This is a genomic window from Sorangium sp. So ce119 (genome assembly GCF_051524405.1).
Taxonomy (GTDB): domain Bacteria; phylum Myxococcota_A; class Polyangia; order Polyangiales; family Polyangiaceae; genus Sorangium; species Sorangium cellulosum_G.
The window spans coordinates 6,792,889-7,254,261 of the sequence record NZ_CP150310.1 but is presented as its reverse complement, the minus strand read 5'-3'; the positions used below and the strand labels follow the sequence as shown (position 1 = coordinate 7,254,261).

General features: G+C 72.2%; 330 protein-coding genes, 9 tRNA genes and 4 pseudogenes (2 of these 343 cut by a window edge). 181 read left to right on the top strand and 162 right to left on the bottom strand.

Translation table 11 applies throughout. The annotated features are described in order from the left end of the window. On the bottom strand, positions 1 to 239 hold the 5' portion of the coding sequence (locus WME76_RS27285; RefSeq protein ID WP_061608946.1) for a PaaI family thioesterase. Its footprint begins 229 nt before the window's first position; only the first 239 of its 468 coding nucleotides appear in the window; it begins with the start codon at positions 237 to 239; the stop codon falls past the left edge of the window. Further along, a complete protein-coding gene (locus WME76_RS27280; protein WP_437955205.1) occupies positions 236 to 3,166 on the bottom strand; it encodes a 2-oxoglutarate dehydrogenase E1 component in 2,931 nt (976 codons plus the stop codon). Before WME76_RS27280 ends, WME76_RS27285 begins: the two co-directional genes overlap by 4 nt. A gap of 142 nt (positions 3,167 to 3,308) precedes the next feature. On the opposite strand from WME76_RS27280, the gene WME76_RS27275 reads away from it, so the two are divergent. Then, complete coding sequence (locus tag WME76_RS27275) at positions 3,309 to 4,946, top strand: glucose-6-phosphate isomerase (RefSeq protein ID WP_437955204.1); 1,638 nt, start codon at positions 3,309 to 3,311, stop codon at positions 4,944 to 4,946. Positions 4,947 to 5,013: 67 nt separating this feature from the next. Here the strand turns inward: WME76_RS27275 and WME76_RS27270 are convergent, their stop codons facing one another. The 9 genes from WME76_RS27270 to WME76_RS27230 form a co-directional block, all read right to left on the bottom strand. Continuing rightward, positions 5,014 to 5,718: a hypothetical protein gene (locus tag WME76_RS27270; protein WP_437955203.1), complete on the bottom strand. Its 705-nt coding sequence runs from the start codon at positions 5,716 to 5,718 to the stop codon at positions 5,014 to 5,016. 46 nt (positions 5,719 to 5,764) lie between these two features. Beyond that, the gene (locus WME76_RS27265) at positions 5,765 to 6,607 is read right to left on the bottom strand and encodes a hypothetical protein (protein WP_437955202.1); all 843 of its coding nucleotides are present in this window, start codon (positions 6,605 to 6,607) and stop codon (positions 5,765 to 5,767) included. 118 nt (positions 6,608 to 6,725) lie between these two features. Beyond that, positions 6,726 to 8,150, bottom strand: coding sequence for a S41 family peptidase (locus WME76_RS27260; protein ID WP_437955201.1), 1,425 nt, complete (start codon positions 8,148 to 8,150; stop codon positions 6,726 to 6,728). A 212-nt stretch (positions 8,151 to 8,362) separates the two neighbouring features. Beyond that, complete coding sequence (locus WME76_RS27255; RefSeq protein ID WP_437955200.1) at positions 8,363 to 9,955, bottom strand: hypothetical protein; 1,593 nt, start codon at positions 9,953 to 9,955, stop codon at positions 8,363 to 8,365. A gap of 320 nt (positions 9,956 to 10,275) precedes the next feature. Next, positions 10,276 to 11,925, bottom strand: a complete 1,650-nt coding sequence (locus WME76_RS27250; protein WP_437955199.1) for a hypothetical protein — start codon at positions 11,923 to 11,925, stop codon at positions 10,276 to 10,278. Between the two features lie 56 nt (positions 11,926 to 11,981). Then, on the bottom strand, positions 11,982 to 12,689 hold the full coding sequence (locus WME76_RS27245) for a hypothetical protein (protein WP_437955198.1): 708 nt from the start codon (positions 12,687 to 12,689) through the stop codon (positions 11,982 to 11,984). Positions 12,690 to 12,841: 152 nt separating this feature from the next. After that, a complete protein-coding gene (locus tag WME76_RS27240) occupies positions 12,842 to 14,461 on the bottom strand; it encodes a hypothetical protein (protein WP_437955197.1) in 1,620 nt (539 codons plus the stop codon). A 242-nt stretch (positions 14,462 to 14,703) separates the two neighbouring features. Then, on the bottom strand, positions 14,704 to 15,690 hold the full coding sequence (locus WME76_RS27235) for a tetratricopeptide repeat protein (RefSeq protein WP_437955196.1): 987 nt from the start codon (positions 15,688 to 15,690) through the stop codon (positions 14,704 to 14,706). A 10-nt stretch (positions 15,691 to 15,700) separates the two neighbouring features. Beyond that, positions 15,701 to 17,338, bottom strand: a complete 1,638-nt coding sequence (locus tag WME76_RS27230; protein ID WP_437955195.1) for a protein kinase domain-containing protein — start codon at positions 17,336 to 17,338, stop codon at positions 15,701 to 15,703. Between the two features lie 369 nt (positions 17,339 to 17,707). Here WME76_RS27230 and WME76_RS27225 point away from each other — a divergent pair, with 369 nt between their 5' ends. Further along, on the top strand, positions 17,708 to 18,376 hold the full coding sequence (locus WME76_RS27225; protein WP_437955194.1) for an FmdE family protein: 669 nt from the start codon (positions 17,708 to 17,710) through the stop codon (positions 18,374 to 18,376). 45 nt (positions 18,377 to 18,421) lie between these two features. On the opposite strand, the gene WME76_RS27220 is transcribed toward WME76_RS27225, so the two are convergent. Next, positions 18,422 to 19,411 (bottom strand): ATPase, encoded by a 990-nt coding sequence (locus tag WME76_RS27220; protein WP_437955193.1) that lies wholly within the window; start codon positions 19,409 to 19,411, stop codon positions 18,422 to 18,424. Between the two features lie 1,589 nt (positions 19,412 to 21,000). Between WME76_RS27220 and WME76_RS27215 the strand changes: the two genes are divergently transcribed. Next, positions 21,001 to 22,389 (top strand): IS1380 family transposase, encoded by a 1,389-nt coding sequence (locus tag WME76_RS27215; protein ID WP_437955192.1) that lies wholly within the window; start codon positions 21,001 to 21,003, stop codon positions 22,387 to 22,389. A gap of 633 nt (positions 22,390 to 23,022) precedes the next feature. Here the strand turns inward: WME76_RS27215 and WME76_RS27210 are convergent. Further along, a pseudogene (locus WME76_RS27210) lies at positions 23,023 to 23,388 on the bottom strand (IS1380 family transposase); the annotation flags it as partial. 348 nt (positions 23,389 to 23,736) lie between these two features. Between WME76_RS27210 and WME76_RS27205 the strand changes: the two are divergent. The 3 genes from WME76_RS27205 to WME76_RS27195 all read left to right on the top strand — a co-directional run bounded on the left by WME76_RS27205 (position 23,737) and on the right by WME76_RS27195 (position 26,575). Beyond that, positions 23,737 to 24,795, top strand: a complete 1,059-nt coding sequence (locus tag WME76_RS27205) for a hypothetical protein (protein WP_437955191.1) — start codon at positions 23,737 to 23,739, stop codon at positions 24,793 to 24,795. Between the two features lie 160 nt (positions 24,796 to 24,955). Further along, positions 24,956 to 25,567, top strand: coding sequence for a Crp/Fnr family transcriptional regulator (locus tag WME76_RS27200; RefSeq protein ID WP_437955190.1), 612 nt, complete (start codon positions 24,956 to 24,958; stop codon positions 25,565 to 25,567). Positions 25,568 to 25,654: 87 nt separating this feature from the next. Further along, positions 25,655 to 26,575 (top strand): type 1 glutamine amidotransferase domain-containing protein, encoded by a 921-nt coding sequence (locus tag WME76_RS27195; RefSeq protein ID WP_437955189.1) that lies wholly within the window; start codon positions 25,655 to 25,657, stop codon positions 26,573 to 26,575. An 88-nt stretch (positions 26,576 to 26,663) separates the two neighbouring features. Here WME76_RS27195 and WME76_RS27190 read toward each other — a convergent pair whose 3' ends face one another. Continuing rightward, the gene (locus tag WME76_RS27190; RefSeq protein WP_437955188.1) at positions 26,664 to 29,459 is read right to left on the bottom strand and encodes an SUMF1/EgtB/PvdO family nonheme iron enzyme; all 2,796 of its coding nucleotides are present in this window, start codon (positions 29,457 to 29,459) and stop codon (positions 26,664 to 26,666) included. A gap of 805 nt (positions 29,460 to 30,264) precedes the next feature. Between WME76_RS27190 and WME76_RS27185 the strand changes: the two genes are divergently transcribed. Then, entirely contained in the window at positions 30,265 to 31,884 is a 1,620-nt protein-coding gene (locus WME76_RS27185) for an ABC-F family ATP-binding cassette domain-containing protein (protein WP_437955187.1), read from the top strand. A gap of 49 nt (positions 31,885 to 31,933) precedes the next feature. Here the strand turns inward: WME76_RS27185 and WME76_RS27180 are convergent, their stop codons facing one another. Together WME76_RS27180 and WME76_RS27175 are read right to left on the bottom strand one after the other, a co-directional pair. Beyond that, positions 31,934 to 32,608: an HAD family hydrolase gene (locus WME76_RS27180; protein ID WP_437955186.1), complete on the bottom strand. Its 675-nt coding sequence runs from the start codon at positions 32,606 to 32,608 to the stop codon at positions 31,934 to 31,936. A 76-nt stretch (positions 32,609 to 32,684) separates the two neighbouring features. Continuing rightward, entirely contained in the window at positions 32,685 to 33,623 is a 939-nt protein-coding gene (locus tag WME76_RS27175) for an aldo/keto reductase (protein WP_437955185.1), read from the bottom strand. Between the two features lie 580 nt (positions 33,624 to 34,203). Here WME76_RS27175 and WME76_RS27170 point away from each other — a divergent pair. From WME76_RS27170 to WME76_RS27155, 4 genes are all read left to right on the top strand, one after another. Beyond that, entirely contained in the window at positions 34,204 to 35,457 is a 1,254-nt protein-coding gene (locus tag WME76_RS27170) for a PAS domain S-box protein (RefSeq protein ID WP_437955184.1), read from the top strand. Between the two features lie 181 nt (positions 35,458 to 35,638). Then, positions 35,639 to 36,448, top strand: coding sequence for a class I SAM-dependent methyltransferase (locus WME76_RS27165; protein WP_437955183.1), 810 nt, complete (start codon positions 35,639 to 35,641; stop codon positions 36,446 to 36,448). Between the two features lie 611 nt (positions 36,449 to 37,059). Continuing rightward, a complete protein-coding gene (locus WME76_RS27160) occupies positions 37,060 to 39,492 on the top strand; it encodes a hypothetical protein (protein WP_437955182.1) in 2,433 nt (810 codons plus the stop codon). Between the two features lie 90 nt (positions 39,493 to 39,582). Further along, on the top strand, positions 39,583 to 41,481 hold the full coding sequence (locus tag WME76_RS27155) for a GMC family oxidoreductase (RefSeq protein WP_437955181.1): 1,899 nt from the start codon (positions 39,583 to 39,585) through the stop codon (positions 41,479 to 41,481). 15 nt (positions 41,482 to 41,496) lie between these two features. Here the strand turns inward: WME76_RS27155 and WME76_RS27150 are convergent, their stop codons facing one another. The 5 genes from WME76_RS27150 to WME76_RS27130 form a co-directional block, all read right to left on the bottom strand. Further along, the gene (locus WME76_RS27150; RefSeq protein WP_437955180.1) at positions 41,497 to 42,294 is read right to left on the bottom strand and encodes a hypothetical protein; all 798 of its coding nucleotides are present in this window, start codon (positions 42,292 to 42,294) and stop codon (positions 41,497 to 41,499) included. A gap of 481 nt (positions 42,295 to 42,775) precedes the next feature. After that, positions 42,776 to 45,160 (bottom strand): hypothetical protein, encoded by a 2,385-nt coding sequence (locus WME76_RS27145; protein WP_437955179.1) that lies wholly within the window; start codon positions 45,158 to 45,160, stop codon positions 42,776 to 42,778. A gap of 498 nt (positions 45,161 to 45,658) precedes the next feature. Further along, on the bottom strand, positions 45,659 to 45,835 hold the full coding sequence (locus WME76_RS27140; protein ID WP_437955178.1) for a hypothetical protein: 177 nt from the start codon (positions 45,833 to 45,835) through the stop codon (positions 45,659 to 45,661). A 40-nt stretch (positions 45,836 to 45,875) separates the two neighbouring features. After that, positions 45,876 to 46,223 carry a hypothetical protein gene (locus tag WME76_RS27135; RefSeq protein ID WP_437955177.1) on the bottom strand — a complete coding sequence of 116 codons (348 nt, stop codon included), beginning with the start codon at positions 46,221 to 46,223 and terminating at the stop codon, positions 45,876 to 45,878. Next, entirely contained in the window at positions 46,220 to 46,834 is a 615-nt protein-coding gene (locus WME76_RS27130; protein WP_437955176.1) for a hypothetical protein, read from the bottom strand. Before WME76_RS27130 ends, WME76_RS27135 begins: the two co-directional genes overlap by 4 nt. A gap of 51 nt (positions 46,835 to 46,885) precedes the next feature. Here WME76_RS27130 and WME76_RS27125 point away from each other — a divergent pair, with 51 nt between their 5' ends. From WME76_RS27125 to WME76_RS27045, 17 genes are all read left to right on the top strand, one after another. Then, positions 46,886 to 48,532 (top strand): Ppx/GppA phosphatase family protein, encoded by a 1,647-nt coding sequence (locus WME76_RS27125; protein ID WP_437955175.1) that lies wholly within the window; start codon positions 46,886 to 46,888, stop codon positions 48,530 to 48,532. A 185-nt stretch (positions 48,533 to 48,717) separates the two neighbouring features. Then, a complete protein-coding gene (locus tag WME76_RS27120) occupies positions 48,718 to 50,208 on the top strand; it encodes a hypothetical protein (protein WP_437955174.1) in 1,491 nt (496 codons plus the stop codon). Positions 50,209 to 50,356: 148 nt separating this feature from the next. Further along, positions 50,357 to 50,770, top strand: a complete 414-nt coding sequence (locus WME76_RS27115) for a hypothetical protein (RefSeq protein ID WP_061617455.1) — start codon at positions 50,357 to 50,359, stop codon at positions 50,768 to 50,770. An 84-nt stretch (positions 50,771 to 50,854) separates the two neighbouring features. Beyond that, a complete protein-coding gene (locus WME76_RS27110) occupies positions 50,855 to 51,931 on the top strand; it encodes a protoporphyrinogen/coproporphyrinogen oxidase (protein ID WP_437955173.1) in 1,077 nt (358 codons plus the stop codon). A gap of 41 nt (positions 51,932 to 51,972) precedes the next feature. Further along, positions 51,973 to 53,256 (top strand): tetratricopeptide repeat protein, encoded by a 1,284-nt coding sequence (locus WME76_RS27105; protein ID WP_437955172.1) that lies wholly within the window; start codon positions 51,973 to 51,975, stop codon positions 53,254 to 53,256. A gap of 916 nt (positions 53,257 to 54,172) precedes the next feature. Next, a tRNA-Asn gene (locus WME76_RS27100) sits at positions 54,173 to 54,247 on the top strand. 9 nt (positions 54,248 to 54,256) lie between these two features. Beyond that, positions 54,257 to 54,328: transfer RNA gene (locus WME76_RS27095), tRNA-His, on the top strand. Between the two features lie 104 nt (positions 54,329 to 54,432). Further along, complete coding sequence (locus WME76_RS27090; protein WP_437955171.1) at positions 54,433 to 56,115, top strand: TROVE domain-containing protein; 1,683 nt, start codon at positions 54,433 to 54,435, stop codon at positions 56,113 to 56,115. A 98-nt stretch (positions 56,116 to 56,213) separates the two neighbouring features. Then, positions 56,214 to 56,334, top strand: a tRNA-OTHER gene (locus WME76_RS27085). 8 nt (positions 56,335 to 56,342) lie between these two features. After that, positions 56,343 to 56,414 (top strand) — tRNA-Asp (locus WME76_RS27080). A 256-nt stretch (positions 56,415 to 56,670) separates the two neighbouring features. After that, positions 56,671 to 56,742 (top strand) — tRNA-Ala (locus WME76_RS27075). A gap of 153 nt (positions 56,743 to 56,895) precedes the next feature. Further along, positions 56,896 to 56,969 (top strand) — tRNA-Glu (locus tag WME76_RS27070). Positions 56,970 to 57,073: 104 nt separating this feature from the next. After that, positions 57,074 to 57,147: transfer RNA gene (locus WME76_RS27065), tRNA-Pro, on the top strand. A 37-nt stretch (positions 57,148 to 57,184) separates the two neighbouring features. Next, positions 57,185 to 57,266 (top strand) — tRNA-Leu (locus WME76_RS27060). Between the two features lie 4 nt (positions 57,267 to 57,270). Next, positions 57,271 to 57,343 (top strand) — tRNA-Leu (locus WME76_RS27055). Between the two features lie 106 nt (positions 57,344 to 57,449). Further along, positions 57,450 to 57,968, top strand: coding sequence for an HNH endonuclease (locus tag WME76_RS27050; RefSeq protein WP_437955170.1), 519 nt, complete (start codon positions 57,450 to 57,452; stop codon positions 57,966 to 57,968). Positions 57,969 to 58,081: 113 nt separating this feature from the next. Then, positions 58,082 to 60,289, top strand: coding sequence for a protein kinase domain-containing protein (locus tag WME76_RS27045; protein WP_437955169.1), 2,208 nt, complete (start codon positions 58,082 to 58,084; stop codon positions 60,287 to 60,289). A gap of 60 nt (positions 60,290 to 60,349) precedes the next feature. On the opposite strand, the gene WME76_RS27040 is transcribed toward WME76_RS27045, so the two are convergent. From WME76_RS27040 to WME76_RS27030, 3 genes are all read right to left on the bottom strand, one after another. Continuing rightward, positions 60,350 to 60,925 (bottom strand): HPF/RaiA family ribosome-associated protein, encoded by a 576-nt coding sequence (locus tag WME76_RS27040; RefSeq protein WP_437955168.1) that lies wholly within the window; start codon positions 60,923 to 60,925, stop codon positions 60,350 to 60,352. 849 nt (positions 60,926 to 61,774) lie between these two features. After that, a complete protein-coding gene (locus tag WME76_RS27035; RefSeq protein WP_437955167.1) occupies positions 61,775 to 62,824 on the bottom strand; it encodes a hypothetical protein in 1,050 nt (349 codons plus the stop codon). A 69-nt stretch (positions 62,825 to 62,893) separates the two neighbouring features. After that, positions 62,894 to 64,933 carry a DUF4215 domain-containing protein gene (locus WME76_RS27030; RefSeq protein ID WP_437955166.1) on the bottom strand — a complete coding sequence of 680 codons (2,040 nt, stop codon included), beginning with the start codon at positions 64,931 to 64,933 and terminating at the stop codon, positions 62,894 to 62,896. Positions 64,934 to 65,213: 280 nt separating this feature from the next. Here WME76_RS27030 and WME76_RS27025 point away from each other — a divergent pair, with 280 nt between their 5' ends. After that, positions 65,214 to 66,182: an ornithine cyclodeaminase family protein gene (locus WME76_RS27025; RefSeq protein ID WP_437955165.1), complete on the top strand. Its 969-nt coding sequence runs from the start codon at positions 65,214 to 65,216 to the stop codon at positions 66,180 to 66,182. A gap of 10 nt (positions 66,183 to 66,192) precedes the next feature. Here WME76_RS27025 and WME76_RS27020 read toward each other — a convergent pair whose 3' ends face one another. The 4 genes from WME76_RS27020 to WME76_RS27005 form a co-directional block, all read right to left on the bottom strand. Then, positions 66,193 to 67,314: a formylglycine-generating enzyme family protein gene (locus WME76_RS27020; protein WP_437955164.1), complete on the bottom strand. Its 1,122-nt coding sequence runs from the start codon at positions 67,312 to 67,314 to the stop codon at positions 66,193 to 66,195. 196 nt (positions 67,315 to 67,510) lie between these two features. After that, a complete protein-coding gene (locus WME76_RS27015) occupies positions 67,511 to 69,127 on the bottom strand; it encodes a protein kinase domain-containing protein (RefSeq protein WP_437955163.1) in 1,617 nt (538 codons plus the stop codon). Between the two features lie 302 nt (positions 69,128 to 69,429). Further along, positions 69,430 to 70,515 carry a hypothetical protein gene (locus WME76_RS27010; protein WP_437955162.1) on the bottom strand — a complete coding sequence of 362 codons (1,086 nt, stop codon included), beginning with the start codon at positions 70,513 to 70,515 and terminating at the stop codon, positions 69,430 to 69,432. Positions 70,516 to 70,518: 3 nt separating this feature from the next. Continuing rightward, positions 70,519 to 71,412 carry a formylglycine-generating enzyme family protein gene (locus WME76_RS27005; RefSeq protein ID WP_437955161.1) on the bottom strand — a complete coding sequence of 298 codons (894 nt, stop codon included), beginning with the start codon at positions 71,410 to 71,412 and terminating at the stop codon, positions 70,519 to 70,521. Here WME76_RS27005 and WME76_RS27000 point away from each other — a divergent pair. The 3 genes from WME76_RS27000 to WME76_RS26990 all read left to right on the top strand — a co-directional run bounded on the left by WME76_RS27000 (position 71,399) and on the right by WME76_RS26990 (position 74,418). Further along, on the top strand, positions 71,399 to 71,887 hold the full coding sequence (locus WME76_RS27000; protein WP_437955160.1) for a hypothetical protein: 489 nt from the start codon (positions 71,399 to 71,401) through the stop codon (positions 71,885 to 71,887). The two genes, WME76_RS27005 and WME76_RS27000, sit on opposite strands and share 14 nt — an antisense overlap. A gap of 377 nt (positions 71,888 to 72,264) precedes the next feature. Then, the gene (locus WME76_RS26995; protein ID WP_437955159.1) at positions 72,265 to 72,915 is read left to right on the top strand and encodes a DUF4351 domain-containing protein; all 651 of its coding nucleotides are present in this window, start codon (positions 72,265 to 72,267) and stop codon (positions 72,913 to 72,915) included. Between the two features lie 585 nt (positions 72,916 to 73,500). Then, positions 73,501 to 74,418 (top strand): hypothetical protein, encoded by a 918-nt coding sequence (locus WME76_RS26990; protein ID WP_437955158.1) that lies wholly within the window; start codon positions 73,501 to 73,503, stop codon positions 74,416 to 74,418. Between the two features lie 140 nt (positions 74,419 to 74,558). Here the strand turns inward: WME76_RS26990 and urtE are convergent, their stop codons facing one another. The 5 genes from urtE to urtA form a co-directional block, all read right to left on the bottom strand. Continuing rightward, positions 74,559 to 75,260: an urea ABC transporter ATP-binding subunit UrtE gene (gene urtE, locus WME76_RS26985; protein ID WP_437955157.1), complete on the bottom strand. Its 702-nt coding sequence runs from the start codon at positions 75,258 to 75,260 to the stop codon at positions 74,559 to 74,561. Positions 75,261 to 75,265: 5 nt separating this feature from the next. Beyond that, positions 75,266 to 76,087 carry an urea ABC transporter ATP-binding protein UrtD gene (gene urtD / locus WME76_RS26980; protein ID WP_437955156.1) on the bottom strand — a complete coding sequence of 274 codons (822 nt, stop codon included), beginning with the start codon at positions 76,085 to 76,087 and terminating at the stop codon, positions 75,266 to 75,268. Positions 76,088 to 76,151: 64 nt separating this feature from the next. Continuing rightward, complete coding sequence (gene urtC, locus WME76_RS26975; RefSeq protein WP_437955155.1) at positions 76,152 to 77,309, bottom strand: urea ABC transporter permease subunit UrtC; 1,158 nt, start codon at positions 77,307 to 77,309, stop codon at positions 76,152 to 76,154. A 14-nt stretch (positions 77,310 to 77,323) separates the two neighbouring features. Beyond that, complete coding sequence (urtB, locus tag WME76_RS26970; RefSeq protein WP_437955154.1) at positions 77,324 to 78,220, bottom strand: urea ABC transporter permease subunit UrtB; 897 nt, start codon at positions 78,218 to 78,220, stop codon at positions 77,324 to 77,326. 36 nt (positions 78,221 to 78,256) lie between these two features. Beyond that, positions 78,257 to 79,555, bottom strand: a complete 1,299-nt coding sequence (gene urtA / locus WME76_RS26965; protein ID WP_437955153.1) for an urea ABC transporter substrate-binding protein — start codon at positions 79,553 to 79,555, stop codon at positions 78,257 to 78,259. Between the two features lie 800 nt (positions 79,556 to 80,355). Here urtA and WME76_RS26960 point away from each other — a divergent pair. Further along, positions 80,356 to 81,039 carry a hypothetical protein gene (locus WME76_RS26960; RefSeq protein ID WP_437955152.1) on the top strand — a complete coding sequence of 228 codons (684 nt, stop codon included), beginning with the start codon at positions 80,356 to 80,358 and terminating at the stop codon, positions 81,037 to 81,039. A gap of 696 nt (positions 81,040 to 81,735) precedes the next feature. Next, positions 81,736 to 82,260, top strand: a complete 525-nt coding sequence (locus WME76_RS26955; protein ID WP_437955151.1) for a hypothetical protein — start codon at positions 81,736 to 81,738, stop codon at positions 82,258 to 82,260. 144 nt (positions 82,261 to 82,404) lie between these two features. Here WME76_RS26955 and WME76_RS26950 read toward each other — a convergent pair whose 3' ends face one another. From WME76_RS26950 to WME76_RS26940, 3 genes are read right to left on the bottom strand one after another with little or no spacing between them, the layout of a single operon-like run. Next, on the bottom strand, positions 82,405 to 84,216 hold the full coding sequence (locus tag WME76_RS26950; protein WP_437955150.1) for a hypothetical protein: 1,812 nt from the start codon (positions 84,214 to 84,216) through the stop codon (positions 82,405 to 82,407). Between the two features lies 1 nt (position 84,217). Next, complete coding sequence (locus WME76_RS26945) at positions 84,218 to 85,444, bottom strand: tetratricopeptide repeat protein (protein WP_437955149.1); 1,227 nt, start codon at positions 85,442 to 85,444, stop codon at positions 84,218 to 84,220. 5 nt (positions 85,445 to 85,449) lie between these two features. Next, positions 85,450 to 87,132, bottom strand: a complete 1,683-nt coding sequence (locus tag WME76_RS26940; protein ID WP_437955148.1) for a protein kinase domain-containing protein — start codon at positions 87,130 to 87,132, stop codon at positions 85,450 to 85,452. Positions 87,133 to 87,508: 376 nt separating this feature from the next. On the opposite strand from WME76_RS26940, the gene WME76_RS26935 reads away from it, so the two are divergent. The 4 genes from WME76_RS26935 to WME76_RS26920 all read left to right on the top strand — a co-directional run bounded on the left by WME76_RS26935 (position 87,509) and on the right by WME76_RS26920 (position 91,836). After that, positions 87,509 to 88,444 carry an ATP-binding cassette domain-containing protein gene (locus tag WME76_RS26935; RefSeq protein ID WP_437955147.1) on the top strand — a complete coding sequence of 312 codons (936 nt, stop codon included), beginning with the start codon at positions 87,509 to 87,511 and terminating at the stop codon, positions 88,442 to 88,444. Beyond that, complete coding sequence (locus WME76_RS26930) at positions 88,444 to 89,493, top strand: ABC transporter permease (protein ID WP_437955146.1); 1,050 nt, start codon at positions 88,444 to 88,446, stop codon at positions 89,491 to 89,493. The genes WME76_RS26935 and WME76_RS26930 overlap by 1 nt, the downstream gene beginning before the upstream one ends. A 335-nt stretch (positions 89,494 to 89,828) precedes the next feature. Next, positions 89,829 to 91,187, top strand: coding sequence for an LLM class flavin-dependent oxidoreductase (locus tag WME76_RS26925; protein WP_437955145.1), 1,359 nt, complete (start codon positions 89,829 to 89,831; stop codon positions 91,185 to 91,187). 127 nt (positions 91,188 to 91,314) lie between these two features. Further along, on the top strand, positions 91,315 to 91,836 hold the full coding sequence (locus tag WME76_RS26920; protein WP_437955144.1) for a hypothetical protein: 522 nt from the start codon (positions 91,315 to 91,317) through the stop codon (positions 91,834 to 91,836). A 129-nt stretch (positions 91,837 to 91,965) separates the two neighbouring features. Here the strand turns inward: WME76_RS26920 and WME76_RS26915 are convergent, their stop codons facing one another. From WME76_RS26915 to WME76_RS26900, 4 genes are all read right to left on the bottom strand, one after another. Beyond that, the gene (locus tag WME76_RS26915; protein ID WP_437955143.1) at positions 91,966 to 92,334 is read right to left on the bottom strand and encodes a VOC family protein; all 369 of its coding nucleotides are present in this window, start codon (positions 92,332 to 92,334) and stop codon (positions 91,966 to 91,968) included. 66 nt (positions 92,335 to 92,400) lie between these two features. Then, positions 92,401 to 93,708, bottom strand: coding sequence for a diaminopimelate decarboxylase (lysA, locus tag WME76_RS26910; RefSeq protein WP_437955142.1), 1,308 nt, complete (start codon positions 93,706 to 93,708; stop codon positions 92,401 to 92,403). 234 nt (positions 93,709 to 93,942) lie between these two features. Next, the gene (locus WME76_RS26905) at positions 93,943 to 95,496 is read right to left on the bottom strand and encodes a phospholipase D-like domain-containing protein (protein ID WP_437955141.1); all 1,554 of its coding nucleotides are present in this window, start codon (positions 95,494 to 95,496) and stop codon (positions 93,943 to 93,945) included. Positions 95,497 to 95,549: 53 nt separating this feature from the next. Continuing rightward, positions 95,550 to 95,792, bottom strand: coding sequence for a hypothetical protein (locus tag WME76_RS26900; RefSeq protein ID WP_437285047.1), 243 nt, complete (start codon positions 95,790 to 95,792; stop codon positions 95,550 to 95,552). Between the two features lie 501 nt (positions 95,793 to 96,293). Here WME76_RS26900 and WME76_RS26895 point away from each other — a divergent pair. Genes WME76_RS26895 through WME76_RS26885 form a run of 3 tightly spaced genes read left to right on the top strand, consistent with a single transcriptional unit; the run spans position 96,294 to position 100,449 of the window. Beyond that, entirely contained in the window at positions 96,294 to 97,223 is a 930-nt protein-coding gene (locus tag WME76_RS26895) for a hypothetical protein (RefSeq protein WP_437955140.1), read from the top strand. Positions 97,224 to 97,281: 58 nt separating this feature from the next. Then, positions 97,282 to 99,426 (top strand): protein kinase domain-containing protein, encoded by a 2,145-nt coding sequence (locus WME76_RS26890; protein WP_437955139.1) that lies wholly within the window; start codon positions 97,282 to 97,284, stop codon positions 99,424 to 99,426. A 24-nt stretch (positions 99,427 to 99,450) separates the two neighbouring features. Then, entirely contained in the window at positions 99,451 to 100,449 is a 999-nt protein-coding gene (locus tag WME76_RS26885; RefSeq protein WP_437955138.1) for a tetratricopeptide repeat protein, read from the top strand. Positions 100,450 to 100,513: 64 nt separating this feature from the next. On the opposite strand, the gene WME76_RS26880 is transcribed toward WME76_RS26885, so the two are convergent. Further along, positions 100,514 to 101,056, bottom strand: a complete 543-nt coding sequence (locus WME76_RS26880) for a hypothetical protein (RefSeq protein ID WP_437955137.1) — start codon at positions 101,054 to 101,056, stop codon at positions 100,514 to 100,516. On the opposite strand from WME76_RS26880, the gene WME76_RS26875 reads away from it, so the two are divergent. Next, positions 101,055 to 101,483 carry a hypothetical protein gene (locus WME76_RS26875; RefSeq protein ID WP_437955136.1) on the top strand — a complete coding sequence of 143 codons (429 nt, stop codon included), beginning with the start codon at positions 101,055 to 101,057 and terminating at the stop codon, positions 101,481 to 101,483. The genes WME76_RS26880 and WME76_RS26875 overlap by 2 nt on opposite strands. A gap of 239 nt (positions 101,484 to 101,722) precedes the next feature. Here WME76_RS26875 and WME76_RS26870 read toward each other — a convergent pair whose 3' ends face one another. Both WME76_RS26870 and WME76_RS26865 read right to left on the bottom strand, forming a co-directional pair. Further along, positions 101,723 to 102,139 (bottom strand): hypothetical protein, encoded by a 417-nt coding sequence (locus WME76_RS26870; protein WP_437955135.1) that lies wholly within the window; start codon positions 102,137 to 102,139, stop codon positions 101,723 to 101,725. A 57-nt stretch (positions 102,140 to 102,196) separates the two neighbouring features. Then, entirely contained in the window at positions 102,197 to 104,017 is a 1,821-nt protein-coding gene (locus WME76_RS26865) for an alpha/beta hydrolase (RefSeq protein WP_437955134.1), read from the bottom strand. A 357-nt stretch (positions 104,018 to 104,374) separates the two neighbouring features. Between WME76_RS26865 and WME76_RS26860 the strand changes: the two genes are divergently transcribed. Then, entirely contained in the window at positions 104,375 to 105,277 is a 903-nt protein-coding gene (locus WME76_RS26860) for a class I SAM-dependent methyltransferase (protein ID WP_437955133.1), read from the top strand. Between the two features lie 56 nt (positions 105,278 to 105,333). Here WME76_RS26860 and WME76_RS26855 read toward each other — a convergent pair whose 3' ends face one another. Further along, a complete protein-coding gene (locus tag WME76_RS26855; protein WP_437955132.1) occupies positions 105,334 to 106,704 on the bottom strand; it encodes a sigma-54 interaction domain-containing protein in 1,371 nt (456 codons plus the stop codon). Between the two features lie 203 nt (positions 106,705 to 106,907). Between WME76_RS26855 and WME76_RS26850 the strand changes: the two genes are divergently transcribed. The 5 genes from WME76_RS26850 (at position 106,908) to WME76_RS26830 (ending at position 109,686) form a co-directional block, all read left to right on the top strand. Next, on the top strand, positions 106,908 to 107,207 hold the full coding sequence (locus WME76_RS26850; RefSeq protein ID WP_437955131.1) for a 4Fe-4S dicluster domain-containing protein: 300 nt from the start codon (positions 106,908 to 106,910) through the stop codon (positions 107,205 to 107,207). A 55-nt stretch (positions 107,208 to 107,262) separates the two neighbouring features. Next, positions 107,263 to 107,610 carry an alpha/beta hydrolase family protein gene (locus WME76_RS26845; RefSeq protein ID WP_437955130.1) on the top strand — a complete coding sequence of 116 codons (348 nt, stop codon included), beginning with the start codon at positions 107,263 to 107,265 and terminating at the stop codon, positions 107,608 to 107,610. A 102-nt stretch (positions 107,611 to 107,712) separates the two neighbouring features. Next, a complete protein-coding gene (locus WME76_RS26840; protein WP_437955129.1) occupies positions 107,713 to 108,399 on the top strand; it encodes a hypothetical protein in 687 nt (228 codons plus the stop codon). Then, positions 108,396 to 108,938: a hypothetical protein gene (locus WME76_RS26835; RefSeq protein WP_437955128.1), complete on the top strand. Its 543-nt coding sequence runs from the start codon at positions 108,396 to 108,398 to the stop codon at positions 108,936 to 108,938. Before WME76_RS26840 ends, WME76_RS26835 begins: the two co-directional genes overlap by 4 nt. 70 nt (positions 108,939 to 109,008) lie before the next feature. Further along, positions 109,009 to 109,686, top strand: coding sequence for a hypothetical protein (locus tag WME76_RS26830; RefSeq protein ID WP_437955127.1), 678 nt, complete (start codon positions 109,009 to 109,011; stop codon positions 109,684 to 109,686). Positions 109,687 to 109,694: 8 nt separating this feature from the next. On the opposite strand, the gene WME76_RS26825 is transcribed toward WME76_RS26830, so the two are convergent. Both WME76_RS26825 and WME76_RS26820 read right to left on the bottom strand, forming a co-directional pair. Further along, entirely contained in the window at positions 109,695 to 111,038 is a 1,344-nt protein-coding gene (locus WME76_RS26825; protein ID WP_437955126.1) for a restriction endonuclease subunit S, read from the bottom strand. After that, positions 111,035 to 112,498 carry a type I restriction-modification system subunit M gene (locus tag WME76_RS26820; protein ID WP_437955125.1) on the bottom strand — a complete coding sequence of 488 codons (1,464 nt, stop codon included), beginning with the start codon at positions 112,496 to 112,498 and terminating at the stop codon, positions 111,035 to 111,037. The genes WME76_RS26825 and WME76_RS26820 overlap by 4 nt, the downstream gene beginning before the upstream one ends. Before the next feature lie 163 nt (positions 112,499 to 112,661). Here WME76_RS26820 and WME76_RS26815 point away from each other — a divergent pair, with 163 nt between their 5' ends. Genes WME76_RS26815 through WME76_RS26805 form a run of 3 tightly spaced genes read left to right on the top strand, consistent with a single transcriptional unit; the run spans position 112,662 to position 114,578 of the window. Then, positions 112,662 to 113,297, top strand: a complete 636-nt coding sequence (locus tag WME76_RS26815) for a hypothetical protein (protein ID WP_437285031.1) — start codon at positions 112,662 to 112,664, stop codon at positions 113,295 to 113,297. Beyond that, a complete protein-coding gene (locus WME76_RS26810) occupies positions 113,294 to 114,133 on the top strand; it encodes a DUF4159 domain-containing protein (RefSeq protein WP_437955124.1) in 840 nt (279 codons plus the stop codon). The genes WME76_RS26815 and WME76_RS26810 overlap by 4 nt, the downstream gene beginning before the upstream one ends. A gap of 7 nt (positions 114,134 to 114,140) precedes the next feature. Continuing rightward, a complete protein-coding gene (locus WME76_RS26805) occupies positions 114,141 to 114,578 on the top strand; it encodes a hypothetical protein (protein WP_437955123.1) in 438 nt (145 codons plus the stop codon). A gap of 35 nt (positions 114,579 to 114,613) precedes the next feature. Here the strand turns inward: WME76_RS26805 and WME76_RS26800 are convergent, their stop codons facing one another. Next, positions 114,614 to 116,023: a PAS domain-containing protein gene (locus WME76_RS26800; RefSeq protein WP_437955122.1), complete on the bottom strand. Its 1,410-nt coding sequence runs from the start codon at positions 116,021 to 116,023 to the stop codon at positions 114,614 to 114,616. A gap of 286 nt (positions 116,024 to 116,309) precedes the next feature. Between WME76_RS26800 and WME76_RS26795 the strand changes: the two genes are divergently transcribed. Then, the gene (locus WME76_RS26795; RefSeq protein ID WP_437955121.1) at positions 116,310 to 118,694 is read left to right on the top strand and encodes a glutamine amidotransferase; all 2,385 of its coding nucleotides are present in this window, start codon (positions 116,310 to 116,312) and stop codon (positions 118,692 to 118,694) included. Between the two features lie 75 nt (positions 118,695 to 118,769). Here the strand turns inward: WME76_RS26795 and WME76_RS26790 are convergent, their stop codons facing one another. The 7 genes from WME76_RS26790 to WME76_RS26760 all read right to left on the bottom strand — a co-directional run bounded on the left by WME76_RS26790 (position 118,770) and on the right by WME76_RS26760 (position 126,623). After that, on the bottom strand, positions 118,770 to 119,897 hold the full coding sequence (locus tag WME76_RS26790; RefSeq protein ID WP_437955120.1) for an SMP-30/gluconolactonase/LRE family protein: 1,128 nt from the start codon (positions 119,895 to 119,897) through the stop codon (positions 118,770 to 118,772). Positions 119,898 to 120,443: 546 nt separating this feature from the next. After that, complete coding sequence (gene sigJ / locus WME76_RS26785; RefSeq protein WP_437955119.1) at positions 120,444 to 121,391, bottom strand: RNA polymerase sigma factor SigJ; 948 nt, start codon at positions 121,389 to 121,391, stop codon at positions 120,444 to 120,446. Beyond that, positions 121,388 to 122,740, bottom strand: a complete 1,353-nt coding sequence (locus WME76_RS26780) for an FAD-dependent oxidoreductase (protein ID WP_437955118.1) — start codon at positions 122,738 to 122,740, stop codon at positions 121,388 to 121,390. Before WME76_RS26780 ends, sigJ begins: the two co-directional genes overlap by 4 nt. Positions 122,741 to 122,836: 96 nt before the next feature. Continuing rightward, entirely contained in the window at positions 122,837 to 124,426 is a 1,590-nt protein-coding gene (locus tag WME76_RS26775) for a hypothetical protein (RefSeq protein WP_437955117.1), read from the bottom strand. 129 nt (positions 124,427 to 124,555) lie between these two features. Beyond that, complete coding sequence (locus WME76_RS26770; RefSeq protein ID WP_437955116.1) at positions 124,556 to 125,632, bottom strand: ABC transporter substrate-binding protein; 1,077 nt, start codon at positions 125,630 to 125,632, stop codon at positions 124,556 to 124,558. Next, entirely contained in the window at positions 125,632 to 126,414 is a 783-nt protein-coding gene (locus WME76_RS26765; RefSeq protein ID WP_061616837.1) for an ABC transporter permease, read from the bottom strand. Before WME76_RS26765 ends, WME76_RS26770 begins: the two co-directional genes overlap by 1 nt. A gap of 77 nt (positions 126,415 to 126,491) precedes the next feature. After that, on the bottom strand, positions 126,492 to 126,623 hold the full coding sequence (locus tag WME76_RS26760; RefSeq protein ID WP_437955115.1) for a hypothetical protein: 132 nt from the start codon (positions 126,621 to 126,623) through the stop codon (positions 126,492 to 126,494). A gap of 381 nt (positions 126,624 to 127,004) precedes the next feature. Here WME76_RS26760 and WME76_RS26755 point away from each other — a divergent pair, with 381 nt between their 5' ends. The 6 genes from WME76_RS26755 to WME76_RS26730 all read left to right on the top strand — a co-directional run bounded on the left by WME76_RS26755 (position 127,005) and on the right by WME76_RS26730 (position 132,621). Then, on the top strand, positions 127,005 to 127,850 hold the full coding sequence (locus WME76_RS26755) for a hypothetical protein (protein WP_437955114.1): 846 nt from the start codon (positions 127,005 to 127,007) through the stop codon (positions 127,848 to 127,850). Positions 127,851 to 127,908: 58 nt separating this feature from the next. Beyond that, the gene (locus tag WME76_RS26750) at positions 127,909 to 128,556 is read left to right on the top strand and encodes an HAD family hydrolase (RefSeq protein ID WP_437955113.1); all 648 of its coding nucleotides are present in this window, start codon (positions 127,909 to 127,911) and stop codon (positions 128,554 to 128,556) included. Between the two features lie 140 nt (positions 128,557 to 128,696). Continuing rightward, positions 128,697 to 129,677 carry a hypothetical protein gene (locus tag WME76_RS26745; RefSeq protein ID WP_437955112.1) on the top strand — a complete coding sequence of 327 codons (981 nt, stop codon included), beginning with the start codon at positions 128,697 to 128,699 and terminating at the stop codon, positions 129,675 to 129,677. Positions 129,678 to 129,975: 298 nt separating this feature from the next. Then, a complete protein-coding gene (locus WME76_RS26740) occupies positions 129,976 to 130,473 on the top strand; it encodes an RNA polymerase sigma factor (RefSeq protein WP_437955111.1) in 498 nt (165 codons plus the stop codon). Beyond that, positions 130,470 to 131,237, top strand: a complete 768-nt coding sequence (locus WME76_RS26735; RefSeq protein WP_437955110.1) for a hypothetical protein — start codon at positions 130,470 to 130,472, stop codon at positions 131,235 to 131,237. The genes WME76_RS26740 and WME76_RS26735 overlap by 4 nt, the downstream gene beginning before the upstream one ends. A 10-nt stretch (positions 131,238 to 131,247) precedes the next feature. Further along, complete coding sequence (locus WME76_RS26730) at positions 131,248 to 132,621, top strand: glycosyl hydrolase family 8 (protein ID WP_437955109.1); 1,374 nt, start codon at positions 131,248 to 131,250, stop codon at positions 132,619 to 132,621. Between the two features lie 23 nt (positions 132,622 to 132,644). Here WME76_RS26730 and WME76_RS26725 read toward each other — a convergent pair whose 3' ends face one another. Beyond that, positions 132,645 to 133,418, bottom strand: coding sequence for a class I SAM-dependent methyltransferase (locus WME76_RS26725; RefSeq protein ID WP_437955108.1), 774 nt, complete (start codon positions 133,416 to 133,418; stop codon positions 132,645 to 132,647). A gap of 242 nt (positions 133,419 to 133,660) precedes the next feature. Here WME76_RS26725 and WME76_RS26720 point away from each other — a divergent pair, with 242 nt between their 5' ends. Then, positions 133,661 to 134,893 carry a purple acid phosphatase family protein gene (locus tag WME76_RS26720; protein ID WP_437955107.1) on the top strand — a complete coding sequence of 411 codons (1,233 nt, stop codon included), beginning with the start codon at positions 133,661 to 133,663 and terminating at the stop codon, positions 134,891 to 134,893. A 24-nt stretch (positions 134,894 to 134,917) separates the two neighbouring features. Here WME76_RS26720 and plsY read toward each other — a convergent pair whose 3' ends face one another. Next, positions 134,918 to 135,568 carry a glycerol-3-phosphate 1-O-acyltransferase PlsY gene (gene plsY, locus WME76_RS26715; protein ID WP_437955106.1) on the bottom strand — a complete coding sequence of 217 codons (651 nt, stop codon included), beginning with the start codon at positions 135,566 to 135,568 and terminating at the stop codon, positions 134,918 to 134,920. Positions 135,569 to 135,682: 114 nt separating this feature from the next. Between plsY and WME76_RS26710 the strand changes: the two genes are divergently transcribed. From WME76_RS26710 to WME76_RS26690, 5 genes are all read left to right on the top strand, one after another. Further along, positions 135,683 to 136,960 (top strand): patatin-like phospholipase family protein, encoded by a 1,278-nt coding sequence (locus tag WME76_RS26710; RefSeq protein WP_437955105.1) that lies wholly within the window; start codon positions 135,683 to 135,685, stop codon positions 136,958 to 136,960. 81 nt (positions 136,961 to 137,041) lie between these two features. Next, positions 137,042 to 139,195 carry a bifunctional serine/threonine-protein kinase/formylglycine-generating enzyme family protein gene (locus tag WME76_RS26705; RefSeq protein WP_437955104.1) on the top strand — a complete coding sequence of 718 codons (2,154 nt, stop codon included), beginning with the start codon at positions 137,042 to 137,044 and terminating at the stop codon, positions 139,193 to 139,195. Between the two features lie 78 nt (positions 139,196 to 139,273). Continuing rightward, positions 139,274 to 139,990 carry an STAS domain-containing protein gene (locus WME76_RS26700; protein ID WP_437955103.1) on the top strand — a complete coding sequence of 239 codons (717 nt, stop codon included), beginning with the start codon at positions 139,274 to 139,276 and terminating at the stop codon, positions 139,988 to 139,990. Between the two features lie 138 nt (positions 139,991 to 140,128). Then, positions 140,129 to 141,307: an oxygenase MpaB family protein gene (locus tag WME76_RS26695; protein WP_437955102.1), complete on the top strand. Its 1,179-nt coding sequence runs from the start codon at positions 140,129 to 140,131 to the stop codon at positions 141,305 to 141,307. A 121-nt stretch (positions 141,308 to 141,428) separates the two neighbouring features. Next, positions 141,429 to 142,331, top strand: a complete 903-nt coding sequence (locus WME76_RS26690) for a hypothetical protein (protein ID WP_437955101.1) — start codon at positions 141,429 to 141,431, stop codon at positions 142,329 to 142,331. A 41-nt stretch (positions 142,332 to 142,372) separates the two neighbouring features. Here WME76_RS26690 and WME76_RS26685 read toward each other — a convergent pair. After that, positions 142,373 to 142,963: pseudogene (locus tag WME76_RS26685) on the bottom strand (aldo/keto reductase); the annotation flags it as partial. A gap of 35 nt (positions 142,964 to 142,998) precedes the next feature. Here WME76_RS26685 and WME76_RS26680 point away from each other — a divergent pair. Together WME76_RS26680 and WME76_RS26675 are read left to right on the top strand one after the other, a co-directional pair. Next, positions 142,999 to 143,574, top strand: coding sequence for a LysR substrate-binding domain-containing protein (locus WME76_RS26680; protein ID WP_437955100.1), 576 nt, complete (start codon positions 142,999 to 143,001; stop codon positions 143,572 to 143,574). Between the two features lie 75 nt (positions 143,575 to 143,649). After that, entirely contained in the window at positions 143,650 to 144,474 is an 825-nt protein-coding gene (locus WME76_RS26675; RefSeq protein WP_437955099.1) for a hypothetical protein, read from the top strand. Positions 144,475 to 144,520: 46 nt separating this feature from the next. On the opposite strand, the gene WME76_RS26670 is transcribed toward WME76_RS26675, so the two are convergent. Together WME76_RS26670 and WME76_RS26665 are read right to left on the bottom strand one after the other, a co-directional pair. Beyond that, entirely contained in the window at positions 144,521 to 145,147 is a 627-nt protein-coding gene (locus WME76_RS26670) for an SRPBCC family protein (RefSeq protein ID WP_437955098.1), read from the bottom strand. A 251-nt stretch (positions 145,148 to 145,398) separates the two neighbouring features. Beyond that, on the bottom strand, positions 145,399 to 146,145 hold the full coding sequence (locus WME76_RS26665; protein ID WP_437955097.1) for an alpha/beta fold hydrolase: 747 nt from the start codon (positions 146,143 to 146,145) through the stop codon (positions 145,399 to 145,401). Positions 146,146 to 146,243: 98 nt separating this feature from the next. On the opposite strand from WME76_RS26665, the gene pgm reads away from it, so the two are divergent. Further along, on the top strand, positions 146,244 to 147,890 hold the full coding sequence (gene pgm, locus WME76_RS26660) for a phosphoglucomutase (alpha-D-glucose-1,6-bisphosphate-dependent) (protein WP_437955096.1): 1,647 nt from the start codon (positions 146,244 to 146,246) through the stop codon (positions 147,888 to 147,890). A 58-nt stretch (positions 147,891 to 147,948) separates the two neighbouring features. Here pgm and WME76_RS26655 read toward each other — a convergent pair whose 3' ends face one another. After that, positions 147,949 to 150,282 (bottom strand): DNA polymerase II, encoded by a 2,334-nt coding sequence (locus tag WME76_RS26655; RefSeq protein WP_437955095.1) that lies wholly within the window; start codon positions 150,280 to 150,282, stop codon positions 147,949 to 147,951. 458 nt (positions 150,283 to 150,740) lie between these two features. Between WME76_RS26655 and WME76_RS26650 the strand changes: the two genes are divergently transcribed. After that, positions 150,741 to 151,424 (top strand): DUF4142 domain-containing protein, encoded by a 684-nt coding sequence (locus tag WME76_RS26650; protein ID WP_437955094.1) that lies wholly within the window; start codon positions 150,741 to 150,743, stop codon positions 151,422 to 151,424. Positions 151,425 to 151,492: 68 nt separating this feature from the next. Here WME76_RS26650 and WME76_RS26645 read toward each other — a convergent pair whose 3' ends face one another. Beyond that, positions 151,493 to 152,662, bottom strand: a complete 1,170-nt coding sequence (locus tag WME76_RS26645) for a zinc-dependent alcohol dehydrogenase (protein ID WP_437955093.1) — start codon at positions 152,660 to 152,662, stop codon at positions 151,493 to 151,495. A 2-nt stretch (positions 152,663 to 152,664) separates the two neighbouring features. Continuing rightward, positions 152,665 to 153,444, bottom strand: a complete 780-nt coding sequence (locus WME76_RS26640; protein ID WP_437955092.1) for a hypothetical protein — start codon at positions 153,442 to 153,444, stop codon at positions 152,665 to 152,667. A 324-nt stretch (positions 153,445 to 153,768) separates the two neighbouring features. Between WME76_RS26640 and WME76_RS26635 the strand changes: the two genes are divergently transcribed. The 3 genes from WME76_RS26635 to WME76_RS26625 all read left to right on the top strand — a co-directional run bounded on the left by WME76_RS26635 (position 153,769) and on the right by WME76_RS26625 (position 157,433). Further along, positions 153,769 to 154,620, top strand: a complete 852-nt coding sequence (locus tag WME76_RS26635; RefSeq protein WP_437955091.1) for a CIA30 family protein — start codon at positions 153,769 to 153,771, stop codon at positions 154,618 to 154,620. Between the two features lie 192 nt (positions 154,621 to 154,812). Beyond that, entirely contained in the window at positions 154,813 to 156,336 is a 1,524-nt protein-coding gene (locus tag WME76_RS26630) for a sugar ABC transporter ATP-binding protein (RefSeq protein ID WP_437955090.1), read from the top strand. After that, a complete protein-coding gene (locus WME76_RS26625) occupies positions 156,333 to 157,433 on the top strand; it encodes a sugar ABC transporter permease (RefSeq protein ID WP_437955089.1) in 1,101 nt (366 codons plus the stop codon). The genes WME76_RS26630 and WME76_RS26625 overlap by 4 nt, the downstream gene beginning before the upstream one ends. A 117-nt stretch (positions 157,434 to 157,550) precedes the next feature. Here WME76_RS26625 and WME76_RS26620 read toward each other — a convergent pair whose 3' ends face one another. Beyond that, positions 157,551 to 158,432, bottom strand: coding sequence for a hypothetical protein (locus tag WME76_RS26620; RefSeq protein ID WP_437955088.1), 882 nt, complete (start codon positions 158,430 to 158,432; stop codon positions 157,551 to 157,553). A gap of 109 nt (positions 158,433 to 158,541) precedes the next feature. Between WME76_RS26620 and WME76_RS26615 the strand changes: the two genes are divergently transcribed. Next, entirely contained in the window at positions 158,542 to 160,713 is a 2,172-nt protein-coding gene (locus WME76_RS26615) for a catalase (protein WP_437955087.1), read from the top strand. Between the two features lie 91 nt (positions 160,714 to 160,804). Here WME76_RS26615 and WME76_RS26610 read toward each other — a convergent pair whose 3' ends face one another. From WME76_RS26610 to WME76_RS26595, 4 genes are all read right to left on the bottom strand, one after another. Next, positions 160,805 to 162,733, bottom strand: coding sequence for an ABC-F family ATP-binding cassette domain-containing protein (locus WME76_RS26610; protein ID WP_437955086.1), 1,929 nt, complete (start codon positions 162,731 to 162,733; stop codon positions 160,805 to 160,807). Positions 162,734 to 162,920: 187 nt separating this feature from the next. Beyond that, positions 162,921 to 166,163, bottom strand: coding sequence for a CARDB domain-containing protein (locus tag WME76_RS26605; RefSeq protein ID WP_437955085.1), 3,243 nt, complete (start codon positions 166,161 to 166,163; stop codon positions 162,921 to 162,923). A 299-nt stretch (positions 166,164 to 166,462) separates the two neighbouring features. Next, a complete protein-coding gene (locus tag WME76_RS26600; protein ID WP_437955084.1) occupies positions 166,463 to 167,302 on the bottom strand; it encodes an ABC transporter ATP-binding protein in 840 nt (279 codons plus the stop codon). Positions 167,303 to 167,396: 94 nt separating this feature from the next. Continuing rightward, on the bottom strand, positions 167,397 to 169,175 hold the full coding sequence (locus tag WME76_RS26595; protein ID WP_437955083.1) for an SUMF1/EgtB/PvdO family nonheme iron enzyme: 1,779 nt from the start codon (positions 169,173 to 169,175) through the stop codon (positions 167,397 to 167,399). Positions 169,176 to 169,378: 203 nt separating this feature from the next. Here WME76_RS26595 and WME76_RS26590 point away from each other — a divergent pair, with 203 nt between their 5' ends. From WME76_RS26590 to WME76_RS26570, 5 genes are all read left to right on the top strand, one after another. Beyond that, entirely contained in the window at positions 169,379 to 170,314 is a 936-nt protein-coding gene (locus WME76_RS26590) for a GNAT family N-acetyltransferase (protein ID WP_437955082.1), read from the top strand. A 20-nt stretch (positions 170,315 to 170,334) separates the two neighbouring features. After that, positions 170,335 to 171,120: an aldo/keto reductase gene (locus WME76_RS26585; RefSeq protein ID WP_437955081.1), complete on the top strand. Its 786-nt coding sequence runs from the start codon at positions 170,335 to 170,337 to the stop codon at positions 171,118 to 171,120. Continuing rightward, positions 171,084 to 172,106, top strand: a complete 1,023-nt coding sequence (locus tag WME76_RS26580; RefSeq protein WP_437955080.1) for an NAD(P)-dependent oxidoreductase — start codon at positions 171,084 to 171,086, stop codon at positions 172,104 to 172,106. The genes WME76_RS26585 and WME76_RS26580 overlap by 37 nt, the downstream gene beginning before the upstream one ends. Before the next feature lie 83 nt (positions 172,107 to 172,189). Beyond that, the gene (locus WME76_RS26575; protein ID WP_437955079.1) at positions 172,190 to 173,458 is read left to right on the top strand and encodes an ATP-binding protein; all 1,269 of its coding nucleotides are present in this window, start codon (positions 172,190 to 172,192) and stop codon (positions 173,456 to 173,458) included. A gap of 11 nt (positions 173,459 to 173,469) precedes the next feature. Then, on the top strand, positions 173,470 to 175,833 hold the full coding sequence (locus WME76_RS26570; protein WP_437955078.1) for an AAA family ATPase: 2,364 nt from the start codon (positions 173,470 to 173,472) through the stop codon (positions 175,831 to 175,833). A gap of 394 nt (positions 175,834 to 176,227) precedes the next feature. Here the strand turns inward: WME76_RS26570 and WME76_RS26565 are convergent, their stop codons facing one another. Together WME76_RS26565 and WME76_RS26560 are read right to left on the bottom strand one after the other, a co-directional pair. Continuing rightward, a complete protein-coding gene (locus tag WME76_RS26565) occupies positions 176,228 to 176,995 on the bottom strand; it encodes a hypothetical protein (RefSeq protein WP_437955077.1) in 768 nt (255 codons plus the stop codon). Positions 176,996 to 177,200: 205 nt separating this feature from the next. After that, complete coding sequence (locus WME76_RS26560) at positions 177,201 to 178,526, bottom strand: RNA polymerase sigma factor (RefSeq protein WP_437955076.1); 1,326 nt, start codon at positions 178,524 to 178,526, stop codon at positions 177,201 to 177,203. A gap of 234 nt (positions 178,527 to 178,760) precedes the next feature. Here WME76_RS26560 and WME76_RS26555 point away from each other — a divergent pair, with 234 nt between their 5' ends. From WME76_RS26555 to WME76_RS26545, 3 genes are read left to right on the top strand one after another with little or no spacing between them, the layout of a single operon-like run. After that, positions 178,761 to 179,807, top strand: coding sequence for a hypothetical protein (locus WME76_RS26555; protein ID WP_437955075.1), 1,047 nt, complete (start codon positions 178,761 to 178,763; stop codon positions 179,805 to 179,807). 33 nt (positions 179,808 to 179,840) lie between these two features. Continuing rightward, positions 179,841 to 180,953 (top strand): hypothetical protein, encoded by a 1,113-nt coding sequence (locus WME76_RS26550; RefSeq protein ID WP_437955074.1) that lies wholly within the window; start codon positions 179,841 to 179,843, stop codon positions 180,951 to 180,953. 7 nt (positions 180,954 to 180,960) lie between these two features. Next, positions 180,961 to 181,530, top strand: a complete 570-nt coding sequence (locus WME76_RS26545) for an RNase H family protein (protein ID WP_437955073.1) — start codon at positions 180,961 to 180,963, stop codon at positions 181,528 to 181,530. Here WME76_RS26545 and WME76_RS26540 read toward each other — a convergent pair. The 5 genes from WME76_RS26540 to WME76_RS26520 all read right to left on the bottom strand — a co-directional run bounded on the left by WME76_RS26540 (position 181,527) and on the right by WME76_RS26520 (position 188,434). Further along, positions 181,527 to 181,820 (bottom strand): hypothetical protein, encoded by a 294-nt coding sequence (locus WME76_RS26540; RefSeq protein WP_437955072.1) that lies wholly within the window; start codon positions 181,818 to 181,820, stop codon positions 181,527 to 181,529. The genes WME76_RS26545 and WME76_RS26540 overlap by 4 nt on opposite strands. A 345-nt stretch (positions 181,821 to 182,165) precedes the next feature. Then, on the bottom strand, positions 182,166 to 184,139 hold the full coding sequence (locus WME76_RS26535) for a hypothetical protein (RefSeq protein ID WP_437955071.1): 1,974 nt from the start codon (positions 184,137 to 184,139) through the stop codon (positions 182,166 to 182,168). A 185-nt stretch (positions 184,140 to 184,324) separates the two neighbouring features. Next, a complete protein-coding gene (locus WME76_RS26530) occupies positions 184,325 to 187,144 on the bottom strand; it encodes a cation-translocating P-type ATPase (protein ID WP_437955070.1) in 2,820 nt (939 codons plus the stop codon). 13 nt (positions 187,145 to 187,157) lie between these two features. After that, positions 187,158 to 187,991: a PspA/IM30 family protein gene (locus WME76_RS26525; RefSeq protein ID WP_437955069.1), complete on the bottom strand. Its 834-nt coding sequence runs from the start codon at positions 187,989 to 187,991 to the stop codon at positions 187,158 to 187,160. Positions 187,992 to 188,044: 53 nt separating this feature from the next. Then, positions 188,045 to 188,434: a hypothetical protein gene (locus WME76_RS26520; protein WP_061607083.1), complete on the bottom strand. Its 390-nt coding sequence runs from the start codon at positions 188,432 to 188,434 to the stop codon at positions 188,045 to 188,047. A gap of 281 nt (positions 188,435 to 188,715) precedes the next feature. On the opposite strand from WME76_RS26520, the gene WME76_RS26515 reads away from it, so the two are divergent. Then, positions 188,716 to 190,209 carry a protein kinase domain-containing protein gene (locus tag WME76_RS26515; RefSeq protein ID WP_437955068.1) on the top strand — a complete coding sequence of 498 codons (1,494 nt, stop codon included), beginning with the start codon at positions 188,716 to 188,718 and terminating at the stop codon, positions 190,207 to 190,209. Position 190,210: 1 nt separating this feature from the next. Then, positions 190,211 to 191,608, top strand: a complete 1,398-nt coding sequence (locus tag WME76_RS26510) for a sigma 54-interacting transcriptional regulator (protein WP_437955067.1) — start codon at positions 190,211 to 190,213, stop codon at positions 191,606 to 191,608. Positions 191,609 to 191,825: 217 nt separating this feature from the next. Here the strand turns inward: WME76_RS26510 and WME76_RS26505 are convergent, their stop codons facing one another. Next, positions 191,826 to 193,640: a monovalent cation:proton antiporter-2 (CPA2) family protein gene (locus WME76_RS26505; protein ID WP_437955066.1), complete on the bottom strand. Its 1,815-nt coding sequence runs from the start codon at positions 193,638 to 193,640 to the stop codon at positions 191,826 to 191,828. Then, complete coding sequence (locus tag WME76_RS26500; protein WP_437955065.1) at positions 193,637 to 193,774, bottom strand: hypothetical protein; 138 nt, start codon at positions 193,772 to 193,774, stop codon at positions 193,637 to 193,639. The genes WME76_RS26505 and WME76_RS26500 overlap by 4 nt, the downstream gene beginning before the upstream one ends. Between WME76_RS26500 and WME76_RS26495 the strand changes: the two genes are divergently transcribed. From WME76_RS26495 to WME76_RS26485, 3 genes are all read left to right on the top strand, one after another. Beyond that, the gene (locus WME76_RS26495) at positions 193,773 to 195,179 is read left to right on the top strand and encodes a B12-binding domain-containing radical SAM protein (RefSeq protein WP_437955064.1); all 1,407 of its coding nucleotides are present in this window, start codon (positions 193,773 to 193,775) and stop codon (positions 195,177 to 195,179) included. The two genes, WME76_RS26500 and WME76_RS26495, sit on opposite strands and share 2 nt — an antisense overlap. A gap of 359 nt (positions 195,180 to 195,538) precedes the next feature. After that, entirely contained in the window at positions 195,539 to 197,089 is a 1,551-nt protein-coding gene (locus WME76_RS26490) for a hypothetical protein (protein WP_437955063.1), read from the top strand. Positions 197,090 to 197,473: 384 nt separating this feature from the next. After that, on the top strand, positions 197,474 to 199,057 hold the full coding sequence (locus WME76_RS26485) for a hypothetical protein (RefSeq protein WP_437955062.1): 1,584 nt from the start codon (positions 197,474 to 197,476) through the stop codon (positions 199,055 to 199,057). A 43-nt stretch (positions 199,058 to 199,100) separates the two neighbouring features. Here WME76_RS26485 and WME76_RS26480 read toward each other — a convergent pair whose 3' ends face one another. Then, on the bottom strand, positions 199,101 to 199,634 hold the full coding sequence (locus WME76_RS26480; RefSeq protein ID WP_437955061.1) for a hypothetical protein: 534 nt from the start codon (positions 199,632 to 199,634) through the stop codon (positions 199,101 to 199,103). Between the two features lie 490 nt (positions 199,635 to 200,124). Here WME76_RS26480 and WME76_RS26475 point away from each other — a divergent pair, with 490 nt between their 5' ends. Further along, complete coding sequence (locus tag WME76_RS26475; protein WP_437955060.1) at positions 200,125 to 204,987, top strand: hypothetical protein; 4,863 nt, start codon at positions 200,125 to 200,127, stop codon at positions 204,985 to 204,987. 575 nt (positions 204,988 to 205,562) lie between these two features. Continuing rightward, positions 205,563 to 206,636 carry a protein kinase domain-containing protein gene (locus tag WME76_RS26470; RefSeq protein WP_437955059.1) on the top strand — a complete coding sequence of 358 codons (1,074 nt, stop codon included), beginning with the start codon at positions 205,563 to 205,565 and terminating at the stop codon, positions 206,634 to 206,636. Positions 206,637 to 206,989: 353 nt separating this feature from the next. On the opposite strand, the gene WME76_RS26465 is transcribed toward WME76_RS26470, so the two are convergent. From WME76_RS26465 to WME76_RS26455, 3 genes are all read right to left on the bottom strand, one after another. Next, the gene (locus WME76_RS26465) at positions 206,990 to 208,183 is read right to left on the bottom strand and encodes a glycosyltransferase (RefSeq protein WP_437955058.1); all 1,194 of its coding nucleotides are present in this window, start codon (positions 208,181 to 208,183) and stop codon (positions 206,990 to 206,992) included. Positions 208,184 to 209,144: 961 nt separating this feature from the next. Then, the gene (locus WME76_RS26460; RefSeq protein ID WP_437955057.1) at positions 209,145 to 212,207 is read right to left on the bottom strand and encodes a collagen-like triple helix repeat-containing protein; all 3,063 of its coding nucleotides are present in this window, start codon (positions 212,205 to 212,207) and stop codon (positions 209,145 to 209,147) included. A 1,090-nt stretch (positions 212,208 to 213,297) separates the two neighbouring features. Next, positions 213,298 to 214,623 carry a ferritin-like domain-containing protein gene (locus tag WME76_RS26455; protein WP_437955056.1) on the bottom strand — a complete coding sequence of 442 codons (1,326 nt, stop codon included), beginning with the start codon at positions 214,621 to 214,623 and terminating at the stop codon, positions 213,298 to 213,300. Between the two features lie 218 nt (positions 214,624 to 214,841). Here WME76_RS26455 and WME76_RS26450 point away from each other — a divergent pair, with 218 nt between their 5' ends. After that, a complete protein-coding gene (locus WME76_RS26450; protein ID WP_437955055.1) occupies positions 214,842 to 215,399 on the top strand; it encodes a GNAT family N-acetyltransferase in 558 nt (185 codons plus the stop codon). Here WME76_RS26450 and WME76_RS26445 read toward each other — a convergent pair. The 5 genes from WME76_RS26445 to WME76_RS26425 form a co-directional block, all read right to left on the bottom strand. Continuing rightward, complete coding sequence (locus WME76_RS26445) at positions 215,381 to 217,057, bottom strand: trypsin-like serine peptidase (RefSeq protein ID WP_437955054.1); 1,677 nt, start codon at positions 217,055 to 217,057, stop codon at positions 215,381 to 215,383. The genes WME76_RS26450 and WME76_RS26445 overlap by 19 nt on opposite strands. Before the next feature lie 145 nt (positions 217,058 to 217,202). Beyond that, positions 217,203 to 218,492 (bottom strand): PQQ-dependent sugar dehydrogenase, encoded by a 1,290-nt coding sequence (locus WME76_RS26440; protein WP_437955053.1) that lies wholly within the window; start codon positions 218,490 to 218,492, stop codon positions 217,203 to 217,205. Positions 218,493 to 218,733: 241 nt separating this feature from the next. Next, complete coding sequence (locus tag WME76_RS26435; protein ID WP_437955052.1) at positions 218,734 to 224,694, bottom strand: AAA family ATPase; 5,961 nt, start codon at positions 224,692 to 224,694, stop codon at positions 218,734 to 218,736. Positions 224,695 to 225,214: 520 nt separating this feature from the next. After that, complete coding sequence (locus WME76_RS26430; protein ID WP_437955051.1) at positions 225,215 to 226,330, bottom strand: GIY-YIG nuclease family protein; 1,116 nt, start codon at positions 226,328 to 226,330, stop codon at positions 225,215 to 225,217. Positions 226,331 to 226,567: 237 nt separating this feature from the next. Continuing rightward, positions 226,568 to 227,023, bottom strand: a complete 456-nt coding sequence (locus tag WME76_RS26425; protein ID WP_437955050.1) for a DoxX family protein — start codon at positions 227,021 to 227,023, stop codon at positions 226,568 to 226,570. A 215-nt stretch (positions 227,024 to 227,238) separates the two neighbouring features. Here WME76_RS26425 and WME76_RS26420 point away from each other — a divergent pair, with 215 nt between their 5' ends. Next, positions 227,239 to 228,177 (top strand): LysR family transcriptional regulator, encoded by a 939-nt coding sequence (locus WME76_RS26420; protein ID WP_437955049.1) that lies wholly within the window; start codon positions 227,239 to 227,241, stop codon positions 228,175 to 228,177. A 302-nt stretch (positions 228,178 to 228,479) separates the two neighbouring features. Here the strand turns inward: WME76_RS26420 and WME76_RS26415 are convergent, their stop codons facing one another. From WME76_RS26415 to WME76_RS26395, 5 genes are all read right to left on the bottom strand, one after another. Next, a complete protein-coding gene (locus tag WME76_RS26415; RefSeq protein ID WP_437955048.1) occupies positions 228,480 to 229,160 on the bottom strand; it encodes a hypothetical protein in 681 nt (226 codons plus the stop codon). Beyond that, entirely contained in the window at positions 229,157 to 229,465 is a 309-nt protein-coding gene (locus tag WME76_RS26410; RefSeq protein ID WP_437955047.1) for a hypothetical protein, read from the bottom strand. The genes WME76_RS26415 and WME76_RS26410 overlap by 4 nt, the downstream gene beginning before the upstream one ends. A gap of 163 nt (positions 229,466 to 229,628) precedes the next feature. Then, positions 229,629 to 230,132, bottom strand: a complete 504-nt coding sequence (locus WME76_RS26405) for an SRPBCC family protein (protein ID WP_433927464.1) — start codon at positions 230,130 to 230,132, stop codon at positions 229,629 to 229,631. Then, positions 230,107 to 230,469, bottom strand: a complete 363-nt coding sequence (locus tag WME76_RS26400) for an ArsR/SmtB family transcription factor (RefSeq protein ID WP_437284945.1) — start codon at positions 230,467 to 230,469, stop codon at positions 230,107 to 230,109. The genes WME76_RS26405 and WME76_RS26400 overlap by 26 nt, the downstream gene beginning before the upstream one ends. Before the next feature lie 214 nt (positions 230,470 to 230,683). Beyond that, positions 230,684 to 231,769, bottom strand: a complete 1,086-nt coding sequence (locus tag WME76_RS26395) for a hypothetical protein (RefSeq protein WP_437955046.1) — start codon at positions 231,767 to 231,769, stop codon at positions 230,684 to 230,686. A 398-nt stretch (positions 231,770 to 232,167) separates the two neighbouring features. On the opposite strand from WME76_RS26395, the gene WME76_RS26390 reads away from it, so the two are divergent. Then, complete coding sequence (locus tag WME76_RS26390; protein ID WP_437955045.1) at positions 232,168 to 233,205, top strand: hypothetical protein; 1,038 nt, start codon at positions 232,168 to 232,170, stop codon at positions 233,203 to 233,205. Here WME76_RS26390 and WME76_RS26385 read toward each other — a convergent pair. The 9 genes from WME76_RS26385 to WME76_RS26345 form a co-directional block, all read right to left on the bottom strand. Continuing rightward, positions 233,202 to 233,576, bottom strand: a complete 375-nt coding sequence (locus WME76_RS26385) for a DUF4406 domain-containing protein (protein WP_433927459.1) — start codon at positions 233,574 to 233,576, stop codon at positions 233,202 to 233,204. The two genes, WME76_RS26390 and WME76_RS26385, sit on opposite strands and share 4 nt — an antisense overlap. Before the next feature lie 187 nt (positions 233,577 to 233,763). Then, complete coding sequence (locus tag WME76_RS26380) at positions 233,764 to 234,798, bottom strand: aspartate-semialdehyde dehydrogenase (RefSeq protein ID WP_437955044.1); 1,035 nt, start codon at positions 234,796 to 234,798, stop codon at positions 233,764 to 233,766. Positions 234,799 to 234,965: 167 nt separating this feature from the next. Then, positions 234,966 to 236,228, bottom strand: a complete 1,263-nt coding sequence (locus WME76_RS26375) for a glucose-1-phosphate adenylyltransferase (RefSeq protein ID WP_437955043.1) — start codon at positions 236,226 to 236,228, stop codon at positions 234,966 to 234,968. A 340-nt stretch (positions 236,229 to 236,568) separates the two neighbouring features. Next, complete coding sequence (locus WME76_RS26370) at positions 236,569 to 237,219, bottom strand: hypothetical protein (RefSeq protein ID WP_437955042.1); 651 nt, start codon at positions 237,217 to 237,219, stop codon at positions 236,569 to 236,571. Between the two features lie 273 nt (positions 237,220 to 237,492). Next, entirely contained in the window at positions 237,493 to 239,151 is a 1,659-nt protein-coding gene (locus WME76_RS26365; RefSeq protein WP_437955041.1) for a serine hydrolase domain-containing protein, read from the bottom strand. Between the two features lie 158 nt (positions 239,152 to 239,309). Next, positions 239,310 to 240,137, bottom strand: a complete 828-nt coding sequence (locus WME76_RS26360; protein WP_437955040.1) for a TIGR02452 family protein — start codon at positions 240,135 to 240,137, stop codon at positions 239,310 to 239,312. 216 nt (positions 240,138 to 240,353) lie between these two features. Then, entirely contained in the window at positions 240,354 to 241,703 is a 1,350-nt protein-coding gene (locus tag WME76_RS26355; RefSeq protein WP_437955039.1) for a hypothetical protein, read from the bottom strand. A gap of 5 nt (positions 241,704 to 241,708) precedes the next feature. Continuing rightward, positions 241,709 to 242,764, bottom strand: coding sequence for a hypothetical protein (locus WME76_RS26350; protein ID WP_437955038.1), 1,056 nt, complete (start codon positions 242,762 to 242,764; stop codon positions 241,709 to 241,711). Between the two features lie 55 nt (positions 242,765 to 242,819). Further along, positions 242,820 to 244,355, bottom strand: coding sequence for a serine/threonine-protein kinase (locus WME76_RS26345; protein ID WP_437955037.1), 1,536 nt, complete (start codon positions 244,353 to 244,355; stop codon positions 242,820 to 242,822). 167 nt (positions 244,356 to 244,522) lie between these two features. Here WME76_RS26345 and WME76_RS26340 point away from each other — a divergent pair, with 167 nt between their 5' ends. The 4 genes from WME76_RS26340 to WME76_RS26325 all read left to right on the top strand — a co-directional run bounded on the left by WME76_RS26340 (position 244,523) and on the right by WME76_RS26325 (position 247,505). Continuing rightward, a complete protein-coding gene (locus WME76_RS26340; RefSeq protein ID WP_437955036.1) occupies positions 244,523 to 245,335 on the top strand; it encodes a helix-turn-helix domain-containing protein in 813 nt (270 codons plus the stop codon). Positions 245,336 to 245,428: 93 nt separating this feature from the next. Further along, positions 245,429 to 246,346 carry an aromatic amino acid exporter YddG gene (yddG, locus tag WME76_RS26335; protein WP_437955035.1) on the top strand — a complete coding sequence of 306 codons (918 nt, stop codon included), beginning with the start codon at positions 245,429 to 245,431 and terminating at the stop codon, positions 246,344 to 246,346. Between the two features lie 54 nt (positions 246,347 to 246,400). After that, on the top strand, positions 246,401 to 246,865 hold the full coding sequence (locus tag WME76_RS26330; RefSeq protein ID WP_437955034.1) for a MarR family winged helix-turn-helix transcriptional regulator: 465 nt from the start codon (positions 246,401 to 246,403) through the stop codon (positions 246,863 to 246,865). 79 nt (positions 246,866 to 246,944) lie between these two features. Continuing rightward, entirely contained in the window at positions 246,945 to 247,505 is a 561-nt protein-coding gene (locus WME76_RS26325; protein WP_437955033.1) for a carboxymuconolactone decarboxylase family protein, read from the top strand. Between the two features lie 65 nt (positions 247,506 to 247,570). Here the strand turns inward: WME76_RS26325 and WME76_RS26320 are convergent, their stop codons facing one another. Further along, on the bottom strand, positions 247,571 to 248,971 hold the full coding sequence (locus WME76_RS26320) for a serine/threonine-protein kinase (RefSeq protein ID WP_437955032.1): 1,401 nt from the start codon (positions 248,969 to 248,971) through the stop codon (positions 247,571 to 247,573). 287 nt (positions 248,972 to 249,258) lie between these two features. On the opposite strand from WME76_RS26320, the gene WME76_RS26315 reads away from it, so the two are divergent. The 9 genes from WME76_RS26315 (at position 249,259) to WME76_RS26275 (ending at position 261,923) form a co-directional block, all read left to right on the top strand. After that, positions 249,259 to 250,023 (top strand): hypothetical protein, encoded by a 765-nt coding sequence (locus WME76_RS26315; protein WP_437955031.1) that lies wholly within the window; start codon positions 249,259 to 249,261, stop codon positions 250,021 to 250,023. 8 nt (positions 250,024 to 250,031) lie between these two features. Then, on the top strand, positions 250,032 to 254,057 hold the full coding sequence (locus tag WME76_RS26310; protein WP_437955030.1) for a serine/threonine-protein kinase: 4,026 nt from the start codon (positions 250,032 to 250,034) through the stop codon (positions 254,055 to 254,057). 297 nt (positions 254,058 to 254,354) lie between these two features. Then, positions 254,355 to 255,392 (top strand): deoxyhypusine synthase family protein, encoded by a 1,038-nt coding sequence (locus tag WME76_RS26305; protein WP_437955029.1) that lies wholly within the window; start codon positions 254,355 to 254,357, stop codon positions 255,390 to 255,392. 43 nt (positions 255,393 to 255,435) lie between these two features. Then, the gene (locus WME76_RS26300) at positions 255,436 to 256,479 is read left to right on the top strand and encodes an NAD-dependent epimerase/dehydratase family protein (protein ID WP_437955028.1); all 1,044 of its coding nucleotides are present in this window, start codon (positions 255,436 to 255,438) and stop codon (positions 256,477 to 256,479) included. Positions 256,480 to 256,514: 35 nt separating this feature from the next. Then, positions 256,515 to 258,401: an FAD-binding oxidoreductase gene (locus WME76_RS26295; RefSeq protein ID WP_437955027.1), complete on the top strand. Its 1,887-nt coding sequence runs from the start codon at positions 256,515 to 256,517 to the stop codon at positions 258,399 to 258,401. Positions 258,402 to 258,474: 73 nt separating this feature from the next. Continuing rightward, positions 258,475 to 259,086: a cytochrome c-type biogenesis protein CcmH gene (locus WME76_RS26290; protein WP_437955026.1), complete on the top strand. Its 612-nt coding sequence runs from the start codon at positions 258,475 to 258,477 to the stop codon at positions 259,084 to 259,086. 317 nt (positions 259,087 to 259,403) lie between these two features. Continuing rightward, a complete protein-coding gene (locus tag WME76_RS26285; RefSeq protein ID WP_437955025.1) occupies positions 259,404 to 260,252 on the top strand; it encodes an MbnP family copper-binding protein in 849 nt (282 codons plus the stop codon). Positions 260,253 to 260,295: 43 nt separating this feature from the next. Beyond that, the gene (locus tag WME76_RS26280; RefSeq protein ID WP_437955024.1) at positions 260,296 to 260,787 is read left to right on the top strand and encodes a carboxypeptidase-like regulatory domain-containing protein; all 492 of its coding nucleotides are present in this window, start codon (positions 260,296 to 260,298) and stop codon (positions 260,785 to 260,787) included. Continuing rightward, positions 260,784 to 261,923 (top strand): MbnH family di-heme enzyme, encoded by a 1,140-nt coding sequence (locus WME76_RS26275; RefSeq protein WP_437955023.1) that lies wholly within the window; start codon positions 260,784 to 260,786, stop codon positions 261,921 to 261,923. Before WME76_RS26280 ends, WME76_RS26275 begins: the two co-directional genes overlap by 4 nt. Positions 261,924 to 261,947: 24 nt before the next feature. Here WME76_RS26275 and WME76_RS26270 read toward each other — a convergent pair whose 3' ends face one another. Next, positions 261,948 to 264,218, bottom strand: coding sequence for a thrombospondin type 3 repeat-containing protein (locus WME76_RS26270; RefSeq protein WP_437955022.1), 2,271 nt, complete (start codon positions 264,216 to 264,218; stop codon positions 261,948 to 261,950). A gap of 245 nt (positions 264,219 to 264,463) precedes the next feature. Further along, positions 264,464 to 266,554 carry a hypothetical protein gene (locus WME76_RS26265; RefSeq protein ID WP_437955021.1) on the bottom strand — a complete coding sequence of 697 codons (2,091 nt, stop codon included), beginning with the start codon at positions 266,552 to 266,554 and terminating at the stop codon, positions 264,464 to 264,466. A 435-nt stretch (positions 266,555 to 266,989) separates the two neighbouring features. Here WME76_RS26265 and WME76_RS26260 point away from each other — a divergent pair, with 435 nt between their 5' ends. The 5 genes from WME76_RS26260 (at position 266,990) to WME76_RS26240 (ending at position 272,683) form a co-directional block, all read left to right on the top strand. Next, complete coding sequence (locus WME76_RS26260) at positions 266,990 to 267,694, top strand: alpha/beta fold hydrolase (protein ID WP_437955020.1); 705 nt, start codon at positions 266,990 to 266,992, stop codon at positions 267,692 to 267,694. A gap of 153 nt (positions 267,695 to 267,847) precedes the next feature. Continuing rightward, on the top strand, positions 267,848 to 269,359 hold the full coding sequence (locus WME76_RS26255; RefSeq protein WP_437955019.1) for an NfeD family protein: 1,512 nt from the start codon (positions 267,848 to 267,850) through the stop codon (positions 269,357 to 269,359). Then, complete coding sequence (locus WME76_RS26250) at positions 269,356 to 269,829, top strand: NfeD family protein (RefSeq protein WP_437955018.1); 474 nt, start codon at positions 269,356 to 269,358, stop codon at positions 269,827 to 269,829. The genes WME76_RS26255 and WME76_RS26250 overlap by 4 nt, the downstream gene beginning before the upstream one ends. A 49-nt stretch (positions 269,830 to 269,878) precedes the next feature. Further along, positions 269,879 to 270,871 (top strand): flotillin-like protein FloA, encoded by a 993-nt coding sequence (gene floA, locus WME76_RS26245; protein ID WP_061618210.1) that lies wholly within the window; start codon positions 269,879 to 269,881, stop codon positions 270,869 to 270,871. Between the two features lie 186 nt (positions 270,872 to 271,057). Beyond that, positions 271,058 to 272,683, top strand: a complete 1,626-nt coding sequence (locus WME76_RS26240; RefSeq protein WP_437955017.1) for a hypothetical protein — start codon at positions 271,058 to 271,060, stop codon at positions 272,681 to 272,683. 198 nt (positions 272,684 to 272,881) lie between these two features. Here the strand turns inward: WME76_RS26240 and WME76_RS26235 are convergent, their stop codons facing one another. Both WME76_RS26235 and WME76_RS26230 read right to left on the bottom strand, forming a co-directional pair. Then, complete coding sequence (locus WME76_RS26235; protein WP_437955016.1) at positions 272,882 to 273,967, bottom strand: fatty acid desaturase; 1,086 nt, start codon at positions 273,965 to 273,967, stop codon at positions 272,882 to 272,884. Between the two features lie 481 nt (positions 273,968 to 274,448). Next, entirely contained in the window at positions 274,449 to 275,420 is a 972-nt protein-coding gene (locus WME76_RS26230; protein ID WP_437955015.1) for an FAD-dependent oxidoreductase, read from the bottom strand. 260 nt (positions 275,421 to 275,680) lie between these two features. Here WME76_RS26230 and bluB point away from each other — a divergent pair, with 260 nt between their 5' ends. Next, the gene (gene bluB, locus WME76_RS26225) at positions 275,681 to 276,349 is read left to right on the top strand and encodes a 5,6-dimethylbenzimidazole synthase (protein WP_437955014.1); all 669 of its coding nucleotides are present in this window, start codon (positions 275,681 to 275,683) and stop codon (positions 276,347 to 276,349) included. 43 nt (positions 276,350 to 276,392) lie between these two features. On the opposite strand, the gene WME76_RS26220 is transcribed toward bluB, so the two are convergent. The 8 genes from WME76_RS26220 to WME76_RS26185 all read right to left on the bottom strand — a co-directional run bounded on the left by WME76_RS26220 (position 276,393) and on the right by WME76_RS26185 (position 290,852). Next, positions 276,393 to 277,706 (bottom strand): formylglycine-generating enzyme family protein, encoded by a 1,314-nt coding sequence (locus WME76_RS26220; RefSeq protein WP_437955013.1) that lies wholly within the window; start codon positions 277,704 to 277,706, stop codon positions 276,393 to 276,395. A gap of 193 nt (positions 277,707 to 277,899) precedes the next feature. Then, positions 277,900 to 279,777: a dihydroxy-acid dehydratase gene (gene ilvD, locus WME76_RS26215; protein WP_437955012.1), complete on the bottom strand. Its 1,878-nt coding sequence runs from the start codon at positions 279,775 to 279,777 to the stop codon at positions 277,900 to 277,902. A 55-nt stretch (positions 279,778 to 279,832) separates the two neighbouring features. After that, positions 279,833 to 281,527 carry a cytochrome c/ABC transporter substrate-binding protein gene (locus WME76_RS26210; RefSeq protein WP_437955011.1) on the bottom strand — a complete coding sequence of 565 codons (1,695 nt, stop codon included), beginning with the start codon at positions 281,525 to 281,527 and terminating at the stop codon, positions 279,833 to 279,835. A gap of 7 nt (positions 281,528 to 281,534) precedes the next feature. Beyond that, the gene (locus WME76_RS26205; RefSeq protein ID WP_437955010.1) at positions 281,535 to 282,146 is read right to left on the bottom strand and encodes an SCO family protein; all 612 of its coding nucleotides are present in this window, start codon (positions 282,144 to 282,146) and stop codon (positions 281,535 to 281,537) included. After that, a complete protein-coding gene (locus WME76_RS26200; RefSeq protein ID WP_437955009.1) occupies positions 282,143 to 284,119 on the bottom strand; it encodes a YncE family protein in 1,977 nt (658 codons plus the stop codon). The genes WME76_RS26205 and WME76_RS26200 overlap by 4 nt, the downstream gene beginning before the upstream one ends. Positions 284,120 to 284,568: 449 nt before the next feature. Continuing rightward, positions 284,569 to 289,299 carry a copper oxidase gene (locus WME76_RS26195; RefSeq protein WP_437955008.1) on the bottom strand — a complete coding sequence of 1,577 codons (4,731 nt, stop codon included), beginning with the start codon at positions 289,297 to 289,299 and terminating at the stop codon, positions 284,569 to 284,571. A 475-nt stretch (positions 289,300 to 289,774) separates the two neighbouring features. Next, a complete protein-coding gene (locus WME76_RS26190; protein ID WP_437955007.1) occupies positions 289,775 to 290,011 on the bottom strand; it encodes a hypothetical protein in 237 nt (78 codons plus the stop codon). A 46-nt stretch (positions 290,012 to 290,057) separates the two neighbouring features. Next, positions 290,058 to 290,852 carry a class I SAM-dependent methyltransferase gene (locus WME76_RS26185; RefSeq protein WP_437955006.1) on the bottom strand — a complete coding sequence of 265 codons (795 nt, stop codon included), beginning with the start codon at positions 290,850 to 290,852 and terminating at the stop codon, positions 290,058 to 290,060. Between the two features lie 1,081 nt (positions 290,853 to 291,933). Here WME76_RS26185 and WME76_RS26180 point away from each other — a divergent pair. From WME76_RS26180 to WME76_RS26165, 4 genes are all read left to right on the top strand, one after another. Further along, positions 291,934 to 292,224, top strand: coding sequence for a hypothetical protein (locus WME76_RS26180; RefSeq protein WP_437955005.1), 291 nt, complete (start codon positions 291,934 to 291,936; stop codon positions 292,222 to 292,224). A 277-nt stretch (positions 292,225 to 292,501) separates the two neighbouring features. After that, entirely contained in the window at positions 292,502 to 294,409 is a 1,908-nt protein-coding gene (locus WME76_RS26175; RefSeq protein ID WP_437955004.1) for a PilT/PilU family type 4a pilus ATPase, read from the top strand. 2 nt (positions 294,410 to 294,411) lie between these two features. Beyond that, positions 294,412 to 295,485, top strand: a complete 1,074-nt coding sequence (locus tag WME76_RS26170) for a type IV pilus twitching motility protein PilT (protein ID WP_437955003.1) — start codon at positions 294,412 to 294,414, stop codon at positions 295,483 to 295,485. Positions 295,486 to 295,558: 73 nt separating this feature from the next. After that, complete coding sequence (locus tag WME76_RS26165; protein ID WP_437955002.1) at positions 295,559 to 296,377, top strand: arylamine N-acetyltransferase family protein; 819 nt, start codon at positions 295,559 to 295,561, stop codon at positions 296,375 to 296,377. 13 nt (positions 296,378 to 296,390) lie between these two features. Here WME76_RS26165 and WME76_RS26160 read toward each other — a convergent pair whose 3' ends face one another. The 4 genes from WME76_RS26160 to cysS form a co-directional block, all read right to left on the bottom strand. Beyond that, entirely contained in the window at positions 296,391 to 298,025 is a 1,635-nt protein-coding gene (locus WME76_RS26160; RefSeq protein ID WP_437955001.1) for a DUF1592 domain-containing protein, read from the bottom strand. After that, the gene (locus WME76_RS26155; protein WP_437955000.1) at positions 298,022 to 299,413 is read right to left on the bottom strand and encodes a DUF1552 domain-containing protein; all 1,392 of its coding nucleotides are present in this window, start codon (positions 299,411 to 299,413) and stop codon (positions 298,022 to 298,024) included. Before WME76_RS26155 ends, WME76_RS26160 begins: the two co-directional genes overlap by 4 nt. Positions 299,414 to 299,779: 366 nt before the next feature. Then, complete coding sequence (locus WME76_RS26150) at positions 299,780 to 302,239, bottom strand: LamG domain-containing protein (protein WP_437954999.1); 2,460 nt, start codon at positions 302,237 to 302,239, stop codon at positions 299,780 to 299,782. 823 nt (positions 302,240 to 303,062) lie between these two features. After that, complete coding sequence (gene cysS / locus WME76_RS26145) at positions 303,063 to 304,598, bottom strand: cysteine--tRNA ligase (protein ID WP_437954998.1); 1,536 nt, start codon at positions 304,596 to 304,598, stop codon at positions 303,063 to 303,065. Positions 304,599 to 304,958: 360 nt separating this feature from the next. On the opposite strand from cysS, the gene WME76_RS26140 reads away from it, so the two are divergent. After that, a complete protein-coding gene (locus WME76_RS26140) occupies positions 304,959 to 306,014 on the top strand; it encodes a class I SAM-dependent methyltransferase (RefSeq protein WP_437954997.1) in 1,056 nt (351 codons plus the stop codon). 141 nt (positions 306,015 to 306,155) lie between these two features. On the opposite strand, the gene WME76_RS26135 is transcribed toward WME76_RS26140, so the two are convergent. Beyond that, entirely contained in the window at positions 306,156 to 307,721 is a 1,566-nt protein-coding gene (locus WME76_RS26135; RefSeq protein ID WP_437954996.1) for a serine/threonine-protein kinase, read from the bottom strand. Between the two features lie 118 nt (positions 307,722 to 307,839). Here WME76_RS26135 and WME76_RS26130 point away from each other — a divergent pair, with 118 nt between their 5' ends. Together WME76_RS26130 and WME76_RS26125 are read left to right on the top strand one after the other, a co-directional pair. Continuing rightward, positions 307,840 to 311,796, top strand: a complete 3,957-nt coding sequence (locus WME76_RS26130) for a protein kinase domain-containing protein (protein WP_437954995.1) — start codon at positions 307,840 to 307,842, stop codon at positions 311,794 to 311,796. Between the two features lie 187 nt (positions 311,797 to 311,983). Next, on the top strand, positions 311,984 to 312,889 hold the full coding sequence (locus WME76_RS26125) for a hypothetical protein (protein WP_437954994.1): 906 nt from the start codon (positions 311,984 to 311,986) through the stop codon (positions 312,887 to 312,889). A 53-nt stretch (positions 312,890 to 312,942) separates the two neighbouring features. On the opposite strand, the gene WME76_RS26120 is transcribed toward WME76_RS26125, so the two are convergent. From WME76_RS26120 to WME76_RS26100, 5 genes are all read right to left on the bottom strand, one after another. Beyond that, positions 312,943 to 314,973 (bottom strand): protein kinase domain-containing protein, encoded by a 2,031-nt coding sequence (locus tag WME76_RS26120; protein ID WP_437954993.1) that lies wholly within the window; start codon positions 314,971 to 314,973, stop codon positions 312,943 to 312,945. Between the two features lie 99 nt (positions 314,974 to 315,072). Then, positions 315,073 to 315,708, bottom strand: coding sequence for a hypothetical protein (locus WME76_RS26115; protein WP_437954992.1), 636 nt, complete (start codon positions 315,706 to 315,708; stop codon positions 315,073 to 315,075). Between the two features lie 26 nt (positions 315,709 to 315,734). Next, positions 315,735 to 316,256, bottom strand: a complete 522-nt coding sequence (locus WME76_RS26110; RefSeq protein WP_437954991.1) for a hypothetical protein — start codon at positions 316,254 to 316,256, stop codon at positions 315,735 to 315,737. A gap of 69 nt (positions 316,257 to 316,325) precedes the next feature. Beyond that, positions 316,326 to 317,342, bottom strand: a complete 1,017-nt coding sequence (locus tag WME76_RS26105) for a fibrinogen-like YCDxxxxGGGW domain-containing protein (RefSeq protein ID WP_437954990.1) — start codon at positions 317,340 to 317,342, stop codon at positions 316,326 to 316,328. Between the two features lie 165 nt (positions 317,343 to 317,507). Beyond that, positions 317,508 to 318,686: a PAS domain S-box protein gene (locus WME76_RS26100; RefSeq protein WP_437284890.1), complete on the bottom strand. Its 1,179-nt coding sequence runs from the start codon at positions 318,684 to 318,686 to the stop codon at positions 317,508 to 317,510. A 340-nt stretch (positions 318,687 to 319,026) separates the two neighbouring features. Here WME76_RS26100 and WME76_RS26095 point away from each other — a divergent pair, with 340 nt between their 5' ends. The 5 genes from WME76_RS26095 (at position 319,027) to WME76_RS26075 (ending at position 326,083) form a co-directional block, all read left to right on the top strand. After that, positions 319,027 to 319,926: a 1,4-dihydroxy-2-naphthoyl-CoA synthase gene (locus WME76_RS26095; RefSeq protein WP_437954989.1), complete on the top strand. Its 900-nt coding sequence runs from the start codon at positions 319,027 to 319,029 to the stop codon at positions 319,924 to 319,926. Between the two features lie 452 nt (positions 319,927 to 320,378). Then, positions 320,379 to 322,274, top strand: a complete 1,896-nt coding sequence (locus WME76_RS26090; protein ID WP_437954988.1) for a glycoside hydrolase family 9 protein — start codon at positions 320,379 to 320,381, stop codon at positions 322,272 to 322,274. Between the two features lie 222 nt (positions 322,275 to 322,496). Further along, positions 322,497 to 324,572, top strand: coding sequence for a DEAD/DEAH box helicase (locus tag WME76_RS26085; protein ID WP_437954987.1), 2,076 nt, complete (start codon positions 322,497 to 322,499; stop codon positions 324,570 to 324,572). A gap of 246 nt (positions 324,573 to 324,818) precedes the next feature. Next, entirely contained in the window at positions 324,819 to 325,115 is a 297-nt protein-coding gene (locus WME76_RS26080; RefSeq protein WP_437954986.1) for a DUF4398 domain-containing protein, read from the top strand. A 17-nt stretch (positions 325,116 to 325,132) separates the two neighbouring features. Beyond that, the gene (locus tag WME76_RS26075; RefSeq protein ID WP_437954985.1) at positions 325,133 to 326,083 is read left to right on the top strand and encodes an OmpA family protein; all 951 of its coding nucleotides are present in this window, start codon (positions 325,133 to 325,135) and stop codon (positions 326,081 to 326,083) included. 64 nt (positions 326,084 to 326,147) lie between these two features. Here WME76_RS26075 and WME76_RS26070 read toward each other — a convergent pair whose 3' ends face one another. Next, positions 326,148 to 326,930 carry a hypothetical protein gene (locus WME76_RS26070; RefSeq protein ID WP_437954984.1) on the bottom strand — a complete coding sequence of 261 codons (783 nt, stop codon included), beginning with the start codon at positions 326,928 to 326,930 and terminating at the stop codon, positions 326,148 to 326,150. A 170-nt stretch (positions 326,931 to 327,100) separates the two neighbouring features. Here WME76_RS26070 and WME76_RS26065 point away from each other — a divergent pair, with 170 nt between their 5' ends. Next, complete coding sequence (locus tag WME76_RS26065; RefSeq protein WP_437954983.1) at positions 327,101 to 328,315, top strand: NAD(P)H-dependent flavin oxidoreductase; 1,215 nt, start codon at positions 327,101 to 327,103, stop codon at positions 328,313 to 328,315. A gap of 55 nt (positions 328,316 to 328,370) precedes the next feature. On the opposite strand, the gene WME76_RS26060 is transcribed toward WME76_RS26065, so the two are convergent. Beyond that, on the bottom strand, positions 328,371 to 329,159 hold the full coding sequence (locus WME76_RS26060; protein ID WP_437954982.1) for a hypothetical protein: 789 nt from the start codon (positions 329,157 to 329,159) through the stop codon (positions 328,371 to 328,373). A gap of 186 nt (positions 329,160 to 329,345) precedes the next feature. On the opposite strand from WME76_RS26060, the gene WME76_RS26055 reads away from it, so the two are divergent. Continuing rightward, the gene (locus WME76_RS26055; RefSeq protein WP_437954981.1) at positions 329,346 to 330,188 is read left to right on the top strand and encodes a CPBP family glutamic-type intramembrane protease; all 843 of its coding nucleotides are present in this window, start codon (positions 329,346 to 329,348) and stop codon (positions 330,186 to 330,188) included. 76 nt (positions 330,189 to 330,264) lie between these two features. On the opposite strand, the gene WME76_RS26050 is transcribed toward WME76_RS26055, so the two are convergent. Together WME76_RS26050 and WME76_RS26045 are read right to left on the bottom strand one after the other, a co-directional pair. Beyond that, a complete protein-coding gene (locus WME76_RS26050) occupies positions 330,265 to 331,815 on the bottom strand; it encodes a hypothetical protein (protein ID WP_437954980.1) in 1,551 nt (516 codons plus the stop codon). A 302-nt stretch (positions 331,816 to 332,117) separates the two neighbouring features. Further along, positions 332,118 to 332,879 carry an SDR family oxidoreductase gene (locus WME76_RS26045; protein WP_437954979.1) on the bottom strand — a complete coding sequence of 254 codons (762 nt, stop codon included), beginning with the start codon at positions 332,877 to 332,879 and terminating at the stop codon, positions 332,118 to 332,120. 290 nt (positions 332,880 to 333,169) lie between these two features. Between WME76_RS26045 and WME76_RS26040 the strand changes: the two genes are divergently transcribed. Beyond that, positions 333,170 to 333,367 (top strand): hypothetical protein, encoded by a 198-nt coding sequence (locus WME76_RS26040; RefSeq protein ID WP_437954978.1) that lies wholly within the window; start codon positions 333,170 to 333,172, stop codon positions 333,365 to 333,367. A 58-nt stretch (positions 333,368 to 333,425) separates the two neighbouring features. Here WME76_RS26040 and WME76_RS26035 read toward each other — a convergent pair whose 3' ends face one another. After that, positions 333,426 to 334,703, bottom strand: coding sequence for an SLC13 family permease (locus tag WME76_RS26035; protein ID WP_437954977.1), 1,278 nt, complete (start codon positions 334,701 to 334,703; stop codon positions 333,426 to 333,428). A 164-nt stretch (positions 334,704 to 334,867) separates the two neighbouring features. On the opposite strand from WME76_RS26035, the gene WME76_RS26030 reads away from it, so the two are divergent. The 3 genes from WME76_RS26030 to WME76_RS26020 all read left to right on the top strand — a co-directional run bounded on the left by WME76_RS26030 (position 334,868) and on the right by WME76_RS26020 (position 338,554). Further along, positions 334,868 to 335,359 (top strand): hypothetical protein, encoded by a 492-nt coding sequence (locus tag WME76_RS26030; protein WP_437954976.1) that lies wholly within the window; start codon positions 334,868 to 334,870, stop codon positions 335,357 to 335,359. Between the two features lie 95 nt (positions 335,360 to 335,454). Then, the gene (gene holA, locus WME76_RS26025) at positions 335,455 to 336,513 is read left to right on the top strand and encodes a DNA polymerase III subunit delta (protein WP_437954975.1); all 1,059 of its coding nucleotides are present in this window, start codon (positions 335,455 to 335,457) and stop codon (positions 336,511 to 336,513) included. Positions 336,514 to 337,777: 1,264 nt separating this feature from the next. Then, on the top strand, positions 337,778 to 338,554 hold the full coding sequence (locus WME76_RS26020) for a GNAT family N-acetyltransferase (protein WP_437954974.1): 777 nt from the start codon (positions 337,778 to 337,780) through the stop codon (positions 338,552 to 338,554). Positions 338,555 to 339,323: 769 nt separating this feature from the next. Here WME76_RS26020 and WME76_RS26015 read toward each other — a convergent pair. The 4 genes and pseudogenes from WME76_RS26015 to WME76_RS26000 form a co-directional block, all read right to left on the bottom strand. Next, positions 339,324 to 340,211 (bottom strand): annotated as a pseudogene (locus tag WME76_RS26015) (PA4780 family RIO1-like protein kinase); the annotation flags it as partial. Between the two features lie 240 nt (positions 340,212 to 340,451). Further along, entirely contained in the window at positions 340,452 to 340,967 is a 516-nt protein-coding gene (locus WME76_RS26010) for a putative immunity protein (protein ID WP_437954973.1), read from the bottom strand. Between the two features lie 141 nt (positions 340,968 to 341,108). Next, entirely contained in the window at positions 341,109 to 341,894 is a 786-nt protein-coding gene (locus WME76_RS26005; RefSeq protein WP_437954972.1) for a DoxX family protein, read from the bottom strand. A gap of 216 nt (positions 341,895 to 342,110) precedes the next feature. Next, complete coding sequence (locus tag WME76_RS26000) at positions 342,111 to 342,689, bottom strand: superoxide dismutase (RefSeq protein WP_437954971.1); 579 nt, start codon at positions 342,687 to 342,689, stop codon at positions 342,111 to 342,113. 444 nt (positions 342,690 to 343,133) lie between these two features. Between WME76_RS26000 and WME76_RS25995 the strand changes: the two genes are divergently transcribed. After that, a complete protein-coding gene (locus tag WME76_RS25995) occupies positions 343,134 to 343,838 on the top strand; it encodes an NADPH-dependent F420 reductase (RefSeq protein WP_437954970.1) in 705 nt (234 codons plus the stop codon). Positions 343,839 to 343,871: 33 nt separating this feature from the next. On the opposite strand, the gene WME76_RS25990 is transcribed toward WME76_RS25995, so the two are convergent. Then, positions 343,872 to 344,522: a glutathione S-transferase family protein gene (locus WME76_RS25990; RefSeq protein WP_437954969.1), complete on the bottom strand. Its 651-nt coding sequence runs from the start codon at positions 344,520 to 344,522 to the stop codon at positions 343,872 to 343,874. A 190-nt stretch (positions 344,523 to 344,712) separates the two neighbouring features. Further along, a complete protein-coding gene (locus WME76_RS25985) occupies positions 344,713 to 345,396 on the bottom strand; it encodes an HAD family hydrolase (RefSeq protein WP_437954968.1) in 684 nt (227 codons plus the stop codon). 527 nt (positions 345,397 to 345,923) lie between these two features. On the opposite strand from WME76_RS25985, the gene WME76_RS25980 reads away from it, so the two are divergent. From WME76_RS25980 to WME76_RS25970, 3 genes are all read left to right on the top strand, one after another. After that, positions 345,924 to 347,087, top strand: coding sequence for a hypothetical protein (locus WME76_RS25980; protein ID WP_437954967.1), 1,164 nt, complete (start codon positions 345,924 to 345,926; stop codon positions 347,085 to 347,087). Between the two features lie 1,235 nt (positions 347,088 to 348,322). Further along, entirely contained in the window at positions 348,323 to 349,207 is an 885-nt protein-coding gene (locus WME76_RS25975; protein ID WP_437954966.1) for a hypothetical protein, read from the top strand. Between the two features lie 56 nt (positions 349,208 to 349,263). Further along, positions 349,264 to 350,061, top strand: a complete 798-nt coding sequence (locus WME76_RS25970) for a hypothetical protein (RefSeq protein WP_437954965.1) — start codon at positions 349,264 to 349,266, stop codon at positions 350,059 to 350,061. A 63-nt stretch (positions 350,062 to 350,124) separates the two neighbouring features. Here the strand turns inward: WME76_RS25970 and WME76_RS25965 are convergent, their stop codons facing one another. Further along, positions 350,125 to 350,937 (bottom strand): hypothetical protein, encoded by an 813-nt coding sequence (locus WME76_RS25965; RefSeq protein ID WP_437954964.1) that lies wholly within the window; start codon positions 350,935 to 350,937, stop codon positions 350,125 to 350,127. A gap of 65 nt (positions 350,938 to 351,002) precedes the next feature. On the opposite strand from WME76_RS25965, the gene WME76_RS25960 reads away from it, so the two are divergent. The 8 genes from WME76_RS25960 (at position 351,003) to WME76_RS25925 (ending at position 362,971) form a co-directional block, all read left to right on the top strand. Continuing rightward, positions 351,003 to 352,004, top strand: coding sequence for a hypothetical protein (locus WME76_RS25960; RefSeq protein ID WP_437954963.1), 1,002 nt, complete (start codon positions 351,003 to 351,005; stop codon positions 352,002 to 352,004). A 160-nt stretch (positions 352,005 to 352,164) separates the two neighbouring features. Continuing rightward, complete coding sequence (locus WME76_RS25955; protein ID WP_437954962.1) at positions 352,165 to 353,469, top strand: efflux RND transporter periplasmic adaptor subunit; 1,305 nt, start codon at positions 352,165 to 352,167, stop codon at positions 353,467 to 353,469. Beyond that, positions 353,466 to 356,720, top strand: a complete 3,255-nt coding sequence (locus WME76_RS25950) for an efflux RND transporter permease subunit (protein WP_437954961.1) — start codon at positions 353,466 to 353,468, stop codon at positions 356,718 to 356,720. The genes WME76_RS25955 and WME76_RS25950 overlap by 4 nt, the downstream gene beginning before the upstream one ends. A gap of 778 nt (positions 356,721 to 357,498) precedes the next feature. Further along, positions 357,499 to 358,584, top strand: a complete 1,086-nt coding sequence (locus WME76_RS25945; protein WP_437954960.1) for an alpha/beta hydrolase family esterase — start codon at positions 357,499 to 357,501, stop codon at positions 358,582 to 358,584. A 152-nt stretch (positions 358,585 to 358,736) separates the two neighbouring features. Further along, on the top strand, positions 358,737 to 360,539 hold the full coding sequence (locus WME76_RS25940; protein WP_437954959.1) for an acyl-CoA dehydrogenase: 1,803 nt from the start codon (positions 358,737 to 358,739) through the stop codon (positions 360,537 to 360,539). A gap of 61 nt (positions 360,540 to 360,600) precedes the next feature. Next, positions 360,601 to 361,116: a sirohydrochlorin chelatase gene (locus WME76_RS25935; protein ID WP_437954958.1), complete on the top strand. Its 516-nt coding sequence runs from the start codon at positions 360,601 to 360,603 to the stop codon at positions 361,114 to 361,116. Between the two features lie 200 nt (positions 361,117 to 361,316). Further along, complete coding sequence (gene ribA, locus WME76_RS25930) at positions 361,317 to 362,003, top strand: GTP cyclohydrolase II (RefSeq protein ID WP_437954957.1); 687 nt, start codon at positions 361,317 to 361,319, stop codon at positions 362,001 to 362,003. Between the two features lie 2 nt (positions 362,004 to 362,005). Beyond that, positions 362,006 to 362,971 carry a universal stress protein gene (locus WME76_RS25925; RefSeq protein ID WP_437954956.1) on the top strand — a complete coding sequence of 322 codons (966 nt, stop codon included), beginning with the start codon at positions 362,006 to 362,008 and terminating at the stop codon, positions 362,969 to 362,971. A 102-nt stretch (positions 362,972 to 363,073) separates the two neighbouring features. Here the strand turns inward: WME76_RS25925 and WME76_RS25920 are convergent, their stop codons facing one another. The 7 genes from WME76_RS25920 to glmU form a co-directional block, all read right to left on the bottom strand. Beyond that, positions 363,074 to 363,427, bottom strand: a complete 354-nt coding sequence (locus WME76_RS25920) for a Na+/H+ antiporter subunit G (protein ID WP_437954955.1) — start codon at positions 363,425 to 363,427, stop codon at positions 363,074 to 363,076. Next, a complete protein-coding gene (locus tag WME76_RS25915) occupies positions 363,424 to 363,702 on the bottom strand; it encodes a K+/H+ antiporter subunit F (RefSeq protein ID WP_433927343.1) in 279 nt (92 codons plus the stop codon). The genes WME76_RS25920 and WME76_RS25915 overlap by 4 nt, the downstream gene beginning before the upstream one ends. After that, a complete protein-coding gene (locus WME76_RS25910) occupies positions 363,699 to 364,196 on the bottom strand; it encodes a Na+/H+ antiporter subunit E (protein ID WP_437954954.1) in 498 nt (165 codons plus the stop codon). Before WME76_RS25910 ends, WME76_RS25915 begins: the two co-directional genes overlap by 4 nt. Beyond that, entirely contained in the window at positions 364,193 to 365,800 is a 1,608-nt protein-coding gene (locus WME76_RS25905) for a monovalent cation/H+ antiporter subunit D (RefSeq protein ID WP_437962163.1), read from the bottom strand. The genes WME76_RS25910 and WME76_RS25905 overlap by 4 nt, the downstream gene beginning before the upstream one ends. Before the next feature lie 47 nt (positions 365,801 to 365,847). Beyond that, positions 365,848 to 366,192 (bottom strand): Na+/H+ antiporter subunit C, encoded by a 345-nt coding sequence (locus tag WME76_RS25900; protein WP_433927340.1) that lies wholly within the window; start codon positions 366,190 to 366,192, stop codon positions 365,848 to 365,850. Beyond that, positions 366,193 to 369,108, bottom strand: coding sequence for a monovalent cation/H+ antiporter subunit A (locus tag WME76_RS25895; RefSeq protein WP_437954953.1), 2,916 nt, complete (start codon positions 369,106 to 369,108; stop codon positions 366,193 to 366,195). Between the two features lie 305 nt (positions 369,109 to 369,413). Further along, a complete protein-coding gene (glmU, locus tag WME76_RS25890) occupies positions 369,414 to 370,775 on the bottom strand; it encodes a bifunctional UDP-N-acetylglucosamine diphosphorylase/glucosamine-1-phosphate N-acetyltransferase GlmU (protein ID WP_437954952.1) in 1,362 nt (453 codons plus the stop codon). Between the two features lie 228 nt (positions 370,776 to 371,003). On the opposite strand from glmU, the gene WME76_RS25885 reads away from it, so the two are divergent. Continuing rightward, complete coding sequence (locus tag WME76_RS25885) at positions 371,004 to 374,777, top strand: hypothetical protein (RefSeq protein WP_437954951.1); 3,774 nt, start codon at positions 371,004 to 371,006, stop codon at positions 374,775 to 374,777. Continuing rightward, positions 374,774 to 376,282, top strand: coding sequence for an OmpP1/FadL family transporter (locus WME76_RS25880; RefSeq protein WP_437954950.1), 1,509 nt, complete (start codon positions 374,774 to 374,776; stop codon positions 376,280 to 376,282). The genes WME76_RS25885 and WME76_RS25880 overlap by 4 nt, the downstream gene beginning before the upstream one ends. Here WME76_RS25880 and WME76_RS25875 read toward each other — a convergent pair. After that, entirely contained in the window at positions 376,248 to 376,748 is a 501-nt protein-coding gene (locus WME76_RS25875) for a host attachment protein (RefSeq protein WP_437954949.1), read from the bottom strand. The two genes, WME76_RS25880 and WME76_RS25875, sit on opposite strands and share 35 nt — an antisense overlap. Positions 376,749 to 376,989: 241 nt before the next feature. Here WME76_RS25875 and WME76_RS25870 point away from each other — a divergent pair, with 241 nt between their 5' ends. Then, the gene (locus WME76_RS25870) at positions 376,990 to 377,151 is read left to right on the top strand and encodes a hypothetical protein (RefSeq protein ID WP_437954948.1); all 162 of its coding nucleotides are present in this window, start codon (positions 376,990 to 376,992) and stop codon (positions 377,149 to 377,151) included. A gap of 14 nt (positions 377,152 to 377,165) precedes the next feature. Here the strand turns inward: WME76_RS25870 and pip are convergent, their stop codons facing one another. Together pip and WME76_RS25860 are read right to left on the bottom strand one after the other, a co-directional pair. Further along, on the bottom strand, positions 377,166 to 378,128 hold the full coding sequence (pip, locus tag WME76_RS25865) for a prolyl aminopeptidase (RefSeq protein ID WP_437954947.1): 963 nt from the start codon (positions 378,126 to 378,128) through the stop codon (positions 377,166 to 377,168). Positions 378,129 to 378,251: 123 nt separating this feature from the next. Next, a complete protein-coding gene (locus WME76_RS25860) occupies positions 378,252 to 380,108 on the bottom strand; it encodes an AMP-dependent synthetase/ligase (protein ID WP_437954946.1) in 1,857 nt (618 codons plus the stop codon). Between the two features lie 276 nt (positions 380,109 to 380,384). On the opposite strand from WME76_RS25860, the gene miaB reads away from it, so the two are divergent. From miaB to WME76_RS25840, 4 genes are all read left to right on the top strand, one after another. Then, entirely contained in the window at positions 380,385 to 381,878 is a 1,494-nt protein-coding gene (gene miaB / locus WME76_RS25855) for a tRNA (N6-isopentenyl adenosine(37)-C2)-methylthiotransferase MiaB (protein WP_437954945.1), read from the top strand. 1 nt (position 381,879) lies between these two features. Beyond that, positions 381,880 to 382,452 (top strand): gamma carbonic anhydrase family protein, encoded by a 573-nt coding sequence (locus WME76_RS25850; protein WP_437954944.1) that lies wholly within the window; start codon positions 381,880 to 381,882, stop codon positions 382,450 to 382,452. Beyond that, positions 382,449 to 382,649: a sulfur carrier protein ThiS gene (gene thiS, locus WME76_RS25845; RefSeq protein WP_433927330.1), complete on the top strand. Its 201-nt coding sequence runs from the start codon at positions 382,449 to 382,451 to the stop codon at positions 382,647 to 382,649. Before WME76_RS25850 ends, thiS begins: the two co-directional genes overlap by 4 nt. A 211-nt stretch (positions 382,650 to 382,860) precedes the next feature. After that, entirely contained in the window at positions 382,861 to 384,315 is a 1,455-nt protein-coding gene (locus tag WME76_RS25840) for a VanW family protein (RefSeq protein ID WP_437954943.1), read from the top strand. 84 nt (positions 384,316 to 384,399) lie between these two features. On the opposite strand, the gene WME76_RS25835 is transcribed toward WME76_RS25840, so the two are convergent. Beyond that, positions 384,400 to 385,617, bottom strand: a complete 1,218-nt coding sequence (locus tag WME76_RS25835) for a cytochrome P450 (RefSeq protein ID WP_437954942.1) — start codon at positions 385,615 to 385,617, stop codon at positions 384,400 to 384,402. Between the two features lie 288 nt (positions 385,618 to 385,905). Between WME76_RS25835 and WME76_RS25830 the strand changes: the two genes are divergently transcribed. The 3 genes from WME76_RS25830 to WME76_RS25820 are packed head-to-tail and all read left to right on the top strand — an operon-like array spanning position 385,906 to position 389,143. After that, positions 385,906 to 387,276: an ABC transporter substrate-binding protein gene (locus tag WME76_RS25830; RefSeq protein ID WP_437954941.1), complete on the top strand. Its 1,371-nt coding sequence runs from the start codon at positions 385,906 to 385,908 to the stop codon at positions 387,274 to 387,276. Further along, positions 387,273 to 388,271: a carbohydrate ABC transporter permease gene (locus WME76_RS25825; RefSeq protein WP_437954940.1), complete on the top strand. Its 999-nt coding sequence runs from the start codon at positions 387,273 to 387,275 to the stop codon at positions 388,269 to 388,271. Before WME76_RS25830 ends, WME76_RS25825 begins: the two co-directional genes overlap by 4 nt. Continuing rightward, positions 388,268 to 389,143: a carbohydrate ABC transporter permease gene (locus WME76_RS25820; RefSeq protein ID WP_437954939.1), complete on the top strand. Its 876-nt coding sequence runs from the start codon at positions 388,268 to 388,270 to the stop codon at positions 389,141 to 389,143. Before WME76_RS25825 ends, WME76_RS25820 begins: the two co-directional genes overlap by 4 nt. Before the next feature lie 488 nt (positions 389,144 to 389,631). On the opposite strand, the gene WME76_RS25815 is transcribed toward WME76_RS25820, so the two are convergent. Continuing rightward, positions 389,632 to 390,594 carry an MBL fold metallo-hydrolase gene (locus WME76_RS25815; protein WP_437954938.1) on the bottom strand — a complete coding sequence of 321 codons (963 nt, stop codon included), beginning with the start codon at positions 390,592 to 390,594 and terminating at the stop codon, positions 389,632 to 389,634. Between the two features lie 203 nt (positions 390,595 to 390,797). Further along, the gene (locus tag WME76_RS25810; protein WP_437954937.1) at positions 390,798 to 391,769 is read right to left on the bottom strand and encodes an aldo/keto reductase; all 972 of its coding nucleotides are present in this window, start codon (positions 391,767 to 391,769) and stop codon (positions 390,798 to 390,800) included. 219 nt (positions 391,770 to 391,988) lie between these two features. Between WME76_RS25810 and WME76_RS25805 the strand changes: the two genes are divergently transcribed. Further along, entirely contained in the window at positions 391,989 to 392,543 is a 555-nt protein-coding gene (locus WME76_RS25805; protein ID WP_437954936.1) for a hypothetical protein, read from the top strand. Between the two features lie 22 nt (positions 392,544 to 392,565). Here the strand turns inward: WME76_RS25805 and WME76_RS25800 are convergent, their stop codons facing one another. Then, positions 392,566 to 393,528 carry a LysR family transcriptional regulator gene (locus WME76_RS25800; RefSeq protein ID WP_437954935.1) on the bottom strand — a complete coding sequence of 321 codons (963 nt, stop codon included), beginning with the start codon at positions 393,526 to 393,528 and terminating at the stop codon, positions 392,566 to 392,568. 278 nt (positions 393,529 to 393,806) lie between these two features. On the opposite strand from WME76_RS25800, the gene WME76_RS25795 reads away from it, so the two are divergent. From WME76_RS25795 to WME76_RS25775, 5 genes are all read left to right on the top strand, one after another. Then, positions 393,807 to 394,355, top strand: coding sequence for an ester cyclase (locus WME76_RS25795; RefSeq protein WP_437954934.1), 549 nt, complete (start codon positions 393,807 to 393,809; stop codon positions 394,353 to 394,355). 212 nt (positions 394,356 to 394,567) lie between these two features. Next, positions 394,568 to 394,834, top strand: a complete 267-nt coding sequence (locus WME76_RS25790) for a hypothetical protein (protein WP_437954933.1) — start codon at positions 394,568 to 394,570, stop codon at positions 394,832 to 394,834. Between the two features lie 78 nt (positions 394,835 to 394,912). Further along, a complete protein-coding gene (locus WME76_RS25785; RefSeq protein WP_437954932.1) occupies positions 394,913 to 396,046 on the top strand; it encodes an acyl-CoA dehydrogenase family protein in 1,134 nt (377 codons plus the stop codon). A gap of 185 nt (positions 396,047 to 396,231) precedes the next feature. Beyond that, positions 396,232 to 397,146 (top strand): hypothetical protein, encoded by a 915-nt coding sequence (locus WME76_RS25780; RefSeq protein ID WP_437954931.1) that lies wholly within the window; start codon positions 396,232 to 396,234, stop codon positions 397,144 to 397,146. A gap of 476 nt (positions 397,147 to 397,622) precedes the next feature. Further along, positions 397,623 to 398,576: a hypothetical protein gene (locus tag WME76_RS25775; RefSeq protein WP_437954930.1), complete on the top strand. Its 954-nt coding sequence runs from the start codon at positions 397,623 to 397,625 to the stop codon at positions 398,574 to 398,576. 98 nt (positions 398,577 to 398,674) lie between these two features. Here the strand turns inward: WME76_RS25775 and WME76_RS25770 are convergent, their stop codons facing one another. Next, positions 398,675 to 399,874, bottom strand: coding sequence for a vWA domain-containing protein (locus tag WME76_RS25770; RefSeq protein WP_437954929.1), 1,200 nt, complete (start codon positions 399,872 to 399,874; stop codon positions 398,675 to 398,677). A gap of 366 nt (positions 399,875 to 400,240) precedes the next feature. Here WME76_RS25770 and WME76_RS25765 point away from each other — a divergent pair, with 366 nt between their 5' ends. Genes WME76_RS25765 through WME76_RS25755 form a run of 3 tightly spaced genes read left to right on the top strand, consistent with a single transcriptional unit; the run spans position 400,241 to position 403,103 of the window. Then, complete coding sequence (locus WME76_RS25765) at positions 400,241 to 401,173, top strand: ABC transporter ATP-binding protein (RefSeq protein WP_437954928.1); 933 nt, start codon at positions 400,241 to 400,243, stop codon at positions 401,171 to 401,173. Then, positions 401,170 to 402,006, top strand: a complete 837-nt coding sequence (locus WME76_RS25760; RefSeq protein ID WP_437954927.1) for a hypothetical protein — start codon at positions 401,170 to 401,172, stop codon at positions 402,004 to 402,006. The genes WME76_RS25765 and WME76_RS25760 overlap by 4 nt, the downstream gene beginning before the upstream one ends. A 5-nt stretch (positions 402,007 to 402,011) precedes the next feature. Then, the gene (locus WME76_RS25755; protein ID WP_437954926.1) at positions 402,012 to 403,103 is read left to right on the top strand and encodes a hypothetical protein; all 1,092 of its coding nucleotides are present in this window, start codon (positions 402,012 to 402,014) and stop codon (positions 403,101 to 403,103) included. Positions 403,104 to 403,212: 109 nt separating this feature from the next. Here the strand turns inward: WME76_RS25755 and WME76_RS25750 are convergent, their stop codons facing one another. From WME76_RS25750 to WME76_RS25725, 6 genes are all read right to left on the bottom strand, one after another. After that, positions 403,213 to 404,976: a hypothetical protein gene (locus tag WME76_RS25750; RefSeq protein ID WP_437954925.1), complete on the bottom strand. Its 1,764-nt coding sequence runs from the start codon at positions 404,974 to 404,976 to the stop codon at positions 403,213 to 403,215. A gap of 16 nt (positions 404,977 to 404,992) precedes the next feature. Next, on the bottom strand, positions 404,993 to 408,700 hold the full coding sequence (locus WME76_RS25745; RefSeq protein ID WP_437954924.1) for an RHS repeat-associated core domain-containing protein: 3,708 nt from the start codon (positions 408,698 to 408,700) through the stop codon (positions 404,993 to 404,995). 123 nt (positions 408,701 to 408,823) lie between these two features. Further along, positions 408,824 to 409,243, bottom strand: coding sequence for a DUF6531 domain-containing protein (locus WME76_RS25740; RefSeq protein WP_437954923.1), 420 nt, complete (start codon positions 409,241 to 409,243; stop codon positions 408,824 to 408,826). Between the two features lie 308 nt (positions 409,244 to 409,551). Next, the gene (locus WME76_RS25735; RefSeq protein WP_437954922.1) at positions 409,552 to 410,592 is read right to left on the bottom strand and encodes a Kelch repeat-containing protein; all 1,041 of its coding nucleotides are present in this window, start codon (positions 410,590 to 410,592) and stop codon (positions 409,552 to 409,554) included. Between the two features lie 218 nt (positions 410,593 to 410,810). Beyond that, entirely contained in the window at positions 410,811 to 413,339 is a 2,529-nt protein-coding gene (locus tag WME76_RS25730; protein WP_437954921.1) for a TonB-dependent receptor domain-containing protein, read from the bottom strand. Between the two features lie 273 nt (positions 413,340 to 413,612). Continuing rightward, entirely contained in the window at positions 413,613 to 414,326 is a 714-nt protein-coding gene (locus WME76_RS25725) for an N-acetyltransferase family protein (RefSeq protein WP_437954920.1), read from the bottom strand. A gap of 165 nt (positions 414,327 to 414,491) precedes the next feature. Between WME76_RS25725 and WME76_RS25720 the strand changes: the two genes are divergently transcribed. Continuing rightward, positions 414,492 to 419,882: a thrombospondin type 3 repeat-containing protein gene (locus WME76_RS25720; RefSeq protein WP_437954919.1), complete on the top strand. Its 5,391-nt coding sequence runs from the start codon at positions 414,492 to 414,494 to the stop codon at positions 419,880 to 419,882. A 191-nt stretch (positions 419,883 to 420,073) separates the two neighbouring features. On the opposite strand, the gene WME76_RS25715 is transcribed toward WME76_RS25720, so the two are convergent. Continuing rightward, a complete protein-coding gene (locus WME76_RS25715; RefSeq protein ID WP_437954918.1) occupies positions 420,074 to 421,039 on the bottom strand; it encodes a hypothetical protein in 966 nt (321 codons plus the stop codon). 178 nt (positions 421,040 to 421,217) lie between these two features. Between WME76_RS25715 and WME76_RS25710 the strand changes: the two are divergent. The 3 genes and pseudogenes from WME76_RS25710 to WME76_RS25700 form a co-directional block, all read left to right on the top strand. Next, a pseudogene (locus tag WME76_RS25710) lies at positions 421,218 to 421,826 on the top strand (integrase core domain-containing protein); the annotation flags it as partial. Positions 421,827 to 422,627: 801 nt separating this feature from the next. After that, positions 422,628 to 423,509 (top strand): hypothetical protein, encoded by an 882-nt coding sequence (locus WME76_RS25705; RefSeq protein ID WP_437954917.1) that lies wholly within the window; start codon positions 422,628 to 422,630, stop codon positions 423,507 to 423,509. Between the two features lie 227 nt (positions 423,510 to 423,736). After that, entirely contained in the window at positions 423,737 to 427,639 is a 3,903-nt protein-coding gene (locus tag WME76_RS25700) for an RHS repeat-associated core domain-containing protein (protein ID WP_437954916.1), read from the top strand. Positions 427,640 to 427,743: 104 nt separating this feature from the next. On the opposite strand, the gene WME76_RS25695 is transcribed toward WME76_RS25700, so the two are convergent. After that, positions 427,744 to 428,577 (bottom strand): formylglycine-generating enzyme family protein, encoded by an 834-nt coding sequence (locus WME76_RS25695; protein WP_437954915.1) that lies wholly within the window; start codon positions 428,575 to 428,577, stop codon positions 427,744 to 427,746. A gap of 122 nt (positions 428,578 to 428,699) precedes the next feature. On the opposite strand from WME76_RS25695, the gene WME76_RS25690 reads away from it, so the two are divergent. The 5 genes from WME76_RS25690 (at position 428,700) to WME76_RS25670 (ending at position 437,610) form a co-directional block, all read left to right on the top strand. Next, positions 428,700 to 430,502: a hypothetical protein gene (locus tag WME76_RS25690; RefSeq protein ID WP_437954914.1), complete on the top strand. Its 1,803-nt coding sequence runs from the start codon at positions 428,700 to 428,702 to the stop codon at positions 430,500 to 430,502. A gap of 191 nt (positions 430,503 to 430,693) precedes the next feature. Next, the gene (locus WME76_RS25685; RefSeq protein WP_437954913.1) at positions 430,694 to 432,520 is read left to right on the top strand and encodes a type I restriction-modification system subunit M; all 1,827 of its coding nucleotides are present in this window, start codon (positions 430,694 to 430,696) and stop codon (positions 432,518 to 432,520) included. After that, complete coding sequence (locus WME76_RS25680; protein WP_437954912.1) at positions 432,486 to 433,838, top strand: restriction endonuclease subunit S; 1,353 nt, start codon at positions 432,486 to 432,488, stop codon at positions 433,836 to 433,838. Before WME76_RS25685 ends, WME76_RS25680 begins: the two co-directional genes overlap by 35 nt. After that, on the top strand, positions 433,835 to 436,879 hold the full coding sequence (locus WME76_RS25675; protein ID WP_437954911.1) for a type I restriction endonuclease subunit R: 3,045 nt from the start codon (positions 433,835 to 433,837) through the stop codon (positions 436,877 to 436,879). Before WME76_RS25680 ends, WME76_RS25675 begins: the two co-directional genes overlap by 4 nt. Next, entirely contained in the window at positions 436,879 to 437,610 is a 732-nt protein-coding gene (locus WME76_RS25670; RefSeq protein ID WP_437962162.1) for a M48 family metallopeptidase, read from the top strand. Before WME76_RS25675 ends, WME76_RS25670 begins: the two co-directional genes overlap by 1 nt. 31 nt (positions 437,611 to 437,641) lie before the next feature. Here WME76_RS25670 and WME76_RS25665 read toward each other — a convergent pair whose 3' ends face one another. Beyond that, entirely contained in the window at positions 437,642 to 438,343 is a 702-nt protein-coding gene (locus tag WME76_RS25665) for a hypothetical protein (protein ID WP_437954910.1), read from the bottom strand. Positions 438,344 to 438,464: 121 nt separating this feature from the next. Here WME76_RS25665 and WME76_RS25660 point away from each other — a divergent pair, with 121 nt between their 5' ends. From WME76_RS25660 to WME76_RS25640, 5 genes are all read left to right on the top strand, one after another. Continuing rightward, positions 438,465 to 440,579, top strand: coding sequence for a hypothetical protein (locus WME76_RS25660; protein ID WP_437954909.1), 2,115 nt, complete (start codon positions 438,465 to 438,467; stop codon positions 440,577 to 440,579). A gap of 14 nt (positions 440,580 to 440,593) precedes the next feature. Further along, on the top strand, positions 440,594 to 441,163 hold the full coding sequence (locus tag WME76_RS25655) for a hypothetical protein (protein WP_437954908.1): 570 nt from the start codon (positions 440,594 to 440,596) through the stop codon (positions 441,161 to 441,163). A 102-nt stretch (positions 441,164 to 441,265) separates the two neighbouring features. Beyond that, the gene (locus WME76_RS25650) at positions 441,266 to 441,637 is read left to right on the top strand and encodes a hypothetical protein (protein WP_437954907.1); all 372 of its coding nucleotides are present in this window, start codon (positions 441,266 to 441,268) and stop codon (positions 441,635 to 441,637) included. Between the two features lie 118 nt (positions 441,638 to 441,755). Next, positions 441,756 to 442,508, top strand: coding sequence for an SDR family oxidoreductase (locus WME76_RS25645; protein WP_437954906.1), 753 nt, complete (start codon positions 441,756 to 441,758; stop codon positions 442,506 to 442,508). A gap of 164 nt (positions 442,509 to 442,672) precedes the next feature. Further along, entirely contained in the window at positions 442,673 to 443,125 is a 453-nt protein-coding gene (locus tag WME76_RS25640) for a hypothetical protein (RefSeq protein WP_437954905.1), read from the top strand. Here WME76_RS25640 and WME76_RS25635 read toward each other — a convergent pair. Beyond that, on the bottom strand, positions 443,061 to 443,459 hold the full coding sequence (locus tag WME76_RS25635) for a hypothetical protein (RefSeq protein WP_437954904.1): 399 nt from the start codon (positions 443,457 to 443,459) through the stop codon (positions 443,061 to 443,063). The two genes, WME76_RS25640 and WME76_RS25635, sit on opposite strands and share 65 nt — an antisense overlap. 37 nt (positions 443,460 to 443,496) lie before the next feature. On the opposite strand from WME76_RS25635, the gene WME76_RS25630 reads away from it, so the two are divergent. Continuing rightward, positions 443,497 to 444,147 carry a glycoside hydrolase family 11 protein gene (locus tag WME76_RS25630; protein ID WP_437954903.1) on the top strand — a complete coding sequence of 217 codons (651 nt, stop codon included), beginning with the start codon at positions 443,497 to 443,499 and terminating at the stop codon, positions 444,145 to 444,147. Between the two features lie 170 nt (positions 444,148 to 444,317). Here WME76_RS25630 and WME76_RS25625 read toward each other — a convergent pair whose 3' ends face one another. Then, entirely contained in the window at positions 444,318 to 446,222 is a 1,905-nt protein-coding gene (locus WME76_RS25625; RefSeq protein ID WP_437954902.1) for a DUF4215 domain-containing protein, read from the bottom strand. Between the two features lie 547 nt (positions 446,223 to 446,769). Here WME76_RS25625 and WME76_RS25620 point away from each other — a divergent pair. The 4 genes from WME76_RS25620 (at position 446,770) to WME76_RS25605 (ending at position 451,839) form a co-directional block, all read left to right on the top strand. Further along, on the top strand, positions 446,770 to 447,039 hold the full coding sequence (locus WME76_RS25620) for a hypothetical protein (RefSeq protein WP_061619856.1): 270 nt from the start codon (positions 446,770 to 446,772) through the stop codon (positions 447,037 to 447,039). Between the two features lie 557 nt (positions 447,040 to 447,596). Beyond that, entirely contained in the window at positions 447,597 to 448,889 is a 1,293-nt protein-coding gene (locus tag WME76_RS25615; RefSeq protein ID WP_437954901.1) for a protein kinase domain-containing protein, read from the top strand. A gap of 204 nt (positions 448,890 to 449,093) precedes the next feature. Further along, complete coding sequence (locus WME76_RS25610) at positions 449,094 to 449,888, top strand: alpha/beta fold hydrolase (RefSeq protein ID WP_437954900.1); 795 nt, start codon at positions 449,094 to 449,096, stop codon at positions 449,886 to 449,888. Between the two features lie 13 nt (positions 449,889 to 449,901). Next, positions 449,902 to 451,839, top strand: a complete 1,938-nt coding sequence (locus tag WME76_RS25605; RefSeq protein WP_437954899.1) for a PAS domain-containing sensor histidine kinase — start codon at positions 449,902 to 449,904, stop codon at positions 451,837 to 451,839. Here WME76_RS25605 and WME76_RS25600 read toward each other — a convergent pair. Further along, positions 451,787 to 453,004, bottom strand: coding sequence for an NAD-dependent epimerase/dehydratase family protein (locus WME76_RS25600; RefSeq protein WP_437954898.1), 1,218 nt, complete (start codon positions 453,002 to 453,004; stop codon positions 451,787 to 451,789). The two genes, WME76_RS25605 and WME76_RS25600, sit on opposite strands and share 53 nt — an antisense overlap. Positions 453,005 to 453,303: 299 nt before the next feature. Between WME76_RS25600 and WME76_RS25595 the strand changes: the two genes are divergently transcribed. From WME76_RS25595 to WME76_RS25585, 3 genes are all read left to right on the top strand, one after another. After that, entirely contained in the window at positions 453,304 to 453,852 is a 549-nt protein-coding gene (locus tag WME76_RS25595; protein ID WP_437954897.1) for a TetR/AcrR family transcriptional regulator, read from the top strand. Between the two features lie 104 nt (positions 453,853 to 453,956). Next, on the top strand, positions 453,957 to 454,511 hold the full coding sequence (locus tag WME76_RS25590; protein WP_437954896.1) for a TetR/AcrR family transcriptional regulator: 555 nt from the start codon (positions 453,957 to 453,959) through the stop codon (positions 454,509 to 454,511). Beyond that, entirely contained in the window at positions 454,508 to 455,389 is an 882-nt protein-coding gene (locus tag WME76_RS25585) for an SDR family NAD(P)-dependent oxidoreductase (RefSeq protein ID WP_437954895.1), read from the top strand. The genes WME76_RS25590 and WME76_RS25585 overlap by 4 nt, the downstream gene beginning before the upstream one ends. A 305-nt stretch (positions 455,390 to 455,694) precedes the next feature. Here the strand turns inward: WME76_RS25585 and WME76_RS25580 are convergent, their stop codons facing one another. Continuing rightward, entirely contained in the window at positions 455,695 to 455,916 is a 222-nt protein-coding gene (locus WME76_RS25580; RefSeq protein WP_437954894.1) for a hypothetical protein, read from the bottom strand. Between the two features lie 581 nt (positions 455,917 to 456,497). On the opposite strand from WME76_RS25580, the gene WME76_RS25575 reads away from it, so the two are divergent. Further along, positions 456,498 to 461,373, top strand: partial view of an amino acid adenylation domain-containing protein gene (locus WME76_RS25575; RefSeq protein ID WP_437954893.1) — the 5' portion only. Its footprint extends 356 nt past the window's final position; 4,876 of the gene's 5,232 nt are visible here — the first part of the coding sequence; the start codon lies at positions 456,498 to 456,500; the stop codon falls past the right edge of the window.

Here is a 461,373-nt window from a genome sequence, read left to right as displayed (position 1 = left end):
CGCATGAGGTGGTAGGCCGCGGTCCAGTTCGAGTGGCAGTCGAGGAGCGCCCCGAGGATGCCGCCGTTGACCATCCCGGGGAACGCCTCGTGGTGCGGCTCCGGCGTGAAGTCGCAGACCACCGCGTCGCCCTCGACGCGGCTCTTCAGCCGGAGCCCCCGGTCGTTCGCCGGCCCGCACCCGAAGCAGCGGCTCTGCGGCGCATACCTGTCCTGCAGGCTCGCCGCACCCTCGCTCACCGCTTGCCCCCCACGAACGCCTCGTCCATCAGCATCTTCTGCTCGAGGAGGTGGCTCGCCCGCGAGCCGGTCGCCGGGCTCGCGCTCGGCGCGCGGCTCACGCACGAGAGCGGCAGCCGGTCGCCGATACGGCTCTGGAGCACCGCGAGGATGTAGTACCAGGCCCCGTAGTTGCGCGGCTCCTCCTGCACCCACACGAGCGGCGTGCCGTCCTTGTAGGGCGCGAGCGCGTTCACGATCTCCTCGTTCAGCGGGAAGAGCTGCTCCAGCCGGAGGATCGCCACGTCCTTGAGCCCGCGCGCCTCCCGCGCGAGCGCGAGGTCGTAGTAGACCTTGCCCGAGCAGAGCAGGATCCGCTTCACGTCGCCCGGGTCGACCCCGCTCGTGTCGGGCAGCACGCGGTGGAACTTGCCCTCGGAGAGGTCCTGGAGCGTCGACACGGGCCGGTGCGGGCCCTTGGACGTCGCGGGGACGCGCAGGAGGCTCTTCGGCGTCGCGATGATGAGCGGCTTGCGCCACGGCCGGTGCACCTGCCGCCGCAGCACGTGGAAGAGCTGCGCCGGCGTCGTCAGGTTGCAGACCTGGATGTTGTCCTCGGCGCTGTTCTGCAGGCAGCGCTCGACGCGGCAGCTCGAGTGCTCCGGCCCCTGGCCCTCGTAGCCGTGCGGCAGGTAGAGCACGATGCCGCTCAGGCGGTGCCACTTGTCCTCGCTCGACGTGAGGAACTGATCGACGATGACCTGCGCGCCGTTCAGGAAGTCGCCGAACTGCGCCTCCCAGATGACGAGCCCGTCCGGGTAGTCGAGGCTGTAGCCGAAGTCGAAGCCGAGCACCCCCGCCTCGCTGAGCGGGCTGTTGAACGCCTCGAACCGCGCCGGCCCCTCGGCCACGCGCGACAGCGGCGCGTAGCGCGTGCCCGTCTCGACGTCGCGCAGCACCGCGTGCCGGTGGCTGAACGTGCCGCGCTGCACGTCCTGCCCGGAGATCCGCACCGGCGTCTTCTCCGCGAGCAGCGACGCGTAGGCGAGCATCTCGCCCGTGCCCCAGTCGAACGCCTCGCCCGCGACGAGCCGCTCGTGCCGCTGCTTCAGCGTCGGCAGCACCTTGGGGTGCGCCTTGAAGCCCTCGGGCAGCTCGAGGAGCTTCTGGGACAGCGCGATGAGCGTCTCGGCCGGCACGCTCGTCGGCACCTCGGGCGTCGCGCGGTCGGCGCCGCCGCGGTAGTGCGACCACACGCCGCCCATCGAGTAGAGCACCGGCGCGAAGCCCTTCTGCTTCACCTCGTCGAGCGCGGCGGCGAGCGCCTCGCGGCGCCGCACCACGATCTCCTCGGCCTTCTCCTCGGTGACCTGGCCGAGCTCCATGAGGCGCCGGACGTACACCTGCCGGACCGTGGGCTTCTTGTCGATCGCGGCGTACATCCGCGGCTGCGTGTAGCGCGGCTCGTCGCCCTCGTTGTGGCCGTACCGCCGGTAGCAGTACATGTCGATGACCACGTCCGAGCCGAAGCGCGTGCGGTAGTCGATCGCGAGCTGCGCGACGTGCGCGACCGCCTCCGGGTCCTCGCCGTTCACGTGGAACACGGGGACCTTGAGCATCCGCGTGATGTCGGACGCGTACCGGGTCGAGCGGCCCTCCATCGGGTCGGTCGTGAACCCGACCTGGTTGTTCACGATGACGTGGACCGTGCCGCTGGTCGTGTAGCCGGGCAGGTTCATCATGTTGAGCGTCTCGGCGACGACGCCCTGCCCGATGAACGCCGCGTCGCCGTGGATGAGCAGCGGCATCACGCGGCGGCGCGCGTCGGCCGTGCCGTCGGCGAGCCGGCGGTCCTGCTTGGCGCGGACGCGCCCCTGCACGACGGGGTTCACGAACTCGAGGTGGCTCGGGTTGAACGTGAGCGTGAGGTGGACGTTGCGCCCGTTCTCGAGCGTCCGGTCGGTCGAGTAGCCGAGGTGGTACTTGACGTCGCCGCTGCCGAGGTGGCGCTCCGCGTCCTTGTCCTCGAAGGCCGCGAAGATCTCGCGCAGGCTCTTGTCCATGATGTTCGCGAGGACGTTGAGCCGGCCGCGGTGCGCCATGCCGACGACGATCTCGTCGACCTCGTGCGACCCCGCGCGCTCGATGATGAGGTCGAGCAGCGGGATGAGGCTCTCGGCCCCCTCGAGCGAGAAGCGCTTCGTCCCGGCCTCGTAGGACTTGTGGATGAACTGCTCGAAGATCTCGGCGTCGGAGAGCTTCGTCAGGATGCGCAGCTGCTTCTGACGGTCGAGCGTCAGGCGGTTGCGCGTCGACTCCATCTGCTGCTGGAGCCACTGGCGCGCCTCGGGCTCCTCGATGAACGTGAACTCGACGCCGATCGAGCGGCAGTACGTCTCCTCGAGCCGGCGGATGATCTCGCGCAGCGTGAGGACGGGCGGCACGCCGGCGAGGTCGGTCGTGGGGAACGCGAGGTCGAGGTCCTCGACGCGCAGCCCGAAGTTCGTGAGGTCGAGCTCCGGCGGCGTCGCGGGCGGCAGGCCGAGCGGGTCGACGTGCGCGAAGAGGTGGCCGCGCACGCGGTAGGCGTTCACGAGCGCGTAGACGCGCGCCTTGAGCGCGGCCTCCGCGAGCACCTTGAGATCGCGCGACGGCTCGATCGACGTCGGGTGCTCGCTCAGCGTCTGCGCGAACGCGGCCTCCAGCGTCTTCGCGGCCTCGCCGTTCGTCTTCTTCCCGCTCCCGTTCCCCGGCGCGGCCGAGGGCCGCAGCACATGAGGCTGCACGTTCGGCAGCGGGGCCGGAGCGGGCAGCCGGCCGGGCGCGGCGCCGCCGTTCTTGCCCTCGAAGAACGCGCGCCAGCCGGGGTCGACCGACTCCGGATTCTCGAGGTACTGGGCGTAGAGCTCCTCGACGAGCCCTGCATTGATTCCGAAATCAAGCTGCATCGTGTTCGGGCTGCAAATAACGCGTGTCGGCTCTGCACGCTAGAGTCGTTTTCGATGGCTCAGGTGCATGGGGCGGAACATCGCGCGGGCAAGGGGTCCGAGCGCCTGGAGAAACGGTAGGGAGAAGCGGTAGAAGGGGGCCATGGATCAAGACCGCGCAACCGGGGGTCGAGGACCGGCGCCCGCCGTCCTCCCCTTCGACCGTTTCCGGGATCATCTCTTCCACGACCCGAGCCTCGGTTTCTGGCTGGATGTGAGCCGGATCCGCTTCGAGAACGGCTTCTTCGCCGCGATGGAGCCGCGCATGCAGGCGGCGCTCGCCGAGATGGCGGCGCTGGAGGGCGGCAGCATCGCGAACCCCGACGAGGACCGCCGGGTCGGCCATTACTGGCTTCGCGCGCCGGAGCTCGCGCCCGAGGCCGCGCTCCGCGCCGCGATCGAGGCGACGAACGCGCGCATCCTGAGCTTCGCCGCGGACGTGCACGCGGCGCGGGTGCGGCCGGAGCGGGCGGCCCGCTTCCGCAAGGTGCTGGTCGTCGGGATCGGCGGCTCGGCGCTCGGGCCTCAGTTCGTCGCCTCGGCGCTCGGGACGCCGGCCGATCGGATGCAGCCATATTTCTTCGACAACACGGACCCTGACGGGATCGATCGCACGCTGGACGCGATTGGCGACGACCTCGGCGCGACGCTCGCGGTGATCATCTCGAAGTCGGGCGGGACGAAGGAGACGCGCAACGGGATGCTCGAGCTCGAGGCGGCGTACCGGCGGCTCGGCCTCTCGCTCGGCGCGCACGCGGTCGCGGTGACGGGGGAGGGGAGCGAGCTCGATCGGTACGCGAAGAAGCACGGCTTCCTGGCGCGCTTTCCGATGTGGGACTGGGTCGGCGGGCGCACGAGCGAGCTCTCGGCGGTCGGCCTGCTGCCGGCGGCGCTCCAGGGGCTGCCGATCGTGGAGATGCTCCAGGGGGCGCGCGAGATGGACGAGGTCACGCGCTCGAAGGAGGCGCTCCGGAACCCGGCGGCGCTGCTCGCGCTCGCCTGGTACTCGGCGACGGGCGGCGCGGGCCGCAAGGACATGGTGCTGCTGCCGTACAAGGACCGGCTCGAGCTCTTCTCGCGCTACCTCCAGCAGCTCGTGATGGAGTCGCTCGGCAAGCGGCTGGATCGGCAGGGCAAGGAGGTCTTCCAGGGGATCGCCGTCTACGGCAACAAGGGCTCGACCGATCAGCACGCGTACGTGCAGCAGCTGCGCGACGGGCTCGACAACTTCTTCGTCACGTTCATCGAGGTGCTCCGCGACCGCGCGCCGTCGCGCGGCGCGATCGAGGTCGACCCCGGCGTGACGACGGGCGATTACCTCTCCGGCTTCCTCCAGGGGACGCGCAAGGCGCTCACCGAGAGCGGGCGCGAGTCGATCTCGATCACGATCGAGACCGTGGACGCGCGCGCCGTCGGCATGCTGATCGCGCTCTACGAGCGCGCGGTCGGCCTGTACGCGTCGCTCGTGGGCATCAACGCGTACCACCAGCCCGGCGTCGAGGCCGGCAAGAAGGCCGCGCAGGAGGTGCTCGATCTGCAGGCCAAGGTGCTCGCGGCGCTCGGCGCGGGCGCGGGGCGCGCGCTGCGGCTCGAGGAGATCGCGAAGGCGGCGGGCACGGACGACGTCGAGACGGTCTTCTGGATCGTGCGCCACCTGGCGGCCAACCCGGAGCGCGGCGTCGTCCGGGAGGTGCCGCAGGGGGGCTCGCCGTTCGACGCGACGTATCGATCTGCGCGGTGATTACGCGCTGATTGCGCGGTGAGGGGCCGCGCGGTGAGACGCCGCGCGGCCCGCGAGCCGCTGCGCGTCAGAAGCGGACGCGGAGGCTCCCGCCCGTCGGGCCGACGAGGAGCTCGGGGGCGTGGAGCGACACCTTCCGCGGGATGTCGCTGCGCACCCAGATCTTCTGGTTCGAGGCGAGGCCCGCGACGAGCAGCACGAAGCCCGTGACCTGCGTGATCCCGTCGAGGAGGATGAGGGAGCCGGCCACCTGGCCGTCGTCGTCGTCGAAGTCGACGTCCTCGCCGGTGGCGAGCGTGATGAACGGGCCGCCCACGGGCAAGAACAGCGGCACGTAGCTGCCGCTCCCGCGCTCGCCCTCGCTGAGGATGGTCCCGGCCGTCAGCGCCGCGAGCGCCCACCCGCTGCCGAGGACGATGGCCCCCGCGACCACCAGCCGGCGGTTCACCTGCGTCTCGAGGCGGTATCCGTCCGGCGGCACGCCGTCTTCCTTGAAGGGCAGCGTCCGCGGCATGCCGTAGACGACGGGCGGCGCATACGGGGCGTAGCCCGGCGGCGGCGCGTAGCCCGGCGGCGGCGCGTAGCCCGGCACGGGCGCGTAGCCCGGCGGCGGCACGAAGCCCGGAGGCGGCACGAAGCCCGGAGGCGGCGCGTGGCCCGGAGGCGGCGCGCTCTGCGCGGACGATGGGGCGCTCTGCGCGGCGGCCGGCGCGGCGAGCGCGAGCACGCCGAGCAGCGTGGCCATCGAGAGGACGGTGCGGATCGCGGTCACGTGCGTCTCCCTTCGAGGTGAGGGCTCCCGGCGTGGGCTCGCCGGCTCAGAATCGCCATCGGAGCTCCGCGGACGACGCGCCGATCGAGAGGGTGGGCCAGCGCGACGCGGCGTCGTCTTCGGTGCGGCTCGGGGGCACCTTGAACTGACGCTGCAGGTAGACCTCCTCGTGGGCGAGGCCGGCGACGTAGAGGAGAAGCCCGCCGATCTGGGTCACGGAGCCCATCGTGAGCCAGAAGACGCCCGCGCCCTCGACGTCGTCGAGGGTCGTCGTCGCGATCATCGGTCCAACGAACGGGATGAAGAGCGGCCCGAACTCGTCGAAGTCCTCTTCCGCGAGCGTCGCGATGCCCGCCACCGTGAACGTGAGCGCGTACGAGACGCCGAACGTCACGAGCCCCGCCCCGGCGAGCGTGCGGTCCGCCCTGGTCGCGAGCGCATAGCCGCGCGGGATCGGATCCCCCTCCTGGTACTCGATGGTCCGCGGGTTGGCCCACGGCGGGAGCGAGGGCGGGATCAGGTAATAGCCCTGCGGAACCGGCATCGGCGCGCTGCCCGGCGGCGCCGGTGACTCGCCCGGAGGCGCGACGGATGACGCCGGAGGCGACGGGGACGGCTCCGGAAGCGCCGGGGTTTCGCCTGAAGGCGCCGCAGGCGCAGCGGAAGGCGCCGCAGGCGCGCTCGGCGCGCCAGGAGGCGCAGCAGGCGCAGCAGGCGCAGCCGGGTTGTTCGGCGCGGGCCTGGGCCGCGCGGCCGGCGCCTGCGCTGCCGGCGCTGGCGCTGCCGGCGCCTGCGCGGCCGCGGGCGCGGCGATCCCGAGCAGCGCGGCGAGCGCCGCGACGGCCGGCGCGCCGCGGGTGGGCGGCGCGGTGAAGCGGCGACGCGGCACGATACTCCCTTCCGTTTGCCTGAGCGGCATGCTGGCTCCCGTCGCGCTCGCGGCGACTCCAAGGAACTGCAGGTAGCTTCGGTGCAGCGAGGCCAGAATACGCAGACTGCTCGCGAACTCAACGCCGCGCGCACGATGCCCGCGCGCCGCGCCGAGGTGCGCCCTCGGGCCACCCGCGCAGCGCGAGCGCGGCGGCGTCGCCCACCGGATCGGCGCCGTCGAGCCGGACGTCGGGCTCGAAGCCGCGCAGCTCGACGAAGTCGCCGAGCGGGTCGCGGAACGCGCGGGTGCCGAACGAGAGCGTGACGCCCGAGCGCGGGAGCCGGAAGAGCGCGACCTCGCCGACGCTCATGCCGCCGCGGGTGTTCTGCCCGGCCACGAGGACACCGGGGATCTGGCGGACCAGCGCGAGCAGCATCTCGCACGCGGACGCACAGCCGCGGTCGACAAGGAAGACGCCGCGCGCCGGCGTCGCGCCGCGCGGCCCGGCCGCGCGCCCGCGGACGAGGGCGCCGCGCGTGGTGAGGTCGGCGCGCGGCGCGGCGGAGGGGCGCGCCCGCAGCGCCCCGGCGAGGCGCTCCAGCGCGGCGAGGTGCTCGAGGAAGCGCGGCCGCGCCTCGTCGGGGACGTCGCCGCGGGCGAGGCGCCGCCGGACGCTGTTCGCGCGCCCCTCCGCGGCCGCGACGGAGAGGACCTCGCGCTCGTCGAGCGCGCAGAGGGGCGCGTCGGTCAGCGCGCGCGCGAAGCGCTCGGCGAAGCGGTAGTCGCCCCCGGCGTTGCCGCGCAGGTCCACGACGAAGGCGGGCGCGCGCCGGAGCTCGGCCGCGAGCGCGGGGAGCGCCGCGAGCGCCGCGGCGGCGGCGCTGTCGAAGGTGCGCACGGCGAGCACCGGGACGCCGGCGGGGCTGCGCGTGAGCTCGACGGGCAGGCCGAGGCGGCGCGGCGGCGCGACCCGGCGCGGGAGGTCCGGGAGAGGCGCGCTCCCGGCGGCGGCCGCGCGCGCCAGGGGCGGCGAGCCCGCGACGAGGAGCGGCGCGGGGCCGGGCGGCGGCGGCCGCGGGCCGGCGGTCGACCGGAGCGGCGCGCGGCCGCCGTGGCCGAACGCGAGGTGGCCGTCGGGCGCCTCGAACAGGTCGCGCAGGAGTCGCGCGAGCTCGTCGGGGCGCCACGCCGCGCGGCCCCGGAGCGCGGCGCGGGCTCGCGCGAGCGCGCGCGGCGGGGGCAACGGCGAGCGCCCGTCGAGCCCCGCGTAGGCGTGCTCGAAGGCGTAGCGCGCGTCGTCGAGATCGCCGAGCGCCTCGGCGGCGGAGACGACGCGCGGCGCGCGATCGAGGTCGCCGTCCGGGATGCGCAGGCTCCGCAGCGGCGCGGGCGCGCTCGAGGGGGCGCGCGACGGCGCCGGGGCGCAGGCGAGCGAGGCGCAGGCGAGCGAGGCGCAGGCGAGCGCCGCGACGAGCGCCGCTGCCGGCGAGGCCGCGACGAGCGCCGCGGCCGCGCCGGCAGCGGCGCGGCGCCGCCGGCCGGGCGAGCGTCGGACGGGCATGGCGCGGGAGGGTGCGACGGCGCGTCTCGCCGGCGCAAGCGGCGCCGTCCGGGCTCGTGAAGGAGGCCACCGCCTCGCAGCGAGATCCAGGGGCTCCGGCGCGGCAGGGAGGCGCCGTCGAGAGGCGCCGCCGAGAGGCGCCGCGCTGACGCGAGCGGCAGCGTCCGCGTCCGCGTCCGGCGCCATGCCCGCGGGCATGGCGCGGTTCGCTGTCAGGGTGCTTCCGAGAGCCGCGCGATGAACCCGCTCGTCCCGGCGCCGAGCAGGCCGCCCAGCCCGCCGAGATCGAGCGGGCCCGTCAGGCTCCCCGCGACATAGAGGGGGCCGCCGGCGAGCTTGCCGGCCGCGATGATCCGGAGATCCGCGGTGTCCCCGTCGAGCCGGGACGCGGAGACGAGGTTGCCGTTCGCGTCGAGCGTGATCAGGAACCCTGCCCGTCTCCCCGCCGGGGCCGTGAGCTTCCCGGCGCTCCCCACGTCGAGCTCGCCCGAGAACACCCCCGCGACGTGGATCGAGCCAGCCCCGTCCACCGCCACGCCGGTCGCCGTCTGGGCCGCGGTCGTGTCGCCGAAGCCGCGGCTCCACACCGCCCCGTGCTCCGAGACGCGCGCGACGAAGACGTTGTCCGTGTTGCCCGCGTCGGGCATCCCCGGGCAGGTGTCCGCGAGATCGAGGGACCCGGCATACCTGCCGGCGATCACGACGTCGCCGTCCGGGAGCTGCGCGGCGCCGAGCGGCTCGACGCGCTGCTCTCCGTCGATGCCCAGCGTGGTGACCTGCTGCGGGGCGTCGGTGCTCGAGGTGTGGCGCACGAGGAAGATCCCGCGGCCGTCCGAGGTGCGCGACGGATCCGCGCCGAACGAGACGGCGCCTTTCGCCGCGTCGTAGTCGCCCACCACCACCACGGACCCCGTCCCCGCCGGGGCGCCGGCGAGCGCAGCGACCTTCACGGCCGCGGGCGCCCCGAGGCTGCGATGCCACCTGCACGCGCCGGTCGCCGGATCGAGCGCGGCGATCAGCGCGGCGTCCTGCGGGACCCCGGGCCTCATCGCGCACGGGCCGTAGCTCTTGCCCTTGCCCAGCGACTCGACGGCGAAGAGGACCGCATCGGGCGTCGCCGCGACGCCGCGCGCGGTGGTGCCGCCGTCGGACTCGAGGCTCCACGCCCAGGCGCACTGGCCCGCAGCGTCCAGCGCTGCCACGAAGCTGGGCGCGCCGCCGTTCTGCGCGCCGCCGCCGTTCGAGCCGACGGCGCACGCACCGGAGAGCCCGGCGCCCCCGAGCGACTCTCCCGCCACGACCGTCACGCCCGGGGCGACGGCCAGGTGCGTGCCCCGGAGGCCCGACGCCGATAGCCCGTACCCGCTCTGGCGCGCCCCGCTCGAGCTCCACCGCGCGACGGTGAGCGAGCCGGGCGCGTTGACGACGGTCGTCACCTCGTCGTCCAGCGCCGCGACACCGCCCACGTCCTCGCCGAGCGTGTCGCCCCAGAGGCCCGACGCCTCGACGAGCGCCGCCCCGCTCGCCTCGCCGCAGGTCGGCGCGCCGGCTCCGCCGCCGCCGCCGTCGTCACGGCCTCCCGCGCCCGAGCCGACCGTGGACGAGCCGACCGCGGACGAGCCGCCCCCGGATGCGCTTCCGGTCGACGAGCCGCCTGCGGACGAGGACGACGACGCTCCGGTGCTGGCCTCTGTCGGATTCGTCTCACCCACCTCGAGGCCGATGAGGTCGTTACAACCTCCCGAGGCGGCGGCGAACACCCCGGCACAGAACACGGCCTGGACCTTCATGAGAGAGCGCTTCATCACGGCGACTCTCTATTGCACGGAGCGGTCGGCCCTGCCATCAGGCCAGCGCGCGCTCAATGGCAGGTCTTCGCGAACACGCAGGTTGCACCCGCCTCGATCCCGATCGTGTAGTGCGTCTCCTGAACCGATTCCTTTGCTTCAGGCGACGTCTGCCGGAAACACGTTGGTCACAGCCCGATCGACAAGAACGCTCTTGATGTCGATTGCGGGATCTCCTTACGGCTCCTCGCCGCTCCCGCCGAAATGGAAGTCTCCTCCTGGAACCCGTGGCGCGCTCCGGAGGGACGGAGGCGCTGGCTCCCGGGGATGAGCGCGGATCAGCGCACGCCGGAGAGCCGCGCGATGAAGCCGTGCTGCTCTGGATCGCTGTCGCTGCCGAGCGGCTTGGGGAGCCCGAGATCGAGCGTCCCCGTCACGCCGCCTGCCACGTAGAGCGGCGCGCCGGGAGCCCTGCCTGTCGCGACGACCCGCAGGCCGACGGCGCCGTCGCCCTCGAGCTGGGTCGCGGAGACGAGGTTGCCTCGGGAATCCAGCCGCATCAGGAACCCCGCCCCCTTGCGGTCGGTCGCGAGCCTGCCGGCGCTCCCGAGCGGGATCTCGCCCCGGAACTGCCCCGTGACGTAGATCGAGCCGGCCCCGTCCACCGCCACGCCGGCCGCGCTCTGGTCTTCCGTCGCGTCGCCGAACCCGCGGCTCCACACGACGCCGGCGTCGGAGACGCGCGCGATGAAGAAATTCTCCGTCTCGCCCGCGTCGGGGATGTCCGAGCAGCCGTCGCCGAAATCGAGGTTCCCCCTGTACATGCCGGCGATCACGACGTCGCCGCCCGGGAGCAGCGCGGCCCCGTGCGCCGGCACGTGCTGATCTCCCGCGGCGCTCAGCGTCGTCACCTCCTGCATCGCGCCGTCGCTCAGGACGTGGCGCACGACGAAGACGTCGCGGCCCTGCGCCGGGAACTCGGTGTCTCCGCCGAACGTGACGCTCCCGCTGCGCGTGTCGTAGTCGCCCACCACGGCCACCAGCCTGGACACGGCCTTCGCGTCGGTGGCCAGCGCCTTGACGGCCACGGCATCTCGCCTGCCGAGGCTGTGCGCCCACTTGCACGCGCCGTTCGTCGGGTAGACCGCCGCGACAAGCGCCGAGTCCTCGGGGAGGTCGTCGCGGGCGCACGCGCCCAGGCTCTCGCCGCCCTCCACCACGTCGACGGCGAAGACGACCGCCTCGGGGGTGGCCGCGAGGTCGCGCGCGGTGGTGCCTTGCTCGGCGTCGATGCTCCACGCCCACGCGCACTGGCCGTCCCGATCGAGCGCGGCCACGAAGCTGATCGTGGCGTCGGGCCCAGACCACGTGGGGCCGACGCGACACCCGGCGAAGAGCCCATCGGGAAAGGCGACGGCCCCCTCGGACTCCCCGGCCACGTAGGTGAAGTCGTCGCCGACAGCGAGGTGCGAGCCCCACACGTCGAGCGCTGACAGCCCGTACCCACCGTCGCGCGTCCCGCTGGCGCTCCACTTCGCGACCGAGAAGCGATAGCGCCCGTCGTCGGTGACCTCGGTGGTGACGGCCGTCACGGCGTCGTCCAGCGCCGCGAGATCGCCCACGTCGAAGGCGACGGTCTCGCCCCACATGCCCGACGGCTCGAGGATGGTCCCGCCAGCGTCGCTGCACAGGGGGCCGCCGCCGCCGCCCCCGCCCTCGCCGCCCCCGCCCTCGCCGCCCCCGCCCTCGCCGCCGCTGCTCGCGCCGCCGCTCCCCGCGCCTCCGGCGTTCGAGCCTCCCGCGCCCGAGCCCCCGGCGCCGCCGTCTCCCGAGGAGGAGGACGCGCCCGACGCCGCGCCCGCGCCGGCCTGCGATGGAGCCAGCTCGCCGACCTCGAGCCCGATGATCGCGTTGCAGCCCCCCGCGACGGAGGCGATCAGCGCGGCGCAGGACACGGCCGATCGAGGCGTACCGAGCTCGCGTTTCATCAGAAGGGACGCTCCGTGCTGCGGGATCCTCGAGGCTGCCGAGGAGCCGCGTGGGCTCAATGGCACTTCCTGATGTAATCAGGAAAGATGGGGGTGAACTGGCACGTGCCGCTGCAGTTGCCGAACGAGGCTCGGCCTCCGCACGGGACGTCGACCTGGAACACGTTCGTCTTCGCGGTGCAAAGAGGGAGCACGTTGGAGCACTGGACCGCCTCGAACTCCCGCTCTTCCCTGCCGCTGCAATCGTAGTCGAAGTTGCCCCCGAGGGAGATCGGCGTCTCGTAGAACGTGCTGGGCTGGCCGGGGTGGACCTTGTCGTTCTCGTCGTTGCAATCGGTGCCCCCCTCGCACGCCGTCGACCGATAGCCGTCGCGGTCGACGTCGCAGTCGACGGTGCCGCCGCCGCCGGAGCCGGAGGCCGTCGCGCTGGAGCTCGCCGCGCCGCCGTCCCCGCCGGCGCCTGTGCTGGAGCTCGCCGCGCCGCCCTCCCCGCCGGAGCCGGAGGCCGTCGCGCCACCATCCCCGCCGGCGCCCGCGCTGGAGCTCGCCGCGCCGCCGTCCCCGCCCGCGCCGACCGCGTCCGGGGACGCGCCGCCGGTGCTCGCCGACGACACGGTGGAGCCCGCGGCGCCCCCGCCGGCGCTCGCGGAGCTCGCGTCTCCTCCGGTGAACGTCACGTCGGGGAATCCACACCCCGCGCCGGCGCTCAGCGCGGCCGCCGCGGCGGGGAGCGCCAGGCAGAAGAACCGATGAAGCGATCGCATCCTCGGATGGAATGCCACCGTTCCCACCGACGTCAACCGGCGGTTCGAGCCGAGCGCTCGCGGTCCGGTCGCAGGCTCTGCGGTGTCGTGGGGAAATGTCAGGGGCTCCTGCCAGGCGCACCGTGGAAGCGCGCCGGCGCCGAGCGCCCCGATCACGGGATGCCGGCGAGGCGAGCGATGAACCCTTCTCCGGTGTCCGCGGCGGGGCGTCCGCTCGGCACGAGCTCGAAGGTCTTCGTCATCTCACCCGCGATGTAGAGGGGGTCGCGCGGGGTCTTGCCCGGCGCGATCGCCCACGTCGCCACCGTCTCCGCCCCGATGAGCTCGGAGCCCGAGAGCACGTTGCCGCTCTGGTTGAGGACGAGCAGAAAGCTCGAGATCTGACCCGGCGGGGCGGCGATCTTCGTGCCGTTCCCCAGGTCCATCTCGCCTTCGAGCTGCCCCGTCGCGTAGATCGATCCGTCCGCGTCCACCGCCACGCTGGAGACGAGCTGATCCTCGGCGACATCGCCGAAGCCGCGGCTCCAGACGAGTCCGCGCCTGGAGACACGCAGGATGAAGGTGTTCCCCGCTCGCGCGGCTGCGGGCGGCATCGCCGGGCAATCGTCGTTGAAATCGAAGGACGTCCCCGTGTACGTCCCGGCGATCACGAGGTCGCCGTCCGGGAGCAGCGCGGCCCCGTGTCGCGACGCCGCCTGGACTCCAGGCGCGTTGATCGTGAGGAGGTCCTCCAGATGGCCGTCGATGAGGCGGACGCGCGCGATGAACAGGTCGCTCCCCTGGGAGAAAGGGAGCGCCCGATCCTGCACGATGACGGGGTCGTCCGGCGCCTCGTAGTCGCCGACCACCAGCAGCTCCGTGCCCGTGCTATCGACGACGATCTCTGCGATGCGCACCGCGCCCGGCGGCCCGAGCGAGCGGCGCCACTGGCATGCTCCGGCCGTGTCGAACGCGACGAGCTCCGCAGAGTTCTTCGCCTCGTCGGCCCCGAAGATGCAGGTGCCGTTGGTCGCGACGGATTGCCCCGTCATGGAGACCGCGAAGACGACCCGGTCGGACGTCGCCGCCAGGCCGAGCGGGCTGGTGGTGGACTCGGCATCGACGCTCCACGCCCACTGGCACGTGCCTTTCGCGTCGAGCGCGGCCAGGAAGCTCGGCCTGGGGGTGGCGTCTGCCCTCGCGGTGATCTGGCAATCGTTGGCCAGCAGGGGCACGTTGACGCCCGGCTGGGCCCATCCGGTGACGTAGGTGAGGCCCGCCGCCGTGGCCAGGTGCTCGCCTGCGATGACTCCCGCGAGCTCTGGCGTGTTCATCGTGAAGTCGCTGTCGAGCGACCCGTCATCATTCCACCTCGCGACGGAGAAGCTGCTTCCCTTGTTGATGAGGGCCGTCACGCCGTCATCGTGCGTCTCGAGGTCGATGATCTGCTCGCCGGCCAGATGGCCCCACAGCCCCGAGGCGGCGCGGGCGGCCCCCGCGCGGGCGCCGCTGCAGATCACCTCCTGGCCGCCGCCGCCCTGGCCGCCGCCGCCGCTGCTATCGCCGCCGCCCTGGCCGCCGCCGCCGCTGCTATCGCCGCCGCCCTGGCCGCCGCCGCCGCCGCTGTCGTCGCCTCCGCTGCCCGTGGACCCGCTCGACGCGGTCGCGCTGGACGTCGACGAGTCCAGCACGCCGATCTCGAGCCCGATGATCGTCGTGCAGCCTCCCGCGGAGCAGGCGGCGAGCAGCCCGGCGCCCCAGAGGGCTCGAACGCTCCCGAGATCGCGCTTCATCACTTCGGTTCCCCGCCGCGCGGCGCCTTCGCGGTCGCCGCCGAAAGACCACCGCCGCCGGACCTGCGGTGTGCATGCAGGTCGTCGATCCGGAGGTCGAAGAGGTCCAAATGCATCCGGCGATGAGAGCTTCCGCTCTTCGCGGCGTCAACGGCCCACAGGGGCGCGCCGCGCGGCGCGGTGAGCCGTCTGTGAGGCGCCGTGGTAGCGTGTCGTGAGCGCCGCGCCCCGCGCGGCCGCCGTCAAAAGACCACCCTGGCCACGGCGCCTCCCGGCACCACGCCGAGCGTCGCCCGCGGGGCCGAGGACGCCGGCCCCGAGGAGGGCGCCGTGAAGATGAGCACCGCGCCCGCGCCGAGCGCCGCCGCCCCGACGAGGAACGCGACGGTCGAGATCGTCCCCGCGGTCGCGCCCTGCTCCTGCAGCCGGATCCCCTCCGCCGCGCACACGTTCTTCTCGTCGCAGTAGGGATCCGCGTCGTCCATCTTCCCGATCGCGCGCAGGCCGAACACGGCGCCGACGCCGATCCCGACCGCGCCGACGCCGGCGCTGATCCATCCGGCCGTCCGCCAGGTGGAGCCCGCCGCCCCCTGGGGGCTCTCCTTCGGGGGAAGCGCCGGCCCCGCGCTCCCGCCGGCCGCGGGCTCCTCCGGCGCGACGAGGAGCTCGGTCTGCGCCCCCTCGGCGAGCTGCACCGTGAACGTCTTCTGCTTCCGGCCCGGCGCCGACGCGGTCACCTGGACCTCGCCCGGGTCGACGGGCAGCGGCGCGCCCAGCGAGCCCGCGCCGACGGGGATGCCCCCGCGCTGCACGGCGGTGTCCGCCGGCGCGCCGGGCGCGAGCCGGATGGTGAGCCTCGGCACGCGGTTCTCCAGCGCCGTCGCGCGCGCCTGCGCGATCGGCCGGCGGTCGTCGCTCGCCGGCAGATCGCGCGCGAGCTGCCGGAAGATCGACCACGCGGTCGCGACCCGGCCGCGCTTCTCCTCGCAGTCGGCGAGGTTGAGCAGCGCCCCGGGCGCCGGATCGAGCTCGTAGCTCTCGCGGAACTTCGGGCACGCGGCGTCGTAGTCCTTGGCCTGGAGCGCCGCCCGGCCGGCGTCGAAGAGCGCCTCCGCGGCCGCGGGATCGCGCGCCTGCGCGGAGGCGTCGGGGCAGGCGAGGAGCACGGCTCCTCCCAGGGCGAGCACCTCGGCCGGGAATCGTCGTCTACGCGGGCTCAATCTACGCATCCGTGGGACCTCAACGTCTCCGGTTGAACGGGTCCTCCGCGGGCGCCGGCGGGGTCGCCGGCGTCGGCGCAGGGGGCGTCTTCGCCGCCGGTGCGCTCGCGGGCGGCCGCGACTTCGGCCCCGCCGGCCTGGAGGTGGGCGCGGCGCTCGCGGGCGGCGCGGGCGGAGGCGCGCTCTCGGAGGCGCTCGCGGGCGGCGCGGTCTCGGGCGCGGGCGAGGACGGCTCGATCGAGGGGGCCGCCTCGCCGGACGCCGGCTGCGCGCCGGCCCCGGGCGAGGCCCCGTTGCCCGGCGGCTCCGGCGCCGCGCCGGCGCCCGTCGAGAGGGGGCGCGCCTCGGCCTCCACCGGGGCGGCGTGCGACGGGTGCGACGGGTCGCCGGGGTCGCCGGCGGCGCCCGGGCGCTGCCACCAGACGAGCGCGATCAGGGCGCCCGCGGCCAGCGCGCCGGTTCCGGCGAGGAGCGCGCCCGTGGCCGGCGAGCGCGGCGCCATGCGCTCCGCGCCGACCGAGCGCTCCACGACCGGCGAGACCGTGCCGGCGCTGGCGGCGCCGCCGCCGGCCGGGGTGCTGCCGGGCGCGACGCCGAGGGACGCGCCGCTCGCCGTGCTCGCCGTGGTGAACTCCGTGCCGCTCGGCCCGCTCCCCGGGCCCCGTACCTGGACCGATACGCGCCCGGGCTCCGACTGCGCGGACGCGCGCGGGGGATCCGAGTACGCGGACCCGCGCGCGGGGGCCGCGGACGAGCCCGGGCTCGCGTCGAGCCCCGCGCTGCCGCGCGCCTGGCGCAGCGCGCGCTGCATCGCGTGGGCGTTCGGCCAGCGCCGGTCGGGCTCGAACGCGAGGGCCACGTCGATGACGCCGGCGACGGGCGGCGGCAGGGCGGGCAGGACGCTCGCCACGGGCGGCGCCGGCTGGGTCATGGCCGCGAGCAGGAGCAGCGGGAGCGTCTCGGCCTCGTGCACGTAGCGCCCGGAGAGGAGCTGGAACATCGTGCTGCCGACCGCCCAGAGGTCGGTGCGCGCGTCGACCTTGTCCCACTGCCCCTTCGCCTGCTCGGGCGGCATGAACTGCGGCGTGCCCATCATGGTGCCGGCGCGCGTGGACGCGTTGCTCGGGCTGGAGAGCTCGCGCAGCCGCGCGATGCCGAAGTCGAGCACCTTGAGCTGCCCCTGGCGCGTGAGGAACAGGTTGTCGGGCTTGAGGTCGCGGTGGACGATCCCGCGCTCGTGGGCCACGGCGAGCACGTCGAGCAGGTCGTCGACGATGCCGATCACCTCGCCGGCGCCGAGCACGCCGCCGGGCGCGCGCGCGCGGCGCGCCTCGACCGTCTCGCCCTCGAGCAGCTCCATCACGAGGAACACCGATCCGTCGTCGGTGACGTCGTCGTCGAGCACGCGGACGATGCCCGGGTGGTCCACGCGGTTCGCGACGTAGCCCTCGCGGAGGAACCGCGAGCGCGCGTCCTCGTCCCCGGACAGCTCGCGGCGGAGGATCTTCACCGCGCCGCGCATGCCGTTGCGGTGCGTGCCCGCGTAGACAACGGCCATCCCGCCGAAGCCCAGCAGGCGCTCCAGCCGCCATTTTCCGCGCAGGACCTGGCCTACCAGCGCCTCCGGCCGGAAGCCCTCAGGGTCGACTCGGGTCATCGGCGAAAACCACCCCCTGGACTGGCTGCGCGGATCATCGCCTCGCCGGCGAGGCCCGCGCCGCCGGCGGGTCGGGCGCGGCTCGAGGGACAGTCGTGGCTGACGCGAGCGCGAGGCATGACGGGCGCATGTTACCCCGGTCCGGCGCGGCGGGGCGCGAAACCTTCCGAGGCACGCGCGCGGCAGCGCGGGGTGGGGTGGAGAGGGCGGCGCGGGGAGCGGCGTGTGCGGGGGGAGCGGCGCGCGCGGCGTGGACTGGACGCCGCCCGTCGATCTTGACGTCGCGCGCGAACGGGGACACGTCGCCTGCCTCCCGGGGAAGCGAGTCGGGGCATGAGTCGGGAGATCGCGTCGGGGGATCGAGGCAGCATGCGTGAAGCGCGTAAGACGATGAGCCACGCGGCGTGGATCCTCCTCGCCGCCATGTCCTCGACCGGGTGCGGCGGCGCGGTCGCCGGCGGTACCGCGGGCCATGCGACGGCGCCGGCGGAGCATGCGGCGGCGCCGGCAGGTCATGCGACGGCGCCGGGAGAGCATGCGACGGCGCCCGCGGGCCATCACCACGGACACGGGCACGCGCACGGCCGGCCTGCGGAGGCGCCCGACGACGCGCTCCGCGCCGTGGCCGCGATCCATGGCGGGGCCGGGCCGTGGGCCGTCGCTGGCTACCGCATGGGGCGGTATGCTCTGGCGAAGCTCGGGCTACCGGAGAAGAGCTTCGACCTCGAGGTCGTCCACCACAGCCCGCGGAACGTGCAGTTCTCCTGCATCGCGGACGGCGCCGCCGCGGCGACGGGCGCGAGCCTCGGGAAGCTCAACCTCAGCCTTGTCGAGGCGACCGAGGCCGGCGTGGAGACCACCTACCGGCGCAGGTCGACCGGACAGGCCGTGACGCTGCGCCCGGCGCCCGCCTTCCGCGCGCGCTTCCGCGACGTGCCGAGAGAGGGGCTCGCGGCCGCCGGCAAAGAGGTCCTGTCCTTGCCGGATGCCGAGGTGTTCGAGGAGGTGCCGCCGCCTCCCGCCGGCGCGCCCCGCTGACGAGCCGAGCGCCCCTCTGGACGCGCCCGCCGCGGTCCGGGGCGACTATTGCTCGTCCTCGCCCTCGCCCGCCTCGCCGTCTTCCGTTGCGCCCTCCTCCGCGCCGTCGTCCGCTGTGTCCTCCTCGGACGCGTCGCCTTCCTCCGCGGCGGCCTCGCCTTCCTCCTCCTCTCCGGTGGTCTCCTCTCCGGTGGACGCGGCGCCGCGGGAGACGGGGAAGGGCGCATAGTCCTTCATCCTGTCGGTTCCGGCGTACCAGTACTCCGCGGCGGCGCGCAGCCTCCGCTCGGCGTGGACGACGAGCGTGTACGCGGCGTCGCGGAGCTTGCGCGCGCGCTGCGCCTCGGGAGAGAGCGTCTTGTCGGCGAGCATGCGCGCGAGCAGCGGCGAGAGCTCGCGGAGGCGGGCCGCCGCGTCGGCCTCGCCGCGAGGCGCCTTGTGGAGGGCCTCCGCGTGCTCGGAGCAGAGCAAGAGCAGGTCGGAGACGTCCTGGACCAGATCCGCATCGCCGCTGCCCGCGCGGATCGCCATGAGCCGCTTTTGCCCCTCGGGGCTCTTCTTGAAGCGGAGATCGAAGAAGCGAAGGAGCGTTTGCCGGTGCAGGGCGGCCTCGGCGGCCGGCTTCGCGAACGTCGCGGCTGCCTGCTCCTGACGCTGCTGCGCGGCTTGCCAGCGCGATTGCGCGGCGCGCAGGAGCTCGATCTTGTCGCGTACCCCGTGGATCTCCTCGCGCGTGAGCGAGGGCTCGTCCTCGGGGAACGGGGTGCGGACGAGATCGGCCGCGTCGCGCTCGGCGGCGAGCTGGATGCGGCTCGCCCAGACGACGCGCCGCGCGAGCTTGCCTGGAAAAACCACGGTGTTGTCGCCGAGCGACTCGGCCTCTCGGAGGAGCTCGGCCTCGCGGGCGGCGCTCAGCGTGTAGACAGCTGCTCTCGTCGAGGAGCGAGGCGCCCCCTGTGTCTCGCGCGAAGCGGGCTTCCTGGCGGCCTTGTTGGTCCTGGGTGACGTGGTGGTGGATGCCTTTGACGTTGCCATGATAAAGATACGCCTCCTTGTCGGGGCCAGCGCCCTCGGAATGAGGGCCGGAAGATCGGCGAGGGTATCGGCGAACAAGGCACTGGCCAGAGGAGAGCACGAGTCGGGCGCGTCGCGAGAGGCGCTGGGGCCGAGACTGGGAGAGGATTGGGAGGGGCGGTGTGCCGCGGTATCGAGAGGAGCGGCGTGTCGGCGCCGCGAGCACGCGGGGCACGGAGCCGGCGAGGGGCTGGCGAAGGGGGCGCGGGCGGAGGAGGGAGAAGGGGGTGCGCAGCGGACACAAGGGGCGCGTGAGACGACGCCGGGGCTGCGCAGGAGACCGCCGGGGCTGCGTAGGAGCCGGTGGATTGTAACAAAGGACACTAACGGGGGCGCGGAGGAGGGCGCCGAGGCCGCGCAGGACGGCGGCGAGTGTTACGTAGGACACCAACGGGGGTGCGTAGGAGGGCGCCGAGGCCGCGCAGGAGGGGCGGCGGGCTGCGCAGGAGGGTCGACGGCGCTGCACAGGAGGGCGGAGGGGGCCGCGTAGGAGGGCCAACGGGCTGCGCAGGAGGGCGGAGGGGGCCGCGCAGGAGGGCCGACGGGCTGCGCAGGAGGCCGCTGGGGCTGCCCGAAACGTACGAGCGGAGGCGGTGGCGTAATCGACCTCGCAATACAACGGAGCCAGCGCGGCGGGGAGCGGCCAGTAATATCGAGGCTGCTCGTCCGGTTCCAGGCGCGCCTGGCGCGACGCGGGCGAGGGGATCGAACTCGCGGCGGAACGCAGCCGGTCTAGCGGGCAGGCCGAGGACGCTTATTCAATCCGGCGTTTTCGCGCCGGTCGGAGCACCGCTCTGCGGCCGCCCGAACGCTAGTTCTTCGGGCGGTAAATGTCGCGGGTAAACGTTCGACCGGCTTGGGGGCCTCACAGTGCGAAGTCGCCGTAACTATCGCGCACAGGGTGATAAATTACTTGGCCTTGGGCATCTTGAAACATTGCGGCTGCCGCACCGTCAGTGGATGCGATTAGCGCGATTCGCTGGGGCCCCTCGGCCACGAAACAGGCAGCGCTTCGATGGCGGGTACCTTTCAGCTTCAAGTCAAATGCCGCGAGCCGCCCGTCTGCATTAACCCGCATGACCGGCGGAGTGCGCTCCGCTGCTGGGAGTTTTGCTCGGAATCCCACAATGGCAAGCGCTGGCGTAGCGAGCACAGCGCCATCGACAGTGCTCATTCTCCCGATGATGCTGAGGGCGCGATCGCACGCGGCGGCCGCGTCCTGCGCGTCGATGATCTCGTCTTCGCTTGGATTTTCTCGACTCCCCGCTACCATCGATGCCTTCCAGTGCCGGGCCACGACGTGCCACGTTGCCCAGCCATGAACACGCTCAGGCGTGGCATGTGTGGGGTCAAGGGTGCCCGGATAAATGATGTTGAATGTGAGATCATGGCCTTCTTCGCGAAATAGGGAGGCGAAGAAGAGAACCTCAACTAGTCTCTCTAATCGTGGATTTCGCGCCTACCATGCCGATCCGGGGCGTGAGAAATCCGGCGAGGTAAACGGAACGCCTTGAAAGAAAGGCTCGGCGTGGCGACCCGCCCGGGTTGCTATGACCAAACGAAGACGCACGCCGAGCACCTCCAAGGTGCGCCGACGCGAGCTCGGGTTCAAGAGCAAAGGCGATGGGCGGCACCAGGAGCGAATCCGGCGGCCAGACCCTTCCAGGATTCACGTCGAGCCCTCGGAGAAGAACCTGACGGGCATCGCAGGACTTGCTCCCTTCGGCGCCTTCCTCCGGGAGCTCGGCGTCGACGCGGCCCTGAGCCGCAGGTTTTTCCGGCTGAAGACGGGCCGTTCGGTCATCTACCCAATGGCCGCACAGATGCGCCTGCTGATGGACTGCGCGCTCGCCGGCGAGGAGCGCGTCTTCGGCATCGAAGCGCTCGCCGTCGATCCGCTCTTCGTACGTCTCGCAGGCGGGGTCGTTCCGAGCATCGACACCGTCTATCGGGACCTGTGCCGCTTCGATGAGCAGGCGCTCGAAGCGCTGCACAGCATGGTCGTCGACCACGGGCTCGCCCTCGTTGCTCGCCGAAAGCACCGGTTCGTGCACATTGACGTCGATACGACCGTGGAGCCGCTCTTCGGGATGCAGGAGGGGGCGCTTCCGGGCCCGAACCCGCGCTACCACGGCCGGCCGAGCTATCACCCGATCCTGGCGCGCATCGCCGAGGCCGACGCTATCGTGGGAGCCAAACTGCGACCCGGCGATACGAGCTTCGGCGAAGCCGATGTACCGTTCGTCGAGGAGTGCATCGACCGGGCGCGCGCCGCAGCGCCAAGCGCGGTCATCTACGTGCGGATCGATGGCGCGGGCGATTGCAGCGCGCTGATGCACGCCGTCGCCGCGAGGGGATGCTTTTTCCTGACCAAGGCGCGGATGAGCCCCGATCTGGTGGGCATGGTCGCACACGCCACCGGATGGCGTACCATCGACCGGGATGCCGATGGTCGTCCTCGACGGCAGGTGGCCGAGGTGCCTTTCCGGCGCGGCGATTGGCCGGATGGGGTCCGCGTCATCGCCGTACGCACACGCGACCGGGAGAACGGCAAGCAGATCTACCTTTGGGAAGGCCTCGACTACACGGTGCAGGTCTTCTTGACCAACGAGCCGGTCGAAGCGCCGGAAGATGTAGCGGCGCGATATGACCTGCGCGCGGGCATCGAGCCGCTCATCGGCGATCTCAAGCACGGGTGGGGATGCGGTCGCGTGCCGAGCCACTGCTTCAACGCCAATCATGCCGCGCTGCTGTTGAAGCTGCTGACCGCCAACCTGATGCGCCGCTATGTGCTGGACCACGTTCCGCAGCTCGCGAGCTGGCGAACGCCGTGGCTTCGCCGCGCGCTGATCCTCGTCCCGGGAAGGTTGGCCCGGTCGAGCCGGGGCACGAAGCTGCACGTGCCGGAGCGCTCGCAGCTCGCCCGCTGGCATAATTGAGCCCGAAACCAGCCGAAACCATAGCGGGGGTAAGGGGGGCGTGTGTTTTCGTGACGCTCTGGAAGCGCATCGTTGTAATCGGCGTCGCATTCGTCAGCGGAACGCCGCTGGCGCGTCGCCGTCGGCCCACTCGTGCCCCATGGGCGCGAAATCTACGCTAATTGGGGAAGCGTAACCCGCTTCAGCTTGGTGGCGAGTGTCTTGGCGACGTCTACGGGATATGTGGCATTCATCGAAGTAGGACCTTGGCTCGCCGCTCGCCTGCCGCCAAATCGCAGGAAGCCCCCGTTCGCCGGAGGCGACCTTCGCTGCGCGGCGGTCTTGCGGTGGGACGGAGCGGAGGCCCTTCGCGGCGGAGCGGGGGATGCGGTCGGGACGCCTGCTTCGAGCGTACCAGACGACGCGGGCGGGCGGCGTGGACGCGCGTGTCCCATGCAGCGCGCCTCGCCCGTCTCGCGGTCATGGACCGCCGCGAGAGCCGTCACGGTCGCGGCGCTTTTCTAGGCCGCAAGCGATAATTTTCGTCGCTACAACGCAATGGATGTCACGGGGCGCGCGGCACATCTGCACGCTCGATCGCGTCGTCGCGGTGGTATGAACAGCAGCGCCACGCTGGATGGGCCAGCGCGGCGCTGCGAGACGTACGAAGAGCGGATCGACGGCGAGCGCTTCGATGCCGAAGACGCGCTCCTCGCCGGCGAGCGCGCAGTCCATCAGCAGGCGCATCTGTGCGGCCATTGGGTAGATGACCGAACGGCCCGTCTTCAGCCGGAAAAACCTGCGGCTCAGGGCCGCGTCGACGCCGAGCTCCCGGAGGAAGGCGCCGAAGGGAGCAAGTCCTGCGATGCCCGTCAGGTTCTTCTCCGAGGGCTCGACGTGAATCCTGGAAGGGTCTGGCCGCCGGATTCGCTCCTGGTGCCGCCTATCGCCTTTGCTCTTGAACCCGAGCTCGCGTCGGCGCACCTTGGAGGTGCTCGGCGTGCGTCTTCGTTTGGTCATAGCAACCCGGGCGGGTCGCCACGCCGAGCCTTTCTTTCAAGGCGTTCCGTTTACCTCGCCGGATTTCTCACGCCCCGGATCGGCATGGTAGGCGCGAAATCCACGTTCAGGCGGCGGGCACTTCGAGCTACACGCATCGCTACAGCTCAAGAAGGTCGCTCCGTCTCCCGCTGTATCGCCGGATCCAGGGCAAGGGTCTTGGTTCAGGACCTCTGATTGCACGGGCCCGCTCCTTCGCGTCAACCTGTCCACACCGCGCTGCGTGTGCCGCGCTGGATGTGTCCCGCGCTCGGCGCTGCGGACCTGCCGCCCGCTTGCGCTTGCCCGGTCGATCGGGTAAGCGGGGACATGCGCTTCGGGCTCGGTGGCGGCGATGCTTCCAGGCTGCGAGAGGGCGCTGCCCGGTGGTATCGCCCCGCTTCGCTCGCGATCGCGCTGCACATCCTGATTCCGCTTCTCGCACATACCGCTCGACCCCTTCGTGCGGCGCGGACAGACCCGCCGGGTCCCTTGCCTGGGGACGAGCTGCCGGTCGACCTCCTCATCGCCGAGCCGGCGCCCCGCGCCGCCGCCGCCAAGGCGCCGGCCGCCCTTCCCGGGGCGCCGTCGCTCTCTCTGTCGAGGTCGGATCGCCGGACAGAGAGCGAAGGCTCGCGGCCGGTCGAGCCGAGGACGCCATCACCGGACGACGCGGCCGCGCCTCCCGCGCAGGCCGATGCCCGCAGCCCCGCCGGGCTCGACGAGTACGGCGTGCCGCCCGATGCGCCGAGGCCCGCGGAGGCGCCCGGCCTCGGCGGCGCGCCCGTGTGGTCCATCCCCGGCGTGATCGGCCCGTCGGCCGCTGCGGCCGCCCCGAGCGCGCTCGGGCCGAGGAACCAATCAACCCCGGCGCGCTCGCCCGAGGCGGCGCCGCTGCCGTTTGCCGCCGCCCTCGCCAGCGACGTCCTCGACGTCGTACGCCAGACGAACACGCCGGTCGACGGCTCGGTGACGTTCGAAGTGCGACTCGATGCCAGGGGTGGCCTCCTCGGCGTCCAGCTCAAGGGCAGCTCGGACGATCTCGCCTGGCGTCGGGCGGCTCGCGCCCTCAAGCAGCGCCTGGCGGGGGGATCGTTCCCGCTGCCCGCTTCCCTGTCCCAGGGGGCGACCGTCTGCATCGATGTGACCTCGACCTTCGCTCACCCCTCGGGGGGCAAGGCGGTCGCGGAGCTCGAGGGGGCCGCGCCGATCGTGGCATACACCGAAAGGAAGCCGCAGGACGGGACGAGCAACGCCGGAGACCTCTTCAGCAGCGCTTCCGGGGTGGGGCTCGGCGCCACGTTGATCTTCGAGAGCGATGCCGCGAATCTCGCCACGAAGAAGACGCGGCGGCTCACATCGCGCGTTCGCGTGATTCCCGGCGTGTGATGGACCGTGGTCGCCGCGGGCCGCGCCGCGGCGCCACTGTCCCCACGCGGCAGCGCGCGCGGCTCGCGCCTGTGACGCGTCGCGAGGACCCGCTGGCCGGCCGCCGTATCCGCCGCTCGGGAAGACGAGCGCCGGCGACTCCGTGCTAGGCTCCCCGCTCATGGCGCAGCTCTCGCGCGCGGACCAGATAGCGGCGCTCGCGCGCATGATCGCGGCGCTCGACCCCCGGCCGGCGCCGCGCTTCGACGACTTCGCGGCCCTGTTCCACGGGAAGAGCCTGCGGAAGGGCGAGGTGTTCGTGCGGGCGGGCGAAGCGAGCGATCTGGTGGCGCTCGTCAACTCTGGCATCGCCAGGATGTTCTACACGCGGGGCGACGGGAAGGAGTTCAACAAGGGGTTCGTCTCCGCGCCCGACTTCATGTCGGTGCTGGAGGCGCTGATCACCAGGGAACCCGCCCGGCTGACGATCCAGGCGCTGACCCCGATGCAGCTCCTCGTCGCGCCCTACTCGAGGCTGAGCGAGTTCTGCGAGCGCGACATCCACTGGGAGCGGGTGAGCCGGCGGATCGTCGAACGGGTGTACGTGAAGAAGGTACGCCGCGAGGCGTCGCTGCTGATGGACACGGCCGCCGATCGCTACCGTGCCTTCGTCGCGGAGCACGGGGCCGTGGCGAGCCGCGTGCCCGACTACCACATCGCCGCATACCTCGGCATCACGCCCGAAGCCCTCAGTCGCCTGAAGCGCGCCGCGACCAGGGCCGTTGCTTCTTGATCTAGGTCAAGGCGCGGCCGCTCCCGGCTGGTCATGACGTCGGGCATGACGACGGAACGAACGACGCGAGACGGCGAGCGGCGATCCATGGAACCCACGCGCGGCCCGAAGCGCCGCGGCGAGCCGCGAGGCCTGGCCCGAAAGGCAGCGCTGCTGGCGGGGCTCGCGGCCCTCCTTGGCGGCTCGGCGCTGGTCGCGTGCGCCGCGGCGCCGCCGAGGCTCCACCCCGTGTTTCCCGAGCGCCCGGGGGCCGAGAAGCCCAGAGGGAAGATCCTGTTCGTCCTCAGCGCTGCGCGAGAGCAGACGCTCGGCGACAGCTCGAAGCGCGCGACCGGCACCTTCCTCGGAGAGTTCTACGAGCCGTACCTGGCGCTCACCGGCGCGGGGCACGAGGTCGTCTTCGCGACCGACGGAGGAGCCGTCCCGGCGATCGACCCGGAGAGCCTCGACGAGAAGTACTGGGAAGACGGAGCGCAGCGCGCGCAAGCGCAGCGGTTCGTCGAGCGCGCCTCGCAGGTTCGCGCGCCGCTCAGCTTGGGGCAGGCGCGCGCCGTGGCCGACGCGTTCGACGGCATCGTCGTTCCAGGCGGACAGGGCGTGATGGTCGACTTGCTCGACAACGCGGACCTGCACGCGCTGCTCGCTCATTTTGCCGCCAGACACCAGCCCGTGGGGTTGATCTGCCACGCGCCGGCGGTGCTCACCCGCATGCGGCAGCCGAATCCGCTCAGCCGTCGGACGGTGACGTCGGTCTCGTCGTTCGAAGAGCTCTATATCGAGACCTTCGTGATGGGGGCCGAGGCCCAGGTCCGGGACATCGGCGAGCAGCTCGAGGACCATGGCTACGAGCACGAGGCCGCCTTCCCGGGGAGCGCCCATGCGCTGCGCGATTGCAACCTCGTGACCAGCCAGAACCCCTTCTCCACGGGCCGGTTCAGCGCATTGTACCTCGAGGCCCTGGCCGACTATCGGCGCGGCGCCCGTTGCGCGAGCCGCGAGCGGCCGTGAGCTCGTCCCGTCATGCGCCGAGGATGCTCTCCTCGAACGAGACAACCCGGGCCTGCGGCGAGCAGAACGTCATGGTCGGCGCTCTACATCACGGCGCTCTCGCGCACCGGACGCCGATGCCGGGGGCGCGGTCCACCGCCGGGAAACCCGAGCGGCTGGAGGAGCGCAGGTTCGACGGATCGATGCTGGTGCTGCTCCCACCCCGCTCGACCCGTGTGACAATCGGCGAGCTCGGGCCGTTGGCACAATCCTCACAGGCGCCAGGGGGATAGGGGCTTTCAAACCAGTCGAGGTTCCACTCCCACACGCTCCCGCCCAGATCGGCCTGGCCCCATCGTCCGTCGCCTTTCGGCGATCTGGACCCAACGTTCAGGATGTCTCCGGGGGTCCAGTGCGAGCAGCCCCCCACCGAGCCGTCTCCGGCGCAGTCATACACTGCATAGGTGGGATCTGGCTCCTGGGCGCCCCACGGATAGGCTCTCTGCTCGCTGCCCCCGGCCGCCGCGTAGTTCCACTCCGCTTCGGTTGGCAGCCGCCCCCCGTCCCACGCGCAGAACGCGAACGCCTCGAACCACGTGATGCAGCCCATCGGCAGCTGCTCGTTCGCCCCGGGCGCGTCAGTCCAGATCTGAAACGGTGGGTCCATGCCCGCGAGGCACTTCAGCGCTTCCGTCAGCGCGGCCTGATCCGCCGTCAGGCTCGCGTTCCACGCCGGGTCCCAGCCGCTGCCGGCGATCTTCGGGTGAGCTCCGGCCCCCGCCGCCGGTGGGTTCGCCTGCGTCCCCTGGCCCGCCTCGACGAACGCCCGGAACCGCCCGAGTGTGACCTCGAACCGATCGAGGCGGAAGTCGTTCACGGTCGCCGGGTACGCAGGATCATTGCTGCGATCGAACGTCCCGCCGGGCACCACGGCGCTCGCGCAGCAGCTCTCGTCCTGATCGGGCCCGCAGTCCGACGTCAGCCCGCCGCAGCTCGGCCCGTCGCCGCCTCCTCCTCCGACGATGCACGCGGTGCGGTCTCCAGGGTCGCACGTGGCGTCATGCTGGCACGGATAGGATTTCCACGTGGTGCACGTCGGGCTGTCGTCGCGGTACTCGCACTGCTGGTAACCCTTCGGATCGTCGGGATCGCACCGGGTCGCGTCGAAGGGACAGGCGGCACAGCCCGGCTGGTCGTAGCAGACGGTCAACTCCGGCACGGCTCCGCCGGCGCAGCGGACCGCGCCGGTTGGATCGCTGGGAGGCGGCTCGCACGTGCTGTCTCCGCCAGGCCAGGCGTCTTGCCCGAAGGTGATCTTCGGCTGGTCATCGAAGCCGCCCTGGCAATAATGCTCCTCGAGGAATCCGTCGCGCAGCGCGGCCACCTGATCGGGAGCGTAGAAGTGCGCGGGATCGTACGCGAAGTTGTCCTTGTCCCGCACCTCGAAGTGCAGGTGCGCTCCGCTCGCGGAGCCGGAGAGCCCAAGGAACTGCCCGACCGAGACCGTGTCGCCCACCTGCAGCTCCGGGTCGGTGGAATAGACGTGCTGGTAGAGGATCAGGTAGTCGCCGCTTCGAATCGCGAGCTTGTACCGGTGGTTGGTGTACGTCCTCACCTTGTTCACGTACACGTCGCTGGCCAGGCCGCAGCCGTCGTCGAACTTGCTGCTGGGATAGAGGCGCTCGAGCTCGTCTGGGTCGCTCGGACAGCAGACGTCGTCGTCCCAGCACGTCGTGTTCTGACCCCACGTGCACTCGCTCGGCCCCGCGCAGACCACGGTGCCTGGCGATGTGGCGTAGAGCGGGGTCTTGAACGGAAGAGTGTAGTCGACCCCCGAGTGCATCCGGCCGGTGTTGTCATAGTAGTGGGTACCTTCCGGGCGTGGGAGTTGATCCGCCTTCGATGTGCACGTCATGCCGTACCCCTGGCCGATCTCGAACCCGAGGCACTCGTTCAGCGCTCCGTCGCCGTCGAGGTCTTTCTTCACCACCATCATGTCGAAGGGAAAGCGGCAGAGGAGCGCCCCGGAGCAGTCGGGCCCCGCCGGGCGGGCGCACACGTCGCCGGGCTGCTCCTCTCGCAGAGCGCAGATCTGGCGCTCACCGCTCTCGCACGCGAACAGACCGCAGCCCTGCGACTCGGCGCAGGCGTCGCCGAGAGCGCTGCAGTTGGAGCGGTCGTTGATGAAGAAGCTCGGCGTGATGAACGCGGCGTCCTCGCGCCTGAGGCGCTCCTGGTTCTCCCGCTTCGCCGGGGTCGGGAACCCCGTGGTGTCGGACACCTTGACGTGCCGGGGCGAGCTCTCCTCCCACGGCGCCGCGGCCGCCTGCGCCAGCTTCACCGCCGACCAGTCGAGGGCGCGGCCGGAGGCGTCGAGCTCGCTCTTCACGACGTCGCAGAGCGAGCGCGAGAGGAGGACGTAAAAGAGGCTGTTGCCCGTCAGGACCCCGAGCTCGTCGCCGCGCTTCATGACCGCTCCGGGAGACACGCCCGCGCCGGGCGTGGTGCCCTGGTAGGCGCTGCAGAGGGTGACCGATTCGCCCTCGGGCATGTCGCACGCTCGCGCGTCCTGGGTCTCACGGCAGCTCCGCACCGGGTGCTCCAGGACGATCGTCGGGACGCCGCGCGCGTCGTTCTGCGCGGCGACGACCGTGCCGTCGGCGACCGCGTAGATCGGGGTTCCCGGGCGCGAGATCGGCTGTCCCGACGGGTCGAGCTTCGAGATGTGCTCGCCGAGGTGGCCGTCTTTGCCCATCCAGCCGACCACGAGCCAGCCGGCGTTGTCGGTCGCCGAGGAGGTCACGGGGAAGCCGAACCCGTCGCTCTGCGGCTCCCTGAGCGGCCCGTCGAGCACGGGGATCGGCCCCGCGGCGGACCTCGGCGTGACAGGGTACTGAAAGATCATCGGGCGCTCCCAGGCAAAGGGCGCCTCCGGCTCGCTCGAGCAGCCCGGCGCCGCCGACGACGCCGCGGCGAGCGCGATCAGCGCGATGGCGCGCGCGCGGGGCGGCCGCGGCGTTCGACCTGACCTCGCGAGCCTCCGTCCTCCTGGCTTCCTGCATCCCGAGTTGGTCGGGTGTCCGAGCATCGCTTCCTCCAGTGGACGTCTCCCAGTGGACGTCTCCCAGCGGACGTCCCCAGTGCGTCCGCTGAACGGCTGACCCGGAGCACGCGGTGTGCCGGCAGCTTCCATGCGGAGAGAAGGGCGGAAGCGGCGCGACCTGGGCCGGCGGCGGCTGCCCAACCTGGGTCGGGTCGCGGTTCGCGCCGCGCCGGTCGCGCAACGCTTGCTGAGGTCAGCAGTTCTTGCTCTCGCCCCCGCGTCCGCTCGCGCAACCCCTGCTGAGCCGCGCGTCGCCGCGGTCACGCGCTCCTCTCCGTCCGGTTCCGTCACGCCGCGCCCGGCGGCCTGCCCTCGCTGCCGGAGCTGCTGCTCGGTCTGTTCGTCGAGCGCTCCCGGACGACGTTCGGGCCGGGGGACGTCGCAGCGGCGCCTCGCCGCGCTGGGCGTCAGCCACCGGGAGCTCTGCGGGAGCTGCGGCTGGAGCGGGCGCGGGGCCGCCCGCAGCCGCCGCGGGCGGGGGGCCGCCCCCGCGGCGCTCGTCCTGGCCAGCGCCCCACGTCCGGCATCGCCTGCGGGCCGCGGGCGCGCGCCCGCAGGAATTCACCGGAACCGCAGGCGCACACGTGCTACGCCCCGCGCCGCTGAGATGATCACGCTCGAAAAGCTCACCAAGCGGTACGGTCCAAAAATTCTCTTCGAGAACGTCTCGATGCGCTTCGACCCCGGCAAGCGCTACGTGCTCGTCGGCGCGAACGGCGCGGGGAAGTCGACGCTCCTCAAGGTCATCTCCGGCGAGGAGGAGTCGGATCAGGGCTCCGTCGAGATCCCGAGGCAGCTCCGGGTCGGGGTCCTCAAGCAGGACCATTTCGCCTACGAGTCCTGCCGCATCCTCGACACGGTCCTGATGGGCAACAAGGCCCTCTGGGACGCGATGCAAGAGCGCGACCGGCTGTACGAGGTCGAGATGACCGACGAGGTCGGCATGCGGCTGGCCGAGCTCGAGGGCACGATCGGCGAGGAGGACGGCTACACCGCCGAGTCGCGCGCGGCCGAGATCCTCGAGGGGCTCGGGATCGCGACCGCCCGGCACACGAGCACGGTGAGCACGCTCGCGGGCGGGTACAAGCTCCGCGTCCTCATCGCCCAGACGCTCTTCGCGGGCGCCGACGTCCTGCTCCTCGACGAGCCGACCAACCACCTCGACCTCGACTCGATCCGCTGGCTCGAGGCGTACCTCACCGACACCTTCCGCGGCACGCTCCTCGTCGTGAGCCACGACCGGCACTTCATGAACGCGATCGCGACCCACGTCGCCGACGTCGACTACCAGACGGTCACGCTCTACACGGGCGACTACGACGACTTCATCGAGCAGAAGACGACGGGCAAGCGCCAGTCGGACGCCGACGCCGCGCAGAAGAAGAAGAAGATCGCCGAGCTCAAGGACTTCGTGGCCCGCTTTGGCGCGAGCGCGAGCCGGTCGAGCCAGGCCCAGTCGCGCGTGAAGGAGATCGAGAAGCTCGAGGCCGGCATCCAGGTGCGGCGCTCGAGCGTCGTCCGGCCGTACATCAAGTTCGAGATCGAGAAGCCCTCCGGCCGCGACGTGCTGCGCGCCGAGGGCCTCGCCAAGAGCTTCGGCGACCTGCGCGTGATCCAGAAGCTCGACTTCAACCTGAACCGCGGCGACAAGCTCGCGGTGATCGGGCCGAGCGGCATCGGCAAGTCGACGCTGCTCAAGCTCCTCGTCGGCGAGCTCACGCCCGACGCCGGCAAGGTCACGTGGGGCCACGACACCAACGTGGGCTACTTCGCGCAGGACCACCACGAGGCGATCGAGCCGGGGTACACGGCCTATGACTGGCTGTACCGCTTCGACCCGAGCGCGCCGAAGGAGCACGTCCGCTCGGTGCTCGGCAAGCTGCTCTTCAGCGGCGAGGCCGGGCTCAAGAAGACGGAGAACCTCTCCGGCGGCGAGGCGGCGCGCCTGTTCCTCGCGAAGCTCATCCTGGTGAAGAACAACGTCGTGGTGCTCGACGAGCCGACGAACCACCTCGACGTGGAGAGCATCGACGCGCTCCTCCAGGCGCTCATCGACTACAAGGGGACGGTCATCGTCACGAGCCACGACCGGCACTTCGTGGGCAAGCTCGGCACCCGCGTGCTCGAGCTGTCGCCCCGGGGGCCGCAGCTCTTCAACGGCACATACGACGAGTACCTCGAGGGGCCGGGGAACCCGGACAACTACCAGGGCGCCAAGGCGTCGTAGCGCCGCGCAGGCGGCGGGGGCCGTCCGTCGCGCGCGCGGCGGGCGGCCGTCAGACGAGCGCGAGGAGCTCGCCGAGGCCGTCTATCGCCGTGTGGGCGACCTCCGGGGGCGGGAAGTGCGGCGTGCGGAGCCAGACGGCGTGGAGCCCGGCGTCGCGGGCGCTTAGCACGTCCTTCTCCGGGTGATCGCCGACGTAGCAGGCCTGCGCCGCGCGCACGCCGAGCCGCTCGACGGCCCGGCGGAAGATCGCCGGATCCGGCTTCCGGAGCTGCTCGCGCTCGGAGATCAGCACCGCGTCGAGGGCGCCGAGGAGGTCGAGGGCGCGCAGCTTCCCCTCCTGCACGCGCACCCTGCCGTTCGTGACGACCCCGAGCCGAAGGCCGCGGGCGCGCAGCGCGGCGAGGGTCGCGCGCGCGCCGGGCAGCGCATGCGCCGTCCGGGCGTAGGCGTCCCAGAAGTGCGCGTGGAGGCGCGCGGCGAGGGGCTCGGGCAGCCCGAGCTCCCGGACCACGCGCGGGTAGATCTCGGACTTGTCGCCGTAGCCGTGCGCGTCGAGCTCCAGCACGCGGCCGACGAACCGCTCCTGCGTCACGCCGGCGAGCTCCCGCGAGAAGACCGCATACTGGCCCGCGACGACGTCGCGCACCGCGGTCTCCCGGTCGAACAGGGTGCCGTCGAGATCGAACAGGACGGCCTGGATGTCCCGGAGCGGCGGCGAGGTCATGGTCGATCTCCCGAGCGACGGCCGCGGAGCGTCGCGGATCGTCGCCGGCGCAGCGGCGCGCCGCCCGGGCAGCGCCTCATCGGGCCGGCGGCGGGGCGAGGCGGTCGATCTCCTGGAGCTCGTCCGCGGTCAGCCTCCAGCCCACGGCCGCGGCGTTCGCGCGCACCTGCTCGGGCGACGTCGCGCCCGCGATGACGGAGGCCACCGCCGGCCGCGCGGCGAGCCACGAGAAGGCGAGCTCCAGCAGGGTGCGGCCGCGGGACGACGCGAACGCGGCGAGCGCGGCGGCGGCGCTGCGGTTCTGGTCGGTGAGGAAGCGCGCGGTCAGCGGCGCCTCGGGCGCCGAGAGCCGGGCGCCGGCGGGGGCGGGCTGGTCGGGGAGGTACTTCCCGGAGAGCAGCCCGCTCGCGAGCGGGAAATACGGCAGGAAGGCGAGGCCGAGGCGCTCGCTCGTGGCCAGCACCTCCCGCTCGGGCTCGCGCTGGAGCAGGCTGTACTCGTTCTGGACGCTCACGAAGCGCGCCGCCCCTGCGCGGGTGGCCTCCTCGGCGCCGCGGAGCTGGGAGGCCGAGAAGTTGGAGCTGCCGATCTCCCGCACCTTGCCGGCGCGAACCAGCGCGTCGAGCGCCTCCAGCGTGTCGCCGATCGGCGTCTCGGGGTCGGGGCGGTGGAGCTGGTAGAGGTCGATCCAGTCGGTGCCGAGCCGCCGCAGGCTGTCCTCCACGGCGCGCTGGATGTACGCCGGCTTCGCGCCGCCCTTGCGCTGGTCGTCGAGCGGGACACCGAACTTGGTCGCGATGATCACCTGGCTGCGCCGGCCGCCGAGCGCCCTTCCGAGCAGCTCCTCGCTGCGCGTGCCGCCGTAGACGTCGGCCGTGTCGAAGAGGTTGATGCCCGCGTCGAGCGCCGCGTCGACCACCGCCGCAGTCCGCTGCTCGTCGATGCGACCACCGAAGTTGTTGCAGCCGATGCCGACGACCGACACCTCGAGCGAACCGATCCGTCTCTTCTCCATGGGGTCATCCTTCCATCCGAGAGATCATGAGAGCTCCGGCGGGCCGCCGGGGCCGCGCCGACGCGGAGCGGTGAGGCGACGAGCGGCGCCGGCGCGATGTGGGGCAGCGTGCAACGCAGCACGCGCGCGCGGGATCGCCGCGCGGTGGCGCAGGACGCGTGCACGGCCTGTGCCGGCACAGGCCGGCGGCGCGCCTGCCCGACGCCGGCATGGGCGCAGCGCCAGGAGGGGCCGCGCTGGCCGTGGCGCAACACCAGGGCAGCAGCGCTGCTCGTCCGGGAGCAGCGATGCGCGCGAGCCGCTGAGCGGCTCGCCTGTCCGGCACATCGGTCGAGTCACCGCCGCGATCCGCGCCGTCGCCGCGGTGACGCGAGTTCGCCCCCGGGCTCGGTTGACTGGCGTCGCGCCCACGACGCCGGCGCGCTTGGCGGGCGCGACAGCCGCGGACGCGAGGCGGCCCGCGCACTCGCCATGACCTCGTGGTCTGATGTGGTGTGCTTCGCGTCCATCGCGCGCGCTGCGGGCGCCTGGCCGAGGGGGTCGACGGCCCGAGGCGGAGGTGATAGCGATGCTCTTCATCATGTCTGAAGCCTCTCGGCGCGACGACCTCGACCGCTTCTTCGAGCTCTCTGTCGACCTGGTGGGGATCGCCGGATTCGACGGATACTTCAAGCGCATCGGCCGGGCGTGGGAGCAGACGCTCGGCTACTCGCGCGAAGAGCTCCTGGCCAGGCCGTTCCTCGACTTCGTTCATCCCGAAGATCGCGAGCGCACCGTGAACGAGTCGGCGAAGCTGTTGTCCGGCAATGGCACCGCGACGTTCGTGAACCGATATCTATGCCGGGACGGCTCGTACCTGTGGATCGAGTGGAACTCGGCAATCTACCCTGACGCTGAGCTCGTCTATTTCGTCGCGCGCAACATCACCGAGCGCAGGCGCGCCCAGGAGGCGCTTGTCGCGGCCGAGTCGCGGTTCCGGGCGGCGATCGACGGGAGCCTCGACGGGTTCTGCGTGCTGCGCCGCACGGTCGACGAGTCGGGGGAGACCGTTGATTTCGTGTTCACCGAGGCCAACCTGCTGGTGAGTCAGGTGACGTCGAGGCCGCGCGAGGAGATCATCGGCCGGCGGCTCGTCGAGGTCTTTCCCAGGGTTCGCGAGCTCGGGCTCTTCGACAAATACGAGCGCGTCTTCCGGACGCGCGAGCGGCTCCTCGAGGAGGCGGAGAGCGCGTTGCCCGGGGGCAAGAGCCAGTGGCTGCAATACCAGATCGTCCCGCTCGACGACGGCGTCGCGGTGACGGTCAAGGACATCACGGAGGCCAGGCGGCTGGAAGCGGAGCTCCGGGAGGCGCTCCAGCGCCGGGAGAGCGACGCCGAGGAGCTCCAGCGGAAGAACCGGCAGCTCGCGGAGGAGAACGCCGAGCGCGAGCGCGCCGAGGCGCTGCTGCGGCAGCAGCAGGAGACGATGCTCGCGATGTCCACGCCGATCATCCAGGCGTGGGAGGGCGTGCTCGTGCTGCCGGTCATCGGCACCGTGGAGACCGCGCGGGCGTCGCAGATCATGGAGCGGCTGCTCCCCGAGATCGTCCGGACACAGGCGCGCTTCGCCATCCTCGATCTGACCGGCGTCAGCGCGGTGGACGCCGCGACCGTGTCGCACCTCCTCGCGGTGGTGCGCGCGGCGAGCCTCCTCGGCAGCCAGTGCCTCGTCTCCGGGATCTCGCCGGCGATCGCGCGGACCATGACCGAGATCGGCAGCGCGGAGGGGGCGTTCCTGACCTTCGGGCTGCTCCAGAACGCGCTCCGTCACGCGCTCTCCCGCTGCAGCGCCTGACCCCGCCCACCAGGAGCCAGGCCAGGGGTCCGGGGCGCCCACCGTGGGCGCGGAGCAGCAGCGGGACAGCAGCGCTGCTGGCTGGGCAGCAGCGGCCGCGGGCTGCGCGCGGCCGCCGCGCTCCGCGGCGCGACCGGTCCCGGCGTTCTGGCGCGGCACGGCCCCTGCTCGGACGGCCCGCATGACGACCATCAGCCTCGCGCTCGACACCCCGGAGCTCGCCCAGGCCTATGAGCACGGCAGCGACCGGCAGTTCAACCACGGCAAGCTCCTCATCGAAGCGCTGGGCGTCCGGCGCGGCCAGCGCGTGCTCGACGTGGGCGCCGGCACCGGACGGCTCGCGGCGCACGTGGCGGAGATCGTCGGCCCCGAGGGCAGCGTGGTGGCCATCGATCCTCTGCCCTTGCGCGTCGACATCGCCCGGAAGAAGGCCCGCGACAACCTCACCACCGCGGTCGGACACGCCGAGGACCTGTCCGCCTTCTCCGCGCGGAGCTTCGACGTCGTTTACCTGAACAGCGTCCTTCACTGGCTGGATGCGCTCCAGAAGCAGCGCGCCCTGGGCGAGGCGGCGCGCGTGCTGAAGCCGGGCGGCAAGCTCGGGTTCAACACCCAGGCGCGCGAGCGGCCGCACCAGATCGAGCCGGTCCAGCGCAAGATCCTGGCCGAGCTCGGCAAGGAGGCGCCGGGCGCCGCGCCCTACAACCACAAGGTGACGGTCGACGAGGTCCAGACGCTGCTCCGGCGCGCCGGGTTCATCGTGGACACGGTCGAGATCCGCACGTTCGTCGACCACGCCGCCGATGTGGACGAGATCCTGAAGCAGAGCCGGTCCGGGTCGTTCGGCAACCACCTCTCGCACCTGAGCCCCGACGAGCGGCGCGAGGTGCGCGATCGGCTGGCGAAGGAGCTCGAGGCGTGGCATACGCCGCAGGGGATCCGGCTCGAGCGGAACCTCATCTTCGCGATCGCCCACACGGCGAGCAACTAGCGCTCGACGAGCGCTCCTCGCGCCGCTGCCCCGCGGGCCCCGCTCTGCCGGCGCGAAGCGCCGCGCTGGCCAGGATCGCCGGGATCGACGCGCTTGGTTGGATCTTCGCCATCGAAGCGACGCTGAGCATCCGGGCGACCCGGAAGACGAGCTCGTCTCTCGACGCTGGTTCCCGACCTCGAAAAGGCGGATATCGATCGACCGCGGGCAGCGTCGCGCGCTGGCGCGCGTCAAGTCAGGCCGGCTCGCCGTTCTGCGCGCGGCGCTCTTCCCCGCCCGCCAGCGCCTCGACCCGCGCCCATGGCGTTTGTTGCGCCAACGTGCCAGATACGATGAGGGGTGACGCACTGCGAGCGCCGCGACGCGACGCTGGTATGCGTCGCTGACGGTCGCGACGCCGAGGGCTCAGCGAGCTTGTCGTCACGAGCGCTCGCGCGGATCAGCCTCCGGGGGCCAGGGCCTCGATCCGCGCGGACGCCGCGAGATCCCCGGTTGTCCTGGAGTTCGTGCTCGGTTCCAGCTCTGGCGCGAGGGTCTGCCGATCTCGTCGGTGAATCCGGGTGGTGTTCCGTTGTTGAGGGGGAAGGACGATGGCTACAAAGACGAATCTCATGATCTTGCGCGGCGTCCTGCTGCCGAGTTGCCTCCTGGCCTTCGCGGCCTGCAAGAAGCCCGCGCCGCGGCCGGGGGAAGTCCTCGATGAAGCGCGCCGCGCAGGCCGGGACGCCGCCACGTTCCCCGCCGCGGACGAGGACTATTTCCATGACATGGATGGCGGCGTCTCCCTGACCCCGGACGAGGTCAAGGGGCGCAACACCTGGATCGTGTGGTCGGCGGGCAACGACCGCTTCTGGGACACGATCTCGACGCGCAGCAAGGGCAACCTCGACTTCCTGAAGACCGTCTCGTCCCATCCGAAGCTCAAGTTCACCCGCGACAACCGCTGGAGCTGGCTCGGCCTCGTCAACGAGCCCTGCTTCGAGAAGGCCACGGGCCCCGACCCGGAACGCTTCGGATTATGGCTGGACAGGCGGCGCGCGGACTGCCCGCCGGATCCGTTCGAGAACGAGGCGAAGTACCCGGGGGTGGCCATCGGCGCCCGCGGCAAGACCGTCCCGCTCGGCTCCTATTACGGGTACGCGACCGGCGTCGTCGGCCTGCGGCTCTTTCCCAACCCCGACTTCGATGAGGAGGCGAAGAAGAAGTGGGATCCGGTGCGATACTACGAGGATCCGAGCTATTACTACTCCAGGGATCTGGTGAGGCCCTACCGCCTCGGCATGTCCTGCGCGTTCTGCCACGTCGGCCCGAGCCCGACCAATCCGCCCGCCGATCCCGAGAATCCGAGGTGGGAGAACCTCAGCTCCACCGTCGGCGCCCAGTATTTCTGGTGGGACCGGGTCTTCACGTGGGACGCCGATGAGACGAGCTTCCCCTACCAGGTGTTCCACGCGTCGCGACCGGGGTCGCTGGACACCTCGCTCGTCTCCACGGACTACATCACCAACCCGCGCACGATGAACGCCGTTTACGAGTTCGGCCCGCGGCTCCAGCAGGCCAGGCGCTGGGGCAAGGAGCGGCTGCACGGCGGAGAGCTGAGCAACAAGCAGTTCAACGACTTCGTGAAGAAGGGACCGCTGACGCAGTTCTTCAAGGCGCCCGACACCGTCTGGACGCCGCGCGTGCTCAAGGACGGCTCCGACGCCGTCGGCGCGCTCGGCTCGCTCAACCGCGTGTACCTGAACATCGGCGAGTTCAGCGAGGAGTGGCTCCTGCACTTCAACCCGCTCATCGGCGGCAAGCCCATCTCCCCCATCCAGATCTCGGTCGCGCAGAAGAACTCGGCGTACTGGCAGGCGACCGAGCGGCAGACGCTCGATACGGCCCTGTTCTTCCTCCAGAGCACCGCGCCGCACAAGCTCAGGGACGCGCCGGGGGGCGCGAGGTACATGACCGCCGGCGCGGCGCAGCTCACGCGCGGCAAGGAGGTCTTCGCCGAGCGCTGCGCGCGGTGCCACTCGAGCAAGCTCCCCGCCCGAGCGGCGGGGCTGGATCCGAGCGGCTGCGCCGGCCCGAAGTACCTCACCTGCTTCAACGACTACTGGGCGTGGACGAAGACCGACGAGTTCAAGAAGGAGATGCGGGAGATCGTCCTCAAGGACGACTTCCTCGAGGGCAACTACCTGTCCAGCGATCTGCGCATCCCCGTCACGCTGCTCGAGACCAACGCCTGCAGCCCGCTCGCGACGAACGCGCTCAAGGGAAACATCTGGGAGGATTTCTCGTCCACCTCGTACAAGGAGCTGCCGGCCGTCGGCACGATCACGGTGCACAACCCGGTCACCGGTGAGCCGCGCCAGCTCGAGATGCCGGGCGGCGGCCGGGGCTACACGCGCGTGCCCTCGCTCATCAGCCTGTGGTCGACGGCGCCCTTCCTCCTGAACAACACCGTGGGCAAGTTCAAGTCGAGCCCCTCGGTCGAGGCCCGGATGGAGTCGTTCCAGGACGCGATCGAGAAGATGCTCTGGCCCGAGAAGCGCGAGAAGGACCGCGTCCTCGGCGACAAGGTGCCGGGCGTCATCGACCGCACGACGGCGAGGAGCTATCTCCGGGTGCCCGCGGGCTACCTGCCCGAGCGGCTGCGGCCGCTCCTCGGCCCGCTCGAGCGCGTCGCGCCCTGGCTGGTGGGCGAGGGAGGGATCGAGATCGGCCCCATCCCCGAGGGCACGCCGGTGAACCTGCTGGCCAACCTGGCCTTGACGTCGCAGAGCGCCGACCCTGCGGAGCGCCTCGCCCACGGCGAGAAGCTCCTCGCCGTGCTGCTCAAGATCAAGCGCGATCTGAAGGCCTTGCCTGAAGACGCGAGCGACGAGGAGGCGCGCCGGGTGTTCATGGACCTCACCGAGCCCCTGCTCGAGCTCAGCCAGTGCCCCGACTTCGTCGTCAACCGCGGCCATTACTTCGGCAGCTCGTACTTCACCCAGGAGCGTGAGCTGACCGACGAGGACAAACGGGCGCTGATCGAGTTCCTGAAGACGCTCTAGCGATCCCGGCAGAGAGGCGGCCACACGGCTGCGCGGCGGCCCGGCTCACTGCGGCCGGGCCTCCGCGCGCGGCGAGAGGAGGAGGGGGACATGATCGGTCAGCGAGGTGCTCGGATCGACTGCGAGTATGTGGTCGTCGGCTCGGGGGCCGGCGGCGGGACGGTCGCGGCGCGCCTGGCCGAGGCGGGACACACGGTGGTCCTGCTCGAGGCCGGGGGCGACCCGCGCGAGCTCTCGGGCGGCGACGCCTTCGAGCCCGACAAGAACCGCCTGCCCGACGACTATGACGTGCCCGTGTTCCACCCCATGGCGTCGGAGAACGAGGCGCTCCGGTGGGACTTCTTCGTGCGCCATTACGAGGACGAGAAGCAGCAGCGGCGCGACGACAAGTACCGCGAGAGCTGGCGAGGCAAGCCGACGCGCGGCGTGCTCTACCCGCGGGCAGGGACGCTGGGCGGCTGCACCGCGCACCACGCGATGATCCTGGTCTATCCGCACAACGCCGACTGGGATCACATCGCCGAGCTCACCGGCGACCCCTCGTGGCGGGCGGACAACATGCGCGGCTACTTCGAGCGCCTGGAGAACTGCCATCATCGGCCGCTGCACCGGCTGCTCAGCTACCTCGGGATCAACAGGACGCGGCACGGGTTCCGGGGCTGGCTGCACACCGAGAAGGCGATCCCGAGGGCGGGGCTGCGGGACAGGGATCTGGTGCGGTTCATCCTCGACTCGGCGTACCGGGCGTCGCACGAGATCACCTCGCCCATGGAGCGCGTGCACAGCGTGCTCCAGAGCAAGGCCGATCCCAACGACTGGCGGTCGGTGGCGGAGAGCGCGGCGGGGGTGCGCTACATCCCGCTCGCGACCCGCAACCATCAGCGGATGGGCCCCCGCGAGCGCGTCCTCGACGTCGCGCGGCGCTACCCCGATCGCCTCAAGGTCGAGCTCAACGCGCTGGTCACGCGCGTGCTGTTCGACGAGCAGAACCGGGCGGTCGGCGTCGAGTACCAGAAGGGCGCCCGGCTCTACCGCGCCGGCAGCAGCCCCGCGGCCGAGGACGGCGAGCGACGCACGGCGCGCGCGTCGCGCGAGGTGATCCTGTCGGGCGGCGCCTTCAACACGCCGCAGCTGCTCATGCTCTCCGGCGTCGGCCCGCGCGACGCCCTGGAGCGCCACGGCATCGAGGTGCGCGTCGACCTGCCGGGCGTGGGCAAGAACCTGCAGGATCGGTACGAGGTGGGCGTGGTCCACCGCATGAACTTCGACCACTGGGACGTGCTCGAGGGCGCCCGCTTCAGCACCGACGACCGGCACTACCAGCAGTGGGCGACCACGCGGACCGGCACCTACACGACCAACGCCGCGGTGCTGGCGATCATCAACCGATCCGCCCCCGAGAGGCCGCTCCCGGACCTCTTCTACTTCGCCCTCCTGGGGAAGTTCTACGGCTATTTCCCGGGCTACTCGGCGGAGTTCCCGGAGCACCTCAACTACCTGACGTGGGCGATCCTCAAGGGGCACACGCAGAACCGGGCCGGCGAGGTGACGCTGCGCTCGGCGGATCCGCGCGACACCCCGGAGGTCAACTTCCGCTATTTCGAGGAGGGCGACGACAGGGCCGGAGAGGACCTGGACTCGATGGTCGCGGGCATCCGGTTCGTCCGTCGCATGACGGCGCGCCTCAAGCAGGAGAAGCTCATCGCCCAGGAGGAGCTCCCGGGTGAGCATCTCCAGACGGACGAGGAGCTCAGGACCTTCGTCCGCGACAACGCCTGGGGCCACCACGCGTCGTGCAGCTGTCCGATCGGGCCTCCGGAGCAAGGCGGCGTCCTGACCAGCGATTTCCGGGTCCACGGGACCCAGGGGCTGCGCGTGGTCGACGCGTCGGTCTTCCCGCGGATCCCCGGGTTCTTCATCGTCAGCGCGATCTTCATGATCGCCGAGAAGGCCGCCGACGTCATCCTCGCGGACGCCGCCCGCGGCTGACGCGGCGCCGCCCCTTCACCTGGGCGCCTTCATCACCGTGCCATCGTGGTTGATCCAGTAGACACTCCAAGCGTCCACCGCGATCGTTTGAGGACCGGACTGCTCCTCGGCGATGACGGTCGGCTCTCCGCCGGAGAGAGGGCTCGTCATGACGCAGCTCCCCCACGCGGTCCAGTACACATTCTCGCTGTCCAGAGCGATGTCCTCGGCCTGACCGGCCAGGTGCAGCAAGACGGGAGGGCCGCCGTCCTTGGACCCTTTGTTGACCCCCTGCTTGTTCAACCAGATGACATCGGTATCGCTCGTCAAGATCCGGTAGGCACCGGTATCGGCCTCCCCGGCGTCGAAGAGCTCGACAGGGCTGCCGCCCGCCTTGGAGACCTTGTAGACCAGGTCCCTCCTTCCCTTGTTGATCCAGTAGACGCTGGCAGTGTCCGTCGCGACGACGTCCACGCTATTCTTGGCCTGCGCGACATCGCTCAGCGCACCCCCCGTCTTCGGCGCCTTGACGATCTTCGCGAAGCCGTCGACCTCCTCCGCCCCCCATTCCCCCATGTAGACGGACTGGTCGTCCACGGCGACGTTCTGCGCCCCGGTGGAGAGCGAAGCGACGACGACCGCCGGTCCGCCGCTCTTCGGGACCTTCAACACGGCGTCGTACAAGGCGATCCAGTAGACGTGGTCGGCATCCAGGGCGATGCCTTTGCCGGGATAAAGGCCGCTCGCCAGCGATACCGGGCTGCCGCCCTCGAGCGGCAGCTTCAGGACCTCGTCACCGGCCGTCCAGTAGATGTGGGTCGAGTCGACGGCCATGGAGGTCGGGTCGGCTGGACCGGAGGCCAGCACGACAGGGACGCGCGGCGCGGGAGCGCCTCCCGCACCGTCGCTCCCATCGAGGCTGCCCCCGGCGCCGCCGCTGCCGGACGCCGTGGTCCCGGCGCCGGCTGTGTCCAGGATGATCTCGGAGCCGCACGCGGAGAGGAACGCAGCCGAGCCAAGGAGCAAGAAGGAGCGGAGCATGTACGCATTGAGGCACGGCGAGGCTCAGGCCGCCAGCAAGGCGGTGCGCCGCTGCGCGACCCCGGGCGGGATCATCTCGATCTCGTGTGGGAGGCCCTGGAGGATGCCGCCGGCTCGTGAACCACAGAGGCGCAGAGGGCACGGAGGAGGGAACAAGAATACCGCGAATCCTCTGTGCCCTCTGTGCCCTCTGTGCCTCTGTGGTTCAATCTCTCCGTGGCTCGAGTGCTTTCCCTCGCGAGACCGACGACGGGCTCCGGGGACGCGCGCCGCGCTACTGCTTGGCCGTGTCGCCGGAGCAGATGACGAACTGCGTCGCGCCGTCCAGCGCTTCCCCCTCGCCGGTGAACCGGATCTGCCGGCGCTCCGTGGACGGGCACTTGGCGACGACCTCCTCCCGGCCCAGGCCGAGCCGCGGGTCGACATAGCACCACCCGTCCACCCGCTCCCCGCCCACCTCGACCGGCGCCGGCGGCACCGTGTCCTGGCACGCCTTGAGCTCGTCGGGATCGCTGAGCTGCTCGACCTCGCACACGCAGTTCCAGCCGTTCGCCTGCGCGACCGGATCGTCCAGCACCATCTTCTTCGCGATGCGGTGCTCCGAGGGCACCTCCCGCCGCGCCGCGCGCTCATCGCAGCCGCACTGGCCCTCGGGCGTGCTGCGGGCCTCCAGGACCAGGCAGCTCACCTGTCCGTTCGTGTCGGGCTGGAGGGCGCGGGGCAGGCACTGCCCGCCGAGCCTCGTCTTCAGCCGATCGACGATCGCGCCGATCGCCGGCCGGTAGCCGAAGTCGGAGTCGCCCGGCCCTGAATTCTCGATCTGCGCCGGGCACACCGAGCCGACGATGCCCTGCTCCCCGAGATCCCGGACGAGCGCGAGCTGCCGCAGGCCCGGATACGCCTTCGCCATGATCTGGCGCTCGCTGTCGGTGCCGTCGGGGTTGTCCTCGCACAGCGGGCTATTCCGGCCGGCCCGGTCCCTGCTGCAGTCGCCGCCAGTCGTGGGCGCCCGGAGCGGGAAGGTGCAGGCGAACTGGAGGTCGCCGAAATTGGCCTTCGGGATCCACTCGTGGCCGTTGATCTCGTTGGCGTCATCCGGCGAGTCGGGGCTGGCGATGCGCGTCCCGGTGATCGGGTTCTGGCCATTGCGAGGCACCGGCGACTCGATCATGTGGGGATCCGCCGGAGGACGGAACTCCTTGAGGTCTCCCAGGATGATGTCCCAGGTGCTCGAGAGTCCGGCGTTCGGCGCGCGCAGCTCCTCGGCGCTCTTGAAGCCCCCGACGGGGTTGCCGTCCTTGTCCTTGCCGTGCTTGAGGTCGGGCTGGCCGGCCTCGTTCTGGCGAGCGATGTCCTGCCAGGGGACGCCCACGAGCCCCGCGAAGAACACGAGCTCCGGCGTCCGGACCGTGGTGAGCTCGTCGTTCGGGTCGAGATCCGAGAAGATCGGGTTGCTCACGACGTTGCCCTCGTGATCCCCGATCGTCCGCTGCGTGAGCGCCTCGGTGTACCGCTCGATCGGGTAGAGCAGGTCGGCCCCGAAGCGCCGCTTCTGGTCGAAGCAGCGCAGGTTGATCGGGTCCTCCTCCTCCTTGAGCACCGCGACGGCGTTCTCCGTGCTGCAGGTCTCGTCGACCGGGCACTCGCCCCTCTCTGCTGAGCAGGACTTGCAGCACGGGTCGTCCGGGCCCTTGTCCGAGCACTCCTTCCGCGGCCGGAACATCCGCCAGTCATGCGTCTCCCCCTTCGAGTCCGTGTAGGACCTCTGCGCCACCAGGTAGGACGTCCCGCCCTCGCGGATGGAACAGTCATTCTCGTCCGAGAGCATGATGATCGCGAGGAGCGAGTCCGGCCGCAGGAACGCCCTGCGCTGGTCCAGCAGCGTCGTGTCCAGGCCTTCCCGCACCGCCTTGCCGTCCACCACCTTGATCGTGTCATAAGGCGCGGGGTCCGCGAGGAAGCGATACCAGCTCTCGAGCTGCGACTCGTAGCCGCACCCGACGTCGGCCACGCCTCGGACCATGTTCGTCAGCGTGGGCACGAGCCCGCGGCCCGCGCCGTCGTCGAGGATCGACTCGCCCGCAGGGCTCAGCTTCTGCTCCGGATCCCAGGCGAGGAACCCCTTGCCCTGGTAGGTCGGCGGGTCGTTGTCTGCCTGGTCGTCGTCGTCCCTGTCGCTCCGGGCGATGAGGCGCCCCCTGTCGTTGTTCGAGAAGTGTGTCGTCACCGGGCACGAGCCCGCGCCGTGGTCGCCGATGCTCGTGCTGATGATGCCGATGTGGATGTCGAGGACAGGCTCGAACTCGCGCTCCATGCCGCTCGGACAGGGCTCGTTCGGCGAGCCCGGCGTGGACGTCCTCAGGGGATTGAGCGGGTCGATGCAGCGGGGGTTGACCAGGCGCTCGACGAGGTCCGGCACGGCCAGCGCGAGGATATCCTGCTTGTCCTTCATCGACGCCGAGTTGTCGATCGTGAGCAGGAGATCGATCTTGTCGACGCGCTTGGCGAGCCGCTCGACGACGGTGCCCGTCGTGCGCGTATCCTGACGTGCGATGGGACGGCTGAGGCATCCCGAGACGAGCGATGTCCCGACGACGACGAGGGAGCACATGATCGACGCGGCTGCGCGAGCAGCGCGGGAGGTAGGACGAACGGCCATGGATCCTTCCTTGCGCGAGAGATGGAGTGGGCCCGTTCGCGCGTCGGCTTCGACGCGCGCGCTGCGCCGGCGCGCCTGTCTCGCGCGGGGTGGATGACAGGCCGCCTGGCTATCGCGTATCAGACGCCCAGAGGGGGTGTTCTCTTGGCTACGTGGCGCGATCGGCGCGACGCCATCACAGAAAACGCACGAGCGACGGAGAGCGCGGCGCGGCGGTCGCGTCGCGCAGGGGCGGCTCGGTCACCGCCTCGCGCGAGGACAGCGCGTCAGCCGCCTCGCGCGGAGACGGCGCGGCCGCCCTCTCGAGCGGAGACGGCGCGGCTGCCCTCTCGAGCGGAGACGGCGCGGCTGCCTCGACCGGAGGCGGCTCGCGCCGGCTTGCTACGTCATCGTAAAATTAAAGTAAGAACGAAAATGAAGCGGGGTGAAGCTGGAGGAGGGGCGGGCCGGCTGCGGGGGCGCCATGGGTGGCGAAGTGGCGCGCCGCGCGCCCGACGCTCAGCTCTCGGCGGGGGCGGCCGCCTCGGCGCCGGCGACGAGCGGCGCGTACTGCGTGAGGAACTTGTTCCAGCGCTTGGTCTTGCGGCCGGGCTTGCGGGAGCTCTGGGCGCTCCGCTCCTGCTTCTGGGTGACTTTGAGGGTGAGGTGCTGGTGCTGACGCGTGGGGCGATCCATGGCGGCGGAGACTGCTCGAAGCCGCCGCGCTCCGCAAGCCTCAACGCGACGGCGCCGGCGCCCGCTCGTCGCGCTCCGGCCCCAGCCGGCCGAAGCTGTGGATGCCGTAGACGAGCACGAGCAGCGCGAGCACCGTCAGCGCCATGCCCGCGTCCGACGGCCCGACGCCCACCAGCGCGAGCCCCGCCACGAGGAGCAGCCCCCCGCCGCCGAGCGCGCGGCGCGCGCGGGTCTCGGCCTCGCTCCGGGCTCCACGGCGGGCGCGAGGCGCTCGCTGCCGCTCGCCCTCGCCCGCGTCACCCCGCGCACGGCCCTCGCGCGCGTCACCACGCGCGCTGCCCTCGCGCGCGTCACCCGCCTTGCCCTCGCCCGGATCGCGCGCGCTCACTGGAACTTCTGCGTCCGCGCGTACGTGATGAAGTCCTGCACGTCGCGCGTGAGCTGGCGCTCGGCGCTGATCGTCGTGCGCTCGTGCGACTCGCCGACGAGGTCGTCGTAGCGGTAGTTGTTCTGGTAGAGGAGCACGAGGCGGATGGCCCCGTCCGCCCCGCCGCGGACGATGCGGAGCCGCTCGTCCTGGCCGTTCGGGGGCGGGATCGCGGCGCCGAGCGCCTGGGCGTCCTCCTCGGTCACGTAGACGACGCCGTACGCGCGGTTCTGCACGCCGACGTCGATGCGCACCTTCCGCCCGCTGACGAGATCGACCACGCGCCCGGGCACCGGCTGCGCGCCCTCCTGCGCCATCGCCCGGCGGATCACCTCGATCGCCCTGCGCTCGTCGAGGGCGCGCGTCGGGTTCGGCGCGCGCGCCTCGCCGCCGCTGCAGCCGGCGAGCGCGAGCGCCGCGGCCGCGACCCCGAGCGCGCGGCGCGCCGCCTCACGGGCGCGGGCGACCGGGCGCCGCGCGTCCTGGGCGCGCCCGGGCGCGTCCTCTGAAGGCCGATGCTGAAGGGGACCGCGAAGGCGGGGCCCCGACCCGCGAAGAAGCTTCCTCCACATGAGCGGGCATGAGAGTAGCCAACCGCCCGGAGCTTCGCTACTTCTGCCGACATGGCGCGGCTCGCTGCGATCGACATCGGATCCAACGCGATACGGCTTCGCATCGTCGACGTCGACCCGCCGGCGCTCGGGGCGTTCGGCGCCGGCCGGGACCCGGCGCTCGCCGCGGGCTCGACGGGCGCGCCCGACGCGCCCCGCTTCCACCCGTTCCGCGACGTCCACGCCGACCGCGCGTCCGTGCGTCTCGGGCATGACGTGTTCACCAAGGGCCGGCTCGAGGCGGGGGTCATCGGCGCCGCCTGCGAGGCGCTCCGGCGCTTCCGTACGGCGATGGACGCGGCCAAGGTCGACCGCTACCGCGCCGTGGCGACGAGCGCCGCGCGCGAGGCCCAGAACGGCGACCTCTTCGTCGAGCGGGCCGCCCGCGAGGCCGGCGTCCACATCGAGGTCATCGAGGGCGTCGAGGAGGCGCGCCTGGTCCAGATCGCCGTCCGCGAGCGCGTCCCGCTCGGCGGGCGGACGGCGCTGCTCGTCGACATCGGCGGCGGCTCGACCGAGCTCACGCTGCTGCGCGGCCGCGAGGCGGTCTTCTCGCGCTCGCTCCCCGTGGGCACGGTGCGGATGGTCGAGACCTTCCTCGAGGATCGCCGCCCGATGGACGCGGGGCACCGGCGGCTCATCGAGGAGTACGTCGACCGCGTCATGGTCGAGGCGATGCGCGAGATCGTGGAGCTGCTCGGCGAGGGCTCGGGGGTCGACCTGCTCGTCGGCACGGGCGGCAACATCGAGACGCTCGCGGACCTCTGCCCGGTGCCGAGCCCGTCCGCGGACGGGCGGGGGATCGACGTCGCCGCGATGTCCCGCTTGCTCGACGAGCTGGCGCCGAGGACGCCCGAGGAGCGCGCGCAGATCTACGGCCTGCGCCCGGATCGCGCCGACACGATCGTCCCCGCCGCGACGGTCCTCGGCCGCATCGCGCGGGCGTTCGCGCAGCCGCTCATCGTCGCGCCCGGGGTCGGGCTGAAGGAGGGCGTGCTCGTCGACCTCGCCCACGCCCACTTCCTCGGGCCGGATTTCCGGGGCGAGACCGCCGCGGTCAGCGACGCCTGCACGCGGCTCGGCCGCCGCTACCACTTCGACGAGCAGCACGGCGCGCTCGTGGCGCGCCTCGCCGAGCGGCTCTTCGACGATCTCGCGCCGCGCCACCGGCTCGACCAGCGCGACCGGATCCTCCTGCGCGCCGCGGCCCTGCTCCACGACGTCGGCGACTTCGTCCGCTACGAGGGGCACCACAAGCACAGCTACTACATCATCATCCACAGCGATCTGATGGGCCTCACCCCGGAGGAGCGCGCGATCGTCGCGAACATCGCGCGTTACCACCGGAAGTCGCCGCCCAGCATGGACCACGACAACTTCCGCGCGCTCTCGCGCGACGCGCGCGCCAAGGTGAAGGCGATGGCGGCGATCCTCCGCGTCGCCGACGCGCTCGATCGCGAGCACCGGGCGAAGGTCACGGAGGTGAGCGGCCGCATCGACGGCGACACGCTGGTGCTCGAGGTGCAGGGCGTCGAGGACCGGGCGCTCGAGGAGTGGACGGTCGTCGCGAAGGCGGGGATGTTGCGCGACGCCTTCGGCCTGGAGGTGCGGATGGTCGACGCCACGCCGCGCTCGCTCCCGCCCCCAGCCGCGGCGTGAGCGGCGGCTGACGGTCGAAAAAAAACGCGCCGCGGCCTTTGCGCCGAGCCCTGCGCGCCACCATGAATCTCAGCACGGGGGCAGCTGCGCCTCCGTGGACGAGCGCGGCGGGGCCGTGCCACCGAGCGCGGCCGTGCCGCGAGCGAGGCCGGCAGCGCCGCCGCGGAACGGGGGGCGATCGACCGGTGACGCTGAAATCTCCCAAGCTGATGGAGGCGCGCCGCGCCGCCCGCGTCCTGGAGTCCGCCCTGCGCGGGCACACCGGCGATCTGACGCTCGCCGACGCGTCCGCGAGGAGCGGCCTGCCGCTGCGCGACGCCGAGAGCGGGCTGCACCTGCTCGTCAGCGAGTACCGCGGGCACCTCAAGGCGACGTCCGAGGGCGAGCTGCTCTTCCGCTTCCCGCACGGCTTCACGAAGCCGTGGGAGACCCGCACGCGGCTCGAGCGCGCGCTCGGCGCCGTCGCCCGCGGCGCCGCCGGCGTGGCCCGCTTCGTCGTGCGCGCGTGGATCGCGATCGTGCTGATCACCTACGTCGTGATCTTCGTGGGGATCCTGATCGCCCAGATGTTCGCCCGCTCGAACAGCGACTCGCGCGACCACGGCGGCTTCTCCGGATCGTTCGCGGGCTATTTCCTGTTCCGCATGATCATCGACGCTATCTTCTGGACTTTCCATCCCTTTTCGCCGTTCGTGTGGACGGCCGACCCGCCGTGGTCGTCGTCGCACGACCGCCGCGGGGCGTTCGGGCAGGCGTACGGGAGGCGCAGAGACGAGACGCCCTTCTACGAGAAGGTGAACCGGTTCTTCTTCGGCCCGACGCCCGCGCCGCGCGATCCGCTGGAGGACGAGAAGCTCATCCTGGCCGAGATCCGGGCGCAGCGGGGCCGGATCGGGCTCGCCGACGTGATGCGCGTGACGGGGCTGCCGCGCGATGAGGCGGACCCGCTCATGGCGCGGCTGATGCTCGACTACGACGGCACGGTCGACGTGTCGGAGGAGGGGGGCATCGTGTACCGGTTCGAGGCGATCCGGCGGACGGCGGACGAGGTGCCGTCGCGGGCGCCGGCGCCGGTCTGGGCGAAGCGCGAGGAGCTGCCGCCGCTCACCGGCAACGGCGCCGGGGTGAACGCGCTCATCGTGGCGCTCAACGGGTTCAACCTGATGATGAGCCTCTACGCGCTCGGCGCGCACCTCACGCTGGACAACCTCGGCCTCCTGGCCCGCGGGGTCCCGATGGCGGAGCTGCCCCCCACGGGGACGGCGGTCGCGCTCGGGGTGGTGCCGCTCGTCTTCTCGCTCGCGCTCTTCGCGCTGCCGCTCGGCCGCGCGCTCCTTCGCCCGCTGAAGCGGCGGCGGCTCGCGCGCCGGAACGCCCGGCGGGCCGTGCTGCGGGCGATCCTCTCCCGCGTCGGGGCGAGCCAGGGCCGGGAGCCGATCACCGAGGAGGTGCTCCAGCGGGCCTGGCAGGACGCGGCGGGCGAGGCGCCGCGCTCGGAGGAGATCACCCGCGAGGTGGTCGCGCTCGGCGGCGACGTCGACCTGGAGACCGGCGAGGGGATCCGGTACCGCTTCCCCGATCTCGAGACCGAAGCGAAGGCCCTCGAGGCCGAGCGGGAGGCGGCCTCCGAGGAAGAGACGCGCGCCGGGAAGGTGATCTTCTCGTCGGACGCGTGAGCACGTCTGGGGCGGCTTTGTGGTTCTTGATGCGCTCGCCGACAAAAAACGTCGTCGACGTGTGCGCGCGTACGGGGCCACCCCGCAAGGATTCGTCGTTGATTGACGCGCTCTGGCTCAGACGTCTACGGTAGGGTTAATTTCGCTCATGTACTCCGTTGACAACAAAGCCGGTCGCCTCATCGAGGTGAGGCTCGCATCGCCGCTCCCGGCTGGCGAGGTCGACGCGTGCATCGCCCGGATTCAGGGCATCGTGACCCAGAACCGGCACGGGGCTGTTGTGTGCATCGAGCTGCTCCAGGTCGACGTGCTCGCGCCCGAGAGCGCGGAGAAGTTCCTCGAGATGATGCGCGTCCAGAACGCGACGGTGCACCGGACGGCCTACCTGCTGCCGGTGACGAACGCGATCCTCGGGCTCCAGGTCGAGCGGCTGATCCGGGACGCGCACAACTCGAGCCGGAAGGCGTTTCGCGACACCACCTCGCTCGAGGCGTGGCTCGTCCCGGTGATGACGATGGTCGAGGCGCAGCAGCTCAGGAAGTTCTTGTCGCAGCTCGGCTGAGGCGGCGCTCACGGCCGCTTCGCCGCGCCGCGCGCGGCCGGCCCGATTCCTTACTTGCTCGTGACCTCATGGTATAGAGGCGCGATGGGACGAATTGCCATCGTCGGGGGCGGTCTGGCGGGGTGCATCGTCGCGTTCCGGCGGGCGGCGGCGGGCGACCGGGTGACGCTCGTCGAGGCGTCGCCGCGGCTCGGCGGGCAGCTCTGGACCGAGCGGGTCGACGGCTTCGTGGTGGAGCACGGCGCCGAGGGGTTCATCGCCCGGAGCGAGGCCGTCCCCGCGCTCGCGGGCGCGCTCGGCATCGACGGCGATCTCGTCGGACAGGAGACGCTGCGGTCGTTCGGCTTCGACGGCGCGCTGCGCGAGCTCGCGCCGGGCGAGGCGGCGGCGTTCCTCGGCTTCCAGGTGCCGCGCGACGAGCTCGGCAAGGGGATCCGGACCTTCCGCCTCGGGATGGCGCAGCTCACGGACACGCTCGCGCGCGCGCTCGCGCATGTCGACGATGGGCGCGTGGACGTGCGCCTCTCCGCCGCGGCCGCGTCGCTCGCGCGGGTGGGCGGCGGCCTCAGGCTCTCGCTCGCCGGCGGGGGCGAGATCGACGCCGACGCGGCGGTCATCGCCACGAGCGCCGCCGGCGCGGCCGCGCTGCTCGGCGAGCCGGCGCGGCCGCTGCGCGACGCCGAGACGCTCTCCAGCGTGACGGTCTCGCTCGCGTACCCGCGCGCCGCGATCGAGCACCCGCTCGACGGCACCGGGTTCATCGTCGCCGCCGCTCACCAGGCGCACGGCTTCCGCGCGTGCACGTTCACGACGTCGAAGTTCGCGGGCCGCGCCCCGGCCGGCCACGTCGCGCTGCGCCTCTTCTTCCGCCCCGAGCCGGCGGATCTCGCGGCGCTGGACGACGCCGCCTGGACGGCGCGCGCCGAGGCGTCGCTCGCGCGCGTGCTGCCCGTGCGCGGGCCCGCGGAGCGCGCGTGGGTCTCGCGCTGGCCGAGCGCGCTGCCGGTCTCCACCCCCGCCCACGCGGCGCGCGTCCGCGAGGTCGAGCAGGCGCTCGCCGGCAGCGGCGTGCTCCTCGCCGGCTCGGCGTTCCACGGCTCGGGCATCGACGCCGCCGTGCGCTCCGCCGAGGCGACCGCGGCGCGCATCGGCGCCCTGTAGCGCCCTGTCGCGCGCTGTGGTCATGTGACGTGGGACAGGCGATGAAGCTGCTGCACGCTCGATATCGAGTTGCTCCAGGCGACGAAGCCGCCGCCGTGACCGTGAAGGACGCCGGCAGATCGCGCGCTCCAGAGAGGCGCCTCGTCCTCTGTCTCGTCGCGGCGTGCGCCGTCGCGGGGTGTCGCCGCGGCGAGGCGCCGAGGCCGACCGCCGAGGGCGCGCCGCCCGCCGCGGCGAGCTCGGCCCCCGCCGTCGCGTCCGTGAGCAGCGCCGCGGCGCCGGCGTCATCGGCGCCGCCGCCCTCCTTGCCGGCGCCGGGCGCGCGCCCGCTCACCGAGAAGGAGAAGCAGGGCATCGCCGCGTACAGGGCCGCGCTGGCGAGAGGCAGGCTCGCGACCCGGGAGCGGAGGTATCAGGCGGCCATCCAGGCGTTCAACGACGCCCTCGCCCTGGATCCGACCGACGCGCGGGCGCTCGCGGAGCTGGGCTTCGCGCACCTGAGCGACGGCAACAGCCATGCGGCGGAGGGCAATTTCACCGCGGCGCTGGCGGGGGCGGGCGACCCCGAGCTCCGCTCCCAGATCTGGTTCAACCTCGGGCTCCTGCGCGACAAGGCGGGCGACCCCGAGGCGGCCCGGGTCGCCTACGCGAACGCGCACGTGCTCAGGCCGTCGCCCGCGACGCGCGGCAAGCTCGCCGGCAGGTCGATGTGCGCCGTCGAGGTACGAAATGCCGGCGTCGAGGGCGCCGTCGTCGTGCCGAGCTGGATCGAGCTCCTCGCGCTTGTCGGCCCCGGCGAGGAGGAGCCCGGCCCGGCGCGCGAGGTGACGACCGAGGCCGCGGCGCGAGCGCGCCTGTGCGGACTCGAGGGGAAGGGCGCCAGCCACGGCCCTTGCGCCGGCGACCCGCCGTGGATCTTCCCGCGCGAGTACGGGACGTACACCTACTTCCACAACCATGTGGTCTTCCCCCGCAAGCCAGCGGGGTTCGTTGTCGCGGACGGCGGTCATTCGGGGGGCTGGCCCGCCCGCTGCCAGGGTATCCGCGGCGTGAGCGGCTCGACCGAGGGGGCGCTGCTCGTGGTCGACGCCTTCTTCAGCGGCGCCGGCGCGGTCTTCGACGGCGAGCCCAACGACGAGCAGCGCTGCCGCGATGGGGTGAGCCACCATGAGCGGACGTTCTACGACCCGCGTACAGGCCGCGCGATCGTGGCGCTGCGCTGGCCGGAGGGGAGCGCCGTCGACGTGAAGGTGGAGGGCGGTCACGTGGTGGTCTCTGGCGCCGAGTGCAACGAGCGGTTCCGGCTCGACGCCCACGCCCGATAGGGCATAGGGCACGAGGTGTGCTTCGCGCAGACCACCTCTCGACGCCGTGTCCCATGACTCCTGGTCACGGAGCCCGCCCCCGCCCGCGGCATATTGAAGGCAAACCTCCGGAAAGCCGCGGGATTCCTCGATTGCGCTGACCCGTGCCGGGGCCGGACGAGCTCCGGTATCGAAGGCATCGAGAAAAAGAATCGACTCGAGGAACTTTTCTGTTGCACGCCCCGTCGAAGGGGGGTACTCATTGCGCACTCAAGGATTCGTTATGTTCAGCCGCCCCGACAAAACGCAGCTCATCGCCATCCAGCCCAAGGCGGGTACGCCCGGCGCGGTCGTGGGATGGGAGCATCTGCAGGGTGGCGATTCCTTGGCGCACAACCCCGGCCATTCCTGCGGCCTCCGCCTGTCGCGGAAGCTCGGAAACCCGGAAGATAGCGCCTAGAGGCAGCTCAGCACGCGTCGATCGACGACGTTCGCGAAGGCCGCCTCGGGAAACCCAGGCGGCCTTCGGCGTTCTGGGGGTTCGTGAAGCCGGTTGCCCGTTGCGGGCCGTAGACCGCTGGGGGGCTGTTCGCCCTCGTGGGCTGCGGGCCGTTGCTGGGCTGCGGGTTGCTGATGGGCTGTACGCGCCTTCGGGCTGCGGCGCGCCGTGCGCTGTGGGCTGAAGGCTCGTCGGGAGAGGGGTTGTGTTGCTTGCGCACGCGCGATGTCGTCGCGCGCTGCGGCGCGGGAGGGGTGCGCCCGAAGAAAGGAGGCGCGGTAGAGCATGCGCTGGAAGTATTCGAATCGAAAGTGAATGGCCGCGGCGTGCATTCTCGGCGCCGACCCCGCGCCTGCGCCGCTGCGCCGGCGGAGGGGTCGCTCGATCTGTGACAACCTGGGTTTGCGATACAGATGAAGGCGCGCTGCGCCTTCATGTTCCGGCGTAGCTCAATGGTAGAGCCCCCGCCTGTTAAGCGGGTGGTTGGAGGTTCGATTCCTCCCGCCGGAGCCAGGGCTTGCGTGGGTGTTACTCTTCTGGTGAAGAGGGCAGGTTGTGACCCTGCGAAGACGGGTTCGATCCCCGTACGCCCACCCGGGACGGGTCGATGGCGCTCGGTTATCTTTGGCAGATCAGCCCGAGCGCGCTGCGCTTATCCGTCCTTTTTTTGCCCGGTTCATCGGGCCGGAGGTGGTGTCATGGCCAATTATCTGAAGCACTTCGCCGCGCTGCTCACGCCGCAGCGGCAGAGGGCCCGCGCCGATCAGGTGAAGAACAGCGCCGGTGGCTACGCCTTCGCCCTCGACGAGTGGGCGAGGCTCGACCGCTGGCTCATCCTCGGCGCCGAGGGGGGGACTTACTACGCGAGCGAGCGGAAGCTCACGGTGGAGAACGCCCGCGCCGTCGAGGCCTGCCTCGCCTCGGACGGGCCTCGCGCGGTGCAGCGCATCGTCGATGTCAGCCGCTCGGGGCGAGCGCCGAAGAACGCGCCTGCGATCTTCGCCCTCGCGATCGCCGCGGCTGACGCGAAGGTCGAGACCCGGAAGGCCGCCCTCGGGGCCTTGCCCGAGGTGTGCCGCACGGGGACGGATCTCTTCCACTTCGCCCGCGACGTGCAGGGGTTCCGGAGGTGGGGCCGCGCGCTCCGGTCCGCTGTCGCTGCCTGGTACAACGAGAAGCCCGCCGACAGGCTCGCCTATCAGGCGATCAAGTACCGGCAGCGCGACGGCTTCAGCCACCGCGATCTCCTGCGGCTCGCGCATCCGGTCGCGCCGAGCCCGCAGCACGACGCCCTGTACCGCTGGATCGTCGGCGGCGTGGAGGCGCTCGGCAAGGCGTCGGCGCGCGGCAAGGCGCTGCGTCCGGAGGAGCTGCCGGACGCGGTGCGCGCGTTCGAGTCGCTCCGCGCGGCGACGAACCGGAAGCAGGTGACGGCGCTGATCCGGCAGCATCGCTTCACGCACGAGGTGCTCCAGACCGAGTGGAAGAACGACCCCGCGGTCTGGGAGGCGTTGCTCGAGCACATGCCCCAGACGGCGCTCATCCGGAACCTGGGCAAGATGACCGCGGTCGGCCTGCTCTCGCCGATGAGCGATGCGTCCCGCAGGGCGGCGCGGCAGCTCACCGACGCCGCGCGCCTCGCCGCGGCGCGGGTCCACCCGGTCGCCTTGCTCTCGGCCCTCAAGGTCTACGAGCAGGGCCGCGGCGAGCGCGCCCGCCGGCGCGAAGGCGCGCTCTCGTGGACCCCGGTCCGCGAGATCGTCGACGCGCTCGACGAGGCGTTCTACCTCGCGTTCCGGGCCGTCGAGCCGACCGGGAAGAAGCACCTCCTGGCGCTCGACGTCTCCGGATCGATGACAAGCGGCCAGATCGCTGGCGTCCCTGGCCTGACCCCGCGCGTGGCGAGCGCGGCCATGGCCATGGCGACGGCGAGGCTCGAGCGCGAGGTCGCCGTGGTCGCCTTCACGACGGCCGCGTCGGGCGGGTACGGCGGCAGGTGGGGCGGGGGAGCTCCCGGCCTCACGCCGCTGTCGGTCTCGCCGAAGCAGCGGCTCGACGACGTGCTGCGCGTGGTCAACGGCCTGCCCTTCGGCGGCACCGACTGCGCTCTGCCGATGATCTGGGCGAAGCGGAACCGGGTGGAGGTCGACACGTTCGTCGTCTACACGGACAACGAGACCTGGGCGGGGGATGTGCACCCGTTTCAGGCGCTCAGGGACTACCGGCAGGCGATGGGTCGACCGGCCAGGCTGGTCGTCGTCGGCATGACGTCGACCGGCTTCTCGATCGCCGACCCCACGGACCCCGGCATGCTCGATGTCGTGGGCTTCGACGGGGCGGCCCCCCAGGTGATGGCGGATTTCACCCGGGGTGCTGCGTGACAGACAGCGTGACGGACGGGCTCCGCCGGCCCGTCCGTCACGCGCGGGGCGCCGTGAGGGGCCCCTCTCGCGGGACATCGCCATGATGTCCCCACCTTGCCGCTGTAGCTCAGCCGGGAGAGCACCTACACGCCGTTCTCCGCCCCTTTGCCCGTTCCGGGCCGCAGGAGGACGGTTATCCTAATTGGGATGTCGCGGGTTCGATCCCCGCCAGCGGCGCCGTCGTTGCCCTCGTATGCATCTGGTGAGGCAGCCTGATTGTCGATCAGGTGAGGGGAGTTCGATCCTCCTCGGGGGCGCCCAGGCTTGTTCTTGTTCCGTGAGGAGAGAAATTTGAACCACAGAGGCACAGAGGGCACAGAGGCGAGAGAAGAAGAAAGAGTGATTTTTATCTATCTCTCTCTCTTCCCTCTGTGCCCTCTGTGCCTCTGTGGTTCATTCTCTCTTTTTCATCTCATTTCATGAAATAAAGCAAATGAAGCCAATGCGATCGGTGGAAGGCCGTCCAAGGGACGAGGAGACCGCGATGAAGATCTGACGCGAGCATCATGGGTCGGGGCGATGGTTCAACCGGGAGAATACTGCCCTCGCCGGGCAGGGATCGAGGTTCGACCCCTCGTCGCTCCGCCGAACGGGCCGAAGTCCGTGGGTTACCGCTCTCGATGGACTCCCACGGCGCAACTTGCCCGTTCGTTCGTCTCGTTGCCGAGGCGGGCCGCCGTCCGGCGAGCCGCACATCGTGCGGTCGCGCGGCGCCCGGCGGCCCGCCTCTTTTTTCACGTCCCCATCTCGCTAGCGGCCCAGGCGGCCGGATTTTCGCTCCGGAGACGCGGGTTCGAATCCCGCTGGGGACACCGGGCCGCTCCGCTCGCCTGCGTGCACCTTCGGGTGCCCGCGCCCGAGCGGGCGAGCCTGCCATCATTCACCGGCAGAACGCCGGCAGAGCATCGAGAGAATCCTGGGTGTGGCTCAACCTGGTAGAGCACCGGCTTCGGGAGCCGGGGACTGGGGGTTCGAATCCCCCCACCCAGACCGCGGTGAGGCGACGCCTCGACCGCGGCGCGCGGACGTCACCGTGACGGAACGGCATACGTGGCAGGCTGAGATCCTGCGCCCTTCGGGGTATGTGGGTTCGAGTCCCACCGGTGACACCCTGCCCGGGTGGCGAAACGGCAAACGCTGCTGGCTTAGAACCAGCTGACTGGGGGTTCGAGTCCCTCCCCGGGCACCGATCGAATGTGCGCGTCGAACGCACCCGTCGCGCCCTTCGAACGTACGAATTGCACGCAACCTGGAGCCACATCATGAAGAGAAAGAGACGATCGAGGTGAGCCATGACCGCGCAGACGCTGCTCCTGACGCCATGGATGGTGCCCCATAAGGTCATCCCCTGGCAGACCGCTGTCACGATGAGCTTCCTGGGCAAGGTGGAGATCCTCGAGGAATACGATGACGTCATCCGGTCGCCGTCGCTCTCCATCAAGGCGCCCGCGGTGGCGCGGCTGAAGCGGCCGACGCTGCAGATGAAGCGCGGCGTGCGGTTCACGAGGACCAACGTCCTGCTGCGCGACGGATTCCGCTGCCAGTACTGCGGCGTGAAGAAGGAGGCCCGCGAGCTCAACTACGATCACGTCATCCCGCGCGTGCAGGGCGGCAAGACCGTCTGGGACAACATCGTTGCCTCCTGCTACGCGTGCAACTCGACCAAGCGAGGACGGACGCCGGAGCAGGCGGGCATGAAGCTGCTCCGCGCCCCGGTGAAGCCGAAGTGGCTGCCGCCGGCGCCCGTCTTCGGCCTGAGCGAGCGGCGTATCCCGGAGGCGTGGGCAGGCTACTGCGCGAGCCCGGGATGAGCTGAGCGCCGCACGCCGGCGCGCCGCGGACCCACCACCGCGCGGGTGGGGGCGGCGCGCCGGCGCGCGTCGGGGCTTCCGCCGGCAAACCGGCGGGTGCAGGATGGCCGGGCATGGAGATGCGCCCGGCCAGCGACCGCGTCGAGGACGAGCCCGCGCCGGTCCCCACGGTCCTGCGCGGATGGCTGATCGAGGGCGAGCTCGGGCGGGGCGGCATGGGGCGGGTGTTCCGGGCGCGGCACCCGAAGACGCGCGCGCGGGCGGCGATCAAGGTGCTGCTCGGCGACTACGCCCGCCGGCCGGACGTCGTGGCCCGCTTCCGGCAGGAGGCGATCGCCGTCAACATCATCAACCACCCGGGCATCGTCCGTGTCTTCGACTCCGGCGAGCTCGAGGACGGCTCGCCGTACATCGTGATGGAGTACCTCGATGGGCGCGGCCTGCGCGACTGGGTGCAGGCGGTGCCGCCCGCGGACCGGCCCCGCCAGGTCGTGCGGCTCGGCTACCAGATCGCGTCGGCCATGGCCGCGGCCCACGCGTCCAGGGTCGTCCACCGCGATCTCAAGCCGGAGAACATCATGGTGGTCGACGACGAGCTCGCGCCCGGGGGCAGCCGCGTCAAGATCCTCGATTTCGGCATCGCCAAGGTCCTCTGGGGCGGTCTCCCCGAGGTCGTGGAGCTCGACGGGACCGGCCCCGTCGCGTCGGTGTCCGCGCCGGCGATCCGCACCGAGCTCTCCGCGCAGCCGGCGCCCACGCTGGTGGCCACGACAGGCGCCGGGAGCGCCGCCGCAGACCTCGACGCGCGCGAGGAGGCCGCGCTCCGGAGCCTCCCGCTCGTGAGCCTCGGCAGGCCCGCGATCCTCCCCTCGCCGGTGGAGATCCCGCCCGAGGCGGCGTCCGCGGCGCCGGTGGAGAGCCGGCCCGAGGCGGCGTCCGCCGCGCCGGCGGAGCTCCCGCCGGAGGCGGCGTCGTTCGGGGGGGCGCGCGCGTCCATCGAGCCCTGCGCGCCGCGCAGCGGGGGCGCGGGGCAGCCCACGATGCCGTTCACGCAGGAGGGCGTGTGGGGCCTCGGGACGAGGAGCTACATGGCGCCCGAGCAGGAGCGCCACTCCGGCAGCGTCGACGTCAAGGCGGACGTCTACTCGCTCGGCGTCATCCTCTACGAGCTGCTCGAGGGCCAGACGCCCGACGCGGCGACCGGGGCGTGGCCGCCGCCGATGAGCGCCGCGACGCCGCCGGACCTCGTGGCCCTCGTCCACACGGTGCTGTCGTTCGATCCCGAGGCGCGGCCGCGGATGGCGGCGGTCGCGGCCGCGCTGCACCGCCTCGGCCGGGCGAAGCGGGAGTTCGACGAGGCGCTCTCGAGGTGGGTCGCCGGCGGGAAGGCGCCGAGGCTCCTGCCGCGCGGCAAGGCGCTGCACGAGCTGTCCGCGTGGGCGCGCGACATCGACGACCTCTCCGGCCCGGAGCGCGGCTTCCTGGACGCGGCCACCGCGGCGGAGGCGCGCCGCGAGCGCCTCACGCGGGCGCTGCTCGCCCTCGGCGTGGTCGTGCTGATGGGCATGGTCGCGACGACCACCGTGTTCTGGATGCACGCGACGCGGGCGCGGAAGACGGCCGAGGCCGCGGAGCGCGCCGCGCGGGAGCACAGCCGGCTCGAGGCGGCCGCGAACGCGTCCGCACAGGAGGCGCTCGCGAAGATGACCGAGGCGCAGCGCGCCACCGAGGAGGCGCTCGCCCTCGCGATGGAGGCGAGCGACGCCGCGCGGAGCGCCAACTCGGCGAGGGACGCCATGACCGAGGCGAAGCTCCTGGCCGAGCACGCCGAGCTCCGCGCGCGGCGCGCGGCCCAGGCCGCGTCCGCCGCGAAGGCGGAGGCCGACGCGCGCCACGAGCAGTCGAAGAGCGCCCTGGAGCGCGAGATCGCCGGCCTCGAGATCGACCGCGAGCGCCTCCTCGGGCGGCTCGAGCGGACCGAGGCCGACGGCGAGCGGGCGAGGGCGGCGCTCCGGTCGAGGGAGCACGAGCTCAGGGCCGTGCTCTCGGAGCTGAGGCGCGAATCGGCGCGCGTGGGCTCGCTCGAGCGCAGGCTCGAGGAGGCCGCCGAGCGGATCGACGCGCTGAGGGAGGCGCGGGAGGAGTGCGTCGCGAGGCAGCGCAGGGCGCCGCCGCCGCAGCAGCCCGATGGCCCGGCGGACGAGGGCGGCGTCGCTCCTCGGGGAGAGGAGGAGAGCGCGACGCCGCCGGCCGCGCCCCGGCCGGAATCGATGCCGATGCCGTCGCCGCTCCCGACGTTGCCGCGCGGCACGACGATATGAGCGCGGCGCCGCGCTCGTTCCCGTGCGCGGCGCCGCGCCTCGTTCACGAGGCTAGCTGGACTAGCTGAGGGTCGGTATCTCCTCGCGGCTGCGGTTGCCGCCGCGCGCGTCCACGATCCGCACCGTGCTCGCCTGAGGGCCCTTGTCGCCGTCCTCCTCGGTGTAGGCGACGCCCATGCCGATCTTCAGCTCGGAGAACGGGGACGAGAGGATGCTGCGCTCGTGGAAATAGATCTCCCGGCCGTCGATCGTCGTGATGAAGCCGTAGTCGTCGAACAGCTTCGTGATCACGCCGGACGTGTCCTGCGCCGGGTGCGCCTTCACCTCGCTCCGCTGCTCGCTCGCGAGCTTCTTGAGCTGCCGACCCGCGCGCTGGAACACGTCGCGCACCGCCGTCGGCAGCAGGTTCCTGGCGGCCCGCTCCTCGCTCACGATCTCCTGCTTGCCGGCCACGTGGAGGTCGACGCGCACGCGGTACTCTCCCCCCGTGCCCTGGCTCGCGTGGTCGCGCTCCACCACCACCGCGCAGCTGTTGATGTGGTCGTTGAAGCGCTGGATCTTGGTCGCTTGCTCCCGGATCAGCTCCTCGAGTGAAGGGCTTTTGTCGATATGTCGGAACGTGAGCTCCAGTTGCATTATCGCTCCTTTCATCCCGCGTCGATGGGACGCGTCACGGCAAGTCGCTGTGGGTCGCTGCGCCGCACCAGCCGATTCCAGGCCACGCGCTGTACGTCGGACCTGGGCACCAGGGAATGTACCGACCTCGCGACCCGCTGCGCGGTGGCCCGGGGCGGGCGCCGCTCCGGGGCTGCCAGGTCGACGTGGACGGCATCGTGCAGCAGCCGGGCCCCCTCACTTCTGCTTCGCCTGCTGCGCAGGGCCCGCGTGATGGTTCTTTGCGACCATGAAACCCTCGTGTGTGCTCAAACCACACGGGTGCAAGTTCGCTGCCACGGTCGCTCCGCCGTGAGGCAGCGCGCTCGCGGCGGGCTCCGCCGTTGACCGACGCCGGGCGCGGTCCTGGCGGCGCAAGCTCTGCGCGACAGGAGCAGGTTCTTGCGTCCCTCGTGAATCTCCAGGCCGGCGCCGGGGATGCGGCGAGCGCGACGGAGCGCGTGCTCCCCTGGGGCAGTTTGCGACACACGGGGCGTCTCGCGCCATTCCGTCGAATTTCATCGCGTTCCACGCGCCCGTCCGGTCCAGGGACGCGGGGCAGCGCTCGGCGGACGAGCTCCGCCACGCGGGGCAGCGAGGACCGGCCCCACCGCGGCGCGCCGCCCCAGGACGCCGGCGACGCGACGGTCCGCCTGCCGTGCCGGGATGCCGTGCCGATCGGGAGCAGTGCGCACGGCGCGTCGTCGGCCCGGCGCCGAGGGGCGAGCACGAGGACGAGCGCTCGCAGCGGCGCCTGGCCCCGGGCGGAGCGGCTGGCGCGTGGGGCATAGCGCCCCGCTCGCCCGGCGTCGGCCGCACCCGGGCGCCGCTTCAGCGGATATCGAAGACGTAATCCGTGTCGTATGTGCGGACGAAGAGCTTGCCTTCCTTTTCGACGAGGTATTCAGGCCCGCTCTTGATCGGGAGCTTCGAGACCACCTTGCCGGTGGCGCGCTCGAGGACATAGAGGAAGTCCGGCTCCGCGGTGAAGCCGTATCCGCAGAGGAGGTGATCTCCGTGGAGCACGAAGTTCTCCGCGTTGCAGACGAGCGGCGCGCTCTGCCAGAGGAGCTGTCCCGAGGCGAGATCGATCGCCGAGAGGAAGGCGTTCTTGCCCTTCGACGAGGCCGCGTACGTCCTGTGGCCCGACGAGACGTAGAGCACACCGTCTCTGGCCACGGCCCAGCCGACGTGGCCCCGCACGAACGAGGCCTCCCCGGGCGCGATCTCGGGGGGCGTGAGGTAGCTCTCGAAGTCGAGGAAGGCGACGACCTTGCGCGCGGCGTCGACGATCGCGACGAGGCGCGCGTCGTTGAAGCTCGGGCCGTAGAGCAGCGCGAGGTGGTCTCCGTGATCGATCGCCTTGACGAGCGCATGGTCGCGGTAGCGGGCGGGAACGAAGGAGGGGAGGGCGCCGGCGTCGCTCTGGGGGGCGCTCGGCACCTGCAGGGTCGGCAGAGAGAGGCCGTTCCTGGTGAACCATGCCGCCGCGTCCGTGATTGCGTTCTTCTGCTCGGCGACCTTCACGAGGCGCGGCGCGGCGGAGCCTCCGGCCGGCGCGGGCCGCACGAGCGTCTGGCCGAACGGCGGCGGCGCGAGCTTCACGGGCGACCGGCCGTCGAGCGCGATCTCGGCGGCGCCGTCGCCCGCGGCCGCCGCAGGAGGCTGCGCGGCGCCGTCGCCGCCTGGCGACGGCGCGGGCTGCGGCGCCGGCCCGGCGGCGTCGTGAGCCGCGGGCGCGGCGCCGGCCGCGCTGGAGGGGGCCGGCGCGGCCTCCGGGGGGCGCGCGGGCGCCGGCCGACAGGCGCATGCGGCGAGCGCCGCGGCGGCGAGCAGGAGCTTGCGGGGAGATGACCGGGCTGAACGGAGGGGGGCGAGCACGCGCGCAGCGTAGCTCATCCGCCCCGACGCGAGGGCGCTCCGGGCGCGCCCGGGGCGCGGCGCCGGGGCTCAGGGGGCGGGCGTGAACGCGAGGTGGAGCGTGTACGCCCCGGCCTCCGCCGCGCTGTACGTGTCGACGAAGATGAACAGGGGCGCGCCGCCGTCGACGTCGAGCGCGATCGTCTCGGGGAAGGTGCCGCCGGCCTGGCGGTCCTCGCACCGGATCTGGGAGTCCGCGTCCGCGCAGCTCGTCCGCACGTAAAGCCCGAGGTCGGTCGCGGAGGACAGCGCCAGCGTCAGCGTGCCGTCGCTCGGCGGCGTGTACGTGTGGATCTTCTCCGGCATCCCGCGCGTGAAGCAGGTGCCGTCGAACAGCGTCGTGCCGGTCGACGTGTCGCCCTGGTTGTCGCCGAGGACGGCCGGGAGCGTGTCGGCGCAGGCATCGTCGAGCTCCAGGGTGCACTCGGCCGAGCAGCCGTCGCCGCTGGTTGTGTTGCGGTCGTCGCACTCCTCGGGCTGGCTGATGATCCCGTCGCCGCAGGTGGCCGGAGAGAACACGAAGTCGAGCGTGTACGGCCCTGCGTCGTCCGGGGAGTAGGCGTCGACGAAGATCGGCACCGCCTCGTCCCTGCGCACGACGAGCTCGAGCTCCTCCTCCTCGAGACGGGTGTCCGTGGCGGCGTACTCGTCATTGCAGTCGATCTCGGCGAGGCTGTTCGTGCACACCGTGCGGGCATAGAGCCCGTGATCGCTCTCCGACTGGAGCACGACGAGGAGCGTGCCGGACTGGCCCGCGGGCGGCCTGAACAGGTGGAGCTGCTCCGGCCCGCCGCCCGTGCAGCTCGCCTGGAACACGCTCGTGCCGGTCGACGTGTCGCCCTCGATCGTCGTCGTCGTCGTCACGGCCGCGGCGTCCGCGCAGGCTGCGTCGGCGATCGGGCCGCAGGTCGCGCTGCAGTCGTGGTCCGCGCAGTCGGTGAGGCCGTCGCCCTCGTCGTCCACGCCGTCGGCGCACGCCGCCTCGCCCGACTTGCAGGTGCTGTCGAACGGGTCGCACATGCCGAGCTCCGTGCACTGCGCGTGGTCGGTGCACGCCGGGGTGCACGCGGTGATTCCGTCGACAATCTCGCTGCATGTATAGCCATCACGGCACGCGTCCGGTCCGCTGCACCTGAGGACGCACAGGCCCACGCCCTCGCCGAAATCGACGCAGACGCCGCCCTCGGAGCATGCGCCCACGGCGGGATCGCACGGGCTCGCGCAGGAGCCGGACGGCCATCCCCATTCGGTCTCCGTGATGCAGTACTCGCCGGCGCAGGCTTCGTGGTCGGCGCACGCGGCGCCGTAGATGGTGGAGGGACCTCCGCCGGTGCCGCCGGTGGGCTCGGCGCCACCCGTGCCGCCGGTGGGCTCAGCGCCGCCAGAGCCGGTGGCGCCGCCGGTGCCGGTGGGCTCGGCGCCACCAGAGCCGGTGAAGCCGCCGGTGCCGGTGGGCTCGGCGCCGCCAGAGCCGGTGACGCCGCCGGTGCCGGTGGGCTCGGCGCCGCCAGAGCCGGTGGGCTCAGCGCCGCCAGTGCCCGTGGCGCCGCCGGTGCCGCCGGTGGGCTCGGCGCCACCCGAGCCGGTGGCGCCGGTGGGCTCAGCGCCGCCAGTGCCCGTGGCGCCGCCGGTGCCGCCGGTGGGCTCGGCGCCACCCGAGCCGGTGGCGCCGGTGGGCTCGGCGCCGCCAGTGCCCGTGGCGCCGCCGGTGCCGGTGGGCTCAGCACCGCCAGAGCCGGTGGCGCCGGTGGGCTCGGCGCCGCCAGTGCCCGTGGCGCCGCCGGTGCCGGTGGGCTCGGCGCCGCCAGAGCCGGTGGCGCCGCCGGTGCCGCCGGTGGGCTCGGCGCCGCCCGAGCCGGTGGCGCTACCGGTGCCGGTGGGCTCGGCGCCGCCAGTTCCGGTGGGCCCGGCACCACCGCTGCTGCCAGTGCTGGTCGCGTCCGAGCCGCCGGTGCCGCTGCCTGTCACGCCGATGCCACCGGCACCACCGGACCCGCCACTGCCACCTTCACCGTCATCGTCGCCACACCCGGCGGTCGTCGAGAGCGCGAGCACAAAGAGACCTGCCACGAGTCGTATGTTCATCCACCCGCTCCACCAGAAACAGATTGTCGGGACGCGAGGTGAACCGCACCCCACGCCGCAGCGCCATGCCATCTTCGGCGCAACAGCATCGCCTGCCAACCCCTCTGTCGTGTCCTCCGCAATCTCATCCGCGCTCCCGGACGCGGCGTGTGCGCCGAGCTGCGCCGTGACCCGCATGGAGAGACGGCGCGCCGAGCGTGCCAGCGCACCCATCCGCGGCCGGAGCGCGTGCGTTCGACGGCGGGCTGGCGTACGGTCGCGCGCGATGACGCCCGAGAAAACACTGCTCCTCTCCCAGTCCGATGTGGCCTCCCTCCTCTCCATGGAGGCGGCCATCACCGCCGTGGAGGCGGCGTTCGCGGCGCACGGCCGAGGCGAGGCCGCGATGCCGCCGAAGGTGTACCTGGGGCTCCCGGCACACGACGGCGATCTGCGTGCGATGCCGGCCTACGTCGACGGAGCGGCCGGGGTGAAGTGGGTCAATTCCCACCCGAAGAACCCCGCGCGCTTCGGCCTGCCGTGCGTCAGGGGGCTTTATCTCCTCAGCGACCCGGCCACGGCGACGCCCCTCGCCGTGATGGACGCGACCCGCCTCACGGCGGTGCGGACCGGCGCGGCGGCGGCGATCGCGTCGAAGCACCTCGCGCGGCCGAACCCCCGGACCCTCGGCTTCATCGGTTGCGGCGTGCAGGCGCGCTTCCTCCTCGACGCCCACCGCGCCGTGTACGGCGAACGGCTGGAGGTGCTCACCGCGGACGTGTCGCGCGAGGCGAGCGAGCGATTCGCGGCCGAGGCGGGCGGGCGCGCCGTGTCGGCGGAAGAGGCCTCGGGCTGCGACATCCTCTGCACCTCGACGCCGGCGCGCGCGCCGGTCGTGCAGCGCGCGTGGGTCCGGCCGGGGGCGCACATCAACGCGATGGGCGCCGACGCGCCCGGCAAGCAGGAGCTCGATCCGGAGATCCTCCGGGACGCGCGCGTGATCATCGACGACTGGGCGCAGGCGACCGAGAGCGGCGAGGTCAACGTGCCGCTGCACGCGGGCGCCCTGCACCGCGAGCACATCCAGGGCACGATCGGCGAGATCGTCGCGGGCAAGCTCGCCGGGCGCGGCGACGCGGCCATCACGGTGTTCGACTCGACCGGGCTCGCGATCCAGGACGTCGCGCTCGCCCGTGTCGTCTACGCCGCCGCGCGCAGCAAGGGCGCGGGCACGTCGTTCGACTTCTTCGCCTGAGCGCGGCCCGCTACGGCGTCCGCGCGCACCGGATGCCGATGCTGTAGTAGACGGTCGAGGGCGCGACGTTGACGCGCTCGGACGACAGCAGGAAGTTCGGTTTGCCGAACGAGCTCCCGCCGCGGACCACCCGCTCCGCGGTGTCGGTCGAGTTCGCGCAATCGACGCACGGAGCCGGGTAGTCGCCGAACCCGTCCAGCACCCACTCCCGCATGCTCCCGCCGAGATCGGCCTGCGTCCATCGCCCGTCGCCCCTCGGCGAGCGGGACCCGACAGGCACGATGTCCGAGAAGTTGCTCTGGAACGTGCAGCCCGGCGCCGCGCTCTCGCTGCAATCGTACGACGCGTAGCTCGCGTCGATCTCCGTCGACTCCGGCGGGCTCGACCACGGATACTGCCGCTGCTCGCTCCCTCCGGCTGCCGCGTAGTTCCACTCGGCTTCCGTCGGCAGCCGGCCCGCGTCCCACGCGCAGAACGCGGCGGCGACGTACCAGCTCACGCAGTTCATCGGCAGGTGATCGTGCGCGCCGGGAGCATCGGTCCACGTGGCCATGTCCGGGTTGTCCGGAGCGCACGTCACCGCGGCCCTCAGCGCCGCCGCGTCCGCGGGCAGCTCGCTGCTCCAGGCGGGATTCCACCCGCTGCCCTGGATGCCCGGGTGCGCTCCGGCGTCGGCGACTGGCTGGCTCCCGGGATACGCCTCCACGAACTTCCGGAACCTCCCCACGGTCACCTCGAAGCGATCCAGCAAGAAGCCGCTCACCGTGGCCGGAAACTCCGGATTGTTGCTGCGATCGAAGCTCCCCGCGGGGATCATCGCGGTCGCGCAGCAGCTCTCGGCGCTCCCTGGCCCGCACGTGGAGGGCAGCCCGTCGCAGCTCGGCGGCGCCGTGCACGTCCGCCCGCGGCACACGGGCGCTTCTGCAGGGCACGCCTCCGGTGCGCCCCACTGCCCGTGATCGCTGCACCGCTGCACCCGGTTGTCCGTGCACCGCGCGTCGCTGGGCGCGCACTCTCCGCTGCCGCCATGGCCGCCGCCGCCTGGGTCCGCGCTGTCGTCGCCGCCGGGGCCGGTGTCTCCGCCGCCGGATCCGGTGTGCCGGCCGCCGGGGCCCGCGTCGCCGCTCTCCACCGGGTGATAGTCCGCATCGAGCCCTAAAAGCGCCGTACAACCGCTGGCCATGAAGGCCGACGCCGCCCACCACCGTGCAGCGCGCTTGCTTCTCATCGCTTCTCCTTAGCTCTCTCGGCGTCGATCGCGGGCACCCTCAGCAGGCGAGTCGACGAGATGGGGACGCGCCGCGACGACCGCGCGGCGGCCGCCGGGCTCAGTAACGACCGAAGAGGGAGCTCTGGGGTGTCTTCTTGGGCGGGGTTGACGTCCTGGCGCTCGCGACCGGCTTCGGCGCCGGGGTCGCCGTCTTGCTCGAGCGCGCCGCGGGAGGCGCGCTCGCCGTGGGCGCAGCCGCGACGCGCGCGCTGGGCGCCGGCGTCACCGTCGGCGCCGCGACGGCGACCGGCGTCGGCAGCGCCGCCGCGCCCGGTTCGAGCGCCGCCGCGCCCGGCTCCAGCGCGGTGCCGGGCTCGCGCGCCGCCGCGCTCGGCGCGAGGGCCGGCGCAGCCCCTGCGGGCGCGGCCGTGGCTTGCTCCGGCGTGGTCGTGCTCGCGGCGGCGACCTCCGGGACCGCCGGCACCTCGCCGCCCCCCGAGCGCATCGAGAGCCAGACCCCCGCGGCCACGAGCGCGCCCATGCCCAGCGCGGCCACCCCGGCGATGAGCGGCGCCCGGCGCGGCCTCGGCGGCAGCGAGCCCATCGCGGCCCCGGTCGACGTCGCCGCCAGCCGCAGGGCCGGCGAGCCGGCGCCGAGCTCGGGCGACGGGGTCATCCCCAGCGCCGACTCGGTCCGCTGGAGGGTCGGCGGCAGATCGGGGTGCGACGGCGCGCTCTGTCGCGCCCCGGGCGAGGGCGGCGAGCTCGGGTTCAGCCCGGGCGGCAGCGCGCTCGCGTACAGCCCGGGCGACGACGGCGAGCTCGCGAACGCCGCGCGCCGCCCGCCCACCGGGATGCCGAACACCTCGCCCAGGGCCTGCACCGCCTCGGTCGCCCTGCGGAACCGCGCCGCGGGATCGACCGCCGTGGCCCGGGCGAACCACGCGTCGAAGCCCGGCGGCAACGCCACGCCCATCGCGCGCGCGCGCTGCACCGGCGGCTCCTGCGGGCCGCGGATGGCCAGCATCGCGAAGGCGATCACGTCGCCCGCCTCGTTCGCCTCGGGGTCCCAGTACGGCAGCCCCACCAGCAGCGTGAACGCCATCATGCCCAGGGCGTGGATATCCGCTGAGCCGGTAAGCTTCTTTCCAACCTGGAACTGCTCGGGCGCCATGTAGAGCGGCGTGCCGAGGCTGCGCGTGGCCCCGGCCGCGGTGGCGCCCTCCGCGACGAGCTTCGCCACGCCGAAGTCGAGGATCTTCACGAGGAACGAGCCGTCCTCGCGCTGCGACAGGAAGAGGTTCGCGGGCTTGAGGTCCCGGTGCACGATGTTCGCCGCGTGCGTCCGGTCGAGGGCCAGCGCAGCCTGGTGGAGGTACGTCACCGCCTCGTCGGGCGGCAGGCGGCCGACGCGCTGGAGGCGCTGGCCGAGCTCCTCGCCGCGGAGCAGCTCCATGACAAGGAAGGGCATCCCGGTCGCCTCGTCGACGCCCGCGTCGAAGACATCGACGATGTGCTCGCTCTCGATGTGCGCCGCGATGCGCGCCTCGCGCTTGAAGCGCTCGCGCATCTCCTCGCTCTGGAAGAGGTGCGCGTGCATGACCTTGAGCGCGCGGCGGCGCTCGGTCTCGAGGTGCACCACCTCGTGGACGGCCCCCATGGCGCCAGAGGCGATGAGGCGCACGACGCGATAGCGGCGCGCGAAGACGGTCCCTTCCGCCAGTGTAGTCGACACGATCGAGGAGGGTCGCGTGGCGCGCGGGCGGCGTCAAGGATACGCGGCGGCGCGCCGCGAGGATCGCCCGTGCGCAGCGGACCCCGATGTTGTTGCCGCGCGTCGACGGGTCGTTGTTGCCACGGACATACGTGGACAGGTTCGCCGCCGCGTGGTCCGAGCGAGCTCCCGTCCGGTGGCCTCCCGTCCGGTGGCCTCCCGCCCGGGGGGGCCACCGCGCGGAGATCGCGGCGCTTCAAGCTCCCGGGAGCGCGGCCGGCTGCGGGAGTCCATCGCGCGGTTCCGGAGGGCGCCGCCGCCTCTCAGAAGCTCCCTCGCGCGCCGACGACCGCGCCCGTCGGCCCGACCTGCAGCACCCCCGCGCTGACCCACCTCGGGGCCGCGCCGGTCGCCGGGCCCGGCGGCTTCGGCTCGGTCCAGTACAGCACCGCGGCCGCGCCCAGCCCGGCCAGCCCGACCCCGAATCCGATGGTGCTGATCAGGGCCATCGTGTTCCCGCTGCTCGCGGCGTCGACCCCTGTCGCGTCACAGGCCTTCTCGTCGCTCGCGCCGATCGCGCTGCCGCAGTGCTCGTCGACGGCCGCCTTCTTCCCGAGCACGAGCGCGCCCATGATCCCGCCGAGCACGATCCCCGCCGCGCCGACCCCGCCCGCCACGTAAGCGGCAGTCCGCCGGCCCCCCGGGGTCGTCGACGCGTCCGGGGCAGCCGGCGACTCCGGTGTCGTCGGCTGCGTCGCGGACTTGAGCGCTGGCGGCGTGGAGGTCGGCGGCGGCTGCGCGGGGGCGTTGGGCGCCGGTGCTTCCTTGATCTCGAGCGTCAGCGTCTTCGTCTCGCCCTCGGCGAGCGTGATGGTCTGTTCCCAGACGGGCCCTCCGGGCGCCTGGGTCGACAGCCGGTGCTCCCCCGGATCCACCGGCAGCGCGACGCCCAGCGCGGCCGCGCCCAGCGTGTTGCCGTTGCGCTTCACGACCGTGCCGGCCGGGGCGCTCGCCGGCAGCGACAGCGCGAGCCGCGGCACGCGCGGCGAGAGCCGATCGCGCTCCGTCTTCGCCGCCCTGGGTCGCTCCCCTTGACGGGCCCTCAGCGCCGGCGTCATCCGGTCGACCCAGGCCAGGTAGTTCCCGAGCTGCGTCACCGCGGTGGCGACGCGCCCCCACCGCGCCTCGCACATGGCCAGCGTGAACAGGGTGCCAGGCTGCGGATCGAGCTGCTCGCTCTCGGCGAGCGCCTTGCAGCCCGTCTCGTAGCGGCCTGCCTCCATGTCGGCGAGCCCTCGGTTGAAGAGCTCCTCCGCGGCCGCGACGTCCTGCGCCCGGGCGGGCGCGGAGAGCGAGAGCGAGCCGAGGACGACGAGGAGCGGCGTGGACCGGCGGAGCCAGGGCGTCATGTTCTAGGGTGTCCTCACGCAGCGGAATCCGATGTAACGGGTGAAGTCATTCTCGGGGTGATAGGCGCGCTCGAACTGTGTCGCCCGATCCTGGTTCCAGCCCCCGCCCCGGATCACCCGATTGAGGGTCGCCCCCGGCTCGTCCAGCTCGGCGCAGTTGACGCATGGATTGACGTAATGGTCCCTGCTGATGAACGCGTCGAGCGTCCATTCGCCCATGCTCCCCGCCAGGTCCGCGTGCCCCCACCGTCCATTACCTTTCGGCGATCTCGATCCGACAGGCGGCATGTCCGCGAACTCGCACGTGCCGGTCCCCGCCCCGAGGCAAGCATACGCCGCGTAGGTGCTGTCGATCGTCATCGAGCCCGGGGGGACCGACCACGGATGGGCTCGCTGCTCGCTCCCGCCGGCTGCCGCGTAGTTCCACTCCGCCTCGGTCGGCAGCCGGCCCCCGTCCCACGCGCAGAACGCGAACGCGAGGTGCCAGAGGGTGCAGTTCATCGGCAGGCGCTCGTTGGCGCCGGGCGCGTCGGTCCACGTGCTGAACTCGGATTCACACCGGACCGCCGTGCTCAGCCTGGCTCGGTCCGCGGGCAGGATCGCGTCCCAGTCCGGGTTCCAACCGGTTCCCGGGATCAGCGGGTGCGCGCCCGCTCCCGCCATCGGCGCGCTCTCGGGGTAGGCGTCCGCGAACATCCGGAACCTCGCCACGGTCACCTCGAATCGATCCATCTCGAAGGTGTTCACCGTGGCCGGAAGCTCGGGGTTGTTCTCCCGGTTGAAGGTCCCCCCGGGCACTTGCAGCGCTGCGCAGCAGTTCTCGTTGCCGCTCGGCCCGCACGTCGCGGCGAGCCCGCCGCAGCGTGGCCGGCACGCGCCGTCGATGCACACGGGCATCGTTCCCGTGCACGGCGGGGAGCTCTGCCACTCGCCGCTGGCGCAGCGTTGCGGTGTGTTCCCGCTGCACCTCCGCTCATCCATCGTGCACGTCCCGCCGCCGCCGGAGCTGGTCGTCGTGGTGGTGGCGGAGGTCGTGGTGGTGGCGGAGGTCGTGGTGGTGGCGGAGGTCGTGGTGGTGGCGGAGGTCGTGGTGGTGGCGGTCGTGGAGCTGGTCGCTATCGGGCCGCCCCCGCTCGCGTCTCCGCCGCTGGTGCTGGTGCTGGTGGGGCCGCCGCCGCTCGCATCGCCGCCGGTAGTGCCGGAGCTCGTCGTCGCGGTGCCGCCGCTGCCGCCGTCCCCGCCGGTGCCGGTCGTGGCCGGGCTGCCGCCGGTGCCCGCGCCGCCTTCCCCGCCGGTCCCGGTCGCCGTTGCGTCGCCGCCGGTCCCGGTCGCGTCGCCGCCGGTCCCGGTCGCGGTGCCACTGTTCAGGTAGTAGTCGTCGTCCAGCCCGACGAGCGTGCCACACCCGCCGGCCATGAAGACCGATGCTGCCCACCACCACCCCGCGCGCCTGCTGAGCATGTCGACTACTCCTACCGCTGCCGGACGGGCGCTGTCCACAGCGGCGCGACCGCGGGCGTCCTCCACCCTGACCGGCCGCACGTCGGCCCAGCATGGACCTATCCACCCGCGCTTGCGCCGGGACTGGAACGCGCGATGCGGCCGCGCCATCGCGCTTGGCACGCCATGAACAACGCAGCAGCGCCGGAACAGCCCCGGAGCTGGATGGCTGACGGATTGCCGGTGATGGTATCGCGAGGCTGCTCGTGATTCCACCGCCCCCTCGTGTCGAGCGAACCGAGGGCTGAGATGATACCCACCGATCAACCCCGGAAGCACCGCAGGTCAAAGCGCTATAGCTGGCCCGACTACGCCATGGGCGCGCGCGCCGCGCACCGCTGCCAGGTGGGCCTGCTCGCCGTCGCGCCCGACCCCCACGTCGCCGCCTGGTGCGCAGCGCCGATAGAGACCGGCATCCCCGGCTTCGTCCTGTGCCCGCCGGTGCTGGGACGCGAGGCGGTTCCGATCGTGACGGAGCCCGCGGAGGCGGCCCGCCGGCCCGAGCTGGCCGTGCTCTCCGCCCTGGCGCACGGCAGCAGCGAGCAGGGGGCGACGATCGCCGCCGCGGTGCTGCCCGCCATCCAGGAGCTCGAGGAGGACAGGGCCAGGTTCTACGGCGATCTCGTGCTAAATTCCCTGAACGAGGCGGCCCGCCGGGCGCTTGAGGTGATCATGAAGGGTTACGAGTACCAGAGCGATTTCGCCAAGAAGTACGTCGCGCTGGGCCGCCAGGAAGGAGAGCGTGCCATTCTGCTGCGGCTTTTGCGCGCTCGCTTCGGCGAGCTGCCAGACGCCGCCGTGGCCCGGGTCGAAGGGGCCGAGACCGCCGCGCTCGAGCGGTGGGCCGAGCGGGTGCTCAGCGCGAAGACCCTCGCCGAAGTGCTGGACGAACCGAGCTGAGGAAGCCGCCGGGCCGGCCGGCACGCCGGCTCGGCCCAGGGGAGCCCGCGGCGCGCGCCGCAGCCGCTCTTCGCGTCCGCTCGTTCGCGTCGAGCGAACCGAGCGCTGAGATGGTACCCGCCGAGCAACCCCGGAAGCGCCGCTGTCGAGCGAGCCGCCTGGCAGCAGGACACGCAGACTCACGCCGTTACGCGCGAGCTGCCACAATGGTGTCTCTATTTCTGCCGTGCAGAGTCGATTGTTGGAATGCACGCCTCCCGGAGCGCTGAGTTCACCTCCGCCGTGGGAAAGCTCGACGGAGGCGCGAAGCAGACCGCCCGCCGGGCGGTGGAGGCGATCGCCGCCGGTGACGTGGTCATCGCGGGGCAACCTGGCGCCCATCCCGCCTTGGTGCGCCGTCCCGCGGTTCCGCGGCGCTCCGCGGCCGCCCCGACCGCGCGGCGCAGTATCGCCCCGGGGCTCCGGGACACGGTCATGCGCTCTCACGCACTTCCGCGCAGGCACGCGAATTCATCTCTCTTTATCCGCCATGCAGAACACTTGTTCGAAGTGCATCTCCACAGGTGCGCTGATATCAACGCTGCCGTGGGCAAGCTGGACGGGTTCGCGAAGCTGACCTTCGCCGAGGTGACCCCGAGCGTCACCGCCGGCTCCGCCGTATGGCACCGGCCGCCCGAGGTCCGGCTCGAGCGCGTCCAGGCTGATGGCTACCTCCGCGTGCTGCGGCCCGACGGGCTTGCTCCCCTCGCGGCGCCCTGGCCGGTGGCGCGCTTCCATGACGAGGTGGTCGTCGAGATCAAGATGGCCGGCGACCACGTCGACATCGTGGAGCTCCAGCGCGCGCTGTTGCGCCGTCAGGCGCGCCAGGTCGAGCGCGTCGAGGAGCGCGAGCCGCCCTGGATGGGCGAGGAGCCGCTCTGGGTCGTCGCTCCCCACCTGCCGTCGTGGCTACACACCGTCCGCGCGCTGAAGCGGTTCGCCCCTGGCTGCTACCGCGTCGGTTCCTCGCCGTTTCAGTTCCTCTGGATCGCGGCCAACGAGCTGCCGCTGCGCGACGAGCTCGTGCCGTTCCTGACTGCTCGCTCGGGAAAGGCCCTCGACGACTTCGCCCGGTGGGTCGCACCGCGGCGGGATGTGGAATGGGTGATCTCCATGCTAGAATACCTGCCGATGTCACTGAAGACCCGTGAGGACTTGCTGCGACGGTTCGCCCGCGTCGACGACCCGGAGATCGAGGCGCGCAGGCAGTGGATCCTCCAGGCCCTGCTCGCCGACAGCCCGGAGGTCCGGGAGCAACTCATCGAGCAGGGGATCGAGAGGGGGATCGAGACGGGCCAGCTCACCGAGGCGCGCGCGCTGCTGCGCAGGGTGCTGGCTCGCCGCGGCTTCGCACCGACCGCGGCGATGGAGACCCGGATCGACGCCTGCTCCGAGCTGGGCACCCTGCACCGATGGCTGGACCAGGCCATGACCGCGGCCAGCGTAGAAGACGTGCTGGCATAGTGCCCATGCGCGGCCGGCGCGGCTTGCCGGTCGCGTGCCTGTGGACGTGCCGCTGCCAGCGTCGAGAGGACGTCCCAGGCGAGCCCGGCGGGCCCCGCGCAGCGCCACGCCGCGAACACCCTCGCCCTTGGCCGGCCCCCTCAGACCGCCAGGAACTCCCTTGCGATCTCGTCGTCGAACTCCTCGACCTTCCCCCGCCGCACGATCCCCCCGTTATCCATGATGAAGTACTCGCTCGCCGTCGCGAGCGCGAAATCCAGGAACTGCTCCACGAGCAGGATCGCCATGTCCCCCTGCTTCCCGAGCCCTCTGATCACCTCCCCGATCTCCTGCATGATCGACGGCTGGATCCCCTCCGTCGGCTCATCCAGCAAGAGGAGCTTCGGCTTCCGCAGCAGCACGCGCGCGAGCGAGAGCTGCTGTTGCTGACCGCCGCTCAGCGTCCCCGCCGCCCGCGCCTGGAACTTCTTGAGGATGGGGAACATCTCCATCATCTCCTCCAGCGCCGCCGGGCTCGGCGTGGGATCGCTCTTCGCCTCGAAGCCCATCAGCAGGTTCTCTCGCACCGTCAGGTAGGGGAAGATCCCTCGCCCCTGCGGCACATAGCCGATCCCCGCGCGCGCCCTGTCGCTCGGCGACCTCGTCGTGAGGTCCGTCCCGTCGAGCGCCACCTTCCCGCGCCGCGGCTTCAGCACGCCCATGATCGCCTTGAGCAGCGTCGTCTTGCCGACCCCGTTGCGGCCCAGCAGGCACGACACCCGGCCGGGCGCGACGTCCAGGCTGACCTGCGACAGGATGCAGCTCTCCTCGTAATAAACCGCGAGATCCTCGACAACCAGCATGCTCTTTACCGCTCCTCCGCCGCCGCCGTGGCCGCCGCGCCTCTGCCCGCGCGCGCCGCGTCGTGCGCCCGACCGAGGTACACCTCGATCACCTTCGCGTTGCCCTGGACCTCCTCGACCGGCCCCTCGCACAGCCTCCTGCCGGCGTGCAGCACCGTCACCGTGCTGGCGTAGCGCCGCACGAACTCCATGTCGTGCTCCACCACCAGCACCGACCGGTGCCTCGCGATCTCCTGCACGAGCTCCCCCGTGCGGTCCCGCTCGCGCCGCGTCATCCCCGCCACCGGCTCGTCGAGCAGCAGCAGCTTCGGCTGCTGCACGAGCAGCATGCCGATCTCCAGCCACTGCCGCTCCCCGTGCGCCAGCACCGCGGCCCGCACGTCCGCGCGCCGCCGGAGCCCGATCCGGTCGAGCGTCTCGGAGATCTCCTTCTCCTGCGCCGCCGAGAGCCCGCGGAGCAGCCCCGGCGCGCTCTCCCGGAAGCCCAGCGCCGCCTCGAGGTTCTCGAGCACCGTGAGGCTGCCGAACACCGCCGGCGTCTGGAACTTCCGCCCGATGCCGAGCCGGACCAGGGCGTGCTCCGGCTGGCGCTGCACCTCGACGGCCTCTCGCCCCGACTCCCCACCTCCGAAGAACACCACCCGTCCGCTCGACGGCCGCGTCCTGCCGGTGAGGATGTCGAGCAGCGTCGTCTTGCCCGCGCCGTTCGGCCCGATCAGGAACCTGAGCTCCCCGCGCTGGATCGAGAAATCGAGCCCGTCCAGCACCTTGAAGCCGTCGAAGCTCACCGTCACCTCTTGGACCTCGACGATGTTGCCGCGGCTCATGACATCGCTCCTCGCTTGATCCCCGCTCATCTCGGCGCTTCTCCCCGTGTTCCCCATGTCCCGCTCAGCGCCCGGTCGTCGCCGGCGCCTCGGCGCGCGCCGCCTCGACCTCGTCCGCGCTCTCCGCCCCGGCCGCCGCGGCGTCGCCCCGCGCGCCCGCCTCGCCGCGCGCGTCGCGGCGCCCGAGCCTCGCCGCATGACGCCGCACGAAGCCGGCCACGCCCGTCGGGAGCAGCATGACCGACGCCGCGAACAGCGCGCCGAAGGCGAGCTGCCACACCTCGGGGTACGACTCGCTCAGCGCGCTCTTGCCCAGGCTCACCACGATCGCCCCGAGGATCGCGCCGATCAGCGTGCCGCGCCCGCCGACCGCCACCCAGGTCACCATCTCGACCGACGGCATCACCCCCATCGACGACGGCGAGATGAGCCCGACCTGGCAGACGAACAGCGCCCCCGCGACGCCGGCCATGCCCGCCGACAGCGCGAACACCAGCGTCTTCAAGGTGACCGGGTTGTAGCCGAGGAAGCGCACCCGGTTCTCGTCGTCGCGCATCGCCACGAGCAGCCGCCCGAAGCGCGATTGCGTGAGCCGCCGGCAGAGGAGGTAGAGCGCCCCCAGGCAGAACAGCGTCACGAAGTAGAGCACCGTCTGCGTCGCGGCCGCGCCCCGCGCGAACCCGAAGATCGTCTTCAGGTTCGTGATCCCGTTCGTGCCGCCGGTGATCGCCTGCTGGCCGATGAAGAGGATCGACGCGATCAGCGTGAGCCCCTGGGTGATCAGCGAGAAATACACCCCCTGGACGCGGCTCCGGAACACGAGGTATCCGACCGCCGCCGCGATCGCCATCGGCACGATCACCACGGCGCAGAGCGCCACGACCGGCGACCGGAACGGCTCCCAGAAGAGCGGCAACGCCGTGAGGCCGCTCCAGCTCATGAAGTCGGGCAGCTTCGCGCCGGACGTCTCCAGCTTGAGGTACATCGCCATCGCGTAGCCGCCGAGCCCGAAGAAGAGCCCCTGCCCGAGGCTCAGCATGCCGCCGTAGCCCCAGATGAGGTCGAGCCCGAGCGCGACGATGGCGAACGTGAGGAACTTGCCGAGCAGGTTCAGGCGGAAATCCGAGAGCACGAGCGGCGCGGCGAGCAGCGGGAGCGCCAGGGCGAGCGGCGCTCCCCAGGTCCAGACGAGGGTGCGAAGGGTGGAGTCTCGAGGGGCCATGTCCGTGTCCTCTTCTATCGGGTGCGCAGGGCGAGCAGGCCTGTCGGCCGCCACTGCAAAAAGGCGATCACCAGCGCGAACACGAGCGCCTTGCCGAGCGACGCGGTCGTCGAGAGCTCGAGCAGCGTGTTCGCCACGCCGATGACGAGCGCCGCCACCACCGTGCCGGGCAGCCGCCCGAGGCCCCCGAGGATGACCACCATGAAGGCGTCGACGATGTAGTTCGTCCCGAGCGACGGCCCGATCGAGCCGAGCTGCGTCAGCGCGCAGCCCGCGACCCCGGCGAGCCCCGCCCCGAGCGCGAACGTCGCCGCGTCGACCCGGCGCGCGCGCACGCCGAGGCACGCGGCCATCTCCCGGTTCTGCATCACGGCCCGCAGCCGCCGGCCGCCGGCCGAGCGGTGCAGGTACGTGTAGACCGCGACGATGCACGCGATCACGAGCGCGATGAGGAAGACGCGCTTGTAGGGGAACTGCACCCCGTCCGAGAGCGCGACGCCGCCGCTCAGCCACGACGGGCTCGAGACCTGCACGTTCGACGCGCCGAACAGGCTGCGCGCCGCCTGCTGCAGCACGAGGCCGACGCCCCACGTGGCGAGCAGCGTGTCGAGCGGCCTGCCGTAGAGGAAGCGCACGATCGAGAGCTCGAGCGCCAGCCCGAGCACGCCGGCCACGAGGAACGAGGCCGGCAGCGCGAGCAGGAACCAGACCCCGGCCTCCGTCCCCCCGACGAGCGGCGCAAGGTGCTGCCCGATGACGTACGTCGTGTAGGCCCCTGCCATGATGAACTCGCCATGGGCCATGTTGATCACGTTCATCAGGCCGAACGAGAACGCGAGGCCCATCGAGATGAGCAGGAGGATCGAGCCCAGGCTGAGGCCGTTGAAGGCGTGGAGGAGGACTTCGTTCATCGGAAGCACCAAGCAGGTTGAGGCCGCGCCGCCGCGCTACTTCGCGGCCAGCTCCTTCGCCCAGGGGAACGCGGTGAGGTACGGGTCCGGCTGGACCGGCTTGCCCGTGCTCCACACCTCGTCGATGAGGCCGTCTTGCCGCACCTTGCCGATGCGCACCGTCTTCCAGGTGTGCTGGGTCTTCCCGTCGAGCCGGACCGGGCCCTCGGGCGCGGCGTACTCGATGCCTCCGGCCTGCACGGCCTCCTTCACCTTGGCGACGTCGGTCGACTTCGCCTTCTCGACGGCCATCTTCCACAGGAAGACCCCGAAATAGCCCGCCTCGATGGGATCGTCCGTGACGCGCGCGGCGCCGTACTTGGCCTTGTACGCCTCGACGAACTTCTTGTTCTCGGGGGTGTCGGTGGTCTGGTAGTAGTTCCACGAGACGAGGTGTCCGGCGATGTTGTCGGCGCCGATGCCGCGCACCTCCTCCTCGGCGACGCTCACCGAGAGGACCGGCAGCTTCTCGGCGGTGTAGCCGGCGTCCTTGAACTGCTTGAAGAACGCCACGTTGCTGTCGCCGTTCAGCGTGTTGAAGATCGCGTCCGGCTTCGCCGCGCCGATCTTGCTGATGATCGTGCTGACCTCGGTCCCGCCGAGCGGCAGGTACTCCTCGCCGGCGAGCTCGCCGCCCTTCGCCGCGAGCTGCGCCTTGATGATCTTGTTGGCCGTACGCGGAAAGACGTAGTCGGAGCCGAGCAGGTAAATGCGCTTCTTGCCCTTCTCGAGCAGGTAGTCGACCGCGGGGACGATCTGCTGGCTCGGCTCGGCGCCGGTGTAGAAGATGTTCGGCGACTGCTCCAGGCCCTCGTACTGGACGGGGTAGAACAGGAGGCCGTTCAGCTCCTCGAACGAGGGGAGCATCGCCTTGCGGCTCGCGCTGGTCCACCCGCCGAACACGACCGCCACGCCGTCCTGCTGGACGAGCTTCCTGGCCTTCTCGTTGAACGTCGGCCAGTCGCTGGCGCCGTCCTCGATGACGGGCGTGAGCTGCTTGCCGAGGACGCCGCCCGCCTTGTTGATCTCCTCGATGGCGAGGAGCGTCGCGTCCTTCACCGCCACCTCGCTGATCGACATGGTGCCGCTCAGCGAGTGGAGCACGCCGACCTTGATGGTGGCGCCATCCGACGCGGCCGCCGCGGGCGCCCCGGGCGAGGCCCCCGGCGCGGGCGCCTCCTCGCCCTCCTTCTCGCACGCGGAGAGCAGGGCCGCGCCGGCGAGGGCCGCCGCCGCGATGCAGAGCGCCCGCCGCCTCGAGGGGCCCGCCGCCGGCCGCTCCTCAACAACGTCCATCCCAGACGTGAACTTGTTCAACGCATCCTCCTTGGGTGCCGGGAGCCCGTTCAATGCCCTGCATCGACGCGGCGCGGCGAATCGACTGCACAAGAGCCGTTGTGAAGCTCGGGAGTCAGCGACTGCGCTGTGAGACTCCCGGCTGAGCGCCGAAGGCCCGCCCTGCCCAGCAGGGATCGGCCCTCGGACAGGGGGCCAACGACACGACGTCGTGGTGAAATGTCTTATGCCGAGCGCCATGTTTCCTCGAGGTTTCGTCGAGGTGAATTGTCGACCGGCCCGGCGACGCCGCGCGATTTCCGGCGGCTGTTTGGATTCTCGATCACAAAGCGAATCTCGCGCTCCTTCCTCGTCACCGCTCGTCACCGCTCGTCACCGCTCGTCATCGCCTCCGGTTCCGTCGCGAGCGGGGCGCGCGTGGGCGGGGCCGGGAGGGGGCCGCGCACCCGCGCCCGGACAGGCCCAGCGGATCAACGGTGTCGCTCGCCGCGCGCCGGTGTGTCGCTGTGGGGAGCTCTGGCCGCCGCGCGCACGAGCGCTGAGCCCTCCGGCGCTGTCGTGATGAGGTGTGCCCTCCAGTGCAGTGAAAAACTTGTATCAAGAGCGGTAGAGGCCGAGTACACTGATGGACGCTGTCTGTGCCCTGTGCTCGGTCGACACGGAGGGCAGGCGGGGTGGAGCGTATGAGAAGCACGAGTCAACTGCCCGGTGAGACGGATCGACGATCTGCGGGCCCTGGCGGCGGCGGCGCCGCGGCGCCGAGCAGCGCGGCGTCCGGGCCGCGGGACGAGAATTCGGTGGTGATCTCCCTGAGCGCGCTGCTCGCCGTGGAGGAGGCGGCCGCCGACAAGGCCGCCGTCGCGCGGGCCCATCACGGGGCGAAGGGCTCCGGGATGGTGGATATCCACGGCATGGATGCCGGCGAGGAACAGCAGCGCAGCAGCTACCTGGATCTCTTTCCGTTCGGCGCCCCCGCCGAGTTGCCGGCGTTCAGGCCACCGGAGCTCACGCCCGTGCCGTCCGAGGTCCCGATCGACCTGCGCCCCCCGCGGCCGCGGCGGGCGGCGATCGTGCGTCTGGGCGCCATGGGCCTCGTCGGCGCCGCCGTCGTCGCCAGCGCGGTGTGGCTCGGCGCCCCGCGCGAGACGCTCCGCGCCGCCGCGCAGCCCGGCGTGCGGCACGCAGCGGGCGCGGCGCTGGCGCAGCTGCCCAGGGTGGAGGAGAAGCCCGCGGCCGCGGCGGCGCCCCCGGCCAGGCAGGCCGACAAGGCGCGCGATCGCGCCGCGCGCGGGGCCAAGGCGCGGCCCGCCGCCCCGTCCGGCGGAGACAAGGCGGCCGCGAAGCGCACCGCCGAGACCCGCGCCCCGGCGGCCACGGCCGCGGCCGCCGCGCCGCCGCCGAGCCAGGGCGGCGCGCGCGCGGCGGGCGACCCCTGCAAGGGCGATCTCGACTGCGCCATGCGGCGCGCCCTCGGCGGCTCGTAGCCGCGCCAGCGCCTCTCGTCGGCTCGTCGCCTCGCCAGCGCCTCTCGTCGGCTCGTCGCCTCGCCGACCCATGCTCTCCACGCCCGCCCGAGCTCGCACAAGCGACGCGCGACACCGCACCAGCGAGCTCTGCTGCCCCGCTCCTGAGCATTCCCTCAAATTCATCGGAGAAATTCACAGGGAGGCGGGGAGGCGGGGGAGGAAAATCTTCAAATACTCCCCGCCTCCCCGCCTCCCCGCCTCCCCGCCTCCCTGTTGAATTTCTCCTCTGAAAAGGGCTGCAAAATAAGGGGATTCCTTAGGCCCCGCTCCTGTCGTGCCCTCTCGTCTGTCGAGCGCGCCTGAGCTCGCCAGTCCTCTGGAGAGCAGGTTATCCACGCAGTGGCGCTCGATCCCCCGCGATACGACCGTGCTAGCGTGTGCTTCTGCTGGAAAATGCCGTTGATGGCTGAATCGTGCGCACGCGCGCCTACTTCACGCACAGCTTGCGTGAACGTGCGCACCTCGCGTGTTCCGAGCGGCGCATGGGCGCAGCGGTGAGCACGCGGCAGATACCATCACGAAAATTTATGGTGTAGGAACAGAACCCGGCGCCCACGGCGGCGCTGAAGTGCAGAGGAAGGGCTGCCGGGCGGCGTCGCTCGACGTGTCCTTCATCACGAGCATCGCAACTCTTCTTGGTTGGAGGATGAACTCATGAAGACCCTTGGTTTTGCGGCGATCCTGGTCAGCGTGTGCGCGATGGCGGCATGTACGGTCAACGGCGGCAGCGGCTCGGGCGGCGCCGGCGGCGACGACGGCGAGGGCGGCTCGGATGCCTCCACGACCACCTCTTCCACCACCACGGGAGGTGGCGAGGGCGGTGAGGGGGGCGGGGATGTGACCAACGAGTGCACCCCTCTCGAGTTCGAGGAGTGCGTGACGTGCTGTCAGGACGCGAACTCCGCTGAGGTGGAGGCCCTCACCAAGCTGACCTTCTGGCATTGCGGTTGCGAGGCGACCATCCGGTGCGCCCAGTACTGCGACACCACGGATGAAGCGACCGACGTCTGCGGGGAAGACGGGGTGGTGAACATGGAGGTGGACAACCTCGACTGCGAGACGTGCGTCATCGAGGAGTCGGCCCCGGTGGACTCCGAGTGCTACGACGCCGCCTACACGGCCTGCGGCGAGGCCGACGACTGCCAGGCGCTCACCGCGTGCTCCGACACCTGCGAGTGATCTCCCGCGCTCCGGCATGACCGGGCAGGACAGGCGGCCTCTCCCAGGTCGCCTGTCGTGCTTTGTGGGCCTGACGCGACGTGGGCTCCGGGCCCGGCCGCGCTCTCCCGCGAGTCGCCGGCGCCGCGCGGCGCTCCGGGCGCGCTACGGCGCCATCCGGACCATCAGGATGTCGGCAGCCGCCGACGTCGCGGGGGCGCCGTCGAGATCGACGCTCCCCTCCACCGTCCCCGCGAGCAGGACGTGGCCGCGGTCCGCGAAGGCCGCGACGCCGGCCGCGGACCGGCTCCCGCCGCTCGCCCCCGCGCCGGGGCCGAGCCGCTTGCTCCACACGTGGCGCCCCTCGGCGTCGAGCCGCGCCACCACGATGTCGCTGCCGCTGCTGCCGTCGCCGCCGCCGTCGAGCGGGCCGCCGCCGAGATCGGTCGGCCCGCCGACGTCGCCGGCGAAGACGAGCCCGCCGTCCGCCGCGAGCGCGACGCGCGGCGGCCGCTCCGCCCGGTAGGACCGGCTGAAGCGGTGCTCCCGCGCGACCCCGAGCTCGACAACGAACGCCGACGCGCCCTCCGAGAACAGCGTGCTGCTGCCCAGATCGAGCAGCCCCTCGAACGTCCCGCTCAGCGCGATCTCGCCGCCCGGCCCGACCTCGACGTCACCCCCGTGCTGCTGGCGGCCGTCGCCGAACGAGAGCGACGCGATGTGATCGCCGCGCTCGTCGAGCTTGGCCAGGAACACGTCGCTCATCCCGGCCGACGAGAGCCGGGGCGCCTCCTCGCCGAACTGGACCTCGCCCTCGAAGCTCCCCGTCAGGACCACCTCCCCGCGCGCGTCCACGGCCACGCCGGTCGGCTCCTGCGTCCCCGGGCCCCCGAACACCCGGGTCCAGAGCGGCAGGCCCCCCACGCTGAGCCGGGTCACCGCCACGTCGCTCCCGCCCGGCTCCGTCACCGCCAGCGCGACGACGACCTCGCCCGCCGCCGACACCGCGATGTCCTGCGGCCTGCCGAGGGGGAGCACCGCACCCCAGCGCACCGCGCCCGCGGCGTCGAGCTTCACCACGAACCCGCGCGGCGCGGACGTGGTGAGCCCGGCGGCGCCCAGCACCCCGTCGAGCTCGCCGGTGATCACGATCCCGCCCGCCGGGTCCACCGCGAGCCCCTGGAGCGAGCCTTGCCCCTCGTCGATGAGCCGCTTCGTCCACACGACGGCGCCGTCCGCCGCGATCTGCGCGACGAAGACGTCCCGCTCGGCGCCGGTCGCGATCGGGCCGGCGCCGAGGTCGAGCGAGCCCTCGAACTCGCCGCCCAGGATCGCGACGCCGCCGCTGCCCGCGGCGAGCGCGCGCGCCCGCTCCTGGCCGGCGCCGCCGAGGAGCCCGCCCGGCGCGCCGGGGAGCAGCGCGCCGCAGTCCCCTCCGCCGCTGCAGTCCTCGTCGGCCGGCGTCGTGCAGTCCTCGGCGCGCGGCGTGACCTCGCCGGCGCACGCGCCCCACAGGCCGTCGGCCCCGCACGCGCGCTGGCCGGCGCTGCACGCGCCGACCCCCGCGGTCCCCGGCGGCCCGCCGTAGGGGCACGCCTCGACCGCCCCGGGGGCGCAGGTGCAGGCGTCGCCGGCCGCGGAGCCGCCCGGGCCGTCGCCGCTCCCGTCCGGCTCGTCGACCGCGCCGTCGCAGTCGTCGTCGGCCGCGTTGCCGCAGCGCTCGGGCGCGGGCGTGACCTCGCCCTCGCAGGGACCGTAGCCGTCGCCGGCGGCATTGCAGCGCCGGAGGCCGGTCAGGCAGGCGCCGACGCCCTCGGTCGCCGGCGGCCCGCTGTAGCAGACGACAGCCGAGAGCGGCTCGCAGGGCTCCTCGACGAGGTTGCCGTCCTCCAGCCCGAGCAGCGTGTTGCACCCGGCGCAGCCGAGCGCCACGAGCGAGAGCTGCTTGCCGATCCCGAGCGGTCCGCGCGCGCCCATGTCAGTACCTCCCGCCCACGACGAGCGAAAACGCGCCGGGGCCGACCGAGGCGGCGGCCGTGGTCGGGGCCGCGCTGCGGCGCGCGGGCGCGCTCGCCGGCGCGGGCGCGGGCCGGGACGGCGCGGTCCAGAGCAGCACGCCGGCCGCGAGCAGCGCGGCCGCGCCGGCCGAGAACGCGATCGTCGACGCGGTGCCGGCCTCCTGCGCGTCCGCCCGCAGCGCGACCCCGGCCGCGTCGCAGCGGTTCCGCGCGTCGCAGTGGCCCTTGTTCGAGGCGTCCCGGCGGGCGATCGCCTGCGCGCCGAACACGGCGCCGACGCCGAGCCCGACGAGGCCCGCGCCGCCGGTCGTGAGCGCGAGCACCCGCTGGGCGCGCCCGACGCCGTCGCCGCCGTCGCCGCCGCGCTGGCCGGCGATCGAGATGACAGGGAGCGCCTGCTTCCGGGGGCCCGGCGGCGCCGCGGCGAGCGCGCGCGCGGGCGGTTCCGGCTCCAGGGCGGGCACGTCGACGACCACGCGCGCGCCGCCCGGCGGCACGGCGCGCGCGAGCGACCAGCGCCGCCTGCCGGGCGCGCGGGCCTCGATCGTGTGCGTCCCCGGGTCGACCGGGAGCGCCTGCCCCCACTGCGCGGGCAGGACGAGCACGCCGTCCCGCCGGATCTCCAGCCCCGGCGCGGCGCCCGCCGCGGGCACCGCGATCTCCATCCGCGAGAGCCGCGGCTCGAGCGCCCCCGCGAGCGCCGCCGCGCGCGCCGCGCGGGGATCGCCCGCGCTCTTCGCGATGGCCGCAGCCTCGCTGAAGACGTTCCAGGCGCTCGCGGTCCTGTCCGCGCGCGCGAGGCACTCGCCGAGCCGCAGGAGGAGGTTGATCGCCGTCGGATCGAGCGTCCGCCCCTGCTCGAGCACGGCGCACGCCTCGGCCGTGCGCCCCGTGTCGAGGAGCTGCGTCGCGACCTGGTACAGCGCGAGCACCTGCTCCTTGTGCCCGGCGCCGGGCGAGCTCGCGCCGGTCTGGCCGGCGCTGCCCTGGCCCGCGCCGCCCTGGATGGCGCCGGTCTGGCCCGCGCCGGGCAAGCTCGCGTCGCTCTGGCCCGCGCCGGGCAGCTTCACGCCGGGCTCGCCGGCGGCGCCGCTCGCCGGCGCGACGGACAGCGACAGCGCCGCGAGCGCGCAGGCGACCCCGCGCGGGAGCGAGCAGCGGACCGTCGTTCGAGCTCGTCGGCGCATGGCGATCACCAGGGGCTGTCCGACGCGCCCGCCGGCGCGCCCTCCGCGCTGCGGCCGGGCGCCTCGACGGGCGCCGGGGCGCCGCCGCCGGCCCGCGGCGCCGCGGCCGCCGGTGCCGCCCCGGCAGCCGCGGGGGCGACGGGCGCCGGCGAAGGCGCTTCCTGCGGAGCCGCGTCCTGGCGCGCCGCGGAGGCCGCCCTGGGCGCGCCGCCCGCGGGCGCGGGGCGCTCCTGTCGATCCGGCCGCCCCGGCCGCCCCTGCGGCTCCCCGGGGCCGCCCGTGGGCCCCGACGCGACCGCCGCGCGCGCGGGCGTGCGCTGCGTCCGCTCGGAGCCCGCCCGCGCGGGCTGCGCGGCCCTCGCCGGCAGGACGAGGCCGACCGCGTCGCACGCGGCCGCGGGCGCCTCCCGGGCGGCGTCCCCGAGGGGCGCGCCGGCCGCGCTCCCGGCGCCGCCGTGCAGCGCGCCGTCGGCCGCGTGCGACGCCAGCGGCCCGGCGGCCATCGGGGTCGCCTGCGGCGCCTCGGCGAGCCCCTGCGGCACGCCGGCGAGCCGCTGCGCGCCGGCGCCGTCGGCCCAGGTGGACCCCGCCGCGCCCGGCCACCCGGACGGCAGCACCGCCGCGGCCAGCGCGGCGCTCGCGGAGAAGGCGCCGGCCGCGGCCGCGATCCACGCCCGCCTCGGCCGGCGGGGCTCGATCCTCTTCGTTTCGGGCGGCTGGACGGCGGTCGTGGGCGGCCCCTCGTCCAGCCACGTGAACGTCGGCTGGCTCCGGTGCACCGCCGTGGGCAGCGTCGCGTCGGGCGGCCCGCACAGCGCGAACGGCGCGAGCGCCACGGCGAGCTCGCGGGCCGACGCCGGGCGGCGTGCCCGGTTCTTCTCGAGGCAGCGCATCACGATCTCCTCGAACCCCTCGGGCAGATCGGCGCGCGCGCTCCGGAGCGGCCGCGGCGCCTGCTCCGACACGACCAGGACGAGCTGCTCCAGCGTCTCCGCGCCGAACGGCAGCGTGCCGCTCACGAGCTGGTAGAGCACGACCCCGAGCGCCCAGAGATCCGCGCGCAGGTCGACGTCCTTGGGCGTGAGCATCTGCTCGGGCGCCATGTAGCGGCGCGAGCCCATGACCGACCGCGCGGTCGTCATCTCGAGCCCGTCGTCCTCGGGCTTCGCGCACGTGAACTTCGCGACGCCGAAGTCGAGCACCTTGACGAGCGGCGTGCCGTCGGTCCGGTACGTCAGGAACAGGTTCGCGGGCTTCAGGTCCCGGTGCACCATCCCGAGCGCGTGCGCCTCGGTGAGGGCGACGCAGGCCTGACGGACGTACTCCGCCGCCTCCTCGACCGGGAGCCGCCCGCGGCGCTCCACGATCGAGCGGAGATCGTTGCCCGACAGGTGCTCCATCACGATGAACGGCACCGGCAGCCCGGTCCCGTGCCGCGGCGCGAGCGAGCCGAGGTCGTAGACCCGCGGCACGTGCTCGGTCTTCAGCCGGAACATCCCGCGCGCCTCGCGCTGGAACCTCCTCAGGAGCGCCGCGTTGTTGCAGTACTCCGCCCGCATGAACTTGATGGCCACGAGCTCGCCCAGCGACAGGTGCCGCGCCGCGACCACGGCCCCCATCCCGCCGATCCCGAGCAGCCGCTCGACCCGGTAGCGGTCCGCGATGACCTCGCCGCAGTGCACCGGCACCACTCCCTCTTCATCGCTCACCACGCGCCCCCCAACTCCGTCGCTCAGAGATTGCAGATCGGCCAGGCCACGATCTCGAACCGGATGTTCCTTGCAGGGCCACGCTCGACGCGCTTGCCGCAGGTGTCTGGCGAGATTCGATTCTCCGGAGAGGCAAGGCGTCGCGTCGACTGTCGAATTTTCCGGCGCACCTGTGGGCGCGTGGAGGTGCCCTTCGTTCGTCGAGGGCGCTCCGCGGCGCGCCTCCGCCCCGCGCGCGCAGGCCGCCTCCGCCCCGCGCGCGAGGCAGCGTCGAGGCCGGGCCGAGGACGCCCGCGCGGCGCCTCGATCGAGGGCGCGGGTTCCTTTTCGCCATGCGCTGCGATACACGCGTGCCGTGTCCGCCTCTCCCGCCCTGGTCTGCCGCGGTCTGGTCAAGCGCTACGGCGACGTCGTGGCCGTGAACGGGCTCGACCTCGAGGTGCGGCGCGGCGAGTGCTTCGGCCTGCTCGGCCCGAACGGCGCGGGCAAGACGACCACGGTGGAGATCCTCGAGGGGCTGACCCGGCCCGACGCCGGCGACGTCGAGGTGCTGGGCGAGCGCTGGGTCGGGGACGGCATCGCGCTGCGCCGGCGGCTCGGCATCCAGCTCCAGGAGACGCGCTTCCCGGACAAGCTCCGCGTGGGCGAGGTGATCGCGCTGTTCCGCAGCTTCTACCCGCGCGGGCTCGACCCGGCGGAGGCGCTGCGCCGCGTGTCCTTGCAGGAGAAGTCGGGCGCGTACGTGCGCGGGCTGTCGGGCGGGCAGAAGCAGCGGCTGTCGCTCGCGTGCGCGCTCGCGGGCGACCCCGAGGTGCTCTTCCTCGACGAGCCGAGCACCGGCCTCGACCCGGCGTCGCGCCGCGAGATCTGGGCCGTCGTCGAGGACCTGAAGGCGCGCGGTCGCACCGTCCTGCTGACCACGCACTACATGGAAGAAGCCGCGCGCCTCTGCGATCGGGTGGCGATCGTCGATCGCGGGCGGCTGCTCTCGCTCGGCACGCCGGCGGCGCTCGTCGCGTCGCTGGGCGCCGAGCACGTCGTGGAGGTCGAGGTGGACGGGGAGATCGCCGAGGAGGAGCTCGGGGCGCTGCCCGGGGTGGAGGCCGTGCGCGCCGCGCAGGGGGCGCTGCGGCTGACGGTGCGCGACGTGGCGCGCGTGCTCCCGCCGCTGCTCGCGCTGTGCGCGGCGGGCGGGGTCGAGGTGCGGCGGCTCACGACCCAGCACGCGAGCCTCGAGGACGTGTTCATGGCGCTCGCCGGGCGGAAGCTCGCGGGCGAGGAGGCGGCGTGATGGCGTGGCTCCGCTCGCTGCGCGGCGCGCCGCTCGCGCTTCTCATCCGGGCGCGGGTGGCGGAGTTCCTGCGCGAGCCCGAGGCGATCTTCTGGATGCTCGTGTTCCCGATCCTGATGTCGTCGGCGCTGGCCGTCGCGTTCAGGAGCCAACCGGCGGAGCCGGTGCTGGTGGGCGTCGAGGCGGGCGTCCACGCCGAGCCGCGGCGCGCGGCGCTCGAGGCCGCGGGGCAGGTCGTGGCGACGGTGGTCCCGCGGGAGCAGGGGCGGCAGGCGCTCCGGGCCGGCAAGGTGTCGCTGGTCGTGCTCGCCACCGATCCGCCCACGTACTGGTACGATCCGACGCGGCCGGAGAGCCGCATGGCGCGGCTCGAGGTGGACCAGGCGCTCCAGCGCGCGGCGGGGCGCGCGGACGCGTTCCAGCCGGCGGCGCTCGAGATGACCGAGCGGGGGTCGCGCTACATCGACTTCCTTGTGCCCGGGCTGCTCGGCATGAACCTGATGATGACCGGGCTCTGGGCGATCGGCTTCGCGATCGTGCAGCAGCGCATCGGCAAGCTCATGAAGCTGTTCGCCGCGGCGCCGGTGCGGCGCTGGCACCTGCTCGTGACCCACCTCGGGGCGCGGCTCGTGTTCCTGGCGATCGAGGTCGTGGCCCTGCTCCTGTTCGCGTGCCTCGTGCTCGGCGTCCCGATCGCCGGCTCGCTCGCCGCGCTCGCGCTGGTCGTCGTGGTCGGCGCGCTGTCGTTCGTCGGCATGGGCCTGCTCATCGCGGCGCGGCCGCGGACCCTGGAGGGCGTCTCGGGCCTGACGAACCTGGCGCAGTTCCCGATGTGGATCTTCTCCGGCATCTTCTTCTCGACCGAGCGCTTCCCCGACGCGATCCAGCCCTTCATCCAGGCGCTGCCCCTCACCGCGCTGAACGACGCGCTCCGCGGCGTGATGCTCGAGGGCGCGACGCTCGCCGCGCTCGCGCCCGAGCTCGCGGTGATGGCCGCCTGGGGCGTTGTCTCCTTCGCGCTGGCCCTGAAGCTCTTCCGCTGGCAGTAGCCCGGCTCCGTCGGCGGCAGCTGGCGGGCGCGACTCGAGCCCTGGGGAGCGCGCGCCCGGCGGGTGCTTCCCTGCCAGCACTGCGCCCGCAGCGCTGTCGGTCCGCTGCTGCCCTCGCAGCACGCCGCCGCGCGGAAAGAGGGGCGCGCCGCCGCGCGGGCAGGGGAGATGCCTCGTTCCTGGCCGCTGCGGCCCGCGGCTCCGCCGCCGGGCACGGGGCTTGCGGTCACGGACGCGCGCGGCGAGCGGCGAGCGGCGATGATCGCCGGTGAGCCACGGCGAGCAGCGGCGAGCAGCGGCGAGCGCCCGCGCGAGGACCGAGACCGAGGACATCCATGAGCGACAAGCAGCGGAAGATCCGTCTGGGCGCCTTCTTGCCCGGCGCAGGACACCACGTGGCGGCCTGGCGGCACCCGGAGGCGCAGGCGGACGGCGGCATCAACTTCGGGCATTACCGGCGCATCACCCAGACGGCGGAGCGGGCCGGGTTCGACGCCGTGTTCCTCGCGGACGGGCTCGCGCTGCAGAACCGCCCGGGGGCGAAAGGCCGTACGGCGTACGGCGCCAGCTTCGAGCCGGTCACGCTGTTCTCCGCGCTCGCGGCCGTCACGGAGCGCATCGGCTTCATCGCCACGGCGTCCACCACGTACGAGGAGCCCTACCTGCTGGCGCGCAAGTTCGCCTCGCTGGACCACCTCAGCCAGGGGCGGGCGGGGTGGAACGTGGTCACCACCGGCGGGGGCGAGGCGGCGGGGAACTTCGGGCTCGACGCCCACCCCGACCATGCGCAGCGGTACGCCCGGGCGCGCGAGTTCGTCGACGTGGTCACCGGCCTCTGGGACAGCTGGGAAGACGACGCCTTCCTCCGCGACAAGGCGTCGGGCGCCTATTACGACCCGGAGAAGCTGCACACGCTCGATCACAAGGGGAAGTTCTTCTCCGTCCGGGGGCCGCTCAACATCCCGCGTCCGCCGCAGGGTCACCCGGTGATCGTGCAGGCGGGATCGTCGGAGGCGGGCCGGGATCTCGCGGCCGAGACGGCGGAGGTGATCTTCACCGCGCAGCAGACGCTGGAGGACGCGCAGGCGTTCTACGCCGACGTCAAGGGCCGGATGGCGAGGTACGGTCGCCACCCCGACCAGCTCAAGATCATGCCGGGGGTGTTCCCCGTTGTCGCGAGGACCGAGTCGGAGGCCAGGGCGAAGTACCAGCAGCTCCAGGACCTCATCTTGCCGGAGGTCGGCCTGTCGCTGCTCTCGGGCCTGTCGGGCGGGGTCGACCTCTCGGGGTATCCGGTGGACGGGCCGCTGCCCGATCTGCCGGAGACCAACAACAACAAGAGCCGTCAGGCGCTGATGTTCGACATCGCCCGCAAGCGCAACTTCACCATCCGGGAGCTCTACCTCTGGGTGGCCGGGGCGCGCGGCCACTGGACGATCGTGGGCTCGGCGGAGCAGATCGCGGACGAGCTCGAGGCCTGGTTCACGCAGGGCGGCGCCGACGGCTTCAACGTGATGCCGCCGTGGCTCCCGGGCGGGCTGGACGACTTCGTGGAGCTGGTGATCCCGGAGCTGCGCCGGCGCGGCCTGTTCCGAACGGAGTACGAGGGCCGCACGCTCCGGGAGAACCTCGGGCTGGCCCGGCCGGCGAACCGCCACGCGCGCAAGGCGAAGCCGCAGGCGTCGGCGGCCTGACGCCGTGAGGTCGTGAAGAGATTTGACCACAGAGGCACAGAGGAACAACAAAAAACTCTGTGCCCTCTGTGCCTCTGTGGTTCGTTTTCTCAGGGCTGCGTCATCGTCGGTGTTCTAGACTGCGCCCATGAAGATTACCTTGCACACCACCACCATGCTCCTCGCCTGCTGTCTCTCGGCGCTCGCGTCGTCCTGCGGCGGTGTTGATACAGGCACCCCCAGCGACGCCGAGGCCGGTCCCGACGGCGCGGCGGGCGGCGATTCCGTTCCGGGCACGGGTGAGACTGCGGCGCTCGACGTGTCCGGGCGCTGGACCAGCGCGGAGTTCGAGGATCCCTTCGAGGCGCAGCTGACCCAGGCAGCGGACGGGGCGCTGAGCGGGACTGTCTGCGGGCCTGAAGTTCCTGCGGGCGATCCGGAAACGAACTGCGGAGCCGTGACGGACGGCAGCGTGTCGGGCGATACGGTGCGGTTCAGCTATCGTCTCCCGTGGCCGGGGCTCGGGGTGGGGCCGGTCGATTACAGCTTCGAAGGGACGGCGTCGCCGGAAGGCTCTACCGAGCGTTTCGAGGGGCAGCTGTCCGCCAGTTACAACGGCGGCGGCCACATCGCCTGGGCCGCTTGCCCCGGCACCGGACGCTGCCCTTGAGCGCGCCACGGGCGCCAGGCCGAGCGCTCCGGGGCTCACCGAGAGCGTCGAACGCCCCCTCGGCGCCCATCTCGATGTCGCTGAAGACGACGAGCAGGCGGCCCCGCAGGCCGCCCGGCCCGCGGCGCCTCAGTCGCCGTCGATGATCTCGAGGCGATTCCCGAACGGATCGTCCGTGTGGAACCGCCTCACCTCGGGCAGCTCGTCGCTCCAGCGCACGTCGTGACCCGCGGCCCTGAGCGCGGCCGCGATGTCGTCGATGCCCTTCACCACGAGGCCGGGGTGGGCCTTGCGCGCCGGCTGGAAGTCGCGCTCCACGCCGAGGTGCACCACCACCGTACCCGCGCGGAACCACGCGCCGCCGCGCGACGCCAGCGGCTCGGGCTTGGGGACCTCCTCCATCCCGAGCACGTCCCGGTAGAACGCCGCCGCCCGCGGCTCCTGCCCGGGCGGCATCGCGAGCTGCACATGATCGATGCGGACGAAGGTGAACGGCATGAATGCCGTATAGGGAAGGACAGCGCAGCTCACAAGTCGGCCGGAGAGGCCGCCGCGCGCGCCGCTTCAGCCTCTGCCGGCCTGGCCCGCCGCATCCGCGGCCGCCGTGCGCAGGCGCTCCTTGATGTCGTCGGACAGGCACATCCGCGAGACCATGTCCTCGAACGTGTCGCGCCGCCGGATCAGCCGGCTCCGGCCGCCGTCGACGAGCACCTCGGCGGGCCGCAGCCTGCCGTTGTAATCGTAGCTCATCACGTGGCCATACGCGCCGGCGTCCATCAGCACGACCACATCCCCCTCGGCGACGTCCGCGGGGAACTCGCGCTCGCTGATCCACATATCGGTGTTCTCACAGACCTGGCCCGTCATCGCCATCGGGGCGGTCCGGCCGCGGCGGCCATTGATCCGCACCTCGTGGTACGCGCCGTACATCACCGGGCGCGCCATCGTGTTCATCGAGATGTCCGTGCCGAGGATCGTCCTGTATCCCTGCTTGATCGAGATCACCCGCCCGAGCACGTAGCCCGCGTCGCCGACGAAGTAGCGCCCCGGCTCCATGACCAGGCGGGGCGCCTTCAGGCCGTGCTCGGCGCACTTCTTCTGGACCACCGCCGCGATCTCGCGGGCGACCGCCTCCACGTCGAGCGGCGGCTGCTCCCGGCGGTAGGGGATGCCGAGCCCGCCGCCGATGTCCAGGAACGCGAGGTCGAAGCCGAGCTTCCGCGCGACCGGCCCGATCAGGTCGAGCAGCTTGCCGGTGACGTGCGCGAAGCTCTCCGGCTTGTTCGCCTGCGAGTGGGGCATCATGTGCACCCCGAGCCGCTCGACCCCGTTCTCGAGCGCGGTGCGGTAGGCCTCCTCCACGTACTTCGGGTGGATCCCGAACTTCGCCGACGGCCCCGCGAACGGCTTCAGATCGGGCGTGGCGATGTCCTCGCCGCTCGGGTTGATCCGGAACGACATACAGCGCGGCCGCCCGAGCGCGAACAGGCGCTTCAGGATCCCGTGATCATCCACGTTGAAGATGACCCCGGCGCGCAGCCCCGCGGCAAGGTCCTCGTCCGAGAGGCTGTTGCCCGTGTAGATGATCTGCTCGCCCGACAGCCCGAGCGCCTGCGCCAGGCGGATCTCGTTCGGGCTCGCGGCGTCCACGCCCGAGCCCTGCTCGACCAGGAGCTTCGCGATCTCCAGGTTGTTGCACGCCTTGATGGCGTAGAAGACGGAGACCTCCGGATAGCTGCTGCGGAGCGCCCGCGTGAGGCGACGGAAGTTATCCCGGATGCGCTCGGCATCGTAGGCATAGAGCGGCGTCCCGTACTGCTCCGCGAGGTCGCGGACCGAAATGCCCCCGATCGTGATCTCTGGCTCTTGCATACTCCTCGTCGCTTCAACGCTCCAGCGTGAGACACAACCTCGAGGAGCCGTCCTCGCTCGCCCTCGGTCGTCCTCGGTTATTCTCAATCATTCCGAGCCGTTCTCGGTCATGCCGAGTGCACCAGCGTACCATGTGCCACCGTCGTCCCGCAACGGCCCGGGCGGCGGGGCGCGGCGCGTCTTCCGCGCGCCGCCACGCGCCACGCGCCACGCGAGGGATCGCCCTCTGCGGCGCTACTTCTCGGCGGTGCGGGTGCTGCTGCTGAAGAGGTGGCGCCAGAGCACGCCGAGGCCGCCCACGAAGAGCGAGCCGTGGCGCTTGTCCATGTCCTCGACCGCGGCGGGGTCGAACGGGAGCGCCTGCGGGTCGATCACCTCGAGCAGGACGCGCTCGTCCGCGGTGGGCGAGGGGTGGAGCCGCAGCCGGCACGAGCTCCCGGGCGTGCGCGGGCCGGTCGGCGGGCTCGCCACCGCGTCGAGGTGCGCGACGAGGTCGTCCGCCCGATCGAAGTCGAAGTCGCCCAGGTGCTCGCCGATGAGCGACGCGCGCGCCCGGCGGATCGAGCGGCCCAGCGCGTCGTCCGGGTCGTCGGTCTCGACCGAGGCGTTGATCTCCGTGTCGATCGAGAGGCTGCGGTTCGTCAGGTTGGCCGAGCCGATCGTGAGGAAGCGGTCGTCGACGATCATCACCTTCGAGTGGATGTACGTGGCGCGCTCGGCCGTCTCGTCCTCGCCGCACGCCGGCAGGGTGTAGTAGACGCCGAGGCGGTGCCCCGTCTCGGCCGCCGCCGCGCGCAGCTTGCCGAGCATCTGCGCCTGGGAGAGGCCGACGGCGATCTGCTCCTTCATGGTCTCGGCCTCCATGTTCAGCACGAGCACCACGTCGAGCAGCGGCCGGCCCTCGGCGCGCATGCGCCGCTCGATCCCGTCGGTGATGGCCTGGGAGCTGAAATACTGTGTCTCGATGTAGATGAAGCGCTCGGCCGCGTCGATCGCGTCGAGGTAGAGGTCGCGGATCTCCGTGCAGTGCTCGGCGCCGGTGGGCGAGCCGTGCGGATCGGTGCGGCTCAGCGTGACGTGCTTCGTCTCGAGCAGGATGCCGCCCTCGGGCCGGTAGTCGGCGAACGTCGGCTCGAGCCCGTCGACGTCCGGCAGCGCCATGGGCGCGCCCCCGGCGCGCCGCCAGCGATCGGTGAAGATCTCGGTCAGCGCCCGCGCGACCTCGCGGCCCCGCAGGTAGGCCTGCACGTCGTGAAACGGCTTGTGCGGCTCACCGCGGCTGACGCGGAAGGGGTTCTTGTTCGCGTGGCTGCGATCGTCCCAGCGGTGGTCGCAGAGGTCGAGTCCGCCGAGGAACGAGAGCTCGCCGTCCGCGACCACGAACTTCTGGTGGTGCGAGGCGCGCTCGACGTGCGTCGAGTCGAACAGGAAGTGCAGGCGGTGGTTCGTCCACTCGAAGACGAGCTGCTGGAGCCACTCGCGCTCGAGCGCGAACACGAGGTGGAAATCCCAGGCGAGGATGTAGATATGGAGATCCGGGTTGATCTCGCAGAGGTGGTCCAGGAACTTGAGCAGCGTGATCGGGCTCGACACCTGCTCCTCCCGCCCGCCCCGGAGCAGGGCGACGTCGCTGTCGAACTGCCAGCCGGCGAGGAGCAGATATCGCCGCGCCATCGACGCGACCCGGTAGAACTCGGGGTAATACTCGTCGGCGTCGATCAGCAGGCCGATGCTGTCCACCGGGGTGTCGCGCCACGTGTGGCGCCGAGGGTCGATGATCTTCGCCATCCCTTTGCGGTCGTGTAGATGCGTGGTTGTGGCGTCCGTGTCGGTCGTTCGCGTCAGGCGGATCCCCGAGACGCCTGCGGCCTCGCGTGCTCCTCGATGAGCCGCTTCAGGCTGACCACGTCCGGCCGGACGTCGCTCGCCTCACCGATCGTGGCGAGCCGCTCCGCCTCGTCGGGCGAGAGATCGGGGCATATCCACTCCAGCAGCGCCGCCCAGTCCGGCGCACCGTCGCAGCTATAGCAGTCATCGGGGATGGGTGTATTGTCGGGGAAATCCCGGAAAACAAGGTACGGCATCGGTTCTACCTCGAGGCCTCCATCGCGGTCACGCCCTCGGCGCGGCGCCTGAGGGCTGCTGGCGTCTCTTTCTGGCGGCTCACGGTTCACTTCTCACGTGCGTTTCATGTGCGTGCCACGGCTGCGCCGGCGCGCGCGGCGCCCACGCCTGCGGCGCGCTGACCGCCTCGGCTATGGAGCCGACGGCGCGAGGGGGCAAGGGCGCCCCGTCACCGCCGCCGCGCTCCGCCGGCTGTCGTGCCGGAGGGCGGCGGCGGAGCGGGCCCGTCGCGCCGCGGCGCGCGGGGGCGCCGCCGGCCGGCGCGGACGCGTCGGGGCCCGTGAATGATCGCTCCGCGCGCGGCATCTCAGGTCGAGATGCCTCCGTGCCACGGCGCGCGTCTCCGGTGGACCCGGAGAAGAAAATTCCACCGGGTGCGCCTGGCGGCTCCGGCCGCGATTTCCGAGCTTGTCCGCCGCGCTGCGCTGGGCTGAACTCTCCGCCAGATGAACCTTCTTGACTTGGGCCTGAGGAGACTTGTTGCTTGCGCCGCGCTGACGCTCGGCGCGAGCCTCGCGGCGGCGAGCTGTCAGCTCGTCTCGGGCATCGACGGCATGAGCGTCGATGACACGGTGGGCGGCGTCCTCGCCGCGTGCGGCCCGGTGGGCACCCCGTGCGGCGGCACGTGCGAGCACGGCGAGGAGACGCCTCCGGGCACCTGCACGGACGACGGCAGGTGCAGCGCCGAGCCGAGGGAGTGCGGGCTCTACGACTGCGACCCGAGCGGCACGGCGTGCGCCACGAGCTGCTTGCCGTCCGGCGACGGCTGCATCGATCGGGCGATCTGTCAGTCGCCCTCCGCGACGTGCACGGCGTGCGGGTCGGCCCCGGAGCAGGCCGGGGACTGCAGCGTCAACTTCCTCGTCAACAGCAGCGGCGTCAGGACCCCTTGCAACTGCAACGGGGAGACGTGCGAGCTGACGTGCGACGACGAGGGCGGGTGCGCCGGGTCCGTGCTGCTCGACACGATGAAGTCCCCCGTGGTGCTGGAGTGCGGCGACCAGTGCAACGGCGCTGTCGTGACCTGCATGGGTCCCTATCCGTGCGAGGTCGTCTGCAACAGCGGCGGTTGCCGGGACCTGACCTTGCGGTGCAGCCAAGACGGCAAATGCACGCTCAAGTGCACAGGCACCGGGTGCGCGGGCAACGTGACGGTTGAATGTGGGACGAATTATTGCACTGTTGCTTGCGCGGTCCCGAACGACTCCATCCACCGGGAGTGCGGGAGCGCCTGCTCGTGCCCGCTGATCGGCTGCGACCGATCCGCGCGCGCGACGCGCGGGCGTCGCGGCGACCCGGGGCGGGGCAGGCCTCGAAGCGGCGCGGTGGAAGGGGCCCGGGATCGGGGTAGCCAGGACCACGCGATCCCGTTATTCTCGCGCTTTGCATGACGACTTGCCCCGCGTGGGGCAGCCAGGACCACGCGACCCCTAGCTTCATTGGCTTCGTATGGCGACCTGCCCCCGGTGTGGTGCGGTGTACAGTGAGGAGGTCACGTCGTGCGCGGCCGATGGAAGTCCGCTGCTGCCGGCGGAGATGTGCCTCCCCGCCGAGCCGCTCCTCGAGACGAACACGATGGTCGGCGAGTACCGCATCGACCGGAAGCTCGGCGCGGGCACGTTCGGAGAGGTGTATGCGGGCGAGCACCCGCTGATCGGCAAGAAGGTCGCGATCAAGGTGCTGAACCGGCGGTTCGCCGCGCAGCCGGAGGCGGTCGCGCGGTTCGTCGCCGAGGCGCGCGCGGTGAACAGGATCCGCCAGCGCAACATCATCGATATCTTCTCCTTCGGCCTGCTCCCGGGGCTCCAGCGGCACTACTTCGTGATGGAGCTGCTCGACGGCATGACGCTCGGCGAGCTGTGCCGGCGGCGGCGGCGGCTGCCCTTCCCGACCCTCGTCCCCATCGTGCGCGGCATCGCCGACGCGCTCGACGCCGTCCACGAGGCGGGGATCACGCACCGCGATCTGAAGCCCGACAACGTCTTCCTCGCGGCGGAGCGCGACGGGACGTGGTTCCCGAAGCTGCTCGACTTCGGCATCGCGAAGCTCGCGGACGGCGAGGGCTCGGAGATGACGAGCACGGGTGTCGTGCTGGGCACGCCGCAGTACATGGCGCCGGAGCAGGCGCGCGGCCAGAGGACGGGGCCGCCCGCGGACATCTACGCGCTGGGCGTGATGATCCACAGGATGCTGACAGGGAAGTCGCTGTTCACCGGGGAGTCCGCGGTGGATGTGATGTGCAAGCACGCGTCCGACCCGCCGCCGCGGATGTCGAGCGTCTGCCCCGATCTGCCGCGCGAGCTCGACCTGCCGGTGCTCGCGATGCTCGAGAAGCGCGCGGGCGACAGGCCCCAGAGCGCGAGCAAGGCGGTGGCCGACCTGCTGGAGGTCGCCCGGCGGATCGGCCTCGCGCGGGGCGGCGCGCGGGAGGTGCCCGGCGCGGCGCCCGCGAGCGCGAGCGCGACGTGGGCCTCGGGGCAGATGCCGGCGGCGACAGGCGACGACGGGCGCGCGAGCGGGGCGCGGCCCCCGGGGAGCGCGGCCTCGGGGAGGGGCGGTGAGGGGCCGGTGAGCGCGACGTGGACCCCGGGGAGCGCGACGTCGCCGACGGGCGGCGAGGGGCGCGTGAGCGCGACGTGGACCCCGGAGAGCGCGACGTCGCCGACGGGCGACGGGGGGCGCGTGAGCGCGACGTGGACCCCGGGGAGGGGGATACCGGCCAGCGAGGACACGACCACGCTGACGACGGGCTCCGCCGTCGTCACGGGGCCCGAGGCGACCGAGGAGAGCTGGGATCCGGACCGCCGCTCGGAGGCCGGCGCGGGCCCCGCGTCGGAGCCGTCGGCCGCGCCTGCGAGCTCCACGCTCCCGAGCTCCACGCTCCCGGACACCGAGCGCGCGCCCGGGCCGACATCCAGCGCTGCCGACGCGTCGACCGTGCCGTGGTCGGGGCCGCCCGCGAGCGCCGTGGACGCGCGGCGCGGAGCGGACCCGGGCGGCCGGCCCCCGTCGTCGTCCGAGGTGGCGGCGATCGAGGCGCCCAGCGCGTCCGTCGCGCGGCCGGCAGCGGTGAGGCGCCGGAACCTCGTCGCCGCGGCCGCCGCGGGGCTCGTCGCCGCGACGTCGGTGTGGGCCATCGAGCGCCCCTCGGGGCTCCCGCTGCTCGGCGGCACGAGCGCCATGGCGCTCGCCTCCGCCCCCGCCGCGCCGCAGGAGGCGCGCGAGCCGCCGGAGCCGCCCGTGACCCCCGCGCCGCCCCCCGCCGCGACGGCGGAGCCGCTGACGGCCGCGCCGGCGGAGACGGCCACGGTGCGGCTCACGACCCGGCCCGCGGACGCCAGCGTCTGGATCGGCGACAGGAGGGTCGGGAGCTCCGGCGCGCCGATCGCGCTGCCCCGCGGGAGCGAGCCTGTCGCGCTGGTCCTGAGGAAGCCGGGCTTCGAGGACGCGAGCGTGCAGCTCATCCCGGACCGGGATCGCGCGATGGACGTGAGCCTGTCGGCGCTGCCGGCGCCGCGGCGGGGCGCCGGCGCCCCGCGCGACGGGGCCCCGAGCCGGGGTCACCTCGACAGGATCCTCGATCAGCGGGATTGAGTCCGACGTGGGTGGGTCAGAGAGATGAAGAGAGGGCTCCTGTTCCTCGGCTCGGGCGCGCTGCTCGGGGCCGTCACGCTCTCCGGCGCGGCGTCCGGCCAGCGCGCGCAGGGCGCGGTCAAGCCCATGGCGGAGGCGCTCTTCTGGCAGGGGCGAGACCTCTTCAAACAGGGACAGTACCCCGAGGCCTGCGCGAAGTTCGAGGAGAGCCATCGCCTCGAGCCGAAGCCCGGGACGCTCCTCAACCTCGCCGTCTGTCACGAGAAGGTGGGGATGCTCGCGACGGCGTGGGCCGAGCTCGGCTCGGTGGAGGAGATCGCGCGGCGCGAGGGCCCGGCGGAGCGCGCGGCGTTCGCGCGCGCCGAGCGCGCCGCGCTGGAGCGGCGGATCGCGCGGATCGAGATCAGGATGGATGCGCCGCCCGCGAGCCTGCGCCTCACGCTCGACGGCGAGCCGCTGAGCGGCGCCGCCCTGAACGCGCCGTTCCCCATCGATCCGGGCCGACACCGCGTCGCCGCGGCGGCGCCGGGGAAGAAGGCGTGGTCCACGGCGGTGGACGTGCCGCCCGAGCGCGCGTCGATCGTCGTCACCATCCCGGCGCTGGAGGACGCGCCGGCGGTCGCAGGCGCGCCGCGGGCCGCGCTCGCGCCGCGCGCGACGGCGGCGCCGCCGGGGGCGCCGGCGGACGGCGCCGGGAGGACGCTGATGGCGATGGGGTTCAGCGTCGGCGCGGCCGGCCTGATGGTCGGCGCGGTCGCGGGCGCCCTCACGCTCGCGAGGTCCGGCGCGCTCGCCGAGGTGTGCGCGGACGATCGCTGCCCCCCGAGCCGGCGCGGCGATCTGAGCACGGCCAGGACGCTGGCCAACGTCTCCAACGTCGGCTTCGCGGCCCTCGCCGTCGGCGCCGGCGTCGGCCTCGCCGGCCTGCTGATGCTGCCCTCACGGGACGCGACGGCGAGCCCGCGCGCGGCGCTGACCCCCGTGATCGGCGCGGGGGCCATCGGCCTGCACGTCAGCTTCTGATGCGGTGATCAGGAGAGAGGGATTGAACCGCCGGGGCGCCGTCGGCGCCCCGGCGCCGGGCGCGTCAGGGGGCGCAGCCGATCCGCTCCGGCGCGACCGCCACGTCGTCGTACCACATCGACCGCGCGGGGCCGTGGAAGCCGAGGTAGCCGAAGCTGAACGTCTTGAAGTCGAGCTTCTTCCAGCCGGTCTTGTCGATGATCTTGGTGCCGTTGGCGTAGACCTGGACGTCGCCCTGGGCGCCGTCGAAATAGGCCTCCATGCAGTGCCACTGGTCCTTCGGGAGGTTCGCGCCGCCGCTGCCGCACCGGAAGTCGCCGCCCTCGGGCAGGACGACATCGTCGTGCAGGTTCAGGACGATCTGGCAGTACTGCTCGGCGACCTCGACGTTGTCGCCCGCGTTCGGATCGCCGTCGCCCGTCATCGCCTGGAAGTAGGCGTTGTGATCGGACTGGCCGATATCCACGCTGCTGCGCACGTAGAGCCGCACCCAGAACTTCGACCCGGGCGCCGGGACAGAGAGCATCCGCCAGTCGTAGCCGCTCATGCCGGGCTTCACGTGCAGCGAGCTCGAGCCGGAGTGGAAGGTCGACGCGTCGATCTCCATGTTCTTCAGCGCATCTGCCGCCTGGTACGACGGGCGGTACGTCGCGCCCTCGGGGAGCCCGGCCCCCTCGAAGTCGGAGCAGAACGTCGCGCTCGGCGGGCACGCGCCCGTCGGCGTCCCGGCGCCGGTGCTCGACGTGGTGCTCGTCGTGCCGGGCGTCCCCGTGGCCGTGCTGGTGGTGGTGCTGGGGTTGACGCTGCCGGTGGTCGTGGTGCTGCCGGGGTTGCCGCTGCTGGTGCTGCCGGAGGAGGGGTTGCCAGCGCCCGAGCTCACGCTCGAGGCGCCGCCGCTGCCGCCGCTGCCGCCGCTGCCGCCGGCGCCTCCCGTATCCGAGCCGCCGTCCGAGCTGCCCACGCAGCCCGCGGCCGCGGCGGCGAGCGCCAGGCAGGAGATACCGACCAGGGTGAAGCGCGCGGTCTCACGATGAAAAGTCATGTTGACACTCGAGGGTAATCGGCCCGTTCACGGGGGCTGCGCGCTGCCGCAGCGCGGTGAAATGGCCAGTAATTTTAAGGATTTGCTGCTCGCGCCGGGGTGTCATGACGAGCGCTCGGCGCGGCCGACTCCTTCTAGCAGAACTCGCCGCGTCCCGGGAGCCGTTCTTCCGGGGCCAGGCGCCCTGCAGGCTGGCCGGCTGTCAGCGCGGCGGGGCCTCGCGTCGGCCGCTCACGCGAGCGCGGCGGCGTGGCCTGCGTGCGTCGCGATGATGGCGTCGATCCAGCGGAGCAGCGCCGCGACGGGCGGCACGGTCCGCGCCTCGCGGTGCCAGAGCTGGAGCGTCGTCGGGCCTGCAGGCGTGGCCGCGGTGATGTGGAGCATGCTCTCGTCGGGGATGCCCATGCGGGTCGAGCGCCGGGAGGGCACCGAGGAGAGGCCATCGAGGACGCTCGCGAGCGCCTGCCGCTCGCCGGGCGAGAGCGCCGCGGAGCGAGGCGCCACGTCGCGCCCGAGCACCTGACCGCCTATCGTCAGCGCGCCCGCCGCGTCGACCGTGAGAGTCCACGCGCCGAATACCCCGTTGGGGCCGTGGGCAGAGCCTCCCTCGAACAGGAGGACGCACGCTTCCGGAGGTGTCTCGCGCACGCCGGCCAGCCTAGCAGGTCCGAGCGGGCCCCTGCCGATCCGCGCGCGGTGAGCCGGTCAGGGGAGCAGCGGCCGGGGCAGGGCGCGGCTGCGCGCGTCGCGCAGGGCCTCGCGAACGCGCGCGATCGTGCGCTCCTGCTCGGGCGAGGGCGCGCGAGGCGCGCGCCGCTCTGCCCCCGGATCGCCCTCCCAGGCGTCCTCGGTGCCGAGGTAGGCGGCGCTCAGCCCCGGAGCGACGCTGAAATCCAGGGGCAGGACCTCTTCCGTGCACGACGTGTCCAGGGGCGCCTCGGGAGCGGCGAGGAACTGGACCAGGAGATCCATGTCGCACGAGCCGCCCATGAGATCGGTCGGGCTCTCGACGCCGTGGGGGGCCCGCGGCAGCATCACCAGGGTCTGGTTCGGGCCGGTGAAGTGGCTCTCGACGGCCTCCGGTACCGCGCTCGGGATGAAGTCGAGCTCCCCGTGAAGCAGCAGCAGGGGCACGCTCGTCGTGGCCCACTGCCCTGCGTACGCGTCGGGCGTGTAGCGCGGCCAGCTCTCGTGGAGCGCGGCGGCGTCGTCCGTCACCCCGATGGCCACGTTGGCCTGCGCGAGGAACTCCTGCATCTCGGACACGGGCGGAGGCGGGTCGGCCCAGAGCTCCGACAGCATGATGTTGTTGCGGAGCACCGGGGAGAAGAACCGCATGCTCGCCGAGAGCGGCTCGGGGAGGGGCGCGAGCACGACCCCCGCGAGGTGGGTGAACGCGGCGACGTCGGTGGGAGAGCACCGACCCAGCCGGTACGTCAGCGCCGGGATGAGCGGCCGCGGCGCCCATTGATAGAGGAACTGCGCGAACAGCGCCTGGAGGATCTGCCGGTCATAGCCGAGCGCGGCCACCTCGGGGCAGGCCCCCTCATCGAACGCATCCAGGGTCTCGGTCATCGTCGCCCACGGGTCGGCGCCGAGCTTGTCCGAGCAGGACGGGTCGGCGCCGCAGAGGCCCATGAACCGCTGGCCGAGGTCGTTGAGCCAACCATCGATGTCCGAGAGTTTCGCGTTGACGGCCAGCGCGGTGAGCGACACGGCCGTCGGCTGGTCGGGGTAGAGCTGGAGATAGCGGTGACCCCAGATCGTCCCGTAGGAGCCGCCTACGACGAGGACCTCGCCGCCCGGGGCGCGCGTCCGCGCGATGGTCTCGCCGACGTCGCGCGCGGCGTTCGTGACGGTGAACCCCTTGATGTCGTCGCCCAGCTCGGCCTCGATCGCCGGTAGACAGGCGGCCATCTCGGCGTCGGTGAGGTAGCTGCCGCCCTCGCTCTCCGGCGTCTCCCCCGCCGCGCAGCCGAGGCGGCTCGAGCGGCCCGTGCCGCGGTGGTCCGGCATGTACATGTCGAGCGTCGGATCGACGCCAGCGAGGAGCTGCACGAGGGGCTCGAAGTCGGCGCCTGAGCCCCCCGGCCCGCCGTTCAGGAGCCAGAGCTGCCTGCGGCTCGGCTGCGTCGCGGCGAGCTTCCGCTTGACGAAGAAGGTGATGGCCTTGCCTTCCGGCTGGTCCCAGTGGAGCGGGACGGGGATCTCGGCGCACTCGGCGTCCTCGCCGGTGCCGTCGGTGAAGAGCGGGCAGGGAGTCCACGCGATGGCGTCGTCGCCGCCGCCATCGCCGCCGTCGCCGCCATGGCCACCGTCGCCGCCATGGCCGCCGTCACCGCCATGGCCGCCGTCACCGCCATGGCCGCCATCGCCGCCGTGGCCGCCATCGCCGCCGTGGCCGCCGTCGCCCCCGCTGCCACCGCTGCCACCGCTGCTGCCCGTCGAGGCGCTCGACGACGCCGTGCCACCGGGAGCCGGATCGTCACCGCATCCCAGCATGCACTGGGCAAGCAAGATGACCATCGCTCCGCGAGCCAGATTCCCTCTCATGCTCGACACTCCTGAAGAATGAACAATGAATGCAGCCCCGCACTTCACGCGAAGGGCAGCCGTTAACTTCTCGACACGTCACTGCGGCGCTATCGGCCCGCGGCCGCGTGGCAAGCAAGAACCGGTGCATCCGGTGTGGCGCCGCGCTTGCGGCCCTCCGCGCCCCGGATCTCCCGCGGCGACAGCGCGCCGACGCGCGGAGTGTGAACAGCGACGACCGACGACGCGTGACTGAATGACGACACCACGGGCGCGCCGTCGACGTGGCATGTACGCTGGGGCTCCGCCGCGGCCGATCCCGGGCGGCACACAGCGAACCAAGGCACCCTCGTGCGAGCCCAACGCCCAAGCCTCACCGCCTCCCTCGTCGCTGCGCTGCGGGCGCTCTACACCGAGATGCCCGAGCCCTACCGCCTGGCGCCCGACCCGCTCGCGGTCCGCCTCGTCCCGTGGCCGCTCTCGCTCCCGGCGCGCGCGCTCGCGCTGGCGGGCGGCTCCCCGGCGGCCGCCAGCGCCGTCCACCGCGGGCTCGGCCTCGCCCTGCTCGGCCTGCCCTACCACGTCGCGCTCCGCACCCGCGCGATCGACGACGCCCTCCGCGAGGCCGTCGCGCGCGGCGCATCCCAGCTCGTCGTGCTCGGGGCCGGCCTCGACAGCCGCGCGATGCGCCTGCCCGAGCTCGCGGGCGTCCAGGTCTTCGAGGTCGATCACCCGAGCTCGCAGCGCTACAAGGCCGAGCGGCTGGCGGCGCTCGCGCGCGGCGGCGGCGGCGCGGCCGCGCCGGAGCTCAAGGCCGGCGGGCTCGCGCGCGTGCCGGTGGACTTCGAGCGAGATCGCCTCGACGAGGCGCTCCTCTCGGCCGGCTTCCGCCCGGCCGAGCCCACGTTCTGGATCTGGGAAGGCGTGGCCGTCTACCTGACGCGGGAGGCGATCGAGGCGACGTTGCGCCTCACCGCGGCGCTCTCCGCGCCAGGGAGCCGCATCGCGCTCACCTACGGCATGTTCCCCGACGACGATCTCCCCGCCTGGTCGGATCGCCTGCTCCGGGGCGCGTTTCGCTCGCTGGGCGAGGCCATCCGCGCGCCGCTCACCCGGGACGCCATGCACGAGCTCCTCGCGCGCGCCGGCTTCCGCGTGCTCTCCGACGAGTCGGCGGTGGACTGGGCCGCGCGCCACTGGCCTCCGCAGCGCGGCGTGCGCGTCATCGAGCGGCTCGCCGTCGCCGCGCGCTGAAGCGGCCGTATCGAGGACCGTCCGGTCGCTCGATGCCCGGGGGCGCCGGCGTCGAGTCAGCCCTTCTCGCCGCCCTCCCTCCGGATCCCGAGCTTCCGCATCTTGCTCTGCAGCGTCGTCGGCTTCAGCCCGAGCGCCGCGGCCGCCCCGTCTTCCCCGTAGATCTTGCCGCCCGAGGCCCGCAGCGCCTCCTCGATGCAGCGCTGCGCCGCCTCCCGGTACGTCAGCGCGCGCCCTGCCGCGCGCGGCGCGGCGGCGAGCGGCGCGGACAGGATGAGCTCGTCGCCGGTCGACATCACCATCGACCGCTCGATCACGTTCTCCAGCTCCCGCACGTTGCCCGGCCAGTCGTGCGCCCGCAGGCGCGCCATCGCCTCCGCGCTCACCCGCGGCGGCGCCCGGCCGAAGCTCGCCGCGACCTTGTCCACGATGACGCGCGTGAGCGCCTCCAGGTCCCCGGGCCGCTCCCGCAGCGGGGGGACGACGATCGGAAACACCTGGAGCCGGTAATACAGGTCCTCGCGGAACGCCCCGCTCGCGACCATGTCCTCGAGCGGCCGGTGCGTCGCGGCGATCACCCGCACAGAGACGCGCACCGTGCCCTCGCCGCCGACGCGCTCGACCTCGCCCTCCTGGAGCACGCGCAGGAGCTTCGCCTGCGCCGCCCTGGGCAGCTCGCCGACCTCGTCGAGCAGCAGCGTCCCGCCGCTCGCGCGCTCGAACAGCCCGAGGTGCCGCGCCGCCGCGCCCGTGAACGCGCCGCGCTCGTGGCCGAAGAGCGCGCTCTCGACGAGCCCCTCGGGCAGGGCGCCGCAGTTGACCGCGAGGAACTGCCGCTCTGCGCGGCGCGACAGCGCGTGGATGCGGCGCGCGATCACCTCCTTGCCGGTCCCGGTCTCGCCGCGCACCAGCACGGTCGTGTCCTGCCGGGCGACGAGCGGCACCATCTCCTGGAAGATCGCCCGCATCGCCGGGCTCGCCGCGACCACCTCCCTCGGCAGCGCGACGCGATCGAGCTCCTCCCGCAGCGCCCGCTTCTCGCCCTGCGCGCGGCGCGCGATCGCCGCGACGCGCCCGAGGACCTGGACCTGCCGGAGCGCCACGGCGAGCAGCCGGCCGATGGCCTCGAGCAGGGCCGGCGAGAGGTCGAGCGCCGCGCCCTCGCCGAGCGCCATCGTGGCGCAGCCGACGGCGCCCTCCGCGTCGCGGAGCGCGAAGACGGCGACCGCGTCGCCGCCCGCGCCGCGCCGGACCTCCGGCGCGCCCGGCGCGCCCGCGCCGCGGTGGAGATCGAGCCGCCGGAGCGGGAGGTGGCGCGCGAGCACGGCGCTGACCGCGGGGACGAGCGTCGCCTCGGTGTGCGCGCGCGCCGAGGCCTCGCCGAGGTCGGCGAGCAGGAGCAGGGCGCGATCGGCGGGGGCGGTCATCGTGCGCGGAGCGAGGCCACCGAGATGGCGTTGCGCGGCACCGTAGGAGCGTTGCCCGGGCCGCACAAGGGCCGCGCGGGCGCCGGAAACGCCGCTCCGGCCGCGGGCATGCGCCGTGCTGAGCCCTCGGTGACGACCGGACGCTGAACGCCGAAGCCCGAAGAGGCGGCGCGGCGACGACCGCGTCGCGGAAAGGAACCCTCATGGCCCATGTCATCGCCGAGCCGTGCGTCGCCACCTGCGACACCGCCTGCGTCTCCGTCTGCCCTGTGGAGTGCATCCACGGGCCGCTCTCGCCCGACGAGATCGCGCGCATCCCGCAGGAAGAGCGGGAGACGCGGCTCGCGCGGCTCCAGCTCTACATCGATCCGGAGTCGTGCATCGGCTGCGGCGCCTGCGAGGACGAGTGCCCGGTGGACGCCATCTTCGACGAGGACGAGCTGCCGCCCGAGTGGCGCCACTACCGGGAGATCAACGCCCGCTTCTTCGCGCAGCCCGGCTGAGCCGCCGGACGACCTCCGCGCGACAGCGCGCCTCTCGGTCAACCTTCCTGTACGCATGCGACAACGCCCTGTGCGCCGCTTCGAGCCGGACGATCTGGAGCCGTTCGACGAGCGCGAGCGCTACAGCGAGCTCTCGCCGGTGACCTGGGCCGGTGAGGCCACGACACCCACCCTGATCCTGTGCGGCGAGGAGGACCATCGCTGTCCCATCGGCCAGTCGGAGGAGCTCTTCGCGGCGCTCGTGCGCTCGGGCAGGGCCCCCGTCGAGTTCATCCGCTTCCCCGGCGGCGACCACCACCTCGCCGAGAACGGCAAGCCGAGCCACCGGGTGTTCTACAACCGCCGTCTCGTCGCGTGGGTGGAGCGCTACTGCGCCAGCGAGCGCGCGCCGGAGAGGGCCTGACCGCGGCCCGGGAGCAGCGGAGTTCGATGCGCGAGGGACGGGGGCAGGGCTGCGGGCCTTGACAGCCCGGAGTCACCCGGATTTCATGATCCTCCCTTCCTCGTGCTCCGCATCCCTGTCAGCTTCCAGGCGCGCGCGATGTTCATCGGGCTCGCCTGTGCGGCCCTCGCGTGCATGACGCCGCCCGGACCGAAGGGCGTCCTTTCCTTCCTCGCCTCTCCGGCGGGGCCGGGCGTCGCCGCGCTGGCGGTCATGGCGGTGGGGATCTCGGTCGAGGAGCTCGGCACGATCCGGCGCATCCGGATCGGCGTGGGCCTTTGCGTCGTGGCCGCCGCGCTCGTCGCGGGCGGCGGGCTGTGGGGGGCTGCGCTCGGCGCGCCGATCGTGTGGCCTGCCTGGCTCCTCTATGGCGCCGGCGCGTCCGGCGTCGCCCTCGCTCTCCGGCGTGACGTCGCCGTCTTCCGCGATCCCCGACACGGCCAGTCCGTCCGCCTCGAGGGGATCTCGGCAGATGCCGTTCGCCTCACCGCCAACGGGGCTCCGGTGTCCATCCCCGCCGCCCTGATTCGCGGCGTGTCGCTCGCGACGGGCCCTGACGGGCGAGGTGTCTTCATCCTCCTCGGCAGCCGGGACAAGGTGATCGGCGACGCGCGCGCGCTGCCCTGGGTCGCCGCCCACCGGGACGGCGACACGCTGCTCTTGACCGAGCACCAGGCGGCCCTCGACGCGGAGCTGCTCGTTGCGCGGCTGCTCGAGGCGGCCTCCGCCGGCGAAGGGGAGTATCGTTGAAGCCGAGCAATGAAGCGGGGGGCGACGCCCTGGAGATACCGCTCCGTCGTCCCTACGGGGTGCTCCTCCTGAGCGCCCTCTTCTTCGCGGCCTGCGCGGCGGTCCTCGCCCACCGGGCCCTGACGAACGACAGGGGCCTGATCCTGAACGGGATCATCCCTCTCGAGCGCGGGGGCGCCGACGTCTTCTACGCGGTGCTGGCGCTCCTGTCAGGGGCCCTGTGCGCGCTCGGGCTCGTCGGCGCAGCGCGCCTCGCCGCCCTGAAGGAGTTCCGGATCCTCCTTGGCCCTCGGTCGATCACCTTCCCGTCGATTCATCCGTTCCGCGCTGCGCGGGAGGTCACGGTGCTGCTCGATCGCGTCGAGGCCGTGGAGATGCAGCCCCCGGCCAGGCCAGTCGCGCTGTCGATCCGCGAGGACGACCGCGCCCACAGCATCCCTCTGCGCTGGCTGGCGGAGGGCTGGTCGGCCCAGGAGGTCTGCGGCACGATCATCGCGCGGGCGCGGGAGGCGCAAGCGAGCCCGCGCGCCGGCGGGTAGCGCGCTGCGAGGCTCGTGATCTCGGCGGCGACGCGGGTGTAGGATGGCGCCCGATCGGGAGGAGGCATCCATGAAGGCCGCGGCCGCGCTGGTGAAGGACATTCGCGAGGAGCTCCGTCGCATCGACGACGAGCTGAGGGCTCACCCCTATCCGGACGCCATCGCGCGGGGCGAGGTCACGCTCGACGGGCTGAAGGCCTTTCCGGGCCACCAGCACCACGTGGCGCTCAGCGATCTGCGCTCGATGGCGATGATGCTCCAGCGCTTCGCGGACACGCCATGGCGCGATTTCTGGAGCGGCGTCCTCCAGGGCGAGCTCGCGGCGCCGGGCGGGATCGCCGCCATCGGCCAGAAGCTCGGCATGACGAGCGACGACCTGGATCGGTACGAGGTCACCCCGGAGGGGTTCGCCTACGCGACCCAGATGGCCTGGGCGGCGGCCAACGCCTCTGCGGCCGAGATCGCGTGCGCCCTGCTCATCAACTTCCCTGCCTGGGGGTTCAACTGCGGCAGGATGGCCAGCGCGCTGCGCGACCGGTACGGCTTCGGCCCGGAGCACACCGCCTTTCTGGACGCGTTCGCGGCGCTGCCGTCGTTCGAGGACACCGCGATCGCGATCGTGCAAGACGGGCTGGACCGCGGCGTGGAGCCCCGGGCGATCCGCCGCACGACGAGGCTCTTCCAGGCCTATGAGAAGATGTTCTGGGACGCGATGATGGCGCTCGGGACGCGCAAGACGAGCGCCTAGCCGCGCGGTCACGCCGGGGTCGCGCTCGGCTCGCGATCGGGCGCCGCCGCCTCACCCCGCACGCGGCGCAACAGCACCTCCGCCGGCTCGTGGTCCCGGCCCTCGCCGCGGGCCAGCTCCGCCTCGGTGGGGACCAGCTCGCCCGAGAACGCTCTGGCCAGGATGGCCTGAGGGAGCTTGTCGGCCCGCGCCCTTGCCATGGCCACGCGCTCCTCGATGGCGTCGGCGAGCGCGAAGAGCGCCTGCGAGCGGCGCACGATCTCCGCCTGCTCCTCTGCCGGGGGCACCGGAGCAGGGATGCCGTTGAGCGCCGCCTGCGTGAGCTTCGGCTGCGCGGAGCCGGTCACGTGGTGCTGCAGATCGAGCGAGTTCAGGAGCATCTCGAGGTATCCGAGGGACACGCCGGCCTTCGGCTGGACGACATGAGCGTGGTTGTTCACCCAGAACCTCCCGCGCGCCGGGAACGCCACCGCGGTGGTCCTGGACAGGAGATTCGCGCCGTCCTCGGCGATGAGCAGGTAGTCTCCGTCGAACAGGTACCCGTCGATATAGTCGATGATCCCCGACGCTCCGTAATACGGATACGGCCCCCGGCGCCGCGCTCGATCGGCGGACTTCACCGGCACCCGGCCGCCATCGTGGTTGTCCACCAGGGCCCCGAACGGGCACACGACCCATGACGCGGGCAGGCGACGCCTCGACCCCTCGTCGCCGTCCGACCCCGACGCCGCGCCCGGCGCGGTCTCCGCCGGCCCGGCCGCTCGTGGCGCGGCGACCGACGCGCGGAGGTCCTCGGTCAGCCTCCCCGAGCACGCCGCCGCCAGCACGGCCTGCCGGAGCCGCTTGAGGACGAGCGACGCCCTGGCCAGCCGCGCCTTCGCCGCGCTCACCTCGGCGAGCAGCGCCTCGACCTTCGCGACGATGCGGCGCTGCTCGGGGAGGGGAGGCAGGCAGAAGGGGCGCTCGAGCGTCTCGCGCACCTTCACGAACGGCTGCGCGGAGCCGCCCTTCACCCAGAAATCCTCGTTGTTGAGGTGGAGGAACAGGTAGTCGAGATCGATGGCCCGCGGGTCCGGCCAGACCACATAGGTGTTCGCGATCGCCGACCACCGCCCGCGCGCCCTGAACGCCTTCCCGCACCGCGTCCCCACCGCGGAGACGACGAGCGCCTCGCCCTCGTGCTCCCAGCCGTCGCACCACACGTCGGGCCCCGAGGCGCTGAACCCCTGGTAACGCCCGGGCCGCCACGCGGCGTGGAGCTTCCCCTTGATGAGCTTCGAGCTCCCGCTCCGGTGCGCGCAGATCGCCGCGAGCGTCGTCTCCGCCCACCCTTCTGGCAGGCGCCCGCTCACGCCTCCGCCGCCTTCGTCCCGCCCTCGAGCAGCGCGAGCACGCGGTTCAGCGCGATGACCGCCTCCTCGAGCTCCTGGATCGCGTCGCTCGCCAGCTCCTCCGGCTCGGGCAGCTCGCCCGCGTCGTCGAGCGACTCCTCCTTGAGCCACTTGAACCCGTCGAGCTTGAACTCCCGCTCCTGGATCTCGCGGAGCTCGAAGCTGCGGAAGCGGCCCTCCCGCGACGCTCCCGCCTCGCGCCGCGCCCGCCCGTGGGGGTCGTCGCCGTAGCACCGCTCGAACTCCGCGAAGTGCGCCGGCGAGAGCGGCCGGCTCTTCTTCGTGATCGAGGGCACGCCCGTCCGCGCGTCGTAGATCCAGACCCGCTCCGTCGCGCGGCCCTTCGTGAAGAAGACGACGTTGGCCTTCACGCCCGGGCTGTACGGCGTGAACGTCCCGCGCGGCAGGCGGAGCACCGTGTGCAGATCGCAGCCCTCCGCGAGGACCTCGAACACCTCGCCCGCCTGGTCCGCGAACAGGCAGTTGTCCGGCAGGACCATCGCCGCCCGGCCGCCGGGCCCGAGGATCGTCAGCGCGTGCTGGATGAAGTTGAGCTGCTTGTTCGCTGTCGCGACAGCGAAGTCCGCGCGGTCGGGCGCCCGGTGCCCGCCCTTGGTGCCGAACGGCGGGTTCGTCAGGACCACGTCGAACCGCTCGCGGGGCGGCGGGGCGTCGATCGCGTCGCCGAGGGCGATCCGCGGCGCGATGCCGTGGAGGACCAGGTTCATGAGGGCGAGCCGGCGCGGCCGCGCGACGAGCTCCTGGCCGAAGAACGCCCCGGCCTTGATCCGGCCCGCCGTCTCCGGATCGAGCGCGCCCCCCGCCTCGGCCTCGAGCCACTCCCAGGCGGCGACGAGGAACCCCCCGGTGCCGCACGCCGGGTCGCACACGGCGAAGCCCGGCTTCCCCCGCGGATCGGGCCGCATGCACCGCACGATCGACTGGATCAGCGCGCGCGGCGTGAAGTACTGCCCCGCGCCCTTCTTGCCCTCGGCGGCGGCCTTCTCCAGGAGGCCCTCGTACGCCGCGGCCTTGATGTCCACGCCGAGGCCCGTCCACTCGATCTCGTCGATGAGGTCGACGAGGCGCCCGAGGTTCGCCGGGCTCTTGAAGCGCGGCTGCGAGCCCGCGTAGATCTCGCCGAGGACGCCGGGGGCCGCCTCGAGGGCCCGGAGGACCTCGGCGTACCGGTCGAGCAGCGCTCGCCCGCTCCTCGCGCGCAGCGCCGGCCAGGAGCAGTCCGTCGTCTCGACCGCGCCGAGGGGCGTCGTGCGCTCGACGCGCGAGAGGTCGAGGCCGCGCTCGGCGGCCATCTTCAGGAAGAGCAGGTACGTGATCTGCTCGATGTAGTCCCCGTGGTCGATGCCGTCGTGACGGAGCGTGTGGCAGAACCCCCAGAGCTTTCCAACAACGTCGGTCATGCGGCGATGGCCTCTTCGGGTCTCTTCGGGTGTGGACGTCGTCGATGCGCGGGAGGAGCCGCCCTTCGGCGGAGCCGCCTTACCACGGCCGGGCCCCTCGCGGGTCGCCGCGCTCCTCCACGGCGCTGGGACGCGCCGCCGCCGATGTATTACGCTCCCGGCCGTGCCGCGCGCCCTCCCCTCGCTGCTCGCGCTCCTCGCGCCGCTCTCCGGCCTCGCCTGCGCGTCGTCCTCGCTCCCCGACCCGAAGGAGGCGGTGCAGGCCTACGCCGACGCGGCCGCGCGCGGCGACGCCGACGCCATCCACGGGATGCTCAGCGAGCGCAGCCGCACCGCGATGTCGCGCGACGAGGTGCGGCGGCGCGTGGCCGAGGCGCGGGCCGAGCTGGCCGAGCAGGCCAGGAGCGTCACGGCGCCCGGGGTGGTCATCAAGACGCGCGCCCGCGTCCGCTACCCCGACGGCGAGATCGCGACGCTCGAGCTCGACGACCGCGAGCGCGCCTTCCGGATCTCGGCCGCCGACGCGCTGCCCGCGGGCGGTCGCACCCCCGAGCAGGCCCTCGAGCAGCTCCGCCGCGTCCTCGCGCGCCGCAGCTACGCCGGCCTGCTGCGCGTGCTCACGCCGGCCACGCGCAGCGCCATCGAGAGCGACCTCCGCTCGCTCGTCGAGGGGCTCGCCCAGCCCGAGGGCCTCGAGGTCAAGATTGCCGGCGACACCGCGACGGTCCAGATACCTGGCGGGCACGAGGTGAAGCTCCGGCGCGAGGCGGGCGTATGGCGGGTCGAGGACTTCGATTGAACCGGCGGATCGGCCTCGAGGGCGCGCTGCGGCCGCGCCGCCTCGGCGCCGCGGCGCTGGTGCTGGTGTCGGCGCTGCTCCTCTCGGCGATCCCGCGCCCCGTGCGCGCCTTCGGCGAGGAGGGGGCGTGGAACCCGCGGCCGCTGCTCACGGGCAACGCGCGCTGGGAGGGCGTGCGCGCCACGGCGCCGGCGCGCTGGTCGTTCGAGCTGGAGCGCCGGACGAGCGCGCCCGCGCGTCGCAACCCGACCACCGTGCGCGCCGACGACCCCGCGCTGCTCGCCGAGCCGTTCGCGCTCTGGGGCGGCGAGGGCGACCTCCCGCCGCTCACCGAGCGCGAGGTCTTCGGCCTGCGCCGCTTCCTCGCGCTCGGCGGCGTCCTGTTCGTCGACGACTTCTCCCCGGGGAGCGGCGCCTTCGGCCGCGCCGCGCGGCGCGAGCTCGCCCGTGTCCTGCCGGAGGGCTCGCCGATCCCCATCGGCACCGAGAACGTCGTCTTCCGCTCGTTTTACCTCCTCCCGCGCGCCGTCGGCCGCGTCGAGGGGCCGCAGAAGCTCTCGGCGATCGTGCGCGGCGGCATGCCGCAGGTGATCTTCTCCGACCACGATCTCTCCGGCGCGCTGGCCCGCTCCGACGGCGGCGGCCCGAGCGTCGAGGTCACGCCCGGGGGCGAGGCGCAGCGCGAGCGCGCGTTCCGCCTCGCCGTGAACATCGCGATGTACGTGCTCTGCTCGAACTACAAGGACGACCAGGTCCACGCGCCGTTCCTGATGCGCCGCCGCGCCATGGACGACGGGCGGCCCCGCTCCTCGCCTGCGCACCCCGGCGCGCCGTGAGCTGACCATGCCGGATCGTCTCACCCCCGCGCCGAAGCCCACCCCCGCGCCGAGGACGGTCTGGCAGGACGACCACTACACGGTCCTCGTCGACGAGCCGCTGGGCATCGTCTGGAACGTGCGCACCAGCAGGCCGTTCGCCTCCGTCGAGGAGCTCGAGGCCGTGAAGGCGACGCTCTGCCGTGTCCTCGATGGACTTGGCCGCTCGCGGTATGCCCTCCTCGTCGATGTCCGCGCCGCTCCCGGCCGGAACGACCCCTCGTTCGAAGCCGCCCTGGAGCGCATCCGGCCGCGCTGGCTGCGCGGGTTCCGCAGGGTCGGCGTGCTCGTGCAGAGCGTCGTCGGCGCGATGCAGATCCAGCGCTACGCCAGGCAGGACGGGATCGAGCGGCTGATCACGACCGACGAGGCCGCGATCCTCCGGTACCTCACGGAAGAGCGCTGATCGGTGAGCCACCGCAGTGGCGACCTGCGCGCGAGCTACCGCCCGGCGTGACGGAGCGCGTGAGCGATGCCGCTCTGCAAGGTGCTCAGCGTCGTGATGCCGGCGAGATCCACGCCGAGCGTGACCAGCGTCTGCGCAACCTCCGGGCGGACGCCGGTGAGCACCACGCGGGTGCCGAGGAGCTGGGCGGCGCGCGCGGTCCGCGTCAGCGCGTTGGCGACGAGCGTGTCGACGGCGCGCACGCCGGTGATGTCCAGGATCGCGGTGTGGGCGCGCTGGCTGCTGATGCCGGCCAGCAGCGTCTCCATGATGAGCTCCGCGCGCGCCCCGTCGATCGCCCCCACCAGCGGCATGGCCACCACCCGGTCTGCGAGCGGGATGAGCGGCGTGGACAGCTCCCGGAGGGCGGCCTGCTGCGCGGCGATGATCGTCTCCTGGAGCGCGGCCCGCTCGGCCTCCGCGCGCCTCAGCGACGTGATCTCGGTCACGATGCCGCCGAGGCCGATCGGCTCGCCCCGCTCGTCGTGGATCGGGAACTTGACCGTGAAAAAATGAAGGGGCGCGTCGCCGGACGGGAGGACCTCCTCGAACTGCATGACCTGACCGCTCGCGATCACCTCCCGCTCCTTCGCCGCGAGCAGCGCCGCGACCTCGGGGGGGATGGCGCTCTCCAGATCGCCTGCGCCGATGAGCTCGATGACGTGCTTCTGCAGGCTCTGCGCATAAGCGCGGTTGGCGAAGACGTAGCGTCCCGCCATGTCCTTGACGAAGATCGAGCTGCGCGCGTTGTCCACGAGCTGAAGGAGCATCTGGTACCGTCCGTGGACGGTCTGCTCTCGCCGCAGCCGGTCGCTCATGTCATCGACGATCGCCGCGATCTCGCGCACGTCACCTGGCTCATCGCGCAGCACGGCGTAGGTCCACCGGCAGGCGAGCGGGCGCCCGTCCTTCGTCCTGGCCTCGCTCGCAGCCGCGGCGAACCGGCCCTCGGAGGGGGCGAACTCGAACGCCTGCGCCGCCGCTGGCGACACGGGATCCGCGGCGACGAGCTCGGCGAGCTTGCGACCGAGCGCCTCGCTCGCGCTCCAGCCGAAGATGCGCTCGGCGGCCTCGTTCCAGCGCGTCACCGTGCCGTCGGGGCGCCAGCGGATCACCGCCGGCAGCGCCGTCGGCAGCCACTCGGGCGCGTCGTGCGCGCCTTCGCCCGGCGCGGCGCCATCCGGCGCGGCGCCGTCCAGCAGGCGCAGCGGCGCGGCGCCGTCCAGCAGGCGCGGAGGCGCGCCGCCGTCCGGCGCGCCTCGCGCCGCCCCGTCATCCTGAGCCGGCGCGCGACGGTCGGACCGGCCTGCCAGCGCCTTCTCCAGCGCCTCGACGCGGGCCCGCAGCGCCGCATTCTCAGCCCTCAGCCGAACCGCTTCCGTCTCACCTAGCTCGTCGCGCACCATGGGCCAGGTAACCGAGGGTACGCGGAGCGCGCGCGGCGTTTCAAGGTTGTTGGCCGCGCCGTCCAGGGTTGTCGGCGGTCGCAGAGACGGCGCTTTGCTGGGACACGCAGCCCCGATGTGCCGGGTGAGCGCCGGGGTGGGACGCCTCGCCTCGATGTACTAGGCTCCGGCCCGTGCCGCGCGCCCTCGACTCGCTGCTCGCGCTGTTGCTCTCCCGCTCCGGCGCCGCCGGCGAGCCTCCCTCTTCTCCCGCGTTCCCTCCTGTTCCCGCGCCCCTGGAGCGGCCGTGACCCGGAGCCTCGCGCCCTCGGGCGATCTCTCCTCGCCGGTCGTCGCCGTCGCGTGCGTCGTCGCGGCGCTGAGCTTCGGGCTGCTCCTGCTCGAGCTCATCCGCGCCCGCGGCCGCGGCGCGACGGCGTTGGGCGGCGCTGCGTCCGCGCGCGCGGCGCTCGGTACGGCGCTCACGGGCGCGCTCGCCGTGCTCGGCCTGCTCGCCGCCATCCTCCGCCCCGTCGCGGTCACCTCGCGCGGCAGCCTCGTGGGCCCGAAGGTCGTGGTGCTGATCGACGGCTCCCGATCCATGGACCTGCCGGGCCTCGCGGGCACCCGCCGCGACAGCGCCGCGCAGGCGCTCGCCGAGCTCGGCAAGCGCGCCGACGTCCGGCTCTCCCGCTACCTCTTCGGCGAGGGCGCGCCGGTCCCAGCCGACGCGCGGACGCCGGACGAGGCCGCCGCCACGACGCCGCCGCCGGGCGCGAGCGCCGCCGCGAGCGCGGGCGCCGCGGCGGCGCCGGCCGGGGGCGCGGACGCAGGCGCGGCGGCGCCCGCCGCGGCCCCGCCGGCGCGGGCGCGAGCGCAGCGCCGCTCGGACCTCAGCGCCGCGCTGGAGGCGCTCGCCCGCGCCGCCGACGAGCGCCCGTCGGCGTTCGTCGTCGTCTCCGACGGCCGCCTCGACCGCCCGGGCCCCGACGACACCGCCGCGGCGACGCGGGCCGCCCTCGAGGGGCTCGACGTCCCGGTGCACACCGTCGCGGTGGCGACAGAGTCCGCGCGCGACGCCGGCGTCCGCGCGGTCCGCACCTCGGGCGCCGCGGTCGCGCACCAGCCGCTCTCGCTCCGGATCGACATCGGGTGCAGCGGCGGCCTCGAGTGCGACGCGGTCCCGGTCGTCGCCCGCGAGCTGCGCGAGCAGGGCGCGCCCACGACGCTCGCGACGGGCACGGCGCACGTCGAGGGCGGCGTCGGCACGGTCGAGCTCGGCGTGACGCTCGACCGCGCGGGCACGCGCATCCTCGAGGTGGCGATCGACGCGCCGGACGGCGACGAGCTCCCCGAGAACGACGTCCGGTACATCACCCTCGACGTCGCGCGCGACCGCATCCGGGTGCTCCACGTCGCGGGCCGGCCGACGTACGACGTGCGCGCGCTGCGGATGTGGCTCAAGGCCGACGCCTCGGTCGACGTCGTCGCGTTCTTCATCCTGCGCACGCCGGGCGACGAGGTGAACGCGGCGTCCGACGAGCTCGCGCTGATCCCCTTCCCGGTGGACGAGCTCTTCAGCGTGCACCTGTCCAGCTTCGACGCGGTGGTCCTGCAGGACTTCGACGCCGCGCCGTACGGCCTGACCAAGCACCTCCCGGCGCTGGCCCAGTACGTCGACAAGGGCGGCGGGCTCATCATGGTGGGCGGCCCGAACGCGTTCGTGCAGGGCAACTACGCGCGCACGCGGCTCGCCCGCGTGCTGCCGGTCGATCTCGACATCGGCCGCGCGCCCAAGGTGGACCTCGGCGCCTTCGTGCCGCGCATCACCGCCGCGGGACGCGCCGCGCCGGTGCTCGCGCCGCTGCTCGCGCTGATCGGCGACGAGATGCCGGAGATGCCGGGCACCAACGTGGTCGGCGATCCGCTCCCCGGGGCGACGGTGCTGATGACGCACCCGACGCGCACGACCGCCTCGGGCGCGCCGATGCCGGTGCTCTCGCTGGGCGAGCACGAGAGCGGCCGGACGATCGCGCTGACGATCGACGGCAGCCACCGCCTGCTCTTCAGCGCCTTCGCCTCGAGCTCCGCGGGCCGCGCGCACGGCGCGTTCTGGGACGCCCTGCTCGGCTGGCTCATGCGCGACCCGCGCTTCGAGCCCGCGTCGATCGAGGCGCGCGGCGGCTGCCTCGCGGGCGAGGAGACGACGCTCGTGCTGCGCCCGCTGGCCGGGCAGGGGGGCGAGGCCCGGGTGACGATCGCGCGCCTCGGCAGCGGCACGGTCGTGCGCACGCTGACGGCCCGCGTCGGCGACGGCGGCGAGCCGGTCGAGCTCGCGGCCGGCCGCTTCGAGCCCGGCGGCTATGCGGCCACGGTGGAGATCGTCCCCGCCGCGGGCGCCGCCGGCGACGTGAAGGGGGCGACGACGCGGCGCGATTTCGCGTGCGAGCGCGGCGGCGACGAGTGGGCCGACCCGCGCCCCGACGTCGCCCGCCTGGAAGAGATCGCCCGCGCGACGGGCGGCGCGTCGGTGCTCCCCGCCGCGGCCGGCTCGTTGCCGCTGCCGGCCGCGACGCAGGTGGCGGCCGAGCGCCACGTCGCGCCGCTCCTGCCCCCTTGGGCCTGGACGCTCGCGGCCGCCGTCGCGCTCGGCGCGCACTGGATCGTGCGCCGGCGCAGCGGCCTCGCGTGAGGCCGGGGCGCCCCCCGTCGCGCCGCGCGCTCACGCGCTCACGCGCTCACGCGCTCGCGGGCTGCCTGCCTCGCTTCAGGGGAGCCACGGCTTCTCGAGCGGATCTGCCCTGTCGCCGACCGGGACCTTCAGCACCGCGAAGTTGTCCGCGTTCCCGCTGAGGAGCGCGTGGTTCACGATGAGCAGCGTGCTCTTCGCGTCGTTGAAGGCGACGTTGGCGGGGGCGTCGAGGGGAATCTCGTCGCAGGGCGAGCTCTCGATGCGCGACGCCTCGCCCCCGTCCTCGTCGAGCACCGAGATCGCGTTGGTGCCGGCGAGCGTGACATAGAGCTTCCCCGACCTCCCGAACGCGAACCCGTCGGGCGCCTGGCCGCCGGCGTACTCGTGGACGAGCTCCAGATCGGCCTCGTCGGGCGCGTCGACGAGGGGGATCCGGTAGATGGCCCCCACGCTCGGATCGGCCAGGGAGAAGGTCACCGAGACGTAGACATGCTCGCGCAGCGGATCGAGCCGGATCCCGTTCACGCCGAACGGCTGGGGTCCTCCTCCGGCGAGCGCCTCGCTCTGGAACCAGATCTCCGGCGCGCCGCCCCCGGGCGCATAGCGGAAGATCGTCGCCTGGAACGAATCGGTCACGTAGGCATAGCCGTCTTCGTCGAAGGCGATGTCGTTCGGGATCGGCGGTAGATCGAAGGGCGTCGGCGAGCACGCCTCTCCGGGCGCGGCCGCCGCGCACGCCGGCAGGTCCGGCAGCGGAGCGCCGTAGCTCTGCTGGACATATCCGTGTCCAGCCCTGGTGAAGCGCAGCAGCCCGAGCTGCGTGCTGAGCGCGTAGACCCGCCCCGGGCCGTCGACAGCGATGCAGCTCAGCGCATGCTCGGCGTCGAGCGCCTCGCCCGCGACCGTGATGGTGCTCTTCAGGTCCTCGCTGTTCGTGCCATAGACGAAGATCTTCGACGGACCCTTGCCCGCGGTGCCGAACGTCGCCGGGCCAGACACATAGACCCGATTGCCATCGACCGCGATCCCCTCAGGGAACCCGGGGTTCGCCGGGGTCCTGGCGAATGTCTGGATGCCGCCCCGCCGGCTCCCCTCTGCCGGAGCCGCGATCAGCGCCGAGGCGGCGGAGAGGAGCACCAGGGCGCCTTGGGCAAGACTCTTTACATTGGAGCGCGATAGTTTTGACAGCACAGAATGCAGCATCGATCCCTCCTGTGTCCGCGAGGCGCGGACCGGGGTTGCTGAAATGAACGCTCTTGGAGGCCAAGGTGCGAGTGGCTCGCCTCATCAAGCTCAAGCTGCGTTGATGAGGGTGGGAGTATATGCCAATGAGTTAATTGGCTGTCGAGCTAAATCTCCCTGGCTCCTTAAATCCTTACGAGGGAGTCGGCGCGCGCGGTTCGTGCTCGAGAATTGCGTTGTCCTATCGCCTGGTTGCGAGCCTGCGTCCTTGTCGGATCGCGTGTCGTTGCGCGGCTGGGGCGCTGTTGGATCGCGCGATGGCGCGCTTGTTGCTCAGTTGTTGACAGTTGACAGTTGACAGTTGACGGTTGACAGTCGCGTGGTGCAGGCGGGTGTCGCCCTGTCATCGATTGTCATTGAAGCGCGCGTGGAGCGGTGCATATCGCGCGGCGCGGCTCGGCGCGCCGCACCGGCGTGAGCTCGCGCGCGCGATGCCATGTCGCCGAGCGGCCCCTGCGACGCGCCGATGCGCGCGGCGGGCCGGCGCGATCAGGCGCGCGTCGGCGGTCAGGAGATCGGGAGGAGCGGGAGCGCCGCCGCGAGCCTGGCCAGCTTGTCGGGATTGCGCATGATCCAGATGGCGTCGACGCCGGCGGGCGAGACGTCCAGGCCGATCGCGGTCGCGAGCCGCGCCCCCTCGTAGACGAGGAGGGCTGGTCCGCCGTTGACCGACGCGACCTGGGTGGTCGCGCCGGCGCCCTTCTGCCAGAGGCCGATGACGTAGCGCGTGACGCGATCGCGGCCGCTCAGCACCCGGCGCGCCGCGCTGGCCTTGCCGCCGGCGTCGGGGGTCACGCTCGCGCCCTCGGCGAGCATCGCGGCGAGCGCGCCGGCGTCGCCGCGCGCCGCGGCCTCGAGGAACGCCTCGAACAGACGCCGTCGCTCGGCCTCGGTCGCGCGGAACCGCGGCTGGCGCGCGGCCACGTGCTCGCGCGCCCGGTGCACGAGCTGCCGGCAGGCCGCGGGCGAGCGGACGAGCGCCGCCGCGATGGCGTCGAACTCCCAGTCGAACACGTCGCGCAAGATCAGCGCGGCCCGCTCGAGCGGCGACAGGCTCTCGAGCACCACGAGGAACGCCATCGAGATCGACTCGACCCTGTCCATGCGCGCCGCCGGGCTCTCCGCGCCGCCGAGCGCGTCCGCGTACTCCGCCGCGGCCCCCTCGCCGTCGACCAGATCGCCGGTCGGCACGGGCTCCGGGAGCCACGGCCCCACGTACGCCTCGCGCCGCGCGCGCGCCGACTTCAGCACGTCGAGGCAGAGGCGCGTCACGATCGTCGCGAGGTACGCCGCCGGCGCCTCGGGCGCCTCCCCGGCGGCGCGCGCGCGCAGGTAGGCCTCCTGGACCACGTCCTCGGCCTCGGCCGCGCTGCCGAGCATCCGGTAGGCGAGGCCGAACAGCGAGCGCCGGTGCGCCGTGAAGCACGCGGCGCTCACCCCCGCCGCCACGCTCATGTCGCCGCACCGGGCGCGAGCCGCTCGCCGCCCGCGGGGTCGAGGGCGCCCTGCCGCGTCGGCGCCTGCCCGGGCGCGCCGCGGCGGTGGGGGCGGAGCTGCTCGAAGCGGAGCACCGCGATCGTGAAGCGGCAGACGAGCTCCTTGGCCCACGCGCCCGCGCGGCCGGTGAGCACGCGCTCGAGCGGCCGGTCCATCGGGTCGACCCGCTGGATGAGCCCGCGCCGCCGGCCGAGGCTGATGCACTGGATGGCAAACGCGAAGCGGAACGGCGTCGGCGGCTCGTCGCCGGCGAGCGCGGCGACGATGCTGTCCGCCGCGTACGCCGCCTGCGGCAGCGCGGTGGCGCACCCCATGCGCAGCGGCGCGCCGTCGCCGTCGAGCGCGGCCGCGGCGTCGCCGGCGCCCCAGATCTCCGGGTGCGCGGGCGCGCGGAGCCGCCCGTCGACGGCGAGCCGCCCTCCGGCGACGGTGGCGAGCCCGGAGCTCCCGGCGAGCGCCGCCGGCCGGAAGCCCGCGGCGAGGACGACGATGTCGGCGGCGAGGCGCTCGGGCAGGGCCTGCCGCTCGGCCGCCCCGGCGCCGGGCGCGGCCGCCGCGCCGTCCTCGCGGGCGACGAGGAGGCCGCTCGCGTCGACCCGGGTCGCGCGCGCGCGCTCGACCGTCGCGACGCCGAGCTCGCGGAGCGCCTGGGCGACGTACGCGCGCCCGCGCTCGGACAGCCCCTCGCCGACGCGCCCGCGCGTCGCGAGCGCGACGCGCAGCGCGGGGAACGCCTCGGCGATCTCCGCCGCTGCCTCGATCGCGGTGAGCCCGCCGCCGACCACGACGACGCTGCCGCCGGGGCGCGCGGCGCGCAGGCGGTCGCGCAGCGCGCGCGCGCTCGCGGCGTCCGCCACCGAGAGCGCGTGCTCGCCGCCGCCGGGGACGACCTCCGGCGCCGCGGCGCTGCCGGGCGCATACAGGAGCGCGTCGTAGTCGAGCCGCCGCGCCGGCGCCGCTGCGTCGTCCGCCGCCGCGGCGCCCTCGACGGCGAGCTCCACCTCGACCGCCCGCGCCGCCGCGTCGATCCTGCGGGTCCGGCCGACCACGAGCTCGATCCCCCGCGCCCCGAGGAGCCGCGCGAGCTCGATCCGGCGCGGCGCCCTGCCGGCGGCGAGCTCGTGCAGCCGGATCCGCTCGACGAAGAGCGGCGACGGGTTCACCAGCGCGACCGAGACCGGCACGCGCCGGCGCGCCGCCTTGCCGGCGATCCGCAGCGCCGCCGCCACGCCCGCGTATCCGCCGCCGATCACCACGACCCGGGCGCGCCCGGGGCCCCCCGGTCCGCCCTGCTTCCTCTCGTCCATGAGTGCCTCCCGCCCCGGCGATCGGGGCTCGGCGACAAGACGAGAGGGCCGCCCTGCTTGTGACATGGCCCTCGCGGGGCGCGGTCGAGGGGACGCCTACGGCCGCGCCGGCCAGGCGACGGGCGTCGGCACGAGCCGCGGCTCGATCGTCCCGTTGCCCAGCTCGCCGTTCTTGTTGTCGCCCCAGCAGAGCATCTCGCCGGTGCGCTTCAGCGCGCAGCCATGGTCGTCGCCGAGCGCCAGCTCCACGACGTCGGTCAGCCCGATCGGCTGCGGGGTGAAGCCGGTGTCCTGCGTCCCGGTGCCGAGCTGCCCCTTCGCGTTGTCGCCCCACAGGAGCGCCTCGCCGCTGGCCAGCACCGCGCCGGAGTGCCGCGCGCCGAGCGCGAGCCAGCGCACGTCCACGAGCTCGGGGATCTGCCGCGGCACCGCCTCGGTGTTCACGACGCCTGTCCCGAGGCGGTACTGCGCCCCCTTGCCCCAGCAGGACGCCACGCCCTGCGCCGGCGCCGCGCAGGTGTGCAGGGCGCCCGCCGCCGTCAGCGAGACGCTGGTGAGGCCCACCACGGCCGTCGGGGTGGTCTTCGGCTGGAAGCCGCCGACCCCGAGCTGGCCGTCCTGGTTGTGGCCCCAGCAGCTCATCGTGCGCTGGCCCATCCGCTCGATCATGCCCGCGCAGGTGTGCGAGAGCCCGGCGCTCACCGAGGCCACGTCGTCCAGGATCACGGCGGGCACGAACAGATCGGCCTCTTCGCCGTACCCGAGCTGGCCGGAGCTGCCCTCGCCCCAGCACCAGAGATCGTGCGACGTGGTCACGGCGCACGTGTGGGTCCCGCCGACGGCGACCTGGGTCGCGCCCGTGAGGTCCCTCGCGCGCACCGGGGAGAGGGCGTTCATCGCCTCGTCGTCGCCGAGCTGCCCGCTGTTGCCTGCGCCCCAGCACGCCACCGCGCCGTCCGTCAGCACCGCGCACGTGTGCGTGCGCGCCGACGAGAGGCTCGCGGCGACCCGGTCGGCGGCGCCGCCGAGGCCGACGACCTGCCGGGGGATCGGCCGATCCTGCTGGAGCGTGCCGTCGCCGAGGTTGCCCCAGGTATTCCTGCCCCAGCACCAGACCGTGCCGTCGCTGAGCACCGCGCACGTGTAGTCCGTGCCCGCCGCGATGTGCTTCGGCACGACGCACGCGCCCTGCACGCACTGGCCGCTGCACGGCTTGTCGCAGCTCCCGCAGTGCGCGGTGCTCGTGAGGAGGTCCACCTCGCAGCCGTTCTCGGGGCCCTTGTCGCAGTTGCCGCGGTTCTCCTCGCACGCCGGCGACTGGCAGACGCCCTCGACGCAGCTCGGCGTGCCGCCGAAGGTCGAGCAGGCGACGTCGCACGAGCCGCAGTGCTCCGCGTCCGTCCTCACGTCGACGCACGCCCCGTCGCACGTCACCTCGTCGCCCGGGCACCCGTCGCCGCCGCCGCCGCCGTCGCCGCCGTCGCCGCCGCCGCTGCCGCCGCTCCCGCCGCTGCCGCCGCCGGTGCTCGAGCTCGTCGACGTCATGCCGGGCGGGCGCGCCCTGAACTCCTCGCCGCACGCGCCGGCGGCGAGGGCGCCGGCGACGGCGGCAGCCACGTACGCCGCCGCGATGGGCAGCGAGACGAACGGGAGCCGGCTGGCCCGAGGTCGATGCGTGAAAGCCATGAAGGCGCTTTTCCTTGCGTTGTGGCGCGGCAGCGCCGTGGGCGCGCGACGGCGCGGGCTGCATTCTAGACGAATTCGCGCGACGGGATCCCTCGCCCGCGCTCGCGCCCCGTCCGCCTGCCGCCTCGATCAGCCCGCGGCGACGAGCAGGTCGTCGATCGGCGGCACCTTCTCGAGCACGCCGAGATCCACGAGCTGCTTGGCGAGCGTCTCCCAGCGCTCGCGGGTCATCGCGCCGAGGCCCTTCTCCTTCACCTCCGGGGTCTCGATGAGCGGCCGCTGCGCCTCCGCCGCGGCGACGAAGGTCTCCGCGTCCATCGACGTGTTGAGCTTGGCCATGACCGCGTTGGCCCGGGCCGGATCATGGAGGTACGCGCGCCAACCCTCCCGCGTGGCGCGGACGAACGCGCGGACCCGCTCCGGGTTCTCCTTCCAGAGCGCCGCGCGCGTGATCACCACCACCACGTACGGGTTGAACCCCTCGGAGGCCACGAGGAACGTGGCGGGATCGCTGCCCTTGCGCCTCGCCGCGATCGGCTCGGCGGTGATGAAGCACTGCTGCGAGAAGTCCTTGTCCGCGACGAAGCGCGCGACGCCGCCGTCGTACGGCACGACCTTCACCTTGTCGAACCCGTACTTCTTCTTGAGGTACGCGGCGTAGGGCAGCCCCGGCTCGATGGCGAGCGTGCCTGCCTTGAGCACGTCGGCGATGCCCTTCGCGCCGCGGCTCTCGTGGGTCATGATGGCCTGCGGCGAGGTCTGGAACACGGCGAACAGGGGGAGCACGTCCGCCCCGCGGGCGCGCGCGGTGAGCACCTCGTCGGCGCCGGAGATGCCGAAATCGACCTGCCCGCCGGCCACCATCTGGACGACCGGCACGCCGGCGCCGCCGCCGAGGATCTCGACGTCGAGCCCCTCCTTCGCGAACGCGCCCGCCTCGCGCGCGGCGTAGAACCCGCCGAACTCGGGCTCCGGGACCCAGTTGAGGGCGAGCTTCACCTTCGCGGCCGGCGCGCCCTCGGCAGGCGCGGCCGGCGCGCTCCCCGGCGCGGCGGCGGCCGGCGCGCTCCCTGGCGCGGAGGCGGCCGATGAGCGCCCGTCGCCCTCGGGCGCCTGCGAGCGCGAGCAGGCCGGGGCGAGGAGGGGGACGGCGACGAGCGAGGCGAGGCGCTGGAGGAACAGCCGGCGACTGTCGGGGGAGTGCATCAGCGATTGATCTCCGAAGGATGCCAGCGCCGCAAGAGCCGCTTGCCGGCGAGGTCGACGGCGCCGAACAGCGCGAGGCCGAGCCCGGAGGCGAGCAGCACGGCGGCGAACAGCAGATCGGTGCGAAGCTGGCGGTACGCCGAGAGGACCAGGATGCCGAGGCCGGCGGCGTCCTCCGAGAAGCCGGCGACGAACTCCCCGACGATGGCGCCGATGACGGCGAGGCCCGCCGCGATCCGGAGCCCGGTCACGATGTGCGGGAGCGCCGACGGCAGCTCGAGCTTGCGGAGCGTGGCGAGGCGGCGGGCGCCGTAGAGCCGGAAGAGGTCGCGCAGCGCGGGCTCGACGGAGCGCAGGCCGGTCAGCGTGTTCGCGATGACCGGGAACACCGAGACGATGAACGCCGAGACAGCGACCGCGCGCAGGCCGGGGCCGCACCAGAGCACGAGCAGCGGGGCGATGGCGACGATCGGGACGGTCTGCAGGAAGACGGTATAGGGATACAGCGCCCGCTCGAGCGGCCGCGACGAGGCGAGCGCGATGGCCGCGAGCACGCCGACCGCGGCGCTGAGGCAGAAGCCGGCGAGCGCGGCCTTCGCCGTCGTGAGCGCGCCGGCGAGCAGGGTGGCGGCGTCGCCCGCGCCCGCGCGCGCCACGTCCGAGGGGGGCGGCAGGAGGTAGGCGGGGATGCTCAGGGCGCGGGCGAGCACCTCCCAGAGCGCCAGCAGGAGAACGAGCGCGGCGAGCGGCGGCGCGACGGTGTGGAGGAGCGTGGGGCGCACGGCTGGGGCCTCTTAGCGCGAGGCCGCCGCGCCAGGAAGACGGGAGACGCGCCGCGCGCGGCGCCGTCAGCGCCGGGCTACTTGCCCTTCTTCGCGGGCGCGGGCGGAGCAGGCGACGCCTTGGCGGTCGCGGCTGCCTTCTTCTGGTTCTTGTCCGCCGTGTCCTGCTTCTTCTGTCGCTCTTTGGCCTTCGGAGATTTGTCACCCATGGGAGCACCGCCTTGGTGGATGCGTTGGTGAAACTCCACCTCGAGCGAGGCTACCACCGCCTCCAGCGGCGAGGTCACGAACTTTGTACTGCGCCGTCGATGGTTTTCCGAGCTCGCTCGGCTGCCCGCGAGCAGGGGAGCGCGGCCTTCAGCGTGGCCGCTGGCTGCCCCGGGCATGCGCGGCCGCGCGACGATCGACGGCTGTCCACGGCGTGGACATCGACCGCCCACCGGCTGGGCGCCGGCGGGGCCCAGGCTCCCGGAAAGCGCTCGAAAACACGGCTCTTCGCGCGGGCACCGGGCTTGCTCGACAGGCCGGACGAAGGGCACCGAGAGCCGCCGCTGTCCGCCGGCGTTCACCGGGCCCAGAGGGAACCCGTCATGAGAGCCACGTACCGGAACGATGAGGACGTCGCCCGTTTGCATATCGAGTCGCTGCTCGCGCGCCACCGCGAGCGGGTCGAGGCGATCCAGGGGCGCCTCGGTCGCATCTATGTCCGCCGCGTCGCCCGGTCCCTGGCCGGCCAGGCCGCCCTGGGCGGCGCCCTCCTCGTCGTCATGGCCGCGGCGGGGAGCGCCGGGCCTGTCCTCGGCATCCTCCGCGAGGGCGTCGCCACGGCGGCGCTGCTCGCCGCGTGGGTGATGGCCGCGCTCGCGTACGCCGCCGGTCGCAAGCTCGCCGTCGGGCGGCTCCGCCGCGCGCTCTCCCGCGAGGTCGAGCGCAGCGGCGACGTGCACGCCGATCGCGCGAGGCTCGAGGCCTCCGCGCCCGAGGCGCGCGTGCGCGGCATGATCGACGCGGAGGAGCGCCGCAGCGTCGCGCTCCCGCTCGCCGGCTTCGCGGTGCTCGCGCCGCTCACGCTGCACCTCGTTGTCTACTGCCTCGTCAGCGGCTGGTCCCTCCCGTGGAGCGCGCTGTTCGAGGGCTTCGACGGCTGGATTTGCCTGAGCCTGGCCATCGTGGGCCACGTGCACGTCGTCGTCGCGTACCTGGCCTTCCGCTACGCGCGGACGCTCCACGAGGCGCCGACGCGCGTCCTCGCCGGGGCCCCGCCTCCGGGCGCCCTGCGCGCGCTCGGCTACGCGACGCTCGTGAGCTGCGTCCCGGGCCTGATCTTCCTCGTGATCCCGCCGATCCTCGTCGCCGTCACGGGCGCCTTCGTCGTCCCCGCGTTCGTCCTCGCCCGCGAGCGCCTCCTCGAGGAGCGGCGGTGGCTCGACGCGTAGCGCCCCCGGCGCCGCGCGCGCTTGCCGGCATGGAAGGGCGACGCTACGAACGCGCGGCGTGTTCAAGGCCATCCTCTGGGACAACGACGGCGTCCTCGTCGACACCGAAGGGCTCTACTTCCAGGCCACCCGCGAGACGATCGCGTCGGTCGGGGTCGAGCTCACCGTCGAGGACTATCGCCAGCTCTTCCTCGTCGAGGCGCGCGGCGCCTGGCACCTCGCCGGCGCTCGCGGCGTCGACGAGGCGGGGCTGCGGTCGCTGGCCGACGCGAGGGATCGCCGGTACCTCGAGCTCATCGCGGGCGGAGACACCTTGCTGCCAGGCGCGCGCGAGGTCGTCGCGGCGCTCGCCGCGCGCTTCCGCATGGCCATCGTCACGAGCAGCAAGCCCGAGCCCTTCCACCGCGCGCACGCGACCACCGGCCTCCTGCAGTGGTTCGAGTTCGCGCTCACGCGCGAGCAGTACGCGCGCGCCAAGCCGGATCCCGAGCCGTACACGGTCGCTCGCGAGCGGCTGGGGCTCGCCGCGCGCGACGTCCTCGTGATCGAGGACTCCGAGCGCGGGCTCCGCTCGGCCAAGGCGGCAGGCCTGACGTGCTGGGTGGTCCCGTCGCCGCTCACCGCGCGGTCGGACTTCACCGGCGCCGACGCGCAGCTCGGATCGCTCCGCGAGGTGCTCGCCCGGCTGGAAGATTCCCGGACATGACCTCGGCGGGCCGTGCGCGATGAGGTAGCTCACAGCGCACCTCCCGCGCAGCGCGCCGGCGAACGATTTTTACACCGCCACGGGCGGGACGATGCACGTGCGTCTGGCGGCGCGCGGACGGTTCGTGGCACCTTCCGCCCGTGGCTTCCGGTGGCGGCATCTCGTTCATCGAGCTCGTCGTCCTCGGTTGGTCCTCGGCCGCCGCGACGCCGGCGCCGATCCCCATTCGTGTCGACTTCGACGCCCCGCCGGATTGCTCGACGGCGGAGCAGCTTTACGAGGGCATCCACGCCCGGTCGGAGCGCGTGCAGCGGGCCGCGGAAGGCGAGGAAGGCTGGGAGGTCCGCGTCCGGCTGCGGCGCGTCGGGTCCCGCATCCGCGGCGAGCTGCGTGTGATCCACGAGCGCGGCGCGACCGACACCCGGACCGTCGAAGGCACCTCGTGCGACACCGTGGTCCAGGCGCTGTCGTTCACCGCGGCGCTCGCGCTCGACAAGGTGGCCGCGGAGACGGAGCCGCCGCCCGCGCCGGCGCCGCCGCCGCCCGTCGTGCGGCCGGCGCCGCCGCCCGCTGTCGTCGCGCCGGAGCCGGAGCGGCCGCCGTTCCGGCTCGAGCTCGGCGCACAGGTCCTCTTGACGCAGGTCGTCTCGCCCGGCGTGAACCTCGGCGGCGCGCTCGTCGCCCGGTTGACCCAGCGCACCGGCGGCGCGCTGAGCCCTTCCTTCGGCCTGTCGCTGATCCACGCCCGCAATGACCTGCTCCCGGGCGCCGACCGAGCATCTGTCCAGTGGACGTCTGCCACGCTCACCGCATGCCCGCTGCGCTGGGAGATCGCCCACGCCGTCAGCGCGGCGCCGTGCATCACGGCGTCCGGCGGCTGGCTCGCGGCGACTGGACAGGGGATCACCAGCCCGGAGTCCGCCGCGCGATCGTGGTGGAGCGCCGGAGGCCTCGCGCGCGCCGCGTTATCGCTCGGCGAGAGCACGGCCCTGGAGGTCGAGGCGGGCCTCGCCGTGCCGCTGTTTCGTCGTCGTTTCACCATCGGGTCTCCGGCGGAGACGATCGCCGAAACCCCTGTGATTTCGCCGCTCGCGAGCGTCGGGATCGTGCACACCTTCTGAGCCGGGCTTCTGGTGATCACTTTGACGCGCGGCGGGAATCATAGCGCATCATGGACGGCACCCCGACGCTGGGCCGCAAGCGCGCTGCCCCTTACGACCCGCGGCACCTGCGCCGGTCTTGCCTTGACTGGTCATTTTTCACGAAGAACTCCTGTTTCCCGATGTCATGCCTTGCCTCGTGGTGAGCGTAAGCATGGGCGTCGGGGTGATGACGGCGGTGGCTTTGCCTGACACGGATCCGGCGGACAAGGCACCATCGGCCGCGCGCGTGAGCCAGCGAGATGCGCGTCTGCGGCGGATGGTCGACGCTCATGTCGATTTCATCGGCCGGGTGCTCCGCAACGCGGGCACCCCCGCCGCCGAGATCGATGATGCGGTGCAGCGCACCTTCATTGCCGCCGCCCAGCGGCTGGATGACGTGCGACCGGGCGCGGAGAAGAGTTTTCTGCTCCAGACGGCGCTCAACGTGGCCGCCCACGCCCGACGGAGCGCGGCGCGCCGGCGAGAGGTCCCGGCGGCCGAGCCGCCGGAGGTGGTGGACGCAGCGACACCGGAGCAGCTCACGAGCCAGAAGCGAGCCCGACAGATGCTAGACCAGGTCCTCGACCAGATGGAGCCGGATCTGCGGACGGTGTTCGTGCTGTACGAGTTCGAGGAGATGAGCATGGTGGAGATCGCCGGTGTGATCGGGATCCCACAGGGCACCGTGGCCTCGCGGCTTCGGAGGGCCAGGGCAGATTTTCGCGAGCGCGTACGCGCGCTCGAGCTCGTCACGACGAGCGAGGTGAGACGATGACCGAACCACGTCGCCTGCTGGAAGAGAGCGACAGCCCGCTCGAGCGCGCGCTGCTCAGCGCCGGCACTTCCTATCCCACGTCCTCGGAGACGCGCGCCAAGACGCTGGCCGCCCTGGGGCTCGCCGGCGCGGCTGCGCTGTCGAGCGCCGCTGCGCCCGCGGCGCTCTCCGCGGCGGGGACCGCTGCGGCGTCGTCGCCCGTCGTCGCGAAGCTCGGCTGGACCAAGATCCTGATCGCGCTCTCGACGGTGGGCGCGCTGGCCGGGATCCCCGCCGGGTACCTCGCCTGGCGCGGGACTCAGGCGCCGCCGCCCGCCGCTGTCGACCGCTTCGCCGGATCGCTCCCGGGCCCGATCGCGAGGGCGATGCCGCAAGCGGCGCCGGCGCCCGTGGAGGTCGCCGCGGAGCAGACCGCCGCCCCGACGCCGGCGCGCAGCCCCCGCGCCGCAGCCGCCACGAAGCCCGGCGCGAAGGCGACCGCGGCGAGCGCGGAGAGCGCCGCCCTCCAGGCCGAGCTCAATGCCCTCGACGCGGCGCGCTCGACGCTCTCCAGCGGGAACGCACAGGGCGCACTCTCGCTGCTGGACGCTTACACGCGGGAGCATCCGCGGGGCCGGCTGAGCCTCGAGGCCGAGGTCTTGCGGATTGACGCACTCGCGAAGAGCGGCCGGACCGCCGCCGCAGCGCAGCGCGCCGAGGCGTTTCTACGCCGGCACCCGAACAGCGTGCTTGCCTCCCGGGTCCGGCGCTATGTAAACGATTAAGCTTCGGGTCATGCGCTGCCCCGTTCCCCTCCGCCGGCTCCTCGGAGCGTCCCGCATCGGCTGTGCGTGTGCGGCGCTCTGCGCGCTGCCGGCGTGCGTGACGACGGTGGACTGGCTCGGCGGCGCCGGCACCACCGGCGGTGCGGACAACACCGGCGGTGCGGGCAGCACCGGCGGCACGGGCAGCACCGGGGGCGCGGGCGGCACCGGCGGCGGCGAAGGTGGCCTGAGCAGCGACGATCTCCGCCCGCTGACCGGCCCGGAGGCGTACCCCAACGTGCTCCGCGACGTGCTCGGCAAGACGGACGAGGAGATCGCGGAGAAGCTCGAGGACAGGTTCAACCAGCTCTTCTACGGCGATCCGTACACGGAGGCGATCTACTACCCGGTGCTCGGCACCACCGATCAGGCCTTCATCTACGATGTCCTGCACATGGATGTGCGCACCGAGGGCATCGGCTTCGCGATGATCATCACGGTCGAGCTCGACAAGCGCTACGAGTTCGACCGGCTCTGGCAGTACGCCAGGACGGAGCTCCGGTACACGACTGGGCCCAACGAGGGCTATCTCCGGTCGTGGTGCGACATCCCCAGCGGCAAGGCGCCCTGCGTCGACCCGTTTGGCCAGCAGCAGATCGCGATGGCGCTGCTCTTCGCTCATGGCCGGTGGGGGAGCGACACGGGGAGCATCGATTACGGTGCGGACGCGCTCGCCCTGTTCGATGTGATGCGGAACAAGGAGGAGCAGAACGGGGGCGTCGTCTCCGGCGTGACGAACATGTTCGACGCGGAGACGAAGCTCGTCTTCGACATTCCGCACGTCGCGGCGGCGAACACCACCCGTCCCTCCATCGAGATGCCCGCGTATTACGAGCTCTGGGCGCAGGCCACGGGGGACCCGTTCTGGTCCGAGGCCGCGGCGAGCGCGCGCGCGTACTGGAAGCAGGTCGCCCACCCGCGCACCGGGCTCATGCCGGTGCGCGCCGACTTCGACGGCACCCCGTTGCCCGGGTCGGACGACTTCGGGTCGCAGGCCTACCGCACGCCGCTGAACATGGCGCTCGACCACGTCTGGTTCGGGGTCGACCCGTGGCAGGTGGAGGAGGCGGACCGGCTGCTGGCGTTCTTCTCGGAGCAGGGCATCGACGACTATGGCGGGGCGTACACGCTCGAGGGCGAGGCCTCCACCGTCCCGATGAGCCGTGAGGCGGCGCTCATCTTCATGAACGGCGTCACGGGCCTCGTCGCGGAGAACGAAGATCGCGCCGCGTACATCGAGGCGGCGTGGTCGATGCCGCCGTCGACCGGGACGCCGCGCTACTACCCGGGGCTGCTCCACCTGCTGTCGCTGCTGACGCTCAGCGGTCAGTTCCGCGTGTACTGAGCCGCTCGCGTCCGCGGCGGCGCTCATTCGAAGCGCAGGTGGAGGATCGACGACGCGCGCTCGCCGCGGAGCAGGCGAGACACCCTGTTCACGCCGCGCAGCGCGCGCTCCAGCGCCGGCGTCACCTCGCCGTCGCCGATCGGCCGCAGCCGCGGATAGCGCGCCACGGCGCCGTCCGCCGCCGGGATCTCCAGGCACGCGCGCAGCCGCGGCGGCGTCCGCAGCGGCGGGTGCGCCTCGTGAACGAGGATGAGCTCGGTGCCCCTCGCGAGGCGCGCGGAGGCGCGCGTGAAGAAGGCGTCGACGAGCCCGGGTGGCTGCCGCTCCAGCGCGCCCTCGGCGATGAGGAGCGTTGGCACGTCGCCCGCGCCGCGGAGGCAATCCATCCAGCCCGTGCAGGCGATCGAGCAGCTCCTCGCGATCGCGTGGCGGTCCGACGTCTGCCACAGGCGGTGCGCGCACTTAAACTCGGCCACGTGCGGTGGATCGATGTCCACCCAGCGGAGCCTCCCGTTGTCGACGCGCGAGAAGCGTGTGCAGAGCCCGGCGTCGAGCGCGATGGCGAGGCCGTCCGGGTTCCGCTCGAAGTAGTGCCGGACGAGCCCGTCGACGACCATGGTGCGCACCGCCGTGGTCCGGAGCGCGCGGTCGTCGAAGCCCTCCGGATCGACGTCGAGCGTGGCCAGCATCGCCTCGGCCCACGGGTCGGCGAAGCCGAGATCGGGGAACCGCACGCGCGCCGCGGCGCGCCCGACGAGCGAGAGCACCGCGTCCCTGGGGACGGTCCTGGAGCTCATACGCCCTCCGAGCGGCGCGGGGCGCGAGGCCGCGCGGCGGCGAGCGCGGCGCCGCAGGACGGGCTCGGGGCAGGGGGTATGGTTCGGCTCACGTGGGCTCCGTTGTTGATATTGAAAGTGATGTTCAACTTCGATACGTGGGGCTCCACGAGGTGTCAAGAGAAACCGGCATCGGCGGCGGCGAGCAGGTCGGGCAGGGGAGGGCCGCCGGGAGGCGCCATCGGGGATAGAATGCGCGTCCGATGAAGCCTCTTCGTGCGGTAGGTCCGCCCCCCGTCGCGCCTGGGTCTGTCGTGGCCCTCCTCCTCGCGCTGGCGGCGGCGACCGGCGGCGCGAGCTGCGGCACAGCGGACAGCAAGGCGAGCCATGGAGGCGGCGCGCCGGCCGGAGCGGGCGGCGGCGAGAGCCAGGGCAGCGGGAGCGCCGCCGAGGGCAGGACGGGCGGTGGCAGCGCGGCGGCCGGCGGCGTGGGCGCAGGCAGCGTGAGCGGCGCCGCGGACGCGGGCATCGAGGTCGGCGGCCCGGGCGCGGGCAGCGTGGTCGGCGCCGCGGACGCGGGCATCGAGATCAGCGGCCCGAGCGCGGGCAGCGTGAGCGGCGCCGCGGACACGGAGCTCCGCGTGGTCAGGATCATCGCCATCGGCGACACCGGCGAGGGCAACCTCGCGCAGCACCAGGTCGCCGACCGGATGAGCGAGAAGTGCATCGAGGTCGGAGGCTGTCACGCCGTGATCATGAACGGCGACAACTTCTATTCTCACGGCGTGACCGACACCAGCGATGCCCAGTGGGGACCGAAGTTCGAGCAGCCCTACGACCGACCGGGCCTGAACGGACTGCCGTTCTACGCGGTGCTCGGCAACCACGACCACGGCCCGAGCAGCAGCGGCGTGCGGCAGGCGCAGATCGACTACTCGCAGCTGCCCGTGGGCGTCGGGCAGGGCAAGCGGATGAGCGACAAGTGGCACATGCCCGCTTCGTACTACGATGTTCGCATTCGCCACGTCCATCTCTTCGGGATCGATACGGTCGACTTCACCTCCAACGATCAAGCGGACGACATGAGCGCGCGGGTCGCCGCCTCGGACGCCACGTGGAAGATCGTCTTCGGCCATCACCCACGCTACACGTCGGGAGATCACTTCCACGACAACGACACGTTCGGGAACTCCGGGATGTACACCATGCAGCGGGCGATCTACTGCGGGGCCGACATGTACATGGCTGGCCATGATCACAACCTCGAGCTCATCGACAAGGGGCGCGACGTGGACTGCCCGAACACCTATTTCGCCATCAGCGGCGCCGGCTCGAAGACCCGACCGGCGTTCTCCGTCCCGGCCGACCCGCGGCAGCTCTTCTACACGGACGCGATCGAGGGCTTTGCCTACCTGCGGTTCGAGGGCGACTCGCTGCTCTACGAGTTCATCGACAAGAACGGCGCGCTGCTCTACGCGAAGGGGATCACCAAGTAGCCGGGCGCCGCGCGCGGGCCGGGATCAGCGCCGCTCGCGGTCGCCCGGCGCGCCGGCGCTCGCGCCGTCGTCGGGGCGCCTGCCGAAGGAGATCGTGCTCTCGGTCCCGGCGAGCATCCGCCGGATGTTCGGGGTGTGCTTCAGCCAGATGAACGCCCCGAGGAGGAGCGAGAGGCAGAGCACGGGGGCGCGCCGCTCGCCGAGGAGCCAGAGGAAGAGCGGCAGCGCGAGCGCGCCGGCGAGCGAGCCGGCGGAGACCATGCGGGTCACCCGCACGACGACCGCGAAGACGGCCAGCGCGGCGAGCGTGGACCGCGGCGCCAGCACGAGCAGCACGCCGCAGGACGTCGCGACGCCCTTGCCGCCCCGCAGGCCGAGGAACACCGTGTAGTCGTGCCCCAGCACGGCGGTGAGGCCGCCGGCCGCCGCGACCCACCCGCCCGGCGCGGCGGTGAGCCACGACGCGAGGGGCCCGGCCACGAGCGCGCCCTTCGCCATGTCCGCGGCGAGGACGGCCAGGCCGGGCTTCCAGCCGAAGGCGCGCAGGACATTGGTGGCGCCGATGTTCCCCGAGCCCACCGCGCGGATGTCGATCCCTTTGACGAACCGCGCAAAGAGGTAGCCTGTCGGGATCGCTCCGAGGAGGTAGGCGAGGACCAGGTAGATTGCCGTCATCGGGCGCCTCCGTGCCCGCGCGCTCCGGGGATGTAGCATGGCGCCGCGGCCGCGCGACGCGGCGAGCGCGCTTCAGGGCCGCTCTGGCGATCGCGACCATGGTACTCTGCGAGCATGGCCAACCTTCCGCCCGCTTCGACCCGGAACGGCCGCGCCCCCAAGATCGCGCTCGTGCTCGCCGGCGGCGCTGCCCGCGGCGCCTACGAGGTCGGCGTCGTGCAGCACATCCTCGAGGAGGTCGCTCGCGACATCGGCCGCGACGTGCCGCTCGACATCCTGTGCGGCACCTCGGTCGGCGCCATCAACGTCTGCGGCCTCGCGGCGTTCGCGGACGAGTCGCGCAGCCGCGCCCGGCGGCTCGCCGCGGTGTGGACGCGCCTGCGGATCGACGATCTCGTGCGGCTCGACGTGCGCGGCGTGCTCGCGGTCGGCCACGATCTGCTCCGCGGCGGGGCCGCGAGCGCGCCCGCGAGCGGCGCCCGCACCGCGCTGCTCGACACCTCGGGCCTCGAGCGGCAGATCGCGGAGGCCGTGCCGTTCGAGCGGATCGACGAGCACCTCGATCGGGGCCTCCTGTCGGCGGTGACTGTGTCGACGACCCTGGTGAAGTGCGGCCGCACGGTCGTCTTCGTCCATCGCCGCGAGCCCGGGCTGCCGCCCTGGAGCCACGATCCGACGATCGCCCCGCGCGCCACGGCGCTCCGCGCCCAGCACGCGCTCGCCTCGTCCGCGGTCCCGATCCTGTTCCGCCCGGTGAGCATCGACGGCGAGCTCTACTGCGACGGCGGTCTGCGCCAGAACGTCCCGCTGTCGCCGGCGCGGCGCCTCGGGGCCGACGGCGTGATCGTCGTGAATCCGCGGTACATCGAGCCCGCCTCGTCCACGGCCGATCGCGAGGCGCCGGGCTCCCCGGGGCCCCTGTTCCTGCTCGGAAAGACGCTGAACGCGCTGATGCTCGACCGGATCGACAACGACCTGGCGCGCCTCGAGAGCATCAACGGGATCCTCGAGGCGGGGCGGCGCCGCTATGGCGAGGGCTTCGTCGACGAGCTGAACGACGAGCTCGGGCTCCCGCCGGGGCGCGCGCTCCGGCCGCTCCGGTCGCTGCTCATCCGCGCTTCCAAGGACATCGGCAGCCTGGCGGCGGAGTTCGTGAGGTCGCCGGCGTTCCGCGCGCGGACCACGAGCGTGCTCGGCCGGGTGATGCGCCGCCTCGCCGAGGGGGACGAGCGGCGCGAGGCGGACTTCCTGTCGTATCTGCTGTTCGACGGGGAGTTCGCCGGGAGGCTCATCGAGATCGGCCGCGCGGACGCGCGCGCGCGTCACGAGGAGCTGTGCGCGTTCTTCGAGAAGGCGCTGAGCCCGGGCGGGTTCGACGCGCGGGAGCGGTGAGCTCGGGGAGCAGCTCGGCGCGCGCGCCGACCTCCGCGCGATCTCCGGGCGAGGCCGGCGGTGTAGACTCGCGCCGCGAGCATGGCACCTTCGGATCCCTTCGGCTGGGTGGGCGCGACGATCGGCGGCAAGTACCGGCTCGACGCCGTGATCGGGGAGGGGGGATTCGGCGTCGTCTACCGCGGTCATCACCTCGGCCTCGACGAGCCCGTCGCGGTCAAGTGCTTGAAGTTGCTCAGTAATCTCGCCCCGGCCGAGCGCGAGTCGTTCCAGCGGATGCTCCTCAACGAGGGCAGGCTCCTCCACCGCCTCTCGCGGGCGAACGCCGGCATCGTGCAGGCGCTCGACGCGGGCGCCGCCGTCTCGCCGTCGGGCGAGTGGACGCCGTACCTCGTGCTCGAGTGGCTCGACGGCGCGCCGCTCGACCGCGACATCGCCGAGCGGCGCGCCCGCGGCGAGGCGGCGCGGCCGCTCGCCGAGGCGGTCGCCCTGCTCGCGCCCGCGGCGCACGCGCTCGAGGCCGCGCACGCGCAGGGCGTCGCCCACCGCGACGTCAAGCCGGCCAACCTGTTCCTCGCGGAGATCGGCGGCCGGCCGACGATGAAGGTCCTCGACTTCGGCATCGCCAAGGTGCTCAGCGAGCTCTCGAGCATGACGCAGGCGATGGCCCAGACGGGGAGCACGCTCCGGGCCTTCACGGTGCATTACGGCGCGCCGGAGCAGTTCCACCACCGCTTCGGCGCGACAGGGCCGTGGACCGACGTCTTCGCGCTCGCCCTCGTGCTCATCGAGGTCGCGTCGGGCAACCGCGCCCTGCTCGGGAGCGACCTCACGCAGCTTTACATCGCCGCGACCGATCCGGCGTTCCGCCCGAGCCTGCGCGCCGCGGGCACGACCGCGCCCGAGGCCGTCGAGGCGGTGGTGCGCCGCGCGCTCGCGGTCGACCCGCGCGAGCGCTACCGCACGGCGGGCGAGCTCTGGGCAGCGCTCGAGGCCGCGATGGCGACGGCCGCGTCTGCAGAAGCCGGAGCGCTCGCAGCGGGCGATCCGCCGGGCGGCGCGGCGCCTGATGGAGGAGCACCGGGCGTCGCGGGCACGGCGCACGCGGCCACGGGCGCCGCGCACGCGGCCGGCGGCGCGGCGCACGCGGCCGCGGACGCCGCCGCGCTGGGCCTGGCGGGCACGGCGCGCGCGCCGGCTGCGATGTCGACAGCCGCCGGCGCGCTGCCCGGGCCCGCGCCGTCCCTCACCACGATGCGCGGCCTCACCGCGAGCGCCGCGCCCCCGGCCGCGTCGCATCCGGCGCCGCCCCCGGCCGCGCCCGCGGCCGCCCCAGGCGCTCCGCGGCGGCGCCTGCTGCTTGCGCTCGGCTCGGCGGCCGCGCTGGCCGCCGTCGCGATCGCCGTCGCGCTCGTCCGGCCCCGCGCCCGGGAAGCCGCGCCGCCGCCGCGCGCGCGCGACGGCCTGACCGCGCCGCCGGTCAAGCCATCGCCCTCGCCCGACATGATCCGGGTGCCGGCCGGCCGGTTCACGATGGGCAGCGCCAAGGGGGGCAAATCCGAGCGGCCGCCGCACGAGGTGACGCTCACCCGCGCGTTCGACCTCGATCGCACCGAGGTGACGGTCGCCGCGTACCAGCGCTGCGTCGAGGCGGGCCGGTGCACGCCGAGCGGCCTGCACGGCCCCCGCGCGACAGACGCCGACGTCGCGCAGCGCGGCGCGCTCTGCTCCGCGGCCGACCCCGCGAAGGCGCAGCACCCGGTCTCGTGCGTCGATCAGGCGCAAGCGGCGGCGTACTGCGCGTTCGTCGGCAAGCGGCTCCCGACGGAGGCCGAGTGGGAGTACGCCGCGCGCGGCGCCGACGGCCGCGAGTTCCCGTGGGGCAACGACCCGCCGGGGTGCGCGCAGGCCGTCGTGTCGCGGTCCCCCGCGCAGGCCTGCGGCGGGCGCGGCACGCAGGCCGTCGGCTCGGCGAAGGCGGGGGCGAGCCCCTCGGGCGCGCTCGACATGGCGGGCAACGTCTGGGAGTGGGTGGCCGACGGCTGGGACCCTGGCGTTTACGCGAAGGGCGCCCGGACCGACCCGCTCGTCCCGGCGACCGGCAGCAAGGGCGTGCTCCGCGGCGGCTCGTGGGACTTCTCGGCGAGCTCCGCCCGATCGACGTACCGGCTGGCGTTCGATCGCGAGGCAGGCGACGTCTCGACCGGCTTCCGCTGCGCTCGCTCGGCCGACTGAGCGCGACCCGCCCTGCGCCGAGAGGTCACCTTCCTGCCGCGCCGGAGATAGGCTATCTGTGAGATTGCACAGGAGCCCATGCAAGAACCCGAGAAGATGATCTCCTTCGAGGAGCGCCGAATGCAGCGCGTCATCAACGCGGTTGCGCTCGCGTCCGCGGGAGAGATCGAGGTCGCCTTGAAGCTCCTCGATGGTGTCGAGCAGGACTCCTTCGGGGTGGTCGAGGAGGCGCTGCGCGTCTTCCTCTCCGAGCTCTCCGAGGCCACGCAGCAGAACACCCAGGCGCTCGCCGCGCTCGCCGCCTCCAAGCGCGAGCTCGAGAGCCAGCTCGAGACGATCCAGCGCCAGGAGCGCGCGATCCGGGAGCTCTCGGTGCCGATCATCGACATCTGGCACGGCATCCTCACGCTCCCGCTCGTCGGGCTGTTCGACTCGGTGCGGGCCGTCGAGGTCACCGAGCGGCTCCTCGCGCGCGTCGCGGACGACAGCGACGTCGAGTGGGTGATCCTCGACCTCACCGGCGTGACCGTCGTCGACACGATGACCGCCCAGCACCTCATCAAGCTGGCCCAGGCCGTGCAACTCCTCGGCGCGCGCTGCATCCTCACCGGGCTGGGCGGTCACGTCGCGGGCACGCTCGTGACGATCGGCGTCTCGCTCGACGAGCTGAGCCCGATGCGCAGCCTCCGGGAGGGGCTCAGGTTCTGCCTGGCGCAGCGCAAGACATACGACCTCACCGAGGTCATCCGCCGGAGCGCCGAGCGGATGGATGCGTCGCGCGAGACGGACTCCTGACCGTCGAGACGTCGACCGGAGAGCGCGCGGTGAGCGACACCACCGCTCACGCGCTCGCGCCGGCGCTCGCCGGGCGCCCCGCGCGCGGCGCGTCTTTGCCGAACGCCGGCCGTGTGCCAAGGGATTCGAACCCGCCGCATGAAGCACCCGCCGATCCCTGCTCGTTTCCAGGACACCGCAGAAGCCCGCCGCCGCTTTGGTGATCAGCTCGATCGCCTGGCCCCCTTCCTGCACCGCGTCGATCCGGTCGCCGACGCCGTCGTGGACGCGTTCGCGTCGATGCCGTCGGGGCAGGGCTTCCGGCAGCTCGAGGCCGCCCTCGCGCGCGGCATCGACGCGGTGCCCGACGCCCCGGCCGAGCTGCGCGCGCTCTTCGCGGCGGTCGATCACGTGCCGCTCTGGGTCGACTGGGAGGCCGTGAACCGCGGCGGGACGGCGTTCCTGCGCACGGGCATGCTCGGCGGCATCCTGCTCGCGATGCAGGCGCTCATCCTCGGGTACGCCTCGCCGGGCGGGAACAAGCCGCTCGTCTTCTCGGGGAGGCTCCGCGAGCAGGCGCCGCGCCGCCTCGGTGAGACGAGCCGGTTCGTCCACGCCGTGAGCCTGGCGGGCGGGATGCGCCGCTCCGGCGAGGGCTTCGCGATCACCGTGAAGGTGCGCGTCATGCACGCCCAGGTGCGGCGCCTCATCCGCGCGAGCGGCCGGTGGAAGACGGAGCTCTGGGGCGAGCCGATCAACCAGCACGACATGGTCGCGACCGCGCTGCTCTTCTCGGTCGCCGTGCTCGACGGCTTCGACAAGCTCGGCTACCACATCCCGCCCGCGCAGAAAGAGGACCTCATCCACCTCTGGCGCTACGTCGCCCACGTCATCGGCGTCGAGCCGGAGCTCATCCCCGGGTCCTACGCCGAGGCGAGGCGCCTCGCCGAGATGATCTTCCTCACGCAGGGCGCCCCGGACAACGACTCGCGCCTGCTCGTGAGCGCGCTGCTCTCCCACGGCATCAACAGCGGGTGGACCGACCGCCAGCGCCGTCGCGCCGAGCAGCTCGTCGCCGTCTTCTGCAGCGTCTCCCGCAGCGTGCTGGGCGAGGATCTCGCCGATCAGCTCGGGGTGCCGCGGCAGAGCTCCCTCCTCACCGTCCCGCTCCTCCGCGCGATCGCCGCCGCCTCGAGCCGCGCGCACGCGCTGCCGTCGCTGCAGGACTTCGCGCTCGACCTCGGCGATCGCTACTGGCAGCGCTCCGTCGCCATCGCCCTGGGCGGCCGCCCGGCCGACTTCGCGCCTCCGGAGGGGTTCGTCGGCAGGAGGACGTGAGGGACGGCCGCCGCGCGGCCAGCCGAGCGCGATGCGGAGCTCCCCGAGGCAGCGTCCCGGGCTCGCGCCACGGGAGGTCGGGGTTGAAGCGCGCTCCGGTTCTGCGGTACGGACCTCCGTCATGGAGATCATTTCCTACGGTGGTTGGAAGCGCGCTGCGCGGCTCGTCTGCGGCGACACGGAGCTCGTCGTCACCCTCGACATCGGCCCGCGGATCATCCGGTATGGCGTCGTCGGCGGTCCGAATGAGCTCTCCGAGATCCCCGAGGACCTGGGCGCGACCGGCGGGACCAAGTACAGGTTCTATGGCGGCCACCGGCTCTGGATCGGCCCCGAGGACGAGCAGCGGACGCTGCAGCCCGACAACGATCCGGTGGACTACCGGGAGGAGAACGGCGCGCACGTGTTCCGGTCCCCGGCGGACAGGTACGGAATGCAGAAGGAGATCCGCATCACGGCGGACCCCGCGGCGGGCAGGTTCGTCCTCGATCATGCGATCGAGAACCACGGCGCCTATGCGGTCGAGTTCACGCCGTGGGCGCTCACCGTGATGGCGGGCGGCGGCGAGTGCCTGTTCCCGCACGCCCCGTTCTTCCCGCACCCCGACCGCCTCCTGCCCGCGCGGCCCCTCGTGCTCTGGCCGTACACCGACATGGCCGATCCCCGGTGGACCTGGGGGAAGCGCGTGCTCCGCCTTCGGCAGGTGGCCGGCAAGGGCCCGCAGAAGGTGGGTATGCTCCTGAGCCAGGGCTACGCGGCGTACGCGAACCACGGGAACGTGTTCCTGAAGCGGTTCCCGTTCGTCGAGGGCGCCACCTACCCGGACATGGGGGTCAATTTCGAGACCTTCACGGACCAGAACATGCTCGAGGTGGAGTCGCTCGGCCCGCTGCAGCGCGTGGCGCCGGGCGCCCGCGCGCAGCACCGGGAGGCGTGGTATCTCCTGAAGGGCGCGCAGCCGCCCGCCGACGACGGCGCGTGCGCGGATTGGCTCGAGGCGGCCGCGAAGCAGAGGCCGCTGTGAGCCGCAGATCCTGAGTCCACCGCCAGCGCGATCAGCTCAGCTCACCGCCGCGCGGCGAGCTTCACGTCGCCGAACATCACGCCCCGGGTCATCGGCCGCGCCAGGAAATCGTGCGGGAAGCCGAGCTCGACGGCGCTGGCCTGGTCGAGCCGGGCGCGCTGGCCGTCCGTCAGCCGCACGTCGAGCGCGCCGAGGTTGTCCTCGAGCTGCTGCAGCGTCCGCGCGCCCATGATCGGCGCGGTCACGGCCGGGTGGAGCAGCGCCCAGGCGAGCGCGATCTGCGCCGGCGTCTTGCCGCTCTCGGCCGCGACCGCCTTCACCACCTCGGCGATGCCGAGGCCCCGCTCCGTCAGCGAGCCGTTGGCGGCGGCGACGTTCTTGCGCGTGCCGGAGGCGGCTGCCGTGCCGCCGCCGGCGTCCAGATCGGCCCTCGTGTACTTCCCGGTGAGCACGCCGCTGCCGAGCGGCGACCACGGGATGACCCCGAGGCCCATCTCCTGCGCCATCGGGATGAGCTCCCGCTCGACGGTGCGCTCGATGAGGCTGTATTCGATCTGCAGCGCGACGACCGGCGACCACCCGCGCAGGTCCGCGATCGCCTGCATGCGGGAGACCTGCCAGGCCGGCGTGTCTCTTCGGCCGGTTCCTCGAGGCGCACCCGGACATCGTGCTCGACGTGGTGGTCGAGGACGCGATCGCCGACATCGTCGCGCGCCGCTTCGACGCCGGCGTCCGGCTGGGCGAGCGCCTCGAGAAGGACATGGTGGCCGTGAGGCTGAGCGGTGATCTCACGATGATGGCGGTGGCGTCCCCGGGCTATCTCGCGCGCCACGGCGTCCCCGCGACCCCGCGCGACCTGCACCGGCACCGCTGCATCAACACGCGGTGGCCGACGGACGGCAGCCTGTATCGATGGGAGTTCGAGAAGGGGAAGCAGTCTCTCGAGGTCGCGGTCGACGGCCCGCTCATCGTCAACGACGTGGACCTCGCGCTGCGCGCCGCGGCGGACGGCGTGGGCATCGCCTATGTGTTCGACGAGCAGGCGAGGCCGCTGGTCCAGGCCGGGAAGCTGACCCAGGTCCTCGCGTCCTGGTCGCCGTCGTTCCCGGGCTTCTATCTGTATTACCCGAGCCGCCGGCAGACGCCGCCGGCGCTGCGCGCGTTCGTCGACTTCGTTCGCCGCGCGGGCCCGCCGGAGGCGAGGGCGCGGCGCGCCCGCCCCGCCGTCAGCGCGAAGGGGTAGATAGACCCGAGGGAACCGGCACCAGGCCTCCGCGAGGCCGTGGACCGCGCCGGCGCGGCGGTGGTAGGAGGAGATATGGCGAAGAGGCGCGCAGCATGGATGTGGGCGGCGTGGACGCTCGCAGCCGGCGGGTGCACGACGCTCGCGGGGCTGGACGACCCCTACCACCCGGTGGAAGAAGCGGGCGGCGGGTCGGGCGGTATGTCCTCGGTCACGGCCAGCGCGGCCAGCGGCGGGGCGGGCGGGGGCGAGCCGGCCGGCTCCACGGACGTCGATCTGATCGACGACATGGAAGACGGCGACGGCGCCATCGAGAAGGCGGGCGGCAGGGCCGGCTACTGGTACAGCTACAACGATGGGACAGGCACGCAGACTCCCCCGGTCTCCACGGAGGAGCTGCACGTCGGGTTCCTCCCGGAGGCGCTCACGCCGCCGCGCGGCCAGAGCACGATGGCGATGCACACGGTCGGGTCCGGCTTCACGGACTGGGGCGCCGGGGTCCGCTTCCCGCTGAACCGCCCCGACATGGTCGCGCTCGCCTATGACGCGTCGGCGTACACAGGTATCGTGTTCTGGGCCAGGCTCGGCGACGCGGGCGCGGCGACGACCATGAAGGTCAACATCTCGGACACCGTCTCGGAGCCCGCGGGCGGGATCTGCGATGAGTCGGCGGGCGTGGGCGACCCCGATCGGTGCTACGATCACTGGTCCTACGACGCGAGCCTCGGCGCGGAGTGGTCCCAGGTCGTGATCCCCTTCGAGGAGCTCGCGCGAGAGGGCTGGGGCGCCGACCCCACCGCAGAGGCCATCGACCTCGCAGCGCTCTACGCGATCGAGTTCCGGTTCGCGCAGGGCGAGGATTTCGACGTCTACATCGACGATATCAGGTTCACCAGGTGACCGCCTGAGAGGCGCGGGGGCAGGCGCGGCTCGACGCCAGCCCCGGTCAGGGTGAGAATCGGGCGATCAGGTTGCCGAACTCCTGCGCAACCACCTCGCTCAGCGGATCGAAGGAGACCCCTTCCGTCATGCGGAAATCGCGCACCCACACGAGCTCCGTGCGATTGCCGCAAGCCTGGAGCGTCAGGGTCGATTCGAGCTCCTCGATCCCGAGGGACGGCTCGATCAGTCGGTATTCGAACCGGTGCTCGTGATGGTCGCGGGCCACGACGAGCAGCCGGATCAGGCCGCCGTCGAGGACGAAGTTCAGCTCGTCGCCCACCGACTTGCCGTTGCCAACCACCCAGTGCAGGTCCGTGGCGTTCGGCAGCGCGATCTCGAAGAAGCTCTCGAGAGAACCCAGCTTGGCCCAGACTTTCCCGACCGGAGCATCGAGCAGGACCTGTTGCTCGGAGCGATAGCGGTCCGGCCCGGTGACGGTGATGACGGACTGGGTGGGGAGGTCGCACGCGCAACCGAGCGCGAACGACTGTTCAGCCGTCTCCTCCGCAGTCGCCTCCAGGGCGCAACCCGTGACAAGCAAGCTCCCGCCCACGATGCCCGCCAGGCAGGCGGTATTCTTCAGTCGTGAAATCACTGTGATACTCCCTTCGATTTCGCGCCCCTGCGCCACCGTGCCTCCAGGGGGCACGCGTGCGCTCGTACCGGGCGCGGTCCCTGGCTACACCGCGAGCCGCTCATGGCGGCGCGTGTAGACCGAGGTTTCCATGATGTCCAAGAATGCGTGCGAACGATAACATATGGAAAGTATTGCGCAATAACTGAACGTCTGGCCGGCTGTGCTTCTCCGGCTCCGGGCGCATTCACGACAGTCGATCTCGGCGCGGCGCTCGATCGGTGCTTGTCGCGGCGCCGTGACGCGCTCTACGGATCGCCGGGACGGCCCGGCGCAGCGCTCCCGGGTCGAGCGGCCGCGCGCCTCAGGAAGCCCTCGATCGCCCGCGCCGACGCCTCCGGCGCGAGCTGCAGCACGAGGTGCGGCGCGTCCACGGTGACGCACTCGAGGTCGGGCCGCATCCGGCAGAGCTCGCGGAGCACGCGCGGCGGCACGAGCGCGTCGCCCGCGGCGCCCAGGTAGAGCAGCGGCACCGCGCAGCGCTGGAGCAGCGGGCGCGCATCCACGGACAGCACCTCGCGCACGCGCGCCGCCATCACCGCAGGATCGACCGTCTCCACGTTCGCGGCCACCCGCTCGAGCCAGTCGGCGGACGCGCGCGCGCCGACGAGGTAGCGCCGCGCGACGAGCTCCGGCGCGCGCCGGCGGAAGAGCCACGGGCCGACGAGGTGCCGCGCGAGCGACGGGACGAGCCACACCGGGTTCGTGACGAAGGTCGCCACGAGCACCACGCCGACGAGCCCTCCGGGGCGCCGGCAGGCCAGCCTGAGCGCGAGCGGCCCCGAGAACGACTCGCCGAGCAGCGCATACGGCCCGTCCGCGGGGAGGCGCTCCGCGACCATCGCCTCGAGGGCGTCGTAGTCGAGCGCCCGGTCCGCGGGGTAGGAGACCACCTCCGGCGCGATCTCGCCGGACAGCGCCGAGAGGAAGGGCTCGAAGAGCGCGCCGGTGCCGTCGAGGCCGGGGAGGAGCAGCAGCCGGAGCGGCGCGTTCACGGCCGCGAGCATCCCCGAGCGCCACCCGCGCGGCAATCCGGCCGCAGCGCCTCGCGCAGGGCTTTGCTCGTCCCGCGCGCTCGGCTATGCGGAGGCCCATGCCGCTCCACCCCCTCGCGGGCCGTAAAGCCCCGCCCGACGTGCTGATCGATCCGGACAAGCTGCGCGCGCAGTACTACAGCGAGAGCCCCGACCCGGGCGACCCGCAGCAGCGCGTCGCGTTCGGCACCTCCGGCCACCGCGGCTCGGCCGCGCGGCGCAGCTTCAACGAGGCGCACGTGCTCGCGGTCGCCCAGGCCATCTGCGAGTACCGCGCGAAGCAGGGCACGACCGGCTCGCTCTACCTCGGCATGGACACGCACGCGCTCTCCGAGCCGGCGCAGCGCTCCGTCATCGAGGTCTTCGCCGCCAACGGCGTCGACGTGATCTTCGCCGAGCGCGACGGCGTCACGCCGACGCCGGTCATCTCGCACGCGATCCTCACCCAGAACCGCGGGCGCACCTCGGGGCTCGCGGACGGCGTGGTGATCACGCCGTCGCACAACCCGCCCGACGACGGCGGCATCAAGTACAACCCGCCGAACGGCGGGCCCGCGGACACCACCGTCACCGGCTGGATCGAGGATCGCGCCAACGAGCTGCTCCGCGGCGGCAACGCGGGCGTGAAGCGCGTCCCCTACGAGGCCGCGCTGCGCGCGCCGACGACGCACCCGTACGATTACATCGGCTCCTACGTCGCCGATCTCGGCAACGTCGTGGATCTCGAGGCCGTGCGCGGCGCGAAGCTGCGCATCGGCGTCGACCCGCTCGGCGGCTCGAACATCGCGTACTGGGGCCCGATCGCCGACAAGTTCGGGCTGGATCTGACGGTGGTGAACCAGGCCGTCGACCCCACCTTCAGCTTCATGCCCCTCGATCACGACGGCAAGATCCGCATGGACTGCTCGTCGCCCTACGCGATGGCGAACCTCATCGCGCTCAAGGACGACTACGACCTCGCGTTCGGCAACGACGCCGACTCGGATCGCCACGGCATCGTCACGCGCAGCGCCGGGCTCATGAACCCGAACCATTACCTCGCGGTGGCAATTTTTTATCTGTACCAGAACCGCCCGCACTGGCGGTCTGACGCGGCGGTGGGCAAGACGCTCGTCTCGAGCAGCATGATCGACCGGGTGGCGAAGCACCTCGGCCGGCCGCTGCGCGAGGTGCCGGTCGGCTTCAAGTGGTTCGTCGACGGGCTGCTCGACGGCTCGCTGGGCTTCGGCGGCGAGGAGAGCGCGGGGGCCTCGTTCCTGCGGCGCAACGGGCAGGTGTGGTCGACGGACAAGGACGGCATCATCCTCGACCTGCTCGCCGCCGAGATCCTCGCCCGCACGGGCCGCGACCCCGCCGAGCACTACCGCGACCTGACCGAGCGCTTCGGCGCGCCGCTCTACACGCGCATCGACGCGCCGGCCACGCCGAGCGAGAAGAGCGTGCTCAAGAAGCTCTCCCCCGAGGCGGTGCGCGCCACGACCCTCGCGGGCGAGCCGATCACCGCGAAGCTCACCCGCGCGCCCGGCAACGGCGGCGAGATCGGCGGGCTCAAGGTCGTCGCCGAGAACGGCTGGTTCGCCGCGCGGCCCTCGGGCACCGAGGACGTCTACAAGATCTACGCGGAGAGCTTCAAGGACCAGGCGCACCTCGATCGCGTGCTCGACGAGGCGCGCGCGATCGTCGCCGACGCGCTGTCGGCGAGGTGAGCTCTGGCGCGTCCGCGCGGCGCCGCGCGTGCGTGGCGCCGTGGGACGCGGCGCCAGCTCAGAACAGCGAGAGCTGCCGCTTCGCGCCGGTCATCGCGTCGAAATCGGGCCCGCCCAGCCACCGCAGCACCGAGTCAGCGATCGGCCTGAGCTGCTGCGACACGTAATGGTCGTAGTCCGGCGGCGCCGTCGTCTGGCCGACCGGCTCGGGCCCCGCGCGCGTGATCACGTACGCCACGATCCGCCCCACGTCGCCGGTCAGCTTGCGGGCCGCCTTGACGTGCGGCGGCGTCGTCTTCGTGTAGGCGCCGAGCGGCTTCCGGAGCGCCTTCTTGTAGACGAGCTCCGCGTCGAAGCGGCCCGCGCGCAGGTCGGCCACGAACGTCCGCACGAAGGCCTCGACCGGGCGATCGTGGAACACCAGGTCGAGCAGCTCCCGCTGGAAGCGCCGCGCGACGGCGCTCGCGTCGCGCCGGACCGCCTCGAGGCCGACGATCTCGAGCTTGTCGCCCTCCCCGGCGACCAGGCCCGCATACCGCTTCTTGCTGCCCTGCGCGGCGCCGCGCAGCTCGGGCAGGAGGAAGCGCGCATAGACCTTCTCGAACTCGAGCTCCAGCCGGCTCTCGCACCCGAAGGTCCTCCCGATCTCGGCGGCGACGGAGGCCGCGACGGCGTCGCGGAGCTCCTCGGCGCGGGCGAGCGCGCGCGCGGCGTCCGGCTCGCCGATATCGACGAAGAGCGAGTCGGTGTCGCCGTAAAGGACCCGGTGCCCGGCCTTCCGCACCGCCTCGGCCGTCAGCCGGATGACGTGCTGGCCGGCGCTCGTGATCGCGTTCGCGACGGCCGGGGAGAACAGGCGCGACGCCTGGGAGCCGAGCACGCCGAAGAGCGAGTTCATGAGGATCTTGATGGCCATCGCGCCCCGCTCGTCGCCCGCCCGCCGGGCGTCGGTCCGCTCGTCCCAGAGGCGCGCGACGAGCTCGGGGAGGATGCCCGGCTCGCCACGCCGGAACGCCGCGCCGCCCGGCGTCACGATGAGCGCCTCGGGCGGCGCGCCGTCTCCGGCGACGAACGTCAGCGGGTCGATGTTGAAGGTGCGAATCAGGCTCGGATAGAGGCTCTTGTAATCGTACACCACGATGTTGCGGTAGAGCCCGGGCACCGGATCGAGCACCAGGCCGCCGGCGATCTCGACCTCTCCGTCGGGCGCCTCGCTCGACACCGACGGCGCGACCTTGCCGCGGGCGCGGAGCGCCGGCAGGTACAGCGAGTCGATCGCGGCGATCTGCGCGCCCACGCGGTCGACCTGCATGCCGGTGAGCAGGCTCCTCCGCACCGAGAGCTCGACGAGGCCGGTCTTCGCCAGCAGATCCCGCACGAGGCGGGCGTCCTCGAGGTTGTACGCCGCGAGCGTCGCCGGGTCGTCGCGGTACGACGCCTCGATCTGCGCGCCCCGGTCGTCGGACCCGAACAGCTTGCCGCGCCCGAGGATCGTCTGCGCCGCGGTCTCGAGGCGGTAATCGTCGAGCCGCATGAAGGCGCTGCGGAGGAGCGCGAGCCCGTCGAGGACCACGCGCCCCGGGAGGATGGCGCGCGCCTCGCGCGTGAAGCCCGGGTCGCGCAGGATCGCGATCTCGTCGGCGCCCCGCCCGAGCGCGCACGACAGCCCGGCGCGGCGGCAATAGCGCTGGATCGCGGGCAGATCGAAGTCCGGGATGTTCCAGCCGGTGAGGACGTCGGGATCGACCTCCGCGACATAGGCGAGGAACCGCTCGAGGACCGCGCGCTCGTCGGGGAACCGCTCGACGTAATCCGGCAGGCCGCCGGGCACGGGCGCGTCCCGGACGAGGAGGCAGCGCTCGCCGCCTGCGCCCGCGAGGCCGATGCAAAAGAGCTGCTCGCCGTCGAGGCTCGTCTCGATATCGAGCGACAGCACGCGCAGCTCCGGGACGAAGGTCGCGGGGGCGAGATCCGGGTTGCGGTACACGCGCCCCACGCCCGGGTGCAGCTCGAACGGCCCGGAGACCGCGAATGCCCCGCGGATGCCGCGATCGATGAGGAAGCGGTAGGCGAAGCGCACGTCCGCCTCGAGGCAGTCGGCGCCGGCCTCGCCGAGCCGGTCGCGCAGCGCCGCGGCGTCCCGGGGCAGCGTGGCGTCGACGCGCAGGACCGGCTCTCCGTCGAGGGTCTCGAGCGCCGCGCGGGAGACCCGGTGGCCCGCGATCCGCCGCGCGATGTCCTCGTCGCGCGCGCGCACGAAGAAGTAGGGCCTGAACCTGTCCTCGATGACGAGCGCCGGCGCGCCGTCCTCCATGACCGCGTAGAGATGGATTTCCGGGCATCCGGAGACGACCCGGGTTGTGGGCGTGAGGATGAAGCCGCGGTCAGGCATGGTCGAGCGCGTGAGCGCCTCCGGACGAGCTCATCGCCAGAGGGCGGGGCGGACGGCTCCGCGCCGAGCTCCACTTGACCACCGGGGCCGGCCTCCCGCAAGCCCTCTGTCCCCCGCGGCGACGGGGATTTCCGGGGATCGCGCGCGCTCCGGGCGCCACGGCTCCGCCGGAGAGAGCGTCTTTCGCGGAGGCGATCTCGACTCCGCGGGTCGCTGCGCCGGGCGGCGGGGCGTCGGCCCTTGACGCGAGGCCCTGAGACGCCGCGCCGTCGGTCTGCCCGGGTGCGCGGCGACTGCCCTTCCTGCGCCTCGTCGCGCGCCGAGATGAGCAGCGCGGTCCCGCCGATTCCGTCGAGAGCGGGTCCGCCGATTGCTTAACAGCTCCGACGTAGTGACCCGCGGGCATCCATGGATTTCTCCGTGAATCGCCCCGCGGAAACCAGGGAAGGGAAACACCCATGATGCGCCATCATTTCAAGCATCGCGTCGCGGTGCTCGCCGCGCTCGCCGCGAGCGTCGTTGGCAGCTCTGCGCACGCGTCTGGCCGGGGCGGCTACGCTCAGCAGAGCGCGCAGCTCTCTCCGCAGCAGCAGGTGAGCCAGCAGCAGGTGAGCCAGCAGCAGGTGGGCCAGCAGCCGGCGCGCCCGCAGAGCCCGCAGATCCAGGTATCGGACGGCGCGCTCGCGGCGGTGATCTCGGCCTCCAACCAGCTCGAGATCACCCAGGCGATGATCGGGCGCAGGCAGGCGCGGTCGCGCGAGGTCAGGGACTTCGCGCGGGAGATGCTGGAGTCTCACAGCCAGTCGGAGCGCCGTCTGGGCGCCCTCCTCGTGCGTCTCCGGATCAAGATGGAGCCGACGCGGGTGAGCTCGATGCTCGTCGGTCATTCCTCGCTCGTCGCCGCCTATCTCCGCCGGCGGCCTGCCAGGGAGTTCGACCAGGCGTTCATCGCCACGCAGGTGATGACGCACCGTTACACCCTGCGGATGCTGGACGAGCAGCTCCTCCCGAAGGCCAGGAATGAATCCCTGAAGCAGGAGCTCCAGCGCATCCGCGGCGAGGTGGTCACCCACCTGGAGCGCGCGCAGCAGATCCATGCCTCGCTGGCCAAGCAACAGACAGCCTCCGAGCAAGGTCGTTAGCTCGCCGATCCACCCCCCACCCACCGTAGGCCCCGGCGAGGGAGCGCCCTCGCCGGGGGCCGGGCACTTCAGGGCGCGAACACCGCCCGCATGCACCCCTGCGCGCGCTCCTCGAACAGCCGGTATCCTCGCGGCCCGTCGTCCAGGCACATCCGGTGCGTCACGAGGTACGACGGATCGATGTCCCCCCGCTGCATGAGATCGAGCATCCTCGGGATGTACCGCGGCCCGTGCTGCTGGCCGGTCCTCACGATGAGCCCCTTGTTCATGAGCGCGCCGAGCGGGATCTTGTCGGCGAGCCCGGAATAGACGCCGATGATCGACACCGTACCTCCCTTGCGGCACGCCATGATCGCCTCGCGCACCACGAGCGGCCGGTCGTTCTGCAGCCGGAGGGCCTGCTTCACCCGGTCGACCGCGTGCTGCAGGCCCGCGCCGTCGGCCTCCATGCCCACCGCGTCGATGCAGGCGTCGGGCCCGCGCCCGCCCGTCATCTCGCTGAGCGCCTCCAGCACGTCGACCTCGTCGCAATTCAGGATGTCGGCCCCGCCGTGCGCCTTCGCCATCGCCAGGCGATCCGGGATCCGGTCGATCGCGATGACGCGCTCGGCGCCGAGGAGATAGGCGCTCTTGATCGCCATCTGGCCCACGCCGCCGCACCCCCACACGGCCACGACCTGGCCCGGGCGGATGTCGCAGAGCTCGGCCCCCATGTAGCCCGTCGTGAGCGCGTCGGACGCGAACAGCGCGCTCTCGTCGCGCACCCCGTCGGGCACCTTGAACGCGCCGTGATCCACGAACGGCACGCGCACGTACTCCGCGTGGCTCCCCGCGAACCCGCCGAACGCGTGCGAGTAGCCGAAGATCGCCGCCGTCGTGTCCCCGAAGACCCGATCCTCCACCGCGTGGTGCGGATTCGAGTTGTCGCAGAGCGACCACAGCTCGCTCTGGCAATACACGCATTGCCCACACCCGATGATCGACGAGACAACGACCCGGTCTCCCCGCCGGACCTTCTTCACGTCGGCGCCCGTCTCCACGACCTCGCCGAGGAACTCGTGCCCGAGGATATCGCCCGCCTTCATGGTCGGGACGTACCCGTGGAGCAGGTGCAGGTCCGAGCCGCAGACCGACGAGAGCGAGACGCGGACGATCGCGTCCTGCGGGCTGAGGATCCTCGGCTCGGGCACCGACTCCGCGACGACGTCATTCACCCCGTTCCAGCAGATCGCTCGCATGGTCACGTCCTTTCACGGCCTGTCCGGCCGGACGGTTGCCCCACCGTCGTCGGGATCTCGCCGACCTCGATCCATTGCCTCAGCCGCCGCATGTCGCCCCGCAGCCGCCGCCTGGGCAGCTCCGCCATCAGCGCGGCGGCCACGCGCGCGATGGCCCCTCTCGGCCGCGCGCCGGGCAACACGGCCTTGATCTCCGTGCCCCGCTCGCCCGGCGCGCCGGCGAGCGACACGAGCCCTGTCCTCCCCCGCGCGCGCCCGCCCGGGCCCGCCGCCCAGATCGCGGCGTCTCCCTCGCCCGCGCCCATCTCCACGCTCCCGACACCCTGCGTGAAGCGCCGGACGCCCTCGGCGTCGTGCAGCGCGCGCAGCACCGCCGCGCGCGGCCTGCTCACCGTGAGGCTGCTCGCGACCCGCGGCTCCGGGACCCCGAGCGCCCGCAGCACCGGCGCCGCGATCTCGGCCCCGAGCGCCGGCCGCTCCTCGGACAGCCCGGTGACCCGCCCGTAGGCGCGGTATGCCGCCGTCTCCACGCGGCTCCAGAGCCGCCGCGCGACTCCCCTCCTCGCCGGCAGCGGCGCGCACGCCGCGCGCTGCGCTGCCGCGGAGCCGTGCCCTCTCGGCGAAGCTGTCTCCCGCTGCGCCGGGGGCGCGCCCTCGCTCCCGCCCCGGGCCCGGTCCGCGGCCTGCTCCCCCCGCTGCGCGGCCTGCTCCCCCCGCTGCGTGGCCTGCTCCCCCCGCTGCGCGGCCGCGCGCGCGCGCTGGATAGCCTTCGCTCTTCCCATCTTTCCTCCTTCGAGCCTCGTCCCGAGTGCCCGCGAAGGCATGTTGCAATCAGACGGCCACTCGCGATGATCCAGCCGCTCACGTCCAACGACGCTCCGCGCGCTCCATCGTCGCTGCGGGCGACCACAACCAGGACTTCGCCGCGAAAGCGCGCTTCACGGCGCACGAGGAGCAAGGTGGATTGCAGTGAGGAGAGAAGAAGGTTGCGATGGCTGAACTTCCAGGCGATACTCGGCGCGCCAGGACGCTCTTCAACCTTAATCACATGATGTCCGGCATAAGGCGACTCCTGATTAGCCTACGTGTACATACGGAGATAACGTATGAAGAATAGAATTTTCCTGCGTAGCTTGAACCTGGTGCTCGGTGGTCTGGCGATTGCGGCCTTCGTGGCGTGCGGCGACGACGGCGACGGGGGAGCCGGGGGCGCGGGCGGCGGCACCGGCAGCGGCACCACCACGGGCTCCGGGGGCGCGACGTCGGCCTCCTCGGGGGGGACGGACGCTGCGTCGACCTCCTCGTCGGCGGCCTCGACGACCTCCGCGACGACGGGTGCGGGCGCCGGCCCGCAGTCGCTCGAGATGATCGACGACATGGAGGACAACGACAACGCCATCAACGCCGCCGGCGGCCGGGTCGGGTACTGGTACACCTTCAATGACGGGACGGAGGGCGCCACGCAGCAGCCGCCGCCCGATCCGGAGGGCACCGGCGAGACGCCGTTCACGATGACGGAGCTGGCGCCGGCGCGCGGGCAGAGCGCCTACGCGGCGCGCTCGTGGGGGTCCGGCTTCACGGCGTGGGGCGCCGGGTTCGGCTTCGATCTGAACAGCCCCGAGGGGGCCAAGGCGGCATATGACGCCTCGGCGTACACCGGCATCACGCTCTGGGCCAAGGGCACCACGAGCGCGACCGTCATGATCTCGGACCCGGGCACGGATCCGGAGGGCGGCGTCTGCACGGACGAGTGCGATAAGTGGCAAAAGTCGCTCCCCCTCACCGAGGAGTGGCAGCAGTTCACCATTCCCTTCGCGGACCTGAAGCAGGGCGGCTGGGGCACTCCGGCGGGCACGACCGCGATCGACGCGTCGAAGCTCTACTCGATCCAGTTCCAGGTCGGCATCGACGACGCCGAGTTCGACGTCTACATCGACGATCTCGCCTTCTACAACTGAGCGCCCTCGCGCTCGCCTCCCGGGGGCCCTCGTCCTGAGGGCCCTCATCCACTCTGCGCCTGCGGCGTCTCCCAGCGAGCCCGAGCCACGGCCCGGGCCGCGCGGCTCCTGTCTGCCCCCACGAAATAATTGCTTGCATCTCGGGCGCGCCCCGGGCAAACGTGGCCGCGCGTCGCACCCGCTCCCACGCCAATGTCTCTCCTCGAGCTCGCATCGATAACGAAGCAGTTCCCGGGCGTGAAGGCCCTCGACGGTGTGTCGTTCGACCTCCGGGAGGGCGAGATTCACGCCCTCTGCGGCGAGAACGGCGCGGGCAAGAGCACCCTCATCAAGACCCTGTGCGGCTACTACCCGGCCGGCACGTACGGCGGCGAGATCCGCCTCAACGGCCGTGTCGTCGAGTTCAGCAGCATGCGCAGCGCCGAGGAGCACCGGATCGCGCTGATCGCGCAGGAGCTCGCGCTCGTCCCCGAGCTCACGATCGCCGAGAACCTGATGCTCGGGCGCGAGCCGGTCCGCGGGGGGCTCATCGACTGGGACGCGGTGCGGAGCGAGGCGCGCAAGGCGCTCGAGCGCGTCGGGCTCGACGTCGACCCCGAGCGCCCGATCAAGGACCTCGGCATCGGCCAGCAGCAGATGGTCGAGATCGCGAAGGCGCTGCTCAAGGACGCGAAGATCCTCGTCCTCGACGAGCCCACGGCGGCGCTCACCGACTCCGGCGTGAGGACGCTGCTCCGCCTGCTCGACGACCTGCGCGCCCGCGGCGTCTCCTGCATCTACATCAGCCACCGTCTCGAGGAGGTCTTCGAGATCGCCGACCGCATCACGGTGCTCCGGGACGGGAAGTCGATCACGACGCAGTCGAGGGCCGAGCTCACGCCCGACAAGGTCATCTCGTACATGGTCGGCCGGGAGGTGACGAACCTCTATCCCTGCCCGCCGCCGCCGGACGGCCCGGTCGCGCTCGCGGTCGAGCGCTGGTCGGTCGAGGACGCGGGGCACCCCGGCCGGTTCGTCCTTCGCGACGTGAGCTTCCAGGTGCGCGCCGGCGAGGTGCTGGGCATCGGCGGCCTCATGGGCGCCGGGCGCACCGCGCTGGTCTCGACGCTCTTCGGCGCGGCCACGAGCCGCGTCACCGGCTCGCTGTCGGTGCGCGGCGGGCCCGCCACGACGCCGTTCACGTCGCCCGCGCAGGCGATCGCCGCGGGCATCGCGCTCGTCAGCGAGGATCGCAAGCGGTACGGCCTCGTCCTCGAGGGGACGCTGCTCGACAACATCACGCTCGCGACCCTGCGGCGGTTCGTGAAGGGGCTCTTCCTCGATCACGCCGAGCGGGAGGTCACGGCGGTCGAGCAGATGAGGGCGCTCAGGACGAAGGCGCCAGGGCCGCTCGCGCTCGCGAACCAGCTCTCGGGCGGCAACCAGCAGAAGATCGTGATCGGCAAGTGGCTGATGACGGGGCCGCGCGTGCTCCTCCTGGACGAGCCGACGCGGGGGATCGACGTCGGCGCGAAGGCGGAGATCTACCAGCTCATCCACAAGCTCGCGGTGGACGGGCTGGCGGTCGTGCTCGTCTCCTCCGATCTGCCGGAGCTGCTCGGCATGAGCCATCGCGTGCTGGTCCTCACCCAGGGAAGGATGACTGCCTGCCTTGATCGGCAGGACGCCACGGCCGAGCGCGTGATGGCCGCAGCAACGAGGAAGGTGACGGAATGAGCGAGGCCAAGCTTCGCGTGCGTATCCCCTGGCGTGCCCTCTCGATGGTGGGCTCCCTCATCGCGATCTGGGTCGCCTTCTCGATCACGACGGACGGGACGTTCGTGACGCCGCGCAACCTGACGCTGCTCGCGCGGCAGATGTCGGTGACCTCGATCCTGGCCGTCGGCATGGTGATGGTCATCGTCGCGGGCCAGATCGATCTCTCGGTCGGCGCGCTGGCCGGCCTGCTCGGCGCCACGTCGGCGATCATCTACGTGAACCTCGGCTGGCCGCTCCCGGCCGCGTTCCTCCTGCCGCTCGCGCTCGGCGCGCTGCTCGGCTTCGTGCAGGGCGCGCTCGTGGCGCGGCTGCGCATTCCACCGTTCATCGTCACGCTCGGCGGGATGCTGATCTTCCAGGGGGCGATACTCGGCACCACGGGCGGCGTATCCGTCTCGCCGGCGCGTCCTTACCTGTTCGTCGGCCAGGCGTACGTGCCGCACACGCTCGGCTGGGCGGGCGCCGGGCTCCTCTGCGTGGTGCTGCTCTACAAGGCCGTGCGCGCGACCGGCCCGGCGCGCCTCCCCTGGATAGGGCTCGCCGCGTTCACGATCGCCTTCGCCGCGCTGATGAACGCGTACCAGGGCGTCCCGTTCCCCGTGCTCCTCGTGCTCGTGCTCGCGGCCGCGTTCACGGTGCTGGCGAAGCACACCGCGTTCGGCCGGCACCTCTACGCGATCGGCGGCAACCGCGAGGCGGCCTTCTACTCCGGCATCAACATCAACCGTCACCTCATCGCCGTGTTCACGCTGATGGGCGTGATGGCGGCCATCGCGGGCATCGTCCTCACCGCCCGCGTCGGCTCCGCGACCTCGGACGCCGGCCGCATGATGGAGCTCGACGCCATCGCCGCCGCCGTCATCGGCGGCACGTCGCTCCTCGGCGGCCAGGGCACGATCTGGGGCGCCCTGCTCGGCGCGCTGGTGATGGCCTCGCTCGACAACGGCATGAGCCTGATGAACACCGAGAGCTTCTGGCAGCCGATCATCAAGGGCATCATCCTCATCCTCGCCGTCGGCATCGACATGGCGAGCCGCAAGGGACGAGGCCACTGAGGCGTCGTCCGCTGGACAGAGTCCACGGCGGCGCTCCGACGAGGAGCTGAGCCGCCGGGCCCCCGAGGACGCCAGGGAAGATCGGCTCTCCTGGCGTCCTCGGCGTTTTGTATACGCCTAGAACTTCGTGCCCGCGTTGATGCGGAGCGTGGTCATGCCGTGCTCGCCCAACCCGGAGCCCATGGGCTCATCGATCGGGATGAGGAGCCCGGCCCGCGTGAAGAGCTCGAAGATCGACATATCCCAGTTCACGAAGGGCTCCAGCGCGACCTGCGCCATGTCCGGCTCGGTGAGGAGGAACGCCTCCTGGACCCGCAGCCCGGCGCCGAACCCCTGGTATCCGAGCTGCAGCTCGTTGCCCTGCTCCACGACCAGCTCGGTCGAGTCGCCGCCGAGCGAGAGCGCGAGCGAGGCCGTGAGATCGGTGCGGAACTCGACGATCTCCTCGAGGTTCATCTCGGCGCCGCCGCGTACGCGCAGCGGCAGGTGCTTCAGGAATGTCCGGTGCGTATCGAAGAACGCTCGTGTCATCAGGGCCACGTCCGCGACCTCGATCTCCCGCGCGTTGGGCCACCAGGTGAGCGGCAGAGACACCGACGCCCCGGCGTACACGACGAGCTCGGGGAGCAGCTTCCTGGCGAGGTGGCCGCCGGCCGTCAGATTGCCCACCAGGAACACCGGTTTGGTGTCCGTGGTGGCCTGGCCGTGTCTCAGCATGGGCGCCTGTCCGAGCACGAGCGGGAGCCAGGCCTCGACGTAAGTTCCCTCCGCGAGCGCGACCTGGCCGCCGAAGCTCACGACGCTGACCAGGGCCCGCGGGACTTGCCCGTACCCCTCGAGGTATCCTTTCCGACTGAGCACGTCGATCTCGCCGGAGATCCGGTTCGTCATCGATCTCGCCCAGACGCCCCTGTCCGCCCATGCCGACTCGGAGTGGGCGCGTGGGCTGACGGAGAGCGTGAGGGCGAGGGCCGCGACGGCGGCCGCTGCGGTGCGCATGCGCCGAGCTTATCCAGTTTTTCGGCCAGAGTCCCGCGACGCGCGCCACCTCCACGCATCCAATCGCCACCTGCGCACCGGAGATCGGGCAGGAGGATGGGGAGGACGCATGGCCGAACAAGGCAAGAAGGGCGGGAGCCCGGGTATCAGCGCGCACAGCAAGATCGATAGCCTGGAACCTCACCGCGAGGACCTGACCGGCACGGTCCTCTCGACCGACCAGGGCATCCGGATCGACAGCACCGACGACTCGCTCAAGGCAGGGGCCAGGGGGCCGACGCTCCTCGAGGATTTTCATCTACGCGAGAAAATTACGCACTTCGATCATGAGCGCATCCCGGAGCGCGTCGTCCACGCGCGCGGGTCGGGGGCGCACGGGTACTTCCAGGTCTACGAGTCGATGGCCGAGTACACGAGGGCGGCGTTCCTGCAGGATCCGAACGCCAGGACACCTGTCTTCGTACGGTTCTCGACCGTGGTCGGCTCGCGCGGGTCGGCGGACACGGTCCGCGACGTGCGCGGCTTCGCGACGAAGTTCTACACGCCCGAGGGGAATTTCGATCTCGTCGGCAACAACATACCGGTCTTCTTCATTCAGGACGGCATCAAGTTCCCCGATGTCATCCACGCGATCAAGCCGGAGCCGGACCGGGAGATCCCACAGGCCTCGTCGGCGCACGACACGTTCTGGGACTTCATCTCGCTGATGCCGGAGTCGACCCACATGATGATGTGGGTGCTCTCGGATCGCGCGATCCCGCGGAGCTTCCGCATGATGGAGGGCTTCGGCGTCCACACCTTCCGCTTCGTCAACGCGCAGGGCAAGTCGCGCTTCGTCAAGCTGCACTGGAAGCCGCTGCTCGGCGTGCACTCCCATGTCTGGGACGAGGCGCAGGAGCTCGCCGGCAGGGACCCGGACTATCACCGCCGCGATCTCTGGGACGCGATCGAGCGGGGGGATCACCCCGAGTACGAGCTCGGCGTGCAGATCATCGAGGAAGAGGACGAGTTCGCGTTCGACTTCGATCTGCTCGACGCGACGAAGATCGTGCCGGAGGAGCTCGTGCCGGTGCGCCGCATCGGCAAGCTGACGCTGAACCGCAACCCGGACAACTTCTTCGCCGAGACCGAGCAGGTCGCGTTCCACACGGCCAACGTCGTGCCCGGGATCGACTTCACCGACGATCCGCTGCTCCACGTCCGGAACTTCTCGTACCTCGACACCCAGCTCCTGCGGCTCGGCGGCCCGAACTTCCCGCAGATACCGATCAACCGCCCGCTGGCTCCTGTGCACAACCAGAACCGGGACGGCTTCATGCAGCAGCGGATCAAGCAGGGGCGGGCGCACTACGTGCCGAACTCGCTCGCCGGCGGCTGTCCGATGACGGCGTCGTGGGAGTCGGGCGCCTTCGTGCACCACGCCGAGCGGGTCCTCGGGCTCAAGGCGCGCCTGCGGAGCGATACCTTCAAGGATCACATCACCCAGGCGAGGCTCTTCTGGAACAGCCTCTCGGCGCCGGAGAAGAAGCACCTGATCCGCGCCGCGCGGTTCGAGCTCGGCAACGTCGCGACGCGGGACATCCGCGAGCGCATGGTCGCGCGGCTCGGCGAGGTCGACGTCGACCTCGGCAGGCTGGTCGCCGAGGGGATCGGCGTCGCCGCGCCCGCGGGCCAGCCCCAGGTGCCCTCGAAGGGCGCGGTGACGGGCAAGCGCTCCGTGGACGCCTCGCCGGCGCTCAGCATGGAGAACACGGTGAAGGACACGGTGAAGAGCCGGCTCGTCGCCGTGCTCGCGGCCGACGGGTTCAGCGGCGCCGAGCTCGCCGCGGTGAAGGCGGCGCTCGAGGCGGCGGGGGCGCACGCGCAGGTGGTGTCGACGCGCCTCGGGCCGATCCACGGCGACGACGGCAGCGCGGTGGAGGCGGAGCGGTCGCTGCTCACGGCGAAGTCGGTCATGTTCGACGCGGTCTACGTCCCCGGCGGGCGCGCCAGCGTCGAGGCGCTCGCGGCGACGGGCGAGGCGGTCCATTTCGTCAACGAGGCCTTCAAGCATTGCAAGGCGATCGGCGCGACGGGCGACGGCGTGGCGCTCCTCTCGTCGTCGCTCATCCAGGGCGTGGCGCTGGCCGGGGCGCAGGGCGCGGGCCCGCTCCTGTCCGACAAGGGCGTCGTCACGCTGCGCGACCCCGCGGGGCTCGTGCCGTTCAGCCACGAGCTGCTCCGGGCGATCGCGCAGCACCGCCACTGGGATCGCGAGGACATCGCGCAGATCCCCGCCTGACGGCGAGCTCGGCGGGGCCCCACCCGCGCGACGAACGCCCTCTCCGGGGGCTCGCGAGGCAGATCCCTGGCAGGATTTCTGACCCGCGGTACTAAGGCGCCCCGAGCTCCGCGATCTCCTGCTCGAGCTGCTCCCACTCCGCCATGAGCGCGTCGATCCGCGGCCCGAGCGCCTCCTCCTCGGCGTTCAGCGCCGCGACCTCCGCCTTGCCCGTGCGCTCGAAGAACCCGTCGCTGCAGTACAGGTCGTGGATCGCCTTCTTCCGCGCCTCCGCCGCCTCGATGGCCGCGAGCACCTTGTCGCGCCGCGCCGGCAGCTCCTTCTGCCGGTTGCGCCGCCGCTTCTGCTCCTCCCAGGAGCCGCCCGCCTCCGGCGCCGCCGCCGCCCTCTGGTGCTCGCGCTTCGCCCTGAGCACCACCGTGTCGGCGTCGAGGTGATCGTCGCCGCAGCCGGCCAGGTACTCCTCGTACGTGCCGGGGAAATCGCGCGGGCCCGTGGGCGTGACCTCGAGGATGCGCGTCGCCAGCTCGGACACGAAGAAGCGATCGTGCGAGACGAAGATCACCGTCCCCTCGAACGCCTTGAGCCCCTCGACGAGCCCGTGGATCGCCTCGAGATCGAGGTGGTTCGTCGGCTCGTCGAGCACGAGCACGTTGGGCCGCTCCACGATGATCCGGCAGAAGATGAGCCGCGCCGCCTCGCCGCCGGAGAGCGAGCCGACGCTCTTCTCCACCTCGTCGCCCGAGAACAGCGCCTTGCCGAGCTGGCCGCGGACGTAGCTCGGCGACTCGTCGGGGCACGCCGCCCACAGGAAGGAGAGCGGCGTCATCGACCCGTCGACGAGCAGCTCGCGGTGGTCCTGCGCGAAGTAGCCCACGCGGGCCTCGTGACCCCACGACGCGCCGCCGGCGTCGGCCTGCAGCCGGCCCACGAGGATCTTGAGCAGGGTCGACTTGCCGAGCCCGTTCGGGCCGATGACCGCGACCCGCTCGCCCCGCCGCACCGACAGCGACACGTCGCGCAGCACCTGCTTCGCGCCGTACGCCTTCGAGATCCCCCGCGCCTCGAGCACGTCGCGCCCGCTCGGCCGCTGGACGGCGAACCGGAACGCCGGCGTGCGCCGCGACGTGTCGGCGAGCTCCTCGACCTCGATCTTCTCGATCTGCTTGAGCCGGCTCTGCGCCTGGCGCGCCTTGGTCGCCTTGGCGCCGAACCGCTCCACGAACGCCCGCTTGTCGGCGATGATCTTCTCCGCGCGCGCGATCTCGGCCTGCTTGCGCTCGCGGATCGCCTGCTTCTCGACGACGAAGGCGGCGTAGTTGCCCGTGTAGAGCGTGATGGTCTCGTAGTCGACGTCGAGGATGTGCGTCGCGACGTTGTCGAGGAAGCGCTGGTCGTGGGAGATGACGACCGCGCAGCCCTTGTAGCCGGCGAGGAACTTCTCGAGCCAGCGGATCGAGAGGATGTCGAGGTGGTTCGTGGGCTCGTCGAGCAGCAGCACGTCCGAGCCGCCGAGGAGGACCTGCGCGAGGAGCACGCGCAGCTTGAAGCCGCCCGACAGCGTGGAGAGCGGCCGCCGGTGCGCCTCCACCGGGATGCCGAGCCCCTCGAGGACGGCGCTCGCGCGCGCCTCCAGCGTGTAGCCGTCGTGGGCGCGGATGCGGTCCTCGAGGTCGGCGACCCGGCCGGGATCGCCGCCGCCGCCGTCCTCGGCGAGGCGGCGCGACTCGACGAGCGCCTCCCACACGACGCGATCGCCCATCATCGCGAGATCCAGGATGACCTGGTCGTCGCTGAGGAACCGGTCCTGCCGGAGCACGCCCACGCGGGCGTCCTTCGGGATGCTGACGTTCCCCTCGGTCGCCGGCTCGTCGCCGGCGACGATCTTGAGGAAGGTGGTCTTCCCCGAGCCGTTGGCGCCCACGAGGCCGTAGCGGGAGCCCGGGTTCAGCTTGAGCGAGACGCCCTCGAAGAGGGTCCGATCACCGAAGGATTTGGCGAGGTTGGATGTTCCGAGCATGGCGCTGTGGGGGCTCTTGTCGCGCGGCGCGGCGGCGTCTGCGGACGGCGCAGCGGCGCGGCGGCGGGAGGCGGCGCGGCGCCACACGGGAGCGGCGCGGCGGCGCGGCGGACAGACATAGCACCGGCGCCCCCGATGAGCGCCGGCGTTCGTGCGCGGCGGCGGCGTCAGGGCCGCCGTCGGCGCGTCACTGGATGGGCTGGCACTGGACCTTGTCCGAGGCGGCGTCCCTGTTGTTGCCGTCGTTGCACTCGTCGATCGCGCCGTCCGGGTCGACGACGCCGTAGATCAGGATCGAGAGGTTCCACGGGAACTCGTCGATGGTGGGGGTGAGGTCCACGCTCTCTCCCGGCGCGATCGGCCCCGGGACGACCTCCTCGTGGAGCGCCGTCCCGCCCTGGCCGGGGTCGCCGGCGTAGTAGCGGACGCGCACGTCGCTGGCCGGCGCGGAGCCCGCGTTGAGGATCGTCGTCGGGACGTCGACCTGCTGCATCTGGCACTTCGCGTCGGTCACCCGGCCGATCTCGATCTGGAGATCGGGCAGCGCGCTGCCGGCGTCGAGCGGCAGCGTGAGCTCGTTGTTGCCCTCCTTGCACTCGCGCTCGATGCCGCTCTCGTCGACGACCGCGCGCACGCGGGCGGGGAGCGTCCCCTGCGGGTTGTTCGTGGCGCTGTAGCTCACCGTGAGGAGCAGCGAGCTGTGCGGCTCGATGCTCGTCTGCAGGACCGCCTGGAGCGGGGCGAGCTCCGCGTCGTAGAGCGGCTCGTCGGCGGCCGGCGAGTCCCACTCGCCGTAGAAGCCGATGACGACGCCGGGGCCCACGCGGAGGTCGCCGAGGTTGTCGACGCGCACCGTGATGTCGACGTTCTCGGTGAGCTCGCCGCAGGCGGCGTCGGGCGACGAGACCTGGATGCCGCTCAGCGAGAGGTCCGGCGCGATCCCGTACGACCGCGGGTTCGAGCGGTAGGTGTTGTAGGCGCGGCCGCCGTACGTCTTCCAGCTCTCGGGCTCGCGCGCGGGGATGCCGCCGCTCTCGAGCACGTTCGTCACGTGGTAGCTGTGCTGGTTCCAGATGCGGCGGGCGGAGACCCAGAGGTCGTTCTGCGCGCCCCAGACCTCGAGGCCGTTGTTGTGGTCGACGCCCGCCGAGCAGTTGATGGACTCGTTCGAGGTGGCGAACACGATCTCCGCGTTGCCGTCGTTGTCGACGTCGGCGACGATCGGGTACTCGGACCGCGTGCGGCTCGGGGAGTTCTCCTTGAACAGGACGCCGGCGGTCACGCCGTCATAGATGCGGAAGTAGCACTCGTCGTTGTAGATGACCTCGGCGGCCCCGTCGCCGTTGAAGTCGAACACGCTCGATCCGGTGGCGCGGCTGGAGTCGTCCTCGGTCTCGCGCTGCCAGCCGTTGTGGTAGCAGACGCAGGTGTGCGCCTGCTGGTTGCACGTCGCGGCGCCCGGGGCGCCGCAGTCCTCGTCGGTCTCGCACGGCAGCCCGTTCGGCGTGCGCGGGGGGTTGGGCAGCCCCGTGCCGGCGTCGTTGAGCGGGTTGGGCCACGCGGGGCACGCCGCCGTGGGCTCCTGGAGGTCGAGCATCACGTAGCGGAGGCCGAACGCCGTGCCGATCTCGGGGAAGCCGTCGCCGTCGAAGTCGTCCACGTTCGGCGCCCCGCCGTCGCGCGTGGCGCCCGTGCCCATCACCGTGTGGCGCAGGATCGTGCCGTCCTGCCCGTCGAGCACGTAGAAGTACCCGTCGTTGAACAGGATCACCTCCGGCTCCTCGTCGAGCGGGTTGTTCGGGCCGGGCGGGGCGGTCTTGTTGCCCCCGAGGACGTCGGCCACCGCGCAGAACCCGTCGCGTCGGGCGTCCGGGATCGGCGTCGGGCCGGTCACGTTGACGGCCTGCCCGTCCCACGCCACGAGGAGCTCCCCGTTGCAGAACGCCGTCGCCTCCGGGTCGTCGTAGGGGGGCGCGCACTCGGCCCTCCTCGTCACGCCGACGGGCGGGCGGGGGAGGGCGTACGCGGTGCTTCCCGCGACGATCTCCAGCCGGTGGTCGTCCCTGAGGTTCGCGATGCACGTGATGGGGCCGAGCCGGTTGGCCGCGTTCAGGGGATTCCCCTGGATTCCCTGCGTCAGCTTGCCCTTGAACTGGTCGACGATCGAGAGCACGCGGGTCTCCGCGTCGACGTGGAGCGTGAACACGTTCGCCCCGACAACGATCTCCGGCAGCCCCTCGCCGTCGATGTTGGCGATCGACGGCGCCGGCTCGTTGTAACCGGTCCAGAGGTTGTTCGCGAGGAGCCGGGTCTCGCCCGTGTTGCTGAAGATCTGGAGCCCGGAGGTCTCGGTGATCGCGACGATCTCCGGCGCGCCGTCGTTGTCGAGATCGCCGACGGCCAGCGAGGCGGTCGGCAGGAGCGTCGCGTCGCCGCAGCGGTAGGCCACGTCGAGGGGGTCGCCCTCTTTCCAGAGCTGCGCGCCGAGCACCGCGAAGTAGTTGCGCCCCTTGTTGGGGCCGCCGCCGTGGATGGCGCGGAGGACGCCGCTGTTGGCGTACGTCGAGCCGCAGAAGGTCGTGAAGATGATCTCGGGGAAGTCGAGCTCGTTGATGCGCCCGTCGCCGTTGTCGTCGTCGAGGTTGGCGACGAGCGGCGTCATGACGTTCTGCGCCGAGGTCGGGAACGGGCTGTCGACGGCGCTCGAGTTGGCGCGGTTCTGCCCTCCCCACTGGATCTCCATCTGCGGCAGGACGTTCGCGAACGGCTCCGGTTCCAGCAGGCACGTGGGCGCGTCGCCGGTGCCGGTGCAGGAGCCGACCTCGCACGAGGCGTAGGTGGGGCAGTCCCAGTCGTCCTCGCAGGGGCAGTTGGCGCTGCCCATGCCGTCGTCGGTGCACGTGCTCTCGTAGTAGGCCTCTCCGCCGCACGTGAAGAGCTCGCGCGTGTCGCTGCCGTTCGACAGGCACTGGAGGAGGAGGTCGCCGTCGCAGGTGCGCTCGCCGGCGGTGCAAGCGTCGGCGACGCAGATGGTGCCGTTGCAGTACCTGTCGGTGGGACACTGGAGATCGCTGCGGCAGCCGATATCGACGCAGATGGCGCCCCCTTCTGCGGTCGTCTGGCATTCCTCGGTGGGGCCGCACGAGAGGTCGTCGCAGGTGTTGTCGACGCAGGTGGCCTGTCCGTCCTGCAGCTCACAGCGCTGGTCCGGCCGGCAGTCGACGTCCTCACAGCCGTTCTCGCCGCCCGCGCCGCCCGAGCCGACCGTCGTGCCGACGAACACCCCGGTGCTCTCGCTGGTGCTGCCGCCGTCCCCGCCTCCGCCGCCCTCGCCTGGGGGCGTCACGATCTCCGGGTTGCTGCAGGCCGCTGCAGCGAGCAGCAACGAAGGAAGCGCGAGGGGAAGCAACCGCCGGGGGCGCATGGGCATGAGGCGATTGTACGGGCGCGCTGTCGCCATGGAAGCGCGTTCGCGCGCGGCTTCGTGCGCGGAGTGGGAGCTCTGCGCACGATGGGCGTCGCGCGCGGCGGAGGTCAGCGGCGGGGGTGGGGGCTGCGCGTGCCGCGCGGGACGGCCGTGGAGAGCAGGGGACGGGCTCAGCGGGCGCGCGGCGACGACGGCGCGTAGCACGTCCTCGGGAGTCCAGCGCAGGTGAGGCGTCCCGCGGCCACGGCGGTCCAGGGGCGAGGAGGTCTACCGGGAGGCCCCCTGCGCCTCCCGCTCGCGCCTCACGCGCCGCCGCTCTCCAGCGCCTCCTGCAGCGCGCGCACCTCGCGCGCGAACGCCGGCTCGGTGCGCAGCGCGGCGGTCCGCTCGGCCGGCAGCGCCAGCGTGCGGTCGGCGACGACGCGCGCCGGCCGCGGGGACAGCACGACGGCGCGCTCGGCGAGGTAGGCGGCCTCGGTGATCGAGTGGGTCACGAAGAGCACGGTCATGCCGAGCTCGGTCCACAGGGCGCGGAGCTGATCGTCGAGCCGGCTCCGGGTGAGCTCGTCGAGCGCGGCGAACGGCTCGTCGAGCAGGAGCAGCCGCGGGCGCGTGATCATCGCGCGGGCCAGCGACACGCGCATGCGCATGCCGCCGGAGAGCTCGGCCGGATAGCGCGCGCCCGCGTCGTCGAGGCCGACCTGGAGGAGCGCGGCCCGCGCCGCGGCGTGGCGCTCCTCGAGCGGCGCTCCGGCGAGCTCGAGCGGCAAGGCGGCGTTCTCGAGGACGCTCCGCCACGGCAGGAGGTGCGCGTCCTGGAACACGTACGCGATCGGCGCGCGCGCGCGCGCGCGCCCGCCGATCGCGCCGCCCGGCCCCTCCTCGGCCTCGACGACCGCGGCGCCTGCGTCGGCGCGGTCCAGCCCGGCGACGAGGCGCAGCAACGTCGATTTGCCGCACCCCGACGGCCCGAGCAGCGCGACGAACGCGCCCGGCGCGATGTCGAGGTCGATGCCGTCGAGCGCGACCACGCCGGCGGCGCCGCCGCCCTGCGCGCGGCCCGCGTCGTCGAGCACGGGGAAGACGCGCCGGATGCCGGTCAGCCGCACGCGGACGCCGCCGCTCGCCGTGGCCTTCTTCATCTGCGCCGGCCGTTCTATCCGCGCCGCCCCGGGTTGGCCAGGCGTTCGTGAGCCGCCGGCGTCGCCGCGCCCGCGCCCGCGCCGCCGGCGCCGGTCAGCTCGACGACGCGGTGCGCACGCAGCGGAAGCCGCCGTCGGCGAAGCGGTAGTGCGCCTCGAAGCTCGTGCGCGCCCAGGTGCGGAGCGACTGCGCGCCGTACATCCATGAGCCGCCGCGCATCACGAGCAGCGGCCGGTCCGGAGGCCGGGTGTTGCGCGGGTTGTGGGTCGGACCGTCCGCGTAGAAGTGCGGATCGTCGTAGTCCTCGCACCACTCCCAGACGTTCCCGGCGAGGTCCAGGATGCCGTAGGGCGAGGCGCCCCCCGGCAGCGAGCCGACAGGCACCGTCCCGCCCTCGCGGTTGTCGTGGTTCGCGCGCGTCGGCCCCGGCTCGGGGCGCCCCCAGGGGTATTTGCGGCCGTCGGTGCCGCGCGCGGCCTTCTCCCACTCGGCCTCGGTCGGCAGGCGCTTGCCGGCCCAGTTGGCGTAGGCCCGCGCGTCGTCCCACGACACGTACACCACCGGGTGATCCTCGAGGCCCGCGGGGATCTCGCCCCGCCTGAAATGGGAGAGGAACCGGCTCGCGTCGGCGTCGTCGGGGCGATACCCGGTCACGTCGACGAACGCCTTGAACTGCCGGTTCGTGACCGGCGTGCGATCCATGTAGAAGGCGTCGACATGCACCCTCCTGCGCTGCTGCCCGCTCAGGAACGGCCCGCCGGGGACGAGGATCATCTGCTCGCCGGTCTTCTCGCGGACCGTCGGCGCGAGCTCGCGCGCGTCGGACGTGGGGCGCGCCGGGGAGGGCGAGAACGCCGCGAGCGCCTCGTCGAGCCGCCCCCGGAACTCCGCGCACGACGCCGGCCTCCCCGCCGGATCCTTCGCGAGCGCGTCCAGGATGAGCCGGTCGAGGGCCGGCGGGATGTCGGGGCGGAGCGACGAGGGGGGCGCCGGCGGATCGGCGACGTGGGCCATCATCACGGCGAAGTGGTTGGGGCTGTCGAACGGCACCTGCCCCGTCGACAGCTTGTAGAGCGTCACGCCGAGAGAGTAGATGTCCGATCGCGGGTCCGCGGCGTGAGGGCTCTTCACCTGCTCTGGCGACATGTAACAGCAGGTCCCGAGGAACGCGCCGCTCAGGGTGTAGGTCGTCCCCTCGAGGATCTTGGCGATGCCGAAGTCGACGATCTTCGGCATCAGCCCGTCTTTGCCGGCCGTGACGAGGATGTTGTCGGGCTTGAGGTCGCGGTGGATGATGCCCATCCGGTGCCCCTCATCCATGGCGTCGAGGACCCCGCCGAACAGCGCGCGGATCTCCTGGAACGGGATGCGCCCGCGCCACCGCTCGAGGTGCCGCACCAGCGTCGACCCCTCGACGTACTCCATGACGATCGCGAGCAGGTGATCGCGCTCGACGAAGTCGTAGACGGAGACGACATGCTCGTGGCTCCAGGAGCGGAGCACCCGCGCTTCCCGCGCGAACCGCCGCCGGATCTCGGGGTTGCCGCAGAGGTTCGAGTGCAGGCATTTGACGGCCACGACGCGCTCGCGCGCGCGATCGTGGGCGCGGTAGACGACGCCCATGCCGCCCTCGCCCAGCGTCGACTCGATGCGGTAGACGCTGATCTCCGTCCCGGGCAAGAGCCGCACGGGCGGCAGCGGCAGAGAGGGCGGCGGCAGCCCCCCGGCGCCGAGCTGCGTCGCGGGGAACGCCGTCGGCGCGTAGCCGGGGCCAGCGTCGGTGACGAGCCGGCCGCACGAGGGGCAGAATCGGGCGTTCTCCGGGAGCGGAGCGCTGCAGCCGGCGCACCGGAGAGAGGTGTCCTGGCCCATCGGTCGCCGGCGAGTCTCGCACAGGTCGGGGCGGCCGTGGGCGGCGAATGTGCGGCGCGCCCGTCGGCCCGCGAGCGCGCTGGCGTCGCGATCCTGCGCGGCGGGCGCGGCGCTCCTGCGCAGGCGCCGCGCGTCGCTTGATGTGCTCGCCCGTGGTACGGTCGCGCCCACGGCCGGTGGGGGACGACGACGCAGAGCGGCGCATGCGCGCGATCCACGCCGTGCTCGTCGCGGAGGGCGCGATCGAGCCGCTGGCGATGGACGACGCGGAGGCGCGCCTGTGGACCGATTGCGAGCTCGCGTCGCTCGTCGAGGGCCGCTTCTCCGAGCGCGTCGATCCGGCGGCGCGCGGCGCCGAGCTCCGCGCGGCGTGGGAGGCGAGGGCGACGCGCGACGGCGTGCAGCTCGGCGCGCCTCACGCGGGCGCGCGCTATGTGGTCCCGTACTGGCTCGCGCAGGAGGGCTGCCGGGTCGGGACGATCGCGCTGTCGACGGGCGGCCTCGGGGGAGCGCTGCTGGAGGTGTCGAGCCTCTACGTGCTGCCCGCCCACCGGGGGCGCGGCGTCGCGGGCGCCGCGCTCCGCCGCGCGGACGGCGTCGCGCGCGCCCACGGCGCGCCGGGCCTCTGCGTGCGGACCCCGTGGACGTGGCAGCGCGCGGTGCGGTTCTATCTCGGCCTGCGCATGTGGGTCGCCGGCTGGGCGCACGCGCTCGAGTTCACGTGGCGCCGCGGGCTGCCCGCGCACGACATCGAGATCGGCGACGGAGAGGCCACGTTCGGCGTCGTCGTCGACGGCCGGAGGGAGCACCTCATCCGCGCCTCGCGCGAGGGCGACCGGCTCGGATGGGTGGAGTCGCCCCGGATGGAGGCCTATCGCGTCGAGCGCTCCGACGTGGCGAGCCTCGGCCCCGGGACGTTCGCTGTCGCCCTGGCCACGCGCGGCTTCCCGCTCCTCCGCTCGCCCACGCGCTCGGAGGACCGCTGGCGAGCGCGCCACGGCCCCTCGTGCGCCGGCGAGCCCGAGGGCCTCGCGCGCGCGATCGAGCTCTTCGAGGCGGTCGAGCGCAGCTTCGGCTTCGACGTGCGCACCCCGCGCATCCCGGGCGTGCTCTACCGCGCGTACGATGACATCGACTGAGGTGGTGTAGGATCCGGCGCATGAACGACTGGCTCCACCGCGCGCCGACCGCGCTCCGCGGCAAACGCATCTTCCGGCTCGGCCTCGCGGCGAACTACGGCATCGACGAGGACGGCGTGCGCGCGGCGATGGATCGCGGCGTCAACCTCTTCCTCTGGACGATGCGGGCCGGCGGGCTCGGCAACCCGCTGCGCGAGGCGCTGAAGCAGCGCCGCGATGGCGTGTCGGTGGTCGGCTTCGCGCAGGCCGGCTGGTTCGGCTGGGGCGTGCGCAGGGGGGCGGAGAAGCTCCTGCGGGAGCTCGGGACCGATCACCTCGACGTGTACCTGCTCGGCTGGCTCGGCGTCGGGTCTGCGTGGACGAGCGCGACCGAGCGCGAGCTGGTCCACCTGCGCGAGAGCGGCAAGGTGCGCGCGCTCGGCGTGAGCATCCACGATCGCGCGCGGGCAGGCCGCCTCGCGGCGTCCTCGCCGCTCGACCTGCTCATGATCCGCTACAACGCCGCGCACCCCGGGGCGGAGCGGGACATCTTCCCGCACGTGCAGGGCGGCAAGCCGAGCGTCCTCGCCTACACGGCGACGGCGTGGCGGCGCCTCTTGAAGAAGCCGAAGGGCTGGGACGGACCGGCGATGACGGCGGGCGACTGCTATCGATTCCAGCTCTCGAATCCGCACGTGGATCTCGCGCTCACGGGGCCGAAGAGCCGCGCCGAGGTGGAGGCGAACCTCGACGCGCTCGCGAAGGGGCCGCTCACCGCGGACGAGGAGGCGTGGATGCGCGATTTCGGGCGGGCGGTGCACGGATGAGCGGGGCGCCGGTGGGCCGGGTGGTCGTCGCCTGCACCATCAGCTTTCCCGTGGAGGTGGAGCGCCTCCTCGCCGCGGGCGTCGCGCCGCACGAGTTCGTGAGGTCCGGCGCGCGCTCCGCGGAGAACCTCGCCGTGGTCGGGCGGGATCCGGCGGTGCAGGGCGCCGACGTTGTCTTCGGCCAGCCGCACCCGGACGACGTGTGCGCGGCCCGGCGCCTGCGCTGGGTGCACCTCAGCACGGCGGGCTACACCCGTTACGACGTGGAGGCCGTGCGCGCCGCGCTCGCCGCCCGCGGCGCGTTCCTCACGACGAGCAGCGCCGTCTACGCCGACCCCTGCGCGGAGCACGCCCTGGCGTTCCTGCTGGCCGCGTCGCGGCGGCTGCCCGAGTGCCTCGAGAACCAGCTCGGCGCGCGCGGCTGGCCCGACGCGCCGGTGCGGTCGCGGAGCGCGCTGCTCCGCGGCCGGCGGGTGCTCCTCCTCGGCTTCGGCGCCATCGGCCGCCGCCTCGCCGAGCTGCTCGCCCCGTTCGAGGTGGAGCTCTGCGTGCTGCGCGCCCGCCCGCGCGGGGACGAGCCTGGCCGCGTCGTCGGCCCGGAGGCGCTCGGCGACGCGTTCGCGTGGGCGGACCACGTGGTCTCGAGCCTGCCTGCGGCGGAGGGCACGCGCGGCCTGGTCTCGCGCGCGCTGCTCGCGCGGATGCGCCCGGACGCGTGGTTCTTCAACGTCGGCCGGGGCGTCACCGTCGACCAGGGCGCGCTGCTCGAGGCGCTCGAGGCGCGCCGGCTCGGGGGCGCGTACCTCGACGTGACGGACCCCGAGCCGCTGCCGCCGGAACACCCGCTCTGGCGCGCGCCCTCTTGTTACATCACGCCGCACTCGGCCGGCGGGCGGCGCGAGGAGCCGGTGGCGCAGGTCGAGCATTTCGTGGCGAACCTGCGGCGGTTCGAGCGGGGAGAGGCGCTCGTGGACCGGGTGATCTGAGGCGAGAACGCGCGCCGGACTGCGTGCGGCTCGCTGGCCAGCGAAACTGTTGCGAGCCGTGGGCAGCGGGGTAGGTTGAGCCCATGCAGGACAAGGCGAAGCTCGTCCGGGAGGTGGGCAACTGGGTGAGTGGCGACCGCTTCTGGAACCGGGAGCAGGAGCTGTGGGATCTGAAGGAGCTCCTGGACGAAGGGGCGAACGTCCTCATCGCTGCGCCCCGGCGGGTGGGCAAGACCAGCGTGATGCGGAAGCTCCACGAGGAGCTCGAGCGCGGGAGCTACCGGTGCTTATTCCTCGACCTGCAGAGGTCCCAGAGCGGCGAGGACGCGATCGTCGAGCTCGGCGTCGCCACGCGACCTCACCAGACGCTCTGGGACAGGGCTAAGGAGCTCCTGAGGGACAAGGCCGAGCGGATCGATTCGCTCGGCCTCGAGGAGTTCAAGCTCACGTTTCGCGAGCATTTGAAACAGGACTGGCAGGCCAAGGGCGAGCGCCTCTTCGACGCGCTCGCCGGCGCCGACAAACATGTCGTCGTCTTCATGGACGAGCTACCGATCCTCGTGAACCGTCTGCTCAAGGGGGACGAATACACGATCACGCCCGAGCGCAGGAAGCTCACGGACGAGTTCCTGTCGTTCCTGCGCGCGCAGACCATCAAGCATCAATCGAAGGTCCGGCTGGTCGTCGCTGGCTCGATCGGGCTGGAGCCGGTGCTGCGCCAGGCCGGCCTGAGCGCCACGATCAACACGTTCACCCCGTTCGAGCTGCGCCCGTGGGATCACGACACGGCCACGGGGTGCCTGGAGGCGCTGGCGAACAACTACAGCGTGGTGCTGCTCGAAGGCGCGGCCCGGCGGATGGTGGAGAAGCTCGGCTCGTGCATTCCCCATCACGTTCAGATGTTCTTCAACCACGTCTACAACGACACGAAGCGCCGGGCCCAGCAGGAGGTGTCGCTCGAGGACGTGGAGCGCGTCTACAAGCACAGCATGCTCAGCACGCGCGGGCACGCGGAGCTGAGCCACATGGAGGAGCGGCTGAAGCTGGTGCTCGGCGACAGGGATCTGCCGCTCACCCTCGACCTGCTCACAGAGGCGGCGGTGGTCGGGGTGCTGACGCCGGGGGCGTCGATGACGCTGGCGAGGGACAGTGCGGCGATCGCGGAGCCGGGGCCATCGGTAGAAAAGCCCCAGGACGTGCTGCGGCGGGTGATGGAAGTTCTGAAGCACGACGGGTACCTCGTCGACAACGACGCCGGCGCGTTCGTCTTCGCGTCGCTCCTGCTACGCGACTGGTGGAAGGGGAGGTTCGCGTCCCAGTTCACCCCGGCCGCAACGCGAGGCGCTCCATGAACGCGCCGCTAATGAAGCACAACCCGGCGTTCCTCACGCCGGAGCAGCTTCGATCGTCGTTCGTCGTGCGGCGGCGCGATCTCGACATCGTGCTCCAGTACATCCGCGACAGCACGGGGCCAGCGAACCAGCACGTGCTCGTGCTCGGGTCGCGCGGCATGGGCAAGACGACGCTGGTGCGCATGGTCGCCGACACGGTGGCGCGGGATCCAGAGCTCGGCGCGCGCTGGTACCCGCTGGTGTTCGGCGAGGAGAGCTACACGGTCACGTCGATCGGCGAGTTCTGGCTCGAAGCGATCATGCATCTCGCCGATCAGACGGGGGACGCCCGCTGGCAGGCGCTCCACGACGAACTCCGGGCCGAGCGGGACGACGACCGGCTGTGCGCGCGGGCGCTCGCGCGGCTGGTCGGGTTCGCCGAGGAGCAAGGCAAGCGCATACTGCTGATCGTCGAGAACCTGCACATGCTGCTTGACGAGCAGATGTCGAAGCAGGATGCCTGGTCGCTTCGGCACACCTTGCAGAACGAGCCGCGCATTTTGCTGCTGGCCACGGCGACGTCCCGGTTCGGCGCCATCGTCGACCAGGAACAGGCGCTCTACGAGATGTTCGCGACCTACGCGCTGGAGCCGCTCGATCTGGCCGAGTGCCGTGCGCTCTGGGAGGCGGTGGGCGGCGTCGAGGCCGACGAGCGGCGGGTGCGGCCGATGCAGATCCTGACAGGGGGCAACCCGCGGCTCCTCGGGATCCTGGCGTCGTTCGCAGCGAAGACGTCGCTGCGTCACCTCATGGAGAACCTGACGCAGCTCGTCGACGACAACACGGATTACTTCAAGAGCCACCTCGAGAGCCTGCCGGCGACGGAGCGCAAGGTCTACGTGATGCTCGCGGACCTCTGGGCCCCGGCAACGGCGCGGGAAGTAGCGGAGGCGGCGCGGATGGAGGTCAACCAGGCGAGCGCGCTGCTGCACCGGCTGGTAGGCCGGGGGGCCGTGGTCGAGGAGGGGCAGGGGCGTAGGGTCAGGTACCGGCTGAGCGAGCGGCTGTACAACATCTATCACTTGCTCCGGCGGCGCGGGGCGGGCGCCGCGCGCGTGCGGGCAGTCGTGGATTTCATGGTTCACCTCTATGAGGGGGATGACCTCGTGGGGCTGCTCGGGCGAATCGCGGAGGAGGCGAAGGGGCTCGGGCCGGAGGAGCGGAGGGATCACTTCGATGTCATGGAGGGGATCACGCGTCGTGTACGCGATCCCCAGCTGCGGCTCGAGCTCATCCGATCGCTGGTCTTCCGGGTCGGTGTCTTGAGCTGGCCGGATGTCAGCGCATCCCTCAAAGCGACGCTCGAGCAGATGATGATCACAGAGAGCGCGCGCATCATGAAGGAGACGAATCTTCTTGAATCAGCGCAGCTGCTTGCGAAGTCCGAGCGCTATGCGGAAGCTGGGGCGGAGCTCGAACGCCTGGCTGAGGCCCAGGCCAGTAGAAGAGCGGAGTGGTCTCGTTCTGCTGTGACAGCGACGTATGCATACATGAAAGCCGCGCGGCCACACGACGCGGAGCGTTGTGCGAGAAGATGGCTCTCCGTCAGGCCCAAGGATCCAGAGCTTGCCGGGCGGCTTGCGGTGGCCCTAGAGCAGTTGAACCCGCAAGACCTAGAGCGGCTCCAAGGCGAGTACGAGCACGCTGCGGCCGCTGGAGAGCGCTGGGCGTGGGTGGCAGTCGCTGCTGTGCGGCTGTTGCAGAAGAACCCGAACGGGGTTGTACAGGCGTTCAACGAGGCGAGGCGCCGGCGTGTCATGAACCCGTTTCTGTCGGCGATGGCCTGGCTCAGCACAATAACAGCTCAGTCTGAGGTCGACAGCGTAACGTGGCAGCGCGAGCATCAGAGGGAGCTGAAGCCGGCTTCCCCCTGGGCTGGACGAATACTCGCGTCATCGGACGAGCCGCCAGTTCAGATCGAGGGCGCCCTGTTGCTCGGCGCCATGGCCGGACTCTGGGACGAGGCATTCCCATTGGTTGAGCAAATCCTCTCCTCGGAGGAGGACACACATAAAGTCGCAGATAGTCTGAGGGTTTTTCTCATGGAGGCCGCCGCCGCAGGGCAGGTCGACCGAGTGCTGGCCCTCCTCGAAGCATCCCCGGTCAAGCTCACGTTCGAACCGCTCCTCGTCGCCTTCCGGCAGATCGCTGGGCAATCCGTTCACGCCCCTCCCGAAGTGCGGGAGATCATCTCCGACCTCATCCGGCTCATCGACCAGCGGCGTAAGGAGAGAGAAAAGGAAAGCTCCGAAACGGCGCCCACCTCGCCCAAACATCGTAATGCCAGAACGAAGCTGCAGCGTGCCGGCAAAGCTCGCGCTACGACGGAGAGCTGAGCTGGAAGCAGCCTGTCCGGCGCCTCCAGCGCGCAGGTCATCATCTATTGAGGTGGAGCCGTCCGCCAGGATACGGTCGGTGCGTTCGTGCTCTCCTCGACCCTGGTGACCTCATTGGACGCGCCGCCGGCGCGGTGGTGAACCCTCCTCCGCGTTGAAAACGTCTTCTCCGTCCCGCGTCGCCCGTCTCAAGGCTTGCAACGCCCTACTCGGCCGCCCAGCCGGCAGTTCCAAGCCTTGCAACGGCTCCCGCGGCCGTCCAGCCGGCCGCTTCAAGCCTTGATCCGCCCCGCTGGCCCCCCGAGTCGGCCGTCTCAAGCCTTGAAACGGCCGACTCGGTCCCCGACTCGCCCGCTGCAACGCTTGCATCAAGCCTTGCAGCGGGCCCGCCGCCTCACGCGTCCGGCGCGGCCTCCGGCTGGCCCGCCGGCGCGGCCGTCGGCGGGGCGGCCGGCACCGCTGTCGGCGTCGCCGGCGCGGGCGGCTGGCCAGGCGGCAGCGCGTCGCTCACGCCGCTCGCGCGGTGCACCTCGGCGAGGTCGTCGAAGATGAGCGGCAGGAGCTCGGGCTTCCCGAGGTGGGCGAGCAGCCCGCGCACGAGGCTCTTGTTGGCGTTGTAGACGGCCAGCCACGCCTCGCGCGCCGTCGATACCTCGGGGCCGAGCTCGATCCGCTCGACGCGCGAGGCGCGCTGCTGCCGCTCGACGATCCCGAGCTTCTCGTGTGCCTCCCTGAGCTCGGCCAGCCACAGGTCGGCACCCCGGACCTTCTCGCGTTGCCTCTCGAGCTCGTCGGCGATGTGTCCGACAGCGGCGGTGAGCTTCGTGATCCGCCGGCGCGCGAGGACGCTCGGCGCCTCGCCGCGGAAGAACACCTTGGGATCGACCGGCCTCCCTTTGAGGGAGTCGAGGTACGAGGCGAACCGCACGATGACGTCCCGGGCCTCCTCGAGCACCGCGTTGCTGTCGAGCTCCGGGGCCGGCTTGGGCTGGCGATCGAGCACGCCCGCGATCGCCTGATCGGCCATGAGCTGCTTGCCGATCGCGAACTCGATCATGCCGTCGAGGGCGGAGAGCTTGCCCATCAGGACAGTGGCCATCTGCTCGCGCGCGAACTTCCCGTAAATCTTCGTCTCGAAAGGATCGATGTAGGGGTCTGCCACAGGCGCCTCCTTGGGTTGAGCAAAACGGGCCGATGTTGCCAGGGCCCAGGCGGCCGTAGCAATGCCTGGCAACATCGTCAGGGCCGGATGGCACGAATCGGGCGCCCTGCAGGCCTGAGCAGCCCATTCGCTCCTCCATCGCTGCTGAGCGCTTCCTGCCTCCTTGTTCCTCCTTGTTGCGCCATCGCGCTCCGCGCTGCGCCGCTCACCGCGATCGTGGCGGAATGCGGGCTACCGGCCCGGGTCGGTGTCCACCGAGGTCGGCGTCCGCTCGCATCCGTCGCAGGAGATCCTCGCGGTCTCCTGCGTAGGCGCCTTGCGGGAAGGCGCGCTGGTGCCGCTCGAGCAGGCGCCGCGCATCGACGGTTCGACCGGCGGCGAGCGTCGCGATGGCCTGCCGCATCAGCCGCTGCTCGGGCGTCGATCGGGCGCCGTCGCCCCGAGGCCGCGCGGACGGAGGCCGCGCGATCGCCTGGTCATGGATCGCGGTCTGGAGGGCACGCGTCATGGCGCCGGCGCCCAGCGGCTTCGAGGGCGCCTCCGGGCTCGGGGGGACGGCACTGCCGTGCTGGGCCGGCCACGCGGGCGCCGGCGTCGCGGCGTGTGGAAGACGCAGCGCGACCGCGTGGGCGCTCGGCAACGGGAGCTCGCCGCCCCCGGCCGGGGCGAGCAGGAAGAGCGCGCCCGCCACCGCGCCCGCCACCGCGCCGGCCGCGGTGCGGGCCGCCCATCGTCCAGCGGCCAGCGCGGCCAGCGTCGCCGCTGGCGCCACCGGCCACGTGCGCCGCGAGCTCGCCGTGCGGCGGGCCTCCCCGCGAGGCGGCGAGCGCCGGAGAGCGCGGTGAGCCCGGTCGAGCAGCCGCCGCACCCGATCGGGATGCCGCAGCGGACCTCGACGGACGGGCCCCGAGGAAGCGCGCGCCTGGCCCGCGCCGAACGCGACGGCGAGCGGCGCGAGCAGCGCACCGCGGCCGCGGTTCCGCGCCCGCCAGCGCCGCGCGGCGTCGCCGAGGCTCAGCCGCGCGAGCCGGAGGTGGTTCCACACGGTGTTGCGCGGGAGCGCGCGCTCCTCGGCGATGTCCTGGACCGCCGCCTCCTCCAGATCGTGCGCCACCAGGATCTCGCGGCGCGCCGGAGGGACCGAGAGGAGCAGCTCCGCGAGGATCTCGCTCCGCTGCGCCTCGATGAGCCGTGTCTCGGAGTCCGGCGCATCGCTGGAGAGCTCGTCCAGCGCCTCCTCGGGCCACAGCGCCTCGTGCCGGCGATGGGCGCGCTTGCGCTCGTGGGAGATCAGGTTGAACGCGATCCGCAGGAGCCACGTGCGCACCGTGGCGCGGCGGGGATCGAACCGGGGCAGCGACCGCGCGGCGCCGTGGAAGATCTCCTGGACAAGGTCGTCCCGATCCGCGCCATGAAAGCCCTGCCGCTCCACGTACCGGCGAACGGCCTCCTGGTGCTCGGCCATGATCGCCTCCAGGGTGAACGGTGTTCCCTCGGCGGCGTCGTCGATCGTGCGCGATGGTTTCCCCATACAAGTCCAGTTACCTGGCACGCCAGTTCGACATTTGAAAAAGGTCGCGCCGGTTCGAGCCGAACCAGGCTCGTTGTGATCGCGTGCGCGCGCCCTCTGGATCAGGCCGTGTCGGAAACGGCGTAGCATTCCGGAACGCCGTCAAAATTGCCTGGCGAATGCGTCAATTTCGTCGCTCCCTCGGGGCCAAGGCGGCTTGACCGCATCGGACCTGCCACGTAGGGTGCCGTGGAGATGGGCTCCACGGGCCGGTTGCTCCTCGCGGTGGCCGCCGCATCGGTCGTGTGGAGTCTCGCGGTGGTGTCTGCCGGCGAAGAGTCCCCTGCTGGATCGTCCGGAGCGGCCGTGGCGCGCTCCGCCAAGGCGGACGAGGCGTTCGCGCGGGGCGAGAGGGCGCGGCGCGCCGGGCGGTGGGCGGAAGCCGAGGCGTCGTATCGCGCGGCGTGGCAGGCGGATCCACGGCCGGAGCTCGCGGGGGAGCTCGGGCTGTGCGAGCTCGCGCTCGGGCGGTTCCGGGATGCGGCGGAGCACCTGAGGGAGTCGCTGCTGTACCTGGAGACGCTCGAACCGGCGGCGCGACGGCGCTTCTCCGAGGGGTTGACGCGGGCGGAGCGCGAGGTCTCGTCCGCGACCGTCGCGGTGAGCCGGCCCGAGGCCGAGGTGTTCATCGACGGCCGGTGGATCGGCCGCGGGCAGGCCATGTACTTCGTTTACCTCGATCCGGGCCGGCACGAGGCGCGCGCCAGGCTCGACGGGTATGTCGACGAAGTCTATCCGTTCGAGGCGCAGCGGGGCCGGGAGTCGATGATCGGCCTTCACCTGGAGCCCAGGCCCGCGCCGCCGGCTGCGGCGCCGGTCGCGCCGGTGCGGGCCGCTGCTGCGCCCGCACCGGCGCGTGGCCCGGAGGCGGGCACGGTGTTCCGCGTCGGCGGGCTCGCGCTGGCGGCAGTGGGGGTCGCGCTGGGCGCGGGCCTCATGATCGAGGCGTCGGCGCGCGGCGATGAGGCGTCGGCGCTGACGGCGGAGATCCGCAGTCGCGGCGGTCCGGCGGCATGCCTGTACCACGAGCATGCAGCGGCGTGCGGGGGGCTGGGCGACAAGCACCGCGAGCGCGATACGCTGGAGGCCGCTGCCTGGGCGAGCTTGGCGAGCGCCGGCGTCGTCGGTGCGGTCGCGCTCTCGTCGTTCTGGTGGGCCCCGGCGCCGGGCACGCGTGCCGTGCGCGCGGTGCCGCTCGCGACCGCGCAGGGCGGGGGCGTCCTCGTCATCGGCGCCTGGTAGGCTGCGAGGGAGACCGGTGAGGAGGGGGGGATCATGAGAGGCGTGCAGGGATTGCTGTCGGGGCTCTTGCTCCTCGGCGCGGGCGGCCTGGCGGCGGCGGGCGGATGCGGCGGCGGCGGGGAGCACGGCTGCGCGGAGGATCTCGTCTGCGAGATCGTCAACGACGACGGCACGAGCAACGGGCACTGCTGGGGCCGGTGCGTGCCCGAGCCGCCCGAGGGATTGCCCGCGCCGGAGCTCGTCTGGACGGGGGCCGAGCCGCTGGCGCCGTCGTGCGACGATCTCGTCTGGACTGTCCCCGGGACGGCGGGCGAGGTGGTGCAGCTCGCCTCCGAGCCCGCCGCGTTCCGGGGGCGGACGCTGCCCAGCGAGGTCCACGCGTGTCCTGTGTGCGCGTGCACCTCGCCGTCCTGCGCGCTGCCGTCCGACGTGACAGCGAGCTCGCTGTACATGTGCAGCGAGGGGTCCGAGGAGACCCGGACGCCCTTCGCGCCCCCGGCAGGATGGGACGGCGCGTGCGTGTCGCCGGGCTGGGTGGGGCCGGAGCAGCTCGGCTCGCTCGCGATCGGTCCGACCCGCGAGCAGCCGTGCGCGCCGGTGGTCGAGGAGGCGCCGGTGCCCCGCGATGCGCCTGCGGTCGAGGTCGCTGTCGCGTGCCGAGGGAGGCTGGTCCACGACCTGTGCGCGCAACCCCGCCAGCTCTGCATGCTCTACCAGCAGCAGGACCACCTGCCCGACGGGTGGCGGCACTGCCGCCGCTTGCCGGGCGACGATGTCCCGTGCGAGGCGCCCGCGGCGCCGGGGAGCCCCTGGCCGACGTACTCGGAGAAGCTGGGGGTGTTCTACGCCGAGGTGAACGACACGCGCGACTGCACGCCGTGTACCTGCAAGGCGGTCGAGGAGGGCCGGTGCGAGGCGTTCGTGTCGGCGTACGAGGACCGCGCGTGCAGCGACACGCTCGTCGGAATCAGCGTCCCTGAGGCAGGAAGCTGCGTGGACCCAGCGCCGGGTTTCACGCTCGGGAGCCTGAGCGCGACGTGGCTCGTCAACGAGCCCGGGCGCTGCACGCCGGAGGGCGGCGTGAACGTGGGCGAGCTCAAGGGCGAGAAGGCGGAGACGATCTGCTGCTTGCCAGGCGAACGATGAGCGGGAGATGCCGGGACGACTGCTCACCTCACCCGCATCACCCGCATCGAGGTTCTGGGTCACGTGCTACACCGATGCCTCGTTCGGTCCTTCCGGCGCAGGCTGGGCTGTGTGGGCCCGCTGCGTGGAAGGGCGCGTCGTCCGTCGTGGGGCCTGCCCGGGATACGTGAAGAGCTCGCTGGAGGCCGAGCTGGCGGCCATCTTCGCCGGCCTCTTCGTCGCATGCCGGACCTGGGGAGCGCGGATCCGCGGCGTCGTCGTGCGCACGGACTGCCAGGCGGCGATTCACCTCCTGACGACCGACGCCGTGAGGCCACGCACGCAGAATCGGTGGCCAGGCGCGATGCGCCTCCGGGCGAAGATCCTGGCCCTCGTCAAGGAGCGCGGCATCGGCCTCGATCTACGGTGGGTCATGGGCCATCAGGCGAGCAACTGCGTCCAGGCCTACCTGAACCGCGCCTGCGACAAGCTCGCCGCGGTGGCGCGCAGCGGCGCCTGTGAACCCCCTGGCGCCCGGCGCCGGCGGCGGCAGCGGCGTCGTGGCGCTCCGGTCGGCGGGGCGCGGGGCCTGACCTAGAGCGAGCGGCCGATCCGGGCGCGGATCTGCGCCCGGATATCCTCTGGAAGTGAGCGCAGGTAATCGCCGGGCAGCAGCCGCAATGCGTCGTCGGGCATGAGGAGAGTCCGCTGCTCGGGGGTGAGCCCCGCGAGCCGCTGCTCGGGGGTGAGCCCCGCGAGCCGCTGCTCGGGCGGCAGCGCCGCGAGCAGCTCCTCCACCGGCAGCGCTGGCAGCAACGCCTCGATCGGCACCTTCGTCAGCACCGTCCGTAACACCTCGTCGAAGCCTTCCAGCTCGCGCATCGCCATCGCGATCTCCTCTGCAGCGACCTGCTCGGCCAGCCACCGGCGGTCCGGGTGGAGCCCATGGCGCCCCTGTACTCCATGGCTCCGGCGCAGGACAAGAGAACACGAGCTCGCGAGGAGCCTTCCAAGGTCCCTGTCTGATCGCATTACGAAGATAGGTGATCTTTCGTCATGCTTTCTTCAGGAGCAGGCGAGTCGTATCGATACCCCTCGGCCACCCGCGCGACCAGCGCGTCCAGCACGCGCTCTGCTACCCCGCGGGGATCACCGTGAGATCCCCGCGCCCGAGGACGCCCTCGTGAACGCGGCCCTCCCGGCGCTGACGCGCACGGGCCGCCCCCTGCTCGCCTACTTCGCGAAGGTCGACCCGTTCCAGACGTACCGCACCGGCTGCGCTCCCCCCCACGGCAGGAGCAGCGGCTCGAAGCCGCCGACAGGCCCCTTGTCCTGGTTGAAGGGATACGTCTGCTCCGTCCATTCGGTGGCCCGCCCGGGGGCGAGCTCGATCCCCACCTTGTCGCCCACGCGCACGAACCTGAGCTCGCCGGCGATCTTCTTGTCGCCGATGCTGCGCGCGACCTCGGCCGCGAAGACGCGCTGGATGCTCTCGCCCTCGATCCGGAGGATGAGCACCACGTCGCGGTCCACCGTCCCGCCGCCCGCCTCCTTGGGCGCGGCAGCGCGGACCGTTCCGTGGACGATGATCTCCGCCTTGCCGTCGCCCGTGAGATCGCGCGCGCTCACCGAGCGGATGTCGGCCGGGGACGCGAACTGCGCGAGCGTCATGAACGCGTACCCCGCGCCGCCCCGGAACCCCTTGCCGAACACCACGATGTCGCGGTCGTGCAGGAGCACTCGCTCGGGCTCGCGGCCCGCGGCCACGTCGGCGCCCAGATCGAACCGCGGCTTGCTCGACGACGCGCTGCGGTCGCGCCGGTAGAGCGCGTACACCTTGTCGAGCATCTCGGCCGGCGAGAGCGCGGGCTTCGCCGCGGCCCGCGGCTCCTCGGCCCTCGCCGGTCGCGGGCCGTCCGCGCGCGCCCCCGCGACCGCCGCCTGCCGCTCCTCGCTGGCCTTCGTGAACGCGCTCCCGGTCAGCTTGTAGAGCTGCGACTTGATCGACCCCCACGGCAGGAGCAGCGGGTCGTACGTCGTCTCCACCCCCTCCGCGTAGTTGCTCGCGTCGTACCGCGTCGCCTTGCCCGGCTGCACGCGGATCGCCATCCGGGCGCCGTCGGGGACGAAGTCGACCTCGTTGACGATCGAGCCCTTGTCGGTCGAGATCGCGACCTCGTGCTGGAAGATCGGCCGCGGCGTGTCGCCGGCGCCGAACTGCAGCACATGCAGCACCTCGCGGTATTTGGCGCCGGTGCCGGAGCGCTTCCTCAGGATGAGCTCGGCCTGGCCGTCGCCCGTGAGGTCGCGCGCCGTGAGCGACGGGAGCATCCCCCCGCCGGCGTCGACCCCGAGGTCCTCGAAGTAGTACTGCGCGCCCTTCCGGAACCCGGGGCCGAGGACGACGAGGAAGCGATCGTGGACGAGCACCCGCTCGCGCATCGCGTCCCCGGCGACGTCGACGACGAGGTCGTACTTCGGGGGGCCGTGGAGGCCCTTGCTCTTGAGGAGGCCGTCGGCGAGCGCGAGCTCCGGCTCGGTCGAGAGCGGCGAGAGCGACCCGTACGCCTCCGATGTGGCGCTGCCGACGACCGCATCGACCCCCCCGCCGCCGTCCGCGTCGTGGACGAAGAGCCCGGCCCGCAGCCCGACCCGGGTCGTCGCCGCCTCGGGGAACGCCGACCACGGGATGCTCGCCTCCAGCGTGTACCCGCCGCCCCGGGGCGCCTCGACCACCCTGGCCCCGGCCGCCGCCTTGCCGCCCGGGAGCTTCACGACCCCGGCGGTCTTGCCCGGCTGGCCCGGGTAGAGCGAGACCTCCTGGACCTTCCCGCCCGGGAAGCCGAGGACGAGCTTCACGTGGTCCGCGCCGCCGCGCAGCGCGTCGTCGGTCACGTCGGCCGCCACGTAGACCCGCGCGTCGTCGTAGGCGATGGCCGCCTGCGCCGCGAGGTCGGCCTTGCTCGGCTTGCCCTTCACCCGGATGCCGAGCGAGGTGAGCGCCACCGGCCACTCCTTCGGGACCCCGTCGAGCTTGAGCCACTTCGACTCGACCAGCGGCGCCGCGAGCGGCGTCCCGGCGGCGAGGGCGGGGGAGGGCGCGGCGGCCGTCGTCAGCGCGGCCAGCGCGACCGGCACGAGCGCGGCGAAGCGGGGACCGAGGGCAGGAGCCCCCGGCGCACGGAGGGTGGGTGTTCGGCGTCTCATGAGCTCGGGTTTGGACGCCTCTCCGCGCCCGCTTGTTCTTACCACGAGCACTTTGTTTCCGGATCGTCCGGCGTGAGCGCGCCCGGGGCCGCCGCGGCGGGCCCGGACGGCGCCCCACGGCGGCCGGAGCGGCTACCCCGGCGCGGCGGAGGAGGGGGCCGGCGACGCCGGCCCACCTCGGCGGGTCAGCGGGGCTGGGCGGAGGTGGTGAGGCGGGCAGGGCCGCCGTCGGAGCGGATCCGGCGGTACACGAACTTCGCGATCTCGACGGCCGGCACGATCAGCGCCGACAGGACGAGCAGGAGCATCCACTCGTTCGACGACATCTCGTAGGTGCGGAAGACCGGGCGCAGCGCGGGCACGAGCAGCGCGATCAGGTGGATCGCCGCGCTCGCCGCGACCGCCAGGAGGAGCGGCAGGCTCACGAGCGGCTTCGACCCGAAGAGCGAGACCACCGGGCTCCGGCAGCTCCAGGCGTGGAAGAGCGGCGACAGCGCGAGCAGCGAGAAGGCGACGGCGCGCGTGCGGAGCAGCGCGTCCTCGGTCTGCTCGGACGTCGCGTAGAGCGCCACGGCCGCGAGCCCCATGAACGCGCCGACGTACAGGATGCCCAGGTAGTCGCGCTTCACGAGCAGGCCCTCGTCGCGCGGGCGCGGCGCCTCCTCCATGAGCTTCGGATCCGGCGGATCGATGCCGAGCGCGAGCGCCGGCAGGCCGTTCGTCACGAGGTTGATCCAGAGGATCATGAGCGGCGTCAGCGGGGGCCACTTGCCGAAGAACGAGACGACGAACACCGCCACGAGCAGGCCCATGTTCGACGAGAGCAGGAAGAAGATGAACTTCTGGATGTTGCGGTAGATGGCGCGCCCCTCGCGCACCGCCTCGACGATGGTCGCGAAGTTGTCGTCCGCCAGCACGAGGTCCGCCGCCTGCCGCGCCACGTCGGTGCCGCCGCGCCCCATCGCCACGCCGATGTGCGCCTCGCGGAGCGCGGGCGCGTCGTTCACGCCGTCGCCCGTCATCGCCACGATGTGGCCGTGCGCCTTGAACGCCCGCACCAGCCGGAGCTTCTGCTCCGCCGTCGTCCGGGCAAAGACGCGCAGGTGCATGATCCGCCGCGCGAGCTCCTCGTCGCTCATCGCCGCGAGCTCCGCGCCGCTGAGCGCCTCGTCGCCCTCGTCCCAGAGCCCGATCTCCTTCGCGATCGCCGTCGCCGTGAGCCGGTGGTCGCCGGTGATCATGACCGCGCGGATGCCGGCGCGGCGGCACTCGGCCACCGCCTCCTTCACCCCCTGCCGCGGCGGGTCCATCATCCCGACCAGGCCGAGGAACGTGAGCTCGCGCTCGACGTCGGCCTCGTCGCGGCTGACCCGCACGCGGCGGCAGATCGCGAGCACGCGCAGCGCGGACGCGCTCATGCGATCGGCCTCGGCGACGATGGCCTGCCGGTCCTCCTCGGTCAGCGCCCGCACGCCGCTGTCGGCGGCGAACTTCACGCAGAGCGGCAGGAGCACGTCGACGCTCCCCTTCACGTGCGCGATCTCGCGGCCGCGCTCGTCCCGCGTGATCACCGTCATCCGCTTGCGATCGCTGTCGAACGGCAGCTCGTGCACGAACGCGTGCGACGGCGCCACCGACTCGCGCGACTGGCCGCCCTTCGCGGCGAGCGTCAGCAGCGCCGCCTCGGTCGGATCGCCGACGATGCTCCAGCGGCCCGTCGCCTGGTCCTCGTTGAGCGACGCGTTGTTGCAGAGCGCGACCGTCGCGAGCAGGTAGCTGAGCGGCGCCGACCCGTCGGCGACCTCCGCGCCGCCCTCGTCGCGCAGCGCGCCGGCCGGGTCGTACCCCTCGCCGGTCACGGTGAAGTGGCGGCCGCCCGCGTAGACGTTCCGGACGGTCATCTCGTTCTGGGTGAGCGTGCCCGTCTTGTCCGACGCGATGATCGTCGCGGCGCCCAGCGTCTCGACCGCGGGCAGCTTGCGCACGATCGCCCCGCGCTTCGCCATGCGCTGCATCCCGAGCGCGAGCGTGATCGTCGTGATCGCCGGCAGCCCCTCGGGGATGGCGGCCACCGCGAGGCTCACGCCCTCGAGCAGCAGCTCGTGCCACGGCCGCCCGCCCCGGATGAACCCCCAGCCGAGCAGCACCGCGGACAGCGCCAGGCACACCCGCAGGATGATCGAGCCGAAGCGGTCGAGGCGCTCCTCGAGCGGCGTCTTCTGCTCACCGACCGAGCGGATCATCTCGCCGATGCGGCCGAGCTCGGTGTGCACGCCGGTCGCGGTCACCACCGCGCGCCCCTTGCCGCGCACGATGCTCGTGCCGGTGAAGACCATCGTGACCCGGTCCCCGAGCGGCGCGTCCTGCGCGACCGGGGAGAGGGCGTCCTTGCCCGCGGCCGCGCTCTCGCCGGTCAGCGCCGCCTCCTCGGTGGCGAAGCTGATCGTCTGCACGAGCCGCGCGTCGGCCGGGATCGCGTCGCCCGCCTCGAGCTCGAGGATGTCGCCGGGCGCGACGTCCTCGGCCGCGATGACCACGGTCTTGCCGCCGCGGCGCACGCGCGCGTTCGGCGCGCTGAGCTTCTGGAGGGCCTCCAGGGCCGCCTCGGCGCGCCGCTCCTGGTAGTACCCGAGGAACGCGTTCAGGATCACGATCAGCAGGATCGCGATCGCGTCGCCGAACCGGTGGAGGAAGCTCTCCGATTTGTCGGCGGTGAAGCCCACGACCACGGCGATCGTCGCCGCGGCGAGGAGCGTGAGCACGAGCGGGTTCGCGAACTGCTCGAGGATCCGGAGGAGCGCGCTCTTCTTCTTCGACTCGGGCAGGCGGTTCTTCCCGTGCTCCGCGAGGCGCTTCTGCGCCTCGGCGTCGGTGAGCCCGTCGGACGAGCTCACCCCGACGCGCTCGAGGAACGCGCCGAGCTCTTCGGCGTGCACGGGGATGGGGGCGGAGGGGGGAGCGGCGGTCGACTCGGTCCGGCGGAGCGCCGTGGCGGCTTGGCTCATGGGCGGGCGTGCTCTAGCGCTTCATCCTGGCTTGTTCACGTTGTTCTTCGGCCTCGAGCTCCGCGATGGCCGCCGCGAGCTCGTCCTGCTCGGCCTGGGGCATGCCGGTCGGCGCGCCGCCCGTCCCGGCGACGCGCACCTGCTGCGGCGCCGGCGCGGGCGGCGGCTCGGGCGGCAGCACCCCCATCTTCCGCTTCAGCGCGAGCAGCTCGTCGTCCGCGCCCGCGGTCGCCTCGAGCTGCCCGAACCGGTGCGCCAGCGTGTCGCCCGTGTACTGCTCGGCGATCTCCCCCGCGGCCTCGGCCTCGGCCTCGATCTGATCGATCTTGTTCGCCATCCGGTCGAACGTCTCGAAGGCGGAGGCGTTGTTGAGACCGCTCATGGTCTCCTGGATCGCCTTCTGCGCCTCGGCCCGCTTCTTCCGGGCGATGAGCACGTTCTTCTTGCGCTTCGCCTCCTCGATCTTGTTGTTCAGGAGGCGCAGCGCCGTCTTGAGCTGGTCGACCGCCTGCTTCTGCTTCTGCCACTGGTCCTTGTAGGTGGTGGCGAGCTGGTCGTGCTCCTTCTTGCGGTTCAGCGCCTCCTTGGCGAGCGCGTCGTCCCCGGCCTTGATCGCGAGCATGGCCCTGCGCTCCCACTCCGCGGCGTTGGCGGCCTCCTGCTCGGCCTGCTTGGCCAGCCGCTTCTCGTCGGCGATCGAGACGGCGACCTGCTTCTTCGCCTCGATCAGCTGGTTCGACATGTCGATGACGACCTGGTTCAGCATCTTCTCGGGGTCCTCCGAGCGGCTGATGAGGTCGTTCAGGTTCGACTTGATGAGGGTCGCAAGGCGCGCGAAAATTCCCATAGATCAGCTCCAACTCTCGGGTAGCGCAGGGGTCGAAGGCGCGGCGGGTCTACTCAGCTCAGCGCGAGATCGTGCAGCACCGGGACGTGGCGGGCGAGCGCGAGATCGATGTCGCTCAAGATCGCCTCGAGCTCGTTCATGTCGAGGTTCTCGAGCTCCAGCGCGGCCGACAGGACCACGGTGCCCGCCTCGATCCCGTACGACGCGTGCATCAGATCCGTCGCGTTGTACTCCAGCAAGCGGCGGAAGAGCTTGGTCTGGTGGGCGTCGTCCCCGGGCACGGGGCCGATCGTGACGCGCACCGCCACGATCGGCGGATCGATGCGGATCGCGATCGGCGGCGCGTCGGGCCCCCCCGAGACGAGGTAGGTACCGGCGTCGTTGTCGAACCGGCGATCGAGCTGCAGGAGGTAGGTTTCGACGTCCTCGGCTGTACGCGGCATGGCGCGGCGAGCCTACAGAATCATGCCGCTTCGGGCTAGTGCCGCGGCCCCCCAAGTTCCTCCCGGGATTCCGCGTCGTGACGCGGGCCACGGCCGCGCGCCCCGCTGCGCGCGCTGCAGCTCCCTCCGCGCGCTTTCGTGGGCCGCGCGGCGCTGCAGCTCCCTCCGCGCGGCCCGCGAAGGCGCGCGCGTGCGCCGCGGAGATCTCGGCTTTTGCCAGCGCTCTCGCTTTTTTCTCACCCGTTTCAGAATGACGGTGGTACGGTCCCGATCCAGGTTACGTGGCGATCCACCCGGGCGACATTGTTGCTGGCTACCGTGTCACCCGCCTGCTCGGGCGGGGCGGGATGGGCGAAGTCTGGGCCGCGACACGGGAATCGGACATGCAGCCGGTGGCCATCAAGGTCCTGCTCGCGCGCGCCGCGATGAAGCCGGACCTCGTGCGGCGCTTCGACCGGGAGGCGAAGATCGCCTCGGCCATCAAGAGCCCGTACGTCTGCCAGCTCCTCGAGGTCAACGAGACGGACGACGGCGCGCACCTCCTCGTGTTCGAGCAGCTCGACGGCGAGTCGCTGGCGGACCGGCTGAAGCGCGAGCAGTACCTGCCGTTCAGCGAGGTCGGGCCGATCATCGACGACGTGCTCCAGGGGCTCGTGGCCGCGCACGCCGCGGGCGTCGTCCACCGCGATCTCAAGCCGGGCAACATCTACCTGGAGCACCTCGGCCTGCCGGACCGGCGCGAGCGCGCGAAGATCCTCGACTTCGGCATCTCCAAGATCACGCGGCGCGAGAAGGAGGAGCCGACGCTCACCGCCTTCGACGCGACGCTCGGTTCGTTCGCGTACATGGCGCCGGAGCAGGTGCGGGGCGCGGCGCGGGCCGACGAGCGGGCCGACCTCTACGCGGTCGGCGCGGTGGCCTTCCGGGCCCTGTCCGGGCGGCTGCCGTTCGAGGGCGCGACGGCGGCGGTGCTCGTCGCGATGAAGCTCGACCGCGCGGCGCCCTCGCTCGCCGAGGCGACCGGCGAGAAGTGGCCGGTGGGCATCGAGCGCTTCCTCGAGCGGGCGCTCGATCGCCGGCGCGAGCGGCGCTTCAGCTCCGCGGAGGAGGCGCTCACGAGCTGGCGCGCCATCCAGCCGGCGAACATCACGCGCGCGGTGCGCCGCTCGCAGCGGAGCCGGCTCCCCTCCGAGCTGCCCGAGGCGCTCCTGGAGGACAACCCCACGGTGGTCGACGGCCCCCCGACGATGACCGAGAACGGCGGCTTCCCCGACGCCGGCCAGAGCGCGCCGCCCCCGCCGCCGCCGAGCAGGACGGGCGGCGTGACCCCGACGCCGCTCAGCAGGACGAGCGCGCCGCCCCCGCCGCCGCTCAGCAGGACGAGCGCGCCGCCCCCGCCGCCGCCGAGCAGGACGAGCGCCACGCCGCCGCCGCCGAGCAGGACAGGCGTCACGCCGCCGCCGCCGAGCAGGACGGGCGTCGCGCCGCCGCCGCCGCCGAGCAGGGCGGGCGTCGCGCCGCCGCCGCCGCCGAGCAGGGCGGGCGTCGCGCCGCCGCCGCCGCCGAGCAGGGCGGGCGTCGCGCCGCCGCCGCCGCCGAGCAGGGCGGGCGTCGCGCCGCCGCCGCCGCCGCCGCCGAGCAGGGCGGGCGTCGCGCCGCCGCCGCCGCCGAGCAGGGCGGGCGTCGCGCCGCCGCCGCCGCCGAGCAGGACGGGCGGCGCAGAGATCCCCCGGCCGGAGGGCCCTCCTTCGCGCCGCAAGACAGAGAGGCAGTGAGTTGCTCGACGCAACGGTAGGCACGAAGAACAGGGTCGAGGTGCGCGGCGGGCGCATCCGCCCGACGAAGTCGTCGGCCGCGCGGGGCGGCGGATGGCTCGAGATCGGCACCGACCCCGTGATCGTGGGCCGCAACGCGGCCTGCCAGCTCGTCCTCGACGACGCCAAGGTGAGCGCGGTGCACGCCGAGTTCGTCGCCACCGAGCAGGGCGTGCGCGTGCGCGACCTCGACAGCAGGAACGGCACCTTCGTCGGCGGCGTGCGGGTCGGCGACATCTACCTGCTCACCACCACGAAGCTCCGGCTCGGCGAGACGGAGATCCAGTTCGAGCCGCTGCGCCCCGAGCGCATCACGGTCTCGGCGATCCCGTCGTTCGGCCCGCTCGTGGCGAGCAGCGCCGGGATGCGCGCCATCTTCGAGCGCCTCTCCAAGATGGCGCCGACCGACCTCACGGTGCTCATCACGGGCGAGACCGGCACGGGCAAGGAGCTCGTCGCCCAGGCGCTGCACCTCGCGAGCACCCGCTCGAAGAAGCCGTTCGTCGTCGTCGACTGCGGCTCGATCCCGCCGACCCTGGCCGAGGCGACGCTGTTCGGCCACGAGCGCGGCGCGTTCACGGGCGCCGTCGACAAGCGCCTCTCGCCGTTCCTCGAGGCGGACGGCGGGACGATCTTCCTCGACGAGCTCGGCGAGCTGCCGCTCGAGGTCCAGCCGAAGCTCCTCCGCGCGCTCGCCGAGCGCCGCATCAAGAGCGTCGGCGGATCGAGCTACCGCGAGGTCGACGTGCGCGTGCTGGCGGCGACGCGCCGCGATCTCGTGCGGGCCGTCAACGCCGGCAACTTCCGGAGCGACCTCTACTTCCGCGTCGCGCAGATCAAGATCGAGCTGCCGGCGCTCCGGCAGCGCGTCGAGGACATCCCGGTGCTCGTCCGCCGGATGCTGAAGGATCTCGGCGACGAGAGCGCGTACGAGCGCGTCTCGAACAGCACGCTCGAGCGGCTGATGCGGCACGACTGGCCCGGCAACGTCCGCGAGCTCCGGAACGCGGTCGCCGTCGCGTTCGCGCTGGCGGCCGAGGGCGAGGAGATCGACATCGCCGCGCACCTCGGCGCGCTCACCGAGACGCCGGTGCACGGCAACTCGTCGCCGTCGATCCACCCGGCCGGCGGCGGCGGCGGCGGGAGCTTCAACGGGTCGTTCGCGTCGCTGAAGGGCCGGCAGTTCCAGGAGGCGAAGCGCGACGTGCTCGCGCGGTTCGAGCGCGACTACTTCGCCGCCCTCTCCGAGGACGCGAAGGGCAACGTGAGCGAGATGGCGCGGCGCGCGGGCATGGAGCGGGCGCACGTGCGGGCTTACCTCCGCCGCCACGGCATCGGCGCGAAGCAAGAGCCGGAGTAGTCGGCGCGCGCCCGCGCCGCGCCCGCGCGGCGGGCTCGGCCGCGGCGCGGGGCTCGCGTGGGCGGTGGAGCACGGCGCGGCCGGGCACCTCGCCGGCGGCACGCGCCGCGCCCCCCGCGATCGCGGCGACGGCTTGTGCATGAGACTTGGTAAACAGTACTAACTTTTCGTCGCGTGCGTTAGTAAATAGTACTGACTTAGTCCTCGCTCCGCCCGATCACACGGCCGCGGCCTTGTCGTCGCCGGACGGCGCGCTCGCGTCCGTCTCGAACAGGCTCTCCAGCTCCAGCGCCGTCTGCTTCGCGGTCTGGATGAGCTTGGCCTCGTCGTTGTGGACCGCGTGCCCGCGGAGGAGCGCCTGCTCGTCGTGGGCCCTGAACCGCTCGACGGTCGCGCGGGCGTCGGGCGCCCGCATCCCGAGCCCCTCGAGCACGCGCTCGGCCATCTCGAGCGACGACAGGAACGTCTCCCGCTCCAGCACCTTCACGCCGATGTCCATGAGCTGGTACGCGTGCTGGCGGTTCCGGGCGCGCGCGTAGATCTCGAGGTCCGGGAAGTGCCGCTTCACCACCTCCGCCGTCTTCACGGAGGACGCGACGTCGTCGATCGCCAGCACGAAGATCTTCGCCTTGTCGGCGCGCGCCGCGCGGAGCAGGTCGAGCCGGGAGGCGTCGCCGTAGTAGATCTTGTTGCCGTACTGGCGGACGAAGTCGACCTGGGCCGCGCTCGCCTCGAGCGCGGTGAACGGGATCTTCCTCGTGCGGAGGACGCGGGAGACGATCTGCCCGAAGCGGCCGTAGCCGGCGATGATGACCCGGGGGTCGCTGTCCTCGATCGCGTCGAACTCCCGGGCCGGGCCGGTCCGCTGCCATCGCCGGACGAGCGCGTCGCCGACCGCGACGACCAGCGGCGTGAGCGCCATCGACAGGGTCACCACGACGACAAGGAGCTCGGAGAGGGGCCGGTCCAGGATGCCCTGCGCGGCGGCGAGCCCGAAGAGGACGAACGCGAACTCGCCCCCCTGCGGGAGCGCGAGCGAAAGGTCGCGCGCGGAGGCCGCGCCGTGCCCGCTCGCCCTGCCCAGGCCGAACAGGACGGCGGCCTTGAGCGCCATCATGCCGACGACGAGCCCGAGGACGAGCGCCGGCCGGTCGGCGAGGAGGCCGATGTTCGCCGACATGCCGACCGCGATGAAGAAGAGCCCCATGAGCAGGCCCTTGAACGGCTCGATGTCCGCCTCGAGCTCGTGGCGGTACTCCGAGTCGGCGAGCAGCACGCCCGCCATGAAGGCGCCGAGCGACATGGAGAGGCCCACGTGGACCATGAGCAGCGCGGAGCCGAGGACGACGAGCAGCGCCGCGGCGGTGAAGATCTCGTGGGCGTGCGCGGCGGCGATGGCCCGGAAGGCGGGCCGCACGAGGTAACGGCCGCCGGCGACGACGGCGAGCACCACGGCGACCGCCGTGAGCGACGAGGCGAGGGAGCCTCCTTCCGCCGGGGCCCCGCCCCCCGCGGCCGCGGCCCCCGACCCGAGCAGCGGCAGCACCGCGAGCAGCGGGATGACGGCGAGGTCCTGGAACAGCAGGATGGCGAACGCGGAGCGGCCGTGCTGCGCCTGCATCTGGCCCTTCTCGGCCAGGATCTGCAGCACGAACGCCGTGGACGAGAGCGAGAGCCCGACGCCGGCGATGGCCGCCGCGTCGAGGCGCAGGCCGAGCGCGACCCCGATCCCCGTGATCAGCGCGCCCGTGACCGCGACCTGCGCGCCGCCGAGGCCGAACACGGCGCGGCGCAGCACCCACAGCCGGGACGGCTGGAGCTCCAGGCCGATGAGGAAGAGGAGCAGCACGACGCCGAGCTCCGAGAAGTGGAGGATCGCCTCGACGTTGGTGATGAGCCGCAGCCCCCAGGGCCCGATGAGCCCGCCCGCGACCAGGTAGCCGAGCACCGCGCCGAGCCCGATCCGCTTGAAGAGCGGCACGGCGACGACGGCCGCGCCGAGGAAGATGGCGGCGTCAGACAGCAAGCTCATGCGTCGTGGGACTCCTTCGGGCTCCGCTCCGGGAGCGCGGGCAACGTGCGCTGGCGGCCGAGGCCGGAGCGCCCCGCGCGGCGCGCCTGGGCAGTAGGGGCCGGCGCGGCGCCGTGATAAGCACGATCTGCCATGCAGATCGAGCTCATCGCCACGGCAAGCGAAGATTCCGCCTACCTGCCCCGGGTGGGGCTCGGCACGCTCGCGGCGCTCACGCCCCCGGAGGACGAGGTCATCTACACCGATGACGTCGTGCAGCCCTTCGATCTCCAGCGCGACGTGAAGGACGTCGACCTCGTCGGCATCAGCGTCGACAGCAAGACCGCGCGCCGGAGCTACGATATCGCCGCCGCGTACCGCAGGCGCGGCGTGAAGGTGGTCCTCGGGGGCATCCACCCCACCGCGTGCCCGGACGAGGCGATGCAGCACGCGGACGCCGTCGTGGTCGGCGAGGCCGAGGACGCGTGGCCCGCCCTGCTCGCCGACGTGAAGCGCGGCGAGCTCAAGCCGATCTACCGCCCCGAGCTGCCGAACCTCGCGGGCAGGCCCGCCCCGCGGCGCGATCTGTTCACGTCGAAGAAATACATCCCGTTCCAGGTCGTGCAGACCATGCGCGGCTGCCCCTATCCGTGCGAGTTCTGCAGCGTATCGACGGCCAACGGCACCACGATGCGGTTCCGCCCGACCGAGGAGGTGCTGAGCGAGCTCAGGTCGCTCGGCAAGCTCATCATGTTCGCGGACGACAACGTGATGATCCACCGGGCCTACTCGAAGGAGCTGTTCACCCGGATGATACCGCTCAAGAAGCACTGGATAGGCCAGTGCTCGCTCGCCGCGGTCAAGCGCCTCGAGAACGTGAAGCTCATGGCCGAGAGCGGGTGCAAGGCGCTCTTCATCGGCTTCGAGAGCATCGACGACGAGACGGTCAAGTTCACCGGCAAGCGGCAGAACCGGCCCTCCCAGTACAAGGAGACGATGGCGATGCTCCACGATCACGGCATCTCCGTGTGGGGGAGCTTCGTCTTCGGCTTCGACACGGACGATCCCGAGGTGTTCGATCGCACCGTGGAGTTCGGCATCGACATGAAGCTGACGATGGCGCTGTACGCCATCCTGACCCCGTATCCGGCGACGCAGCTCTACCGCCGCCTCAAGGCCGAGGGGCGCCTCACCGACGAGCGCTGGTGGCTGCGCCGCGATCACGACGCCGGCTCACCCTACTTCGTGCCCAAGCAGATGTCCCGGGAGCGCCTCCGGGAGGGGTGGGTGTCCGCGTGGACGAAATTCTACTCGCCCACGTCGATATGGCGCAGGTTCACCCTGACACGGCAATCGAGCTGGATTCAGCTCGCCGGGTTCTTCCCGCTCAACTTCATGCAGCACACGCTCGCGCACCGCAAGATCGCGGGCGGCGAGCAGCGCTTCCGGTCCGGCGTGCACATCGAGGAGACGGCCTCTTCGCCCGCGGCGCAGCCGCAGGCAGAGCAGCCCCAGCCGGTGAAGGCCGGCGGCGGAAGGCACCTGCCGATCATCGGTTGACGCGCCCGCCGCCGGGGCGCGCGGCGGCCCTGCGCAGAGGCCGACCTTCGCGCCGCGGCCCGGCGCGCCGGTGCCCCGCCGGCCCGCCGTGACGCGGTGTCCTGCCGCGCCGCTCCTCACCCCTCGGCGCCGCGCGTCGTCGGCTGCACGGAGCCGACGCGCAGCAGCGTGGGCCCGTCGATCGCGCCCGGATCCAGGGCAGCGCCCCGACGCGGGAGGCGCGATCTCCCGCCGCTACAGCAACGCTGTCGCTGGGTGAGTTTGCTACACTCGCATGAGCTCCTGGAACACCGGGGGTGTCGGGCGGGGGGTGAGCCCGTTCTGTCCCCGCATCGAGGGTCCCTCGACATGGAGGTCTCATGGGTCGACTGCGTTTCTCCTCCTCGCTCCTCCTCTTCGCGGGCGTCGCGGCGTCCAGCGCCGGCGTCACGGCGAGCTGCAGCGCGACGGGCGGGTTCAATCCGAGCGGAGGCGGCGAGCACGGGGCCGGGGAGGGGGGCGACGTCGGCCGCGGCGGGGCGGGCGCCATGGCCGGCGAGGGCGGCGCCCCGGGCGGGCTGGGCGGTCTCCTCGACATCGATGGCGGGCAGGAGCCGGCGGACGACGTGACGGTGAACCCGTGCGGGACCGCGTGCGGCGACGAGGAGCTGTGCACCGGCGCGCACCTCGGCCTCGACGACGACTGCAACGGCATGATCGACGAGACCTGCGCGTGCATCGCCGGCCAGGCGCACGCCTGCTTCCGCGGCGACCCGTCGTTCCGGAACAGCGAGGGGTGCTTCCCGGGCACCCAGCTCTGCGACGAGACGGGCACCTGGGGCCCCTGCGTCGGCGGCGTGCACGCCGACGAGGCCTGTTACGTGAACAGCTACGTCGCCTGCCACCCCATCCAGGCGCCGCCCTTCGCCGACGTCGACCTCAAGGAGGGCACCGGCATCTTCAGCGACGATGCGGTCGAGGGCTCCGAGCGGTGGACCGTGGCGTGCCCCGACGGCATCGACGCGTGCCCCGCCGTGAGCGGGGCGGACCCCGCGGACGATTTCAAGCCGCTTCAGTCGGGCGAGTACACCGTCACGTACACGAAGCGCGTCGCGAGCGGCGCGACCCAGCGCTGTCAGTACCCGCTGTTCGTCGGCGCCGGAGGCCTGCGCGTCGAGCTGGAGTGGGAGCACGACTTCGGCCGGGTCGATCTCGACCTGCACCTGCACAAGCCGAACAACACGCAGCCCTGGGCCACTGCGGGCTCTGCGTTCGACTGCGGCTGGCGCAACTGCACCATCAAGCAGCTCGCGTCCGGCCCGGACGGTTCGCCGCCCACATCGAACCTCCGCTGGTTCAGCGACAGCGCGACGCCGCCCGATCCGGTGAACTGGTTCCTCGATCCGGTGGACAGCAACAATACCTGCTTCTTCGCCCCCCGGGGCATGGGGAAGCTCTGGCGGGACAACGGCATGGGCTGCCACAACCCGCGGCTCGACCTCGATAACGCGAACTGCGACCTCACCAAGACCAGCCCCGACGACGAATATTTCTGCGCGCCCGAGAACGTCAACGTGGACTTCCCCCCGAAGGCCCAGTGGATGCGGGTCGGCGTTCACTACTATGGTCACGGCGGGGTGCCCCACGACATCCACCCGCGCATCAAGATCTTCTGCGACAGCGCCCTCGGGGGCGATCTCGGGCCCACCGGCTTCTACAGCCCCGAGCGGCCCGTCGCCTTCGCGCCCGGCGACGTCCGCGACCGGTTCTGGCTCGTCGCCGACGTCATCTTCCCCGAGCCCGACGAGTGCGGCCGGCAAACCTGCGTCGTCCAGCCTCTCTACGAGAACGCAGAAACGAAGACGCCGCTGCTCACCACGAAGGACCACGTCGAGGCGAACTTCGGTCCAGCCTACCCGCCGCTCCCCTGACCGCGGGCGCGGCGCCCCCCCCCGGCACGCCGCCGCGAATGAGTCTGTAGTGAATTGCCTGATGGTGATTCGCCTGACTCCACGCCTCCGGAGAGCGCGGTTCGCGGGCGCGCGGCTGTTCGTTATCGGCGGCGCCGGCCGTCAGCCGTGCTAGGGAGTTCTGCGTAGCACCCTGTTGAATCTGTAAATTCGTTCTGCCTCTTACCCGACGAAGGTGGAGGCGTGGTGTTCTGCCATCCCCGGTCGCGCGATCTCGCGCGAAAGCGCGCGTCGCGGGGCCGCGGCGTGTCGCCGCTTTGCTAGGCTACGGAGCGCTTCGCCGTGGCGCTGAGCGGAGGCGAGCCCGCTGCGACCCTGCGGCGAGTCCCCTCACGTGGAGGTATCATGTTTCGTCTTCATGTCCTGTCCGTGCTCCCCGTCGTGATCGCAGCCGCGGCGTCGAGCGCCGTCGTCGCGGCCGGCTGCAGCGCCGAGGGCAAGCGGTTTGATTTCGGCGATGCCACGGAGGGGAGCGGCTCCGGCGTGGGCGGCGCGGGAGGGCCCCGCGGCGGCTCGGGCGGCGCGAGCGTGGCGGGCGCCGCGCCCGAGGGGGACGACTCGGACTCGGACGGCTTCGGCGGCAACCTCATCATCGATGGAGGGGCGCCCGAGGAGACGCCCGACGTCGCGGTCAACCCGTGCGGGAGCGCCTGCGGCCCGGTGGAGCTGTGCGGCGTGGATGAGCTCGGCATCGACCACGACGGGCTGGACGACGACTGCAACGGCATGATCGACGAGACCTGCGCGTGCATCGCCGGCCAGGCGCACTCCTGCTTTCGCGGGGACCCGTCGTTCCGGCAGAGCCCCGGGTGCTTCCCCGGCACCCAGCTCTGCGACGAGACCGGCACGTGGGGGCCCTGCGTCGGCGGCGTGCACGCGGACCAGAACTGCCACCTGAACGACGCGGCGGGCTGCCATCCGATCCAGGCGGCGCCCTTCGCCACCGTCGATCTCAAGGAGGGGACCGGCACGTTCAGCGCGGATGCCGTCGAGGGCTCCGAGGCGTGGACGGTGACCTGCCCCGCGGGCGTGGACCCGTGCCCCTCGGTGGGCGGGACGGAACCGAAGGACGATTTCAAGCCGCTGCAGTCGGGCGAGTACACGGTCACGTACACGAAACAGGGGGCAGACGGTAAGAGCGCGACCTGCGCCTACCCGCTGTTCGTCGGCGCGCGCGGCCTCCGCGTCGAGCTCGAGTGGGAGCACGAGCCGTACAGCGTCGACCTGGATCTCTACCTCCACAAGCCGAACAACACGCAGCCCTGGAAGGTCGGCGGCTCGAACGTCGCGTGCGGCTACGGCAACTGCACGATCGACACCCTCACGGAGGACGACCCGGGCATCACCTGGTTCAGCGAGACGGCGACGCCGCCCGATCCGGTGAACTGGTACCTGGATCCCGAGGAGACGAACAACACCTGCTTCTACGCGCCCCGCAAGATGGGAGAGAAGTGGCGCCGCGACGGCAGAGGCTGCCATAACCCGCGGCTCGATCTCGACAACGTCTCCTGCGCTCAGGAGACGACCGATCCCGACGATCCGACGTTCTGCGCGCCGGAGAACATCAACGTCGATTTTCCGCCCAAGTCCGGGTGGATGCGGGTCGCCGTCCACTACTTCGGCGGCGAGGTGTCGTTCAACGTGCACCCGCGGATCAAGATCTTCTGCAACGGCGAGCTCGGGGCCGACCTCGGGCCCACCGGCTTCCACGACCCCGAGGAGCCGGTCACGTTCCTCCCGGAGGACTCGAGCGAGCGGTTCTGGCTCGTCGCCGACGTGGTGTTCCCCGACCCGGGCGAGTGCGGCAGCAACACGTGCATCGTCAGGCCGCTCTACGCGGACGAGACGACGAAGACGCCCGTCCTCGTGAACACCCGGACGGCCATCACGAGCTTCGGCCCGCCCTACCCCAGGCTGCCCTCGCCCTGACGGGCGGCGCAGGCCGGCGGCGTGACGGGCGGAAGAGCGCCCATCACGCCTCGACGCCGGCTCGCTTGAGGAAGGCGAGCGCCGGCCCGAGCGCGTAGGCGGGCGCCTTGCCGAGGCGCAGCTGCTCCCCGGTCGAGAGGTGCAGGAGCAGCCACCGCGGCGCGAGGCCCGGCTCGTCGACCTCGACGTCCAGCTCCGGCGGGGTCGAGACGCGGGCGATCGCCTCCACTGGAAAATTCCGCCGGAAGCCGCGGCCTTCCTGGACGATCTCGGCGCGCTCGAAGTCGAGGCGGAAGCGCCCGTGGAAGCGGCGGCGACGGCGGACGAAGAGCAGCGCGGCGGTGGCTCCCGCGGTCCATGTCGCGGCGATGAAGACGATGGGGAAGGGAGCTGCCCGGGCGGCGACGATGCCCACGATGATGAGCGAGGCGGTCAGGGCGAAGGCGGCGACGCGGCGCACGGCGAGGTCGAGGGTGTCGCCGGGGCAGTCGCAGACGAGCACGGTGGGGCCGTGCGCCAGGATGGTGCCGTCGGCGTTCGAGAGCAGGACGTCTCCTTCAGGTTCGGCTTCAGGCACTGCGTTCCTCCCGATGGGGTGAGGGGGTCGATACCGCAAATCCGGGGGGAGAGGCCGCTCCTGTCGTCGGAGGCGGAGCGGAGCTCGGGACGGAGCGAACGGAACGCGAGGGGAGGGAGAAGCGCTCGCCGGGGGCCTACCGTGGCTCATGTGGTAAAGCGGTCCTCGAGCACGGCGACTGCCGATGTCGATGGGGCGCGCGGGGGCGCCACGACCTGGGCAAATGGGGGTGGGGCGTCAGTCTGCTAACGCTTCGTGGCGCGGCGCGGTCGACCGGTGACGTGGGAGCAGGACGCAAGAGACCGCAAGCGCAGCGGATCTGGCGGGGGAAATAGCGATTGGCGGCGGTGGCATGCGATGTGCCGCTGTCACGGGGGCGAGCTGAGACGCCGTTCGCACGGGGGACGGTCTTCACGGGAGATCGCATGGGGACGCCGAGGTTCTCATGCGGGCATGCGCGCTCGTGACCGCGTCAGGGGAGGACTCTGCGATGGGGTGGATTGTGAGACATGCAGGGCTCGCGGTGGCCGTCTGCCTGGCCGCGGGCTGCGCCGAGGAGCGGGCGGAGCTCAACCAGGTCCAGGCGAACGCGCTGGCGAAATCGTTCTTCGTCGGCGCCGATCTGCAGAGCAAGGAGGATGATCCGGAGTTCTGGGCGCGGACCACCGTGGTCGACGTGGGGTACGGGGCGTCGCAGGACGGGCTCTTCTCGTCCTCGTACGCGCAGGCGGACGTCGCGCGGATCAAGTGGGTCGTCCAGGAAGATCTCCTGATCGGACGGCTCACCTACGAGCGCGTGAGCGACACAGACGGGAAAGGGACCGGCGCCGCCACGGACGATGGAGTCGTGGCCGCGGCATACAAGATCCTCTCCCACTTCGACATACGGCGCGACTACAACCCGGCGACGGGGGAGGAGAGCAACGTCATCGTCGAAAACACGACCGACCGCCCCTGGTACGAGCGGGAGTATATGCGGGTCGACTGGTCGAAGAACCTGAACGTCGACTCGTACGACTTCGACACGCTGTCGCTCCTCGGCGTCTACGGCGGCGTGCAGTACGAGCCGCTCTCCTACACGATCAACGACCCGGGCCACCCGGACGCGCCGCATTTCGACCCCGAGGAGGGGTATTTCGACGTCACCAACAAGGCCTTCGCGGTGCCCCAGCTCATCGATCTGAGCCACCTCGGGTGGGGCGTGGACCGCTTCCCGGCCTGCATGCTCGACGCGGATTTCTCGGGCGGCACGGCGCCGGTCGGGTCCTGCAACCCGGTCGAGATCACGCTGAGGCAGTCGTTCCGCCGCGTCGTCGACCGGGACTACGAGCCGGCCGAGTGGGACGGATACCGGTTCCGGGCCTACGGGCCCTTCGTGCGCGAGCGCCTCGGCTACGCCCGCAACTACGGCATGAGCGACGCCAAATGGCACCGCATGATCAGCCGCTACAACCTGTGGGAGCGCAGCCACTACTACGCCGATCCCGAGGGCATGACGGGCGAGATCCCGTGCTTCACGCCGGAGACGACGCCGTTCGGCGCGGATCCGCACCGCGACGAGGACGGGAACGGGACCGAGGACGAATGCGAGGCGGTCACCGAGGCGACGATCGACGGAGACGGCGGCGAGGTGACGGTGGGGCCGGGCTCGCGGTGCGACACGTTCAAGCAGCGATGCACCTTGCCCTACCAGCGCAGGAAGGCCGTGCCGCAGCCGTGGTACGTGACGTCGAACAGCAACCCGGACTATTTCGACGCCACCGACTGGGCAGCCCACGAGTGGGACGTCGCCCTGCGCAGCGCCGTCGTCACGGCGAGGTACGTGGAGTGCGCCCGCACGACGGGCGACGCGGCGGGCTGCCGCGCGGCGTTCCCGGTCCACGACGGGCAGATGGACGACGACGCGGACGCCGTCGCGCTCGCGCGCGAGGTCGACGCGTGCCGGCGCGGCGAGGCGCGCGAGGGGCAGGACTGCGGCGCCGTCGCCGACGAGATCGGGGCGCGGCGCGGGTACGCGCCGGGCGTGGTGGCGCTCGCGAGGATGCCCGAGATGATCGTGGTGTGTCACAGCCCGGTCGAGGCGGCCGATCCGGAGGCGTGCGGCGGCCCGCGGCTCCCCGCGGGCGTGACGGCCAGGATGTGCGGCGAGGAGCGCGGCAAGGAGGCGGGGCGCGACGAGGCGCTGATGAGGGCGTGCGGCGAGGCGCTGACCGCGCGGATCGGCGACCTGCGCTACCACCAGATCAACAACTTCGAGGCGCCGCAGTCGCCCTCGGCCTGGGGCATCTACAGCGACGCGGAAGACCCGCTCACCGGCGAGAAGGTCGCGGCGAGCATCAATGTCTGGACGCACGTCAACGACATCTGGAGCCAGGGCGTCATCGACACGGCCCGCTACATCAAGGGAGAGCTCAAGACCGAGGACGTGACCGACGGCGACCACGTCCGGGACTGGGCCCAGGCGAGCGAGGGCGCGTCGAAGGGCGGCGCGCTGCCGCGGCTCACGCGGGAGGAGCTCACCCGGCGGATCACCCGGGCGGCCGGCGTGGACGGCGACGCGCCCGCGGGCGCCGGCCAGCTGGCGGGCGACCCAGGCCTGCGCGAGAGCCTGCGGCGGCTCGCGAAGGAGGTGCGCGGGATCGCCGCGGACGCGACGGCGCCGGACAGCACGCGCGCGATCTACGAGGCGCGCCGTCGGGCCGCGGCGGGCACCGAGCTCGAGGCCGAGCTCACGACGAAGCGGATGCAGGAGCTCACCGGCGTCGAGGGGCTGCCGCTCACGGACGAGGTGATGCGCTTCGCCTCGCCGCTCCGCGGGGCGAACCCGAGCGTGCAGCGCGACCTCAGGAACCTGAAGGAGGTCGCGCTGGCCGAGCGCGGGGCGTGCGTGATGCACGAGGCGCCGGCGCCGCTCGCGACGGCCAACCTGGCGGACATCCTCGAGGAGAAGTTCGCGGCCCAGCACGGGCGGTTCGGCGAGGGGGACGCCGGGCAGAAGGCGCGGCGCGCCGAGGCCATGCGGCGGTACCTCGCGCAGCGGGCCCACTACGCGGTGGTGCTCCACGAGATGGGCCACTCCGTCGGGCTGCGCCACAACTTCGTGAGCTCGTCGGACGCCTGGGGGTACCGGCCGCAGTACTGGCAGCTCCGCACGAACAACGGGCGGGTGAAGACGCTGTGCGAGACGCTCTCGGAGGACGGGGAGGCGTGCGTGGGTCCCCGCTATTTCGACCCGATGACCGAGAACGAGCGGAAGAACCTGCTCTGGATGTTCATGCACTCGTCGACCATGGATTACGCCGGCGAGCCCACGCAGGACCTCATCGGGCTCGGCGCCTACGACTTCGCCGCGGCCCGCATGTTCTACGGCGACGCTGTCGCCGTGCACGCGGACCCGAGCTACAAGGCGACCACCGCGCGCGGCAAGGGCATGCTCGCCAAGGTCGACGACTTCGGCGGCGTCCTCGGCTTCCAGCCGGAGCACGGCGACGACGACATCCATTATTCCGATCTGCAGAACAAATACGACCTGATCCTGCCGGACAGCTGCGTCGAGGTCGACCCGGGCGCGTACAGGCCATCGGACTGGAACGACGAGCGGGACGGCGTCTGGCACCCTGTCCTCGACGGCCAGATCGTGCCGATCGACGGCAAGTACACGCGGTGCCGGCAGCAGAAGGTCGACTACGTGGCGTGGCGCTCGCTGAAGACGGCGAAGGGCGCGAAGGGGCCCGCCGTGGACCCGGCGGGGCGCACCCGCGTGCCGTACGGCTTCGCGACGGATCGGTGGGCGGACCTCGGCAACCTGAGCGTGTACCGGCACGACAACGGCGCGGACGCCTACGAGCTGTTCAACTTCTTCATCACGCAGCAGGAGGTGAACCACATCTTCGACAACTACCGGCGCGGCCGGCAGGCCTTCAGCGTGCGCGTGGCCTCGGAGCGGACGCTGAACCGCTACAACGCGAAGATGCGCGACGGCGCGAAGGGCCTCGGGCTGCTCTCGAACGTCTACCGCGAGTTCGCGCTGGAGCGCGGCTACGACTTCGACACCCTCTGGGCCCAGGCCGCCGGCGACCTCTTCAAGGAGAACATCCTCGCGGCCGGGATCGCGTTCGATCACTTCGCGCTCCAGATGGCGCGCCCGCAGCCGGGGGAGCACTACCTGCCCAAGGGGGACACCGTCCTCCGGTCGGCGGTCGACGTCTTCGGCGGCGCCGGAGACACGCTGGTGGTCGTGCCGAACGGCGCGACAGGGTACTTCGGCGACATCGCCCTCGGCGGCAAGCCGCTCGAGAACGCGCTCGCGGAGGACAAGGGCGAGTTCGACTCGTCCTACACGATGAACGCCGGCTCCTATTACGACAAGGCGTGGGTCGCGATGCTCATGACCGAGTCGGTCGACAACTTCATCAGCGACTCGCGCCACGACTTCCTCGACGCGCGATACCGGGCGGTCTCGCTCGCCGACGTCTTCCCGGAAGGATACCGCCGCTGGCTGGCCAACAACCTCACGGGCGACGACGCCATCAAGGGCGTGCGCATCGAGGCGGACCAGAGCGGCAAGCCGATCAAGGACCCGAGCGGCTACCCGGCCAGGGCGCTGGGCTGGACGTCGTGGTGGAGCAAGAGCGGACCGGAGAGCTGCTTCCCCGGCGAGGGCAGCACCGTTTGCAGCGCCTACGGCGCGGTGGACAGCGCGCCGTGGAACCCGCGGGCGCCGGACAAGGTCGCCATCCTCGATCCGCAGATCGGCTGGGAGCAGCAGAAATTCCTCATCGCCTGGACCCTGCTCTATCTCCCCGAGAACCAGAAGCAGAAATGGCTCGATATGATGCACATCTGGGAGACCGGGGCAGACACCGATCCCGGGTTCACGGACCGGATCGAGCTCCACCACCCGTCCGGCAAGGTGTTCGTTGCCAAGACGTACGGGACAGAGGCGATCTTCGGCAAGGTCGTGCAGAAGGGCATCGGCGCGCGCATCCTGGAATACGGAAATGAGCTCCTGGCCAGGGCCTATGTCACGGAGCCGGGGCCGGACCTCGACGGCGACGGCAACGCGGACTGGCACACGGTGAAGCTGAGCCCGGAGAACCGGCAGCCGATCGTGCGGTGGGATCCGTCCATCGCCGCCATCGCGTCGGACGGCGAGGTCGATCGAGACGGCGTGCCCGGCTGCAAGGCAGACTCCGACGCAGACGACGACGACTACAGCGATTTCTACCAGTGCACGTGCTCGTCGAACCGCGCCTGCGTGGCGCTCGAGGGCTACGTCTCGGTGCCGGTGTTCATCCGGCAGGCGCTGTCGGCGTTCAAGCTGGGTGACCCGAGCATGCGGGGCATCCACTGAGCGCGAGACGGCGCGTGGCGGCGCGGCGCGGAGGACAGAGCCCGTCGCTCCTCCTCACACCCTGAGGTGCGAAGCGTCCTTCGCCGCACCGAGAACGCGAGGGCACCGGGCTCATCCCAGACAGAGCTGACGCCGTGTCGACGTTCCGGTGGCAACGTCGCGCGTGAGCCGACAAGGCGACGGCGGCGCGATGGTCGGGGCATCCTGCCGCAGGGAGGCAATTCGCCCCATGCGCTCGCCCCATGTCCCCGCGGGCGTCGAAGCGGGCCGGCGTGGCGCAGGTCTTGCTGAACTTTTCCATGAAATGACGTGCTGTTGGAGTTCGCCCGCCCCAGGCGTCAGCTGCGTCGGCGACGCGAGACGGGGGGCAGGTCGCGGTTCTGACGAGTTGCACCCTCAGCTTGCCATCGTGGAGCGCCGAGCCGGCCGTAGCGCCGATACCGGGACACCGGGAACGTAAAGAAGAGAGCCTTCTCTCGCGTCGCGAGCGCTGGAAGGTCGGTCGCCCGAGGGCATGGAAAGAGCCAGCAATGGACTTCGAGAATGGTACGCACGTCCAGAGAGCGAAGGCACGCGTGGGAACGGTGCTCAACGGCGCGTGGAGGCTGGATGCGCTGATCGGCCTCGGGGGGATGGCGGCCGTGTACGCGGCGACGCACCGCGCTGGCGCGCGGGTGGCGATCAAGCTGCTGCACCCCGAGCGGGCGCGGGACAAGGTCGATCGGGCGCGGTTCCTCCGGGAGAAGGCGATCGCGAACACCGTGAACCACCCCGGGATCGCCGCGGTGCTCGCGGACGACGTGACCGAGGACGGCGCGCCGTTCCTGGTGATGGATCTGCTCGAGGGGGAGACGCTGCTCCAGCGCTGGAAGGCGCAGAGGGGCCCGCTCCCGCCCGCCGAGGTGCTCTCGCTGAGCGCTCAGATCCTGGACGTGCTCGCGGCCGCGCACGAGAAGGGGGTGGTTCACCGGGATCTGAAGCCCGACAACATCTTCCTGACGCGCGATCGCGGGGTGAAGCTCCTCGATTTCGGCATCGCGCGCCTGCGGGTCCCCTCGGGGCAGACGTCGCTCGTGGGGCTGCGCGCGATGGGGACGCCGGCGTACATGCCGCCCGAGCAGGCGCGCGCGCGCTGGGACCTCGTCGATGCGCGGACGGACATCTGGGCGCTCGGCGCGACGATGTTCTCGCTGCTCACGAACCGGTACGTGCAGGAGGCGCCGACGGTCAACGAGCTCTTCTTCCTGAGGATGACCTGCCCGATCGCGTCGCTCGCGCGGGTCGAGCCGTCGATGCACCCGGCCGTGGTGCGGGTGGTGGACCGCGCGCTCGAGTTCGCGCAGGCGGATCGCTGGCCGGACGCGCGGTCGATGCAGTCGGCGGTGCGCGAGGCGCTGGCCCTGGTGGCGATCGCGCCGCCTCCGCCGCCGCCGAGGAGCACGCTGATGCCGCCGCCGCGGAGCACGCTGACGCCGCCGCCGCGGAGCACGCTGGCGCCGGCGAAGGAGATGCGCGAGCTCGGCCCGCTCGATGGTCGGCCGCCGTCGGGTCGCCCTCAGACGCGGCCCTCCCGGGCGCCGGGGCTCGCGGCGCCTAGCTCGCTCGCCACGATCCCGCGCGCGATCTCGACGATCCCCCGCGCGCCGTGAGGCGAGCGCCGGCGGCGACGGGCCGCGCCCGGGCGCCGCCGCGCGCCGGCCGCGGCCCTGGACCGGAGCGCCGATCAGCTTGAAACACCCAGGAATGAAGAGATTTGAACCACAGAGGGCACAGAGGAGAGAGAAGATAGAAGTTTCTTTGATTCTTCTCTTCCCTCTGTGCCCTCTGTGCCCTCTGTGCCTCTGTGGTTCGTTTTCTCGGAGTTTCAGCTGTCCGGCGTCCTGGCCTGGAGCGCCTGAAGCCGCAAGAGCGCGGAGGGCGCAGAGAACGGGTGCGTTCTCTGCGTCTTCCGCGCCCTCGCGGCTCCAGGTCGTCCGGGGCGCGCCGGGCGCGCTCGCGCGGGTTACGCGTTCAGTCCGGCGAGCAGCTCGCTCGGCCGCAGGACGGCGCGTCGATCCGACTCGCGCCGGGCGAGGAGCGCCTCGTAGATATCCATGTAGCTCGCCATCATGCGCTCGGCCGAGTAGCGCCCCAGCGCGAGCTTCCGCCCTCGCTTGCCCATCGCCGTCGCGCGCTCGGGATCCGCCTTGACGGTGGCGAGCTTCGCGGCGAGCGCGTCGACGTCGCCCGAGGGGACGAGGAAGCCCGTCTCGCCGTCGGCCACCAGGGCAGGGATGCCGCCCACGGCGGTCGAGATCACCGGCAGGCCGGTCGCCATCGCCTCGACCATCGAGAGCGGCAGACCCTCGGAGTTCGACGACAGGACGAAGACGTCGCTCGCAGAGAGGAGCTCCGGCACGTCGTGCCGCTCGCCGGCGAACACGACGCGATCGCTGATGCCGAGCTCCTCGGCGAGGGCCCGCAGCGGGGCGGCCTCCGGCCCGTCCCCGACGAGGAGGAGGCGCCCGTCGTCGCCCGACAGGACCCCTGCCGCCGCGGCCGCGCGGAGCAGGAGCGCGTGGTTCTTGACCTGCGACAGGCGGCCGACCGCCCCGGCGACCCACGCGCCCTGAGGAATGCCGAGCTCCGACCGGATGCGCGCCCGAGCCATCGAGTCGGGCCTGAACCGGGAGAGGTCGATTCCGTTCTGCACCACGTGCAGCTTCGAGCTCGGGACCTCCTTGTGCTTCAGCATGAAGTCGGCCGTCGATTGCGACACGGCCACGTGCGCGTCGGCGAGCTTGGCCGCCACGTGCCGCAGCCACGCCCTGCGGCCCTGATCGAACATCGCGCCATGCAGCGTGTGGCACACGGGCACGCGATGGAGCCGGCCCGCGGCCGTCGCATAGATGAGCGGTAGCTGGTTGTGCGAATGGACGATGGAGACACCATGCTTGGCGAAGAACGCCGCCAGCTTGCCGGGGAGCTTGAAGTCGAACCCAGGGCGCTTCGGGAGCATGTGGACCGCGACGCCGCGCGCCCGGAGCTGCTCCGCGCGCGGGCCGTCGGGGTTCATGTGGATGCCCACGACCATCACCTCATGCCCCGCCTCGCGCTGCAGCCCGGCCAGGTCCACGACGACTTGCTCGGCGCCTCCCACCTGAAAGGAGTTCAGCACGTGCGCGATCACCAGACGGTTCTGGCGCGCTCGGGTCATCGGTGCGTGTTCGCTGGTCTTCATAGCGTAATCGATCGTCATGGTTCCCCTCTAGGGTGCGCTCGGAGGCATGTGGTCTGACCTGAGAGAAACCCCTCCTTCGTGTTCTCGTCCCGAGGGGGAATTTACCACAGAGGCCAGGGGGCAAGGAGATTTCTCTGGGGCTCTCCTCGATATGCCTCTTACCTCTGGGTTGAAGTGAGGGGGTGCCTTCATGGGCCGGTCCGTTGACCACGTGGAGTGACGGCTGTGGCACATCGCGACAGATGTGACAAAGAGCGACCGCCAACGATGAACGCGCTGCGTCGTCTCGCGCGGAACAGTCGTCAGAGCGGCGAGATGTTCCGGTGAAAACAGCGCTGGACGCGCAATCTTTTCGGCAACGTGGAAGAGGCCAGTGTTCACGGGGTCACCGCCCGGGCTCCTTGCGAGAATCGTGCAAGCCGGGTCGCGGCCGGGGGCGACGCCTGCTTCGCCGTGCGCCCCAGGTGCGAAGGTTCTTACCTTGTGGGTGATGGTGTCGAAAAGGCGTACATTCTTCGGGGTGAGCGTCGTCCCCGGGGGCGCCCGTCATGATCCTGTTCGTACGGTGTACGGAATGGAGGGCGGGCACGTCGTCCCCGGCGGGACCTGGCGCAGCGAAGGGGTTGGTTGGATGGGCCGAGGGCAGCGCGCCGGCCGGCGCCTGGTGCGCTGTGTCGTACGCGGCCCGCGCGAAGGGGTGACGTCGCTGGATGCGATGGCGCTCCTGGACGGCGTGGTCCTGCCGGACCGGGCGGTGGCGCGCGCTGGGCGCGGCGGCGACGCGCTTCGTGCCGTGCGGGCGTGCGGTATGCGGGGAGCAAGGGTGAGGCGCTGAGTCCGCGGTCCCCTGTCCTCGGTGCCAGGGTGGAGGCACAGGGGACCGCTGGTGGGGAGAGGGGCTCACGAGGTCACGTGAGCCTGGCGCTGCCCATCGGGCTCAGCGCTCGGGCACCTCGGCGCAGACGGCGTAGGTGGTCAGCGTGATGGACTGGCCCTTCTTGCCGTAGCCGCTCTCGAACACGGCGGTCGACGTCCAGCCGGCGCGGCCCTCGTCGGTCGCGTCGTACGGCGAGTTCTCGACAACCCTGCTGGTCGACTGCGCGGCGCCGGAGACCGCGAATCCACCGCTGATCACGACCTCACCCGCCTTGCAGAGCGCCTTCACGTTGATGAACGCGCTGGTGGGGTCTGCCTGGCGCGTCACCGAGATGACGCGGATCTTGGCGAGTCCGGGCGATCCGGTCGGTCCCTGGGGGCCGATCTCGCCCCTGGGGCCCGCGGGACCCTGGAGGCCGCGCTCGCCCTTCGGGCCGGCGAGACCCTGGGGGCCGATCTCGCCCTTGGGGCCGGCAGGACCCTGGGGACCCCGCGCGCCGTCGGCGCCCTTCAGGCCCTGGAGACCCCGCGTGCCGTCGGCGCCCTTGAGGCCTTGCGGACCGATCTCGCCCTTGAGGCCGGCGGGACCTTGAGGACCCCGCGCGCCGTCAACGCCCTTGAGGCCCTGGGGACCCATCTCGCCCTTGGGGCCCACGGGGCCCTGAGGCCCGCGCGCGCCGTCGGCGCCCTTGAGGCCCTGGGGGCCGATCTCGCCCTTGTGCCCGACCGGTCCCTGGGGACCCATCTCGCCCTTGGGGCCCACGGGGCCCTGAGGCCCGCGCGCGCCGTCGGCGCCCTTGAGGCCCTGGGGGCCGATCTCGCCCTTGTGCCCGACCGGTCCCTGGGGACCCATCTCGCCCTTGGGGCCCACGGGGCCCTGAGGCCCGCGCGCGCCGTCGGCGCCCTTGAGGCCTTGCGGACCGATCTCGCCCTTGAGGCCCTGGGGACCCTGAGGCCCGCGCGCGCCGTCGGCGCCCTTGAGGCCTTGCGGACCGATCTCGCCCTTGAGGCCCTGGGGACCCTGAGGCCCGCGCGCGCCGTCAGCGCCCTTGAGGCCCTGGGGGCCGATCTCGCCCTTGAGGCCCTGGGGACCCTGAGAACCACGCGCGCCGTCAGCGCCCTTGAGGCCCTGGGGACCCATCTCGCCCTTGGGTCCAGCCGGCCCCTGGAGACCACGCTCACCCTGGGGGCCGCGCTCGCCCTTGGGCCCCGCCGGCCCTTGCAGGCCCTGGGGACCCATCTCGCCCTTGGGTCCAGCCGGCCCCTGGAGACCACGCTCACCCTGGGGACCGCGCTCGCCCTTGGGCCCCGCCGGCCCTTGCAGGCCCTGGGGACCCATCTCGCCCTTGGGTCCAGCCGGCCCCTGGAGACCACGCTCACCCTGGGGGCCGCGCTCGCCCTTGGGCCCTGCCGGCCCTTGGAGACCCTGCGGACCGATCTCACCCTTGGAGCCCTGAGGACCGCGCGCGCCGTCAACGCCCTTGAGGCCCTGGGGTCCGATGGGGCCCGTGGGACCCTGAGGACCGCGCGCGCCGTCAACGCCCTTGAGGCCCTGCGGGCCGATCTCGCCCTTGAGGCCCTGGGGACCCTGAGGACCGCGCGCGCCGTCAACGCCCTTGAGGCCCTGCGGACCGATCTCGCCCTTGGGGCCCTGAGGACCGCGCGCGCCGTCAACGCCCTTGAGGCCCTGCGGGCCGATCTCGCCCTTGAGGCCCTGGGGACCCTGAGGACCGCGCGCGCCGTCAACGCCCTTGAGGCCCTGCGGGCCGATCTCGCCCTTGAAGCCCTGGGGACCCTGAGGACCGCGCGCGCCGTCAACGCCCTTGAGGCCCTGCGGACCGATCTCGCCCTTGGGACCCTGAGGACCGCGCGCGCCGTCAACACCCTTGAGGCCCTGCGGGCCGATCTCGCCCTTGAGGCCCTGGGGACCCTGGAGGCCCTTTGCGCCGTCAACGCCCTTGAGACCCTGAGGGCCGACGAGCCCCGCCGGCCCCTGCGCGCCCGGCTCGCCGCGCTCGCCCTTGGGCCCCTGCGGACCCTGCGGACCGCGCGCGCCGTCAACGCCCTTCAGGCCCTGGGGACCCATCTCGCCCTTGAGGCCCTGGGGACCCTGGAGGCCCTTTGCGCCGTCAACGCCCTTGAAACCCTGAGGGCCGACGAGCCCTGCCGGTCCCTGCGCGCCCGGCTCGCCGCGCTCGCCCTTGGGCCCCTGCGGACCGGGCTCGCCCTTGGGCCCCTGAGGACCGCGCGCGCCGTCAACGCCCTTCAGGCCCTGGGGACCGATCTCGCCCTGGGGACCCTGGAGGCCCTTTGCGCCGTCAGTGCCCTTGAAACCCTGAGGGCCGACGAGCCCCGCCGGCCCCTGCGCGCCCGGCTCGCCGCGCTCGCCCTTGGGGCCCTGCGGGCCACGCTCGCCCTTGGGCCCCTGGGGTCCCATGGGGCCCGCGGGGCCCTGAGGACCGCGCGCGCCGTCAGCGCCCTTGAGGCCTTGCGGACCGATCTCGCCCTTGAGGCCCTGGGGACCCATCGCGCCCTGGAGACCCTGGGGACCCATCGCGCCCTGGAGACCCTTTGCGCCGTCAGTGCCCTTGAGACCCTGAGGGCCGACGAACCCCGCCGGTCCCTGCGCGCCCGACTCGCCGCGCTCGCCCTTGGGCCCCTGGGGCCCCTGCGGGCCCGGCTCGCCCTTGGGCCCCTGGGGACCCTGAGGACCGCGCGCGCCGTCAGCGCCCTTGAGGCCTTGCGGACCGATCTCGCCCTTGAGGCCCTGGAGCCCCTTGGCGCCGTCAGTGCCCTTGAGACCCTGAGGTCCGACGAACCCCGCCGGTCCCTGCGTGCCCGGCTCGCCGCGCTCGCCCTTGGGCCCCTGAGGCCCCTGCGGACCGGGCTCGCCCTTGGGCCCCTGCGGACCCTGCGGACCGCGCTCGCCCTTCATGAACTGCTGACCCACGAACCCCTTGCCCGGCTGAACCAGGCCGATCAGCTCCTCGGAGGCCTGGCACTGGTCCGGGCTCTCCACGGAGCGGAGCTGTCCGCTCTGCCGCTGCTTGCAGGCATAGGTCATGTTGGCGTCCGCCTTGGCCTGCTCCGCATCGCCGGCCCAGCCCACGCCTGCGCTGGCCATCACGCCCGCAAACCCCGCGAGGATTCCAGCAGAAACCGCGCTTGCTCGATAATTCCGCATGTGACTCCACCTTTCTCCCGATTCCGAGCTTCGATGAGCCCGATCCCGCAGGCAGTCGTGTTCAGATGAGGTGGAGCCCAGGAGGCGAGTTATTCGGGCGAAGGGCGACTTCGGGACAGAGATCCCCCCGCGCCCAGTCCCGCCTTGCTCGACGAGAGTCCCACCAGATACCGGCACGAAAAGTCAGGCCGATGCGTCGATGCGACACCCGAGTGGCCACGCCACGACGCGGGCGCAACCAGATGCAGCCAGAGCGAGAAGGCTCCTGCCGCCGATACGCTCTGTCTTGAGCGATCCTAGGTTGATGGGGGCGGTTTACCAAGCCCCCCTGTTGAGGGGTTGACGGCCGCGATGATCAACAGCGCTCCGCCGTCCATCCGGAGAGCGCCGTAGCCGTCACGCCGCCCGCGACGAGAGATCGCCGCCCCGCGTCCAGCGCGCGTCGCCCGGGCTCGTCGCAGGCTTCATGAGAAGAGAGAGGGAACCACAGAGGCACAGAGGGCACAGAGGAGAGAGGAGAGAGGAGAGAGGAGAGAGGAGGGAAGAGGATGAAAGCTCTGGCCTCGTGGTTCCTCTTCGCGGGATCTGCGTGAGGTCAAAAGGAGCCACAGAGGTGCAGAGGACACAGCGGAGAAAGGAGAGCGAAAGCTCTGTCCTCCGTGGTTGCTCTTGCCGGATTCGAGAGAGAAGAAAAGGGACCACGGAGGAGAGAGAATGAAAGCTCCGTGTGCTCCGTGGCTCCTCTTCTTCCCCGTGGACCAGGAGCGGAGGAGCGCGCCGAGAACCCTCTGTCCTCTGTGCCCTCTGTGGCTCCTCTTCTTCCCCGTCAGGGAACCAGGACAGGAACGGGGCGACGCGGCGCTCGCCGCGCGCGGCAGGGCGGCCGGATCAAGAAAACCGCCAGGACGCCAGGGACGCCAGGAAGACCCGCTGGTCCGATCTCCTGGCGTCCCTGGCGCCCTGGCGGCTCGTCTCGATCCCGCCCGAGCACCGCGCCGGAGCGGCGCTTTTCAGGACCACACGGAACAGGTCAAATTCCAGCCTGGTGGCCCGACGCGGCGAGCGCCTCGGCGAAGTTCCGCGAGAGCGCGCGCGAGGCCCGCTCGTCGGGCACCCCGGCGTGGGCCACGAGCGCCGGATCGACGCCGCGCCGCGCCTCCTCCTCGATCCCGGCGAGGGCGGCGCGCCGCGCGTCCTCCACGCGCCGACGCTCGGCGGGCGAGAGCCTCGGGCGGAGCCAGGCGTCGAGCGCCCACGAGAGCTTCGCGTGCCGCACCTCGTCCCGGGCAATGCGCGTCATCACCCGCCGGACCAGGGGATCGCGCGCGCAGCGACCCTGCCACGTGCCGACCAGCGCGCCGTACGTCTCGCGCACGCACCCCTCCGCCGCGTTGTCGATCGCGAGCTCCTCCAGCGAGCGGACCGGCCTCGGCTCCACCCGCGGCGGCTCCCAGCGGCCGCCGTAGCGCGCCGAGAGGCGCCGCATCAACCGCGCGTGCCGCACCTCGTCCCGACCGGCGAGGCGCGCCCGCTCCACGAGCGGACGCGGCGCCCGGTGCTGGACGAGCTCGCGCCCGAGCGCCTCGAACGCCCAGACGCTCGCCGCCTCGAGCTGCGCCACGTCCGCGAAATACGCGCCGACGCGCGTGGCGCCGCGGCCCGCCGTCCGCTGCAGCCCCGCCGGCCTCCGGCCGATGCAGACGCCAGACTCCGACGCGATCACCTCGGACTCCAGCTCCTGCACGCCGCCGCCCTCGCCGACCGCGAGGACATAGAGCGTGCGCTCGACGGGATCACAGATCTTCGTGTGCCTCGTCGCGAGCACCTCGTACGCATCGCCGGCAGGCCGGACGCCGCCCTCGTCGGGGTGATCGCACCGGACGCTGTAATCCTCGAGCGACGCGGCGAGCACCGCGTCCGCAGGCGTGTTCACGGGGCCGAGCCACGCCCTCACCTCATCCCTCGTGTCGAGGACGAGCACCTCGTCGCGCGTGCTCACGATCAGGACGTGCGAAGGGCAGCTCCCGATGCACTCCCCCAGCGAGAACCCGCGGCTCGACGCGGCCGCCGCGATCTTCTCCTCGCACGCCGGCCTGTCCGTCGCCCCGGCGCACTTCACCCCCACGGACTCGAGCGTGCGCGTCCCCGTGCCCGTCGGAGCGAGGAGCTCCCGCAGCTCGATGTAGTCGGCCGGATCCCCGGGCTCGACCCCCGCCAGGTACGGGGTGTCGCCCGCGCTCCCGCAAGCGACGGTGGTGAAGCCGTCGGTGTCGATGCCGCAAGCACCGACGAGCGGCGCCAGCGAGAGCGACAGGACATGATGCAGGATTTTGTCGATCGGGTTGGAAGAGGGCATATGCGCCCGCACAAAACAAGTTCTGTGCCGCTGCGAACAGCGCGCGGTTGTGGCGCGCTCGGCGCGAAAGCGGGCGCGTCCTGCCTGACACCGTCGTCGCACCCGTGAACCGCGCGGCACAGCCCGACGAGGGCGGACGCCGGCGTGAACGCGCCGCGCGCGCCGCCGCGCGACACCGCGCGCGCGACGCCGAGCGGCGGATACGCTAGAATCGGAGGATGCTTGGCCCTGAAACGAAACAGATCGACGAAGAGGCCGCCGTCCTCTCGACAGAACGCGTGAACCTCCGCCCCCATCGGCCCTCCGACGTCCCGTTCATGATGGATCTGAACTCGGACCCGGAGGTGATCCGCTACACGGGGGATGCCGCGTTCGCGAGCGAGGGAGAGGCGCGCGCGGTGGTCGAGCGGCTGGCCCACCAGTTCCAGGCCTTCCGGATGGGGCGGTTCGTCGTCACGAGCCGGCAGACAGGGGAGAAGCTCGGATGGTGCGGGCTGAGGTGGCACGAGGACATCGCGTGCGCCGATCTCGGATACCGCTTCTTCCGGAAGCACTGGGGCCACGGGTACGCGAGCGAGGCGGGCGCGGCGTGCGTCCGCTACGCCTTCGAGGAGCTCGGCCTCCCGCGCCTCGTCGCGCACGCGATGCTCGAGAACGCGGCGTCGGTCAGGGTGCTGGAGAAGCTCGGATTCCGCCGGACGGGGCCGACCGTGTTCAAGGGCCTCGCGGCCGAGGGGTTCGAGCTGCCGAGAGAGGCTCACCCGGGCAGCAGGTAATCGAACGGCTCGCCCACGTTGCCCGCCCAGTCCGTCGGTCGCACGCAGAACCGGGCCGGCAGCTCGCTGGGATCGAGGAAGATGGGGAACCGCCTGTACCTCTGCCACTCGGCGGCCGGATCGTCGCAGTCGGTCGTCTCCGGCGGGCCGAAGCGGTAATCGAAGCCGGCGTGCTCCGGGTTGGAGAAGATCGGCTCGACGTGCATGCCCTCCACCGCGTCGCCGCCGCGCGAGAGCTCCGGCCGGCGCGTGGGCGGGGTCGTGTCGATCGTGGTGAGGACGACCGTGGGGAACGAGAGCGGCTGCCACGCAGCGTCGGGCGTCGCCGTCGGGCCGGCGACGACGCAGAGCAGGTGGACGCCCTCGCCCTCGGGTAACGACAGGCCCGACAGGTCCTGAGCGACCACCTTGATCGGCGCCGAGTAGCCCTCCTGACGGCGGCAGTCGACCTCGCCGGCGCGCCCGAGCTTGTAACGGAAGAAGCCGAGCGCGTCCCGCTCGCCCAGCGTGACAGCCCAGGTGTTCGTCGCGCCGGTGGTCGGATCGCTCGGCCGCTGGCGGGGCACGGGGTAGGTGAGCACGTCGAGCGCGCGGCCCGCGTCGAGCGGGCAGCCCTCGAGATCGAGCGCGAAGCGCCCGTCGACCCCGAAGCAGGCGCTCAGGCCGGTCACGTCGACAGCGTAGCTCGCGCCCTCGGCCGACACGCCGGGGGGCGCGTCGATCTCGCACGGCCTGCCGAGGAAGCAGTCGCCGTCGGGCGGGCTCCCCAGGGTCGTGGTGTTGACGATCGCATAGACCCGCTGCGCGTCGTCGAGCACCGGCGAGCCCGAGCTGCCGTTCGCGATGTCGGCGCAGCGATTCCGGTGCGCGCCGAACCAGTGCCAGCGGAACTCGACGATATCGAAGGTGCCCTCCTCGCTGCAGCGGGCGCGCCGCAGGAACTCCACGTCGAGCTGCGGGGCGCCGACGACCGACACGGGCGCTCCGGGAGGCGGCGCCGCGGCGGAGAGGCCGAGCGCGACGACGCCGCGCTCCGCGAGCGCGCCGACCGTGGCGTCGAGCTCGACCACCGCGAGGTCGGTGCCCTTCATCGTCGCATAGCGGATGGTCTTCGCCGGGACGGCCACCTGCGCGTCCGCTGTGTCGCTGAAGTAATTGAAGATCATCTGCAGCTCCGGGGTCGCCGCGGTGTCCACGTGCACCGCGTTGGCCGCGGCCTCCACGGCCCAGTCGTGGGTGCAGTGGGCGTTCGTCAGCACGTGCGCCGGCGCGTCGGGGCGCCCCGCAGGGTCGATGAGGAACGCTGTGCAGGCCCCGGAGCCGAGACCGCCGTTCAGCCGGCCCACCGCCCGGAGGGGCGCGCTCTCCTCGTCGAGCCCGCGGAGGAGCTCGGACGCCCCCGGGGCCGGCTCGCCGCCGCCGGCGCCTCCTCCGCCGGCGCTGGCGCCGCCTCCGCCAGCGCTGGCGCCGCCTCCGCCGGTCGCCGCGCCACCCGCGCCGCCCGCGCCGCCCGCGCCGCCGGCGTCGCCTCCGCCGGCCCCCGCGCCGCCGGCGCCGCCCGCTCCGCCTGCGCCCCCCGGGGGCGACGAGGATCCGCAGGACGAGGTGGCGCAGGAGAGGAGCCCTGCGGTGAGCAACGAGAGAAAACGCGGCGTCATGGATCGATCTCCTTGGATGGCGAGTCCCCTCAGCTTACCCGCTGCGCGCGCGGCTCGCCCGGCACGATCCTGCGTCGAGCGTCCCGGGCCCCTGCGCGACGGTCGGCCGAGCGGCTCCTCCGCGGGGGGCCCAGCCATCCAATCATCACTGGCCAGTGTACGCGACGCGGTAGATGACGCCGCTCGTGTCGTCGCTCACGAGGAGCGACCCGTCCGGCAGCTGCACGAGCCCGGCGGGGCGGCCGAAGACGGCGTGGCCGTCCTCGATGAGCCATCCGGTGATGAAGTCCTCGAAGCCCTTCGGCTTGCGCGTCTCCTTGTCGAACAGGACGCGCACCACCTTGTAGCCGACCGCCGGATAACGATTCCAGGAGCCGCGCAGCGCGACGAACGCGTCGTTCCTGTACTCGTCAGGGAACTGATCGCCCGTGTAGAAGCGAAGATCGATGGGCGCGCTGTGCGCGTCATAGATGAGCTCCGCGGGCTCGGTGGTCTCGGCATACGCCTCCTTCGTCGTGCCGGGCGGATCATCCATGATCGGGTCGATCCCCCGCTCGCCAGGGCCGCTCGAGTAGACGTAGGGCCAGCCGTAGTCGCTGCCCCCGACGAGCCGGTTGAGCTCCTCGGGCGGCACCACGTTGCCGCGTTGATCGCTGCCGTGATCCATGCCCCAGAGCTCGTCGGTGCCCGGGTACCAGTCGAAGCCGATGGTGTTGCGGAGGCCCCTGGCGAACACGGCGCGTTCCTTCTGCGTTTGCGGCCCCAGCGACGGGTCGATGAGCAGGATGGTGGCGTGCTCGGGGTTCGTCTCCGTGCACGCATTGCAGCTGCTGCCCACAGAGAACAGGAGCGACGCCCCGTCCGGGGTGAAGCGCATCGTGCGCTTGCCGTGCTGACCGCCGTCGGGAAGATCGGTGATGAGCGCCGACGGGTCGCCGAGGCTGCCGTCCGCGTTGATGGGCGCGGCGTGAAGCGCCGTCGCCGTCGCCAGGTACATGGTCTCGCCGTCGGCGCTCGGCGCGATGCCGTGCAGCGTCGCGAAGCCCTCGCCCCCGGCGAACGCCGTCGTCGTTTCGTCTGCCACCCCGTCGTCGTCGGTGTCGCGTAGCAGCTGCACGTCCCCGGGCGTCGGCCGCGTGACGTACACGCCGCCGCCGGGGGCGAGCTCCATCATGCGCGCATTGCCGACGTTCCTCGCGAACACGCTGATCGTGAACCCAGGCTTCGCCTCGAGGTGCTCGAGGAGCTCGTCGGAGAACGGCAGCTCCTCCGGCCTGAAGGTGTTGTCGTCCTCCGGGGTGTAGCCGCCTTCCCCCGTGCCGCTCGCGCCACCGGCGCCCGCGCCCTGGCCGCCGCCGCCCGATTGCGTGGTCTGGTCGTCCGGGGGCGCGCCGCCGCTGCCCCCGGAGCCGGCCGTCGATCCGGCGGGCTGCACGCCGCTTTCATCGGAGCACGAGGGCGCGAGAACGAGAAGGAGCAAGGCCGCAAGATGTCGTCTCATGCGTGCGCTCAAGGCACGCCGCATACCCGCGCGCAGCGCGTTGAAGGCAATGCCCGCCGTTGCGCCCAGGACGCGCCGCCCGCTGTGGCACAATGCGACTGGCAGCCTCGACTGCGTGGCAGATTGGCGCGCGGGGATGGGAGGGGATGGGAGGGGATGGGAGATGAACGCGCCGCTACTCGGCCTCGGCCGGGTGCAGCGGTAGCTCCACGATGAACGTCGCGCCGGCGCCAGGCTTGCTCTCGACGCGGATGGACCCGCCGTGCGCGGCCACGATCCAGCGCACGATGTAGAGCCCGAGGCCGAGACCGCCGAAGTTCCTGACCGACACCGCGCGCTCGAAGCGCTCGAAGATCCTGGCCTGGTCGGCCTCCGCGATGCCGATGCCGTGATCGCGGACCACGAGCACCGCGCGCTCGGCCTCCCTGCGCACGCCGACATGGATGAGGCTCCCCGCGCCGTACTTGGCCGCGTTCGACACGAGGTTGATGAGGATCTGCTCCACGCGGAACGGGTCCCAGTGCCCGATCACGGGCTCGTCGAGATCGAGCTCGGTCGGGCAGCCGGCGCCCGCGAGCTGCTGGCTCATCCGCTCGACGACCTCGCGCGCCAGGGCCGCCAGGTCGACCGGCGCGCGCGCGAGCGTCAGCCGCCCGGCGCTCATCCGGGTCACGTCGAGCAGCTCGTCGATGAGGCGCCCGAGCCGCGCGAGCTGGCGGTTCAGGATCTGGATCGTCCCCTCGAGCCGCTCCGGGGAGAGCTCCGCGCGCTCGCGGCGGCGGAGCTGCCGCTCGACGAGCTGCGCCTGCATCAGCAGCGAGGTCAGCGGGGTCTTGAGCTCGTGGGATGCGACGAGGAGGAACTCGTCCCGCCGCGCGATGGCCGCCTGCGCCTCGGCGTACAGGCGCGCGTTGTCGAGCGCGAACGCCGCGCGGCGGCCGAGCTCCTCGGCCTGCTGCAGCTCGGCGGGGCCGTAGCGGCGCCGGGGCGCGGTCGCGAGCAGGGTCATGACCCCGAAGTACCTGTCGCGCGCGAGGAGCGGGACGCGGAGGAACGCGTGGACGCCGAGCTGCTGCAAGGCGGGCGCGGCGCGGCCGTCGCCCACCTCGGGCGGGGCCGGCGACGCCGCCGCGAGCGAGCGCAGCGCGCTCTTCAGCGCCTCGACCCGATCGGCGGGCACCCCCGCGACGGCCGCGTCGCCCGGCGCGCCCTCGTCGAGGGACGCCTCGACGACGCACTGATCGGCCAGCTCCGGCACGGCGAGCTGCGCGACGCTCTCGAAGGTGGCGCTGTAGCCCAGCGTCATCAGCTTGCGGCTCGCGTCGGCCAGGAAGCGCTCGGCCTGCTCGGCCCGCTTGCGCTCGGTGATGTCGGTGGAGATGCCGCAGAGCACGCCGGGCCTCACGGCCTCGCCGAGCGGGAACTTGAACGACAGGAAGGTGTGCGGCCCGTCCTCCAGCAAGATCTCCTCCTCGCACTCCAGCGGCTCGCCCGCCTCGAACACCCGCCGGTCGTTGCCCACGAGGGTCTCGGCGGCCGCAGCAGGAAAGCACTCGGCGTCGGTCTTTCCGAGGATCTCGTGGATCGACACGCCCAGGATGCGGCCCGCTTGACGGTTGGCGAGCAGATACCGGCCCTCGCGGTCCTTGAGGTAGATGGCCGCCGCCGACTTGTCGACGATCGCCTGGAGCGTGGCCTGGTTGGCCCGGAGCTCCCGCTCGGCGCGCCGCCGCTCGGCGTTCTCCTGCTCGATCTCGGCGTAGAGCATGGCGTTCTCCAGCGAGATGGCCGACTGCGAGGCGATGAGCTCGAGCACGCTGAGCCGCGCGGGGGTGAAGGCGCCGGTGACGAGCTTGTTCTCGAGGTAGAGCAGGCCGAGCAGCCGGTCCTGCCGCACGATGGGGAGGCACAGCACCGACCTCGGCCTGCTCTGCGTGAAATACGCGTCCTCCTGGAACGGGTGCCTGACCGAGGCGTCGTCGAGGAGCACGCGGTCGTGGCTGCGGCGGACGTAGTTGAGGATGGATCGGGGCAGCGCGGCCGCCGAGGCCTGCTCCGCGCCGAGCAGCCGCGCCACCCCGCCGTGCGCGGTGACGGCGGCCGCGGTCGACAGGCGGTCGTCCCGGGCGAGGAGCACATAGCCCTCCTCGGCGCCGGCGTGCTCGACCACGATGCGCAGCAGCATCTCGAGCAGGCGTGGGAGCTGGAGCTCGCCGGAGATGCTCTGCGAGGCCTTGACCACGGACAGGACGTCGAACTGCTCGGCGCGCACGGCGAAGGTGACGGTGGGGGCCATGGGCTTGCGCTCGACGAGGTGGGGATAGCGCTGATCGAGCTGCTCGACCTTGGCGTGAGCGCCCCAGCGGAAGTAGCCGGCGCGGGCCTTCTGCAGGTAGGCGTCGGCGGGCGTGGTGAGGTCGCGCGCGCGGTAGAACGCCGCGGCGAGCTCGCAGGCGATGGCCTCGTGCTGGACGAAGCCGCCCTCTCGCGCCGACGAGATGGCGTGTTCGTAACACCGGCCGGCCTCGGGCTCCTGCCCCTTGAGCCGGGCGATCTCGGCGCGGACCAGGGCGTGCTTGTGGAGGAAGTTGTCGGGGCAGCTCTCCGCCCATTCGCCGAGCTGCCGCTCGCAGTCGAGGAGCCCGTCGGGGAGCTCCCGCTCCGGCGAGGACGGCGCCTCGTCGCAGAGGGCGGCGAGCGCGAGCGCGCGATAATAGACGCTCTCGGCCGTCAGCGCGTTCGCGTCGAACTTCCATCGGTCATCGACGAGCACCCGGGCCGTCGCCGCGAGCGCCTCCCGGGGCGACCCGAGCACGAACAGGCCCTGCGCCTTCATGCCGTGGTACAGGCCGTGAATGCTCTCCTTCTCCCCCGGAGGGAGGCGGGCCTCGAACTCCGCCTGATCCAGCTCGGAGCCGTCCAGCATCGAGAAATGGACCGGCCGCCCGCGCAGCGTCTGCACGAGGTGCCGGAGGCCGAGGAGGATGTCGTGCGCGAACGCGTAACCGGCCTTGCGCACGAAGCCGAGGCGGTCCTCGGTCTGGTGGAGGACATCCTCCAGCGGCTCCCCGCAGAGCAGCGGGAACAGCGGCGACCAGATGCAGTTGTAACAGGCGTTGTTCCAGTCACCGCCCTCCACCGCGGCGCTGAAGCCGAGGCGAGCATAGGGAAAGGTCTCCCTGTAGTGGCGCGTCCAGAAGACGATCTGCTGTCCGAACAGCGTGAACACCGAGCCCTTCGCGGTGAGGGACTGGCCCCTGTCCGCCAGGTCGTGGGCGAGCTTGCCGAACCGATAAGCCTCCTTGTATCGCCCGAACCACGGGCCGAGCACCCGCGCGAAGGCGGTGTACGCCTGCGCGGAGGCCTCGGCGTTGCCGTGGCGCAGGCTGAGCTTGACCATGCGCGCGACGAGCAGATAGTGCAGGTTCGGGTCCACGAAGTAAGCAGGGACGGCGACGCCCATCAGGACGCTCACCGCGACCTTGATCTCCGGGTGCGCCATCGGGGGCAGGTGGATGAGATCCTCGATCGGCCGGTCGCCGAGGGCCTGCAGGACGCTCTCGGTCTCCTCCTCGATCTGCGCATCGGAGACATGGAGCGGCAGGTCGATGTCCCAGGCGCGCAGGCACGACAGCCCGATCTCCACGGCGCGGGCGCACTGCCCGCGGGTCACGTTCAGCGCGACGGCGATCTCGACGACGGCGGCCCGCTCGATCGGGGTCCTCGCGCGGTCGATGAGCTCCCCGAGCAGCCGCTCGGCGTCCTCGAAGCTGCCGGTGACGTACGCGGCGCGCGCGCGCTCGAAGGTCAGGCTGTAGGTCAGATCGTACTGCGCCTCCCAGCGGTCGTCCGAGAGCAGGGCCATGCCGGCGGCGAAGAGGGCGGCGGCGGACTCGTAGGCCGCCGCGGCCTTGGCCCTCCTGCCGGCGCGGAGGTTCAGCGCGGCGAGCTCGTCCCGCTCCGCCCGCGAGCGGAGCAGCGCGGCGCCGCGGTTGAGGTGGTCCACGACGTCGAAGAGCGCCTCGTCGCGCTCGTCGACGCGCCGCCCCCTCAGGAGCAGCCGGCCGATGCAGAGGTGCATCTCGGGGAGCTGCGCCGCCGGGATGAGCGCGTAGGCGGCCTGCCGCACCCGGTCGTGGAGGAACCGGTAGGAGCCGTCCCGGCGGAGGATCAACCCCTCCTGCTCGGCCTCCGCGAGGGCCTCGCCGAGCTCCTGGAGCGGACGGTTCGCGACGACCGCGAGGGTGTCGCCCGTCAGGCTGCTGCCGAGGCACGCGGCGAGCTTGAGCGCGTCCTGCGCGCGGCCCGAGAGCCGCTTCAGCTTCCCCGAGAGCAGCTCGACGACGTTGTCGGTGAAGCCCTTGTCGCGGATCGCGGCCGTGTCCCACCGCCACGCGCGCTCCTCCGCGTCGAAGTCGATGAGCCCCTCTTCGTGCAGCGCGATCAGGAACTGGATCACGAAGAAGGGGTTGCCGCCGGTCTTCTCGTGGATCAGCGCGGCGAGCGGCTCGACCTTCTCGGGCCGGGCGTGGACTGCCTCCGCGACGAGCGCCCCGACGTGCGCGGTGGAGAGCGGCGCGAGGACGATGTCGGAGATCGAGGCGCCGCGCTTCTGCGCGTCGGCCAGGACGAGCGACAGCGGGTGCGCCGGGCCGACCTCGTTGTCCCGGAAGGCGCCCACGAGCAGGAGGTGCCCGGCCTCGGCGTAGGTGACGAGCTGCTCGAGGAGCTGGAGGCTGCCGGCGTCGGCCCACTGCAGATCGTCGAGGAAGAGGACCACGGGGTGCTCCCGCTGCACGCACGCCGCGACGAAGCGCTGGAGCGTGGCGTGGAACCGGCGCCGCGCATCGGGGCCGGGGAGCTCGGGCACGGGGGGCTGCGGGCCGAGCAGCAGCTCCAGCTCGGGGAGCACGTCGACGAGGAGCCGGCCGTTCGGGCCGAGGGCCTCCCGGAGGCGCTGCTTCCAGCGCTCGATCTGCTCCTCGCTCACGCACAGGATCTCCTGCACGAGCCCCCGGAAGGCCTGGAGGAACGCGAGGTAGGGGATGTCCCTCCTGAGCTGATCGAACTTGCCGGAGAGGAAGAAGCCGCGCTCCCGCGCCACCGGCCCGCGCAGCTCGGCGACGAGCGACGACTTGCCGATGCCCGAGTAGCCCGACACCAGCACGAGCTCCGGCCGGCCCTGCGCCGCCACCCGATCGAGCGCGTCGAGCAGCGCCTCGACCTCGCGCTCGCGGCCGTAGAGCCGCTGCGGGATCTGGAACCGGTCGGAGACGTCGCGCTGGCCGAGCGCGAACGGCTCGACCGTGCCGCCCGTCCGCCACCGGGAGAAGCACTGCTCCAGATCGTGCCGCAGGCCGAGCGCGCTCTGGTAGCGCTCGTCGGCGGCCTTGGCGAGCAGCTTGAGCACGATCGCCGACAGCGGCGGGGGGATCGAGGGCACGACCGCGTGCGGCGGGCGCGGCCTCTGCGCGATGTGGCAATGCACCCATTCCACGGGATCGCTGGCGTGGAAGGGCAGGGTGCCCGCCAGCATCTCGTAGAAGGTCACGCCGAGGGAGTACAGGTCCGCGCGCTCGTCGACCCAGCGGTTCATCCGGCCTGTCTGCTCGGGCGCCATGTACGCGAGCGTCCCCTCGATGAGCGCGTCGTGGGCGGGGGCGCGCGACTGGCGGGAGGCCAGGCAGGCGATCCCGAGATCGGTGATCTTCACCTCCCCGGTCTCGGGGTTATGAAGCAGGTTCTGAGGCTTGATGTCCTTGTGAATGACGTGATGTCGGTGCAGCTCGGCGAGCGCGCCGGTGAGGCGGAGGGCGAGGGGAAAGAAGCGATCGAGCGGCAGCGGCCCGTCGAGGAGCTGGTCGAGCGAGCGGCCGCCGAAGTCCTCGAGGACCAGCGCGACCTGGTCGCCGTACGCCTCGATCGCGCGCGGCTTGACGACGGCCGGCGTGTCGAGCGCCCCGGCGATCTCGTACTCGTGGTGCAGCCGGCCGAGGGCGCGCGGGCTCGCGTGGTCGCGCCGCAGGACCTTGAGCACCACCGGTCGACCGTCCTGCCGATGCCGCGCTCGGTAGAGGATCGTGTCTGCCCCTTGGTGCAGGACCTCCAGCACGAGATAGCGTGAACGATCGGGCATAGGGAGATCCTAGAAGGCCGGAGCGGCCCCCCGGGCGCCAGCGTCGATGGGATGTTGCCAAAAGCGCCGCGCTTCGCCACGGACAAATGGCGGCGCGCTCTCGCGCACAGGCTGACCGCCTGCGGCGAACGCCTACGCTGTTGGGCGCAGCGGGCCCGGACCTTCCGGGTCCGTCTCGGCCGGATGCGAGGGAGCTCCACGAGGAACGTGGCGCCGGCGCCAGGTTTGCCCTCGACGCGGACGACGCGGATGGTGCCGCCGTGCGAGGTCACGATCCAGCGCACGACGTAGAGCCCGTGTTGATGGGCAGATCGAGCTTCAACGCGCCGGCAAGAGGACGCGCGCTCCGCGAGCGAGCGTCACGCTGTCCACGTGGCCCATCAGCGGTCGCTCCGGCAGGACGACATGAAAGTGCGTGTTCGACCCCATGTGCGTGAAGACGCCGTGGTGGCGCTTCGAGAAGACGCCCACCAGCGTCCCTTCGGCCGCGGGGAGCGTTCCGCCGCGGCGGACCCGGCGGTCACGCCCCGAGGTCGGGGGGCGGCTGCGTGCGCGCGAGCTCGTCGGGGTAGCGCTGGAACCACGACGACAGCAGCAGCACCTCGTCGATCTCGCCGAGCGGCACCGGCGCGGCCGCGGGCTCGACGGGGCCGAAGACGTCGGCCGCGAGCCGGGCGAGCGCGCGGTGATCGTCGTCCGAGCGCGGCGCGGGGACCTCGGCGCGGACGCTGCCGCGGCGGACGAGGTAGACGCGGTCGTCGCCCTCGTGGCCGGGGACGGTGTAGAGGAACGAGAGCGACCCGAGCGCGAAGCGGAGCCGCTGGAGCTCCCCGCGCAGGGCGGTGAGGCGCTGGATCCTGTCGCGCAGCGCCGCGGCGCGCTCGAACTCGGCGCGCTCGCGGCACGCCTCCATCTCGTCGCGGAAGCGGCCGAGCGGGCCCTCGCTGTGGCCCTCGAGGAAGGCGCGGGCGAGCGCGACGCGGTCGGCGTAGTCCCGCGACGAGCAGCCCGCGACGCAGGGGCCGAGGCAGCGCTTGATCTCGTAGCGGATGCAGCCGGGCGTGCGGCGCTCCAGCGAGAAGAGCGATCGCTGGTCGTCGAAGCGCATCGGCACGTCCTCGGCGCAGTCGCGCAGCCCGAGCGCGTTGGAGAGCGCGCGCACGGCCTCGCGGACGCGTCCCGCGCCCGTGAACGGGCCATAGTAGAGCGCGCCGGGGTCGCGCGCGGGGCCGCGCACGACATGGAGCTTCGGCGCCGGCCCCCGCGTGACCTTGATGAAGGCGTAGCGCTTGAGATCGCGCTTCATGGCCACGTTGAAGCGCGGCCGCAGGCGCCGGATGAGCCTGAGCTCGGCGAGGAGCGCCGCGAACTCGCTCGGGCAGTACTCCCACGCGACATGGCTCGTCGCCCGCAGGATGCGCGCGCCCTTCTCCTCGGGGTCGCAGCGGAAATAGCCGAGCAGCCGCGTGCGCACCCGCTTCGACTTGCCGACGTAGAGGACCGAGCCGTCCTCGCCGAACATGCGGTAGACGCCGGGCCGGTTCTCGGCGCCAGCGCGCACGAAGCCGCGGAGCAGCGCGAGCCGCTCTTCGTCGGCAGGTCCCTTCCGCGCCGGGAGCAGCGCCTCGCGCGACATCGGCGGATGTTCTTGCCAGTCCATGGCGGCCGCGCAAGGCGGGCCGCGCGCGGGGGCGGCGTCGACAGGCGAGCTCGGGAGATGCGGGAGGCGAGCTCAGGAGATGCGGAGTGAGCGTCCGTTGACCGGCGAGCCCGGGCACCGCCCTCCAGGCCTGCCGGCTCTACCGCGTGGCGCGCCGGAGCGAGCGCGACGCGCGATGGGAGCGCGCGTCGGGGCGGGATGGCGCTGTCCCGTTCAAGCGGCGCTCTCGGCCGCCTCGAGCTTGCCGCGCTCCGCGCCGGAGCGCTCCGCGGCGCCGGCGTCGACGCGCGCGGCGAGCATCGGGCGGAACGCCGCGCGGTACGCGTAGGCGAGGTAGATCTCGAGGGCGAGGACGAGCCACGCGACAGGGTTCGGCGGCGTGAGGAAGGTGTGGAACGCGACGATGTTCACGACGATGGGCGCGAGGAGCGCCAGCGCGAGCGGGACGTAGCGGTTCGAGAGCAGGAGGGCGCCCGCGACGACCTCGGTCCCCTTGAGCAGCGGCAGCAGGTACCCGCTCGCCGCCAGCGCGCCGGCGAAGCTGGCGGCGGCCTCCGGGATCGGCGGCTGCGGCAGGAACTGCAGGAAGCCGTTGAGCCCGAAGACGAGGAACACGAGCCCCTGGAGCGTGCGGGCGGCGGCGGGAGCGAAACGTTTGATGTTGTTCATGACACGAGCCTCGCTGGGTGAGGCGGGCTCTCCCGGTCGGAGCGCCCGCCCCCCTGATGTGGTCGCTCGCGGCGCCTGGTGCTATTGTGCAACAGTTCAACTCAGCGTTGCGCCAGTGCAACCTGACCGGTGCAACCTGACCGGCGCGACCCGGCCGGAGCCACCTGGCCGCAGCCGCCTGGTTGGACGCGCTTCCACCCTCGCGAGGTCCCCGCATGCCTTCCCCCCGCGCGACAGCCCGACCCCAGCCGCCGCCCCGGGCGCCCCAGCTCGACGAGATCGCCGCCTTCGCCCGGGTGGCGGAGCTGGGCTCGTTCACGGCCGCGGCCGCGCAGCTCGGGGTCCCGAAGTCGACGGTGAGCCGCGCGGTGACGCGGCTGGAGGAGGGCCTCAAGGTGCGGCTGCTCCAGCGGTCGCCGCGCGCCGTGGCGCTGACGGACGCGGGCCGCCGCTTCTTCGGCGACGTGGCGCCGCACATCGCCGGCCTGCGCGACGCGGCGCGGGCGCTCGACGCCTACCAGGGCCAGCCGCAGGGCCTGATCCGGCTGAGCGCGCCGCCCGACAGCGGGGGGTCGTTCCTGGGCGAGATGCTGGTCGAGCTCGCCGCGCGTCATCCGCTGCTCTCCGTCGAGGTGGACCTGTCCTCTCGGCAGGTGGATCTGGTGCGCGAGGGCTTCGACGTGGCGCTGCGGGCGATGCGCGAGCTCCCGGACTCCTCGCTGGTCGCGCGCAAGCTGCTCGACTCCGAGGTGCAGCTCTTCGCTGCCCCCTCGTACCTCGCGCGCCGCGGCCTCCCCCGCGCGATGGACGAGCTGGCCGAGCACGAGCGGGTGATGTTCCTTCCGGGCGCCCGGCGCGGCCAGTGGCCGCTCGACCACGTGGACGCCGTCTGCAATGCGATGGCGACCGGGCGCATCGCCACCGACAACTTCCAGCTCATCCGCTCGGTGCTCCGCGCGGGCGGCGGCATCGGGCCGCTCCCGCGCCTCCTCGCCGCGCCCGACCTGGCGAGCGGGCGCCTCGTCCACGTGCTGCCCGAGTGGTCTGAGCGCGCGGGGACCCTGTACCTCGTCTACCCCAGCGCGCGCCACGTGGCGCGGAACGTCGCTGTGTTCCGCGACTTCGTCGTGGCCTGGGTGAAGCGGCTGGCGTGAGCGCGGCGGCCGGGTCGCGCGCCCGCCTCGCCGTGGCGCTCGGCAGAACAGAAGAGAGATTTTAACGCAAAGGCGCAAAGGCGCAAAGGCGCAAAGGCGCAAAGGCGCAAAAATGCATGGTATTTAAAGGTGCATGGCATCTAGAGGTGCATGGCATTTAAAGATGCATGGCATTTGTTCTTTTTTTTTGCGCCTTGGCGTCTTTGCGCCTTGGCGTTGAAATCTCTCTCCGGATCCACGGCCGGACTCCTGGAGGGCGAAAAGCTCGGCGAGCCCGAGCCCGCGACGCCCGTATCGGCGGCTCACCGGTCGAAGGCGAACAGCACCAGCGTGGTCTGGTCGAGGCTGAACGGATAGAACCCGGCGGCATAGCAGCCGAGGAGCGGGTGGAAAGGGTTCCCCTCGAGATCATCGCTGCCCTCGGCCAGTTGCCACTCGATGCACTCGAGGGCATCCATGTAAGCGTAGGCGAGATACCAGCGCGCGGGCTCCACGCCGTCGCGCGGCAAGCGCGCCTCGACGTCGAGATCTGGATAGAGCTTGTTCCAGAGCACGACGTCGCCGACGCGGAGGAACAGATCCCCGGGGCGAGGCGCTGCGCCGGTCTGGAGGTCCACGCAGTGCTTTGCCTGATCGCTCAGCGTCCAGCCGCGAGCCTTCGAGTGATGCGATGACAGCCGCTTCAGCGCCGAGAACTTCCAGTCCCACGGCTGCTTGCTCACGCGATCGCGGAGCGCGGTGAACTCGCGCCAGCCGCCCCGGGACGATCGCGTCTCCACGGTGGCCGGAAAGACCTCCGGCAGGTGCGCCCTCGCGCGCGCGTTGTGCTCCCTCAGGAGCCGCGCCGCCCGCGCTTCCGCGGCCGGATCGCGCGGCGGAACGAACCAGTCGGTGGCCGCCCACTCGGTGAGGATCTGCCGGATCGACGCGGTCGCCGCCCCGTACTCGCGCTCGGCCGGATCGAAGTCGAGCGTCCCTCTCACGGCGAGAACCTCCCGAGCGTCGTCCTTCGCCCGTCGTGCTCCAGGCGCACCAGCGCGACGCCCTCCTCGCCGCCGGCGATGCCGACGCCGGACGCGAGCGAGCCGATGACGGGGGTGAGCTCGGTTGTCCCAAGCACGTAGATGCGCCCGGCGGGGATCAGCTCCTCGACCGCCTCCCGGAGCGCGCGCACGGCCTCGCCGAAATCGACGGTCGCGCCGCCGAGCTTGCGGCGCGCGAGCGCGACGATGCGTCGATCGCGCTCGCTGAGCGCGATCCCGTCGAGCGGCTCGGTTCGCCGCCGCACGCCGGAATCGCCGCGCGCTTCGGACCCGGAGATTCGCCTGGATACGAGTTGGCTCCCGGGGCCGGTGAGGACGGGGATCACACGAAGGTTTTACACCCCGCATGAGCCCGCGGCAACGGGGGTGCCCGGCGCCTGGACGGGTCCCTTCACGCGGCCAGGAGGCTCATGACCGCTGGAGCTCCGCGAGCAGGTCCTCGAGGCGGTCGTAGCTGATGCCAGCGCCCTCGGCCATTCCGGTCGAGAGGACGATGTCGCGCACCTCCAGCGACGGATAGCGCACCGTGACCGTCATTCGTGTCTTGCCGCCCTCCTCGGTGAAGACCGATGTCACCACGGTGACGGTGTCCGGATACTGCTCGAAGATCTCGGTGAACACGAGACGGCTCGGCGGCGAGATCTCCCTGTATTCGCCGTAGAAGGCGAACTCGCCCCCGGGGTGGCGGTTCACGAAGCGCCACGCGCCGCCCGGGCGCAGATCGATCTCGCAGACGGGCACCGAGTAGCCCTCGCTCAGGCAGCCCCACCACCGCTTCACGTGCTCGGGCTTCGTCATCGCGTCGAACACGAGCTGCCTCGGCGCGTTGAACACGCGCGTCATGCGGACCTCCTGCTCCGACGGGGTCGAGACCTGGAAGCTGTCCTTATTCACCGCGCTGCTTGCGATCATGGCTCTTCTCCTCCTCTGCTGTGAGCTCTTGCAGGTACCTGTCCAGCCGATCGAGCCGCCCTTCCCAGAGGTGCCGGTAGTGCTCGGCCCAGTCGACCACTTCCTTCAACGGACTCGCCTCGATCCGGCACCGCCGCCACTGCGCGTCACGCCGCCGCTCGATGAGCCCCGCGCGCTCGAGCACCCGGAGGTGCTTCGAGACAGCCGGCATGCTCATGTCGAACGGCGCCGCGAGCTCGGTGACCGAGCATTCGCCCGCAGCGAGGCGGGCCAGGATCGCCCGGCGCGTCGGGTCCGCCAGGGCTGCGAACGTGGTGCTGAGCTGGTCGGTCGGCATAGGTATTTAACCGATAGGTTAATTAACCTTTGGGTTAAATACGGCGCGGAGCGGCGCCTGTCAAGGAAATCAGGGCAGATCCCGCGGTAGAGCGACCTGGCACGGTCGGCGATGCTGTACAGTGTGAATGAAAAATGATGCCGTGGCCCCGCGCGGGCCGCTCGGGGGCTCGGCTCATCCCGGCGCGGCGCGCCGGGCGCCGGCCGTCGGGGAGCTACTTCGGGAGCTTCATCACGGTGCCGCCGGCGCTGTTCGTCCAGTAGACGCTGGTGGCGTCGACCGCGATGCCGAGCGGATGGTCCTGCCCCGTCGCGAGCGTGATCGGCGCATCGCCGCCGAACTGCGCCGTCATCACGGTGCCTCCGTCGTTGGTCCAGTACACGCCGGCGCCGTCCACCGCGATCCTGCGCGGGTTGCGTTGCCCGTCCGCGAGCAAGGTGGGGGTGCCACCCTCGAGCGGCGCCGTCATCACGGTGCCTCCGTCGTTGGTCCAGTAGACGTGCGTCGCGTCCACCGCGATGTCCTGCGGCTTGCTCTGGCCGTCCGCGATCACGACGGGATCGCCGCCCTCGATCGGCACCTTCATCACGGCGCCGCCCTCGTTCACCCAGTAGACGTGGGTCGCGTCCACCGCGACGGCCAGCGGGGATTCCTGCCCTTCCGCGAGCGCGACGGCGTCGCCGCTGCCGTCGATCGGCACCTTCATGACCGTGCCCAGACCGCCGCTCGTCCAGTAGACGTTCGCCTCGTCCGCCGCGATGTCCAGCGGGTAGGTCTGGACGCTCGCGAGGATCTCGAACGCGCCGTCGAACGATGTCAGCACGATGTGCTCGAGGCCCGTGTCCGCGTAATAGAGGTTGCCGGAGCCGAGCGCGATGCTCCGGGGAGAGAAGGGGGGATCTGCCTCGATGAAGAGGGAGGCATTGCCGCCGCCGACCGGTACCCACATCACCTTTCGAGCGCCAGGATCGACCCAGTAGACCGTTGTGTCGTCGACCGCGATGTCGATCGGCTCGACGCCGCCCGACGCCAGGACCAGGGGCTCGCAGCGCGAGTCCACGCACGCCTGTCCCAGGCAGTCGTGGCCGCAAGCGCCGCAGTGCTCCGGATCGATGCTCGTGTCCGCGCAGGCGCCGGAGCAGAACGTCAGGCCATCGTCGCAGGCGGCCACGCCGCCTCCGCCGGAGCCGGACGCCGCCGCGCTCGTGGCCTCGGAGGTCGCAGGATCGAAGTCTCGGCTCTCGGGGCTGCACGCGACAGCCGAACAACAGAGGATGCTCATCAGGAGAAAGCGCTTCATGGAGCGCATCGTATACCGAAGCCTCTCCCCTCGACGTCGCCGAGAGCACGGCCACCTCGGGCGAGCGGCGAGCGCGCCGCTCGTGACAGCGCCGGACGCGCGCCGCCTGGCCCTCGTCCGGCGGCGGCCCCCGGAAGGCGTCGAGCCCCGCGACCGGCTCCAGCTTCACCGGGCGCCCCTCGCGCGCCGAGGTGTGGCGCACGCGGCGCCCAGCTTGGCAACCGCGCCCGAGACCGCGACCCCGCCGGCAGTCCGCAGGAGGCGCGCCGGGATACCGTGGTGCGCCTCATTGCCGTGTTTCGCGCGGGACGCGGCTTGGATACGCTGTCTCGCGAGCTCGCTCGTCACGCCCGTGGATCCGGGGCCGAGCACCCATCGTTCGAGGCCCCGCACCCGACATGTATCGAACCGCCGCGTCCCGCCCGCCCGAGCCACCCCGCGAGTGGCAGCTCCTCGTCGAGGCCCGCCTGTACGAGCACCTCGGCGTGCCCGAGGCCTGGCTCGCGCGCGTCGGGAGCACCGTCGCGCTGCTCCTCGGCGCGCGCGTCCTCGTGCCCGAGCACCACGGCGAGCAGCGCGCGCGCCTCTTCGACGACCTGCGGCGGGTCGCGGGCCAGCCGCCGCCGCTCCTCGCGCCCGGCTCGTTCGGCCTGGAGCGCGTGTGCCTGCCGGGCGAGGAGGAGGCCTCGCCGCGGCACGTCGCTGTCTGCCCCTGGCCGGACGGCGCGGGCATGACGCTGGGGGGCATCGCGCGCTACCTCCCGGGCTCCCGCTTCGAGCCCGGCGCCGCGGTCGAGGTCGCCGCGCAGCTCGCGCGCGCGCGGCTCGCCGTGCCGCACGCCGACTTCACGTATGCTCGCGTCATCGTCTTCGAGACGGGGGAGGTGTGCGTCGCGCCGCCGCTGCCCGAGACCGAGCGCTCCGCGATGCCGAGCTACACCGGGCTCGAGTTCCTCGACACCCTGGGGATGAGCGCCTCGTCGCTCGACGTCTCGCTCGACGTCCCCCCGCCCGGCTTCGGCGTGGCGTCGGCGCTCTTCGAGCTCGCCACGGGCTTCGGCGAGGCCGGCGCGGAGGCGAAGCGCCGGTTCCTCTCCGGCGCGGCCGCGGCGCAGCCCGCGCGCCCGCGCCACCCGCTGCCGTCCGACCTCGGGGTGAGCGACCGCGAGATCGACGGGCTCGTCGCGCGGGGCACGTCGGGCGAGGCGCCGCTCGCCGAGCTCGCGCAGGCGCTCGCCGCGCTGAGCCACGCGCTCGACGGCGCGGCCGCGCTGGGGCGCGCCGTGCGCGCGTGCGTCGCCGCGGCCGCGCCCGCGCCGCCGCACGTTCAAACGTCGGACGGGCGGCGCGTCTACATGCTCTTCCCGGACGTGCAGGAGCTCCCCATCGGGGCCGGCTGGCCCGGGGGCGGCGCCGTGACGACGCCGCGGCGCTAACCGCAGCGCGGCACCTCGTCCAGGCTGAAGAAGACCTGCTTGCCCAGCGAGCGGGACAGCTCGACCATCTCGTCGGCGCCCTTCGAGGGGCCGCCGATCCGCAGGCAAGCGTCGCAGCGCGCGACGAGCCGGCGGGCGACCGGGTGGAAGATCTCGTTGAAGATCTCGTCGCCGATCTGCCGCGACCCGGCGTGCTCGATGAGCGGCAGCGCGAACCACTCGCCGAGCACGGGGAGGTGGCCGGCGCGGAACAGGCGCACGGCCATGTCGTTCATGGCGTGGACGTTGGCCGCGATCAGGGCGGGGTCGTCGTTGGTGCCGGAGCGATACGGCCCGGCGACGAGGATCATGAGGGGCTGGGCGGTCGTCATCGTCTTGAGTCCGGAAGGGGAGCGCGAGCGGGATTGCCCGGCGCGGCGAGCCTGGATTGCGCGCCTGCCGTGCAGGCTACTTCATCTCGACGATGCGGCGGGAGGGCGGGAAGAAACCACAAGGATCTCCGCGCCTTGATGCGGAGCCCTCTCGCGAGGGGCGGCGCCGCCCGGGCGGGCGCGCTGGTCAGGGGGCCTGCAGGTCCCGATCGGCGCTCTGGAACCAGCGCGTCGCGATGCGGACCGCGTTGGTGGCCGCGCCGAGCCGGAGGTTGTCGCCGACCACGGTGAGGCAGACGCTCTTCCGGTCGCGGTCCCGCGCGTCGGGGCGGATCCGCCCGACCAGCGCGAGGTCGCGGTCCTGCACGCAGTGGAGCGCGCTCAGGCCCTCGCCCGCGGCGCCGGGGAGGTACTTCACGTAGGGCGACAGCGCCGGGTCGCTCAGGATGCTCGCCACCCGCTCGAGGTCCACCGGCCGCTCGAACGTGACCCACGCGTTCTCGTAGTGGCCCACGGCGACGGCGACGCGGCAGCACTGCGCGGAGACGCCGAGCTCGGGCATGGCGAGGATCTTGCGGCTCTCGAAGATGAGCTTCCGCTCCTCGGAGGAGAAGCCGCTCTCGTCGGTGCCGCCGTTGTGCGGGACGGTGTTGCCCGCGTAGCCCGACAGCTTGAACGGCAGGCCCAGCCGATCGAGGGCCTGGTAGCCGTCGCGCGCGTCCGCGAGGAACGCGTCGAGGGCGGCGATGCCGGCGCCGCTGACCGCCTGGTAGGTGCTCACCGTGACCGCGCTCAGCCCGAACTCCCGGCGCAGCGGCGAGAGCGCGAGCGTCAGCGGGATGGTCGTGCAGTTCGGATTGGCCACGAGGCGGACCGACTCGTCGACGATGCTCGAGTTCACCCCGGCGGTGACGAGCGGCACCTTCGGGTCGGCGCGGTACGTGTTGCTCTTGTCGATCACGCGGTACCCGAGGTCGAGCAGCCGCGGCACGTACCGCTTGCTGTGCTCGTCATCCAGGGCCACGAACGCGAGGTCCCCGCGGGGGGCGTCCTGCGCCTCGAGGCGCGACGCGCCGAGCACCTCGTACGACTTGCCGTCGAGGGTCAGCTCCTGGTCCCGGCTCGCGAACAGGGCGAGCGTTGCGCCGGGCCAGGCCCGCGCGATGAGGGTGATGGTCTCGCGACCGACGAGGCCCGTAGCGCCGAGAATGCAGATTCGCATGGGACCGCTCTTTACCAGAGCAGGGCCCAGCCGACGAGGGGCCTGGCGAGAGGGCGAGACAGCCGGATGAGCACCGCGTTATGACGCGGTGCGTTGTCCTGAATCGATGGGAACGTTGGCGGGGACGTCGATGGGGACGTCGACGGAGGAGCGACGGGGGCGTGCGCTCAGATGATCGTGCCCGGGGGGACGACGGCGTTCTTCGGGACGACCACGACGCCCTCGCGCGCCGCGTAGAACTCGCCGTCGGCGTCCTCGCGATCGGGCAGGTTGCGGATCACCACCCCTTCGCCGATGCGCGCGTTCTTGTCGATGATGGCGCCGTCGATCTTGCACCCCCGGCCGATCCCGATGGGGGGCAGCCCCCGCGTGCTCTCCGGGGCCTGGACGGAGAACAGGGACTCGTAGTCCGCGCCCATCATGACCGTGTTCGACATGGTGACGTGGGGCCCGATCGACGAGAGCTGCCCCACGACCGACCGGCAGATCTTCGACTCGATGATCCGGCTCCCCTCGGCGAGCAGCACCTGATCGAGCACCGAGCCGGCCGTGACGTGGGCCGGGGGGAAGAACTGCGGGCGGGTGTAGATCGGCCGCTGCGGATCGTAGAACGAGAACGGAGGGTTGGTGTCGGTGAGCGCGAGGCTGGCCTCGTAGTAGCTCCGGATCGTGCCGATGTCCTCCCAGTACCCGTCGAACGTGTAGGTCACCATCCGGTGGGTGTCGAGCGACTGCGGCAGGATGTGCTTGCCGAAGTCCGACGAGTTGTCGCGCTCGAGCATCTCGTAGAGCGCCTTCGCGCGGAAGATGTAGACGCCCATCGAGGCGAGCCACGGGTTCTTCGGGTCCGGCGTCTGCCGCACGCTGTCGAGCAGCTTCATGTCCTTCGGCTTCTCGATGAACTTCACCACGCGCCCGGCGTCGTCGGTGTCCACGATGCCGAGGCGGGAGACCTCGGCGGTCGGGACGGGGCGCACGGCGAGGGTGACGTCGGCCCGGGTCTCGCGGTGGCGGGCGAGGAAGGGCTCGTAATCCATGCGGTAGAGGTGGTCGCCCGAGAGGATCATGACGTCGCGCGGGTCCGGCGACTTGACCTCTCCGAGCTGCTTGCGGACCGCGTCGGCGGTGCCCTGGTACCAATCGCTGTGGTTGGGCGTCTGCTCGGCGGCGAGGATCTGCACGGCGCCCGCGGAGAAGACGTCGAACCGGTACGTCTGCGTGATGTGGTTGTGGAGAGAGACCGAGTTGTACTGCGTGAGGATGTGGATGCGGTTGAAGCCCGAGTTGAGGCAGTTGCTGATCGGGATGTCGACCAGGCGGTACTTGCCCCCGGTCGGGACGGCTGGCTTCGAGCGCAGCTTGGTGAGCGGGTAGAGGCGGCTTCCGACGCCTCCGCCGAGGATCAAAACCACCACGTCGTTGTGCTTCAAGCGGACCTCCGCGAGGTGAGAGGGGACGGTTCGACGCCCGGAGCGATGGGCGCGACTAGACTAGCCGATCATCGTGATCGGTCGAGCCGAATACCGGCGCGCGCGGGGCGCGGTGGCGTCGCCGCCCTCGCTATCACCGGAGCGCCCTCAGGGCAACATGCGTGGTGAGGCGGAGACGCGGAGACGCTGATCTCCGGCGTTTGTCACGCGTTCGAGGTGGGGATTGGACCGGCGCGCCCGCGCCGCGCCGCCTCGCCGCAGCGGCGATGAGCGGTGGCGGGCGGGCGCGCGGGCGCGCGGGGCCTTCAGGCGAGGAGAGAGTCGACAGCTTCGCCGGAGCTCAGCGGGGCGCCCCGGAGCCCTGCGTGCCGCCCGCGTTGCCGGTGCCCTGGCCCGGGCTCTGGGGGCCGGTGCCCGTGCCCGTGGTGCCACCCTTCTTGTTCTGCGAGCCCGTGGTGCCCGACGTGCCCGTCGTGCCCGTCGTGGGCGACTGCTGGCCGCTGCTCGTGTCGCCGCGGAAGCCGCCGGGGGTCCCCGCGCCCGAGCCGGTCGCGCCGGTGCCCGAGCCGGTCGCGCCGGTGCCCGAGCCGGTCGCGCCGGTGCCCGAGCCGGTCGCGCCGGTGCCGGTCACACCGCTGCTGCCGGTGCCAGGCACACCGCTGCTGCCGGTGCCGGGCACACCGCTGCTGCCGGTGCCGGTGCCTGTTGCGTCGCTGCCCGTGCCCGTCCCGGAGGCTCCCTGCCCGGACCCCGTGTCGCTGCCGGTCCCCACGCCGCCCGTCGAGGGCTGACCCGTGGTGCTGCCGGTCCCCGGAGCGCCGCTGGCCCCGGTGCCGCTCGCGTCCGAGCCCCACGGCGACTGCGTTCCCGTGGTGCCCTGAGAGCCGCTGGCCCCGGACGGGCTCTGCGCAGGCTGCGAGTTGCTGGAGCACCCGATACCGCCGAGAGCGATCAAGGCCGAAAGCGCGACAGAGTGAACGAGATATCTCATGGGTCGATCTCCTCGCTGCCGCCCCAGACGGGCGAGCAGCGTTGGAGCGAGCCTCCAGTTCCCGGAGGCTCGCTGGAAGAACAACGGAAAGCCGTTGAATGAGCGGAGCCGGCGCCTTGCACGAGGCGAGCCACCGCCATGGCACCGCCGGAAAATCGGTAGCTGCCTCGCTGCCCTCCAGCGAGCTCTACCGTCCGTTCGTGTGGCGGCGCTCTGCCACAGGTGTGGCACGATGGCTGAGGTCGCGGCGCGACGGCAGCGCTGCTGGCGAGCTCAGCGGCAGCGCGCTGGCCTGGCGTTCCGGCGCGCGCCCTCCCAGGCGGTCGCGCCCGTCTGCTCCTCCACGCTGAGCGACGTGATCAGCGGGTCCGGCGAGGTGTCCACGCGCACGGCCACCGACAGCGCGCCGTGCTCGCAGCGGAGGCCGAAGCGCGCCGACGTCGCGCTCTCCACCATGGCCGAGCCGTCGAGCGCGCACGCGCCCATCCGCGAGCCGACGTCGCGCAGCTCCTGCCGCAACGTCGTGAGGTGATCCTCGGGGAACCAGCCGGGGCGGAGCCTGCGGTCGAGCACGTCGGTCCGCGCGCGGCCGATGACCGAGGCGACGGCCTGGGCCGCGCGGCGGACGGAGGGGGAGGGCGGGACGACGCGCGCGACCATCGCGCCCGTCGCCTGAAGCCTGCCGAGGACCTTCTCGTTGAGCGACTCGAGGTCGGCGCCGGCCACGTTGGCGAGCGAGACGACGCCGACGCCGCGCTCGGGCAGGAGGACCACCGAGGCGGAGAAGCCGTCGATGAGGCCGTTGTGGAAGACCACGTGGCCGAGGTCGCAGTCCTCGCGCACGTGCCAGCCGAGGCCGGGGCCGTCGGCGCCGCCGGCGGCCGGGAAGGCCGAGCCGTTGCGCGCCATCATGTGCGACTCGCGCACCGTGCTCCGCCGCAGGGCGCCCGCCTCGGGCGCGTCGCGCGCAGGCCAGGCGGCGAGCTGGAACCCGATGAAGCGGCCCATGTCGGAGAGGCTCGCGTAGAGCCCCGCGGTCGACTCGGAGGCCCCGAGCCGCCACGGCAGGATCGGCGTCACCGCGCCGCCAGCGCGCACGTGCGGCGACGCGAGCGAGGCGGACGGCACCGCTGCGCCGTCCCACGCGGCGTCGCGCATGCCGAGCGGCGCGAGCAGCGCGTCGTGCACGTAGCGCCGGTAGGGGACGCCCGCGGCGCGCCCGACGAGCAGCCCGAGGAGCGAGTAGCCCAGGTTCGAGTAGGACGTCTCGGTGCCCGGCGCGCTCTCGAGCCCGAAGCCGTCGAGCGTGGCGAGGATCTCGCGCTCGGTGACGTCGCGCGCCGTGGACGCCGGGGAGAACACGCCGAGCCGGGGCAGGCCGGAGCTGTGCGTGAGCAGGTCGCGCACCGTCATCGGCCGCGAGTCGCGCGTCGGGTAGACGACGCCGGCGAGCGCGGGCAGGTAGCGCGCCGCCGGGGCGTCGATCGACAGCCGCCCTTCGTCGCGGAGCCGCAGTATCGCCGCGGCGGTCAGCGCCTTCGTGATGGACCCGATGCGGAAGCGCGTGTGCTCGTCGACCGCTCCGCCCAGCGCGACGTCCCGCACGCCGATCACCTTCTGGATCGCGAGCTCCTCGTCGATGACGACGCCGAGCGCGAGGGCGGGCAGGCGCTCCCGCTCCGCGGCGCGCTGCGCCAGCCCCTGCACCTCGGCCGTCACCGAGCGCAGCCTCCGCCCGCGCTCCGGATCGAGGAAGCGCGGGGTCGGCGCGGGCTCGCCGGCGAAGCGCTGGACGAGCGGCGCCGGGGCGGCGGCCTTCACGGCGCGCGGCGCGGGCGGGGCCGACGCGCATCCGCTCACGATCGGGAGCGACCCGGCGAAGAGGGCGGCCGTCGCGAGGAGCACGGCGAGCTTGTTGTCAGTCGTCCTCAATGCGGAACCATGAGTATCGCTCCTCAATCATGGTCCGACCAATCGAAATGAGCCGACGCAGGATCTCCGCTTTCGATTTTTTCCATCGAGGGTAGGCGCGAGGAGCGCCCTCGACGTGCGCCGGGGGGCGTGTCTCCCACGGTGTGCGGCGAGACGCGCTAGGCGCTGGCGAACCGCTCGCGGAAGGCGCGGTAGTTCGGCTGATCGTCGCCCCGGTCGTACACCGCGAACACGACGCGCGAGAACGCCCCGCGGAAGCGCGGGTGCTCCAGCGTCTGCGCGAAGACGTCGGCGACCTCGCGCGGGTCGTTGCGGAACACGCCGCACCCCCAGGCCCCGAGGACGAGGCACCGGTGCTCGTGCGCGCCCGCCGCGGCGAGCACCGTGGCCGCGCGGCGCTCGAGGGTGGCGCGGATGTCCTGGTCCACCGAATCGTCCCGCAGGAGCGCCTCTCCGGCGTTCGGGGCGGGCATGGTGATGATCGACAGCGCGAAGGGCCGCTCCAGCAGGGCGTGCTGCTCGTCGCGGAAGAACGGCACTTCCGGCGAGTAGATGAGGTGGTCTGTGTACAGGAAGCTCCCCGAGGCGCGGTTCTGGTCGTAGTAGTCGCGCTGCTCGACCAGGCACGCGTACAGCGCGGAGCACCGGGCGAGGTCCTCCTCCTGGGCCTTGGCCCCGCGCAGGAACCCGCCCCCGGGGTTCTTGGCAGACGCGAAGTTGAGCGCGACGACGCGGGCCTCGCCCTCCTGCTCGACGAGCCGCCGCCCCGCCGCCCCCGTGGTCTCCTCGGTGACCTCGATCACGGGCGGCCTCTCGAGGCGCACCTTCGGCTCCCACGTGTCGAGTGATCCGGGCCGGTAAAGCACGGTCCCCTTCACCGCGGCGAGCACGCGGTCGCGGATGCGGACCGTGGCGCCCGAGGGCGAGGTGTACTCTCCCCGACTCCCGATCTGCACGGTGTCGGCGGCGACGCTGGTGAGCTTCATGGCGCAAGGATTGGCGAGCCGCGGCCCATCGTCCAGCGAAACGCGCGCTGTCGCGCGATCCCCGGCCGTCACCTTCCAGGAGGCCGCACGGGCCGCCAGCGCCGGCGGGCCGTCAGCGCCGCGCGGTGCCGTCAACGCCGCGCGGTGAAGAGCGCCCACGGCATGTCGCGCGCCCCACGGGCAGCGCGCGTCGGGACAATTCATGATCTGCCGGGCTCACTTGGCGCGCTTCATCACGCGGCCCGGATTCCGGTTGTCCGTCCAGTACACGCTGGTCTCGTCGAGGGCGATCTCCCAGGGCATCGCCTCCTCTCCGGCGTCGATCGTCTCCGCGACGCCGCCGCCGAGCGGCGTGCGCCTCACCGCCCCCTCCCCGGGGGCCGTCCAGTAGACGTGCGTCGCGTCGACGGCGACGCTGCGCGCGCTCCCCCCCACCCGGACGAGGGTGACGTCCTGTCCGCCGCCCTCGCGCGGGGCCTTGTGGACCTCGCCTTCGTCGGTCACCCAGTAGACGTGCGTCGCGTCGACCGCGATGCCCCGCGGATCGCGCACGTCCGTGGCGAGCGGCTCCGGCGCGCCCCCGCCGATCGGCACCCTCACCACCATGCTTTCCGGGTCGGTGTCCGCGTCGAGCGTCCAGTAGACGTGCGTCGCGTCGACGGCGATGTCGACCGGCGTGTCCTGCCCTGCGGCGAGCTGCTCCGGCGCGACGTCTCCGGGCAGCGCCATCTTGTTGATCAGGTACAGGTCGGCGTCGGTCCAGTAGACGTTCGCCGCGTCCACCGCGATCGCGAGCGCATTCGAGGTCTCGATGAGCTTCACCGGCTCGGAACGGTCGATCGGCGACCGGCTCAGGTGGCCGAGCACGTAGCTCGACCAGTAGACATACCCGCCGCTCACCGCGATCTCCCACGGGCTGTCCTCGCCCGTGGCCAGCGCCGCTGGCTCGCCTCCGCCCCTCGGCACGGCCATCACCGAGCCCTGGACGCCCTGGTTGGTCCAGTACACGCGCTCTCCGTCGACCGCGATGCCGGCCGGGTGCTGGAGCCCCGCGGCGAGCACGAGCGGCTGGCACGCCGACGCCTCGCAGCCGCCTCCCTGGCAGCCGTGGCCGCAGGCGCCGCAGTGCAGCGGATCGGTCTCCGTGTCGACGCACGCCCCCGCGCAGTACGCCTCTCCGGACGGGCACACGCACGCGCCGCCCGCGCACGATCCGCTTCCGCCGCACGGCGTCCCCGCGTCGGCCGGCTCGAGCCCGCAGGCGCCGTCGTCGCACGTGCGGATCTGGCAGGCGTCGCCCTCGGGGCACTCGTCCGCCGAGGTGCATGTCTCGACAGGTCCGCCGCCGGCACCCCCGCCGCCGGCCGCGCCGCTGCCCGCGCCCCCGCCGCCGGTCGCGCCCCCGCCGCCGGTCGCGCCCCCACCGCCGGTCGCGCCCCCGTCGCCGCCGGCGCCCCCGCCGCCGACGACCTCGTAGTAGTCCTTGTCCCCTCCGAGGAGGGCCGTGCAGGCGGGCGAGAACGCCAGGCCCGCGGCGATCATCCAGCGCACGCGCGCTCGTTCCATCGGGATCACCATGCCCCTCGCACGTCGAGCGCGGCGCCGCCGGATCCGACCGGCACCACGCCCGCGGCGACCCACGCCCCGCCGGACGCGCCGGCGCTCGCGGCCTTCGGCTCGGTCAGGAGCAGCACCGCGGCGGCGCCGGCCCCCGCGATGCCCACGCCGAAGGCGATCGTGCTGGCGAGCCCGAGCGCCTTCATCGCGTCGGCCGCCGTCTTGCCCTCGTGGTTGCACGCCGTGCCGGCGCAGCTCCTGTCGACGACGCCCTTCCTCTCCATCGCGAGCGCGCCGGTGACGCCGCCCACCGCGAGCCCCACGAGGCCCAGCCCACCCGTGACGTAGACCGCGACGCGGCGCCCGCCGCCGACCGTGTCGGGCGTCGTCGCGGGCGGCGTGCTCGGCCCGCCGGCGCTCGTCCCGCCCGCCCCACCCGCGCTCCCGGGCGGCGGTGGTGGCGCCGGTGGTGGCGGCGCAGGCGGCGCCGTCATTTCCAGCACCACGGTCCTTTTCTCTCCCCTGTCGAGGTGCACGGCGCGCTCGAAGGCGCGGACGCCAGGCGCCTGCGCCCGGACGAGGTGCTTTCCCGGATCGACCGGCAGCAGGGGGCCGATCGCCGTGGGCGCCAGCCGCCGACCGTCGAGCTCGACCACCGCGCTCGGCGGCGCGTCGGGCGGCAGCTCCAGCCGGAGCCCGGGCACGTCGCGCGCGAGCGCTTCTCGCTGCGCGCGCGCGGTCTTCTCGCGGTCGCCCTGGTTGCGCTGCTGCTTCGGCGCGAGGGTGGGGTAGAGCGCGAGGTACTCGTCGAACCGGGCGAGCGCGGTCGCGAGCCGCCCTCGCAGGGCCTCGCACTCCGCGAGCGTGAACAGCGTGCCGGGCCGCGGGTCGAGCTGCTGGCTCTTCTCGATGGCGGGGCAGCCTTGCTCGAAGCGCCCCGCCTCCATGTGCGCGACCCCCTCGTCGAAGGCGGCCTGCGCGGGATCCGGGTCGGCCGCCGAGGCGGCGCCCGCGGCGGCGAGCGCGCTCGAGAGACATGCGGCGGAGAGGGCGTATCGCGCGGTGTTCATCGGGGCGCTCGTGACGTGGTCTCGGTCTGGCCGACCGGCGCGCGGCGAGTGCATCTCAGTCGCGCGTCCATCGCTTCTTCTTCGCGGTCGAGCCGCCCGCGGGCGGCTGCGCGCCCTGCACGGCGGAGCCGGCGCCCGGCGACGCCGCGGCGGCGGGGCTCCGGGATGTCGCGGCGGCGGCGCCCTGTGACGGCGCGGCCGAGCCGGCGCCCGGCGAGGGCGCGGCCGAGGCCACGTCGAGCGGCGCGGCGTCGGGCGCAGCCGAGGCGGCGCCGAGCGGCGCGACGCCGGGCGTCGGGGCGCGCGACGTGGTCGGCTCCGCGGCGGGCGTGACGCTCCCGCCCGCCTGCGCGCCTGCCGCGTCCGTCTCTGCCGGCGCCGGGCCGGGCCCCGGCGCGCGCTCGATCTGCGTGGCGTAGACGACCGCGCCGAGGAGCCCGCCCACCCCGAGCGCGAGCGCGATGCCGGCGACGCGCCCCACCCGCGACGGCGACGGCGACGGCGACGACGACGACGGCGGCGAGGGCGACGGCGGCGGCGCGCTGGCGGCGGTCTCGGCGCGCGAGGCGCCCGGGGGCGCGGGCGTCCGGTCCGGCTCGTCCCGCCGGTCCGGCGTCGCCTGGATCGGCGTGCCGGCGGGCACGGACGCGACCGTGGGCCGCGCGGCGAGCTCGGCCATCCACGCCGGCGGCCTCGCGGCGCTCGGCGGGGGCGCGACCTCCAGCGCCTCCGCGAGCGCGCGCACCGCGTGCGTCGCGACCTGGAACCGGTCCACGGGCCGCATCGCCGCGGCCTTCTCGAACCACGCGTCGAACGCCGGCGGCAGCGCCACGCCGCTCGCGGCCGCGCGCGCGCTCGCCGGCTCGGGCCGCCCGCGCGAGGCGGCGGTGAGGATCGCGAGCAGGTTGCCTGTCTGCTCCTCCTTGACCCAGTACGAGGCCCCGACGAGCAGCGTGTACGCCACCATCCCGAGCGCATACACGTCCGTCGCGCTGCTCAGGGGCGCGCCGTCGAACTGCTCCGGCGCCATGTAGATCGGCGTGCCCACGCCGTGGGTCGCGCGCCCGGCGCTCGCGTTCTCGGCGACGAGCTTGGCGATGCCGAAATCGAGGATCTTCACGTGGGGCTGCCCGTCCTCGCGCTGCGTGAGGAAGATGTTCTCGGGCTTGAGGTCGCGGTGGACGACCGCGGCCTTGTGCGTCCTGTCGAGCGCCAGCGCCGCCTGGTGCAGGTACGTCACCGCCTCGAGCGGCGACAGCCTGCCGAGGCGCTCGATGCGGTGGTCGAGATCCTCCCCGCGCAGCAGCTCCATCACGAGGAACGGCATGCGCGTCTGCTCGTCGATGCCCGCGTCGAAGACCTCGACGATGAACTCGCTCTCGATCTCCGCCGAGATCTTCGCCTCCCGCTGGAAGCGCTCGCGGAGGTTCGGGCTCTCGAAGAGCGTCGGGTGCATGATCTTGAGGGCGCGCCGCCGGTTGGTCTCGAGGTGCACGGCCTCGTACACGGCGCCCATGCCCCCGACGCCGATGACGCGGCCGAGGCGGTAGCGCCCGGCGAACACGGCGCCCTCCGCGAGCGCGAACGACATCAGCGGCCGCCTCGCGCGGCGCGCCCGCGCCGCCCGAGCGCGCGCCGCCATGTCCCTCTCCCCGGCATGGGCCCCACGGTTTTCCGTTCGCGCCGGGCCGTCAAGCCTCCAGGCGTGCTCGCTGGCGCGATGGCGCGCGCGCGCCGGGCGTGGGAGCATGGCGCGCCATGGCTGAGGTCGAGCTCAGCATCCAGCGTTACTCGGCCGAGGTGGTCGCGCACCGGCACACGCACCACCAGCTCGTCCTGCCCGTCGAAGGCGCGCTCTCGCTCTCGATGGGCGGGCGGGAGCTCAGGGCAGCAGGGCTCTCGGGCGTGCTCGTCCCGAGCGACGCGCGCCACGCCTTCGCGGCGCCGGACCGGAACCGCTTCCTCGTCATCGATGTGCCGGTCGCCGCCGCGGAGCAGCTCGGCGCCGCGCCGTGGATCGAGCGGGCCGCGGGCGGGCCGATCGCCCTCGACGCCGCCGCCGCGCTCCTGGTGCGCGCCGCCGCGGTCGAGCTCGAGGGCGTCGGCTCGGTCGCGCTGCGCCGGCAGTGGGCCGGGCTGCTCGTGCTCACGCTGGCCGAGCGCGGCGAGCGCTGCCCCGGTCGCGCCCCCGAGAAGCTCCGCCGCGCGCTCCGCTTCATCGAGGAGCACGCGCACGAGCCGCTCACCGTGGCGGACGTGGCGGCCCGGGCGGAGCTGAGCCCCGGGCACCTCCACCACCTGTTCCGCACCGTCCTCGGGACGACGGTGCAGGAGCGCATCGCCGCGCTGCGCCTCGCGCGCGCGACCGAGCTCCTTTCCCGCACCGATCTCGGGATCGCTGAGATCGCGATCCGCTGCGGCTACGCCGATCAGAGCTGCCTGACGCGGAGCCTGCGGCGCCGCCACGGCGTGACCCCGGCCGCCCTGCGCCGCGCGTCCCGGCCCGGACGGCCGGTCGGGCCGGCCGAGCCGAGGCGCCGGGGCGCACCGCCGCGCGGTGGCGGCGCGTAGCCCCGGCACAGCGCGGGAGAGCGCGTAGCCCCGGCACAGGGCGGCGGAGCCCCGGCCAAGACGGCCGCGGGCCGGCGCCGCAGGCTCGGCGCCATGTCGGACACCACGTCAGCGACGCGACCCTCGCGGCGAGCCGCCACCCTGGCGGGCGTCGCGGCCATCGGCCTCTGGGGCAGCCTCGCGCTGCTCTCGACCTCGGTGAGCCGCCTGCCGCCGCTCCAGGTGCTCGCGTCGACGTTCGCGATCGCGGCGCTGCTCGGCCTTGCGCGGGTCGCGCGGCGCGGCGGCGGCGCGCGCGGCGACGGCGCGCTGCGCGCGCTACGTCAGCCGCTGAGCGGCTGGCTGCTCGGCGTGGGCGGCCTGTTCGGTTACCACGCCCTCTACTTCTACGCGGTCTCCGCCGCGCCGCCCGTGCAGGTCAGCCTCATCGCGTACCTCTGGCCGCTGCTCATCGTGCTGTTCTCGGCGGCGCTCCCCGGCGGTCGGCTGCGCCGCAGGCACGTGGCCGGCGCGCTGCTCGGGCTCGCGGGCGTGTGGACGGTGCTCGCCGCCGCGGGCGACGTCGGCCTGCGCGCCGCGCACGCGCCCGGCTACCTGGCCGCGCTCGGCTGCGCGCTCGTCTGGTCGACGTACTCGGTGGTCCAGCGCCGCTTCGCCGACGTCCCTGCGGACGCCGTCGCCGGCTCCTGCGCCGCGACGGCCGCCCTCGGCCTCGCCGGGCACCTCGCGCTCGAGCGCACCGTCGTGCCCTCGGCCGGCGAGGCGCTCGGCCTGCTCGCGCTCGGGCTCGGCCCCGTGGGCGCCGCGTTCTTCGCGTGGGACCTCGCGACGAAGCACGGCGACCTGCCGCAGCTCGGGGTGCTGTCCTACGGCGCGCCGGTCCTCTCGACGCTGCTGCTCTGCGTCGCCGGCCGCGCCGAGGCGAGCCCCCGCCTGCTCGCGGCCTGCGCCCTCGTCGCCGCCGGCGGCCTCGTGGCGACCGCGCCGCGCGGGTCGGGTGAGGCAGGGTAGACAGAACAATACTTGTATTGACAAGTAAATCCTCGGCGTTACGCTCGGTCCACGATGCGCGACCAGTTCACGGCCGACGGCGGGATCATCCTCGACAACGCGCTCGGCTACTGGTTGGCGCGCGTGTACCTCGCGTCCCGCGCCGCGATGTACCGGCGCTTCCGCGCGCACGGCGTCGAGATCACGCCCGAGCAATGGATGGTGCTCGTCCGGCTCTGGGAGCAGGAGGGCGTCACGCAGACGCACCTCGCCGACCGCACCTTCCGGGACGTGCCCACGATGAGCCGCATCCTCGCGCTCATGGAGCGCGACGGGCTGGTCGAGCGCCGTCAGGACCCGACGGACCGGCGCGCGCGGCTCGTGTACCTGACCGCGCGCGGGCGAAAGCTCCGCAAGGCGCTGTCGAGCGAGGCCATGGCCCTGGTCGACGCGCTGCGCGCCGGCATCCCGGAGGACGACCTCCTCACGACCCGGCGCACGCTGCAGCGCATCCTCGCGAACCTCGAGCCCGAGGGCTGAGCGCGGCGCCGCGCCCCGACCCTGCTCTTCGACGACCAGTTGCTTGTATTGACAACCATTTGCCCCAGGAGACTCCTCCATGAGCCAGCCCGCCGCTGCGTCCACGCATCCCGCCGCTTCGCCCCACTTCCCCGCCCACACGCTCGACACGGCGCCGGCGGCGGCGCGCCCTGCGCTGGCGCAGACCGCGCAGAAATTCGGGTTCCTGCCGCTGCCCGTGGCCCGCTTCGCGACCTCGCCGCTCCTGGTGCGCGCCTTCGACGAGCTCAAGGCGCTCTTCGAGGGGGCGACGCTCTCGCCGGTGGAGCGCGAGGTCGTGGTGATGGTGGTCGCGGCCGAGAACGGCTGCGATCTCTGCCGCGCGATGCACCGCGGGCTCCTCCTCCGCGCGGGCGCGCCGCCCGCGGTCGCCGCCGCGCTGTTCGAGCGAGCGCCGGTGCCCGACGCGCGCCTCCAGGCGCTGGCGGCGTTCACCGAGGCGGCGCTGCGCGAGCGCGGTCAGGTGTCGGACGCCGAGCTCGACGCCTTCGTCCAGGCCGGCTTCACCGCCGAGCAGGCCCTCGAGGTGATCGTCGGGATCGCCGCCTTCACCCTGTCGACGTTCGCGAACCGGATGACCCGCAGCCACGCGCTGCGCTGACGCGCCCGGGGTCGGCGGCGCTCGCAGCGCCCCGCGCCCGCGCGCTCCTCACGCGCGGCGCCTCGTCACGCGCGGCGCCGCGCGGGCGCCTCGTCGCCGCCGAGGCCCGCTGTCGCGCTCGGCGTCGCGAACACCCCCCGCACGTCGTCGGCCGGCGCCCACAGCCCGGCGCACATCAGCGCGCCCCCCGTGATCTCGGGCGGCGACGTCGGGCGCGCCTGCACCTCGTCCGCGTGCACGCACACGTTGACGTGCACGCGCGCGTCCGCCCCGTCGCGGCGGGCCAGCGCCTCGTGCAGCGCCGTCGCGAACTCGAGCGCCGCGCGCCGCTCGCCGTGCTGCTCGGCCGCGTCCGCCGGCAGCAGGCGCACCCCGAGCACCTCGTTGCCGGTGGTCGAGGCCAGGATGAACCCCGCGCTCGAGAGCTGCGACTCGGCCATGTCGAGCACCTGCCCGATGTCGGCCGCGAGCCCCTCGTCGAGGTCGTCGGAGCCGCGCGTCCGGACCTCCATGTACACCGCCACCGCCGGCATCGTCGGGTCGGGCCCGCTCTGCACGCCCGACGCGGGCTCGCCGATCGCCTCCCGGAGCGCGCGCACCAGCTCTTCCACCGAGCTGAATCGCCGCTCCCGCCGCTTCTCCATGCAGCGGAGCACCACCGCGTCGAGCTCGAGAGGGAGCGGGACCCGCAAGCTCGGGGGCATCGGCGGCTCCTCGAGGTGCTTGCGAACCATCTCGTCCATATCGTGTGTATGGAATGGTAGTCTCCCCACCAGCATGCGGTGGAGAAGCACGCCGAGCGCATAAACATCCACCCGAGCATCGATGGGGCCGCCCAGGATCTGTTCCGGCGCCATGATCGATGGCGTCCCGGGCATTCTGCCGGCGGTCGTCAGCCAGGTCTGGCCCTCCTCGGGCCCCATCAGCTTTGCGATACCGAAGTCGAGCAGCTTCACGGTGCGCGGCTTGCCGGAGCAGATGAAGATGTTGCTCGCCTTGACGTCGCGGTGGATGATCCCCGCGGCGTGCGCGGCCCCGAGCGCCGCGCAGATGGGCTCGAACAGCTCCAGCGCTTCCCGGGGCGCGAGCCGCGTCTCGGCCCTGATCAGCGCGTCGAGCGTCTGCCCCTCGAGGCGCTCCATCGCGTAGAAGGGCTGGTGGTTGTCCATCTCACCCACTTCGTAGATTTCTACGATGTTGGGGTGGGAGATGAGCTGCAAGGCCTCGATCTCGCGAGCGAATCGCTCGACCACCCGGCGAGAGTGGGCTACCGCCTCGCTCAGCACCTTCACCGCGGCGGGCCTGCCGGATCGGGCGTGCCTCGCTCCATAGACGACGCCGCAACCGCCGCGGGCGATGAATCCCTCGAGGAGGTAATCGCCGGCGACGGTGCCCGGCGGGAGCTCGCCGCGGGCGCTGGCCCTCTCGACATCGGAAAACGGCCTCGTCTCGTCTTCTTTCGTCATCTCCCCTCACCGCGCGGCGCGTCAAGGGCTGCCGCGCGCGCCGCTGTCTCGCTCTCGTGCGATCTTTGGTGAACCGGTATATGCAGGAGCGTTTCCAAATGGTAACTTAAACTTGGCCGCTACTCGACACTGAAACGCTGGGACCGTCGCCGAAAGGGGGAACCAAGATGTTCCTTTGCTGTACGCGGACTGTTGCGCTGCTCGCAATACCTCTGGTTACTACCGCCTGCATCGGGGCCGAGCTCGACGAACAACCGGACGAATCGATAGAGGAGGCCGAGGGGGCAATGGTCATCGGGAATAGCCTGATTGCCAACAGGCTGGCATTGAACGCGCTCACGCAGACCGCCCTCACCCCGCTCACGCTCAGCCAGACCGCGCTGACCCCGGGCTCCCTCAGCCCGAGCTCGCGCGCGGCCATCCAGAATCCGGGAGCAGACGGCACCCTGTCAAGGGAGCTCCTGCGGTACGTCGTGAGCTGCGCGCTCAGGCCGGACCAGTCGTTCTCGTTCTCGTGGACCGACAGCAGCGGGGTCACGCGCGCGGAGACCTACGCCGGCAACCTCGGGATCGCGGACTGGTGGGTCTACGGTCCGCTGACCGATTCCTACTTCCAGCGCTGGATCTCGGCGTGCCTCGCCTCGCGGACGAACTGGTACGGCGTCTCGGTGAACGTCTCCCTGCGCGGCACCCAGAACCCGCTGGCCTCGCCAGCAGGGGAGCGCTCGACCTACACGGTGAGAGAGGGCGCGTTCTGGGGCAACGTGTTCAGCTCGACGCCCTATCTGCGCTCCTGTCACGCGCCCGAGGGCATCACCCGCGCGCGGAACCTGAAGCGAGATTGTGCGGCAGGTCACCTCGCTACCGATCCGGCGACCGGGGGGACGGTCACGCAGGCGTGTGGTCCTATCGCGCTCACGGGCTCGTGCGATACGATCTGCAACCGCGAGCCCGATGCTCTCGGCGGCTTTTACTCCCGATGTCTCGACAATCCCGCGACCTCGTCCACGGCGTACACGGAAGTGGTGATCACGTCGTTCTTGCCCCCGTAGGGTCGGGGATGCGCGTCGAGGCGCCTCGAGGCGACGAGCCGGGCGGCGCGCCGGTCGAGGGCAGGCGCTGCCTGTCGTGCGGGCGGAGGAACCAGGGCTCGTGTCCCGAGTGCCCGGCGCACCATCGGCCGCTGCCGTATGACGCGACGGTGCTCGACATCACCGAGGTCGTCCAGGTCGCGCTGCCCCGCTTCGCCGGCTACCGGACCCTCAGGATCCTCGGGCAGGGCGGCTTCGGCACCGTCTTCGAGGCCGAGCCCGAGGGCGGCGGGGCGCCGGTGGCCATCAAGCTCGCGCGCGCCGATCGCCGCGGGGCAGGGCCGCGCCTGCGCCGCGAGATCGACGCGCTCCTGGCCGTGGGCGCCCCCTGCGTGCCGGCCGTGCTCGCGTGGGGCGCGCTGGACGACGGCTCGCCGTACGCGGTGCTGACGCGCGTCGCGGCGCCGACGCTCGCCGCGCGCCTCGCCGCCCGCCCGGCGCCGCGCGTCGACGAGGCCGCGCGGCTCGGCCTCGCGACGCTCGGGGCCCTCGATGTCGTCCACGGGCGCGGGTACGTGCACTGCGACCTCAAGCCCGAGAACATCTTCGTCGACGGGGCAGGGGAGGCGACCCTCATCGACCTCGGCATCGCCCGGGTCGTGGGGCGGCGAGGCGCCGCCGAGGACGAGGATCTCGCCCTCGGGACGGCGGAGTACATGGCGCCGGAGCAGTCCGCCGGGCGCGCGGACCTCGACGCGCGCGCCGACATCTACGCGATGGGCGTCATCCTCTACGAGCTCTTCGCCGGCCGGCCGCCGTTCTGGGGGCCGCGCGCGGCGGTGCTCGAGGACCACAGGAGCCGCAGGCCCCCGCGCCTGTCCTCGCGCGCGGCCGTGCCGAGGGCGATCGAGGAGGTGGTGCACCGCTGCCTGGCCAAGGACCGGAGCGAGCGGTTCGCCAGCGCGACCGAGCTCCGCGCCGCGCTGGAGCTCGCGCTCGCGGACGAGACGGCGGCGAGCGAGCGCGGCCGGCCGCGGGCGGCAGGCGGCGCCACGCGCCGCGCGGCGGGGCTGCTGTTCTTCGAGGGCGCGGCGGATCGCGCGGTCGTGCAGCGCCGGGTCCGGGCGCTCGGCGGCGAGCTCGCGCACGCCTCCGGCTCGCGCTACGCGGCGGTCTTCGGCCACGAGGGCGCCGCGAGCCCCGCGCGCCACGCGCAGCGCGCGGCCGACGAGCTCCTGCGGGAAGGGCTGTGCGAGCGGGTCCTGATCGATCTCGCGCCCGTCTCGGTCCAGGTCCGGCCGGGCGGCGCGACGCGCTTCCTGAGCCCGCTCTTCTCGCGCGCCGAGCGGTGGCCCGCGGCGTCCGGGCCGCCGGGGCCGTTCCTCACGCCCGCGGCCGCGGCGGCGCTCCCCGAGGCCCACGCCGCGGCGGAGGACGAGGTCGCGTGCGCGCCGACGCTCGGCTCCGTCGGCGCGGTGCGCGAGACGACGGATCCCGGCGCGTTCATCGGCCGCCGCGAGATCCTCGAGCAGCTCCTCCGCGCCGCCGAGGCGGCGGTCCGCCTCAAGCGGCCCACGGTCGTGTCCGTGCTCGGCGAGCCCGGGTACGGGAAGAGCCGCCTCTTCGCCGAGCTCGGCAAGAAGGTCCGGGAGCTCTTTCCCCAGGCCAAGGTGATCGATCTCCGCGCGCAGGAGCCCACGAGCGGCGCCGAGGACGCGACGCTCCAGGAGCTCGTGCGCGAGGCGCTCAACGTCCCCGACGCGCCCCCGCAGGGCGCCGCCCGCGCGGTGATCGAGGAGCGGCTCGGCCCTGCGCTCGGGGAGGAGCTCGGCGCGGGGCTGGCGATGGCGCTCGGGTGGGTGGACGAGCGGACGGGCAGCGACGTCTTCCCCGAGATCGAGGCGCTCAAGGCCGCGCCGGGCGCGCTCCGCTCGGCGCGCATCCGGGCGGCCGGCGAGTGCCTGCGCCAGCGCGCGGCGTCCGCGCCGGTGCTCGTCCTCCTCGACGACGCGCAGTTCGCGCACGACGCGACGCTCGCGACGCTCGAGTACGCGGCGCTCGCGGACGGGGCCGCGCCGCTGTGGATCTGCGCGATGGGGCGCCCGGCCTTCGCCGAGGTGCACCCCTCCTGGGGCGAGCGGGCGGCGCGGCGCGAGGTCGTCCGGCTCGGCGCCCTGGATGCGGAGAGCGCGCGGGCGCTGTGCCGCCGGCTGCTCCTGCCGGCGCGGGACGTGCCGGAGCAGGCGATCGATCGCCTGCTCGAGCGCTCGCAGCAGGTGCCGCTGCTCCTCGTGGAGCTCGTGCACGGGCTCAAGCGGGAGGGGATCCTGCGCCGGCACCCGCGGGGCAACGCGTGGTACCTGGCGACCGACGAGCTCGATCGCCTGCCCACGCTGCCGCTGCTCGATCCGCTCGCGCAGGGGGAGATCGCGGCGCTCGGGCCGGCGCTCGGCGCGCACGCGCGGCTCGTCGCGCTGCTCGGCGCCGAGGTGTTGCTCGACGAGATCGCGGGCGTGCTCGACCACCTGGACCGGCGCGGCGAGGGCGCCGCCTACCCCCTCGACGCGCGGGTCGGGACCGAGCGCCTGGTCAGGGCGGGGGTGCTTGTCGCCGATCGGAAGGGCCGGCTCGGCTTCCGGCACGCGCTGATGCGGGAGGCGATCGCGCACGGCGTCGCCGAGGCGGAGCGGCGGAGCATCCACGTCGCGGCCTACGAGCACCACCGGCAGGCGGCCCACGAGAGCCGGGAGCAGCGGTGGTTCAAGATCTCGTACCACGCCGCCGAGGCGGGGCTCGCGGCGGTCGCGGAGGAGGCCTACCTGGAGCTCGCCGAGCGGGCGAGGGCGCGCCACGTCTATGTCGAGGCGGAGCTCCACTACAGCCGCGCGCTCGCGCAGCCGGTCGAGGGGCGCGGCGCGCGGCGGAGGGCGGCGTACCGGGGCCGGGGGCTGATGCGCTACCGGCTCGGCCGCTACCACGACGCGCTCGGCGATCTCGAGCGCGCGCGGGCGATGGCGGTCGAGGAGGGCGACAGGATCGAGCAGATCGAGCTCCTGCTCGACGAGGCCACGGCGCTCGACTGGATGAGCGACTACGGGCGGTCGAAGGAGCGGGTGGAGCAGGCGAGGGAGCTCGCGCAGGGCGAGCTGCCGCCGGCGCTCACGGCGCGCCTGTCGATGGGGGTGGGGCGCTCGCTCATCCACGAGGGCCGCGAGGACGCGGCGGCGCCGCCGCTCGAGGACGCGGCGGCGCAGGCCGAGGCGGTCGGCGACGACGGCTACGAGACGCTGGTGATCTCGCTGCTGCTCCTCGGCTTCGTCTACCCAGGGCTGGGCAAGCTGGACCAGGCAGGGGCGGTCCTGGAGCGGGCGATCCGGATGTGCGAGGCGCGCGGCGATCGCCTGCACCTCGGGTCCGCGATCAACAGCCGTGCGCTCCTGCGCGCGTGCCTCGGGGACCACGAGGGCATGATCCTGGACACGTGCCGCCTGCTCGCCATCTCACGCGAGCTGGGCCTGGGGACGATGGAGCTCGTGGGGGAGTTCAACCTCGGCGAACATTTCTACCTGATGGGCAACGTGGACATCGCGATGTCCCATGTGGAGCGGGCCGTGGCGCTCGAGCGGCAGCAGCGGGGGGACGAGGCGCGGCCGGTGGTGCAGCTCCTCCTCGCGCGGGTGCTCCTCTACCGGGGCGAGGAGACCAGGGCGCGGGAGATCATCGAGGCGATCCGGGGCCAGCAGGAGAGGGCCGCCGCGGAGGGGCGCGGGGGCATGGAGATGGCCCCCTCGGAAGAGGTGCAGTGGTCGATGATCGACCTGTCGACGCGGGAGGCGGGCGACGAGGCGTGGGACGAGCTCGAGGAGCGGTCGGCGCGCTTCTCGGTGGGGCAGGAGCAGATCGAGGTCATCGAGGCGCGGGCGCGGGCGTGCGCGCGGCGCGGCCGCGACGCCGAGGCGCGCGCGGCGCTCGATCGGGCGATCGAGGCCGCGGGGAGGATCCCCAACGTGATGCGGGAGCGGCTCGAGCGGCAGCGAGGGAGCCAGCCCGGATGAGCCTCTTGCGCTGATCCCGCCGGGGCGCTGCCACAGGCCCGCCGCGCCGAGGCCCGATGGCCTGCGTGCGGAACCATGGCCGAAGCGTCCGGCCATGGGGCGCATCGAGCGGGTCGAGGCAGGGGACGATCCCCTCGGGCTTGACACGATTGTCGCGCGCCGTGCTACGGTCCCCCCCGAAGCCACCCGACGCTGCGATGGCGGCCCGGCCCGCGCCGGTCCGTAGCGCGTCCCTGGTGGCCTGCGCGACCCGAGACCACCGGGACGACCTCCGTGGTCGCCGAGGCTCGGTGAAACATGGCTGGGACGAAGAGCGCGTCCACGACGCTGCCCCTGCTCACGTTCGTTCTTCGCAACTACAAGAATTTCAACGCCCGCGCGACGCGCGACGCGCTCCTCGCCTACTGGGAGCACATCGAGCGCGGGGGCAAGATGTTCTGGGCCGTGGCCGGGGCGATGTCGTCGGCCCAGCTCGGCATCACGCTGGCACCGGCCATCCGCGCCGGCCTGATCCACGGCATGTCGGTGACCGGCGCGAACCTGGAGGAGTCGCTGTTCCGCCTCGTCGCGCATGACGCTTACCACGACTTCCCCGACTACCGTTACTTCACCAAGCAGGACGACACGCGGATCCTCGAGAACCGGATGCGGCGCGTGACCGACACGAGCATCCCCGAGGACGAGGCTTTCCGCGCGGTGGAGAAGCACATCGTCCCCATGTGGGAGCGGGCGACGGCGCGCGGCGAGCGCCGCTTCTGGCACGAGTACTTCTACGAGCTGATCCGGGCGGTCGAGCCCGCGCTCCACCGCGGGCCGCCCGAGGAGTGCTGGTTGCTCGCCGCCGCGGAGGCCGGGCTGCCGCTGGTGGTCCCGGGCCACGAGGACTCGACCTTCGGCAACATCTTCGCGTCCTACGTGAGGCGGGGCGAGTGCAGCGCGAGCGTCGTGAAGTCGGGTATCGAGTACATGGCCGATCTGTACGATCAATACCGCGCGCTCAGCGCAGGCGCGGGCGTCGGGTTCTTCCAGATCGGCGGGGGCATCGCGGGGGACTTCCCCATCTGCGTGGTGCCGTCGCTCAAATACGATCTCGACGAGCCGGCCCGGCCCTGGGCCTACTTCTGCCAGATCTCCGACTCGACGACGTCCTACGGCTCGTACTCCGGCGCCACGCCGAACGAGAAGATCACCTGGGACAAGCTGACCGCGGACACGCCCATGTTCGTGATCGAGTCGGACGCCACCATCGTGGCGCCGCTCCTGCTCGGAGCGCTGCTCGAGTGCAAGAGCCACCCGGCCGAGGCGCGGGCCATCATCGAGGCCCACGGCGCGTGAGCGTCGGCGGCTCTCCTTACCCCTGAAGCGAGGTTGCAAGACGATGAGCAAGAAGAAGGTCCTGATCACGGGCGGCGCGGGCTTCCTCGGGATCAATCTGGTGCGGCACCTGCTCGAGCGCGGCTATGAGGTCACGTCGCTCGATCTCCTGGACTTCGATTACCCCGAGCGGTCGCGCATCCGCGAGGTGCGCGGGGATATCCGCGACGCGGCGGTCGTCGACGAGGCGGTGAAGGGGCAGGACTTCGTCGTGCACACGGCGGCCGCGCTGCCCCTGTACACGCCGGAGGAGATCTACACGACCGACGTGATCGGCACGCGCGTGGTCATGAGCGCCGCGCGCCGCCACGGCGTCGAGCGCGCCGTGCACATCTCCTCCACGGCCGTGTACGGCATCCCCGACCACCACCCGCTCAGCGAGGACGACCGGCTCGACGGCGTGGGCCCGTACGGGCAGGCCAAGATCCAGGCCGAGCTCGTGTGCCTGGAAGAGCGCGGCCGGGGGCTCGTGGTGCCCATCATCCGGCCCAAGTCCTTCATCGGCCCGGAGCGGCTCGGGGTCTTCGCGCTGCTCTACGACTGGGCGCTCGACGGCAAGGGCTTCCCCATGATCGGCGACGGCAAGAACCGCTACCAGCTCCTCGACGTGGCCGATCTCTGCGAGGCCATCTACCTGTGCATGACGAAGGACGCGGCGGTCGCCAACGACACCTTCAATATCGGCGCGAAGGACTTCACCACCATGGGAGAGGACTACCAGGCGGTGCTCGACGCGGTGGGCAAGGGCAAGAAGATCGTGCCCTTCCCCGCGGCGCCGGCGGTGCTTGGCCTGCGCGCGCTGGAGGCGATGGGCCTGTCGCCGCTCTACAAGTGGGTCTACGAGACGGCATCGAAGGACTCGTTCGTGTCGATCGAGAAGGCCGAGCGGCAGCTCGGGTTCACGCCGAGGTATTCGAACAAGGACGCGCTGGTGCGCAACCTCGAGTGGTACCGGGCGCACCGGAGCGAGTTCGAGAGCCGCTCCGGCGTGACCCATCGCGTGCCCTGGAAGCAGGGCGCGATCGGCCTGTTGAAGGCGTTCTTCTGAGCCAGTTGAGGTCGTCGGCGGTGAGAGGTGATGACATGGATCAGGAGCGAGGGTTGCGGTCGCGCATCAAGCGCGCAGGAGCGAACGTCGCGAGCCGGCTGGGCTGGGGTTCGCCGGGTGGTGGCGGCAGGACACCGGCGCCCGCGGCGCCGCTCGGTGACGAGGAGGAGGCGCTCGACGGCTGGGGCTTCAAGGACACGCGCTTCGTCGTGAAGCCGGACGGCCACGTGACGCTCACGGGACGTCGCTACAACCTCAGCGGGCTCGATCTTCCGAAGTTGCTGCCGTGGCTGTCGGGCATCCTTCAGGCGCCGCTCGCCTACGACAACCGCAACGTGCCCCGCTATCCGCCCGCGGTTCCCGCCGCGCGGCGCGACGAGGCGCTGCTCGAGGCGCTCCGCGGCTTCCTCCGCGACGATCAGGTGAGCGACGAGCCGCTGGTCCGGCTGCGGCGTGGCCACGGCCACACCGGGGCCGAGATCTGGGCGATTCGCTACGGTCGGCTGCCGCGCGTCCCCGATCTCGTCGTTTTCCCCGAGGCGCACGCCGAGGTGGAGCGCCTCGTCGAGGTGGCGCACGAGCGCGGGGCCTGCCTCGTCCCCTTCGGCGGCGGTACCAACGTCACCGACGCCCTGCGCTTGCCCGTCGACGAAGCGCGCGTCGTCGTCGTGCTGGACATGCGCCGTATGAACAAGCTGCGCTGGGTGGACCCGGTGAACCGCACGGCGTGCATCGAGGCGGGCGCCACCGGCCGGCACATCGCCGCCGAGCTGGCCAGGCACGGGCTGACGCTCGGACACGAGCCCGACAGCGCGGAGTTCTCGACGCTCGGCGGGTGGATCGCCACGAACGCCAGCGGGATGAAGAAGAACCGCTACGGCAATGTCGAGGACATCGTGCTCGATGTCACGGCAGTGACGGCCCGAGGCGTGATTGAACGTCCCGCCGTGGGCCCGCGCGAGAGCGTCGGAGTCAACCCGAAGACCATCCTGTTCGGGAGCGAGGGGAACCTCGGCATCATCACCAGCGCGGTGGTCAAGGTCTGGCCCCTGCCCGAGGTGCAGCGCTACGCGAGCGTGATCTTCCCGGACCTCGAGCGCGGCTTCCAGTTCCTCTACGACCTGCAACAGAGCGGCGCCGTTCCTGCGAGCGTGCGCGTGATGGACAACACCCAGTTCCATTTCGGACAGGCGCTGAAGCCGGCCTCGAAGGGCCTCGCCGCGCGGCTCAAGAGCCAGGCCGAGGCGCTCGTGGTGACGCGGATCAAGGGCTTCGATCCGCACAAGATGTGCGTGGCGACGGTGGTCTTCGAGGGCACGGCCGCGGAGGTCGCCTTTCAGGAGCGAACGCTCCGGGCCATCGCGGCGCGCCATGGCGGCCTCCAGGGAGGCGCCGCCAACGGGGAGCGTGGCTACCAGCTCACCTTCGGCATCGCGTACATCCGCGATCTGGCGTTCGAGCACTGGGCCATCGCGGAGAGCTTCGAGACGAGCGTGCCATGGTCGCGGGCGCTGGAGCTCTACGAGCGGGTCAAGCGCCGCGTGGAGCTCGAGCACGAGCGCCGCCGGCTACCCGGACGGCCCTTCTTCACCGGTCGGATCACGCAGGTCTATTCGACGGGCGTCGCGATGTACTTCTATCTAGGTTTCTACGCGAAGGGCGTCGCCGACCCCGTTGCGGAGTATGCCGCCCTCGAGCACGCGGCGCGCGAGGAGATCCTCGCCTCGGGCGGCACGCTCTCACACCACCACGGTGTGGGGAAGATCCGGCAGGACTTCCTCGGCGAGGTGTACTCCGAGGGCGCGCGGACGGTCATCCGCGAGGTCAAGCGCGCGCTGGATCCGGACAACCTCTTCGGCGCCTCGAACCACGGCGTGCGCGGCGCAGTCGCGCTGGCCGGCGAGACAGAGCAGGCGCCGTGACGGTGCCGCGCGGTGACCAGCGCGACATCGTGTCGCAGGGCCGTGGAGGCCGATAGCGGTAGTCTGTCTCGCCATGAGCCAGCGAGAGCACCGCGGCGCCGCGGATGCCCCGGTCCGTGCCCCTCACCGCGCGCGCGACGTGAGCTCGCCGCTGCGTGTCCGATCGCCGCGGAGCTCGCGCGGGCGCCGCGCGGCGGCGCTGGTCGTCGCCGTCGCGGGCGTGGCCCTCAGCGGTAGGGCCGAGCCCGCGACGACCAGCACGGCCGCGGCCGAGCTCGCCGACTCGACCGCGGCGCCCGGCGAGAGGGCGCTCGAAGGGCGTCTGCTCGCGCCTTGTTGCTGGGATCAGACACTCGACATCCACGAATCGCCGGTGGCGCAGGAGCTTCGTCGCGAGATCCGAGGGCGTCTCCGCCGGGGCGAGGCCGTCGACAGAGTCGAGCAGGACCTCATCGCGCGTTATGGGGAGCGTATCCGTGCGGCGCCTTCGTCCGGCGTCCTCGGCCAGGTTGCCCTGGGCTTGATGCTCGGCATCGCGGCGTCGTTCCTCGGGATCTTCGCCCTGCTGCGCTCGTGGAGGCGCAGCGCCGCGCAGTCAGCTCCGTCCAATATGGCGATCGCGGCGCCTGTACGTGACGAGTATGACGAGCGCCTCGACGACGAACTCCGGGGGCGCGACGCGTGAGCACGCCCTCGCTGGGCACCCTTGGCGCGGTTGTCGCGCGCTGGGCATCGATGGTCGATGGCCACGTCGCCTGTGAATGCGACCCTGACAGCCACCTGTCTGAGCTGCCTCAGGTGCGTCTACACTGGCTTTTTATTGGCGCTCCTGGGGCACATCTCGCACGGATGCCGCCGGCATCCTTTGGAGGGCGGCCGCGAGGTGCGACAAATTGATGCATCCCAGGAGAGCCGATCGTCGAGTAGGCTACGCTCCGCTCCGGCGCGGTGGTGACGACGCTGCGGCCTCGTAGCTTGAAAGGTTGTCCGATGGTGGGTTCAATGGCTCGCGTCACGTTCCTGGGCGTGACCTGTCTCGCGGCGCTGAGCGGGTGCGGCGGGGGGGACGATGACGTCGCCTCGAAGACGTTCGCGCTGAGCTTCGCCGCCAAGGTAGGCGACAAGCCGTTTTCCTGCACGACCACGTTCGACGGAGTCGGCACGACCCGATCGGCGGTGAAGCCGCTCGATTTCCGTATGTACGTCTATGATGTCCGGCTCGTGCGCGACGACGGGTCCGAGGAGCCGCTCTCGCTCGAGCAGGACGGCAGTTGGCAGCGCGACAAGGTCGCGTTCCTCGACTTCGAGGACGGCACGGGCACATGCGAGACCGGCAGCCCGGAGACGAGGACCGAGATCGTGGGCACCGCCCCGGCCGGCGATTACGCCGGTGTCAGGTTCATCCTGGGGTTGCCCCCGGAGATGAACCACCTGGACGCGGCGACAGCCCCGGCACCCCTGAACATTCCCGGTATGTGGTGGTCGTGGAAGGGCGGCTACAAGTTCGTCCGCCTCGACCTCCTCTCGACGATGAACCCGACGTACTTCTTTCACCTCGGAAGTACGACGTGCGAGGGCACCGTCAGCGACGGCTTCTCGTGCGCCGCCGACAACGTCGCCGACGTACGTCTCGACGGCGTCGACCCGGAGTCGAGCACCATCGTGTTCGATATCGCCAGTTTCTATGCCGAGTCCGACCTGGACCACCAGGTCGACGGCATGACGGATCGCACCTCCGGCTGCATGTCGTTCGAGGGCGATCCCGAGTGCCCGCCCGTCTTCAAGGCGCTCGGGATGGGCTTCGACGGCGCGAGCCCATCCGCTCCGCAAACCGCGTTCCGGGTGGAGTGAGATGTACCTTCATCGGCCAGCGGCCAGCCTCATCGCGCCGCTCTTGATCTGTGCGCTTGCCGGCTGCGGCGCCTCCGACGAGGACATGGACGAGCCGAGCGACGCGGAGGTCCTTCCGGGCGACCCTGGGTTCCAGCGCGATCCGGCGCTCAACGTGGACAACATCAGCGCTGCTGCGGAGAAGCGCAGCCACAACATGGGGCAGAACTGCATGGGCTGCCATCAGCCCCATGGGCCTGGCAAGGGGCTCTTCACCGCTGCCGGGACGGTGTACGCGCCGTCGGGCACGCCGGTCGCAGGCGGAACGGTCGAGCTCCGCACCGCCGCGCAAGGCGAAGGAGATCTCGTGCTCTCGGTTGCCATCGACGGGAACGGGAACTTCTTCACGACCGAGCCGCTGCCCTTCCCGGACCAGGCGCTGTTCTTCTTCCTGCGCGCACCGGCCGGAGGGGGGACCAACACCATGCCTTTTCCAAGCATCTCAGGAGCTTGTAACCTGTGTCACAACGAGCAACGCCGCATTCTGCTGGAGTGACCCGCGCAAGCACGTCGGCGGCGCTCCTCGCGCTCGCGGTGGCGTCCTGTGGGGGCGAGGTGGAAGCGATCCCGCCTGTCGACAGCTATGAGCTCGCCCTGCCCGTCGGCTTCCCGAAGCCGTGGGTGCCGCCCGACAACCCGATGACCGAGGCGAAGGTCGCGCTCGGGCGCGCCCTGTTCTTCGACAAGCGCCTCTCGGGCAACGGGACCATGGCGTGCGCCTCGTGTCACGAGCCCGACAGGGGGCTTGCCGACGGCAAGGTGACCCCGACCGGCTCGACGGGGGACGCGATTCCGCGCAACGCGATGGGGCTGGCCAACGTCGCCTATTTCCCGCTGCTCACGTGGGGCAACCCCACGCTGGCGTCGCTCGAGGAGCAGGCGCTCGTCCCGATGTTCGGCGAGAGTCCGGTCGAGCTCGGGATCACCGGAGCCGAGGACGTCGTCCTCGGCCGGCTCCGCGGCGACGATGCGTACAAGGCCGCGTTCGCCGCCTCGTTCCCCGGCGAGAGCGAGCCGATCACGCTCGACACCGTCGTGAAGGCGATCGCGACGTTCGAGAGGACGCTCATCTCCGGGCGCTCCGCGTACGATCGTGCAACGTACGGCGGAGAGGCGGGCGCGATGTCCGAGGCCGCGTTGCGCGGCATGGACCTCTTCTTCTCCGAGCGGCTCGAGTGCTATCACTGCCACAGCGGGATCAACTTCACGACCGCCTTCCGGAGCGCCGAAACGAGGCAGGCGGAGATGGATTTTCACAACACCGGCCTCTACGACCTCGGCCCGGACGGGGGTTATCCGCCCGGCGGAGAGGGGCTGTTCGAGTTCACCGGCGACCCGGCGGACAAGGGGAAATTCCGCGTTCCCTCGCTGCGCAACGTCGAGCTGACGGCGCCCTACATGCACGACGGGAGCGTGGCCACCCTGGAGGAGGTCGTCGACCACTACGCCGCAGGAGGCAGGACGATCGACGACGGGCCGTTCGCAGGCGTGGGCAGCAAGAACCCGAACAAGAGCTCGCTCATCAGGAGTTTCACCATCACGCCGGAGGAGAAGGCGGATGTCGTGGCCTTCATGAAGAGCTTGACCGATCCGGAGTTCGCGGCCGTCGTGGATGGCGCGCAGGCGCCGTAGCCCCCGGCAAGCGACGCTATCACCTCACGCTCGCCTCCGGCCGCGCGCGACCAGCAGCGCGCCGCCGAGGAGCGCGAGCCACGGCGCCGGCGCGCCGCTCGCTGGTGGGCTGCCCGCGGCGCGACAGTCGCAGCCATCGCCGCCGCCGCCGAACCCGCCGGCGGTGCCCCACGAGGGCCAGGCCCCGCCCGATGAGCCCGCCGTGCCCGACGCCGTCACGCTCGACGCGGCCACGCTCGACGCCGCCGCGCCGCCGCCGCCTTCCCCGCCCGGACAACCCCGGTGCGCGAACGGCCCGGCCTCCGTCGGGCAGTGGTCATCCAGGTCGCCCACGAAGTCGTTGTCGTCGTCCGCGTCGCAGTCGTCCCCCACGCCGTCGTCGTCCGCGTCGGACTGGGCAGGGTTCGCCGCGGCCTTGCAGTTGTCGCAGTCATCCCCCACGCCGTCGGCGTCGGTGTCGGCCTGATCCGGGTTCGGGACGGCAGGGCAGCTATCCACGCCGTCGATCACACCGTCGGCGTCGGAGTCGACGACATCGTCGTCGCAGGCGTCGCCGGTCCCGTCCTCGTCCGCGTCTCCCTGCCCCGGATTGGCCGCTTGCGGGCAGTTGTCCGCGTCGTTGTGAACGCCGTCGCCGTCGTCGTCGATATCGCAGGCGTCGCCGACGCCGTTCGCGTCGGAGTCCGCCTGATCGGGGTTCTGCGTGCGAGGGCAGTTGTCGCCCACGACCACGCCGTCGCCGTCGCCGTCGACGGCGCCGGGCGTCGGCGCGGCGCACGCGGCCCAGGTCGACGACGAGGGCTCGCCGGTCTCGACCGCGCCGGTCACCCCGTTCCCCCCGCTCGCCGCCTGCGCGCCCTCGGTGAGGTCCAGCCGGCAGCTCCCGCCGTCGGCGGACAGCGGCGCGTGCAGCGCGACGTCGTCCGCCGCGTCAGGCAGGTAGGCGCTCCGCGCCGTCCCCGGGTCCGGCCCGTCGAGCGATTCACCCGTCTTGTCGACAGGGGCATTCGGCCCCGTCGCGCCATAAAAGACGTAATCGATGTCCTTCACGAGATCGCTCACGCCGTCCCAGGTAAACAGGATGAGACACTCGTGGTCGTTCGTCAGCCCGCGCGTCTCGCCCACCGCGCCAGGGAGCGGCACCCGCATGTCGGGCACCGCGGCGGCCGACTTGCTCTCCCCCTCACCGAAGGTGCCTGCGCTGTGGATCTCGTAGGTAGGGTGCGAGCCCCAGCCCGCGAACGTCCTCGTCTCCCCGCACCCCATGCGAAAGCACTCCGCGCCTCCGAGCGACACCGTCTGGACCTCGCCCGGGCCGATCCTGGCCCCGTCCGGGAAGCGCACCAGGAAATCATTCGTGTTCGGGAGCGAGGGGCGCTCTGAGACGATCTGGTAATAATATCGATAGTCGGCGAGATAAACATCGGACAGGTCGACCGGGGCGCGGCCCGGGTTGTAGATCTCCACGAACTCCGCCGCCGCCGGGTGGACGCGGAGCTCCGTCAGGAGGAGCTTCGCGGGGCTCGACACCCGCGCGCGCATCCGGCCGTGGAGCGCGTCGAGCTCCAGCGTGACGACCTGCCCCGCCGCGGCGCTGAACGCCCCGCTCGAGGCGTCCTGCGGGGCGTAGCTCCAGCCGTTCGCCCCGAGGTTCGTGCTCGAGGGGCCCTGCGCCGCGAACTTGAAGAGCGCGCCGGGGAGCGCCGTCGGGGCCACGAAGCGGTATGTATGGACGTGATCGCCCGCGACGCGATCGCCGAGGCGGCCATCGTCGCGCGCGACCGTGATCGTCGAGGTCGAGCTCCAGTCGGCGTCGCCCAGGGAGCTCTGCCAGTCTCCGACCGCGACCCACACCTGGGGTGCGCCCTCCGCGTTCATCGAGGCGCTGCGCGAGTCGGAGGTCGATTCGGTCGCCGGCAAGAACCCCTGTGCGGTCAGGTCGCGTGTGTCGTAATAAAAGGTGACATCGTGGGGCGCAGTCCCGCCGGCCAGCGTGAAACGCAGGTTGTCGCCGGTGGCCGTACCCGCGCCGCCGTCGTGGAGGTCGACGCCGTTGCGCGAGATCTTGTACTCGACCGCTCCCTGCGCCGCGAACGAGACGATCGCCGTGAAGATGCCGTCCCCCGCCGCCGCGTCCGGGGCCACCCCGTCGTCGCGCAGGGGCGCGCCGGCGCGCGCGCTCCAGGCGCCGAGCTCCGGCGCAGAGCCGGTCACCGTCGGCAGGGCGAGCGCCGTCTTGGCCAGGAGCGAGAGCAAGGCGAAGCTGAGACCGACCGATGAACGGCGTCGTCGCACGTGGCCACCTCGGTGCCGGGGCGAAATATCCGGACGAGTGAACCCTAGCGCAGGACGGACGAACAACGAAGTCACAAAGCAGGAAGAGAGCCAGCGCTCGTGTGGCGCGCTCGTGTGTCATCCATCGATGTGCGCTGAACCTGGCCTTCAGTCGCCTCGCGCCGCGGAGAGGCCTCGACGTCGCGGCGAGGACGCCGCGGCCGAGCCGCGCGGCCAGCCCGGTGGGACCGGGCTCGACCTCGTCGTCACCGCGAGACGACCGCAGTGACGGGGCGAGGCGGATCCTCACGATGCGGCACGCCCGCGAGAACACCCTTTGCGCCCGCCTGGCCGGCGAGGTCGCCCACCCCGTCCAGCAGGGCGTGCGCCCTCGCGTAGTCCAGCGCCGCGCCGGCGGTGTCGCCCCGCTCACAGCGCAGGTCGGCGCGCGCCTTGAGCACCGCGGCCTGACCCGCGCGGTCGCCGAGCGCCTCGAAGAGCCGGAGCGCATCGTCGTAGTCGCGCTCCGCGCCCGGGAGCGCGCCCCGCTGGCGGCGCAGGTCGCCGCGGGCCTTGAGCGCGGCGGCCTCGCCGCGGCGGTCGGCGCTCTCCCGGTACAGGAGGATCGCATTGCCGTAGTCGCGCGCCGCGAGCGCCGTCTGCCCCTCTCGCAGGCGAAGGTCGCCGCGGGCCTGCCACGTGCGCGCGTGCGTCTGCTCGTACCCGAGCGCCCGGAGGAGCTCGGGCTGCGGGACGACCTCGCGCGCGGCGCGGGGGATCGCCCCGCGGCGCTCGTCGGCGCTGCTCGGCGCCGACCGGAGCTGGCTGAGGACGCGCTCCTCCACGCCCTCGAGGATGTAGAGCGCCCGGTCGTAGTCGCGCGCCGCGCCCGCGAGGTCGTCCTCCCGGAAGCAGAGATCGCCGCGGGCCTTCAGCACGTTGGCCTCGCCGAGCCGGTCGCGGCAGGTCCTGAGCAGCAGGAGCGCGCAGCCGTAGTCGCTCGCCGCCCCCTGCGCGTCCCCCTGGTCGAGCCGGAGGTTGCCGCGCGCGAGCAGCCCCATCGCCTCTCCCGTCCGGTCGGCCGCTGCCCTGAAGAGCGGCAGCGCCCGCTCGTGGTCGCGCGCGGCGGCCGCGAGATCCCCCTGCCGCCTCCGCAGGTCGCCGCGGAGCAGGAGCGCGGTCGCCTCGCCCCGCGCCTCGCCGGCCGCCTCGAACGCGGCGAGCGCCTCGCCGTAGTCCGCCGCGGCGGCCTCGAGCGCGCCCTCCCGCAGGCGCAGGCCGCCGCGCGCGAGGAGCTCCTTCGCGCCGCGGACGCGATCGTCCTCGGGCAGCGGCGTGCACCGCGACGCCGCGCGCTGCGCGCTCGCGCGCACGGCCTTGCGCAGGACGTCGCGGTGGCCCGGCCGCCCGCGATCGCGGGCGGCCGGCGTGGCCCGGAGCGTCCCGAAGGTGCCCCGCCGCTTGCTCGCGAGCTCCGCGCGGCGCGTGCCCTCGAGCGCCGCCAGCGCGCGCGCGCGCAGGTCGGGCAGCGCGTCTCCGGCGAGGCGCGCCGCGTCGTCGAGCAAGCGGTGCTGGACCTCGGCCGGCAGCCCGAGATCGAGCACCGTGCAGGCGTCGACGAGCACCCGCGCCAGCACGTCGCCGCCCCGCCCGCCGTCCCGGAACGGCGCCGTGTCGAGGGCCGCCAGGAGATCGCCGGCGACGCGCCGGCGCATCGCCGCCTCGGGCCGCCCCTCGACCGCGGCCGTCCAGAAGAGGAGCGCCTGCATCGCGCCCGCCGCGCCGCGGAGCAGGGCGTCCCAGCGCTCCGCGTCCCCGGCCACGTCCTTGCGGGCCACCTCGCGCATGGGCGCCGTCAGCCCGTAGGTCTGGGAGCCCTGCTCGAACGCCACGAGCCGGCCGTGCACGAGGAGCTGCAGCGGCCGCGCCGTGGAGGGCGCGGGCCTCCCCGCCGCCGCGGCGACCACCTCGGGCGGCGCGCCCGCCGCCGGCAGCGCGGCGAGCGCGTGCACCACGCCGCGCGCGTCCTCGCCCAGCGACTCCAGCGCGTCGCCGAAGACCACGCCCAGGATCTCGCCCTCGGCGCCTTCCGGATCCAGGTACATCGCATTTTTGCGCACGTACGCTTCGACCGACATCCCCGTCCGGCGCAGCGTGGCGGCGGCGATCTCGATCGGGGCTGGCAGATACCCGAGCGCGGCGATCAGCGCATAAGCCCACTGGACCTCGGCGGCCGGCGGCGCGTCCGTCCCCCATGCACCCTGCGAGAGGACGGACAGCGCAGCGGAGATCGAGAGCGCCGAGACGTTGAGCTCAGCTGTCTTCCGATCTCCCGACGTGGAGCGGAACCTCGACATTTCGCCTCTGTTCATTCCAGAAGAGCTGGTTATCCGGGCAGGCGGCGCCGGGCTGTCGGCCCTTGACGACACGCCTGCTGGCTCCCGATGAGCCTGAAGTCTGCTGCTATGGCGCGGAGCTTAGCGCGGCGCACGACACGCTCAACAGCCTTCCAGGGTTTCGTGCGGCGCCGCGGCCGGCGCGCCGCGCTCCGCACCATCGCGCCGCGCCCGCGCTGGCACACGCCCGGCATTGGCTTGCCGCTCATGCGGAAGCGCCCTCGACGACGTGGAATGAGCGGAGCCTGCGCTGAAAGCCGGCCTGGCGCCACGAGCTTGTCCGTGCCGCGGCGGGCGCGCCGAGAGAAGATCTCGCCCACGCACGAGCGCCCAGCGAGACGACGAGGGGCGCCGGAGGAAAGCCGCGGGCGGGAGATCCGGGCCGGCGGCGCGGTCGTGTTTGTGACCGAGACGGGCAGCGGGAGGCCGGCGGTGCTCCTGCCCAGCATGCTGATCAGCGGCATGAGCTACGGGCCGATCGTCGAGGCGATGCGGCGGCGCGCCCGGGTGATCGTCATCGAGCTGCCCGGCTCGGGCCGCGGCGGGCGGCTCCGCGCGCCGTGGACCCTGGAGCAGTACGCGCGCTGCGTCGCCGAGGCGCTTCAGGCATTGCAGCTCGAGGGGGTCACGCTGATCGGTCACTCGATGTCTGGCGCGGCGGCGCTTGTGGCCGGCGCCCTGTACCCCGAGCGGCTGTCGGGGCTCGTGCTTGTCGGTTCCGTCGGAGTCGGCTCGCCGCGCTCGCTGCTGGCGCTCGTCCTCGGGCGCATGGCGGACATGCGGATCGAGCCGCGGTTCACGGTGCGCGCCGCGCCCGCGTTCCTCTACAACCTGCTCGTCCACACGCGGAGCGCGCTGCGCTTCGCGCGGCTCGCCGCGGAGGCGGAGCTGAGCGGCTACGCCGCGCGCCTGCGCGTGAGGACGCTGATCGCGTGGGGCGCGCGCGACCGCACGGTGCCGCTCGGCTCGGCCCTCGCGCTGAAGCGCCTGATCCCCGACGCGACGCTCGTGGTCTCCTCGAAGGGAAGCCACGACTGGATCGTGGAGCGACCCGCGGAGTTCGCGGACGCGGTGGCGAGCTTCATGGATGGCGGCGGTTGAGCGCGGGCGGGCGCTGACCGGCCGCGCGAGGGGGTATCGGGGCGCGCCGGCGTGCGCTAGCCTCGTGGCGGGGTCGTCGGCGTGAATCTCGGCAGGCGGCGCGGGGCGCGCCGCCGTGAGAGGGAGTGGGGATTGACCGGTTGGTGGCGCCTGGTGGAACAGGCAGCGAGGCGGGCGCGGCGCGCGATCCCGCTCCTCGCGCTGATGGCGACGATGGCGCTGTGCCGCCCCGCGCGCGGCGAGGCGGCCCCGGCGTCGAGCGGGGGCGCGAGCGGCGCGGCCGCCGCCCCCGCGCCGCCGGGCCCGCGGCCTCTCCCGCCGATCCCCGGCGCGGGGAAGGTCACCGTGGTCGCGATCGCCGGCATGATCGATCTCGGCCTCTCGCCCTTCCTGGAGCGCGTCGTCGCGGCCCAGGGCGAGGGCGATCTGCTGGTGCTCGACATCAGCACGCTCGGCGGGCGCATCGACGCCGCGCTCGCCGTCCGGGACGCCCTGCTGCGCGCCCGCGCCCGCACGGTGTGCTGGGTGAACCCGCGCGCGATCTCGGCCGGGGCGCTCATCGCGTTCGCCTGCGACGTCATCGCCGTCGCCCCCGGCGCCACGATCGGCGCGGCGACGCCCGTGCAGATCGGCGAGGGGGGCGAGATGAAGCCGGTCGCCGAGAAGGTCGTCTCGTACATGCGCAAGGAGATGCGCGCGACAGCGGAGGCGAAGGGGCGGCGCGGCGACATCGCCGAGGCGATGGTCGACGCCGACGCCGAGGTCCCCGGGCTCGACGAGAAGGGCAAGCTGCTCACGCTGGACGGCCCGCAGGCGCTCGCGTGGGGCGTCGCCGAGGTGCAGGCCGGCACCGAGGCAGAGCTCCTCGGCGCCCTGGGCCGCCCCTCGCCCGGCGAGATCGCGCGCCCGCGCCTCAGCTCCGCCGAGGCGCTCGCGCGCTTCCTCTCCGATCCGACGCTCTCCGGGCTCCTCATGACCCTCGGGATGCTCGGCATCCTCCTCGAGCTCTACGCGCCGGGCCACGGCGTCTCGCTCGCCGTCGGGCTCTCGTGCCTCGGGCTGTTCTTCTTCGGGCACCACGTGGTGAAGCTCGCGGGCTGGGAGGAGATCGCGCTCTTCGCCGCCGGCGCGATCCTCATCGCCGTGGAGCTCCTCGCCCCGGGGCACGTCGTGCCCGGCGTCGCGGGCGCGGCGTGCGTGGCGAGCGCCCTCGTGCTCTCGCTCCTCGACCTCGAGCGCGTGCCGATCGACGTCGCCTGGCACGCCGGCTGGCTGCCGCGCGCCCTTGCCACGGCGAGCGTCTCCCTCGCGGCGACGGCGGCGCTCGCCGTGGTCGCCGCCCGCGTCGCGCCGAGGACGCGGCTCGGGCGGCGGCTCGTCCTGGACACGGCGATCCGCGCCGTCGCCACCGGGGGATCTCCCGAGGGCCCCGCGGCGTCCGCGTCGCCGCTCGCGGACCGGCTCGGCACGGCCGCCACCGATCTGCGCCCGTCCGGCAAGGTCGAGATCGATGGACGCCGCGTGGAGGCGCTCTCGGCGTTCGGTTACGTCGAGGCGGGCGCCCGCGTCCGCGTCCTCCGCGCGGAGGGCGGCCGGCTCGTCGTGAGGGCGATCGCGCGCAGCGCGGAGGACGCGAGCGACGCGGGCGAGGAGGCCGGAGCGTGACCCCGGTGCTGCTCGTCGTCGCCCTGCTCGTGGTAGGCCTCGTGCTGCTCGCCATCGAGGTGCTCGTCATCCCTGGCGTCGGCCTCGTCGGGCTGCTCGGCGGCGCGGCGGTGCTCGGCGCGGTCGCGGTCGCGTGGGCGACGCTCGGGGCCGCGCACGGCCTGCTCGCCCTCGGCGCGGGCGTCTGCGCGACCGGGCTCCTGTTCTGGGCTCTCCCGAGGACCGGGGCGGGCCGCAGGATGGTGCTGCTCGAGACCCAGCGGAGCGGGCGCGGCACGGACGCGCGGCTCGCGGCGCTGGTCGGCAAGGAGGGCAGGGCGCTCACGCCGCTCCGCCCGGCCGGGACGGTCGAGATCGAGGATCGCGCGGTCGATGTCGTGACCGACGGCCTCTACGTGGAGGCCGGCACGCCCGTGCGCGTGGCGAGCGTGGAGGGGAACCGGGTCGTCGTCGAGCCGCGCGAGCCCTGAGGAGCGCGGGAGCGGCGGCCCTTCACGGACAGGGACGGGTAGAGGGGATATGGAGATCATCTCGGTCATCGTGCTCGGCGGGCTCGTGCTCGTCGCCATCGTCGCGACGCTGTACCTGGTGCCTGTCGGGCTGTGGATCGCCGCGCAGGCGTCGGGCGCCGGGGTCTCGATGCTCACGCTCATCGCGATGCGCCTGCGCCGGGTGCCGCCCGAGCAGATCGTCAACGCGCGGATCAGCGCCGTGAAGGCCGGCCTCGAGGGCGTGTCGGTCGACATGCTCGAGGCGCACTACCTGGCCCGCGGGCGGGTGGAGGCCGTCGTCAACGCGCTCATCTCGGCGGGCAAGGCGGGGATAGAGCTCGATTTCTCGCGCGCGGCCGCGATCGACCTCGCCGGCCGCAATGTGCTCGAGGCGGTGGCGATGTCGGTGAACCCGCGGGTCATCGAGACCCCGAAGGTCTCGGCGGTGGCCAAGGACGGCATCCAGCTCCTCGCGATCGCGCGCGTGACGGTGCGCGCCAACATCGATCGCCTGGTCGGCGGCGCGGGCGAGCAGACGGTGCTCGCGCGCGTCGGCGAGGGCGTGGTCTCGACCATCGGATCGGCCGACGACTACAAGCACGTGCTCGAGAACCCCGACACCATCTCGAAGAACGTGCTCAAGAAGGGCCTCGACGCCGGGACGGCGTTCGAGATCCTCTCGATCGACATCGCCGACGTCGACGTGGGCTCCAACATCGGCGCGAAGCTCCAGACGGAGCAGGCCGAGGCGGACAAGCAGGTGGCGCAGGCCAAGGCGGAGTCGCGCCGCGCGCTGGCGGTGGCGCAGGAGCAGGAGATGAAGGCCAAGACGCAGGAGATGCGGGCGAAGCTCGTCGAGGCCGAGGCGACGATCCCGCTCGCGATGGCCGAGGCGCTCCGCACGGGCAAGCTCGGCGTGATGGACTACTACAACATGCGCAACGTCATCGCCGACACCGAGATGCGCCAGGGCATCGCCGGCACCACGGGGGGCAAGCCCGACCCCGTCGGGGAGTCGTGAGGTGCCGCCGCGTGACGCCGCGGGCCCGCGCTGGGCGTGGCTCGCCCGCCGCGAGGGGCTCGCGCGGCGCTTCGTGCTGGCCGAGGTGCTCGGCCCGCCGCGGGCGCTGTCGCCGATATCGCCGCTTGCGCGCGCCGCCGACCCCGCGGCGGGCGATCCGCGCCCGCAGGACGATGGACGGGCGCCATGGATGAGCTCGGGGACTTCCTTGGCTATGCCCTCGCGGCGGCCTGGCTGATCGTCAAGCTCGTCATCAAGCTCGCGGGCCGGGACGACGCGCGCGGCTCGGCGCCGCCCGAGCGCGCGGCCGAGGCGCAGCGCGGCGCGCCGCCCGAGGAGGCCGCGCCGGCCGCCGAGGTCGCGCCGCGCAGCCGGGCGCCGCGGGCGGCGGTGCCCTTCGGCGCCGCGCGCGCCCCCGACGAGGCCCGGCAGCGGGCGGCGCTCCTGCGGCTCGGCGAGCTCGACCGGACCGCCGCCGCGCTCGGCGACTCGGTGCGCCACGAGCGGGCGAACCGGCGCTTCGCGGACGCGCTCACCCGGTTCGTGCCGGCGGAGATCGCGCGCGCGCGGGCGGCCGCCGAGGCGGGCGCCCCGGCGCGCGCCGTGGTGGCCGCGGCGGACGACATCGAGCTCGTGCTGGGCGAGATCGCGGTGCTCGCGCGGCAGCGCCGCGATCCGTCGCTCCTCGCCGAGCTCGGCGACGCGGACGCCCTCGCGGAGGCCTGCTACGCCCCCGTGATCGCGTTCGCGCGGGCGGAGGGGCTGCCGCTCCGGAGCGGATTCCCGGCGACGCAGCTCACGCCCTTCGATCTCGCCATCTGGACGGGCTTCATCCCGACGTCGATCGCCCCCATCTTCCTGCCCGCGGACTTCTTCGCCACGCCGCTGCGCTGGCCGGCGCTCGCGCACGAGATCGGCCACGATTTCCTGGCCTCGATCGACGACCTCGAGCCCGCGCTGCGCCGCGAGCTCGGCCTGCCCGACGCGGGCGCGCGGCCGCGCCCGCTCGCGCTGGACGACCATGACATCCCGAGCTCCGAGCTCCGCCGCGTGTTCGGCGCCTGGTTCGAGGAGATCTTCTGCGACGTCTTCGGGACGCTCATGTTCGGCCCCGCCTACGTGCTCACGATGAGCGAGCTGTTCTTCCAGGAGGGCGAGCCGTACGCGTCGCTCGCCGTCCACAGGGACGTGACCGGCGCGCGCTACGACGAGCACCCTCCGCCGCACCTGCGCGTGCTCATCGGGTGCATGGTCCTCGAGCGCGCCGGGCTCGGCGAGAGCGCGCGCGCGCTGGGGGAGGCGTGGGCGCGCCGCCACGCCGAGGTCAGCCTCGATCACCTGATCTGGCCGGTGAGGGGCGCGTGGATCCCGCTCCCGCTGCGGCCGTGCGCCGAGATGGCCGCGTCGATCGTGGAGCGCCTCTATGCCGGACCGCTGCTGGCCCTGTCGGGCTTCGGCCTGCAGGACATCAGCGGCCTCGATCACGGCCCGCACGAGCACCAGGAGGCGCTGCGCGCGCGCGACGCGCTGCTCGCCGGCCGGGTGCCCGCGGTCCGCGACGCGCGGGCGCTCCTCGCGGGCGCGGCGCTGGCGGCGCACCGGGCGCCCGAGCGGGCGCTCGCGATCCTGACCAGGGCGCGCGCGGCGATCCCGGCGCTCGGCACGGGCGAGCGGCGCCCCGACGCGTTCGCGCCGGCCCGGGGCGCGTCCGGCGCCCCGCTGGACCGCCGCGCCGTGACCGAAGCGCTGCTCTTCCGGGAGATCCTGCTGCCGCCGAGGGCGCTCCGCGGCCGCCGCCGAGCGCGGCTGTAAAGCGGCGCTCGGACGAGAATGGTTGAATCGCCAGGACGCGAGGGGCGTCCAAGAGAACGAGCCAGGACGCCAGAGAGGGAGGGAAGGCGCTCTCCGATTCTCCCGGCGTGCCTGCGTGATGGCGGTATTTTTATCGGAATCGCAGCGGCCGACGCGGCCGAGCACCGGGCGGTGACGGGTCTGCCCGCGCTGCTCGGATCAGATAGCGTCGAGCTCGGCGGCCGGCGCCACCGGGGGGATGGTGTGGATCGTCGGCGCGCGGGGCGCGGCGAGGCTGCCTGCCGCCATCAGGGGCAAGGGCGCGCGCGGCGGGGGGAGGCTGTCCGACTGGAGCTTGAGGAGCTCCTCGCGCTGGTGCTTCCACACGGTCCGGTACCGGAAGAACGGCACGGCCGGGTAGAGGTGGTGGATCAGATGATAGGTCTGCCCGAAGAGCAGCACGTTGAGCAGCGCGCTGTCGACCGCGCGCGTGGCGCGATACCGGTTCTGCGCGGCCGTGATCCCGTGCGGGTAGTGAGGCAGGTAGTCGAACGCGAACGCGAGGAAGAAGATCGCCACCCGCGCCGGAACGATCCAGTAGAGGACCGCGAGCTCACCGACCCCGAGACCGAAGGCCAGCGCCACGAGCGCGAGCATGGCCGCGAGCGTCGCGACCGTCTCGAACCGCTCGCCGCGCCGCTGCGCGCGGTAGGAGCGCAAAAATAAATAGTAATAGTGAAGGTCCTGTGTCGCCCACCGGAACGGGAGGAGGTACCACGGGCCGCGACCGCTCCAGTGGTCGGGGTCCCGATCCGCCTCGTTCGTGTGCTTGTGATGCTCCATGTGGAAGTGACGCACGGCCGGGAACGGCGCCATGAGCAGCAGCCCCGACAGCCGACCGACCACGCCGTTCAGCAGCGCCGAGCGCGCCAGCGACCGGTGCGAGGCCTCGTGCATCGGCGTGAAGGCCGCATAGGCCGCCACCGCCGCGGCGAGCACCGCCGGCACGGTCGGCACCAAGCCCGCGATGCCCGCGGCGACGGCCGCCGCCCAGAGCGCGTACGACCCCGCGAAGAGCACCAGCGTCGGCCACTCGATCGGCCGGGTCTGCAGCAACCCGCTGGCCAGCGGCAGGACGCTCCAGAGCGCGGGCCGCCCCGATGGCCGCCCAGATGGCCGTCCCGACGGTCGCCCCGACGGCCGCCCCGAGGGGCGGCTGCAGCGATTCTCGTCGTTGTTCATGGTGACATTCCAGGCCGCCGGCCGCCCCGATGGACGACTGAGTCGATTCTCGTCGTTGTTCATGGCGTTCAAGACTCCCGGGGGAAGCTTCGGTTCTTCAGATTTGTGACAGCGGACGATGCACGCCGGACCCTGTGGAAGCGCAAGCGAAGGTTCGACCACCTCGGGACCGCGCTCTGGGATCGCACCGAGAGGTCGTCAGCGGCAAGCGATCTCCAGCGCGAGGTCCTCCTCGGCCATTCCCTCGAATGCCTCGAATGATCAGGGGAGCGCCGTGGGCGGTTCCACTGCGAGAGAAGGCGGGAGTTGCTCGCAGACGAGCACGAATCCAATCTAGCAGCCTCGCAACAGGAGTACAACGAGACTTTCGGAGCAATGCGTTGGGTGTCTGGTTAGCTGGATTCCAGAAGCAGGCTCGGCAGTTGCGCTGCCGCATCTCGTCGGCTTCCGCCCCCGAGGCCGCATCGCCTCCTGCGAAGGGCCGTTCCGAGCGCGTGGCGCCGGGAGCTCGGGAGCGTCGAAAGAGTGCTGACGCGGGGCTGCCCTATACGCAGCAGCGCGTCGAAGCGTCGACGTGCTGCATCATCGAGCGCACCTCGTCGGCGCAGCCCCACGCGAGCGTGTAGCCGGCGCCGCCGTGGCCGTAATTGTGGATCACGCGGCCTTCGCGCTCGAGGCGCACGGCGTTCCGATACGGGCGCAGCCCGGCGCGCGCGCCGACCAAGCGGCCTGGTCTGAGCCCCGCCGCGCGCACGCGCTGGAGCATTGCGTCAGTGCGCTCCGGGTCAGGCACCAACGAGCGGTCGTCAGCGGACGGAACAACACAGCCGCCAATCACCATCTCGCGGCGCCGCGGGATGACGTAAATGAGCGCCGATTCGTCCCTTTCATCACCCAGTGCGACATCTGGGTCGATATCGCCTGGCTCCGTGATCGCGACCTGGCCATAGAGGCCGAGGAGCTCCGCGTCGCCCGTGAGCGCGCGCGCCCCGAGACCTGTGCAGTTCACGACGCAGTCGCCCTCGACCGCGGCGAGCGATTGAACGCGCTCGACGCGCACCGGACTGTCGAGCTGCGACTCCAGCCAGGGCAGGTGCAACGACGGCTCGATGCGCGGCGCCGTGAACCGGAAGCCGTGCGGCGCGCCGAGCGGGTGCGTCCCGGCGTCGATCGAGAGGTCGGGCACGCACGGGGCCCACCACGGCAGGCGCGTGTCGTCCGCGGACTCGAGGCAGGTCAGGACGTCGACGCCCGCCTCCGGGTGTTCCCGCGCGATGCGCGTGAGCTCGTCGAGGCTCTTGCGCGACCACGCATTGACGCGCTCGGGCGGGCTCGCCCGGAAGGGATACCACAGCGCGGCCGCGGCCGCGGACGTCGTGCGCTCGCCGCGCTCGGCCGCGATCACCTGCACCCGATGGCCGTCGCGCTGGAGCACGACCGCCGTGGTCAAGCCGATCACCCCTGCGCCCACGACGGTGACGTGCAGCTCCGGGGATCGCCCTTCCGATGGATCCACGAGCGCGCTCTAGCATGCTGCACCCCTGCGTCGAGAGCGCGCGCCGCGCTCCGGTGCCCGGCCGCGGTCGCGCGTCTGTGCCGTGCAGCCCGCGCCGCCCGCGCCGTCCCTCGCGCCTCACCCCGCGCCCCGGACGGCGCCGCGCGGCCGCCGTCGTGCCCGCGCCGCGCGCGCTGCCGCCGCCGCGCAGGCGGTGCTACCCGTCTCGTCCGCTGCGCCAGGATCGCCGCCGTCCGGCGGCGCGGCGCGCGCGAGGGACCATGTCGAGCTACCGCTTCAACGATCCGGAGATCGCCGCCGTGTACCGCGCCATCCACGAGCGGCGTGACATGCGCCACTTCCTGCCCGATCCGGTGGACAAGGACGCGCTCACCAGGCTGCTCGCGGCCGCGCACGCCGCGCCGAGCGTGGGCATGATGCAGCCCTGGCGGTTCGTGCGGATCACGGCGCCGGAGCTCCGGCGCGACATCCACGCGCTCGTCGAGGCGGAGCGCCTCGCCACCGCGCGCGCGCTCGGCGAGCGCGAGGACGAGTTCATGCGCCTCAAGGTCGAGGGGATCCGCGAGTGCGGCGAGCTGCTCGTCGTCGGCCTGATGGCGGGGCGCGAGGCGCACGTGTTCGGCCGCCGCACGCTGCCCGAGATGGATGTCGCCTCGGTGGCCGCGGCCATCCAGAACCTGTGGCTCGCCGCGCGCGCGGAGGGGCTCGGCGTCGGGTGGGTGTCGCTCTTCGAGCCGCGCGACCTCGCCGCCCTGCTCGGCATGCCGCCGGGCAGCCGGCCGCTGGCGATCCTCTGCGTCGGTCACGTGGCGGAGTTCTACGATCGGCCGATGCTCGAGGCGTGCGGCTGGGCGGCGCGCCGCCCGCTCTCGGAGCTCGTCGCCGAGAACGCCTGGCCCGAGGACGCGGCCGCAGGCCGCGGCGCGTGACGGCCGCGCGCCCGCGAGGCGAGCGCGGCGGCGCCCCGCGGGGCTACAGATCGCGCGCGCACCGGGCCCCGATGTTGTTCACGCGATCGGTGGCGTAGCTGAAGTCGCGGTTGGCCGCGCGCACGTCGTCGGCCGGCGCGCGGTAGCTGCCGCCCCGGGTGACCCGCTGCGCGTCGTGCTCGCCGTCGACGCGGTGCACGCAGTCGATGCACGGCGCAGGGAGCTCCGCGCGCCACCAGTCCATCGTCCATTCCCACACATTGCCGGCCAGATCCGCGTGACCCCATCGCCCGTCTCCGCTCGGCCTCGAGCCCACCGGCCGGATGTCGGCGAACGCGCAGCGACCCGCCGCGCTCCCATCCCCGGTGCACTCGTACACGGCGCGCTCGGGGTCGATCGAGGCTCCCCACGGGTACGGCCGGTGCTCGTCGCCGCCGGAAGCCGCGTAGTTCCACTCCGCCTCGGAGGGCAAGCGGCCGCCGTCCCACGCGCAGAACGCGAAGGCCTCGAACCAGGTGATGCAGTTGATCGGCAGCTCCTCGTTCGAGCCCGGCGCGTCGGTCCACGTCCAGAGGCTGTCACCATTGCATTTCAGCGCCGACTTCAGCGCCGCGGTGTCCCGCGCGAGCCGCCCGTTCCACGCCGTGATCCACCCGCTGCCGTCGACGTGCGGGTGCCGGCCGGCCCCGATGGCGGGCGGGCTCGCCTGCACGCCCTGCCCGGCGTTCACGAAGGCCCGGAATCGCCCGACCGTGATCTCGTACCTGTCGAGCCGGAAATCGCTCACGGCCGCAGGGGACGAGTCGTCCGTGCTCGATGCGCCGTCGTAGCCCCTCAGGTACGTGCCGCAGGGGACCAGCGCGCCGGCGCAGCAGTCCTCCGTGGCGCCGGGACCGCAGGTCGCCCCGGCGCCGTCGCCGCCGTCCGCGCAGCTCGGCGGCACCTCCGCGACGTCCGCGGAGCCGCACGTGTTCGGGCAGCCCGGCTCCCCGCATGGCTCGCACTCCATCCCGTCGCACCCCCCGCAGGCCCCGGAGGCATCGCACACCTCGCCGCCGTCCTCTCCGCAGGCCGTTCCCGCGGGCCGCGGCCGCTCCGCGCACGCGCCGTTGATGCACACGGCCTCCATGCAGGCGCCCTGCGCCGGCGGGCATTGCGCCGCCGGATCGACGCAGGCGTCGCCCGAGCCTCCGCTGCCGCCGGTGCCGCTGCTGCTGCTGCTGCTCACGGTGCTGCTGCCGCTGCCCCCGGCGCCGCTTCCGCCGCTGCCGGCGTCGTTGTCGCGGGGGAACACGCGGACCTTCTGGCTGCAACCGGACACGAGCGAGATGGACACGAAGAGCGCCAATGATCTCATGTATGGCATCATACGCCATCGGTCGCCTCACGTCGGCGTGTCCGACGGCGAACCGGCCCCGGACGCGGGGGGCGCGCGGGCCTCGCGGCGGCCAGGGCGGCCGCCGCGACAGGAGCGCCGCGCTCGTGGCTGTGTCGTGGGCTCTCCGGGGCTCGTTCAGGCGGAACGGTGACTCTGGCTCACCCGCGATCCGTCACGCGCGCCGGCCCGGCTCGATCTGATTGACGTCGCGGACAGCGCCGTTCGCGGCGCTCGTGGCCATGAGCGCGTAGGCGCGCAGGGCAGGGGAGACCTTCCGGTCGCGGTTCGGCCGGAACGCGTCGGCGCCCCGCGCCTCGGCCGCGCGGCGCCGGCCCTCGAGCTCCGCGTCGCTGACGAGGACGTCGATCGTCCGGGCAGGGATGTCGATCCGGATGCGGTCGCCCTCCTCGATGAGCGCGATGGCGCCGCCCTCGGCGGCCTCGGGCGAGACGTGCCCGATGCTCAGCCCCGACGTCCCGCCGCTGAACCGGCCGTCCGTGATCAGGGCGCAGGCCTTTCCGAGGCCCTTCCCCTTCAGGAACGACGTCGGATAGAGCATCTCCTGCATGCCAGGGCCGCCCTTCGGGCCCTCGTACACGATGACGACAACGTCGCCCGAGCGGATCTGATCGTTCCAGATCGCGTCGCACGCGGCCTCCTGCGAGTGGAACACCCGCGCCGGCCCCTCGAACTTCCAGATCGACTCGTCGACACCAGCGGTCTTCACGATGCAGCCGTCCGCCGCGATGTTGCCGTAGAGCACGGCGAGGCCGCCCTCGCGGCTGAAGGCGTGGTCGACGTCGCGGATGCAGCCCTTCACGGCGTCGTCGTCGGTGTCGGCGAAGTACTTGTCCTGCGAGAACGCGACCGTGGTCGGGACGCCGCCCGGCGCGGCGAGCGAGCGCTTCTTCGCGGCCGCCGTCGCCGTGGGGCGGCGGATGTCGTTCTCGTCGATCGCCTCGCCCAGCGTGCGCGCGTGCACCGTGCCCGCCTCCCGGTGGATGAGCCCCGCGCGGTCGAGCTCCCCGAGGATCGTCAGCACGCCGCCCGCCCGGTGCACGTCCTCGACGTGGTAATGCGACGACGGCGCGACCTTGCAGATGTTGGGCACCTTGCGCGACATGCGGTCGATGTCCGACATCTTGAAGTCGACCTGGGCCTCGCGGGCGGTCGCCAGGAGGTGGAGCACCGTGTTCGTCGAGCCGCCCATCGCGATGTCGAGCGCCATCGCGTTCTCGAACGCCTCGAACGTCGCGATGCTCCGCGGCAGCACCGAGGTGTCCCCCTCGACATAGTGCTTCTGCGCGAGCGCGACGACGCGCTTCGACGCCGCCTCGAAGAGCTCCCAGCGCGCCGCGTGCGTCGCGAGCAGCGTCCCGTTGCCGGGCAGCGCGAGCCCGAGCGCCTCGTTGAGGCAGTTCATGCTGTTGGCCGTGAACATGCCGGAGCACGAGCCGCAGGTCGGGCACGCCGACCGCTCCATCGCCGCCAGGTCCGCGTCCGTCACCTTGTCGTCGCTGGCCGCGATCATCGGGTCGATGAGGTCGAGCTTCCGGATGAGCGGCTTGCCGTCGCGGTCGTGCGTCCCGACGATCTTGCCCGCCTCCATCGGACCGCCGGAGACGAAGACGGTCGGGATGTTGAGCCGCATCGCCGCGAGCAGCATGCCGGGCGTGATCTTGTCGCAGTTCGAGATGCACAGGAGCGCGTCGGCGCAGTGCGCGTTCACCATGTACTCGACGCTGTCGGCGATGAGCTCCCGGCTCGGCAGCGAGTACAGCATGCCGGCGTGGCCCATCGCGATGCCGTCGTCGATGGCGATGGTGTTGAACTCGACGCCCCACCCGCCCGCGGCGTCGATGACCTTCTTCGCCCGCTGCCCCACGTCGTGGAGGTGGACGTGCCCCGGCACGAACTGCGTGAAGCTGTTGGCAATGGCGATGATCGGCTTCTCGAAGTCCGCATCTTTCATGCCGGTGGCGCGCCACAGCGCGCGCGCCCCTGCCATGTTGCGTCCCTGAGTGGATGTACGACTGCGGTATCCGGCCATGCCGGGAACCTACTCCGTTCCAGCCTTCGCGCCTAGCCGACAGGCGAGGCCGGCGTCAGGGGACGACCTCGACCCACGCGGACACGGGCGCGACATCGGTCGAGCCCGCATCGACGGCGGTGAGGCTCGCCCCGTACGCGCCGACGCGCCGGTTCCTGCCGAAGGTGATCGCCGGGCCGGGGCCGGGATCGAAGTCCCGCAGCCCCTCGAGCGCCGCGATGAGGCCGGGGCGGGTGAGGTGGGCGCCCGCGCGCTTGAGCGCCTCGACGAGGACGCGCGAAGCGGCGTAGGCGCTCGCCTGGAAGGCGATGTGCCGCGGCGGGATGCGGTGGCGCTCGAGGAACGACGCGAGCGCGCGCTGGGCGAGCTGCTCCGCCTCGTCGAGGGGGGCCGGGTGGAGGAGCAGCACCCGCGCGGCGGCGGCGCGCCGGAGCGAGTCGGGATCGCGCCGCAGCAGGAACGCGGGCGCATAGAGGGCGGGGCGCGGGCCCGCGGAGGGCGGTGACGCGGCGAGCCAGCGCGAGAGCTCGTCGCCCTCGCCGGCGAGCAGGACGGCCCGCGCACCGAGGCGCGCCGCGTCGTCGGCCAGCGCGGCGGCGTCGAAGCGGCCCGGCTCGAAGGGGCGCGAGACCGGGGGCGGCAGGTCGCGGCGCAGCGCCTCGGCGCGCGCCCCGCGCAGGAAGGCGTCCCCTCGCGGGTCGGCCGGGTGGACGACGAGCACGGCGCCCGCGCCCGCAGGGGCGGGGGCGTCGGCGAGGTGCGCGACAGCGACGCGCGCGAGCATGTCGAGGCCGGGCTGGAGGTGGAACACGACCCCATATCCCGGATCCGCGGCGGGGAGCCCGGTGCCGAGGGGGCCGACGAGCGGCACCTCGTCGGCCGCGAGGCGCGCCGCGGCGTCGCTGCGGTCGCCGGCGTCGCCGCTCCACACGCTGCCGACCAGCGCGAAGACGCGCTGATCCAGGAGGCGCGAGGTCGCGCGCGCCCCGTCGAGGGACTCCTCGCTGTCGGCCACGACGAGCTCGAGCCGCCGGCGGAACACGCCGCCCTGCGCGTTCACCTCGGCGAACGACGCGGCGAGGACGTCGCGGGCCGCGGCGCCCGCCGCGGCGAAGCGCCCGGTGAGCGGGAGCGCGGCGCCGAGCCGGAGCGCCTCCGGCGAGACGCCCGGATCGGCGTCGCGGCCGAGGCAGCGCAGGTAGGCGACCAGGTCGGCGAGGTGCGCGCCGTCGAGCCGGTAGCGCGGCATGACGAGGTGGAGCTCCCGCCCGCCCGGCGCGCGCCCGTCGCGGACGGCGGCCGCGAGCGTCGCCTCGGTGTGCGGGCCGCCCGGGCGATCGGCCGAGAAGAGCCGCTCGGGCGTGAGCGGCGGCGCGGCGACGCCGCCCTCCGCCGTGCCGTCACCGCTCCGGCCGTGACAGCCGGCGCAGGCCGCCGCCTCGCCGTGCAGCGCGGCGCCGCTCGCGCCGAGGCGCCCCTCGACCGGCTCCCCCGAGGCGAGGGCCCCGCGGTGGAAGAGGCGCCTGCCGCGCAGCGCCGCCGGGCTGAGCTCGGCGCACGACGCCGCCTCGCCGCACGACGCCGCGCCGGCGCACGGCGCCGCGGCGCTGGACGACGCGGCCTCGGCGCGCGGCGACGCGGCGCACGCGGCGCCCCGCAGCGCGGCGGCGAGGCCGAGCGCCGAGAGCGCGGCGGCGAGGCCGAGCGCCGCGAGCGCGCCGCGCCGCCGCTCCGTCACGAGCCGGCCCATCTCCACCTCACGGCGGGTCGTTGAGGTGATCCACGAGGCGCACGATCGTCTCGGGGCGCTCCGTGGCGGTCGTCTTCAGCCACATGCCGGTCCTCGTGTCGCCGATCAGCAGCGTGGAGGTGTGCTCCTCGGGCTTCTTCGTGAGCCCGCCGAGGCGCCCGAGCACCGTGTCCACGCTCTGCGGGGTGCCGGTCAGGAAGCGCCAGCCGTGGCCCGCGTTGAACCTCGCGGCGTACTGCTTCAGCACCTTCGGCGTGTCGTTGACCGGGTCGACCGTGATCGTGAGGATCATGACCTCCTTGCCGGCGCGCTTGCCGAGGAGCGCCTGCACGCGCGCGAGGTTCGCGGTCATCGTCGGGCACGCGCCCTTGCACGAGGTGAAGGCGAAGTGGATGAGGACCTTCCGGCCGCGCAGGAGGTCGGTGTAGAAGCGGCGCGGGCGCCCGTCCTGATCGACGAGCTCCGTGTCGGTGAAGTACGCCGCCGCCGCCGCGTCGTCGCTGGCGGATGCGCCGCCGATCTGCGCGCGCGTCCGCTCGGGCGCCGGCTCCCCGGCCGGGCTCGCGGCCGGCAGCGCGAGCGCGAGCGCCGCCGCGAGGAGGGGGGCGCCGCGCTTCATCGCGCGCCTCCCGCGTCCGGGGCGTCGCCGGGCGAGGCGACGTGGAGGTCGCCGGGCGAGGCGGCGTGGAGATCGATGAACGGCAGCACGCCGAGCGGGGCGTTGCGCGATCCGGCCTCGAGCAGGAAGCGGTACTGGCCGGGCTCGGGGGGCGTGAACGTCACCGAGAAGGCGCCGTCCGGCTCGGCGCGGGGCTGCACGGTGTCCCGGAAGCCGACAGGGAATCGGAAGATCATCACCTTCATCTCCTTTGCTTCGAGCGGAGGCGCCGAGGCCTTCGGCGTCGCGCGGAAGCGCAGCGTCGCGGGCTTCGACACCTCGAGATCGACGCCCGCGTCGAAGAGCGGCTCGACGGTGAGCCCGGGCGAACGGTCCTCGGCGGGGACGGCCGAGGGCGCGACCGTCGCCTCGAGGCAGGCGGAGACGCTGCGATCGCGGAGCAGCAGCTCGACGTCGTGCACGCCCTCGTCGCCGAGCCGGACCGTCGCGGCGTACACGCCGGGCTGCACCTCCTTCAGCGACCGATCCTCGATGAGCGCCGCGCGGGGCTCTCGCCCGTAGTTCGAGAGCGTGCCCATCGGCGCCATCATGCCCTCGACGTAGTAGTAAAGGACCTTGTCGGCCGGGCTCGCGACGATGGCGCCGTTGCCCTCGGGCAGGACGGCGAACGGCGCGGCGCCCCTCCCGCCCTTGGCGGCCCGCGGCGGCTGCTGGCCGACCTGGACCTCGACGACCGCGGGCTTGCCGGGCCGCTCCAGCGAGGGCAGCTCGATGAGCGAGACGCGGCTCTCGCCGAGGTTCCTCACGTAGGCGTACATGTCCGAGAAGGCGACCGCGTCGGGGCCCGCGAACCCGGAGAGCGTGTGCGCGAGCGCTCCCACGGAGGCGTCGAGGATCGACACCTCGCCCTTCGCGGGGTTCAGCGCGAAAGCGAAGCGGCCGCCCGGCGCGAACCCGACCGCGCTGACGCCGGCCTTCACCGCGACGCGCCCCGCGACGGCGCGGCGCCCGGCGTCGAGGATCACGATCTCGCCCCTCGCCTCGTTCGCGACGTAGACGGCGTTCGCGGCGTCGCTCGCCGCGATGGCGGCGGCGCCCTCGCCGACCTCGATCTCCGCGACGGGCTCGAGGGTGCCGGTGTCCACGGCGGTGACGGTGCGGGCGTCGCGGCTCGTGATCCAGGCGGTGCGTCCCTGGCTCGAGAACGCGAGCTCGTGGTGACCGGGGCCGGCGCGCAGCGTCTTCAGCACGCTCGCCGCGCGCGCGTCGACGACGCTGACCGTCCCGTCGCCGTCGTTGCCGACCCACACGGTCCGCCCGTCCGGCGCGACCGCGACGCGCATCGGCTCCGCCCCGACGGGCACGTTGGCCGCCACCAGGCTGCGCCTCGTGTCGACGACGGCGAGGCCGCGGCCGCCCTGGAGCGTCACGTAGAGGCGGTCGCCGTCCGGGTGGAGCGCGAGCGACGTGGAGCCGGCCGCGAGGGTGACGATGCTGCGCAGCTTGGTCCGGGTGAACGCGAGTTGCGGGTTGATGACCGACAGCGTGTTGTCCTGGTTCTGTGTCCACAGGAGGTACGCGTTCATGTCCACGTCCGGGCGGACGGCGATGCGCCCGGCCATGAAGCTCCTGATCTTGTCCTGGCACCCGGCGTCGTCCGGCGGCGCCTCAGCACGCCTCGACATCCACGCGAGCGGCCCGAGGTCGCGCGCGGGCGCGCCCGTCGCCGCGTCGGTGATCGTGAACACCGCGGTCGCCTCGGTGCGCGCCTCCGGGCGGTCTCCGGCGCCGGGGAGCGGCCGGAGCTCGAAGGCGATGGACAGCCCATCTCGCTCGACCCGGCTCACGACCGGGCTCCGCTCGCCCTCGCGCGGGCCCTCCGCGGGCGCCGCGGCGGCAGCGGGCGGGGCAGGCGTCTCCCGCCGACTGCAGGCCGGCGCCGCGGCAGCGCCGAGGACGCATGCGATCAGCATCGACGCATCCCAGCCAATCGCCCCGAACAGCCTGTTCGAATCTGACACGCGTTCTCTCCTGGCATGCACACACCGGCGTGCGCCTCGCCCGGACGCCGCGCGCCCGGCGCGACCCATCCGATCGCTGGTTCGGGCCGTCGCCGGTGCATCGGCGTAGTCGCCGCCCGGTGTTCGAGATACCGAATCTGTAGGCGCGCGACATCGCGGTCAAAGGGAATCTCGCGTGATCTTCGGCCTGTCTCGTCCGCGGACAGAGCGACATCGAGATCGTCTATGGGCGGAGACGCGAGCGCCGGCGCGCACGGAGCGGTGTGTCTCGGCGAGAGCTCGTCCGACCCGGCTCACCCGCGGGCTCCCCTCGCGCCGCGCCCCGGCCGGCGGGGCGCGGGCGCGCTGGAGAGCTCGTGGGTTGGTGGCGGGGGCGAGCCGGCGTGACGTGACGAGGGCGCTTACCGCGTGACGCGGAAGATGCCCCAGAGGCCGTCGGAGACCTTGAAGCTCGGCTGGTCGAGGTAGAGCCGGTCGCCGGGGACGGCGAACTTCCCGCCCGCGCCGAAGAACGGGACGACGTTGTGCTGCGTCATGGCGCCGACGGGGTGCTCGACGGCGATGTTCAGCACCTCGTCGTTCTCGCCGATCCGCCGGGAGTGCGCCCCCTCGGCGAAGGGGTTGTGCGGCCACTCCGCGCCCCAGAGCGCGAAGGCGTGCTGGCGCCGGTGTGCGGACGGATTCACGATGCGCACGCGCACCTGCTGCGCGGCGCGGGCCCTGAAGATCGGCGTCGCCGGATCGTCGCCGGCGAAGATATTGCGCAGGTCCTCCTCGTTGAGCTCCACAAGTGCGAGCTCGGGCTTGATCCCTAGCCGCGCCCAGAACGGCTCGGTGCGGTAGTTGAAGGCCTCGTGGCCCGTGTCCTCCGCGTCGTCCTCGGCGCCGTAGTTCCGGAGGGCGGTGCCGCAGTTGAGGCTCTCATCGGCGCACTGGAACTTTGCCTTGTCCGAGTGCAGGGCGACCTCGTCCTGATAGACGAGCACGAACTCCCGGAACGAACGCCTGGCGCCGTGCTCGTCCGTGAAGGTGATATCCGCCTGGGCGCGCGTGCCCCGGTCGGTGCGCCAGGTGGCGCCCTGGGGCTCGACGATGAGGGCGCCGACGGCGCCGTGCATGCCGTGGTTCACGACGTCGGCCATGTCCTTGAGGTTGATCGCGCCGTACTCGACGGCCCGGTGCTCGCCGAGGTCGAGCCTGCCCTTCTGGGAGATCTCGCCGGCATACCACGTGTATTCGCGGGACTCGCCGGGCGCGACGGTCTGCGCCTGGTTGTGCCCGACGTTGGCCCCGTCGTCGGTCCTGACGTCGTAGCTCACGAGCTGCGGGTGCAGCGAGACGTGGTTCGACGGCCTGACCTGGTTGGTGTTGAACCCATCGACGATCGGCGGGTTGTAGTTCCAGTGCGGCGTCTTCGGCAGCCTGCGAGGCAGGTCGTTGACGAGCGTCACCTTGATGCAGTCGCCCGCGGCGGCCCGCAGGATGAGCGGCTCCGGGGCGTAGTCCTTGTCGCGGAGGCGGGGAAGATCCTCGTCGTGGACGAACAGGATCGCATCAGGATCGTAGAGGTTGAATTTCTCGTTGTAGGTGAGGCGGCCGCGCGGCAGGTTGTCCTTGGCGGTGATCGCGTGGACGGTGTACCTGGTCACGGGCGCGTCCGCGGGGCAGGTCGGGAAGCGCCTGGGCCCGCGCGGCGCCTCGTCCCGGGCCCGGGGCAGCGGCCGGAGGCCCGGGGTGCCCCGCGGGTGGATCCTCAGGATACCCCACATGCCGTCCCAGAGGTCGTCGGTGGTCGCGCTCTGGTAGAGGTAGTCGCCGGGGCCGCTGTCGCTGCGCGCGGAGCTCGAGGACGCGATCCCGAGCTCGAAGTGCTCGGAGAGGCCGAGGGGTTGAGCGTTCGTGAAGCCGCTGTCCGGGTCGGCGACCTCCCTGAGCCACTTCTTGCCGTGGATGGAGAGGACGTGCTGTTCCTCCTGCGCGCCCTGGTGGAGGCGCACCCGGACGTCGTCGCCCTCGTGCGCTTCGAGCAGGGGCGTGTACGGATCGCGGTGGACCTGGGAGCTGAACACATTGTGCATCTCCCCCTCGGCGTCCGCCTTCTGCCTGACCTCGCCCGTCCCGCAGTCGCGCTTGGCGATGCGCAGCGGGATCGGCTCGTTGCGGTAGTTGACGAGCCCTCCGCCGGGATCGGCCGCGGAGATCGCCTCCGGCGCGAACACCTTGCGGTGCTCGACCGCGAGCGGGAGCGGCGCCTCCTGCGTCGTCGGCGGGTTCACCGGGTCGCCGCACTCGTCGAAGAGGAGGGCGAAGTCGGCGATGGCGAGGTTGAACTCGCGGAACGGCCTCAGCGGGGAGCCCCTCGGCGGGATGATGTTGGCCCGGAAGCTCGTGGGCCCGCCGTCGAAGCGCGTGCCGAACTGCGTTCCGGTCCTGGGGTCGAACCATTCCGAGCCGGGCGGCTCGATGACCAGCCCCATGTAGAGGCCGTGCTGCTGGTGAGAGGAGGGGCTGAAGTGGTCGTGAGAGAAGGAGCTGTTGAGGGTGCGATCCTGACCTTTCTGATTCACCACCGGGGAAGCCCACCACCGCTGCACCGTGGTCTGCAGGCCGTACCCCCCGTGTGGCATGCGGTGGTGTTGCTTCGGGATCAGCCGGACGCGGAGGCCGCCCTCCTCGGTCGACCCGTCGGCCCAGAAGGCGCCGCCGAGCGCGTTGGCCGCCGCGATGCGCTGCAGGACCTCCTGCGCCGCGAACGTCCCGTCCTCGTAGTTGAAGCCGTTCGCCGAGCCGTCCGAGGACGTGACGTCGAACTTCACCAGGTGGATGTGCTGGCCGACGGTGTCCGTGGGCGTGTAGATCTGGAACGGGTCCTCTTCCAGGGCGTCGGGGAGGCGGTTCGTCGCCTCGAAGACGACGCACTCGCCCGATTCGGCGCGGACGAACAGCGGCTCCGGCGGCCGGCGGCCCGCCAGCGTCGCGTCGACGTCCTGCTCGAGGACCAGGATGCGCATCTGCCGGTCGCGCCAGCGGTGCCGGTTGACCACGGCGTCGAGCTCGACCACGGCGCTGCGATACTTGCGCAACCCCGCCTCCGGCGGGCAGGGGTTCGCATAGGGCGCGCCCGGCGCCGGCGGCTGGCCGTTCACGACGAACTCCGATCGCTCGCCTTCCGGCGTGAACGCGGGATACGCCGCCGCAGGGAATCCTTCTGGCGTCGTGACCCGCTCCGCCCCAGGGTAGACAACGCCGGCGTGGAAATGCTGGGCGCTGAGCTCCGCGGGCGTCCCCGCGTCGGGCAGCAGCTTGAGGTTTGCCCTGAGGAGCTCCACAGCGAACCTGCGGTCCTCCTCGCCGAAGACAGCGCCGTCCGGCGGCACGCTCGTGATGATGTGGCGCGGGAGCCCGCCGTCGACCACGAGGTCACGCGGCGGCTGAGAGGCCCTGTGGCCTTCCTGGGCAGCGATGTAGAAGGGATACCCCGGCAGCGCCGGCCGCACCTTCTTGCGGCCGCCGGGCAGCTCCACGACCGTGGGCTCGTAGGTCGGCATGGGCGGCATCCCGAGCCCCGGGATCGGCACGACGGCGGGGGTGGGCGTCCCGCCCTTGATCTCGCCGTCCGGCAGCAAGCGATCGCGCGTGCCGGCCTCGAAGACGTCGTGGTTGCGGATGAGCTCCCACATGCCCTGCGCGAAGTGGGGATACAGGTGGCAGTGGAATATCGCGTCTCCTGGCGTCAGGTTGATGTTGCCGGCCCGGGTGACGTTGTAGGTGAAGGCCCCGCCCGGGCCGATCGATTGCGCGTCCAGGGTCATGCCGTTCTCGTTGTTCGGCGCCTTCAACCACTGGTGGGCGTGGAGGTGGAAGACGTGCGTCTCCTTCGGGCCTGCGTGGATGTTCCTGATCCAGACGGGATCGCCGAGGTAGGCGTGATGGACGTTCGAGGGGTCGTCAGGGAACAGCGCCCGCGTCGCGCGGCCGCGCCTGTCCCGCTCGACGACCATCGCTGGATCGCCGTTGGCCCACGAGGTCAGGAAGAACTCCTCGTACTTGCACTCGACGCACTCCTTGCTGGGGCCGATCCGCTGCCGGTTGGCGAGGAGGATGGATCCGAACCCGGAAGCCCCGTAGTTCACCCCGAAGCCGTCGCGTATGCCTTGGAAGGCCTCGTTCTCGTCGAGCTCCGGGAACGCCTGGACGGCCCTCAGCTCGTCGTGGAAGAGCGCCGTGAACTCGCGGAACCGGCCCCGGGCGACCTGGACTGGTCCGTCGAGCTGGCTCTCGTCGTAGCCGGCGATGATCGCGTTGAGGTCGCCGTGGACGATCTCGTCGTCGTCGTTGATCATCCTGAGGATCGGCTGGCCGCGCTCGTCCACCGCGTCGTAGTCGATGAGCGGCGTGCCGTCGGGGTTCGTCTCGCCGTACGAGGCGGCCTTCAGCTCCTCGGCCGTGACCTGCGACCGGTACGCGATCGCCCCCGCGGGCTCGACGGTGACCGCGCCGAACAGCCCGAGCACCGTCAATGCGCCGTCCCCCTCGCCGCCGCCGGCTATCGGGGTGCCGCTGTGGAAGAGGAACGTCCCCTCGCGGTCGGCGAAGAGCTCGTACCGGCGCGTCTCGCCGGGGTCGGCGAGGGAGTCAGGCCCGTCACCGACGTTGCCGCCGAGCGCGTCGATGTCTCTGATCTGGAGGCCGGCGACGTGCACGGACGCGCTCCTCGTCCGCGGGGAGTCGCCTGGCCGCGTGCCCGCTGGCCGGAGCAGGTTGGTGAACTTGATCTGGAGCTTGTCCCCGACGTTCACGCGCAGCACGAGCGGCCTTGGCCGCTTGCCGGGCCGCAACATGACGTTGCCGGGGCGGAGCCGCTCACCCGGCCGGATGGGCACGACGTCCCGCTTGAGCGCGTACATCATGCCCTCGGGGTTGAACGACCCGAATCGATTGTAAACGTAGACCTGATCGAACGCCACGACGTCGGCGTACACGGTCCTGCCCGTCGTGGCGCGCTCCTCCGTCACCATCTCGACCGCTTCACGAGCCTCGTCGATCGGCTCGTCGTCCGGGCCCCCGCAGCCAGCCAGCCCGAGCGCCACCGCAGCCCAGCCAAGCGCTTTGAGCAGTTTGTCTCTGAACAAGTTCCCCCCCTATCCGGCGCGCACATTCCCGTGCGTCTCGCCCTGGACGCCCAGCGCTTCCCGCGCGCGTCCAGAGCTTCACCACCGACATGGCTGGCGGCCGTCCGCCGAAGACTGGCCACCAGAGCCGGACCGAGGTCCGGGTAAGCGACTTTGTGGTCTTGATATAATGTCGTCAAATAGAATTGCTCGCGTCCGTCTGCGGCGCCGCTGTTCCGGGTGGAACACGAGATTTACGAGGATGGCGTCCTCGACCGGGGCTGTGGGTATGCTGGAGAGTCGAGCGCGTCTCCCTCCACGCAGGCGCCGACGGACGGGACGACAAGGGGCTGTGATGGCGCTCCTCGCCGAGGCGCTCGGTCCTCACGTCCCGGCCACGAGCGCCGCCAGGGCCCTCGACGGGGCGGGCCGTCGTCCTCGACGTCGTGACACGCCGCCCCGGCCGCGCTGCGCGGGGAGCCTCGCTGGCGGGGGACTATCGGCCTTGCGGCTTCGACCACCGGTCGACGGCGACCATCGCGGCGCCGAGACCATCGATGTACGTGCCGTGCCGGAACGTCGCGCGCTTGAGCGCCGCGACCAGCGTGACCAGGATCTGCCGCGCCTCGTCCCGCTCGCGCCGCAGGTCCTGGACCTCATCCCGCGACGGCCGGTTGATGGCCGCAGGTTGCCCGGCGTCCTTCGTGCCTGTCTGCTTTGTTCTCTCGGACATGGGTCTCATCCTCCCATACCAAAGTAGCGCTCTCCTGCCCGCGTCATCAACCTCCTGATGAGGTATTTGAATCGCTGTTCTTCGTATTTCGGCCCACGTCGGCTCCGGAGCGCGCGACGAGGGTGACGAGGCCGCGCGCGATCTCGCGATGAACGACGCGGAAGCCGGCCGCTTCGAGCGCGCCGCAGACCCAGTCCGGGGAGAGCCGCAGCTTGCGATAGAAGCTCGCTGACATCCTCCACCGGCCGTCTTCTCGGCTGCGCGTGTGGACGATGTCGTGCACCTTGACGGTCTCCGGTTCGTACTCGAGGAAACAGGTCATGATCACATCGGCCGAGTCGTGTACCGGGATGAACCGATCGACGCCCTCGAGCTCGCGGGTGAGGTCGCGAAACGTGAGCGCGAGCCGGCCGCCCAGGGTGAGCCGGCGGGCGCAGCCGGCGAACATGCGCTCCACGTCGGCCTTGCTGCCAAGATGAGGGAGCGTGTCGCCCATGCACACGGCGAGCTCGCAGAGGGGGCCTGTTCGCTCCAGCGCCTCGAGGAGATCGCCTTGCACGAGGTCGACGGGGAGCTGCCCGCGGCGCGAGGCGAGCTCGGCGAGGAGCTTGTCGGAGGTGTCCACCGCCGTCACCCGGAACCCGAGCTGCGCCAGCGCGAGCGACTGAAAGCCGGAGCCGCACCCGAGGTCGATGGCCTCGCGGGGGCGCTCGGGGCCGGCGCGCAGGCCGAGGCGCTCGAGCAGCGCGCGCTGCTCGGCGACCTTGGCGTCGTGATCCCCGAACATCCGCGAGTAGTGTTCGGCGAGGAGCGCGTCGTAGTGATCGGCGACGGTGGGCATGGCTCTCTTTCTCCGCCGCCATCCTACAGCCGCGGGCGAGCCCGCCGCACGAGCGCCCCGCGCCGAGCACGCCGAGCACGCCAAGCGCGCGGAGCACACAAGCACGCACGGGGGCGCACCAGAATCGTGTGCGCTCGAAAATTTCTGTTCTGCTTTGACGTGATCGTGATATCTTGATTGAAACGCGACTTTTACTCCGACATCGAATCTGGCGTCATCGATGTTGGAAGGCATCGGGAATGGTCCCGGAGCGATGTTGAGGAGGGAGAGGTCGCGCTGCTGTGCGCAGGTGGTTTCGTCGGACGGGGAAGAATGAGATACGGCGCGCTTCGACCGAGCGCGCCTGTCGCTCGCGCGGGCCTGACGCTCTTCGAGAGCGCGCCTCGCGCGAAGCGCGCTGACGGCCCCGTCGGCAGACCAGCCAGGCAAGCCGGAGAGCCCGGGCGAGCGGTCAAGCCGGGTGACCAGGCAGCCGGAACGACGAACGAGCCAGAACGACGGGCGAGCCAGAACACCAGGTGAGCCCAGGCGAGCCGCGCCGCGCTCTCGCGCGCGCCGCTCAGCCAGCGCCGGTCGGCCTCGCGCTCGCCAGGACGCGAGAAGCGGACCGAAACGGGGAGAGCGCCTATGACGCAGTCCGGCGACGCTCGGCGCGAGGCGGCGCGTCGAGCGCGGCGGCCGGCCGAACAGCGCAGGTCCTGGTGCTGGTGAGCGCTGCTGAGAAATGAGTTGCAGAAAGTGCCAGTCTCAGGCACAATCAAAGGTTTTTGAAGCGGTGTGTTCGCGGTCTCGCCGGGTGGACGCGGGCCGTGGAGCACATCGAAGCGAAGGAGCGGAGTGCATGAAGACGGTTGGCAATTGGCTCTCCAGGTGCTCGCGATCGTTCGTTGCGGTGGGCGTGGCTGCGCTCCTCTCGTCCACTCCGAGCGCGGCCTCGGCAGAGGGCCCGGGCGCGGCGCGGCAGGCTGCGCCCAGGGCCGCTCCTGTTGCGGCCGGGGTCGCGGAGAGCGCGCCTCCGGCAGAGTCCGCTGATGCCCCCGGTGCGGGGGAGTGGGACAGCTACTCCGTGGAGGTGTACGGCATGCTGGTCTCCCGCGCGGGGAAGGTAGCGACCCTGCTGCCGCTCGTCGCCACGACCGCGACGCCCGTCGCCGCGGGCACCAAGGCGGTGCTCTTCCGCAGGATCGAGGATCCCAAGAAGTCGAGTCCGGCGAAATGGGTCGAGATCGCCAGGGTGACCATGAAGAAGATCGAGTCGACCGGCAACATGCAGCTCACCATCGACTCGGAGCACCAGGCGGCGACCGACGACAAGGGCAAGAGGCCGGGGCACTTCGTGAAGGGCGCGCGGCTCAAGCTCGCGATCCAGTAGCGCCGACATCGCCTGTCCGCCGAGGGGCCGCGGCGTGAGCTGCGTCGCACCGGGCGGCGCGGCGTTCGCGCGATCGCCGCGCGGCGTCCCGGGAGCGGGGCAAGGGTGGGAGCGGCGGCGGGAGCAGGGGAGGGGGCGGCGGTCGTCTCGCGGGCCACGCGCGGGCCACGCCTGCAGCGCGCGCGGCCCACCTGCGGATCTCGACGACCACGCACGACATTTTGAAACGCCGGGCCTCATCGTTGGTAGAGTCGACTTGCGGAGACGAGCGACGACGATGAACGCCCTTCGATCCTGGCTCTCGCAACTGAATCGCGCCGAGGTGACCGAGTTCGCCGTGGCCACGGGGCGCATGCCCAGCGTCAAGGTCTCGGGCGCCTTCCAGGCGGTCGATCCCGCCGCCCTCTCCACGGAGGACATCCTCATGCTCCTCAGCGCGCTCGGCGGCGGCCGCTTCATCGAGACCCTCGGCGCGAAGCCGTCGCAGTGGCACATCCGCATCGAGGGCATCGGCGCCATCTCCGTCGTCGCCGCGCGCCAGGGCGACCTCGTGCACGCCCGCATGACGCGGATGCAGCCCTCGACCGGCGCGTCCGGCACCGCGGCCGCCGCGTCCGGCACCGCGGCCGCCGCCTCCGGCGCCGCGGCCGCCGCGCCCGGCACCGCGGCCGCCGCGCCGCCCGCCCGCCCCTCGCAGCAGTTCTCCATGCGGGAGCACCTCGCCCCCGACGAGGCGCAGCGCCCGCCGCGCGAGCCCGAGGCGAAGCGCCCGAGCTCCTCCGAGATCGCGATCGACCTCCGCGGCGCCCCGCCTCCCGCCGAGCCTCGCCCGGGCCGCGCCTCGACCCCGCGCCTCGACCCGCGAGCCGACGAGGCGCCGGCCGCCGAGCGCGCCGCGCCGGCCCCGCGCGCGCTCACGCCGCTGCCCCAGGAGCCCCGCGCCGCGCGCGCGGCCGCGGCGGGCGCGCGGGCGCGGCCCTCGTCCGCCGACATGCAGGCAGGCGCCCTCGACGGCCTGCTCGCCATGGCGCGCGACCAGGGCGCGAGCGACCTCCACCTCGTCGCCGGCCGCCCGCCGCTCCTGCGCGTCGCGGGCGAGCTCGTGCCGCGCGGCGATCCGCTCGACCCGGCCGCGGTCGAGTCGCTCCTGCTCCCGCGCGTCCCCGCGCGCCTCGCGCCGGTGCTCGCGGCCGAGGGCTCCTGCGACTTCGCCCTCGAGCTCGGCGCGCTCGGCCGCTTCCGGGTGAACATCGCGCGCCACCGCCAGGGCTACAAGGGCTGCTTCCGCCTGATCGCGCGCAGCATCCCCACCCTCGCGTCGCTCGGCCTGCCGGACGCCATCGGGCTCGCCACCCGCCATCACCAGGGCCTCATCGTGATCACGGGGCCGACGGGCCACGGCAAGACCACGACGCTGACAGCGATCGTCGATATCCTGAACCGCGAGACGAGCCACCACATCATCACGGTCGAGGATCCCGTCGAGTTCGTCCACGCGCGCGGCAAGGCGATGATCAGCCAGCGCGAGGTCGGCACCCACACCCGCTCCTTCGAGAACGCGCTGAAGGCGTCGCTGCGCGAGGACCCCGACGTCATCGTCGTCGGCGAGCTCAGGGACACGGCGACGGTCCGGATGGCGCTGGCGGCGAGCGAGACGGGCCACCTCGTCCTCGGCACCATGAACACCCCGAGCGCGGCGAAGACGATCGATCGGCTGATCGACCTCTTCCCGCCCGGCGATCAGCAGCAGGTCCGCGTCACGCTCGCGGGCGGCCTCCGGCTCATCGTCAGCCAGCGGCTCCTGCCGAGCGCCGACGGCCAGCGCATGGTCGCCGCGGCCGAGGTCCTGCCCGGCTCGGTCGCGCTCTGGAACCTCATCCGCGACTCCAAGACGTTCCAGATCCCGAGCCTCCAGCAGCGCGGCAAGGGCCTCGGGATCATCCGCCTCGACGACTCGCTGGCCGAGCTCGTCCGCGCTGGCAAGACCACGCTGGAGGCGGCGCTCGACGTCGCGGAGGCGCCCGACGAGCTCGAGGCCGTCCTCGCCGGCAAGCGGCAGCCCGCGCTGACGCCCGACAGGCGGCCGCCCGCGCCGCCGCCGGACGCCTCGAAGGGCGCCGCCCCCGAGGCGGGCAAGGGCCTCTTCGAGCGCGCGGGCGCGCTCTTCGGGAAGAAGGGAGGCTAGCGGTGGCCAGGATCGACCGCCTCTTCGACGAGCTCCTGTCCAGGAAGGGCAGCGACCTGCACCTCGGCGTCGGCTATCCGCCCCTCGTCCGCGCCCGCGGCGAGCTGATCGCCCTGCGCGACACGCCCCTCGACACCGCCGAGATGGAGGCGCTCCTCTTCGAGATCACGACCCCCGAGGAGCGGCGGAGGATCGTCGACGAGCTCGACCTCGACTTCGCCTACTCCTACGCCGACAAGGCGCGCTTCCGCGCCAACTACTTCTACAAGACCACCGGGCTCGCGGCCGTCTTCCGCACCATCCCGAGCAAGATCCTCTCCCTCGACGACCTCGGCTGTCCCGAGATCATCCGCCGGCTGTCCGAGCGGCCGAGCGGCCTCATCCTGATCACGGGCCCGACGGGCTCCGGCAAGTCCACGACGCTCGCGGCGATGATCGACCACATCAACCGCTCGCGCGCCTGTCATATCCTCACGATCGAGGATCCGGTCGAGTTCGTGCACAGCCCCATCCGGGCGCAGATCACGCACCGCGAGGTCGGCCCCGACGCGGGGAGCTTCGCGAGCGCGATCCGCAGCGCCGGGCGGGAGGACGCCGACGTGATCCTGATCGGCGAGCTCCGGACCAACGAGACCATGAAGCTCGCCTTGCAGCTCGCGAGCTTCGGCGTCCTCGTGTTCGGCACGGTCCACACGAACAGCGCCGCGGCGACGATCGACCGCATCATCAACGCGTTCCCCGCCGACGAGCAGCTCCAGGTCCGCGGCATGCTCTCCGAGAGCCTCGCCGCGATCATCGCCCAGCAGCTCCTCCGCACGAAGGACGGGGCCGGCCGCGTCGCCGCGCACGAGATCCTCGTCGGATCGAGCGCGCTCTCCGCGATGATCCGCGAGGGCAAGACGTTCCAGATCACGAACCTGATGCAGGCCGGCCGCTCCGCCGGCATGCAGACGATGGACATGGCGCTGGAGCGGCTCGTCAAGAAGGACACCATCTCCGTCCAGGCGGCGCTCGAGAAGGCGATCGACAAGGACAGCTTCCAGCGGCTCTTCGCCGAGCCGCAGGCGCTGTCTTGATGAAGAAGTGTTTCTCCGCGACCCGAGCGGCGCCGCGCGCGCCCGGGCCGGCGTATCCTCGCAGGAACGAACCATGCAGCCGACCGCACAGGACAGCCATCCGCTCGACCTCGACGCCTACCTGAACCGCATCGGCTACCGCGGGGCGCTCGCCCCGACGCGGGAGGTGCTCGACGCGCTCCACACCGCGCACGTCCGCTCGATCCCGTTCGAGAACGTGGACGTCCTGCTCGGCCGCGGGATCCGCATCGACCTCGGCAGCGTGCAGGCGAAGCTCGTCCAGGCGCGCCGCGGCGGCTACTGCTTCGAGCACAACACCCTGTTCGTCGCGGTGCTGCGCCGGATCGGGTTCAAGGTCACGACGCTCATCGCGCGGGTGCGCTTCCTTCAGAGCGACATTACCCCGCGGTCTCACATGCTGTCGCTGATCGACATGCCCGGCGGGCCGCTCCTCGCGGACGTCGGCTTCGGCGGGCCGGGACTCTCGCGGTCCGTGCGGCTCGTCGAGGGCGAGCTCCAGCCGCAGGACGTCGATGTGGTCAGCCTCCGCCGGGAGGGCTCGTCGTTCTGGGTGCTCGAGTCGAGGATGGGCGAGCAGCCGCAGGACCTCTACGCGTTCACGCTCGAGGAGAACTACCCGGTCGATTACGAGGTGGCGAACCACTTCACGTCGACGCACCCGGGCTCGCTGTTCGTGAACAACCTGATCGCGGCGCTCCCCACGCCGGAGGGCCGCGTGACGCTGCGCAACCGCACCCTGGGCGTGCTCCGGCACGGCCAGCTCGAGCGCGTCGAGCTCGACCGCGAAGCGATCGTCGGCGTGCTCCGGGATCGCTTCGGGCTGGATCTCCCGGCCGGGGCGCGGCTCTCCTGCCCCGGCCTCGACGCCTGAGGAGGGGAGAGGGCTACTCCCGGCGGACGCGGGCGCGCATGTGCTCGGTGCCGGCGAGGCGCGCGAAGAACTCGAGCAGGCCGATCTCCCCGCTCATCAGGCCCTGCTGGACCTCACCGATGGCGCACTCGGCGCCGAGCGCCCCGCCGTAGGTGTAGGTCGACCCGAGCTTGCTCACGCACTCGGTCACCTCCGGCGTCGCGGCGAGCGTCTCGGCCAGGCCCCTCGCGCCGACCACGGGCCGCTCCTCGCCCGCGACGGCGATGTAGCCCGAGTCGTCGATGGCGAGCCCGCCCTCGTCGGCGCGGTAGCGCCCCGTCTCGTCGAAGTGCTCGAGCGCGAAGCCCGTGGGATCGAACTTCGCGTGGCACACGTTGCAGCCGTCGGCCGAGATGTGGATCTGCTCGTAGCGCGCGCGCGTGGTCGTCTTCCCCGGATCGGGCTTCGTGATCGCGGGGATGTTCTCCGGCGGCGGGGGGATGTAGCCGCAGAGGAGCCGCTCGAAGACGAGCAGGCCGCGGTGCGTCGGCGACGAGCCGTCCATGCGCGAGTTCCCGGCGAGGATCGATCCCTGGGCGAGCAGCCCGATGCCCCGGTCCGCGGGCCGCTCCACGCGCTGGAAGCCCTGGCCAGTGACGTTGCCGTACCCGTAGAACGTCGAGAGCTGCGCGTCGAGGAAGGTATACGGCGCGGTCAGGAGCTCGGTGACGCCCGCGCCGCGGGTGTAGATGACCTCCTCGAGGAAGAGGCGCGTCTCCTCCTGCATGAGGGCGCCAACCGTGCTGAAGTCGGGGAGCTTCTCCTTCGCTATCCCGTTGACCTTCCCGTAGCTGAGCCACTGCTGCAGGAAGCGGCTCAGCGCCTCGTGCCCGCGCGGCGTGCCCAGGAGCGCGCGCGCCTCCTCGACGAGCGCCTCCGGCGAGCCGAGCTCCCCGCGCGCCGCCTTGTCGAGCAGCTCGGGCGTGGGCGTCGTGCCCGTGGTGTTGTAGGCCAGCGCCGTCGCGATCTCGTGCTGCGACAGCGCATAGCGACCGTCGCTCGGCGCGCCGATCTCGGAGCGGTAGAACGCGTGGGGCGACTGGATCATGGAGACCAGCGTCCACTTGAGCCCGACGCGGAAGTCGGACTTCCCGCTCACCGACGTGTGGAGCGCCAGGAGCTCGCCCTTCTCCTCCTCGCTCACCGGGCGGCGGAACAGCCGCAGCCCGTGCCGGGCGACGAACTCGGCGGCGCACTCGGGGCCGGGCTGGGCCGCCGCGCACGGGAGCGAGGCGGCGAGCGCGGCCTCCGCGGTCACGACGTCGGCGACCTCCTCTGCCGTGCTCAGGAGCTCCTTCGCGGTCTGGGCGCCGACCTGCAGGGCCTCGGCGTCGTTGGTGAAGCCGAGCTCCGAGGTCGGGTCCGTGCCCAGCCGCACGCCCGACCACGCGGCCGCGCCGAGCTCGGGGAAGATGTCGCGGAGGCTGTTCTCCAGCTCCAGAGCGGTGAGCCGCCGCAGCACCGGAGCGCCGACCTGCGCCTGCTCGCACGAGCCGCCGGGGATGACAGGGCCCTTCTCGGGATCGACTTCACCGCCGATGTTGCCCGCGCCGCACGCGAGGAGCGATGACGAGAGCCCGGCGATCAACCACGTTTGCCAGCGGTTCATGACTTCAGCTCCTGGATCGGCTGCGCCGGGGTCGCGCCGAGCTTCTGGATGGAAACGCCCATGGCCTCGCCGAGCGTGGCCAGCATGTTGACGTGGTCGGTGTCGACGTCGACGACGCCGCGGCTCGCGATGCGGCCGCCGGCGTTGCCGATCAGGATCGCCGGGAGATACGAGTGGACGATCTGGTTTCCGGAGAGGTAGACGTCGTGGACGTTGGAGTTGTGATCCGCGCCGTCGCCGATCTCGCTGCACACGTAGATCAGCGAGTTGTGCAGGACGGTGTTGCCGGGATCGAGCGGATCGGGCTGATCGAGGAGGGTGAGCAGCTTCTCCGCGAGCCGCGCGAAGAACCAGCTCTGGACGCTCGCGAACTCCGTGCGACCCGGCGCCTCCCGGGAGTGCGACGTCGCCCCGTGGTACGCCTTCGCGCTCCCGGGGCCTCCGGCGAAGTTCATGGGGAGATCGCAGTTGACCCACAGGTTCTGCATCGTGACGACGCGCGCGGTGCCGCACACCATCGCGTTGGCGGCGACCTCGAGGTGCGCGTCGACGACGCTCCGCAGGTTCGCGTGCTCGAAGACGCTCTTGCCCGCCAGGGCGTCGAGCGCCGGGAGCGCCGGTCTGCTGCTGCAGCCGTTCGTGACCGGCCTGTCGCCCGCCGCCTTGAGCGAGCGCACCGACTCGAGGTGCACCCCGAGCTTCTTCTGCTCGCTGGTGAGGCCCGAGAGCGCGCGCTGCATCTTCTCGAGCTGCCGCTCGGTGAGCCCCAGCGCCTCGTTGCGGAACGCGGTCTCGTCGGCGGCCGGCGCGCTCCCGCCGCCCTGCTGCCCGCCGCCGACGGCCCCGAGCATGTCCGCCGCCGCGGCCGCCGGGTCCTCCGTGGGGCGCACCCAGACGCCGCCGTGCCTGATCAGGTAGGAGTTCTTGTCGAACCCGGTCCCGTCCTGGTTCCTCGGGTACGGGTTGGCGCCGAGGTTGTAGGCGTCGACGCCCAGCGCCTGCGCGATGAGATGATCGATCGAGTCGGCCCCGGCGCCGTCCTTGACCCCGGTGAGCACGCCGGAGACCGCCTCGTGGTTGCTGAAGCCGTTGATGCCGAGCCCGCGGCAGACATTGACGTATTTGCCGAAGGGCGCGAGCGGCGAGAGGACGGTCGAGCCTTTCAGGAAGTCCGCTCCCGCGCCGTACGGCTCGGCGTACTCCATGGGCATGCCGTGGGGCACGAAGTAGATGAACAGCCGGACCGGCGCGGCGCTCGGCTCGGCCATCGCCAGATTGCTCATCCGGAAGGCCAGCGGCGCCGCGATGCCGGCCCCGAGCGCCTTCAAGAAGACGCGTCGGCCCAGCGCAAGATCGCTCTTTTTGTGCTTGTTCTCAAGATAACGCATCTCGTCGTCTCCATTCGGGCAAGCAAGAAAGCCCCGTGGATGATCACCGTCGTGTCGTCGCGCTGTCGTGGCGTGACGCCGCCGCCGGGGCGGTGTTGCGACGGCATGGCGCGCCGTCACGCGCGCCGCTGCCGCGGCGTCGTCCTGTCGACATCGCGTGCGTGTCGCGTCTGTCTGTCGCGATTACATCGTCAAGAAAGATAGGTTGGTATTCAACCTATCTCACGGCTGGCGCGCGAAGCAACCACCGTGCTGGCGATATCGTGCTCTTGCGGCCCGACATGCAGACGCCAGGGCGCCCCGCGCGGGGGCGGCGGAGCGGCTACCCGGCCGCGCCGCCGCCCCTCGCCTCGGGGCTGGGGAGGATCAGTGGACGCGGCTGATGCCGCGGCGGATGAACGCCGAGCGGCTCGCGGCCGCGTCGACGGGCGCGCCGAGCCGCGCCGCGGGCGCGCCGGCCGCGAGGGCCGGGGCAGGCTCGCAGACCAGCGCCGCCAGATCCTGATTCCGGCGTCCGAGATCGTTCAGCGTGCGCAGCTCGCCGGTCACCGGGTCAGAGATGGTGATCCCGGTCATGAAGCCCGACAGGAACGTCTCGCCCCCGGGGAACCTCGGGTTCACGTGCAGGAACCCGGTCCCGGTCTCGGCCGCGCCGTGGCACCCGTTGCAGGTGTTGAGCGAGAACTTGTGCCGCGCCTCGTTGTTGAGGATGCCCGGAGCGGTCCACGCCGTGAGGTTGTTGAACGACGAGCCGCCGAGGAACGGAGCGCCCTGGAACATCTCGGGCACCGTGTGCCGCTCCGCGATGATGTCGGCCTCGTTCTGGTTCACGAAGTCCGCGAGCGTGGGCGTCCCGTCGAAGCCGAGATCCGGCGTCAGCTTCACGGTCTCCGGGCGCAGGAAGCCCGTGTCTGCCGAGAGGACGAACTCGCGCAGCTCCCACGGCCCGGCGAGCGCGATCTCGTTCGTGCGGACCTGCCCGATCGAGCTCCCGTTCGGCCTGCCGGGCGCCGCGTTCCGGCCCGCGAAGCGCGTGGTGATCTCCTGGAGCGCGGCGTTGTACTCCTCGGACGGGAAGGGCAGGCTGCCGAGGGCGTGCCAGGCGTTCGCCCAGTCGAGCACGTCGGCCTCGGTCTCCGCGGGGAGCTTGTACTCCAGGATCACGGTGAACTGCTGCGCGAAGCCCTGGCTGAAGACGCCGAACACGAACCTGCCCTCGCCGGCGTGACCTTCGGCCAGGTTCCGCACGTCGATGCGGTTGACGATGCCGAGCAGCAGGAGCGGCGCCCGCTGGAGGTCGAGCGACCCATCGGCGTTTCGCGGCCACTCGTCGAGGACGACCTGCTGGATGGCGGGGCGCGCCGGGATCGTGAAGCCGTTCACGACCTGATCGGACAGCCAGCTTGTGAAGAGCTGCTCGACCATGGCCGGCGCGTCGGCGGGCGTGGGCGCCATGTCCTCCATCAGGCGCGCGAACGTCCACGCGCCGGTCCGCGGGTCGTCCGGCGGACCATCGGACGTCGTGCGGATCGGATCCTCGATCACGCTGAGGTCCTTCACGAAGATCTCTCGGCTCGTCCTGACGAAGCACCCCGTCGGCTCGGTCAGCTCGTAGTTGAGGGTCCCCGACGCGGCGAGGAACTCGGGCGAGTTGAAGTTGAACACGGAGAACGGGATCTGGTGGACTCCGGGCTCCGCGTCCTCGCTGCCGGTCACGGTGACCGGGAACGTCACCGTCGTCCCGGGCTCGACGCCGGGGAAGAACTGGGGATCCGCGAAGACGCTGATCCCCGCGCCGCCGGAGGACTCAAGGAAGTAATCCCCCGGGAAGCACGCGCCGACATCGTTGTTGGTGACGGCGACCTGGTACGCCACAGGCGTGTTCGGCGCGACCGGCCCGCTGCTCTCCGGCGTGACCGTGAGCGTCGCGGGCCGCCTGATGCAGGAGAGCTGGCTGATCTCGTTGACGGTCGTCGGGCTGGCGGAGAGCCAGACCTCGTCGAGCAGGCCCATGAAGCGCTGCTTCTGCGGGTTGTTGCCGATGTGGATCGGCGCGTTGATGTCTGCGATCGTGCCCGGCGCGCTGATCTGGCCGAACTGCTCGCCGTTCAAGAAGAGCCGCACGAACCTGCCGTCGTAAATGCCCGCGACGTGCGTCCACACGTTGGCCTCGATCGCGGCGCGAGAGGTGACCGTCCGCCCGCCCTGGAGGGTCACGGAGAACCGCACCTCGTCGTTCCGCACGACGAGCGAGAAGCTCGAGTCTCCGTTGCCCTTCTCCTGCGCGATCGTCCGCACCGTCGACCCGGACACGGAGGTCGGGTTGACCCACGCGGCGACCGCGAGGTTCTGCCCGAACGTGAAGCGGGGATCGTCGTCGACGGTGACTGTGTCGTTCTTGTGGTCGAAGGAGACGCCGAGGCCGCTGATGCCCGGCGCGCAGGCCGCCCCTGCGGAGCGGGTGGCCGTCGAGCCGTTGCCCGACGAGTCGAGCAGCTCTGTCGTCGAGCCGCCGCAATCGTCGAACTGCCAGAAACCGACGCCCGGCGGGCCGACCGGCGGATCGACGGGGCCGCCGCCCACGCCGCCGCCCTCGCCGCCGACGCCGGTGCCGGTGGTGACGCTCGTGCTGCTGCTGCCGGTGAAGCCGCCGGTACCGCCGCCGCCGACACCGACGCTGACGCCGACGCCGCCGACGGTCACGGCGATCGCCGAGCCGGTCGGCCCGTCCGCCTCGCCGAGCGCCAGTTCCGCATCATCGAAGGAGCCTTCATCGACGCCATAGCTTCCGCATGCGGCGGCGCCCAGGGCGACGAGGGCGAGCACCGCAGCCGAGCTGGTTTTGATTGCTAGAGGATGGGCGAAGCCGAAGGAGAGGTTCCGCATCTGCGTTCTCGTTGGGTAAGAGTTGACTGCGCGAGCGCCGGCCGACTGCAGCACGGGCTGCAGCCGGTGACGCGAGCAGGCGTCGGTGTGACCCGACCGGGCTGTCCGGGCTTGGGCGCTTGTGCGAGTCGCCTTATTGGCAACCGCTATGCCCGATCCGAAGCAGCGATTTCCCCCTGCCGCGTCGATGCCGGTTGTGCCTGGCCATGATTTCGAAGCCCGACTCTGGCACACCTGGCTCAGCTACAATACGACGCCGGATGGTCTCGTCTCCAGACAAGCACGCTTCCAGCACTTCCGCTCGTGCGTGCACCGAGGCGCGGCCGACAGCGCTCCTCGCGTCCTGCTGGATTCCGCACGGCGACCCCCTTCGTTCAGAACGCAGCGCGGCGAACTCCGGCCGTGCCGCGACGCGATTGCGTCATGAAGTCGTCGCCCCGTGGTGACGTGGCGTCATTCCGGCGCCGTGATGGATCCTGTCAGCCGTCGCGCCGCGCCGGTGCGCTTCAATGGCCGGCCAGCGCGCTTCAATGGCCGGCCAGCGCGCCTCGATGGCCGGCCAGCGCCCCTGAGAGTCCGGGTCGGCGCCCCTCTATGGCGCCTCTCTATAAGGAGGAGATGAGCCACCGGCACAGGACGTCCTGCGGCACGACCGCCGGTGCGCGATGGCCCGGAGCGACAGCGCGGCCGACGTTGCGCCCGGGACGAGGGCTCGGCGCAAAGGCAGGTGCCCGGGTCCGTCTCCCTTGCGGGAGCGCTCCGCTCAGGTGCTCCAGCGCGGGCCTTGCGGCGTGTCTTCGAGCACCACCCCCGCCTCGGCGAGCAGGTTGCGGATGGCGTCCGCCTTGGCGAAGTCCTTCGCCTTCCGCGCGGCCTGGCGCATCGCGATCAGCCGGTCGACGGCGGCGTCGCCGCCGCGCCCCGCCGCGCCCTCGGCCGGGGCGAACGCGTAATCGGCCACGAGCGCCGGATAGAGCGCCGGCTCGACGACCTCCACCCCGAACACCGCCAGGTGGCGCGCGATGGCGCGATAGACGGCGAGCAGCGAGGCGCGGTCGTCGCATTGCTCGATCCCCGCCGAGTAGAGCGCGCTCACGTAATCGAAGAACGCGGCCACGGCGTTCGGCGTGTTCAGGTCGTCGTCCATCGCCTCGATGAAGCGCGCGATGAAGCGCTCGGTGTGCTCCCCGAACCGGCCGTGGACATACTGGTGGCGCATGCGCGGGACGCGCTCCTCCTCGGGCCGCTGCGACGCGTACGCGCCCGCGGCGAGGGGCTCGTCGCCCGCGCCGCGCAGCTTCTCCGCGAGGACCGCCGCGAGCTTCTTGATGCGCGCGTAGCCCTGGGCGGCCTGCTGGAGCAGCTCCCAGCCGAACGGGAGCTTGCACCGGTAGTGCTGCGTCACGAAGAACCACCGCGCCTCGTCGTGCCCGTGCCTGGACAGGAGCTCCTCGATGCAGATGACGTTACCGAGGCTCTTCGACATCTTCATGTCCTTGAGATCGAGGTGCTCGGGGTGCAGCCAGTAGCGCACCCAGGGCCTGCCGCAGATCGGCTCGCTCTGCGCGATCTCGTTCTCGTGGTGCGGGAACATGTTGTCGATGCCGCCGCCGTGGACGTCGAAGTGGTCGCCGAGCAGCGCCGTGCTCATCGCCGAGCACTCGATGTGCCAGCCGGGGCGCCCCGTCGGCCAGGCGTCCTCCCCGGTGCGCCAGGCCGGCTGGGTCGCGTCGGTCGGCTTCCAGAGGCTGAAGTCCGCCGGGTGCCGCTTCCGCGCGAAGTCCTCCTCGACGCGGCCGCTCGCGCCGACCTCCTGCTCGTCGACCTTGCGCCCCGAGAGCTCACCGTACGACGCGCAGGTGGCGACCTCGTAGAAGACCTCGCCGTTCACCGTGTACGCGTGGCCCTTCTCGATCAGGCGCTTTATCATGTCGACCTGCTCGTCGACGAAGTCGGTCGCGCGCGTGTAAGCGGCGTAGTCCTTGATGTGGAGCTTGCGGCAGTCGCGCCGGAACGCCGCGATGTTCCGCTCGGCGACGTCGACGGCGCCCTCGCGCTCGTTCGCGCGCTGCATGATGCGGTCGTCGATGTCCGTGTAGTTGATGATGCTCAGCACATGATAGCCGCGGTACTCGAGGTACCGGCGGAAGACGTCCCAGAAACAGTAGGTGCGCGCATGGCCGATGTGCATCGGAGCGTAGACCGTGAGACCGCATGTGTAGATGCGCACGATCTTCGGCTGGGCGGAGACGAAAGGCTCCTTCTTCCTGGTGAGCGTATTATGGACCTTGAGCGGCATCGGCCACCTGCGTGAGTGTGCGAGCTTTCCTCTGGACCGGCTACGCTACCCCGGCCCCGCCGCCCGGTCAACGCGGAACGTCGTTGCCTTCCGCGAGGATTCCCGAGCATTTTCGGGCTTTTCCGGCGGCTCTTGTGCCTTGGCTGCCCTGGCGCCGGCCCGGGCGAGGCGGCGCTCCTCGTCACTCCTCGTCACTCCTCGCCGCTCCTCGCCGCCGGCGCGTTCGCCCCGCTGCTGTCCTGTCTCGCCGGGATGGACAGCCGTCCTCGCGCTGGTTTGCGCGGGCTCGCGCGCGGAGCTCGCCGCGGTGGACGCTTGCGGCCGTCGCCTCTTCAGTCTACGCCGCCGTGCATGCACACCATGTCAAGAACGGTCCTGTTCGTCCTCGCCGGGGCGCTCACCGCCTGCGGGGGGAGCCCCCCGCCCGTCGAGAGCGCTCCTCCGCCTGCCCCGGCCCCCACGCAGGCGCCGCCGCCCGCGCCGGCCGCGCAGCCGGAGGTCGCGGCGCCGCCCCAGGCGGATCCCGCAGAGGAGAAGAAGAAGGCGGAGCTCGCCAAGCTCGCCGAGGACACGAAGGCCATGGAGGCCAAGGCCGACCAGGAGGCGGCGCGCTTCGACGACGCGCTCAAGGCCGAGGTGAAGGCGCTCGTCGCGGCGAATCACCCGAACACGGGCGCGGCGCTCCGCGCAGCGCTCAAGGGGAAGCACCGCGCTCCGGGCAACGCCGAGCGGGACCCGGCCCGGCACCCGGTCGAGACCCTGGAGTTCTTCGGCCTCAAGCAGACGAGCACCGTGCTCGAGCTCGGGGCGGGCGAGGGCTGGTACACGGAGCTGCTCGCGCCCGTGCTCGCGAAGAAGGGAAAGCTCATCGTCACGTCGTTTGATCCGAACGGCCCCGCGGACTCGCGCAACACCCTCTACGGAAAGAGGGTGAAGCGCCTGCTCGACAAGTCGCCCGACCTGTTCGGCAAGGTCGAAGTCGCCGTGATCGACCGGGATAACCCGAAGCTCGGGATCGAGGGCAAGGTCGACATCGTGATCGCCATTCGCGAGGCCCACGGATGGCATCGAAACGGCAAATTCGACACCTACGTCGCGGAGGCGTTCAAGGCGCTCAAGCCGGGCGGCGTCTTCGGCATCGTGCAGCACCGCGCCAAGCCCGACGCGAACCCCGACGAGAGCGCGAAGCAGGGCTACCTCCCGGAAGCGTGGGTGATCCAGAAGGTCGAGTCGGCGGGCTTCAAGCTCGGCGGCAAGTCCGAGGTGAACGCCAATCCGAAGGACACGAAGGACTACCCTGAAGGGGTCTGGACGCTGCCGCCGAACTTCCGTCTCGGCGACAAGGACCGCGCGCGCTACGCCGCCATCGGCGAGAGCGACCGCATGACCCTCAAGTTCGTCAAGCCCGCCCGCTGACCCGCCGCGCCCGGCGGCGCCGCGAGCCTCCTCGATCGGCTCGCGGCGCGCCCGCGGCGCGAGCCCCACGCCGGCCAGAACAAGGACATCGCGCGTGCGCGCCGGGGCGCGCCTCGCCGGTCGCCTCGACCGCCGTCCGCCTCACGCGGGCGCTTGATCTCCGTCCGGCGGTCGGGCGGCCACGCGGCGCATCGGGATCGTGGCGCCCGGGGCGCCCGAGGCGCGGTGGGAGGCGAAGCCGAGGCCTTCGAGCAGGGCCGGCGACGCATAGACGCCGGGCGCCGCCGTCTCCGGCAGGCACGACGAGAGCTCGACGACGTTCCCGCCCACCATGGACCCGTCCTCGGTGAGCACCACCTCGCCGGCGTGGAGGCACAGGCGGATGCCGACCCGCCGATCGCGCTGCCCGGCCCGGTCGAGCCGCTCGTACAGCGAGAGCGCGGCCGCGATCGCGCCGCGGCGCGCCTCCTCGCCGCCCCGCTCGTCGCGCGGCCAGCCCGCCGAGAGCAGCACGCTGGTGCTGGTGACCGCGAGCGGCGAGAACCCGGCGGCCGCGAGGTCGGTCATCGCCTGCGGGAGCACGGCCTCGAAGTCGGTCAGGAACGAGTCGGTGGGCGCCTCGAGCGCCCGGGTCTCGGCGAGCACCTCGACGAGCAGCCCGATCGCCAGGCGCCTGACCCGGCCCCCCTCCATGGCGTCGGGGCGGACGACCCGCTCCGTGGCGGCCCGGACCTCCTCCAGGAACGCGGTGACGTCGGGCTGGCGGCCCGCGGGGTCCTTGCTCATGGCGCGCACGACGATGTCGTCGAAGGCCGGGTCGACCGGCGCGTGCAGGCTCGGGCGAGGCGGCGCCTGGTGCAGGTGCAGGTGGCGCAGCACGGGATACGCGCTCGCCGAGAACGGCATGGATCCCGCGATCATCGTGTAGAGCAGCGCGCCCAGCGCGTAGACGTCGGTGCGCATGTCGACGGGCCGGTTCAGGAGCTGCTCGGGCGACATGAACGCCGGGGTCCCCACGACGTGCCGCGACGACGTGAGCGAGAGGTCCGTCGTGTCGAGCAGCTTCGCGATGCCGAAGTCGAGCAGCACGACCCTGGGGCTCCCGCTCTGCTGCCCGCCCTGCTCGCACAGGATCACGTTCGACGGCTTCACGTCCCGGTGGATGATCCCGACCGCGTGCACCGCGGCGAGCGCGCTGCAGAGCGGCTCGAGGATCGCGAGCGCCTCGTCGGCCGGGAGCCGGCCGCGCGAGAACAGGTGCTGCTCGAGGCTCCTGCCCTGCAGCAGCTCCATGGCGTAGTAGGGCCGCCCGTCGTCGAGCCGCCCGACGTCGAGGATCTCGACCACGTTCGGGTGCCGGATCCGCCCGATCGCGTCCACCTCGCGCTGGAAGCGCAGCACCACGTCGGCGCGCGAGACCAGCTCGGCGTGCATTACCTTGACCGCCGCCGGCGCCCCGCTCGCCGCGTGCACCGCGCGGTAGACGACGCCGAACCCGCCCTCGGCGATGACGCCGTCGAGGAGGTACTCGCCGGCCCTCAGCGCCGCGGCGATCGGGATGCGCGGGCCGTCGCCGTCTCGCTCGCGCGTCTCGAGCGTGCGCTGGTCCCACGTCGCCGACGTCCCGAGCGGCGTCCCGTCCGCGACGGGCGCATGGGTCGACGGCGCGACAGCGGACGGCTCATCGTCTCGGGAGGAGTTCTTCATACCTGACAGGTGTGGAGTTCGCGCGCTACTGTAGTCGTAAGCCGGGGTCCAATGCGACCCTTGGCTGCCTCGGCACCGCTGAAACATGCACCGTTGCGCGGTATGTCACGGGCGGCTCATGGGGGCTGCGCCGTGCGTCAGAGACGGCTTCACGCCGCCGCCCGGCGGGCGCGACGCCGTGGAGCGCGCGGCGCCCGCCGTCGCGGGCTTCACCCTCCTCGGCCCGCTGGGCCACGGCGGGTTCTCCGACGTCTGGGCCGCGCATCGGGGCCACGACGGCGCGCCGGTGGCCGTCAAGGTGGCGCGGCAGGCGACGCGGCTCGTGCGCGAGCGATTCCAGCGCGAGGCCGCGCTCGCCGAGCGGGTGGGCGTGCCGCACGTCGCGCAGCTCCACGAGCGCGGCGAGCTCGCCGATGGCCGGCCCTACCTCGCGATGGAGCGGCTCTTCGGCCGCACCCTCGCTGAGGAGCTCGCCGCGCTGCGCGCGCCGCTCGATCCCGACCTCGTCGCCGGGCGCGCGGACGCGATCCTCGCCGTGCTCGAGGCGACGCACGCCCGCGGCGTCGTCCACCGCGATCTCAAGCCGGAGAACCTCTTCCTGCTCGGCTCGAGCGGCCGCGCGGTGCTGCTCGATTTCGGCCTGGCGAAGCTCGCCGCCGCCGACGGCCAGCCCGCCGCGTCCGCCGCCGCGACGCGCGCCGGCGACGTCGTCGGGACCCCGGAGTACATGGCCCCCGAGCTGCTCCGGGGCGACGCCGCGCGGATCGACGCGCGCGCGGACATCTACGCATTCGGCGTGATCCTGTTCGAGCTGCTCACGCTGCGCCCGCCGTTCATCGGGGACGGGAACGCCGTCGAGCACGGCCACCTCGCGCTGCGCCCGCCGCGCCCGGGCGACCTCGCCGAGGTCCCCGAGGGGCTCGAGGAGCTCACGCTCGCCTGCCTCGCCAAGGACCCGGCCCGCCGCCCGGACAGCGCCGCCGCGCTCCGGCGCACCCTGCACGCCCTGCGCGCGCGGCCCCCCGCCGACACGATCCCGCCGCCCTCCGCGCCGCGCTCGGCGCCGCGCTCGGCGCCGCGGTCGTCGGCGCAGGCCGACGGCCTCGCGACGGCCGCCGCCGAGGGCAGGCAGCCCGTCGCGCTGCTCTTCGCCGAGACCGGCGCCGGGCCGGTGATCGCGGCGGTCGGCGGCCGCCGCGGCTTCATCGCGCGGCAGCGGGGGCAGCGCTGCGTCGCCGTGTTCTCCGCGAGGGACGTCGACGACCCGGCCCGCGCCGCCCTCGCCGCCGCGCGCGAGCTCGCGCAGCGCGGCGGCGTGCGCGTCGCGCTGCACCTCGCCAGCGTGCGCCTGCGCCGCGTCGCCGGCGGGCTGCACGCGGTCTACGGCACCCCGGTCGAGCGCCCCGAGACGTGGCTCCCGGCCGAGCCCTGGTGCGGCCTCGCGATGACCGGGGAGTTCGAGCGCGCGCTCCCCGACGAGGAGCTCGCGCCCACGCCGCCGGACGCGCCGGACAGCGTGGCGGAGCCGCCGCTGCTCGGCCGCGACGACGTGCTCTCGGCGCTCGCGGGCAGCGCGACCGACGCCTTCGACGGGACGTGCCCCGGCCTGTTCACGCTGGTCGGCGACGCCGGCCTTGGCAAGACGCGCCTCACGGCCGAGGCCGCCTGCATCGCCGGCGTGCCGGTCCCCGACGCGCGCGTCGTGGCGGTGCGCGCGCTCCACCCCATCCACGGCGGCGCGTCGCACGCCGTGCGCTCGCTCCTGCGCGTGGCGCTCGACGCGCCGGACGAGGTCCCCGACGACCCGCGCGCCTTCTGCGTGGAGCGGCTCGGCGAGCCGCTCGGGGCCGCCGCCTGGGAGGCCGTCGCGGCGGCGCTCGGCTGGGCGAGCGCCAAGGGCGGGCGGCCGTCCGGCGCCGCCCGCCACAGCCTGATGCTGGCGCTCGCCGAGTCGCTCCGCGGCCGGGCGCGCCGCGGCCCGCTCGCCGTGATCCTCGACGACGCCGACCAGGCGGACGACGTGCTGCTCGACGCCCTGGAGTACGCCACGCTCGACGGCGAGGGCGTCCTCCTCTGGGTCGTCGTGGCCGCGTGCCCGCGCTTCGAGCAGGCCCGCCCGAGCTGGGGCCAGCGCAACCAGCGCCACACCCGCGTGACGCTCGCGCCGCTCGCGGAGCCGGCGGCCATGGATCTCGCCTCGCGCCTGCTCCTGCCGGCGGAGTACCCGCCCGCGGAGACCCTCCGCCGGCTGGCCGGCTGGGCGGGCGGCAACCCGGATTGCCTGCGGCAGATCGTCCGCTCGCTCAAGCACGCGGGCGTCGTGCGCCGGCGCGCCGGCGGCGGCTTCTACGTCGCGACCGCCGAGGTCGAGGCGCTGCCGCCCGTGCCGGCGTGGCAGTGGCTCGCCGCGCGGCAGCTCGACGACCTGCCGCCGGAGCTCGCGGCGTGCGCCCGGGTCTGCTCGGCGCTCGGCAAGTCGTTCGATCGCGCCGAGCTGGAGGCCGTGCTCGACGGCCTCGATCGCGCGGGCGCCGCCGGGCCGATGGTCGACGCGGGCTTCGGCCTCGCCGCGCTCGTCGAGCGGCGGATCCTGCTGCGCGAGGTCGACGGCCGCGGCCGCGTCGGCGAGTGGCACGCGTTCCAGAACGCGGTCCTCCAGGAGGCCGTCTACGAGATGCTGGACCCGACGCACCGCGCCGCGATCCACCGGAGCGCCCTCGGCTACTGGCGGGCGCAGGTGGCGGCCGGCTCGACCGGCGGGCTCCGCGCGCTCGCGCGCCACGCCGCCGCGTGCGGCGAGCGCGCCGAGGCCGCCGACGCTCACCTCGCGCTCGGCGATCTCGCGTCCGCGCGGCACGACGCCGTGGAGGCGGACCAGCGCTACGACGCCGCGCTGCACGTCGCCGACCCGGCCGACGCGGTCCGGCGCGTGCGCGCGCTCGCGGGGCGCGGCAGGTGCCGGTACCGCATGTGCCGCCTCCAGGAGGCACGGGCCGATTTCGGCGACGCGCTCGCGCTCACCCGCGCGCTCGGCGACGCGCGCCTCGAGGCGACGCTCCTGCTCGAGGACGCGACCGCGCTCGACTGGGCGTTCGAGTTCGAGGAGTCGGCGCGCCGCGTGGAGGAGGCGCGGCCGCTCGTCGAGGCGCAGCGCTCGCCCGAGCTCTCGCTGGGCCTCCGGGTCGCCGAGGCGCGGACCTTGTGGCGGCGGGGGCGGACCGAGGAGTCGACCGCGGAGCTCGCGGCGTGCGCCGAGCGCGCCGCGGCGTCAGGGGACTACGACGCCCGCGTCCTCGCCCTGATGATGCTGTCGTTCCAGCTCGCGTCGGCGGGGCGCTGCGACGAGGCCGAGGTCGCCTTCCGGGACCTGATCGCCCTCGCGGCGGGCGCCGGCGACCTGTTCCACCTGTGCGCGGCGTACACCAACCGCACGGCGCTGTGGGCCTGGAGCTGGTCGTTGCCGGGCGCGGTCGACGACCTGCGGCGCGCCGTCGATCTCGCGCGCGAGCTCGGCAATCCCTGGCTGGAGAAGGTCGCCTCGTACAACGTCGCCGTGCTGCTCCACTGGAGCGACAGGCAGCGCGAGGCGCTCGCGCTCGCCCGGCGCTCTCGCTGGCTGGAGGAGCAGTCCTCCGAGCGCCCGATGCCCCAGACGGCGATCCTGATCGGGCAGATCCACCTCGCGCTCGACGAGTACGAGCAGGCGAACCAGCTCGTCCTCTGGATCGAGCGATCGTGCGCCCTCGGCCCCGGCGACCTCGCCGACTACACCTTGCTCCGGCTCGTGCTCTCCGAGGTCGGGGGCCGGCCGGCCGGCCCGCCCTCTCTCTCGTGGAGCGCGGCGATCGAGCTCGCGAAAGAGCTGCCCTTCGTCGAGGTCACGCTGCTGCTCCTGTACTGGCGCGCGCGGATGGCGCTGCGTCGAGGACACACCGATGAGGCCGCGGAGGCGCTCGCGGGCGCGCGGGAGCGCCGTGGAGACAGCCCCATGTGGCTGTCCCGCTTCGGCGAGCTCGAGCGCGCTCTGGACGAAGCCACGCGGACTCCGGACGTTCATCCAACCCTGTCGGCCTGAGTCGACAGAGCATGTTCCGTCGTGTGTTCGGGCGAGTCCGTAGTTCCGTACAAGGGCTGTGTACTGGTTTTCAGTATTGCGCGTCTTCCGCCAAGATGAAACAATTGCAATTACGGGAAGAGCGAGAGCGCCGGTAGCCCGGCGCCTCACTTCCCTTGATTCGTGAGTTTCCTTGGAGGAAATCTGCATGTTGGCGATCCGATCCGTCGCTGTCGGTCTTGTTTGCGCTGGTGTGCTCACGGCGGGGTGCCTCGGTTCATCGGACACGGAGCCGACGGACGCTGCGCCGATCGAGTCGGCGGAGCTGTCGATGCGGCGCGAGGTGGCGCCCATCGGCGTCAACGGCCTGAAGCCGAGCGACTTCTGGGCGACCGACAACCGCGCCGCGCTCCGCGCGCTCGGCGGCGCTGCGCTCGTCGCCGCCGGGGACGTCCTGGTCGCGACGCCGATGCTCGCGACCGCCGGCGGGAGGAGCGTGCTCGATCATCTCGTGCGCTGCGCGCTGCCGCTCGATCGCGTCGTCCACGGCCCTGGCGGCGAGGCGTTTCACGGTGAGTTCGGGTTCGCGCCCGAGTGGACCGGGCGCGCTCTCAACACCTCGGAGCAGCGGTGGGTCTCGGCGTGCATGTTCCAGCACCTGAACGGCTCCGGCGAGCACGTCGATATCCTGCTGGATGGCAGGCACGCAGCGCTCGAGTTCCCCCGGGACGAGGCGCCGTTCACGGAGTTCGTCGTTCAGGACGCCACGACGTACGGCAACGCCTTTCTCCCCGGGGCCATCGTCGGATTCACCTGCATCAACCCCGACATCGCGGCGGCGCTGTCGGCGCCCTCGCTGAGCTGCCCGCTGGACCTCAACCTCCTCGTCCTGGAGCGCTCCTGCGGGGTTGTGCCGACGTGCGGGATGGCCTTCGTTGGGCTCTGCGATCTGGTCTGCGCGAAGGACGCCGCCGGCGACCAGACGTGCCACACGCTCCCGCTGCTCGGGCCGCTCCTCGCACCGCTGCTCGGGTCGGCCTATCCCGAGACGATCCGGACCGAGCTGCGCGACAGCGACATCCTCCCGCTCTACCCCGGCTGCGGCCTGCTCTGATCAGCGCCGCGCGCGGCCCGGCCGGCGCAGGGGCGGGGCGCCGCGCCGATTCGCTATGTCCCGAGCCGCGCCTTGAGCTGCTGAATCGCCTCCGCGATCGCCTTGTCGTCGCGGAAGCAGCACGGGTCGGTCCGCCTGCACCGCGCGCCGTGCAGCACCTGGAGCTCGAACAGCGTGCGCTCGTCGCCCTCGGCGGCGGCGCGGCCGAAGAGCGCCCGCTTGCCGTTGCACGTGGCCTTGCGGAACGCGTAGGTGACGCGGAGCGCGGGCGTCGCGCGCGCCATCACCGCGGGCCGCGCCAGGATCTCGCTGGCGCGCCGGGCGGCCTTCGTGCCCCCGCGCGCGCGCATCACGTCGAGCAGCACGTCCAGCCCGCCGGTGCCCAGCTTGTTCGTGAGCAGATCGAAGACCTGATCCGCCGCCGGGTTGTCCTCCTCGAACGCGATCCCTGCCACGGTGGACAGGACCTCCTCGCGCAGGCCCCTGCTCAGCAGCATCTCCGGGTCGGCCTCCGCGAGGGCCAGCATCGATCGCGACGCGTTCACCCAGTTCCTTGTCGCCACCGCCCGGCTGAGCTGCGCGCGCGCCGCCCTGGCGCCGGTGGTGTCGTCCTCGGGCGGCGCGCTCGCCGGCGGCGCCGGCGGCGCGGCTGGCGCGGGCGGGGGCTCCACGGCGACCACCGCGGGCGCCGCCGGGGTCGCCGCGGGCCGTCGCAGGGCGAGCCAGATCGCGCCGCCCCCGATCGCGAGCGTCGCCAGGCCCGCCAGCGCCACCGCGAAGGGGACCCAGCCGGCCGAGGGCCTGGCCCGGCCGTGCGCGTGCGCGAGCAGGGTCCGCCGTGGCCCCGACCAGGCCGGCTGAGCCCTGGGCGCGTGCCCCGGCGCGGCCTGCCCGGCCTGCCCCGGCGCGGGCTGCCCGGCCTGCCCTGGCGGCTGCCCGGCCTGCCCCGGCGCGGCCTGTCCGGCCTGTCCCGGCGCGGTCGTCGCGACCGCCGCCGGACCCGCCGCCGTGGTCGTCGCGACCGCCGCCGGGGCCGGCGCCGCCGCGCGCGCGACCGCCGCCAGCGCCTCATCGAGCGCCGCGATCGCGTCGTTCGCCGTCTGGTAACGGAACGACGCGTCGTGCTCCATGAGCCGCGCCACGACCTGCTCGACCTCGCGGGGCACCTCCAGATCCGGCGCGCGCGCGCGGAGCGGCGGCGGCCCGGCCGGCCCTTGCTGCTTGAGCCGCTCCATGAGGTTCTTCGCGTCGAACGGGTGCTGTCCGGTGAGCATCTCGTAGAGCACCAGCCCGAGCGCATACAGGTCCGCGCGCGCGTCCACCGCGTCCATCCCGCGCAGCGCCTCCGGCGCGAGGTACGCGAGCGTCCCGAACACCTCGCCGGCGCTGGTGAGGGCGGGGCGCGGGCTCGACGTCTTGCGGACCTGGCTCGACAGGAGATCGACATCCACCTTCGCGAGCCCGAAGTCGATGAGCCGCACCTGATCGTGCGTGTCGAGCAGGATGTTCTGCGGCTTCACGTCGCGGTGGACGATCCCCTTCTCGTGCGCCGCCGACAGCGCCGACGCGATCTGGCGCGCGACGCGGAGCGCCCGCGCCGGCTGCAGCCGCCCCCCCGCGGTCACCTCCTTGAGCGGCGTGCCGGCGACGTACTCCAGGATGAGGAAGTACGACGCGTCGTCCAGCTGCCCGAAGTCGATGGCCGCGACGACGTTCGGGTGCCGGATGTGCGCGCCCGCGACCGCCTCGCGCTCGAACCGCGCCACGAGCTCCGGCATCCGCCGCGCGAGCGGCCTGAGCAGCTTGATCGCGACCTGCTTGCGGAGGTGCACCTGCTCGCCGCGGTACACGGCGCCCATCCCGCCCTCGCCGATCAGCTCGTGGACGCGGTAGCGCCCCGAGATCAGGCTCCCGACCAGCGCGTCGTCGCCCGCGGCGGCGGCAGCCGCCTCGATGTCCTCGGCGAGCGCCGAGCTCGAGAGCTCCTCCGGAGGCGGCGCGGCCGGCGCTCCGGGCCGCGCCACCGTGAGCTCCTCGATGTAGGCCGACTCCAGCGGCTCCTCGGATCCCGGCGTCTCCGGCATGGGGCGCAGGATATCAGGAGAGCCGGCGCCCCGGGCAACCCGCGCGGCGCGCGCGTCCGCCGCGGGGGCGCGGGAGTGCGCGCCGGGGCGCGACGCGCCTCACAGGAGGAACGATACGCCCAGCGAGAACGCGGGATACCCGAGTCGCATCGTCAGCGTGACGTTCTCCGTGAAGTGGAAGCGCCCTCCGACGGACACGACCGGCGAGATCCCGGGGAGCACGCGCCGGTCCACGTCGCCGAGATAGAGCGAGAGCCCCGGCTCGCCGAAGACGGACCACCGCCGGTGAAGCCAGAAGTTCCACTGCATCACGACCGTGCCGAACAGGTAGTTCGACGCGTCCCCGTACGCGTCGACCTCGGTGCAGACGCGCGTGCCCGCAGGCCCGTTCTCGAACCGCGTGCAGTCGCCACGGTAGTTTCCTCTGCCCCCGTAATGAATGCCGTCGATGCCGAAGCCGATACCGACCGAGTCGTTGAGCTTCTGGATGAAGCCGTTCGGGGCGATGTCGATGGTGGCGCGCAACCCGGCGCCGACGCCCGCCCCGACGCCGGGGCCCAGCGGCTCGAACGGCGCGATGAGCAGGTGCGGCTCCAGCTCCACCTTGTAATCGGGGCGGTCGCCGGGGCGCTTGATCGTCATCTGCGCTTCGCCGACCCCGGCCCACCCGAGCGTCAGCGCCACGAACGAGAGCGCAGCGGCCAGCAGGCGCGGCGCGCGAAGCTGCGAAGTCATCGCTGTCTGCATGATCTCGGTCTCCATCAGCATGCGCCGCACGTGCGCGAGCCGTTCGGGCACATCACCGGTGCGCCGCCGTCGAGGCAGGTGACGCGGCACTCGCCGCCCACGTTCTCGCAGAACACCTCGCACGAGCCCCGGCACTCGACCTCGCAGGTCGTGACGTTACGGCAGGTCACGACGCTGTTCGATCCGACGACGACGCCGCACCGGCTGGTGTCGTGGCACTCGTACCGGCAGCCGCGGTCGCAGATGGCCCCGCACGACGCGGTGTTGTGGCACTCGAGATCGCAGTCGTCCCCGCAGGAGGCCGAGCACTCGTCGACGTCGAAGCACTCGAACGAGCACCCGTGCTCGCAGACGGCGCCGCAGCGATCCATCTGAAAGCAACGCTGGTCGCAATTGTCACCGTCGCAGCCGAGGTAACACTCGTCTCCCTGGGAGCACTCGCACGCGTCTCCCTCCACGCAGGCGCCGCTGTTCCAGCAGCTCGCCAGGCAGAGGCCCGCGAGGAGCGTGAGCAATATCAGTGCATAGAAGCGCATGTCCGGGCGAGCATACCTTCGCCTCCCGAGGGTGTCACGAAATCCGCGGAGGTACGCCCGCCGCGAGGCTCACCACCGCGTCCAGCGGGAGATTCGCCTCACGCGGGTATAGAGGGTGCCGTCGCTGGCGAGCGCGAGCCGCTCCGCGATGTGCGTCCCGAGGTGGGGTCCCCAGCCACCGTCGTCGAACGGCTCGTCCGCGTCCGCGCCGAGGTTGTACTCCCAGCATTGCGCGTAGTGTTGCGTGACGTTCTGGTGCTCGAGCGCGCAGTTCCCCGGGGACGGGTCGCCGTCGTGATCGCGGGACGACCACCCCGACATGAAGTGGGCAACGAAGATGTCGGCGTTCCCTGTCGTGTGATCGGGCCGGAGGAGCTTCATGGTCTCCGGGTCGATGCCCTCCGCGGTCGCGCGCATGACCTCCTCGACGGTCCCCTCGAGATCCTCGATCTCGTCGCGGTACTCGCGACCGACGACGTAGAGGGAGCCCCGGTAGAAGTTCTGACCGGGCCCCGGCTCTCCCCTGGTCCCGAGCCGCTCGGCGTAAGGGATGTCCCAGAACTGCAGCGTCTTTCCCGCCTCCGACCCGACGCTGTTGTAGAGGAGCGCCCACCCGCCGCCGTCCGTCACCAGATCGCACCATGCGGCGAACTCCGGCTCTGGGCCGGGCCCGTCCGGATCGAGCGAGTAGACGTCGCTCGGCAGGCCGCGAGGGACGTCCCCGCACCGGGCGTATGTGCACCTCTCGTTCACGACACCGTCACAGTCCTCGTCCTCGGCGGTGTCGCAGCGATCGGGCGCCGGAAGCACCTGGCCAGCGCACGGGCCGTACCCGTTGCCCTGCTCGTCGCAGACCCTCAGGCCGGCGCGACAGGCGCCGCGGTTCAGCGTGCCGGCCGGCCCGCCGTAACAGGCGTCCTGGCTGCCAGGATCGCAAGGGCGCCCGCCGCCGCCGCCGCCGCTCGCGGCCGCGTCACCGCCGCCGGCGCTCGCGGCCGAGCCGCCGCCGCCGGCGCTCGCGGCCGGGCCGGCCTCGTCGAACCTCCGCACCTTGGTCGAGCAGGACGGCGCGGCGGCGAGCAACACGACGGCTGCGCAGCAGGCTCCTGCGACCGAGGCCTCGCCGAGTACGATGCGACCTTTGCGTGTGCGAACGTCTGCCACGCTGCCTTATACACCAGCCGCCCCGGCGTGTGCACCGGCCCGTGCGCCGGGGGGCGGGGAGGCTTCGCCGCCGCGCGCCGGCGGTCGTCACAGGGGGCGGACGTGGGCCGGGATCTGGCCGCTTTGCAGCGCGAAGGTGATGGCGCTCTGGAGGGTGCTCTTCGTGAGGATGCCCGCCAGATCGAGCCCCAGCCCGACGAGCGTCTGCGCCACCGCCGGCCGGATGCCGGTCAGGATGGTCCTTGCGCCGAGGAGCTGCAGCGCCTTCGCCGTGTCGACGAGCGCGGAGGCGACGCGCGTGTCGATCTCCTTGAGCCCCGTCACGTCGAGGATGACAATCTGCACCTGCGTCGACTGGACTCCATCGAGCGCGACCGACATCACCTGTCCGATCCGCTCCGAGTCCATCTGACCCACGAGCGGCATGACCACGATGCGATCGGTGATCGGGATGAGCGGCGTCGACATCGCCTGCATCGAGTCGCGGAGCCGCGCGAGCGTCCGCTCGAGCTCCCCGTGCACCTCCTTGTAGGACGTGACGTCGTGCGCGGTGCCGTAGACGAGCCGGCGCGACGGCTCCTCGGACGCGTCCATGTGCGCGGTCCACGCGAGCCACTTGTACGATCCGTCCTTGCACGCATAGCGGTTGTCGAACCGGATCGTCGTGCGGCCCTGGAACAGGGCGGTGGCCTCGGCGAGCGTCGCCTCGCGGTCGTCGGGGTGGACGAACTCGATGAACGGCTTGGCGGTCATCTCCTCGGGAGACCAGCCGAGGGTCTGCCTCCACGCCGGGTTGGCGTGGCGGAAATACCCGTTTGCGTCCAGGGTCACGAGGAGGCCCACCGAGACCTGGAACAGCTTCTCGTACACCGTCGCGAGGTGCGTCACGCGCGCGAGCTCATCCGCCCGCTCCCTGTCGCTCGTCACGTCCATCGCCGTGGCGTAGATGAGGCGCTCCTCGGGGGCGTCGTCCATGTCCACGCTCGCGGCCCAGCCGAGCCACCTGTACGAGCCGTCCTTGCACCGATAGCGGTTGTCGAACCGGGCGTGCGTGTGCCCCTGCAAGAGCTCGGCCGTCGCCGCGAGCGTGGCCTCGCGGTCGTCGGGGTGGACGAACTCGATGAACGGCTTGCCCCGGAGCTCGTCGAGCGACCAGCCGAGGATCCGCTCCCAGGCGGGGTTCAGATCATGGAAGTGGCCGCGCGCGTCCGCCGTGGCCAGCAGCCCTGCCGAGACCTGGAAATGCTTTTCGTGGCTCAAGCCCATGTCCTCCCCTGCGCGGTCACGGCGCGCGCTCCTCGTCGCGCCCGTCTGCTTATCCGGTATTCCCCCGCCCGAACGCAGGTGAGCGCCGTCCCGCGCCGTCCGGCCGGAGCGCGCGGGCGCACACCGCCAAAGCGAGGTCGACCCCACCGATGCGTCGGAGCTCGCTTGTCCACGAGATCGACTTTTATGTCAAGGGTGTCCGTGGCTCCCTGGCGCGACCGAGAGGAGCGGCCGGAGCCGTGGGTAGGCGCGCGTCTCTCGTCGGCGCCCACTGTCGGTGTCACCGCGGTTGCCAGGCCACCATGAGGCGGGTAGGGTCCGCGCCCACAAGGAGTGGACCATGACAGTCTCTGCGATTTTCGACCCGGCGCGCTGGCGTGAGGTCGAAGGGTTCTCGTTCGAGGATCTCACGTACCACCGCGCCCTGGACCAGGGCACCGTGCGCATCGCGTTCAACCGCCCCGAGGTGCGCAACGCGTTTCGCCCGCGCACCGTCGACGAGCTGTACACGGCGCTCGAGCACGCGCGCACGACAGCGGACGTGGGATGTGTGCTGATCACCGGCAACGGGCCCTCTCCCAGGGACGGCGGCTGGGCGTTCTGCTCCGGCGGAGACCAGCGCATCCGCGGGAAGGATGGATACAAGTACGAGGGGGCGAGCGCGGGGCAGGCCGATCCGGCGCGGCTCGGCCGACTCCACATCCTCGAGGTGCAGCGGCTCATCCGGTTCATGCCCAAGGTGGTCATCGCGGTGGTGCCCGGCTGGGCGGCCGGCGGAGGTCACAGCCTCCATGTCGTCTGCGACATGACCCTCGCGAGCCGCGAGCACGCGATGTTCAAGCAGACGGACCCGGACGTCGCGAGCTTCGACAGCGGGTATGGCTCGGCGCTGCTCGCGCGGCAGGTCGGGCAGAAGAAGGCGCGGGAGATCTTCTTTCTCGGGCTCGACTACACGGCAGAGCAGGCGGCGGCGATGGGGATGGTCAACGCCGTCGTCCCCCACGCCGAGCTCGAGGAGGAGGCGCTCCGGTGGGGCGCGATCATCAACTCGAAGAGCCCCACCGCGATGCGGATGCTGAAGTACGGTTTCAACCTGCCTGACGAGGGGCTGGTCGGACAGCAGCTCTTCGCCGGCGAGGCGACGCGGCTCGCCTACGGCACGGAGGAGGCGCAGGAGGGTCGAGACGCCTTTTTAGAGAAGCGCCGTCCCGACTTCAAGCGCTTTCCCTGGCACTACTGAACGCGGCGCGCCGCCCGGTCCCCGGCGGGCGCCGCCGCCCACCCCGGGGGGCAGACGGTGGCGCTCAAGTGTTGGAAATTAAAACGAAAAATTTTGACGACCCCGGCGCTCGAGGCACGGCGGTCGCTGCTGCCTGTTCGGGTGGTTCTGTAAAATTTCGTCGCTGATGCACGAAATACGGCGCGTTCACCGCGTCGTGACGCGTGATCTCGATGACGCCGCAACGCGTGATACCCGAGGCCAGGACGTCACGAGATCTCGACGCGCCCTCGGCCCGCATCCGCGCTTGACAACGACACCGACTCCATCGATTGTTGCGCGGTCATAAGGTTCCGTGCGCGTCGTCTCTGCTGCGGGACTGTCAACTTTAGCTGGAGATGCTGATTATGCTTTTTGCTTCAAGGTCGGCTGGTCGGAAGCGTTCGTGGCTGTCTCTGGGAGGGCCGCTCCTTGTGGCGCTCGTGGGCGGCCTCGCCGCGGTCGGCTGCGGCGGCGACGATCCCTCGAATGGCACGGGCGGGTCGGGCGGGTCGGGCACGGGCGGGTCGGGCGCGTCGGGCACGGGCGGGTCGGGCGGGTCGGGCACGGGCGGCGCCGGCGGCGAGGAGCAGGTCGAGACGGTGCCGCCGTCCGGTGATGAGCTGATCCGCGTCAACCAGGTCGGGTACCTGCCGAACGCAGCCAAGTTCGCGACGGTCGTCGCCGCGGCGGACAAGCCGCACGAGTGGCAGCTCGTCGACGCCGGCGGCACGGTGATGGCCCGGGGGGCGACCCACGTCGTGGGCACCGACGCGAGCTCCGGCGAGCACGTGCACACCATCGACTTCACCGACTTCGTCGCGGCCGGCCAGGGGTTCACGCTGCGCGTCGGGGACGTGTCGAGCCACCCGTTCGACGTGAGCCCGACCATCTACTCTCAGATGAAGTACGACGCGCTCGCTTACTTCTATCACAACCGCTCCGGCATCGAGATCCTGGAGCAGTACGTGGGCCCGGACCACGCGCGTCCGGCGGGGCACATGCCGGACCAGGCGCCCTGCGCCGCGGACATCGGTTGCACGTACACGCTCGACGTCACCGGCGGGTGGTACGACGCCGGCGATCACGGCAAGTACGTGGTGAACGGCGGTATCTCCGCGTGGACGCTGCTGAACCAGTACGAGCGCCTCGTCGCGCTCGGGTCCACCGTGGGCGACTTCGGCGACGGCAAGCTGAAGATCCCCGAGAACATGAACCAGATCCCGGACCTCCTCGACGAGGCCCGGTGGGAGATCGAGTTCTTCCTCAAGATGCAGGTGCCGGAAGGGGAGGAGAACGCGGGCATGGTGCACCACAAGATCCACGACGCGGAGTGGACCGGCCTGCCGCTGGCCCCGCACGAGGATCCGCAGCCGCGGTACCTGCGCCCGGTCAGCACCGCGGCGACGCTCAACGTGGCCGCCTCCGCGGCGCAGGCGGCGCGCATCTGGCGCGAGCTCGACCCCGCGTTCTCCGAGGCGTGCCTCGAGGCCGCGACGCGGGCGTGGGACGCGGCGCAGGCGAACCCGGAGGTCATCCCGAACGAGGGCGAGGTCGTGGGCGGCGGCGCCTACGGCGACGGCGAGCTGAGCGACGAGTTCTACTGGGCGGCCGCCGAGCTCTTCATCACCACGGGCGACGCCAAGTACCAGGCCGAGCTCGCGGCCTCGCCCTACGCCGAGGATCTCCTCGGCGCGCCCGGCACGTTCAGCGCCATGACGTGGGGGCAGGTCGACGGGCTGGGCGCCATCTCGCTCGCCGTCGTCGACGCCCAGCACGCGGCGGCGGAGCGCGAGGCGGCGCGGGCCAAGCTGGCCGCCATCGCCGACAAGTACCTCGACGTCATCGGCGCGGAGGGCTACCGGGTCCCCTTCAAGGCGGACGCGACCGGGTATCCCTGGGGCTCCAACTCGTTCGTGCTCAACAACATGCTCGTCCTGGCGCTGGCGCACGACTTCACCGGCGAGCAGAAGTACCTCGACGGCGTGGTGTCGGGCGCGGACTACATCCTCGGGCGCAACGCGATGGACAAGTCCTATGTCTCCGGCTACGGCGAGAACCCGCTGAAGAACCCGCACCATCGCTTCTGGGCTGCCCAGCTCAGCGACGAGTTCCCGGCCGCCCCGCCGGGCGCGGTCTCCGGCGGCCCCAACTCTGCACGTCAGGACCCGGTCGCCATGGAGCAGATCGACGCCGCGTGCGCGCCGCAGAAGTGCTATATCGACGACATCGAGGCGTGGTCGGTCAACGAGATCACGATCAACTGGAACGGCCCGTTCGCGTGGGTCGTGTCCTGGCTCGACGAGAAGGGCACCCAGACCGGCCAGTGACGTGAAGCGCCGCGCGGTCACGGGGGCCACACGGACCTCGCGGGCCACGCGGACCTCACGGATCCCCACGCACCGCACGGACCAGACGAACCGCCGCCCGGCCCCGCCATCCCGGCGGGGCGCGGGGCGCGGGGCGAGTCGTGGGCACCGTCGCGCGCCGTCCCGCGCGGCGTGCGATTGGCCGCGACAGCCGTCCAGCTTCTGCTAGGTTGCGCGGCTTTCATGAATCCAGACTCACCGATCGACGCCTTGCCCGCGCCGCTCGCGGGCGCGCTCGCCCGCCGCGGCTTCACCTCCCTCACCCCCGTTCAACAGGCCGTCCTCGCGCCGGAGCTCGCCGGCCGGGACCTCCGCGTCTCGTCGCAGACCGGCTCGGGAAAGACCGTGGCCATCGGCCTCGCGCTCGCCCCCCGCCTCGAGCGCGCCGTCGCCGAGCGCGCCGCCGCGGCCTCGCCCGAGGGCGCGCCCCGGACCACGGCGGCCCCGGCCGCGGTCATCATCGCCCCCACGCGCGAGCTCGCCGCGCAGATCGCCGGCGAGCTCGGCTGGCTCCTCGCGCCCCTCGGCGCGCGCGTCGCCTGCGTCACCGGCGGCACGAGCTTCGGCGCGGAGGCGCGCTCGCTGCGCCGCGATCCGCTCGTCATCGCCGGCACGCCCGGCCGCCTGCTCGATCACCTCGAGCGCGGGACCGTCGATCCGCGCGGCGTTGTCGCCCTCGTGCTCGACGAGGCGGACCAGATGCTCGACCTCGGCTTCCGCGACGAGCTCGAGGCGATCGCCGGCCGGATGCCCGCGGACCGCCAGACCCACCTCGTCTCGGCCACCTTCTCGCGCGACGTCCGCGCGCTCGCCGATCGCTTCCAGCGCGACGCGGTGAGCGTCGAGGGCACGCGCCCCGGCGCGGCCAACGGCGACATCGCGCACGTCGCCCACCTCGTGCTGCCGGCCGAGCGCGACGCGGCGCTCGTGAACCTGCTGCTCCTCGCGCCCGGCGAGCGCACGCTCGTCTTCGTGCGCACGCGCGAGGGCACCGCCGAGCTCGCCGACAAGCTCACCGCGCTGGGCCTGCCCGCGGGCGCCCTGAGCGGCGACCTCGAGCAGCGCGAGCGCACGCGCACGCTCGACGCGTTCCGCTCCGGCGCCATCACCACGCTGGTCGCGACCGACGTCGCCGCGCGCGGCATCGACGTGCCCGAGGTCGGGCGCGTCATCCACGCCGATCCCCCGGGCGACCCCGAGATCTACACGCACCGGAGCGGTCGCACCGGCCGGGCGGGCCGCAAGGGGACGAGCGTGCTGCTCGTCGCGCCGTTCGCGCGCGAGCACGCGCTGAGGCTGCTCCGGCGCGCGCGCGTCGAGGTCACGTTCCGGCCCGCCCCGTCGCCCGCCGACGTGCTGCGCGCCGCCGACGAGCGGCTCGCGGCCGAGCTCGCCGCCGCGCGCCGGGTCGACGCGGCCGACGCGAGCGCGGCCGACGCGAGCGCGGCCGACGCGAGCGCGACCGACGCGAGCGCGGCCGACGCGGCCGACGCGAGCGCGGCCGACGCGAGCGCGGCCGACGCGGCCGACGCGAGCGCGGCCGACGCGGCCGGGGAGCGCGCCGCCGACGCGGCTGGCGAGCGCGCGCGCGAGCGGTCGGGCCCCGCGCCCGAGCCGCGGCTCATGCAGCTCGCCGCGCGCCTGCTCGCGGACATGGACGCCACCGAGCTCGTCGCGGCGCTCCTCGCGCGGGCGAAGCACACCGGCCCCTGCGCGCCGCAGCCCGTCACCGCCGTCGCGCCGCCCCGGTCCGAGCCGCCGTCGCGCGATCGCGCCGCCGGGCATCGCGGCGACGCCGCCCGCCACGGCGGCGCCGTGTACCGCCCCGCCGGTCGTCGGGACGACGCCGGCCGCTACGGCGGCGCTGCTCTCCGCGGCGACGTCGCTCCTCGCGGCGGCGCTGCTTTCCGTGGCGACGTCGCTCCTCGCGGCGGCGCTGCTTTCCGTGGCGACGTCGCTCCTCGCGGCGACGCCGCTCGCCGCGGCGACGGGGCGCACGCCCCGCGCCTCCCCTTCGTGCCCTTCCAGGTCAACTGGGGGGAGCGCCACGGCGCCGATCCCCGGCGCCTGCTCGCCCTCGTGTGCCGCCGCGGCGGCGTGTCGAGCCAGCAGATCGGCGCGATCCGCATCGGCAGCACCGCGTCCGTCGTCGAGGTGGCCTCCCCCGCGGCGCCCGACTTCGCGCGCGCGGTCAACCAGCCGGACGCGCGCGACGCGCGGATCCGCATCGTCCGCGCGAGCTCGATGCGCGTCGACTAGCCGGAAGATCAGCCGCCGCGCGCGCGGGACAGCGCGCGCGGCGCGGCCGCGAGCGCGGTCCCGCGCGCTACGGGGATAATTGCCTTGAAAGGCAGGGGTTTCCTGATTTCTTGACGACCTCAGGTGTTGTACAAGGGACGGGTGAACCGAAGCCCGAACAACAAGCCAGCCACACGCCGTCTTGCGAGCCCGGCCGCAGTGCTCGCAGCATTGCTCGGTCTTGCCCTCGTCGGATGCGGCGGCAGCGTGCCCCCGCCGAACGACCAGCTCGCCGCGTCGCAGGCCGCCATCCGCGCGGCGGACGAGGTGGGCGCCGGGACCGACCCGCAGGCCACCCTCCACCTGAAGCTCGCCAACGAGCAGATCGAGCAGGCCAGGCAGCTCATGCAGGCCGGCGAGAACGAGGCCGCCCTGCCGCTCCTCGAGCGCGCCGAGGCGGACGCCGAGCTCGCGCTGGCGATCGCGAAGGCGCGCGCCACGCAGGCCCAGGCGGAGGACGCGCTGAAGCAGGTCGAACAGCTGCAGCAGGCGGGGGTCAAGTGAAGCGAGAGGTGAAGGTGATGGCTTCTGGAATGAAGAACCTGTCCTTGCCGGCCCGGTCCCTCGCGCTGTGCGCGGCGCTCTACGCGGCGTCGGGGTGCAGCGCGGCGATGCCGCCGAAGGAGCTCGTCGAGGCCCGCACGAGCTACAAGCGCGCGGCCCAGGGCCCGGCGGCGAACCTCGCGCCCGCCCAGCTCGACACGGCGAAGCAGGCGCTCTCCCGCGCCGAGGGGTCGTTCAACGAGGACCCCGAGGCGCAGCAGACGCGCGACCTCGCCTACATCGCCGACCGCAAGGCGCGGGAGGCCGAGGCGGCGGCGGCGCTCGAGCAGGCGCAGCGCGACAAGGCCGAGGCGGAGCAGAACTTCAAGGAGCTCTCGCACGAGCAGCTCGCCACCGCGAAGGAGGCGCTGCAGACGAACCAGCAGCAGATCGAGCGCGAGCGCCAGGCGCGCGCCCAGGCCGAGAGCGGGCGGGTCCAGGCCGAGAGCGCGCGCAGCGAGGCCGAGAAGGCCCGCAAGGAGGCCGAGGCGGCGCGGCGGGAGGCCGAGCGCGTCGCGAACGCGGCGCTCGCGAGCCTGAAGGAGATCGCCGCGGTCAAGGAGGAGAAGCGCGGCGTGGTCATCACGCTCTCGGGCGCCGTCCTGTTCGCCTCGGGCAAGTCCGAGCTCCTGCCGATCGCCAAGGAGAAGCTCAACCAGGTCGCGACCACCCTGAAGGACCAGGGGTCGCCGCCGCTCCGGATCGAGGGGCACACCGACTCGACCGGCTCCGCCCAGGCGAACCGCAAGCTCTCGCTCGATCGCGCCGACGCCGTGAAGACCCACCTCATCAGCGTGGGGCTCCCCGCCGACAAGATCACGACCGTCGGCCACGGGCCGGACCGGCCGGTGGCGGACAACGCCAGCGTCGAGGGCCGCGCCAACAACCGGCGCGTCGAGATCATCGTCAACCCGACCAGCGCGCAGTGATGCGCGCGCCGGGCCGCGCGCCCCTGCGGGGCGGCGGCCCGGCGTGAGCCCGTCCGCGCCGCCGTCACCGCGGGCGGCGCGAGGGGGCGCGCCGCGCGGAGGGCCTCAGGGCGGGCCCGCTCCCGGCGTGAATCGCCGTGCCCCTGACCGACCGGGGCTTCGACGGCGCGGGCTCGGCGCGCGCCGCGCCGGCCGCGATATGCGCCTCGAAGTCGTCGAACATCGCGCCGAGCTGGTGGTAGCACCGCTCGACGAGCTGCAGCGCCTCTCTCTGCGCCTCGTCGTCGAGCTCGAGGGCCTTGATACGAGCGTCGTTGCATTCCTCGAAGACGTCATGGGCCTTCTCGACGTCGAGGTGTGTCTGGGAGAAGTAGCGCAGGCGGCGCCGCTCGCCGATGCGATCGAGGTAGCGCGCGAAGCGCTCGAAGAACACGTGTCCTGCGGACTCGAGCGTCAGGAGCAGGGTGAGCTGACTGGCGTCGTGGCGCGCGGTGAACGCCTCCGACATCAGCGCGAAGCTCGCGCTGCGCGCGGCGTCATGAGGCGGAGCGAAGAGCTGCGCCGCCGTGGGCAGCTCGATGCCGAGCGCCTTGAGATCCGCGACGAACCACCGGTCGTGCCCCGCGTCTTCCAGGCGATGGCAATGGATCAGGCGCTTGTATTCCGGATCGGCCGCGCGCTCGTCGCTGATGCGCAGGATCTCTTGGAATGTCATCACGAAGAACGCCAAGCAGAGCGGAAAGGGCGCGAGCTGCTCGAGGGGCGGGTTCTTCTCGAGGCGCGCGAAGAACGGGTGCCTGGTGAAACGCGCCTCATGGCGCAGGATGCGTTCTTGAATCATTTTCATGGCCTGGTGTTCTCCGAAAGCCACAAAATGATGCAAACAATGTACCGAAAGTTGGTCTGTCCGGTGCGCTGCTATGCAGTCCAGGACGCGTTTTGCTGTACGCTGTTGCCGGCGGGTGAGGGCAGGGGCGGGAGCGCAAGATGACCGAGACGAAGAGTGCGAGGGAAGTGATGCACAAGCTCGGTCGACGTACGTTTCTCGACCTCCTGGGGCTCGGTGGGCTCACGCTGTCGATCGGCGCGGGGTGCGGGCCGGCCGGCGCGGAGGGGGCGGAGGACGAGGGGCTGTGGGGCCAGTCGAGCGCCGCGCTGCGGCTCTCGCTCACGACCCGGCTCACGACGAACTACGGTGTTCGGTACCCGCTCGTCAGCGCCGGCATGGCGTTCGTCAGCCTGCCTCCGCTCGTGGCCGCGGTCTCCAACGCGGGGGGGATCGGCTTGCTGGGCTCGGCGACCGAGCCGCCGCCGGTGGTGCAGGCGCGAATTCAAGCGACCAAGGCGCTCACGTCAAACCTGTTCGGCGTGGATTTCATCGTCGAGACGGGGGCTGGGGGCTCCTTCGTCACGCACGAGCATATCGACGTCTGTATCGCCGAGGCGGTGGAGCTCGTGGTTTTCCACTGGAACGCGCCCGAGGTCGCCTGGGTCGACGCGCTCCACGCGGCGGGGGCCAGGGTCTGGGTCCAGGTGGGCTCGGTGGCGGCGGCGCGCGCCGCGATCGCGGTCGGCGCGGACGGGATCATCGCGCAGGGGTCTCAGGCTGGCGGCCACGCCCGGGCGACGCTGACGACCAGGGATCTCGTGCGCGAGATCCGCAGGCAGGTGAACCCTGCGCTGCTCCTGGCGGCGGGGGGCATCGCGGACGGCGTCAGCGTCCTCATGGCGCTCTACTACGGCGCTGACGGCGTGGTCGCCGGCACGCGCTTCGTCGCGTCGACGGAGGCGTACGCCCACCCCGATTACAAGGCGCGCCTCGTGGCGGCGGGCGGCGGGGCCACGGCGATACAGACCTTCTTCGGCCCGGAGTTTCCAAACCAGCGCCAGCGCGTCCTGCGCAACCGCGTCGTCAGGCAGTGGGCCGGGAAGGAGTCGAGGATCCTTGTGCCGCCGCCTCCGCCCGCCACCATCGGCACGACCGTGCTGTTCCCCGGGGTCCTGGACATCCCTTATGTCATGCCGAAGTTCAGCGCCATCGTCCCCACGCCGGACACGGTCGGCGATCTCGAGGAGATGGACATGCCCGCCGGCTCCGAGAGCGTCCTGGCCGTCAAGAGCATCAAGCCCGCGGCCGAGATCGTGACGCAGATGATGGCCGAGGCGCAGGTGATCCTCGACCTGCTCGGCCGCCACGTGCGCAGCGCCGAGGCGATCGAGGCGGCCAGGTAGTCCGACGACGACGGACGCTTTTATGCGGGATCTGGCAGGAAGAGGAGAGCCTCGGTCACGGGCGGTGGACGTCGTCCCGCGCCGCACGCCGTGCGAACGGGCGCAGGGCGTGCGCCCTCACGCTCTGGACGCCGGCGCCTCTCGCCGGCTCTCGCTTCGACGGCACGACCCCGGCGCGCGCCGAGGTGTCGGCGATCTGCGCCTCGATCTCGTCGAACATCCCGTGGAGCTCCCGGTAGCACCGGTCGACGAGCTGTAGCGCCTCCGCCCGCGCCTCCGGGTCGAGGACGATGGACTCGAGGCGAGCGTCGGTGTCCTCCCCGAAGATGCCGTGCGCCTTCTCCATGTCGAGGCGCGTCCGGGAGAAGTAGCGCAGGCGGCGCCGCTCGCCGATGCGCTCCAGGTAGCGCGCGACGCGCTCGAGGAAGACGTGCCCCGCCGACTCGAGCGTCAGCAGCAGCGTGAGCTGGCTCGCGTCGTGGCGCACCCTGAACGCCTCCGCGACGAGCGCAAAGCTTGCGTCGCGCGCGGCGTGGTGAGGCTGGCCGAAGAGCTGCGCCGGCGTGGGGCGCTCGATGCCGAGCGCCGCCAGATCGTCGAGGAACCAGCGGTCGCGACCGGCGTCCTTCAGGCGATGGCGGTGCACCATGCGCATGTACTCCGGATCCGACATGCGCTCGTCGCAGACGCGCAGGATGTCCCGGAACGTCATCACGAAGAACGTCAGACACAGCGGGAACGGCGCGAGCTCGGCGAGGGGCGGATCGGCCTCGAGTCGGGCGAAGAACGGGTGGTCGCTGAAGCGCGCCTGGTGGTGCGCGAGGTGCTGCTGAATCATTTTCATGGCCTGTCTACTTCTCCGGGTGCTCGCTTGATTGCAAAACTGATTGCAAAACGCATACCCGGAGCCGGTACGGCCGCGTTCGCCGTACCGCGACGGTCGTGAATTATGTTGTCGGACGACAGCCGGCGGGACGGGCGCCGGGCTTCCGCGTTGTGCTGCGGCCGGCCGCGGTGATAAGCACGGCGCGTGATCGGACGCTTTTTCCGCGGGATATGGCAGGAGTACGTGATCGACCTGCGCGACCGGCTCGACGCCGAGGCCGCGCTCCACCGGAGCACCACGCCGCCGGGCGAGGTCAGCCGCCGCATCGCGAGCGTGTTTCTCACGGTGATCGGCGTGCTCATCTTCGTTCGCTTTGCCGGCAACGAGAACGACACGCGGTGGATGGTCCAGGGCCTGCGCGCCGTGGGCCTCGACGACCTGGCGGCGCGGCTCCACGACGCGCTGAACACCTCGCCGGATCGCCGCTTTCACCAGCGGATCGTCTGGGCGGTCGGCCGCCTCACCGGCTACCTGGTGCCGACCCTCCTCGTCGCCCGCCTCGTGCTGCGCGAGCCGATCCGGAGCCTCGGCCTGCGCGTCCGCGGGACGGCGCGGCACCTGTCCATCTATGCCTTCTTCTTCGCCGTGATGGCGCCCGTGCTGTACGTCGCGTCGCTCTCGCCGGCCTTCCAGGCGAAGTACCCTTATTACAAGCTCGCGCGGGGCGAGGACCTGTGGCCGTGGTTCTGGGGGTGGGAGGCCCTCTACGCCGCGCAGTTCGTCGCGCTGGAGTTCTTCTACCGCGGCTTCTTCATCCACGGGATCCGCCGCGCGCTCGGCTATTCATCCATCTTCGTCATGATGGTTCCTTACACGATGATCCATTTCGGCAAGCCGCTGCCCGAGACCCTCGGCTCGGTGCTCGCCGGGTTCATCCTCGGCACGGTGAGCCTGAAGAGCGACTCCATCTGGGGCGGGTGCGCGATCCACGTCGCGGTCGCGACGTCGATGGACCTCCTCTCCCTGTGGCACCAGGGGCGTCTATGACGACGCCCCGCGGCCGCAGCGAAGAACAGAGGTTCCCGCGGTCTCGCGGCCCCGCCAGGGCCTGGCGCAGCGGCGCTCAGAGGCTCAGCCGGTCGAATCGAGACACCGCGCCGCTCGACCAGCCGCCCGCGCTGCCGCCGGCGGAGACGTAGACGCTCCTGGCGTCGCTGCTCACGGCCACGCTCGTCGCGAAGCCGAGCCCCTGGGTCGGGGCAATCTCGGTGCAGCCGGCGACGCCCTGGCCGATGCAGCCGGCGAAGAGGAGGTCACCGTTCGTCGCCCTCTTGAAGTGCGCGATCGTGCCGCCGCGCGAGGAGACATAGACGCTCTTGCTGTCCGCCGTGACCGCGACCCCGCTCGGGTCCGACAGCGCGGCGCTCGGCGCGAGGCTCGTGCACTGGCCGTTGCTGCTGCCGATGCAGCCGGCATACGCGATATCCCCGCTCGCGGACCGCCGGAAGTGCGTGATCGTGCCGGCGGCGCCGACGTAGACGCTGGTGGAGTCCGGGCTCGCGCCGAGGGCGGTGGCCTCGTAGATGGGGTTCGGCGCCGCGAGCGTCGTGCAGCCCGTCAGCGCCTGCCAGGGGCTCGAGCGACCGATGCAGCCGGCGTACGTCAGGGCTCCGCTCGAGTCCCGGCGGAAATGCGCGATGGCCCCTGGATCCGTGGATATCGTGTAGACGCTGCTGCCGTTCGCGGTGACGGTGACGCCGCGCGGGTTGCGGAGCTCGTTGGTGGCGCCGATGAGCGAGGCGCAGCCGGCCACGCCGTCACCGATGCACCCCGCGTAAGTGAGGTCTCCGTTCGTGACCCGGTCGAAGCGGTAGACCGCGCCGCGCCCGGTCGTCGCGACGGCATAGACGCTCTTGCCATCGGCGCTCGCGGCGAGGCTCGTCGTATCCTGGATGGCCACGCCGCTCACCTGCGTGCACTGGCTGCTGCTCGGCCCGCCGATGCAGCCGGCGTAGGCGAGGTCGCCGTTCGTGCTCCTTCGGAAGTGGGCGACCGAGCCGCCGGCCGAGAGCGTGTAGACGCTGTCCTGCAAGCTCACCACGGCTCGAGGTGCGTAGAGCGGCTTGGCTGGCAGGACGCTGGTGCAGCCGCTGACGCCCTGGCCGATGCACCCTCCGTACACCAGCTCGCCGGACGCCTGGCGTCGGAAATGGGCCACCGCGCCGGCCGAGCTACCGCCCGAGGTCGCGTAGACGCTGGAGCCGTCGGGGCTGACGGCCACGGCGGAGGCCGAGGCGATCGGGTTCGTCGCGCCGACCGAGGTGCAGCCGCTGCCCTGGCCGTGACAGCCGTCGAACACCAGATCTCCCACGTCGGCGCAGGACTGGCCGCAGACGCTGCCGACCTGCTGCACACAGGTCGAATCCCAGGCGACGGTGCAGCAATAGGCGTCCACGGCGCAGACGCTCGCCGCGCACGGGTCGCAGGAGGGCGTGAGCGCGCCGCCGGGGTCACATTGAGAGTGGGCGCAGAGCGCCTGCTCGGCCTCGGCGATCTGCTCGCCCACCGTCGCATCGTCGAGCCCCTCGACGCTCTCCGGCGGGCCGCTGGCGCAGCCGATGAACCCGATGGCCCAGATGCTGAGCGCTGCCGTCATGTTCCGTCGAATTGACATTCGTTCTCTCCTCGTGGGGTGTGCGAGGGAGTTTGCAGGCGCCGTACCAGCGCCGAGATCCGCCTGTCGTGGGGTTTGCGACGGCAGGTGCGGCGCGCCGGGTCGAGCGCGACACGCCGAGGACAGCGGAAGCTCGGCCTCCCGACAGGGCCAGATGCACAAGGCTCCTCGAGCGGCGATTCAGGCGCGCCTGTCGCGCGCCCGTCACACCGCGCCGCCCGTCCTGTGGTCTCCAGGGCGACAGCACCCGGGGTGGATCAGGCGCGTCGGCTGCCGCCGCCCGAGGCGCCGCCGAGCGAGGGTCAGGCCAGCGTCCTGCCGCCGTTCACGGACAGCTTCTGGCCCGTGATGAACCTGGCGGCGTCGGACGCGAGGAACGCGACGGCATCGCCGATCTCGTCCGGCGTGCCCATGCGCCGGAGCGCGTTGCCCGACGCGTAGGACTGCTTGTGAGCGTCGGTGAGGCCCTCGCCGGCGTGGCGCTCGACAGGGATCCAGCCGGGCGCGACAAGGTTGACCGTGATCCCCCACGGGCCGAGCTCCTGCGCCCACGAGCGCGTGAGGCCGAGCTGCGCGCCCTTCGCCGAGACGTAGTTCGAGAACTCGGGGACGCCCTGCTCGAACACCTCGGAGCCGATGTTGATGATCCGCCCCGCGCGGCGCTCCTTCATCTCGGGCACGACCGCCTGCGCGAGGAGGACCGGGCTCTTCACGAAGAACTCGAGCTGGTCGAGGCAGTGACGCCAGGTCAGCTCCTCGAGCTTCACGTACGGCTGCGGGCCCGTCGCGTTGAGCACCAGCACCTCGACGGGGCCGAAGCGCGCCCGCACCTCGCCCACGAGGCGGACGATGTCCCGCTCGTCGCGCACGTCGGCCTGGAACGCCTCGGCCTCGCCGCCGCTCCGGCGGATGTCCTCGACCACGCGCGTCGCCCCCTCGCGCCCGCCGAAGTAATTGACCGCCACCCTCGCGCCGGCCCCCGCGAGCTTGCGCGCGATGGCCGCGCCGAGGCCGCGGGAAGCGCCGGTGACAAGGGCGACTCGTTTCGATAGATCGTGCGCCATTCAGGGCCTCTCCAGGAGATGGGTGACCGCGGTTCTCTCGCCTCTGCGCGGGAGATCGGCCGCTCCGGCGCGCCTCCGGGAGCCTCGCTCCCGCGCGGCGCTGCGAGCCGCGCGCGCAGAGCGTCGAGCGCGGTCACGGCAGGTGTAGACACTGCGGTACAGCAATACAAGATTTTTCCGTCTGGTATTCTTCAATGGCGTCGGGCGCATGCCTGCTCGTCCCTCCGGAACGACGCGATTTCGACGCAGCGCGCTACTCCACCCGTGCTGATGGGCGTATGCTGGGTCACATGAAGACGCGCGTCGTTCCTCGGGCCCTGCGACCTCTCGTGATGCTCGCCGTGAGCCCTGCTTTCTGCGCCGCCGTGGGCATCACCGTGGTCCACGCGTGGATCGACGGGCGGCGCAGGCCGCCGCAGCGGCGGCAGCCCGACCTCGCCGCGCCGCGGCATGAGCGCCCCCGCGCGCGCGGGCAGGCGCAGCTCTGATCGACACGGTGCGTCCGGCGCGGGGCGGCGGTCGGGTCAGCGCGGGTCAGCGCGCGGGTCAGCGCACGAGCAGGAGCCAGAGGAGCGCGGCGGCGGTCGACGCGAGCGTCACCGGGACCCCCACCCGGGCGTAGGAGCGAAAGCCGATCTCGCGCTCGGCGCCCACGGTCTCGACGACGATGATGTTCGCCACCGAGCCGAGCAGGGTGAGGTTGCCCGCGAGGGTGGAGACCAGGGCCGTCGCGATCCAGGCGAGGTGCGGATCGGGCTGGCTCTGGATGTACGACTCCGCGAGCAGGATGAACGGGACGTTCGAGACGATCTGACAGCCGACGAGCATCGCGATGCTCAGCCCGAGGACGCCCATCGTCGGCCCCGCGGGCAGGAAGGGGCTCGCCGCGCGCAGCGCCTGCTCGGGCATGCCGGTCTTCTGCAGCCCCGCCACGACGATGAAGAGGGCGCCGAAGAACACGAGCACCGTCCACGAGACCCGCTCGAACAGGACGTTCGCGTCGCGCCGGTGCATCAGGATGGCCGCTGTCGCGCCGCCGATCGCCGTCCACGCGAGGTTCGCGCCGAGCACGAAGAGGACCGAGACGACCGCGACGCAGACGAGCGGCGCGAGGGCGCTCGGCCGCGCGCCCCGCGACGACGCCGGCGCGGGCTCGGGCGCCGGCGGGGGCTCGTGGGGCGGGGGCGCGTCGTGGACAGCGCGCGCCGCGATCCGCCGGCGGAGCAGGAGGTGCAGCGTCACGGCCGTGACGGCGAGCCCGACCAGCGCCGCCGGGCCCGCCTCCAGCAGGTACGCGCGGTACGAGATGCCGGAGAGGTGGCCGACCAGCATGTTCTGCGGGTTGCCCGCGAGCGTGAGCGCGCTGCCGGCGTTGGCGCCCATCGCGAGCGCGAGGAGGTACGGCACGCGATCGAGCCCCGCGCGCCGGGCGGTCCGGTCGACGAGCGGCGCGAGCATCACGCAGACCGAGTCGTTCAGCAGCACCGCGGAGGCGAGCCCGGCGCCGAGCGTGACGAGGTAGAGGAGGCGGACCGGCGACAGGTTCCGCCGCGCGACCCACGCGGCGGCGCGCTCGAACACGCCGGCCATCTCGAGCGACGCCGCGAGCAGCATCATCCCGAGCAGGAGGCCGATGGTGTTCGGCTCGATCGCCGCGAACGCCTCGTGCGGGGTCAGGCCGGCGCCGGGGTCGAGCACGCTCAGGAGGACCATGGCGCACGCGCCGGCGAGCGCGCCGGCAGGGCGCCCGATGGGCAGGATCGCCAGGCGCCGCGCCGCGATGAGGACGTACGTCGCGGCGAAAACAAGGAGGACGGACCACACGGCGCGGCATCAGAGCGATCCGGCGCGCGGCTGTCAAACGGCCGCGGCGCCGCGGCCGGGCGGACGCGGAGGCGCCTCGCCGCCGGCGCGCATTCCGGCTAAGCAGCCACGGCCGTGGACCGGCGCGGGGGCGGAGCTCCCGGGCCCCGCGGGAACGCCAAGGCATGGGCAGGCAGCTCTCGACCCCCACCGCGATCCTCCTCGGCAGCGCCATGATCGCCGCCGCGGTCTACCTCGGCCTCCGCCACGGCCCGGCCGCCGTCCCCCCGGGCGCGCGCCCCGCGGCGGCGGAGGCGCTCCAGGCCGGCCCGGCGGCCTCCGCGCCGCCGGCGCGCGCGGGCGCGGCGGCGCCGCAGACCGTGCCGCGCGACGAGGTCGCGCGGCAGGCGGCGCGCGCGCTCGACGCGCACCGGCCGGCGATCGTGGCGCGCTGCTACGAGCCGGCGATCGCGGCGCAGCCCGAGCCGCGCGCGGTGAAGTACGTCTTCAACATCACGTTCGACGCGCAAGGCCGGCAGATCGCGCGCGGCCTCATCGAGGACCGCGAGACAGCGCGCCCCGAGGTCACCGCGTGCCTCGTCGGCGCGCTGCCGCCGGTCGAGATCGCGCCGCCGGGCGCGAACGTGCGCGTGGACGTCCCGTTCTCGCTGCCGTGACGGAGGTCCGGGCTCGTCGGGCCGGGCGCGAGCGCGTCGCCCTTGACGCACCTGCCTGAACGCCCGATGCCGGAGCGGTGACGCCCGACCAAGCCTTGAAGGAAGCGACAACCGGCGCGCTCCGCCCTGTCTACCTGGTGCTCGGCGAGGAGCGCTGGCTGGTCGATCGCGTGGTGAGCGCGATCCGGGAGGCGGCGGCCAAGGGGGGGATCGCCGGCTTCAACGAGGACAAGTTCACCGCGGGCGACGCGTCGATCGAGTCGATCCTCGGCGCCGCCCGCATGCTCCCGATGATGGGCCCGCGCCGCTTCGTGCTCGTCCGCGGCGTCGACCGGTGGGAGAAGAAGGACGACAGCGACGACGGCGACGGGGACGACGAGCGGGGCGCGGGCGGCGCGGGCGGCAAGCGGGGCGTGTCGAAGCAGCTCAGCCCCCTCGACGCGCTCGCGGAGTACGCCAAGGCGCCGTCGCCGAGCGCGGTCCTCGTCCTCGTCGCGCCGAAGCTCCACGGCCAGCGCCGGATCGTCACCGCCGCGAAGAAGGGCGACTTCCTCGTCGCGTGCGAGCCGCTGAACCGCCGCGCGCTGCCCGGCTTCATCACGACCATGGCCCGCGACAAGGGCAACCCGATCGCGGGCGACGTGGCCGAGCAGCTCGCCGAGCTCGCCGGACCCGAGCTCGGCTACGTCGTCGACGCGATCGAGCGGCTCTCGCTGTACGTGGGGCCGAAGCAGCCGATCACCGAGGACGCGATCGCGCAGGTGGTCATCCGCGTCCGGCAGAGCACCGTCTGGGAGCTCATCGACGCGCTCGGGAGGCGGCGCCTCGACCGCGCGCTCGCGGCGCTCGCCGACGCCTACGACCCGCGCGACGGCGGGCTGCGCCTGCTCGGCGCGGTGTCGTGGTCGGTCCGGCAGATGGTGAAGTTCGAGTCGGCGCTCGCCGCGGGCGCGAGCCAGGCCGAGGCCGCCCAGCGCGCCGGGGTGGCGCCGTTCAAGGCGAACGACGTGGCGCAGTCGGTCCGCCAGCTCCCGAAGGGCGCGCTCGCCGGCTGGATGCGCATGCTCGCCGAGACCGACCTCGCGCTGAAGAGCAGCCGCCGCCCGGCGCAGGCGGTGCTGGAGACGATGCTGATCGAGATGTGCTCGCGCTGAGACGAGGCCGCGCGCGCCTGGCGTCCTCGAGAACCACCGTGTTGCCCGACCAGTCGCTCACGATGCGCTGGTACATGGTGGTGCTCGAGGGGTAGGTGCGACCGAGCACGGCGCCGTCGAGGGACATCGAGAAGTCCCTCACCCCGATGTCGCGCGAGAGCGAGGCGAGCTCCTCGCCGTCCGGCAGGGAGAAGAGCCGGAGAGACCTGTCCACCACGCGCGACCGGGCGCCGTAGGCGCGCGCCGCGAGAAGGCTGCCGTCCGCCGAGAGAATCACCTTGTCGGTGAGGAACGGGATGACCGCCCGGGGCCAGATCGTGAGCGGGTAGCCGGGTCTGTCGTCCTCGAAGGTCCAGAGGTAGTCGCGCGTCCCCCCGAGATGACGGGTCGATGGCAGGTTGACGATGCTCTCCTGGGTCCCGGCCTTCGAGTACACGCGCACCGTGGTGCCGGTGGTGGTGAGAAACCGCTCTCCGTCCTGGAACCAGGAGTGGAACGTGCCCGAGACGGCGGGGGTGACGGTGGGAGGCGAGCCGTCGGTGGGGAGCACGGCGACGCCCTGGTTGCTCCCCGCCCCGACGCGCAGCGCGTCGGGCGCCGCGTAGATGGCGCCGTGGTGGCTCGCCGCCACGGACCAGCGCTCGACCCCCGCGGTGCTCCAGAGGGTGATGGTGTTGCCAGAACACCTGCGCGTCCAGACGTAGCTCCCGTCGGTCGCGAGCCCCGCGTCGTCGTACTCCGCGGTGACGGAGGCCAGCAGGGACCCGTCAGCGGCGCTGCGCAGCTCGAAGCCGTGCTGTGGGTCCGTCTGGATCAGCACGATGTCTCCGCGGAGGTCCACGCCCCCCGGCAGCTCGCGCGGCGGGACTCCTGTCAGCGGATCATCGATGAAGGTGCCGCCCGGCGCGTGGCCGTCGGCGATCGCGGCGCGGGCGTCCGTATCCCAGAGGATCCAGCGATCGTAGTCCCAGCCCAGGACGCGGTTTCCCGAGAGGCTCGAGCCGTTTCCTGTGCATGGTCTCATGGATGCCGCCTGTGTCATGCCCATTCATCGCCGAGCCAGCGCGCGGGGACGTCCGGGGGGCCTGCGGGCGGTCGAGGCGCAAGCCCGGTGAGACCTTGTGCTCGCGGTCCGGCCGAGCACCGCGAGCGCGCTCCGCGTCACCGCGCCACCCCGCACCCGCTCGAGGCCTCGACTGCCGTCGTTTCCTGGAGGAGGTCGGGATCTGTTGCGAAGGAGATGGTTCGGTGATGGAGTGCCCCCGTGGACCACGACTCCATACTTGCGCTGTTTGACCAGCAGATCAGACAGGGGCGCTCGGGCGAGCTGGCCACGATACGATCCGGCTTCGCCCGCCACGCCGTACGGGCGGATGGCTCGGACGGGAGCTGGGCGACCATCGTCTGGTCCGACCTCGACGAGTCGACCGCGGACCTCGCGATCGCCGAGCAGATCGCGCGCTTCGCGCCGCTCGGGCGGGCGTTCGAGTGGAAGCTTTACACCCACGATCGGCCGGCAGACCTGGGGCAGCGGCTGGTCGCTGCCGGTTTCCATCCGGGGCCGGAGGAGGCGCTGCTCGTCGCCGATACCGCCGAGCTCCCCACCGAGGTCGTGTTGCCCGAAGGCGTGCGGCTGCTTCCCGTGACCGATGCCGAGGGCGTGCGGCTGGTCGTCCGGGCGCACGAGGCGGCCTTCGGTGCGGATCACGCTTCGCTGGAGCGCAGGCTGGTGACCCAGCTGGCAGAGGAGCCCGAGGCGATGGCCGCCGTCGTCGCGGTGGCCGGCGACGTCCCCATCTGCGCCGGCAGGGTCGAATTCCACCGAGGGACGCAGTTCGCCAGCCTATGGGGTGGTGGGACCGCGCCTGCGTGGCGTGGTCGTGGCGTTTACAGGGCGCTCGTCGCGTACAGGACCCGTCTCGCGGCCGAGCGCGGTTATCGTTACCTCCAGGTCGATGCTCGGCCCGACAGTCAGCCGATCCTGTCGCGGCTCGGCTTTGTCCGGCTCGGCACGACCGTCCCGTACATGTACGAGCGGTAGGCGGCGGGCAGCGAGGCGCGGCTCCCTGGCGGCCCGTCCGGCGCTGGTCGTCCGCCGCTGGCAGGCCGGATCCACCTGAGACGCGGTGACGCGCGGACCCGCCGCGGGCGACCCCACGCGGGGCCTATCAGGGGTTCCGGCGCGTGCCCGAACGCCGATCGCTGGTGCTCACCGAGATGACGACACGGCGGCGTGGCCGCGACGCCTCTTGCGGCTCCCCTTGCAGCGGCGCCCCTTGCATCGCCTGGTGCTGTTGAGGCCCTTGCGGCGCCTCGTGGTGCTGCGGCCTGTGCGGCGCCTCGTGGTGCTGCGGCCTGTGCGACGCCTCGTGGTGCTGCGGCCTGTGCGACGCCTCGTGGTGCTGCGGCCTTTGCGGCGCCTCGTGGCGCTGCGGCCTGTGCGGCGCCTCGTGGCGCTGCGGCCTGTGCGGCGCCTCGTGGTGCTGCGGCCTTTGCGCGGTCTGGTGCTGCGCGGGCCGTTGCGCCGTCGCATGCTGGGCCGGCCGATGGTCTGGCGCAGGCTGCTGTGGTCGCTGCCTCGCCTCGTACTGCACCGGCGGTTGTCCTGATGGGTGCTGCGGTGGCCTCTGGGCAGGCGCGTTGCCCGCATACGGCTGCCTCTGGTCAGGCCCGGCGTTGTGCGGCCTTTGCCCTGGTCCTTGTTGCTGCGGCCTTCGCCCGCCCCCATTCCCGGCATGCGCAGCCGGCCTCTCCGCCTGCCACGGTCGGTCCCGCGGATCGGCCGTTCGCTCCCCGGTCGTGGGCGCCTCGGGCGCGGGCGCGGGCGACTGGGCGGCCTTCGGCGCTCCCCGCATGCTGATGCCCTGACGCTCGCGGCGCTTGCGCTCGTCGTGGTTCGCGTCGCCGATGAGGTCGAGCACGGCGCGGGTATCCACCCTTCGCTCGGAGACCCGATGGCGGCCGGTCAATCGGGTCTCAGGGGTGAGCGCGCTGTTCGCGTAGAGCTCCCACATCTCCTCGCCATAGGCGGGGCGCCGTTGCTCGGGCACGAAGCGCGTGAGGAAGCGATGGAGGTTATCGACGTCTCGGAGCAGGAGCTTCCTGGCGTTCTGGTTCCTCGCGGCGTCCACCGACTGGGGGAAGTCGATGATCACCGGCCCGTCGGCGCTCATGAGCACGTTGAAGTCCGACAGATCGCCGTGCACGACGCCGGCGCACAGCATCCGCACGACCTCGCCGATCAGGCGATGGTAGACCCACGTGGCCTGATCTCGGTCGAGGCTCGTCTCGGCGAGGCGAGGGGCGGGGTAGCCGTCGGCGTCGGCGACCATCTCCATCACGAGCACGCCGTCGATCGCGTGGTACGGCGTCGGCACGCGGACGCCCGCGTCGCGCAGGCGGTAGATCATGTCGACCTCGGTCGAGCGCCAGGCGGCTTCGTCCTGGGCCCGGCCGTGGCGCGAGCGTTTGTCCATCGCGCGCTGGTCGCGGCTGTTGCGCACCCTTCGGCCCTCGGTGTACGCCGCGCGGTTCTTGAAGCTGCGGTTCTGCGCTTCCTTGTAGACCTTCGCGACGCGCAGCTCGCCGCCCGACCGGACGAGGAAGACCACCGCTTCCTTTCCGCTCATCAGCGGCCGCACAACCTCGTCGATGAGCCCTTCGTCGACGAGCGACGCGAGGGTGCTCGGAATTTGCATGTTGTCGTGGGTCTTCGTTTCGGAGGAGGAAAAGTCTCCCGGCGTCCTCTTGCCGCAAAAGATGGTGCGCTGCAACCGTACCGGATGCTTCGGCGGCCGCGTCGCGCTCGGGCTGCCGCGGCGCGTCATCGGCGGCTCAGGACGGTCAGCGTACGCCGCGGTGAGCTGGTGCCGAGGTGCTGCTCGAGAGGACACCGGCATCTCTGCGATGGACGAGGCCCTCGCGGCAGCGGCGTCGGCTCAGTCGACGAACACGTTCCAGCAGAGTGCGTTTCGCAGTTTCTGGTCGTCGAGAACGAGGTCTCGTATCTCGTCGGGAAGTCGTCCCCACTGCCACTGGCGTTCGGCTCGCGCAGCCGCGTCCCCTTGGCCCGATGGTGCGGCTTCCCTGGCAGCCCTGATGGCGTACGCCGCAGCCCCCAGCTCATGGGCGGCCACGTGCGCCACGGCCACCGCCTGACCCGCCGAGAGGGCGGCCAACCGGGCGGCGGGGGGCGCCTCGCGGCCTGCGGCGTTGGAGGCGAACGCCGCCTTGTGACACTCTCTCATCGTGGCCTCGCCTCGGGTCCACGCCCGCACCAGCGCGATCGCTCTACGCGGCCGGTCATCGTCTGGCCTGTATTCATCGAACAACCCCACGACGTGCTGCGCGCAATCTGCGGCCCAGATCGCCAACGCATGATGGGCGCCTTCCTCCAGGAGCCCTCCGCGGCGGATCGTGATGAACCGTGGATCACGTTTCTTGGGAAGAATCATGGTGCTCCTCCGTGCGCCGTCCATGGATATACCCGATCAACAGCGCAACACCGGGACATCGTGCACCGCCAGCGGGTCCCACGCTCGGAAGGCGCAAGGCGCAAGGCGCAAGGCGGGCAAGGCGCCAGGTGACGGAAGTCCTCAGGCGGACACGGGGCGTCCGAGCAGGCGCTGCCGGAGCTCGGGGTTGCGGATCCAGCCGGTGATCGCGAGCAAGACGAGCACGATGATCAGCGGCAGGTATTCCGGAAGCGTGAAGCCGCGGGTCATGTTCGTGGCCAGAGCGCCGGAGAAGTAGCCGATCATGAGCACGAGGGCGATCACGGAAGAGCGCGGGATGAGGAAGAGGATCGCGAGGCAGATCTTCGTGATGCCGAGCGGCACCGTGATGTCCGTGATGCCCAGCCGCTCGATGAACGCCGCCCCTTCCTTGTTCGAGGGAGGCATGAGCTGGAGGATGCCGCTCGCCAAGGTGGCGAGGGACAGGAGGACGGTCAAGACCCACGCGACGGTCTTTCCGGCCTTGCCCGGGTTCGGGACGGACTCCGGACTCCGCGCGCGGGTGAGGAGCTCCGGCGTGCGGAAGTACGCGCCGATCATCATCACGAGGATGAGGACGAACGGGAACCACGGCCAGTTGCCTTCGACGTCGTGCGTGAGGCCGGTGGCCGTCGCGCCGCCGAGCACGCCGACCATCATCACGAAGCCGAGCGTGGCGGTGCGGGGAACAAGAAGGAGCACGGCGGCGATGATCTCGAGCGCGCCGATCAGGTAGCGATGGTCCCAGACGCCGATCGCCTTCACGAAATCGGCGTTGGGGGTGCCATCCTGGATGAAGAATTTCGCCAGACCGGAGGCGAAGATCATGAAGAGGGCCAGCAGGACGGTGGGCGTCCAGCCGAGGATTTGCCGAGAGCGGGTCGTCATGTGGCCCCGATGATAGCAAATCAGCAGCGCATCGCCGCGCTCCGCTTCGTCGAGGAAGATGCCGGTCGGCGGCGCGCCTTCGCCGCGCCGTCGAAGGCGCGGGAAGAGCACCCTACACGAGCGCGCGCTCGCGCTCTGGATCGAGCTCCAACAGGTTGGAATGATCCTCGTCGTTGGTTGCGGGCGCGCCGGCCATCGCCTTCGGGGCCTGAGGGGTCACAGCTTCGAGGCGGCGTGGTCCCAGTTCACCAGGTTCCACCATGCCTCGACGTACTTCGGCCGGGCGTTGCGGTAGTCGATGTAATACGCGTGCTCCCACACGTCGCACGTGAGCAGCGGCGTCTTGCCCTCCGTGAGCGGGCACCCGGCGTTGCCCGTCTGCACGATCTCCAGCTTGCGGGAGCTATTCTTCACCAGCCAGGCCCAGCCCGAGCCGAACTGGCCGACGGCCGCGGCGCTGAACTTCTCCTTGAACGACGACACGCTTCCGAACGCCTCCTCGATCGCCGCACGCAGCGCGGCGGGAGGCTCGCCGCCGCCCTGCGGCTTCATGCTGTGCCAGTAGAACGTGTGATTCCACACCTGCGCCGCCTGGTTGAAGACCGCGCCGGACGTCGTGCGGACGAGATCCTCGAGGCTCTTGCCGGCGAGCGCCGCGTCCGCCGCCACGAGCTCGTTCAGCTTCGTGACGTAGGCGTTGTGGTGCTTGCCGTGGTGAAAATCGAGCGTCTCGGCCGAGATGTGGGGAGCCAGTGCGTCCCTGGAGTAGGGGAGCTCGGGAAGGGTGAAGGTCATGGTTCTGTTCCTCGTGTTGCGGGTCGACGGCCGCGCGCTCGTCGCAGCCTGTTGTGAGTAGCTCGGCGAAGGCCTTCGGGGGCGCTCCAGCCACGAATCGAACGTCCGCGCTTCGCGGTCGAGCAGCCGCTCCACGCCGCCGGGGCCGGCGGCACCGTAGCAACCCCGGCGGGCGCGCGTGGCGCCTTGCCAACGAGTTGGCAGGTTTCCATCCATTTGGAGAGACGGCCTCCCGGCCAGCGGTATCCGTGGCTCCGCTGACATGCCACAGCCGACCGGGGCCGGCGGCGCAACGCCCTCCTGCGCGGGCCGGGGGCGGCTCGTCGTGGTACAGCCCGTCCCGACGTGAGCGGCGCGAGCGATCGCCCGTCTGCGTCGGACGATGCACCTGGACCGCCGGCCTCCGCGCTCGATCGTGGGCGGCCCGGCTCGAAGGAGTGACGAATGAGGATCGGAATCATCGGCGCCGGCTTGATCGGCGGGTCGCTGGCGAAGCTGTTGGGGAAGCTCGGTCACCAGGTCGTGATCGCGAACTCGCGCGGGCCGGACACGCTCCGCGAGGTCGCCGCCGAGACCGGGGCCACCCCCGTCACGGCCGCGGAGGCCGCGCGCGGCGGCGAGGTCGTGGTCGTCACGATCCCCCAGCGCGCGGTCGTGGACCTGCCGACGGATCTCTTCGCCGGCGTGCCCGCCGACGTGGTCGTGATCGACACCAACAACTACTACCCGGTCCGCGACGGCAGCATCCCGGCCATCGAGGCGGGGCAGGTCGAGAGCGCGTGGGTCGCCGAGCAGATCGGGCGGCCGGTGGTCAAGGCGTTCAACAACATCTACTTCGAGAGCCTGCTCGCGAAGGGCAAGCCGAAGGGCACGCCGGGGCGCGTCGCGCTCCCGATCGCGGGGGATCCGCCGGAAGCGCGGGCGAAGGTCATGCGCCTCGTCGACGAGCTCGGCTTCGATCCGGTCGACGCCGGCGGCCTCGAGGACTCGTGGCGCCAGCAGCCGGGTACCCCCGGCTACATCCACGACTTCGACGCGCCTCGGCTGACGCAGGCGCTGGCCGCGGCCGAGCGGAGCCGCATCCCCGAGTACCGCAAGGCCTCGGACGACTGGCTGCGATCGCTCATCGCAGCGCACAGCCCGAGCTGATCGGAGCGGCTGACGCTGCGGCCCTGCGGCGCCTCAGGAGCCCTGGAGGGGCGGGACCTCCGGGAGCTCCGGGGCGTCGAGCCCCGCGAACGGATCGCGCCAGGCGTCGAGCTGCCACAGGCGCGCGTGCCAGGCCGCGACATGCGGGTGGTCCGCCAGCGGCAGCCCGGCGAGATCCGCGAACGGGAGCACCGACGCCACGCGAAAGTCCGCATACGAGACCGCGTCCCCGACGAGCCAGTCCCTGTCGCTCAGGACCTGATCGAGCAGCGTCGCCGCTTCGGCGAACCCCGAGAGCCCCTCTGCCACGATGTCGTCGCGGATGGGACCGAGCCCGTAGCGCTGCTTCGTCACGCGCTCGAAGTGGACCTTGTCGCACGCGGCGATGAAGTTGTGCGTGCCCCAGCTCAACCAGCGGATCATCTCCGGTTGAGCGGCGCCCGTGCGCCAGAAGTCCGAGCCCATGAGCTGCGAGAGGCGGCACGCGATCGCGTCCGTCTCCCAGAGCGACTGGTTCCCCTCGACGAGGATGGGCAGGCGCAGGTTCGGATTCAGCGCTCGAAACTTCTCCTGCTGTGACGGGTCGAGAGGCGCCGCGTGGACGCATTCCACGGGTGCGTCGAGGTGGCGCGCCACGGCGACGGCGACCCGGGGATTCAAGTTTCGGCTGAAGTACAGTTTCATGGATCGTCCTCTCCTGCCAACTCGCGCCATGCGCCGATGCGGAGCTACAACATCGCTCACGTCGATCAACCGAGAAATGAACCGCCAGGACACCGAGGACGCCAAGACAGGATTCTCTTCCTGGCGTCCCTGGTGTCCCTGGCGGTTCGAAGTTCTGCGCTCTTCAGGCGGTTTCAACCCGTCTGTCGCTCTAGCCGAGCAGCGCCTCCAGCACGCCCTTCGCCCGGAGATCGCGGAAGGTGTGGGTCGGGCCGCAGGCCTCGAGCTCCGCGAGGGTGTAGGTGCCGGTGGCCACGGCGATCGACTCGGCGCCGATCGCCCGGGCGGCCGCGACGTCCTTGGGCGTGTCGCCGATGACGACGACGCGGCACGCCTCGAGCGGCGCCTCGAGCATCGCCGCGCCGCGCGCCGCGCCGATGCGCAGGAGCTCGTCGCGGCGCTCGTGATCGCAGCCGAAGCCGCCGAACGCGAACCGCTCGTAGATGCCGACGCGCGTGAGCTTTGCCTGCGCCCCGGCGCGGACGTTCCCCGTGCCGAGGCCGACGGCGCACCCCGCTCGCCGGGCGGCGGCGTCGAGCGCCTCGAGGACGCCGTGGTGCACGCGGGTGTCGCCCGCGAGCGACATCTCCTCCGCGAGGACCTCGACGTAGATCGCGAGCAGCGCGTCGATCGCGGGCTCGGTGACCGCGCGCCCGAGCGCCTCGAGCCCCGCCCGGATGATGGCCCTGTCGGTCATGCCGGCGAACGAGAACCCCTCGCACGCGTCGCTCCGGCCGGCGGCCCGGGCGAAGGCGCGTTCCATGGCGCGCCGTCCAGCGCCGCCGGTGGAGAGCAGGGTGCCGTCGATGTCCCAGAGCAGGACGGTGGGGTGCATGTCCCCATGGTAGATGCGGCGCGCGCGGAGGGCGAGCGCGGAGGCTCGGCCCGCCGGCGCAGGGCACCCGGACACGGCCGCGCCGCCCGGACAGGGGGGAGCGTTCGCCCGCACACGTCGCGCGCCGCCCGGACAGGGGGAGCGCTCACCCGGACACGCCGCGCGCCGCCCGGACAGGGGGAGCGTTCACCCGGACACGCCGCGCGCCGCCCGGACAGGGGGGATGGCCACCCGGACCGCGTCCTGACGCGCACGGTCCCGGTGCGGTCGTTTCGCAGGCGCGGGCGCCACGGCGCATGTCCGGAGGACCCGAGAGCTGCGCAGGAGACCCGGCGCGTGTCGACGGACGCCGAGGTGGACGCCTCATCGTTCCTGCCAGGAGGGTGCGTCTCCCATCATGGATGCATCGATCTTGAGAATTGTGACGCGCTCGGCGTAATGCATGTGGCTCGCGCGACATGATCTTTCGGGATCGCATGTTCCGAGCGCAACCGTGCGGCGTTCTCTGATAAGGGAGGCTGTCGAGGGTGGGAGATCGCGTGGGCGAGCTCTCGATCCATGGGTTCGACCCGGAGCCCGGGGACGCCGGGCCTCCGGGCGCCGCGCAGGTCGCCCTCGTTGCGCGAGACGGCGTCCCGGGAGACAAGGCCATGCGACGCTCGCTGCACATCCCCATCACCGCGGTCCTGCTGCTGCTCTCGTGCCCGGCGCCGGCGAGGGCAGAGCCGCTCCCGCGGCGTCCGCCGCCGACACGGCCGGAGCAGGAGATGCTCGACGAGGCGAAGCGGCTCGTGGATCAGGGGAGAATCGCGGACGCGCGCGACATCCACCTGACGCTCTGGCGGCTCACGAGGAGCGCCTCCGACGCGTTCCGGGTGGGGATGCTGTCGTTCAGGCTGCGTGAGTTCCCGATGGCGGCGGAGTTCCTCTCCATCTACTTCGAGATGGTCGGCACCCCCGAGGCGCCCAGGATCTGGGTCCCGCCGGGCTTCAAGGAGGGCTACGAGCTGGCGCGGGCCAACTTCGCGGAGGCGCGGCGGCACGTCGGGGCGATCGAGGTGCGCGTGAACGAGCCCGGCGCCGCCGTGCTGGTGGACGGGCGGCAGCTCGGCGTCTCCCCGCTCCCTCGCCCCGTGTACGTCGCTCCCGGGCAGCATCGCGTGGGCGCGCAGCTCGCCGGGCAGCGGGTCGAGGAGCCGGTCGCCGTCGACGCGGGCGGCGAGCGGACGGTGTGGCTGGTGCTCCGGCGCGCCGCCGCCGAGGCGCCTGTGCGTCTCCCGACGAGCAAGGCGGCCGCTCGGTCGAGCGCGGCGCCGCCTCGGCCTGCGCGCGATCCGGCGCTGCGGTGGTGGACCGTGGGCGGGCTCGCGGCCGCGTCGGTCGCCCTCGGCGTCGCCGGGGGCGCCGCGGTCGCGGAGGCCAACGACGCGGGCGGCGAGCGGGACGCCGCCTTCGTCCGGGCGCGCTGGGAGGTCTTCCGCTGCCGGCCGGGGCTCCCGGCCTGCGACGCCTACGCCGAGGCCGACGGGCGCGCGAGGACCTTCACGGCCCTGTCCGCCGGCGCCTTCGTCGCGGCCGGCCTGGCGGCCGGCGGCGCCGTGGCCGCGGGGTTCCTGCTCGCGCCGGAGACCAGCGTTCGCGTCGGCGCCGTGGGGACAGCCCCCGGCGCGGTGCTCTCCTTCGGGTGGTAGCGCCCGACCTCGTACGGGCCTCCCTCCGAGAGCGGCGCCAAGCTCATCTTTTGTAGACCGACAATCCACGTCGCCTGAGAAATTGGGCGCGTTCGACGTAATGGTATCTGCGCTCCTATTCAGACATCTGCTTCGGATCTCCCTGTCCGCCGCGCGAGGACGCCTGATATCGTGGCGCGCATGTGGAAGCGGCACCTGTGTGCCTCCTGCGCGGCGCTCCTGGCAGGCGTGCTCTGGGCGGCCTGCAGCGGTGACCCCTACGTCGATGTGGAGCAGGGACCTCCGTGCGATTCGACCGCGGAATGCGATTCCGAGAGGACCGGGACGCAATGCATCGACGGGCGCTGCCGGTGTCCGGGGCCCGAGGAGGAGAGCTGCTGTGAGCCTGGCGGCAGGGAGGAAGAGGGGGATCTCTGCGAGCGGGCGTGCCGGCCCATCAGGGAGTGCAACGCGACGCGCTGCGAGACGGCGCGGGACTGCCCGGCGCCCGTAGACGCCCGGTGTGGCGAAGCCGTCTGCGTCGTCGGCGTCTGCAGGTTGGCCTTGCCGGAGCAGCTTCAGAACCAGCGGCGCGGGGACTGCACGACCCTCCGGTGCGACGAATCAGGGCAGCTGGTCGCCGAGCCTGACGACAGCGACGTATTCAATGACGGCAACGAGTGTACGGTCGACGCGTGCGCGCAGGGCGTCAGCGTGCACCATCCGAAAGAGGCGGGAGACGCTGAAGAGGGCTCCGGGTACTGCGACGGTGAAGGGCATCGGGTTGGATGCATCCGCGACGAGGACTGCGGGACCCCTTCTTTCGCCTGCTCGATATCTGGCAGGTGCGTCCTCGAGTGGTGCGACAATGGCGTCTTTGATGATGCCTCGGGCGAGACGGCTCGGGACTGCGGTGGACCGTGCGAGCCGTGCAGGGCAGGACAACCGTGCGTCGCCAACAGCGACTGCATCGAGGGCGTGTGCGGACCGGACAGGCTGTGCGACCACGCAGACTGCGACGATCGCATCCAGAACGGATCCGAGACCGACGTCGACTGCGGCGCGCCGTCGTGTCCTGCCTGCGATCCCGGGCTGCGGTGCCACGCTCACGCGTCCTGCAAGAGCGGTGTGTGCACGGACGGCACGTGCGTTGACCCGGCGTGCGATGATGGGGTGAAGAACGGTGATGAGGCAGGTATCGACTGCGGCGCGAGGTGTCCCATCGCATGCCCGCTGATCATCTCAGGCAAAGAGACATGAAGAGATCCACCACGATCATGAGCAGGCACATCCTTGCCATCGGCGCGTCGCTGTCTGTGGCTGCGTTCTGGATCGCGTGCTCGGGGGACGTCCCGGCGCCTCCGCCGGAGCGCCCCGAGTGCGTCGCCGATGACGACTGCGACCACCCGCCGGATCCCGAATGCGGCACGCTGAGGTGCATCGAGGGCAAGTGCCAGCGGGAGGTATGGGAATACAGTGGCCAGTATCCCGGGGACTGCATGACGATGGCGTGCGACGGGGACGGGTACAAGGTCGTCGTGCCCGCGCCGGACGACGTGCCGGAAGATGGCAACCCTTGCACGGATGATCTCTGCGATGGCACGCAATCGCTCAGGTTAGCGACCCGGCGAGGTCCGGCTCCTGACGGTTCGGGGCTGTGCGATGGATCGAGACGGCTGGTCGAATGCCTGTCGGACGCCGACTGCGGGGATCCGTCCACGTACTGCTCCCCGAACAGCAAATGTGTCCCGATCCTCTGCGACAATGGCGAGCTCGACGCCGACGTCGGTGAGTCCTATGTCGACTGCGGTGGTCTCTGCGATCCGTGTATTCCGACTTTCCCGTGCAACACGGGGGAGGACTGCTTCACGGGTGTGTGCGGCTTCGACGAGCGGTGCAGCCGTGCCACGTGCAGCGACGGAGTTCAGAACGCGAACGAGGCCGACGTTGACTGCGGATCCAACTGCCGTCCCTGCGCCGCTGGAGACAAGTGCAGAGAAGCATCGGAGTGCTTGACGAAGGTGTGCTTCATGGGCAGGTGCCAGCCGCCGAGGTGCGACGATGACCGCCAGAACGGCAGGGAAGTAGGTAGAGACTGCGGTGGAGACTGTCCCCCTTGTCCAGAGGGGGGCCTCCGCTGAGCGGGAGCGGCAGCGCCGCCGTTCCTTGTCACGGGGATCGGATCGAGGAGGACGTCATGAACAACATCGCGAGGTCGGCCGCGCTCGCCGCCCTGGGCCTCTCCGGCGCAGGGTGCTCGGGGCCGGACGAGTACCGGCCGCTCGGGGAGAACGATGCCGTTCGCATCGACGTCTACGGGCTCGACACGCCCTTCGTCCAGGATGGCGTCACGTACCGGGGCGAGGTGATGGGCTATCTCTGGAAGACGGACAACATCAATGCGTTTGGTATCCGGAAGCACGACGACGGAGAGTACCTCACCGATAGGTTCGTCGTGGGCAACGGCCTCGAGGAGACGCGGCTCCGTTGCATCCTCTACCACGACAGTTATCCGGAGGACGACCTCATCGCCACCATGTGCAGCGGCGATCTCACGCAGGCGGAGCCCGGTCGCGCGATCCACGCCCGGTTCAACGACTTCGACGGCTGGGAGGTCGTGATGCCCGAGCGCTCGGAGCTCACGTCTCCCGAGCAGGACAGCGAGTTCAGCCTCAGCTCCGGCGAGGATCTGGTGCTGGCGTGGGAGCCGCTGGGCACCGACGACCGGATGAGCTGGTCGCTCGGGCCTGTCAGCTTCGACGACTCGGGGCCTTGCGTGGACGAGGTATCCTGGTCTCGCTCCGGCGGGTTCACGGACGACACCGGCTCGTTCGTCATGCCCAGAGACTCGTATCCCACGGGTCTTCCCCCCGAGGGGTGCAAGGCGCTGCTTCAGTTCGACCGCGGCCGCCTCGGGACCGTCGACCCTGGCATCCGGAGGGGCTCGATCTTCGCTCGCCAGTACCACACGACGCGGATCACGCTGAAGCCATAGCTCGTCCTGCTTGGGGGGGCGTGCGCACGAGGCGTGTCGCGCGGCCCCCGGCCAGGGCTGGCCTTACAGCCGCGTGAGCCGACCGTCCTCGCGCAGGACCCAGGGGGCCGAAGGTGCGTACGCCTCGGTCCCGGCGATGGGCAGCGCTGGCGCATCCGCGAGCTGATCGAGCCCCGTGTCCCGGAGCCGGAGCCCACGCTCGGTGAGGCGATAGACCCCGGAGAGCATCGGGGAGCCAGCACCAGGCGGCTTTGGGCCAGGCGCGCGCTCAATCGCCGCGCTCGAATCGTGTCCTGCCCAGTGCTCCAGCCGGCGTGGGAGGAACAGATCACCCGTACAGGAAAGGAGATGCCACAGATTCGTTCGCGGTTCCGATTCGTGGGCGACCAAGTCCAACGGGGTTTTCCACTGCGTCGACAGGAGGACAAAGAGTAGCTCGTCGAATCGGCTGAGGCGTAGGGATCCTTCCCTGGTCCTTGCTGGGAAGAAGCGAGAGAGGAGCGCCCACAGGGGGGCAAGCTCTGGAAAACCTTCAACGCCGCGGACGCAGCTTTCGACGAACGGCGCTGGATCTTCATCGACGTACATGTCCCAGAGGCTAACGGCGCGGTCGTAGCGCTCGCTCGGCCAGGGGCGTGCCTCCTGGATGCGCTCCAGGAGGACCTCGTCAGGATGATCAGACACCGATTCGGAGCAGGTAAACGGACGCGTCAGTACCTCGCGGCTCGCTGCGCTTGGCAGTGGAACCGGGTCGAACTCGACAAACAGGACGTCGTCGTGCGCGATCCCGAGACGGCGCAACCAGCTACATGTCCTCCAGAGGTTCACGCGCTCGTGAAGGCTCGCCGACACCCACAGCGCGATGGGGGGCTCCAAGCGGACGTCGGGCGAATACAGCTTGTCCCATGGCTCGGTCGAGCTCCACCGGCGACCACGCAGCCGTGGATCCGTGCGTCGGCCAGCTCGGCCCGGCCGTCGTCCATCGGTCCACCCACGACAAGGACCGACGGTCAGCAGTCCTCGCGAGCCCCGGCGGGCTCAACAGCACGTTCGCGACTCTCCGGGCACCTTCCCAGGCACTCTCCCTCCGGGTAAGTCTCGCGCTCATGCCCAGGAAGCAAATTACCAATCACTACGTCCGCTGGCACGACCAGGCCAAGGCCGCTGCGCAGACGGAGAACCCCCTCAAGGTGCCTTACGACATCGCCCTCAAGGAGGCGGGGCAGGTCGCCGGATTCTTCAACAAGTACTGGCAGCCCGCCGGCACGCTGCCAGGCCTGAGGCGCGTCAAGGCGCGCTTGCCCGAGAGCACCGGAGAGGAGATCGTCTCCCTGGTGTACGCGGTCCAGGAGGCGCAAACGAAGCTGCTCCTGCTCATCGATCCCGTCGTCGTCGACCACGGCGAGCGCGCGCGCTTCGTCCTCGACGAGATCGAGTCCGCCCTCGAGTTCCTCCTCGACGACGGCGTGGACGAGCCCGCCGACGCGCAGCTCGCGGCCGTCCAGGAGTTCCACGCCGACATCGGTCAGCGCTCCAGCTCGCTGCACCAGGCGCTGAGCGACTATGCGACCCTCGCGGAGTCGCTGAAGGACCGGCTCGCGGAGGTGGACGAGGACTTCGATGTCGCGCTCATCACCGAGGCGAAGGAGCTCGCGCGCGCGCTCGCCGCGTCGCCGGCCGCGCCGCCGCCCGCCGACTCCGAGGTCAAGGACGCGACCCGGATCCGCAACGGCCTCCTCAGGCTGCTGCAGGACAAGATGGGGCTGGTGCGGAAGGCCGCAGCGCGGGTGTTCCAGCGGAACCCGGAGGTGCTGCGGGAGGTGACGAGCAGCTACGAGCGCCGCCGCCGCGCCGCCGCGCGCCGCGCCAAGGCCGCGCGTGACGCGGCAAAACCCCAGACCGCGCCCGCCAAGGGCCCCGCCGAAAGCCCTCTTCTCGGCTGACGCGGCGCGCGCCTCCGAAGCGGCGCGCGCCTCCAGCGTGCCGCGCGCTCCTGAAAGGGCCGCGCCTTCCCAGGAATGGCATGTGGCCGGCGTGACGCGGCCAGGCCGCCCCGCCGAACCGCGCGCGCTCGTCCGGAAGTTGCGCTAAGCCTCGAACTCGATGGCGCTCCAACCGATCCGCGTCGCCGCGCTCGCCCTCGTGGCGGGGCTCCTCTTCCTTGGATCTCCGGCCTGCAAGAAGGGCGAGGAGGCCTCGCCCGACCAGGGGCGCAGGCCAGGGAAGCAGGGGATGAGCTTCCCCGTCGAGGTCATGCCCGTCGCGGCGGAGCGCGTCGAGTACGCCATCCCCGCCGTCGGCACGGTCGAGGCGTTCGAGCAGGTGCAGCTCACCGCGCGCGTCGCCGGCGTCGTCGAGGCGGTGCGGTTCATGGAGGGCGACGAGGTCAAGGCGGGGCAGGTGCTCGTCGAGATCGACCCGGCCCGGTACAACCTCGCCGTCCGCGCGGCGCGCGCGACGCTCGACCGCATGACCGCCACGCAGGCCGAGGCCGCCGCGGGGCTCGAGCGGCGCGAGGCCGAGGGGGCCGAGGGCGTGTTCAGCAAGGAAGACGTCGCGTCCTGGCGCTCGAGGGCGGCGACCTCCGCCGCGCAGGTCGCCGAGGCGAAGGTCGCCGTCGACCAGGCGCTCCTCAACCTGCGCGACGCCTACGTGCGCGCGCCCATCGAGGGGAAGATCCAGACGCGCACGGTGCAGACCGGCCAGCACGTGGCGGTCGGCACCGTGCTCGCGACGCTCCTCCGCCGCGACCCGCTCCTGCTCCGCTTCCAGATCCCCGCCGCCGACGCCCCGCGCGTCAGGCCCGGCATGGAGGCGCGCTTCCTCGTGAAGGGCGACGCGCGCACCTACAGCGCGAAGCTGACGCACGTCGCCGACGCGGCCGATCCCGCGACGCGCATGGTCGCCGTGACGGGCGAGGTGCAGGGCGAAGGCAAGGAGCTGCTCCGCCCCGGCACCTTCGCCGAGGTGACCGTGCCCGTCGGCGCGAGCGGCGACGCGCCGGTGATCCCGCAGACCGCGGTGCGGCCGAGCGAGCGCGGGTTCCTCGCCTACGTCGTCGACGGCACCACCGCGCGCGAGCGCGTGCTCTCGCTGGGGCTGCGCACGCCGGACGGGCGCGTCGAGGTCAAGTCGGGGCTCTCCGTCGGCGAGCGCCTCGTGGTGCGCGGCGCGGAGGCGCTGCGCGAGGGGGCGCAGGTCCGCGTCGCGCCGCCCGGGAGCATGCCCGGAGGCCAGCCCGCCGGGCACGCCGGGCAAGGCGCCGGCGCGCCGCCGGCCGGCTCGGCGCCGGCAGCGCCGGCAGATGCGCCGCCGGCCGGCTCGGTGCCGTCAGCGCCGGCCGACGCGCCGCCGGCCGGCTCGGCGCCGCCGACCTCTCCCGCCAGCTCGACGCGGAGCGCGCCATGAACCTCACCGAAGCGTGCCTCAGGAAGCCGGTCTTCGCCTGGATGCTGATGGCGGCGACCATCGTCTTCGGCCTCGTGGCCGTGTCGCGGATCGGCATCAGCCAGTTCCCCGACGTCGACTTCCCCACCATCACCATCTCCGCCACGCTCGAGGGCGCCGCCCCCGAGATCATGGAGCACGACGTTGTCGAGCCGCTCGAGGAGGCGGCCGTCCAGGTCGAGGGCATCCGGTCGATCACGTCGACCTCCCGCCAGGGCAGCGCGTCGGTCACCATCGAGCTCGACCTGTCGCGCGACGTCGACGTCGCGCTCCAGGACGTGCAGACGAAGATCTCCCAGGCGCAGCGGAACCTGCCGCTCGACCTCGACCCGCCCGTCGTCTCGAAGAGCAACCCGGAGGACCAGCCGATCATGTGGGTCGGGCTCTCCGGCCCGTTCTCGCCGCAGCTCGTCGCCGACATCGCGCGCTACCGGCTGAAGGAGAAGCTCCAGACGGTGCCCGGCGTCGGCGAGCTGACCCTGGGCGGCTACCTCGAGCGCAACGTCCGCATCTGGATCGACGCCGATCGCCTCGCCGCCAAGGGGCTCACCGTCGCCGACGTCACCGACGCCCTGCGCCGCCAGCACATCGAGCTCCCCGCCGGCCGGCTCGAGACCGAGGGGCGCGAGGTCAACGTGCGCGTGATGGGCGAGGCGCTCGACCTCGCGACGTTCAAGCGGATCGTCATCCGCCAGGGCAACCCCGCCGCCCAGCCGGGCGCGGCGACCGCCGGGCCGACAGGTCCGCCGTCGTCGGCGCGCGCGACCGTGTACCTGGAGGACGTCGCGCTCATCGAGGACGGCTTCGAGGACGTCCGCCGGCTCGCCCGCGTGAACGGCGAGCCCGCGCAGGGCCTCGGGGTGAGGAAGCAGCGCGGCTCGAACGCGGTCGAGGTCGCCCAGGGGGTCCGGGCCGCGCTCGCCGAGGTCCAGAAGACGCTGCCCGAGGGGATGGAGGTCGGGGTGAACTTCGACTCGACGAAGTTCATCGAGGAGTCGGTCCACGAGATCGAGCTCGAGCTCGGCATGGCGATCGCGCTGACGGCGCTCGTCTGCTGGATGTTCCTCGGGTCGCTCTCGAGCACGATCAACGTCGTGCTCGCGATCCCGATGTCGCTGCTCGGCACGGTCGCGGCGATCTACTTCCTCGGGTTCACGCTGAACACCTTCACGCTGCTCGGGCTCTCGCTCGCCGTGGGCATCGTCGTCGACGACGCGATCATGGTGCTCGAGAACATCCACCGGCACGCCGAGGGGGGGAAGGACCGCGTCCGCGCCGCCCGCGAGGGCACGGCCGAGATCACCTTCGCGGCGCTCGCCGCGACGCTCGCGGTCGTCGCGATCTTCATCCCGATCATCTTCATGGAGGGGGTGGTCGGGCGGTTCTTCCTCCAGTTCGGCGTGACCCTGTGCATCGCCGTGCTCCTCTCGTACCTGGAGGCGATCACCCTCGCGCCCGCGCGCTGCGCGCAGATCCTCGACGTCTCGCGCGAGCACCGCGGCCGGGTCGGGCGGCTCGTCGACCGCGGCTTCGAGGCGCTCGCCCGCGGCTACGGCTGGACGCTCGCCCGCGCGCTCCGGTTCCCGGTCGTGGTCGTCCTGCTCGGCGCGCTCCTGTTCGCCGGCGCGATCGTCACGATGCAGCGGCTCCCGACCGAGTTCGTTCCGTCGCAGGACCAGGGGAGGCTCCTCGTCCGGCTGCAGACGGCGGTCGGCTCGGACATCGACGAGACGGACCGGCTCTTCCAGCGCGCCGAGCGGTTCGTGGGCGAGCACCCGGCGGTCTCGCGGGTCTTCTCGGTGGTCGGCGGCTTCGGCGGGGGCGCCGTGAACACGGGCATCCTGTTCGTCACGATGAAGCCGACGGACGAGCGGACGATGTCGCAGGCCGATCTCCAGGGCGCGCTGCGCAAGGAGCTGAACGGCTACGCCGGCCTGCGCGCGGTGGTCCAGGACATGTCCCAGTCGGGCTTCACGGCGCAGCGCGGGTTCCCGGTCGAGTTCTCGATCCGCGGCCCGGACTGGGGGGAGCTCACGAAGCACAGCGAGCGCATCCGGGGCGAGCTCGCGCAGAGCGGCCTCGTCGTGGACCTCGACACGGACTACCAGCTCGGCATGCCCGAGCTGCGCATCACGCCCGACCGGGCGCGCGCGGCGGACCTCGGCGTGAGCGTCGAGGCGATCGCGACGACGCTGAACACGCTGGTCGGCGGCGGTCGCATCGCGAAGTACAACGACAACGGGCGCCGCATCGACGTGCGCGCGCGCCTGCTCGCGGAGCAGCGGAGCCGGCCCGAGGACCTCGCGCGCATCCAGGTGAGGAGCGCGTCGGGGGCGCTGGTCCCGCTGACGTCGGTCGTGACCTACGAGGAGCTCCCCGCGCTGCAGGCGATCACGCGCCGCGACCGCGAGCGCGCGATCTCGATCTTCGGCAACGTCGCGCCGGGGCACTCGCAGGGCGAGGCGGTCGCGCGCGTCGAGGAGCTCGGGCGGGACCTGCCGGCCGGCTACCGCCTGGTGCTGGGCGGCGCGAGCGTGACGTTCCGCGAGTCGATGGGCGGCCTGATCTTCGCGCTCGTGCTCGGGATCCTGGTCGCGTACATGGTCCTCGCGTCCCAGTTCAACTCGTTCCTGCACCCGGTCACGGTGCTGACGATCCTGCCGCTGTCGATCGCCGGCGCCGCCTTCGCGCTGCTCTTCTCCGGGCAGACGCTGAACATCTTCAGCATGATCGGGATCCTCCTGCTCATGGGGATCGTGAAGAAGAACTCGATCATCCTGGTGGATCACGCCATCGAGGTGAGGCGCGGCGGAGCGGCGCAGGAGGAAGCGCGCCGCGAAGGCGCGGCCCACGAGGGAGCGCCCGGCGAGGGGGGGCGCGGCGCGGGGGCAGGGGAGGTCATGGACGCCCGCACGGCGATGCTCCGCGCCGGCCCGGTGCGGCTGCGCCCGATCCTGATGACCTCGATCGCGACGTTGATGGCCGCGGTCCCGTCGGCGCTGGCGCTCGGCCCCGGCGCCGAGATCCGGGCCCCGATGGCCGCCGCGGTCATCGGAGGACTGCTCGTCTCCACGGCGCTGAGCCTCCTCGTCGTGCCGGCGTTCTACGTGCTCGCCGACGACGTGCAGGGGCGCGTCGCGCGGCTCCGGGCGCGGCGCGCAGGGCGAAGCGCGCCCGCCAGCACGGCGCACCCGGCCACGCCGCAGCGATAGCGGCGCCCTCCCTCCACCGGCGGTGTTACCGGCGTGGCGGCCCCACGGAGATCGTCTGGCCCACCGCGGGCAGCGGCGGACCGGTGATGATCGCCTCGCTGCCGGAGCGCCCGATGGACAGGCGCCTTGCCGATCCGAGCTGCTTGGCCCACCTGTTCGTCCACGAGCTCGACGACCACACGCCCCGCGACCGACGAGACGTGGAGTCGGACCGGCACGGCTTCCGCATCGGCCGCTGCAACATGACACGCTGGCAGTACGATTGTGGTCTGGCAGTCCGGCGATGGCCGCGGTCCGGCGCCCACCCCTCTTAACGCGGCGCTCCGAAGGAGCCCTGCCAGCCATGTCCTCCCTCGGGCTCGAAGAACCCCGCGGGCCGGTCGATTGGAATTGACACCGGTAATGTGAGCGTTCACATTCCAGTCGAGGGCCGTCCTTTTGTTCCGGTTTGCTCGGGTCCTCCCGAGTACCGAGCTCCTCGTCAATCTGATCCGTTCGGTCGATTTTTACACCGATCCTGCTCGCTCGGTCGTCGCGGAAGCGATTGCCGATCGATGGTGATCGGCGTTTTGCCAGGAGCGATCCGAGAGAGGACGCGACAACCCTCGCTTGTTCGACGGCTGTCGTGAAATCCTGGGCGCTGTCCACCGGAGATGATTCCGTCAAGAATCCGGCGATGCTGGCGAAGCGACCGGGAGGTGAGTGTGCGAGTGGCCATTGACGCGCTCCAATCGTTTTGTTTCCTTTTCACCTGATTCCGGTACGTAGGAGACATGTGATGCAAGATCAAACGTTCAGCCGACTCGCCTTTTGTGCCACCCTTGCGAGTTGGGTCGCGGTTTCGTGCGCGCCCGCCGAGTCCGACTCGAACAACGACGGAGGTGGCGGAGGGGGCGGATCGACGGCGACCGGTTCCGTCAGTAGCGCGAGCAGCAGCGCGAGCGGCAGCGGCGTTGCGACCTCTAGCAGCACCACCGCGGCTGGGACCGGCGGTGACAACAGCAGCGGGAGTGGCGGGGTCGAGCCCACCGGCAGCGGCGGTAATGGCACGGGTGGCTGGCCCGAAGGAGCCATTCCCATGGGGAACGCGCCTGTGCCGAGCGCGGGGTGCGGCAAGGCAACCACGTTGACGACCAAGGAGTACACGATCTCGAGCTCGGGCCAGAATCGCGTGTACTACGTCGATATGCCCAAGAACTACGACATGAACAAGCCCTACCGGCTGTTCTACACCTCGCATTGGATCGGCAGCCGCTGGCAAGACGTCGAGGGGCAAGACTTCTACTTTCTCAAGCCGCAGATGGAGGCCGACGGAGAGCAAGCCATTTTCGTGGCCCCCTCCTCGGACGGTGCAACGTGGCAAGAGAAGGACCACGCGCTGTTCGACGACATCATGGCGTTCATGAATGAAAATGTCTGCTACGACACGACCCGCGTGTTCGCGACCGGCTTCAGCTTCGGAGGGATGATCACCTATTCGCTGTCGACGAACCATCAGGCGGAGATCCGCGCGGCCGTGGGCATCGCCCCGGCCAACTACAACATCTGGTTGCCTGAAAAGACACGTAAGCCCATCGCCTGGATGCACACGACGGGCATGACCGACGGGACTTGCCCCTGGGTGAACAACGAAGGTCAAAAGAGAGGGGCCAAGTTCATCGCCCTCGAAAAAGCCGAAGACAACGGCTGCACGATTCCGGACAACATCCCGACTTCAAACGGCGCGTACAGCTGCTACGATTTCAAGGATTGCGATCCGGAGCATCCGACGCGGGTGTGCACCTTCGGCGGCGGGCACACGAACATCGACGGCAATCCGAACTGGATTCCCATCGAGTCGTGGAAATTCTTCAAGCAGTTCTGACCGACGTCCTCGCCGCGGGCGGGACCCTCGCCCGCGCGTAGCGCCGCGCTCGGGGCGTCTCGCGTCCGCGCACGCTCGCCGGACCCATGGCCGCGACAGGCCCTCGACATCCCACGTCGTGCGCGCCTACGTTGCGCCGAGGCCGACGACCCATGACCGCACCGCAGAACCCGCTGCTCAACGACCGCGACGTCGACTTCCTCCTCTACGAGGTGCTCGACGCCCCGCGCCTCTGCGCGCTCCCCCACTTCGCGGATCACGCGCGGGAGACGTTCGACCTCTACCTCCAGAGCTGCCGGCGGCTCGCGCGCGAGGTGCTGTTCCCGACGTACAGGCCGGTGGACGCGTCGCCGCCCCGCTTCGAGGAAGGCGCGATCTCCGTGCACCCCGCGCTCAAGCAGGTCTTCCGGCCGCTCGTCGAGCTCGGGATGCTCACCGCGACGCGGCCCGCGGCGGTGGGAGGCCAGCAGCTCCCGCTCGTGGTCGCGACGCTCGCCGGCGCGTACCTGATGGCCGGCAACCTGAGCGCGTGCGGCTACCTCGGCCTGACGACGGGCGCGGCGCACCTCATCGAGACGTTCGGCGACGACGCCCTGAAGGCCACGTTCATGACCCGGATGTACGCCGGCGAGTGGACCGGGACGATGGCGCTCACCGAGCCCCAGGCGGGCTCGAGCCTGGCCGACGTGCAGACGCGCGCGGCGAAGGCCGACGCGGGGCACTACCTCGTCCGCGGGTCGAAGATCTTCATCTCGGGCGGGGACCACGACCTCACCGAGAACATCGTCCACCTCACGCTCGCCCGCATCGATGGCGCGCCGCAGGGGATCAAGGGGGTGAGCCTGTTCGCCGTCCCGAAGCGGCGACCCGAGCGCGGCCAGCTCGTCCCGAACGACGTGGAGGTCGCCGGCATGATCCACAAGATCGGCTGGCGCGGGCTCCCGAGCCTGGCGATGAGCTTCGGCGAGCGGGGGGACTGCCACGGCTACCTCGTGGGCAGCCCCCACCAGGGCATCGCCTACATGTTCCAGATGATGAACGAGGCGCGCATCATGGTGGGCGTCAACGCCACGGCGACCGCCTCGGCGGCCTACCACGAGGCGCTCGGCTACGCGCTCGCCCGACCGCAGGGCCGGCGGCTCGGCGCGAAGGACCCGCAGGCGCCGCAGGTGCCGATCATCGAGCACGCCGACGTGCGCCGCATGCTGCTCCGGCAGAAGGCGATCGTGGAGGGCAGCCTCGCGCTGGTCGCCACGACCGCGATGGTCGCCGACCTCGCGGACCACGCGGCCGACGCGGAGGAGCGGGAGCGCGCGCAGCGGCTGCTCGACCTGCTCACGCCGATCGCCAAGACGTTCCCGGCCGAGAAGGGGTTCGAGTCGAACGCCCTCGCGGTCCAGGTCCACGGCGGCTACGGCTACTCGAGCGAGTACCTGCCGGAGGCGTGGCTCCGGGACCAGAAGCTCAACTCGATCCACGAGGGGACGACGGGGATCCAGGGCCTCGACCTCCTCGGCCGCAAGGCCGTGGCCGGGGGCGGCGCCGCGCTCATGGCGCTCGGCGGCGAGGTCCAGCGGGCGATCGGCCGGGCGCAGCGCGCCGGGGTCGATCCCGCGTGGGGCGAGCGCCTCGGCGCGGCGATGACGCTGGTCGGCGAGGTGACGGCGCACCTCGCCGAGGCGGGGATGCGCGGCGACGTCGAGCGGATGCTGCGGCACAGCGCGGACTACATGGAGCTCGCCTCCACCGTGGTGGTCGCCTGGCAATGGCTCGCGATGGCCGCGGCGGCGCGGGAAGGGCTGGCCGCGGGCGCCTCGCCCGCCGGCTTCTACGAGGGCAAGCTGTGCGCGGCGCAGTACTGGTTCTCGACCGAGCTGCCCCGGGCCGAGGCGCTCGCGGCGCTCTGCCGCTCGGGCGAGGACTCGTACGCGCGGATGAAGCCGGAGTGGTTCTGAGGCGCGCGCGCCGCGGGGCTCGAAGCGCCGGGGCGCGCGGTCAGGAGAGAGGAGCTGTCGCATGGGTCGCACGAAGAGGGCCGTCATCCTGGTGGGGCACGGGGCTCCGGCGGCGGATTGCCCGCGCGAGCTCGTCACGCGCCTCAAGGCGCTGGAGGGCCGGCGCGCGGCGTCGGGGGGCGGGCCGCCGAGCCCGGAGGAGCGCGAGGTCGAGGCGAAGGTCCGCGCCTGGCCGCGCACGCCGGAGAACGACCCGTACCGCGCCGGCATCGAGCGCCTCGCCGCGGAGCTCGCGCCGCTGCTCGACGGCGCCGAGCTCCTCGTCGCCTACAACGAGTTCTGCGCCCCGACGCTGGCCGAGGCCGTCGCGACCGCGGCCGCGCGGGGCGTGGACGAGATCGCCGTGGTCCCGTCGATGATGACCCCCGGCGGCGTCCACTCCGAGGTGGAGATCCCGGAGGCGCTCGCGCAGCTCCGCGCCGAGCACCCGTCCGTCGCCCTCCGCTACGCCTGGCCCTTCGACCTCTCGGCGGTCGCGCGCCTGCTCGCCGCCCAGCTCGCGCGGGACCTCGGCTAGGACGCCGGGGCTGCGCAAATGTTGCCGCTATGTCCGCGGAGCAACAACTTGGAGAGCTTACCTTGTCCCTGTCGGGTGCTTACGCTACTTGATTGACGCCGCCTTCAGGGGTGGCCGTACAAGGGCAGGGTAGCGGGCAGACACGACGCGCCGTTCCTTGCTTGACACGAGACCCAGGATTCCTCCACCAGGAGAGCGAGATGTACGTCCCGACGACGGCGATCCGGCCTCAGCTCGATATTCGCGCCCAGGCGCCCGTGCCGACGAAGCACGGGGTCTTCCAGATGTTGGTGTTCCACTGGGGTGGGACGACGAGCTCCGACCAGGGGCTCTCCCCCGATCACGTCGCCCTGATCATGGGCGACGTGCGCGGCAAGTCGGACGTCACCCTCCGCGTGCACTCGGAGTGCCTCACGAGCGAGGTGTTCGGCTCGCTGAAGTGCGACTGCCGCGAGCAGCTCGAGGCGTCCCAGGCCGAGATCGGCCGCCGCGGGCTCGGCGTCGTCCTCTACCTGCGGCAGGAGGGGCGCGGCATCGGGCTCGCCAACAAGATCCGCGCGTACCAGCTCCAGGCGTTCGGTCACGACACCGTCGACGCCAACCGCATCCTCGGCCTGCCCGACGACGCCCGCGGCTACGAGCCCGCCGCGGCGATGATCGACCACCTCGGCATCGAGTCGATCCGGCTGCTCACGAACAACCCCGACAAGGTGGAGGCGCTCCGCGCGCTCGGCGTGCGGATCTCCTCGCGCTCCCCGGCCATCGTCCCGGCCAACCCGTTCTCCGCGCCCTACCTCGAGGCGAAGCGCCTCCGGATGGGCCACGCCATCCCGTCGCTGCGCGACGGCGCGGCCGCCGAGAGCGCCGCGGCCGGCGACGCCGAGTAGCGATGACCGAGGGGCTGAAGGAGCCGGGGCCAGGCGAAGGGCAGCCCGAGACGGGCGAGGCCGAGCGGTTCCGTTCGTTGCTCGTCCCCGTCGATCTGACGGCCATCTCGGACCGCGTCCTCGGCCGGGTCGCGCTCCTGCCCCTGGCCGACGGAGCTCGCGTCACGCTGCTTCACGTCGTCCCCGGCAACCTCCCCCCCAGGGCCCAGGACCGCGCCGAGCGGGATGCCAGAAGCTCACTCGCGAACGAAGCGCGGCACCTCGCGAAAGCTCTGCCCAGGGGCGTCGATGTCGAGCCGGTGGTGAAAATCGGCAGCTCGGCCGCGGAGATCGCAGGCTGCGCGACCTCGACGGGGGCCGAGCTCATCGTCATGGGCCGTGGCGGCGGCCGCGCGCTCCGGGACACCTTCCTCGGCTCGACCGCGGAGCGGGTCATCCGCCGCGGACAGCTCCCGGTCCTGGCGGTTCGGCTGGCTCCTCGCGCGGCGTACAGCCGGCCCGCGGTCGCCCTCGACCTCGAGCAAGGATCCACGGATGTGCTCGCTCTGATGCTCCGGTTGATCCCGACCCCGCGGCCGCGTGCCACGGTGATCCACGCGTTTGACACTCCCTATCGCGGGCTCGCCTATCCCAGCCTCTCGGAGGAGGACGCAGAGGCGTGGCGCAGCGAGCTCGAGCGAACAGCGACACAGCAGATGGCGAAGCTGCTCGCTGCCTCGCTGGCGCAGGCCAAGGTGCGTCCAGCAGAGGCGCCGCCCTGGAAGACGCATGTCCGGTGCGGCTCCCCGCGGCGCGTGATCGAGAAGGCAGTCAAGAAGGCAGAGAGCGACCTCCTGGTGCTCGGCACCCACGGCTATTCCGGGGTCGCTCACGTCGTCCTCGGGACGGTCGCTGGAGACGTGCTGCGTCAGGTCGCCTGCGACGTGCTGGTCGTGCCTGCTGGGCCACGCGCCGAGGAGCCCGAATGAGCCTGCGTCCGGCCATCGGCTCCCTCGCTGGTCCGGCCGTCATCATCGTCTGAGCCGAGCTCCTGCTGCGCGGGGCGCCGCGCACCGCCGCGGCGCTGACGCTCAGGAGTCGCGGGGCGGCGTGAGCGGCGGCGGCGTGTCGGCTGCTCCCGCAGCGCGGCGCCGGAACAGCGCCACGCGCGCCAGGAGCAGCGTGGTCACAGGGACCGTGATGGAGAGCATGATGATGATGAGCCACGGGTGCAGCACGGGCCGGGACTCGATCATCGAGAAATAGAGGATGCCCGCCAGCGCCACGCACCAGCTGCCGAAGGTGTACGCCAGCGCAGGGGGATGCATGCGCAGGAAGAAGTCTGGCAGGCGCAGGAACCCGAGCGCGGAGATGACCACGAACAGGCCGCTCAGCACGAGCAACGCCGCGACCGCCGCCTCGACCCAGAGGGGGAGCTGGTTCATTCGATCACCTCGCCTCGCAGGATGAACTTCGCCATCGCGGATGAGCTCACGAAGCTGAAGAGCGCGATCAGCAACGCGGCTTCGAAGTACGTGTCGCTCCGGTGACGGATGCCGAGCACCAGCATGACCAGCATCGCGTGGAAGTAGAGCAAGTCGAGCGCGAACACGCGATCCTGCGCCCGCGGCCCCCGGATCAACCTGATGACCACGAGGACCGACGCGACGGCGTAGCAGCCGAGCGCGAAGGCGATCGCGCCAGACAGGAGTGCGCTCATTCGAAGATCTCCCTGAGAGGCTCCTCGTAGCGAGCCTTGAAGCGGGCGACGAAGGCGCCTTCATCACCGACATCCCACACGTGCAGCAGGAGCGCGCTGCGATCGAGCGCGAGCTCCGACCACACGGTGCCCGGGACCACGGTCGTCACCATGGATAACGCGGCCAGCCCGAGCGGGTCCCGCAGATCGAGGGGCACGATCACGAACTTCGACTGCGGTCGCCGCCATCGCCAGGTGACCACGCCCCAGGCGACCTCGAAATTCGAAGTCAGGACGTCGTGGCCGACCCTCAGGATGAAGCGCACGACGACCAGCGGCCGCCGCACGCGGGGGTTCGTCAGCCGCAGGGTCGAGGTGAGGAGCGGCACCGCCAGCGCGAGCCCCAGCCCCAGGACGATCTGGCCCACGCTCGTGGAGCGCGCGAGCGCCAGCCACAACGCGAACAGCGCGGCGGACAGGAGCGGCGCGGGCGCGAGCTTCTCGAGGGAGGTCACGGTGCCCCCTCCTCTCCGATCACGGAGCGCGTCGGTCCCGGACGGGGTCTCATCGACAGGACGGCCTCGATGTACGCCTTCGGCGCGTGCAACCCCGCGGCTGTCGCCCTCGTGGTGCGCAGGACCGGCTCGGCGAACAGCGTGAGCAAGACGCAGCAGAGGAGGAGGCCGAGGACGGAGGCGGCCTCGACGACCTTCAAGCGGGGCGGGAGCCGCTCACCCGCCGACCAGAAGTGTCGAATGCCCGCCCTCGCGAGGGAGATGGTGGCGGCGAGCCCCGAGAGGAGCAGCAGCCCGAAGAGGAGCCACGCGGCGGACGAGGCGGGGGCGCCGGTGCTCGGGTGGCCGCCCCCTCGGGGCGACAGGAGGGCGGTCAGCAACGAGGCCTTCGCGACGAAGCCCGAGAGCGGCGGCAGCCCTGCGACGAGCAGCGCGCAGACCATGAACGCCAGGCCGAGCAACGCGATGGACACGGGAAACGCTCGGGCGACGAGCGGCGCCTCCTCGTCATCGAGGTTGGTGTCCTCGCCCGGCTCCACGTCGAGGTCCGGCACCCGCCGCTCTCCGTCGGAGCCGATGCGCTCCACCAGCTCGACGAGGAGGAAGAGAGCGCTCACCGCCAGCGTGGCGCTCAGCATGTAGAACAGCGCCGCCGACGTGACCGCGGGGGTCCCCGTCCCGAGCGACGCGAGGAGCGTCCCCGACGACACGATCACCGAGAAGCCCGCGATGCGCCCGAGGGACGTGGAGGCCATGAGGCCGATCGCGCCGAAGGCGAGGGTCGCGAGCCCTGCGTAGAGCAGGAATGTCCCCCCGAACTGCGCTGAAGCGCCCGCGGAGAAGAACAGCGTCCACAGGCGCACGAGCACGTAGATGCCCACCTTGGTCATCAGCGCGAAGAGCGCCGCGACAGGCGCGCTCGTGGCCGAGTAGGCCGGCACCAGCCAGGCGTTGAGCGGCCAGATCGCCGCCTTGATGAGGAACGCCACGGCGAGGATCGCCGCGCCTGCGTGCAAGAGCCCGCGATCGCGCGCCGGGACGAGCGCGAGCTTCTCGGCGATGTCGGCCATGGAGAGCGTGCCCACGACGCCGTAGAGCACGGCGAGGCCGACGAGGAAGAGCGACGACGCGAGCAGGTTCACCGCGATGTAGTGGAGCCCCGAGCGCACCCGCGGCCACCCCGATCCATGAAGATGCAGGCCATACGAGGCCGCGAGCATCACCTCGAAGAACACGAAGAGGTTGAAGAGGTCTCCCGTGAGAAAGGCGCCGTTGAGCCCCATCAATTGAACCTGGAAGAGCGCATGGAAGTACGCGCCTGCGCGACCCCACGCGGCCTCCGCGTACAGGGCGGCGCCGAGGCTCACCACGCCGACCAGCACCAGCATGAGCGCAGAGAGCCGGTCCGCGACGAGCACGATCCCGAAAGGCGCCTCCCAGTTCGACATGAGATACACACCGACGGCGCCGGGCGAGCCGCCAGCGTCGGCGCCCCGCATGATCTCCAGCGCCACGAGGAGGCCTGCCAGGGCCGCGCCGATGTTGGCGATCGACTTGGCGCGCTTGCGCTTCTCGCCGAGCAGGAGCAGCAGGGCGGCCGTCATCAGCGGCAGCACGACGGGCGCGACGATGAGGTGCGGGAAGCGCTCGGTCACGGCTCCTCCCGCGTTCCATCCACGTGGTCGGTGCCGCTGAAGCCGCGCGAGGCGAGGAGCACGACGAGGAAGAGCGCCGTTGTCGCGAACCCGATCACGATGGCCGTGAGCACGAGAGACTGCGGCATCGGATCGGTGTAGTGCTGGAGATCGGCGGGCACGCCAGGTCGCACGAGCGGCGGCTTGTCGATGAAGATGCTCCCCATGCTGAAGATGAAGAGGTTCACCGCGTAAGAGAGCAACGTGAGCCCCATGATCACCTGGAAGGTTCGCGGGCGCAGCACGAGCCAGATCCCGGATCCGCCGAGCACACCGATGACGAGCGCGAGCAGGGCTTCCATCTAGCTCGCGCCCTTGCTCGCCGACGACGCTGGGCTCTGTGTCGGTCGCCGGTGCGCACGCAGCGACTGGTGAGCGAGCGCCGTGAGGGTGAGGAGCGTCGCCCCCACGACGACCGCGAACACGCCGAGGTCGAAGAAGGTGGCGCTCGGCAGGTGGACTTCGCCGACCAGCGGCAGCCTGACATGCGCGGTGTGCGTCGTGAGGAAGGGATAGCCGACGGCGAGCGCGCCGAGGCCCGTCGTCGCCCCGAGCAGCAGCCCAACGGCGATCCAGCGCGCCGGACGGAGGCGCGCGCGCGCCTCCAGCCAGAGCGCCCCCGAGACCATGTACTGCATGAGCATCGCGATCGCGACGATGAGGCCGGCCACGAAGCCGCCGCCTGGCTCGTTGTGCCCACGAAGGAGGAAGTGCGCTGCGACGAGGACGGAGACCGGCAGGAGCAGGCGCGCGATGATCGCCGGCACCATCATGTATCCGCGCGCGGCGTCCTCGGCCTTGCGCGGCTTCACGAGATCGGTGACGACATCGGCCGGAAAAGCTCTCTGCTGCTGGGGCTGCTCGATGCTCTCCGGGGGCGGCCGAAAGCGGCGCAGGAGGGCGTAGACCGTGAGCGCGACCGCGCCGAGGACCGTGATCTCGCCGAGCGTGTCGAAGGCACGAAAGTCGACGAGCATGACGTTGACGACGTTGGCGCCTCCTCCTTCCGGCAGCGCGCGGGCGAGGAAGAACGGTGAGATGCTGTGCGGCGCCGGCCGGGTCAGCAGGGCATAGGAGAGCGCGGCGAGGCCGCTGCCGCCGCCGATCGCGAGCAGCAGATCGCGCGCGCGCCGCACCCTGTCGCGGGCCCTGACAGGCCTCGAGATCCCTTCGATGCGCATCGGCAACCAGCGCAGCCCGAGCAGGAGCAGGATGGTGGTGATGATCTCCACGACGATCTGCGTGAGGGCGAGGTCGGGCGCCGAGAACCACATGAACGTCAGGCAGGTGACGAGGCCCGCGCCGCCCATCAACGTGATCGCGATCAGCCTGTGGAACTTCGCCATCACGGCGGCGCCGACCGCGCAGACCGCGCCGATGACCCACAAGAGCACGAACGCAGGCGACGCGGGGAGCCGGTCCCGGTCGCCCCACTCCAGCGGGACGCCGCGCGCCGCGAGGAGCGCGAGGAGGAGCGCGACCGCGATGATCACGAACATCTGCGTCTGAAGCCGTCGAGTTCCGACGAGCCGGAGCGCCCTTCGCGAGAGGCGCGTGAGCCCGATCAGCGCGCCCTCGAACAGCCGCCTTGCGTTGAGCCGTCCGACGAAGGGCGTATCCTGGAGTCGCCCCTGCTCCTGGTGCTTGCGCAGCCAGAGGTACCCGACGACGCCGGCCGAGATGGCGACGAGGCTCATGACGAAAGGCGGGTTGAAGCCGTGCCATATGGCGAGGCTGTACTCGGGGAGCGCCCCACCGACCACCGGGCGGGCTGCGGCCGCGAGCGACGGCCCGATGGAGATCGCCGGCGCGACGCCGACGATGAGGCAACTGAGCACCAGGAGCTCGATCGGCGTCCGCATCCACCGCGGGGCTTCTTCCGGCTGGCGAGGAAGATCGGTCGACGGCGGGCCGAAGAAGATGTCGTAGCCGAAGCGCAGGGAGTACACGACCGCGAAGACCGCCGCGATCGTCGCCAGCACCGGGAGCCCCACTTCCACCGAGCGGTGCGCGGACAAGAACACCGTCTCGGCGAAGAACATCTCTTTCGAGAGGAAGCCGTTGAGCAGCGGCACGCCGGCCATCGCGCCGCTCGCCACGAGCGCCAGCGCGCCGGTGTGAGGCATGGAGCGAATCAGGCCATTCAAGCGACGGATGTCGCGCGTCCCGGTCTCGTGGTCGACGACGCCAGCGGCCATGAACAGCGAGGCCTTGAACGTCGCGTGGTTCATGATGTGGAAGACGCCGGCGACGGCGGCGAGCGAGCTGTTGAGCCCGAAGAGGAGCGTGATGAGGCCGAGGTGGCTGATGGTCGAGTAGGCGAGCACGCGCTTCAGATCGTTCTGGAACATCGCGATGTACGCGCCGAGCAGGAGCGTCGTCATGCCCGCGCCGCTGACGATCCAGAACCACAGCTCGGTCCCCGAGAGCACCGGCCAGAGCCGCGCGAGCAGGAACACGCCCGCCTTCACCATGGTCGCCGAGTGCAGGTAGGCGGACACCGGCGTCGGCGCGGCCATCGCCCGCGGCAACCAGAAGTGAAATGGAAACTGAGCGCTCTTGGTGAGCGCACCAAGCAAGATGAGGACGAGCGCGACCGGGTAAAGCGGGTGTGACCGCACGCGGTCGCCCGAGGCGAGGGCCACATCGAGCTCGTAGCTGCCGACGATGTGGCCGAGGATGATCACGCCTCCGAGGAGCGCGAGCCCGCCCGCGCCGGTCACGGTGAGCGCCATGCGCGCGCCCCGCTGCGCGTCCACCCGGTGATGCCAGTAGCCGATGAGCAGGAACGAAACGAGGCTCGTGAGCTCCCAGAAGACGACGAGCTGAACGAGGTTGCCCGAGATCACGACGCCCAGCATCGCGCCCATGAACGCGAGGAAGAACGCGTACAGGCGCGCCACCGGATCCTCGGGGGACATGTAGTAGCGGGCGTACAGACAGACGAGGGCGCCGATGACGGTGATGAGGACGGCGAACATCCACGCGAACCCGTCGATCCGGAGGACCAGATCGAGACCGAGCGAAGGCACCCACGAGATCGTCTCGCGAATCACGCCCCCGTCGCGGACCCGCGGGAACAGGCTGATGACCCAGGCCGCCGCGCCGGCCGACACGAGCCCTGCGCAAGCCGCCAGCTCGGACCGCGCCCGCGTCGGCAGGAGCGCGGTGAGCACGCTTCCGAGGAATGGCAAGAGGAGCAGCGCGACCAGCGGCATGGCGCGCGAGTGTACTTGCTGACCGCACCGGGTTCAGCCAAAAGGTGGGAGGGGTCGCAGCGTTCGCGACACCGAATGGCGGCACCAGGGTGCTCGTCGAACGAACCGCTCCGCGGAGCGGTTCGTTCAACATCAGGCGCGCATGTCGCGACCGAGCCGCTGCGAAGAGGTCTCGTGACGAGAGGAGACCCAGTCGCCGACAAGCGCTCTCAAGCGGAAGACACCGTGAGCTCGAACAGGATATTCCGTGGTTCTCGACATGCCGCGCGACCTCGCCGGGTCCGGAGGTCGCGCACCCACGCCCGCTACTTCTTCGCCGCGTCCTTCAGCCGCGCCTTGAGCCGCGCGGCGTAACCTTCCTTGTTCTCCTGCTTCACCCGGCCGATCGCGAGCGCCTCCTCCGGCACGTCGCGGGTCACGGTCGTGCCCGTCGCCACGTAGGCGCCCGCGCCGATCTTCACCGGGGCGACGATCTGCGAGTCGCTGCCGATGAAGGCGCCGGGGCCGATCTCGGTCCGGTGCTTCCGGAAGCCGTCGTAGTTGCAGAAGATCGTCCCGGCGCCGACGTTCGCGCCCTCGCCGATGTCGCCGTCGCCGAGGTAGGCGAGGTGGTTCGCCTTCGCGCCCTTGCGGACCACCGTCTTCTTCGTCTCGACGAAGTTGCCGATGTGCGCGTCGGCCTCGATCTGGCTGTCCGGACGGAGGTGCGAGAACGGCCCGATCTGCGCGCCGGCGCCGATCGACGACTGCGAGGCGACCGTGTACGGCTTCACGGAGGCGCCGGCCTCGACGACAACGTCCGTGAGCACCGAGCCCACGTCGATGCGCGCGCCCGCGCCGACGCGCGTCTGGCCCCGCAGCACCACGGCGTGCTCGATGACCGCGTCCGGCTCGACGACCACGCCCGCGTCGACGCGGGCGCTCGTCCTGACCGTGACGCCGCTCCGGCGCAGCGCGTCGGCGATGCGGCCGTAGAGCACCTCCTCGGCCGCGGCGAGCTGCGCGCGATCGTTGATGCCCACGAGCGAGCCGACGTCCCTGGCCACGACCGCCGCGGTGCCGCCGGCCTTCGCCGCCTGCGCGACGATGTCGGTCAGGTAGAGCTCGCCCTGCGCGTTGTCGGTCGTCAGCCCGGCGAGCGCGCGCCCGAGGAAGGCGCTGCGGGCGAGGTAGACGCCGGGGTTCACCTCGGTGATCGCGCGCTCCTCGGGGCTCGCGTCCTTGTGCTCGCGGATGCCGATCACGCGGCCGGCGCCGTCGCGCAGGATCCTGCCGTAGCCCGTGGGATCGGCGACCCGCGCGGTGAGCATCGCGATCGGCGCGTCGGGGGCGCCGTCGAGCGCCTCGCGGAGCTGCGTGAGCTGCCACGGATCGAGCAGCGGCGTGTCGCCGCACAGGATCAGCACCGCCTCGGTGCTCGCCTCGATCTGCGGCATGGCGCAGCGCACCGCGTCGCCGGTGCCGCGCTGCTCGGGCTGGAGCGCCGTGCGGACGGCCTTCCCCCGGGCGCCGAACGCCCTGTCGAGGGTGGCGGAGACCTCGTCACGGCCGTGGCCGACGACGACCACGACGTCCGAGGCGCCGGCGGCGATGGCCGCGTCGACGACGTAGTGGAGCATCGGCCGGCCGCAGAGCTCGTGGAGCACCTTCGGTCGGGCGCTCTTCATGCGCGTGCCTTGTCCGGCGGCGAGTACGACAGCGGTGAACGGGGCTTGTTGGGCGGTCGCCATCGCCCGCAGCCTACCACCGTCAGGCCCGTCGCCGTCCCCGCCGCCGTGCAGTGAGCGTGGAGAATGCGCGCCGCGTCACGGTCCCGCCCACCCGCACGAGCACGAAGGGCCTACCACCTGGAGCGGAATCGTCTACCCTGGAGGTGTCTTGGGGAGGTTGTCGTCATGCGCAGGCGCACGCTGCGTTCCTCGGCCGCGGATGTGTTTCGGCTGGTCGCGCTCGCCGCGGCCGGGGCGGTGGCGGCCTCGTGTCACGAGCCGCTCGACACCCGGCGGGTAGCGCCCCCCAAGGCGACGCTGGGCGACGACGTCTTCGGCGTGCTCTGCGACCGCGTGGGCGCGTCGAGCCTGAACGAGGACCACACCGGCGCCTCGTACCAGCGCGTCTGCCACTACGACGGCGAGGGCCGTTACGACGACAGCGTCGACGTGTCGCTGCTGCCGCCCGTCTCCGGCGAGGAGGCGGAGCGGGCGCGCCGGCTCGGCGTGGCCAAGGTCGAGACGATGGCGCGGTGGCGCGGCGACCTCGTGCGCGCCGTCAACGCCGCGGTGCCCGACGTCGAGATCGACAACGTCGCGGCCGGGGAGGGGGGCGGGAAGATCCGGCTGCACGACGCCTTCCTGAGCCTGTCGCAGACGATCGCGCCGCTCTACGAGACGAACCCGTTCGAGGCGGGGGCGCCCCCGGTGCTGCCCGAGTCGACGCGGGGGATCGGGCGGCTCGCCGCGGCGTTCGCCGGCAGCGAGGAGGCCTCGGGCAAGCTCGCGCAGATCGGGGAGCGGAAGGGCTACCGGCCGGCCGGCGTGGCGCTCGGCGCGGCGCGGGCGGCGCTCGAGTACCCGGAGCTCCGCGCGATGACGCGGGCGTCGCTCGACGTCCTCGGCCCCGGCGGGGCGGGGGAGGCGGCCCTCCAGGCGCTCCTCGCCGCCGGCAAGGGCGAGCTGCTCGCGTTGGAGCCGACGACCTCCCGCGAGGAGCCCCTCGCGATCGACGAGGCCACCGCGCAGCCGAGCCGGCCGCGCACCCTGGCCGAGCTCGCGGGCGCTGTCGCGCTGGCGGAGCACCCGCGGTTCGCCGAGCGCGACGCGGCGCCGCCGCGCTACGTCGCGCGCCGCGACCGGCGCGGCTTCGCGCTGCCCGCGGGGGAGGGCGTCCCCGCGCCGTTCGCTGACGGGGACGGCGACGGCCTCGCCGACGTCGACGCGTTCGGCCGCTTCGTCGACGCGGCCGGGACGCCGCTCCCGCTCGACCCGCCGTTCGCGGTCCCCGGCGTCGCCCCGTCGCAGGAGCCGGACCGGTTCGGGCGGCCGTCGCCGGAGCGTTACGCGTACATCGACACGTCCCGCACGCTCGCCGCCGCGGCGCTGCGCTCGATCGCGCCGCTCCTCGACGCGACCCGCTACGCGGGCGACGGGGACCCCGCGCCGTGGAAGACCGAGCACGAGGGGCTCATGTACGCCCTCGCCGGCTCGTACCTGCTCTTCGGCGACCGCGAGGAGGCCCAGTACGATCCCGCGCGCGGGAAGGTCCTGCCGCCGGACGCGAGTTGCGACGGCTGCCTCCGGTACCGCCGCTTCCGCGGGGAGGACTCGCCGCTCGCCGACCTGGCGCACGCGGTCGGCCAGGTGCTCGCGGACCGGGACTCGGACGCCCTCCTCGTCACGCTGATCGATCTGCTCGAGAACCACGAGGCGGAGCTCGCCCGCATGACCGGCGCGGCGCTGCGCATCCGCGATCTCGCCCGCGAGCACGACCGGCTCGCGGCCGAGGGCAAGGAGCCGGTCGCGGAGCTCGCCGACGGGGCGCCGCTCGGGGACGAGCTGGCGGCGGTGCTCGGCAGGGCCGTCGAGCAGCCGGGGCTCGTGGCGCGCCTGCTCGAGGCGCTCGCGAGCGACGCGCTCCTCGCCCAGCACGGCGGCGCGCGGCACGCCGGCGATGCGGTCGCGGCGATGCTCACGACCCGCGACCAGTACGCGTACAACCCGAGCGACCTGAACGGCCCGGCCATCAACCTCTCCGTCGGGGCGCCGTCGACGGCCGACCCGCGGACCCCGGTCGACCCGACGAAGCCCAGGGCCGGCGACAACCGCTCGAACATGGAGCGGCTGATGCACCTCATGCACGACACCGCCGGCGTCCGGCAGTGCAACAAGGAAGGCGCGGTCGTGACCGTCTTCGGCCTCACGGTGCCCTTCGTCGAGTTCACCGAGTGCGAGCTGTTCCAGATCGACGACCTGGCGGCCTTCTACCTCGACTCGCTGCTCCCGGAGGGGCACCCGAAGCGGGCCGAGCTCGAGGTGAAGCCCTCGGCCCTCGCGCTCCTCGTGACCGACTCCATCCTCGAGTCGGCCAGCGGCATCACCGGGCTCACCGGCCACCCGACGTCGGCCGCGCTCAGCCGGCTCATCTACTTCGGCGCCGACTCGGAGCGGTACCCGGGCCTTCGCGACCTCGATCCGCTGCGGGACCTGGCGAACGAGACGACAAACCAGTTCATCTCCGGGTCGCTCGAGCCGGCCGGGACGATCCACTGCCCGAGGAACGCGCTCGGCGTGAACGAGTGCAGCACCCCGGAGAACCTGATCCGGGTGCGCCACCCGGGGACGACCTTCCTGATCGAGCGGCTCGGGCTCGGCGCGTACCTGAGCCCCATCGTGCAGGCGTTCGCCGAGGTCGGCCCGGACACGACAGGCGAGGCGATCCTCATCGATCTCTTCAGCACGGCGTACCGCCACTGGCCGGGCAAGGAGCACGGGCCCGAGTGCATCAAGGCGGGCTCGCCGGCGACCAACACCGCGTACTGCTCGGAGGCAGGGGCCAACTCGTACGAGCCGCTCCTCTCCGACGTGCTCCAGGCCGATGACGTCCTCGCGTCGTCGGTCGCGTTCGCGAAGATGGCGACCGACCCGTCGGCCCCGGTGACGGTGCAGCGCGGCCCGAGGGCCGGCCAGGCCTGGACGAAGGCGCAGGCGATCGAGGAGCTCGCGCGGATCCTCTTCAGCGCCGACCACGCGGCCAGCGTGGGCATGGTCGACAGGTGGGGGAAGAAGACGGCCACGTGGGCCGACGGCCGGACCCAGGAGCAGCTCACCGGGTTCACCCTCCTCGCCGACGCCCTGAACCGCATCGACGCCCGCTTCGAGGAGAGCAGCGCGCCCGACGCCGCGGAGCGAGAGGGGCAGTGGAAGCGCGCCACGGACGAGCTCATCGACGCGCTGCTCGCGGTCGAGGGGTCGGGGCCGGAGGCGCGGTTCAAGAACCGCGCGCTCCCGCGGATGGGCGCCGTGGTCCTGCGCGCGCTCCGCGAGCAGCTCAACGCGCGGTGCCCGGACCGCGAGACCACCGGGCGGTGCGCCTGGGCGCAGAAGGAGCTCGGCGCCAAGGTGGTCGACCTGGTGAGCCACCCGCTCTTCGCGGGCCTCGCCGATGTCATGGAGTCGATCCGCGCCCACGAGCCGGCGCGGCGGGAGGTCGAGCGGTTCCTCGCCGCGATGCTCGACGCGGACGGGGACGCGTTCCCGGCGCTGCTCGCGACGGCGGTGGACGGGGCGCAGATCCTCGCCAACGACGACGTGCTCGCGCCGCTCCTCAGGACGGCGGCCGTGGCGCTGAGCCCCGCGGGGGACGCCGAGGGGCCGGGCGCGGCCGACGCCGGGCTCGAGGCGCTCAAGGCGCTCAACGACGATCGGTACGACAGGTACCACGCGATGGATCACGTGCTCCCGGCGCTGGTGGCGCCGATGGCGGACGGCCGCGCGCCTGTCCAGGTGTTCCTGGACGCGATCGCCGACGTGAACCGCGTCGACGCGGAGAGCGCCGCGCCGCTCTCGGCGGAGGACTACCGGCAGGTGTTCCTCTCGACGCGGGATTTCCTGCTCGATGAGACCCGCGGGCTCGAGCAGATCTACGCCATCATCAAGAATCGACCTCACGAGTGATCCGCGTGCAGAAGCTCATGATCCGCGCGGCGATCCTCGCGGCGGCAGCCGCCGGGGCGCTCGCCGTGCCCGCGGGGGACGCGGGCGCGGCCGGGCTGTATTTCACCGATCGCGGCGTGCGCCCGTCGTCCCGCGGCGGGGCGTACATCGCCGGGGGCGACGACCTCGGGGCGATCGCCTACAACCCCGCGGGCGTCTACGAGGCCGGCACCCAGGTCCTGATCGACGCCGGGCTCTTCGAGTGGCGCAGCCAGTACACGCGCCAGGCGATCGTGCGGCAGGTCGATCCGAACACCGGCGAGCCGACGGGCGCGAGCTTCGTGCAGACGATGGCCCCCGTGACCGGCACCGCGCCGGTGCTGCCGATCCCCACGCTCGCGGCGTCGTTCAAGGTCGACCCGCGGTGGGTCGTCTGGGGCGGGGTGTGGGCGCCGTACGCGGCCATCGCCAGCTACCCGGAGCAGGTGAACGGCATGCCGGCGCCGCAGCGTTATGCGCTGTTCACGATGGATGGCTCGCTGCTCGCCTTGCTCGGGGTCGGCGCGGCGTACGCGCCGTCGCCGAAGTGGCGCCTCGGCGCCTCGATCGGCGCGCTGGTGGGCACGTTCAACAGCCGGATGGTCGTCTCCGGGTGCGTCCCCGAGCGGATGTTCTGCGCGCCCGAGGACCCGGAGTGGGACATCCACGCGGAGCTCTCGGTCGGGCCGATCGTGGCGCCGACGGGCCAGCTCGGGGCGCTCTTCGTCCCGAGCCGGGCGTGGCGCGTCGGCCTGGCCTTCCAGCTCCCCGTCTGGGTGCGCGCGCCGGCCACCGTCCGGGCGCGGCTCCCCGCGGCGCCGTTCTTCGAGCGCGCCGTCCAGGAGGGCGAGGACGCCGACGTCTCGTTCGATCTGCCCTGGATCCTCCGCGCCGGCGTGGAGGCGCGGGTCGAGGACGACCTGCGCGTGGAGCTCGGGCTGGGCGTCGAGGGCTGGGGCATGCACGACGACATCCTCGTCGAGCCCGACGGCCTGGTGCTCCGCGGCGTCGTCGGTTTTCCTGAGGAGTTTCGCGTACCTGCGGTCGAGTTCCCCCGGCGCTTCGAGGCCTCGTTCTCCGCGCGGCTCGGCGGCGAGTACTCGGTCGAGCTCGCGGGCAGGCGGTGGGATCTGCGCGCCGGCGCGAGCTTCGAGCAGACCGCCGTCCCGCCCGAGTACCTCACGGTCCTCACGATCGACGCGACGAAGGTGACCGCCGCGGCCGGCCTCGGCGTGCACCTCGGCCGGTGGCGGCTCGACGCGAGCTACGCGCACGTGTTCGCCGCGGGCGTGAAGGTGGATCCGGCGGACGCGCGGGTGCCGCAGGTGAGCCCGGTGCGGGCCAACCCGCCGGAGAACCCGAACACCATCAACGGCGGCGCCTACAGCGCCCGCGCGAACGTCGTGGGGCTCGGCGTCGCCTACACCTTCGAGGCGGCGCCGGAGGGCAGCGCTACTCCGCGCGCAGCTCGCGCAGCCGCTCGGTGAGCCGGGGGCCGTCCAGCCAGCTCAGGTCCTTGTCCACGCTCGACTCGATGTGGTTGGTGACCTGCTTGCTCACCGTCCCGCGGAGCAGGCCGAGGAAGTGCGGTGGAGCGATGAGCACCAGCGACTCGTAGGCGTGCTCGTTCAGGCCCTTCTCCAGCACCTCCGCGAGCTCCTGGGCGAACTTCTGCTTCTCGACCTCCTTGGGATCTGTGTCGGGCGCGGCGCCCGGACGGCCCAGATACGTGCCACCCCCGCCGCCGCTGATGTTGCCGTTCCCGCCCGGGGTGCCGTTCGGCTTCCGGCCGTGCGCGTCGGCCATCAGATCCCGCACGCGCGCCCGGCTCTCCTCATGACTGTAGGACTCGAGCAGGGTAAAGCCCTTGCCCGCAGGCTCTTCACGATAGAGCTGGGCGCGGCTTGCGTCGGAGACCAGGATCCACGTCTTCCGTGCTGCCTTGTTTGCCATAAGCCTCCACAGGGAATCAACCCTTCCCTTTGTCTACGTTAAAGACCGACCCCCCCCAGCGCAAGCGGCCAGAGAGCCCAGACCCATGAGATTCGACCGGATTGCACGCGGGGAGGCAGGCTCATCAACGTCCTTGGTGCTCCAAATGCGATGAGAACGAGAGAGTCGTGCATCTCTCAGGGAGTTGTTGAGCGCGAAATACAGTGTTCGGTGTACTGACAGTCTACCGACGGCCTCGACCATGAACCGGCGACCCGCGGCGCCCGCGATCGTGCGCTCCGGCGCTGCCGCGCGCGGCGCCGCCCCGGCCGCGGCGCGAGCCCTGCCGCGGCGCGGCGCGGCGCGGCGCGGCGCGGCGCGCGGCGCCTTCCGCCTGCGCGCCGCCGCGCCGGCGTTCCGGTGAGGCGCGCGGGCGCCTTACCGGAACCGGTCGGTCGCCTCGACCAGCTCGTGCAGGATGCCCGGCTCCATCGCCGAGTGCCCCGCGTCCGCGACGATGCGCAGATCGGCCTCGGGGAACGCGCGGTGGAGCGCCCACGCGCTCTCCGCCGGACAGACCACATCATAGCGGCCCTGCACGACGACGGTGGGGATATGGCGGATCCGGTGCACGTCGTCGAGGAGCTGCGTCTCCGTGGTGAAGAACCCCTTGTTCATGAAGTAGTGGCACTCGATCCGGGCGAACGCGAGCGCGAAGTCGTTGCCCGCCGTCTTCGCGACGAGCTCGGGGTTCGTGAACAGGCAGCTCGTCCGCCCCTCCCAGACGCTCCACGCGCGCGCCGCCCGGTGCTGCACCTCGGGGTCGGGGCTCGTGAGCCGCCGGTGATACGCCGTGAGCAGGTCGCCCCGCTCGGCCTCGGGGATGAACGTGAGGTACTCCTCCCACGCGTCCGGGAAGATGGCGCTCGCGCCCCGCTGGTAGAACCACTCGAGCTCCTGCTTCCGCAGGAGGAAGATCCCGCGCAGCACGAGCTCGGTCACCCGCGCCGGGTGCCGCTCGGCGTAGGCCAGCGACAGCGTGCTCCCCCACGAGCCGCCGAACACCTGCCACCGCTCGATGCCGAGGTGCTCGCGGAGCGCCTCCATGTCCGCGACGAGGTGCCAGGTGGTGTTCTCCTCCAGGCACGCGTACGGCGTGCTCTTGCCGCAGCCCCGCTGATCGAAGAGCACGATCCGGTAGGCGGCCGGGTCGAAGAAGCGCCGCTGCTTGGGCTCCGTGCCGCCCCCGGGGCCGCCGTGCACGAAGATCACCGGCTTGCCGCGCGGGTTGCCCGACTCCTCGAAATAGATCTCGTGAACATCGGAGACGCGGAGCCTGCCGGCGCGGTACGGCTCGATCTCGGGATACAGCGTCCGCCTCTGCGTGCCTGTCATGGTCATGCCGCCCCCGCTCCCGTCCGTCGACCGGCGCCCGGAGGGCGCCAGGGGCGCCCAGCGTACGCCAATGTGCGCCGCGGGGGGAAGGGCGGGGCGGCGGGGCGCGGAGCCGGCCCGGCGGGGCGCTCAGCCGGGCGGCGCGGCCTCGCGCGGCTCGGCCCTGGTCGCGCCGCTGTAGAGCGCGTCGAGCACGGGAGCGTACTTCTGGAGCACCACGCGCCGCTTCAGCTTCAGGGTCGGCGTGAGCATCCCGTTCTCCGCGGTGAAGTCCTCGTCGGTGAGGGCGATCTTCTTGACCTTCTCGAACCCCTTCGCGTCCGACGAGCACCTGTCGACCTCCGCCTGGACGCGCGCGATCACCCGCGGGTGCTTCAGCATCGCGCCGGGCGAGTCGAACGTGAGCCCCTCGCCCCGCGCCCACTCGGCGAGCGCCGTCAGCTCGGGCACGATGAGCGCCACGTTGAAGAGGCGGTTGTCGCCGTACACCATCGCGTTGTTGATCAGCGGAGACAGCTTGAGCTTGTCCTCGATCGGGGACGGCGCGACGTACTTGCCGTTCTCCAGCTTGTACTGCTCCTTGATGCGGCCCGTGACGTGGAGATAGCCCTCCTCGTCGAGGTAGCCGAGATCGCCGGTGCGGAAGCCGCCGTCCTCCGTCATGACGGCTTTGTTCTCCTCGTCGCGCTTGTGATAGCCCACCATCACGTTCGGGCCATACACAACGATCTCGCCCTGCCGCGAACCATGCGTCGAACCATCCGTCGAACCGTGCGTCTCCGACCTGTCGATCTCGACCCTCACGCCCGGGATCGGCTTGCCCACGGTGCCGAGGCGGCGGGCCCCCGGGTAGTTCACCGCGACGACAGGCGACGTCTCGGTGAGGCCGTATCCCTCGTAGACGGTGATGCCGAGCGCGTCGACGAACTCGGCCACCTCGTAGGAGAGCGCCGCCCCGCCGCTGATCGCATATTTCAGCTTGCCGCCGAACTTGTCGCGGATCTTCGAGAAGATGACCCGGTCCGCCACCGCGAGCGTGAGCCGCTCGACGAGGCCGAGCGCCTCGCCCCTGTTCTGCTTCGCCGCGGCGCGCAGCCCGGCGCGGAACAGGCCCTGGACGAGCGCGGGCTTCTCCGTCATCTGCTTCTGCACGCCCTCGTAGATGCGGCAGAAGATGCGCGGGACGCTCATCAGCACGGTGGGGTGCACCTCGGCGAGGTTCGCGACGATCTTGTCGACCGACTCGCTCAGCGCCATCGACGCGCCCACGGTGACCATCACGTGGAGCTCGCCTGTGTGGCCGAACGAGTGCGTCCAGGGGAGGAACGACAGGCTCCGGTCGGCGCTGCCGAACGGGATGAGATCGAGCACCGCGCAGACGTTCGACGCGATGTTGCCGTGCGAGAGGATCACCCCCTTGGGGTTGCCGGTCGTGCCCGAGGTGTAGATGAGGCACGCCGTGTCCGCGGCGGTCGGCTCGATGGCCGGGGCCGGGCCCTTCTCGCCCGCGGCGAGCAGCGCCCCGTACGAGGTGGTCTGTGCGCCGGGCGCGCCGCCCGGCTCCTCCGGCTCGAACAGGCAGACGATGTGCTTCAGCGAGGGCGCCTTCTCGGGGAGATCCCTGCACTTGTCGTAGATCTGCGGCGTGGCGACGATCGCGACGGCGGCCTCGCAATCGTTGATGATGAACGCCCACTCGGCCGGGAGCTGCGCCTCGTACATCGGCACGACCGCGACTCCCATGCTGAAACAGGCGTAGGCAGCGACCGCCCACTCGACACGGTTGTTCGAGATGAGGGCCACGCGGTCCCCGCGCTGGACACCGAGCGACGCCAGGCCGCCGCGAAACCTGGCGACGAGCTGCCCGAACTCCGCATAGGTGATCCAGCTCCAGCGGCCGTCCGCCTTCGTGCCGAACAGCGGCCGCGGACCGTAAAGGCTCAGTGAGCGGTCGAGCAGTTGTACCAGGTTCTCCAGCTTGGCCATCGCGTCTCCTCCCACATCGATTGTTACCATGGCACCGCGACGGACCTGCGCGCTTTTATCGGCTCGCGGCGCGGGTCTCGGCTCGCGGCGCGGTGCGCGGGTGTCGTCGCGTGGAGGCTGGACGAACTGGCCCGCCGGTGCGCCGCCTCCCGCGCCGGGGCGGGGCCGGGGCCGGGCGGCTAGGCGCCGCGCGCGCGGCGCGGCGCGGGCCCTCCCGGCGCGCGGCGGCCGAGGTGGCGGCCCCGGGGACCTTCTGTTAGAGGGTGCATCGCTTCGATGCCCCGGTATTCGATCACGACGTTCGGCTGCCAGATGAACGTGCACGACTCCGAGCGGATGCACGAGGTGCTCCGCCGCGCCGGCTACACGGAGGCCGGCGGCCCCGAGGAGGCGGACGTGCTCGTGCTGAACACGTGCAGCGTGCGCGAGAAGGCCGAGCAGAAGCTGCGGAGCGAGGTGGGGCGGCTCGCGCGCTGGAAGCGGGAGCGCGCCGAGCGCGTGGTCGTCGTGGCGGGGTGCGTGGCCCAGCAGGAGGGCGAGCGCCTCCTCAAGCAGATGCGGGCGATCGACGTCGTGGTGGGCCCCGACAACATCCCGGAGCTGCCCGGCCTGCTCGGCGACCTCGCGCTCGGCGGGCTGCCGGTCGCGCGCACGGTGTTCGACCTGGACGCGCCGCGGTTCCTCGTCGCCTCGCCGTCGCCGTCGCCGTCGCCCTCGACGCGCGCCGCGCCGACCGCGTTCGTCACGATCATGAAGGGCTGCGACGAGCGCTGCTCGTTCTGCATCGTCCCGTACACCCGCGGGCCGGAGCGGTACCGGGCGAGCGACGAGATCGTCGCCGAGATCGCCGCGCTCGTGGTCGCGGGGACGCGCGAGATCACGCTGCTCGGCCAGACGGTGAACAGCTACCGCGACCCGCTCGGCGCGCTGCCGCGGGCCCCGGGCGCGAGCGCGGACGACCCGGACGAGAGCGAGTTCGCGGCGCTGCTCCGGCGGATCGCGGCCGACGTCCCCGGCCTCGCGCGCCTGCGCTACACGAGCCCGCACCCGCGGCACCTCACGCCGTCGCTCGTCCTCGCCCACGCCGAGCTCGCCGTGCTGCCGCGCCACGTGCACATGCCGGTGCAGTCGGGCAGCGATCGCGTCCTCCGGCGGATGATCCGCCGCTACACGCGCGCCGAGTACGTCGCGAGGACGCGGGCGCTCGTCGAGGCCGTCCCCGGGCTGACGCTCTCGACCGACATCATCGTCGGCTTCCCGGGCGAGACCGAGGACGACTTCGCGGCGACGCTGTCGCTCGTGCGCGAGGTGGGGTTCAAGGGGCTGTTCGGCTTCAAGTACTCGCGCCGCCCGCACACCCCCGCGCTGAAGCTGCCGGACGACGTGCCCGAGGACGTGAAGGGCGCGCGGCTCGCGCGCCTGTTCGAGGAGAGCGAGGCGCTGCTCGCCGCCCACCTGTCGGGCCTCGTCGGGACGACCCAGGAGGTGCTCGTCGAGGGGCGCGACAAGGAGCGCGGGGGTGAGCGCGGCGCGGGCGGGGCGCTCTGGTCCGGCCGGACGGGGCGCCACGAGATCGCGCACATCGAGGGCGCGGGGGAGCTCGACCTGCTCGGCGAGGTCGTCGAAATCTCGATCACGCGGGCGAACAAGCACTCGCTCCAGGCCGAGCTCACCGAGGCGGCCCGCGCCGCGGCGCGACCGCAGCCGCGGGGCGACGCGGGGCGGCCGGCCCGGCGCTCGCTGCCGGTGGTCGCGGCCGAGGGGGGCTGACGTGGCGCTCGTCCTGACCCTCGACGGCGTGTCGCCGCGGCTCGGGCGCGACGTGTTCCTGGCGCCGAACGCGACGGTGATCGGCGACGTGGAGCTCGGCGACGAGGCGAGCGTGTGGTTCGGCGCGGTCCTGCGCGGCGACATCGGCGCGATCCGCGTCGGTCCGCGGAGCAACGTGCAGGACCTCGCGTGCCTGCACCTCACGGGCGGCGTGTCCCAGACGATCGTCGGCGCCGACGTGACCATCGGGCACAGCGCGATCCTGCACGGCTGCCTCGTCGGCGACGGGTGCCTGATCGGGATGGGGAGCATCCTGCTCGACAACGTCGAGATCGGCGCGGGCTCGGTGATCGCGGCGGGCGCGGTGGTGCCGCCCGGCAAGGTGATCCCGCCGCGGTCGCTGGTGCGCGGCAACCCGGCCCGGGTGATCGGCGAGGTGCGGCCGGACCAGGCCGAGCTCGGCAGGATGGGCGCGGCGAGCTATGTCGACAACGCGCGGCGCTTCCGGGCCGCGCTCGCCGCGACGGCGGCCGGAGCGCCGGGCGTCGCGCCGCACGAGGTGAAGAAGCCATGAACATCACGGTGAACGGGGAAGCGCGCGAGGTGCCTGCGGCGGTGACGGTGCGGAGGCTCGTCGAGCTGCTCGGGCTGACCGAGGGCCCGGTGGCGGTCGAGCGCAACGGCGAGGTGGTGCCGCGGGCCGAGCACACGGCGGCCGAGCTCGCCGAGGGCGACGTGATCGAGATCGTGCACTTCGTGGGCGGCGGCTGAGGCTGCTCGGCGGCGCCCTTCCTGTAAGGAGAGATTCAACGCCAAGGCGCAAAGGCGCAAAGGCGCAAGGAGAGGAGAAAAAATCTTCTTGCTTTTTTGCGCCTTGGCGTCTTTGCGCCTTGGCGTTTTCTTCTCCTCCCCTCTTCCCTGCCAAACGACGCTCTAGCGATCTTCCAGATCGTCCGCGATCCGGCTACGATGCCTGGCTGCCATGGATACGAGGGCCCTCGTCCTGGTCTTGGCGCTCGGCGGGTCGGCCGGCGTGGGCGCCGCCCTGGCGGTGCGCGACGCGCTGCCCGCGTCGCCGGTGGTCCACGGCCTCTCGATCGGCGAGCGCTTCGTGCCGGACGGCGCCTCGCCGGCGGCCTGGATCGAGGCGCGGCGGGACGCGCTGCGCGTGCGCGAGATCCGGCTCCGCCACGACGACGTGGAGCTGACCGCGACGCTCGGTGAGGCGGGCGTCGAGGTCGACGTCGGCGAGACGCTCGCGGCCGCGCAGCGCGTGGGCCACGAGGGCCCCTGGGCGCGGCGGATCCGGGAGGCGCGGCGGGCGCGGCGCGGCGCGATCGACGTGCCGCTCGTCTGGGCGGTCGACGAGGACAAGGCCCGCGCGCTGCTCGAGCGGCTCGCCCCCGAGGTCTACCGGGCGCCCCGCGACGCGCGCCTCGACCTCGCGAACCGGCGGAAGATCCCGGAGCAGGCGGGCCGGGAGCTCGACGTCGACGCGTCGCTCAAGGCGCTGCGGGCCGGCGCCCACGAGTCGTACGAGGAAGAGGAGCGCATCGAGCTCGCGGTCCGGACCATCGCGCCGGCCGTCGTCGTCGACGACCTGGTGAGCGTCGACGTGACGCGGGTCGTCGCGGCGTACGAGACGAAGTTCAAGCGGCACGGCAAGGAGGCCGGGCGCGCTGTGAACATCAAGAACGCCGCGTCGCGGATCGACGGCACCATCCTGGCTCCCGGCGAGACCTTCTCGTTCAACGCCCATGTCGGCCCGCGGACGCGCAAGAACGGGTTCACCATCGCCCCGGAGATCCTCGGCGACGAGACCGTCCCCGGCTACGGCGGGGGGACGTGCCAGGTCTCCAGCACCCTCTTCGCCGCGTCGCTCTTCGGCGCGCTCGAGACGCCGGACCGCCAGAGCCACTCGCGCCCGAGCGCCTACATCCCGATGGGGCTCGACGCGATGGTGACCTACCCGGAGTCGGACCTGAAGATCAGGAACACGCTCCCGTTCCCGATCATGATCCACGCGTACCTGCCCTCGCCCACGGTGCTGCGCGTGGAGATCCTGGGCGGCGACCCGGTGGCGGAGGTCGTCCACCAGGTCGACGCCGAGCACACCGACGATTTCATCCGCCGCATCTACGTGAAGTCCGAGCTGTCGGAGGGCAAGGTGCGCCGCCACCAGAAGGGCTCGTGCGGATACGACGTGAGGTCGTACGTCAAGGTCCGGTACAGGGACGGCCGGGTCGGCGAGCGCAGCTATACGAGCGAGTACAAGCCCGCGCCCGAGGTGTTCTGGGTCGCGCCGGACTACGATCCTTCGGCGCTCCCGGAGCTCCCGGAGCACGCCAGGGCGGTGGAGGAGCTCCAGGAGGGCGAGGTCCCTGCGGAGGCGCAGGCCCCCCCTGCGGAGGCGCAGGGCGACGGCTTCTCGATGTGAGCGGCGGCCGGAGGCCCCTGCGCCGCCGCGGCTCATCCGCCGCGTCGCGCGGGCGCGCCCTCCAGGGAGCGCGGGGCCGCCGCTTCAGGCGCTGCGCGCGGCCCGGTCGAAGCGCAGGCGGAGGCTCTGTAACCCGCGCAGGCTGAACATCCGGCGCCACACGACCGGCTCCGGCTCGCGCGAGAAGGGCGGCAGTCGCCGGAAGATCTCCTCGAAGGCGGTCTTGCCCTCGAGCCGCGAGAGGGGCGCGCCGACGCAGAAGTGGATGCCGAACCCGAATCCCACGTTGCCGCGCTGCTCCCGGGTGATGTCGAACCGGTCCGGATCGGAGAACTGCGCGGCATCCCGGTTGGCCGACGCGATGATCGGCACGACGATCGCGCCCTTCGGGACGGTGACGCCGGAGAGGGTCACGTCCTGGGTCGCCAGCCGCATCAGGAACTGCGCGGGCCCCTCGTAGCGGAGGACCTCCTCGATGAAGCCGGGGATCTGCGACGGGTCCTCGCGGAGGCGGCGGAGGGCCTCGGGGTTGTCGAGGAGCGCGAGCGTGCCATTGCCGATGAGGTTCGTCGTCGTCTCGTTGCCCGCGATCAGGAGCAGGACCACCATGCTGAGCACGTCGTCCCCCTTCAGCTCGCCGTACTCCACCTCGCCGCGGATGAGGTCGCTGATGAGATCCTCGCGCGGCTGCCGCTTCCGCTCCGCGATCAGCTCGTGGAAATAGGCGCGCATCTCGCGGCGGCTCCGGAGCACGCGCTCCACCTCCGCGTCGCTCAGCTGGCCGACGCCCGAGCTCACGGCGTCGTCGGACCAGCGCTTGAAGTCCTCGCGGCGCGCCGGATCGACGCCGAGCATCTCGGAGATGACCGTGACCGGCAGCGGCACGGCCAGGTCCTCCATCATGTCGAAGGTGTCCTTCGCGAGGATGCGATCGAGGTACTCGGTCGTGATCTCCCGCACCCGCTGCTCGAGCCGCGCGATCGCCCTCGGCGTGAACGCGCCGCTGACGAGCTGGCGCACCCTGGTGTGGACCGGCGGATCGCACATGAGGAGGTTCACGTCGCTGACGGCGACCGGCTCGCGCTGGAGCCGCTCGTCCTGCCGGCTCGTCCTCGCCACCATGGTGTCGGACGAGAAGAGCTCCGGGTGCTTGAGGACATAGACGACATCGTCGTAACGGCTCACCGCCCAGAAGCCGCCCGGATCGACCTGGCACACAGGCGCCTTGTCGCGGAGCGCGGCGTAGACCGGATAGGGATTCTGCGTGAACTCGGGCGAGGCGAGGTTGAACGCGTGACGCATGGTTCCCTCCACGAAGCAAGCTCAGCTTGTGGTCTGGCATACCATGCGGCCTGGTGAAGGCAACATCGCCGGAGAAAATCGCCGGACCGAAGAAAGGACATAACGGCAACTTCGGATGATCGCGTGGTCACCCATGCGTTCCCGGAATATTCCACTGGGACGGTGGATGACATCGGTGTAAATCGCCGCAGCAGCCGGGGGACCGGGGGTGAGCCACGGCTCGGCTCGGTCGCAGGCCAGGAGCCGGAAGCGAGCCCTCTGCGGCGAGATCACGTGAGCAGAGGGCACATGCAGAGGGCGCGAGCACCGGGGACGCGGGGAGATCCCGAGCGGCTGCCGGGCCGTCGCGCGCTCCTCGCCGGCGTGGGGGCGACCGCGGGCCTGCTGCTGCTCGGCTGTCGCGGCGAACCGGTCGACGTGCGCGATCAGGCCGCGATCGCGGCCGGCGGCAGCCGGGGTTACGCCGGCCCGGCGATCGATCTCGCGTTCTGGACGGGCTTCACCGGGGGCGACCGGCCGCCGATGGAGCGGCTCGTCGAGCGGTTCAACCGCGAGCACGACAACATCACGGTGCGGATGAGCGTGACCCGCTGGGGCGACTTCTATCAGAAGCTCCCCGCCGCGGTCGACAGCGGCAATGGCCCCGACGTGGCCGTCATGCACGCGGACCAGCTCGCCACGGCGGCGGCCCACCGCACCCTCGTCCCGCTCGACGAGGTGACCGACGCGCTCGGCCTCGGCGCCGGCGACTTCTCCCGGACGCTCTGGGACGCCGGCGTCTACCGGGGCCGCCGCTACGGCATTCCCCTCGATGTGCACCCCCTCGGCCTCTATTACAACCGCGCCGTGCTGGCCGACGCAGGCCTCGGCGACGCCGCGCTGCCGCGCTCCCGGCGCGACTACATGGCGGTGCTCGAGCAGCTCAAGCAGCGGGGGATCCAGGGATCGTGGGTGTCGCCGGTCCTGTTCACCGGAGGGCTGATGTTCCAGTCGCTCCTGTGGCAGGCCGGCGGAGAGCTGTTCTCGGAGGACGGCGCCCGGGCCACCTTCAACTCCGAGGCCGGCGTCGAGGCGCTGGGCTTCATGCTCGAGCTGATCCAGCGGGGGTACAGCCCGCGCGACGTCGGCCAGGACGCGGACAGCGTCGCCTTCACCAACAACCGGAACGCGTTCATCTGGAACGGTATCTGGATGATCAACGTCTACCGCGCGATTCCCGGGCTCGAGTGGGGCGTCCTCCCGGTGCCCACGATCGGCGCGCAGCGGGCGGTCTGGGGCAACTCGCACAACCTCGTTCTCCCGCGCCAGCCCTCGTCCGGCCAGGGCCGCCTCCAGGCGTCGGTGGTCTTCGTCGACTGGCTGAGCCGGCATTCGCTCGAGTGGGCGAAGGCCGGCATGGTGCCTGCCCGGCGCGAGGCCCGCGAGAGCGCCGCGTTCCGGCGCATGACCGAACAGGCGATCTTCGCCGAGCAGATCCCGGTGGTCCGCTTCCCGCCGGCGATCGCCGGCATCGACTCGGTGCGCGCGTCGACCCTCGATCTCGCGGTGAACGAGGCCGTGCTGCTGAGGTCCGCGCCGAGAGAGGCCCTGAACCGCGCCGCCCGCGAGGCCGACGCGCTGCTCTCGCACAACCTGAGGAAGTTCGGGAGGGCGCTGTGACAACGGTCGACGTACCCCTCGTGGAGCCCGGCCGCGTCGCGGCGGACGGCGGCGCGCCGCGCGCTGCTCCTGGCGTGGGCCGGCTGCGGCGCGACGCCGCGCGCCCGGGGCGGTGGGCTCCCTACCTGTTCCTCGCGCCGTACCTCGCGCTGTTCGGCCTCTTCGTCGTGGTGCCGATCGTGCTCGGCGTGTGGCTCAGCCTCCACGACTGGGACCCGTTCCTGCCGACCAGGCCGTGGGTCGGTCTCGACAACTATGCTGACCTGTTCCGGTCCGGCTCGCCGATCCGCGGCAATTTCTGGCGCGCGCTGCGGGCCACGGCGCTCTTCACGGCGCTGAGCGTGCCTGTCCTGGTGACGCTCCCGCTGCTGCTCGCCCTCGCGCTCAACCAGCGCTTCCCGGGCCGCTCGTTCTTCCGGGCGATGTTCTTCGCGCCCTACGTGCTCGGCGTGGCGGTCGTGGCGCTCATGTGGCGGCTCCTGCTCGACCCGCACATCGGCGTGCTCAATCACCTGCTCGGGAAGATGGGTTTGCCCTCGGACACGGGCTGGACCACGGCGGTCCCGTGGGTGTGGGTCTCGCTGGTGGGGATGACGGTGTGGTGGACCCTCGGGTACAACGCGGTGATCTACCTCGCCGGTCTGCAGAACATCCACCACGAGCTCTACGACGCCGCGCGCATCGACGGCGCGACCCGCTGGCAGCAGTTCCGCCACGTCACCGTCCCGGGGCTCAGGCCGGTGTTCGTGTTCGTCGTGACGATGACCGTGCTCGCGTCGGCCAACATGTTCGGGCAGGCGTACCTGGTCACCGGGGGCGGGCCGGGCAGCGAGACCCGCACGACCATCATGTACATCGCCGAGGAGGGGTTCCGGAACTTCCGGCTCGGCACCGCGGCGGCCATGAGCTACGTCCAGGCCTTCTTGCTCGCGCTCGTCAACCTCGGCATGTTCCTCCTGTTCTTCGGCCGTCGCAGGGGCGAGGAGCTCCAGTGAGCGATCAGCCGTCCGCGCTGCTCGCCGGGAGCAGCCCTGTCCGCCGGTGGAAGGTGGGGAGGGCCCTTTCGTATGCCGCGCTGATCGCGCTCACGGTGGTTTACCTCGCGCCGGTGATCTGGATGGCGCTCACCTCGTTGAAGTCGACGCACGAGGCGACGGCGATGCCGCCCACGCTGCTCCCCGCGCGGGCGACGGTGGAGAGCTACGAGGCGCTCGCGGGCGCGAGCGCGCAGGCACCTGTGTTCCGCTGGTTCCTGAACAGCGTCCTCGCTGCGGTGGCCCACGCGCTGCTCGTGCTCGCCACGGCGGCCCCGGCGGCCTACGCGCTCGCGCGCATGGAGTTCCGCGGCAAGCGGCTCGTGCTCGCGGCGATCGTCTCCACCCTGTTCATCCCGCCGATCGTGTTCCTGCCGTCGAACTACCTGATCGTCAGGGCCTTCGGCTGGCTCGACAGCCTCCCGGCGCTCGTCGTGCCGCCGGCCGCCTCGGCGTTCGGCGTGTTCTTCCTGCGGCAGTTCTTCCTCGACCTCCCGCGGGAGCTCGAGGAGGCGGCGGCGCTCGACGGCGCGAGCCGGCCGGTCGTGTTCTGGAAAATCGTGCTGCCGCTGTCGAAGCCGGCGCTGGCCACGCTGGCGGTGCTCAGCCTGCTGAGCAACTGGAACGACTTTCTCTGGCCCATCTACGTGCTGTTCAACCCGGACAAGCTCACGCTGTCGCCCGGCCTCGCGCTGCTGCAAGGGGCGCACGCCACCGATTACGCGCTCGTCACGGCCGGCGCGATGGTGGCGAGCGTCCCGATCCTCGCGGTGTTCATCGCGGCGCAGCGGTACGTGATCGAGGGAGTCGCCCGCACCGGCATCAAAGGGTGATCGGCGCGCGGGGCGCGACGACGTGGGCGCGACGACGCGGGGCGCAACGACGAGAAACGCCTTGAAATGCCGCGCAACGTGAGCGCGACGGCGACGCGGCGGAATGGACATTTCCTGTCCGCGCACGTCCTCGACGTCGCTTGACCAGGAGTCGCTCTCGGGGGAAACTCTCGGTCCACCGCGGCTGGCGGCGCCCCCTGCGCGCGGCCTCGCGCCGCGTTGTGACGGCTCGTCCCTGGTTTCATGAGAGAAGAAACCACAGCGGCACAGAGGGCACAGAGGAGCGAAAGAAAAACTCTGGTTCCTCTGTGTTCTCTTTGTCTCTGTGGCTCGTCTCCGTCTCCATCGGAGCCGGGGGCGAGCCCGGGCGACGCGGTAGACAGACGCCGCGAATCGCCTGTTGCCACGGACGACTGGCGTGCTCTTGGCTTATCTTTTCTTCACCCTTGCCCTGGTGGATGGATGACCATCGTCTTCTTCTGGTTCCTTCAGCGCGGCCTCCGCGCGAGCTCGGCCATGAGGCCGAAGATCTCGAGCAGGCCGGGCGGCGCGAGCTCTCCTCCGCTGAACTCGCGGTAGAGCGTGTGCACGTTCACCGCGATGCGCTCGGCGTCGCTCCAGCTCGCGTAGTCGCCGAGCGCGATGTCGCGGGCGGCGTCGGCCGGGGACATGCCGGCGTCGTAGCGGCGCCGCGCCTCGTCGCGGATGTACACGAGGTAGTCGCGGACGGCGCGCACGCCGTCCCGATCCGTGATGGGGCCGTGTCCGGGCACGATGACGTCGACGTCGGCCGCGAGGATCGTATCGCAAGCCTTGATCCAGTTGCCCACCGGCCCTGCCCACAGGATCGGCGTCACGTCGATGAAGAGGACGTCGCCGGTGTAGATCACGCGATCCGCGGGCACGTGCACCAGCAGATCGCCGTTCGTGTGCGAGGGGCCGACCTCGAGGAGGCGGACCTCCTTGGCCCCGACCGTGAGCGTCAGCTCTCCGTCGAAGACCCGGGTGGGCGCGGTGGGGGCGATGCCGTCGAAATCGAAGGCGCCGAAGCAATGGAGGAGGTAATCGCCCAGCGCGCCGGCGGCGCCGCTGCGCGCCTGCCGCATGATCGCGGCGAGCATCGGCGCGGGGACCTCGTCCATCTCGGCGGCGCTGGCGCGCGTGGCGACGATCGTCGCGCCGGCGACGAGCGCGTTGCCGTAGCAATGGTCGCCGTTCGCGTGGGTGTTCACGACCGTGCCTATCTGCGCCGCGGCGGGGGTCGCCGCGCGCATGGCGTCGAGCATCTCGCGCGTGCGCTTCAGGTCGAAGAGCGTGTCGACGAGCAGCGCCTCGCCGTCCGAGGTGACGAGGCCCGCGTTGCTGAGCCCCCAGGTGCCCGCCGGCTGGAGATAGGCAAAGCAGCCGTTGCCCACGTCGTGCAGCCCCTGTTCATACCGCCATCCGGCCATGGATACCCCCTCGTGCCCGAGCGCCCCATGGCGCGTTTACGGGCCTCGGAGCGTAGGTCATCCGCCGACCGCTCTGGAATCGAAATCGGCCCGTCCGACGGCGCCGTTGGCGCGTGCGGGCGCGGCGCGCGCGGGGCGCGAGGCGGGCGTGCGTGGCGCGAGAGGGGGAGGGCGAGGGGGCCGCGTACTCTTCGCGAGCGCTGCTACCAGGCGTAGGCCTCCGGCGCCTCGCCGCCGGGGCCCGGGAAGATATCGTCGAGGCGCTTCATGTGCTCCGGCGTCAGCTTGATCTCGAGCGCGCGCAGGCTGCCGTCGAGCTGCTCGGCGGTGCGCGGACCGATGATGGGCGACGTCACGACGGGGTTCTGGAGCAGCCACGAGAGGGCCACGTCGGCCGGCTTCTCGCCGAGATCGGCGCAGAACGCCTCGTAGGCCTCCAGCCTGGGGCGCGCCTTCTCGATGCGCGCCTGCGCGTCCGGGGACGCGCGCCGGCCCTCGCGCGCCTTCTGGAGGGCGCCGCCGAGCAGGCCGCCGGCGAGCGGGCTCCAGGGCAGGACGCCGAGCCCGAACGCGCGGCATGCGGGGAGGACCTCCAGCTCGACGGTGCGCGCGTTGAGGTTGTACAGGCTCTGCTCGGACACGAGGCCGAGGAAGTGGCGCTGCGCGGCGAGGCCGTTCGCCTGCGCGATCTGCCAGCCGGCGAAGTTGCTGCTGCCCACGTAGAGGACCTTGCCCTCGCGGACGAGCTGCTCCATCGCCTGCCAGATCTCGTCCCAGGGCGTCTCCCGGTCGATGTGGTGCATCTGGTAGAGATCGATATGGTCCGTCTGCATGCGGCGCAGGCTCCCCTCGCAGGCGCGCCGGATGTGATAGGCCGAGAGGCGCCGGTCGTTCGGCCCCTCGCCCATGAGGCCGTAGACCTTCGTGGCGAGGACGATGCGGTCCCGCCGCTCGCCGCCCTGGGCGAGCCAGCGGCCGACGATCTGCTCGGTGATCCCCTCTCCCCGCTTCCGGCCGTACACATTGGCCGTGTCGAAGAAGTTGATCCCGTGCTCGAGGGCCCGGTCCATGATCGCGAAGCTGTCCTGCTCGCTGGTCTCCGGACCGAAGTTCATCGTGCCGAGGCAGAGTGGGCTGACCTTCAGGCCAGTGCGTCCGAGATTGCGGTAGTTCATGGCGACCGGAGGGTAGCAAAGCGGCCCGCCAGGGCGCCATCTGCGGATGCTGAACGCGCGGTAAGGTTTCGCCGGAGCCGCGCGCCCCGGAGCCGGCCCGACGGGCGAGGGATCCGGGCGCGCGGCCAGCGCGGGAGAGCCGCGCCGGCGCGGGAGCGGCTTCCTTGATGCGCTGCCGTGCTTCACCTACGCTCTTTTCCGAGGGGCGAGGAGACGACCATGTGGCAGCACGAGGACACGGAGATCCAGCACGCGGAGGACGTCCACGACGAGGCGCGGGGGATGCGCGGCGTCCGGTTCACGATCGATATCGGCCACATCGACCCGCTCGACGCCGCCGCCCTGTGGTGGGATCAGCACGGCCAGGCGCGGGAGCTCTTCCCCGGCACCGCGTGCACGATGCAATCGGGATCGTACCGGGAGCCGACCTTCGTCCTCAGGACGAGCGTGGATCTGCCGGGCATCGGGGCCTTCATGCAGACGGCGCGGTACTCGGCGCAGCGGGACTCGTCCGATGCCGTCGTCATCAGCGCCGATGTGTTCGAGGAGAACATGCTCTGGTCTCGAGGGCTCGTGACGTCCCGCTTCTCGCCGGGCTCCGGCGGGACGACGCAGCTCGAGGTGACGAGCCTGTACGCGCCGCGGGTGCCGATAACGATCCTGAACCAGGCGTCGTTCGCCGCGGCCCGCGCGCACCAGCGGCGCTACCTCTCGGGGCGGCGCCCGACGGCCGAGGAGCGGGAGCAGTTCCTGGCGGCGATCGGCGCCGGGTAGCGCGCGGGGAGGGGAGCGCGGCTCAGGCGCGGCGCTGGCGGCGAGGCGGTGACGGCGGCTCGGCGCGCGGCGTGGCGGCGGCGAGCACCGCGGCCTCGTGCGCGGCGAAGCGCTGCTGGAGGAAGTCGACGAACAGCCGCGCCCGGGCGGGCAGGAAGCGCCGGCTCGGATAGAGGACGTTCACGGCCGAGCTCGGCGCGGGCAGGTCGGTCAGCAGCGGCACGAGGCGCCCGGCGTCGATGTCCGCGGCGACGTCCCAGATCGACTTGAAGGCCAGTCCGTGGCCCGCGACGGCCCAGTCGCGCACCAGGTCGCCGCTGTCGGCCACGAGCCGGCCGGAGGGGCGGACGGTGTGGAGCCCCTGCGGGGTGCGGAAGGTCCACGAGAGCGGGCGCATGCCCGGGCGCTGCAGCACGATGCACGCGTGGTCGTCGAGGTCCGCGGGCGCGCGCGGCCACCCGCGCCGCGCGAGGTAGGCCGGCGCGGCGCAGAGCACGCGGCGGCTCCGGGCGAGCCGGCGCGAGACGAGGCGCGAGTCGGCCAGCGCGCCGATGCGCACGGCCACGTCGACGCCGGCCTCGAGCAGGTCCACGACGCGGTCCGACAGGCTCACGCGCACGCGGAGCTGCGGGTGCGCCGCCGCGAAGTCGGCCGCGGCCGGCCCGATCCACTGCCGGCCGAGGTCCACCGGCGCCGACACGTGCAGCAGGCCGCGCGCCTCGGCCTGGCCGGCGGACACAGCGAGCTCGGCCTCGCTCACGTCGGCGAGGATGGCGACGCAGCGCTCGTGGTACGTCGCGCCCTCGCCGGTGAGCGTGAGGCGCCGCGAGCTGCGCTGGAGCAGGCGCACGCCGAGCGCCGTCTCCAGCCGCGTCATGCGCTTGCTCGCCACGGCCGGCGAGAACCCGAGCTCGCGCCCCGCCGCCGAGAGGCTGCCGCTCGCGACGGCGCAAACGAACAGCCGCATGTCCTCGAGCTCGACCATCGCCCGCTCCCGACGCGGATCCGACCTCGATCGGCCGCGAGGCGCGCAGGGTAGCGGCGAGGCCGGTCATCTTCAACTTTTTCGAAAAGCTGGTTCGGCGATCGCGGCCGTTCTCATCCATGATGGAAAAGATCAAGGTGGTCCTGTGGCCGCGCCGGGGCGGGTCCCGGGTCCAGCAGGACTTCGGCCTCGCGCTCCCGCGCTGCCGCCAGCGCTCTGCCGTTCCGAGCGTGCGCGCTGGCCGGCCGCTCAACCGCGTCATCCCAGGGAGACATGTCATGAGAAATCCTGTCTTGATCAGCGCCCTTTCCCTCTCGCTCTTCGCCGCCGCGAGCGCCTGCTACGTGCAGGGCGCCGGCGCGGAGGACCTGCCCGCGCCGCGGTCGACGGTCGTCGACGCGAGCCTCCCGAGGGCGCAGGCCGACGCGGAGATCCTCGCGGCGCGGCGCTTTTATGCCTTCTGGAACACCGGCGACACGGCCTATCTCGACGCGGCGATCGCGCCGAGCTTCACCGACCGCACCTTGCCCAGGGGGCGCCCGCAGGGCCCGCCCGGGCCGGCGTTCGCGTCCAAGAGCTTCCGCGCGGCCGTGCCGGACCTGAGCTGCGAGGTGGAGCAGCTCCTCGTCGCCGGCGATCGCGTGGTGGCGCACCTGCGCTTCCGGGGCCACTTCACGGGCACCTTCGGCGACAGGAAGGGCGCCGGGCAGGCCGTGGACTTCATCGCCACCGACATCCTGCGCGTGCAGGACGGCCGCATCACCGACAACTGGCACATCGAGGACAACCTGACGCTGTTCCAGCAACTCGGCGTGGTGCCGCAATAACGGGCGCTGGGCGGGCGGAGGGCCTCCGGATCGAGGAGGAGCAGATCTTGAGATCGCCGCCGGCGGAGGATACCGCGCTGGACCCGGCGGCGCCGCACTGATACGGCGCTGCCCAGGGGCATTGCTGGTCCAAGAGAGATGGAACCACAGAGGCACAGAGGGCACAGAGGAGAGAGAGAGAAGAGAGCTATTTTCTCTCCTCTGTGCCCTCTGTGCCTCTGTGGTTCAAATTCTTCCCCGATGTGCGCTACACGGCCGCCGCGTCGGGGAAAGAGTTCTTCCGGATCGAGCTTGATGAGCTCGCGGTCACTGTCGAGAAATGCCACGGTGAGATCGAATTTGCTCGGATCGCTGAAGCAAAAGAGTATCGGCAAACGCTGGCCAAGCGGCAGGCGCAAGAAGCTGCCAAACCGGCCGGCGCCCCACTGACACCCGCACCTTCGCAGGTCGAGCAGGTGGCGGCGTACGCGGCGCTCTAGGGACTTGTCGCGCTCGGTGGCGGCCGGCCGCCGTTTCCGTCGGGGCCCCGTGAGCCGCCGCAGCCTACACTGCTTCGCATGTCTGCCTCCTCGCCCGCGCTTCCCGTCGCGACCGACCCCGGCGTGCTGGTCGAGCGCGCCCGCCGGCTCGCGGCGCTCGTGCTCGCTCCGGCGGCGAACGCCACGGATCAGGCCGAGGTGGTCCCCCGCGAGCACCTGCGCGCGCTCGCGGACGCCGGTCTCCTCGGGATCGCGACGCCCGCGCGCCACGGCGGCCACGGCGCCCCGGCGCGGGTCGCGCGCGAGGTCCTGGAGATCCTCGCCGGCGCCTGCGGGGTGACCGCGTTCGTCCAGATGCAGCACGCCACCGCCGCGTGCCCGCTGATCGCGCGCGGCGACAACGAGGCGCTCAAGGAGCGCGTCCTGCCGCGCCTCGCCGCCGGCGAGCGCTTCTGCACGGTGGGCTTCTCGCACGTCCGCCGCCCGGGCCCGCCGATGGTCCGGGTCGAGCCCGACGGCGACCACGTTCGCCTCCACGGCACCGTGCCGTGGTTGACCGGCCACGGGATCGCCGACGACGCGGTGATCGCCGGCGCGCTCCCCGACGGCCGCCTGACGTACGTGCTGACGTCGCTGCAGGCCGGGGAGTCCATCGAGGTGTCGCCGCCGCTCCGCCTGAGCGCGATGAACGCCTCGGCCACGGTGTCGCTGACGCTGCGCGATCTGCGCGTCGGCCCCGAGCAGGTGATCGCCACCGTGACGCGCGAGCAGCAGGCCGCCCGCGACGTGGCGGGCCTGCTGACGCCGTCGGCGCTCTCCCTGGGCGCGGCCGGCGCCGCCGCCGCCCTGCTCGCGGATCTGGCCGAGCGCCGCGGCAGCGCGCACCTGGCCGGCGCCGCGCGGGCCTTCGACGACGAGAGGGAGGCCGCCCGCGCCGAGGTCGACGACTGGGCGGAACGGCCGGACGCGGAGGGGTATGGCGAGCACGCGGTCCGCATCCGCGCCTGGTGCATCGATCTGGGCGTGCGGGCCGCGCACGCGGCGGTCGCCGCGACGGGCGGCAGCGTCAACCTGCAGGATCATGCCGCGCAGCGCCTCTTCCGCGAGGCGATGCTGTATTCGCTCACGGCCCAGACGCGCGACCTGCAGGCAGCGACGGTGCAGCGGCTGCTCGATCGAGGCGGCGGCGCGATGGACCGCGCGCGGCTGTGAGGGCGGATCCGGGGATGAACGACTCAGGTTGAGCAACTCGACCCAGGTTGGGGGACCCGACCCAGGTTGGGGGTATCCACCATCCGCCATGGCGCCGCCACCTGCCCGAGGCGCGCGCCTCGTCCCAGTTCCCTTGGTTTCAGCCTTCTGATCCCCTGGTACGCGATCTGCCATGGGCGCGGCGCATGGGAGACGCCGACATCACCTTGCGCCACCTCGCCCGAAGGCGCCCCGGGGACCTGGTACGCGCCTTCGTCCCCGAGGGCCACCCCATCGAGGTCCTCGGCTGGGTCGACAGCCAGGTCACGAACATCGAGCGCCGCCTCGACAAGGCCCTTCGCCTGCGCATCGACGGCGAGCCGCGGGTGCTGCACGTCGAGTTCTGCTTCGCGCTCCGCGACGACGTTCCGGATCGCGTCTTCGCGTACCTCGGCTTCCTGTTCGCCGCGCTCCGCCTCGAGGCCCCCGGTGCGCCGGTGCCACCGATCGAGAGCGTCGCCGTGGTCCTGTCGGGTCGCAAACGACGCTTGCCGGCGACAGGTAAGCGCCGCATCGCCTGGCCGGGGCGGCCGTTCAGCGGCGCGCACTTCCGCGTCGATGCCGTCTACCAGCGCACAATCAAGGAGCTGCGGGCGCGCGGCAGCGTGCTCTGGCTGGTGTTCGCGCCGCTCGCGCGCGACGCGACGGCTGCGGCGCTGCGGGAGGTCGTCGCGGAGATCCACGCCGGAGCGGCGAGCGCCGAGGAGCGGGCCGAGCTGTACACGGCGCTGCTGGTGATGGCGACCATCGATCCCTGGGGGCATACTCTGCTGAAGGAGCTCGTCATGATGGTGGAGGACAAGGAAGAGGGGCTGCTCCGGCGCACGCCGATCATCGGGGAGATGATCATCGAGGCCGAGCAACGCGGGGAGAAGTCGATAGCGGAGCTGCTCGGTCGCCTCTTCACGCGGCGGCTCGGGAGGCGCCCGACGCCCGACGAGGCGCGCTCAATGGTCGAGCGAGCCCGCGCGATCGGCCCGGGCGAGGTCGCGGATGCGTTGCTCGATCTCGAGGGCGAGGCGCTGGTTCGCTGGCTCGCGGAGCCGATTCCCCCCTCGTGAGCCGCCGCCTGTCTCCTGCGCCCGCCGCGCGGCCAGCCCAGCGCCCGCGCCGCTCGCCCCGACCCATGCTTGCGATGACTCGAGGCGAGCGGGCGGTCAGCTCGATACGCGAGCACCTCGACGCCTGACGCGAGCGCGCGCGCCAGGTGGACGACCAGGTTGAGCGGTGAGCGACTCGACCCAGGTTGGGGGACCTGACCCAGGTTGGGGGTATCCCTCAGGCATCCCCTCAAAATCTTTGGAAATTGAACAGGGAGGCGGGGAGACGGGGAGGGAAATCTTCAAATTACTCCCCGTCTCCCCGCCTCCCTGTTCAATTTTCCCACTGAAAATGGCTGCAAAGATGAGGGGATTCCTCAGGGGGTATCCACCATCCGCCATGGCGCCGCCACCTGCCCGAGGCGCGCGCCTCGTCCCAGTTCCCTTGGTTTCAGCCTTCTGAGCCCCTGGTACGCGATCTGCCATGGGCGCGGCGCATGGGAGACGCCGACATCACCTTGCGCCACCTCGCCCGAAGGCGCCCCGCGGACCTGGTACGCGCCTTCGTCCCCGAGGGCCACCCCATCGAGGTCCTCGGCTGGGTCGACAGCCAGGTCACGAACATCGAGCGCCGCCTCGACAAGGCCCTTCGCCTGCGCATCGACGGAGAGCCACGGGTGCTGCACGTCGAGTTCTGCTTCGCGCTCCGCGACGACGTTCCGGATCGCGTCTTCGAGTACCTCGGCTTTCTCTTCGCCGCGCTTCGCCTCGAGGCCGCCGGTGCGCCAGTTCCGCCGATCGAGACCGTCGCGGTGGTCCTGTCGGGTCGCAAACGACGCTTGCCGGCGACAGGGAAGCGCCGCATCGCCTGGCCGGGGCGGCCGTTCAGCGGCGCGCATTTCCGCGTCGATGCCGTCTACCAGCGCACAATCAAGGAGCTACGGGCGCGCGGCAGCGTGCTCTGGCTGGTGTTCGCGCCGCTCGCGCGCGACGCGACGGCTGCGGCGCTGCGGGAGGTCGTCGCGGAGATCCACGCGAGCGCGGCGAGCGCCGAGGAGCGGGCCGAGCTGTACACGGCGCTGCTGGTGATGGCGACCATCGATCCCTGGGGGCATACTCTGTGGAAGGAGCTCGTCATGATGGTGGAGGACAAGGAAGAGGGGCTGCTCCGGCGCACGCCGATCATCGGGGAGATGATCATCGAGGCCGAGCAACGGGGGGAGCTGCGCGGGGAGCAGCGAGGAGAGGAGCGCGGGAAGCAGCAGGCAATCGCGGAGCTGCTGGGGCGCCTCTTCGCGCGGCGCCTCGGGCGACGACCCACGGCCGAGGAAGAGCTATCCATCATCGAGCGAGCCCGCGCGCTCGGTCCGGGCGAGGTCGAGGATGCGTTGCTCGACCTCGACGGCGAGGCGCTGGTTCGCTGGCTCGCGGAGCCGATTCGCCCCTCGTGAGCTGCCGCTGTCTCCAGGCCCGCCGCGCGACCAGCCCTGCGCCCGCGCCGCTCGCCCCGACCCATGCTGGCCATGAATCGAGGCGAGCGGCCGTCAGCTCAATACGCGAGCACCTCGACGCCTGACGCGAGCGCGCACGCGCCGTCCAGGGGATCACCGCCCGTGCGGAGGATCTCGGACGGCTCCGGCTCGCGGTAGACACCGGAGAGCTCGATGTCGACCATGCGCAGGATCGCGCGATCGAGCTGGGTCACGTAGTAACAGGGGATCGTCGGCTCCTTGTGGGCCCCGCCGACCCCGGAGTCGTCCGTCAAGAAGAGGTACCGGCCGCCCGTCAGCTGCGCGGCCGAGCGCATGGTGAGCTCGGTGAGCTCGTCCACGCCGCTCGACGCGACCGGATAGACGTGCACCCCGCGGTCCTGGAGCGCCCGTATCCCGTCGGCCATGTCCGCCGCGTTGCTGTCGTGGTGGGGCGCGTCCGCGACCCAGAAGGCGAGGCGCGCGGCGTCGCCATCCGTGCGCCACGAGAGGTCGGCCGCCTTGAAGAGCGCCATGTCGGGCGCCTCCGGGAAGTCGCCGCCGCCGTCGGCCGTCTGCGCGGCGAGCTTCTCCTGGAACTCGACGGGATCGTCGCGGAAGTCGAACCACCGGACGATGTAGGCGTCCTCGGTGTCCTTGTAGACGACGAGCGACCAGCGCTGCGCGGCGTCCGGGTACCTGGCGAAGATGGCGCCGGAGAGCGCGATGAACTCCGTCTGAAGGTACGTGATCTCGTCGCCCATGCTGCCGGTGGTGTCGATGATGAGCGAGATGTCGAGCGTCTCCCTCGCTCCCGGAGGCGCCGCGAAGAGGCTGCGCGCGGCCTGGTGGTCGGCCTCGGTGAACGGCAAGAGGCCCGGGAGCTGCTGCGCGTGGAGCGAGCTCCGGTACGAGAGGAAGAAGTCGAAGTTGCGGTTGTCGTCCCAGACGCCCGCGGTCAGCGTGCCAGGCTCGACGCCGCCGCCTCCGCTGCCCCCGCTGCCCCCGGCGCCTCCACCGCCCCCTGCGCCTCCACCGCCCCCGGTGCCGGTGCCCCCGCCGCTGCCGAGGGAGCCGGAGTCGCTCGGGGCATCGCCGCCCGCCGCCCCCGGACCCCCCGCGCCGGCCGAGGCCGAGGCGCCGTCGCCCGTGCCGGCGCCCCTCCCCGGGATCTCGCCGTCGCCGCCGCGGACCGGGGTCGAGGGGGTCGACCCGCCCGAGCACGCACCCAGCGCAAGAAGGCTCCCCACCATGAAAGCGAAACGGAAACGGGTACGCATCGGTTCTCCTTGGCCGCGAGGGGCCTCACGCGTCGACGTCGGACGCAGCCGGGGGTGCCGCAATGCATGGCGCATACCGGGCCCGAACCACGTGATCTCCGGCGCTTGCGCGGCGGCTCGCGGTGCCTTCTGTGCCAGGACGCGCCGGCGCGCGACCCCGACGACCCAGGCGCTCACGGCGCCGCCCCTCGACCTCGGCTTCCAGTCCCCTGAGGAGGAGCCGAAGCCCGTACCGGAACCGCGCCTCGTGATCGGCGCTCGCCGCGTGGGCGAGCGACGCCGCGCGGCGGGCGACGCGCCTGGCCGACCCGAGGAGCGCGCTCGAGGCGTGGTGCGGTCCCGCGTGAGGCCGCCTATGCTCCCGCCGTGCTCGCCATCGAAGCCGCCGCGCTCCGCAAGACGTACGCGGGCCTCTTCCGGCGGGACGGCCCCGAGGCCCTGGCCGGCCTCGATCTCGCCGTCCCCCGCGGCGCCGCGTTCGGCCTGCTCGGCCCGAACGGCGCCGGCAAGACGACCTTCATCAAGACCCTCCTCGGCGTCGTCCGCCCCACCTCCGGCGTCGTCCGCGTGCTCGGCGGCGCCCCGGAGGACCGCGCCGTCCGCGCCCGCATCGGCTACCTGCCCGAGCGCCTCCACCTGCCGCACGCCTGGACGCCGGTCGCCTTCCTCGCCAGCGTCGCCCGGCTCAAGCGCCTCCCGGTGACCGAGGCCGCGCTCCTCCGCGACCTCGACCGCGTCGGGATCGGCGACAGCGCCCGGCGCCGCATCGGCGGCTTCTCCAAGGGCATGAAGCAGCGCCTCGGCCTCGCCGCGGCCCTGCTCGGCGCGCCCGACCTCCTCGTCCTCGACGAGCCCACCGACGGCATCGACCCCCTCGGCCGCGCCGAGATCCGCCGCATCCTCACCGAGGAGCGCGCCCGCGGCGCCACCCTCTTCCTCAACTCGCACCTGCTCTCCGAGACCGAGCGCGTCTGCGACCGCGTCGGCATCCTCGCCGGCGGCCGCCTCGTCCGCGAGGGCGCCCTCGAGGCCCTCTGCGGCAGCCCCACGCGCTTCCGCCTCCGCTTCGCGCCCGGCGTCGACCCGGCCGCGCTCCTCCCGCTCGGCCTCGTCGCCCGCGACGCCGAGGGCGCCTTCACCTGCGACGCCCCGAGCCCCGAGGAGCTCAACGCCCTGCTCGACCGCGCCCGCGCCCGCGGCGCCCTGCTCATCGAGCTCGCCCGGGACATGCGCGACCTCGAGGACGTCCTCGCCGAGGCCCTCGGCGCGCCCACCCCCACCGCCGGAGCCTCGCCGTGAAGACCGTCCTCGCCATCGCGCTCGACCTCCTCCGCGAGGCCGCCTCGCGCCGGTGGTTCCTCGCCCTCGGCGCCGGCATCACCCTCCTGCTCGGCGTCGCCGGCTTCACCCTGCGCATGGACGTCGTCGACGGCGCCCTCGCCGCCACGCGTTTCTTCGGCCAGGTCCTCCCCACCGACATCACGTCCGTCGACGTCGCCCTCCGGCCCGTCTTCCGCGCGGCGGCGTACGTCATCTTCTACGGCGGCCTCGGCTTCGGCGTCCTCGCCTGCGCCGACTTCGCCCCGAGCCTGCTCGCGCCCGGCCGCATCGAGCACCTCCTCGCGCTCCCCGTCCAGCGCTGGGAGCTGCTCGCCGGCACCTTCCTCGGCGTGCTCGGCCTCGCCCTGGCCGGCGCGCTCTACGGCGCGGGCGGCCTCACGCTCCTGCTCGCCGTGAAGACCGGCGTCTGGACCTTCCGCCCCGTCCTCGCCGCCCTCCTCGCGGGCGTCACCTTCGCCGCCCTCTACGGCGGCATGCTCGCGGCCGCCGTGTTCGCGCGCAGCGCCGCCCTCTCCGCCGCGACGGGCGGCGCCCTCTTCCTCGCGGGCATCGTCGCCGGCTACCGCGATCGCCTCGCGACCTTCTTCGAGACCGGCGCCCCCCGCGCCCTCTTCCGCGCCGTCACCGCGCTCCTGCCGCGCGTCTCCGCGCTGGCCGACACCTCCGCCGATCTCGCGGCGTCGGCGCCCGTCGAGGCGCTCGACCTCGCGAGCCAGCTCGCCGGGATCGCCGTCTTCGGCCTCGCCGCCGTCGCCTTCGGCATCTGGGGCTTCGAGCAGAAGGACTTTTGACCACCATGCGCCACCGAGCCTGGCTCCTCGCCGCCGTCGTCCTCCTCGGCCTCGCCGCGTGGCTCATGTCGCGCGGCGACAGCAAGGCCACCGCCGCGAGGAAGCCGCGCGTGGAGTTCCCGCGCTACCCGAAGATCCCCGAGCAGGAGCGCAACCGGCGCCGCCTCACGCTGCCGCCGCCGCCGCAGACCGACCCGAGCATGGAGCGCCAGGGCCGGCGCGACCCGGTGCTGACGGCCCTGCCCACCGACAAGGCCACGTCGGCCCTCGTCTTCGAGGCGAGCGCCATCAAGGAGTCGCCGGCCGGCAAGCTCTGGCTCGACTGCATGCTCGCGGAGCGCGGGATGGATAGCTTCGACGAGCTCAAGGACGAGCTCGGGATCGACGTGCTCGAGGACATCGACCGGATCGCGGCGACGTCCGGCGGTCTCGTGGTCGTCTCGGGCCAGCTCGGGTCGGCGCGCCTCTCGTCGCTGCGCGGGAGCCGCCGCGCCCACGGCGCGCGCGGGGCGCTCTTCGAGGAGGAGGGGCGCGCGCCGGTGGTCGGCCTCTGGGGCGACGGCCTCCTGCTCCTCGGCAGGGACGCGGAGGCCGTCGAGGCCGCGATCGACCGGCTCGAGGACAAGGTCCCACCCGCGCCGCCGGTGATCCCGGAGTGGGCGAGCTACGGGGACGCGTACGGGGTGCTCTCGGCCGACGACCTGGCGGCCTTGCTCGAGGAGAGCCAGCCGGAGATCGCCGAGCGCCTGCGCGGCGCGGTCAGCCAGGTGGAGCTCCACATCGACGCGTCGGAGGACGTCGCGATCGTGGCCGACGTGACGGGGCCCATGAAGGCCGACATCGACGACCTCGGCAAGACGCTGGGCACCACGCTGTCGCTGGCCCGCCTGAAGGCGCAGGCGGACGGCGAGGAGGGGCTCACCGAGCTCCTCGACCTGGCGCGGGTGAGCCCGCGCGAGGGCCGATTCCTGCTGGATCTCGCGCTGCCGCTGCCGATGATCCAGAAGGCGATGAGCCGCTGCGGGGCGCGCTACCGGGGCGACACGGCGCCGCCGGTCGAGGAGGAGCGGGGAGGGGAGGCGGGCGAGGCGCGGTGAGGGCGCGCTCGTGAGGGCGCGCTCGTGACGGCGCGCTCGTACGGCGCGCTCCCGCGCCGGAGATCGCGCGCAGGAGCGTGCGGCGGTGCGCGAATTGTGCAGCGCAGGTTCAGCGCAGGGCGACAAGCATCCGGGCGAAGTCGCAGACCGCCGCGGAGCCGCCCAGGCCGAGCACGAGGCGGATCACCGCCTCGGCGTGCAGGTAGTGCTCCGAGGCGATGTAGGCGAACAGCGCGGGATCCGTGAGATCGATCGTGCGGCGCCACGCGCTCGCGCGCGCGCGCGCCGACCAGATCGCCCGCCATGCGCTCTCCGGCAGGATCGCCAGCGCCGCGCGCAGGGCGCCGTCCTCCCTGTCGGGCATCTGCAAGACCGCGCGCGCCGCGGCCTCGATCTCGGGCAGCAGGCGCGCGCGCTCCGCGTCCGGCAGCGACGCCCACGCGCTCGCCCATCCGCGCAGCCGCTCCTGGGGAGACGACGGCTCCGCTCGCGCGCTGTCCCCGGCGCTGCCGTCCTCCGTCGCCGCGGCCGGCGCCCCCTCGCCGAGGGCCGCGCGCACCGGCGCTGGGAGGCCCCTGCGCAGCGCCGCCCGCGGCGCCGGTGAATCCACCCCTTCCTCCACGACCCAGCGGAGCGCCGGCGTCCAGCGCGCTTCGGGCAGTGCCGCCCACACCGCGTCGGGGATCGCCAGCAGCCGATCCCTCGCCACGGTGCGCTGCACCTGCCCCGCCGCGATCGCGTCGAGCACCCGCTCCGCGAGCGGCGTCGCGCGCGCCGCCGGCAGCATCGGCAGCGCGGCGGCGATCCCCTCCACCCGGTCGTCCTCGTCGAGCTCCTCGCCCGCCTCCATCCAGGCGAGCGCCTCGTCGACGAGCGCCGGCCGCAGCGCGCCGTCGGCCAGCGCGGCGGCAGCGCACAGGCCCTCGAGCCGCCCGCGCCCGCCGAGCGCGCGCACCTCGTCGACGAAGAGCGACAGCACCTCCCGGCGCGCCTCGCCCTCGACGAGCGCCGCGGCGATCCGCAGCGTGTCGTGGATCGGCACCTCCGCCGGCCGCTCGTGCGCGGCGATCTCCGCGCGGAGGTGCGCCTGCCGCTGCTCCGGGGAGAAGAGCTCCGCGAACCCGGGGACGCCCCAGAGCGGCTCCCCGCCGCGGAGGAGCGCGCCGCAGAGCGCCGCGCGGCGCTCGCCTTCCAGCGCGCGCGCGTACTCCAGCACGAGCGCGAGCTCGTCGGCCGTGGCGTGGTGCTCCGCGAAATCGAGCACCGCTGCGAACCCCTTGTCCGTCGAGAGCCGCGCCGCGCCCTGCGCGCCGAACAGCAGCGCGCCGAGCCGTGTCCCTGGCGGCTCGACCGCGGCCGAGGGCCCCGCCGAGGCGGCCCCCCGGGCGACCGAGCCCGGCTCACCGGCGCGATCGGGGACCTCCTCCGCGGCCGCGGCGAGCGCGGATTCGTGGCGTCGGGCGCCGTCCAGCCGGAGCGCGATCGCCGACAGCGTCGATTCGTCGGAGGACCAGATCGAGCCGTCGCCGGGCTGAGGCGCGCGCACCAGGTCGAGCAGCGCGGGGAGCGAGGCGTCGGGGAACAGCGCCAGGTTGGACCGGATGAACCGGCGGCGCGCCACGAAGTCCAGGCGCCCGAGCCGCTCGACCGCCTGCTCCCAGCTCCACAGCCCCTCGGCGAGCGCCCACCTGCGCAGCGCGTCCGGGAGCCGGCGCTCGGCCCAGGACCACCGCTCCAGGAGCTCCCGCGCCCGGAGCTGCCGCACCATCGCCGCGGCCCGCGCAGCCCGGGAGTCCGCCTGCTCGAACGCCTCGTCCGCGAGGCGCCACGCAGCGAGCGCCTCCTGCTGTCGTGCTCCGCCGGAGATGCTCATGGTTCACCAGGGCCGGTCACTTCTTCTTTCGGTTCTTGTCGCGGGGACCGATGTATTCACCGTGCTCGTTATAATAGGGGTTCCCGCCGCCGCCCGCGTCTCCGCCGCCGCCGCCCGAGGGCGTGGGCGTGGGCGACGCGCCCGGCGGGCCTCCCGGCGGGTAGCCGCCCGGGGGCGGGTTCTCGGGCGGATAGTAGACGCCTTGCCCCTTCTGCTTCTCCTGGTTCCCGTCGGCGTCCGTGCGCGGGACCACGGCCGTCTCGGAGGCCGTGGTCTTGGGGCTGCCCCTGCCATAGACGTTCTTGCCGTCCCATTTGTCGCCCTTGTGGTACACGCCGCCCTTGGCCTTCTTCGGGGACAGGTCCCTGTCACTCACATCCTTGTTGGGGTTGGCGTTGATGTTCTCGGGGTGAATCCCGAGCTCGCGGAACACCTGCGCGCAGAAATTGCAGGGCGGGATGGATTCTTTCTGGGTGCTGTCCTCGAACGCCTCGATCCTCGCGCCGTTCCGGTACTGCTCGCGCAGCTCGTTGCGGACCTTCGCGTTCTGCTCCTCGTTGGAGAGGTCGTTCCACCCGGGCTGCTTCGATAGATCGCCCCGGATCTCCTTGGCCTGCTTGCTGAGCGCCTCGATCTCGGCGCACTTGCCGGCGGTGTCCTTCTTGTCGTCCCGGCTCGCGAACTTCTCATGGGCCTTGTCCACGGCGTCCTGGATGGCCGGATCGGTCTCCTCCTTGTCCGCCATGCCCGCGGGGCGCGAGCCGTCCGAGAAGCCCTCGTGCTTCTTCTTCTTGTCCTGGCCGGGGATGTTCGAGACCTTGACGTACGCCATCAGCCCCAGCGGGTCGACGAAGCGCGTCGGCTGGTTCTCGGCGTACGCGAAGGCGTTGAAGCCGGAGATGAGGCCCACCGGGTCGGCGCTGATGTACCGCCCGGCCTCGGGGTCGTAGTACCGGTGCCGGTTGTAGAACAGGCCGGTCTCCTCGTCGCGGTACTGCCCCGGGAAGCCGAGCGGCGTGTCGGTGACGGCGCCTGGCGAGACATCGAATCGCCCCCACGCGCGCCGCCGGATCTCGCAGGCGACCGCGCCGTCCGCCGAGAGCAGCCTCTCGGGCGTGCCGATGTCGTCGGTCAGGTAATGGTAGTACGCGCCCGCCGACTCCTGATCTCCTCGCCGGCGCACCTCCCGCTGCGCCAGCGGGAAGCCGCGGGCGTCGTAGCAATACGTGCGCGCCTCCACCGCGCGCTCGCCCGAGTCGGCCGTACGCTGCGTGATCTCGTGCAGCAGCGCGTCGCCGTCCCACACATAGCGCGTCGTCGACACAAGGGTTGTGGTGCCGTCGGGTAAGACGCGCAGCACCGTCTTCCGCACGCGGCGGGCGAACGGATCGTACGCGAAGGTGACGCGCACGCCGTCGGGTCGATCCACGGCCTCGAGCAGGCCATTGGCGCCCCAGGTGTAGCGGGCGACCGCCGCGTCGCCCTCGCGCGCCTCCACGAGCCGCGCGTCGTCGTCCCACACGTAGCGGCGCGCGCCCCGCTGCACCAGGCGGTTGCCGGCGCCGTAACGCCGCTCGACGCCGTAGCGCTCGTACAGGTTCCCGGCCGCGTCGTAGGCGAAGCGCTCGACGTCCCCCTCGTCCTGGCCGGCCGCGATCAAGCGCCCCATGCCGTCGTGCTCGAACCGCCGGAGGCGCTGGATCCCCGCTGAGCGATCGTGCGCCTCCAGCAACTCCGACCCGGGCGCGTAGCGATACGCCTGCTCCACCGTGGAGGGCCCGGCCGCGGGCTCGGGCCACCCGGGCCGCGCCGGCGCGCTCGGCCGGACGACGCGGCGCTGCACCATGCGATCGCGCGCGTCGTACGCGGTCTCGATCCGCCCTCCTCCGGGCAGCACGCGCGCTACCTCGCGGCCGAGCGCGTCGACGCCGATGCGGATCTCCTCCTGGCCGTCGAGCACCACCCGCAGCCCCTGGCCCACGATGTCGCGCTCCCACACCTGCGTGTGCCCGAGCGACGTCGCGCGGCGGATCACGTGCCCGACGAGATCGCGCGCGAGGTCGACAACGACGGTCTGCCCGTCCACCGTCTGCTTCTCGCGCACGATCCAGCCGAGGGCGTTGCGCTCGTACTCGAAGATCCCATCCGGGCTCTCTGCCCGGATCAGCCTCCCGAGCGCGTCGTACTCGAACCGCTCGACCCGATCGTCGTCATAGCGCTGCTCGATGAGCTGGCCGGCGAGGTCGTAGACGTACTCCGTCTTCTGGCCGAGGCCGTTCTCGGCCGTCACGAGGCGCCCCTCGACGTCGTACTTGTAGTGCAGGAGCCTGCCGTCGAAGGTGCGCTCCGAGGTCACCATGCCCGCGACGTTCATCGTGATCGCGTGGACCTCGCCGCGCGGATTGACCACCTCCACGAGCCGGCCTTCGCGGTCGTACTTCATGCGCGTGACCGACCCGTCCGCCTCGTGCACCTCGCAGAGCTTGCGGTAACCGCCATACACGTAGCGCGTGACGCGCCCGTTCTCGTCGGTCATGGCGACGCGCTGACCGATCGCGTCGTAATCGTAGCGCACCACGCTGCCGTCGCGCTTGCGCTCGGAGAGCAGGTCGCCGCGCGTGTTGTACGTGGAGTACACGGCGGCGCCGGTCGGGTCCTGCCTGGCCGTGCACCGGCCCCAGGCGTCGTAGGCCCAGCGCGTGACGTGGCCGAGCGCGTCGATCTTCTCCACCAGGTTGCCGTTGTCGTCGTGATGGAACCGGGTCCGCCCGCCGTTCGGGCCGACGGTCTCCACGATCAGCCCCCGGTGATCGAAGCGGCTCTCGAAGCGGGCGCCGAGCGGATCGGTCCAGGCGAGTCCGCCGGAGAACCGCTCGACCACGGTCTCGCCGCCCGCAGGATCGACGCTGTAGCGGATGTGCCCGTCCGGATCGCGCTCGTGGACGGTCATGCGGCCGAGCGGGTCCGTCTCGCGGATCACGCGTCCGAGCGCGTCGCGCTCCCACGTCGTGGTGGCGCCGAGCGCGTCGGTGTAGGCGATCAGGTGGCCTTGCTCGTCATACCGGCGGTCGACGACGGCGCCCGCCGACACAGCCTTGTCGAGCTTGCCGTGCTCGTTCCCGAAGTAGCGGTGGACGGTGATCGAGTCGATGGCCTCGGAATACCCGTCGTCGCCGTAAACGAATTTGCAATGGTAGATGCCCCTGGCCGGCGTCTCGCCGTCGGCGAGGAGCTGGGGAGCGGACCCGGACAGGCTGATGTCCTGCTGGCCCTCGTAGGCGCCCCACGTCTCGACGCAGCGGTCCTGGGCGTCGTAGCGGAAATGGAACGTGAGCCCGACCGGGGAGGTGTGCGCGACGAGGCGGTGATCGCCGTCGTAGGCGTAGGTCGTCGCGGCGCCCTCGGCGTCGCGCGCCTCGACGAGGTCGCCGCGATCGTCGTAGGCGAAGCGGGCCAGCGGCACCCAGCGCCCCTGCTCCGGAGCGTTCTTGATCGCCCACGACTGGATTCGACCGGCGCGATCGCGGCCGACGCGGACGACGCGCCCCACGCTGTCGCGGACCTCGATGAGGCGGCCCTCCGCGTAATGCAGCGTGATGGTATTGTTGAATTCGTCGCGGATGGCCGACAGGAGCCACCGGTCTCCGTGGCGGACCTGGAAGACGAGCCATGTATCGTCGCCCGTGTCGAGCACGAATCCGCCGGGCTCGCGCACCAGGACCATGCCCTCGGGGCCCGTCGTCCCTTCGCCCTCGCCGACGAGATCGAGGTCGACGCCGAGCCCCTGATCGTTCCAGACCGTGATTCCGCGCCGGCCGACCTCGATTTCCCATGCGAGCGAGTGGCTCTACCCGAAGCCGAGGCCGACGTCGCGCTGGGCCGAGGCCGAGCGATAGCGGCGCGCGATCTCGAGGGGCAGGGGGCCGGGCAGGGACACGTCGGCCGCGGGGAGCGTGAACACGTGCCCGGTGACGACATCGACGGGATCGCCCTTGGACGCCTTGCCGCTCTTCTTCCCGGACTTCTTGCCCTTGTGGTGCTTGGGACACGAGCCGCCGTTCAGGTCTCCCTGTCCGGCGCCGCACGCGCCCTTGCCGCCTCCCTGGGCGCCCTTTCCGCCGTTCTTGCCATTGGCGCCCTGCTTGCCGCCCTTCCCTCGGCCGCCCTTGCCGGCGCCCCCGCCGCCCCCGCCACCTCCGCCGAGGACGAACACGCCTGGATTCATTCCGGGAATGGCGGGGATGTTGGGGACGGGGGCGGTGCGCATGGCAATCGATGACGCTATGGGTATCGCTGCTGCCCGTCAACACGACCTGCGCGACGGTAGGACGTCGGTTGCTTGCCCGTCGCCGTCAGGACCGGGAGCGATGGAGAGAGGCCATCATGGATGGCATTGCGTCCACAGCGTTTATTGAATGACCCGCGCGCGCCGCCCGCGGCGCGTCGCGCGCCCGGGCGCGATCACGCGCCGGTCGTCAGGTCGTCGCAGGACGACCGCGCGGCGGACAGGGCGAGCGCGGGCCGCGCGCGAGATCGGGAGTCGGCCCCACGCGCGGGCGACCAGGGGCGCCGAGCTCACTCGAGCAGGATGGATTCCACCGAGGCGGTGCCCTCGTTCGCCTCGCCGACGCCGCCGCCGAGCGCGATGAGCTCGTTGGCGTTCCTGTCGACGAGGCGATGGAGGATGCGCGGCGTCTTCAGCGTCGCGACCTGCTCCCAGCCGTCGCGGGCGTCGTTCAGCCGGTAGACGACGCCCTCGGCCGCCGTGAAGTAGAGGGTGTCGTTCAGGCTCACGGCCGCGCAGCCGAAGCCGGCGACGGGCGAATGCGTCGGCAGGGCCGGCCCCTCGGACCATGTCTCCGTCGCGGGGTCGTAAATCTGGGCCTCTTTCGGGAACACGCCGCTCAGCATCCCGCCAAGGACATAGAGCTTGCCGTCCACCACGCCGCCGCAGTGGTCACGCACCTTGAACGGCTGCGGGTGCTCCTCCCACGCGAGCTCGTCCGCCGCGAGATCGACGCTGAGGAACGTCTCGTAATACGCCTCGGTCTCCGTCCCGCCGTCGATCTTCCAGCCGCCGGTGACGTAGAGGGTGCTGCCGACGATCTGGACGTCGAGCGACGAGCGCGAGTCCGGCATCGGCGGCAGCGCGGTCCACGCGTCCCCTTCGACGTCGTAGACAGCGAAGTCGTCGAGCGTGAGGAGGTCGAGCTCCTCGCCGAGGTGGCTCCTCGAGGTCATGCCGCCGAGCCGGTACAGCTTGCCTTCATGGGTGAAGAGCGCGCTCTGCTGCACGGGGACGTCCGGTCCCGCGACCTCCTCCCACGCCGCGTCGGGCTTCGAGAGGTCGAGCCGGCGCAGGTTGGGTATCAGGTTCTCCACCGAGGAGTCGTGCGCCTGGCCGATGTGACCGCCGTGGATGTAGAGGTGGTCGTCGAGCACGCGCGCCGCGAACGCGGCCAGGGGCTCGGGGAGCGCGGTGTAGTCGGAGGGCGCGGGGTCCGTGTCGGGGTCGTCCGCGGGGCCGGGGCCCTCCCCGTCATCGCCGCAGGCCGCGACGGCGGAGACCGCGAGAGCGACCGCCAGAGCGTGAATCGAGGCTCGGCTCAGGTGCATGGGAGCGTTCCTTCCGCTGGGGTGAGACTCCCTCGCGACCGGGCGACGCCGGCGCGAGAGGCACGGGGACGATGGTTCCACGAACGCCGGCGCGGCGTCCAGCGGGCGCGAGCGCGCTCGCGCTCGGCGAGCGGCCTGCGCTCGCCGTCATGGTCGAGCTTCCCGAGCTTGTCGTGGAGCGCACGGTCGTTGTCGTTCCGGTCCGCGGGCCCGAGGCGTCAGAACCCGCCTTCCAGCCCGAGGATCGGGACGGTCACAGGCCCGATCTCCTCGGGCTCGCACGGCGAGAACGGGTCGCAGATCGCGGGGATGTGCTCCTTCGACAGCGTGGTGTTGAGCACGTCGAGGACGAGCGACAGCCAGCCGGTCTTCCCGACGGACCAGCGCTTCTCCAGGCGGACATCGAGGCGCAGGAACGGCGGCAGCCGCTCCCAGCGCGCCTCGACGCCGGCGGCGGGCTCCGGGCCGCCGGGGACGCCGCTGCCCGGCGGGGGGATCGCGCCGCCGACCTTCTGGGGGAGCCCGGAGTAGAAGACGGCGCGCCCGCCGGCCCGGTAACCGCGGCCGAAGTCGTAGGTCAGCGCGAGGTTCGCCACGTGGGTCCGGTCGACCGAGGTGACCTGGGTGTTCCGGCCGATGCTGCGCGTGGAGCGGGACAGCGTGTAGGAAGCGAATCCACCGATGCGCCGCGTGAGCCGCCGGCGGGCCGACAGCTCCAGGCCGCTCGCGGCGCCGAGCGCGCGGTCCGTGAAGGCGGCCTCGTCCCCGTCGAGGCCTCCGGCGCCGAGCGCGTCGGTCATGCCGAAGAACGCGTTGTGGAACACCGTGGCCGACGCGGTGATGTCCTCCGGCAGCTCGAGCTCGACGCCGGCGCTCGACTGGAAGCTCCGCTGGAGTCCGTCGCCGAGGCTCGGGCGGAAGCCGGGGATCGGGACGACGAAGCTCGGCATCTGCGAGGCGAGGCCGTGCGCCTGCACGAACGTCACGCCGGGCGCCACGGTGAGCCGCGCCGACAGGCGCGGATCGACGGCGAGCGCGACCTCGCTGTCCGAGTGGTAGAGCTCGAGCCGGAGCCCCGGGGTGACGCGCAGGCGCGGCGTGACAGCGATGTCGGACTCGATGTAGCCGCCCACCGTGACGTCGTGGCGGGTCGAGAAGAGATCGGGAAAGGGGGAGTCGTCGTCCTCGACGCCGCCGGGCGGAGGCTCGGCGTCGATCCCGAGATCGAGCGAGTTGGCGTCGAGCACGGCGTCGATGCCGGCGCGGATCGGCGTCTCGTCGCGCAGGCGATGGTCGAGCGTGAGGCGCGCGCCGAGGCTCCGGGTCAGGGCCTTCTGGTCGTCTCCGATGCCCGTCTCGTCGTGGCCGAGCGTGAGCGCGCCGCGCAGCGCGCTGCCCGCGCCATAGGCGTGGTCGTACCGGAGATCGATCCGGTGGAACGTGGTGTCGAAGAGGGTCGTCCTCTCGCCCTGTTCCTCGTCTGCGAGGTAGTCGCGGGCGCCGAACGCGAAGAGGCTCAACCGGCCTCCCGGGGCGACCTCGTAGGAGATCCGGGCCTGGTAGTCCCAGTAGTCGAGCACCACGCCGGGCGCGGCGAGCGAGAAGAGCAGCGCCGTGTAGGAGTAGCGGCCTCCGACGAGCGCGACGCCGCGGCCGCCGGCGAAGGGGCCCTCGACGAGCCCGCCCACGTCGAGGAGCCGGAGCGTGCCCTCACCGTGCCAGTCCGGGAACGGCGGTGTCGTCTCGCCGGCGACGATCCCGCCGGCGTACCGCCCGTGGCGCGCCGGGTACCCGCCGGGGTAGAGGTCGACGCGGTCCACGATGCCGGGGTGGATCACCGAGGGCCCGAGCCCGAGGTGATAGAGGTAGGGGACGCGGATGCCGTCGAGGTAGTAACCGACGTTGCCCGGCGGCGAGCCGCGGACGTAGAAGAACGGCAGCCCCGAGACGATGGGGGTCACCCCGGGGAGCATCTCGATGGCGCGGTAGGGGTCGCCGAACGCGCCGGGGACGAGGCGGACCTCGCCGCGGCTCAAGGTGGAGACGCCGGGGGCCGGAAGCTCGCCGCGCACGGTGACCTCGAGGGGCTGCGGCGGGCCCGGGGGCGGGCCGGAGGCTGGGGAGGCGGGGGCGGGGCCGGGCGCGGGCGCGGCAGGGGCGGGCGGCGCGGCGCCGGGCGGTGCCAGCGGCGCGGGCGGCGCCGGCGGCGCGGCCTCGGTGAAGCGGACCTCGACGCGGATCCTGGCGGCGACCGGCGCGCCGCCTCGCGTGGCCGGCGCGAAGCGGAACGACGTCGCGGCGGCGACGGCGGCCGACGCGAACGGCTCCGGCCCCTCCTCGGGGACCGCGGAGCGCACGGTCCCGTCCGCGTTCACGGTGAGCACGAGGCGGACCGTGGCGTCGCCGTGCGCCCCGGCAGGGTAGCCGGCGGCGAGCGGCGTGAGCGGCGTCGGCGGGACGAGCCCCGCCGCTGAGGGCGCGTCGCGGGGCGACTCCGCCGAGGGGACCTCGCGGAACGGTGCCGCCGAGGGGGCCTCGCGGGACGGCGCCGCCGAGGGGGCCTCGCGGGCCGGCGGTGGGTCGGGCGCGGCGAAGGCGCGGCCCGGCGCGAGCGCGAGCGCGAGCAGCGCGGCGGCTGCCGTGGATGTCCGGAGGAAGCCCGCCGCCGCGCAGCGGAGAGGCGGCGGCGCGAGCACCGGAGCAGAGCACGGCGCCGCGAGGCGCGGGGGTGAAGGGCGCGAGAGCATCGAGGGGTTCACATCATCGGCGCTCTTGCCGACGTCCTGAGCGGCTTTTTCTCGAGGGAGTGCTCGCGTCCGGGTCACCCTCGCCTGGATGCTCCCAGGGCAGGACATCCTTCGCCGGATCCCTCCTGAGCCGACCGCCGCTCATCGCCTTCACCGCGGCCCTGCCGCCCCGCGGCCCTGCCGCCCCGCGGCCCTGCCGCCCCGCGGCCGGTCACGACCAATGTGGCCGTGGCCGACCTCTCGCGGCTGCGGCAGGACCGGCGCGGCGGCGCGCTACGGCGACGGTGCGTCGGTGAGCGGCAGCTCCATCACCACCTCTTCCCCGCTCATCTGGCCGTTGGGGCGGAAGCCCAGGCTGCGGTAGAACCCCTCGGGGCTGTCGGGGCCCGGCACGTAGGACAGCAGCAGCGACGAGAAAAGCCCCTTGCGCCGCACGTGCTCGATGACCTGCAACATCGCCGCCCGGCCGACGCCGCGCCGCTGGAAGCGCTCGTCGATCATGAAGCGCCACACGGCGATCTCGGGCTTCTCCGGCGGCGGGGAATCCAGCGAGTGGTCTTCCAGCAGGACGAAGCCCGCGGGCTCGTCACCGCAGTAGATGGCGCGGAACCAGGCTTCCGGCGCGAAGTGCGCCTGGGCGAGCGAGACCGCGTTGGTCGCGACATAGCGCTTCTGGTTCTCGGCCACGGAGAGCTCGAGGATGGCGTCGAGCGTGTCGCGGGTGATCTCGCGCAGGGAAACGGGGGGCGTGTCGTCAGGCATCGTGTCGTCCGCAGAAAGCAAGGGATGGACCGGGGCAGCCGGCGTGGAGGCTGAAGGGGCCACCGTCACGGCCTTGGTCGCGCGGACAGGGTACCACAGGCGCGGGAGGTGCTGCTCCCCGGCGGGCAGGGCAGCGGCGAGTTCCGGGCAGCCGTACCCGCCGCGGCCGTCCCCGGCGTCCAGCCCGTCGAAGCCGGCGACGGAGCGGGGCCACCTTCGCTCCACAGCCCCGGCGGCCTCCGGGCTCCGATCGTCCCGCGCGTCGTGAATGTGCTGCGAGGGGACCGCATCAGAGGCGGAGACACGCGCGGCGAGAGCGCCGCGAGGGGGCCGGGCGGCATGGCTGCCCGGTGGCTGCACGGGTCTCTCTGGGCCTCGGAGGTCGAGACGATGGATTCCCATTCAATGCGAGCGCGCGCGACGCACGGGCAGCGCGGCGGCCGGGCTTTCGTCCGCGCGGAGCGCGCCGCGCTCGCCACGCTCTTGCTGATGAGCCTCGCGATCGTCGCGGGCTGCGCCGGCGCGGATCCCGAGCGCGGCGCTCTCGAGGACACGCAGCAGGCCGAGCTCCCGCTGCTGACGCGCTCGATGAGCGTCGCACGCGCGAACCACACGGCGACGCGGCTCCTCGACGGCCGGGTCCTCGTCGCCGGAGGCCAGCGCGACGACGGCGGGAGCTTCCTCACGGGTCCCCACCCACTCGCGGAGCTGTACGATCCCGCGACGGATCTCTGGACGCCCGCGGCGTCGATGGGCACGCCGCGCAGCCGCCACACGGCGACGCTGCTCGCCGACGGCCGGGTCCTCGTCCTCGGGGGAGTGAAGAGGAGGACGCAGAGCGACGTGCTCGCCTCCGCCGAGGTGTACGAGCCGGGGGCGAACGCCTGGACGCCCGTCGCGCCGATGGCGGACCGCCGCGTCGGGCACACGGCGACGCTGCTCGCGGACGGCAGGGTCCTCGTCGCCGGCGGGCAATACAATCGCTACGGCGATCCTCCCCTGGCCACCTGCGAGATCTACGACCCGGCGACCGGCACGTGGAGCCCCGCGAGCTCCATGGCGAACCCTCGTGGAGGCCACGCCGCCGTGCTGCTGGCCGACGGCAAGGTGCTCGTGGCCGGCGGAGGCTCCGCCGAGGTCTACGACGTCGCGAGCGACACCTGGTCCCCCACAGCGCCCATGGTCGACGGCCGCTACGCGCGCGAGGCCACGCGGCTCCTCGACGGCAAGGTGCTCGTCACCGGCGACATGGATTCGATGGGCTGGCTCGGGACGGGCGGCGGGGAGAGAGCCGAGGTCTACGACCCCGCGACGGGCACGTGGACCGCGGCCCCGGGCCTGCCCGTCCCTCCGCCGCCCGGATCCCACGCGAGCGGGGGCATCCACGGCCACCGCGCCGCGCTGCTCCCGAACGGTCACGTGCTGGTGACGGGAGGGCACGAGTGGATGGCCGCGGACTGCCTCGACATCCACCACATGGAGTGTGTGGGCGAGGATCATGTCGTCTTTCACGGCGCCCAGACGTACGACCCGGCGACGGGAGGCTGGACCTGGGGAGCCATGGACTGGGCGCGCGCCTACCACACGGTGACGCCGCTCCTCGACGGCAGGGTCCTCCTCGCGGGAGGGTATGACAGCAAGCACGAAGAGTTCTACGGCGGCCTGGCGGCGACCGCCACGGCCGAGTTCTTCACGGCGGAGGGCGTGACCGGCGATCGCTGCAGCTCCGCGGCGGAGTGCAAGAACGGCTTCTGCGTCGACGGCTTCTGTTGCAACACGGCCTGCGAAGGAGAGTGCAAGGTCTGCTCGGTCGCCGCCGGCGGGGGGCGGGACGGCTATTGTACGCCGCTCACCGGGACGACCTGCGACGACGGCAACGCCTGCACCGGGGCCGACGCGTGTCAGGCGGGCACCTGCGCCGGCGCGCCGCTGGGCGACGGCGCGGCGTGCGACGACGGCAACGCCTGCACCGGGGCCGACGCCTGCCAGGCGGGCGCCTGCGCCGGCGCGCCGCTGGGCGACGGCGCGGCGTGCGACGACGGCGACGCCTGCACCCGGACCGACGCCTGCCAGGCGGGCGCCTGCGTGGGCGCGGATCCGGTCGCCTGCGCCGGGCAGAGCGGCTGTCTCGTCGGGGTCTGCGATCCGGCGTCCGGCGCCTGCATCGACGCGCTCGTCCCGGGCGGCACGTCGTGCGACGACGGCGACGCCTGCACCCGGGACGACGCCTGCCAGACGGGCGCCTGCGTCGGCACGCCGGACCGCGACGGCGACGGAGATGCCGTCTGCGATGCCGTGGACAACTGCGTCTGGCCCTCCAATCCGGGCCAGGAGGACGGCGACGGCGACGGCCACGGCGACGCGTGCGACACCTGCGTTGGCAGGGGAGACCGCGATTCGGACGGCGACGGCCTCTGCGACGACGTGGACAACTGCCCTCACTACGGGTCGCAGTACCCGGGCCAGGAGGACGCGGACGGGGACGGCCACGGCGACCTCTGCGACAACTGCCCCGCCGTGCCGAACCCCGCTCAGGCGGACGCCGACTGGAACGGCATCGGCGATGCCTGCGACGCCTGCTGGGCCGCCGGATCGCGGGACTACGACCGCGACGGCGCCTGCGACGAGGCGGATAGCTGCCCCCTCGTGCCGAACCCGGGCCAGGAGGACGCGGACGGGGACGGCGACGGCGACCTCTGCGACAACTGCCCCGCCGCGCCGAACCCCGACCAGGCGGACGCCGACTGGAACAGCATCGGCGATGCCTGCGACGCCTGCTGGGCCGCCGGATCGCGGGACGAGGATCGCGACGGCATCTGCGACGACACGGACAACTGCGTCTGGCCCGGGAACCCAGGCCAGGAGGACGCCGACGGGGACGGCCATGGCGACGCCTGCGACTGGTGCGCTGGACCGGGGGCTCAGGACCACGACGCCGACGGGATCTGCGATGAGCACGACAACTGCGCCTCGGCCGCCAACCCTGGCCAGGAGGACGCCGACGGAGACGGCCACGGCGATTCGTGCGATCGCTGCGCCGGCCCGGGGACCGACGACCTCGATCACGACGGGATCTGCGATGAGTCCGACAACTGTCCCACGTTCTTCCGCAATCCCGGGCAGGAGGACACGGACGGCGACGGCGTCGGTGACGCCTGCGACCCCTGCGCGGGCCCATGGACCTGGGACGGCGATGGCGATGGCATCTGCGATGAGGTGGACAACTGCCCCTGGCCGCCCAACCCGGGGCAGGAGGACACGGACGGCGACGGGCACGGCGATGCGTGCGACCAGTGCGCTGGCGTCGGGGCCAGGGACTGGGACGGCGACGGCGTCTGCGACGAGGTCGACAACTGCGATCGTCCGAACCCGGGGCAGGAAGACATAGACGGCGACGGCCGCGCCGACGCCTGCGACAACTGCCCGGGAGCGCCGAATCCCGATCAGGCGGACTTCAACGGAAACGGCCAGGGTGATGCGTGCGATCTCTGCTGGGACTCATCGGATCACGATCGCGACGAGGTCTGCGACGACATCGACAACTGTCCAGGGAGCCCCAACCCGCGGCAGGGCGACGCCGACGGAGACGGCGCCGGCGACGCCTGCGATCGCTGCGCCGGGGTCGGGGCCTCGGACGAGGACGGCGATGGCGTCTGCAACGGCGTCGACAACTGCTCGTACGAGGCGTATCCGGGCGGGCCGGACACCTACAACCCGGGCCAGGAAGACACCGATGGGGACGGCGTCGCCGATCTCTGCGACAACTGCCCCGACGTGGCGAACCCCGACCAGGCGAACTCCGACTGGATGGGCCCCGGCGACGCGTGCGACACGTGCTGGCTGACAGGCTCTTCGAATGGCGACATGGACGGGCTCTGCGACCACGCGGACAACTGCCTCTATGCTGCCAACCCCGGTCAGGAGGACAGCGACGGCGACGGCTTCGGCGACGCTTGCGACACCTGCGCCGGGCCGGGCACCAGCGACTGGGACGGCGATGGGGTTTGCTACGAGCACGACAACTGCCCCACGGGCTGGAACCCGGACCAGGCCGACGACGACGGGGATGGAGTCCCGGAGGCGTGCGACATCTGCCCGTTCCTCGCGAACCCCGACCAGGCGGACTCTGACGGGAACGGCATCGGCGACGCGTGTGACGCCTGCGTGGCCGGAGGAGGCAGCGACCGGGATGGAGACCGCGTTTGCGATGGCGACGACAACTGCCCGGAAGCTCGCAACATCGACCAGCACGACGTCGACGGCGATGGGGTCGGCGATGCGTGCGATCCGATCTGCGGCGCCGCCATCGACAACGGGGTTGTGCAGGTCGGGGTGAGCTGCACGGGGAACGTCGGGTTCCGCGCGCGCGAATGGACGGGGGTGTGGGACGTGAGAGATGTCGGTCTTCGTTATCTCCCCACGGGCAACAACGCGATGTACGCCGAGTTCGGGTACGAGGGCTGGGGCGTCGCGGACGGCGACTCCGGGGCGCGCGGCTTCACGGCGAGCTACAATGCCGGATTCGAGCCGCCGCTCCAGCTCTCGATGGAACGCTTCGAGGCCACGCCGACCACCGCGGTCTCGACCGTGCGCTTCGGCTCGACCTTCCTCGTCACGCACGAGTTCCGCCCGTCGGAGCGCACGCCCGCGCTCTACGAGATCGCCGTCCGGGTGGAGAACATCGGCGCGAGCCCGGTGAATCTGCTGTACCGGCGCACCCTTGTGTGGTCCGTCGAGCCGGCGGCCATCCCGTCCACGCAGTTTGTCACGATCGACCCTGGGACGTCCTCCACGCTCATCCGCACCGATGCGTATCCCTACGTTGGAGGCGATCTCTCCCGGGTGACGATGCACCGTCCGGGGCCGTTGACCGACGTGGGGCCCGAAGAGCTGGGCTCGACCTTCGACTTCGACTTCGGCGCGCTGGAGCCCGGCGGCGCCCGGTCGTTCCGGGTGTTCTACGGCGCGGCCGGGACCGAGGCAGACGCGCTGGAGGCGCTCGACGCAGTGGGCGCCGAGGCGCACGCGCTCGCCCAGCCCTACGTTCCCGGCGGCGCGGAGACCGGCAGTCCGAACACGTTCATCGTCGCCTTCGCGGACGCAGAGGGCAGTGGTGGAGAGGGAGGCAGCGGCGGCGGCGCCAGCGGCGGCGACGAGGGAGGCGGCGGCGAGGGAGGCGGCGGCGAGGGAGGCGGCGGCGAGGGAGGCAGCGGCGGCGGCGCCAGCGGCGGCGGGCCGGCGTGCGAGGCGCAAGGCGCGTGCGAGACGGCGTGCGTCACCGTGCAGCCTGGCGATGCCGGCGAGGTCGCCGATGCCGTGATCTGGGAGGCTCATCCCCGCCACAACGACGGGCGCAGCAACTACATCGCGTCGGGCCTCGCCGGCGGCGCCGAAAAGCAGGCCCTGTTCCGCTTCTCGCTCGACGCGATCCCCGCGGGAGCCACCGTCGTCTCGGCCCGGTTCGGCGCGCGCGCGTTCAGCTCCGGAGAGCAGACCGTCCGGGCGCACCGGATCACCGCCCCGTGGGACGAGCAGACCGTCACCTGGCAGAGCTTCGCCGCGAGCTACGATGAGCACGTGGAGGCGACGCTCGCCGGCGCCGGCAGCGACGCGGTGGCGGTCGACCTGACCGAGCTCGTGCAGGCCTGGGTCGACGGGGCGCACGACAACCACGGCTTCCTCCTCGAGCAGGCGCTCACCGGCAGGACGTCGTATCGCTCGCGCGAGCACCCGAACGCCGGCGATCGCCCCTGGCTCGAGGTCTGCTACCTCATGCCGTGATCTCGGCCCCGGGGGGCCGACTCATGGTGAGCGTTGGCCTGGCCTTCTCCCTGGTTGACCACGCAGGCTTCGACGATGGACGTTCCACCCTGGAATGATGGCCGGTCCATCATTTCAGGGTGGCAAAGCCATCCTCCCAGGGTGGCGAAGCCGTCCTCGACCTTGAACCAGCGAGGAGGACCCAGCGGAGCTCACGACCGGCGAATCGGCTCCGCGAGCCAGCGAACCAGCGCCTCGCCGTCGAGATCGAGCAACGCGTCCTCGACCTCGCCGGGACCGAGCGCGCGGGCTCGCTCGACGATCGAGCGCTCCTCTTCGGCGGTCGGTCGTCGCCCGATCCGTCGCGCGAACAGACGGCCGAGCAGCGCGGCGATGGCCTTCTGCTCGCCGCGCTCCTCGCCTCGTTGCTCACCTCGTTGCTCGCCTCGTTGCTCCCCTCGTCGCTCGGCCTCGATGATCATCTCCCCGATGATCGGCGTGCGCCGGAGCAGCCCCTCTTCCTTGTCCTCCACCATGATGACCAGCTCCTTCCACAGAGTATGCCCCCAGGGATCGATGGCCGCCATCACCAGCAACGCCGTGTACAGCTCGGCCCGTTCCTCGGCGCTCGCTGCGCCCGCCTCGATCTCCGCGACGATCTCCTGAAGCGCCGCGGCGGTCGCGTCGCGCGCGAGCGGGGCGAACACCAGCCAGAGCACGCTGCCGCGCGCCCGCAGCTCGCCGATGGTGCGCTGGTAGACGGCGTCGACGCGGAAGTGCACGCCGCTGAACGGTCGCCCCGGCCAGGCGATGCGGCGCATCCCCGTTACCGGCAAGCGCCGTCTACGACCGGAGAGGACCACGGCGACGCTCTCGATCGGCGGCACCGGCTCGCCGGGGGCTTCGAGCCGGAGCGCGGCGAAGAGGAAGCCGATGTACTCGAAGATGCGGTCCGGGACGTCGTCGCGGAGCGCGAAGCAGAACTCGACGTGCAGCACGCGCGGCTCGTCGTCGACGCGCAGGCGCAGGGCCTTGTCGAGGCGGCGCTCGATGTTCGTGACCTGGCTGTCGACCCAGCCGAGGACCTCGACGGGGTGGCCTTCGGGGACGAAGGCGCGCACCAGGTCTTCGGGTCGCCTCCGGGCGAGGTGGCGCAAGGTGATGTCGGCGTCTCCCATGCGCGGCGCCCACGGCAGATTGCGTACCAGGGGATGAGGAGGCCAAAACCAGGGGATTTCCGGGCGAGGCGTGGCATCGCCAGGTGGCGGCGCCATGGCGGGTGGCGGACTCGCGAGGCGCGGGGGCTCCGCGAGGCGCTCTGGCGGCTCCTCGCGTGGCATGGAACGGGCGACTCGCCCGGCGCAGGCTTCGGTGCGGCCGCACTTCGAGCGCGCGTTCCACGAATTCGGGCTGCCAAACCGAATCCGTTCGGACAACGGCCCGCCGTTCGCCACGCTGGGCATCGGCGGGCTGTCGGCGCTGTCGGTGAGCTGGATCAAGCTCGGCGTGGTGCCCGAGCGCATCGAGCCCGGCAAGCCCCAGCAGAACGGCCGCCACGAGCGCATGCACAAGACGCTGAAGGCGGAGGCGACATCGCCGCCACAGGCCACGCTCGCGGCCCAGCAGCGCGTCTTCGACCGCTTCCGGCACGAGTACAACGACCAGCGCCCTCACGAAGCGCTCGGGCAGAGGACGCCGGCATCGCGCTACACGCCGTCGCGGCGGACGATGCCAAGCAAGCCCTCGTCGCCGGAGTATCCGGACACGATGGCCGTTAGACGCATCGACCACATGGGAAAGGTGAAGCTCGGGGGCTCGCACGCGTTCGTCTCCAAGCTGATCGCCAACGAGCCGGTGGGGCTGCTTCCGATCGCGGACGACGTCTGGGAGCTGTACTACGGTCCTGTTCTGCTCGCGCAGGTCAACCTCAAGAACAAGGAGCTGCAGCTCATCAAGGCGCGTTGACCTGCGCGAGCTCACGCCGGGCCGTGAGGGCAGGCTCCTGTGCACCGAGACCGAGGGGAGCGGTTGGTGTATGGATCCTGGCGGTCCGAGAGAGCGCGGCGAGCGTGTCGCGTCGACAAGGATCCGGCCCCTGCTTCCAGTCCTCCCGGAGCATGGGGCCGTCGCTCAAGGAAGTGTCACCGCGGCTCCCGGTCTGAAGTGTTACCAGGGCTCCGGCCGTACACCTGGGGGGCGGTTCAACCGGTCATCCCCGCCCGAGAACGATGCCTGGGGGGCGGTTCAACCGGTCATCCCCGCCCGAGAACGATGCCCGGGGAGCGGTTCAACCGGTCATCCCCGACCGAGAACGATGCCCGGGGGCCGGTTCAACCGGCCCTCCAGGATCGAGATCGACGCCTGGGGAGCGGTTCAACCGGTCCTCCAGGATCGAGATCGACGCCTGGGGAGCGGTTCAACCGGTCCTCCACGACCCCGATCGCACCTCTCCGGGCGATTCGACCGCCCCCTCACGGCTGCCTCCGGGGGAGCGCGCGCGGTTCCGTGCGGCCGCAACCCGTTGCGCGCAACCGCTTGCGGACCGGCGCAAGGCGCGTCGCGCACCACGCCCCCTCCGCGCGCGAGCCTCCCGGCGGCCCCGCGCCGTTCCGGCCTCATTCGCCGCGCATCGACAGCGCGCCTCGCCGTGCTGGCATGGCTGTTGACTCTCGCGCCGCCGTCGCCCGAGGGCGATCGCGATATACCCCGTCTCCTTTCTTCATCACTGCGCCGACGGGGCCCGCTCACATTGCGAGGGAGAAGCCGATGCCGAGATCCAAACCGAACACGAAGAAGTCTTCCCCGGCCAAGCCTGGCGCGCCGAGCGAGGCGGCCAAGGCGTTTGCGCTCGTCGAGCCCGAGCTCGACGACGTCCGCGAGGTGGTGCCGATCAACGTCGATGTCCCCCGCGCCGTCTCCGTCGCCATCGGGGCCGTCCCGCACCTCCAGGCGCTGCGCCCGCGGTTCGTGGAAGAGCTCCCCAAGCACCCCCTGAGCCAGCTCGACAAGCTCCAGACATATGCGCTCGCCGCCTGGTACGCGCACCTGCTCGCGCTGCCCGCGTCGGGCGGGCAGGACGCGCTCAAGCGGCTGCTCGAGGAGGCGGCGCCGCTGCGCGAGGACCTGCTGGTCGCCGCGGAAGCGCTGGCCCACAAGGGGATCGTCGACGCGCAGCGGGTGGCCGAGATCCGCAGAGGTCACGGGCACCTCGACACCGCCAACGACCTCGTGGCCCTCGCGGCGCTGTTCGGCGAGGTCTGGGACGCCGTGAAGAACAGGACCACGGTCGAGTGGGAGGACGTCGAGCGCGCCTCGCGGCTCGGGCCGGAGCTGCTCGTGGCGCTCGGGGCCCGCCAGCAGCCGGGCCTGCCGGCGCCGAAGGCGGGCGACGCGGCCGAGCGGCGCGCGCGGGCGTTCACGCTGCTCGTGAACGCCTACGACGCGTGCCGGCGCGCGGCGTCGTACCTGCGCTGGAACGAGGGCGACGCCGACGCGATCGCGCCGTCGCTGTTCGCGCGGGGCGGCGGGCGCAAGCCGGGGGCGGGGAAGAACAACGCGGCAGGGGGCGGCGAAGGCGAGGGCGACGGCGCGAGCGCGGAGCCGGGCGCGCCGGGGGGCGAGCCGCTCCTGGAGCCCACCGTGGTGTAGCGGTTCCCCGCCAGCGCTCACGCGCACGCTGCCGCGGCGTCGCCTCCGCCGCGGCACGATGCCGGTCCGATCCCTGTCCGTTCCCACCCCCGAGGCGTCCCTGTCCATTCCCACCCCCGAGGCGCGAATCTGCCCTTCGGCTCCCGTCTCGAGCATCAGGACGTGCTCGTCCCGCAGGCTCGGGGGCGACGTTGACTCAGCCCCCCGGCACGCCGATCATCGGCTCCATGGCGCGCACGGCACCGGTCCCGAACATCCCGGCGATCCCCGGCATGAACCCTGGTGTCTTCATCATGGGCGGGGGCGGAGGCGGCGGCGGCAGCCGCAAGGGCAAGGGCAACGGCAACGGCAACGGGCAGGGCGGCGACGGCGAGAACGGTGGCGACGGCGCCGGCGGCGGCGGCAAGGGAGCCGGAGCCTGCGGCCAGGGGCAGAACGGCGGATGCACGAACTGCGGACACTCCATCGCGCGCGGTGACCCGGTGGACGTCGCGACGGGCCGCGTCTTCACGATCCCGAAGACGGACCTGTTCCTGCCAGGCCCCTTCAACCTCTCGGTGATCCGCTCGTACAGCTCGGATCGGCGCGACGTCGACGTCGGCATCGGCTTCGGGTGGACCCACAGCCTGGCATGGACGCTCGAGGTGCGGCGCGCCTCCGTCATCGTGCGCACGGGTGACGGGAATCGCGTGGAGCTGCCTCGCCCGGCACGACCGGGCGAGGAGGCGCGCCTCGGCCCCTGGGGCGTCTTCCGCGACGAGGAAGGCTACGCGATCCGACCCGGGAACGAGTTCGTGCACTTCTTCCGGCCCGCGGAGCCGGGGTCGAACCTCCACCTCCTCCACTCCATCGCGTACCGGAGCCGCGGGCGCATCTCGCTCCAGTACGAGCGGGGACGGCTGGCGCGCGTCATCGACACTGCCGGCCGCATCGTGCTCTTCCACGGGACGGCAGGCGGCCGCATCGAGGCCATCTCCGTGCCCGATCCGCAGGGCCGGACCCTCGTCTTCGCTCGCTACGTTTACGACAACACCGGCAACCTGGTCGCGGCAGCAGACGCCGACGGCCAGCTCACCCGTTTCGCCTACGACGACCACCACCGCCTCACGCGCCTCGAGTACCCGAACGGCATCGTCTTCCATTTCGTTTATGACCAGGAAGGGCGCTGCGTCGAGACCTGGGGCGCCCACCCGAGCGGGCACGACCCCGCCGTCGCGGGCGGGCTGCCGGACGTGCTCCGGGACGGCCGCACCCGAGCCCGTGGGGTCTACCATTGCCGCTTCGAGTACGGCGACGATTACACCGAGGTGGTCGACTCGGTGCGCCTCCAGCGCTTCTTCGTCGGGCCCGGGGACAAGATCGCCAAGGCCGTCGATGCGCGGGGCGGCGTGACAACGCGCACGTTCGACGGGCTCGGTCGCGTCACATCGCAGACCGATCCCACGGAGGCCACCTGGCTGTACCAGTACGACGAGCTCGACGAGATCGTGGCGGAGATCGATCCCGAGGGGCATCAGACGACCGTCCGCCGCGACGCCGCCGGGCGCCCGATCGAGCTCGTCGACCCGGCCGGCGGCGCCGTGATCATCACGCGCAACACGGCCGGCGAGGTCGAGGCGATCACGGACCAGAACGGCGCAACAACGTACTTCGTGCTGGATGCGCGCTCGCTCGCCGCGGAGATCATCGATCCCCGCGGCGCACGGCGCCTCTACGAGCACGACGCGCACGGCAACGTGGTCGCACACACGACCGCGACGGGCGGCCGGTTCACGTTCACGTACGACCACTGGGGTCGGCGGCTCAGCGAGCGGGACCCGCTCGGGAATACGCGCCGATACCACCACGCGGGCTCGGGTCGGATCACCGCCATCACGGACGGCCTGGGACGCACGACCACGCGCGAGCACGACGCGATGGGGAACCTCGTCCGCGAGATCTACCCCGACGGCACCAGCGAGTCCGCCGAGTATGGCGGGCTCAACTGGCTCTGCCGCATCGTCCGACCGGATCGGACCGAGGTGCGTGTCCTCTACAACCGCGAGGGCTGGCCGCTCGTCGTGCAGAATGAGCTCGGAGAGGAGCACCGCTTCGACCACGGTCCGAGCGGGCTCGTCGTCGCGGAGCGCGACTTCATCGGCCGGGAGACCAGGTACGGACACGACCGGCTCGGGCGCGTGATCTGGATCGACGAGGGCGACGGAAAGCGGGAGCTCACGCTCAACCGGATCGGCCAGATCGTCAAGGAAGAGGCGCCGGACGGCTCGACGCGAACCTACGAGTACAACGCGCGCGGCGAGCTCGAGCGGGCGAGCGCGGACGGCGTCGCGTTCGCGTGGCGCCGCGACCCGACGGGCAGGATCCTCCGGGAGGATCTGGAGGTCGGCCGAGCGACCTACGCCGTCACCTCCGCGCGCGACAGGGCCGGGCACCGCGATGGCGTCCAGACGTCGCTGGGCCATGCGCTCCGGGTGCGCCGCGACGCCGCGGGCGCGGTGACGGAGCTGTGGACGAAGGACGAGCGCGTCGTGGCCATCGAGCGTGACCCGCTCGGAATGGCGGTCCGCCGCGACCTCTCGGGCGGCGGCGCCGTGCTCTTCTCCTACGACGCCGAGCGCCGGCTGCGCGGCCAGTCGATCGTGGGGCCCGACGATCCCCGCACGACCACCGGGCTCGGGGAGCCCGCGTGGGTCGGGCGCAGCCCGCCCGGCGTCCTGGAGCGGCGGTTCGATTACACCCCGGTCGACGAGGTCTGCAAGGTCACCTCCTCGGACGGCGAGGACATCGAGTACACGTACGATACGAGGCGGCACGTCGTGAGGCAGACGGCGGGCGGAGCGTCCCTCTCGCTCCAGGTGGACGCCGGCGCGAACCCTCATGAGTCCGGTCCGATGGCGCCGCACCGAGCCTACGGTCGGGGTGGCCAGCTCCTCCGGCGCGGGGAGCTCAGCTACGTTTACGACAGCCGCGGTCGCCTCGTCGAAAAACGCCGCGCCGCGCTGGGCGCCTCGCCACCCGAGGTCACCCGGTTCGAGTGGGACGCGTGGAGCCTGCTCCGGGCGGTGGTCCAGCCGGACGGCACCCGCGTCGAGTTCGATTACGACGCGTTCGCGCGGCGCCTCGCAAAGCGCACGCTGCGGGACGGACGGGTCGTCGAGCAGCACCACTACGTCTGGGACCTGCTCTCGATGGTCCACGACGTGACGATCGACGGCGCGGGGAGGCCCGAGAAGACGCTGACGTACCTGTTCGATGACAATGACGGCCTCCCGCCGGCAGGCCACCGGGAGGACGGGGGTTGGATCCACTACGTGACCGACGTGAACGGCGCGCCGCTCGATCTCGTCCACGCCTCCGGCCGCCGCGTGGGGAAGATCGAGCGGGCCCTCTTCGGGCGGGCCCGCGTGACGCGCGGCTCCGCGGCGACCCCGTTTCGCTTCCTGGGCCAGATCGAGGACCCGGAGACGGGCCTTCATTACAACCGCTACCGCTACTACGATCCCGACACGGGACGCTACATCAGCCCGGATCCGACGCTCCTCGAGGGGGGCCTGCGCCTGTATGCGTATGGCCCCAACCCTGTCGCGTGGGTCGACCCCATGGGGTGGACGCACTTCACCACCGTGACAGGCTTTCCAGGCGGGAGCGCCACGCACGCGACGAACAAGAGCCCGGTCCAGTATGATTCGATGTGCTCGAAGAACTGCCCGACGGAGCTCTCGCATTCCTCTGGCCATCTGAGCCACAGCGAGCAGAAATGGTGCAGCGATCTGCTCGCCAGCGGGCAGAAGGGCGGCACCTACAACCTCTCGGGCAGCCTTCCGCCTTGCCCGAACTGCCATGGCGCGATGATGCGCACCGCCAAGGAGACGGGATCCAAGATCACCTACGACTGGGGAAACGGGAACTCGGTCACGTACGACGGGAAGACCAATCCAGGGAGCGTCGGGCTGCAGTTCTCGCAGGGAGCGTCCGCGCAGCACCTCAAGGAGGGCGGGTACGCGAACGTCTCGCTCACACCCAGCTTCTCGCCGCAGGCCGGGCAGGTGTACACGGATCCGTCGGCCTACTGGGGCGTGAACAAGCCTGCCGGCGTGCACAAGACCTACACGCAGGCGAAGAGCAAGTAGCCGGGTTCAACAAGGCCGCGCGGGATCGCGTCGAGATCGTCTCCGGCCTGGCGGTGGGCGAGCCGGTCGTCGCCCGCCCGGGTCGCTGGCGCCGCCGGACGAAGTCACCCGAGGCTGGGTAGATCCCGCGCGAAGCGGAGTGTGGCCTCTCGCTGCGTCTCGTTCGTGCGCAGCGCCGCCAGCAGGCCCGTGATCTGGTGGGGCTCTTCCACGTACTCCGGACGGGAGAGCCCACGCGCGACGCCGGTGCCGGCGCCGCTCCTCCACGGGGCGGAGGTGTCGGGCGCCCCTTCGTAGGACGGGTGGTAATCGTCCTCCGCCCACTGCGTCTCGAAGAGGTCGAGCACGCCGAACCGGGACCGCAGGAGCTCGGAGTCGCCCCCGATCTCCTCGAGCCTGCGCGCGGCGTCGAGCGTGAACGCCGAGCGCCCGCCGTCGCGCGCCAGCCACTCGAGCTCCGCCTCGGAGGCCAGGCGGAACCCGTGCGAGGCCGCGAGTTGCCGGGCGTCGGCCCAGCCGAGTCGATAGCAGTAGTCGCCCTGGAATCGTCCTCCAGAGAGCCGCTCGACCTCCTTCGCCTGCAAGTAGCTCCGCGCGACGAGGAACGGGCTCACCTGGACGCGACGGACCGGGCCCAGGCTCGCGGCGTCGCGCGCCAGGTTCGCGGCGATGTCGTCGTTCCACGCGTCGCCCATGCAGGCGCGCAGCTCGGCGACGTCCTCTTCCGTCAACCCCATCTCGAAGGCGCCCCCCGGCACCACCACGAAGGCCAGCCCCGTGGGCTGGTGCACGAGGGGCAGCGCGTCGAGATCCTCCGTCGGTTCGCCGGCGCTCCAGCCGTCGCCGAGCGAGGCGGCGAGCGACCGGCAAAGGCTCCTCCGCTCTTCGATGCCGAGGCGCGCAACGTCGGTGATGTCGTCCAGCGATCCCTTGATCATCGTCAGTCCTTTACGAGAAAGGTGCCGCGATGTCCAGGCAGGCACCGCTTCCGCCTCACCCGTGAACGTGATAGACGCACCGACGCGATGCGCGCCATTCCCCTCGGGTGCCCGTCATTCTCATGAGCCGCCTGCTCGGCGGCCAGGGCGGCGTGCCTGATGGGGGTGGCGGCACCCTCGACGACCCCACTGACGACGACTTCGCCGCCGCGGCGCGCTGGGCGCTGAAGCACAAGAATTTCCGTCTGGCTGCGCAGCAGGCGTCCGCGGCCGTGGCCCTGCGCCCGCTCCACGAGCCGTATCTCCGGCTGCTCGACGAGGTGATCGCGAAGGCGCGCGCCCCCCTCGAGGTGTTCGCGCTGCCCGCGGAGGGCGCCTTCTTCGGCCTGTGTGCGGCGCGGGCGCGGGTGCTCGCGCGGCTCGAGCGCTTCGACGACGCGATCCGCACGCTGTTCGAGGCGGTGGCGTTCAGCCCCGACACGCCGTTCGCGCCCTGGGCGGCGGCGTGGCTCGCGACCGGCAAGGCCGCGCGCCAGGTCGCGCAGGATACGGTCGTTCACGCCTTGCTCTCGCTCGCCGAGGCCACGCGGGATCGTCCGCTGTCGCCGGGGGCGCGCGGGAACCTCGAGGCCGCGCTCGTCGTCGCGGAGCGGGTGCAGTCCCGGCGCCCGGCGAGCGAGCGCCTGCTCGTCGCGCAGTCTCGCGTGCTCCGCGCGCTCGGTCGGGGCGAGGACGCGGCGGCGCGCCTCGGGGCCGCGGGGGAGAGCCCGGGCTGGGAGATCGCCGTCGAGCTGGCCGCGGTCCACGGAGAGCGCGGCGACGTGGGCGCGCGGGCGCAGTGGCTCGAGCGCGCCCGCGACGCGCGACCTCGGGAGTCGGCCATCCTCCTCGATCTCGGCGACGCCTACCTCGCGGACGGGCGCGTCGACGCGGCCGCCGACGCGTACGCGCGCGCGCTCGCGCTGGACGCCTCGTCCGGCTGGGCGAAGATCTCCCTCGCGTATGCCCGGGCGCTGGCCGCCGGGGTCGTTTGCGGCGCGGACCTCATGGCGGAGGCGCGATCGGAGCGCGAGCAAGCGCGAGCGCGCTCGCTGGAGGCAGACCTGTCGGCCTATGGGGCGCGCCTCGCCGATCCGATGGATCCGCTGGTCCGGGTCATCCGGAGCGCCGGTGAGCAGGCGGCGAGCTCGCCGGCCAGGCTCCGCGTCCGCGTGCGCGCGGACCGGCCGCTCGCCCCGTCGGCGCGCATCGCGTTCTCGCAGCAGCTCGCCGTGTTCGGCCGCGAGGGCCAGCTCCTCGTCGAGCAGGAGGGCGAAAAGGAGGGCGAACCGTCGCGGCCCGGTCCGCTCTGGCTGGCGGACGACGGCGGGCTGGCCCCGGCCGTGCCCCGCCCTCCCGACGCGGTGATCGATTGCGTGCGCGATCTGGCCAGCGCCGTGTTCGCGTGGGACGTGTGGTGTGCGCGCGCGGGAGAGATGGCCTCCATGCTCGATCGGTCCGTTGCCGCGGGCCTCGTGGATGCCATGGCGCACCCGCCTGCGCCGCCCTCTCGCGACAACGATCCGGTGTTGTGGGTCCATGCCTTCCAGATCGCCGCGGCCGTCCTGACCGCCCTCGGGCCAGAGCCGCCGGTCGTGCGGAAGGAGCGGCTCTTTCCGTTGCTCGACGGCATCGACGACTGGAGCTCGGCCGCGGCGCTGCTCGGTCTCCGCGCGCTCGCCAGCGCCTGGGGCGAGCTTCGCGGAGAGGTCGTGGAGCGGGCCGTGCGGTTGCTGCCATCCGACGGGGAGCCCCTGCCGCCGCCGTCGCGCGCCCTCGCCGTCCTCGGCTGCGAGCTCGCGGCGGGGGAAGCGCGGCGACGATTCCTCCGCCTGCGGGCCAGGGTCGTCGCCGAGCTCGCGACGTCGAGGGCCCCGCGCGTCTGAGGACGTCGCCAGGCGAGCTGGTGCGTTCACCGCGCGCGGTCGGCCAGGCGGCTGTCGCTCGACCGGGCGGCGCATCCCACGCGCAGCGGCCCCGGAGCACATCCCCCGAGGCCCGCGGTCTTCCCGGTCGCGCCGACACGCCTCCGCCTTGATCGGTTCCGTCCCGCCCGCGTAACGTCGGCATCGTGCCGATGGTGCAGAAGCGAACCGTTCTCGAACACCTCACCCGCGACGAGCTGATTTCCATCGCCGACGCGTTCGACGTCCATGTCCAGGACCGGCGGAGCAAGGAGAAGCTGGTGGAGGCCGTGGCGGCTTCCAGGAGCGCCGCGCTGGCCGCCGTGCTGCCGTCGTACTCGCGGGACCGGCTGAAGGAGCTTTGCCGGGCCCTGCAGCTCGATGACAGCGGTCGCGAGAAGGCCGTGCTGGTCGCGCGGCTGGCCGGGGGGAAGGCGTCCGAGCCGCCGGCGCCCGCGAGGGCGAACGGGGCGGGGCGGGCGGCGCCCGAGCAGGTCGAGCTGGCGCTCGGGGAAAAGCTCACGATCGACAGGCTCGAGCGGCATCTCTGGTCGGCCGCGGACATCCTGCGGGGGTCGATCGACTCGAGCGATTACAAGAACTTCATCTTCGGGCTCCTCTTCCTGAAGCGCCTGAGCGACAGGTTCCACGAGGAGGTCGAGGCGCTGAAGGGCGTGCCGAACGCCAACCCCGAGGACCCGGACGAGCACGACTTCTTCGTGCCGAAGCGGGCCCGGTGGTCGGAGCTGCAGAAGGTCGCGGGCCAGGTCGGCGACGCGCTCAACAAGGCGGCGTCGGCGCTGGAGGAGGCGAATCCGCAGCTCGAAGGGGTGATTCGCGGGATCGACTTCAACGACGAGCGGAAGCTCGGCGACACGAAGCACCGGGACGTGGTGCTGGGGCGGCTTGTGCAGCACTTCTCGAAGCTGTCGCTCAGGAACGCCGACCTCTCCGAGCCGGACATGCTGGGCCGGGCGTACGAGTACCTGATCGAGAAGTTCGCGGACGACGCCGGCAAGAAGGGCGGCGAGTTCTACACGCCGCGCATGGTCGTGCGGCTCATCGTCGAGCTCCTGGAGCCCAGGGCGGGGCTGCGGATCTGCGACCCGACCGCCGGATCCGGCGGCATGCTGATCGAGTGCGCCCATTACCTGGAGCGGCACGGGCAGAACCCGAAGGACCTGTCGCTCTACGGCCAGGAGAAGAACCTGGGGACCTGGGCCATCTGCAAGATGAACATGCTGCTCCACGGGCTGCCCGACGCGCGGATCGAGAAGGGGGACACGATCCGCGATCCGAAGCTGCGGGACGGCGATGGGCTGATGGTGTTCGACCGGGTGATCGCCAATCCGCCGTTCTCGCTCGACGAGTGGGGGAGGGAGGTGGCCGAGAACGATCCGTACCGGCGCTTCGTCTTCGGCGTGCCGCCGAAGACGAAGGGGGATCTGGCGTTCGTGCAGCACATGATCGCGACCACCAACAAGACAGGCAAGGTGGGGGTCGTGATGCCGCACGGGGTGCTGTTCCGCGGGGCTGCGGAGGGGGAGATCCGCAAGGGCATGCTGGAGGAGGATCTCGTCGAGGCCGTGGTGGGGCTGCCGACGAACCTGTTCTATGGGACGGGGATCCCGGCGGCGGTGCTGGTGCTGAGCAGGAGCAAGGCGGCGGCGCGAAGGAAAAAGGTGCTGTTCATCGAGGCGTCGCGGGAGTTCAAGGAGGGGTCGGCACAGAACTACCTGCGCGAGGAGGACGTCAAGAGGATCGCGGCGACGTTCAAAGCCTTCAAGGACGTGGACAGGTACGCGCGGGTCGTGGGGCTCGAGGAGATCGAGAAGAACGACTTCAACCTGAACATCGCGCGGTACGTCGAGACGACCGAGGCAGCCGAGAGGGTCGAGGTGGCGCATGCGCTGCAAAAGCTGCGCGAGCTGGAGAACAAGCGGGGGGAGGCCGAGGCGCGGATGAATGCGTACCTCAAGGAGTTGGGGTATGAACGATGATCCGTCTCCGCTGAAGGAACGTTGGCAGTACGGTAGGTTGGTCCCCTGTCCCGAGATAGAACCCAAGGGTTGGTGTCTCGTTCGGCTGGTCGAATACGCGCGGCTTGAAAGCGGTCATACCCCGAGCCGTCGGAATCCATCGTATTGGAATGGCGGAGTCCCATGGTTGTCTCTCCACGACTCCAAGAACCTTGAACAGGCCGTCATCACTCAGACTTCACAAACGATTTCCGAGCTGGGCCTAGCCAACTCCTCCGCACGACTGCTCCCTGCGGGCACAGTAGCATTCTCTCGAACTGCCACGGTTGGAAAGGTAACAATTCTGGGGCGCGAAATGGCAACCAGTCAGGACTTTGCCAACTACGTATGCGGCCCAAAACTACACAACCGTTATTTGATGCAACTGTTTCGCTTTCTACAGCCGGAATGGTCGCGCCTTATGGCAGGCAGCACTCACAACACCGTCTACATGCCGGTGTTTGAGAACCTGAAGATCCTTTTGCCTCCTATTTTCGAACAGAAGAAAATAGCAAGCATTCTCTCTTCTGTGGACGACACAATCGAGGCCACCCAGGCGGTTATTGACCAGCTTCTAGTCGTCAAGGCGGCGATGACGGCCGAGCTACTAACGCGCGGGCTTCCCGGTCGACACACGCGGTTCAAGAGGACCGAGATCGGGGAGGTGCCGGAGGAATGGCGTCTGATATCGCTCTCAGATGTCACTGCTGATGGCCCTACGAACGGCCTCTACAAGCCGGCTCACCTGATTGGACGAGGAACTTTAGTTGCAGGCATGACAGCGATCGATGGCTCTACATTGCGATGGGACGCTTGCCGTCGTGCGGCATTGGAGCCCGCGGAAATTGAACGCTTTGGTCTCAGATGTAAGGACATCTTGATCACGCGCGTCTACGCCAGAGTTGACGGCATCGGACGCTTCGTTATCGTCCCTGAAACGGATGAGCCAGTGTGCTACGAATCAAACATGATGCGCATCCGTATCGATCCCCAATGGGCCGTACCCGAATTCGTGGCGTTTTACATGCAGCTTCCGCAGCTCCGCAAACAGGTAGAGCAGCGAGCCACACTGGGCGCACAGGCAAGCATAAACAGCACTGGCATTCGAAGCCTTCCGTTGAGACTGCCACCTCTCGAAGAACAACGCGGCATCGTGTCGGTGCTGTGTTCTGTAGAAGAAACAATCGATCGAGAACAAGACAAACTGAACCAGCTGATTGCCTTCAGATCCGCCCTCCAGTCCGCCCTCCTTACCGGTGAAATCCGCGTCACCCCCGCCCCCGACGAGGTCTCCCCATGACCCCGCCCGGCAACGCATGGAACGAGGCCTCCCTCTCCGAAGACCCCGCCGTCACCCTCCTCGAGAAGCTCGGCTACCGCTACGTCGCCCCCGAGGTCCTCGAAGCTGAGCGCGAGAGCCCCAAGCAGCCCATCCTCCCCGCCCGCCTCGCCAGGGCCCTCAAGAAGCTCAACCTCTGGCTCTCCGACGACAACCTGCACAAGGCTGTCCGCTGCGTCGGCGCCGTGCAGTCGGCGACGCTCATCGAGGCGAGCGAGGAGGTCTACAAGACGATCGCCCACACCCGCTCCTTCGAGCAGGACCTCGGCGACGGCCGCAAGAGCCACGATGTCCGCTTCATCGACTTCGACAACCCCACCAACAACGAATTCCTCGTCACCCGCCAGTACGCGGTGAAGGGCGCCAAGAAGACCATCCGCCCCGACATCGTTGTCTTCGTCAACGGCATCCCGCTCGCCGTCATCGAGTGCAAGAACCCGACGCTCGGCGAGGCCTGGAAGCACGAAGCGATCGACCAGTTCAGCCGCTACCAGGAGCTCGACGACAAATACCGTGAGCTCGGCGCCCCCAGGCTGTTCGAGACCGTGCAGGTCCTCATCGCCACCTGCGGTCAAGCGGCGGTCTACGGCACGGTCACCACCCCGCATCGCTTCTTCGCCGAGTGGAAGACCCCCTGGCCGATCCCTCCGGAAAAGCTCCGCTCCCTCGTCGGCCGCGAGCCGACAGCGCAGGACGTCACCCTCGCGGGGCTGCTCGCCCCGCAGAGCCTCCTCGACCTCGTCCGGAGCTTCGTCGTCTTCGAGCCCGACCGCGACACGGGCCGCGTCGTCCGCAAGCTCTGCCGCTACCAGCAGTTCACGGCCGTCAACAAGGCGATCGCGCGTGCCCGGACGGCCCAAAAGCCGGCCGACCGCGGCGGCGTCGTCTGGCACACGCAGGGGTCGGGCAAGAGCCTCACCATGCTGTGGCTCGCGCTCAAGCTCCGCCGCGACCCGCTGCACGAGAACCCCACCCTCGTGCTCGTCACCGACCGCAAGGACCTCGACGCGCAGATCACCGGCACCTTCCAGGCCTGCAAGTTCCCCAACCCGGAACGGGCCGAGAGCGTCCGGCACCTGCGCGAGCTGCTCTCGGGTCCTCCCGGCAAGACGGTGCTCACCACCGTGCAGAAGTTCCAGGAGCTCGCCGCCGCCGGCGGGAAGCCCGGGAAGCGCGCCGCCCGGGAGGAGCACCCCGTCCTCTCCGACGCGCACAACCTCTTCGTCCTCACCGACGAGGCCCACCGCACCCAGTACGGCGGGCTCGCCGCGAACATGCGCAGGGCGCTCCCCAACGCGGCCTTCTTCGGCTTCACGGGGACGCCGATCGACAAGAAGGACCGCTCGACCCTCTCGACCTTCGGCCCGTACATCGACACGTACACCATCGAGCAGGCCGTCGCCGACGGGGCCACCGTGCCCATCTTCTACGAGGGGCGGCTCCCCGCGCTGCGGATCCTCGGCAACTCGCTCGATGCCCTCTTCGATCGCGTGTTCGCCGATCGGTCGGACGAGGAGCGCGAGGCGATCAAGAAGAAGTACGGCAACGAGCAGACGCTCGCCGGGGCGCCACGAAGGGTCGAGGCGATCTGCCTCGACCTGATCGACCACTATGCAAAAGCCATCCAGCCCGGCGGCTTCAAGGCCCAGGTCGTCGCCTCCAGCCGCGAGAACGCCGTCCTCTACAAGGAGGCCCTCGATCGCCTCCACGGCCCTCCGTCGGCGATCATCATCTCGGGGTCGAACAAGGACGCCGCGCACCTCGTCAAGCACCACACGAGCGAGGAGCAACGGAAAGCCCTGATCGACCGCTTCCTCGCGAAGGACGACCCGCTCAAGGTCCTCGTCGTCTGCGACATGCTGCTCACCGGGTTCGACGCGCCGGTCGAGCAGGTCATGTACCTCGACTCCCCGCTGAAGGAGCACACGCTGCTCCAGGCGATCGCCCGCGTGAACCGGACCGCCAGCGGGAAGAGCTACGGCCTCATCGTCGACTACTGGGGCGTCTCGGAGGCGCTCAGCGAGGCGCTCGCGATCTTCGCTCCCTCCGAGGTGAAGGGCGCGATGACGCCGAAGACCGACGAGCTGCCGCGGCTACAGGCGCGGCACGCGGCGGCGGTGAGGTTCTTCGTCCGGGTGAAGGACAAGGACAACCTCGATGCGTGCGTCGCCACCCTGGAGCCGGAGGACGTCCGGGCCGAGTTCGACGCGGCCTTCAAGAGGTTCTCGCAGAGCCTCGACATGCTGCTGCCGGATCCGAGCGCGCTGCCCTACGTCGCGGACGCGCGCTGGCTCGGGAAGGTCCGGCAGTCGGCGGCGGCCAAGTTCCGCGACGCGAAGATCGATATCTCCGACTGCGGGGCCAAGGTCCGGAAGCTCATCGAGGAGTCGGTCGCGGCGGACGGGATCGAGATCCTGGTCAAGCCGATCTCGCTCTTCGCGCCGGAGCTCGAGGACAAGCTCAAGAAGCTGAAGACCCCGGAGGCGCGGGCGAGCGAGATGGAGCACGCGCTCCGGCACGAGATCCACGTGCGGCTCGACGACGACCCCGTGTTCTTCACGTCGCTGCGCGAGCGCCTGGAGCAGATCATCCAGGACCGCAAGGCGAAGCGCATCGACGCCGCCAGGCAGCTTCAGCTCTTCAACGAGCTGAGGAAGGAGGCGCGAGGGCCGGTGGCGGCCGCCGAGGCGCTGGGCCTCTCGGAGACGGGGCTCGCCATCTACGGGCTCGTCTCGGAGCGCAAGCCCCTGACGGCCGCGGAGAGGACACAGAACACGTATGGGAAGGTGGATGAGTCGAAGAAGGAGCTGGCCTCGCTGCTGGAAGAGCAGCTAGAGCCCCAGGTGTCGCTCGTCGACTGGGTGCACAAGGACGATGTGCAGCGGGAGATGCGCAGGCGCATCAAGCGGCAGCTCCGGGCGGCGGGGTTCGCCGACGAGGAGAAGATCGACGCGACGGCGGAGAGCATCGTCCAGCTCATGAAGCATCGCCGAGGCCGGTGATGCTCCCGGAGCGGTCCGAGGTGACGTGGGGCACGACGCGCCTCTCCTACGAGATCCGGCGGAGCGCCCGGAGGTCCACTGTGTCGATCGCGATCGATCCGGCCCTGGGGCTCGTCGTCACGGCGCCCGAGGCGACGCCGATCGCGCGGCTGGACTCGGTGGTCCGGTCGAAGGCCCCCTGGATCGTCCCGCGGCTGAAGCGCCAGAGCGAGAGGCCGCCGGCGAGCGGTGCGCGGGAGTTCGTGAGCGGGGAGTCGGTCCTTTACCTCGGGCGGCAGCTCCGGCTCCGCTTGCTCCCCGAGCAGGACCCGCGTCCGCTGGCCCTCCGCGGCGGCTGGCTGGAGCTGCCGCTCCCGCGGGGGCTCCCCGCCGAGCACCGCGGCGCGTACGCGCGGGCGGCGCTGATCGACTGGTACAGGCGGCGGGCGACGGAGCGCCTCCCCGCGTGGGCGGAGCCGTGGGGGCAGAAGCTCGGCGTGGCGTTCCAGCGCATCCTCGTGACGGACCAGGCGAAGCGCTGGGGGAGCTGCTCCCGCGGCATCCTCCGGCTCAACTGGCGCATCGTGCAGGCGCCGAGAGCGCTTGTCGACTACGTGCTCGCCCACGAGCTCGCACACCTGATTCACGACCATCATGGGCGGGAGTTCTGGGCAGCGCTCGGCAGGGTGATGCCGGACTACGAGGCAAGGAGGGCCCGTCTGGGCGAGCTCGGGCCAGCGCTCTTGTGGTGACGCAACCGGGCTCGCTGCCGCCTGCGGGAGCTCACGAGGGGCGAATCGGCTCCGCGAGCCAGCGGACCAGCGCCTCGCCGTCGAGGTCGAGCAAGGCATCCTCGACCTCGCCCGGGCCGAGCGCGCGGGCGCGCTCGACGATCGAGCGCTCTTCGTCGGCGGTCGGTCGTCGCCCGATCCGCCGCGCGAAGAGGCGACCAAGCAGCGCGGCGATCGCCTTCTGCTCGCCGCGCTCCTCTCCTCGCAGCTCCCCTCGTTGCTCGGCCTCGATGATCATCTCCCCGATGATCGGCGTGCGCCGGAGCAGCCCCTCTTCCTTGTCCTCCACGATGGTCACGAGCTCCTTCCACAGAGTATGCCCCCAGGGATCGATGGCCGCCATCACCAGCAGCGCCGTGTACAGCTCGGCCCGCTCCTCGGCGCTCGCCGCCCCCGCATGGATCTCCGCGACGACCTCCCGCAGCGCGGCCGCGGTCGCGTTACGTGCAAGCGGCGCAAACACCAGCCAGAGCACGCTGCCGCGCGCCCGGATCTCGGCGACGGTGCGCTGGTAGACGGCATCGACGCGGAAGTGCGCGCCGCTGAACGGCCGCCCCGGCCAGGCGATGCGGCGCTTCCCTGTCGCCGGCAAGCGTCGTTTGCGACCCGACAGGACCACCGCGACGGTCTCGATCGGCGGCACCGGCTGACCGGGGGCTTCGAGCTGGAGCGCGGCGAACAGGAATCCAAGCAACCGCGTCAGTCCATCGAGCGCTGGCGGTCTCCTCGCGCCGGCCGACGCGCCGACACCCGGAAACCGGAGCCCACAGATCCTGGAATAACTCCGGCTCGCGGTGTCGTTGTTGGGGCGCCCGATGAAGCCGCGAACACCGACTCTCCTTCTGGCCGCGGTCCTCTCCGCGGCCTGCTCCAGCCCCTCCAGGCAAACCGCGCCGGACCAGCGGAATGCCGGAGCCGAGGAGGCGGCCACCCCGCCGCCGTCTCCTCCACCACCGCCGTCCCCATCACCGCCGTCCCCGAAGCTCCGCGCTGTCGCGCGGACCGGCGGCTCCCTCGCGCGCGCCCCCCAAGACGACGCGCTGTACCTGGCCGACGAGGACCACGCCGTCGTCCGGCGCATCCCGCTGCCGGTCGACGTGAGCACGCCGCCGATCGCGATCGCGGTCCCCGGGCGCCCCGCGCAGGTCCTCGCGCTCGACGGCCGCGTGCTCGTCACGATCCGAGATCCCGGGCTGCTGCTCGTCATGCGCCCGGATCCGACAGCAGGCCTCGTCGAGGTCGCGCGCGTGCCGCTGCCGGCCGACGCCTGGGGGCTGGCGATCACGCCGGACGAGCGCACCGCCCTCGTCACCAGCGCGTGGACCGGCAAGGTCTCCGCGGTGGATCTGGAGACCGCCACAAGGTCGTGGTCGATCGACGTCCCGCGCGAGCCCCGCGGCGTCGTCGTCCGCGAGGACGGCGCGGCCGCGTACATCACGCACCTCACGTCGGCGGCGCTCACCCGGATCGACCTGCGCGCTCCACCCCAGGCGAGGCCTGTCGCGCTCCCCGCGTCGCCGTACCGCGCCCCCCCGGACGCGCCGCGCGCCGCCTCGCTCGGCTACGCGGCCGCGCTCTCCCCGGACGGCCGCCGCCTGTTCGTCGCGCGCCACGCGCTCGGCGCGGTCGGCGATCTGGCGTGGTTCGGCGCCGCCTCGGTCGACGTCCTGCAGACGGGCAACGACGAGCCCCTCGCGCCGCGCCGCCGCGAGGGCGCCCCGATCCGGACGGCGCCGGCCTTCGACATCGACATCCTGGGTGACCCGGAGCTCGAAGCCCCGAGGACCGAGCTCGCCCCGTTCGTCCAGCCGCGCGCCCTCGTGGTCCGCGCGAGCACCCGCACGCTGCTCGTCGCCAGCGAGGGCACCGACGCGCTCGTGGAGCTCGACGCGCTCTCGGTCGAGCCGACCCTCCGGCCCCTCCGCACGTACCCGCTCGGCAGCGCGCCGGCGTTCGACAAGGCGACGCCGGGGTCCCTGGAGTTCCTGTCGCGACGGGTCGGCGCGGCGACCCTGTGCGGCGCGCCGAGCGGCGTCGCCCTCTCCAGGGACGAATCCCAGGCCTGGGTGTACTGCCGCTCGACAGACACCCTCGCCATCGTCCGCCTCGACGCGCACGATCCGGAGGTCCCCCACGAGCCGGGGCCCGTGCCGTTCATCCGCCTGGCCGACCCTCCGCTCTCCGAGCAGGCCGCCATCGGCCGGAGGCTCTTCTACAACGCGACCGACTGGACCACGAGCGGCGGGCTCGGGTGCGCCGGGTGCCACCCCGACGGGCGCGACGACGGCCACGTGTGGCACGAGGTCAGCGGCGACGACGTCGCCAACTTCTTCGGATCGGCCGACAACCGGCCGATGGAAGGGCTCGCGGGCGGCGTGGCGCGGCAGACTCCCATGCTCGCAGGGCGCGTGTCGGCCGAGGGCCCTTATGGCTGGAACGCCCAGAGCGAGAGCCTGGCCGCGCGCATCCGGGAGGGCTTCGGCCTTCACCGATGGGGGATGGGCGGCGGCGCGGACGCCGAGCTCGCGCTGCGCGCGAGCCACCTCGCCAGCTTCCTGCGCGAGGGGCTCGCGACTCCGCCCAGGGAGACCCGGCCGCTCACGCCGGACGAGAAGCACGGCCTCGCGCTCTTCACGAGCGAGGCGGCGCAGTGCTCCCGCTGCCATGTGCCAGAGACCGAGTACACCGATCGGACGGGTTACCCGATGCCGGGCCTCGGCGAGAGGCCCGGGTTTTACCGGGAGAAGAAGGGCACCGTCTACAAGACGCCCTCCCTGCGCTTCGTCGCCGGGACAGCGCCCTATTACCACGATGGCTCCGCGAGGACGCTCGAAGAGCTCGTCGAGAAGAACGAGGATCGCATGGGCCGCACCAGCCACATGTCGAGCAAAGACAAGGCGGCGCTCGTCGCCTTCCTGAGGACGTTATGAAGAAGCGATGGTGGATGATCGGTACAGTCCTCTTCGGCGCGCTCGCGCCGGCGCAAGCCGCGGAGCCGCCGAGCGCCCAGTCCGTCGAGCCGGACGGCGCCGCCGTCGAGTCTCGGGCGCAGACGGGGGAAGCGCCCCCGGACGGCGGAGGCGGCAAGGAGGCGCCCAAGGTGCGCGCGCTGGAGGAGGCGCCGCCTGCGCCCGAGCGGACGCCGCGGCCCGCGGCGGCGGAGTGGGACGCCGCCGAGCCGGTGCGGCTCGCGAGGGACAGGAGCGGCGCCGCGTGCAAGGCGCGGATGCGGCGCGAGTGGCTGCGCATCGACTGCACGGCGCCCTCGCTGGCCATGGTGAGGACGCTCGGGGCGAGCGCCGGCGAGGCGTGGTTCGGGCTGGACCAGAAAGGGAGCGACGGGCTCGCGACGGGCGTCTCGGTGGTGTTCCCCGTCCGGCTCGGGGATCGGAGGGTGATCGAGATCGGGTCGGAGAGCTTCGAATACCGAGGTCAGGTCGGGTTCTCGACCAGCTTCGTGATCTCCGAGCAATGGCTCGATGGCGACGCCGGGCCGCTCGTGAGCGTGCTCTGAGGCCCGCCCGGGGCGAGACTCCCGGGCAGGACGTGAGCAGGGAAGGGCCCTCGCGGTCGGACTCGCTTGCCCGGGCGCGCGCGGCGTGCCTTGATGGCGCGCGTGACGACAGGATTCTTCGAGGCAGGTGGCTTTCGTTTCCGGCTCGATCGCGAGGGGGCCGAGGTGAGCGGGGGGCCGGCGCGCCCGGTCCAGGCGAGGATCGAGCCCGACGAGGCGGGCCTCGACGGGGACGAGCCGCTGGCCGAGCTCCTGGGCCGCCGGCTGTCGGCGCTGCTCGGCGCGCCGGTCAGCGACGACGAGGGGATCTTCGACCTGGCGGTCGAGCGCGATGGGGCCGTCGTCGCGGCCGTTCAGCTCTCGTGCGGCGAGGACGACGAGGACGTGCTCGAGCTGCTCGGCGAGCGGGCGCCCTCGCTCCCGGTGCGCGCGCTCGTCGAGGCGCTCGTCGAGGCGCTGCGCGGCCCGGGCTGACCGCGCGCGGCACCGGAGCGCGCGGGCCGTCCGGCAGGGAGGCGGGCGTCTGGCGCCGAGACCGCCGTCGCGTCCAGACCCGCGCCCGCCCCCGGCGCCCGTGGGCTAGCATCGCCGCATGCGACTCGACAGAAACACGATCCTCATCACGGGCGGCGCCAGCGGCATCGGCCTCGCCCTGGCCCGGCGCTTCGTGGGCGCCGGGAGCACGGTCGTCGCCTGCGGCAGGCGGCAGGAACAGCTCGAGCAGGCCCAGCGGGAGTGCCCCGGGCTCCGCGCGATCCAGTGCGACGTGTCGGTCGAGGCCGAGCGCGCGGCGCTGGTCGAGCGGGTCACGCGCGAGTTCCCCGGCCTCAACGTGCTCATCAACAACGCGGGAGTCCAGAACCGCCCGCCTCCCTTGCTGGAGACGCAGGACTGGTCGAGGCATCGATCGGAGATCGCCATCAACCTCGAAGCTCCGATGCACCTCTCCATGCTGCTCATTCCCCACCTGCTCCAGCAGGAGTCGCCCGCCATCCTCAACGTGACCTCGGGCCTCGCGTTCGTCCCGATCGCGTTCATGCCGACGTACTGCGCGACCAAGGCGGCGCTGCACTCGTTCACCCTGAGCTTGCGTTACCAGCTCAAGGACACCCCGGTTCGCGTCATCGAGGTCGTCCCGCCCGCCGTCAACACGGACCTCGGCGGAAAAGGGCTGCACGACGCGGGCGTGCCCCTGGACGAGTACGCGGACCACGCGATGGCCCGGATCGAGAAGGGCGAGCTGGAGTTCGGCTACCAGTTCTCCGAGAAGGGGCGCCTGAGCTCGCGAAAGGAGCTCGACGAGGTGTTCACCGCCATGAACGAGCGGTTCGCGCCGCGCCGCTGAGGCCACGCACGGCGCCCCGTTGCGTCCGCGTTCCCTGTCGCCGGGCCGCTGGAATGCGGTAGCGAGCGGCGCGGCCGCCGTCGAGCACATGGCTGTGCCAACGTCGGGTGAGCCAAGCTGCCCCTGGAAATCTGTGGTGGGAGGGCGGAGAATGGGCCTGACCCGTGCCGAAGCCTTCCCATCTCCGGTCCGTCGATCCTACCCCCGCCCCGGCGGCGCAGGGCGCTGCGCCCCGCCCGCGTGGCGCCGCGGTCGAGGGCGTGGCGAAGCCGGGCAAGCGGCGGAAGTCCTCGGCGGCGGAGGAGCTGCGCGTCGTTCGCGGGGCGGCTGCGCGCACCCGGCGCGGGGACATCGAGGCGTTGCTGCGCCGCGAGGGCATCTACAGCTCCCTCCTGGCGGCGTGGCGCGAGCAGCTCGCCCCCCACGGCAGCGAGGCTCTCGCGGAGCGCGAGCCCGGTCGCACGCCGAAGCAGGACGCGGAGGACCGGCGCATCGCCGAGATCGAGGAGCGCTCGGCGCGGCTCGGACGGAAGCTCGCGCTCGCCGAGGAGCTCATCGCGCTCCAGAAAAAGTCCCTGCCATTCTGGCCGTCAATCTCAAGAGCGACGGATCCGTGAAACATCCCATGATAACAATCGTCGGCAAGCAATTCCGGGAAACATCCATGACAAATTCACAGCAGCATCGATTCTCTCGTTGGTTCGTGCTGGCGTTCGCGTCAGTCGCGCTGGCAGGCTGTGGCGGTGGTGACGATGCCACAGGGGCCTCGAGCAGCTCATCGTCTTCCAGCAGCTCTTCGTCTTCCAGCTCCAGCTCCAGCTCATCTTCGAGCAGCTCCAGCTCCAGCTCATCTTCGAGCAGCTCCAGCTCATCTTCGAGCAGCTCCAGCTCATCTTCGAGCAGCTCTGGTTCGTCTGGTGGCGAGGTTACGCCCCTCCCCGATTTCTCCAAGTATTCAGCCTACACTCAGCAATACACTGAGAAGACCGTGATCACGTCGAATCACGCGACCGGCCATGTTGGTGATTTTTTCTTCACTCACTGGAAAGATGGCGGCTCGACCTCTTTGACTGTGGACCTGAATGGTGAATTCAGCGTGACCTGGCAGGGTGGTGGCTATAACTATGTCGGTGGTCCAGGATGGCATTACGGAGATGAGAACAGGGTGATCGGCTACCGCCTGGATAGCGACAGCGGCGCGAGCTATATCGCCTTGTACGGCTGGGGGTACGACAAGACCATGCCCACGTCGAACGCGGCACACCTGGTGGAGTATTACATCTTGCAGCGATGGAGTTATGACCCCAGCCAGGGTGCTACCGCTGGCAAGACCTTCGTGAGCGATGGGGTCGAGTATTCCACCTACCGCTCGACGCGGCAGCAGCAGCCCTCTATCAACGGTCGCTCCACGTTCTATCAGTACTGGAGCAAGCCTGCTCGGCCGCAGGCCCTCGGGCAGGACCACAAGATCATCTTCGCCGATCACCTGAAGGCATGGGCCGACACCGGCTGGATCGTTCCGAACATGAACAATCTGGACGCGAGTGACGATCCCACCTATCAGGTCCTGGCCGTCGAGGTGTTCAACCCCGGTAGCAATGGAACTGCATCGGGCCGCGTTTGGGACGACACGCCCTGATCGAAGGAAGATGTGGCGCTCCTGAACGTCTCGTGGGTGTACGGCGCGAACCCCGTGTCCGTTCTGTAGACCGCATCCTCGCGAGGTGCGCGCCGTCGCCGTAGATTGGCGACGGCGCAGGCAACTCCTCGGCAGGCGACCGGCCCCTGGGTCGGTCGCGCCGGGCCGGCTCAGCGCGGGATCAGGTTGCGGCAGCCGCTGCCGCAGTCGTCCCCGTCGAGGTTGTTGCCGTCGTCGCACTCCTCCACGGCCTGCACGACGCCGTCGCCGCAGAACTCGCCGAGCCGGCAGTCCGCTCCGCACTCGCCGTAGCCGCCGTCGTTCACGCCGTCGTCGCACTGCTCGCCCAGGCCGACGATGCCGTCGCCGCAGATCGGCGCGCACTCGCTGCGCGCGGTCGCGAACCCCTGCAGCGTGAGCTTGAACGTCGAGGCCGCGGTCTGGCGCTCGGCGTGGAACACGGCGATCTGGTAGACGCTGCCGTCCACGAGGCCGAGGTCGACGTTCCGCGCCGGGATGACCTCGTCGTCTTCCGCGGCGTAGGTCACCCTGCCTGCCCCCGAGGCGTTGATGACGAGGTGCCCGGTGACGGCGCTGTGGATGCCGCCGACGTCGACCGCGAGGCGATCGTTGATGAACACCCACACGTCGTCGTCGCCCGTGAAATCGAGCACGTACTCCTCGCCCGCCGTGTACTGGAACCAGTAGCGGATCTCGCTCGTGAAGTGGAAGTTGTGATCCGGGGTGCCCTCCTCCTTCAACCAGCTCCCGTCCCCGTAGCTCGGGAAGATATCGGCGGGGACGCGCTCGGCCGCCGGCGTGAACGGATCGCCGTCGACCGGGAAGAACAGCGGGTTCCCGTCGTAGGAGGCCTCCAGGTACCTCGCCCAGTAGACCCCGCCGCGCTCCTCGCAGCCGCGGAACTCGGGGCTGTGGATGTCGCCGCAGGAGGCGGTGTTCTCGGTCGTCGAGGTGCACGGCTCCCCGTCCTCCTCGTTGCCCACGTTGCCGCAATAATGCGCGCTCTCCGGGGACAGCAGGGACCACTGCTCGCCGTCCGCGCCCCACCGGTTCACGAAGCGGCCGTCGCCCGTGTCCCACAGCGTGAGGGTGGTGACCGTGGTGCTGTTGGTGCCGGGCACGTCACGGTACCAGTCGGCGAAGCTCTGCGCGCTGGTGACAAGGCTGTTCGCGACCGCCATGTACGTCGGCTTCTTCCCGGCGTCGAGCCGGGGCGCGACCATGCCGAACACCGGCGCGCTGCGCCCGGGGCCATTCGGCTGGAAGTCCGGGTGGGCCGCGCGGAAGTCGCGGTACACCGCCGGCACAGCCATCGATCCCGAGGGCTGCGGCACGGCGCAGTCATAACCCGGCTCTTCCGTGCACGCCGCGGAGCAGCCGTCGCCGTCGATGTTGTTGCCGTCGTCGCACTCCTCCGCGAGCACGAGGCCGTCTCCGCAGCGGGAGGCGCAGGAGCCCGCGGAGCAATCGGGCTCGGCCTGGCAGCTCGTCGAGCAGCCGTCGAAGGGCAGCGTGTTGCCGTCCTCGCAGCTCTCTGCGCCCTCCCGCGCGTCGTCGCCGCAGGCCGTCGGCGTGCACGCGCTCGGGCTGCCGTCGCATTTGTGGCCGACCTCCACCTTGCACGTCGGCGAGCAGCCGTCGCCCGGGTCGGTATTGGCGTCGTCGCAGAGCTCCGGAAACACCACGGCCCCGTCCCCGCAGCGGGCGATGCGCACGCAGGCAGCTCCCGGCATGGCGCAGGACCAGCCCAGCTCGACCGAGAGGCAATCCCCGGGACAGCCGTCCCCGCCCGCGACGTTGCCGTCGTCGCACGCTTCGTCCGACGTCAGGACTCCATCCCCGCAACGGAACGTGGCGCCGTCGTCGCCCACGCCGATGTCGTCGCCGATCCCCGTGGCGCCGCTGCCGGCGCTCCCGGCGCTGCTGGAGCTACCCCCGACGCCCGGCCGCCCGTCATCGGGGGTACCCTCGTTGGACGCAGAGCAGCTCGCCACCAGGGCGATCCAGCTTGCGATGACGATCGTCGAACCAGGCCGCGAAACACAAGGATGCATGACCTCCTCCTTCCGGTCGCCCGGGACCTCTCGGGGGGCGTGACGTGGCGACAGTCTCTCACATGGGTGCCCTGCGCTCGAGCGCCTCGTGCGCGCGTCGCCACCCGCGCGGTCGTGGATTGAAGTCGACCACCTCGCCGCGCGGATAAATCCCGACACAGCGCCGCCTTCCCGCGAGGGCGGAAGCTCCGCAGCGCGCACCGCGTCGTGGAAGCTCGTCCCTTGTCTCGTGATGGCGAAGAATTCGAATCCCAGAGGCACAGAGGACACAGCGTTGCTTTGTTCTCTCCAATGTGCCCTCTGTCCCGCTGGGATCCCTTCTCTTCATGAACAGGGATGAGCCTGGGCCTCTTCAACCGGTGTTGCCTCCTCGCGCGCACGATCCGGGAGCTCCTCGGCCAGAGGCTCCGCGGCACGACGTGGCCGCATCGCTGATCGACCGCGCGAGCGGCAATCCGAGGGAGGCGCGGGGCGGCTTGACAGATTTTGACGATGCCACGATAATTTCCGCCCCACGACGACTAGGCCGGGGGAACAGGAGGCCGACGTGACCTGGACGATTATCTCGGATAAGAAGTACGAGAAGACGCTCTCGAAGTCGGGGCTGATGGGCTCCGAGGAGCGAAAGCTCAACGAATGGCTCGCCCTCGTGCCGAGCAAAGGTCCGTTCGACGCCGCCAGGGAGCTGCACATCGACTGCACGAAGCTCAAGGGCGTGTCGGACGAGTGGCACCTTTACCTGGGGAGCTACCAGCGCCTGTTCTTCACGGTGACGGGGTTCCAGCAGGTCGAGCTGCTGGGCGTCGGACACACCTGAAGCGCCGCGGGCCTCGCCACCGAGGCCGTTGAAGCCGCCGACGCGGAGAGACGGCGACGCCCATCGCGTCCTCCGCTCCCGGCCAGCGCCCGTACCGACCTCGCCACGACGCTGCGTCCTGCTCGATCCCGGGAGAGACAACGTCGAGATCGTCCACCACGGCCGGTGCACGGATCGGCGGACGCTATCGAGGTCACGTTCTGACCTGGGCGAGCGCGCCGCCATGGCGCGGATCCACCACCCTTGCGCACCTTGTGATGGATCCGGAGACTCCTGAGCGAGGCACTTCCATCCTTCCTGATTCCAGCTTCGCTCTCCCGGTGCTACGCTGACCGACATGCCCCGGTCTCGGGGGCCAGGAGCGTTGTCGCATCAGCGCGTCAATGAGCCTGGCCACGACGACGGCACGGAGGGTACCGCTCGTGTGGCAAGCATCGGCTTCGGGTGGACGTTCTGACGCCAATCTCCAGAGGGTGGACAGCGCGCGTTCCGTCGCGCCGCGCTCGGACCGCTCCGGCGACGCCGGCCCCGCTTCGTCTGTCGGCGGGCGGGGCGACGTGGCGCAGGACCCGCGGCGCAACCAGCTCGTCGCGGGGCGGTACAGGCTCGTGCGGCTGGTCGGACGCGGCGCCATGGGCGAGGTGTGGCGCGCGCACGACGGGGCGCTGCGGGTCGACGTCGCGCTCAAGCTCCTCGCGGTGCAGCGCGAGGGCCAGGCGGGCACCGCGCTGGAGCGCTTCCGGTTCGAGGCCCAGGTCGCGGCGCAGCTAGCGCAGAAGACGGACCACGTCGTCGCCGTGCGCGACGTCGGCGACGATCCTGCCGTGGGGCCGTACCTCGTCATGGGCTATGTTCGCGGTCGATCCCTGAAGCAGCTCATGCAGGAGCGGGGGCCGATGTCCCCGGCGGAGCTCGCCCCGCTCCTCGGCCAGATCGGAGAGGCCCTCTCGGTCGCGCACGGCCTCGGCATCGTGCACCGCGACGTCAAGCCGACGAACGTGCTGCTGGAGGAGGGGCGCGACGGTGAGGTGCGCGCCAAGGTCGCGGACTTCGGCATCGCCAAGTGGATCCGGAAGGAGCTGCCAGCCGACTTCCCCCGTCGAACCGACGCCGGCGTGGTGCTGGGGACGCCGGCGTACCTGAGCCCGGAGCACACATGCGATGGGGACACCGGCCCGCACTCGGACATGTGGGCGCTCGCGGTCGTCTCGTACGAGGCGCTCACGGGCCGACTGCCGTTCGCGGGCCACACCATGAGCGACGTGATCGCCTCGATCCTGGCCCGGGCGCAATCGCCGCAGCCGGCGCCGTACCCGGAGGAGCTGCCGGCGCTCTCGGCCTGGTTCGAGCGCGCCTTCGCCCTCGATCCGACGGAGCGATTCCCCTCGATCGAGGCCATGGTCGCCGCCTACAAGGCCGCGGTCGGCCCGTCGGGCGCGCCGGCGCGCGCCGAGCCCGCGCGCCGGGGCAAGCTGGGCCTCGCGGCCGGCCTCGTCGTGGCGCTCGGCGTCGTGCTGTCGACCGGCGCGCTGCGGGCGCAGGCCGAGGTACCCGCCGCGCTGCGGGCGTCGAGCGTCGACGCGCGCGCCGCCGCCGTCGTTCGCGCCGCGCAGGCGCGCATCGCCGCCCAGGCGAGCCCACGCCCAGCCGCGCGACCGGAGGACGCCGCGGCGGTGGCCGTCCCTGCGCCCGAGGAGGCCTCCGACCCCGCGGCCGCGCCGCGCACCCCCTCCGCGCAGGACGCGCGCCCGGTCGACCCCCGCCCGGCGCCGCGGAGCGCCCGCGGCAACCGCGCGACGGGCGCGCGGGGCGTGTCCACCGAGCGCGAGCTGCTCAGGACGCGCCACTGAGCGGTCGTTCCCGACGACCTCCCTCGAGGTCGCGGCCAGCGTCGCCCGGCGTCGTGCGCGCTCCCGGACACCCCACGAGCCTTTTCCCCATGGCGGAATCGACCGTGTTCGACATGCCCGCGCGGCGGCCGCGGCCGCCCGGCCGGGTGGCGGGGCGCGGACCGCTCTGTTATGTCAGTCCCTCGCAGACAAGGAGCGTCGCAGGTGAGCGTCCGCAAGCGTCACAATGTGAAGGTCATGGGCCGGGGTGACGTCGACATGATCTTCGCGCACGGCTACGGGTGTGATCAGAACATGTGGCGCCTGCTCACCGGCGCGTTCGAGGACAGTCACCGCATCATCCTGTATGACCTCGCCGGTTGCGGCGGCTCGGATCTGTCCGCGTACGACCGCAGGAAGTACGACACGCTCGAGGGGCACGCCCGCGACGTGGTCGAGATCCTGGGAGAGATCGCGACCGGGCCGGCGGTGTTCGTCGGACACTCGGTCAGCGCGATGATCGGGCTGCTCGCCGGGATCGCGGCGCCCGAGCGCTTCCGCGAGCACATCATGGTCGGGCCGTCTCCCTGCTACATCAACGACGGCGACTACGTCGGCGGGTTCTCGCGCGACGACATCGACTCGCTCCTCGACGCGCTCGACAGCAACTACCTCGGATGGGCCAGCGCCATGGCCCCGACCATCATGGGCGCGCCGGATCGGCCCGAGCTCGGCGAGGAGCTGACCAACAGCTTCTGCAGGACCGACCCGGAGATCGCCAAGCACTTCGCGCGCGTGACCTTCCTCTCGGACAACCGGGCCGATCTCCCCAGGCTCACCGCGCGCTCGCTCATCCTGCAGTGCTCCGACGACGTGATCGCTCCGCCCTCGGTGGGCGAATACCTGCACAAGGCGCTGCCGAACAGCGCGCTTCGCGTCATCGACAACATCGGTCACTGTCCTCATCTCAGCGCGCCCGGGCCGATCGTAGGGGCAATGCGAGAGTTCCTCGAGGCGTGAGCCGGGCGGGTCGATGAGCTCCGCCGGGGAACGCTCAGGCGACGCGCTCGACCTCTACGAGCTGGCCGCGTGCGGCCTCCTCACGACCGCCGCCGACGGGACGATCGAGCGGGTCAATCGTACGATGTGCGCCTGGACGGGGTTCTCCGCGGCCGAGCTCGTGGGCAAGCGGTTCCAGGATCTGCTCACCATGGGCAGCAAGCTGTTCCACTACACCCACTGGATGCCGCTGCTGCAGATGCAGGGCTCTGTCGCCGAGGTGCAGCTCGAGATCGTGCACCGCGACGGCCGCGTGTTCCCCGTCCTCGTGAACGCCGCCCGCCGCGCGGGCCCGGCCGGGGCCGCCTCGTCCGCTCGGCCGCCGGTCGACGTCGCCGTGTTCATCGCCACGGACCGCCGCAAGTACGAGCGGGAGCTGCTGCTCGCGAGGAAGCGGGCGGAGGAGCTCCTCGCGAGCGAGCGGCAGGCGCAGGAGGCGCGGGCGCGCGCGGAGGCCCGGCTGCGGCTCGCGCTCGACTCGGCGCACCTGCGCGTCTGGAGCGTCGACATGACGACAGGCGCCCGTCACTACGAGCGCGACGTGGCCTCGCTGGTCGGGCTCCCTCCCGCCGACGAGCTGGCCCCCGAGGCGTACGCCGAGCGCATCCACCCGGACGACCGCGCCGCCGAGGCGGCCGCGTTCGCCGCGGCGATCGATCCGGAGCGCCGCGCGACGTACTCGGTCGAGCACCGGCTCCTCGGTCATGACGGCGTCGAGCGGATCGTCCGCTCCACCGGGCGCGCGTTCTTCGACGACGGCGGCAAGCCGGTCCACTTCACCGGCGTGATCGAGGACGTGACGGACCGCCGGAGGAGCGAGGAGGCGGTCCGGCAGCGCGAGACCGAGTTCCGGACGCTGGCCGAGAACTCGCCCGACGTGATCGCGCGCCTCGACCGGGCGCACCGCTACGTGTACCTGAGCCCCGCCGCCGAGGAGCTCATCGGGAGGCCCGTGGAGGACCTCCTCGGAGAGCGGGTCGGCCGGGGCGGGCTGGGGGACGCGGACGCGGCCGCCTGGCACGCGGCGATCGACGAGGCGTTCGCGGGTCGCGATGGCACGCTCGCGTTCACCTACGAGGCGCAGGACGGCCGTCGGCGCGAGTTCCAGGCGCATGTGGTCCCCGAGCGCAACAGCCGCGGAGAGATCGCCACGGTCCTCGGGCTCACGCGCGACGTGACCGCCCTGCGCCAGCAGGAGCGCGAGGCGCAGCAGCGCGCGGTCCTGGCAGAGCAGCTCATCGGGATCGTCAGCCACGATCTCCGCAACCCGCTGAACGCGGTCCTCCTGGGAACACAGCTGCTCGGGGACGCCGACGCCGAGCTCCAGGGCGTGGTCGCCGGCCGGATCACGGCCGCCGCCGACCGCGCGATCAGGCTCATCGGGGACCTGCTCGACTTCACGCAGGCGAGGCTCGGCGGCGGCCTGCGCGTGCAGCGCCGCGAGATCGATCTGCACCTGTTCGCGGCCGGCTTCCTCGACGAGCTGAGGCTCGCCTGGCCGGGCCGTCGGGTCGAGCACCGACGCACGGGGGACGGCCTCGGGTCCGCCGATCCGGATCGCCTCGCGCAGATCCTCACCAACCTGGTGAACAACGCGCTGACATACGGCACCCCGGACGAGCCGGTCACGGTGACGACGGCCGTGGCCCGGGACGCGCTCGAGATCCGGGTGCACAACGCGGGGCGGCCCATCCCGCAGGAGCTCCAGGCGCGGATCTTCGAGCCCATGCAGCGGGGGGCGGCGCAGGTGGGGCCGAGCTCGCGCAGCGTCGGGCTCGGCCTCTACATCGTGCGCGAGATCGCGAGCGCGCACGGCGGCCGGGTGAGCGTACGCTCGACGGAGCGCGAGGGGACCACGTTCACCGTGGTGCTCCCGCGCGCCCAGGCAGCAGCGCGCGCATCGCAGGGGTGATGACGTCCGCGGTCGCGCGGCGCCAGGCGTCCGCCATGACGGCGCCCTCGGGGCGCCCGTGCGCGGCGAGGGCCGCCGCGTCGGCGAAAGCACGGACCGTCGTCATCAGAGCCGTCGCCGCGAGCGCGAGGATGACCAGCGTTTGCGCAGCAACGGATGCGTGCGTCGAGCCGTGTCGGACGAGCTTGTTCGATGCCGTTGCTCGCAATCGCGAAACGCCGACCTCGCGCGAAACCTCGGGCACGTAGCCCAGCTCGCGCTTCGCGAGCGCGTTCGAGAGCTCGAGGCGCTTGCCGATCAGCCGAACGGTCTCGAGGCTGAGAGGCGGTTGCTTGCCGGGTCTGAACAGCGCGAAGACGAGGCCCATCATCCGCGCCAGCAGGGCTCCGAACCAGTACGGGACGGCCCGCGCTTTGGCCGGTTGGCCCGTCGCCTCGATCACGTCCGTGAAGAACTGACGCATGCTCGTCACGTCGTCGTCGGTCACGAAGTAGGCCTTTCCGCCCATGCCATGGTCCACGGCGCGGGCGACGGCGCTTGCGAGGTTGTCGACGTGGCAAACGCTGTAGGCATACTCGCCGCCACCGATCCACATGAAGCGTCCTTCGTGGAACGCGTGGGCGATGTGCCCGATCGACGGTGCGCCCTCGCCCCAGATGAACGGAGGGCGGACGGCGATGGTCGCCATTTCGCTGCCGTTCGCCTCCAGCACGATCCTTTCCGCGAGGCCCTTGGTCGCGCTGTACGGCATCGACCGGTGATGCACGACGGGGAGCGCCTCGTCGCCGTGGGTAGGGCGGCCCGGCTCGATGACGATGGACGCCGCGCTGACGTAGATGAACCGCCGAGCCTTGGCCTGGCGCGCGCAGGTCAGTACCCTTCGCGTGCCTTCCACGTTCGTCCGTTCGTGGTCGCGATAGCGTACGCCGCTGGTCAGCGATGCGGCGGCGTGCACGACGACGGTCGAACCGCGCATCCCCGCCGCGAGCGACCGCTCGTCGTCGAGATCGCCTCGGACCGGCTCGGCGCCGAGCGATGAAACGGTTCGGGCGCTCTCCTCGCTGCGCGCGAGCGCACGCACGCGGTGACCCGCGGAGACCATTGCCCGAATGATGGCGGCGCCCACGAAGCCGCTACCTCCAGTGACGAAAATGAGTTCGGCCATTTCTGCACTCTCCCTGCCGGTGTCGGCCGGCGAGAGTTAATATATCACCGCTATACGCCGTGTCTATAGCGACGCTATACTATTTGCTGAGGGCGCCCCGGGAGCGCCGCGAAGAGGCTGTCGAGCGCGCGTTTTCCGCGCGGACGGGATGGAGGGACACGCCCATCGTGCGGCGCCCTTGGCCGACGATGCGATCGAAGACCGGACATCCGATCCACGATCGCCTGCTCGGACGCGGCGGCGCCATGTCGGAGCTGAAAGCCGATGGGGCGCCAGGGTAGCTGTGCTACCCTCCATCGATGGCCGGTGTGAAGGATACGCTGCTGGACGTCGCGTACCGCGTGCTCGAAGAGGAGGGAGCGTCCGCGCTCACGACACGGCGGGTCTGCGAGGAAGCGGGCGTCACGATGCCGACCCTCTACCATCACTTCGGCAACCGTGACGGGCTCCTGTCGGCGGTCCATGCCGTCGCGCTCGAGAAGTTCATGGCGAGGAAGCGTGCGCTCGCGCAGACGTCCGATCCCGTCGCGGACCTCCGCGCGAGCTGCGAGCAGGTGCTCGAATTTGCCGTTGCGCATCCGGCAGTCACGGCGGCCGTCATGGCGCGTGCGGTCGAGCTCCCTTCGATGTTCTCGCAGGCGTACGCGCTGATGCGGCACCGCATCGAGCGCTGCGCGAAGAGCGATGCGCTGCGTGTGCCGGTCGAACAGGCTGCGGAGCACGTCTGGGCCGTCATCCAAGGGCTCGCGCTCTCGATCGTCGCGAGCCCGACGGGCACGTCGCCAAGCCGGCAGACAACCCGGGCGGCGCTCGACGCGCTCTTCCGCGGGCTCTTTGGAAAGGCCTAGCTCGCGCGGCTCCGGTGCGAGCGCTGCGAAGAGTAGCAAAGCGCTCTACGATACATGTTGACATTTGGCGCTCTTGTTGTCACAATGTTTTCATGCCAGCGACGATGACAGACGACGAGGCTGCCGTCCGGCGCGCGAGGATCCTGACGGCCGCGCGCTGGTGCTTCCTGAACTTCGGCTTTGCGAAGACGGCGTTCGAGGACATCGCCAAGCGCGCCAACCTCTCGCGGACGCTGCTCTACCGGATCTTCAAGGACAAGGAGGAGATCTACCAGGCCGTCTTCGTGGACTGGTTGGTCTCCCGGCACCCTGCTGCGAAGCAGGCGGCGGAGGGGCCTGGCAGCCCCTATGAGCGCTTGCTCGGCGTCTGCCGTCTGATGGTGCTCGAACCTTGGGCCGAGATGGTCGGCACGCCGATGGGGGGCGAGTTCCTCGAGGCCTGTGAGCGGATCGACCCCGAGAGTGAGGCGCACTACCGGAAGGTTGTGCACGGGTGCGTCGCCGCGATTCTGGGCGACGAAGCGAGCGCCGAGGTCTTCTTGCTCGCGCTCGACGGGTTGCTCGCCGACCGGCCCTCGATGGAGGTGCTCGAGCAGCGGACGCAGCTCCTCGCGGCGCGCTTCGCTCCTCGCTCGTCGAAGAAGGGAGCAAGGTCATGACAGCGTCAGCTGAGATCCAGGAGCTCGCCATTGTCACCGGTGCATCTACCGGCATCGGCGCGGCCACGGCACGCGAACTGGCTCGGCGAGGGTTCCACGTCCTCGCGGGTGTCCGGCGCGACCGGGACGCCGACGCGATCCGGGGGCCGGGTATCGAGCCGCTGATCCTCGACATCACCAACCCGGACCACATCCAGGCGCTCGCTGCTCGGGTGCGCGAAGACCCGCAGCGCCGGGCAGTGCGGGCGCTCGTGAACAACGCCGCCATCGGCGTCAACGCGCCGGTCGAGGCCTTCGCGATCGACGAGTGGCGCCGCCTGTTCGAGGTGAACCTCTTCGGCCACATCGTCGTGACCCAGACACTCCTGCCGGCTCTGATCCGCAGCAAGGGTCGCGTGGTCAACATCAGCTCCGTGGGCGGCAAGCTCGCCGGGGCCACCTATGGTCCTTACGCAAGTACAAAGTTCGCGCTCGAAGCCGTCAGTGACTCCTTGCGACGCGAAGTCGCCCCGCTCGGCGTCGAGGTGGTTGTGGTCGAACCGGGCGCGGTGCGCACGGAAATGCCCGGCCGGGCGATCGCCTCCGCCAAGGCGATCGCGTCGGCCATGACGCCCGAGCTGAGCCAGCGCTACGGCGGGCTGGTGCAAGCCGTCAACGCGCAGACCGCAGCGTTCACCGGGGCCGGGTCGGGCCTGCCCGCTGATGCCGCGGCCAAGGTGATCGTCAAGGCAGTGACAGCGCGCAAGCCGCGCGCTCGCTACACTGTCGGCCGCGACGCGGCGCTGCTCACCCTCTTGGCGCGCGTCCTGCCTGATCGAATACTCGACTTCGTCGCTGCCGCCGCCCTGCGTCCCCACTTTTCCAAGGAGAGCAATTGAGCACCACGACTCCGCTACTGCTCGCGTTCGCGCTCGTCGCCGGCGCGGCCCCGCGCCCTATCGGCGAACCGTGACGTGCCGACGCGCCAGCTCAAGCGGCTGACGTTCATGGGGTGCGCGCTCGACGACGTGCGCTTCGAGCCGACCCCACCGAACGTGCCGGGGCGCTTTCCGCGGAGCTGGGAGGGAGAAGGAGGTCCAGACGCTGCGGAGACGCCAAGCCCCAACTGCGGTACCTGGCCTGGGTCTTTGCGCCTTTGTGTCGAGTTCTGGCTGCTCCGCAGGATATGCGCTGTGCGCACGGATCACGCCTCGGCCAGCTGGCGCCGAATCCGAATTTCCGGGCAGCGTAGCCGCGTGTCCGCCTCCGCAAGCACGAGCTGACCCGGCACGTTGTCGGCCGCAGCGCGCTCGATCGCGTCGAGTGCCAGATCCACCTTGCTCTTGAACTGAATGCCGTCAGGGATCTGCGCTTCGCGCCGGCGACTTGGATCGTTGGCACACTCCCGACGCGGCGATCGGCTCAACGCTCTTGCGTTCCAGATCGCTGAGAAGCATGAAACCCGTACGATCGGCGATCGGGACATCGTCGATCACCACCTGATTACGAGTGCTCCCGACGCCTCGTTCGCGGCGGGCTCCGTCGCGGTGTGCGAGCCCGGCGCGGTCGTCGCGGGCCACGCGGGCCACGCGGGCCACGCGGGCCACGACTGCCGGCCGGGAGCGATCGCCTCATGACGCAGCGCCGCGACCACATGCCCCTCCACGCCGAAAAAAGCCGTACGTCCCGCTTGACCTTCATTCCGCGGTTGTGTGTAATCGGCTGCGCTGCGAATAGCCTTGAATTGTGGACCGTCACCCTGCCACGGCGTCGATGGACTCGCCCATCGAAGCGTGAGTACCAGCGTGATGCAGCATGGTATCCGTGCCGACCGCGCCCCTGAAACGTCGGGGGCGCGCCCGTGTCACCGGCTGCCGCCCTGGAGCTCACTCCGGTGCTCCTGGGACGGTTCTGAACGAGATGCGTGACGCCCTCGCGTCGCTGCTCGGGCTCGCACACGGGGGCTGATGTTCTGCCCCTGAAGAGACTCCTGCCACCACACACGACATGACCTATCACGACTTCAGCTCCGAGGACGCCAGCATTCACCGCTCGTTCGAGCTCCAGGCCGGGCGCACGCCCGGCGTCGTGGCCGCATCCTTCGGCCCTGACCGGCTCACCTATCAGGAGCTGAATCGCCGCGCGAACCAGCTCGCGCACCACCTGAGGAGCCTGGGCGTCGGCCGCGACGTCCTCGTCGCGCTCTGCGCCGAGCGCTCCCTGGAGGCGCTCATCGGGCTGCTCGCGGCGCTCAAGGCCGGCGGCGCCTATGTCCCTGTCGACCCCGCGTACCCGCGGGAGCGGGTCGCCTTCATGCTCGAGGACGCCGGGGCGCCCGTCCTGCTCACCCAGGCGCGGCTGCTCCCGTCGCTGCCGCGCCACGGGGCGCGCGTGGTCCTCCTGGACGGCGATCGCGATCTGACCGCGGGCTTCAGCGGCGAGGACCCGCCGGACACCACGGGCCCCGACGACCTCGCCTACGTCATCTACACGTCGGGCTCGACCGGCAGGCCCAAGGGCACGCTGCTGACGCACCGCGGCCTCACCAACCTCACCCGCGCGCTGGCCGAGCGATTCGACGTGGGGCCGGGCTGCCGCGTGCTCCAGTTCGCGTCCCTCAGCTTCGACGCGTCGGTCTGGGAGATCGCGATGACGCTCGCCCGGGGAGGCACCCTGGTGATGGGGACGAAGTTCGAGATGATCCCCGGGCGCGCGCTCCTCGATCGGATGCGCGCGGAGGAGGTGGCGATCGCGACCTTCCCCCCCTCCGCGCTCGCCGCCTTCCCCGAGGGCGCCGAGCGCTCGCTGCCCGCGCTCCGGACCCTCATCGTCGCCGGCGAATCCTGCCCGGCCGACCTCGCCGCGCGCTGGGCAGAGGGGCGCACGTTCATCAACGCCTACGGTCCCACCGAGTCCACCGTGTGCGCCACGATGGCCGACGGGCTCGACCCGGATCGGGACCCCGGCGAGCCGCTCTCCATCGGCCGACCGATCAGGAACACGCGCTGCTTCGTGCTCGACGCCGCCATGCGTCCGGTCCCGGACGGCGAGTCCGGCGAGCTCTACCTCGGCGGGCCCGGCCTGGCCCGGGGTTACCTGGGTCAGCCCGAGCTCACGGCGGCCCGGTTCGTCCCCGATCCGTTCAGCGCCCTCCCGGAGGCCCGGCTCTACCGGACGGGCGACGTGGTGCGCCGCCTGCCCGGCGGCGATCTCGCCTTCCTCGGGCGCGTCGACCAGCAGGTGAAGATCCGCGGCCACCGCGTCGAGCTCGGCGAGGTCGAGGCCGCGCTTGGGCGCCACCCCGCCGTCCGCGCGGCGGTGGCCGTCGCCAGCGAGGGCCGCCTCGTCGCCTACGTCGTCGCGCGCCCGGACGCGCCGGACGCGCCCCCGGCCGCCCCCCGGGCCGTCGTGCCCGCGCTGCGCAGCTTCCTCCGCGAGAGCCTCCCCGAGGTCATGATCCCGTCGACGTTCGTGCTGCTCGACGCGCTGCCGCTCGGCCCCAGCGGGAAGGTGGACCGCGCGGCCCTGCCGCCGCCGGACGCCGCCCGGCCCGATCGCGGCGACGGCGAGCCCCTCGCGCCGCGCAACCAGATCGAGGCGGCGATCGCCGCGGCGTGGGCCGATGCGCTCGGGATCGAGCGCATCGGCGTCCACGACGACGTCTTCGACCTCGGGGCGCACTCGCTGCTCGCCGCGCGGGTGCTGTCCCGCCTGCGCCGCGCGCTCGGCGTCGATCTCTCCCTGCAGAGCCTGTGCGACGCCCCCACGGTCGCCGCGCTGGCCGAGCTCGTGGCGTCGCTCCCCCGGCCGAAGCAGCGCCCGGCCGCCGCGGCCATCCCGCCTGCGCCGCGGGACCGGCCCATCCCCCTCTCGCACGGGCAGCGGCAGATCTGGCTCCACGCCGCGCTCCACCCGGGCGCGCTGTTCTACAACGAGCCGTTCTCCCTGCGCCTCCGCGGGCCCCTCGACGTCCCGGCCCTGGGGCGCGCCCTCGACGAGCTCCTCAGGCGCCACGAGATCCTGAGGAGCGTCGTCGCGGTCGTCGGCGGCGAGCCCGTGCAGCAGATCCTGCCCCCGGCGCCGCTCGATCTGCCGGTCGTCGACCTGACGGCGCTGCCGGCGCTGTCGGCCGAAACGCGGTGGGAGCGCGCCGTCGCGCTCGCCACCGACGAGGCCCGGCGCCCGTTCGATCTCGCCCGCGGCCCGCTGCTCCGGGCCACGCTGGTCCGGCTCGACGAGGCCGAACACGTGCTGTTCGTCGTGGTGCACCACATCCTGATGGATGGAGTCTCCATCTTCGATGTGCTCCCGAGGGAGCTCCACGCGCTCTACCAGGCGTTCGCCGCGGGCAGGCCGTCGCCGCTGCCCGAGCGCGCGATCCACTACGCCGATTACGCGGTCTGGCAGCGGGAACAGCAGCTGAGCGGCGCCCACCAGCCGCAGCTCGACTACTGGAGACGGCAGCTCGCCGACCTCCCCACCCTGGAGCTGCCGACCGACAGGCCACGTCCGGCCGCCCCGAACCTCGCGGGGGCGCGCCACTGCGTCGCCCTGTCCAGGGAGCTCACCCTCCGGCTGAAGGCGCTGGCCCGGGAGCAGGGCGTCACGCTCTTCGTGGTCCTGCTCTCGGCCTTCAAGGCGATGCTCTGCCGGTACGCGCGGCAGGACGAGATCGTCGTGGGCACGTCCGCGTCGTGCCGCCATCCGCCGGAGACCGAGGACCTCCTCGGCTTCTTCCTGAACACGCTCGTGCTGCGCACCGACCTGCGCGGAGACCCCACGTTCCGGCAGCTGCTCGGGCGCGTGCGGGCGGTGAGCCAGGCCGCGCTCTCGCACCAGGACGTGCCGTTCGCCAGCGTCGTGCAGGCGCTCCAGTCGAAGCGGGTCCCCGGCCAGAACCCGCTGTTCCAGGTCGCCTTCATCCTGGAGCCGCCCGTGCCGGCGATCGATCCGGGCTGGACCCTGGGTCAGCTCGACGTGGACACGGGCGCGTCCAAGTTCGATCTCACGCTGGAGCTCGACGAGCGCGAGGACGGCATCATCGGGCGCATCGAGTACAGCGCCGCGCTGTTCGACGCGCGCACCATCGAGCGGATGGCGGGCCACTACGAGACCCTGCTCGAGGGCGCGTCGCGCGACGTCGACCTGCCCCTCTCGGCGCTCCCGCTCCTCGCGCCCGAGGAGCGGAGCGCGCTCCGCGCGTGGGGCACCGCCCCGGCCGGCCCCGGGTCGGACGTGTGCATTCACCGCCTCTTCGAGGCCCAGGTCGAGCGTTCTCCCGAGGCCGTCGCGGTCGTCTTCGACGACGGCGCGGGGAACGTCACGTCGCTCACCTACCGCGAGCTGAACCGGCGGGCCAACCAGCTCGCGCACACCCTGCTCGGCCTCCGCGTCCGCGAGGCGCCGGGGTCCGGGGCCGCGCCCTGCCCCGACGAGGGGGCCCTCGCGCGCACCGACGAGGGCGCCCTCGCGCCCGAAGATCGCGTGGCCGTGTGCATGTACCGGTCGGTCGAGATGATCGTCGCGCTCCTCGGCGTGCTGAAGGCGGGCCTCGCCTTCGTGCCCCTGGATCCGACCTACCCCACCGATCGCCTCGCGTTCATGATGGAGCAGGCTCGCGCCCGCGTGATGCTGACCCAGGCCCGCGTCGGCGAGGCGCTGCCGGGGTGCCGCGCGCGCGTCCTCTGCCTGGACGCGGACCGCGAGGAGATCGGCCGGGCGCGCGACGACAACCCGTCGGCGCCGGCGACGCCGGACCAACTCGCCTATGTCATGTACACGTCGGGCTCCACCGGCCGGCCCAAGGGCGTGGCCGTGCCGCACCGGGGCGTGGCCCGGCTCGTCAAGGGCACGACGTACGCGCGCTTCGCGCCGGACGAGGTCTTCCTGCAGCTCGCGTCGATCTCCTTCGACACGTCGCAGTTCGAGATTTGGGGAGCGCTCCTCAACGGCGGCCGGCTGGTCGTCATGCCCCCCGTGCCCGCGTCGCTCGACGACCTGGATCGCGTGATCCGCCAGCACGGGGTGACCACGGTGTGGCTCACCGCCGGCGTCTTCCACCTCCTCGTGGACGAGCGGATCACGGCGCTGCGCGGCCTGCGCCAGATCGTCGCCGGGGGGGATGTCCTGTCCCCGCAGCACGTCAACCGGGTCCTCGCCGAGCTCCCGGGGTGCCGGATGATCAGCGGCTACGGACCCACGGAGGCCGCGACGTTCGCCTGCTGCGCCACGGTGGAACGCCCGGTCGGCCACACGGTGCCCATCGGAAGCCCGATCCCCGGCACGAGGGTGCACGTGCTCGACCGGGATCTCAACGAGGTCCCGGCCGGCGTCCCCGGGGAGCTCTGCATCGGCGGAGAGGGCCTCGCGCGCGGCTACCTCGATCTGCCGGAGCTCACCGCGGAGCGGTTCATCCACGATCCCATCGGCGGCGAGCCGGGAGGGCGGCTGTACCGGACCGGCGATCGCGTCCGCCTGATGCCGGACGGGCAGCTCGAGTTCCTCGGCCGCATGGATCAGCAGGTCAAGGTCCGCGGTTACCGGATCGAGCTCGGCGAGATCGAGGTGGTCCTCGGCGAGCACCCGGCCGTGCGCGAGGTGGTCGTGGTGGCGCAGCCGGCGCGCTCGGGCGACCGGCGCCTCGTGGCGTACGTCGTCCCTCACGGCAGCAGGGCCGCGGCGCCGCCCAGGCAAGCCGGGGCCCGCGCGCGCCCATTCACGGCGGATCCGACGGGCGGGCTCGAGCGCACGATCCGCGATCACGCGCAGCGGCGGCTGCCCGATTACATGCACCCTTCGGCCATCGTGCTGCTCGACGCGCTGCCCCTCGCGGGCAACGGCGAGGTGGACCGCCGCGCCCTGCCGGCCCCCGGCGAGCTCCGCC

Bases quoted from the DNA above. Each gene is read 5' to 3' on its own strand.
- WME76_RS27280 (WP_437955205.1), bottom strand. From the start codon at position 3,166: ATGCAGCTTGATTTCGGAATCAATGCAGGGCTCGTCGAGGAGCTCTAC.
- WME76_RS27275 (WP_437955204.1), top strand. From the start codon at position 3,309: ATGGATCAAGACCGCGCAACCGGGGGTCGAGGACCGGCGCCCGCCGTC.
- WME76_RS27260 (WP_437955201.1), bottom strand. From the start codon at position 8,150: ATGCCCGTCCGACGCTCGCCCGGCCGGCGGCGCCGCGCCGCTGCCGGC.
- WME76_RS27255 (WP_437955200.1), bottom strand. From the start codon at position 9,955: ATGAAGCGCTCTCTCATGAAGGTCCAGGCCGTGTTCTGTGCCGGGGTG.
- WME76_RS27250 (WP_437955199.1), bottom strand. From the start codon at position 11,925: ATGAAACGCGAGCTCGGTACGCCTCGATCGGCCGTGTCCTGCGCCGCG.
- WME76_RS27245 (WP_437955198.1), bottom strand. From the start codon at position 12,689: ATGCGATCGCTTCATCGGTTCTTCTGCCTGGCGCTCCCCGCCGCGGCG.
- WME76_RS27240 (WP_437955197.1), bottom strand. From the start codon at position 14,461: ATGAAGCGCGATCTCGGGAGCGTTCGAGCCCTCTGGGGCGCCGGGCTG.
- WME76_RS27235 (WP_437955196.1), bottom strand. From the start codon at position 15,690: ATGCGTAGATTGAGCCCGCGTAGACGACGATTCCCGGCCGAGGTGCTC.
- WME76_RS27230 (WP_437955195.1), bottom strand. From the start codon at position 17,338: ATGACCCGAGTCGACCCTGAGGGCTTCCGGCCGGAGGCGCTGGTAGGC.
- WME76_RS27225 (WP_437955194.1), top strand. From the start codon at position 17,708: ATGCGTGAAGCGCGTAAGACGATGAGCCACGCGGCGTGGATCCTCCTC.
- WME76_RS27220 (WP_437955193.1), bottom strand. From the start codon at position 19,411: ATGGCAACGTCAAAGGCATCCACCACCACGTCACCCAGGACCAACAAG.
- WME76_RS27215 (WP_437955192.1), top strand. From the start codon at position 21,001: ATGACCAAACGAAGACGCACGCCGAGCACCTCCAAGGTGCGCCGACGC.
- WME76_RS27205 (WP_437955191.1), top strand. From the start codon at position 23,737: ATGCGCTTCGGGCTCGGTGGCGGCGATGCTTCCAGGCTGCGAGAGGGC.
- WME76_RS27200 (WP_437955190.1), top strand. From the start codon at position 24,956: ATGGCGCAGCTCTCGCGCGCGGACCAGATAGCGGCGCTCGCGCGCATG.
- WME76_RS27195 (WP_437955189.1), top strand. From the start codon at position 25,655: ATGGAACCCACGCGCGGCCCGAAGCGCCGCGGCGAGCCGCGAGGCCTG.
- WME76_RS27190 (WP_437955188.1), bottom strand. From the start codon at position 29,459: ATGATCTTTCAGTACCCTGTCACGCCGAGGTCCGCCGCGGGGCCGATC.
- WME76_RS27185 (WP_437955187.1), top strand. From the start codon at position 30,265: ATGATCACGCTCGAAAAGCTCACCAAGCGGTACGGTCCAAAAATTCTC.
- WME76_RS27180 (WP_437955186.1), bottom strand. From the start codon at position 32,608: ATGACCTCGCCGCCGCTCCGGGACATCCAGGCCGTCCTGTTCGATCTC.
- WME76_RS27175 (WP_437955185.1), bottom strand. From the start codon at position 33,623: ATGGAGAAGAGACGGATCGGTTCGCTCGAGGTGTCGGTCGTCGGCATC.
- WME76_RS27170 (WP_437955184.1), top strand. From the start codon at position 34,204: ATGTCTGAAGCCTCTCGGCGCGACGACCTCGACCGCTTCTTCGAGCTC.
- WME76_RS27165 (WP_437955183.1), top strand. From the start codon at position 35,639: ATGACGACCATCAGCCTCGCGCTCGACACCCCGGAGCTCGCCCAGGCC.
- WME76_RS27160 (WP_437955182.1), top strand. From the start codon at position 37,060: ATGATCTTGCGCGGCGTCCTGCTGCCGAGTTGCCTCCTGGCCTTCGCG.
- WME76_RS27155 (WP_437955181.1), top strand. From the start codon at position 39,583: ATGATCGGTCAGCGAGGTGCTCGGATCGACTGCGAGTATGTGGTCGTC.
- WME76_RS27150 (WP_437955180.1), bottom strand. From the start codon at position 42,294: ATGGCCGTCGACTCGACCCACATCTACTGGACGGCCGGTGACGAGGTC.
- WME76_RS27145 (WP_437955179.1), bottom strand. From the start codon at position 45,160: ATGGCCGTTCGTCCTACCTCCCGCGCTGCTCGCGCAGCCGCGTCGATC.
- WME76_RS27140 (WP_437955178.1), bottom strand. From the start codon at position 45,835: ATGGATCGCCCCACGCGTCAGCACCAGCACCTCACCCTCAAAGTCACC.
- WME76_RS27130 (WP_437955176.1), bottom strand. From the start codon at position 46,834: ATGTGGAGGAAGCTTCTTCGCGGGTCGGGGCCCCGCCTTCGCGGTCCC.
- WME76_RS27125 (WP_437955175.1), top strand. From the start codon at position 46,886: ATGGCGCGGCTCGCTGCGATCGACATCGGATCCAACGCGATACGGCTT.
- WME76_RS27115 (WP_061617455.1), top strand. From the start codon at position 50,357: ATGTACTCCGTTGACAACAAAGCCGGTCGCCTCATCGAGGTGAGGCTC.
- WME76_RS27110 (WP_437955173.1), top strand. From the start codon at position 50,855: ATGGGACGAATTGCCATCGTCGGGGGCGGTCTGGCGGGGTGCATCGTC.
- WME76_RS27105 (WP_437955172.1), top strand. From the start codon at position 51,973: ATGAAGCTGCTGCACGCTCGATATCGAGTTGCTCCAGGCGACGAAGCC.
- WME76_RS27090 (WP_437955171.1), top strand. From the start codon at position 54,433: ATGGCCAATTATCTGAAGCACTTCGCCGCGCTGCTCACGCCGCAGCGG.
- WME76_RS27050 (WP_437955170.1), top strand. From the start codon at position 57,450: ATGACCGCGCAGACGCTGCTCCTGACGCCATGGATGGTGCCCCATAAG.
- WME76_RS27045 (WP_437955169.1), top strand. From the start codon at position 58,082: ATGGAGATGCGCCCGGCCAGCGACCGCGTCGAGGACGAGCCCGCGCCG.
- WME76_RS27040 (WP_437955168.1), bottom strand. From the start codon at position 60,925: ATGCAACTGGAGCTCACGTTCCGACATATCGACAAAAGCCCTTCACTC.
- WME76_RS27025 (WP_437955165.1), top strand. From the start codon at position 65,214: ATGACGCCCGAGAAAACACTGCTCCTCTCCCAGTCCGATGTGGCCTCC.
- WME76_RS27010 (WP_437955162.1), bottom strand. From the start codon at position 70,515: ATGACGCCCTGGCTCCGCCGGTCCACGCCGCTCCTCGTCGTCCTCGGC.
- WME76_RS27000 (WP_437955160.1), top strand. From the start codon at position 71,399: ATGCACACGGGCATCGTTCCCGTGCACGGCGGGGAGCTCTGCCACTCG.
- WME76_RS27005 (WP_437955161.1), bottom strand. From the start codon at position 71,412: ATGCCCGTGTGCATCGACGGCGCGTGCCGGCCACGCTGCGGCGGGCTC.
- WME76_RS26995 (WP_437955159.1), top strand. From the start codon at position 72,265: ATGATACCCACCGATCAACCCCGGAAGCACCGCAGGTCAAAGCGCTAT.
- urtE (WP_437955157.1), bottom strand. From the start codon at position 75,260: ATGCTGGTTGTCGAGGATCTCGCGGTTTATTACGAGGAGAGCTGCATC.
- urtD (WP_437955156.1), bottom strand. From the start codon at position 76,087: ATGAGCCGCGGCAACATCGTCGAGGTCCAAGAGGTGACGGTGAGCTTC.
- urtC (WP_437955155.1), bottom strand. From the start codon at position 77,309: ATGGCCCCTCGAGACTCCACCCTTCGCACCCTCGTCTGGACCTGGGGA.
- urtB (WP_437955154.1), bottom strand. From the start codon at position 78,220: ATGAACGAAGTCCTCCTCCACGCCTTCAACGGCCTCAGCCTGGGCTCG.
- urtA (WP_437955153.1), bottom strand. From the start codon at position 79,555: ATGGACGTTGTTGAGGAGCGGCCGGCGGCGGGCCCCTCGAGGCGGCGG.
- WME76_RS26955 (WP_437955151.1), top strand. From the start codon at position 81,736: ATGAAGACCCTTGGTTTTGCGGCGATCCTGGTCAGCGTGTGCGCGATG.
- WME76_RS26950 (WP_437955150.1), bottom strand. From the start codon at position 84,216: ATGGGCGCGCGCGGACCGCTCGGGATCGGCAAGCAGCTCTCGCTCGTG.
- WME76_RS26945 (WP_437955149.1), bottom strand. From the start codon at position 85,444: ATGCGCCGACGAGCTCGAACGACGGTCCGCTGCTCGCTCCCGCGCGGG.
- WME76_RS26930 (WP_437955146.1), top strand. From the start codon at position 88,444: ATGGCGTGGCTCCGCTCGCTGCGCGGCGCGCCGCTCGCGCTTCTCATC.
- WME76_RS26925 (WP_437955145.1), top strand. From the start codon at position 89,829: ATGAGCGACAAGCAGCGGAAGATCCGTCTGGGCGCCTTCTTGCCCGGC.
- WME76_RS26920 (WP_437955144.1), top strand. From the start codon at position 91,315: ATGAAGATTACCTTGCACACCACCACCATGCTCCTCGCCTGCTGTCTC.
- WME76_RS26915 (WP_437955143.1), bottom strand. From the start codon at position 92,334: ATGCCGTTCACCTTCGTCCGCATCGATCATGTGCAGCTCGCGATGCCG.
- lysA (WP_437955142.1), bottom strand. From the start codon at position 93,708: ATGCAAGAGCCAGAGATCACGATCGGGGGCATTTCGGTCCGCGACCTC.
- WME76_RS26905 (WP_437955141.1), bottom strand. From the start codon at position 95,496: ATGGCGAAGATCATCGACCCTCGGCGCCACACGTGGCGCGACACCCCG.
- WME76_RS26900 (WP_437285047.1), bottom strand. From the start codon at position 95,792: ATGCCGTACCTTGTTTTCCGGGATTTCCCCGACAATACACCCATCCCC.
- WME76_RS26890 (WP_437955139.1), top strand. From the start codon at position 97,282: ATGGCGACCTGCCCCCGGTGTGGTGCGGTGTACAGTGAGGAGGTCACG.
- WME76_RS26885 (WP_437955138.1), top strand. From the start codon at position 99,451: ATGAAGAGAGGGCTCCTGTTCCTCGGCTCGGGCGCGCTGCTCGGGGCC.
- WME76_RS26875 (WP_437955136.1), top strand. From the start codon at position 101,055: ATGTTCTTCAGCGCATCTGCCGCCTGGTACGACGGGCGGTACGTCGCG.
- WME76_RS26880 (WP_437955137.1), bottom strand. From the start codon at position 101,056: ATGGAGATCGACGCGTCGACCTTCCACTCCGGCTCGAGCTCGCTGCAC.
- WME76_RS26865 (WP_437955134.1), bottom strand. From the start codon at position 104,017: ATGGTCATCTTGCTTGCCCAGTGCATGCTGGGATGCGGTGACGATCCG.
- WME76_RS26855 (WP_437955132.1), bottom strand. From the start codon at position 106,704: ATGACCGCCCCCGCCGATCGCGCCCTGCTCCTGCTCGCCGACCTCGGC.
- WME76_RS26850 (WP_437955131.1), top strand. From the start codon at position 106,908: ATGGCCCATGTCATCGCCGAGCCGTGCGTCGCCACCTGCGACACCGCC.
- WME76_RS26845 (WP_437955130.1), top strand. From the start codon at position 107,263: ATGCGACAACGCCCTGTGCGCCGCTTCGAGCCGGACGATCTGGAGCCG.
- WME76_RS26830 (WP_437955127.1), top strand. From the start codon at position 109,009: ATGAAGGCCGCGGCCGCGCTGGTGAAGGACATTCGCGAGGAGCTCCGT.
- WME76_RS26820 (WP_437955125.1), bottom strand. From the start codon at position 112,498: ATGACCGACGTTGTTGGAAAGCTCTGGGGGTTCTGCCACACGCTCCGT.
- WME76_RS26805 (WP_437955123.1), top strand. From the start codon at position 114,141: ATGCCGGATCGTCTCACCCCCGCGCCGAAGCCCACCCCCGCGCCGAGG.
- WME76_RS26800 (WP_437955122.1), bottom strand. From the start codon at position 116,023: ATGGTGCGCGACGAGCTAGGTGAGACGGAAGCGGTTCGGCTGAGGGCT.
- WME76_RS26790 (WP_437955120.1), bottom strand. From the start codon at position 119,897: ATGCTGCATTCTGTGCTGTCAAAACTATCGCGCTCCAATGTAAAGAGT.
- sigJ (WP_437955119.1), bottom strand. From the start codon at position 121,391: ATGAGCGTGGCGGCGGGGGTGAGCGCCGCGTGCTTCACGGCGCACCGG.
- WME76_RS26780 (WP_437955118.1), bottom strand. From the start codon at position 122,740: ATGGACGAGAGGAAGCAGGGCGGACCGGGGGGCCCCGGGCGCGCCCGG.
- WME76_RS26775 (WP_437955117.1), bottom strand. From the start codon at position 124,426: ATGGCTTTCACGCATCGACCTCGGGCCAGCCGGCTCCCGTTCGTCTCG.
- WME76_RS26770 (WP_437955116.1), bottom strand. From the start codon at position 125,632: ATGCACTCCCCCGACAGTCGCCGGCTGTTCCTCCAGCGCCTCGCCTCG.
- WME76_RS26760 (WP_437955115.1), bottom strand. From the start codon at position 126,623: ATGGGTGACAAATCTCCGAAGGCCAAAGAGCGACAGAAGAAGCAGGAC.
- WME76_RS26755 (WP_437955114.1), top strand. From the start codon at position 127,005: ATGAGAGCCACGTACCGGAACGATGAGGACGTCGCCCGTTTGCATATC.
- WME76_RS26740 (WP_437955111.1), top strand. From the start codon at position 129,976: ATGGTCGACGCTCATGTCGATTTCATCGGCCGGGTGCTCCGCAACGCG.
- WME76_RS26735 (WP_437955110.1), top strand. From the start codon at position 130,470: ATGACCGAACCACGTCGCCTGCTGGAAGAGAGCGACAGCCCGCTCGAG.
- WME76_RS26730 (WP_437955109.1), top strand. From the start codon at position 131,248: ATGCGCTGCCCCGTTCCCCTCCGCCGGCTCCTCGGAGCGTCCCGCATC.
- WME76_RS26725 (WP_437955108.1), bottom strand. From the start codon at position 133,418: ATGAGCTCCAGGACCGTCCCCAGGGACGCGGTGCTCTCGCTCGTCGGG.
- WME76_RS26720 (WP_437955107.1), top strand. From the start codon at position 133,661: ATGAAGCCTCTTCGTGCGGTAGGTCCGCCCCCCGTCGCGCCTGGGTCT.
- plsY (WP_437955106.1), bottom strand. From the start codon at position 135,568: ATGACGGCAATCTACCTGGTCCTCGCCTACCTCCTCGGAGCGATCCCG.
- WME76_RS26710 (WP_437955105.1), top strand. From the start codon at position 135,683: ATGGCCAACCTTCCGCCCGCTTCGACCCGGAACGGCCGCGCCCCCAAG.
- WME76_RS26705 (WP_437955104.1), top strand. From the start codon at position 137,042: ATGGCACCTTCGGATCCCTTCGGCTGGGTGGGCGCGACGATCGGCGGC.
- WME76_RS26700 (WP_437955103.1), top strand. From the start codon at position 139,274: ATGCAAGAACCCGAGAAGATGATCTCCTTCGAGGAGCGCCGAATGCAG.
- WME76_RS26695 (WP_437955102.1), top strand. From the start codon at position 140,129: ATGAAGCACCCGCCGATCCCTGCTCGTTTCCAGGACACCGCAGAAGCC.
- WME76_RS26690 (WP_437955101.1), top strand. From the start codon at position 141,429: ATGGAGATCATTTCCTACGGTGGTTGGAAGCGCGCTGCGCGGCTCGTC.
- WME76_RS26675 (WP_437955099.1), top strand. From the start codon at position 143,650: ATGGCGAAGAGGCGCGCAGCATGGATGTGGGCGGCGTGGACGCTCGCA.
- pgm (WP_437955096.1), top strand. From the start codon at position 146,244: ATGCCGCTCCACCCCCTCGCGGGCCGTAAAGCCCCGCCCGACGTGCTG.
- WME76_RS26655 (WP_437955095.1), bottom strand. From the start codon at position 150,282: ATGCCTGACCGCGGCTTCATCCTCACGCCCACAACCCGGGTCGTCTCC.
- WME76_RS26650 (WP_437955094.1), top strand. From the start codon at position 150,741: ATGATGCGCCATCATTTCAAGCATCGCGTCGCGGTGCTCGCCGCGCTC.
- WME76_RS26645 (WP_437955093.1), bottom strand. From the start codon at position 152,662: ATGCGAGCGATCTGCTGGAACGGGGTGAATGACGTCGTCGCGGAGTCG.
- WME76_RS26640 (WP_437955092.1), bottom strand. From the start codon at position 153,444: ATGGGAAGAGCGAAGGCTATCCAGCGCGCGCGCGCGGCCGCGCAGCGG.
- WME76_RS26635 (WP_437955091.1), top strand. From the start codon at position 153,769: ATGAAGAATAGAATTTTCCTGCGTAGCTTGAACCTGGTGCTCGGTGGT.
- WME76_RS26630 (WP_437955090.1), top strand. From the start codon at position 154,813: ATGTCTCTCCTCGAGCTCGCATCGATAACGAAGCAGTTCCCGGGCGTG.
- WME76_RS26625 (WP_437955089.1), top strand. From the start codon at position 156,333: ATGAGCGAGGCCAAGCTTCGCGTGCGTATCCCCTGGCGTGCCCTCTCG.
- WME76_RS26620 (WP_437955088.1), bottom strand. From the start codon at position 158,432: ATGCGCACCGCAGCGGCCGCCGTCGCGGCCCTCGCCCTCACGCTCTCC.
- WME76_RS26615 (WP_437955087.1), top strand. From the start codon at position 158,542: ATGGCCGAACAAGGCAAGAAGGGCGGGAGCCCGGGTATCAGCGCGCAC.
- WME76_RS26610 (WP_437955086.1), bottom strand. From the start codon at position 162,733: ATGCTCGGAACATCCAACCTCGCCAAATCCTTCGGTGATCGGACCCTC.
- WME76_RS26605 (WP_437955085.1), bottom strand. From the start codon at position 166,163: ATGCCCATGCGCCCCCGGCGGTTGCTTCCCCTCGCGCTTCCTTCGTTG.
- WME76_RS26600 (WP_437955084.1), bottom strand. From the start codon at position 167,302: ATGAAGAAGGCCACGGCGAGCGGCGGCGTCCGCGTGCGGCTGACCGGC.
- WME76_RS26595 (WP_437955083.1), bottom strand. From the start codon at position 169,175: ATGGGCCAGGACACCTCTCTCCGGTGCGCCGGCTGCAGCGCTCCGCTC.
- WME76_RS26590 (WP_437955082.1), top strand. From the start codon at position 169,379: ATGCGCGCGATCCACGCCGTGCTCGTCGCGGAGGGCGCGATCGAGCCG.
- WME76_RS26585 (WP_437955081.1), top strand. From the start codon at position 170,335: ATGAACGACTGGCTCCACCGCGCGCCGACCGCGCTCCGCGGCAAACGC.
- WME76_RS26575 (WP_437955079.1), top strand. From the start codon at position 172,190: ATGCAGGACAAGGCGAAGCTCGTCCGGGAGGTGGGCAACTGGGTGAGT.
- WME76_RS26570 (WP_437955078.1), top strand. From the start codon at position 173,470: ATGAAGCACAACCCGGCGTTCCTCACGCCGGAGCAGCTTCGATCGTCG.
- WME76_RS26560 (WP_437955076.1), bottom strand. From the start codon at position 178,526: ATGGGGAAACCATCGCGCACGATCGACGACGCCGCCGAGGGAACACCG.
- WME76_RS26555 (WP_437955075.1), top strand. From the start codon at position 178,761: ATGGGCTCCACGGGCCGGTTGCTCCTCGCGGTGGCCGCCGCATCGGTC.
- WME76_RS26550 (WP_437955074.1), top strand. From the start codon at position 179,841: ATGAGAGGCGTGCAGGGATTGCTGTCGGGGCTCTTGCTCCTCGGCGCG.
- WME76_RS26545 (WP_437955073.1), top strand. From the start codon at position 180,961: ATGCCGGGACGACTGCTCACCTCACCCGCATCACCCGCATCGAGGTTC.
- WME76_RS26540 (WP_437955072.1), bottom strand. From the start codon at position 181,820: ATGGCGATGCGCGAGCTGGAAGGCTTCGACGAGGTGTTACGGACGGTG.
- WME76_RS26535 (WP_437955071.1), bottom strand. From the start codon at position 184,139: ATGAGACGCCGAACACCCACCCTCCGTGCGCCGGGGGCTCCTGCCCTC.
- WME76_RS26530 (WP_437955070.1), bottom strand. From the start codon at position 187,144: ATGAGCCAAGCCGCCACGGCGCTCCGCCGGACCGAGTCGACCGCCGCT.
- WME76_RS26525 (WP_437955069.1), bottom strand. From the start codon at position 187,991: ATGGGAATTTTCGCGCGCCTTGCGACCCTCATCAAGTCGAACCTGAAC.
- WME76_RS26520 (WP_061607083.1), bottom strand. From the start codon at position 188,434: ATGCCGCGTACAGCCGAGGACGTCGAAACCTACCTCCTGCAGCTCGAT.
- WME76_RS26505 (WP_437955066.1), bottom strand. From the start codon at position 193,640: ATGAGCTTGCTGTCTGACGCCGCCATCTTCCTCGGCGCGGCCGTCGTC.
- WME76_RS26495 (WP_437955064.1), top strand. From the start codon at position 193,773: ATGCAGATCGAGCTCATCGCCACGGCAAGCGAAGATTCCGCCTACCTG.
- WME76_RS26500 (WP_437955065.1), bottom strand. From the start codon at position 193,774: ATGGCAGATCGTGCTTATCACGGCGCCGCGCCGGCCCCTACTGCCCAG.
- WME76_RS26490 (WP_437955063.1), top strand. From the start codon at position 195,539: ATGGGTCGACTGCGTTTCTCCTCCTCGCTCCTCCTCTTCGCGGGCGTC.
- WME76_RS26485 (WP_437955062.1), top strand. From the start codon at position 197,474: ATGTTTCGTCTTCATGTCCTGTCCGTGCTCCCCGTCGTGATCGCAGCC.
- WME76_RS26475 (WP_437955060.1), top strand. From the start codon at position 200,125: ATGGGGTGGATTGTGAGACATGCAGGGCTCGCGGTGGCCGTCTGCCTG.
- WME76_RS26465 (WP_437955058.1), bottom strand. From the start codon at position 208,183: ATGACCCGAGCGCGCCAGAACCGTCTGGTGATCGCGCACGTGCTGAAC.
- WME76_RS26460 (WP_437955057.1), bottom strand. From the start codon at position 212,207: ATGGCCAGCGCAGGCGTGGGCTGGGCCGGCGATGCGGAGCAGGCCAAG.
- WME76_RS26455 (WP_437955056.1), bottom strand. From the start codon at position 214,623: ATGCCCTCTTCCAACCCGATCGACAAAATCCTGCATCATGTCCTGTCG.
- WME76_RS26450 (WP_437955055.1), top strand. From the start codon at position 214,842: ATGCTTGGCCCTGAAACGAAACAGATCGACGAAGAGGCCGCCGTCCTC.
- WME76_RS26445 (WP_437955054.1), bottom strand. From the start codon at position 217,057: ATGACGCCGCGTTTTCTCTCGTTGCTCACCGCAGGGCTCCTCTCCTGC.
- WME76_RS26435 (WP_437955052.1), bottom strand. From the start codon at position 224,694: ATGCCCGATCGTTCACGCTATCTCGTGCTGGAGGTCCTGCACCAAGGG.
- WME76_RS26430 (WP_437955051.1), bottom strand. From the start codon at position 226,330: ATGTCGCGCGAGGCGCTGCTCCCGGCGCGGAAGGGACCTGCCGACGAA.
- WME76_RS26425 (WP_437955050.1), bottom strand. From the start codon at position 227,023: ATGAACAACATCAAACGTTTCGCTCCCGCCGCCGCCCGCACGCTCCAG.
- WME76_RS26420 (WP_437955049.1), top strand. From the start codon at position 227,239: ATGCCTTCCCCCCGCGCGACAGCCCGACCCCAGCCGCCGCCCCGGGCG.
- WME76_RS26405 (WP_433927464.1), bottom strand. From the start codon at position 230,132: ATGATCGCAAGCAGCGCGGTGAATAAGGACAGCTTCCAGGTCTCGACC.
- WME76_RS26400 (WP_437284945.1), bottom strand. From the start codon at position 230,469: ATGCCGACCGACCAGCTCAGCACCACGTTCGCAGCCCTGGCGGACCCG.
- WME76_RS26395 (WP_437955046.1), bottom strand. From the start codon at position 231,769: ATGAAGCGCTTTCTCCTGATGAGCATCCTCTGTTGTTCGGCTGTCGCG.
- WME76_RS26390 (WP_437955045.1), top strand. From the start codon at position 232,168: ATGTATCGAACCGCCGCGTCCCGCCCGCCCGAGCCACCCCGCGAGTGG.
- WME76_RS26385 (WP_433927459.1), bottom strand. From the start codon at position 233,576: ATGACGACCGCCCAGCCCCTCATGATCCTCGTCGCCGGGCCGTATCGC.
- WME76_RS26380 (WP_437955044.1), bottom strand. From the start codon at position 234,798: ATGCGAATCTGCATTCTCGGCGCTACGGGCCTCGTCGGTCGCGAGACC.
- WME76_RS26370 (WP_437955042.1), bottom strand. From the start codon at position 237,219: ATGAGATATCTCGTTCACTCTGTCGCGCTTTCGGCCTTGATCGCTCTC.
- WME76_RS26360 (WP_437955040.1), bottom strand. From the start codon at position 240,137: ATGAAGCTCACCAGCGTCGCCGCCGACACCGTGCAGATCGGGAGTCGG.
- WME76_RS26355 (WP_437955039.1), bottom strand. From the start codon at position 241,703: ATGGAACGAGCGCGCGTGCGCTGGATGATCGCCGCGGGCCTGGCGTTC.
- WME76_RS26350 (WP_437955038.1), bottom strand. From the start codon at position 242,764: ATGAACACCGCGCGATACGCCCTCTCCGCCGCATGTCTCTCGAGCGCG.
- WME76_RS26345 (WP_437955037.1), bottom strand. From the start codon at position 244,355: ATGTCGTTCGCGCTCGCGGAGGGCGCCGTGTTCGCCGGGCGCTACCGC.
- WME76_RS26340 (WP_437955036.1), top strand. From the start codon at position 244,523: ATGGCTGAGGTCGAGCTCAGCATCCAGCGTTACTCGGCCGAGGTGGTC.
- yddG (WP_437955035.1), top strand. From the start codon at position 245,429: ATGTCGGACACCACGTCAGCGACGCGACCCTCGCGGCGAGCCGCCACC.
- WME76_RS26330 (WP_437955034.1), top strand. From the start codon at position 246,401: ATGCGCGACCAGTTCACGGCCGACGGCGGGATCATCCTCGACAACGCG.
- WME76_RS26325 (WP_437955033.1), top strand. From the start codon at position 246,945: ATGAGCCAGCCCGCCGCTGCGTCCACGCATCCCGCCGCTTCGCCCCAC.
- WME76_RS26320 (WP_437955032.1), bottom strand. From the start codon at position 248,971: ATGACGAAAGAAGACGAGACGAGGCCGTTTTCCGATGTCGAGAGGGCC.
- WME76_RS26315 (WP_437955031.1), top strand. From the start codon at position 249,259: ATGGTCATCGGGAATAGCCTGATTGCCAACAGGCTGGCATTGAACGCG.
- WME76_RS26310 (WP_437955030.1), top strand. From the start codon at position 250,032: ATGCGCGTCGAGGCGCCTCGAGGCGACGAGCCGGGCGGCGCGCCGGTC.
- WME76_RS26305 (WP_437955029.1), top strand. From the start codon at position 254,355: ATGGCTGGGACGAAGAGCGCGTCCACGACGCTGCCCCTGCTCACGTTC.
- WME76_RS26300 (WP_437955028.1), top strand. From the start codon at position 255,436: ATGAGCAAGAAGAAGGTCCTGATCACGGGCGGCGCGGGCTTCCTCGGG.
- WME76_RS26295 (WP_437955027.1), top strand. From the start codon at position 256,515: ATGGATCAGGAGCGAGGGTTGCGGTCGCGCATCAAGCGCGCAGGAGCG.
- WME76_RS26290 (WP_437955026.1), top strand. From the start codon at position 258,475: ATGAGCCAGCGAGAGCACCGCGGCGCCGCGGATGCCCCGGTCCGTGCC.
- WME76_RS26285 (WP_437955025.1), top strand. From the start codon at position 259,404: ATGGCTCGCGTCACGTTCCTGGGCGTGACCTGTCTCGCGGCGCTGAGC.
- WME76_RS26265 (WP_437955021.1), bottom strand. From the start codon at position 266,554: ATGTCGAGGTTCCGCTCCACGTCGGGAGATCGGAAGACAGCTGAGCTC.
- floA (WP_061618210.1), top strand. From the start codon at position 269,879: ATGGAGATCATCTCGGTCATCGTGCTCGGCGGGCTCGTGCTCGTCGCC.
- WME76_RS26240 (WP_437955017.1), top strand. From the start codon at position 271,058: ATGGATGAGCTCGGGGACTTCCTTGGCTATGCCCTCGCGGCGGCCTGG.
- WME76_RS26235 (WP_437955016.1), bottom strand. From the start codon at position 273,967: ATGAACAACGACGAGAATCGACTCAGTCGTCCATCGGGGCGGCCGGCG.
- bluB (WP_437955014.1), top strand. From the start codon at position 275,681: ATGTCGAGCTACCGCTTCAACGATCCGGAGATCGCCGCCGTGTACCGC.
- WME76_RS26220 (WP_437955013.1), bottom strand. From the start codon at position 277,706: ATGAGATCATTGGCGCTCTTCGTGTCCATCTCGCTCGTGTCCGGTTGC.
- ilvD (WP_437955012.1), bottom strand. From the start codon at position 279,777: ATGGCCGGATACCGCAGTCGTACATCCACTCAGGGACGCAACATGGCA.
- WME76_RS26210 (WP_437955011.1), bottom strand. From the start codon at position 281,527: ATGGGCCGGCTCGTGACGGAGCGGCGGCGCGGCGCGCTCGCGGCGCTC.
- WME76_RS26205 (WP_437955010.1), bottom strand. From the start codon at position 282,146: ATGAAGCGCGGCGCCCCCCTCCTCGCGGCGGCGCTCGCGCTCGCGCTG.
- WME76_RS26200 (WP_437955009.1), bottom strand. From the start codon at position 284,119: ATGCTGATCGCATGCGTCCTCGGCGCTGCCGCGGCGCCGGCCTGCAGT.
- WME76_RS26190 (WP_437955007.1), bottom strand. From the start codon at position 290,011: ATGTCCGAGAGAACAAAGCAGACAGGCACGAAGGACGCCGGGCAACCT.
- WME76_RS26185 (WP_437955006.1), bottom strand. From the start codon at position 290,852: ATGCCCACCGTCGCCGATCACTACGACGCGCTCCTCGCCGAACACTAC.
- WME76_RS26180 (WP_437955005.1), top strand. From the start codon at position 291,934: ATGCTGGTCTCCCGCGCGGGGAAGGTAGCGACCCTGCTGCCGCTCGTC.
- WME76_RS26175 (WP_437955004.1), top strand. From the start codon at position 292,502: ATGAACGCCCTTCGATCCTGGCTCTCGCAACTGAATCGCGCCGAGGTG.
- WME76_RS26165 (WP_437955002.1), top strand. From the start codon at position 295,559: ATGCAGCCGACCGCACAGGACAGCCATCCGCTCGACCTCGACGCCTAC.
- WME76_RS26160 (WP_437955001.1), bottom strand. From the start codon at position 298,025: ATGAACCGCTGGCAAACGTGGTTGATCGCCGGGCTCTCGTCATCGCTC.
- WME76_RS26155 (WP_437955000.1), bottom strand. From the start codon at position 299,413: ATGCGTTATCTTGAGAACAAGCACAAAAAGAGCGATCTTGCGCTGGGC.
- cysS (WP_437954998.1), bottom strand. From the start codon at position 304,598: ATGCCGCTCAAGGTCCATAATACGCTCACCAGGAAGAAGGAGCCTTTC.
- WME76_RS26140 (WP_437954997.1), top strand. From the start codon at position 304,959: ATGTCAAGAACGGTCCTGTTCGTCCTCGCCGGGGCGCTCACCGCCTGC.
- WME76_RS26135 (WP_437954996.1), bottom strand. From the start codon at position 307,721: ATGAAGAACTCCTCCCGAGACGATGAGCCGTCCGCTGTCGCGCCGTCG.
- WME76_RS26130 (WP_437954995.1), top strand. From the start codon at position 307,840: ATGGGGGCTGCGCCGTGCGTCAGAGACGGCTTCACGCCGCCGCCCGGC.
- WME76_RS26125 (WP_437954994.1), top strand. From the start codon at position 311,984: ATGTTGGCGATCCGATCCGTCGCTGTCGGTCTTGTTTGCGCTGGTGTG.
- WME76_RS26120 (WP_437954993.1), bottom strand. From the start codon at position 314,973: ATGCCGGAGACGCCGGGATCCGAGGAGCCGCTGGAGTCGGCCTACATC.
- WME76_RS26115 (WP_437954992.1), bottom strand. From the start codon at position 315,708: ATGACTTCGCAGCTTCGCGCGCCGCGCCTGCTGGCCGCTGCGCTCTCG.
- WME76_RS26110 (WP_437954991.1), bottom strand. From the start codon at position 316,256: ATGCGCTTCTATGCACTGATATTGCTCACGCTCCTCGCGGGCCTCTGC.
- WME76_RS26100 (WP_437284890.1), bottom strand. From the start codon at position 318,686: ATGGGCTTGAGCCACGAAAAGCATTTCCAGGTCTCGGCAGGGCTGCTG.
- WME76_RS26095 (WP_437954989.1), top strand. From the start codon at position 319,027: ATGACAGTCTCTGCGATTTTCGACCCGGCGCGCTGGCGTGAGGTCGAA.
- WME76_RS26085 (WP_437954987.1), top strand. From the start codon at position 322,497: ATGAATCCAGACTCACCGATCGACGCCTTGCCCGCGCCGCTCGCGGGC.
- WME76_RS26075 (WP_437954985.1), top strand. From the start codon at position 325,133: ATGGCTTCTGGAATGAAGAACCTGTCCTTGCCGGCCCGGTCCCTCGCG.
- WME76_RS26070 (WP_437954984.1), bottom strand. From the start codon at position 326,930: ATGAAAATGATTCAAGAACGCATCCTGCGCCATGAGGCGCGTTTCACC.
- WME76_RS26065 (WP_437954983.1), top strand. From the start codon at position 327,101: ATGCACAAGCTCGGTCGACGTACGTTTCTCGACCTCCTGGGGCTCGGT.
- WME76_RS26060 (WP_437954982.1), bottom strand. From the start codon at position 329,159: ATGAAAATGATTCAGCAGCACCTCGCGCACCACCAGGCGCGCTTCAGC.
- WME76_RS26050 (WP_437954980.1), bottom strand. From the start codon at position 331,815: ATGTCAATTCGACGGAACATGACGGCAGCGCTCAGCATCTGGGCCATC.
- WME76_RS26045 (WP_437954979.1), bottom strand. From the start codon at position 332,879: ATGGCGCACGATCTATCGAAACGAGTCGCCCTTGTCACCGGCGCTTCC.
- WME76_RS26040 (WP_437954978.1), top strand. From the start codon at position 333,170: ATGAAGACGCGCGTCGTTCCTCGGGCCCTGCGACCTCTCGTGATGCTC.
- WME76_RS26030 (WP_437954976.1), top strand. From the start codon at position 334,868: ATGGGCAGGCAGCTCTCGACCCCCACCGCGATCCTCCTCGGCAGCGCC.
- WME76_RS26010 (WP_437954973.1), bottom strand. From the start codon at position 340,967: ATGATTCTTCCCAAGAAACGTGATCCACGGTTCATCACGATCCGCCGC.
- WME76_RS26005 (WP_437954972.1), bottom strand. From the start codon at position 341,894: ATGACGACCCGCTCTCGGCAAATCCTCGGCTGGACGCCCACCGTCCTG.
- WME76_RS26000 (WP_437954971.1), bottom strand. From the start codon at position 342,689: ATGACCTTCACCCTTCCCGAGCTCCCCTACTCCAGGGACGCACTGGCT.
- WME76_RS25995 (WP_437954970.1), top strand. From the start codon at position 343,134: ATGAGGATCGGAATCATCGGCGCCGGCTTGATCGGCGGGTCGCTGGCG.
- WME76_RS25990 (WP_437954969.1), bottom strand. From the start codon at position 344,522: ATGAAACTGTACTTCAGCCGAAACTTGAATCCCCGGGTCGCCGTCGCC.
- WME76_RS25985 (WP_437954968.1), bottom strand. From the start codon at position 345,396: ATGCACCCCACCGTCCTGCTCTGGGACATCGACGGCACCCTGCTCTCC.
- WME76_RS25975 (WP_437954966.1), top strand. From the start codon at position 348,323: ATGAAGAGATCCACCACGATCATGAGCAGGCACATCCTTGCCATCGGC.
- WME76_RS25970 (WP_437954965.1), top strand. From the start codon at position 349,264: ATGAACAACATCGCGAGGTCGGCCGCGCTCGCCGCCCTGGGCCTCTCC.
- WME76_RS25955 (WP_437954962.1), top strand. From the start codon at position 352,165: ATGGCGCTCCAACCGATCCGCGTCGCCGCGCTCGCCCTCGTGGCGGGG.
- WME76_RS25950 (WP_437954961.1), top strand. From the start codon at position 353,466: ATGAACCTCACCGAAGCGTGCCTCAGGAAGCCGGTCTTCGCCTGGATG.
- WME76_RS25945 (WP_437954960.1), top strand. From the start codon at position 357,499: ATGCAAGATCAAACGTTCAGCCGACTCGCCTTTTGTGCCACCCTTGCG.
- WME76_RS25940 (WP_437954959.1), top strand. From the start codon at position 358,737: ATGACCGCACCGCAGAACCCGCTGCTCAACGACCGCGACGTCGACTTC.
- WME76_RS25935 (WP_437954958.1), top strand. From the start codon at position 360,601: ATGGGTCGCACGAAGAGGGCCGTCATCCTGGTGGGGCACGGGGCTCCG.
- ribA (WP_437954957.1), top strand. From the start codon at position 361,317: ATGTACGTCCCGACGACGGCGATCCGGCCTCAGCTCGATATTCGCGCC.
- WME76_RS25925 (WP_437954956.1), top strand. From the start codon at position 362,006: ATGACCGAGGGGCTGAAGGAGCCGGGGCCAGGCGAAGGGCAGCCCGAG.
- WME76_RS25920 (WP_437954955.1), bottom strand. From the start codon at position 363,427: ATGAACCAGCTCCCCCTCTGGGTCGAGGCGGCGGTCGCGGCGTTGCTC.
- WME76_RS25915 (WP_433927343.1), bottom strand. From the start codon at position 363,702: ATGAGCGCACTCCTGTCTGGCGCGATCGCCTTCGCGCTCGGCTGCTAC.
- WME76_RS25905 (WP_437962163.1), bottom strand. From the start codon at position 365,800: ATGACGGCCGCCCTGCTGCTCCTGCTCGGCGAGAAGCGCAAGCGCGCC.
- WME76_RS25900 (WP_433927340.1), bottom strand. From the start codon at position 366,192: ATGGAAGCCCTGCTCGCGCTCGTCATCGGTGTGCTCGGCGGATCCGGG.
- WME76_RS25895 (WP_437954953.1), bottom strand. From the start codon at position 369,108: ATGCCGCTGGTCGCGCTGCTCCTCTTGCCATTCCTCGGAAGCGTGCTC.
- glmU (WP_437954952.1), bottom strand. From the start codon at position 370,775: ATGAAGAGCGCCCGACCGAAGGTGCTCCACGAGCTCTGCGGCCGGCCG.
- WME76_RS25885 (WP_437954951.1), top strand. From the start codon at position 371,004: ATGCGCAGGCGCACGCTGCGTTCCTCGGCCGCGGATGTGTTTCGGCTG.
- WME76_RS25875 (WP_437954949.1), bottom strand. From the start codon at position 376,748: ATGGCAAACAAGGCAGCACGGAAGACGTGGATCCTGGTCTCCGACGCA.
- WME76_RS25870 (WP_437954948.1), top strand. From the start codon at position 376,990: ATGAACCGGCGACCCGCGGCGCCCGCGATCGTGCGCTCCGGCGCTGCC.
- pip (WP_437954947.1), bottom strand. From the start codon at position 378,128: ATGACCATGACAGGCACGCAGAGGCGGACGCTGTATCCCGAGATCGAG.
- WME76_RS25860 (WP_437954946.1), bottom strand. From the start codon at position 380,108: ATGGCCAAGCTGGAGAACCTGGTACAACTGCTCGACCGCTCACTGAGC.
- miaB (WP_437954945.1), top strand. From the start codon at position 380,385: ATGCCCCGGTATTCGATCACGACGTTCGGCTGCCAGATGAACGTGCAC.
- thiS (WP_433927330.1), top strand. From the start codon at position 382,449: ATGAACATCACGGTGAACGGGGAAGCGCGCGAGGTGCCTGCGGCGGTG.
- WME76_RS25840 (WP_437954943.1), top strand. From the start codon at position 382,861: ATGGATACGAGGGCCCTCGTCCTGGTCTTGGCGCTCGGCGGGTCGGCC.
- WME76_RS25835 (WP_437954942.1), bottom strand. From the start codon at position 385,617: ATGCGTCACGCGTTCAACCTCGCCTCGCCCGAGTTCACGCAGAATCCC.
- WME76_RS25830 (WP_437954941.1), top strand. From the start codon at position 385,906: ATGCAGAGGGCGCGAGCACCGGGGACGCGGGGAGATCCCGAGCGGCTG.
- WME76_RS25815 (WP_437954938.1), bottom strand. From the start codon at position 390,594: ATGGCCGGATGGCGGTATGAACAGGGGCTGCACGACGTGGGCAACGGC.
- WME76_RS25810 (WP_437954937.1), bottom strand. From the start codon at position 391,769: ATGAACTACCGCAATCTCGGACGCACTGGCCTGAAGGTCAGCCCACTC.
- WME76_RS25805 (WP_437954936.1), top strand. From the start codon at position 391,989: ATGTGGCAGCACGAGGACACGGAGATCCAGCACGCGGAGGACGTCCAC.
- WME76_RS25800 (WP_437954935.1), bottom strand. From the start codon at position 393,528: ATGGTCGAGCTCGAGGACATGCGGCTGTTCGTTTGCGCCGTCGCGAGC.
- WME76_RS25795 (WP_437954934.1), top strand. From the start codon at position 393,807: ATGAGAAATCCTGTCTTGATCAGCGCCCTTTCCCTCTCGCTCTTCGCC.
- WME76_RS25785 (WP_437954932.1), top strand. From the start codon at position 394,913: ATGTCTGCCTCCTCGCCCGCGCTTCCCGTCGCGACCGACCCCGGCGTG.
- WME76_RS25780 (WP_437954931.1), top strand. From the start codon at position 396,232: ATGGGAGACGCCGACATCACCTTGCGCCACCTCGCCCGAAGGCGCCCC.
- WME76_RS25775 (WP_437954930.1), top strand. From the start codon at position 397,623: ATGGGAGACGCCGACATCACCTTGCGCCACCTCGCCCGAAGGCGCCCC.
- WME76_RS25770 (WP_437954929.1), bottom strand. From the start codon at position 399,874: ATGCGTACCCGTTTCCGTTTCGCTTTCATGGTGGGGAGCCTTCTTGCG.
- WME76_RS25755 (WP_437954926.1), top strand. From the start codon at position 402,012: ATGCGCCACCGAGCCTGGCTCCTCGCCGCCGTCGTCCTCCTCGGCCTC.
- WME76_RS25750 (WP_437954925.1), bottom strand. From the start codon at position 404,976: ATGAGCATCTCCGGCGGAGCACGACAGCAGGAGGCGCTCGCTGCGTGG.
- WME76_RS25745 (WP_437954924.1), bottom strand. From the start codon at position 408,700: ATGGTCCTGGTGCGCGAGCCCGGCGGATTCGTGCTCGACACGGGCGAC.
- WME76_RS25740 (WP_437954923.1), bottom strand. From the start codon at position 409,243: ATGCGCACCGCCCCCGTCCCCAACATCCCCGCCATTCCCGGAATGAAT.
- WME76_RS25735 (WP_437954922.1), bottom strand. From the start codon at position 410,592: ATGCACCTGAGCCGAGCCTCGATTCACGCTCTGGCGGTCGCTCTCGCG.
- WME76_RS25730 (WP_437954921.1), bottom strand. From the start codon at position 413,339: ATGCTCTCGCGCCCTTCACCCCCGCGCCTCGCGGCGCCGTGCTCTGCT.
- WME76_RS25720 (WP_437954919.1), top strand. From the start codon at position 414,492: ATGGATTCCCATTCAATGCGAGCGCGCGCGACGCACGGGCAGCGCGGC.
- WME76_RS25715 (WP_437954918.1), bottom strand. From the start codon at position 421,039: ATGGGAGACGCCGACATCACCTTGCGCCACCTCGCCCGGAGGCGACCC.
- WME76_RS25705 (WP_437954917.1), top strand. From the start codon at position 422,628: ATGCCGAGATCCAAACCGAACACGAAGAAGTCTTCCCCGGCCAAGCCT.
- WME76_RS25700 (WP_437954916.1), top strand. From the start codon at position 423,737: ATGGCGCGCACGGCACCGGTCCCGAACATCCCGGCGATCCCCGGCATG.
- WME76_RS25695 (WP_437954915.1), bottom strand. From the start codon at position 428,577: ATGATCAAGGGATCGCTGGACGACATCACCGACGTTGCGCGCCTCGGC.
- WME76_RS25690 (WP_437954914.1), top strand. From the start codon at position 428,700: ATGAGCCGCCTGCTCGGCGGCCAGGGCGGCGTGCCTGATGGGGGTGGC.
- WME76_RS25685 (WP_437954913.1), top strand. From the start codon at position 430,694: ATGGTGCAGAAGCGAACCGTTCTCGAACACCTCACCCGCGACGAGCTG.
- WME76_RS25680 (WP_437954912.1), top strand. From the start codon at position 432,486: ATGCGTACCTCAAGGAGTTGGGGTATGAACGATGATCCGTCTCCGCTG.
- WME76_RS25675 (WP_437954911.1), top strand. From the start codon at position 433,835: ATGACCCCGCCCGGCAACGCATGGAACGAGGCCTCCCTCTCCGAAGAC.
- WME76_RS25670 (WP_437962162.1), top strand. From the start codon at position 436,879: ATGCTCCCGGAGCGGTCCGAGGTGACGTGGGGCACGACGCGCCTCTCC.
- WME76_RS25660 (WP_437954909.1), top strand. From the start codon at position 438,465: ATGAAGCCGCGAACACCGACTCTCCTTCTGGCCGCGGTCCTCTCCGCG.
- WME76_RS25655 (WP_437954908.1), top strand. From the start codon at position 440,594: ATGATCGGTACAGTCCTCTTCGGCGCGCTCGCGCCGGCGCAAGCCGCG.
- WME76_RS25645 (WP_437954906.1), top strand. From the start codon at position 441,756: ATGCGACTCGACAGAAACACGATCCTCATCACGGGCGGCGCCAGCGGC.
- WME76_RS25625 (WP_437954902.1), bottom strand. From the start codon at position 446,222: ATGCATCCTTGTGTTTCGCGGCCTGGTTCGACGATCGTCATCGCAAGC.
- WME76_RS25605 (WP_437954899.1), top strand. From the start codon at position 449,902: ATGAGCTCCGCCGGGGAACGCTCAGGCGACGCGCTCGACCTCTACGAG.
- WME76_RS25600 (WP_437954898.1), bottom strand. From the start codon at position 453,004: ATGGCCGAACTCATTTTCGTCACTGGAGGTAGCGGCTTCGTGGGCGCC.
- WME76_RS25595 (WP_437954897.1), top strand. From the start codon at position 453,304: ATGGCCGGTGTGAAGGATACGCTGCTGGACGTCGCGTACCGCGTGCTC.
- WME76_RS25590 (WP_437954896.1), top strand. From the start codon at position 453,957: ATGACAGACGACGAGGCTGCCGTCCGGCGCGCGAGGATCCTGACGGCC.
- WME76_RS25585 (WP_437954895.1), top strand. From the start codon at position 454,508: ATGACAGCGTCAGCTGAGATCCAGGAGCTCGCCATTGTCACCGGTGCA.